Raw genomic sequence first — 461,373 nt, 5'->3', positions numbered from 1 at the left:
CCAGGCGGACGCCACCGCCCAGCCGGACGCGCAGATCGCGCACTCCGGTGGCGACGAAGGGCGCGTCGACGGTGACGTAGTCGTACGGTCCGCCGGTCGCGGGCACCTCGACGCGAGGGCCGTCGACCACATCCACGGCCCCCTCGCCCGCGACGTCGAGGCGCACCGCCGAGACACCTTCCGCCCCGAAGTCGCATTCCCTGTAGAGGAGTTCACCCGTTCCGGTCACGGCGTCGCCGTGTGTCTTCGTGCGGTCGACGATCTCGATGTCGCCGCGCCGCTCGTCGTACGTCGCCGCGGCAAGGCCCTCGGTGAGGGCGGGGCGCGGAGCGGGCGCGTCGCCGTCCATGCGCAGGGTCTCGGCGAGGCGGATGTCCGCACTGGAGGCGCCGACGAGCAGTTCGTACGCTCCCTCGGTGACGCTCCAGCGGCCGCGCGCGACGTCCCAGTGGCCGAACTCGGCGACCGGAACGCGGAAGGTGACGCGCTCCGACGCCCCGGCGCCAAGGGTGATGCGGCGGTGCCCGACGAGTTGCCGGCGCGGGCGCGGCACGGCGGCGTCCACCGCCCGCAGATACAGCTGCGGCACCTCGTCGGCCGTGCGCGAGCCCGTGTTCGTGACGGTGAAGGTGACCTCCACCGTCAGGTCGTCCGGGCAGGACACGAACAGCGCGTCGTAGGTGAACCGCGCGTAGGACAGGCCGTGTCCGAACGGGTAGAGCGGTGCGCCCTCGAAGTAGAGGTACGTCTGGCGCGAGCCGATGATGTCGTAGTCAAGGAGGCCGGGCAGGTCGGTGTCGGCCGCGTACCAGGTCTGCGGGAGCCGGCCCGCCGGGCTCACGCCGCCTGCGAGGACGCGGGCGAGTGCGCGGCCCGCGGCCTGGCCGCCGTGCGCGGTCCACAGCAGGGCGGGCAGTTCGGTGTCCGCGTCGGGGACGGCGTACGGGTACGAGGAGACGAGGGCGAGGGCCGTGCGCGGGTTGGCGGCGCGGGCCGTGCGCCACAACTCCACCTGCTGTGGCGGGAGTTCGAGGGTCGTGCGGTCCTCGGTCTCGCGGCCGTTGATGTGCGGGTCGTTGCCCGCGAAGACGAGCACCACGTCCGCGTCGGCGGCCACCCTGGCCACGGCATCGGCTCCGCGCTCTATGACGTCGACCTCGAAAACCGTGCCCTGGTCGGCAACCTTCAGGCCGTCGGCGGCGACCGACACGTACCGACCCGTCCCTGCGTGCCTGAGGAGGTGACCGTTTCCGTGCGGTTCGAACGTGTACGTCTCCTGGACGACCCAGCCGCCCGGCCGCTCGGCGGAGGCCCGGACGTAGCCGTCGTCGGCGACCGAGAGGTAGTGGCCGTCGGGTGCGCGGAGCGTGCGGACGCCGGATCCCCAGTCGACCAGGGCGAGTTCGGCGCCCTCGGCGGACGGCGAGACGCGGAGCGGCGGCAGGTCGGTGCGACCGGCGATCAGCGCGGGGTCGAGGGCCGCACCGGAGACATCGGACTCGACCTCGGCACCGGAGACCTTGGAGGCCACCTCGTCCCGTACCTCGGGGACGCACACCCACCCCTCGGCGCACCGCAGCCGCACCCGGTCCGCGCCCTCCGCGTACGTGACGCGCTCCGCGCCGAAACGTTCCCGCAGCCCGTCGAGGGGTGTCGAGCGGCGGATGAGGGTGCCGCTGTACCAGTCCGTCTTGCACTCGTCGGCGAGCAGGCCGACCACCGCGATCCGGGTGTGCTCGGCGAGCGGCAGCAGGCCGTCGTTCTTGAGCAGCACGATCGCCTGCTCGGCGGCCTCCTGGGCGAGCGCGCGATGGGCGTCGGCGTCGAAGCCCCAGTCCTGGTCGAAGGGGTCGGTGTCCGCGAACTCGCCAAGACGGGCCCGTACTTCGAGCTGTCTGCGCACGGCCGCGTCGATGTCGGCCTCGGAGATCAGCCCCTGGTCGTACGCGCGTCGCAGCCGCCCGACGATCGTCGAGGAGTCGGTGCCGTGGTCGGTGAAGCTGTCGACTCCCGCGCGCAGGGCGGCGGCGACGGCCTCCTCGTGCGTGGCGAAGTAGTGCTCGGAGTCGACGAGGTTGCTGGGCGCGCCCGCGTCGGAGCAGACGAGGAGCTCGTCGTCGGTCCAGGTTCTCAACTGCTCGCGCAGATACGGCGATACGTGGTTGGGGCGGCCGTTGACGAGGTTGTAGGCGGGCATGACTCCGGCCACCGCGCCCGCCTCGACGGGCCGCTTGAACGCCCGGAGGTCGTACTCGTGCAGCACCCGTGGGCGCACGGAGGCGTTGGAGGTGTCCCGGTCCGTCTCGTTGTTGTGGGCGAGCCAGTGCTTGAGGACGGGGGCCGTGCGCCAGTACTCGGGGTGGTCGCCGCGCAGGCCGCGGGTGTACGCCGTGGCGATCGCGGCGGTGAGGTGGGGGTCCTCGGCGTAGCCCTCTTCGTTCCTGCCCCACAGCGGGTTGCGCAGCAGATTCACCACGGGCGCCCAGACGTTGAGGCCGACCCGGTCGTCGTGCTGCCGCATCGCGCGGGCCTCCGCGGAGACGGCCGTACCGATCCGGTGCAGCAGCTCGTCGTTCCAGGTGGCTCCGAGGCCGACGGCCTGCGGGAAGACGGTGGCCCCTCCCATCCACGCGACGCCGTGCAGTGCCTCCTGTCCGGTGCGGAACGCGGCGAGGTCGAGGCGCGGGACCGCGGGCGCGAACTGGTGCAGGAGCGCGATGCGTTCGTCGAGCGAGAGCCGGGCGAGCAGCTCGTCGACGCGCTTGCCGTCGGGGGCGGCGGAGCCGGGGTGGAGTGCAGATCTTTCGGTCACGTGCGCGTCCCTTGGCCGGAGAAGAAGTCGGAGAGAGCGGAGCCGCTTCGAAGCGCTTCGATGCTGAGTACTGCGGTGACCAGGTGTCAAGTGCGGTGCAAGAAAAGCGCGTTCAGGAAATTGACGCAGGCGTCTTGTGACCGTGGGAGCGCTCCCTTAATGTCACGGCAACATCGAAGCGCTTCGACATCTGCGCGACGCGTAGTCCCCCGCGTAATCCCCGAAGGGTTGCTCCCATGACGCCGAACTCCCCCTCCACCGGCCCCGGTCGGAGAAGCTTCCTCGCCTCCACCGCGGTCGCCGCCGCGGCCGTGGCCGGCGGCGTGCCCCTGCTCACCGCGTGCGGGAGCACCGCCGAGACGGGCGAGGGGACGACCTCCGGGAAATCGGCGAAGAAGCTGCTGCCGACGTACGCGGCGCGCAACATCGTCACGCCCGACATCGCGTCGAAGAACGGCTCCTGCTCCGGCTTCACCAGCAAGGTCGAGCTGTCGAAGCTGGAGACGTCCGTGCCGAAGAAGCTCGGCACCGGGGCCAAGGTGAAGATCATGGCCCCGTTCTGGGGGCCGCCGCCGAAGGCCGACTGCGAGTACTACACCGCGCTCAACGAGGCCTCCGGTGTGCAGGTCAGCTGGCAGAACCAGGACGGCAACACCTACGGCGAGAAGATCGGCGCGGTGCTCGCCTCCAGCTCGCTGCCCGACGTGCTGATCGTCCCCGGCTGGGAGCTGTCCGGGAAGATACCCGCCGCGCTCGTCGCGAAGATGATGGACCTCGGCCCGTACGTGTCCGGCAGCAAGGTGCGCGACTACCCGAACCTGGCGGCGATCCCGGCGGACGCCTGGCGGCGCGGCATCTTCGGCGGCAAGCTGCGCGGCATCCCGTACCCGTACTCGTACCTCCCGAACATCGCGCCCTTCTACCGCAAGGACCTCTTCGAGAAGAACGGCTGGGAGCCACCGAAGTCGGCGCAGGAGTTCTTCGACCTCGCCAAGGAGATGACCAGCAAGAAGGCGGGGGTCTACGGCTGCGACGACATGAAGTGGTCGGCCTTCAACTTCTTCGGTTCCCTCGGCGGCAGCGAGAAGGCGCTCGGCTGGAAGCTGGAGGGCAAGAAGCTCGTCAAGCGCCTGGAGACGGACGAGTACCTCGAGGCCCTGGAGTGGACCCGCAAGCTGTACGCGGCCGGGGTCGTGCACCCCGAGGCCAAGGCGCAGACCGGTGACGGACTGCTCCGCTTCACCAGCGGCAAGGTCATGATGTGCAACGCCGACATCGCCTACTGGTACGGCAAGAGCGCGGAGATGCAGGGCAGCAAGGCGTTCCCCGACTTCGAGATGGCCGCGATGGACATCTTCGGGCACGACGGCGGCGACCCGAAGCTGTACGCGGGCACGCCGGCCAACGTGTGGGCGTTCGTCCGCAAGAACGCGTCCAAGGAGACCGTGAAGAACGCGCTCGCCGCCGCCAACTACGCCGCCGCGCCCGTCGGCACCAAGGAGCACATGCTCACGTACTACGGCCAGGAGGGCACCCACTTCACGGTCAAGGACGGCGTTCCGACCAAGACCAAGACGGGCAACGCGCAGGTCGTCAGCGCCTGGCAGATGCTGTCGGGCCCCGCCCCCTTCTTCGCCTATCCCGATCTGCCCGAGATCACCAAGGCGATGTGCGAGTGGCAGCAGCGGATGGGCGCGTTCGTCACCAAGTCGCCTTTCTACGGCATGACGATCGTCGAGCCCTCGCGCTACGCCACGCTCGAGGACAAGTTCGAGCAGCTGGAGGACGACTACGTCCGCGGCAACAAGTCGCTCGGCGACATCCAACAGGCGGTCAGCGACTGGAAGTCGCGCGGCGGCGACAAGCTGCGCGACTGGTACAAGAAGCTCCTCGACGAGAACGGCCAGAACGGCGGCGCCTCCTGATGGCGCTGGGGACCCAGCGCCCGCCCCGGGCCACCGCCGACACCACCGACACCGCCGGGTCCGGCAAGGCGGCCGGGGGCCGGGAGCGGCGCCGTACCGGGAAGAAGGCGGGCAGGGGCGACGGCGTCACGTGGCGGATCCGGCTGCGCCGCGACCGGGCGCTCATCCTGATGACCGTGCCCGTCATCGTCCTGCTGCTCGTCTTCAACTACCTGCCGCTGCTCGGCAACGTCGTCGCGTTCCAGGACTACAACCCGTACGTCTCCACCAACGGCGTCACGGCGATCCTGCACTCACCGATGGTGGGTCTCGAACAGTTCCAGAAGATGGTCGGCGACTCCGACTTCTGGAACGCGCTCCAGAACACCCTCGTCCTCTTCGTCATCCAGCTGCTGCTCTTCTTCCCGGTGCCGATCGCGCTCGCGCTTCTCATCAACAGCGTGATCAGGCCGCGGGTGCGGGCCCTGTCGCAGGCGATCCTCTACCTGCCGCACTTCTTCTCGTGGGTGCTCGTCGTCACCGTCTTCCAGCAGATGTTCGGCGGCGCGGGGCTGATCGCGCAGCTGCTCCAGGACCACGGAGTCGACGGCTTCGACCTGATGACGGACGCCGGGATCTTCAAGTACCTGCTCACCGCGCAGATGGTCTGGAAGGACGCCGGCTGGGGCATCATCGTCTTCCTCGCGGCGCTCGCCTCCGTCAGCCCGGAGCTGTACGAGGCGGCGGCGATGGACGGCGCGAACCGGTGGCGCCGCATGTGGCACGTCACGCTGCCCGCGCTGCGCCCGGTGATCGCGCTGCTGCTCGTCCTGCGCGTCGGCGACGCGCTGACGGTGGGCTTCGAACAGATCCTGCTGCAACGCAGGGCGGTGGGCGCGGGTGCCTCCGAAGTGCTCGACACGTATGTGTGGAGCACCGGCATCCAGCACGGCGACTTCAGCTACGCGGCGGCGGTCGGCCTGGTGAAGGGCGTGGTCGGGATCTGTCTGGTCCTGGCGGCCAACAAGTTCGCCCATCTCCTCGGCGAACAGGGGGTCTACAAGAAGTGAAGGTGTACGAGACATGAGCGCCACCGCCGAACGTCCGCGCTCCGGCCCGAGCCCGCGTCGGAGCCCGCGTCCGCGCCCGCAGTGGCAGCCGCCCGAGCGCCCGGTGTGGGAGGAGCCGCCGACCAGGGCGGGCCTCGGCGCCAAGGGCCTGATCCTCGCCGTGTGCTGCGTCGCCGTGCTCGGACCGCTGTGGGTCGTGATCGTCACGAGCCTGTCGCCCCGGCACGTCATCGACTCGGCGGGCGGCCTGGTGCTGTGGCCCGAGGCCATCACCTTCGTCAACTACCAGGAGTTGCTCGGCGGCGGCCAGGTCAGCCGGGCCATGCTGGTCTCGGTCGGGGTGACGGGCGTCGGCACGGTGTTCTCGATGGGGGTGTCGGTCCTCGCCGCGTACGGCCTGTCCCGGCCGGGCTCGTTCGCGCACCGCGCGCTGCTGATGGCGCTGCTGACGACGATGTTCTTCAGCGCCGGGCTCATCCCGACGTATCTGCTGGTGCAGACGCTCGGCCTGACCGACAGCTATCTGGCGCTGATCCTGCCGAGCGCGGTGAGCGTGTTCAACATCCTGGTGCTGCGCGGGTTCTTCATGAACATCTCGCAGGAGCTGACGGACAGCGCCCGCATCGACGGGGCCGGCGACCTCAGGATCCTGTGGACGATCGTGCTGCCGCTGTCCCGCGCGGTGATCGCCGTCATCTCGCTGTTCTACGCAGTGGCGTACTGGAGCGCCTGGTTCAACGCGATGATCTACATCGACGACCCGACGAAACTGCCGCTGCAGAACGTGCTGATGCAGCTCGTGCAGAAGAACACGGCGCTGCCGACGGGGCTGAGCCAGGCGGTCAACGCGGGTGAACTCTCCGCGCTCGGGCTCCAGATGGCGATGATGGTGCTCGCCCTCGCGCCGGTCGCGGTCGCGTCCCCGTTCGTCCAGCGGCACTTCAAGAAGGGCATGCTGATCGGGGCGGTGAAGGGATGAGGGGCGCGCAGGCCATGGCCGAGGGCCGGAGCTTGTCCGAGGTCGGGACCTTGACCGAGGGCAGGAGCTTGTCCCAGGGCGGCCGCCTGCTGTTCGGCGGGGACTACAACCCCGAGCAGTGGCCCGAGGAGGTGTGGGCCGAGGACGTCCGGCTGATGAAGGAGGCCGGGGTCAACTCGGTCACGGTGGGCGTGTTCGCGTGGGCGAGGCTCGAACCCCGGCCGGGTGTAAGGGACTTCGGCTGGCTCGACCGGCTGATGGACCTGCTGCACACGCACGGGATCGGCGTCGTGCTCGCCACCCCGACCGCGTCCCCGCCGCCCTGGCTCGGCCGCCTGTACCCGCGGACGCTGCCGCGCGACGAGCACGGGCAGACCGTGTGGTGGGGCTCGCGCCAGCACTTCGCGCACTCCTCCACCACGTACCGTCGGCACGCCGCCGCCATCACCGAGGACCTCGCCCGGCGCTACGGCCACCACCCGGCCCTGCGCATGTGGCACATCAACAACGAGTACTGCACCTTCGACTACGGCGACGAGTCCGCGCGCGCCTTCCGTGACTGGCTGCGCGCGAAGTACGCGACCCTCGACGCACTCAACACGGCCTGGGGAACCGCCTTTTGGGGCCAGCACATCGAGACGTGGGGCGACGTCATCCCGCCGCGCCGCGCACAGTACCTGCGCGGCCCGACGCAGCTCCTCGACTTCCGCCGCTTCACCTCGGACGCGCTCCTCGCCTGCTACATCGCCGAGCGCGATCTCGTCCGCCGCCACACGCCCGCCGACATCCCGGTGACGACCAACTTCATGCCGCTGTGGACCGGGCAGGACGCGTGGGAGTGGGCGCGGCACGAGGATGTCGTGTCCGTCGACGTGTACCCGGATCCGCGCGATCCGCTGGCCGGGCAGTACAACGCGATGCTCGCCGACATGACGCGCGGTCAGGCGGGTGGCCGTCCGTGGATGCTGATGGAGCAGGCGGCGGGCGCGGTGAACTTCCGCCCGGTCAACTCTCCCAAGCCGCGCGGCCTCAACCGCCTCCTGTCGCTCCAGTCCGTGGCGCGCGGCGCCGACGCCGTCTGCTACTTCCAGTGGCGCCAGTCCCGGCAGGGCGCGGAGAAGTTCCACTCGGCGATGCTCGGCCACGCGGGCGAGGAGGGTCGGTCGTTCGCGGAGGTCAAGCAGATCGGGGCGGACCTCGACAGGATGGGCCCCGCGGTCGCCGGCACACGCCTCACGGCCGAGGTCGCCGTGCTGCACGACTGGCACTCCTGGTGGGCGGGCGGCCAGGACGGCAGACCGTCGGCACACATCACGTACGAAGAGGTGGTGCGGGCCTGGCACCGGGCACTGTGGGAGGCACACCTCACGTCCGACTTCGCGCACCCCGAACACGACCTTTCCGCCTACAAGTTGGTGGTCGTCCCGCAGCTGTATCTGCTGACGGACGCGGCGATCGACAACCTGGTGGCGTACGTGCGCGGGGGCGGGACGCTCGTGTGCGGGTTCTTCACGGGGATCGCCGACGCGGACGACCGGGTGCGGCCCGGCGGCATCGACGCCCGGCTGCGCGAGCTGTTCGGCATCCGCACCCTGCACGAGTGGTGGCCGCTGGAGTCCGCGGAGACCATCGACTGCGACGGGTTCACCGGCACGCTGTGGTCGGAGGAGCTGACGGTGGCCGCCGACGCCGAGGTCACGGCGGCGTACCGCGGCGGCGAGCTCGACGGCCTGCCGGCCGCCCTGCGCCGCGGCCGGGTCCGCTATCTGTCCACGCTCCCGCAACCGGAGGCCCTGCGCGCGCTGCTCGCGGAGGCCTCCCTCGAAGCGGGCGTACGGCCTCCACTGGCCGGCCTCCCCGCAGGGGTGGAGGCCGTACGTCGCGGGGAACTGCTGTTTCTGCTGAACCACGGGCGGGACGAGGTGACGGTCGCGCTCGCGGAGGGCGGGCGGGACCTGTTGACCGGGGCGCGGGTCGAGGGGTCCGTGACGCTCGGGCGGTTCGGTGTCGTCGTACTGGAGGCCGAAGCGGGCGCGGCAGCGGCATCGGTATCGGCAGTGGAGAGCGCGGGTTCCCGGTGATCCCCGAGCATCCCCATGGCACGTGGGAGACCGCGCCCGCCGACCGCTGGGAGGACGCCTATCTCAGCGGCAACGGCCGGCACGGCGCCCTCGCCTTCGGCGATCCGCACGACGACCGGGTCATCGTCACCCACCACGGCCTGGTCCGCCCGGACGGCGGTCCACAGCCGGGGCCGCCCTCGCTCGCTGATCAACTCCCGCTTCTACAAGACCAGTTGCTCGCCGGTGACGTGACGGCGGCCGAGCGGTTCACGGACGGGCGGCCGCTGCGGTGGGTGCGCGCGTTCCATCCCGCCTTCCAGGTGCGCTTCGTGCGGGACGACGCCGCGGGGCGCGGCTACCGGCGCGCGGTCGACTTCGCGACGGGGGTGGCCGAGGCGCGGTGCGGCGGATGGTGTTCGCGGGTGTTCGTGTCGCGGGCGGACGACGTGGTGGTGCAGTACGTGACCGGCGCCGGGCTCGACGGCGAGGTGGCGCTCGACCCGCGCCTGAGCGGCGTCCCCGCCGGGCTCCGCATCGGCCGCGGCGTCGTCCTGGCCCCGCACGGCCCGACCCTGCACGGCCCGACCCCGTACGGCGCCCGGCTCACCCTGCGCTGCCGCTACCCGGACAGCGACCTCGGCTTCACCGGGGTGACACTCGCGCTGGTGCGGGGCGGGCGCACGACGGTCGGCGGATCGGGCCTGCGCGTCGAGGGCGCGAGCGGGCTGCTGCTCCTGACGCGGGTGCGCAGACACGTCGGGGAGCTGGACGCGGAGAGCGAGGCGGGCGCGCTCACGGACCTGATCGACCCGAGCGGCTCCACCGACGCGACGTACGACGCTCTCCTCGCCCGGCACGAGGCCCTGCACAGGACCGCCTACGAACGCGTCACCTTCGACCTCGACGCCCCGCGCCACCAACGCGGCCTGCCCGGCACCGAGTTGCTGGAGCGCACGCAGAGCCCGGCCCTCCTTGAGCGGCTGTTCGCGGCAGGCCGCTACCACCTGCTCAGCTCCTCGGGCGCCCTGCCGCCCCGGCTGACCGGGCTGTGGACCGGCGAGTGGGACACGGCATGGTCGGGCGCGTTCACCACGGACGCGAACCTGAACCTCCAGACGGCGTCGGCGGTCGCCTGCGCCCTCCCCGAGACGGTCGAAGCCCAAGGCGCGCTCATTCAGGGCCAGTTGGCGCACTGGCGGGACAACGCGCGACTCGTCTTCGGCGCCCGTGGCATCGTCGCGCCCGCGCACACCGACGGCGAGTCGGGACACGCGTACCACTATCAGCGCGCGTACCCGATGCATCTGTGGACGGCGGGCGCCGACTGGCTGCTCACACCGCTCCTCGAACAGGCCGAGGCCACCGGCGAGCGACCCACCTGGCTCGCGGCCGCCGTCACCCAACTCGCCCTGTTCTACGAGGACTTCCTCACGCGAACAGGGCCCGACGGGCGGATCGCGATCGTGCCCTCCTACTCCCCGGAGAACCGGCCCGCGAACGCGAGCTGGGGCACCGTCAATGCCACCATGGACATCGCGGCGGCCCGGCACGCGCTGCGCACCGCCGCCGCCTGGCACCCGGGCCCCGACGGCGACCGCTGGACGGCGCTGGCCGACCGGCTCCCCGACTACCGGGTCAACGACGACGGGGCGCTCGCCGAGTGGGCGTGGCCGGGCCTCGACGACAGCTACGACCACCGGCACCTCAGCCATCTGTACCCGGTGTGGCCGCACCACGACATCACGCCGTACGACACCCCGGACCTGGCGAAGGCGGCGCGGCGGGCGCTCGAACTGCGCGGCGCCGAGAACGACTCCGCGCACGGGCATCTGCACCACGCTTTGATCGCGGCCCGGCTGCGCGACGCGCCGCGCGTCGCAGACTGCCTGCGGCACGTCCTGACCGGCGACTACTTCCACACCTCGCTGATGAGCGCGCACTACCCGCGCCGCGACGTCTACAACGCGGACGCCGCGCACACCCTGCCCGCGCTGGTCACGGAGGCGCTCCTGCAGTCCACGCCCGAGCGCCTGGTCCTGCTGCCCGCGCTCCCCGCCGACTGGCGGCGGGGAGCGGTGCGGGGCCTGCGCACGCGGTTCGGGGCGCACGTGGATCTGCGGTGGGGCAACGGCAGGTGCACGGCGCTCGTCCGCCCCGACCGCGACGCGGACGTGGAGCTCAAGACACCCGAGGACGACGCGGGACGACTGCGTCTGGACGCGGGAGTGGAGCGCGAACTCCACTTCCGCAGCCGCTAGTGACAACTTCCTCGGCCGGTTGTTACACCAGTTCGGCAACCTCCGCCAGCACCCGCGCCGCCGGCGCCGGGTCGACCAGCCACTTCAGGTGCGAGCTGTCGAGGGTGCGGACCCGGAAGGGGTTGTCCGGGGTCAGCGCGTCGCCCTCGCGGATCAGCCGGTCCTGGAGGGCGGGCGGCAGGCTCGTGTCGCGCGAGAGGCGTACGTACGTCTTCGGGATGCGGCCCCACGTCGCGGCCTGCGCGCGGTCGTCCTCGGTGCCGACGTCGAGGTTCTCGTCCGGCTGGAAGGTGTTGAGGAAGGTGCGGAACTCGTCGTCGGTGCCGTCGGCGATGAAGGCCTCCCTGAACGCGTCGAGCGCCTTCTCGTCCGCGGTGCGGAAGTTGACGCGCAGCAGCCCGATTTCGGCCGGGTCGCCCGCCATCGCAAGGCCCAGGGAGGCGGCATCGACCGAGGCCATCTCCGGTTCGGCGTAGTAGGCGCCCACGGTGAGGTCGACCGGGCACCAGGACGCCACGTAGACGATGTGGTCGATCAGGTCGGGCCGCTGGTTGGCCGCCGCCGTGGCGGTGGCGCCGCCGCGGCTGTGCGAGACGAGGACGACCGGACCGTTCTCCTTGGCCCGTTCCAGGACGCCGATCAGGTGCGCGGCGTTGTCGGCGAGGGTGACTCCCTTGATGACGCCCGGTGTTGAGGCGAGGCCCGTCGGGTCCTGCGGGGCCTGGTAAGCGGCCGGGTAGGTCGCCGCGAAGCCGTGTCCCGGCAGGTCGACGGCGGCCGAGCGGTGCCCGAGCAGACCGAGTTCCGCCTGGAGCGGCGCGAAGGAGAAGGAGTTGGCGAACGCTCCATGGACGAGGACGTACGTCGGGTGCACAGGCACGCTCGCTTTCTGACACTTCCAGGACCGCATGTGGCGGTCTTATGGACCGGATGCGTCGATCCTATGCGGCGGGCGGGGCCCGTGCCGCGCTCTTTTATGCGGCGGGCGGCGCCTGTGCCGCGCTCTCCCTGATGGTCAACTCCGGGGTCAGCAGCACGACTTCCTCGGCCGAGCCGCGGCCCTCGATCTGCGCGACGATCTGTTCCACCGCGCGCCGCCCCATCTCCTGCGCGGGCACGGCGACCGAGGTGAGCGGCACCGACGCGTGCCGCGCGACCTGCTCGGGGCAGACCGCGACGACCGACACGTCCTCGGGGACCGCCCGCCCGGACTGGCGCAGCAGGGCGAGCAGCGGGTCGGTGGCTGCCTCGTTCTGCACGATGAACGCGCTGGTGCCGGGGCGCTCGTCGTAGATCCGCGACAGTGTCGCCGACACGGAGGCGTAGCTGCCCTCACAGGGGCGGTGCAAGAGCCGCAGGCCGAGTTCGGCGCTGCGCTCGCGCAGGCCCGTCAGCGTGCGCTCGGCGAAGCCGGTGCGGCGCTCGTAGACGGCGGCGGCCTCGCCGATGACGGCGATCTCGCGGTGCCCGAGGCCCGCGAGGTGCTCGGCGCACAGCGCGCCCGCGGCGGCGAAGTCCAGGTCCACGCAGTTGAGTCCGCTGGTGTCGGCCGGCAGGCCGATGAGGACGGCGGGGCGGCTCGCGGTGCGCAGCAGCGGCAGCCGCTCGTCGTCCAGCTCGACGTCCATGACGATCACGGCGTCCGCCAACGCGCTGCCCTCGATGCGGCGCACGGCCTGGGCGCCCTCCTCGCCGGTGAGCAGCAGGATGTCGTACCCGTGGCTGCGGGCGGCGGTGGCGACCGCCGTCGCGATCTCCATGATCACCGGTACGTACATGTCGGTGCGCAGCGGCACCATCAGGGCGATGATGTTGGACTTGCTGCTGGCGAGGGCGCGGGCCCCGGCGTTGGGGTGGTAGCCGAGCCGGCGCACGCTCGTCTCGACGCGCTCGCGGGTGGCCGCCGAGATGGACCGCTTGCCGCTGAGGACGTAGCTCACGGTGCTCGCGGAGACTCCGGCGTGCCTGGCGACCTCTGCGAGCGTGACCATGGGGTTCTCCTGAAGCCGAGTCCGAGGGGGGGTGGGCACCGCCGGCGTCGGCGGGTGCCGCCCGTCGTTCGGCATGCCGACCCTATGATTTGCGCAGGGTGCCTGTCCAGAAGTCCGTCGAAGCGCTTCGACGCCCTGGTGGGCGCCAGGCGAGCCACCAGGGAGGACACGTATGACCGACGCAACCCCCACCGCCCCCATACGCACCGCATCGGGCCGGGTCCGCGGGCTCACGCAGGGAGCGCTGAGCGTTTTCCGCGGCATTCCCTTCGCCCAACCCCCGGTCGGGGCACTGCACTTGGCGGCGCCGGAGCCGACGTTGCCGTGGGACGGGGTGCGGGACGCGTTCGACTTCGGGCCGCCGCCCCCGCAGTCCCTCGTGGGCGGGCTGACGGGCCGCCCGGTCCCCGAGGGCGAGGACTGGCTGACGGTCAACGTGTGGTCCCCGGACCTCGGCGCCGCGGGCCTGCCGGTGATGGTCTACGTGTACGGAGGGGCGTACGTCAGCGGGTCCTCGGACGGGCCGCACTACGACGGCTCCGCGCTCGCCGCCCGCGGCGCGGTCGTCGTGACCCTCAACTACCGCGTCGGCGCCGAGGGCTTCGGCGTCTTCGACGGAGCGCCCGCCAACCGGGGACTGCTCGACCAGGTGGCGGCGCTGCGCTGGGTGCGCGAGAACATCGCGGCGTTCGGTGGCGACCCGGAGCAGGTCACCGTGTTCGGGGAGTCCGCGGGCGCGGGCTCGGTGGCGTCGCTGCTCGCGATGCCTTCGGCGAAGGGTCTGCTGCGCCGCGCGGTGGCGCAGAGCGTTCCGGGCACGTTCTTCACGCTCGACCTCGCGCGGGACATCGGCGCGGCGATCGCGGAGCGGCTCGGGGTGCCGGGCGCGGGGGCCGCCGAGCTCGCCGCGGTCGCGCCGAAGGCGTTGCGCGACGCCACCGACGACCTGGTCCGCGCGCTGCCCTCGTACGCGGACCGCTGGGGCCGCGTCGCCCACACGGCCACCCCGTTCTCGCCGGTGGTCGACGGCGAGGTGCTGCCCGTCACCCCGTGGGAGGCGCTCGCGGGCGGCGCCGCGCGCGACGTCGAGCTGCTCGTCGGGCACAACCGGGACGAGTACCGGCTGTTCTCCATCATGGCGGGCCGGTACGGGAAGACGACGGAGGAAGAGGCGGCAGCGGCACTGCTCCGGTTCGGTCCCGGGCCCGCCGCCGAGGCCGACTACAGGGCCGCGTATCCGGCCGCCGATCCGACGCTGCTGCACGAACTCGTCATGTCCGACTGGCTGTTCCGGATGCCGTCGCTGCGCCTGGCCGAGGCACAGGCGGCGGGCGGCGGGACCGCGTACGCGTACGAGCTGTGCTGGGCGGCGCCCGGCGCGGGCGGCACGATGGGCGCCGCCCACGCGTTGGACGTGCCGCTCGTCTTCGGTGCGCTCGAATCGGACTTCGGCGGCCTCTTCCTGGGTGGTGGACTCCCGGCCGAGGCCGTGGCGTTGTCGCAGGAGATGGGCGCCGCGTGGGCCGCGTTCGCGAAGGACGGGGACCCGGGGTGGGCGCCGTTCACCGCCGGCGAGCGCTCGACCCGTGTCTTCGACGCCCCCTCGCACACGGGCCCGTACCCGGAGGAGGCCTCGCGGCTGCTGTGGGAGGGCTTCGACTTCGCACCGCTGGACCTGGAGCCCGGCGTGACCGCGCCGGAGCGACGCGCCGAGGGCTGAGCGATTCGAAGGCGGTTCCGCGCCTACCGTCTCTGGCATGAAGAAACGCGCGCAAGTGTCCCTCGTGCTGCTCGCCGGGGCCTCCGGGGCCGTGGACGCGCTCGCGTTCACGGCCCTCGGACACGTGTTCGCCGGCGTGATGACCGGGAATCTCGTACTGCTCGGCATCTCGGCGGGCCACGGGTCGGGCCACGACGTCACCGGGCCGCTGTACGCGCTCGGCGGGTACGCGGTGGGGGCGGCCACAACCGCTCTCGTGTGCCGGGGCATTCGGGAGGCGCGGACGACGGAGTGGCCGGGCCGGGTCGTCGCCTGCCTCGCCGCGCAGTGCCTGCTGCTCGGCTTCGTCGCCGTGGCGGGCGGCCTGCTCGGCGGGGATCCGGTCGGGGCCTGGCGGACCGTGCTGCTCGTGGTCGCCGCCGTGGCGATGGGCGCGCAGTCCGCGGCGATGGTGGTCGCGGGGTCGGGTGCCGCGCCCACCACGTATTTCACGGGGACGCTGACGACACTCGTGACCGGGGCGGTCGACGGGTCCGGACGGGACCGGGAACAACTGTGGGTGATCGGCCGGTTGTTGGCCGTGATCGGCGGCGCGGCCTGCGCCGTAGCGGTGCGGGAGGCCGCAGCGCCGTGGGGATTCGTGCCGCCTGCCGTCCTGACCGCCGCCGCGGTCGCGTGCCAGAAACCTGCACACCGAATGCGCAGGGCAGTCACGGAGCTTCGCAAAAAAACATTGCCCCATACAAGCACCGCACGCCATTGATGCACGCCTGTCCCCCTTTGCTGTCCTGCGACACAGGGAGTTCACATTCCCCTCCGTGAAGAATGTGAAGGACGTGCCACCCAGCTGTGAACACCCAGGCACACGAAGGCAATTGGCCTCCCGGATCCCCTATGAATGGACCCGGTCGGATTAGCTGAGCGACGCGTCAACATGCTTTGATCCTCCGCATCGCATGACGGCCGCAGGGATTCGCAGCCACCGATTTCCAGCGCGCCCCGCGAATTTTGAAATACCCGGACATACCCAAGAAGGGCGGCTCATCATGAGCAAGCACATCGAGACCGTTGAGATCTCGGACGCCGACCTCGACAACGTCTCCGGCGGTCTCGTCGGCGGCCTCGTCGGCCAGGTTCAGGGCACCGTTGACGGCATCGCCCCGGTTTCGGGCACCGTCTCCTCCGTCACCAACACGGTCGAGGGCCTCACCGGCCTGAACACCGGCGCCGTGACGGGCCTCGTCGGCGGCGTGACGGCCGGCCTCTGAGTCGGATTCGATCCCTCGGGATCACCGCGCCACCTCCTGACGGGTGGCGCACCCCAAGCCTCGGGACCCCGTGTCCCGGGGCTTTCGGGGTGTCCGGGTACCGAGTCCATTCGATCCGGCCCGGTATGGAAGCTAGGTAAGGGAAAGACTCCGTGCAGTTCCGCCAACAGGCCCTGTCCAAACTGCAGTCGCCGGAGGAGCTCGATCTGCCGGTGCGCCTCGCGCGGCCGCAGGGACTGCTCGTACTCGCCGTCACCGTCGTCGTGATGGTCGCCGCCTGCGTCTGGGCCGTCACCGGTTCGGTGTCCTCGACGCTCAAGGCGAACGGCATCCTCACGTACGCGCAGGGCAGCTACGTCCTGCAGACCCCCGTCACCGGGCAGGTCACCGGCCTGTACGTGAAGGAGGGCCAGCGGGTGCGGGCGGGCGCGCCGATCCTCAAGGTGCAGACCGCGCAGGGCAACCGGGCCGTGCGGGCCATCGACGCCGGCCGGGTCACGGCGCTCGTCGCGCGGATCGGCTCGGTCGTCACGACCGGCTCCGACGTGGCGACGGTGGAGAAGACCGGCTCGACGCGTGATCCGCTGCTCGCGATGCTGTACGTGCCCGCCACCGGCGCGGGGAACGTGGACAAGGGCTCCGACGTCGACCTCAACGTGCCGCAGGCGCAGCAGTACGGCGTGCTGCGCGGGACGGTCAAGGCCGTCGGCCGCGCCGCCGAGACGAAGCGGCAGGTCACCGATTTCGTCGGGGACAGCTCGCTGGCGGGCGAGTTCACGAAGGGCGGGGCCCGCGTCCCGGTCCTCGTCGAGCTCACCAAGGCGGACACCAAGTCCGGGTACGCCTGGTCCTCCGACGGTGGGCCGCCCTATCCGCTCGCCTCCATGACCCTCACCTCCGGCTCCGTACACCTCGCCGATCAGCGCCCGATGGATTGGCTGAAGCCGTGACCACGACCTCCCTCCCGCCCGCGGGCCACCGCCCGGACCGCCGCCGCGCGCGCCCCGCTCCCCCGCCGGCCAAGCGTCGCCGCAAGGTGCGCACACCAACGGTGCTCCAGATGGAGGCCGTCGAGTGCGGCGCCGCGGCGCTCGCGATGATCCTCGCGCACCACGGCAGGCACATCCCGCTGGAGGAGCTGCGCATCGCGTGCGGCGTCTCGCGGGACGGCTCGCGCGCCTCCAACCTCCTGAAGGCGGCCCGCAGTTACGGCATGACCGCCAAGGGCATGCAGATGGAGCCGGCCGCGCTCGCCGAGGTGCAGGGCCCGGCGATCCTGTTCTGGGAGTTCAACCACTACGTCGTCTACGACGGCATGGGGCGGCGCTTCGGGCGCCGCGGCGTGCACATCAACGACCCCGACAAGGGCCGCCGCTTCGTGCCGATGGAGGACTTCGACACGAGCTTCACGGGTGTCGTTCTCGTCCTGGAGCCGGGCGACGACTTCCGTACGGGCGGGCGCAAGCCGGGCATCATGACGGCGCTGCCCGCACGGCTTCGCGGCACCACCGGCACGATGCTCGTCGCGCTGCTCGCGAGCCTGCTGCTCGTCGGCGTGGGCGCGGCGGTGCCCGCGCTCAGCAAGACGTACATCGACCTGTTCCTCATCGGCGACCAGACCTCGCTGCTCGGCGCGCTGTTCGCGTCGATGGGCGCGATGGTGGCGCTGACCGCCGTCCTCACGTGGCTGCAACAGATGAATCTGCTGCGCGGCCGCATCATCTCCTCGACGCTGAGCAGCGCCCGCTTCTTCGGGCATCTGCTGCGCCTGCCCGTCACGTTCTTCTCGCAGCGCAGCCCGGCCGACCTGGTGCAGCGCCTCCAGTCCAACGACGCGGTCGCCGAGACCCTGGCCCGCGACCTGACGGCGGCGGGCGTCGACGGGATCGTGGTGCTGCTGTACGCGGCGCTGCTGTACTCGTACGACCCGCAGCTCACGGCCGTCGGCGTGGGGATCGCGCTGCTGAACGTGGTGGCGATGCGGATCGTCGTGCGGCTGCGGGCGACGGGCACGCAGAAGCTGCGCGCGGACACGGCGCGGCTCACCAACACCTCGTACACGGGCCTCCAGCTCATCGAGACGATGAAGGCGACCGGCGGCGAGAACGGCTACTTCCGGCGGTGGGCGGGCCAGCACGCGACGACCCTGGAGGAGCAGCAGAAGCTCGGGGTACCGAGCGCGTGGCTCGGCATCGTCGCACCGACCCTCGCGACGCTGAACAGCGCGCTGATCCTGTGGATCGGCGGCATGCGGGCCGTCGAGGGCCATTTGTCGGTGGGTCTCCTTGTCGCCTTTCAGGCGCTCGTGACCCGCTTCACGGCACCGCTGACCCGGCTGAACGGCGTCGCGGGCCGCATCCAGGACTTCGCCGCCGACGTGGCCCGCCTCAAGGACGTGGAGAACTTCCCCGTCGACCAGCTGTACGCGCGCCCAGAGCAGGTGCAGAGCACGCGCCGGCTGCGCGGCCACATCGAGCTGGACGGCATCACGTTCGGCTACAGCCCGCTCGACAAGCCGCTCCTGTCCGGCTTCTCGCTGACGGTGGGGCCCGGCCAGCAGGTGGCGCTCGTCGGCGGCTCCGGCAGCGGAAAGTCCACGGTCTCCCGCCTGATCTCCGGCCTGTACGCGCCGTGGGAGGGCGTCATCCGGATCGACGACCGGCGCCTGGACGACATCCCGCGCGGCGCGCTCGCGGCCTCGGTCTCCTTCGTCGACCAGGACGTCTTCCTCTTCGAGGGCACGGTCCGCGACAACGTCGCCCTGTGGGACCCCTCGATCTCCGACGAGGCCGTCGAGGAGGCGCTGCGCGACGCGTGCTTGTACGACGTGGTGGCGCGCCGCCCCGGCGGTGTGCGCGGCCGGGTCGAGCAGGACGGCCGGAACTTCTCCGGCGGGCAGCGCCAGCGTCTGGAGATCGCGCGGGCCCTCGTGCGCCGTCCCAGCATCCTCGTGCTCGACGAGGTGACCAGCGCGCTCGACGCGGAGACCGAGCAGACGGTCATGGACAACATCCGGCGGCGCGGCTGCGCCTGCGTCGTGATCGCGCACCGCCTCAGCACGGTCCGCGACAGCGACGAGATCGTGGTCCTCGACCACGGCCAGGTCGTCGAGCGCGGCCGCCACGAACACCTGGTGCGGGCCGGCGGGCCGTACGCCGAGCTGGTCAAGGAGCACTGACATGACCGACCTGCACCAGGAGTTCACCTCCTCCGACCAAGTGGTGGCGGCCTTCGGCGGCCTGGGCGCCCCCGTCGACTGCACGGACCTGCGCAGCCTTCCCCTGGAGGGCCCGCACGTGCTGTGGCTCGTCGCGGGCGGCGCGCTCGACCTGTTCGCGGTGGACGTGCAGAGCCAGGGGCACTGGCACTTCCTGGGCCGCCTGGAGCCGGGCACGCTGCTGCTCGGCCCGGTCGAGGGCACCCAGCACACGCTCGTGGGGCGGCCGTTGAGCGGCTGCGCGGTGCGCCGCATCCCGCTGCGCGAGCTGCCGTACGCGCCGCCGGCCTCCTATGACGCGGCCGGTTCGTACGGCTGGAGCCTGCTGGAGGAGGCCTTCGCGCTCGGGGTCGGCCGCGGGCAGCAGGTCCTGTTCGAGGCGCCGCTCGACGGGCGCGCCGTCGGCGCACACGACGTGCAGGGGGACTCCTTCCTCGGCGACGACGACGTGCTGTGGCCGCAACTGGCGCCCGGCAGCGTGCAGTACGGGTCCGCCTACGCGGCGGACGCGGCGGCCGATCTGCTGGTCGACACGGGTCTGTGGCAGCGCATGGTCAACCAGCAGTGGCGGCTGCTCTCCACGCTCGACCGCTGGATCGAGCGCCTGGAGAGCGCCCACGAGGACCGCGCCGCCGCCGGCATCCGCGCGGGAGAGGCCGTCCGCGAGCAGGCCGACCGCACCCTGCTGGCGTCCATGGGCACCAAGCGCGGGCGCCGGAACTCCTCCGACGCGGGCGCCGACGCCACGTACGCGGCCTGCAAGGTCGTCGCGGACGCGGCGGGCATCCGGCTCGTCGACCCCGACCACGTGGGCGCGGTCAGCGACCGCCTCGACCCGGTCGAGCAACTCGCCACGGCCTCCCGGCTCCGCACCCGCCCCGTACGGCTCGCCGGGGACTGGTGGCGCCGCGACGCGGGCCCGCTGGTCGGCTACCGGGCCTCGTCCGGGGCCCCGGTCGCGCTGCTGTACCGGCGCGGCGGATACGAGACGGTGAACCCGGCAGGCGACCGGCGCACCCGCGTCGACGAGGACAACGCGGAGGACTTCGAAGAGCGGGCGATCATGCTCTACCGCCCGCTCCCCGACGGCGATCTGACCCCGCTGCGGCTGATGCGCTTCAGCGTGCAGTCGATGACGAAGGACATCCGCAGGCTGCTCCTTGCGGGCCTGGTCACGGTGGGCCTCGGCGCGCTCGTGCCCATCGCGACCGGCCAGGTCCTCGGCACGTACGTCCCCAACGCACAGACCAGCCTCATCACGCAGGTCTCCCTCGCGGTCGTGGTCACCAGTGTGGTGACGGCGGCGTTCATGCTGCTGCAGAACCTCACGGTGCTGCGCATCGAGGGCAGAGTGGAGAGCGTCCTCCAACCGGCGGTCTGGGACCGGTTGTTGAGGCTCCCGACGCGCTTCTTCGCGTCCCGCTCGACGGGTGAGCTGGCGAGCGCGGCGATGGGCATCAGCTCGATCAGACGGCTGCTGTCCGGCGTGGGCCCGATCGTCGTCCAGTCGACGACGGTCGGCGCGATGAACCTCGTCATGCTCCTCCTTTACAGCGTCCCGCTGGCGATGGCGGCGCTCGGCATGCTGGTCCTGGTCGCGGCCGTCTTCCTCACGCTCGGCCTGCTCGAACTGCGCTGGCAGCGCCGCCTGGTGAAGCTCGGCAACAAGCTCAACAACCAGGCGTTCCAGACGCTGCGCGGGCTGCCGAAGCTGCGGGTCGCGGGCGCGGAGAGCTTCGCGTACGCGGCGTGGGCGAAGGAGTTCGCGCGCACCCGGGAGTTGCAGCGCAGGGCAGGACGCATCAAGAACGCGACGACGGTCCTCAACTCGGTCTATCTCCCGCTGTGCTCGCTCGTGATGTTCATGCTGCTCGCGGGGCCGGCCCGCGGCTCCATGTCGGCGGCGTCCTTCCTCACCTTCAACACGTCGGTGACGATGCTCCTGACGTCGGTGACCCAGCTGACCGGCGCGCTGATCTCGGCGGCCGCGGTCCTGCCCATGTTCGAGCAGATCAAGCCGGTGCTCGACGAGAAGCCCGAGGTCCGCGAGGCGGCCACGCAGCCGGGCGAGCTGACCGGCGCCCTGGAGGCGCGGGGCGTCTCCTTCCGCTACACCGACGACGGGCCGCTGGTCCTCGACGACGTGAACGTGTCCATCCAGCCCGGCGAGTTCGTGGCGGTGGTCGGCGAGAGCGGCTGCGGCAAGTCCACGCTGCTGCGCCTGCTGATCGGCTTCGACGCCCCGGCGTACGGCAGCGTCCTGTACGACGGTCAGGACCTCTCGGCGCTCGACCAGGCGGCGGTGCGGCGCCAGTGCGGCGTCGTCCTTCAGAACGCCCAGCCGCTGAGCGGGTCGATCCTCGACTGCATCTGCGGCGCCGAGTCCTTCACGCAGGAGGAGGCGATGGCGGCGGCCGAGATGGCGGGCCTCGCGGAGGACATCAAGCGGATGCCGATGGGGCTGCACACGATGATCTCGGGCGGCGGCGCGGTCTCCGGCGGGCAGCGTCAGCGGCTGATGATCGCGCAGGCGCTGATCCGGCGACCGCGGATCCTCTTCTTCGACGAGGCGACGAGTGCGCTCGACAATGAGACGCAGCGGATCGTGATCGACAGCACGAAGGCCCTCCGGGCGTCGCGGGTGGTCATCGCGCACCGGTTGTCGACGGTCATGGATGCGGACCGGGTTGTTGTGATGTCGGCGGGGCGGGTGGTCCAACAGGGGTCGCCCGAGGAGCTGTTGGCGGATACGGGTGGGCGGTTGCACGAGTTGGTGCGGCGGCAGATGGCGTGACGCCGGGGGCGCCGCCCCTACAGCCAGCCCCGTTCGTCCGCCACCCGCACCGCCTCCATCCGGTTGCGCGTGCCGGTCTTGGCGATGACGGACGACAGGTAGTTGCGCACGGTCCCCTCCGAGAGGAACAGGGCCGCCGCGATGTCCGCCACCGTGCCGCCCGCCCGCGCCGCGTGCAGCACGTCCCGTTCCCGCCGGGTCAGCGGGGACTCGCCGGCCGCCAGCGTGGCCGCGGCGAGGTCCGGGTCGACGACCCGCTGGCCGCGGGCCACCCGGCGGACGGCATCGGCGAGGACCTCGGGCGGCGCGTCCTTCACCACGAACCCCAGCGCGCCTGCCGCCATGGCCCGCCGCAGATACCCCGCCCGCCCGAACGTGGTGAGCACGACGACGCGGCACTCCGGCACCTGTTCGGCCAGGTCCGCCGCCGCCTCGAGCCCGTCGCGCCCCGGCATCTCGATGTCGAGGAGCGCGACGTCGGGACGGTGCGCCCGCGCGGCGGCGACGACCTTGTCGCCGCGGTCGACGGCGGCGACGACCTCGAAGTCGTCCTCGAGATCCAGCAGCGCGGAAAGGGCGCTGCGGATGAGGTCCTGGTCGTCGGCGAGCAGCAGCCGGATCATGCGGACTCGTTTCCTTCGTGCGCGGGGGCGGGGTCGCGCGGGGATCCTTCGTACGCGGAAGCGCGGTCGTGCGGGCTGCCTTCGTACGCGGGGGCGAGGGCGGGGTCGCGCGGCGACGTGGGCACGGACACCCGCAACACCCAGCCGCCCTCCGGTCCCGGCCCCGCCCGTACCGCTCCGCCGGCGGCCGCCGCCCGCTCCCGCAGCCCGGTCAGCCCGTTGCCCGCGGCGGCCGTGCCGCCCACGCCGTCGTCGCGGATCTCCACGGACGCCGGGGTCAGCTCGACGGTGCAGCGGGTCGCCCGCGCGTGCCGGACGACGTTGGTCAGGCCCTCCCGTACGGCCCACCCGAACAGTTCCCTGCGGTCCCCGGCAGGCGCGTCGGTCGCCGAGGGCAGCTCCGCCTCGATCCCGGCGGCCCGCAACAGTTCGCGCCCGCGGGCCAGTTCACCGGCGAGAGTCACCTCCCGGTAGCCCGTGACCGCGGCCCGCACGTCTCTCAGGGCCTGCCGGGAGAGCTGCTCGACCTCGGTGATCTCGTCGATGGCGCGCGGCGACCCCTGCGCCGCGAGCCTGCGGGCGAGTCCGCTCTTCACGGTGATGACGGTGAGCGAGTGGCCGAGCAGGTCGTGCAGATCGCGGGCGATCCGGTCCCGTTCGGCCTGGGACGCGAGGTCGGCGACCTCGGCGCGGGCCGCGACGAGCGCCCGGTTCGACAGGGTGATCTCCCGGAACGCGTACACGGTGAGCGCGGTGAAGACGATGGCGATGGCCTCCAGCCAGCCGAGTCCGCTGTGCCAGGGCCGCACAGCCCACGGCACGACGAGCGCGGCGAGGGCCGCGGCCGCGATGACCACGAGTCCGTGCCGCGGCAGGAGCGCCGCGGTGAACGAGACGAGCACCGCGCACAAGAAGAAGGCGTACTCGTGGGCGAAGGGCAGCGTCGCGAGGAAGAGGGCGGTCATCACGCAGCCGAGCACCGCCGTGATCCGCCGCTCGGCGCCCCGGCCCAGCATCGCCATGGCGGCTGCGTAGCAGCAGCAGAACGCGACCAGGAGGGCGTAACCGGCGACGGCCGCCCCGCCCGTGGCGTACTGGGCGACGCCGACCGCCGTCACGATCGGATAGGCGAGCATTCCGGCGGCGAGTCCCGCCCGCCGCCAGCCCTGGGACCAGCGCTGCGGATCACGGTCCGCGGCCCCGGTCCCCTGCTCCTCCATGGCGGGCACGCTAACACCGCCGACGACCTGCGGCATCGTCACCGGGAGGGGAAGTGGGCGCGGACGCCCCGGCCGTTGGCGATGATCACGACACCGAGCAGCAGCAGCCCGCACACGCTCTGCTCGACACGCAGCCACACCGGGAAGAGACCGGGCAGCGCGACGATCACCACGACGGCCACGAGCATCACGGCCGTCACCAGCCGCAGCCGGAGGTAGGCGCGGCGCGAGCCGCGGGCCGCGTGGGCGGCGAAGGCGTAGGTGAACACGGCGCTGGCGACGACGAGGACCGTGCGGGTCCACACCGCGTCGTCGACGACCGAGGAGTCGTCGCGCAGCAGGACCACGGCCACGAGGGTCGCGACGCTGAGCGCGAGATACGCGGCGACGAGCCGCTTGACGGGGCGAAGGGCCTGATGGGTGGGTACCGGAGTGTCCATGGGTTCATGGTCGGCGCGGAGCCGGTCGCGGCGGCAGTGAGCCCGTCCACGACCCGCCCATGACATTTGTCAGGGTTCCCGGGCGGCGCCGGTGGCTTCTTCCCGGCCGTCCAGGGCCTCCGCGCCGAACAGCACCCGCATCGCCACCTCACGGTAGTGGCGTACGTGGTGGAGGGCGCGGTCGGCCGCGAGGTCCACGTCTCCCGTCCTGATCGCCTCGTACAGGGCCTGATGTTCCTCCCACACCGCGTGCGGGTCGTCGACCTGTTGGAACAGCCAGCGCATCCGGCCTTCCAGAGGTTGCAGGGTGCTGGCGAGCAGCGTGTTGCCCGCAATCTCCACGATGTGGTGGTGGAAGTCCGTGTTCGCGCGGGAGATGCGGGCGGGCTTCCCGGTGCGGGTGGCCCGCTCCGCGCTGGTCAACAGCCGTCCCAGCGCGGCGATCTGCGGCTTCTGGGCCCGCTCCGTGGCGCGCCGCACGGCGAGCACCTCCAGGGCCTCGCGCAGGTCGAAGAGGTCGAGCACGTCCTGGAACGCGAGCTGCTTGACGACGATCTTGCGGGCGGAGACCGCCTCCAGGAAGCCCTCGCTGAGCAGCACCCTGATCGCCTCGCGCACCGGGATCCGGGACACCCCGAACTCCTCGGCGACGTCCCGCTCCAACAGCCGGTCCCCCGGCCGCAGTTGGCCGGAGATGATCCGGTCCCTGATGCCCTCGCAGACCTGATCGCGCAGCCAGCCCGGCTCGCCGGACCCCGCCTGTGCCATGCGCCCTCCCCCCGTTTCCTCCCCGTGAATTGATGCTCACGGTATACCAACGCCTTGACGGACGACGGTCCGATCCGCTTTCTTTGGTATGCCATAGCTCGTGCACTGCACGTCACAAGCGTGCCCACCTGTCCGGACCGTGGACCTTCGGGGTCCCGTCAACAGAGGGTTTGCCATGCAGTCAGCCAATCCGCCGCAGGTCGCCGACGCGGCCGCACCGGACACGAGAACCACCAAGTCCCCGCCCAGCCGCACGCGTTGGAAGGTGTTTCTGCTCCTCCTCGGCATCGTCACGCTGAACTACATCGACCGCGGCTCCGTGTCCGTGGCGCTGCCGCTGATCACCAAGGATCTGCATCTGTCGAAGGAGGTCACCGGCTTCGTCCTGAGCGCGTTCTTCTGGACGTACGCGCTGATGCAGATCCCCGGCGGACGGCTGATCGACCGGTTCGGGCCGCGCCGGATGGCCGGCGGCGCCACCATCGGCTGGGGTGTCGCGACCGGCGCCACGGCGGCCGCCACCGGCGTCGGCTCGCTGCTCGCGGCCCGGCTCGCGCTCGGCGCGGTCGAGGCCCCGGTGATGCCGGCCGGCGGCAAGCTGAGCGCGCACTGGCTGCCCGCGAAGGAACGCGGGCGCGGCGCGGTCCTCATGGACGGCGGCGCCCCGCTCGGCTCCGCGCTCGGCGGCATCGCCATCTCCGGCCTCATCGCCTGGACGGGCAGCTGGCGGATCAGCTTCGTCGTCGCGGGCGCGGTGACCGTGGCGGCCGGCGTCCTCGCCCTGCGGTACCTGCGCGACACCCCGCGCGAGCACGTGGGCGTGAACGAGGCAGAGGCGACGTACATCGAGCGGGCGCACGCCGCCGAGGACGCCGCCGCGCCCGGCGAGGACCGGCCGGCGAAGCTGCGCGACTACGTCAAGTACCGCTCGTTCTGGGGCATGTGCCTGGGCTGGATGGGCTTCAACGGCGTCTTCTACGGGCTGCTCACCTGGGGCCCGCTGTACCTGTCGGAGACCAAGGGCTTCGACATCAAGTCCATCGGCTGGTCCACGCTCGTCATCTTCGGCGCCGGGTTCGTCGGCGAGCTGATCGGCGGCTGGCTCGCCGACCACTGGCGCTCGCGCGGCACCGCGGCCAACACCGTGCTGCGCACGCTGATGGGGATCGCGGGCGCGGCCGTGACGGCGGGCCTGCTCGGGGTCGTCCTGGTGCCGGACGCGATGACGGCGGTCGCGCTGCTCTCCGTCGTCCTGTTCTTCCTGCGCTGGGCGGGCCTGTACTGGGCGCTTCCCTCCACGCTCGGCGGTCGCGCCAACGCGGGCGTGGTCGGCGCCGCCATGAACCTGTCCGGCAACATCGCGGGGATCGTCACGCCCATCGCCGTCGGCTTCATCGTCGGCGGCACCGGCTCCTACACGTGGGCGCTGCTGTACTTCGTCGGCGCGGCGCTGCTGTTCACCGCCGCGTCCCTGGTCATCGACTACTCGAGGAGGCTCGTCGTCCGATGAATCATCCGGTGAATCATTCGTTGAGCGAGAACCGTCGCCCGTTGCGCGTAGGCATGCTCACGCCGTCCTCCAACACCTGCCTCGAACCCGTGACGTACGGGCTGTTGCAGGGCGCGCCGGGGATCGCCACCGCGCACTTCGCGCGGGTGCCGGTCACCCGGATCGCCCTCGACACGGGCAGCGACGCCCAGTTCGCCCCCGAGCCGATGCTCGCGGCGGCCCGGCAGCTGGCCGACGCCAAGGTCGATGTCCTGGTGTGGAACGGGACGTCGGGGTCCTGGCTCGGCATCGAGCGGGACCGTGCCCTCGCCGCCGCGCTCACCGCGGAGACCGGCATCCCGGCGACGACCTCGACGCTCGCGCTGCTCGACGCCTGCGCCGCCTACGGGGTGAGCAGGCTCGGCCTCGCCCTGCCCTACACCCGCGACGTGGCCGACGCGATCGTGTCGACGTACGCGAAGGAGGGCCTGGAGTGCGTGCTCGCGGAGCCCTTCGGCGAGCACGACAACGAGGCCTTCGCCCGGATCCCGCCCGCCGACGTGGCCCGCCAGATCGAGGCGGCGGCCACCGACGGCGCGCAGGCCGTCGCCGTCGTCTGCACGAACGTGTACGGCGCCTTCGAGGCTGACCGGCTCGAACGGGCCCTGGATCTCCCGGTGTTCGACTCGGTGAGCGCGACGCTGTGGCGGGCGCTCGACCTTGCCGGGGCGCGTCCGTCGTGGTCCGGGCACGGGCAGCTGCTGCGCGACGGCAGCCTGCGCGCACAGGTTCAGAGCACTTTGGAGACGCTGCTGGCGGCGACCGGCGCCGACCGCACGACGTTCCGCGTCGACCTGCCCGAACACGGGCTGCACGTCGACCTCACCGCGGGCGAGGCCCTGGGCCCCGGCGTGCGCTCCATCCGCCGCGACGCCTCGCTCGACCAGCGCCGCCTGAACACGGTCGAGTGGCTGGAGGCCGAGCGCCGGGCGCTGGTGCAGCCGCACTTCCGCGAGGCCCCGCACCCGCCCGAGGCGCTGATCGACGTATACGGCGTACGCGCCCAGATGCTCTCGCCCGTACAGACCGGCACCGTACAGACCCGCACCGCGCTCACCGGCTGGATCTCCGTCCACAGCACCCGCGAGCGCGACTGGACGGACACCGACCGGCAGGCCCTCGCGGCGGCCACCACCGAACTCACCGCCCAACTCCCGTAACTTGAGGAGCAGTTCACCCATGCCCAAGGACATCCAGATAGCCCTCGGGGTCGACGTCGACGCGGTCGCCGGCTGGCTCGGCTCCTACGGAGGCCAGGACTCCCCCAACGACATCCAGCGCGGTGTCTTCGCCGGCGAGATCGGCACCCCGCGCCTGCTCAAGCTCTTCGAGCGCTACGGCATCCGTACGTCGTGGTTCATCCCCGGCCACTCCATCGAGACGTTCCCCGAACAGACCCGGATGGTCGTGGACGCGGGCCACGAGATCGGCGCGCACGGCTACTCGCACGAGAACCCGATCGAGATGTCTCCGCAGCAGGAGGAGGACGTCCTCGCCAAGTCGGTCGAGCTGATCGAGCAGTTCACGGGGCGCGGCCCCAAGGGCTATGTCGCACCCTGGTGGGAGATGTCGGAGTCGACGGCGGCCCTGCTCCACAAGTACGGCTTCTCCTACGACCATTCGCAGAACTACCGGGACTTCACCCCGTTCTACGCCCGCGTCGGCGACTCCTGGACGAAGATCGACTACGCGGGCGACGCGAAGGACTGGATGAAGCCGCTCGTGCACGGCCACGAGGTGGACCTCGTCGAGTTCTGCGGCAACTGGTACGTCGACGACCTGCCGCCCATGATGTTCAACAAGCACGCCCACAACAGCCACGGCTACGTCTCGCCGCGCGCCCTGGAGCAGGACTGGCGCGACCAATTCGACTGGGTGCACCGGGAGTTGGACTACGCCGTCCTGCCGATCACGCTCCACCCGGACGTCTCGGGCCGCCCCAACGTCCTGCTGATGCTGGAGCGCTTCATCGAGTACGTCTCCGGCCACGAGGGCGTGTCGTTCGTGACCCTGGAGGACGCGGCCGACACCTTCCGGCGCCGCTTCCCGTTCGGGGGCACGGAGCGCCCGGCCGACATGCGCTGATCCTTTACACGGTGGCAACGGGGGGCGCTCCAGCGGAAACGCGGTGCGCCCTCCCGTGTAACAAGCGGCTTCTACCTTCACTCGCGTTTGCGGTATACCAACCGGTCCTCACCCTCACGGAGGGGCACATGACCAGCGCAGAAGAGTACGAACACGCACCAGTTCCGCCCACTGCCCGCAAGAGCCTCCCGTCGGTGGCCGCCGTCTGGTTCGGCTTCCCGATGAACCTCGGCAACGCCGTCTTCGGCGGCGTGATCGTCTACAACCTCGGCCTCGTCCACGGCCTGCTCGCGATCCTCGTCGGCAACCTCGTCCTGTTCGGCTACGTCGGCGCCCTCAGCCACTACGCGGGCCGCACCGGCAAGAACTTCGCCCTCCAGGCCGCCGACACCTTCGGGCGCCGCGGCAGACTCGCCGCGGCCGGGTTCCTCGCCACCGTCGTGATCGGCTGGTTCAGCTTCCAGGTCGGCCTCACCGGCACGACCCTTCAGGACACGCTCGGCTGGACCCCGCTGTGGGGCGCACTGCTCGGCTGCGCGATCTACACGCTGCTCACCGTCGCCGGGATCCGCGCCCTCGCCCTCGTCGGCGCCGTCGCGACGCCCCTGTTCGTCGTCCTCGGCGCGATCGCCGTCGGCTATGGCGCGGGCCACACCTCCGCCTCCGACGCCCTCACCTATCAGGGCGTGGGCGGCACCCTCGGGTTCGGCGGGGCCGTCGCCATCGTCATCGCCGGGTTCGCCGACTCCGGCACCATGACGGCCGACTTCACCCGCTGGTCCAGGAGCGGGCGCAGCGCGGTCGCCGCCACCGCCTTCGCCTTCCCCTTCGCCAACTTCGTCGCCTACGCGCTCGGGGGCGTCGTCGTCGCGATCGGCGGCTCGGCCGATCCCGCGGCCGACGGCGGCGGCTTCCTGCCCCTGCTCACCGGTCACGGCCCGCTGCTCACGGCGCTCGCGGTGCTGTTCGTCTTCGTCAACCTCGGCTCCGTCGCCTCGCACTGCCTCTACAACGGCGCCGTCGGCTGGGCCGCACTCACCCCCGCCAAGATGCGCCCGCTCGCGCTCGGCCTGGGCCTCCTTGGCCTGCTGTTCGCGCTCAGCGGAGTGTGGGGCCACTTCGTGGACTGGCTGAATCTGCTGGGCGTGTTCGTGCCGCCGATCGGCGCGGTGCTCATCACCGACCAGTACCTGCGCCGCAAGGGCCGGGCGGCCGTCGTCCGGGACTACCGGTGGGGCGCGCTCGGCGCGTGGGCGGCCGGGGCCCTGGCCGCGGGGCTCGCGCACTACCTCCTGCCCGGCTCCGTCGATCCACTGTTCGGCATAGTGGTCGCGGCGGTCGTCCATGTCCTGGTCGAGCGTCGTACGGCGCCGCGGCCCACCCCTGCCGAGCCCGCCGTCGACGTGGCCGGCACCACCACCGTCTGAACCGGAACAACGGAAAGGCCCCCACGTGAACCCCACCGACGCCGGCGAGATCTGCCGTCTGTCCGCCACCGAGACCGCTGCGCTGATCCGCTCGCGGGAGCTGTCCCCCGTCGAGGTCACGGACGCGGTGCTCGACCGGATCGACGCCGTGGACGGGGAGTTGGGCGCCTTCTGCACGCCCACGCCCGACCTGGCCCGGGCCGCCGCCCGGCGGATCGCGGACGACATCGCCGCGGGCCGTGACACGGGCCCGCTGGCCGGTGTCCCGCTCGGCGTCAAGGACCTGATCTCCACCAAGGGCATCCGTACGACCTCGGGCTCGCACGCGTACGCGGACTTCGTGCCGGACGAGGACGACATCGTGGTGGAGCGGTCGGTGGCGGCGGGCGCCGTCGTCCTCGGCAAGACCAACGCCACCGAGTTCGGCTACAGCGCGACCGGGCACAACCCGCTGTTCCCGGTGACCCGCAACCCGTGGGACCTCGACCGCACCCCGGGCGGCTCCAGCGCGGGTTCGGCCGCGGCCGTCGCGGCGGGGCTCGGTCCGGTGGCGCTCGGCAGCGACGGCGGCGGCTCGGTGCGGGTGCCCGCCGCACTGTGCGGGATCTTCGGGTTCAAGGCGTCGATGGGACGGGTGCCGGTGTATCCGGGGTGCCGCGACGAGCGCTACCCCGGCGTCTCCGGCTGGGAGTCGGTCGAGCACATCGGGCCGCTGACACGCACCGTCGCCGACGCCGCCCTGATGCTCTCGGTGCTCACCGGCCCCGACCCGCGCGACCGGCACTCGATCCCGTGCGCGGACGTGGACTGGACCCGGCGCCGCCCGACCGGCCCGCTGCGCATCGCCTACAGCCCCGACCTGGGCCGGGTCGCCGTCGACCCCGAGGTGCGCCGGGTGGCGGACGACGCGGCGCGGGTCTTCGAGAAGGACCTGGGCGCCGAGGTCGACCGGATCGACCTCCAACTCCCCGACTACAGCACGGCGTTCGGGGCGATCGTCGCCGCCGAGACGGACCTGACGGGTATGCGGGCGATGGCCGACCGGCTCGGGCCCGCGATGTCCCCGCACCTCGCGGCGCTCGTACGCACACCGTGGACGGCCGAGCAGTTCACCGACGCCAACCTGGTGCGCAAGGCGGTCGTGAACCGGGTGGCCCGGCTGATGTCGACGTACGACCTGATCCTCACCCCGACCACCTCCGTCGCGGCGTTCCCCGTCGGGGTGCAGGGCCCGGAGCTGATCGACGGGCGGATGGTGCCGACGGACCACTGGACGTCGTTCACCCCGCTCGCCAACCTCACGGGCCAGCCCGCGGCCTCACTCCCGGCGGGCCGCACGCGGGGCGGGCTCCCGGTCGGCGTACAACTGATCGGCCGACACCTCGCGGACGGCGCGCTCCTGGACGTGTGCGCGGCCTACGAGGAGGCGGCGCCGTGGCGGGACGCGTGGCCGACGGCGGTGTGACGGCAGCTGTGTGACGGCACGACCGTGTGACGACGACGCCTACCGCACATCCCCGTACTCGCTCAACACCCCTTCAGGCGCAAGCGCGTTGACGTAATGCGCCGGCCCGTGATCGTCGAAGGAGTACTTGAACGGGAGCGTCCGCGTCAGCGCCAGGCGGGCCGCGAAGAAGGCGAGGGGGGCCACGACCGCCAGGCCCGCGAGGCTGTCCATCTGGGGGTAGGGCAGGGCGGGTTCGAGCCGTTCGACCCAGCCGTCCTCGCGGGCGCGGGCCGGGATCGCGGTCATGCGGCGCAGCCGCCGCAGAGGGTTCGCCCCGGTGAGGAGATCGCCGGGGAGTGCGACCGCATCGGCCGCCGCGTCGGCCACCGCCGTGAACACCGCGTCCACGGCCCGGCGCGGCCTGCGGAAGTGGAACTCGCGGCCGAACGGGGCGTACGGGCCGACGGGGCGCGGCGGCAGCGCGGGCACCACGTCGCGGTCGTAGATGTAGCGCAGGAGGCGGTCGCGCAGCAGGTGGGTGCCGTTGCTGTCGACCGTGTCCGCGCAGGCTTGCGCCAGGTCGGGGCCGCCGATCATGGGCTGGCCGAACGTGTAGACGGCGCGCAGGCAGCGGGCGATGTGGGCGTAGCGCGGTTCGTGGACGAGGGTGACCGCCATCAGGGCCGCCATGGCCGCGCCCAGGCTGTGACCCGTGATGTAGAGCGCTTCGAGGCCGGGGCCGCGGGTGCCCTTCTCGTCGGGGTCGATGGACTCGCCGCGCACGGCGCGTTCCAGGGCCTGGAGGATCAGATAGCGGGTGGAGCGCATGTTGCGGTAGAAGCCCGCGTGCACCGCGTACTCGGCGCCGTCCAGGTCGACGGCGAGGGTCTCCGGGCGGACGTCGGCGTCCGTGAGGATGCTGATGATGTCCTCGGGCTGGGTGCCCCGGTAGCAGAGGATCGCGATCCGGCGGTCCTCGTCCTGGATCAGATAGGCCGCGGAGGCGATGTAGAGCGCGTCGACGCGCTGTTCGAAGACGCGGCACCTGTTGCGTTCCAGGCCGAGCCGTGTCGCCATCATCGCGACGGTCTCCGCGTCACCGCTCTGCGCGTGACCGGCGTACGCGTACGCGGCCAGGGTCGCCATCGTGTGCGGAAGCACACCCGCCGGATCCGGATGTTCCTTGTCCTCCCGAAGCAGGCCCGGCAGTTCGGGGTGGACGGGGAAGGTGGTCCTGCCCGGTTCGACGAACGTGGCCTCCTTGAGGGGGCGCAGGTCGGCGAAGGCGGGTCCGTGCACGATCGTCTGGCGCATGGCACCTCCCGAAGCGGGGCTGTGCAGCACACCATCGGCGCACGGCAGCGTCAAGGCGTCGTCGATCGGCCATGCGCGGGGCCCGCGGGTGGGGCGGGAGAGGGGTGGGCGACGCGCGGTGCGGGCATCCGGCAGGGGCCGGGCCCTGACCCGCGCAAACCCCCTTGGGCGCCGTCGAGTTCGCGCGCGCGTACATGGCGGGAACGGTCGCTGCGGCAGGTCCGACGGCGCCGATACGGTCGCTGCCCTCCCCTCTGTGCCCCGCTACGCCCCCGCTCCAGGAACCTTCTCCACGTACCTTCGACAGGGACGGCAACCGATGGCCGAGAACGAACGTCAGGCCTCTTACAAGCCTGCGCAGTACGAGCGGTACGAGGGCGGCAGTCCCGAGGCCGAGCGCCTCGTGTTCGAACGCCTCGCGCGCGAGATCATGAAGGTTCAGGTCGCGAACCGGCGGGCCAGTGGCGCCCCCGGCTACGAGCGTGCCTTCCACGCGAAGGCCGCGCTCGGCGTGGAGAACGCCCGCCTGCGGTTCAACGACGACCTTCCGGCCGCGCTGCGCGGCGGCTTCGCCCAGCCCGGCGCCGAGTATCCGGCGACCGTACGGCTCTCCAGCGCGAGCGGCATGCGCGGCCCCGACGGGGCACCCGACCTGCACGGGATCGCCGTGCGCGTGAACGTGTCGGCCGAGCAGAGCCACGATCTGCTCGCGACCGGTTTCCCGGTGTCGCACGCCCGCGACGCCCGCGAGTTCGTGGCCTTCGCCAAGGCAATGGCCGGGGCCCGCAATCCGCTGCAGAAGGCGTTCGGGCTGTTCGTGAAGCTGCCGATCGCCGTCGGCCTCGGCACCGCGAACCGGATGCGCCGCAACGTCCAGGCCGCCACCCGACACACCGTCAACAGTCTTGCCCGCGAGACCTATTGGAGCCGCGGCGCGATGCTGTGGAGCGAGGCGGGACCGGTCCGCTTCCTGCTGCGGCCCGCCGTGGGCGGCGGCCCCGAGCCGCGCCCCGACCGCCGCGACCCGAACTTCCTGCACCGGGAGCTCGCGCGCCGGCTCGGCCGCGGCGACGTCGCCTTCGACCTGTGCGTGCAGCGCTACGTCGACGAGCGGCGCACCCCCGTCGAGGACGGCTCCGTGGAGTGGAAGGAAGCGATCACCCCACCGATCCCCGTGGCCCGGCTGACCATACCGAGCCAGGACATCACGACGGCCGAGGCCCACTCGGCGGCCCGGCGGATCGAGGAACTCTCCTTCAACCCCTGGTACACCACGGAAGGCTTCCGCCCGCTGGGCAATCTCAACCGGGCCCGCAAGGCCGCGTACCGGGCGAGCAGCGCGCAGCGGCACGGCACCCGCTTCACCCCGCACGAGCCGCTCAGGAACCGGATCCTCGGCGCCCCCATCGGCTTCGTCTTCCGCATCCTGAACCGGTATGTGCCGTGGCACCGGCTGCCGGTGGACCTGAGCCTGCTCAACCTCGTCTTCCTACGGAAGGTGCTGCGCAAGCTGAACCTGATCGACACCGATGTGCAGGAGGCGCCGCCGAAGGCCGAGCCGGTGCCGGTCCCTGTCGACGAGCGGCTGCGCACGGAGCGGTCCTACGACGGCACGTACAACGATCTGTCGGAGCCGAAGATGGGCGCGGTGGGCGCCGCGTTCGGCCGCAACCTCAAGCCGGTGCACCGGCCCGACCTCTTCGACACCCCGAACCCGGTGACGGTCAGCCGCAGCCTGCTGGCGCGCGACAGCTTCGTCCCGGCGACCTCGCTGAACATCCTGGCGGCGGCCTGGATCCAGTTCCAGGTGCACGACTGGGTGAACCACCGCCGCTACAAGGAGGGCGGCAAGACGGTCGAGGTGCCGCTGCCGCCGGGCGGCGGGACGTGGGTCAACACGCCCGACGGGCCCGAGGAAAGCATGATGCGGTTCGCCGAGAACGAGGGCATCGAGCTGCCCGGCGACAAGCCGCCGATCCTCTTCGGGAACACCGCCTCGCACTGGTGGGACGGCTCCGAGGTGTACGGCGGCGACGAGCGGACCGCGAAGCAGCTGCGCGAACCCGAGGGCGGGGCACGCCTGTTGCTGGACGGCGGGCACATCCCGACGAACCGGGCCGGCATCCCGATCACCGGGTTCAAGGACAACTGGTGGATGGGGCTCAGCTCGATGCACACCCTGTTCGCGCGCGAGCACAACGCGGTGTGCGACGCGCTGCGCTCCGAGTACCCGTCGATGAGCGAGGACCGGATCTACCACACGGCGCGGCTCGTGGTCTCCGCGCTGATCGCGAAGATCCATACGGTGGAGTGGACGCCGGCGATCCTCGCGACGAAGGCCATCGACATCGGCCTGCGCACCAACTGGGAGGGCCCGCCGAAGAGTTGGCTGAACCAGCTGGGCCTGTGGCTGCTCGAATCGCACTCCCTGACCGGCATCCCGAAGACGATGCCGGACCACCACGGCGCCCCGTACTCGCTGACCGAGGACTTCGTCACGGTCTACCGCATGCACCCGCTGATCCCCGACGACTACGAGCTGCGCGAGCACCGCTTCGGGCAGCGCCTCGAAACGCTCGGCTTCAACGACATCCAGGGCGCGGCCGCCGAGAGCCAGATCCGCAAGACGGGCCTGGCGGACACCCTCTACTCGTTCGGCATCGCACACCCCGGCGCGATCACGCTGCACAACTACCCGAAGTCGCTGACGCAGTTCCATCGCGAGGGCGAGATCATCGACCTGTCGGTGGTCGACCTGGTGCGCACCCGCAGGCGCGGCGTGCCGCGCTACAACGACTTCCGCGCGGGCCTGCACAAGGAGCGCATCCGCCGCTTCGAGGACCTCACGCGGGAGCCGGAGACCCTCGCGCGCCTCAAGGAGGTGTACCGGGACGTCGACGAGATCGACACGGTCGTCGGCCTGTTCGCGGAGAACCCGCCCACCGGCTTCGGCTTCTCCGACACCGCGTTCCGCATCTTCATCCTGATGGCGACGCGGCGGCTGCAGAGCGACCGCTTCCTCACCGTCGACTACCGCCCGGAGATCTACACGCCGCTCGGCATGGACTGGGTGGAGAAGGGCGGCATGAAGTCCGTGATCCTGCGGCACTGCCCGGACCTCGCGAGCCTGCTGCCGCGCGACGCGAGCGCGTTCGCGCCGTGGCGTCCGGTGTCGCCGGCCGAGAACGGTGGCGGGCATGGCTGAGGCGTCCTCGGGTCACCAGGGTCTCGACGACCTGCTCGCGCGCCCGCTCCTGAAGACGATCTGGCGCCGCCGCACCCACCGGGTCTCCCGCGGCGCGTCGGTGCCGGCCGGATCCATGAGCTACAGCTCGAAGCACGAGCCGCAGCCGCTGAGCGAGCTGGAGGAGGCGCTGCTGATCGCCGTCACCGGCTCGACGGGCCTGACGATGCCGGACCGCCCCTTCGAGGACCCGCGCGACGGCAAGCCCATCATGTCCAAGCCGAACCTGACCATGACGGGCCGCACGGCCGGCAGCCCCGACAACGCGCAGGGCACGTACTTCTTCCTGATCAACGACAGCGGTACGTACTTCCTGCGCAGGCTGCCGGCGGCGCCGCACGAGCCGTTCACCGCGAAGGCCTTGGTGGAGCGGGCCGCGCAGTCGAAGGTGAAGGTCCTCGACCACCGCCTGGACGTCGCCGAGGGCCTGCGCGACTTTCCGGCCTATCTGGACTCCAACCGCTTCCTGTCCAACCTGCCGGGGACGACCGTCCTGTTCCCGGTCGTCGACCTCTCGCACCAGTACATCAACGCCCTGATGTACCTGCTCACGCAGCCGGACGGGGCGCGCCCGACGCTCGTCGACGACCGCAATCTGTACCGGGCGGCGGGCGTCAAGAAGTGGGTCGACAACGGGTTCCTCAACAAGGACCTGAAGCTGCCGCTCGGCGCGCTCGGCCCGATGCGCACCCAGATCGAGGCGGACCTGCTCCTCCAGACGGTGATGCTGACGGCGGAGGCGATGGGCCTCGGCGCCTGGATCCACGCCTCCATCAACCCGGCGATCGCCATGGGCGACCCCAAGTTCACGAAGACGTACGGGAGGATGCTCGGCTTCACCTTCGTCACGCCGCGCTGGCGCCTCGCCGACCTGTGGCGCTGGCACGTCCCGCTGCCCAAGTACGCGAACCTGCGCTCGCACCCGGTGGGCCTGGCCGACCCGGCGACCGGCGAACCGCTGATCGCCGCCGCCTGCCCGCCCACGCACGCCTCCATGTCGGACGCGGTCGACGCGATCGTCGACGCCAAGTTCGGCACCGGCGGCACGTACGGCGACAAGGACGTCTTCTCCCGCATCTACAAGGAGGACTACGGCCAGCGCTATCTCGCCGAGGCCAGCGAGTACGACGAGCGCGTCATCGACTGCGCCCGCGACATCTGTACGTACATCCTGGCCACGCACCGCCGCTTCCCCGCGCACACGGACGCCATCCATGTGCCGGGGGTCTGGCTGCAGGCGCACCACGTGGAGGGCGAGTACTACGAGCGCTTCTTCACGAACGGGCTCACCGACGCGCACCGCGCGCACGACACGCTCTGGGACGGGGAGCCGATGAGTTGAGCCGGTCCGGGCGGTCTTCCTCTGTACGCTCGCGCTCACGCGAACACGCCACGGCACCCGTACGCATTGGAGGATCGCCCGATGACCGAGAGCACCGGCCTGACCGAGGTCCTGGCCCCACACGTGTCGAAGGGTCCCGTGCCGGGGGCCGTCGGGCTCGTGGCCCGCGGCGACCGGGTGGAGGTGGCGGCCGTCGGCCACACCGACACCGAGGGCGGGACGCCGATGGCCCGCGACTCGATCTTCCGGATCGCGTCGATCACCAAGCCGATCGTGGCGGCGGCCCTCATGACGCTCGTCGAGGAGGGCCGCATCGCCCTGGACTCGCCGCTCTCGCACTGGCTTCCCGAGCTCGCCGCGCCGAACGTGGTGCGCGATCCGGCCGGCCCGATCGAGGACGTGGTCCCGGCGGCCCGCCCGATCACGGTGGAGGACCTGCTCACCTTCCGGGCGGGCTGGGGCTTCCCCTCCGACTTCTCCCTCCCGGCCGTGCAGCCGCTGTTCGCGCTGATGGACCCGCACCACCCGCAGCGGGTCCCCGAGCCGGACACCTGGCTGGCCTCGCTCGCCGGGGTGCCGCTGCTGCACCAGCCCGGCGACGTCTGGCTCTACAACGTCGGCTCGGACATCCAGGGCGTACTGATCTCCCGCATGACGGGCAGCTCGCTCCCTGACTTCCTCGCCGAGCGGATCTTCGAGCCGCTCGGCATGGCCGACACCGGCTTCGAGGTACCCGCCGCCAAGCGCGACCGCTTCACCAGCGCCTACGTACCCACGGCCGACGGCGGCGCCGAGCTCGTCGACGCCCCGGACGGCCAGTGGAGCAGTCTGCCCGCGTTCCCCTCCGGCGCGGGCGGGCTCGTCTCCACGGCCGACGACTGGCTGGCGTTCGCCCGGATGCTGCTCGCCGGCGGCGGGTCCGTGCTCTCCGCGGATTCGGTGCGGCTGATGACCACGGACCACCTGACCGCCGAACAGCGCGCCGCGAGCGGCCTGTTCACGGAGGGCGAGGGCTGGGGCTTCGGCGGCTCCGTCGACGTCACCCGCACCCACCCCTACAACGTGCCGGGCCGCTACGGCTGGGTGGGCGGCACCGGCACCGCCGCCCACCTCACACCGACGACCGGGACGGTGTCGGTGCTGATGACCCAGCTCGCGATGAGCGGGCCGACGCCGCCGCAGATCATGCGGGACTTCTGGACGTACGCGGCGTCCTGAGCGCGCTCCGGTTCACTGCTCGCCGGACAGGATCGGCAGCAGCAGCGATGCCGACCAGCTGAAGTTCGGCGAGTTGAGCGGGGCGCCGGTCAGCGGGTTGTAGTTCTCCTGGATCGGGCGGTCCCCGGTGAGCCCCTTGCTGTTGGCGAGGAGCTTGCCGGTGAGGTCGTCCGCGTCCTTGGTGTAGCCGTACCGGCGCAGTCCGCTCAGCGCAATGTAGGCGTGGTCGAACCAGACGGGCCCGCGCCAGTAGGCCGTCGAGTCGAAGTACGGGGACGCCTTCGACACGGTCGGGAACGGCACGTGGGTGGCGAACTCACCCGGGTCCGTGAGGCGTTGGCGCACACGCGCGGCCTGTTCCTTGGTGGCGGCGCCGGTCCACAGCGGGACGGCGCCCTCGATGCCGCGGCCGCGGTCGGTGAGCGGCGCACCGTCCTTCAGGGCGATGTCGTGGAACCAGCCGTCGGCCGGGTCGTAGAACTTGGCCCGCACGGCGGCGTTCGTGGCGTCCGCCTTCTTCCGCCACTTCGCGGCCTCGCCGGGGCGGCCGATCGCGTCTGCGATGCGTGCCAAGTAGGCCTGGTCCTGAGCGAGATAGGCGTTGAGGTCGACGGACTCCTGGTCGAGCGAGTAGCCGAGCAGGGTGCCGTCGGCTGCGTGGTTGGCGACGACGGAGGTGCCGAGCTTCGCGTCGAAGCGCGGCGCGTTGTCCAGGCCGCTCTCCCAGGCCGCGGCGAGGCGGCGCTCCTCGGTCGAGTCATTGGCGGGGTCGACGGTGGCGCCGTACTCGGCGAGGCCGTCGTGGTCGTGGTCCCGGTTGCGGTACCACCAGGCCTGGTAGGCGGCGAGCTTCGGATACAGCTCCCGCAGGAAGGACCGGTCTCCGCTCTTCCGGTACACCTCCCACACGGACCAACTGGCCATCGGGGGCTTGGAGTTGCGCTCGTTCCAGTTCCCGCCACCGCGCGCGGGGTCGTTGTAGAAGACGGCGTCGGGGACCATCCCCGCATCCTGCGGCCGGGTCTTCGACCCTTCGGTGATCTGCCAGTCGAACATGGACCGGATCTGCGACTCGGCGAGCTCCGGGGCGAAGCGGGCGGTTCCCACGGCCTGCTTCCAGCTGTCCCAGGCCCACAGACCGCCGGTGAACCACTTGTACGAGATGGAGGGCGTCACGCCGTCGTGCTTGATCTGCCCTGCCGCGGAACGCCAGTTGGTGACGAGGGTCTCCAGGGACTTCACGGCGGTACGGCGCCGCTCGGCGGGCACCCCGCGCGTGACCCCGGCGACGTAGCCGCGCCAGCGGGCGTCACCGGCGATGGCGTACGCCTGCGGGGCGGCCAGCACGGCGCGCACCCGCCGCGCCTCGCGGGTGCGCTCGGCGTCGGTGAACGTGTACGACTCCGTCCAGTCGAAGCGGTGCGCGGCGCCGGGGGCGAGGGTGACCGGCGAGGCGGCCTCGGTCCGGTACTTGTCACCGTCGACGGTCGTCCGCACAGGGTCCTTGTGCGTGACCTCGAAGCGTTCGGTGCCGTCGGTGAGGTAGTCCCACTTCTCCCGCACCTTGGCGAAGTCGACGCCGACGCCGTGCCCGGTGGACTTCAGGGAGGGCGCGTCGTGCATGGGCGCCTCCTTCGGCCGCAGCAGACTGCCGCTCCAGTCGGCGCCGAGCGTGCGGGCCTTTGAGCCTCTGTTGCGCACCTCCGCACGCACCAGGGCCGTCCGGTTGGTGGCGAACCGCAGCTCGAGGGTGAGGGTGAGCCCGCGCCCGAGGTCGTACGACTGGAGCAGACGCCCCGGCTTCGAGGTGAAGCGGGGCGTGCCACCGCCGGCGAGATCGAGAGTGCGACCGCCCTCGCTGAGCCGCATCCGGCTGAACGACTTGCTCAGCCACCACGGATACTCCTGCGCGATGTAGAGCGGCCCGCTGAACCCGCCGTACGCGGCACGGTCCCCGGCCTTCGGCAGAGCGTAGGAGTGCCAGGCCCCTCGGTCCGAGAAGGTGCTGATGGCGTTGTTGTCCTCGGCATCCCCCGGCAGCGCGGCCTTCGGAGTGCCGTGCAGGTCGAGGACGTCGGCGTAGTCGGGCGCGGGGTGCGGCGCGGCTACCGCGGGCGGGGCGGCAAGACCGGCTCCGCCGATGAGCAGGAGGGCGGCGAGGGCGGCGCGGGTGGGACGGGCGGGGCGGCGTGCGGGCTGATGGGCGGTCACGAGGCGGCACTTCCTGTTGACATGAACCTGTGTGAGCGGGATCTTCAACCCTGACTCTGTGCGCATTCGTGCACGCGCGCAAGGAGTTTCAAGCACAAGTAAACAGCAGCTGGTCGTTCTGAGCGGAGACGCACCTCATACGAAGACTGCACCAAGAACAGCCGTATCCCAGAGCCCACCGAAGAGCCCGCGCCCTGGCCGCATGGACCACCGCGGCGCTCGCGGCGGCGCTTCTCGCCGCCCCCGCGCACGAAGCGGGCGCGGCCACGCCGAGCAGTGGTGTGCTCGATGCCGAGCACAAGAGCGTCACCTGGCAGAGCCCCACTTACGCGTCCGGAACGGTCGACGACCCCAAGAAGTGTCCGTCGGCGGCCGAGGATCCGGACGGGAAGACCTGCGACCGCTTCGACCTCAAGGTGTCGGTCCCCGACGGGTATTGGGACGACAACCCCGAGGGCGGCGTGCCGGTCTCGGTCGAGTGGGCGAAGCAGCCCAAGGACGACTTCGACATGTACGTCTACGACGACGCCGGCAAGCAGGTGGCGTCGAGCGCGGGCACCGCCGACCCCGAGGCGACGGTCATCCCGAAGGCGGACGGCACGTACCACGTGGTGGTCGTCCCGTACGACGTGCACGACAACTCCTTCGTCGGCAAGGCCTACTTGCCCGAGACGACGGACGCCGGGAACCTCGCCTCCTTCAAGGGGGACGACGGCAGCTACACGATCGCCGCCGGGGATCTGAAGGCGAAGGCCGACTTCCTGAAGGGTGGTCAACTGCGGTTGCAGGCCGACCCGTCGGGCGACTTCAGTGATCCGGCAGGCGACCAGATCGTGCGCAAGCAGCCCGCCCCCGACACGCACACGACGTCCTTCGACGCGGGCACCTACTACGGCATCCGCTCCGCCGACGCCGTCCTGCGCGTCTACAAGAAGCCGCTCCGCTTCGGGCTCTACAAGGCCGACAACAGGACGCGGATCTGGCAGGAGGACAGGCCGCTGCGCTGGTCCACCGGCGGGATGCGGCAGAGTCTGGAGCGTGCGAAGGACGAGCAGTTCTTCGGCGGCGGTGAGCAGAACGGCAGCTTCTCCCACCGCGACAAGACGGTCCACGTCGCCAACAACACCGACTGGGACGAGGGCGGCTATCCCAACTCCCAGCCGTTCTACCTCTCTTCGGCCGGTTACGGCGCCTACCGGAACACCTTCGCCCCTGGTGTCTACGACTTCGGCCCCTCGGTCCACACGGGCCAGCAGGAACGACGCCTGGACGCCTACTACTTCCTCGGTGACGCCAAGAAGGTCATCGGCAAGTACACGTCGTTGGTCGGCAAGCCGTTCATGCCGCCGGTCTACGGCCTCGAACCCGGCGACGCCGACTGCTATCTGCACAACGCCAACCAGGGCGAGCGCCACACCCTCGACTCCCTGAAGGTCGCCGACGGGTATGTGAACCACCAGATGCCGCTCGGCTGGATGCTGGTCAACGACGGCTACGGCTGCGGGTACGAGAACCTCGCCGAGACCGCCAAGGGCCTCCAGGGCCACAATGCCGAGCTCGGGCTGTGGACGCAGGACGGCATCGACAAGCTCGCCGACCAGGTGAAGGCGGGCCAGCGCGTCGCCAAACTCGACGTCGCCTGGGTCGGCAACGGCTACGGGATGGCCCTCGACGCCTGCGACAAGGCGAAGGCCGGAATCGAGGACAACAGCGACGCCCGCGGGTTCGTCTGGATGCCGGTGTCGTGGGCGGGCGCCCAGCGGTGCGGCGTCCTGTGGTCCGGCGACCAGAAGCTGTCGTGGGACTTCGTGCGCTGGCAGATCCCGACGTACGCGGGAGCGACGATGTCCGGCATCGCCTACAACACCGACGACATCGGCTCCATTTACTCCCACGACGCCAAGATGTACGCGCGTGATCTACAGGCCAAGACGTTCCTGCCGGCCGTCATGACGATGGACGGCTGGGCCCGTGACATGACCACCGGCGAGAAGATCAACCAGCAGCCGTGGGTGGACGGCGAGCCGTACACCTCCATCAACCGCAAGTATCTGCAGCTGCGCGAGCGCCTGATGCCGTACCTCTACACGCTCGCCGAGCAGGCCTCGGACACCGGCGTCGGCGGCGTACGGCCGCTATGGCTGGAGTACCCGGGCGACGCCAACACCCTTGGCGGGCAAGCCAAGTGCGAGTACCTCGCGGGCGACGACTTCCTTGTCGCTCCGGTCTACAAGGACTCGGACACCCGCGACGGCATCTATCTGCCGAAGGGCAGGTGGACGGACTACTGGACGGGCAAGCAGTACAAGGGCCCGACCACCGTCGACGGCTACCACGCCCCGATCGACACGCTCCCGCTCTTCGTGAAGTCCGGGGCGATCGTGCCGATGTGGCCGAAGGGGACGACGTCGTGGAAGAACCGCGACAAGGGCCAACTGGGCTATGACGTCTACGCGTCGGAGCCGGGCCACAGCGCGTACACCCTGTACGAGGACGACGGCGTGACCCGCAAGTTCAAGGAAGGCGCGTCGGCCACGCAGCGCGTGACCGTCGACACCGGCAAGCGGGGCGGCTCGGTCATCAACGTCGGTGCCAGTAAGGGCAGTTACGCGGGCAAGGTGAGCGAGCGCGCGTACACCTTCACGGTGCACGGTGGCGGGGCGCCCGACCAGGTGACCGTGAACGGACGCCCTCTGTCCGGGAGTTCATGGTCGTACGACGAGAAGACGCATGTGACGACGGTCCGCACGGCGCAGCTGCCGACGGGCAAGGCGTTTACGGTGCACGTAAGTACCTGACAGCAAGGGGGCCGGTCCACGCGTGGACCGGCCCCTCCCGCTCGGTTCGCCCCTCAGTCCACCCGCTCCGACTCGTGCCACCCCGAGTGCAGCGCCTGGTACTCCTCGGGTGTCGCCTTCGGCACGTACGTGCCGGGGCCGAACATCGCCTTGGCGAGCCGGGCCCGTATCCGCTGCCGGATGCTGAACTTCCGCTGCACCCCGTTCGCATCGACCCGTGGACCCAACTCGTAGGCCCTGGGCTGCTCGTGCTGGTTGAGGGTGTACAGCTCGGCGCGCGTGAGCGGCTCGTGGACCTCGATGAACTCGCCGTGCGGCAACCGCCTGATCTGCCCGGACTCACGGCCGTGCAGCGCCTTGTCACGGTCGCGGTGTTGCAGGCCCAGACAGATCCGTTTGGTGACGACGAACGCGAGGACGGGTGCCACGAAGCAGCTGATGCGCACGAACCAGGTGATGGCGTTGATCGACAGGTGCAGTTGTGTCGCGACGATGTCGTTGCCGCCGCCGATCAGCAGCACCGCGTACAGCGCCAGCCAGGCCACGCCGATGCCGGTCCTGACCGGCTTGTCGCGTGGGCGGTCCGCCACGTGGTGCTCGCGCTTGTCTCCCGTGATCCAGGATTCCAGGAACGGATACACCGCCATGAAGGACAGGATCAGCGGGAACAGCGTGAACGGGAGGAAGACGCCCAACTGCAGTGTGTGGCCCCACGCGTTGATCTCCCACGCGGGCATCACGCGGATGAGCCCCTCGGAGAAGCCGAGGTACCAGTCGGGCTGCGCGCCCGTCGTGACGAGATCCGTTCTGTACGGCCCGAAGGCCCACACCGGGTTGATGGTCGCCACCGCGCCGAGGACCGCGAGCACCCCGAAGACGAGGAAGAAGAAGCCTCCGGCCTTCGCCACGTAGATGGGGAAGAAGGGGGCTCCGATGACCTTCTTCTCGCTGCGGCCGGGGCCCGCGAACTGGGTGTGCTTGTGGTAGAAGACCAGGATCAGATGGAGCGCCACCAGGCCCAGCATGATGCCCGGCAGCAGCAGGATGTGGATCGGATAGAGCCGGGAGATGAAGTCGTCGCCGGGGAACTCACCGCCGAACAGGAACATCGCCAGGTACGTGCCCACGATCGGCACCGAGAGCACGGCGCCCTGCGCGAACTTCAGGCCGGTGCCGGACAGCAGGTCGTCGGGGAGCGAGTAGCCGGTCAGGCCGGTGATGATGCCGAGGAACAACAGGGTCCAGCCGAACACCCAGTTGAGCTCGCGCGGCTTGCGGAACGCGCCGGTGAAGAAGACGCGCATCATGTGCACCGTCATGCCGGCGACGAAGACGAGCGCCGCCCAGTGGTGGATCTGACGGATCAGCAGCCCGCCGCGCACCTCGAAGCTGATGCGCACCGTCGACTCGTACGCCTGGGTCATCCGGATGCCCTTGAGCGGGACGTACGCGCCGTCGTAGATGACTTCCTGGGTGCTCGGGTCGAAGAAGAAGGTCAGATAGGTGCCGGTGAGGATGAGGATGATGAAGCTGTAGAGGCAGATCTCGCCGAGCATGAAGGACCAGTGGTCAGGGAAGACCTTGCGCATCTGGGACTTGGCGAGTTGATAGATCCCGAGCCGGCCGTCCGCCCAGTCGGCGAGGCGTTCACCGGAACCCGGGGGGTCTGGGCGGCGCGCGTCGCCTCGTGTGCGTTCGCTGTCATCGCTCATACGACTCCCCTACAAGGCCGTTGAGGCTCTCGTCAGGGTAGAGCGCGCGGAGGTGGCACCGACAGGGGCGACGAGCAGTCAATTCCCGCCAGGATCAAGGCGGTTCACTGCCCGTCGGCCATCTCCGACTGCCCGCCGGCCACTTCCGGCCGCCCGTCGGCCGCCATCCGCTCCATCGCCGCCTCCACGGTCAGCGTGTGCGCCCAGGCCGCCTTCGCCGCCGCCTCCGGGTCGCTGCGCGCGATCGCGTCGGCCAGGTCGTCGTGGGCGCTCGCGCCGGGCAGCTCCGGCGTCCAGCTCGGGCGCAGCGAGGCGATGCTGTCGCGCACCGACTCGACGATGCTCTCGTACAGCTCGGTCATCAGCGGATTGCCGCTCGCGGCGACGACGGCCCGGTGGAACTCGACGTCCTTCTCGACGTACGCGGCCGGGTCGCCGCTCTCCTCGGCGCGGTGCCGGGCGAGCAGGGCGGACAGGATGCGGGCGAGGTCCGCCTCGCCACGGTGGGCCGCGGCGGCGGGTGCCGCCTCCCGTTCGATGGCGAGGCGGACCTGGAGAATGTGCTTCAACTCGGCTCGGCGCAGGCGGCGTTGGAGGGCCGCGTTGAGGTCGCTCGCGGCGCGCACATACGTGCCGTCGCCGCGCCGCGCCTCAAGGAGCCCGGTGTGGCACAGCGCGCGGACGGCCTCGCGCACGGTGTTGCGACCCACGCCGAACTCCTCCACCAGCTGCCCCTCGGCCGGGATCCGATCACCGACGGCCCACTCGCCGCTTTCGATGCTCCGCTCGATCCGGCCGATGGTGCGCTGGACCAGAGTGGCGCCGGGCTTGGCTGGTGCGGGCACGGGGTGGCCTTTCTCGCTGCTCGGGGTACGCGGGCAAAAATATCCCATGTATCAGGTACCTGGCTAGCCCGTTTCACTCGCTTTCGGCATGAAATCTACGCTTTACGTGCACTCTCCAGTGCGAAACATGGGATGTTACGTTGGCTCGCATGCCGCACAGTGCCCCCACATCCACCCCCACCGCCGCCGCGAAGGCGACCTCCACCGCCGCGACGGCGGCAGGCCCCCTCCTCGCCGCGGGCATCCTCCTCATCGCCATGAACCTGCGGCCCGGCGTCGTGTCCGTCTCGCCCGAGCTCGACACGATCCGCCACTCCACCGGGCTGAGCGGCTCGCTCGCGGGGCTGCTCACCACGCTGCCGATCCTCTGTTTCGGCCTCCTCGCCCCGTTCGCGGCGAAGCTCTCGCGGCGCATCGGCATGACGCGGGCGCTCGGCGCGATGATGGCGCTGCTCACGGCGGGCATCGCGCTCCGCCTCGCGCCCGGTCTGCCCGCGCTGTTCGCGGGGACCGTCCTCATCGGCGCGGCGATATCCCTCTCGAACGTCCTCGTGCCGAGTGTCATCAAGCGCAACTTCGAGCGCCGCACCGGGCTGATGATGGGCCTGTACTCGGTGGCCCTGTTCTGCGGCGCCGCGCTCGCGGCCGGGGTGACCGTGCCGCTCGGGGACGCGCTCGGGCTCGGCTGGCGCGGCGCGATCGGCGTCTGGGCCGTGCTCTCCGCGCTCGCGTTCGCCCTGTGGCTGCCCCAGCTGCGCCGCTCGGACGCGCCGCCCGCGACGAGCACGCAGGAGGCCGACACCCGTACGCCACTGCGCCGTTCACCGCTCGCCTGGAAGATCACGCTCCTCATGGGCCTCCAGTCGTTGCAGTACTACGCGTGTGCCGCGTGGATCCCGGCGATGCTCACCAGCGAGGGCATGGACGGTACGCAGGCGGGGTGGATGCTGTCCGTGATGAGCCTCGCGGGCATCGCGGGTTCGCTCGCCTTCACGGCGCTCGTCGGCCGGGCCTCGAACCAGGTCGCCCTCGCCCTCACCGGCACGCTGCTCGTCCTCGGCTCCGTGCTCGGCCTGCTGGTGGCGCCGGTCGGCGGGGCGTACGCGTGGATGCTGATGCAGGGCTTCGGCTGCGGACTGCTGATCAGCACGGCGCTCGCCGTGATCGTGCTGCGCTCCCCCGACGCGGCGCGCGCCGCGGAGATGTCCGGCATGGCGCAGAGCGTGGGCTATCTGCTCGCCGCCGCGGGCCCGTTCCTCCTCGGTGCGCTGCACGACGCGACGGGCGGCTGGACGGTGCCGCTGGTGATGCTCGCGGTGCTGTGCGTGCCGATGGGGCTCGCGGGCGTGGGCGCGGGGCGGGCCCGCCAGCTGGAGGCGTGAACTGCCCCGTCGACAGAGTGCTCGGCGGAGTGATCCACGGAGTGATCGGCACCCCGCCGGCCGGGGCTCCGATCACTCCGCCGAGCCGGCGTCCTTGCGCTGGTTGGCGTGGAAGCGCGCCTTCTTCTGGCGGTTCCCGCACGTGTTCATGTCGCACCATTTGCGGGTCCGGCTCTGGCTGGTGTCGAAGAAGGCGGCCTGACAGGTGGGCGACGCGCACAGGGCCAGCTTCCCGTCCCGTTCGCCCGCGATGACGCCGATCGCGTCGGCGGCGATCACGCTGAGGGCGTCTTCCACGCGGGACTCCGGGCCGAGCTGCCAGCGCCGCTCGCCCTCGGGCGTCAGGACGGCCGCCGCCCGGCCCTGAGCGCTGCGGTCGTTGATGACCTGGACGGCGGATGCGGGGAGCGGGTCCTGGACCGCGGCCGCCGTCGCGGCGGCGTGGATCGCCTCCCGCAGCTCCCGGGCGAGGTCGAGCTCGGCGAGGGAGCAGGAGTCGACGGCGAGGCCGTACACCGCCAGCCAGTCGATGAGCCGCTGCGGCACGGGAATCCGCTCCACTGCGCTGCCCTGCCGCTCCGAGAGGGTCCCCGTGAAGCTGGTCGCGAGCACGTTGCCGAGGCGGAAGTCAGGAAATCCAGCACGCATGGAACCACCTTAGGCGGTTGCCGGGTGGTCCGGACTCCTGCTAGAACCGTCTTAGCCGGTTCCGCGATGGCCAGGAGGTCCCTCATGCCCCGCCCCACCAGCGACGTACAAGCATTTGAAGCCCACGCAAGCGACGCCGACCTCGAGGATCTGCGCGCGCGGCTGGCCGCGGCGCGGCTGCCGGAGGCCGAGACGGTCCATGACGCCGGGCCCGGCCGGGGCCGGTGGGAGCAGGGCGTCCCGCTCGCCGACCTCGTCGACGTCGTGCACCACTGGCGTACCGGGTACGACTGGCGGGCGTTCGAGGAGCGCCTCAATGCGATCGGCCAGTTCCGCACGACCATCGACGGTCTGGGCATCCACTTCCTGCACCGCCGGTCCGCGCGCGCGGACGCCACTCCCCTGATCCTGACGCACGGCTGGCCTGACAGCGTCGCCCGCTTCACCGACGTCGTGGACGAGCTGGCGGACCCGAAGGACGCGGACACGCCCGCGTTCCACGTCGTGGTTCCTTCGCTGCCGGGCTTCGGTTACAGCGACAGGCCGGCTACCACCGGGTGGGGAACCGAGGAGATCGCTGCCGCCTGGGTGGAGCTGATGGGAAGGCTCGGCTACGGCGCGTTCCTGGCCCACGGCGGCGACTGGGGCGGCAACATCACCACGGTTCTCGCCGGCAGGTTCCCGGCGCACGTACTCGGCATCCACACCACGTTCGCGGAAGGACTGCCCGGGTCGACCATGGAGGGGCTGACGCCGGTCGAGCGCCAATGGGCCGAGGAGACCCGGGACTTCTGGCTGGGCACCGCGACGCGCCACCGCGCGGCGTACGCGAAGCAGCAGGCGACCCGGCCACAGACCATCGGCTACTCGCTCGTCGATTCACCGGTCGGTCTTCTCGCCTGGATCCTCGACAAATTCGCCGAATGGACGGACACCGAGGACAGCCCGTTCGAGACGATTCCCATGGACAGGATTCTTGACGACGTCACCCTCTACTGGCTGACGCGGACCGGAGCGTCGGCGGCCCGCATCTACTACGAAAGCCACAATGCGCTGGACCCCGAACTCCGGGTCGACGTCCCGGCGGCCATCACCGCGTATCCCCGCGACGTCGAGAAGTGTCCGCGGCCCTGGGCGCAGGAGCGGTACCGGCAGATCGTGCGCTGGAGCGAGCCCGAACAGGGCGGACATTTCCCGGCACTTGAGGTTCCCGAGTATTTCGTCAAGGACCTGCGAGAGGGACTCGCGGCGGTGCTGGCCGCCCATCGGTGAACACCCAGCCGTTCATCGCTGAACCACGAGCCGCTCATCGATGAACACAACTCGTTACCGCTGACCCGTTGACCTGCGGTCATGCCTCTGGGATCTTAGCAAGCGCTTTCCCGCTGCCCATTGTCCAGGGGGACCCATGTCGGAAACCGGCGCTCCACCACGTATCGCAACCGAGGCCAAGAGCCGCGCGCTCTTCTCGGGGCACCACACCCACTTGTGGGGCTTCCTGCTCGCGGGCTGGCTCATCAGCTACGCCGACCGCACCGTCACCGGGCCCGTCGTCGCCTGGATGATCGAGAACAAGGCCGGGTTCATCGGTGACGCCTCGAACCCGGCGACGCTCGGCGGGCTCATCGGCTCGATGTTCTTCACCGGCTACATGCTCACGCAGTACGCGGGCGGCCGGCTCGGCGACCGCTACGGCCACCGCGAGATGCTCGTCGTCTCCCTGTTGTGGGCGGGCCTGCTGACCCTGGTCTCCGGGCTGACCGGCGGGCTCATCGGCTTCGTCGTGGCGCGCGTGCTCACCGGGCTCGGCGAGGGCGTCTTCTACTCCAACGACCGTGTCCTGGTCATCAATCACACGCCCGCGGCCCGCCGCACCATCGGCCTCGGCGTCGTCCTGTCCGGTCTGTCCATCGGTCTGACCGTCGGCATCGTCGCCACCCCGCACCTGATCGACTGGGGCGGCACGCTGGGCATGGGCGGCCGGGCGTGGAGTCTGCCGCTGTACGTGTTCGGGGTGGTGTCGCTGCTGGTGGCGGCGGCGACGTGGACGTTCTTCCGGGGGCGTGGCGACAGGCCGCTGCGGCTCGGCCCGCCCGCGCTGCGGCTCATCGGCTACTCGATCCCCGCGGCGGTCGCGATCCTCGCCCTGTTCCTGCTCGCCGACGAGTTCAGCTGGCCGGACTGGCTCACGGCGGTCGGCTCCGGCGTGCTGTTCCTGATCATGGTGACCATCGTGATCCGCGGCATCGTGCGCACGGGACGCAGCACCCAACTCCTCAACCGGAACGTCTGGTTGATCTACATCGGCTTCATCGCCGTGATGTGGAACCTGTGGTTCTTCTCGTTCTGGTCGGTGCAGATCGTCGCGGAGGCCGCGCACAGCAGCCTGGGCGCGGCGGCCCTCACCGCGGCGTTCAACGCGGGCGCGGGCATCATCGGCTTCCCGGTCGGCGGCTGGATCGCGGACCGGCGGGTGCGCGCCGGCAAGGGCCGCAAGCCGCTCGCGGTGATCTGCGCGGCGGTGCACACGGTGCTCGCGGTGGCGTTCGGCGTGAGCGTCCTGAACGGCGACCCGTCGCTGCTGCTGCTCGGCCTGATCCTGTTCTGCTCGGGCCTGTTCTTCAACGCGCTCCAGCCGATCGTGCACAGCCTGCTCGGCGACCTGGCCGAGGAGAAGGACCGCGGTTCGCTGTTCGGCCTGTTCAACCTGGTCGCGGAGATCGGCGCGGTGGCCAGCCCCGTCGTCAGCGGTGTGCTGCGCGACGCGACCGGCAGCTGGGCCGCGGGCGTGTTCACCGCGGCCGGGGTGATGGCCGTGGCGGTCGTCCTCTACGCGCTGGTGAAGGAGCGCATCCCGGAGGTCGCCGCCACGTGACCCGGTCCGGGCTCAGCAGCCCTTGCGGAGCGGCTCGATGGTGACCTTCGCCCGGTCGTCCTCGCCCTGCACCCTGCCGTAGACCGTGGAGTTCACCCGGAACCACTGGTCGTCCACGGTGCGCTTGCCGTTGACGTCGTCGAGGCGGACGCACCAGTGCTCGGACCGCAGGACCCGGGTGTACCTCTCGGTGCCCCTGCGCACCTTGTGGCAGTCACGGACCTTCTTCGTCGTGTAGTAGGTCCGCTTGCGGCCGTGGCTGCGCTTGGTGTGCTTGACCTTGCGGCTCTCGGTCCCGCACTTCCTCACCAGGTGCGGCCGGGTCGCGCGGGTCGTGCGGCGGGTCACGTGCCGCACCCCGTCGCGCACCCCGGTCACCTTGGCGGTGTCGTCCTGCCGCACGGTGTAACTCCCGGTGTCCTTGCCGCCGCCGTGCCCCGAGGTGTCCTGCTGCGGACCACCCCCGCACGCCGCGAGCGCGACCACCAGCATCATCGTCAGTCCGGCCAGGGTCGGGCGCCGCTTCACGGAGATCGCTCCTCTAGGTGTACATGCCATTGGGAGCCAGAAGCCTATCCGAAGCGCCGCAGGTGACTGCCGATTCGTTATCCAACACCGGGGCGAAAAGGTCTCCTTGGATGTAGCTTCCGTTCCGACGCATTCAGGTTGAATCGTCAACTCGGTTTGCCTACCAGAGGGAGCGATGAGCAGTCACATGCGGCAACTCGCAGTGCCCCGCCTGGCGCCTCCGTTGGAGTCGGGCGGACTCGCCGACTCGGTCTTCAGCGCCGCGCTGGAGGACCCGCAGCGCCTTCAGTTCTCGCTGCTCCGGGACGGCCGCCCGACGCAGGAGGTCAGCACCTCGCGGTTCCGTGACGAGGTGACGGCCGTGGCCCGCGGCTTCCTCGCCTGCGGGATCGGCATGGGCGACCGGGTGATCCTGATGTCGCGCACCCGCTACGAGTGGACGCTGATCGCGTACGCGCTGTGGAGCCTGGGCGCCACGGTGGTGCCGGTGTACCCCACGTCGTCCACCGAGCAGGTGCGGTGGATCCTCCAGGACACGGAGGCGATCGGGGTCGTCGTCGAGAACGAGCACAACGCGATCACGGTGGCCGCCGCATACGGCGCCCGTACCGACCTGACCCGGCTGTGGGAGCTGGAGTCGGGCGGGGTCCAGGCGCTGATCGAGGCGGGCTCCGCGGTGCACCCCGACGCGGTGCACCAGTTGCGGGCCGCCGTGCTCCCGCAGGACGCCGCCGTGATCTGCTACACGTCCGGCACGACCGGGCCCCCCAAGGGCTGCATCACCACCCACCGCAATATCGCCGCCGAGGTGGACACCATCCTGGCGGGCTGGGGCGAACTGTTCGGCCCGGCCGGTGAACAGCCGTCCACGCTGGCCTTCCTGCCGCTCTCGCACTGCTACGGCCTGGTCCAGGTGGTCACCGCGGTACGCGGCGGCGGCAACGTCGCCCACCAACCGGACGCCTCGCCCGGCGCGCTGCTCCCCGCGCTCGCCGCGTTCCGGCCCACGTTCCTGTACGCGGTCCCGTACATCTTCGAGCGGGCCTTCGCCAAGGCACGTGTCAACGCCCAAGAGAGCGGCCACACCGCCCTGTTCGAGCGGGCCGTGCGGTCCGCGATCCGGTACGCGGCGGCGATGGAGCGGCACGCCTCGGGGGTGGGCGCGGGGCCGGGCCCCCGGCTGCGTCTGACGCACAAGGTCTACGACCGCCTGGTGTACTCGAAGGTGCGGGCGGTGTTCGGCGGCCGGCTGCGAAGCGTGGTGTCGGGCGGATCGCCGCTCTCCCGCGACCTCGCCCTGTTCTTCGAGGCATGCGGCCTCCCGGTCTACAACGGCTACGGCCTTACCGAGACGAGCTCGGCGGTCACCGCCCAGCCGCCCGGCGCGCCGCGGCCCGGCACGGTCGGCAAGCCGCTGCCCGGCAACGCCGTGTACATCGCCGACGACGGGGAGATCTGGGTGGCCGGCGATGTCGTCTTCGCCGGCTACCACAACAATCCGAAGGCCAACGAGTCGGCGCTGCGCGACGGTTGGCTCGCCACCGGCGACCTGGGGCACCTCGACCCCGACGGCTATCTGGTCATCACGGGCCGCAAGAAGGACATCATCATCACGAGCGCGGGCAAGAGCCTCTCGCCGCAGACCCTGGAACAGGAGCTGTCCGCCCATCCCCTGATCTCGGGGTGCGTCGTGATCGGCGACAACAGGCCCTACGTCACGGCCCTGGTCACCCTCGACCCGGAGGCCCTCGCCAGCTGGCAGGGCCTCAAGGGCCGCGCCCTGGACTCCCCCGAGCAGGCGGTCACCGACGAGGAGCTGCGCGGCCACATCCAGCGCGCGGTGCGGCGGGCCAACTCCCGTGTCTCGCGCGCCGAGTCGATCCGTGCGTTCCGCATCCTCCCGCACGAGTTCGGCGCCACCGCGGGCCTGCTCACTCCCTCGCTGAAGCTGCGCAGGGCCGCGATCATGGAGACGTACGCGCGGGAGGTCGAGGAGCTGTACGCGGCGCGGTGAGCCCCGCCGCGTACAGCTCCCACCGGTCAGGAGGCCGTGGGCGTCCAGTCCCCCAGCCAGTCCGCGACCTCCTGCTCCGCGGCCTGCGCGTCGCTCAGCTGCGGCCGGTCGGCGCTCGCCGAACCGGCCCCGTCACCGGTGTTCTTGTACTCGGCGAACCGGTCGTCCTTCCACGAGAAGCCGCCCATGTCCGTCCACGGCTTCGCCTTGATCGCGGCGCCCAGCGTGGAGTTGCGGACCGTGGCCTGCGGGTCGAGAGAGGCGTCGCCGCCCGCGTGCCAGTTGCGGCCGAGGTGGAAGCTGTCGGCGGAGACGTCGCCGCTGATGGTGGTCCGGTTGACGAGCAGGCCCTTCTTGCCCGCCGCGGTGCTCGGCGCCATGACGTAGCCGGCCGATGTGCCGTCCCACCGCTTCTTCAGGGTGATCACGGACTGGTCGATCACGGCGGTGGCGCCGCCGAAGATGAAGTCGACGTTGCCGACGACGTACGAGTCCTTCATGTAGACGCGCTTGCCCGCGCCGTCGAGCAGCAGCGTGTCCTGGTCACCGCTGGTGATGACCGAGTCGAGGAACACCTTGTCGGCGCTGGTGCGCAGCGCGACCGCCTGCGCGGCGATGGAGGTGTCCTTGCTCTCGTCGTAGTCGTTGCTGACGCTCAGGTTGCGCAGTTGGGTGTCGGCGGCGAGGACGGTGACGGTGGCGCTGCCCGAGGTGCCGTACGTCGATCCGTCCGGCTTCTTCGTACCGGCGGCGTGCCCCTCGACGAGGACGGTGGACTTACGGCTCGAACCGGTGCCGACGATCGTCACGTGCGGCTTGTTCGCCGGGACGGTCACGGTGCCGCGGTACGTGCCCGGCGCGACCTTGATGTCCACGCGCGCGGTGTTGTTCGCGGGCACGGCGTCGACGGCGGCCTGCACCGTCTTGTACTGGGCGCTGCCGTCGGCGGCGACGGTGAGGGTGCTCGCGGCGGCCTTGGTCTCAGCGGTCGCGCTCGCGGTTCCGATCGAACTCCGGGGCCCCACACCGGACTTGAGCAGGCCCGGCACGTCCGCCGCCTTGTCCAGCGTGTAGTCGTAGAAGTCGGACGGGGTGAAGGCGGTGCCCCCGCTCTCGTTGCGCCCGCTGGTGCCGGAGAAGACGCTGCCGCGCTGCACGAGGGTGGCGGTGTCGTCCTTGATGACGGGGTTGTTGACGCCCTGGAAGTAACTGTTCTCCAGGACCATCTTCGTCTTGCCGCGCGAGTAGTTCCCGTACGAGGACGTGATGTCGGTGCCCGCGTCGTCCTGCAAGTAGTTGTTGTAGAGGTGCGCGTGCGCGGCGTTGTCGGTGGAGGGGTTGCGCTGTTCGGTCTCGCGGATCCAGTTGTGGTGGATGGTGATGTCGGTGACGACGTTCTCGGTCCAGCCGATGCCGAAGGCCTTGTTGTCGTTGCTGAGCTTGTTCCAGGAAACGGTGATGTCGGTCGAGTCCTTGCGGACGTCGATCAGCCCGTCGGCCATCCTGCGCAGGTCGTTGTGGTCGATCCACACGTGGTGCGCGCCGTCCATCTGGATGGCGTCGAAGTCGTGGTCCTTGTCGTTCCACGTCCCCTGGTAGGAGTCGCGGATCGTCAGGTTGCGGATGATGACGTTGTGCACGCCGGTGCCGAGGAAGAAGCCGCCGCCGACGATGTGCCCGGCGGTGCCGGCGCCCACGATGGTCTTGTCGGAGGCGACCTTGATCTCCTTGCCGACGGGGTCCATCTTGATCTCGCCCGCGACCACGATGACGTAGGGCTTGCTCGCGGTCGCGTACTTCTCCAGGTCGGCCAGGTTCCTCACGGTGACCGTCTCGCCGCCGCGCCCGCCGTACGTGCCGTCCTGTCCCTGCGCGTCGACGGACGCGAATCCGTCGGCGGTGTCGTCGGCCCACGCGGCGGCGGTCTCCGCCGTGGCGGCGCTCGCCGAATCCGCACCGTCCGCACCGAGGAACCCGCCGCCGTAGGCGAGGGCTGCCGCGGCGGCGACGGCGAGCGGGGCGCCTGCGAGGAGGACGGTGCGGCGTCTGCGGTGCCGGGGCTTGCTGCGGGTGTCACTCATCAGCTCATGCACTCCGTACGTGGTGGGGGAACGCGTGCCGGGTGGCACGTGCCGGTGTGCTGTCGCCGCCCGGGTGGGGAAGGTTGCCGGTGCATCTCAAGCCCGCCTTTCGAACGAGAGCCCGCGGGGCGTGGGGCGGAGCCCCAAATCAAGCCCCTGCGGCGATTGAGCAGCGGGGTCTGGGGCAGAGCCCCAGGACCGCAACCCCGTGTGACCGCCAGGCCCGCTGTCACACCTCGATGGGAAGATGACGCAACTGGCGCAGCCGTACGCGCTACGAGGAGGGCAGGGCCCAATGGGACGCACGGAGCGGGAGGCCGTCGCCGACGGTTCGCGCCTCTACGCCGCCGTACGCGGCCTGCTCGACGACCACGCGCGGGCCGTGGACGCGGTCCGGGACGCCCTCACGCCGCTCCTCGACGAGTCGGTCGCCCGCGTCCTCGACACCATGCCCGTGGCACGGCTCCAGGAGGCCACGGACGGCCGCGTCCGCGTCGGGCTCGTGGAGCGGGACGGACTGCGCACGGTCCGCCAGGTCCTCGACGCCGGCCCCGCCCGCCTCAACCAGATCCACGGCGTGGGCCCGCAGACCGCCACGCAACTGCTGGCCGCCGCGGGCCGCCTCGCCGAGCGCGTACGGCAGACGGCCGCCGTGCCGCTCGACGTGGACGAGCCGGAGCCCCGGACGACCGCGCTGGTCACGGCGCTGCACGTGCTGGTGGAGGCGGGCCCCGACGCGCGGCACGCCGTCGACACCGCGACCGGCATCGCCCGCCGGCTCGGACCGCTGCTCGACGAGGCGCGGCCCGCTGCGGGGCGGCTGCGGCTGCTGTTCACCGGACGGGCCCGGCGGGCCCGCGCCCTCGACGCCGCCGAGCAGGTGCGGGCCGTCGTCGCGGAGGCCGAGCGGGCGGGCACGGGGCCGCTGTTCGCGCAGGCCTCGGTCGACCTGCTGCGCGGGCCCGCGACGGACGTGGCGGCGTGGGTCGACTTCGAGGTGCGCTCCGCCGAGTACTACAGCGTGCTCGGCGAGATCTCCGGTCTGACGCCGGACAAGGACGCCGCCGAGGGCTTCCTGCCCGCCGACATCGCCGAACAGGTGCGGACCCAGCAGCTCGACGAGTCGCGGCTGCGGGTGTCGCTGCGCGGCTATCAGGCGTTCGGGGCCCGCTTCGCGCTCGCGCGGCGCCGCGCGCTGCTCGGCGACGAGATGGGGCTCGGCAAGACGGTCCAGGCCATCGCCGCACTGACCCACCTGGCGACCGAGGGGCAGAGCCACTTCATGGTCGTCTGCCCGGCGAGCGTCCTCGTGAACTGGACGCGGGAGATCGAGGCCCGCAGCGCGTTGCGTGTCCTGCCGGTGCACGGCTCCGACCGGGGCGAGGCCTTCGCGGACTGGAAGGGCCGCGGCGGTGTCGCCGTCACGACGTACGACGCGCTGCGGGGCCTTCCGGCGCCCGGCGGCGGCGAGGTGGGGATGCTCGTCGTCGACGAGGCGCACGCGGTGAAGAATCCGGAGACGCTCCGCTCGCAGGCGGTGGCCGAGTGGGCCGAGCACTGCGAGCGGGTGCTGTTCATGACCGGCACCCCGATGGAGAACCGCGTCGGCGAGTTCCGCAATCTCGTGCGCGTACTGGATCCCTCGCTCGCGGACCGGCTCGACAAGGAGGACGGCCTCGCCGGGTCCGTCGTCTTCCGCACGGCGGTCGCCCCCGTCTATCTGCGGCGCAACCAGGACGACGTGCTGGCCGAGCTGCCCAGCCTCCAGCACACCGACGAGTGGGAGGAGTTGAGTTCCCAGGACCAGGCCGCCTACCGGGAGGCCGTCGCGTCCGGCAACTTCATGGCCATGCGCCGGGCGGCGTACGCGCACCCGGCGGAGTCCGCCAAGCTGGAGCGGCTGCGCGAGCTCGTCCGGGACGCCGCGGAGGCCGGACTCAAGGTCGTCGTGTTCTCCAACTTCCGCGACGTGCTCCGCGCGGTCAAGGGCGCCCTCGACACCGAACCCCCCGTCGGCGGGCCGGTGTTCGGCCCGCTCACCGGCAGCGTTCCGCCCGCGCGCAGGCAACTGCTCGTCGACGAGTTCGCGGACACGGCCGGGCCGGCCGTCCTCGTGTCCCAGATCCAGGCCGGTGGCGTCGGGCTCAACATCCAGGCCGCCTCGGTGGTGATCCTGTGCGAGCCGCAGATCAAGCCGACCTTGGAGCACCAGGCCGTGGCGCGGGCGCACCGCATGGGCCAGGTCCGATCGGTGCGGGTGCACCGCCTCCTCGCCACCGGCGGCGTCGACGAGCGCCTGGTGAAGATACTCGCCAACAAGTCCCGGCTGTTCGACGCGTACGCCCGGCGCAGCTCCATGGCCGAGGCGACGCCGGACGCCGTCGACGTGTCCGACGCGGAGATCGCGCGCCGGATCGTCGAGGAGGAGCAGGCACGCCTGGGCCTGGAGGGAGAGGGCTGACGCGTCAGTCCCTCAGGGCCTTGCGGATCGCGTCGTACGCCGGCTTGTGGCGGAGGTTGTCGTCCCAGGGCAGGGCGGCCCCCTCGCCGTCGAAGACCCCGGGGATCCACGAGTGCCGGTCCGAGTAGCCCCACAGCGTGATGCCGACGCAGCGCTTCACGGCAAGGCAGGCGTCGGTCACCTGCCCGTACCAGTCGGCCTGTTGGGCGAGCTTGGTCTGATCGGCGGGGAGGAGCATACGGATGTCGAGCTCGGTGATGGCGACGTCGACGCCGAGGCCGGCGAAGCGCTGGATGTTGTGCCGCATCTGGGACGGGAAGCCGTACTGGAGCGCGAGGTGGGCCTGCATGCCGAAGCCGTCGATGGGCACGCGGTCCGCCTTGAGCTGCTTGATCAGCGCGTAGTACGCGTCGGACTTCGCGCCCGTGCCCTCGACGTTGTAGTCGTTGAGGTACAGCTTGACCTTGGGGTCGGCGGCGCGGGCCCAGCGCAGGGCGTCGGCGATGTAGCCGGGGCCGAGGGTCTTGTAGAAGATGTTCTCCCGGTACGTGCCGTCCTCGTTCATGATCTCGTTGGCGACGTCCCAGGCGAAGACCTTGCCGCGGTAGTGCTTGACCACCTTGGTGATGTGATTCCTGAGGATCGAGCGGAGTTCGTCGGCGCTCCAGGTGCCGGAGGTCAGCCAGTCGGGCAGCTGGCTGTGCCACAGGAGCGTGTGGCCGCGGACCTTGAGTCCGTTGGCGCGGGCGTAGTCGACGATCTCGTCGCCCGCGGTGAAGTCGAAGACGCCGCGCTGGGGTTCGGTGGCGTACCACTTCATGCCGTTGCCGGGTGTGGTCTGGCCGAACTCGGTGCCGAGGAGGTGGGCGTACGGGGTGTCGTCCAGCTCGGGGTTGTCGACGGCGGAGCCGAAGTAGCGGCCCTGGGCGCGGGCGAGGTCGTGAAGGGTGGCGGAGGCGCCGGGTTTCTTGCCGCTGTCGGGGGCGGCGGCGGCCGGAACCGTGGCGAGGCCTCCGATGAGCAGGGCGGCCGTCGCGGCGGCGAGGGCGGCGGATCTGATACGGGTCGTGCGCATGGCGGATCTCCTCAACTGTGCGTCTTTCACGGGTGGTTGAGTGCGTCACTTCACGGGTGGTCGAATGCGTCACTTCACGCGTAGCTCGCAGCGCATCCGGCGGTCGTGCCCCACCTCGCGCACCGGGCCCGTGAGGGTGAGCGGCACCGTGTGGTGGACGTGTTCGCTGGACGCGGCGACGCGCAGTTCGAGGGCGCCGGGCTCGACGACGCGGCGGCCGTCGGCGCCGGTGTACGCGGCGAGGTCGGCGGGGAACGTGGCGTGGACCTCGGCCGAGGCGCCGGGGTCGAGGGGGACGCGGGCGTAGCCGACGAGCCGGACCTCGGGGCGGGCGACGGTGCCGACCGGGTCGTGGAGGTAGAGCTGGACGACCTCGGTGCCGGGCCGCTCGCCCGTGTTGCGCACGGTGAGCTTCAGCGCCACCTCGCCGTCGGTGCCGAACTCGGGGTCCTCGCACTGCGGGGCGTCCCAGGCGAACGTGGTGTACGAGAGGCCGTGGCCGAACGGGTAGAGCGCGGTGGGGTCGACATTGCTGGGCCCGCCGTGCCGCCCGAGCGGCGGGGCGAGGTAGGGGGCGGGCTGGCCGCCGCGGCTGCGCGGCACTCCGATGGGGAGGCGGCCGGACGGTTCGACGCGGCCGGACAGCACGCCCGCGACCGCCGCGCCGCCCTCCTGCCCGGGGAAGAAGGCCTGGAGGACGGCGGCCGCCCGGCCCGCCCAGCGGCCGAGTGCGTAGGGGCGTCCGCTGAGGACGACGATGACGGTCGGCACCCCGGAGGCGAACGCCTCGTCGAGCAACTCGCTTTGACCGAAAGGGAGTTCAAGGTCTTCGGCGTCGCAGCCCTCGCCGGACGAGCCGCGCCCGAACAGGCCCGAGCGGTCACCCACCACGGCCAGGCAGATGTCGGCGCGCGCGGGGTCGGCCACGAACTCCGCTCCCGGCAGCTCCGCGCGCAGCGCCTCCGCGAAGGTCGGGATGTCGACGCCGGTGGGCAGTTCGGGGTGGTTGACGCCGACGTGGCGCGGGAACGTGTAGCAGCCGAGCATCGCGGCCTCCTCGTCGGCGAGCGGGCCGACGAGGGCGACGCGGAGGCCGCCCGTCTCCGGGAGCGGCAGCAGGCCCGAGTCGTTGGCGAGGACAACCACGGACTCCTGCGCGACCTTGGCCGCCAACTCCCGCATGTGGGACGGGTTCAGGTCGACCGGTTCGGCCGAGGACTCCGGCTCGTCCTCCGGGTCGAGCAGCCCCAGTTCGCACTTCTGCGTGAGCACGCGCAGCGCCGCCCGGTCGAGCAGTTCCTCCGGGAGTCCCTCGCCGGTCGAGAAGCAGTGGGCGGCCGGGAGTTCGACGTCCACGCCGGCCGCGAGCGCGAGCGCGCCCGCCGCCGCTCCGGACGCGGCGACCCGGTGGGCGGACTCCAGGAACGCGATGCCGAAGTAGTCGGAGACGACGGTCCCGCCGAACTGCCATTCGTCGCGCAGGAGTTGGGTGAGGAGTCCGGCGTGCGCGTGGGCGGGCAGGCCGTCGACGTCGTTGTACGCGGCCATGACGGAGCGGGCGCCGCCCTCGCGCAGCGCCATCTCGAACGGCGGCAGGATCACATCCGCCAGCTCGCGCGGCCCGAGCGGCGCTGGCGCGTGGTTGCGGGCGGCGCGCGAGGCCGAGTAGCCGGCCAAGTGCTTGAGCGTGGCGACGATCCCCGCCGCTTCGAGGCCGCGTACGTAGGCGGTGCCGATGGTGCCGACGAGGTAGGGGTCCTCGCCGATCGACTCCTCGGTGCGACCCCAGCGCGGATCGCGTACGACGTCGAGGACCGGGGCGAGGCCCTGGTGGATGCCGACCGTGGCCATGGAGGCGCCGATCGCCCGCGCCATCTCCGTGATCAGGGCGGGGTCGAAGGTGGCGCCCCAGGCGAGCGGGGTCGGGAACACGGTGGCCTGCCAGGCCCCGAAGCCGGTCAGGCACTCCTCGTGGGCGAGCGCGGGCAGCCCGAAGCGGTTGCCCGCGCGGATGCGGCGCTGCAACGCGGCGAGGCGGGCGGCCCCTTCGGTGGGGTCGACGGGGACGGTACCGAAGGGGCGGGTGAGCTGGCCGAGGCCGTACGGGAGGAGCGCGTCGAGGTCCGCGCTCTCGGCGGCGTACGCGTGCTGTCCGGGCGCCACGGCGGCCTCGGAGTCGGAGCCGATGGCCGCGCCCAGCCACACGCTGGACAACTGCGCCGCCTTCTCCTCGGCGGTCATCCGGGCGAGCAGGTCCGCCGCCCGGACGTGGGCGGGAAGGGTGGTGTCCTGCCAGGGCTGGGCCATGGATCTCCTCAAGTGCGGTGCAGATGGTGAAGGGGGTTCGGGACGTCAGCCCTTGGTCGCGCCCATGGTGATGCCGCCGATCAGCTGCCGTTCGGCGACCGCGTAGAAGGCGAGCGCCGGCACCATGGCGAGGACCAGGTAGGCGAAGACGCGGGCGATGTCGGCGGCGTACTGCCCCTGGAACTGCTGGACGCCGACGGGGATCGTCCACCAGGTCTCGTTGCTGAACACCAGCAGGGGCAGCAGGAAGTTGTTCCAGCTGCTGACGATGGCGAGGACGGAGACGGTGCCGAGCGCGGGGCGCGCCATCGGCAGCAGGATGCGCCAGAAGAAGCCGAAGGGCGAGCAGCCGTCAAGGGTGGCCGCCTCCTCCAGTTCGCCGGGGATCTGCCGGAAGAAGCCGCGCAGGATGACGATGGTGATGGGGAGCCCGAACGCGGCCTGCGGCAGGATCACGCCCCACGGGTTGTCGAGAAGACCGAAGGTGCGCAGCAGGACGAACAGCGGCAGGATCGCCACGGCGAACGGGAACATCAGCCCGATGGTGAAGAGCGTGAACATCAACTCCCTTCCCCGGTAGGCGAATCGGGCGAGGGAGAACGCTGCGAGGGCGGCCGTCCCCACGGTCAGGACGGTCGTCCCGACGGCGACGAGGGTGGACGAGCCGAGCATCCGCCAGAACGACCCGGAGGCGAGGATGTCGGTGTAGTTGGACGTCACCCAGGGCGAGGGCAGGCCGAAGGGGTTGCTGGAGAGCTGGTCGGTGGACTTGAAGCCGGACACGAGCGCGTACAGCAGCGGTGTCACCATGACGATGCCGACCAGCCAGACGATCACGTACAGGGGCACCTTGCCGAAGCGGCGGCGGCCCACCGTGTCGGGGGCGGTCATCGGGTGGCTCGCATGTTGGTGAGGGCTCCTTCGGTGTCGCGGCGCAGCACGAGGCGCTGGTAGGCGAGGGCGAAGACGAGGCTGATGAGGAAGAGCGCGATGCTGATCGCGCTGGCGTAGCCGATCTGGTAGCGCTTGAACCCGAACTGGAACAGGGTGATGGCCATCGTCTCGGAGGCGTGGTCCGGGCCGCCCTGGGAGGTCACCCACACCAGGTCGAACAGCTGGATGGCGCCGATGATCGACAGGAACACGCTGATCCGGATGGTGGGTCCGAGCAGTGGCAGGGTGACGTGCCGGAAGCGCTGCCAGGCGCCGGCCCCGTCGATCCGGGCGGCCTCGTGCAGTTCGGCCGGGATACCTTGGAGGCCCGCCAGGTACAGCATCATGTGGAAGCCGAAGAACTTCCAGGTCATCACGAGGAACAGGGTCGGCATGACGGTCGACTGGTCGGCGAACCACAGGCCGCCGAGCCCGTCGAGACCGACGGCGCCGAGCACGCCGTCGGCGAGCCCGTCGTCCGGCGCGAAGATCATGGAGAACAGGACACCGGTGATCACCTCGGACAGCACGTACGGGGCGAAGAACAGCATCCGGTAGATCGCCCGGCCGCGCAGCTTCTGGTTGAGCAGCACGGCCATGGCGAGCGCGAACGGCAGTTGGACGAGGACGGAGAAGCCGACCAGGAGCAGTCCGCGCCACAGGTCGCCGAGGAACACCGGGTCCTTGATGAGGCGGCTGTAGTTGGACAGTCCCGTGTAGTCCGAAGGTGACCCGAATCCGCCCCAGTCGAAGAGGCTGACGTACAGCGCGTACAGGATCGGCGCGAGGACGAGCGCGCCGAAGAGGATCAGTGCGGGCAGGGTGAAGGCGAAAGCGGTCAGCCAGTCCTTGACGCGCCGGGCGAGCGGACGCCGGTTGCCGGGGCCGGGCTCCGGCTCCTTGGCGACGGGCTCGGCGGCGTCCTTGACGTAGGTCGAAGTCATGGTCTCTTACTGACTCTTGGCGACCTGGGTCACCGAACGGGCCACCTGGTCGGGGGACTTGGAGCCCGCGATGAGCGCGGCGACGGAATCGTTGATCTCCTGGCCGACGGCCGGCGGGTAGGCCTGGTCGAGGTAGAGCTGGAAGCCGGTCGACTTGCGGAGCATGTCGGAGACGGCGGTCAGGTTGGGGTCCTTGAGCGCACTCTCGGCGTCCTTGACGACGGGGATCAGGTTGGCCTTGGAGACAAGGAGGCGGTCCGACTCGGCGGTCATGAAGAACTTCATGAAGTCCATGGCCTCCTTCGGCGCGCCCTTGCGCAGCGCGTAGCCACCGCCTCCACCGAACACGTCGGTGCCCGCGCCCTTGCCGCCCGCGACCGAGGGGAACGGGAAGAAGCCGAGGTCCTTGCCGATGCCCTTGCCGGCGTCGGCCTGCACGACGGGCGCCCACTGGCCCATCAGCTCCATGGCCGCCTTGCCGTTGCCCATGGCGGCGGCCTCGCCGTTGGGAGTGGAGTACGCGGCGCCGAGGTGACCCTTCTGGAACGGCTTGAGCGCGACGAGTTCCTTCAGGTGTTCGCCCGCCTTGACGAAGTCGTCGCCGGTGAAGTCCTTGGCGTCGGCGGCCTTCTGCATGCCGTCGACCCCGGCGATCCGCATCGACAGGTACGACCAGAAGTACATGCCGGGCCACTTCTCCTTGCCCGCGAGGGCGATCGGGGTGATGCCCGCGGACTTCAGCTTCTTGATCGTGTCGAGGTAGTCGTCCCAGGTGGTGGGCGGTTCGCTGATGCCGGCCTTCTTGAAGAGCGCCTTGTTGTACCAGAAGCCGACGGCGCCGATGTCGAAGGGCACCGCGTAGGTCTTGCCGTCGAACCGGTAGGGCTTGACGGAGGCGGGCACCAGGGTGTCGGCCCAGGGCTTCATGGGCCCGGTGAGGTCCTCGACCATCCCCGCGTCGATCTGCTGCTGCAGAACGCCGCCGCCCCAGGTGTGGTAGATGTCCGGAAGCTTTCCGGAGCTGGTCAGCGCGGTCATCTTCGACTTGTAGGCGTCGTTCTCCAGCGTGACGAGCTTGATGCGCACCTTCGGGTGCTCGGCCTCGAACGCCTTCGCCCGCTGGGGCCAGATGGTCTTCGACGGCTCGGTGGTCTGGATGTTCCACCATTCGATGACGGTCCGGCCCGAACTGTCCTGTCCGCCTCCGGTGTCGGAGCCGCCGCAGGCAGTGAGCGCGGCGGCGCCGAGACCGGCCGCCGTTGCGGCGCCCATGAATCGACGGCGGGAGAAATCGGAGGCTGACATGGCGCACCTTCCGGAAGAGACCCGAAAACTATCGGTGGATGGCCTCGGAAGTTACGGACACAACGGAGGGGTGTCAACGCCCTTGACAGAAAAGGCCGTTGACACCCCTCAGAGGTGCTGTAGCGGAGTTACGCGGTCCGTGGCGCGGCCGTGCTGGCCCGCACCACGAGCTCCGTGGCGAGGTCGACGCGCGGAGCCGCGGGCTCCACGGAACGGGCCAGGTCGAGCGCGGTCCGGGCGGCCAACTTGCCCATATCGGACAGCGGTTGGCGCACCGTGGTGAGCGGCGGCGCCGACCAGCGGACTTCCGGAAGGTCGTCGAAACCGACCACGCTCAGGTCCTCGGGCACGCGCAGCCCGCGCCGCCGCAGCGCCTCGATCGCGCCGAGCGCCATCTGATCGCTGGACGCGAAGATCGCCGTGGGTGGCTCGTCGAGGTCGAGCAGCCGATGGCAGCCGTCGAACCCGGACGCGTGGTAGAAGTCGCCGGCCACGATCAGCTCGTCCTCGACCGGCACGCCCGCGACGTCGAGCGCGGCGCGGTAGCCGTCGAGCCGGGCCCGGGAACACAGCAGTCGCGGCGGCCCCTGGATGAACCCGATGCGCCGGTGCCCGAGTTCCAGCAGATGCTCGGTGGCGGCCATCCCGCCCGCCCAGTTGGTGGCGCCGATGGTCGGCGCGTCCGTGACGGGGGCGCCCGCCGGGTCGATCACCACCAACGGCACGCGAAGCCGCCGCAGTTCGTCGCGAAGCCCCGGTTCGAGCACCGAGGTCACGAGGATCACGCCGTCCGATGCGCGGGCCCGCAGGTTGGTCATCCACTCCCGCGCGTCGCCCGCCCGGTCGTGGATGGCGGAGACGACCGTGCCCACCCCGGCCTCGTGGGCGGCCTCCTCGACCCCCCGGATGATCTCCACGGCCCACGGGCTGTCCAGGTCGTTGAAGACCAGGTCGAGCAGGGCCGCCCGGTCTCCGGACGCGGGCGCCCGCCGCCGGTACCCGTGGCGGTGCAGCAGGTCCTCGACGCGGGCCCGGGTGCCGGGCGAGACGTCGGAGCGACCGTTGACGACCCGCGAGACGGTCGGCACGGACACTCCTGCCTCCCGCGCGATCTCGGTGATCGTCACCTTGGCCGGCCCCTCAGGACTCCGCGTGGCTGCCTTGCGCTGGGCGCCTTCCCCGGCCACGTTCCCCACCTCCGTCGACACACGCTTCCGAGAAATCTCCGGATGTCTTCCGGAAACCGTAGGACATGCCGTCGACCGGGTGTCGGTCAAGTCGTCTTTCCGTGCGGCCCGCCGAACACCCGGTACCGAATCTACGTCTTCGGGGCATCCAGCACCGCGCCCAGCCACGCGAGTTGGCGTCGTACGTGGCTCGCGTCGCCGCCCTCGTGACCGTTGAACGGGTAGGAGTGGATCTCGCGGACGGGGTCGTGCGGGGCCAGTTCGCCGTAGCGGTTGCAGGCCGCGTGGGCGCCGCTCGGCGGGCAGACGGTGTCGCGAAGGCCCACCCCGAAGTGGGCCGGGGCGTGGGCACGGCGGGCGAACGAGATCCCCTCGACGTACGACAAGGTGCGGTACGCGGCCTCTTCCGCGCCCCGGTGCACGGCGAGGTAGGCGGCGACCTCGCCGTACGGTCCGGCGTCGCTGAGGTCGAGGGCGCGCCGGATGCCGCACAGCAGCGGCGCCGTGACCACGGCCGCCGCGAGATCCGGGACGAGTCCGGCGACCGCGAGGGCCACTCCCCCGCCCTGACTGTTCCCGACGGCGGCGATCCGCCCGGGGTCGACGCCGGGCAGTGCGCGCAGCGCGTCGACCGCGCAGACGGCGTCGGTGATCAGCCGCCGGTAGTGGTACTCGTGCGGGTCGAGCAGGCCGCGCACGGCGGGTCCTGGACCGCCCGGCGCGCTCGCGTGCGGGTCGGGGGTCGCGCCGCCGCTGCCGTACTGGTCGCCCTGGCCGCGGTTGTCCATGAGCAGGTGTGCGTACCCGGCGTTCGCCCAGGTGAGGCGCTCGTGCGGGAGGCCGCGGCCACGGCCGTATCCGGCGAACTCCACGATGCCCGGCAGGAGTTCGGACACTTCGGCGGGCCGCGTGTACCAGGCGCGCACCGGGTCGCCGGCGAAGCCGCGGAACGTGACGTCCCAGGTCTCGACGAGCTTCAGGCCGTTGTCGACGGGCCGGGAGTCGAGCAACGGCCGGGCGTGCCGGGCGGACGTGAGGGTCGCCTGCCAGAAGGCGTCGAAGTCGGCGGGTTCGTCGAGCGCGGGGCGGTGTCTCCGCAATGTGTCGAGAGGCAGGTCGAAGGCGGGCACAGGCACCTCACAGGGTGTGGTGGGGCCAACTCCCGTGGCAGCGGCACCCATTGACAGGGGTGGGGAGCGGCTTTAGGTTGCGGCGACGTTACCGGAAGATTCTCGGAAGTTCTCGGTTACGCCTCTCCCTTGCCCTAGCCGCCCCCTGCCCCTGCCCTCGTTGCCCTCCGCCCTCGTTGCCCTCTGTCCTCGTTGCGCCGCGCGCCGAAAGGCCCCGTATGAGTTCCTCCACCATCACGGGCGACCCGCCCGACACCGGAGCCGCCTCCGATCCGCCCGGTCGGGCCCCCAGCGGAAAACCCCCGTCGGGCCGCCGCACGTGGCGCCAATCGCTGCGCCGTGACTGGCAGTTGTACTCACTGGCCGTGCTGCCGATCGCGTTCTTCCTGGTGTTCCGCTATCTCCCGATGATCGGCAACGTGATCGCGTTCCGCCGGTTCGAGCCGGGCGGGTCGATCCTCGGCGAGGAGTGGGTGGGGCTTCGCTACGTCGAGATGTTCCTCAGCGATCCGACGTTCTGGCAGGTCTTCCGGAACACGCTGTGGCTGGGCGGTCTGACGCTCGTCTTCTGCTTTCCGATCCCGATCGTGCTCGCGCTGCTCCTCAACGAGGTGCGGCGCAGCTCGCTGAAGCGGTTCGTGCAGTCGGTGTCGTATCTGCCGCACTTCCTGTCGATCGTGATCGTCGCCGGCATCACCGTGCAGATGCTCGCGACCGACGGCCCGATCAACCATGTGCTCGGCCTGCTGGGCCACGACCCGATCCGCTTCATCCAGGAGCCCGAGTGGTTCCGCACGGTCTATGTCGGCTCGGAGATCTGGCAGACGGCCGGCTGGGGCACGATCCTCTATCTCGCCGCGCTCACCACGATCGACGAGGACCTGTACGAGGCGGCCCGGATCGACGGCGCGGGCCGCTGGCGGCAGACCTGGCACGTCACCCTGCCCGGCATCCGCCCCACCATGATCACGCTGCTCATTCTCAACGTCGGCACGTTCCTCGCGGTCGGCTTCGAGAAGGTGCTGCTCCTGTACAACCCGCTGACGTACCAGACCTCCGACGTCATCTCCACCTATGTCTACCGGACCGGTGTCGAGTCCAGCAGCTTCAGCTACGCCGCCGCGATCGGCCTGTTCGAGGCGGTCATCGGGCTCGTCCTGATCACCACATCGAACCAGCTCTCGCGCCGCACAGTGGGGACCAGCCTGTGGTGAGTGTCGACCACCCCGCGACGGGCCACCGCCCCGCGAAGACCTACCGGCCCACGAAGGGCTACCGCGCTTTCCGGGGCGCCAACGCCGTGATCCTCTCGCTCGTCGTGGCCGTGACCCTGTACCCCTTCGTCAACATCATCGCCCGCTCCTTCAGCGGCGAGCGGCAGATCCGCGCGGGCGAAGTGACCTTGTGGCCCAAGGGGTTCAACCTCACGACGTACCGACTGGTCTTCCAGGACTCGATGTTCTGGCGCAACTACGGCAACACCGTTCTGTACACGGTGGTGTCGACGGTCGTCGCGATGGTGCTCACGACCTGTTACGCCTATGTCCTCTCCAAGAGGCAGCTGCGCGGCCGCACCGCGCTCATCGGCATCGCCGTGTTCACCATGTTCTTCACCGGCGGCCTGATCCCGAACTACGTCCTGGTCACCAGTCTCGGCCTGAAGAACAGCATCTGGGCGATCGCCCTGCCCAACGCGATCAGTGTCTTCAACCTGCTCGTGATGAAGGCCTTCTTCGAGAGTCTGCCGACGGACCTGGAAGAGGCCGCGCAGATCGACGGACTGAGCACGTACGGCATTCTGCTGCGCATCGTGCTGCCGCTGTCGAAGGCGGTGGTGGCGACGATGGCGCTCTTCTACTCCGTGTCGTTCTGGAATTCCTGGTTCAGCGCGTTCCTGTACCTCGACCGGGCGGACCTGATGCCGGTCACCGTGTATCTGCGCAACATGATCATGGGTGCGACCGGAGGCGCCAACGCCGGCGCCGCCACCGACCAGCTCAGCCAGGTCGGCGCCAACATCCAGTCGGTGACCATCGTGCTCACGGCGCTGCCGATCCTCTGCGTGTACCCGTTCGTCCAGCGCTACTTCGTCAAGGGCGTCATGCTCGGCGCGGTCAAGGGCTGACGGCAGCAACTCACCCTTCTCTCACGGGAGTTCTAGTGAAGAACAGCGGTCAGCTCTCACGGCGCCAGATACTCGCCGCCGCAGGCTTCATCGGCCTCGCGACGCTCACGTCCTGCGGCAGCGGTGACGACGACGCCGACGGCAAGGATCTGGCGAAGAAGCAGGACGGCGCCATGAAGGAGTTCAAGGCGGGCCAACAGTTCAAGGCCACCAAGGCGCTGTCCTTCTCCACGCTGCACAACAACAACCCGGTCTATCCGACCAAGGACGGCTGGTTGTTCTGGAAGGAGCTCGCCAAGCGCACGAGAGTCACCCTCAAGCCCGTCGACGTACCGCTCGCGGACTACGAGAAGAAGCGCGGCGTGCTGATCGGCTCGGGCGACGCGCCGTTCCTGATCCCGAAGACGTACCACCCCTCCGAGGTCGCGTTCGTCTCGTCCGGCGCGATCCTCCCGGTCAGCGACTACGTCCAGCTGATGCCCAACTTCCGCGCCAAGGTGAAGCAGTGGAAGCTCGAGCCGGAGATCGACTCCATCCGGCAGTCCGACGGCAAGTACTACCTGCTGCCCGGCCTGCACGAGAAGGTGAAGTCCGGTTACTCGATGTCGCTGCGCACGGACATCCTCGACAAGCACGGACTCGCCCTGCCGACCACCTGGGACGAGGTGTACGACGTCCTGAAGGCGCTCAAGGAGGAGTACCCCGGCAAGTACCCGATGACCGACCGCTGGAGCACCAACACCCCGTTCCCCTGCGGCGCGTTGTTCCAGTACCTCGGCCAGGCGCACGGGGTGCGGGCCGGCTGGTCGTACGACAACATCAGCTACGACGGCAAGGCGAAGAAGTTCGTCTTCACGCCGACGCAGGACGGCTACCGGTCGATGGTCGAGTACCTGCGCAAGCTGGTCGCGGAGAAGCTGCTCGACCCCGAGTCCTTCACCCAGCAGGACGACCAGGCCGTGCAGAAGCTGCTCGCCGAGAAGTCGTACGTCATCAGCGCCAACCCGCAGGAGCTGGTGCAGAACTACCGCTACAACCTGAAGAAGCAGGTCAAGGGCGCGAAGATCGAGATGATCCCGGTGCCGCTCGGCCCGGCGGGTGCGGTGGTGAACGGCGGCTCCCGCCTGGAGAACGGCGTGATGATCTCCAGCAAGGCACTCAAGGAGGACACGTTCGTCGCGATGATGCAGTTCGTCGACTGGCTCTTCTACTCGGACGAAGGCCAGGAGTTCTGCAAGTGGGGCGTCGAGGGCGTCACGTACACGAAGTCCGGAGGCACGTACAAGCTCAAGGACGGCATCACACTCATGGGCTCCGACCCGGACGCCCCGAAGGACCTCCAGAAGGACTTCGGCTTCTTCAACGGCGTCTTCACCTACGGCGGCAGCTGGGAACTCGTCTCCTCCAACTTCAGCGCCGACGAGCAGAAGTTCCAGGACGGGATGTCGAAGCGCAAGGAGCTGCCGATCGGCCCCGCGCACCCACTGCAGTCCGCCGAACAGGAGCAGGCCACGCTCTGGGACACCCCGCTGAAGGACTACACGATCCAGAACACGCTGAAGTTCGTGCTGGGCAAGCGGCCGATGTCCCAATGGGGCGACTTCCTCACGGAGTTGAAGGCGAAGAACTCGCAGCAGCTGGTCGACCTGCACAACAAGGCGGCCGACCGCTTCGCGAAGGAGAACGGGTGACGGCGGTGACCGGACGGGCTCCAACCGCCGTGGCGCGCGGTGGCTTCGGCACCGGGCCGCTGTCCCGCGCCGCGGCGCTCGTCCACACCCTGCTCACCGTGGAGGCGATGCTCCTCGCGGCGGCATCGCCCGGCCTGGCCGGCGTGTTCCTGCTCGGCACCGATCCGTCGAACCTGCCGCTGATCGCCCTGTGCCTGGTGCCGCTCGGACCCGCGCTGTCCGCCGCCCTGTACGCGCTGCACCGGCGCGGGCGGGAGCTCACGGAGCTGCGGCCCGCGCGGACGTTCTGGTACGGCTGGCGGCTGAACGCGGTTCCGGTGCTGCGCCTTTGGGTGCCGCTGCTCGCCTGGCTGACGGTGATCGGCTTCTCGCTGACGCACTTCCCGGACGCCGGGGTGCCCGGCTGGTGGGCGGGGCTGCTCGTGGTGGTCGGCGTGGTGTCGCTGCTGTGGGGCGGGCATGCCCTCGTGCTCGGCTCGCTGTTCGCGTTCCGCTCCGGCGACACCGCCCGGCTCGCCGCGTACTTCCTGCTGCACAGGCCGACGGCGTCGCTCGCCACCGCCTCGCTGCTCGTCCTCGCCGGGGGCCTGACGGCGCTCGGCACCGAGGCCCTGCCGGTCCTGCTCGCCGCACCCCTGCTCCTTTCCCTGCTGCACGCCTTCCGCTCGGAGATCACCGAGGCCCAGGAGGACTTCACGGCATGAGTCGCCCGCACATCGACAAGATCCTCTACGGCGGTGACTACAACCCCGAGCAGTGGCCGAAGGAGGTGTGGGACGCCGACCACCGGCTCTTCACGAAGGCCGGGATCGACACCCTGACCGTCGGCGTCTTCATCTGGTCGCTGACCCAACCCGCCCCGGACAGCTACGACTTCACGGTGGTCGACGACATCCTGGACCGCGCGTCCGCCGAGGGCCGTCGCGTCGTCCTCGCCACCGGTACGGCCGCACTCCCGCCCTGGCTGGCGAAGGCGCACCCGGAGGTCAACCGCACCGACTTCGAGGGCCGCCGGCACGCGTACGGCCAGCGCCACAACTTCTGCCCGAGCTCACGGACGTACCGGCGTCTGTCGACCGCGCTCGCCTCCCGCCTGGCCGAGCGGTACGCGCACCACCCGGCGCTGCTGGCCTGGCACGTCAACAACGAGTACGGCGGGGCCTGTTACTGCGAGCGGTGCGCGGAGGCGTTCCGCGCCTGGCTGCGCGAGCGGCACGGCAGCCTCGACGCCCTCAACGACGCCTGGTGCACGACGTTCTGGTCGCACCGCTTCACGGACTGGTCGCAGATCGAGCCGCCGAACGCGCTCACCGAGCACTGGCGCGGCCCGGACCACACCGCCTTCCAGGGCATCACGCTCGACTACCTGCGCTTCACGACGGACGCGCTGCTCGGCTGCTTCGTGGCGGAGAAGGAGGCGATCCGCGCGCACGACCCGGCCACCCCGGTGACGACCAACTTCATGGGCATGTACCGCCCGTTGGACTACCACCGGTGGGCGCCGCACCTCGACTTCGCGTCGTGGGACAGCTATCCGCCGCTCGACAAGCCGCCGTCGTGGCCGGCGCTCGCCCACGACCTGATGCGCGGCCTGAAGGACGGCGCCCCGTTCTGGCTGATGGAGCAGGCTCCGTCGACGACGGCGTGCCGCGACGTCAATCCACTGCGCAGGCCGGGCGAGTTGCGACTGGCGACGTGGCAGGCGGTGGCGCACGGCGCTGACGCGGCCCTGTACTTCCAGATGCGGGCCTCGCGCGGGGCGAGCGAGAAGTTCTTCGGCGCGGTGATCGGACATGCGGGCCGGGAGGACACCCGCGTGTTCGGTGAAGTGGCCACATTGGGCGCCGAGTTGGCGTCGCTGGGCGCGACCACGGTCGGCGCGCGCACCCCGGCCCGCACCGCGCTGCTCTTCGACTGGGACAGCTGGTGGGCACTGGAGATCTCGGACGGCCCGTCGCGGCTCGTGAAGTACCTCGACGTCGTCCACGCCTACTACGGCGCGGCGCGGGCGGCGGGCGCGGACGTGGACGTCGTCCCGGTGACGGCGGACCTGTCGGGCTACGACGTGGTGCTCGCGCCCGCGCTGCACCTGGTGAAGGGGGATCTGGCCGGGCGCCTGGAGGCCGTGGCGGAGCGCGGCGGGACGGTGCTGACGACGTTCCTCTCGGGGCGCTGCGACGAGCACGACCGCGCGTTCCTCGCCGACGTACCGGGCCCGTTGGCGCCGCTGATGGGGGTGCGCGTCGACGAGTGGGACGCGCGCCCGGCCGGCGTCACGAACCCGCTGGACGGGGGCGGCGGCGAGGGGAGCCTGGTCTTCGAGATCGTGATCCCGCAGGGCGCCGAGCCGGTGGCCCGCTACACGTCCGACTTCTACGCGGGCACCCCGGCGGTCACCCGCAACCGCTTCGGCGAGAGCGGCGGTGAGGGCTGGTACGTGGCCACACACCTGGACGAGGCAGGCACGGACCGGGTGGTGCGTGCCGTGCTCGCCCGCCACGATCTGATCGGCCCGTATGCGGACCACCGCGACGTCGAGTCGGCGACACGCGTCGCGCCGGACGGCACGCGGGCGCTGTTCCTGCTCAACCACGGTGCTGCGGCAGCCGAGTTGACTGCGCACACCACCGTGACCGACCTCCTCACCGGCGAACGCCATGAGAAGGGCGGGCCGCTCACGCTCGGCCCGCTGGGTGTGGCGGTGCTCCGCGTCGAGTGACGCGGAGCAGCTCGCGGAGTGACACGGGCGGGGACGGGGCGGGGTGACTCAGTGGATGAGCCGCCCCGCCCCGTCCGGCACCCCCGACTTGCGCAGGAAGTAGCTGTTGACCTGGTCCCGCCACTCGCGGGCGCAGCGCAACTGCTCCTCGTACAGCTCGCTCACGCGGGCGTGCCGTGCGGGTGTCATCAGCCCGGCGAGCGACGCCCACACCTCCTGCGCGGCCACCACTTCCTCGACGCCCTCGAAATGGGCGTCGTAGATGTGCTGGATGACGGTCCTGCCGCTGTGCAGCACGTGCCCGTAGGGCACGTGGTGGAAGAACAGGAGCAGTTCGTCGGGACAGGTGTCCGGGGTCTCGTACGTGTCCGACCAGGGCGGCGCGTACTGGCCCGTGTACCCGGTGCCGGTGGCGCGGCTGCGGTCCACGCCGACGCCGTCGCGATCGGCGAAGTGGTAGGTACCCCAGGGGCTGTACTCGTATCCGTCGACACTCGGCCCGTAGTGATGACCGGGCTGCACCATGAAGCCGACACCCAGGGGCGCGGTGTACTTCTCGTACGTCGCCCAGGACCCGGCGAGCACGGCGCGCAGCCCGGACCGCAGCAGGGCGGGATCACCGGTCGACTCCGGCGTGAACGTCAACTCGATCCACTCGTCCAGGAGTTGTCCGGGTTCGGCATCCGGGTTCCAGGCCAGCCGGCCGAAGGCGTACAGGTTGAACTGGGCGAGTGGGTGGCCGGTCCAGAACGGGTCGTAGCCCGCGCTCGAGACGGCCACCAGACCGCCTCCCGCGGCGAGTTGCCCAACCGTGGGCCCGTCCCCACCACGGGGTCGGAACCGCAGCACCTCGCTCCACATCGGCGCGAGCGCGCACACGTGCCGCTGCTGCCCGGTGTACTCCTGGGTGACCTGGAGCTCGACGGCGACGCGCGTGGCGGGCAGCGCACCGATGACCGGCGACACGGGTTCACGGACCTGGAAGTCCATCGGCCCGTGCTTCACCTGGAGGACGGCGTTGTCCCTGAACTGCCCGTCCAGCGGGGCGAAATGGTCGTACGCGGCGCGCGCCCGGTCCGTGCTCCGGTCGCGCCAGTCCTGGCGGTGGTCGTACACAAAGGCACGCCAGTGGACGGTGCCGCCGTGCGGGGCGAGCGCGTCGGCGAGCAGGTTCGCCCCGTCGGCGTGCGAGCGGCCGTAGGCGAAGGGACCCGGCTGCCCCTCGGAGTCGGCCTTGACGATGAAGCCGCCGAAGTCGGGGATGACGTCGTACACCCGGTCCACCGCCGCCCGCCACCACGCCCGTACGCCTTCATCGAGCGGATCGGCGGTGTCGAGGCCGCCGAGGAGCAGGGGCGCGGCGAAGCTGACGGAGAGGTGGGTACGGATGCCGTAGTGCCGCAACTCGGCGGCGATGGCGGCGACTTCACCGATCCGGTCGGTGAGCAGTCGGGCTTCCGTCGCGTGCACGTTGACATTGTTGACGCCGAGCGCGTTGACGCCGCTGGCCGCGAGCAGCCGCGCGTAAGCCCGCACCCGCTCCGGCTCCGCGCGGGCCTTCCCGTCCCGCCAGAACAGCGATCCGCCCGCGTACCCGCGCTCCACCTGCCCCATCACGGGGTGCACGTCGACGTTGTCCCAGTGGTCGAGCATGCGCAGGTCGAGGGCGGGCCGGTGCGTTTCGGGCGGCGCGTCGACGAAGGTGGCCCCGCCGAGGCGGACGACGTGGAAGTACCCGTGGAGCAGGCCGGCCGGGGTGGCGGCGGTGACGGTGGTACGGCCGTCGCCCCGCTCCAGGAGGAACCCTTCGGCCTCTTGGTCGCCGCCACCAGTGACCCGGAGCAGCAGCTCGTACGCCTCCCCCTCTCCGACCATCTTGCCGCCGAACTTCGCGCAGGCATGGGTGACTTCGGTCCGGGCGGTGTCCACCAGTACGCCCTCGCCCCGCACGAGGACGCGCCGCGCGCCGACCCCGCGCAGCGCCCCGTCGGGCAGCCACGCGGGATCGACGCCGTGCAGGGGTGCAGCGACGCCGTGCGGGGGTGTCACGACTGCGCCACGTCCAGCGCGCCGATCCCCACGGCGCCCGCGACGTCCCCGGGCTTGCGGCTGGTCAGCCTCAGGCGCAGCGATCGTCCGCGTACCGCGTCGAAGGTGATGACGGTGGGCTCGCCGGAGGCCTTGGCCCAGGCGATGTCGGCGTCGTCCACGACGGTGTACGTGTCGCCGTCGCCGACCGCCACCTCGATCGCGGCGGGCAGGGAGTGGGTGGCGTCGACCGTGAAGGAGGCCTCGATGCGGCCCACTTGCCGTTCCTCGGCCCAGGTCACCGAGACCCAGTCCTCCGGCCGCGCTCCCTTGAAGGCGGGCAGCAGGGCGGTGGCGTCCTTGCTGAACGCGTTGGACCACTGGGTGGCCGGGTCGCCGTCGAGCATCGCGGCGGGGAGCGTCTTCGTGGCACCCGAGTAACTGGCGTCGGCGTGCGGGTACTTGGTGGCGCCCGGGCCCGGGTCGGGGGCGAAGGACTCGGCCGGGGTGACGGGCTCTCCCGCGGGGCCGGTGACGCGCAGCGTCGCCTTTCCCTGCCGCAGTCCGTCCGCGCGCGCCGTGACGGTGAGGGAGCCTGGCTCGGTTCCGGCCCGCACGATCGCGAGCGCGAGCCCGTGGAACGTGGTGCGGGTGCTGGCCTGGTAGCGCTCGGCGGACTCCTGCTGCCCGTTGTCGACGCCCGCCAAGTGGCCGCCCTTCACGCTGAATTCGAGGAGCCGCGCGGCATCGGGGACGACGATTCCCTTCGCGTCGACGACCTCCGCGGTGACGAAGGCGAGGGCCCGCCCGTCCGCCGCGACCGACTTCCGGTCCGCCGTCAGACGCACGGCATGCGGGGCTCCGGCCGTACGCAGCACGTCCGTCGCCACCGTCTTGCCGCCGCGCCGCGCGACCGCCTTCAGCTCACCGGCCGCGAAGGGCACCTTCCATGTCAGGTGCAGCTTGCCCGCGCTGCCGTTCGGCGAGGTGTAGCTGCCGGGGTAGGCGCCGGACGTGACGGTCTTGTCGTCGTGCGTGGCCTCCGTGGTCTCCAGGTACGGGCGGCCGTCGACGGTCTTCTTCTCGTCGAAGGAACGGGTGCCCAGGGAACGGCCGTTGAGGTAAAGCTCGACCTCGGCGACGTTCGCGTACGCCCACACCTCCACCTCCTGACCGTCCTCGTACGTCGTCCAGTCCATCGGCAGCAGATGCACCATCGGCTCGTCGACCCACTGGCTGCGGAAGAGGTGGTACATGTCCTTCGGGAAGCCGGCCGTGTCGACCGCGCCGAAGAACGAGGCCTTCACCGGGAACACGTCGTACGGGGTGGGTTCGCCGATGTAGTCGATGCCCGACCACAGGAACTCACCGGCGAAGAAGCGCCGGTCACGGTCCTTCTTCAGGCCGTACTCGCCGCTCATGGTCCAGGAGGCGAGGTTGTTGTCGTAGGAGGAGGTGGCACGCTTGCCGGGGGTGTGGTTCTCGCCCGTGTTGAGGTGTTCCGGCTCCTGGTACGTACCCCGGCTCGATGTCTCGGACGAGGACTCGGACTCGAAGAGGAACAGGTGCGGGTAGCGCTTGTGCAGCGCGTCGACGGAGGCGGCGGTGTTGTAGTTCAGGCCGAGGCCGTCGAGCCCGGCGACGATCTTGTCGGCGGGCGAGCCCACGGCGGGCAGCGAGCGGTACTTGTCGGAGCCGATGACGACCGGGCGGGTGCCGTCGAGTTCCTTGACGTCGGCGATGAGACGCTCCGCCATGGCGATGCCCTGCGTCTGGGTGGAGTCGGGGATCTCGTTGCCGATGGACCACATCAGGACGGCCGGGGAGTTGCGGGCGGCGCGCACCATCTCGGCGATGTCGGCGTCGGAGTGCTCGTCGAAGAAGCGGCCGTAGTCGTAGGTGTTCTTGCCGGTGCGCCAGCAGTCGAAGGCCTCGACGAGCATGATCAGGCCGAGGTCCTCGCAGGCCTCGATGACCTCGGGCGCGGGCGGGTTGTGCGAGGTGCGCAGCGCGTTGACGCCCATGGACTTCATGATGGTCAACTGGCGGCGGACGGCGTCGGGTTGCACGGCGGCGCCGAGCGCGCCGAGGTCGTGGTGCAGGTCGACGCCCTTGATCTTCGTGTGCGTGCCGTTGAGCGAGAGGCCCTCGTCGGGGTCGAAGGTGGCGTGCCGGAGACCGAAGCGGGTGCGGTAGGTGTCGACGGTGCGGCCGTCGACGCGCAGGTCGGTGACGAGCGTGTAGCGGTTCCCCGGAGTCCCGATGGACCACAACTCCGGCTTGGTGATCCGGAGTTGAAGGTGATCCGTCTTGCCGTCCTTGCCGACTCCCGCGAGGGTCGACTCGGCGCGCGCCACGCGGCGGCCCTTCGCGTCGCGGACCGTGGAGAGGACCGTCACGTCGCGTGCGGCGCCCGAGGCGTTGGCGACGGTCGTGCTTACGTCGACGGTGGCGTAGCCCTTCTTGAGGGTCTCGGCGAGGTCGGGCGTCGTGACGAACGTGCCCCAGCGCTCGACGTGCACCGGTTCGGTGACGACGAGGCGGGCCCTGCGGTAGATGCCGCTGCCGGAGTACCAGCGGCTGCTGGGCAGGCGATTGCGGACCTCGACGGCGAGGAGGTTGGAGGTGGCGCCGTCGACGTGCAGCAGGTCGGTGACGTCGTGGGCGAACCCGGTGTAGCCGTAGGGGTGGTGGGTGACGAGCTCGCCGTTCACATAGACGTTGGCGTCCATGTAGACGCCGTCGAACTCGACGGAGATCCGCTTGCCCGCGTACGCCTTCGGCACCGTGAACGTCTTGCGGTACCAGCCGAGTCCGCCGGGGAGGAAGCCCGTGCCGCTCGTCGTGTTGTGCTCGGTGGTGGGCGTCTGCTCGATGGACCAGTCGTGCGGGACGGCGACCTTCCGCCACTTCGCGTCGTCGTAGTCGGGCCGCTCGGCATCGGCGTACGCGCCGGTCGGATCGGTGATGCCGTCCGGGCTGACCAGCGCGAAGCGCCAGCCGTCGGCGAGCTCGACGGTGCGGCGTCCGACGTTCCCCGCGCGACCCTCGGCTGCACCGGCGGCGGGCGCGGCGAGCGCCCCCACGACGGGGGCGGCCGCGCTCGCAGCCAGCACGGATCTACGACTGACGGATCTACGACTAGCAGACATGCGGAAATCCCCTCGAAGCCAACAGGACTCGCCATAAGCAAACGTGAGCCAACAGATTCTTGTGGCTTCCCGTGGGGATTAGTCAATAGCCTTACCGAATAAGGTGCGTGAGGAGCCCGTGACACCTGAGACTTCAGGCCACTCCTCAGCAGGGAGGGACGGGCGGCGGGCCGAAGCCCTTACGTGTCGCCGATCGTCGGGTACGGGAACTTGACCCCGGTGCCGCCATCCACGACGAGCGTCTGCCCGGTCACGTACGAGGAGAGCGGCGAGGCCAGGAAGAGGAGGGCCGCGGCGATGTCGGCGGGCTGGGCGACACGGCCGAGCGGCGCGTTCGCCGCATTGGCAGCACGCCCCTCCTCCCCGAGCAGCCCCGCGACCCGCGGCGTCCACACCACACCCGGCGCCACCGCATTGACCCGCACCCCGCGCGCCCCGTACTCGACGGCAGCCGTCCGCACCAGGGACATCAGCCCCGCCTTGGCGGCTCCGTACGCGCCGTGCAGCGGAGCCGCCGTGAGCCCCGACACGGACGCCACGAACACCAGCGGCCCGCCGCCCGCCGCCGCCACCGCCGCTCCCCCGTACTGAACGGCGAGCCAGGCGTGCCGCAGGACCAGGTCGAAGTGCCACTGCCACGCGTCGTCGTCGAGCCCGTCCAGGGCCTCGTAACGGGCCATGCCGACGATGTCGACGACGCCGCCGACCGGCCCCAACTCCCGTTGCGCGTACGCGAAGAGCTCCCGCATGTCCTGTCGCCGCGTCACGTCCGCCACGTACGGGACGCCACCGGTCTGTGCCGCGACCGCCTCCACCCGCTCTTTGTCGACGTCCACGCACAAGACGCACGCGCCCGCCGAGGTGAGCGCGTGGGCAGTCTGCCGTCCGATGCCGTTGCCCGCGCCGAGCAGGACGAAGGTGCGGCCGTCGACCCGGTGCAGGGCGCCGTAGTCGGGCACTGGGGTGTCGTCGAGGTCCATGGGCGAGCTCCTCCGGTAGCCGGTCCGGTGGGCGGGCGCGGGCCGACGATGCGGGAGATCTGACGAAGTGTCAATACCGGCGGGGGTCGACGCGGGGCCGCCCGCGCCCGGGAATGTCCGGACTCCGGTTAGCGTTGTCCGCGAGCAAGACAAAGCACAGAAAAAGCACTGACAGAACCACAGACAAATGCACAGACAACCTGGTGGAAGGCGGCACACCGTGCACGGCGAGTACAAGATCCCCGGCGGCAAGCTCGTCGTCGTCGACGTGGACGTGGCGGACGGCGTGCTGCGCCAGGTCCGGGTGGCGGGCGACTTCTTCCTCGAACCGGACGACGCGCTCCTCGCGATCAACGCCGCGCTCGAAGGCGCCCCGGCCGACTCCGACACCGCCACCCTCGCCGCCCGGATCGACGCGGGACTGCCGGCCGGCACGGTGATGCTCGGCCTGACGACCGAGGGCGTCGCCACCGCCGTGCGCCGCGCGCTCGCCCAGGCCACGGACTGGCGGGACTACGACTGGCAGCTCGTCCACGACGCGCCCCAGTCCCCCGTCCTGCACATGGCGCTCGACGAGGTGATGGTGGAGCAGGTCGCGCTCGGGCAGCGGCCGCCGACGCTGCGCGTGTGGGAGTGGGACCGGCCCGCGGTGATCATCGGCAGCTTCCAGTCGCTGCGCAACGAGGTCGACCCGGAGGGCGTCGAGCGGCACGGGGTGACCGTCGTCCGCCGTGTCTCCGGCGGCGGCGCCATGTTCGCGGAGCCGAAGTCCACCATCACGTACTCGCTCGCGGTCCCCGAGTCCCTGGTCTCCGGCCTCTCCTTCCAGGACTCCTACGCCTACCTGGACGACTGGGTGCTCGGCGCCCTCGCCGACATGGGTATCAAGGCCTGGTACCAGCCGCTCAACGACATCGCCACGGACGTCGGCAAGGTCGCGGGCGCCGCGCAGAAGCGGGTCGCGGCCGGGCAGGGCGCGGTGCTGCACCACGTGACGATGTCGTACGACATCGACGCCGACAAGATGGTCGACGTGCTGCGCATCGGCAAGGAGAAGCTGTCCGACAAGGGCACGAAGAGCGCCAAGAAGCGCGTCGACCCGCTGCGCCGCCAGACCGGCCTGCCCCGCGAGGAGGTCATCTCCCGCATGATCGACTCGTTCCGCAGCCGGTACGGGCTCACCGAGGGCAAGGTGACCGACGAGGAACTGGCCCGCGCCCAGGACCTCGTACGCACCAAGTTCGGCACGGACGAGTGGACGGCGCGGGTCCCGTAGTCCTCAGCCGGACGCCCCCGGGCCTACACCGTCGCCTGGCTGCTGTCGCGGAACTCGCCCCAGCCGTGCCAGCGCTCGATCTCCATGACCGCCGTGAACCGGGCCCGCTCGCGCTCCGGGTAGGGGCCGCCCGCGTAATGGGTGGAGATCCGGTCGATGTCGGCGAGGCCCTTGTCCTCGCGGATGTCGACGGCTCGGCCGATGAGGGTGATGTGCGTGTACCAGCTGTCCTTGTCGAGGACGGTGAGGGTGAGCCGCGGGTCGCGGCGCAGGTGCCCGAGGCGGACCCGCCCCTCGTCCATGTTGAGCAGCACCCGGCCGTCCTCCCAGAGGTACCAGGTCGCCGCGGACACGGGCGCCCCGTCCGAACGGAGCGTGGCGACGGTGGCCGGGTTCGCTTGCTCGAGCATGGCGACGGCTTCGGCTGACAGCGGGGGCTTGGACACGGTTCCTCCTGTTACGTCATACGTCGAGGGGTACACGGTCGACCCTAGTCACATCAAGCCCCTGCGGCGATTGAGCAGCGGGGCCCGGGGCAGAGCCCCGCGACGTAGGACCGGCCGACCGCAACAATCCCGGCCTAAAGCAACCGCAGCAACGCATGCAACGCCGGATTGTCATTCGCCTTCCGCCACACCAGATGCAACTCGACCGGCGCCGCATCGGACAGCTCCAACGGCCGGAACGCGATACCCGGGAACCGCATCTGCGCCGCCGACTCCGGCACGAAGGCGATGCCCCACCCGGCATGGACCATGGCAAGCAGACTGTGCACCTGACTGAGGTACTGCGTGAACCGCGGCCGCACCCGCGCCTCACGGAAGATGCTGACCAGCAGTTCGTGGAAGTAGCGGGCCTCGATCGGCGAGTACATGAGCACGTCCTGCCCGTCGAACTCCCCCATCGGCAGCGGCCCTTCACCCTCGGCGAGCGGATGCGCGCTCGGCACCGCGGCGAGCAGCCCCTCGCGGGTGGTCGACCGGGTCTCCAGGTCGGGGCCCGTGCTGGAGGGGCGGATCATGCCGAGGTCGAGGGAACCCTCGGTGAGGGCCTCCAGCTGGTCGCGGGTCACCTTCTCGCGGAGCACGATCTCCGTACCGGGCATGGAGGTCCGGGCCACGTCGAGCAGCGGGCCGAGCGCGGAGTAGGCGCTCGCCGCGGTGAAGCCGACGGCGATGGCGCCCGCCTCACCCGTGGACACCTGCCGCGCGGCGAGCGTGGCCGCCTCGGCCTGCCGCAGGATCGTGCGCGCCTCGTTGAGGAAGGCGCGGCCCGCCGGGGTGAGTCGGACGGTCCGGTTGGTGCGGTCGAGGAGCTGCACGTCCAACTCGTGCTCAAGGAGCTGGATCTGCCGGCTGAGTGGGGGCTGTGTCATCCGCAGCCGTTCGGCGGCCCGCGTGAAGTGCAGTTCCTCCGCGACGGCCACGAAGCTCGCCAGCTGCGCAAGCGTGAACAACGATGCCCTCCAGGTATTGAATCATCCAAAAACTATGTTTGACGTGGATCAATCGCCGACCTTAGCGTCAACAGGAACCAACGGCTCACACCCCCAGGGATTCGCAGTGGTGACCAGCACGTCCACAGCCAGTTCAGCCGCCTCCCGTCAGGGCGAGGCGACCATCGACACCATCGCCTGGATCAAGCTCTCGTCCGTCACGCTGCCCCTCGCGACGCCGATCAGCGACGCCAAGGTGCTCACCGGCCGGCAGAAGCCGATGACCGAGGTCGCCTTCCTGTTCGCGGAGATCGAGACCACCGAGGGCCACTCCGGCATCGGCTTCGGCTACTCCAAGCGCGCCGGCGGCCCCGCCCAGTTCGCACACGCCAAGGAGATCGCCGACAACCTGATCGGCGAGGACCCCAGCGACATCGGCCGCCTGTGGACGAAGCTGGTGTGGGCCGGCGCCTCCGTCGGCCGCAGCGGCGTCGCCACGCAGGCCATCGCCGCGATCGACATCGCCCTGTGGGATCTCAAGGCCAAGCGGGCCGGCCTGCCGCTCGCCAAGCTGCTCGGCGCCCACCGCGACTCGGTGCAGTGCTACAACACTTCCGGCGGCTTCCTGCACACGCCGACCGACCAGGTCCTCGACAACGCCACCGCCTCCCTGGCCAGCGGCATCGGCGGCATCAAGATCAAGGTCGGCAACCCGGACCGCAAGGCCGACCTCGCCCGGCTGACCGCCGTACGCGAGCACATCGGCGACGACGTCCCGCTGATGGTCGACGCCAACCAGCAGTGGGACCGGCCCACCGCCCAGCGCATGGGCCGGGCCATGGAGGAGTTCAACCTCGTCTGGATCGAGGAGCCGCTCGACGCCTACGACGCGCAGGGCCACGCCGCGCTCGCCGCCTCGCTCGACACGTCCGTCGCCACCGGCGAGATGCTCGCGTCGGTCGCCGAGCACGTCGAGCTGATCAAGGCGAACGCCTGCGACATCATCCAGCCCGATGCCCCGCGCATCGGCGGCATCACCCAGTTCCTCAAGCTGGCCACCCTCGCCGAGCACAACAACCTGCAGCTGGCCCCGCACTTCGCGATGGAGATCCACCTCCACCTCGCCGCGGCCTACCCGATCGAGCCGTGGGTGGAGCACTTCGACTGGCTGGAGCCGCTGTTCAACGAGCGCCTGGCGATCAGCGACGGCCGCATGCACGTCTCCTCACGCCCGGGCCTCGGCATCACCCTCAGCGAGCAGGCCCGCGCCTGGACCGTCGCCGCGCACGAGGTGGGCGCGCGCCCGTAATCCACCTCTCCCCCACCCTCTGGCGCGGGCCCGCTGACGGACAGCGCGGGACCCGCGCCAGAGCCATGTCCGGAACACCCACTGATGCTGACCAGGTATCACTGAATGCAAAAACAGTGTTGGACGGGCATGAGTGACGCCTCGTAATGTCGTACTCACACCACCCCTTCACCGTCCACCAGCGTTCAGCAGGAGCAGACCACCCATGTCGTCCTTCACCCCGTCAGAGCTCGGCGCCCGCATCGGCTCGGGCCTGCTCTCCTTCCCGGTCACCCACTTCAAGGCCGCGGACCTCGCGTTCGACGAGCAGGCCTACCGCGCCAACATCGAGCGCCTGGCCGAGCACGAGGTCGGCGGTCTCTTCGCCGCGGGCGGCACCGGCGAGTTCTTCTCGCTGACCGCCGCAGAGACGGAGCAGGTGGTGACCGCGGCCGTGCAGGCGGCGCCCGAGGGCACCCCGATCCTCGCCCCGGCCGGGTACGGCACGCGCACCGCGATCGAGTACGCGCAGGCGGCCGAACGAGCGGGCGCCGACGGCCTGTTGCTCTTCCCGCCGTACCTGACGGAGGCCTCGCAGGACGGCCTGGCCGAGCACGTCGAGGCGGTCTGCAAGGCCACGGACCTCGGAGTCATCGCCTACGGCCGGGCCAACGCCAAGTACAGCGCGGACACCCTGGCCCGCGTCGCCGAGTCCTGCCCGAACCTGATCGGCTACAAGGACGGCGTCGGCGACATCGACGCCATGACCCGCATCTACACCCGCCTCGGCGACCGCTTCACGTACGTCGGCGGACTGCCCACCGCGGAGATGTACGCCCTCCCGTACCTCGAACTCGGCGTCACCACCTACTCGTCGGCCATCTTCAACTTCCTGCCGGAGTTCGCCCTCGACTTCTACGCCGCCGTCCGCGGCCGGGATCACGTCACCGTCCTCAAGCACCTGCGCGACTTCGTGCTCCCGTACACGGAACTCCGCAACCGCAAGGCCGGCTACGCGGTCAGCATCGTCAAGGCGGGCATGACCGCGACGGGCCACCCGGCGGGCCCGGTCCGCCCGCCACTCACGGACCTGACCGAGGCGGAACTCGCCGAGCTGAGCGCGCTGATCGGTGCGGGCGCATCAAGCCCCTGCGGCGATTGAGCAGCGGGGTCCGGGGCGGAGCCCCGTGACGTGCGGCGAACACCCGCGTCACAGGGCTCTCCGGATCCGCCCCAGGTCACGCACCGCCTGGTCCAGAAGAGTACGCATCGCCGACTCCGCCGCGTCCGGGTCCTGCGCGCGGACCGCGTCGAGGACGGCGCGGTGGCTGGGGACAGGGTCCTTGGGGTGGCGGCCCGTGCCGTGGACGAGGCGGTCGCGGTAGGCGAGGCCCGCGGCGATCACCAGGTCCATGCGCTCCAGCAGTTCGTTGTGGGAGGCCCGGAGCAGGGCGCCGTGGAAGGCGAGGTCCGCCTCGACCGCGTGGGCCGCGCCGCCCTCACCCGACTCCCCCATCGCCTCCAACGCCGCGTCGAGCGCGGCCAGATCGGTCTCCGTGCGGCGGCGCGCCGCCAGCCGGACCGCGGCCGGCTCGACGATGCCGCGCACCTCGTCCAGGTCGCCGAGCAGCGGGTTGCCCGCGCCCGCCGCGAGGCCGCCGTCCAGCGTCTCGAACTGCCAGCGCAGCACGTCCGCGTCGAGCAGATGCCAGTCCGCGCGGGGCCGCACGAACGTGCCGCGCTTCTGCCGGGCGTCGACCATGCCCTTCGCGGCGAGCACCTTCAGGGACTCCCGCAACGCGGTGAGGCTGACGCCGAGTTCATCCTGGAGCGCGCCGAGGTCGAGGGTCGCACCCTCCCCGATCCGGCCGCTCAGCACCCGGTGCGCGATGGTCTCCACGGTCTGCCCGTGCACTCCGCGGCGCGCGTACCCCGCCATGTCCTACCTGCTGTTCTCTCGACGTCTCAGCCCGCCAAGTATCGCCGGGGAGGCGGGAGTTCACCCCGTGTTCGACGTCCGTTCACGCCGAGGACTTCATCACGCTCCACCCGCCGTCGACCACCAGGCTGGTCCCGGTCACGTACGAGGCCTCGGGCGAGGCGAGGAACGCGATCACCGACGCCACCTCGTCGGGGCTGCCGAAGCGGCGGGCCGCGGTCTCGGCGACGCTGGCCGCCCGCTCCTCCTCGGGCACCCGGTCCCACACCCCGGTCAGGATCGGCCCCGGCAGGACCGTGTTGACCCGGACCGACGGGCCGTACTCCACGGCGAGTTGGCTGCTCAGCGACAGCAGGCCGCCCTTGGCCGCCGCGTACGCAGGGTGGCCCGGGATGCCGTGCCGGGCGTGCACGGACGAGACCAGGACGACCGCGCCCGCCTGCTCGCGCAGGTCGTCGAGGCAGGTCCGCACGCCGAGGAACGCCGCAGTGAGCCCGATGGTCAGCTGGCGGTTCCAGGACTCGGGTGAGGTCTCGTGCGCCGGGGCGACCTCGATCTTCACGGCGTTACTGACCAGGACCCCGACGGGCCCGAAGGCGTGCGCGGCGGTCAGCGCCTCCCGCCAGGCCTCCTCGCGCGCGACGTCGGCGGGCACGAACGCGGCGCGACCACCGTCCCGCTCGATCTCCTTGGCAACCTCGACCCCGTGCCGCTCGTCGATGTCGGCGAGTACGACGGCGGCGCCCTCCGCGGCGAGCCGCCGCGCGGTCGCCGCGCCGATGCCCGCGGCGGCTCCGGTCACGATGGCGGTGCGCCCGGCGAAGCGGTCGGTGGCGCGCGGGGCTGTCATGGGCTGCCTCCGGGGTCCGGTGAATCGGGGACGTGATCGTCAACTGTTCGGCTGGTCAAGGGGGTTGACCCCCTCCACCCTCGCTCATATATTCCGCCACGTTAATTCCTAATTAATGGATTGAACAGGGCCGTGCAGCCCGACGGATCGAGTGAGGTGCGATGCTCCACTTCGGCGCCGACTACAACCCCGAGCAGTGGTCCGAGGAGGTCTGGGCCGAGGACACCCGGCTGATGAAGGAGGCCGGGGTCACCATGGTCACGGCCGGGATCTTCTCCTGGGCCAAGGTCGAACCCCGGTCCGGCGCCTACGACTTCGACTGGTTCGACCGCGTCATGGACAACCTCGCCGACGCGGGGATCCGGGTCTGCCTGGCCACCATGACCGCCTCTCCGCCCCCGTGGCTCTCGCGGCTGCACCCGGAGATACTCCCGGAGACCGAGGACGGCCGGCGCAAGTGGCCCGGCGGCCGCCAGCACTACTGCCCCTCCAGCCCCGTCTACCGCGAGCACGCCACCCGCCTCGTCGAACGGCTCGCGACCCGCTACGCCGGGCATCCGGCCCTGGACACGTGGCACATCGGCAACGAGTACGGCTGCCACACCCGCCAGTGCTACTGCGACGTGTCCGCCGCCGACTTCCGCCGCTGGCTTCGCGAGCGCTACGGATCCGTGGACGCGCTCAACGAGGCCTGGTCCACGGCCTTCTGGTCGCAGCGCTACGACGACTTCGACGAGGTCCTGCCGCCACGCCTCGCCCCCACCTTCGCCAACCCGGCCCAGCAGCTGGACTATTGGCGCTTCAGCGACGACGCGCTGCGCCAGTGCTACCTCGCCGAGGAGGCCGTGCTGCGCCGCGTCACACCGGGCGTGCCGATCACCACGAACCTGATGCCGAACCACAAGCCGGTCGACGCCTTCGCCTGGTCCGAGCACATGGACGTGATGGCGCTCGACCACTACCAGGATCCGTACGAGCCGGATCCCCATCTCACCGCCGCGTACAACTTCGACCTGATGCGCTCGGCGCGCGGCGGGCAGCCCTGGTTGCTCCTGGAGCAGGCGCCCAGCGCGGTCAACTGGCGGCCGCGCAACAGCCCGAAGCAGCCCGGCCGGATGCGCCTGTGGAGCTGGCAGGCCGTCGCGCAGGGAGCCGACGCGGTCCTCTACTTCCAGTGGCGCCAGTCGCGCGGCGGCGCCGAGAAGTACCACTCGGCGATGGTGCCGCACGCCGGGACCGACACCCGGATCTTCCGCGAAGTGTCGGACCTGGGGCGCGAGTTGGCGTCGGTCCCGGAGATCGCGGGGACCCGTTCGACCGCCGAAGCCGCGCTCCTCACCGACTGGAACAGCTGGTGGGCCCTCGAGCTGGACTCGCATCCCTCCACGGCGCTGAACCAGACCGAGATCAACCTCGCGCACCATCGCGCCCTGTTCGACGCGGGTGTGCCGTGCGACGTCGTCCCGCCGGACCGCGACCTCTCCTCGTACAAGCTCGTCGTCGTGCCGAACCTGTATCTGCTCAGCCAGGAGAACGCCGAGCGGCTCGCGGAGTACGTCGAGGGCGGCGGACATCTCGTCGTGTCGTTCTTCTCCGGCATCGTCGACGACTGCGACCGGGTCGAACTCGGCGGGTACCCCGCCCACTTGCGGCGACTGCTCGGCATCCGCACGGAGGAGTTCTGGCCGCTCGACGAGGGCCAACACCTCACGGTGAGCGGCGAGTTGACCGGACGCGCCGATCTGTGGTCCGAGGCCATCGACCTGGAGGGCGCCGAAGCCGTCGCCGTCTTCGAGGACGGCGAGCTCACGGGCCGCCCCGCCGTCACCCGCCACACGTACGGCGACGGCACCGCCTGGCATCTCGGCACCCGCCTCGAACCAGCCGCGCTGCGGGCCCTGTTGGACCGGGTGCGCACGGAGGCCGGAGTGACACCCGTACTGCCGAACCTGCCCGCGCAGGTACAGGCCACCGTCCGCGAAGGCGCGGCCGGCCGCTTCCTGTTCCTGCTCAACCACGGTGAAAACGAGGCAGAGGTCTCTGTTCCGACCCCCATGCGGGACCGCCTCACCGCCGAGCCGGAGCCCACCACCAGCGTGTCTCTACCGGCGTACGGCGTCGCCGTGCTCCAGGCCCAGACGTTGCTCTGACAAGGAGGTCAGATGCCCCAACCACCCACCCGCCGAAAGGTCCTCACGTGGGCCACCGCCGCAGCCGCGGCCCCCGCCCTCGCGGCCTGCGGTGAATCCGCCGGCGCCGCCCGCATGACGAAGGACCACGGCCGCAAACCGGGCCAGAAGGTCACCCTCAGGCTCTGGACCTGGGTCCCGCTGCAGAAGGCGGTCGCGCTGTGGAACAAGCGCAACCCGGACATCCAGGTCGTCGCCCAGATGGTGCCCGCCAACACCTCCGGCGGCTACCAGAAGATGCACGCCGCCGTGAAGGCCGGCAACCCGCCGGACCTCGCCCAGGTCGAGTACTACGCGCTGCCCGAGTTCATGCTCGAGGGCGGCCTGACGAACCTGAGCGAGTACGGCGCGGACAAGCTCAAGGACAGTTACGTCGACTGGCAGTGGAAGCAGGGCGTCTTCTCGGGCGGCACGTACGCGATCCCGCAGGCCTCGGGCCCCATGGGTCTCTTCTACCGCAAGGACGTCCTGGAGAAGTGGGACATCGAGGCCCCGAGGACCTGGGACGAGTACCGCGCCGCCGCGAAGAAGGCCAAGAAGCGGGGCTCGTACATCACGGCCTTCCCGCCCTCCAACGCCCAGTGGTTCGCCAGCTTCCCCTGGCAGCGCGGCGCCCACTGGGTGCGCACCGAAGGTGACACCTGGATCGTCGACCTGACGTCCCCGGAGTCCCTTGAGGTCGCCGACTACTGGGACGGCATGGTGCGCGACCGCTTCGTGCTCCAGACGCAGGACGCGCAGAGCGCCTTCTACAAGGCGCTGCAGACCGGGGAGCTGGTGACCTGGCCGGGCGCGCAGTGGTACGACGCGCTGATCCGCGGCAACGCCCCGCGCACCAAGGGCAAGTGGGCGGTGTCCGAACTGCCGCAGTGGGAGGCGGGCGCGCACGCCTCCTCCAACTGGGGCGGCTCCTCCACCGCGGTCCTCCAGGGCTCCCAGCACCCGGTCGAGGCGCTGAAGGTGGCGCACTGGCTGAACACGAACCCGGACAGCATGAAGCTGCTGATCGAGGCCGGGTACGGCTGGCCCGCCGCCAAGATCGACCTGCCGAATACGCCGCTGGGTAAGCCCGACCCGTTCTTCAGCGGCCAGCGCTACAACGAGGTCTTCCAGGTCTCCGACCGCAACGTCGACACGTCCTGGCGGTACGCGCCGACCACCACGCAGTCCTTCACGCACATCCAGGACAACCTGGCGCTCGCCCTCGTGGGCAAGGGCTCGTTCGTGGACGCGCTGAAGGACGCGCAGACCAAGTTCGTCGACGACCTCAAGGCCAAGGGACTCAAGGCGAGGAGCGCACGATGAGGAGCGCACGATGACGACATCGTCCGTGAAGTCCGCGCAGCCCGGCGCCGGCGACTCCGCGCGCCCGCCCGCGCCCCCGAAGGCCACCGGCCGCCGGCGCACCCGCCGCGCCAGGCCGGACCGCAAGGCGTGGCTGTTCCTCGGCCCGTTCCTCGCGGTCTATCTGTTCGCGATGATCATCCCGGTGTTCTACGCGATCTACCAGAGCCTGCTGAAGGTCGAGCGTTCGGGACCGCTCGGGCTCGGCGCCCCCAAGGTCGTCTTCGGCGGCCTCGACAATTACGCCATCGCTCTCCAGCAGGACGCCTTCTTGGAGGGCTTCGGCCGGGTGCTGCTCTTCGGGATCGTGCAGGTCCCGGTGATGCTGCTGCTCTCGCTCGTCCTCGCGCTGCTGCTCGACCAGATATCCGACCGCTGGGCCGGCCTGATGCGGGCGACGTACTTCCTCCCGTACGGCATCCCCGGCGTCATCGCGACGATCCTGTGGGGCTTCCTGTACGTCCCCGGCATCAGCCCGATCACCGAGATGCTCGGCGACCTGGGCTTCCAGCCGGACTTCCTCGGCCCCGACACCGTGCTGTGGTCCATCGCGAACATCGTGATCTGGGAGTTCGCCGGCTACAACATGCTGATCATCGTCGCCCAGCTGAAGTCCATCCCGCAGGAGCTGTACGAGGCGGCGAGGATCGACGGGGCGGGCCCCTGGCAGATCGCGCTGCGCCTCAAGATCCCGCTCGTCCGCCCGGCCCTCATCCTCACCTGCGTGTTCTCCATCATCGGCACGATGCAGCTGTTCGCGGAGCCGCTGGTCCTGAAGAAGATCGCGCCGGCCGTCATCCCCGACTACACGCCGAACCTCAGCGCGTACTTCGACGCCTTCTCCAACGCCAACATCTATGTGGCGGCGGCCAAGTCCGTGATCCTCGCGGTGGTCGCGATGGTCCTGTCCTTCGGCTTCCTGAGCCTCGTCACCCGCAAGCAAAGGAGCGAGCGGTGACCGCTGTCGACGTCAAGACTCCCCCCGCCACACCCGTGGCACCGGCGCGCAGGCCACGGCGCCTCACGCCGGGCCGGATCGTGCTGGTCGCGGTCCTCACGATCGCCGCGATCTACTTCCTCGTCCCCGTGTACTGGCTGATCGTCGCCACGACGAAGAACAACGACAGCCTCTACGGCTCCTTCGGCTTCTGGTTCGACAACCCGCAGCTGCTGCACAACCTGGGCAACGTCTTCGCGTACGACCGCCACATCTATCTCCAGTGGGCGCTGAACTCCCTGCTGTACGCGGGGGTGGGCGCGGTGCTCGCCACGCTGTTCTCCGCGGCGGCCGGCTTCGCCCTCGCGAAGTACCAATTCCGGGGCCGAGAGGCGGTGTTCAAGTTCGTCCTGGCGGGCGTGCTGCTCCCGTCGACGGCCCTGGCGCTCCCCCTGTACCTGCTCTTCAGCAAGCTGCACCTGACGGACACGTACTGGGCCGTCCTGATCCCCAGCATCGTCTCGCCCTTCGGCGTCTACCTCTGCCGGATCTACGCGGAGGCGTCCATCCCCGACTCGCTCCTGGAGGCGGCGCGGGTGGACGGCGCGGGCGAGGAGCGGATCTTCGCGACGCTGGTGCTCCGCATCATGACGCCGGCGCTCGTCACGGTCTTCCTCTTCCAGTTCGTGCACATCTGGAACAACTACTTCCTGCCGTTGGTGATGCTCTCCGACGACCGGAAGTACCCGATCACGCTCGGCCTGGTCACGTGGCAGCAGGCCGCCGACCGGGTCCCGGAGCTGACGCAGTACACCATCGGCGGTGCCTTCGTCTCCGTCATCCCGCTGGCCTTCGCGATGCTCGTCCTCCAGCGCTTCTGGCGGACGGGTCTGACCGAGGGAAGCGTCAAGGAGTGACCCGGCGCCACACCGCAAGGGAGCAACTGGCTTGAAAATCACCCGAGTCGAGACCTTCGCCGTCCCGCCGCGCTGGCTGATGTGCCGGATCGAGACGGACGACGGTCTCGTCGGCTGGGGCGAGCCCGTGGTGGAGGGCCGCGCCGACACCGTCCGCGCGGCCGTCCACGAACTCGCCGACCAGTTCCTCGTCGGCGCGGACCCGCTGCGCGTCGAGGACCACTGGCAGCTGATGACCAAGGGCTCGTTCTACCGGGGCGGCCCGGTCCTCTCCAGCGCCGTCGCGGGCCTCGACCAGGCGCTGTGGGACATCGCGGGCCAGGCGTACGACGCGCCCGTGCACCAGCTCCTGGGCGGTCCTGTACGTGAACGGGTGCGCGCCTACTGCTGGGTGGGCGGCGACGAACCGGCCGAGCTGCGCGACCAGATCGCCGAGCAGGCGGCGGCCGGCTTCACGGCGGTCAAGATGAACGGTTCGGGCCGCACCGACCGCCTGCCGACCGTCGGCGACCTCGACGCCATGGCGGCCCGCGCCTCGGTGGCCCGCGAAGTACTGGGCTCCGAAGGGGACTTCGCGGTCGACTTCCACGGCCGGTTCACGGTGGCGGGCGCGGTCCGCGCGGCGGCGGCCCTCGAACCGTACGGCCCGATGTTCGTCGAGGAGCCGGTCCTGCCCGAGTACACGCACCGCATCGGGCGTGTGGTGGAGTCGACGACGACACCGGTCGCGACGGGCGAGCGGCTGTACTCCCGTACGGAGGTGCTCCCGGCCCTCCAGTCGGGGGTGGCGGTCGTCCAGCCGGACCTCTCGCACGCGGGCGGCATCTCGGAGTCGCGGCGGATCGCCTCGCTCGCCGAGACCTTCGACGCGCTGGTCGCCCCGCACTGCCCACTCGGCCCGATCGCCCTCGCGGCCAGCCTCCAACTCGCCTTCTGCACACCCAACTTCCTCATCCAGGAACAGTCCATCGGCATCCACTACAACAACGGCTCCGAACTCCTCGACTACGTCGCGGACCCCGAGGTCTTCCGCTTCCACGAGGGCCACTTCGCCCGCCCCACCCTGCCGGGCCTCGGCGTACGGATCGACGAGAAGGCGGTCCGCGCGGCGGACGACTCGGCGACGAGCTGGCACAACCCGGTGTGGCGGCACCGGGACGGGTCGTTCGCGGAGTGGTGACACTTCCACACCGGAGCGGGCCCGCATCCGAATGGCCCTCATTCCGCCCGCGTATGAGAACTGACGCCTGAACACCCCCTGTGGTCGACTCGGAACGATCGCGCTCGCGATCGCTTCCGAGCCGGACACAGAAGGGGGCACATGTGCACCAGGACGAGGTGGCGGGGCCCGGCGGGCGGACCGTGGTGGTCACCGGTGGCACCAGCGGCATCGGTGCCGCGATCGCTCGGCGCTTCGCCGCCGACGGGGACGAGGTCGTCGTCGCGGGTCTCGACGCGGACCGGTGTGCCGGTGAACTCCCCTCAGCCGTACGGGCCGTGGAGCTCGACGTCACACGGGCGGAGGCGCTGAGCGCCTTCCTGGACGGGCTCGACGGGCTCGACGTGCTGGTCAACGCGGCCGGGGTGATCGCCCGCGGCCGGGAGTACGAACCGGATGTCTTCGCCGAAGTCGTCGGCGTCAACCTCACCGGGACGATGCGGAGTTGCGTCGCGGCCCGCAAGGCGCTCGCCGACACCGGCGGCTGCATCGTCAACGTCGCCTCCATGCTGAGCTACTTCGGCGGCCCCAAGGTGCCCGCGTACAGCTCCAGCAAGGGCGGGGTGATGCAGCTGACGAAGTCCCTCGCCGTCGCCTGGGCCGACCAGGGGATCCGGGTCAACGCGGTGGCGCCCGGCTGGATCCGCACCCCGCTCACCCGGGACCTCCAGGAGGACCCGGAGAACAGCCGACGCATCATCGACCGCACCCCGATGGGGCGTTGGGGCACGCCCGCCGAGATCGCGGGGGCCGTCGCGTTCCTCGCGGGCCCGGACGCCGGGTTCATCACGGGGGCCGTGCTCGCGGTGGACGGCGGCTATCTCGCCGCGTGACCCGTCCACCTCCAACCCCCTTACGAGGAAAGGAACGTAACGCCATGTCACAGAGTCGAGGCCCGGTCATTCCCGCCTCCTCCGTCGTCCCGCCGGAGATCGCCGTCGCGGCCCTGCCCGAGGACGAACGGGTGTGGGTGCCGCAGGCGCCGAACGTGTGGTTCCGGCCGCTGATGTTCAACACGGTGACCGGGCAGTGGTGCAACCTGCTGAAGGTGACCGCCGCCGGCATCGTGTCCCGGCACCGGCATCCCGGAGTCGTCTTCGGCTATGTCATCAAGGGCAAGTGGCACTACTACGAGCACGAATGGGTCGCCGAGGCGGGCCACTTCGTCTACGAGCCGCCCGGCGAGATCCACACGCTCGCCGTGCCCGAGGACTGCGCCGAGATGATCACGTTCTTCAACATCACCGGCGCGATGGCGTACGTCGACGAGGACGGCGTCCAGATCGGCTACGAGGACACCTTCACGAAGATCGAGATGTGCCGGGAGCACTACGACAAGGTCGGACTCGGAGCCGAGTACGTGGACCAGTTCATCCGTTGATGTCCGGGAAGAACGGCCGATGGGGTGATCACGCACCATTCTTTTGACGGCTCACCGAGGGTAGCGTTCCGGTCGATCTCGGTGACTGGAGGCGTCATGGACCTCACAAGCGTGCACCACTACCGCATCGACTGGATCGCCAGCTTCGTGGCGGTCGCCCGGCACGGCAGCTTCTCCGCCGCCGCCAAGACGCTCTACCGCTCCCAGCCGCGGGTGAGCAGCCACATCGCCGCGCTGGAGCGGCTCGTGGGGCGGCGACTCGTGGACCGTTCCGTTCAGCCCGCGACGCTCACCCCGGAGGGGCGGGGTCTGCTTCCGCACGCCGAGGAGATCCTGCGGCGGCTCGACCTGATGGCGGAGAGCACCGAGGGGGCGGTGTGCGGGACGGTCCGGCTCGGCTGCTATCCGAGCGCCGCCGCCCATCTGTACCCGCGGGCGGTGCGGGCCCTGCGCGCCGCGTATCCGCGGGTGCGGCTCGTCCTGCACGAGGGGCCGAGCCTGGAGTTGGGCGAGCAACTCGTCGACGGGGGCGTCGATCTGGCCGTCAGACCGCTGCACCCGCTGGTCAGCTCCGACCGGGTGGCCAACCGGGTGCTGTGGCGCGAGCCGCTCGTCGCGGTCTTCCGCGCCGACCACCCGCTGGCCGGCGCGCACGAGGTGGCGCTCGCGCAGACGGTGACCCAGCCGGTGATCAGCATCGGGGAGAGCGACGACGGGCACAGCCGTCAGTACGAGACCAATCTCGCCTTCGCCAACCTCGGCCTGCAACCGGTGATCCGCGAACGCACCAACCAGCCGCAGACGTTGATCTCTCTGGTCCGGCACGGGCTCGGCGTCGGTGTCACCAACGCGCTGGCCATGACCACCGCCGACACCGAGGGCGTGGCCCTCGTGCCGGTCCGCGACGCCGGCTGCGAGCGGGCCGTCGCCACGTGGTGGCGGACCGGCGAGGAGTCGCCCGCGGTCGCGGCGGTACGGGAGTGCCTCGACCGGCTGCCGGGGCCCACCTGGCCATGGGACGCGTCGGCCGGGCCCGCGCCATCCGCTAGTCGAATAGCCGCATTCGCGACCGAACACTGACGGCCCATCAGTGCGCTCCTACGGTTGCCCCAGTCGATTCGCCGACCTGGACAGGAGCACATCCCGCATGGCCAACTCCTTCTCCCCCGAGACCATCGAGGCGTTCCGCTCGATCGCCACGGCGTCCGTCGCCGACGCGGTCGAGCAGTTCGCAGCGCGCGGCTATCTCTCCGGCACCATCCGCCAGGTCCTGCCCGGCAAGCTCGTCGGCCCGGCCGTCACCGTCCTGGAGGTTCCCTCGCCCGAGCCCGTCCCGCCGGAGCACGCGCTGCGGGCCATCGACGAGTCGGCGCCGGGCAGCGTCGTGTGCATCGCGGCGGGCGGCGCCGACGTCGCGGTGTGGGGCGGTCTGATGAGCGCGGGAGCCGTCGCCAACGGCGTCGCGGGCGCGGTCCTCGACGCGGGGGTGCGCGACATCGAGGAGATCCGCCGCGACTACCCGCAGTTCCCCGTCTACGCCCGCGGCGGCGTGCCGGCCACCACGGTCGGCCGCTATCGCACGGTCAGCCTCAACGAGCCGGTGGAGATGGGCGGTACGCGGGTGTACCCCGGCGACCTGATCGTCGCGGACAGCGACGGCGTGGTGTGCGTGCCCGCCGACCGCGTGCCCCAAGTCCTCGAAGCGGCACAGGAGATCGAGCGGCGGGAGCGCGAACAGACCGCCCTGATCCTGGAATCGGGCTCGCTGCGGGGCGGGCTCGAGAAGTACCACCGGATCTGAGGCCGGCGTGGACATCCTCGCGGCCGGTGAGCCGCTGCTCGAGTTCAACACGTCCACGGACGCGCCGGGCCCTGTCGGCGCGGGCACCTCCTTCACCGTCGGGCACGGCGGTGACACCTCCAACTTCTGTGTGGCCGCCCGCCGTTCCGGCGCCGACACCGGGTACATCACGCGCATCGGCGACGACGACTTCGGCGCCTCCTTCCTCCGGCTGTGGGAGCGGGAGGGCATCGCGACCGAGCACGTCGTCCGCGAACCGGGCGGGCGGACCGGGATCTACTTCATCGCCCGCACCCCGACGGAGAGTTCCTTCACGTACTACCGGGCGCGGTCCCCCGCCAGCCGCCTCGCGCCCGCCGACATGCCGGCCGGGGCGATCGCGCGGGCCCGCCTCCTGCACCTGAGCGGCATCACCCAGGCGATCTCCACGTCCGCCTGCGACGCGGCCTTCCACGCGATGCGACTGGCCCGGGACAACGGCACCCTGGTCAGCTACGACCCCAACATCCGGCCCGCCCTGTGGCCCGCCGAACGGGCCCGCGCGGTGGCCTGGCGCAGCGTCGAGCTGTGCGACATCGCGCTGCCGAACCTCGACGAGGGGCGGCTGCTCACCGGGCTGCACGATCCGGACGAGGTCCTCGCGGAGTTCGTACGCCGCGGGCCTTCCGTCGTGGTCCTGAAGATGGGTGACCGGGGAGCGCTCCTCGCGCACGACGGGGCGGTCACCCGCATCGCGCCGCACCCGGTCGACCCGGTCGACACCACCGGCGCCGGTGACACCTTCGACGGCGCCTTCGCGGCACGCCTCCTGGCCGGGGCCACGCCACCGGAGGCCGCCCGGTACGCGGCGGTCGCGGCGGCGCTGACCACGACAGGGCCGGGCGCCGTCACGCCGATCCCGCGCCGCGAGGACGTCGACGCCGAGCGCCGGAGCCAGGGCGCCGACCGGCCACCACCGTCAGCAAGCACACCGGTCCGATGAGGAGTTGAGAAGCCAATGGTTCGCGCCAAACGCCACATCGCCGTGGCGGCATGCTCGGGAATCCTGCTGCTCGCGGGGTGTTCCGACGGTTCCACCGTGGACGATGCCGTGGAGGGTGCATCCGGCGCGGGCGCGGCGGCGCCGATCCGCGTCAGAGCCGGATATGTGTCCGCCATCGACCAGATAGGCCTGCCGTCCGGTGTGGAGGCCGGGTATTTCGACGAGCAGAACCTCAACGTGAAGCTGGCCCAGCCGTACCCGACGGGTGTCGACGCGCTCAACGCGCTGCAAGCGGGCGAGGTCGACTTCATCCAGGTCGGCACGCCCGCGATCGCCGCCGCGCAGAAGGGCATCGACCTGTCCCTGGTCGGCAACTACACCGGCTCGTCCAGCCGGAAGAGCATCGACGAGACGATGGCCGTGGTCGCCGCGGCCGAGTCCGGCGTGGACGGCAAGGACCTCAAGACACTGCGCGGCAAGAAGATCGGTGTCTCCGAGGGGTCCATCAACCACCTCTATCTGCTCGGCCTGCTGGACGAGGCGGGCCTGAAGGCGAGCGACGTCAAGATCGTGAACACCGAGCCGCCGGACATGGCGGTCGCCCTCAAGACGGGAGGCATCGACGCCGCCATCGTCTGGGATCCGTTCCCCATCACGGTCGTCGACCAGGTCGACGGCGCCAAGGAGGTGCTGCGGGGCGGCGGCCACATCCCGTTCATCGGCTACATCGTCACCACACCCTCGTACGCGAAGAAGCACCCGGAGGTCGTCGAGCGCTTCCTGACGGCGCGGGCACGCACCGACCAGTGGATGCGCGAGAACCCCGGGGACGCGGCCGACTCCGCGACCCGGTGGCTGCCCGGCACAAAGAAGGCCGTGGCAGAGGAAGCGATGAAGCACAACGTGAAGCAGCTCGACCCGCGCTTCTCCGCCTGCAACTACCTCGCCCTCGACACCCAGGCGCGGCTGCTCGCCGGGCAGGGCGCCGTCAAGGGCGGCTTCGACGTCGACAAGTACTTCGACCCCAAGCCGATCCTGAAGGTGATGGCGGCCGAGCCGAAGCTCTTCCGTGATCTGCCCGACGTACCGGAGGCGGCGGCCGTCGACGGCGGTTACCGCTTCGACCGGGCGAGCGCCTCGAAGGCCTGCCCGTCGTGACCCCGCCGACGACGAAGGTGGCTCTCGCGCGCCCGGCGGCCGCCCCGCCGCGCCACGCGCGAAAGCCCCGCAAGCGACGCGGATCCCGCCTCGGCCGCGCGCTCTGGTTCCTCGGGCCGCTCGCCGTGCTCGCGCTCGCGTGGGCCGTGGCGGTGGCCGTCACGGGGACGCCGCTGCGGGTGTTCCCGCAGGTGACCGACGTGGCCCGGGCGCTCGGTGACATGGCGGCGAGCGGCGATCTGGCCCGGCACCTGGGCGCGAGCCTGCGGCGGATGGGCCTCGGGATCGTGCTCGCGCTGGTCACCGCGCTCCCCTTCGGCATCGCCCTCGGGTCGAGCCGTGCGCTGTCCGCGTTCTTCGCTCCGCTGCTGCGGTTCTCTGTGGCGCTCGCGGGCATCGCGTGGATCCCGGTGGCGACGCTGTGGTTCGGCTACGGCGACCGCGCGGTGATCTTCATCGTGTGGAACGCGATGTTCTTCGCGCTGACGTACAACGCGATGCTGGGCGTGCGTCAGATCCCGGTCCAACTGCTGCGCGCGGCGCGGTCGTTGGGGACGAGTCGGCTGCGGATGTTCTGGGAGATCCTGCTGCCGGGCGCCCTGCCGAGCATCGTCACCGGGCTGCGCGTGGGGCTCGGTTACGGCTGGCGCGGGCTGGTCGCCGCCGAGATCATCGCGGGCAGCGCGGGCCTCGGCTATGCGCTGTTCCAGGCGCAGAAGTACTTCCGCACCGACGTCATCATCGCCTCGATGGTGATCATCGGGGTGCTGTGGCTGCTGATGGACCGGCTGCTGCTCGCGCCGCTCGAACGGCGGACCGTGGAGCGCTGGGGCATGACGGGGGTGAACCGCTGATGGCCGCACTGTCCACGGCGCCCACCATGCCCGTGTGGCGTCGCCTGTTGCGCAGCGGCACGGTCCGTACGCTCGGCCCGTTCGTGCCGGTCGTCGCGGTGTGGTGGCTGCTCGCCGAGTTCGAGGTGTTCCCCCGGTCGTTCTTCGCGGGACCCGGCACCGTGCTCGCGACGCTCGGCGGCCTCCTGGAGAAGGGCATCCTGCCGGGCTATCTCTCCGACTCCCTGACCCGCCTCGCGTACGGCGTCGGGTTCGGGCTGCTCATCGGCCTGCCACTGGGCTTCGCGGTGGCGATGATCGGGCGGCTGCGCCGGTTCTTCTGGCCGATCCTGCTGTTCTTCCAGGCGATCGCGGACATCGCGTGGCTGCCGATCGTCATCGTGTGGTTCGGCTTCAGCCTGACCGCCGTCACCTTCGTGATCGTCTACACCATCGTCTTCCCGCTGATGCTGAGCGTCGTCGCGGGTGTCGAGCAGGTGCCCCGCGAGCTGGTGCGGGCGGCGCGCAGCCTGGGGGCCGGGCGGTGGCGGGTGTTCGTCGAGGTGATCGTGCCGGGTTCGCTGCCGTCGGTGGCGGGCGGTATCCGCACCGGGCTCGGCTACGGCTGGCGGGCGCTGGTGGCCGCCGAGATCATCGTCGGCACCAGCGGCATCGGCTACATGATGTTCGACGCGCGCCGGGTGGGTGACATCAGTCAGGTGTTCCTCGGCATGGTCGTGCTCGGCGCGCTCTGGTACGCGCTGGACGCGCTGATTCTGGCCCCGTTCGAGCGGGCGACCGTCGAACGCTGGGGAATGGTACGCAGGTTGGAGGCCGACGGGTGATCGGCGGCCGACGGATGAGCTGGTGGGAGAACGACTCATGACCGCTCTGGAGATCAGCAAACTGCGCAAGGCCTACGCCGACGACTACAGCGGCGAGGAGGTCACGGCCATCGACGACGTCTCCTTCGGCGTCCAACAGGGCGAGTTCGTGTCGGTCCTCGGCCCGAGCGGCTGCGGCAAGACGACGGTCCTGAACATCGTCGCCGGCTTCGTCGAGGCGAGCGGCGGCACGGTGTCCGTGGACGGCGCGCCCGTGCACGGCCCGGGACCCGACCGGGGCGTGGTGTTCCAGAGCCATGCGCTCTTCCCGTGGAAGACGGTGCTCGGCAATGTGTCCTTCGGTCCGCGCATGCGCGGGGTCCCGAAGGCCGAACGCGCCGCCCGTGCACGGGAGTTCCTCGACCTGGTCGGCCTCGGCGGCTTCGAGCACCGCTATCCGCACGAGCTGTCCGGCGGCATGCAGCAGCGGCTCGGCGTGGCCCGCGTGCTCGCCAACGAACCGGCGGTGATGCTCATGGACGAGCCGTTCGCCTCCATCGACGCGCAGACCCGGCGCAAGCTGCAAGAAGACCTCACCGGCATCTTCGAGTCCCGCCGCCCGACGGTCTTCTTCGTCACCCACGACGTCGACGAGGCGGTGTTCCTCTCCGACCGCGTCGTGGTGCTCTCCCGGCGCCCCAGCCGGGTCAGGGAGATCGTCGACGTGGAGCTGCCCCGACCCCGGCGCTGGGACACCGCGGTGGCCCTGCCGGAGTTCCGGGCCACGGTGAACCGGGTCAACGCGCTGCTGGCAGGGGAAGGAGCTGAGGACGGTGCCACCGACGTCGTCACTTCTCCGTAGAACCGCGAAGAGTCCCACGCTGCGCAAGATCGCGATCGTCGTTCTCCTTGTGATCGTCTACCAGGCGTGGCTGAGCGTGCAGGCCACCGGAAAGGTCGCCCCCGGAGTCGGCGAACTCCGCGATCCCCGGGGCAGGTTCGCCGTCGACGTCGAACTCGGCTTCAAGCCCGAGCGCTACCACATCCTGCAATTGCAGAAGCACGGCCGCATCGCCGGCACGGACGGCGACGTGGTGCATCTGCGCGGGGTGGCACCGGCCGGGGTGGACGCGCTGACCCGCGTGTACTGGATCGAGCACATCGAGGCACCGGCGGGGGCGCCGCGCTGAACTCGCCTGCCAATCAAGCGGGTTCACGGCTGCGCACGCTATTCGGAAACCGTATCGGCCCTCCTCTGAAAGGCGGTCCTGTCTGGTCCGTGGCACACGGGCGACGGTAGACGAGAGGCATGCTCCGTTCCGATCTGCGTCTCGAATGGCTCGTCTCCTTCCTCGGCGTCGTGGACACCGGCAGCTTCAGTGCGGCGGCCGAGCTGACCCACCGCTCCCAGCCGCGCGTGAGCATGCATGTCGCCGCCCTCGAACGGGAGGCGGGGGTGCCGCTGTTCGACCGTGACCGGCGTCCGGTGACACCCACCGACGCGGGCGCGGTCCTCGCCGAGCACGCGCGCGCCATCCTGCGCCGGCTCGCCGGGGCCGAGGCCGCGATGGCCGGGTACCGCGGCGCCGCGCGCGGCGTGGTGACGCTGGGCAGCTACCCGAGCGCCAGCGTGGCGTTCGTGCCGCAGCTCCTTGAACGCATGTCCCGTACGCGTCCCGCCATCAAAGTCGTCCTGGTCGAGCGGTCCACCCTGGAGCTCGACGCGGCGCTGGCCAGCGGCGAGGTGGACATCTGCCTGCGCCCGATGGCACCTCCACCGGGCCCTTCGGTGGAGTCTCGGCCGCTGTGGTGGGAGGGCCTGATCGCGGTCCACCCGCCCGACCATCTGCTGGCCGAACTGCCGGAGCCGCTGCCGCTCGCCGCGGTGGCCGCGCACCCCCTGATCACCATCGGCCGGCTCGGCTCGTCCGAGGCCATGGGCTTCGAGACGTACCGCGCCTTCAGCGAACGCGGCCTCGAACCCAACGCCGTACAGGCCACCAACCAGCCGCAGACCCTCATCTCGCTGGTCCGCAGCGGCCTCGGCATCGGTGTCACCAACCTCCTCGCCGTCGCCACCGCGGACACCTCCGGCGTCGTGGCCCGCAAACTCGACGTGCCCTGCGGGCGGAGGGTCGCGGTGCACTGGTCCACCACCCGGCCGCTCACCCCGCCCGCGCGCACGCTGCTGCGCGAGATCGAGGCTTCGGAGGCGCCGCCCGGCACGCGGGACCTGACGGGTGAGACAGGCGGCACAGGTGGCACCTCCCGCGGTTCATCCAAGTTGCGAATACCCGCATCAGCACGACGCGCTTAACGCCGGGCGGCGGCGTTCCTAGCGTGTGTCCAACACCGGTCAACGAGGCGGAAGTTGAGGGTTCGGATGCGTACTGACCCAGTCACACGTCGGGCGATGCTCGGGCGCAGCGCAGCGGCCGGCGGGGCGCTCGCGCTCGGCCCGCTGTTCGCGGGAGAGGCGGTGGCGGCCGACGGGGCCGCACCGAAGAGCAGCGCCGCACCGAAGAAGGGCGGCTACGAGCACATCGGCGTACGCCCCCTCATCAACGGCCGTGGCACCTACACCGTCCTGAGCGGTTCGCTGATCCTGCCGGAGGTGCGCGAGGCCATCGACGCGGCGTCCCGCCAGTACGTGCAGCTGGACGAGCTGGCCGACGGCGTCGGCAGACGGCTCGGCGAGCTGACAGGCGCCGAGTTCGGCATGGTCAGCTCCGGCTGCTCGGCCGCCCTGACCCACGCGTCCGCGGCCTGCACGGCGGGCGGCAACCCGGACCTGCACATCCAGATCCCCAACTTGAGCGGCTTCACCAAGACCGAGGCCGTCATCCCCAAGCACTCCCGGAACGTGTACGAGGCCGCCATCAGCGCCGTCGGCCTGAAGGTCGTCGAGGTGGCGACGCGCGAGGAGATGAAGGCGGCGCTCGGCCCGCAGACCGCGCTCGTGTACGTCTTCGCGATGCCACGGGTCGACGAGAGCGAGCTGGACCTGAAGACCATCGCCGAGCTCGCGCACGCGAAGGACGTGCCGGTCCTGGTCGACGCCGCCGCCGAGGTCCTCACCATCCCCAACGTCCATCTGGAGCGCGGCGCCGACCTCGTCGCGTACAGCGGCGGCAAGGCGCTGCGGGGACCGCAGTCGGCGGGCATCCTGCTCGGCCGGAAGGACCTGGTGCGCGCCGCGTGGGTGCACAGCGCGCCGCACCACGGCTACGCCCGCGGCTTCAAGGTCGGCAAGGAAGAGGTCATGGGCATGCTCGCGGCCGTCGAGATGTGGGTGCGCCGCGACCACAAGGCCGAGTACGCGAAGTGGACCTCATGGCTGAGGACCATCGCCAAGCGGGTCTCCGCCGCGGTCCCCGGTGTCACCTCCGAACTCGTCCAGCCGGAGGGCCTGTCCAACCGCACACCGACGCTCAACCTGTTCTGGGACGCGAAGAAGCGTGGCGTCGTCGGGCAGACGATCGTCGACGCCCTGTGGGAGGGCGAGCCGCGCATCGCCATCAACCCGGCGAGCAGCAAGGATCCGGCGCTCTCTGGCCTGGCCGTCACCCCGTACATGCTGGAACCCGGCGACGAGAAGACCATCGCCGACCACATCGTCAAGCGGCTCAAGAACCCGCCCCCGGCCCCCGCGAAGCCGAAGCCGCCCTCCGTCGACGCGAGCGGCACCTGGTCCCTGGAAATCACCTACGCGGCCGGTGCCTCCAGCGCGCACCAGCTGACGCTCAAGCAGGACGGCGCGAAACTCACCGGCACCCACCGCGGCGACTTCGTCTCGCGCTCCGCCACGGGCTCCGTAAGCGCCGACGAGGTGACGGTGAGCAGCTCGTACGGGGAGGAGCACGGCGACTCCCTCTCCTACACCTTCACCGGGAAGCTCACCGGCGACGCGATGAGCGGGAGCGTCGATCTGGGCGAGTACCTCAAGGGCAGTTGGAAGGCGACCCGTAAGACCTGAGCACTTGAGTACCTGAGCGCCTGAGCACTTGAGCACCTGAGCACCTGAGCACCTGAGCACCTGAAGAGCACCACCACCCCACCCGATCACCCCTTCATCGGAGGACGCGTGACCTCGAACCGACGGGACTTCATCCGCAGGGCTCCCGCAGTGGCGGCCGTCGCCGCCGTACCGGCCGTGGCGGGAGCGGGCACGGCCTCGGCGGCCGACGCCCAGCACGGCCGGCCGGGCAAGCCGCGCAAGGAGGTGCACTACCCGGACGGCGCGGAGCCGCCGGAGAACCCCCTGTTCAGCCCCATCGTCACGTACGGCTCGATGGTCTTCATCTCCGGTATCGGCGCCCACTTCGAGGGCGACATCCGCGCGCACACCGACCACGTGCTGAACGAGGTGGAGCGCTATCTGGAGTCCGTGGGCTCCTCGATGAAGAAGGTCCTCAAGATCAACGTCTATCTGAACACCCTCGACGACTACGACGGGATGAACGAGGTCTTTCTCGGCCGCTGGGGCCCGGAACCGGGCGTGCGCACCACGATCGCGGCGGCGGCCGGCATCCCGGGCGACTCGCTGGTCGAGATCGACTGCATCGCCGTCATCTGAGTCGGCTCACCGCACCGAACGACGAGGGAGGTTTCATGAACGTAGGACAGGACATAAGACAGCGGGCCCACTGGCTGGTGCTCCCGGCGGCGCTGACGCTGGTGCTCGGCGCGGCGACGGCGGGCGCCTCGACACCTTCGGCCCCTTCCGCCGAGAAGGCCGAGGCCTACGACCTGGTGATCGAGCGCGGCCATGTCATCGACCCGAAGAACCACGTGGACGCGGTCCGCGACGTCGCGGTCAAGGGCGGGAAGATCGCGAAGGTGGCGAGGGACATCGACGCCTCCGCCGCGAAACAGAAGGTCGACGCGGCGGGCCAGTACCTCACTCCCGGCCTCATCGATCTGCACGCCCACCTGTTCCCGGGCCCCGAGGACGACTACGCGAACGGCAAGAACGGGGTGTCGCCCGACGGCTTCACGTTCCGCACCGGTGTCACCACGGCGGTGGACGCGGGTTCCTCGGGAGCGGCGAACTTCGAACTGTTCAAGAAGAACATCATCGACCGGTCGCAGACCCGTGTCCTCGCGTTCCTCAACATCGTCGGCAAGGGCATGGGCGGCGCCAAGGTCGAGCAGGACGTCAGCGACATGAAGCCGGGGCCCGCGGCCGAGAAGGCGGCCGAGTACCCGGACACCGTCGTCGGCATCAAGACCGCGCACTACGAGGGCAAGGACTGGGCCGCCGTCGACAACGCGGTCGCGGCGGGCGACAAGGCGGACCTCCCCGTCATGGTCGACTTCGGCGCCAACCACCCCGAGCGGCCGATCGAGCAGCTCCTCGGCGAGAAGCTGCGCCCCGGCGACATCTACTCGCATGTGTATTCGGGCCTGCGCAACGAGCTGCTCGACAGCGGCAAGCTCAATTCGGGCCTGCACAAGGGCCGGGACCGCGGTGTGCTGTTCGACGTCGGGCACGGCGGCGGCAGCTTCAGCTGGGACGTGGCCGTCGAGGCGATGAAGGAGAGCTTCGCGCCCGACACCATCTCCACCGATCTGCACATCACCAGCATGAACGCGGGCATGAAGGACATGCCGAACATCATGGGCAAGTTCCTCACGCTCGGCATGCCACTGAAGGACGTGGTCGCGGCCTCCACCTGGAAGCCCGCGAAGGCCGTCGGCCGCTCCGACTTGGGCAATCTCTCGGTCGGCGCGCCGGCCGACCTGGCCCTGTTCTCCCTCGACAAGGGGAGGTTCGGCTACGTCGACAGCTTCGGCTACCGGATCGACGGCAGCCGCAAGCTCACCACTCAACTGACCGTCCGCGACGGCAAGGTGGTGTGGGACCTCAACGGAGAGTCCGCGCAGAAGTGGACGCCGGGCGCGAAGCGCGACACCGGGGAACACGAGCACTGAGCGACGAGCGCACGCACCGAGCGGGCCCCGGTCGAAGGCCGGGGCCCGCTCACCGCTGTGACCAGCATGCGGACAACCCCGGTGACCAGCATGCGGACAAGTGGACGAATCCCTTCCGGTGGCTGCATACGATTCTGCGACACACCTGTCACCCGCATCCGTGACACACCCGTCACCCGCAGCACACCAGCACCCCGGAAGGCCCCCGTGAGCACCACTTCCTCCCTGCCCTCACCCACGCCGGCGGAGGCGGCGTCCGGCCCCGTGCCGATCCGGTCCGCGGCCGACGTCTCCGACCTGGTCAACTCCGGCACGGCGCGCGGCAAGCACGCCCGGATGATCGTGATCATCGCGCTCGGCGGCATCTTCCTCGACGCGTACGACCTCAGCTCGCTCGCGTACGGGCTGCCGGACATCACGAAGCAGTTCGGCCTCAGCTCCACGATGGCCGGCGTGGTCACCGCGTCGATCAGCGTCGGCTCGCTGATCGGCGCGCTCGTCGGCGGCTGGCTCGTGGACCGAATAGGCCGCTACCGGGTCTTCATGGCCAACATGCTGTTCTTCGTCATCACGGCGCTGGTGTGCTCGGTCGCGCAGGACGCGTGGACGCTGATCGGCGCCCGCTTCGTGATGGGCATCGGCGTCGGCATGGACATCCCGGTCGCCATCGCGTTCCTCGCCGAGTTCTCCCGGCTGCGCGGCAAGGGCAGCAAGGGCTCGCGCACGGCCGCCTGGTCCCCCGCCTGGTACGCGGCGACCAGCGGCTGCTACCTGGTGATCATGGCGCTGTACTTCCTGCTGCCCGACGCCCACCTGGGCTGGCTGTGGCGCTTCACCGTCGGCTTCGGCGCGATCCCGGCGCTCGTGGTCCTGCTGCTGCGCCGCCGCTACATGAACGAGTCCCCGACCTGGGCCGCCGACCAGGGCGACCTGGAGGGCGCGGCGGGCATCCTGCGGCAGTCGTACGGTGTCGACGCGTACGTCCCCGATGACGTCGAGGGGAAGACGGAGCGCCCGCAGCGCCCCGGGCTCGCCTCCTACGCGCGCCTGTTCAAGGGCCCGTACCGCACCCGCACCATCCAGTCGGTGGCCGTCGGCCTCGCGGAGACCTTCGGCTACAACGCAGTCGCGTTCGGTCTGCCGATCATCATCGCCACGCTCATGACGCAGGGCCCGCTGACCACCATCGCGTCCTCCTTCACCCTGAACCTCGTCTTCGCCCTGACCGGCGGTCTGCTCGGCATCCGCTGGGCGTCGACGAAGGGCGCCTGGCCGATGATGTCGCTGGGCTTCGCGATCCAGCTCGTGGCGATCACGGTGCTCGCGCTCATCGGACAGCCTTCTGGGACGGCCGTCGTGACGGCGGGCATCCTCATGCTGGGCGCCTTCATGTTCGCCCAGGGATTCGGCCCCGGCGCACACATCATGAGCTACGCCTCGTTGGGCTTCCCGACCTCCATGCGCGGCGTCAGCATCGGCTTCAACCAGGCGGTGCTCCGCCTCGGTTCGACGCTCACGCTGTTCTTCTTCCCGATCCTCAGCACCGGCCTCGGTACCGGCGTGTACTGGGTGATTCTCGGCGCGCCCGTCCTCGGCCTGATCGCGCTGCTCGTGAAGCGCTGGGAGCCGGTGGGCTTCGACGCGGACGCGGAGGAGCGGGAGCTCAGTCTCCGGTCGACCTGAGGGGCACGGCGCCCACGCTGTGGCCGCGCCGGTCGAGGAGTCGGCCGGCGTGCTTCAGCGTGCGCAGCACCACCGCGCGCTCCGTGATGCGCAGGCCGAGGTCGGCGAGGCGGCGGTTGAGGAGTGCCTCCGTGGTGTGCACCTCGGCCAGTGTGCGCAGCCAGATGTCCAGGATGAGGTTGTGGGTGCCCGCGGTGATGCTGCACATGCGCAGGCCCGGCAGGGTGCGCAGGGCCTGCACGGCGGGGTCCAGGTTCTCGGCGGGCACGGACCCGAAGTAGACGGCGGACACGGGGAATTCCGTGAGCGGCCGGGCCAGCGTGCACCGCAGCGAGAGCCGCCCGCCCGCCGTCAGCACCCGCAGCCTGCGCCGGACCGTGGCGGTGCTCGCCCCGGTCGCGCGGGCCAGGCCTGACAGCGGCATCCGCCCGTCCGTGCCGAGCGCGTGCGCGATGCGCCGGTCGATGGGACGTATCGGCTCGTCGGGGACCGGGCTCTCGGCGTCCGCGTGCTCGGGCCGCAGCACCGCGCGCTGGCTCGGCGTGAGGCTCCGCAGCCGCCACTGCGCGCCCTCGAAGGGCACCGCCGTGATGACATGGATCCGGGTGCCGCGCACACCGGGCAGCCGGGAGATCCGCTCCCCGGTGTACCGGGCGAGGTCGTCGAACGACGAGGCGCCCACGATGGCCAGCAGATCGCGCCCGCCGGACGTCTGCTTGAGGCTGAGCATCCGGGAGTCCGCGGCGAGCGAGGTCAGCACGTCCTCCGGCAGATGCCCGCCGGTGTCGATCTCGACCTGCGCGTACACCGATCCCTCGTCGCGGTCGAGCGCGAGATACCCGTCGACCCAGGCGGCCCCGCTGCGCGCGAGCCGCTCCCAGCGCCGGGCGGCGGTGACGGGGTCGATGTCGAGGGCCTCGCCGATGAGCGTCCACGGGGCGCGGGTGTTGACCTGAAGGGCGTGCACGAGCGCGAAATCGAGCTCGTCGATCCGGGCGCGCTCCGCCGCGGAAGGTTCCGAATGCTGCGTGCTCACGGTGGCCGAAATCCTGCACAGATAGGTGGACCAGGTCGGGTTCCTGCGATTTTACGTGTTCGTCATCGCCGAATCCGACAGTGTTCGCTCATGAGTTCCCAACAGCTTTCCTCGCTCCGTATCACCGACGCCCGCCTGATCGACGGCACCGGCGCCGCGCCCGTCGAGAACGCCACGCTCGTCGTCGACGCCGAGGGCCTCATCGCCTACGCGGGGCCCGCCGCGACGGCGCCGGACGCCCTGCCCGGCGTAGCCACCATCGACGCCGGAGGCCGCACCCTGCTCCCCGGCTTCATCGACACCCACGTCCACCTCGGTGTCGAGTCCGCGCGCCAGATGGTGCGCCGTTACGAGCAGGACACCACGGTCGAGGTGTTCCGCACCGCGCAGCGGCTGCGCGCCACCCTCGACGCGGGTGTCACCACGGTCCGCGACCTGGGCGGCCTGCCCGCCGGCTACCGCACGGCCGTGGCCCAGGGACTCACCACGGGACCGCGCATCCACACGGCGGTCCGCATCCTCAGTCACACCGGCGGCCACGCCGACTTCGCCACCGAGTGCGGCTTCGACCCGAGCTCCGGGATGGGCGAGATCGCCGACACCCCGGACGAGGTGCGGCTCGCCGTGCGCAAGCTGCTGCGCGCGGGCGCCGATGTCATCAAGGTGTGTGCCACGGGCGGCATGTCGAGCCCCTACGACCACCCCGACGACGAGGGCCTGACCGAGGACGAAATCCGTACCGTCGTCGAGGAGTTGGCCCGGCACGGCGGCCGCCCGGTCGCCGCGCACGCGCAGGGCACGGCGGGCATCCTCAACGCGATCCGCGGCGGTGTCACCAGCGTCGAGCACGGCTACGGCATGTCGGCGCAGGCCCGTGAACTCGCGGGCGAGCGGGGCACGTTCGTCGTCCCGACGCTCTCCACGGTCTTCGACGGCATCGACAAGGCCACGATGGAGCCGTACCACTACGAGAAGAAGATCCGCTGGTCCGGCATCACCAAGGAGAACATCTCCGCGGCGATCGCCGAGGGCGTGAAGATCGCCATGGGCACGGACGCGGCGATGGTGCCGCACGGCCGCAACCTGCGCGAGCTCACCCACCTCGTGGCCCTCGGCATGACACCGCTGCAGGCGATCACCACCGGCACCCGCTCCGCCGCCGAACTCCTGGGCCTGGAAGCCGAGATCGGCACGCTGGAGGCGGGCAAGCGGGCCGACCTGGTGCTGTGCGAGGGCGACCCGCTCGCGGACATCGCGCTGCTCGCCGACCCGGCGAACGTCGTCCTCGTCGCGCAGGGCGGCACACTGCGCAAGAACGGACTCGGGACATGACGACACAGGCGCCGGCACCCGAGAAGGCCCCCACCAGACGGGGGTTCATCGACAAGGCCATGTCCGGCATCGAGCGGGTGGGCAACAAGCTGCCCCACCCGGTCCTCCTCTTCCTCGGTCTGTTCGTCCTCGTGGGCGCCGTCTCCACGGCGCTCGCGGCGGCGGGCGCGACGGTGCGCATACCCGGCGAGGACAAGACGGTCGCGGTGCAGGGGGTGTTCACCGGGGACGGCGTGGTCTGGCTCCTGGAGAACTTCATCCCCAACTTCACGGGCTTCCCGTCGCTCGGCACGGTGCTGCTGATGATGGCGGCGGTGGGCGTGGCCGAACGCACCGGACTCCTGGAGACGGTGGTCCGTGCCTCGATCTCCCGCGCCCCCGGGTGGCTCCTCCCCTACCTGGTCGCCTTCGTGGCGGCGCAGGCCCACTTGATGAGCGACGTGGCGATCCTGGTGATCCCGCCGCTGGCCGCGCTGGTGTTCAAGAACGCGGGCCGCAACCCGGTCGCGGGCCTGATCGGCGGCTTCGCCTGCGTGTGCGCGGGGTACGCGGCGGGCTTCACGATCGGCGCCCTCGACGCGCTGTACACGGGCATCACCCATCAGGCCGCGCAGGTCCTCCCGCAGGGCGGGGACGCCCCGACGCACATCCTGATCAACTACTTCTACACGGCCTCCGCGAGCGTCGTCCTCGCCCTCATCGGCGGCTTCCTCATCTCGCGGGTCCTGGAGCCGCGACTGCCGCAGCCGACCGCGGCCGATGACACCGACGGCGCGGGGAACGCGGTGACTACAGAGGTCACCGACCTCCAACGCCGCGGCATGCTCCGCGCGGGACTCGCGGTCCTCGCCTACGCCGCCGTGGTCATCACCTGCTGGCTGCTGCCCGGCTCCCCGCTGCGCGGCGAAGGCGGGGCGCTGGTCCCCTCCCCGGTCCTGGACGGCATCGTCCCGCTCCTCTTCCTGGCGTTCCTCCTGGCCGGCGCGGTCTACGGCCGTACGGTCAAGGCGGTGACGCGCTTCGAGGACGTGCCGCGCATGATGGCCGACGCGATCACGGGTATGTCCGCATACATCGTGCTCATCCTGGTCATCGCGCAGGTCATCGGCGTCTTCGACTGGTCGAACCTGGGCACGCTGCTGGCCGTGAAGGGCGCGGCGCTGCTCGAATCGGTGGGCCTGACGGGCTACTTGGGCCTGGTGGCCTTCGTCCTGCTGGTGTGTGTACTGAACCTGTTCATCACGTCGGGTTCGGCGCTGTGGTCCTTGGTGGCTCCGGTCTTCGTCCCGGCCTTCATGCTGCTCCACATGGAACCGGCGGTCACCCAGGCGGCGTTCCGCATCGGTGACTCGGCCACCCAGATGATCACGCCGCTGAACCCCTACGTCTTCCTACTCCTGACGGTCCTCAAACGCTACGAGCCGGAGGCCCAACTGGGCTCCCTGCTCTCGCGGTTGTCGGTTTTCGTGGTGCCGTTCCTCGTGGCGTGGCTGGCCGTGCTCGGCATCTTCTACGGCTTCGACATACCGCTGGGGCCGGGGGCGTCGATCAGCACGCCCTGACGTCGAGCCATCCCCCCTCCATACCAGCATGCGTACATTTTCTACACATGTACGTCACGGGCCATTCACGTGTCATATGCTCTCGGAGCTTCACCAGAACAACTGAGGGGGGAACCTCATGCGCTACCGCTACGCCCTGCCCGCCGTCTTCGCCGCCGCCGCGCTCGCCGCGGCCGTGACGCCCGCGCAGGCCGCCGAGTACACCTCGGCCCTGAAGATCCGGGGCGTTCAGTACAACGCCCCGGGCCCGGACTCCAACCGCTGCTCGGGCGGCAACACCAAGAACGAGTACCTGACCATCAAGAACTACTCGCGGACCGCGACGGTGAACCTCAAGGGGTACCTCGTGAAGGACGCCACGGGGAACCGCTTCAAGTTCACCGCGAGCCACTCCCTGCAGCCCGGTGACTACGTCAAGCTGCGCGGCGGCAACGGCAGCGACTCCGACGCGAAGAACGTCGTCTACCGCGACAACTGCAACTTCATGTGGAACAACGACAAGGACACCATCTACCTGTACAAGCCGTCGGGCCCCCGCTCCGACGTCCACTCGTACAAGGCGTCGACGAACGACCGGGACCGCAACGGGTACATCGCGTACCACGGCTGACCGGACCACGGCCCGCCACCCGTGGCACAGGGCCCGTCCACCGGTGAGGCACCGGTGGACGGGCCCGATGTCGCGTGAGACCTCGGGTCGGTTGAGGTCGGCCACCGCGAGCTAGCAGCTGCCGTCCGACACCTTCATGCCCTTGTTGGCGCCCGCCGTCTCGCCCACGACACTCGGCACGCAGGACGCGGAGTCGAGCTTGAAGGAGTACGGGATCGAGACCGTGGTGTTCGACACCGGGTTCGGTCCGGCCGGCTTGTAGTCGCTCTCGGCGGCCGACCAGGTCACGTTGTCGAAGGTGTTGCCACTGACCTGCCAGGACCCGGCGGCGGTCGTGTAGAACGTGCCGAGGACGTCCTTCGAGTCCTTGAAGTAGTTGTTGTCGACCTTGGCCTTGGCGCCCGCGCGGGAGTTGATGCCCGACTCGTTGAGGCTCACGTAGTAGTTGTTGTACATGTGCGCCGTGCCACCGCGCAGCAGGGGTGCGCGGGAGTCGATGTTCTCGTACAGGTTGTGGTGGAACGTGATGAAGCCGTTGGACAGCTCCGTCTCGCTGGAGCCGATGAGGCCACCACGGCCCGAGTTGCGCAGCGTGCTGTACGAGAGGGTGACGTACTTGGTGTCGTCCTTCATGTCGAAGAGGCCGTCGTAGCCCTCCGACTCCCCGCCCGAGGCACGCAGGTTCACATGGTCCACCCAGACGTTGCGGACATCGCTCTCCATGCCGATGGCGTCGCCGCCGTTGGAGGTGGGCGAGCCGGACTTCTTGACGTTCTGGACCGTCACGTTCTGGATGATGATGTTGCTGGACTCGCGGATGTGGATGCCGAGTTGGTCGAAGACCGCGCCGCTGCCGACACCCACGAGCGTGACGTTGCTGATCTGCTTGAGCTCGATCACACCGGCGGCCGTGTTGCAGCTGTCGCCCGACACCTTGCTGGTGTTGCCGTGGTTGATCGTGCCCTCGACCTCGATGGTGATCGGGGTGCTGTCGCTCGCGCGGTTGCACAGCGCCGCGTGGATCTGGGTCCCGGTGGTGGCCCGTACGGTCGTTCCGCCCGCGCCTCCGGTGGTTCCGCCGTTCTGCGTGGCGTAGCCGGTGGCGGTGCCGGTCACGGCCGCCGAGGCCTCGGACGTCGACGGCGTCATCGCGGCGGCTCCCGCGAGGGCGAGCGCGCCGATCCCGGCGGTGAGGCGGAGCGAGACGGATCTGGGTAACTTCATCGTCGTGGTTCCCTTCCGGTGCAGTGCAGGTGCAGCACAGCGCGGTGCAGTGCACTGATTCAGGTGTGCTCTGGGCATGCCGGTGCAACCGGTGTGACGACCGGCAACGAGAGGGGGAAAGCGCTTTCTGCGCGGGACAATAGAGTGCCGCCGGATCCGGTGGCAAGGCCCCGCGCACCCCTTGTGACTCAACTACCCCAGCCCCAACGACACTTGGCGGGCCGGTACGGTCACCCGCTTCCCGCGACCTCCACCCGCACCCCGCGCGCCTCGAACGCTCTGACCTGCTCCGCCGGCGCCGACGCGTCGGTCACCAGGGTCCAGCCCTCCTTCAGCGTCGCCCACGCGTGGAACGGGGCGCGGCCCAGCTTGCTGCCGTGGGCGAGGATGTAGACGTGGTCGGCCCGGCGGGCCATGAGCTCCTTGAGGCGGGTCTGGCGCAGGTCCGCCTCGCAGATGCCGCGGTCGACCGTGACGCCGTCGGCGCCGAGGAAGACGCGGTCGAACGACATCCGCTCCAGGGCGGCCTCGGTGAGCGGGCCCACGAAACCCTGGCTGAGCGGGCGCAGCGTGCCGCCGAGGCATTCGACGTGCACGCCCTCCGCGTCGGCGAGCGCGTGCAGCGCGGTCAGGCCCGTCGTCGCGATGGTCAACTCCTTGATGGCGCGCAGCTCATGGGCGAGCGCGCCGACCGTCGTACCGGCGTCGAGGAGCAGCGTCTCGCCCGGCTCCACCGCGCGCGCCGCCCACTGCGCGATGGCACGCTTCTCGTCGTACGCCTCCCCCGTGCGCTGCCGCAGCGAGGCCTCGGGGTGCGCGGACAGGGCCATCGCGCCGCCGTAGGTACGGGCGAGCCGGCCCTCCGCTGTGAGGCGTGCGAGGTCGCGGCGGATGGTGGACGGGGTGACCTCGAAGAGCTGGGAGAGTTCCTCGACGTTGGCGAGTCCTGTGGTGGTGGCCAGGTCGACGATGCGGTCCCGGCGGGCCCGGGAGCCCTGCGCCTGGGAGGTGGGCGGCGGAGAGCCGGGCGGCTGGGAGCTCGGTGACGACATCTGGTCGGTCCTCTACGGTGCGGAGGCGGTCAACGGCGGTGCAGGGGAAGGCGGTTCGGGCCGCCGGGTCGGAGGGCGGTTCGGGCCGCCTGGGCCGAAGGCGGCTCGGACCGCCGGGGCGGAGGGCGGTTCGGGCCGCCGGGGCGGATGGCGGTTCAGTCCGCCGGGGCGGATGGCGGTTCAGTCCGCCGGGGCGGAGGCGCCCGTCTGCTACGACGCTGTGGCCATCTCGGCCGCCTGGCGAAGGGCCTCGACCATGCTACCGGCCTCGGCCTTGCCGGTTCCCGCGATGTCGAACGCGGTGCCGTGGTCGACGGACGTGCGGATCACGGGCAGGCCGACCGTCAGGTTCACGCCCGCCTCGATGCCGAGGACCTTCACGGGGCCGTGCCCCTGGTCGTGGTACATCGCCACGATGAGGTCGTAATCGCCGCGCGAGGCGAGGAAGAAGGCGGTGTCGGCGGGGAGCGGGCCCCGCGCGTCCACACCTGCGGCCTTCAGCTTCTCCAGGGCCGGTTCGATCTTCTCGGCCTCCTCGCCGTAGCCGAACAGGCCGTTCTCGCCCGCGTGCGGGTTGATGCCGCAGACGCCGATGACGGGATTCGGGGTGCCGGCGCGGACCATCGCCTCGTGGCCGCGGCGCACGGTGCGCTCGACGAGGCCCGGCTCGATGCGGTTGACCGCGTCGATGAGGCCGATGTGCGTGGTCACGTGGATGACCTTGACCTTCTCCGTGGACAGCATCATCGACACCTCTTCGGTGCCGGTGAGGTGTGCCAGGAGTTCGGTGTGTCCGGGGTAGATGTGTCCGGCGGCGTGCAGGGCCTCCTTGTTGAGCGGGGCCGTGCAGATGCCCTGGACGTCTTCCGCGAGCGCGAGTTCGGCGGCGCGCTTCACGAACTCGTACGCCGCGTCGCCCGCGACCTCGGAGAGCTTGCCCCAGGGCAGGTCGGCGGGGAGCAGGGCGAGGTCGACGACGTTCACGCGGCCGGGCGTGAAGACCGCGTCGCGGGGGTGGTCGACCGCGGCCACCTCGCACTCCAGGTTCAGGATGCGGGCCGCCTCGCGCAGCCGCGCCGCGTCGCCGATGACGACGGGGCGGCAGCGTCCGAGGACCGCCTCGTCGAGCAGTGCGGCGACGACGACCTCGGGGCCGACGCCGGCGCCGTCGCCCATCGTGACGGCGATGAGCGGGAGTTGGGGCAGGTCGGGGCTCATGGTGACTCCTAGGGGGAAGGTGGGTCGGGCGCGCGGCGGCGGGTTCAGCCCGCCGCCGGGGTGGCTGCCAGGTGCGGGCGCAGGGCCGTCGCGATGCGGAGGAGCGAGTCCTCGGCGCCGTAGCTGCCGGGGCGGGTCACGACGCTGCGGCCGTCGGGGGTGCGGGAGTGGACGGCGCCGTGGTGGATCTCGTCGACGGGCTCCAACTCCCGTACGCCCAGGGCGTCCAGCGTGGCTCGTGCGGTCTCGCCGCCGGTGAGGACGAGGTCGGGGCGGCCGGGCCAGGCGGTGGTGAGCGCGGCGAGGGCCGCGCTGAGCGCGCGTCCGCCGCCGGGGTGGAGTCCCGCCGAGCCGTCGATGGACAGGACGGTGTCCACCGGCGCGTCGCCCGCGCGCACCTCCACCGCACCCGCCCGTATCTCCACCGCTCCGGACATCAACTCCGCCGGTTCGAGAGGAAGATGACGCATGCCGAGTGCCGTGAGGTGCGCTATCTGCCGCGCCACCCCCGGTTCCGCCGTTCCCGCCACCACGAGCAGCGGGGCGGCGGCACGCGCGGACGGCGGTGCGGGCGCGGGCACGGCGGGCCGTGCGAGCGCCCGGCCGAGCGCACCCGCCAAACCTCCGCTGCCGAGCAGTCGGAGGCCGGGGCCCAGGCGCAGGGCGGCCGCCACGATGGCGTCCAGATCGGCGTCGGTCTCGGCGTCCGGGGCCGGGTGGGCGCCGGACGCCACCACGCTCTTCAATTCGGCTTCCAGGCGCGGAAGTTCTGAGCGGACGACCTCCAATGGGATCGTCCGCACCGGCAGCCCCGAGAACGCCTCCGCCACCGATCGCGGCGGCGTTGCGCGTTCCGCGCGCCAGCCGTTCGTTTCGTGCAGCGGCACCCTGTCCACGTGCACGACACCACCCGTCACGGTGCGCCGGGCGGCGGGCAGCGCGGGCGCGATGACGAGGGCCTCGGCACCCTCGGCGTACGCCACGGCCTCTGCGGCGACGTTGCCGCGCAGCTGGGAATCGATCTTCTTGTAGAGCAGCCCGTACGCGCCGGGACCCCCGAAGACCAGAGCGCCGGGGCCCGCAGCGCCCGGAGCGCCGGAACGCCCGGAGCCCAGGGCCGAACGCACGGCATCCGCCGCATCGGCAGGTGGCAGATGCCGTGTGTTCAGGTCCACGACGAGGTCGTGCGCCCCGGCCGCGGCACCGCCGGTCGGAGTGGTGAGGCACAGGCGCACCGGGCCGCCGAGCGCACGGGCGACCTCGGCCGCACCGGACAGGTCGTCCGCGAGCGCGAGCACAGCGGGGAGCGGGGGCGACGAAGCCACAGGATCGAACCTCCTTGGGAACGCCCGGCGTTGGGCGGCCCGCCCGGATCATGGCACAGGTTGCGCGATCTGCGCGAGACCTCTTGCGCGGATCACGCAGCCATGCGAGCGTTCCGATGTCCGCAGCGCCACCCCTGTGAACAACCGCGCCGCCGCCGCCCCTGCGGGCATCGAACCGCCGCCCCTGTGGGCAATCGGGCCGCCCCAGAGGGGCGGTACGGGTGGACACAGGGGCGGCCCCCGGCGCGGGCAGCACCCCGCTCCGACCCCCACCCCGGCACCACCCACCCGACATCCACCGCAGCCAGCCACCACCCACCCGCAACGCACCGCACCGCGCCACCCGCTCCCCCGGAAGGACCCCCACCGTGACCCCCGGCATCCAACTCCCGCACGCCCCCGTCCCGTTGTCCCGCCTCGTCCTCGGCACCATGACCTTCGGCGACACCGCGGACCGCGCGACGGCCGCCGCGATGCTGGACGCCGCACTCGACGCGGGCATCACGGGCGTGGACACCGCCAACGGCTACGCGGGCAGCGAGAGCGAGCGCATCCTCGCCGAACTGCTGCCAGGACGCCGCGACAAGGTCGTGCTCGCGACGAAGGCCGGCATCCCGCACCCCGACCAGGGCGAGCACGCGCCGCTGTCCGCCGAGGGCCTGCGCGCCGCGCTCGACGGCAGCCTCCGCCGCCTGGGCACGGATCACGTGGACCTCTTCTACCTGCACCAGCCGGATCGCGCGACGCCGCTCTCCGAAACCCTCGACACCGTCGCCGAGTTCGTGAAGGCGGGCAAGGTGCGCGCGCTCGGTGTCTCCAACTACGCGGCCTGGCAGATCGCCGAGCTGAACCGGGTGGCCGACGAGGTGAGCGCACCGCGCCCGGTCGTCGCGCAGCAGCTGCACAACCTGCTCGCGCGCCGCATCGAGGAGGAGTACGTCGAGTTCGCCGCGGAGACCGGGCTGCACACCATGGTCTACAACCCGCTCGGCGGCGGCCTCCTCACCGGCCGGCACACTTTCGAACAGGCCCCGGAGGAGGGCCGGTTCGGTGACTCGAAGGTCGCGGCGATGTACCGGCAGCGGTACTGGAACGAGGACCTGTTCCGCGCGGTGGGCGATCTGACCCGGATCGCGTCCGACGCGGGACTGCCGCTCACCGACCTGTCCTTGCGTTGGCTGCTCTCCCGCCCCTCCACCGACGCACTGCTGCTCGGCGGCTCCAAGGTCGACCACCTCAGGGCCAATATCGCGGCCGCGGCCCAGGGCCCACTGCCGGAGGACGTGTTGACCGCCTGCGACGAGGTCGGCGCCCGGCTGCGTGGCCCGATGCCCGCCTACAACCGCTGACCCCCACCCCCTCGCACCCCCCCCTCGTACCTCTCTTACTGGAGACACTCATGGCCCCCGGTCGCACCTCCGCCGAGTTCACCGCCGCGCTGCGCAACCGCGAACAGCTCATCGGCTACTGGTCGTTGCTCGACTCCCCCGTCGCCGCCGAGCGCCTCGCCCGCGTCGGCTACGACTACCTCGCCTTCGACGCCCAGCACGGCCTCTTCGGCTACCAGGGCATGCTGAACAACCTCCTCGCCACCGACACCAAGGGCTCCACGGCCGTCGGGATGGTGCGCGTCGAGGCCAACGACCTCACGTACATCGGCAAGGCCCTCGACGCGGGCGCGACCGCCGTCATCGTGCCGCTGATCGACACCGCGCAGGACGCCGCCGACGCCGTGGCCGCCGTGCGCTACCCGCCGCTCGGCCACCGCAGCTACGGGCCGATGCGCGCCCAGCTCCGCGTCGGCCCGAACCCGGCCGACACGCACGACGCGACCGCCGTTCTCGCGATGATCGAGACGGCCGACGGGCTCGCCAACGTCGAGGAGATCTGCTCGACGCCCGGACTCGACGGCATCTACGTCGGCCCCTCCGACCTGCGCCTCGCCATCGGCGGGGCGACGTCGTCCGACCCGTCCGTGCAGGACGAGTTCGAGCAGGCCCTGATCCGCGTACGGAAGGCGGCGGAGGACGCGGGCATCGCCGCCGGCATCCACAACGCCGACGGCGCGAGCGCGGCCCGCCGCCTCGCGGAGGGCTTCACGTTCGCCACGGTGGCCGCCGACGTCGTCCACCTCCAGCAGATCGCCACGTCCCACCTGGACGCGGCCCGCGGCGGCGCGCACTGATGCCGACGACGCTCATCACCACACCCACCTTCGCCCGGCACTCCGCCCGCCCGTGGCAGATCCTGGAGTCGGCGGGCGCAGGTCCGCTGCGCCCGCGCGAGGACGCGGCACTGCCTGGCGCCGAGCTGCTGAAGTACGCCGCCGAGGCGGACGCCCTGATCGTCGGAATGGACCCGATCACCGCCGAAGTCATGGACGCCGCCCCGCGGTTGAAGGTGATCGCCAAGCACGGCGTGGGCGTCGACACCATCGACCTGGACGCCGCCCGCGACCGAGGCATCCCCGTGGTGTGCGCGCCCGGCAGCAACTCCCGTGCCGTCGCCGAGTACACCTTCGGCCTGCTGCTGTCCGCGGCCCGCTCGCTCACCGCCTCCCATGTCGCGGTGTCACTCGGCGACTGGCCGAAGCTTTTCGGCCCCGAGCTGCACGGCAGGACGCTGGGCATCGTCGGATTCGGCCGGATCGGTCGGCTGCTCGCCGGTTACGCGCGGGCCTTCGGCATGTCGGTCCTGGCCCACGACCCCTACGTACCGGACGACACCATCCGAGCACTCGACGCCGAACCGGCGGGCCTGGATGCCCTGTTGGCGCGCTCCGATGCCATCAGCCTGCACACTCCACCGGACCCGTCCGGCGCCCCGCTCCTCGACCGGGCCCGCCTGGAGTCCATGAAGCGCGGCGCCATCCTGGTCAACGCCGCGCGCGGCGGCCTGATCGACGAGACGGCACTCGCCGAGCTGCTGGGCACCGACCACCTCGGCGCGGCCGCCCTCGACGCGTTCACCACGGAACCGCTCCCCGCCGATCACCCCTTGCGCGGGGCGCCCCGCACGCTGCTGACCTCGCACATGGCGGCCTGCACCCCCGAGGCGAACCGGACGATGGGCGCGATGGTCGCGGAGGACGTGGTGCGCGTCCTCGCGGGCGAGCCGGCACACCACGAAGCCACCTGAGCCGACAGGCCACCTGAACCGCCTGATCGACCGACCCCAGCGAGACACCGAGCCCCACCCGCGCCACCTCCCACACCTCCCTGTCCGGATTCCGGCGAAGACGCCGGAAGACCCCCGAGGACCTGACACATGTCCACCACCACGACCGGCGCCGTCCCCCCGGCGCCCGCGCAGGCCGACCCGTACGCCCTGCGCGCCGAAGACGCCCGCCCGGCCCCCGAGACCTTCCGCGGCCGACTGCGCCGGCTCGGTCCCGGGCTCATCCTCTCCGCGGCCGTCGTCGGCTCCGGTGAGCTGATCACCACCACCTCGCTCGGCGCCAGGGCCGGCTTCGCGCTGCTCTGGCTCGTGATCATCTCCACCGCGGTCAAGGTGTGGGTGCAGATGGAGCTGGCCCGCTGGACCATCCTCACCGGCCGTCCCGCCCTGGACGGCTTCCGTGACATCGGCCCCCGGATCGGCCGCCTGAGCTGGATCAACTGGCTCTGGATCGGCATGGACTTCGCCAAGATGTTCCAGCGCGGCGGCATCATCGGCGGTACGGCCGCCGCCTGTTCGATCCTGCTCCCGATCCACGGCGGCTCGCTCAGCGTCACGTCGCTCACCATCTGGGCGGTCATCGTCACGGCCGGCGCCGTACTCATCCTCCAGACCGGCAAGTACCACGTCGTCGAGCGGGTCGAGGTCATCGGCATCACGCTCAAGACGGTCATCACCGTCGGCCTCGCCCTGGCCCTCCCCCTCACCGCGTTCGGCTACGGCTCCGCCGACCTCGCCGAGGGCCTGAGCTTCCAGATCCCGGCGGGCACGGTGGGTATCGCCCTCGCCATGTTCGGCATCACCGGTGTCGGCGCCGACGAGATGACGACGTACACGTACTGGTGTCTGGAGAAGGGATACGCCCGCTGGACGGGCCCCGACGACGGCACCGAGGAGCGGGCGCGACGGGCCGAGGGGTGGCTCAAGGTCATGCGCCTAGACGTAGGTGTCTCCTGGCTCATCTGCACCCTGTGCACGCTGTCCTTCTACACGATCGGCGCCTCGGTACTGCACCCGCAGGGCCTGGTCCCCGAGGGCAACGACATGATCACCACGCTCTCGCACATGTACACCGACGTGCTCGGCCCGTGGGCGCAGTACCTCTTCCTGGCGGGCGCGATCGCGGTCCTCTTCTCGGTGACCGTCGCCTCCTCGGCAAGTGTTCCGCGCCTATGGACCAACACCCTCGGCCTGCTCGGTGTCGTCGACTGGCACGACGTGCGCTCCCGCACACGCACCATCCGGGTCCTGACCTGGTGTCTGCCCCCGGTGTGGATGTGCTTCTTCCTGTGGGTGCAGTCCCCCGTCCTGATGGTCCAGATCGGTGGCATCGGCGGTGGCATCTTCCTGCTCGCCGTCGTGATCGCGGTGTGGCGCCTGCGCTACACCGGCGTCCCGCCCCGCTTCCGCGCCAACCCCTGGCTGACCGCCGCCCTCGTGATCAGCAGCGCGGCGATCGTCTGCCTCGGGGTGTACGCGGTCCTGGACACGCTGGGCCTGACACCCGGCGCCTGAGCCTCGCCCCGCTTCCGATGAGCCCCTCCCCCGAGAGGTCGACGATGCCCTCCCCGCCTCACCTCCATCCCTCCCGCCGCACGCTGCTGCGCACTCTCGCGGCCGGTGGCACCGGCCTGGCCCTCGGCCCGCTCACCGCCTGCGCGGGACCGACGGGTGCGCCAGGACCGCGGACGCTCTCGCTCGGCCTGAACCGCTCCCTGGTCAGCCTGGACAACAAGCTCAACCAGTTCGACGCCGCCGTCACCGTGCAGCGCGGCGTGCGGCAGGCGCTCACCGCGATCCGCCCGGACCTGTCGGTCGCCCAAGTCCTCGCCGACCGCTTCGAGATGACGTCGCCGACGACCTGGACGGTGCGACTGCGCGACGGCATCCACTACTCCGACAAGCGCCCCGTGCGCGTCGAGGACGTGGCGACCGCGCTGCGCCTGTACGGGAAGGTCGACGGCTCGTTCATCCGCGGCCTCTTCCCCGAACTCCCCACCGTGGAACGGGTCGACGACCGTACGTTCCTCCTGCACACACGCCGCCCGGTGCCCGTGCTCGACCGCCTGATGGCGAACATCCTCATCACCCCGGCCGCGGACAACCGCGCCGAGGAACTGCGGTCCGGTGTGGGCACGGGACCGTACCGGGTGGTCGCCGCGAACAGCGGCACCGGCGAGTACACGCTCGCCCGCAACTCGAACTACTGGGGCACACCGCCGGGCGTCGACCGGGTGCAAGTCCGGTTCGTGCCCGAGGAGTCCAGCCGGGTCGTCGGGATCCGCAGCGGCGAACTCGACGTCGTCGACACCCTCACCCCGGACTCCGCCGACCAGCTCGACGGGCTCCCCGGGGTGCGCCTGGACCGCGTCCCCGGCGTGCGGATCTGCCAGCTGTTCTACAACTTCCGCAAACCCAGGTCGCATCCGCTGTCCGACGCGCGCGTCCGCAAGGCCCTCACTCACGCCGTCGACGGGGACGCGCTCATCAAGGACGTCCTCACCAAGTCCGCGGTGGAGGCGCAGGGTGTGCTGCCACTGGCCCTCGAAGGGGCCGTGCGCACCGGGTCGTACCACCACGATCCGGCCGCCGCCCGCGCGCAGTTGAGGGCGCTGGGCGCCGACGGGATGCGGCTCACCATCATCTGGGAGAGCGGCGAGTTCGCGGGCGACGCCTCCGTGATGGAGGCGCTGGTGGAGATGTTGCGGGACGCCGGCGTGCGCGCGCAGCTCAAGCAGTTCCAGCCGGGCGGCGACATCCTCGCCTGGCGGCAGGGCCGCGGCGGCGACTGGGACGTGATCGGCAACGGCTTCCCCGGCACCACAGGACAGGCCCTCACCAGCCTCCAGGCCATGTACGCGGGCACCGCCGAGGACGACAAGACGGGTGACGCCTTCATGGGCTACGTGAAGCCGCACATCGAACGTCAACTGTCCGACGCCGCCGAGGAGACGGACGCGAAGACGCGCACCCAAAAGCTGAACGCGGCGCAGCGTGCGGTCTGGGACACCTGGCCGTGCCTGTGGTCCTTCGTGCCGAAGACGGTGCAGGCCCGCCGCGACCGCGTCACCGACCTCGAACTGGCCAAGCTCAACTGCTACGACCTGTCGACCGTACGGCTGGAGGGCTGACCCATGGCCACGGCCACGTACCTCGCTCGGCGTCTCGGCCAGAGCGTCCTGACCGTCTTCCTCACTCTGACCGTCGTGTTCCTGCTGATCCGGATGGCACCGGGCGACCCGGCGTCCGCGTACGCGGGCCCGACGGCATCGACCTCCGAACTCGCGCGCATCCGAGCCCAGTTCGGCCTCGACAGACCACTTTTCGAGCAGTACGGAATCTATCTACGGGACCTGGTCAGCGGAAACTTCGGCACCAGCTACTCGTTCCACGCCCCGGCCTTCGACGTGGTCATGGACCGCCTTCCGTACACCCTCACGCTCGCGGTCTCGGCGATCGCCGTGACGGTCGTCGTGGCGGTGCCGCTCGGCGTGTGGATGGCCCATCACGCGGACAGCGCACGCGAGTTGGGCGCCAACATCTTCACGATCACCGGGCAGTCCATGCCCGACTTCTGGACCGGCGTCATGCTCCTCACCGTCTTCGCGGTCCTGTTCCCCGTCCTGCCGGCCTCGGGCTTCACCTCCTGGGGCGGACTGGTCCTGCCGACGATCACCGTCGCGCTCCTCCAACTCGCCCTGGTCTCCCGGCTCGTACGCCGCGAGATGTCCACCGCGCTCGCCTCCTCGTACGTAACCGTGGCCCGCTCGCGCGGTGTCAGCGAGCGCGCCCTGACCTGGCGCTACGCACTCGCCAACTCGGCGGTGCCGCTGGTCACCGCCGTCGGCACCCGGTTCGCGGCGCTGCTCAACGGTGTCGTGGTCGTCGAGGTCGTCTTCGGCTGGCCGGGCGTCGGCTCGCTCGTCGTCCGCGCCCTCGACACCCGCGACTACCCCCTGATCCAGGCAACGGTCCTGGTCACGGCCGCACTCGCACTGCTGGTCCAACTCGTCGTCGACCTCTGCTACCCGCTGCTCGACCCGCGGGTACGACTCGGAAAGGCGGCCTGAGCCATGTCCGCCACGCTTTCCCCCGCACCCAGCGCCGTCACCGCCCGCGACCTCAGGCGGGCCACGGCGACCCGCCAGCGGCGCAGCGCCCGCTTCAAACTCTGGGTGGGCGCGGTGTGCGCGGCGTTGGTCGTGCTGCCCGTCGCACTGGCCCGCGTACTCCCCCTGCCGGACGCCAACGCGCAGAACCTGGCGGCCCGCAGGCTCCCGCCGCTCACCGAGGGCCACCTGTTCGGTACGGACCAGCTGGGCCGCGATCTGCTCGCCCGGATCCTGCTGGGCGGCCAGGTGTCACTGACGGTGGGTGTGCTGGCCGTGATCGTGTCCGGCCTGATCGGCATCGCCGCGGGTTCGGCCGCAGGCTACTTCGGCGGCTGGGTCGACACGGTCGTCTCCCGCCTCCTGGAAGCCCAACTCGCCCTGCCCCTCCTGATGATGCTCCTTCTGGTCGTCGCCCTGTTCGGCCCGTCGATCCCCGTCATCACGGCGGTGATCGCGGTCGCACAGTGGCCGGAGGTGGCCCGCCTGACCCGTTCCCTCGTCCTCGTGGAACGCGAGAAGCCGTACGTGGCTGCCGCCCGCCTCCTGGGCCTGCGCGGATGGTCGGTCCTCGGCCGCCACGTGATCCCGAACATCGTGCGCCCGGCGGCGTTGGTGATCCTGCTGCTCCTGGCCCAGGCCGTCCTCCTGGAGAGCTCGCTCAGCTTCCTCGGCGCCGGCCCCCAACGCCCGTTCGCGACATGGGGCCGCATCATCTCCGACGGCCAGGCCTACCTCACCACGTCGTGGTGGCTGGTGACACTGCCCGGCCTGGTCATCGCGCTGCTGGTGGTCGGCGTCAACCTCGTCGGCGACGGCCTGCGCGACCGCGTCCCCGCCCTCAAGTCGACGAAGGGAGCCCAGACATGACACCCACTCAGCAACCACTCCTGGACGTGACGAACCTCCAGATCGAACTGGTCACGGGCCGCGGCATCGTACGCGCCGTGGACGGCGTGAGCTTCACGGTCCACGAGGGCGAGACGGTCACCCTCATCGGCGAGTCCGGCTCCGGCAAGTCGACCACGGCCATGGGCGTACTGCGCCTCCTCCCCGAGGGCCTCGCCGTCCTCTCCGGCAGCGCGCGGATCGCCGGCGAGGACGTGATCGCCGACCCCGCGGCCGCCCGTCGGGCCCGCGGCCGCACCGTCTCCCTGATCCCCCAGGACCCGATGACGGCGCTCAGCCCGGTGCACACCATCGGCCGCCAACTCGGCGACGCCCTCCGCCTGCGCCACCCCGGCATCGGCCGCGCGGAGATACGCGACCGGGGCACGGCCCTGATGGAACGGGTCCGCATCAGCGATCCCGCACGCCGCTGGAAGGCCTACCCGCAGGAGTTCTCCGGCGGCATGCTGCAACGCGTCCTGATCGCCATCGCCCTCGCCGCCGAACCACGCCTCCTGGTGGCGGACGAACCGACATCGGCCCTCGACGCCACGGTCCAGGCCGAGGTCCTCGACCTCCTCATGGCCCTCCAGGAGACAGATGGCGTCGGCCTGTTGATGATCACCCACGACCTGGGCGTGGCCCGCCTGATCTCGGACCGCATCCACGTCATGCGCGACGGCCGCTTCATCGAGTCCGGCGAGGCAGAACAAATCGTCGAGTCACCGACGGAGGACTACACCCGTTCACTGCTGGCCGCGGTGCCACGGATCGGCCCATTTGTAAGCCCCTGCGGCGATTGAGCAGCGGGGTCCGGGGCAGCGCCCCGAGTCCGCAACCCCGGCAAGGAGCCAGCCCATGACCACTCCCGACACTCTCCTCCACGTCGAGGACCTCGTCGTCACCTACCCCACCCCCGGCGGAGCCACAACCGCGGTCGACCGAGTCACCTTCACGATCCCGCGCGGCAGCGCCCTCGCCCTGGTAGGAGAATCCGGCAGCGGCAAATCCACCATCGCCCACGCGGTGGTCCGCCTCCTGAAACCCACCGCGGGCCGCATCCTCTTCGACGGCACCGACCTCGCCACCCTCCCCGAACGCCGCCTCCGCCCGCTGCGCCCCCGCTTCCAAATGATCTTCCAGGACCCGTACGGCTCACTGGACCCCCACCTCACCGCCCAGGACATCGTGGCGGAACCCCTCCGCCTCTCCGGCACCCGCGACAGAACGGCCCGCACACGCCGCGCGGCCGAACTCCTGGACCGGGTGGGCCTGCCCGCATCGGCCCGCGACCGCCGCCCCTCCGAATTCTCCGGCGGCCAGCGCCAACGCATCGGTATCGCCCGCGCCCTCGCCTCCTCACCCGACCTGCTGGTGTGCGACGAGGCGACCTCCGCACTCGACGTCTCCGTCCAGGCCCGCGTCCTGGAGCTGCTGCGCGAACTCCAGGCCGAGACCGGCATCACGTACCTCGTCATCGCCCACAACCTGGGCCTCGTACGGGAGATCAGCACCGACGTGGTCGTGCTGCGCTCGGGCCGGGTCGTCGAACAGGGCCGCACCGCCGACGTGTTGGCCTCGCCCACCGAGCCGTACACCCGCGACCTGCGCCGCGCCGCTCTCGACCCGGCGGCGATCCGCGGCCGCAAGCCCCGCGAACTGCTGCACGCGCGCGGCCGGGCACACACCCCAGCGTGACACACCACCCCACAGGAGAGGACCCATGCCGCCCATGACACCCACGACGCCTACGACGCCCACGCCCCGGACCACCGAGCCCCCCACCCTGCCGGATCACACCCGCACCGACCGCGCCCTCCCCACCCCCACCGTCCAGAGCCACGCCGCCAACCTGACCGTGCTGCCGGACGGCGAACTCGGCTGTGTGTGGTTCGGCGGCACGCAGGAGGGCATGGCCGACATCTGCGTCTGGTTCTCCCGGCTCCCGGCGGGGGCCGCCGAGTGGTCCGAGCCGCAGCGCCTCTCCGACGACCCCGACCGCTCGGAGCAGAACCCGATCCTGACCGTCCTGCCGAACGGCGAGTGGTGGCTGCTGCACACCGCCCAGCAGGGCGGCCGCCAGGACACCGCGCAGGTACGCCTTCGCATCAGCCGTGACCGGGGCGGGAGTTGGGCGGCACCGCGCACCTTGTTCAGCACCGAGTCCGGCGGCGTATTCGTGCGGCAGCCTCCGGTGGTGCTGCCGACCGGCCGGATCCTGCTGCCGGTGTTCCGCTGCACGACCCCCGAGGGTGTGGCGTGGACCGGCGAGCACGACACCAGCGCGGTGATGGTGTCCGACGACGGCGGTACGACGTGGCGCGAGCACACCGTCCCGGCGTCGACCGGCCTGGTGCACATGAACGTCCACGCCCTGCCGGACGGCTCCCTGCTCGCCCTCTACCGCAGCCGCCGCGCCGACCACGTCCACCGCTCGGTCTCGTACGACGAGGGCACCACCTGGACCGAACCCGAGCCGCTCGACCTGCCCAACAACAACTCCTCCGTCCAGTACGTGCCCCTGACGGACGGCCGCCTCGCGCTCGTCTACAACCACAGCAGCGCGGCCGACGCCACCGACCGCCGTGTCTCCCTGTACGACGAGATCGACGAGTCGGGCGACCTGGCGACGCAGGCCGGGACAGCCGACGACGACACTGTCGGCTCCGCCTTCTGGGGCGCCCCCCGCGCCCCGCTGAGTCTCGCCCTCTCCTCCGACGGCGGCCGCACCTGGCAACGCGCCGCGGATCTGGTCACGGGCGACGGCCACTGCATGACCAACAACTCCCGCGACGGCCTCAACCGCGAGCTGTCCTACCCGTCCGTGACCCAGTCCGCCGATGGCGCGCTGCACATCGCGTACACCCACCACCGCAAGGGGATCCGCCACATCCAGCTCACACCGCACGCCTGACCGCCGGGGACAGCACCCCTACCCCGCTCCTGCCCATGTGATCGGCATCACCCTGTACTCCGCGTTGACATCAGGTCATCATATGACCTGCGTTCGACGGCCCCACGGGCCTCGACCCACGGCCCTCGGCCCACGGCGAGAGACAGGGACAGACACCCATGCACGACCAGGATCAGCCGGCCCCGACCGCCCCCACGACCCGCGTCGGCGTCGTCGGCCTCGGGGCCATGGGGCTCGGCATGGCGCGCAGCCTGCGCGCCGCCGGGTTCCACGTGGCGGTCCACGACCTGCGCGCCGACGTGGCCGCCGACTTCGCACGCGAGGGCGGCGCCGCGTACGACACGGCCGGTGACCTGGCGGCCGACGTCGACGTCCTCGTAGGCGTCGTGGTCAACTCGGCGCAGGTCGAGTCGGTCCTCTTCGGCGACGGCGGCGCGGCCCACCGCCTGCGCCCCGGCTCCGTCTACGTCATGTGCTCCACCGTCGACCCGACCTTCTCCGCCCAACTGGAGGGCAGGCTCGGCGAGTTGGGCGTCCGCTTCCTCGACGCCCCCATCTCCGGCGGCGCCGCCCGCGCCGCGACCGGCGAGCTGACGATGATGACCTCCGGCTCCCCGGAGGCGTACGCGCTCGCCGACCCGGTGCTCGACGCGATGAGCGCCACGGTCTACCGACTCGGCGACACCGCGGGCCTCGGCTCCAAGGTCAAGATCGTGAACCAGCTGCTCGCGGGCGTGCACATCGCCGCCGCCGCGGAGGCCATGGCTCTCGGCATCAAAGCGGGCGTGCCCGCCGAGTCGCTGTACGAGGTGATCACCCACAGCGCGGGCAACTCGTGGATGTTCGAGAACCGCATGGCCCACGTGCTGGCCGGGGACTACACACCGCTCTCCGCCGTCGACATCTTCGTCAAGGACCTCGGCCTCGTCCTCGACTCCGCGCGGCCGGAGAAGTTCCCGCTGCCGCTGTCCGCGACCGCCCACCAGATGTTCCTTCAGGCCTCCGCGTCCGGCCTCGGCGGCGAGGACGACAGCGCGGTCATCAAGATCTTCCCGGGCATCGAACTGCCAGAACCGGGCATCGAGCCGCCCCACCACCGGCCGAACACCCACGACAACGACGAGAAGGGGGCCTGACATGGCCATCCGCCTCGGATGCATCGCCGACGACTTCACCGGCGCCACCGACCTCGCCAACAACCTGGTGCGCGCGGGCATGCGCGTCGTCCAGCTGATCGACGTACCGGCTCCGGACGCGGCGACGCCGCAGAACGCCGACGCGGTCGTCATCGCGCTCAAGTCGCGGACCGTCCCGGCGGCCGAGGCCGTCGACTCCTCGCTGCGCGCCCTGGAGTGGCTGCGCTCCGCGGGCGCCGAGCAGATCTACTTCAAGTACTGCTCCACCTTCGACTCGACGCCGGCCGGCAACATCGGCCCGGTCACCGAGGCCCTGATGGACGCGCTCGGCACGGACTTCACCGTCGCGACACCTGCCTTCCCCGACAACGGGCGCACCGTTTTCAAGGGCCACCTCTTCGTCGGTGACGTGCTGCTCGGCGAGAGCGGCATGCGCCACCACCCGCTCACCCCGATGACCGACTCCAACCTGGTGTCCGTGCTTGCCGCCCAGACCGAGCGCCCGGTCGGACTCATCGACCACAAGGCGGTCGCGGCGGGCCCCGAGGCCATCACGGAGCGGATCGCCGCGCTGCGCAAGGATGGCATCGGCGCCGCGATCGTCGACGCCGTGTCGAACGACGACCTCGTACGCCTGGGTGCCGCGGTCGCCGGCCTGCCGCTGGTCACCGCCGGTTCGGGCCTCGCCATCGGGCTGCCCGCCAACTGGGGCATCGAGCCGTCCCCGGAGGCCGCCGAACTCCCCGCCGCCTCCGGCCACTTGGCGGTCATTGCCGGTTCGGTGTCCGCCGCCACGAACGGCCAGGTGCGCGCGTTCCTGGACACCGGTCGGCCGGCCTTCAGCGTGGATCCGCTGCGGATCGCGGCGGGCGAGGACGTGGCCGCCGAGGCGCTCGCCTTCGCCGACGCCCACCTGTCGTCCGACGGCCCGGTTCTCATCTACTCGACCGAGTCCCCCGACGCCGTACGCGACGTGCAGGGGCAGCTCGGGGCCGCCGAGGCCGGGGAGTTGGTGGAGCGGACACTCGCGCGCGTCGCCCAGGGGCTCGTCGAGCGCGGGGTGCGCAGGCTCGTCGTCGCGGGCGGCGAGACCTCCGGCGCCGTCGTGCAAGCCCTCGGCCTGGACGGGCTTCGGATCGGCCCGCAGATCGATCCGGGTGTGCCGTGGTGTGCGGCGCCGCTCGCCGACGGTGACACCCTCCACATCACCCTCAAGTCGGGCAACTTCGGCGGCCCGTCCTTCTTCACCGCATCGTTCGACCTGCTCGGCAACGGGGAGTCCCAGTGACCCAGGACCTCAACTCGGCCGCGGAGTCCGCCCGTTCGGAGATCGTCCGCGTCGGCACCAGCCTCTTCGCCCGCGGCTACGTCCACGCGAGCGCCGGCAACATCAGCGCCAAGCTCGACGACGGCCTCGGCCACCTCATCACCCCGACCGACGCGGCCCTCGGCTTCCTCTCCCCCGAGCGGCTCGCGCTCGTCGACGGCGAGGGTGCGCAGGTGGCGGGCGGCCGCGCCAGCAAGACCCTCACCCTGCACCGCCGGATCTACGCGGCCGACCCCACGGCCCGCTTCGTGATCCACACCCACTCGACACACCTGGTGGCGCTCACCCTCGCCGGTGTGTGGCACCAGGACGATGTGCTGCCGCCCATCACCCCGTACTACGTGATGAAGGTGGGTCACGTCCCGCACATCCCGTACCACCGGCCCGGCGACCCGCGCGTCGCCGATCTGGTGACCGAGCGGATCAACTCCCGTGCCGCGCAAGGCACTCCGATCCGCGCGGTTCTGCTCGACCGGCTCGGCCCCGTCGTCTGGGGCCCGGACGCCGCCTCCGCGCTCGCCGTCCTCGAAGAACTCGAGGAGACGGCCCGCCTCTGGCTGACGACCGACCGCAAGCCCGCACCGCTCCCCGAAGACGCCATCGCCGAACTGAGAGCCACGTTCGGCGCGGCCTGGTAACACCCGCTCGTCACTCCCCTCCCCCGCCTGAGCCGCACAAGGAAGTGCCCCTCATGTCCACGACCGTCCCCACGGCCGACACCCCCGAACTCGCGCGTGAGAACGCGGTGTTCCGCAAGGTGATCCGCCGCATCGTCCCCTTCCTGATCCTCTGCTACATGGTCTCCTACCTGGACCGCGTGAACGTGGGCTTCGCCAAGTTGCAGATGTCCTCGGACCTCGGCTTCAGCGAGGCGGCCTACGGCCTCGGAGCCGGCCTCTTCTTCATCGGCTACTTCTTCTTCGAGGTCCCCTCGAACCTGCTGATGCAGAAGGTCGGTGCCCGCACCTGGATCGCCCGCATCATGATCAGCTGGGGTCTGGTGTCCGCGGCGTTCGCCTTCGTCAACAGCGAGACGACGTTCTACGTACTCCGCTTCTTGCTCGGCGCCGCCGAGGCCGGCTTCTACCCCGGCGTGATCCTCTACTGCACGTACTGGTTCCCGTCCCAGCGCCGGGCCCGCGTCATCGCGATGTTCATGTCGGCGATCCCCGTCGCCGGCATCTTCGGCAACCCGCTCTCCGGCTGGATCATGGACGTCTTCGACGACGCGGCCGGCTGGAGCGGCTGGCAGTGGCTGTTCGTCGTGGAGGCGATCCCCGCCCTCGTCATCGGCGTGGTCTGCCTGTTCTGGCTCGACAACAGCGTGCGCGACGCCAAGTGGCTGACCGACGACGAGAAGTCGGTCATCGAGAGGGCCCTCGCCGCCGACGCCACCCACCAGACCGTGCACGGCCGCGCCCTCGACGCCTTCCGCAACGGCAAGGTGTGGCTGATGTGCCTCATCTACTTCTGCTTCGTGATGGGCCAGTACGCGCTGACGTTCTGGATGCCGACGTTCGTGGAGTCCACCGGCGTCAAGGGCGGCCTCGCGATCGGCGCCCTGAGCGCAGTGCCGTACCTGGCCGCGCTGATCGCCATGAACCTCTTCGGGTTCTCCGCCGACAAGCGCCGCGAGCGCCGCTGGCACCTGGTGATCCCGTCCCTGATGGGCGCCGTCGGCTTCTCGATGGCGGCGAGCTTCGCCGGTTCGACCCCGCTGGCCCTCGTCTCCCTGTCGATCGCGGCGGCCGGCGTCCTGACCTGCGCCCCACTGTTCTGGTCGCTGCCGACCGCGTTCCTCGGCGGCACGGCGGCCGCGGCGGGCCTCGCGGCGATCAACTCGGTCGGCAACCTCGCCGGCTTCGTCAGCCCGTACATGATCGGCTCGCTGAAGGACGCGACCGGTTCCACGGCGATCCCGATGTACGTTCTGGCGCTGTCGCTCGTCATCGGGGCGGCGGCCGTCCTCACGACGAAGAAGAACGTCGTCAACCGCTGACGCACACACCTCTCTCTATAGGAGTCACCATGCCGAGGTTCGCGGCGAACCTTTCCATGCTGTATCCCGAGTACGACTTCCTGGACCGCTTCGCCGCGGCCTCGGCGGACGGCTTCGAGGCCGTCGAGTACCTCTTCCCGTACGCGTACGGGACCGGGGAGCTCCGCGCCCGGCTCGACGAACACGGCCTGAGCCAGGTCCTGTTCAACGCCCCGCCCGGCGACTGGGACGGCGGCGAGCGCGGCATCGCGGCGCTGCCGGGCCGCGAGGCCGAGGTGCGCGAGGGCATCGAGAAGGCCCTGCACTACGCGGCCGCACTCGGCAGCCCACGCGTGCACATGATGGCGGGCCTCGTGCCCGAAGGTGTCTCGCGCGCCGAGTGCCGGGACACGTACCTGACCAACCTGGCGTACGCGGCCGAACAGGCGGCGCCGGCCGGGGTCGACATCCTGATCGAGCCGATCAACACCCGGGACATGCCGGGCTACTTCCTGAACCACCAGGCGGACGCCCACGCGGTCGTACGCGAGATCGGCGCGTCGAACCTGAAGGTCCAACTCGACCTGTACCACTGCCAGATCGTCGAGGGCGACCTCACCGCCACCCTCCGCCGCGACCTGCCGACGGGTCGCGTGGGCCACCTGCAGATCGCGGGCGTCCCCGACCGCCACGAGCCGGACGCCGGCGAACTGGACATCCGTCATCTCATGTCCTGCGTGGACGAGTTGGACTTCGACGGCTGGATCGGCTGCGAGTACATCCCCAAGGCCGGCACGAGCGAGGGTCTCGGCTGGCTGAAGAACATCCAAGGAGAGCAGCACGCATGAGGATCGTCATCACGGGCGGTTTCGGCTTCCTGGGCCGCCAGGTCGCCGAGGCCCTGCTGGAGCGGCGCACGTTCGACGGCCTGCCCATCGACCGCCTCACCCTCGCGGACAAGTTCGTCCCGGACGAGTCGCCGCTCACGGCGGACCCGCTGGTGGAGGTGGTGCAGGGCGACCTCACGGACCGGCTCGCGGAGTTGTTCGCTCAGCCGGTCGATGTGGTCATCCACCTCGCGGCGGCGGTGTCGGCGGAGTGCGAGGCGGACTTCGACCTCGGCATGACCGCCAACCTGGACACGACCCGGGCTCTCCTTCAGGCGGCCCGCGCCCAGTCGGAGGCGGGCGGCCCGACCGTACGCCTCGTGCTCGCCAGCAGCGTGGCGGTCTACGGCTCGGACGCCGCACTCCCCCTCCCACCCGTGGTGGACGAGTCCACGCTGCCCACGCCGCAGTCCAGCTACGGCGTGCAGAAGCGGATCTGCGAGCAGCTGGTCGCCGAGTACACGCGCCGCGGATACGTGGACGGCCGCGTGACGCGCCTGATGACGGTGTCGGTGCGCCCCGGCAAGCCGAACGCGGCGGCCTCCGGCTTCCTCTCGGGCGTGGTCCGCGAACCCCTCGCGGGCCTCCCGGCAACGTGCCCGGTGAGCCCTGCCACACAGGTGGCCCTGGCCTCCCCCCGCCGCACGGTGGAGGGCATCCTGCGGGTGGCACAGGCCAAACGCGGCTCGCAGGACGGCCAGTTGACCGGCAACATCCCGGTGAACCTCCCGGCCCTCACAGTCACGGTCTCCGAAATCCTGCACACACTCCGCGAGGTGGCAGGCAACGCGGTCGCCGACCTGGTAACGGTGACACCGGACTCCTCCATCGAGTCGATCGTCGGCTCCTGGCCGGCCTCCTTCGACAACACCCGCGCGGCAGCGCTGGGCCTCTCTCCCGACCCGGACTTCGCATCGGTGATCCGCCAGTACGTCGCCGACCACCCGGACGCGGTCACGGCCGAGGTGTCCGCGGCCACGTCGATAGACTGACGCCATGTTCAACAAGGTGGACGGGCCCGTGCGGCTCGCCGATCGCGTCGCCGCGATGCTCACCGAGGAGATCGAGTCGGGGCGGCTCACGGCGGGCGACAAGCTGCCGACCGAGGTGGAGCTCGTCAAGCAGCTCGGCGTCAGCCGCACGGTGATCCGCGAGGCGGTCTCCCGCCTGCGCAACGCGGGACTGGTGGAACCCCGCCAGGGCAGGGGCGTCTTCGTGCTGCCCCGCCGCACCCGTCCCCTGGACCTGGAGGGCGGCACCGAGTCTCCGGGCACGCAGGCGAAGGTCCTCCAGATCGTCGAGGTCCGCCGCGCGATGGAGGCCGAGGCCGCCCATCTCGCGGCGACCCGCGCGCGCCCCGCCGACATCGTGCGGATGCGTGCGGCGCTGGCGGCGATCGACACGGCGGTCGCGGCGGGCGGCGACGGCACGGACGAGGACCTGGCCTTCCACCGCTCGATCGCGGAGTCGACGGGCAACCCGGTCCTGGTCTCGACGGTCCACTACCTCGGCGAGGTCTCCCGCGGCGGCATCCGCGTCACCCGCGCCAACGAGGCCCGCCGCGACGACTTCTTCGAGGCGGTCCGCCACGAACACCAGGCGATCCTCACGGCCATCGAATCCGCCGACCCCAAGGCGGCCCGCACGGCAGCCCGCCGCCACATGAAACACGCCGCCACCCGCCTCCAGAAGGCAGACCCGGAATTCTGGGACGAGGCGGAGGCCCTGGACGTGGACGCGGACCTCGACCTGGACACGGGGGCCTGAGCCCCGGCCCGGCTCCGCAACGACAGATCCCCACGGTCTCCGGGAGACCGTGGGGATCTTTTTGTGTCCGAGGGGGGACTTGAACCCCCACGCCCGATAAAGGGCACTAGCACCTCAAGCTAGCGCGTCTGCCATTCCGCCACCCGGACAAGGTGTCGGCCGCTCCGGGGGCTGGCCCCGTGGCGACGAAGAGAACCTTATCAAGGTCTCGGAGCGGCCTTCACCAGCACCTATGCGACTACGGCGCCGTCATCCGCCGCTCCACCTCCGGGTGCTTCTTCAGCCACGCCGTGACCGCCTCCGCCTGGTGGCCCTGGCCCCGCTTGTTGATCTCGATCTCCAGGGTGCCGAGCTCGTCCTCGGTCATCTTGAAGTTCTTGAACCACTTCGTGAGCTGCGGGTACTGCTTGGTGAACGCCTTGCTGGTGACCGTGCGGATGGTGTCGCCCTTGCCGAAGAGGCCCTTGGGGTCCTTCAGCTTGGTCAGGTCGTACTTGCTGTAGGCCCAGTGCGGCGTCCACAGGAGCACCGCGATCGGCTCCTTCTTGGCGTACGCGCGCTTCAGCTCGGCGAGCATCGCCGGCGTGGAGCCGTTGACGACCTTGTACTCCTTGTCGAGGCCGTAGCCCGGCACGACATCCTTCGTGAGGATGTCCATCGTGCCGGTGCCGCCCTCGATGCCGACGATCTTGCCGTTGAACTCCTTGGCCCTGCCCTTGAGGTCCTCGACCGACTTGATGCCCTTCACGTAGGACGGGACGGCGATCTCGAGCGAGGTGGGCCCGTACCAGGAGCCGAGGGTCGCGACCTTGTTCTTGTACTTGTCCCAGTAGCTCTTCTGCGTATACGGCAGCCAGGCGTCGAAGTTGACGTCGAGGTCACCGGTGGAGAGACCCGTGTAGACCGGGCCGACGTCCATCTGCTTCAGGTTGAGCTTGTAGCCGCGGCTCTCCAGAACGTGCTTCCAGAGGAAGGTGACCGCGATGTCCTCGTCCCAGGGGAACCAGGCGACGTTGACGGGGCGCTTGGCCTCGGCGGGGGTCGACTGCTTCTTGACCGGGGCCAGCTTGTCGACGACGCCCGGGTTCTTCTTCAGCCACGCCTTGACGGCGTCCTGCTGCTTGCCCTTGCCCGACTTGTTGATCTCGGCCTCAAGGCTGGTGAGCTGCTTCTCGCTCAGCTTGAAGTCCTTGACCCACTTGTTGACCTCGGGGAAGTCCTTGCCGAAGCCCTTGCGGGCCAGCGAGTGGATGCCGTCGCCCTTGCCCCAGGCGCCCTTCGGGTCCTTGAGCTTGGTGAGCTTGTAGTCGTTGTACGCCCAGTGCGGCGACCACAGCGGGACGACGATCGGCTTCTTCTTGGCGTACGCGCGCTTCAGCTCGGCCAGCATCGCCGGCGTCGAGCTGTCGACGACCTTGTACTCCTTGTCGAGGCCGTAGGCCTTGAGCACCTTGCTCTTGAGCAGCGCCGTCTCACCCGCGCTCGCCTCGATGCCGGTGATCTTGCCGTCGAACTTCGACGCCTGCCCCTTCAAGTCCTCCATGGACTTGATGTCCTTCATGTAGGACGGCACGGCCAGTTCAAGGGAGGTGGGGCCGAACCAGGAACCGAGGTCTTCCAGGTCCTTGCCGTACTTCTTCCAGTACTCGGCGTGCGTGACCGGCAGCCAGGAGTCGGTCTGGAAGTCGACCGTGCCGCCCGCGAGCGACGTGTAGAGCGGTCCGGCGTCGAACTGCTTGGTCTCGACGTCGAAACCGCGCTGCTCCAAGATCTCCTTCCACAGGAACGTCGAGGCGACGCCCTCGTCCCACGGGATGTAGCCGATGGAGATCTTCTTGCCCTGGCCCACGTTCGTGGACGAGGCGGCCGGGGCGGCCCCACCGCTGTTCTGCCCGAACATGCCCATGCCGCCCGCGACGAGCGCGAGGACGACGACACCGACCACGGCGACGGCCGGGCGGGGACGGTACGACCAGATCTTCAGGCCCTGCGCGGACCGCAGCTTGTTGAGCGCCCGGCGGCCGAGCGGGGACACCTGCTGGCCGAGCGAGCTGGTCATCCGGTCCAAGTAGATCGCCAGGATCACGATCGAGACGCCGGACTCGGCGCCCAGGCCGACGTTCAGCTGGCCGATGGCCTCGTTGACCGCGCCACCGAGACCGCCGGTGCCGACCATGCCCGCGATGGCGGCCATCGACAGGCCCAGCATGATGACCTGGTTGACACCCGCCATGATCGTCGGGAGAGCCAGTGGAAGCTGCACGCGGAACAAGGTGTTGCGCGGCGTCGTACCGAACGCGTCGGCGGCCTCGACCAGTTCCTTGTCGACCTGCCGGATGCCCAGCTCGGTCATGCGCACGCCCGGCGGCACCGCGAAGATCAGCGTCGCGACGATACCGGCCGGAGCACCCGAGCCGAAGAACAGGATCGCCGGGATCAGGTAGACCATCGCCGGCAGCGTCTGCATCAGGTCGAGGACCGGACGGAACAGATTGCTGACCCGGCTCGAACGCGCCGCCCAGATACCCAGCGGCACACCGATGATCAACGCGATCAGTGTCGACACGAGGACGAGCGACAGGGTCTCCATCGCCTTGTCCCACAGCTCCAGGTTCTGGATGAACCAGAGCCCGATGAACGTGAGAACCGCCGCCAGCGTGCCGCGCAGCCAGAAGGCGATCACGGCGAAGATGCCCGCGAGCAGCAGCGGTTCGGGGGCCTGGAGGAGTTCGGTCAGGCCGTTGTAGACACCGTTGAAGATGCTCTCGAAGAAGCCGAACAGCCAGTCCAGGTGGACGAGCATCCACTGGACGACGTCATTGACCCAGTCACCAAAGGGAATCCTAGGCACCAGCGATCACCTTCTTCGCCGGCTCGTCCTCGATGAGGTCGGAGGCCGCTCCATTGGCTTCCACGGTCTTCGTCGGCTCACCGAGCACGGCCAGCAGCCGCTCGCGCGGCACCACACCGACAAGGTCACCCGCGTCGTTCACGACGGCCACGGGTATCTCGCTCGTCGAGCACGGCGTAAAGAGCTCGACGATGGGCGTGTCCTCGTGGACCCTCGCCGGGGCGTCCGCCATCGCGTAGCCCTCCGCCGGCTCGGCCATGATCGCCCGCGCGCTCAGCACACGGGAGCGGTCGACGTCCTGCGTGAAGGAGGCCACGTAATCGTTGGCCGGCGTGACGAGAATGTCCTCGGCCGAACCGATCTGGACGATGCGACCGTCGCGCATGACCGCGATGTTGTCGCCCAGACGCATGGCCTCGTTCAGGTCGTGCGTGATGAAGACGATCGTCTTCTTCAGCGTCTTCTGCAGCTCAAGGAGCTGGTCCTGCATGTCGCGCCGGATCAGCGGGTCGAGCGCGCTGAACGACTCGTCCATCAGCAGCAGATCGGCGTCGGTGGCGAGCGCGCGGGCCAGGCCCACACGCTGCTGCATACCGCCGGACAGCTCGTCGGGGAAGGACTTCTCCCACCCCTCAAGGCCGGCCAGACGCAGCGCCTCGATCGCCCGCTCCTCGCGTTCGGCGCGCGGAACGCCCTGCACCTCGAGGCCGTAGCCCGCGTTCTCCATCACGGAGCGGTGCGGGAACAGCGCGAAGTGCTGGAACACCATGCTGATCTTGCGGGCGCGGACCTCGCGCAGTTCGCGCGGAGCCAGGGCGGTCAGGTCCTCGCCGTCGAACTTCACATGTCCCGACGTCGGCTCCAGGAGGCCGTTGAGCATCCGCAGCAACGTCGACTTGCCCGATCCCGACAGGCCCATGACGACGAAGATCTGGCCGGGCTCGACGGTGAACGACGCGTCGATCACGGCGGCCGTGGTTCCTTCGGCGCGCAGCTCCTCACGGTCCGCGCCGCCGCGGAGCTTGTCCACAGCCTCCTGTTGTCTCCCGCCGAACACCATGTACAGGTGTTCGGCAACCAGTCTGGAGGACACACCGACCTCTATTCTCTTTACTCTTTGACCTGTGAAAGGTTGAAAAGCGATATACGTGGCTCGAGGTCGCGCCTGCCCCCTGTCGGACCAGCGCAAACACAAAAAAGTGCCGGTCGAGAAAAATCTCGACCGGCACTCTGTAAGTGTCCGAGGGGGGACTTGAACCCCCACGCCCGATAAAGGGCACTAGCACCTCAAGCTAGCGCGTCTGCCATTCCGCCACCCGGACAAGGTGTGCGTCGCTGCGCGGGGTGTTCCCCGCGGCGACACCTCAACAATACCAAGGTTTCGGAGTGGCTTTCACCTGCGTATCGGGGCACCCCGGACGCGGGCGGACCGGCTACTTCTTGATGCCGATGCCCTTCGGGTTCAGGTGGGCGATGTGACCGCTCTCCGTGCCGGCCGACGGGTCGATCACGCAGTCGATGAGCGCCGGGCCGCCGGAGGCGATCGCCTCGGTCAGCGCGGCCGTGACCTCGGCGGGTGTGGTGGCCCGGTAGCCCTTGCCGCCGAAGGACTCGATCATCTGGTCGTGGCGAGCCGCGCTCATCAGCGTCGTGGGAGCGGGAGCGTCGCCGATCACCTCGTCGCCCCGGTAGACGCCGCCGTTGTTCATGATCACGGTGACGACCGGCAGGTTGTAGCGGCAGATCGTCTCCAGCTCCATGCCGCTGAAGCCGAAGGCGCTGTCGCCCTCGATGGCGACGACGGGCGCTCCGCCGCTCTCGACCGCGGCCGCGATCGCGTAGCCCATGCCGATGCCCATGACGCCCCAGGTGCCGGAGTCGAGGCGGCGGCGCGGGTGGTGCATGTCGATGACGTTGCGGGCGATGTCGAGGGTGTTGGCGCCCTCGTTGACGATGTACGTCTCCGGGTGCTGGTGGACGACGTCGCGGACCGCCTTGAGCGCGCCCATGAACTGCATGGGGTGCGGGTCGGCCTCCAGGCGCTTGGCCATCTTGGCGACGTTCTGCTCCGAGCGGGCCGCGAGCTCCTCGCGCCAGGCGGCGGGCGCGCTGACCTGGCCGGGCTTGGTGCGGTCGGCGAGCTGGTCGAGGACGGATTCGATGTCGCCGACGAGGGGCGCCGCGATGGGCTGGTTGGAGTCCATCTCCCTCGCTTCGATGTCGACCTGGATGAATTTCGCGTCCGGGTTCCAGCCGCGCTCGCCGTGGTTGAGCAGCCAGTTCAGGCGGGCGCCGACCAGCATGACGACGTCGGCCTTCTTCAGGGCGAGGGAGCGGGCCGTCGCCGCCGACTGCGGGTGGTCATCGCGGAGCAGGCCCTTCGCCATGGACATCGGTACGTACGGGATGCCCGTCGACTCGATGAGGTGACGGATCTTGTCGTCGGCCTGTGCGTAGGCCGCGCCCTTGCCGAGGACGATCAGGGGACGCTCCGCGTTCTCCAGGAGGTCGATCGCGCGGTCCACCGCCTCGGGGGCGGGCAGCTGGCGCGGCGCCGGGTCGACCAGGCGGGAGAGAGTCCGCTCCCCCTCCCCCTTGTCCATGACCGCGCCGAGGACCGCCGCGGGGATGTCGAGGTAGACGCCGCCGGGGCGGCCGGAGACCGCGGTGCGCAGGGCGCGGGCGATGCCGCGGCCGATGTCCTCGACGCGGCTGACGCGGTAGGCGGCCTTCACGAAGGGCTGGGCCGCGGCGAGCTGGTCCATCTCCTCGTAGTCGCCCTGCTTGAGGTCGACGAGGTGGCGCTCGCTGGAGCCGGAGATCTGCACCATCGGGAAGCAGTTGGTGGTGGCGTTGGCGAGGGCGACCAGGCCGTTGAGGAAGCCGGGGGCCGAGACGGTCAGACAGATGCCGGGCGTCTTGGTGAGGTAGCCGGCGATCGCGGCGGCGTGGCCGGCGTTGGACTCGTGGCGGAAGCCGATGTAGCGGATGCCCTCGGCCTGCGCGAGGCGGGCCAGGTCCGTCACCGGGATGCCTACGAGGCCGTAGATCGTGTCGACGTCGTTCTTCTTCAGGGCGTCGACGACGAGGTGGTAGCCGTCGGTGAGCTCGCCCGGCGCGTCGGCTCCTGCCGCGGCCTCGGCGGTCTGTTCAGCGGTCGAGTCAGCGGTCATGATCCGGGTTCCTCCTTGGACGGGTCCCTGCCGGTGCGCCTCATGCGCGTACGGCCGGTGCGGCTCCTGTTCTCACCTTCGACAGGCTGCGGCGCCCCGTCCAAGACCCATCGGCTTCCAGGCGATAAATGGCGTCTATCGAGAGTCAAGCGGGTGTCAAATCCCCTGCTGTGGGCGGTCGTTCGGTCTTGATAAGCCGTTGCTATCGGGTGTTCGTGAGTGCGTATTGGACGTGCGCGGCCGCTGACCGCACGCTCGCTGAGGATGGGAGGTGGAAGGCATGGCCACGTCGGCCCTGACCGTCACGGGGCTCGCCGATCTCCTCGACCGGCAGGCTCGTGCGCGGCCCCACGCTCCCGCGCTCGTCACCACCGGGCGACACGGTGACGAGCGGGTTCCCCTGTCGTACGAGGCGTTGGGCGCGCTCGCGGACCAGGAGGCGGGGCGGTTCGCCGCCGCGGGTCTGGGGGCCGGTGACGTGCTCGGGCTCGTCGCGGGCAACACCGTCGAGTTCGTGGTCGCGCTGCTCGGTGCGGCTCGCGCGGGGGTGGTCGCCGCTCCTCTGGATCCGGGCCTGTCGGATGCCGAACTGCGGTTGCGGGTTGGTGATTTGGGGGCGAGCGCCGTGCTCGGCGGCGACGGGGTCATCGGCGTCGGCGTTGATGCCGGCGCCCGGCGCCGTGCGGGGAAGGAAGGCGCGCTCGTCCTGTTCACCGCGGGGGCCACGGGCCGCGCCCGCATGGTGCCGCTCACGCACGCCAATGTGGCGGCGTCCGTCAACAACATCTGCGGCACCTACGCGTTGGGGCCCGACGACGCGACCGTCGCGGTCATGCCGTTCTTCCACGGGCACGGGCTCTTCGCCTCGCTCCTGTCCACGCTCGCCAGCGGGGGGTGTGTGCTGCTGCCGGCAGGCGGGCGGTTCTCGGCCGAGACGTTCTGGGCGGATCTGCGGGCGGCGGCGGCGAGTTGGTTCACGGCGGTGCCGACGATCCACGAGGCGCTGCTCGACCGCTCGTCGGAGGCAGCCGACGTGGGGGCGCCGCCGCCGCTGCGGTTCGTACGCAGTTGTGGCGCGCCGCTCAACGCCGCGTCCCAGCGGGCCCTTGAGCGGATGTTCGGCGCGCCACTGCTGTCCGCGTACGGGATGACCGAGGCCGCGCACCAGATCTCCAGCGAGCCGCTGCCGGAGCGCGGGCCGCTCAAGCACGGCACGGTGGGGCGGGCGACCGGGGTGCGGCTGCGCGTCGTCGACCAGGACGGGAAGGTGTGTCCGGCCGGGGTGCGGGGTGAGGTGTGGGTGCGGGGACCCTCCGTGGCCGGTGGGGGTGGTGGATGGTTGCGTACGGGGGACCTGGGGTGGCTCGACGAGGACGGGTACCTGTCGTTGACCGGGCGGATCGAGAGCCTCATCGTCCGGGGTGGGCGGACGATCTCGCCCGAGTACGTGGAGGATGTGCTCGCCGGATGTCCGTCGGTGGCCGAGGCGGCGGTGTTCGCGGTGGGTGGGGAGCGGATCGGGGCCGCGGTGGTGGTGCGTGGGGAGGAGTGTGTGGGGGCGGAGGACGTGTTGCGGTACTCGCGGCAGCGGTTGGCCGCGGCGGCGGTGCCGGACCGGATCGTCTTCGTGTCCGCCCTGCCGAGGACGGCGCAGGGAGGGTTGGACCGGTTGGCCGTGCGGGAGCGGTACGGGTGAGTGGACGCCTCGGGGCGCTGCCCCGGACCCCGCGGGCTCTCGTCCCGAAGCGGGCCTTAATTTGCCGGGACCCTCTGCTCGAACACCTCGTCCAGGTTCAGTGCCGTCGCCGCGCTCACGAACGCCCTCGCCGCCACCGAGCCCGGGGTTCCCGCGTGGATGGCCACCGAGACCTGGGCGCCCGCCTCCGGGTCGATCAGCGGCAGCGCTCGCGTGCGGCCGTCCACCGGCATCGCGCGCAGCCAGGTGTGGGGCACGACGCTGGCCCATTCGCCGCCGCCCACATGGGCGTACAGGGAGGCGATGGAGTCGGTCTCGACCTGGGGGGTGACCTCCAGGCCCTTGTTCGCGAAGACCTTGTCGATGATCTGGCGGATGCGCATGTCGGGTGTCAGCAGTGCCAGGGGGAGCTGCGCCGCGTCCGCCCAAGTGAGGCTGCTCGTACGGGACTTGAACTGGTCGTCCGAGACCAGGAGCATGTACCGCTCCTGGTAGAGGGGAACCACTTGCAGGCCCTCCTGGTCGTCCGGGTCGAAGTGGGCGATGGCCACGTCGAGTTCGAAGTCGCGGAGTTGGCGGTGCAGTTCTTTCGTGGAGAGGCGCGAGCGGACCTGGACCTTTGCCAGAGGGTGTGCCGAGCAGAAGGCGCCCACCGGGAGTGCCAGTGTCGTCGACGCCGTGGGGTCCGTGCCCAGGCGCAGCGTTCCCGTGATGCCCGACTGGACCGCGGCGACCTCGGCCTTGAACGCGTCCTGCTCCGCGAGGATGCGTTTCGCCCACACCACCAGGCGCTCGCCCTCCGGGGTGAGGCCCTGGTAGTTGTGGCCGCGGTTGATCAGCGTGACGTTCAGCTCGCGCTCCAGCTTGGCTATCGCCGCGGAGAGCGCGGGCTGGGAGACGTAGCAGGATTCGGCGGCGCGTGCGAAGTGCCGCTCGCGCGCCACCGCCACGAAGTACTCCAACTGCCGGAACAGCATGTACGTCTCCTCTGCCACGTGATCTTCATCCGTAGCGTGCTACGGCAGCACGGTGCGTGCCAATAGGTCGGTCGCCGCGTGGATCGCACGCAGCGTGGGTGCCTCGGCGCCGGTGATGTCGGCCATCTCCACCACCGCTGTCACGATGGCGTCCAGTTCCAGCTGTTTTCCCGCTTCCAGGTCCTGGAGCATGGAGGTCTTGTGGGCTCCTACGCCCTCGGCGCCGCGCAGGCGTTTCTCGATGGAGATCTCCGGGGTCGAGCCGACGCGGGCGGCGATGTCGAGGATCTCCTCCATGACGCGGGCGACCATGGTGCGGGTCGGTGGGTGCCGGCACATGTCGGTCATGGTGGCCCGGGTCAGCGCGCTGATCGGGTTGAAGGCCGCGTTGCCCATGAGCTTGATCCAGATGTCGTCGCGCAGGTTCTGCTCGACGGGGCACTTGAGGCCGCCCGCGACCATGGCCTCGCTGAGGTCCGTGCAGCGTCGCGAGAGACTGCCGTCGGGCTCCCCTATGGAGAAGCGGGTGCCTTCCAAGTGCCGTATGACGCCCGGGGATTCGATGACCGTGGCCGGGTAGACGACGCAGCCGATCGCGCGCTCGGGCGGCAGCACCTTGCTCGTCGCGCCGCCCGGGTCGACCGCCTCGATGCGCCGACCCTCGTACGGGCCCGTCAGCTTGTGGAAGTACCACCACGGGACGCCGTTCTGCCCGGCCACCAGCGCGGTGTGTTCGCCGAGCAGCGGGGCGACGAGCGAGCCGCACGACGGGTACGAGTGGGCCTTGAGGCCGAGGAACACGTAGTCCACGGGGCCGATCTCGTTCGGGTCGTCGGTGGCGTGCGGGTGGGCGGTGAAGTCGCCGCGCGGGCTGAGCACGCGGACGCCTTCCGCCTGGATGGCGCGCAGATGGTCCTTGCGCGCGACGAGGTGCACGTCCGCGCCGCCGCGGTGCAGGGCCGCGCCGACGTACGCGCCGATGGCTCCGGCGCCGACAACTGCGATCTTCATCGTGGTGCCTCCTGGGTTCGAGGGTGTGGAGGTACGTGCACGCATGCCGTCGGCTGTCGCACCCGCGCGCCGCACAGCACGGGGGTGCCCGATGGCACGACGTACGGAGATGCAGAAATGGGCGCGGCCGCCGCGCGTGCCCTGTCGCGCGGCGGCCGCTGGGAAGGTGGCCCGGGAGGGCCTCAGCGCATGAGCTTCACGGCCGCGACCACGAGCGGGTCGAAGCCGTCCGCTCCGTCGTCCACGAGCGCGTAGAGCCGCTGCCGCATCCTCGGGTCCCAGAACTTCGTGACGTGTCCGGCGATCGCCTCGGCCGCCGCCGCGTCCGACAGATGGCCCTGGTTCGCGGCGATGTCGTTCGCCATCCGGCGTTCCGCCGGGACGGTGCCCGCCATGTCAGTCCACCACCGTGACGAGGTCGTCCGCCGCCTCGCGGGCGGCCCGGGCCTTCGGCGCGAGACCGACCTGCACGGCCGTGACCTTGTACTCCGGGCAGTTGGTCGCCCAGTCGGAGTTCTCGGTCGTCACCACGTTCGCGCCCGTCACCGGGTGGTGGAAGGTGGTGTAGACGACACCTGGTGGCATGCGGTCGGAGATCTGCGCGTGCAGCGTCGTCGCACCGACGCGGCTGGACATCGTGACGAGGTCGCCGTCGGTGATGCCGCGCTCCTCCGCGTCGTGCGGGTGCACCTCCAGGATGTCCTCGGGGTGCCAGGCGACGTTGCCGGTGCGGCGGGTCTGCGCGCCGACGTTGTACTGGCTGAGGATGCGGCCCGTGGTGAGGACCAGCGGGAAGCGGCGCGTGCTGCGTTCGTTGGTCGGTACGTAGGAGGTGACCGCGAACTTTCCCTTGCCGCGGGTGAAGGAGTCCACGTGCATGGTCGGTGTGCCCTCGGGGGCCTCCGCGTTGCACGGCCACTGGATGCTGCCGAGCTTGTCGATGAGGTCGAAGGAGACACCCGCGAACGTCGGGGTCACCGAGGCGATCTCGTCCATGATCTGCGACGGGTGGTCGTAGTCCATGGCGTAGCCCATGGCGGTGGCGATCTCGCACACGATCTGCCACTCGTGCTTCCCGGACTTCGGCGGCATCACCGACCGCACGCGGTTGACGCGCCGCTCGGCGTTGGTGAACGTGCCGTCCTTCTCCAGGAAGGAGGCGCCGGGCAGGAAGACATGGGCGAACTTCGCCGTCTCGTTGAGGAACAGGTCCTGGACCACGACGAGTTCCATGGCTGCGAGGGCCGCCGTGACGTGCTGGAGGTTCGGGTCCGACTGGGCGATGTCCTCGCCGTGCACGAACAGGCCGCGGAAGTCGCCTTCGATCGCCGCGTCGAACATGTTGGGGATGCGCAGGCCCGGATCCGGCAGGAGGTCCCGGCCCCACAGGTTCTCGAAGACACCACGCACCGCGTCGTCGGAGATGTGCCGGTAGCCGGGCAGCTCGTGCGGGAAGGAGCCCATGTCGCAGGAGCCCTGTACGTTGTTCTGCCCGCGCAGCGGGTTGACGCCGACGCCGTCGCGGCCGATGTTGCCGCAGGCCATCGCGAGGTTGGCCATTCCCATGACCATCGTCGAGCCCTGGCTGTGCTCGGTGACACCGAGGCCGTAGTAGATGGCGCCGTTGCCCGCGGACGCGTAGAGGCGCGCTGCCGCGCGCAGTTCGGCGGCCGGGACGCCGCTGATCTCCTCCGTCGCCTCGGGGCTGTTCTCCGGGCGGGACACGAACTCGGCCCAGTCCTCGTAACCTTCGCAGCGCTCCGCGACGAAGTTCTCGTCGACGAGGCCCTCGGTGACGACGACGTGCGCCATCGCGTTGACGACGGCGACGTTCGTGCTGGGGCGCAGCTGGAGGTGGTGCTGTGCCTCGATGTGCGGGGAGCGCACCAGGTCGATGCGGCGCGGGTCGACGACGATCAGCTTGGCGCCCTCGCGCAGGCGGCGCTTCATCCGGGAGGCGAACACCGGGTGGCCGTCGGTGGGGTTGGCGCCGATGACCATGATGACGTCGGCCTCGGCGACGGACCGGAAGTCCTGGGTGCCGGCCGATTCGCCGAAGGTCTGCTTGAGCCCGTAGCCGGTCGGCGAGTGGCAGACGCGGGCGCACGTGTCGATGTTGTTGTTGGCGAAGGCGGCGCGGACCATCTTCTGGACGACGTACACCTCTTCGTTGGTGCAGCGGGAGGAGGAGATGGCGCCGATGGAGCCGGAGCCGTACCGGCCCTGGATCTCTTGGAAGCGGCGGGCCACCGTGCCGATCGCCTCGTCCCACTCGACCTCGCGCCACGGGTCGGTGATGCGGTCGCGGACCATGGGCTTGAGCTTGCGGTCGGGGTGGGTGGCGTAGCCGAAGGCGAAGCGGCCCTTGACGCAGGAGTGGCCCTCGTTGGCGCCGCCGTCCTTGTGGGGGACCATGCGGACGAGTTCGTCGCCGCGCAGCTCGGCCTTGAACGAGCAGCCGACACCGCAGTACGCGCATGTGGTGACGACGGACCGCGTCGGCATGCCGAGATCAACTACCGACTTCTCCTGGAGAGTTGACGTCGGGCAGGCCTGGACGCAGGAGCCGCAGGACACGCACTCGGAGTCCATGAACAACTCCCCCGCGCCCGCCGACACCTTCGACTCGAAGCCGCGCCCCTCGATGGTCAGCGCGAACGTGCCCTGTGTCTCGTCACAGGCACGCACACACCGCGAGCAGGCGATGCACTTCGACGGGTCGAAGTCGAAGTACGGGTTGGAGGTGTCCTTCTCGGCGTCGAGGTGGTTGGCACCCTCGTAGCCGTAGCGGACCTGGCGCAGGCCCACCACGCCTGCCATGTCCTGGAGTTCGCAGTCTCCGTTGGCGGGGCAGGTGAGGCAGTCGAGCGGGTGGTCGGAGATGTACAGCTCCATGACGCCCTGGCGGAGCTTCTCCACCTTCGGGGTCTGCGTCTTCACCGACATGCCGTCCGTACACGGTGTCGTACAGGACGCGGGGGTGCCGCGCCGACCGTCGATCTCGACCACGCACAGCCGGCAGGAGCCGAACGCCTCCAGGCTGTCGGTGGCGCACAGTTTCGGTACCTCGATGCCGGCCTCGGCGGCCGCCCGCATCACGGACGTGCCCTCCGGGACCATCACCTGTTGTCCGTCGATCTCCACCGAGACCGTGGGCGCTCCGGGGCGTTCCGGAGTGCCGAAGTCGGGTTCCTTCAGAAGCGTCATGCCTGGCCCTCCGTTCGAGTGTTGCCCCGCTGTACGGGGTGGATCTCCAGGAGCCGACGGTCGCCGCGGCCGACGAAGTCGTCGGCGAAGTGCGCGAGCGCGCTGCGTACGGGCATCGGTGTAAGACCGCCCATGGCACACAGTGAACCATCGGTCATCAGCTCGCACAGGTCCTCCAGCAGCGCGAGATTCTCGTCCTGCTGCTCACCGGCCACGATCCGGTCGATGACCTCGACGCCGCGCACCGAACCGACCCTGCAGGGCGTGCACTTGCCGCAGGACTCCTCGGCGCAGAACTCCATCGCGAAGCGGGCCTGCGCCGCCATGTCGACGGTGTCGTCGAAGACGACCACGCCGCCGTGCCCGAGCATCGCCCCGGCCTCCGCGAGGGCCTCGTAGTCCATCGGCAGGTCGAACCGCGCCTCCGGCAGATACGCGCCGAGCGGCCCGCCCACCTGCACGGCCCGCGCGGGCCGGCCGCTCAAGGTCCCCCCGCCGTAGTCCTCGATCAGCTCACGCAGGGTGATACCGAAGGCGGTCTCGACGATGCCGCCGCGCTTGATGTTGCCGGCGAGCTGGAAGACCTGGGTGCCGCGGGAGCGGCCGACGCCGAGGTCCTGGTAGGCCTTGGCGCCGTCGGCGAGGACGACGGGGACGGTGGTGAGGGTGAGGACGTTGTTCACCACGGTCGGCCTGCCGAACAGGCCCTCGATCGCGGGGATCGGGGGTTTCGCGCGGACCATGCCGCGCTTGCCCTCCAGGCTCTCCAGCATGGAGGTCTCCTCGCCGCAGATGTACGCGCCGGCGCCGACGCGGATGTGCAGGTCGAAGTCGAGCGACGAGCCGAGGATGCCCGCGCCGAGCCAGCCGCGCCCGCGGGCGATGTCGATCGCGGTGTTCATGGTGGCGATGGCGTCGGGGTATTCGGAGCGGATGTAGAGATAGCCCTCGCGCGCGCCGACGGCGTGGGCGGCGATCGTCATGCCCTCGATGAGAAGGAAGGGGTCGCCCTCCATGACCATGCGGTCGGCGAAGGTGCCGCTGTCGCCCTCGTCGGCGTTGCAGCAGATGAACTTGAGCTCGTCGGCGCAGTCGAGCACCGTCTTCCACTTGATGCCCGCCGGGAAGCCGGCGCCGCCACGACCGCGAAGCCCGGAGTCGGTGACCTCGGTGACGACGTCGGCGGGCTCCATCTCCAGGGCCGCACGCAGTCCTTGCAGTCCCCCGTGGGCCTCGTAGTCCTCGGGCGAGAGCGGATCGGTGACGCCGACGCGGGCGAAGGTGACGCGGTTCTGCCGTGCCAGCCAAGGGAGTTGGTCGACCGGACCGAGGCGCAACGGGTGGTCGGCGCCGTCGAGCATTCCGGCGGCGAGGAGGCCGGGGACGTCTTCGGGAGTGACCGGGCCGTATCCGATGCGGCCCTCGGGGGTCACGACCTCGACGAGGGGTTCGAGCCAGAGCAGCCCGCGCGAGCCGTTGCGAACGACGTCGACACCGAACCCGCCCTCGATCGCGGCCAGTTCGAGTTGTTGCGCCACCTCGTCGGCGCCGACGGAACGGGCCGCCGCGTCGCGCGGAACGTACACGGTGGCCGTGTTTCTCGTGGTGTTCTCCGACGTCACTTGTCACACCGTCCCGTTGAGGATCGCGCCGAGCCGGGCCGGGGTCACACGCCCGTGCAGCCGACCGTTCGCCTCCACCGAGGGGCCGAGCGCGCAGTTGCCGAGACAGAAGACCTGGTCGACGGTGACAGTGCCGTCGGCACTTGTTTCGCCGAGCGTCAGACCCGACTCCCGTACGTGGCCCAACAGGCGGTCGGCGCCCAGGGCCTGGCAGGCTTCGGCGCGGCAGATGCGGACGGTGGAGCGGCCCGCGGGCTCACGGCGGAAGTCGTGGTAGAAGGTCACCACTCCGTGGATGTCGGCCCGCGAGAGGTTGAACTCGTCGGCGAGGACGGGGATCGCCTCCTGCGGTACGCACCCCAACTTGGCCTGTACGGCGTGGAGTACGGGCAGCAGCGCGCCGCGCTCGCCACGGTGCGCGGCCGCCGCTCTCCTCACCACGCCCTCGACCGACACGTCCGTCCCGCTGGTCGTCATGATCGATCCGCCTTCCGTCATGCGGGCCTCCGGCGCGGGTGCAGGGGACCCCAGCACTACCCCATACAGACTTCTGTATACAGAAGCCCGGTGTAAAGAAGCGGGACGAAATCGAGCGGAGTCGATCGACCGACTTCCGTACACCGGGCCGGTGTTCACGAGGCCACGAGCACGGGCTCCTGGTCCGTTTGGTCCGTCACGGCGGCCAGTTCCGTCAGCCACGGCAGGACGAGGTCCCGCACAAGGTGCTCGCCGCCCCCGTCCTCCCCGAGCAGGGCCGACGCGGGTACCCGCACGGGGTCGGCGCAGACCGTCGAGGTCGCGCTGCCGCTCGGGCCAGGACCAGCCGCCCGGGCCGGCACGTACAGATCGGGGGCGTGGGCCGGGACCAGCCACAGGCTCCGCCCTCCCATCCCGACCCCGGCCGGTCCGCTCGACCAGAGGTAGCTGTCGGCCTCGCCCGCGGCGACCACATGGCGCTTGCGGCCTTGCAGGGTGACGACCTCGCCGGTGCGGCGCGCCGTCGTCTCCGGCCCGTCCTCCTCCAGGGCCAGCGAGCAGAGATGACGCCCGGCGGCGATCTCGGCGCGCACCCAGGCGCCGCCGCACGCCTCGACGACGGCCACCGCCGCGTAGTGCGAGCGGAGCACGGTCGCGGCGGCCGGGCAGACGTGTGCGACGCGGGCCACGACATCGGCGGCTTCGACCAACCCCCGCCCGCCACCGCCGAGTTCGGGGGCGACGGTGAGGCCGAGCAGTCCGGCGCGGCCGAGCGCGGTGACGCCGGACCGGGGGAATCTGCCTTGCATGCGGGCCGGTTCGCCGCCGGATGCGACGGCGCCTGTCAGGACGTGAGCGAGTGCGGTGCGGTACGACACGGGGCGACCCCCTCGTCAGATTTGTGAGCTGCCGCGATGCGGCGCAGTAATTGCATACAGTATTCCGATGCGGTCCGGCGGGGCCAGAGGTGTGCGCGGCCGAGTTTCAACCACCTTGCAAGGACGGCGAGTTGGGGCTACGCGGTGATCTCCCGCAACAGCCCCGTCGCCACGTCGAAGACGAACCCGCGGACGTCGCCGGTGTGCGGCAGGAACGGCGACGTGCGCACCTTCCGCAGGGACTGCCGCACATCCTGGTCGACGTCGGTGAAGCCCTCCACCGCCCACGTCGGCCGCTGACCGACCTCGCGTTCCAGCTCGTGCCGGAACTCCTCGGTCAGCGACTGGAGTCCGCAGCCGGTGTGGTGGATCAGCACCACACTGCGGGTGCCGAGCGCCCGCTGGCTGATGGCCAGCGAGCGGATGGTGTCGTCGGTGACCACACCGCCCGCGTTGCGGACGGTGTGGCAGTCGCCGAGTCCCAGGCCGAGCGCGGCGTGCAGATCGATCCTCGCGTCCATGCAGGCGACGACGGCCACCTCCAGGACCGGGCGGGCGTCCATGCCGGGATCGGTGAACGCGGCGGCGTACCGTTCGTTCGCCTCGACGAGGCGGTCGACCACGGTGCCGTCCATCTCAGATGACGCCCTGTTCGGCGAGCTGCGCCAACTCCGCCGCATCCAGGCCGAGTTCGTCGGCGTAGATGTCACTGTTGTGCTCGCCCAGGAGCGGGGAGCCGGAGATGGTGGTCGGCGAGTCGGAGAGCTTGAGCGGGTTGCCGACCGTCGTGTACGAGCCGCGTCCGGGGTGCTCGACCTCGACGACCATCTCGTTGGAGACCAGCGACTCGTCCTCGATGATCTCCTTGGTGGAGAGGATCGGGCCGCAGGGGATGTTGTGGGCGTTGAGCCGGTCCAGGACCTCCCACTTGGGAAGCGTCGAGGACCACTCCTCGATCAGTTGGAACATCTTGTTGAGCTTCGGCAGGCGCGCCTCCGGGGTCGACCACTCCGGGTCGTCCGCCATCTCCGGCCTGCCTATCAGCTCGGCCATCGGCTTCCAGCCCACCGGCTGCACGATGACGTACACGTAGTCGTTGGGGCCGCCGGGCGCACACTTGACGGCCCAGCCGGGCTGTCCGCCGCCCGACGCGTTGCCGGAACGGGGGACCTCGTCGCCGAAGTCCTCGTTCGGGTACTCCGCCAACGGGCCGTGCGCGAGGCGCTGTTGGTCGCGCAGCTTCACGCGGCACAGGTTGAGCACCGCGTGCTGCATGGCTACGTTTACACGCTGCCCGCGCCCGGTGCTCTCGCGCTGGAACAGTGCCGCCAGGATGCCGGCGACCGTGTGGATGCCCGTCCCCGAGTCGCCGATCTGCGCACCCGTGGCCGTCGGCGGTCCGTCCTCGAAGCCCGTGGTGGCCATGGAGCCGCCCATGGCCTGCGCGACGACCTCGTAGGCCTTGAAGTTGGTGTACGGACCCTCGCCGAAGCCCTTGATGGAGGCGTAGATGATGCGGGGGTTGATCTCCTGGATGCGGTCCCAGGTGAAGCCCATCCGGTCCACCGCGCCCGGGCCGAAGTTCTCCACCATGACGTCCGAGCGGCGGATCAGCTCCGTGAGGATCTCCTTGCCGCGGTCGCTCTTGGTGTTCAGGGTGATGCTCCGCTTATTGGAGTTGAGCATCGTGAAGTAGAGGGAGTCGACGTCCGGGACGTCACGCAGCTGCTTGCGCGTGATGTCACCGGTCGGCGCCTCCAGTTTGACGACGTCCGCACCCAGCCACGCCAGCAACTGCGTTGCGGACGGGCCCGACTGAACGTGTGTCATATCGAGGACACGCACGCCCTCAAGAGCCTTGGTCATGATCGACACCCCACCTCTCGCTTACGCGTTCGGAGTTAGAGGACCGGCACATACCAATGTTCATACAGTATCCGTCGACTGTATGCAATCCTCGACGACAGTATTCCCCTGCCGTCGGCCGCTCGGTCCGCTACCTCGCGCGCTGGTGGTACGACGTGCGCGTGTGCTCGGTGTGCGCGCGCATGACCTGCGCCGCCCGGCCCTCGTCCCGGTCCGCGAGCGCCGCGATCAGCTCGCGGTGCTCCGCCCAGGACTGGTGTCCGCGCTGCCGCGCCACCGGCGTGTAGTACCAGCGCACCCGGCGGTCGACCTGTGCGGCCAGCTCCGCGAGGACCTCGTTGGCCGCCAACTCCATCACGGCGCCGTGCAGTTGCGCATTGAGCGCGACCGCCGCCTCCACGTCGTCCGCAGCGACCGCCCGCTCCCCCGCCTCGCACAGCTCCTCCAGCGCGGCGACAGCGGCGGCATCGGCCTTCCCTGCTGCGAGCCGGACCGCCTCGGTCTCCAGGAGCTGGCGGACCTTCAGGAGCTGGTCCGCCTCGTCCTCGGTCGGCTCGTGCACGAACGCGCCCTGCGCGGGCCGCAGATCGACCCACCCTTCGGTGCTGAGCCGCTGCAACGCCTCCCGTACGGGCTGTCTCGACACCCCGAGCTGCATCGCGAGTTCCGTCTCGACGAGATGCGCGCCGGGCGGCAGGGTGCGGTTGATGATGAGTTCGAGGAGTGCGCCGTAGACCCGCTCGCGCAGCGGTCCCGGCCGGTCCAGCCTGGGCACCGCACCTTGCGGCAGTCCTGCGGTCGGCAACATCGGGGGCCCCTTCCGTCCTGCGTCCACGGTGTCTCAACCCACGCTTCTCGCATGGGGATTGTCGTAGTTCTTGCCGAGGGCAATCCCAGCCTGTACACAATATCCCGTCGACACATCGTGTGCGCGGGGCGGGCGAGAACTCGCCCCGCGGCACGGCGGCGGGGTTCACGAGCGACGGGGAGCGCCCCCTGCGTCGCGCGGGACCCCGCCGCAGCTGCGTCAGGGCATCAGGTGGTAATCCGGGAAGTTGCCCGGCAGCCGCTCCCCCGACGGCCCTTCGGTGACCGCGCGGACCAGGAGTTCGCCGCCCACGAACGCGCCGCGCCACGACGCCCCGAACCCGCCGAACAGCTCGTCACGGTCCCCGCGCGAACGCGGCTTGCCGTGGCCGACCTTGAACGCCCGGATCTGTGGCGCGAGCCGCTCGTACGTCGCCTCGTCGTCGGTGGACAGGGTGGCGACCAGGGCCCCGTTGGAGGCGTTCATCGCCGCGAGGAGTTCCGCTTCCGTGTCGACGAGCACGATGGTGTCGACCGGGCCGAACGGCTCGGCGTGGTGCAGCGGCGAGGACGGCGGCGGGCCGAGCAGCGTCACCGGATGCACATACGCGCTGGTGTCCTGGCCCGGCAGGAACAGCGCCGGGTCCGCCGTGGAGCGGTGCAGCGGGACGGCGCCGCGGTCGATCGCCTCCGCGACCTGGTCGTGCAGCTCCTTCGCCTTCGCCGCGTTGATCAGCGGCCCGAAGTCGAGCGCCGGGTACGGGTCTTCGGCGTGCTCGACGGCCAGCGGGTGGCCGACGCGCAGGGTGCGTACGGCGGGCAGGTAGGCGGCGAGGAACTCGTCGAAGGCCTCCCGCTGCACGACGAACCGCGGGTAGGCGGTGCAGCGTTGCTTCCCGTAGTCGAAGAGCTTGGGGATGGCGGCCGTCAGCTTGTCCCAGTCGGTGAAGTTCCAGATGCCCCAGGTGTTGAGGCCCTCCTGTTCCAGGATGTGGCGCTTGCCGAGGTCGGCGACGTCCGTGGCGACCGCCGCGCCCGTGTCCCGGCCGCCGACGAAGGACACGCAGCCGATCTCCGGCGCCCGCACGAGCGCCTCGGAGAGCTGCCCGCCGCTGCCGCTGACCAGGGTGACCGGGATGCCCTCGCGGGCGGCCAGGGCGCAGGCCAGGGTGAGACACGAGACGCCGCCGTCGGTCGGCGTCTTGGCGATGACCGCGTTGCCGGCCAGGGCCTGGACCAGCATGGCGTGCACGAGCACGCTCATCGGGTAGTTCCAGCTCGCGATGTTCGACACGGGCCCGGCCAGCGGGGTGCGCTCGCCCAGGATCTCGTCGATGCCGTCGACGTACCAGCGCACGCCGTCGATGGCGCGGTCGACGTCGGCCTGCGCGAGGCGCCACGGCTTGCCGATCTCCCAGACGAGGAGCAGGGCGAGGAGTTCGCGGTGCTGGGTGAGGGCGTCGAGGGTCGCGGCGACGCGGGCGCGCCGCTCGGGCAGCGGGATGTGCCGCCAGGCGCGGTGCTGGTCGAGGGAGGCGCGCACGGCCTGGTGGGCGGTGTCGGCGTCGAGGCGGGGCGGGCCCGCGATGGGGCTGCCGTCGACGGGGCTGGTGGCGGGCAGGGCGCGGCCGTCGGCCTGCCAGGCGCCGTTCCACAGGTTCAGGACGCGGTCGTCCTGGAAGGCCTCGGGGGCGACGGCGAGGCAGCGCTGCCAGGCGTCGGACCAGGAGGTGTTCGCCTTGAGGGTGGTTGCCATTGTTCGGTCTCCGCTCACGGTGCACAGTCGGGGCGGTGTACTTCATGGCTGGTGGTGCTGTGGACGGGAGGTGCCCAAAGGACACCCCCCGTATGCCAACATCCTTACTGGGATGGCCAGTTGCGGCCTATGACAAGCGTCACTGCCCGTCGGCGAGGCGGTCCAGGACGAGCCGTGCCGTCTCCGTCGGTGTCGAGCCGACGCGGACGCCGACCGCTTCGAGCGCCTCCTTCTTGGCCGCTGCCGTACCCGAGGAGCCGGAGACGATGGCGCCGGCGTGGCCCATCGTCTTGCCCTCGGGCGCGGTGAATCCGGCGATGTAGCCGACGACGGGCTTGGTGACGTGCTCGCGGATGTGGGCAGCTGCCCGTTCCTCGGCGTCGCCGCCGATCTCCCCGATGAGCACGATGAGTTCGGTCTCGGGGTCGGCCTCGAAGGCTTCGAGGCAGTCGATGTGGGTGGTGCCGATGACGGGGTCGCCGCCGATGCCCACACACGTCGAGAAGCCGATGTCGCGCAGTTCGTACATGAGTTGGTAGGTGAGGGTGCCGGACTTGGAGACGAGGCCGATGCGGCCCGGCTTGGTGATGTCGGCCGGGATGATGCCCGCGTTCGAGGCGCCGGGCGAGATGAGGCCCGGGCAGTTGGGCCCGATGATGCGGGTGCCCTTCTGCTTCGCGTACGCGTGGAAGGCGACGGCGTCGTGCACCGGGATGCCCTCCGTGATGACGACGGCGAGCGGGATGCCCGCGTCGGCCGCCTCGATGACGGCGCCCTTGGCGAAGGCCGGCGGCACGAAGACGACGGTGACATCGGCTCCGGTGGCGGCCATGCCCTCGGCGACGCTGCCGAAGACGGGGACGTCGCGGCCGTCGAGGTCGACGCTGCGCCCGGCCTTGCGGGGGTTGACGCCGCCGACGACGTCGGTGCCCGCCTGGAGCATGCGGCGGGTGTGCTTCATGCCCTCGGCGCCGGTCATGCCCTGGACGAGGACCTTGCTCTCCTGGGTCAGGTAGATGGCCATGTCCCGGCTCCTTAAAGGGGGTTGGGGGCGAGGGCGAGGTCGGCGGCCTGGCGTGCGGCGCCGTCCATGGTGGTGGCCTGGGCGACCAGGGGATGGGCGCGCTCCTCGAGGATGGTCCGGCCGCGTGCCGCGTTGTTCCCGTCGAGGCGGACGACGAGCGGTTTGGTCAACTGGACGCGTTCCAGGGCCTGGACGATGCCGTCGGCGACCGCGTCGCAGGCGGTGATGCCGCCGAAGACGTTGACGAAGACGGACTTCACGGACGGGTCGGAGATGATGACGTCGAGCCCGTCCGCCATGATCTGCGCGGAGGCACCGCCGCCGATGTCGAGGAAGTTGGCGGGCTTCGCACCGCAGCCCGCGACCACGTCGAGGGTGGACATGACGAGCCCGGCACCGTTGCCGATGATGCCGACCTCGCCGTCGAGCTTCACATAGTTGAGCCCCTTGGCCGCCGCCCGGGCCTCCAGCGGTTCCTCGTACGCTGCCTCCTGCTCGCCCCAACGGGCATTGCGAAAGCGGGCGTTGTCGTCGAGGGTCACCTTGCCGTCGAGCGCGAGGATCTGCCCCTGCGCGGTGCGCACGAGCGGGTTCACCTCGACGAGCACCGCGTCCTCGCGGGTGAGGACCTCCCACAGGCGGACGAGGACGTCGACGGTCTGCGACGGCAGCCCTGCCGCCTCGGCGATGCGCGCCGCGACGGCCGAGGTGACGCCGACGGCCGGGTCGATGGGGATCCGGGCCACGGCCTCGGGCCGGGTGGCGGCGACCTCCTCGATCTCCATGCCGCCCTCGGCCGAGGCGATGGCGAGGAAGGTGCCGGCCGCGCGGTCGAGGACGTAGGAGACGTAGAACTCGCTGTCGATCTCTACGGGTTGGGCCAGCATCACCTTGCGCACGGTGTGGCCCTTGATGTCCATGCCGAGGATCTGGCGCGCGGTCAGTTCGGCGGCGGCCGGGTCGGCGGCGAGCCTGACGCCGCCCGCCTTGCCGCGCCCGCCCGTCTTGACCTGCGCCTTGACGACGACGCGGCCGCCGAGACGGCGAGCGAACTCCCGCGCCTCCTTGGCGGATTCGGTGACTTCGGCCCGCGGGACGGGGATGCCGTGCTCCGCGAACAGGTCCCTCGCTTGGTGTTCGTACAGGTCCATTTGCGGCTCCTGTCTCAGTTCCTGCTTCAGCCCCTGATTCGGCTACGGAAAGGAAAAGTGCTGCACGCCCCCTGGACACCACCCACGCAATGCGGGATACCAGTTTTCATACAGTATTCGGCGACTGTATGCAATGTACGATCCGACGGTGGACCGACCGTGGAACCGACCGTGGACCAGTAGCGAGGTGAGTCGTTCGTGACCAAGGCACTCGAGGGTGTGCGCGTCCTGGACATGACCCATGTCCAGTCAGGCCCATCCGCCACGCAGATGCTGGCGTGGCTGGGTGCGGACGTCGTCAAACTGGAGGCGCCGACCGGTGACATCACACGCAAGCAACTGCGTGACATCCCGGACGTCGACTCCCTCTACTTCACGATGCTCAACTGCAACAAGCGGAGCATCACCCTGAACACCAAGACAGAGCGCGGCAAGGAGCTGCTGACCGAACTGATCCGCCGGTCCGACGTGCTGGTGGAGAACTTCGGCCCCGGAGCCGTCGACCGGATGGGGTTCACCTGGGACCGCATCCAGGAGATCAACCCCCGCATCATCTACGCCTCCATCAAGGGCTTCGGCGAGGGCCCGTACACCAACTTCAAGGCCTACGAGGTCGTCGCCCAGGCCATGGGCGGCTCCATGTCGACCACCGGCTTCGAGGACGGACCACCCCTCGCGACGGGCGCGCAGATCGGCGACTCCGGCACCGGCATCCACACCGTCGCCGGCATCCTCGCTGCCCTGTTCCAGCGCGAGAACACCGGGCGCGGGCAGCGTGTCAACGTAGCCATGCAGCACGCGGTGCTCAACCTGTGCCGCGTGAAGCTGCGCGACCAACAGCGGCTCGCGCACGGCCCGTTGGCCGAGTACCCCAACGAGGACTTCGGCGACGAGGTGCCGCGCTCCGGCAACGCCTCGGGCGGCGGACAGCCCGGCTGGGCGGTCAAGTGTGCGCCCGGCGGACCCAACGACTACGTGTACGTCATCGTGCAGCCGGTGGGCTGGAAGCCGCTCACCGAGCTGATCGGGCGGCCCGAGCTGGCCGAGGACGCCGACTGGGCCACGCCCGAGGCGCGCCTGCCGAAGCTCAACAAGATGTTCCAGCTGATCGAGGAGTGGTCGTCCACCCTCCCCAAGTGGGAGGTCCTCGACCAGCTCAACGCCCACAACATCCCCTGCGGCCCGATCCTCTCCACCAAGGAGATCATCGAGGACGAGTCGCTGGTGGCCAACGAGATGGTCGTCGAGGTGCCGCACTCCGGACGCGGCTCCTTCAAGACCGTCGGTTCCCCTCTCAAGCTCTCCGACTCCCCCGTCGACGTCACCTCCTCCCCGCTGCTCGGCGAGCACAACGCGGAGGTCTTCATCGGTGAACTCGGCCTCGGGGACGAAGAGTTGCACCTGCTCAAGTCGAACGGAGTGATCTGATTGATGGCCGAGGAACGTGAGCTCAAGGTACGGGCGCTGCTCGACACCGTACGGGCCGAGGGACGTACAGCGCTCACCGCGCCCGAGGGAAAGGTGATCGCCGACGCGTACGGGATCGCCGTCCCCGGCGAGGAGCTCGCGACCGATGCCGACCAGGCGGTGGCGGCCGCGGCCCGCTTCGGCGGACCCGTGGTGCTGAAGATCGTGTCGCCCGACATCCTGCACAAGACCGACGCCGGCGGCGTGATCGTGGGCGTGGAGGGCGAGAGCGCCGTACGGGAGGCGTACCAGCGGATCGTCGACAACGCGCACGCGTACGCGGCCGATGCCCACATCACCGGCATCCAGGTGCAGGAACTGCTGCCCACCGGACCCGACACCCAGGAGGTCATCGTCGGGTCCGTCACCGACCCGACCTTCGGCAAGGTCGTCGCCTTCGGACTCGGCGGCGTCCTGGTCGAGGTGCTCAAGGACGTCACCTTCCGGCTCGCGCCGGTGACGGAGGACGAGTCCCTCGACATGCTCGACTCCATCAAGGCCGCGGAGGTGCTGCGCGGCGTGCGCGGCGCCAAGGGCGTCGACCGGGAGGCACTGGCCGAGCAGATCCGCCGCGTGTCCCAACTGGTCACGGAGTTCCCGGAGATAGCCGAGGTCGACCTCAACCCGGTGATCGCGACCCCGAAGGGCGCGCTCGCCGCCGACATCCGCGTCATCCTCGCCGAGGGCGAGCCGAAGCGGCGGCGCACCTACACGCGCGAGGAGATCCTGACCTCGATGCGGCGGCTGATGGAGCCGCGCTCCGTCACCGTGATCGGTGCCTCCAACGAGCAGGGCAAGATCGGCAATTCGGTGATGCGCAACCTCATCGACGGCGGCTTCTCCGGCGAGATCCACCCGGTGAACCCGAAGGCCGACGACATCCTGGGCCGCAAGGCGTACAAGAGCGTCACGGACGTGCCCGGCGACGTGGACGTGGCGATCTTCGCGATCCCCGCCAAGTTCGTGGCAGCGGCCCTCGAAGAGGTGGGCCGCAAGGGCATTCCGAACGCGGTCCTCATCCCCTCCGGGTTCGCCGAGACCGGCGAGCACGAGCTCCAGGACGAGATCGTGGCCATCGCCGAGCGCTACGGCACCCGGCTGCTCGGCCCGAACATCTACGGCTACTACTCGACGTGGCAGGACCTGTGCGCCACGTTCTGCACGCCGTACGACGTGAAGGGCGGCGTCGCGCTCACCAGTCAGTCCGGTGGCATCGGCATGGCCATCCTGGGCTTCGCTCGCACCACGAAGACGGGTGTCTCGGCGATCGTCGGGCTCGGCAACAAGTCGGACCTGGACGAGGACGACCTGCTCACCTGGTTCGGCGAGGACCCCAACACCGACTGCATCGCGATGCACTTGGAGGACCTCAAGGACGGGCGCGCCTTCGTGGCAGCCGCGCGCGAGACCGTGCCGAAGAAGCCGGTCGTGGTCCTGAAGGCGGGGCGTACGGCGGCGGGCGCCAAGGCGGCCGGTTCCCACACGGGCGCGCTCGCGGGCGACGACGCCGTGTACGACGACATCCTCAAGCAGGCCGGTGTCATCCGGGCGCCCGGCCTCAACGACATGCTGGAGTACGCGCGGGCGCTGCCAGTGCTTCCGACGCCCAAGGGCGACAACATCGTGATCATCACGGGGGCCGGCGGCTCGGGTGTGCTGCTCTCGGACGCCGTGATGGACAACGGGCTTGAACTGATGGAGATCCCGGCCGACTTGGACGCGGCCTTCCGGAAGTTCATCCCGCCGTTCGGCGCCGCGGGCAACCCCGTCGACATCACCGGCGGCGAGCCCCCGTCGACGTACGAGGCGACGATCCGGCTCGGCCTGGAGGATCCGCGGATCCACTCGCTGGTGCTCGGCTACTGGCACACCATCGTCACCCCGCCCATGGTGTTCGCGGAGGTGACGGCGCGCGTCGTCCAGGAGTTCAGGGAGCGCGGCATCGAGAAGCCCGTGGTGGCCTCACTGGCCGGCGACGTCGAGGTCGAGGAGGCGTGCCAGTACCTCTTCGACCGGGGTGTCGTCGCGTACCCGTACACGACCGAGAAGCCCGTCGCGGTGCTTGGCGCCAAGTACAAGTGGGCCCGCGCGGCAGGGAAGTTGGGGGGCGGTCGATGACGTAGGCGACCGACGGATCCGGTCGGCGGTGTGCGCCGACCGGACCCAGGCCCCGTGCGCACACGAAAGAAATTTGGACAGGGGGCGCTGCCCAGATCTTTCGACGCAAGGGAAACGATCGACATGACAACAACCGATCTGCCGAGTCCCGTCCCCTACAGGGAGGTGACGGACGCCAACGGCCGGATGTACCGGGTTGGCGAGAGCGACATCGACATCATGGGTCGCGGTCGCAAGTGGATGGTCATCCTGCCCTGGGTGGGCATGATGGGCATCTCGTCCGCGGAGTACGCGTTCGCGTCCGCCGAGGACACACTGCACACCGCGCACCATTGGAACAGCGGACACATCTTCTGGATGATGACCGTCTGGGTGTTCTTCCAGGCGGCCGTGGCCATGCCCGCGGGCAGGCTCCGGGAGAGCGGCAAACTGCCGGCCCGCTGGGCCATGATGCTCGGCGCCGTGGGTACCTTCCTCGGCTATCTGTCGCTGGCCTTCGCACCGCACGTCATCGTCGCCTACATCGGCTTCAGTGTCTTCAGCGGTATGGGCGCCGGCATGGTGTACGCGACCTGCGTCAACATGGTCGGCAAGTGGTACCCGGAGCGCAGGGGCGGCAAGACGGGCTTCGTCAACGGCGGTTTCGCCTACGGCTCGGTCCCGTTCGTGTTCCTGTTCACCGGGTTCATGGACCTGACCAACTTCCGCTGGGTGCTGGTCTCGGTGGGTGTGCTGCTCGCCGCGATGGTCGCCGTCGCGGGCTCCTTCTTCAAGGACCCGCCGAAGAACTGGTGGCCGGCGAACATCGACCCGCTCAATCCTCCGGAGGACCCGCGGGCCCGCCGGTCGCTGGAGAAGAACCCGCCGGCCGTCAAGCAGTACACCCCCATGGAGGCATGGAGGACCGGTCGGGTCGCGCTGATGTGGTTCTGCCTGGCCTGTACGTCGGGTGTGAACATCTTCGGCATCGCCTTCCAGGTCGACATCGGCAAGGAAGCGGGCTTCGCGGGCGGAATCGTGGCCACCGCGATGTCACTCAAGGCGGTCGTCAACGGCACCGGTCGCGGTGTCATCGGCTGGCTCTCCGACCGGTACGGCCGCAAGCAGTGTCTGCTGGCGGTCTGCTTCATCCTGGGCCTCGCCCAGTTCGGCATCATCTGGTCGGCCTCGGAGCAGATGCTCGCGATGTTCCTGGTCTTCTCCGCGATCTCCGGATTCGGCGGTGGCGCGATCTTCCCGATGTTCGCGGCCCTGACCGCGGACTACTTCGGTGAGAACAACAACGCAACCAACTACGGCATGGTCTACAGCTCAAAGCTCGTCTCAGGGCTCGGCGCGGGCATGGGGTCCGTCGTCGTCGGCGCCTGGGGACACTCCGGAGCCTTCATCCTGGCCGGCTGCATCTCGTTCTTCGCCGGCTTCGTGGCTATCTTCCTGTCCCCGCCCGGTAGGCCCAAGAAGCGTGGGGTCCACCCCAACCCACACCCCCTTGGTGAGGAGATGGCTTGATATGACGGCGGAACCTGTCTCCGCTAGTAACACGGCACCGGCTACGGGGAGCCGGTACCGAGAAATCACCGACGAGCACGGCCGGATCTATCGCGTCGGCGAGACCGACCGCGACATCCTCGGCCACTCCCGCAAGTTCATGGTGTATCTGCCATGGGCCGCGATGATGGCCATCAGTGTCTTCGAGTACGCCTACGGGTCAGCGGAGGACACGTTGTCCTCCGCGCACGGCTGGACGCAGTCCAACACCTTCTGGATCCTGAGTGTCTGGGTGTTCTTCCAGGCAGGTGTGGCGTTCCCGGCCGGCTGGCTGCGGGAGAAGGGCATCATGCCGGCCCGGCGCGCCATGTACGTGGGCGCCTTCATGTGCCTGTTCGGATTCCTGGCCCTGTCGCACCTTCACAACGTGTGGCTGGCCATCATCGGATTCGGCATGATCGGCGGGCTCGGCTCCGGGTTCGTGTACGCGACCTGCATCAACATGGTCGGCAAGTGGTACCCCGAACGCAAAGGCGGCAAGACAGGTTTCGTCAACGGAGGCTTCGCCTACGGCTCGCTTCCGTTCATCTTCATCTTCAACTACGCCTTCGACACGTCGAACTACCACCGGGTGCTCGACATGATCGGCGTCTACGTGCTGATCGTGGTGCTGGTGTGTGCGTTCTTCTTCCGGGACCCGCCGAAGAACTGGTGGCCATCGGACATCGACCCGCTGGCGAAGTCGGGCGACAGCAAGAGCCAGGCGGCGCTGGCCAAGAACCCGCCGGCCGTCAAGCAGTACACCCCCATGGAGGCCATCAAGACTGGCCAGCTGCCGCTGATGTGGCTGAGCCTGGTCCTGACGGCAGGTGTGTCGATCTTCGGCATCTCCTTCCAGGTCGACTTCGCCAAGGAGGTCGGGTTCGGTCCACTGGTCGCCGCGTCCTCGATGGGTGTCATGGCGGTCATCAACGGCGTCGGCCGCGCGGTGGTCGGCTGGATGTCGGACCTGTGGGGCCGCAAGGCGAGCCTGATCCTCGTGATCGTCGTCCTCGGCCTGGCCCAGTTCGGCATCATCTGGGCGGGCGACGTCCGCAGCGAGTGGCTGTTCCTGGTCTTCGCGTTCCTGTCCGGCTTCGGTGGCGGCGCGTTCTACCCGATGTTCGCGGCGCTGACCCCGGACTACTTCGGGGAGAACTACAACGCCACCAACTACGGCCTGGTGTACAGCGGGAAGCTCATCAGCGGCCTGTTCGGCGGCGGTCTCGGCTCCATGGTGGTCGGCGCCTGGGGCTACAACGGCGCGTACGCCATGGCCGGCGGGATATCCATGCTGTCGGCGCTCGTGGCGCTGCTGCTGCGGCAGCCGGGGCGGAACGAGAAGGCGGTGTCCTTGACATGATCACGTAAAGGACTGATCCGCGCTGGTCACGTAAAGCGCATCGGTAAGAGTTGAGTGGGGCCCGGCCTGATGGCCGGGCCCCACTCATGTGCGCTCGTGCGCCGGAGTTATTTCCGCAGGGCCGCGAGGTTGTCGTAGCCGATGCGCGCGTGGGTCAGGGACTGGGCGGGGTCGGTGGCGCTGGGCGCGTTGTCCTGCTCGACCATGGGGTGGTGGTAGTTGCGGGCGCCGACCCGCTTGAAGAACGTCCGGTAGTCGATGACACCTTCGCCGAACGGGACCATGTCGTAGCCCATGCCGTTGGTGTCGTTGCGGGTGCCGTCCTTCGCGTGGAAGAGCGGGTAGCGGGCGTTGTGGGCGACGACGAGGGCCGCCGGGTCGAAGACCTTCTCCCGTGTGGAGCCGTCGTGCCCGGTGTAGGTGTGGAACTTGTACTGGGCCACGTGCGCCCAGAAGATGTCCATCTCCAGCCACACCGTCTTCGGGTCGCTGGCCCGCAGGAAGTACTCGAGCTTGCGGATGCCGGAGCTGCGGGTGGGCCTGCCCTGGTCGTCGAGCGGCCCGCCGTCGATGAGGAACCCGTACGCCGCGTCGTGGTTGTGCGTGTAGAGCTTGAGTCCTGCGCGGTCCGCGAGCCGCCCCAGCGCGTTCCACTTGTCGGCGGCGACGTCCCAGTCCGCCTTGTACGAGCTGCCGGTGGGGTCGCCGCCGGTGCCCATGTGGTCCATGCCGAGGATGTTCGCGATCTCCAGATGCTTCTTGAACTGGTCCTTGTCGGCCTCGGTGAGCGGCCAGGACGACGGGATGAAGCCGTGGTTGCCCTGGGCGCGCAGTCCGTACTCGTCGAGCCACGAGCGCAGCAGTTTCGCGCCCGCGACGGACTCCAGGTTCGCCCCTCCGGGCGCGTTGGCGTGCTGGCCGTAGCCGGCGAACTCGACCTGCTTGTAGCCGTAGCGGGCCAGCTCCTTGAACACCTCGCGGAAGCCGGAGGGCAGGTTGCTGCTCAGCGGGTCGCGGCCGGTGGCGTCGCGCACGGTGTAGAGGATGATGCCGCGTTTGTCGGCGGGGATCAGCTTGGTGCCGCGGCCGCCGCCGGAGGAACCGGCCGCCGGCTGGGCGAGTGCGGGTGCGGCGCCGAACACGGGCGCGGCGATGGCGGCGCCGGCGACGGCGGTGCAGGTACTGAGGAAGCGGCGGCGGTTGATACCGAGGCGGGATCTGAGGGCCTCGTCGGGACTTGATCCCTCGTCGGGACCTGCGGTGATGCGGATTTCGGTCACGGGTGCCTTCTCTCAGTCAGGACGTTGTCAGTGGCGCGTGCTTCACTCTCTGTAACTGCTCCTCCTGCCAGGGCGAGGAGGAGGGCTTTCACTTCGGTGGCCGCGACGCGGCCGGAGAGGACGTGGGGGGTGGAGCACAGGATGAGCGGACCTTCTTCCTCGCTCGCCGGGAGCCGGCCGTGGCTGCCGCGAATAGGCGAGGCGTCCAGCGGGACGACCGCCATGCGATAGCGCATGCCGAGCTTCTTGCGGGCGAGGGCGGTGGCCGCCTTGACCTTCACATAGGGGTCGAGGGGGTCCATGAAGAGTTCGACCGGGTCGTAGCCGGGTTTGCGGTGGATCTCGACGAGCTGCGCGAAGTCGGGCGCGCGGGCGTCGTCGAGCCAGTAGTAGTACGTGAACCAGGCGTCGGCCTCGGCGATGGCGACGAGCTCGCCGGAGCGCGGGTGGTCGAGCTGGTGCGCCTTCTTGCCCTCGTCGTCGAGGAGTTGCTCGATGCCGGGCAGTTCGGCGAGTGCCGCTCTGGTGGCGTCGAGGTCCTCGGGGCGGCGTACGTAGATGTGCGCGATCTGGTGGTCGGCGACGGCGAAGGCGCGCGATGCCATCGGGTCGAGGTACTCCATGCCGTCCTGCGTGTGCACCTCGAGCAGTCCCGCGCGGCGCAGCGCCCGGTTGATGTGGACCGGCCGGTCGGCGCGGGTGATGCCGTACTCGGACAGGGCGACGACGGTGCGGCCTTCGGCGCGGGCGTCGTCCAGGAGCGGGGCGAGGGCGGCATCGAGGTCGGCGGCCGTCTGGTGGGAGCGCGGGTCGTCGGGGCCGTAACGCTGCAGGTCGTAATCGAGATGCGGGAGGTAGCTCAGGATCAGGTCGGGGTGGCTGGTGGCCAGGACATGGCGGGTGGCGTCGACGATCCACCGGCTGGAGACGAGGTCGGCGCCCGGGCCCCAGAAGTGGAACAGGGGGAACGTGCCGAGTTTCTCGGTGAGTTCGTCGTGCAGGGCCGGGGGCCGGGTGTAGCAGTCGGGTTCCTTGCGGCCGTCGGCGTAGTAGACGGGACGGGGAGTGATGGTGATGTCGGTGTCGGCGCCCATGGCGTACCACCAGCAGATATTGGCGACCGTGTAGCCGGGGTGGGCGCGGCGGGCGGCGTCCCAGAGCTTGTCGCCCGCGACGAGACCGTTGTGCTGGCGCCACAGCAGTACGTCGCCGAGCTCGCGGAAGTACCAGCCGTTGCCGACGATGCCGTGCTCGGCGGGCATCGTGCCGGTCAGAAAGGTGGACTGGGCGGCGCAGGTGACGGCGGGCAGCACGGTACCGAGCGGGGCGCGGGACCCCGTCCGGCCGAGTCGTTCGAGGTGCGGCATGTGTTCGAGCAGATGGGGGGTGAGGCCGACGATGTCGAGGACGAGGAGCGGGGTGGGCGTCTTCAGCCCCTGCGGCGATTGAGCAGGTCTTTCAAGCCCCGCCGTCGGACGAGAGGCAGCGGGGTCCGGGGCGGAGCCCCGTGGCGTGGGGGCGTCGCCGCGCCGGGCACTCGCCGGTCGACCGGAGGTCATGGCAGCTCCTTGAGGCCGAGGTCGGTCAACAGGTCGCGGGCCAGGGCGAGTTCCGCGGCGATGCCGTCGGCGAGCTGCTGGCGCCCGCGCGGTCGCAGGGCCGGAGGGAGGGCCTGCCACGTGTAGGTCTCGACCTCCAGGTGGCGGGTGAGCGGACGGGCGCCCCCGACAAGACGGGTCAGCGTGTCCTTGAGGACATCGAGCGTGGAGGTGAGGGGCGCGGCGGGGGCCGCGTGCAGCGGGACGTGGAAGTGGGCGCGCCAGGGCACACCCTGCGGCAGCCCCTGCCCGTCGGCCGCCAGCGCTTCGCCGAGGTCGTCGACGCCGTGCAGGGCGCCGTCGGCGCGGGCGCGGGTCTGGTGCAGGAATCGGGGTTCGTCGAACGCGGCAAGTGCGGCCCGGACTTCGGGCAGATGGGGGTGTTCGGCGTGGAGAGCGGCGGAGAGCTGCGCCTTCACGACGGGGATGCGGGCGGTGGCGAGGGCGTCGAGCGCGGCGTCGGGCGGTTCGAAGGAGGTGGCGAGGTGGCAGGTGTCCAGGCACAGGCCGATGCGGTCGGTGCGGGCGACGTCGGTGAGGGGGCCGATGGCGTCGCCGGTGGTCTCGACGATGCACCCGGGTTCGGGTTCCAAGCCGATGCGGATGGAGCGGCCGGTCAGTTCCTCGATGGTGTCGAGACGTTCGGCGAGGGTGCGCAGGGCGGCGCGGGCCCGTTCGGCGCGCTGCGGGTCGTGGGCGGTGCGCCAGGACAGCGGCAGGGTGGAGACGGTGCCCTCGGCGGCGTCAGCGGGCAGCAGGGCGCCGAGCAGCCGGGCCAGGTCGACGGTGTGGGTGAGGCGCTCCTCGTCGGCCCAGTCCGGCTTGTAGACGCGGTACTTGACCTCCGCGGCGCCGAAGCCCTCGTAGGGGAAGCCGTTGAGGGTGACGACCTCGAGGCCGCGCCGGTCGAGTTCGGTGCGCAGCCCGCGCAGCGCGACGGGGTCGGTGATCAGGGCGCGGGCGGCGTCCTTCGCGAGCCACAGGCCGATGCCGAGGCGGTCCCTGCCGAGGCGTTTGCGCACGGGTTCGCAGTGGTCGCGCAGCTGGGCGAGGACACCGTCGAGGGTTTCGGCGGGGTGCACGTTGGTGCAGTACGCGAGGTGGACGGTGGAGCCGTCGGGGTGCCGGAAGCGCATGGGTCACTCACCGCCGCGCAGGATCGAGTTGCCTTCGTGGGTGGCGGGTTCCGTCGCGGGGACGTCGAGCCGCAGACGGTTACTGAGTCCGTAGAAGGCGACCGGGTTGCGCCACAGCACATGGTCGACGTCGTCGTCGGTGAAGCCGGCGGCGAGCATGGCGTCGGCGACCTTGCGGGTCTTGAGCGGGTCGCTGTTGCCCCAGTCGGCCGCGGAGTTGACGAGGACCTTCTCCGGCCCGTGGCCGCGCAGGATCTCCACCATCCGCTCCTCGTCCATCTTGGTGTCCGGGTAGACGGAGAAGCCGAGCCAGGCGCCGGAGTCCTTGGCCTCCTTGACGGTGGTCTCGTTGAGGTGGTCGATCAGGACGCGTTCGACGGGCAGCGCGGACTCGCGGACGACGTCGAGGGTGCGGCGCAGCCCGGCGAGCTTGTCGCGGTGCGGGGTGTGCACGAGGGCGGGCAGGCCGTGGTCGGCGGCCAGTTGCAGCTGGGCGGCGAGCGCGGTGTCCTCGGCGGCGGTCATGGAGTCGTAGCCGATCTCACCGACGGCGACGACGTTGTCCTTCACGAGGTAGCGGGGCAGCGCGTCGAGGACGGGGGTGCAGCGCGGGTCGTTCGCCTCTTTGGGGTTGAGGGCGATCGTGCAGTGGTGCGCGATCCCGTACTGGGCGGCGCGGAAGGGCTCCCAGCCCAGGAGGGAGTCGAAGTAGTCGTAGAACGAGGCGGGCGAGGTGCGGGGCTGGCCGAGCCAGAAGGCCGGCTCCACCAGGGCCCGCACCCCGGCGGCGTGCATCGCCTTGTAGTCGTCGGTGGTGCGCGAGGTCATGTGGATGTGGGGGTCGAAGATGCGCATCAGGACTCCTTGCCGTGGGGATCGGCCCGGCCGTTCGTCAGGGACTCGGGCGCGGTGAGGGCCAGGACGCGGTGCAGGTCGTCGGGGACGGGGCGCCCGGCGGCGGTGCGTTCGTCGGCGAAGTCGCCGAGCATGCGGGCGAGTTCGCCGTCGCCACGGGAGCGGTCGGCCAGGCCCGCCACGGCGTCCACCGGCACCCCGGTGAACAAGCACTTGAGAACAGCGTGCCGCCACGCATGGTCCGGCAGATGGGCGGCGGCGTACGGCCCGACGGCGGCCGCCACCAGGCGGGTGTCGTTGGCGCGCAGGGCGTCCTCGATCAGAGGGAGGGCGTCCGGGCCTTCCACCAGGTGGGGCAGGGCGAGCAGTACGGCGCGGCGCTCGGCGGCGGTGCCCTGCGCGTACAGGGCGGTGAGGGTGGCGGTGTCGGCGCGGGCGGCGTGCAGCAGGAGGAGCCGGACGGCGTCCGCGTGCTCGTCGCCGGTACGGCGACCGGCTTCGGCGAACCGCAACTGCCAGGGAGCGAGGGCATGTTGGGTCGCGTCGAAGACGGGGTGTGCGGCTGCGTCGGCGAGCGCTGCGTGCAGCCAGGCGCGGGCGGTGGCGTCCAGTGCGGCGTCGAGGCGGTCGCGGACGGCGCCGAGGACGGGGAGGGTACCGACGCCTGCTTTACCTATACCTGTGCCGTGCGTGGTCATGGTGTGCCTCCTCGCGGTGCCGGCCGGGTTACGGAGCGCAGGAAGTCGAGGGACCGGGCGGCCAGTTGGGGACCGGCGTGGGAGTGGCGGGGCAGTTCGACGACGGTCAGGCCCCGGTAGCCGGTGGTGGCGAGGGCGTCGAGCACGGGCGGGAAGTCGATCTCCCCTTCCCCGAACGGCAGATGCTCGTGGACGCCTCGGCGCATGTCCTCGATCTGCACATGCCGAAGCCAGGGCGCCGCCGCGCGGACACAGTCGGCGGGAGGCAGCGGTTCCAGGCACTGGCAGTGGCCGATGTCGAGGGTCAGGCCCAGCCCTTCGGGACTGCCCAGGTCGCGGCGCAGCCGGTGGAAGTCGGCGAGCGTGGCGAGGAGATGACCGGGTTCCGGCTCGATGGCAAGAGGGACGTCGGCGGCATCGGCGGCCTCAAGTACAGGGGTGAGCGCCCCGGCGAGCCGCTTCCACGCGGCGTCCGGGTCGGTGCCGTCGGGGGTGACGCCGCTGAAGCAGTGCACCGCGTGGGCACCCAGGTCGGCGGCGACCTGGACCGCGCGGACGAGCAGGCGGATACGGGCGTCCCGGGCGTCGGGGTCCGGGTCGAGGAGGGAGGGGCCGTGTTTGCGGCGTGGGTCGAGAACGTAGCGGGCGCCGGTCTCCACGGTGGCCGTGAGCCGGTGCCGGTCGAGGGTCCGGGCCACCTCGCCGGTGCGGGCCGCCAGGTCCGGGGCGAGGGGATCGAGGTGCATGTGGTCGAGGGTGAGCCCGACGCCGTCGTAGCCGAGGTCGGCGAGCAGTCCGAGGGCGTCGTCGAGGCGCAGGTCGGTGAGTCCGTTGGTGCCGTATCCCCAGCGGGGCGGGGCCGGTTCGGTGCCGCTCGCGGTCATGTGACGCTCACCTTCTTCGCGAAGTGGCGGGCGAGCGGGGCCAGGGCGAGGGTGGCGAGGGCGGTCACCGGGGCGCCGGAGCGGGCGGCCAGCGCGGACTGGAGGGGGACGAGCGCGCGGATACCGGCGCCGACGGCGCGTTGGGTGAGCGGGGGTGAGGGGTTGAGGGCGGCGTGGAAGAGGGGGCGCAGGGCGGTGGTGGCGTATGCGGTGACGGGGAGGGTGAGGGTGATCGGGGCGGGGCTTGTGGCCTGGGGACGTTGGGCGAGAGGGCCTGCGGGGTTGTCCCGGCGGCCGCGCAGCAGCCTGGGGGCGGCCTTGGTGCTGAGGGCGGCGCCCATTCCCATGCCGGCTTCGATGTGCGGGCTCGGGAGCCCGTCCCCTGCTGCACGCGGGTTCACGCCCCCGGACGCGCCCCGACCCTCGCCCCGCGCCCAGCGGACGTCTCTCGCCCGCGGGGCCAGGAGCGCGGCGGCGATCGCGGTGCCCGTGGCCAGGGCCGTCAAGGGGCCGGTGACGGAGCCTCCCTGGGTTTCGTTGCGGGAGACGGTGGTGACCGCGGTCGTGTGGGCGGCCAGGGTGGCGGCCGCCGTGAGGGCCTGGGGCAGGGGCCCGGGCGCGCCCGCCGGGCGCGTCGCCGCCGCCCCCATCAGCAGGTCCAGGGCGCGGGCCGTGCCCATCGCCGGCGGGCCCGCCGCGGTGCCCTTCAGGCGCAGGTCGTACGCCCACACCGTGGCCGCGAGTGCCGTGGCCACCGCGCCGGTCGTCCGGCCCGCCCGGCAGGCCAGGGCGAGGCCCGCGCCCGTCAACGCGCCCGCCGCCGCCAGGGCGTGGGCCGGTCGGATGCGGCCGGAGGGCAGCGGGCGGTGGGGGCGGTCGCGGGCGTCCTCGTCCCGGTCGGCCCAGTCGTTGAGCGCCATGCCCGCCGCGTACAGGCTGACGGAGGCGCCGACGGCCAGGAACGTGCCACGGGTCGGGCGGGATCCCGTCACCGCGGCCCCGGCCAAGGCGTCGCCCGGGACGGTCAACAGGGCCGGAAGGCGAAGGAGTTCGACCCACGCCCGGCCCCGCCGCCGCAACCCGGAGCCCGCGTCCCGACCCGGCCCCCGCACAACCGGCGCCCTGCCCCGACCCCGCTCCCCCGCCCCGGCGGCAGCCGCCCCGCTCACGCCGCACCGCCGCGCCGCAGGCGGTCCGCGAAGGCGAGCAGGGACGCGTACTGGTGGTCCAGGTCGGAGGATGCGCCGGGGTCGGGATCCTTGAAGTAGAAGCCCAACTCCGGGCGGGGACCGGTCAGTCCGGACTGCGCAGAGCGCAACAGCAGGCGCGCGAGGTCGAGGACGAGGGGCGCGGCGAGGGCCGAGTCGCAGCCCTGCCACGTGGTCTGCAGGGTCATCCGCGCGCCGAGGAAACCGTCGAAGGCGATGTGGTCCCAGGCCGTCTTCCAGTCACCGAGCGCCGGGACGTCGTCGATGTGGACCTCGCCCTGCGGGACGGCGCCGAGGGTGTCGGCGAGGACGCGTTCCTTGCCGGCATTCTTCGCGGCGGCCGCGGCCGGGTCGGCCAGGGCCGCGCCGTCACCGCCGCCGAGGAGGTTGGTGCCGGACCAGGCGCGCACGTCGAGCGCGCGCCTGCGGAACATCGGGCCGAGCACGGACCGCAGCAGGGTCTGCCCGGTCTTGCCGTCGCGGCCCGCGAAGGGGACGCCCGCGGTGTGGGCCGCGTGCTGAAGAGAGGGGTGGTGGAGTCCCGTGGAGGGGGTGAAGTTGATGTACGGGCAGCCGGCGCGCAGGGCCGCCGCCGCGTACAGGGAGCTGGCCGGGAGGTCGTCGCCGGTTGGTGGTGCCTCGGTGGAGGCGACGTTCACGACGACGGCCCCTGCCAGGGCGTGGCGCCGTACGAAGGACTGGATGTCGGCGGTGAAGGCGGCGATCAGCTCGTCCTGGGTGCGGCCGTCGCCGGGAAGTGGCCCGCCGGGCCTGATCTCCCGTTCGGCGGCGGCGAGTTCGCCGTGCACCGCGCCCGGCAGGCCGTGCGGCAGTACTCCCCCGGCAGCGAGCTGTTCGGCGCGTTTGGGCAGCGGGCAGTCGAGGGTGTCATGGCCGCCGAAGACGAGCGATGTCAGGGACGGCAGGCCCGCCGCGGTGAACGGCTCGGTCTCCGTGACCATCCCGGAGGGCGGATGCAGCCCGGCGCCGACGGCGGCGCAGCCCGCGACCGCCGTGGTGGCGACGGAGCCGCGGGCCCCGATCAGCCATACACCGAACCGTCGGTTCGAGGAGGACGGAGAGGACGGGGAGGACGGAGCGGGGAAGGATCCGGCGGACATGGGAAACCTCCTGGTCGAACGTGACGTCACGTGCAAAGCCGAAGCCGTGTCCGGCGTCGATCACGGCCTCGTGCGCCGAGCCGGCGGGCCCGGGGCCGCGCCCGGTGTCGGGCACGGCCCCGACGCACACCCCGCCGCTCCCGGCAGGGCAAGGCGGCGGGCGGGGGTCCGGCGTCCCTCGCCCGCCGCCGTCCTAGTCGCCCGCGCCGGGCAGTGCGCCCGCGTCGGACGTGGGGTTGAGTTCCTTCAGGCGGACCTTGCGGAAGGACACCTGGTCGGAGTCGCCGTGGTTCTGCAGACCGATGTAGCCGTCGGTCAGGCTCCGCTCGGGGTCCTTGTTGGTGAAGTCGTTGACCTCGACTCCGTTGAGGAACACCTGGAGGCGCTCTCCCCGCACCTTGATCTCGTACGAGTTCCACTGCCCCGGCGGCTTCAGGGCCTTGTCGCGGGCCGCGAGGTCGGCGGACTGGAAGGAGTAGATCGCGCCGGTGGTGCGGTCGGGTGCGTCGGTGGCGTCGATCTGGATCTCGTAGCCCTTGTCCACGGCCGACCAGGGGTCGTCGGAGGCCGGGAAGCCCACGAAGACACCGGAGTTGTCGTCGCCGGTCATCTTCCAGTCGAGCTTCAGGGAGTACGACCTCAGCTGCTTGGCCTGGTACCAGAGCAGGCCCATGCCGCCTTGGGAGTTGAGGGTCCCGTTCGTGGAATCCACGGTGAAGCCGCCGGGCCCCGCCTGTTTCCAGCCGTCGAGCGTCTCGCCGTTGAAGATGTTCCGGTAGCCGGTGTTCGGGCGGCAGTTGGCCGCGACCTTCCCGGTGGCGTACTGCAGGCCGCCGCGCAGATGGCCGCGGAACGCGGGGTCGGCGTAGGACTCCTTGGTGTGTCCGAGGCCGGTGTAGAAGGCGCGGCCGCCGCCGTAGTTCTGGCACCAGGCGATCGGGTGATCGCCGTTCATGGTGCCCCCTGTATAGGTCGTCTCGTCGAGCGAGGCGAGTACATGAACAGGCCGGTCCTTGTCGCGCGGGTTGGAGCGGTAGTTGTACCACTCGTCGGTGCGCTGCCAGGCGTCCGGCAGGCCGCGGGTCGCCGGATGGTGGTGGTCCTCGACGCGGACGGTGGCCGGCTGGATCGCCGGATGCCCCTGGAACCAGGCGCCGACGAGGCCGCCGTAGTAGCTCCAGTTGTACTCGGTGTCGGCGGCGGCGTGCACGCCCAGGTAGCCGCCGCCCTTGGCGACGTAGCCCTCGAACGCCTTCTGTTGGGTGGCGTCGAGCACGTCGCCGGTGGTGGAGAGGAAGACGACGGCCTTGTACCGGGCGAGGTTGGCCGGGGTGAAGGCGGTCGCGTCCTCGGTGGTGTCGACGGCGAGGCGGTCGGCGGCGCCGAGTTCCTTCAGGGCCGCGATGCCTTCGGGGATGGAGTCGTGCCGGAACCCGGCGGTCTTGGAGAACACCAGGACCCGGTCCCGGGCCCCGGCCACCTCGGCGCCCTGGGGCGCCGAGGTGGCCGGGGCGGTGAGGCCGCCGATGAGCAGGGCGGCAGCGGCCGTCGCGAGGCCGATGCGTACAGAGGTGCGCATGCTGTCCTGCTCCTCTCAGCTCGTGGTGAAGGTGAAGTCGTCGATCTCGAACAGGGAGCCGCCCGAGCCCTTGAAGACCAGGTAGAGCGTGGTGCTCTTGGTGGGCGGATAGCTGATGGCGGTGGTGACGTCGGTGTACGTCTCCCACGAGCCGGTCGGTGCGACCTTGGCCTTGCCGATGACCTTGCCGGTCGCCGAGCCGGTGCGGATCTCGAGGGTGCCGCCGGCCCCGGCCGAGGCGACGCGCGCCTTCAGGGACTTGGCGTTCCCGATCGCGTAGGGCTTGAAGGAGATCCAGTCGCCGTTGTCGATGGTGCCGACGGCCTTGCCGCCGTTGGCCGTGTCGTGGCTGACGACCGACACACCCTTGGAGTCGCCGTAGTGCTCGGCCTGGCGGTGCTTCTGCTGGGTGACGTGCTGGTCGTGCGTGGTCAGCGCCGGCTGGCCGTTGGCGCCCTTGTCGGTGTACTCGGCGTCGAAGACACCGAAGACGTTGGCGTTCGGGTCGTGCTCACTGTCGGCGCTGGTCTGGATGGTGCCGGAGCAGCCGGTGGCCGAGGTGATCGGGTGGCCGTGGCTGTCGTGGCCGAGGATGTGGGTGACCTTGACCTTGGCGCAGTCGATGGCCCCGTCCTCGGGGTCGGTGACCTTCACCTTGAAGGGGACCTTGTCGCCGAAGGTGAACAGCTGGCCGTCGGCGGGCAGTTGCAGGGTCACCTTGGGCGCGGTGTTGCCGACGACGAGGTGCACGTCGGCGCTGCCGGTGCGGCCGGTGGAGTCCTTGGCGGTCACGGTCGCGGTGTACGTGCCGTTCTTCTTGTAGGTGTGGCTGGGCGAGGCGCCGGTGCCCGTGGTGCCGTCGCCGAAGTTCCAGGAGTACGTGAGCGCGTCACCGTCGGCGTCCGAGGCCGTGGAGGTGAACCGCGCCTTCAGGGGCGCCTGGCCGGACGTCTTGTCGGCCTTGGCGTCGATGGTCGGCGAGTGTCCTTCGGTGGCGTTCTCGATGCGGTACAGGGCGGAGTTCTCGTCGCCGCCGAACCAGGAGAGGCCGTAGTCGAGGACGTACAGCGCGCCGTCGGGGCCGAAGGCCATGTCCATCACCTGGGTGCCGGTCCAGGGGAACGGGTTGATCGAGGTGACCTTGCCGTCGCCGTCCTGCTCGATGCGCTTGATCCACTGCCGGCCGAACTCGCCGGCGAAGAAGTCGCCGTCGTACGCCTCGGGGAACTTCACCGGGGAGGTGTTGGCGGCGTCGTAGCGGTAGACGGGGCCGGCCATCGGGGACTCGGAGCCGGAGCCGAACTCCGGGAGGGAGCCGCCGTCGTACGGGATCCACGCGGTCTGCGCGGGCGGCAGGTCGGTGAGGCCGGTGTTGTGCGGCGAGGTGTTCTTCGGCGCCGCGCAGTCGAACTTCGCACCGGAGGTGCTCGTCGCGAAGTCGTAGTCCACGTAGGCGTCGTTGTTGCCGGTGCAGTACGGCCAGCCGAAGTTCCCCGCCTTCGTCACGCGGGCGAACTCGACCTGGCCCGCGGGGCCGCGGCCCGGGTCGGCGGTGCCCGCGTCGGGCCCGTAGTCGCCGACGTAGACGGTGCCGGTGGGCTTGTCGACGCTCATCCGGAACGGATTGCGGAAGCCCATCGCGTAGATCTCGGGGCGCGTCTTGTCGGTGCCGGGCGCGAACAGGTTGCCGTCGGGGACGGTGTACGAGCCGTCGGCCGCGACCTTGACGCGGAGGATCTTGCCGCGCAGGTCGTTGGTGTTGCCTGCCGAACGCTGGGCGTCGTAGGCCGGGTTGCGGGTGCCGCGCTCGTCGATGGGCGAGTAGCCGTCGGAGGCGAACGGGTTGGAGTCGTCGCCCGTCGACAGGTACAGGTTGCCGTCCTTGTCGAAGTCGATGTCGCCGCCGACGTGGCAGCAGATGCCGCGCGAGGTCGCGACGTCGAGGACCTTCTTCTCCGAGTCCTTGTTCAGCGTGCCGTCGGTGTCGAGCGTGAACCGCGAGAGCCGGTTGTAGCCGTCGAAGGGGGCGAAGTCGGCGGCGGTGCCGTCGTTGGGGGCGTCGCCCGCCGGGGTGTTCAGCGGGGGCGCGTAGTAGAGATAGATCGCGCGGTTCTCGCTGAAGTTCGGGTCGACGCCGACGCCCTGGAGGCCCTCTTCGTCGTGGGTGTAGACGTCGAGTTTGCCGGCGACCTTGGTGGTGCCGTTCTCGTCGGTCAGGCGCAGCACGCCGTCGCGCGAGGTGTGCAGGACCTTGCGGTCCGGCAGGACGGCCAGCGACATCGGCTCGCCGACCTCCTCCGCGCCCTTGGCGAGGGTGACCTGCTGGAAGTCCTCGGCCGCGATCTTCTCGTCGGCGGGCGCTGGTGCCGCGGCCGCCGAGAAGGTGAGCGAGGCCGCGGCGAGCAGGGTGCCGGTGAGCAGGGCGAGTGCGTTGCGCGTTCTCAGGCGTTTCCTGTGCACGGGTTCCTCCGGACAGAGGGGCGGGTCGTGCGATACGCCGGGGCGCGCCGTCGCCCCGGAGGGATCTGTGCCGTGAGTGCCTTGTGTGTGCCGTGCGTACGTTCGAGGGAGGACGCTAGCTGCGTTTGTCCGGCTCGAACAGACCTTGTACGGCTAAGAGTTGAGCTTTTTCCTACTTCAGGACAAAGCCGGTTTCGGGCGTGCCGGACCGGCCGCGCGACCATCGGACCGGGTCGCGCGGCCGCGGCCTCCGCCTCAGCTGTTGAACGCGGCGTCGAAGGACGCCGTGGGCGGCTCGTAGTCGAACGCCTTCAGGCGGGTCAGCGCCTCGGGGGCGCCCTGGAGGCGGTCCATGCCCGCGTCCTCCCACTCCACCGAGATCGGCCCGGAGTAGTCGATGGAGCGCAGCATGCGGAACACGTCCTCCCAGGGGACGTCCCCGTGCCCGGCGGACACGAAGTCCCAGCCGCGGCGGGGGTCTCCCCACGGGAGGTGGGAGCCGAGGCGGCCGTTGCGGCCGTCGAGGCGCTTGCGGGCCTCCTTGCAGTCGACGTGGAGAATGCGGTCGCGGAAGTCGTAGAGGAAGCCGACCGGGTCGAGGTCCTGCCACACGAAGTGGGAGGGGTCGAAGTTCAGGCCGAAGGCCCGGCGGTGGTCGACTGCCTCCAGGGCGCGGTGCGTTGTCCAGTAGTCGTACGCGATCTCGCTCGGGTGGACCTCGTGGGCGAAGCGGACGCCCTCGGCGTCGAACACGTCGAGGATGGGGTTCCAGCGTTCGGCGAAGTCCTCGTAGCCGCGCTCGATCATCGACTCGGGCGCGGGCGGGAACATGGCGACGAGATGCCAGATCGCCGATCCGGTGAAGCCGATGACGGTGTCGACGCCGAAGGCTGCGGCCGCGCGGGCGGTGTCCTTGATCTCGGCGGCGGCCCGCTGGCGGACGCCCTCGGCCTCGCCGTGCCCCCAGATGCGGGCGGGCAGGATCGCCTCGTGGCGCTCGTCGATGATGGCGTCGCAGACGGCCTGGCCGACCAGGTGGTTGGAGATGGCCCAGCACTTGAGGCCGTACTTGTCGAGCAGGGCGTGGCGTCCCTTGACGTAATCGGGGTCATCGAGGGCCTTGTCGACCTCGAAGTGGTCGCCCCAGCAGGCGAGTTCGAGTCCGTCGTAGCCGGCGTCGCGGGCGATGCGGCACACGTCTTCGAGCGGCAGGTCGGCCCACTGACCGGTGAAGAGGGTGAACGGGCGGGGCATGGATGTGCTCCTCTCGGGTCGGGGGCTCTCAGGCCGGGATCGGGGTGTAGACGGAGTTCTTGGCCGCGCTCTCCTCGACCGCGGCGAGGACGCGCTGCACCTGGAGCCCGTCGGCGAACGACGGCCGGGGCTGGGCCCCTTCGGCGATGGCGGTGACGAGATCGCGGGCCTGGTGGGTGAACGTGTGCTCGTAGCCGAGGCCGTGTCCCGGCGGCCACCAGGCCTCCAGGTAGGGGTGTCCCGGCTCGGTGGCGAGGATCCGCCGGAAGCCGGCGCGTTCGGCGGGTTCGGTGTGGTCGTGGAAGGACAGTTCGTTGAGGCGTTCCAGGTCGAAGGCCAACGAGCCGTGGGAGCCGTTGAGTTCGATGGTCAGCGCGTTCTTGCGGCCGGTCGCGAACCGGGTGGCCTCGAAGGAGGCGAGGGCGCCGGAAGCGAACCGGCCGGTGAACAGGGCCGCGTCGTCGACGGTGACGGGCCCGGTGCCGGCGTCGCCGCCCCCGGCCCCGGAGAGGCCGGAGGACGCCCCGTCCAGGAGCGGGCGTTCGCGGACGAAGGTCTCGGTGAGCGCGGAGACGCCGGTCACGAGCTCGCCCGCGAGGTACTGGGCGAGGTCCACGGCGTGCGCTCCGAGGTCGCCGAGCGCGCCGGAGCCCGCGTGCGGTTTCTGCAGCCGCCAGGTGAGCGGGAACGCCGGGTCGGCGAGCCAGTCCTGGAGGTAGTGGGCGCGGACGTGGCGCAGGGTGCCGATGCGCCCGTCGGCGACCATGCGGCGGGCGAGCGCGATGGCCGGGACGCGTCGATAATTGAAGCCGACCATCGCCAACTGGCCGTTGGTGGCGGCCCGTTCGGCGGCTTCCGCCATCACCTCCGCCTCCTCAACCGAGTTGGCGAGCGGCTTCTCGCACAGCACGTGCTTGCCGGCCTCCAGGGCGGCGACGGCGATCTCGGCGTGGCTGTCGCCGGGGGTGCAGATGTCGACCAGGTCGACGTCGTCCCGGGCGATCAGCGCCCGCCAGTCGGTCTCGGCGGCGGCCCAGCCGAGCCGGGCGGCCGCGGCGCGCACCCCCGAGGCGTCGCGGCCGCAGATCGCGGCGAGTCGGGGCGTGAGCGGCAGGTCGAAGACGTGGCCCACGGTGCGCCAGCCCTGTGAGTGGGCGGCGCCCATGAAGGCGTACCCGACCATGCCGACACCCAGGACGGGCCGTCCGTCGTTCCCGTCGCCCGGCTCCCCGTTCGCGTCCGTGCCGCCCGTGCTGCCCGTGCTTGCCATGCAGAAGTCCTCCTCGTCCGCGCGGTGTTCCCTGCCACTCCGGTCGTACGGGCGGGGCTCACTTGAAGCCGGTGGGCATGTACTGGTCGACGTTCTTCTTGTCGACGACGGCCGAGTACAGGGTCAGGTGGGCGGGAATCTCGAACTCGGCCATGCCACTGATGCCCTTGCCCTGGCCGAGCGCGCGGGCCAGGTCGATCGCGGAGGCGGCCATGGTCGGCGGGTACAGGACGGTGGCCTTCAGCACGCCCCGGTCCTGCTTGATCTCCTCGAACGCGGAGAGCGCACCCGCGCCGCCGACCATCAGGAAGTCGTCGCGCCCTGCCTGCTTGATGGCGCGCAGGGCGCCGACACCCTGGTCGTCGTCGTGGTTCCACAGGGCGTCGAAGTTCTTCTGCGCCTGCAGGAGTTGGGCCATCTTGGCCTGCCCCGACTCGACCGTGAACTCGGCGGCCTGCCGGGCCACCTTCTTGATGTTGGGGTAGTTCTTCAGGGCGGCGTCGAAGCCCTCGGTGCGCTGTTTGGTGAGTTCGAGGTTGTCGAGCCCGGCGAGCTCGACGACCTTCGCGTTCTTCTTGTCCTTGAGCTGCTCGCCGATGTAGTGACCGGCGCTCAGGCCCATGCCGTAGTTGTCGCCGCCGATCCAACACCGGTACGCCTGCGGGGTGTTGAAGATGCGGTCCAGGTTCACGACGGGGATGCCGGCGCGCATCGCCTTCAGGCCCACCTGGGTCAGCGCCTTGCCGTCGGCGGGCAGCACGACGAGGACGTCGACCTTCTTGTTGATGAGGGTCTCGACCTGGCCGATCTGCGCGGCCGTGTCATTGGAGCCCTCGGTGGTCTCCAGGGTGACGTCCGCGTACTTCTTGGCGCGTTCCTTGGCGTTGTCGTTGATGGCGTTGAGCCAGCCGTGGTCGGCCTGCGGCCCCGCGAAGCCGATGGTGACCTGCTTGCCCTTCTTGTCGTCGGCGACCGGCTGGTCGTCGGTCTTCTTGTCGTCGCTCTTGTCACTTGGCTCGTTGCTGGTGCAGGCGGTGAGCAGTCCGCCCGCGGTGACGGCCGCGGCCGCGCCGAAGATCAGTCCCCGGCGGCTCGTTGTCTCTGGCATGGCGTGTCCCTTTCCGCGTTTCAATGGGAAGTGCTGGCCGTGCGCCGCTGCACCAGGACCGCCACGACGATGATGGCGCCCTTGGCGATCTGCTGGACGTCGCTCTGCAGGTTGTTCAGCGCGAAGATGTTCTGGATCGTGGTGAAGATCAGGACGCCGAGGACGGAGCCGACGATGGTGCCTCGGCCGCCGGTGAGCAGGGTGCCGCCGATGATGGCGGCGGCGATGGCGTCGAGTTCGTAGAGGTTGCCGTTGGTGTTCTGGCCGGAGCCGGAGAGCACGATCAGCAGGAAGGCCGCGATGCCGCAGCACAGGCCGGAGAGCAGATACAGATAGAGGCGCTGGCGGCGCACGTCGATACCGGCGAGGCGGGCGGCCTCCGCGTTGCCGCCGACGGCGACGGTGCGGCGGCCGAAGGTGGTCCGGTTGAGGACCAGCCAGCCGATCACGGTGACCGCGACGAACACCATCACGAGCGGCGGGATCCCGAGGACGTACGAGTCGCGCTCGCCGAGCTTCAACACCCCTGGCACGGTGACCATTTGGGTCTTGCCGTCGGTGATCTGGAGGGCGAGGCCACGGCCCGAGGCGAGCATCGCGAGCGTGGCGATGAACGGGACCATGCCGCCGTACGCGATCAGCACCCCGTTGACGAGGCCGCAGCCGACGCCGACGAGGATCGCCGTGAACAGGACGCCGGCGAAGCCGTACTCCTGGGTGGCCACGGTGGTGGACCAGACACCGGCGAGGGCGACGATCGCGCCGACGGAGAGGTCGATCCCGCCGGAGATGATCACAAAGGTCATGCCGACGGTGACGACACCGATGACGGAGGCCTGGGTGAGGACGAGTTGGAGGTTGTCCGTGTCCAGGAAGGAGTCCGGCTGGGTGATGCCGCCGATCACGACCAGGGCGGCGAGGACGCCGAGGAGCGAGAGCGTACGGACGTCCAGACGCAGGACGCGGGGGTGTTTCGCGGCGGGGTCCGACTTGGGGGCCGCTGGACTTGTGGTGGATGCGGGCTGTGACACGGCGCCCTCTCCCTTCGACAGTGCCGGCAGTGCGGGCTGGGTGGGCGGCGTGGGCCCGGTGGGGCTCATCGCGCGCCCTCGATGACCAGGTCGAGGACCGCGTGTTCGTCCAGGTCGGTGGCCGGGGACTCGTGGATCACCCGGCCCTCCCTGAGGACCAGGACCCGGTCGGCGAGACCGAGCACCTCGGGGACCTCGCTGGAGACGAGGAGCACGGCGAGCCCCTCGTCGGCGAGGCGGCGGATCACGGCGTACAGCTCGGCGCGGGCGCCGACGTCGACGCCGCGGGTCGGCTCGTCGAGCAGCAGCACCCGGCAGCCGCGCAGCAGCCAGCGGGCGAGCACGGCCTTCTGCTGGTTGCCACCGGAGAGTGTGCGCACCAGTACGGATGGGTCCGCGGGGCTCAGGGACAGTTCGCGGGTGGCGCCGCGGGCGGCCTCGCGCTCCCGACCCCGGTCCATCCAACCCCCGTACGAGAAGCGGGACATGGAGGAGACGGACACGTTGCGGGTGACCGATTCGAGCATCAGCAGGGCCTGCGCCTTGCGTTCCTCAGGGGCGAGCCCGAGTCCGGCCCGGACGGCGGCGCGGACACTTCCGGTACGCAACGCCCTTCCGCCGACCTGGATCTGACCGGCCGTCGGTTTACGGGCTCCGTAGATCGTCTCCAGGATCTCGGAGCGCCCGGAGCCCACGAGTCCGGCGAGGCCGACGATCTCGCCGGGGCGGATGTCGAGGTCGAACGGCGCGAACTCCCCGTCACGGGTGAGGCCTTGGACCTTCAGGACGGGGTCCGTGTGCGGCCCGCTGTTGGGCCGGTCCGGGAAAACGTACTCGACGTTGCGGCCCGTCATCAGGGAGATGATGTCGCGGGTCGGGGTCTGCTCGGCGGGCAGTCCCACGGCCACGGCGCGGCCGTCCTTGAGGACGGTGACGCGGTCGCCGATGCGGCGGATCTCCTCCAGGCGGTGGGAGATGTAGACGACGGCGACGCCCTCGGCGGTCAGGTCGCCGACGATCCTGAAGAGGTTCTCGACCTCGTCGGGGTCGAGCGCCGCGGACGGCTCGTCCATGACCATGAGCCGTACGTCGTGGGAGAGCGCGCGGGCCATGGAGACGATCTGCTGGTGGGCGGCGGACAGGTCGCCGACGAGGCGTTCGGGGTCGATCTCCGGGTGGCCGAGCCGCCGGAGCAGCGCGGCCGTCTCGGTGCGGGCCGCGCGTCCGCGCACGACGAATCCGCCGGCGGTCGGCTCGTGCCCGAGGAACACGTTCTCGGCCACGGACAGGGCCTCCACCAGGTCGAGTTCCTGGTAGATGGTGGCGATGCCGAGGCGCATCGCGGCGATCGGCGAGCGCAGCGCGACCTGGTCGCCGTGCCAGGTGATGACGCCGTCGTCGGGCTGGTGCGCCCCGGCGAGGACCTTGATCAGCGTCGATTTCCCGGCGCCGTTCTGGCCGAGCAGACAGTGCACCTCCCCGGCCTGGACCTCCAGGTCGACGCCGTCCAGGGCGCGCACGCCGGGGAACGACTTGGTGATGCCGGACATGGTGAGCAGCGGTGGTGCGGAGGCCGTATCGGGTCCCATGACGGTTCCCCTCGGGGCGGGTGCGGACCGGTTTCAGGGCAAAAAGGGCAGGGCGGGGCTGAGCGCCGTACAGGGTGTGCGTGGAACAAGGTGAACAGGGTGTGCAAGGAACAGGGTGTGCGTGGAGCAGCGTGGAAGAGCTGGGCTTACGCGGGTGAGAACAGGTGATCGCTGATCAGTCGGGCGCCGCCGGTCACTCCGGCGGTGGGCCCCAACTCCCCTAGAACGATGGGGAGGTTGCCGGTCGCCAGGGGGAGCGACTGACGGTAGACCTGGGTGCGCAGGGCGGCCAGCAAGGTGTGGCCGAGTCCGGTGACACCGCCGCCGATGACGACGAGCCCCGGGTTGAAGAAGCTGACGAGGGACGCAATGACCTGCCCGGTGCGGTTGCCGCCCTCACGGATCAGGTCGAGGCAGGTGGCGTCGCCGGCCGCGGCGGCCGCGGCGACATCGGCGGCGTCGAGCCGGCCCGCGCTCTCCAGACGGGCGGCGAGCTCCGGGGAGCGCCCCTCTCGGGCGGCGGCCTCCGCGTCACGCGCGAGCGCGGCGCCGCTGAAGTGTGCTTCCAGGCAGCCCTTGTTGCCGCAGGCGCACTGCCGGCCGTCCTGCTCGACGCGGATGTGCCCGATGTCGCCGGCCGACCCTGTGGTGCCTCGGTGGACCTCGCCGCCGACGACGATGCCGCAGCCGATGCCGGTGCCGATCTTGACGCAGAGGAAGTCGCGGGCCTGCCGGGCGACGCCCGCGTGCTGCTCCCCCATCGCCATCAGGTTCACGTCGTTGTCGACCATGACGGGGCAGCCCAGTTCCTGGCTGAGCGCCTCGCGGACCGGGAAGCCGTCCCAGCCGGGCATGATCGGCGGTGCGACGGGGACACCCTCGGGGAACCGCACGGGACCCGGCACGCCGATGCCCGCGCCGTCGAAGCCCTCGGCGAGCCCGGACGCCTTCAACTTGGCTGCCATGGCGAGGACTTGTTCGAAGACCGCGACCGGGCCCTCGCGTACGTCCATGGGCTGGGCGATGTGGCCGAGGATCTCCAGCTCGGCGTTGGTGACGGCGACGTCGACCGAGGTCGCGCCGATGTCCACGCCGAGGAAGCGGAGCGAGGGGGCGAGCCGGACGTTGTGGGAGCGGCGGCCGCCGCGCGAGGCGGCGAGTCCGTCGGCGACCACGAGTCCGGTCTCCAGGAGCCGGTCCACCTCCACGGCGAGCCGCGACCGCGACAGTTCCACCTGATCGCCCAGCTGGGCGCGGGAGTTGGGACCTTCGTCGCGCAGCAGTCGCAGCAGTCGCGCCTGGTGCGCGTTGGCGGGTCGAGCCGTCATGCGTCTCACGTGCCCCTCCCCGCCGCTTCGGGCCTCTTCGGGTGGTGGTGCCGTGCGCTCGCGTTCGTCTTTCGATGGGGAACGTAGCAGCGCCCACCCGGCGCGGGAAGAAGTTGCGCGGGAATTGCCCCTGACTTTCTCCGGCCGCAGGACAAAGCCCGCTGCGCCGCCCGGTTATGCCCTCGGCGCCCGATCACGCCCTCGGCGCCCGATCACGCCCTCGGCGCCCGATCACACCCTCGGCGCCCGATCACACCCTCGGCGCCCGATCACGCCCTCGGCGCCCGATCACGCCCTCGGCGTCCGATCACACCCTCGGCGCCCGGTCACGCTCTCGCCGCCCGGTCACGCTCTCGCCGCCCGGTCACGCCTTCGGCGCCCGCCACAGCGTCATGTCGGCGGTGAGGAAGCTGATGCCCGGCTTGTCCCACAGGGCGGTCGACTTCGTCTGCACAACGAGCAGAGCGATGTCCCCGGCGGAGTTCCTGACGCAGATCTCGCTGCCGCCCGCGGCTGCGGCCAGCGGCAGTCGGTGGCTCTTCTGGCCGGTGACGGCGAGGCTGCAGGTGTCGTGGTCGGCGCCCGGCTTGTCGTAGAGGAGTGTGAAGACGCTGGTGTCGCTCTCCAGTGCGCAGCCGACCTGTTTGCAGACGAAGCGGATGTCGCCCTTGCCGCCGGTCTTGCGCGCGTCCGGGTCCCGGGTGCTGAGCGAGTACTTCTCGTCCAGCCAACGTTGGGCGTAGGCCTCGGCCCGCGGCGTCCCATCGGCGTCCCCCGAAGGCCCCGCGGTCCCGTCCCCCGCCGCCTTCTGCTCATCGGCGCCGACGCCCTGCGCGGACTCCGCCGCGGCCGACGCGGACGGGCGGCCTGCCCCCTCGGCCGATTCCCCGCCCGATGTACCCGACGTGTCCGCAGTGCCCGAGGCGGTCACTCCCGCCCCGGCGGCGCCCCGGTCCCGGGTCCCACCCATGCCGTCGGTGACGACCCATGCGAGGCCTGCCGCCAGGGCCACGCCCGCGGTCACCGCGGCGGTGACGAGCGCGGTCCTGCGCCGCCGGGCGCGCCGCTCTTGTGGCGTCACGGGCCGCTCGGGCGGCGGGGCGAACACCTGCGCGGGGTGCGGCAACGTAAGGGCGCCCGGCTCCGCCACGGTCGCCGGGACGGTGACGGCGTCAACCGCCCGGACAGTGGCGGCGTCGGCCGCCGGGTCCGGCACGGTGGCCAGCGGCGGCGCCGGGACCGGGGCGTTCGACCCGGCGAACTCCCGCCACACCGCGGGGCTCGCGCCGCCGCCCAGGCTCCGCCGGCACCACGCGACGAGCTCCTCCGGCGTGGCCCGGTGCTCGGGCCGTGCCTGGAGGCAGCGGTCGAGGATCGGCCGCAACTCCTCGGGCAGCACGGAGAGATCGGGTCTCTCGTGCACGATCCGGTAGAGCACGCCGACCGACTGGCCCTCCCCGTACAGCGGCGCGCCGAGAGCCGCGAACGCCGCGGTCTGCCCCAGCGCGAACACATCGGTCGCCGGGCCCACTTGTCCCGCCACGGCCTGCTCCGGCGCCATGAACTGGGGCGTGCCGACGGCGGATCCGGTGACCGTGCTCGACGTCAGGTCGGCGGCGACGGAGATGCCGAAGTCGATGACCCGCGGCCCGTCCGCGGCGAGCAGGACGTTCGACGGCTTGAGGTCCCGGTGCACGATGCCCACGCCGTGGATGGCCTGCAACGCCTCGGCCACCGCGGCCATCAGCCACAGCACCGCGGGCACCGGGAGCGGTCCGTGTCGGGCCACCGCCGCCGCGAGGGACGGGCCGGGCACGTAGAGCGTGGCCAGCCAGGGCGGTGCCGCCTCTGCGTCGGCGTCGATCAGCTCGGCGGTGTAGGCGCCCCGTACCCGCCGGGCCGCCTTGATCTCCCGGGCGAACCGCCGCCGGAACGCGGGATCGTCGGCCAGTTCGGGTCGCACCACCTTCAGGGCGACCGGCCGGCCTCCCCTGGTGTGCGACAGATAGACCCGGCCCATGCCGCCCGCGCCGAGCCGGGCCGCCAGGCGGTATCCGCCCACCGTCACCGGATCGTCCGCCCGCAGCGGCTGGAACACTTCGTGCACGCCGTCCACCGGTACTGGCCCCCACGCCTTCACCCCATGCCGCCGGCCCCCTGACCCACGGTCCCCGCGAGCAGCCTAGACGCAGGTGGGTTGGGGCCGGATCACCGGGAACGGCGAACTGCCGCCGCTGTCAGGCCTCGTCGGGGTGGTGATACGTCTCCAGGGAGTCAGGCCTCGTCGCGGTGGTGGTACGTCTCGCGGGTGTGCTCGGTGTGCGTCCGCATCACCGCCGTGGCCTTCGCCTCGTCGCGCGCGGAGATCGCGGCGATCAGCTGGCGGTGCTCGATCCAGGACTGCTCGCCGCGCTGCCGGGCGACGGGCTGGTAGTACCAGCGGACGCGGCGGTCGACCTGGCCCGCGAGTTCGCCGAGGACCACATTGCCCGCGAGTTCCATGACCTTGGCGTGGAACTCCGCGTTGGTGGCGACGACCAGATCCACGTCCCCGTCGGCGACGGCCTGCTCGCCCTTGGCGCAGAGCGCCTCGAGCTCGCCGATGCCGGTCTTGCCCGCGTTGGCCGCCGCGAGCCGGGCGGCCTCGGCCTCCAACAGCGTACGGACACTGAGGAGTTGGTCGGCCTCCTCCTCGGTCGGCTCGTGCACGAACGCGCCCTGCGCGGGGCGCAGGTCCACCCAGCCCTCGGTGTTCAGCCGCTGCAGCGCCTCGCGCACCGGCTGGCGGGAGACCCCGAGGTGACCGGCGAGTTCGCTCTCGACCAGGTGCTGGCCGGGCTGCAGCGCCCGCGTCGTGATCAGTTCGAGCAGCGCCTCGTAGACCCGCTCGCGCAGCGGTCCGGGGCGCTCCAGCTTGGGCACCGCCCCCTGCGGCAGTCCTGTGGACAACATCGCGGTCCCCCTCCTGGGCTTCGAACATCCGGCAGGCCGGCTCCGACGATTGCCGGATTGGCTTTGGAATACAGTTTACCGAGCGCAATCGCCACGGCTAGGGCAAGTTGACCTCGTCACACTCTGCATGCCGGATGTACGCGAGCGGGTCACGGGCAGCGGATCACCTGGCCCGCGTACGAGAGGTTGCCGCCGAAGCCGAAGAGCAACGCGGGCGCCCCGCTGACCAGTTCGCCGCGCTCGACGAGCTTCGAGAGGGCGATCGGCACGCTCGCGGCCGAGGTGTTGCCGGAGTCGACGACGTCCCGGGCGATGACCGCGTTGACGGCGCCGATCTTCTCCGCGAGGGGCTCGATGATGCGCAGGTTGGCCTGGTGGAGGACGACCGCGGCGAGGTCCGCCGGGGCGAGTCCCGCCTTCGCGCAGGCCTCGCGGGCCAGTGGCGGCAGCGAGCGGGTGGCCCAGCGGTAGACGGACTGGCCCTCCTGGGCGAAGCGGGCGGGCTCGCCCTCGATGCGTACGGCGTCGCCCATCTCGGGGACCGAGCCCCACAGGACCGGGCCGATCCCCGGCTCCTCGCCCTCGGCGCAGGGCTCGACGACCACGGCGCCCGCCCCGTCCCCGACCAGGACGCACGTCGAGCGGTCCGTCCAGTCGGTGACGGCGGACATCTTGTCGGCGCCGATGACCAGGGCGCGCGTCGCGGCCCCGGCGCGCAGCGTGTGGTCGGCGGTGGCGAGGGCGTGCGTGAAGCCCGCGCACACCACGTTCAGGTCGAGCGCGGCCGGTGACGGGACGCCCAGGCGGTGGGCGACGCGGGCCGCCATGTTCGGCGAGCGGTCCACGGCCGTGGAGGTCGCGACGACGACCAGGTCGATCTCGTCCGCGGCCAGGCCCGCCGCGGCCAGCGCCTTGGCGGCGGCGTGCGCGGCGAGCTCGTCGACCGGTTCGTCGGGGCCCGCGATGTGCCGGGTGCGGATGCCGACGCGACTGCGGATCCACTCGTCATTGGTGTCGACCATGCCCGCCAGTTCCCCGTTGGTGAGGATTTTGGCGGGCTGGTGGTGCCCGATGCCGACAATGCGCGAACCGACCATGGAGGCCCCCTCGTGAGCTGCGGATCCTCCAGTCTGGTCAGCGACTCACGAGTAACCGGATGCGGCCAGTGACAGGAAAGTGCCGTTTCACTTGGAGAGTTCTGCTGGAGTCGCGGAGAGTTCCGATGGAGCCGCCGGGCCGGTCACGGAGATTCACCCGGTGAACAGCTGTGTGGCTTTTTGCACCAGTTCGTACACTCCGTACGCGAGCGGCAGCCCGACCCACAGCCAGGCAAAGGCGATCAGTCCGCGCCGCTCAGGCGCGCTCCTTGCGGTCTCCGGCGGCGGTGTCGATGTCATCTGCGGGCTCCCTGGGGGCGGGGACTACGTGGTGGCGGGCGTGCACGGGACGTACCAGTTCATTGGCGACGAAGCCGACGACCAGCAGGCCGATCATGATCATGAGCGAGAGGCCGTACAGACCGGCGCCGTGCTTGCCCGCGCTCTCCTGGCTGTCGGCGACCCGGTTGACGATGAGCGGGCCGAGGACGCCCGCGGTGGACCAGGCGGTGAGCAGCCGGCCGTGGATGGCGCCGACCTGGTACGTGCCGAAGAGGTCCTTCAGGTACGCGGGGATCGTCGCGAAGCCGCCTCCGTAGAAGGAGAGGATCACGAGGGCGCACAGCACGAAGAGGGGCTTCGACGAGTCGCCCCACAGGACGATGAACAGGTACATCAGGGCGCCCACGCCGAGGTAGACGCGGTAGATGTTCTTGCGGCCGATCAGGTCGGAGGTGGAGGACCAGCCGATGCGGCCCGCCATGTTCGCCGCGGAGAGCAGCGCCACGAAGCCCGCGGCCGCGGAGACGGACACCGGGGTGCTGGTGTCGGAGAAGAAGTCCGTGATCATCGGCGCGGCCTTCTCCAGGATGCCGATGCCCGCGGTCACGTTCATGGTCAGGACGACCCACAGGCACCAGAACTGGGGCGTGCGGATCGCCTGTTTCGCGGAGACCTGCGGGCCGCTCACGACGGCCTCTTCGCTGCGCCCACCCTGCTGGACTTGCGGCCGAGGCACCCGGATGAGCAGCACGCCGAGCGTCATGAACACCGCGTACGCGAGCCCGTGGACGAGGAACGCGAACGCGATGCCGTCGTTGTCCGCGCCGAAGGACTCCAGCATCTGGGCGCTCCACGGGGACGCGATGAGCGCGCCGCCGCCGAAGCCCATGATCGCGATGCCGGTGGCCATGCCGGGCCGGTCGGGGAACCACTTGATCAGCGTGGAGACCGGCGAGATGTAACCGATGCCGAGGCCGATGCCGCCGACGAAGCCGTAGCCGAACACGATCAGCCAGTACTGCTCGGTGGCGGCGCCCAGCGAGGAGATCAGGAAGCCGGAGGAGAAGCAGACGAGCGCGACGGTCATCGCCCAGCGCGGCCCGTTGCGCTCGACGAGCGTGCCGCCGAAGGCGGCCGACAGGCCGAGCATCACGATGGCGAGTTGGAACGGCAGCGCGCTCTGCGTGCCGCTCAGCCCCAGCGCCGACTCCAGGGGCGGTTTGAAGACGCTCCAGGCGTAGGCCTGGCCGATGGAGAGATGGACGGAGAGCGCGGCGGGGGGAACGAGCCAGCGGCTCCAGCCGGCCGGCGCGACGGGGGGCCTCATGATCCCGAACGTAAGGGAGTGACAAGGGAGTTGGGAAGCCCTTTCGGCCTCCCCCTTGTCGACGAACCCGACCGCTTCCATACTGTAGGCAATATCCCGTCGCGCCGGGGACGGAGGTCGGCGACGACCGCGTGCCACCGGTGCAGGAGAATGGGTGCCATGGGACGAGTCACGGAACGACGCAAGGTGATCCGGATACGGGACGGGCACGTCTCCACGCGACCCGACACCCTGGTCGCCGAGGAACCGCTGGAGATCCGGCTGAACGGCAAGCCGCTCGCCATCACCATGCGCACCCCCGGCGACGACTTCCCGCTCGCGGCCGGCTTCCTGGTCAGCGAGGGCGTCCTGGGCACCGCCGACGACCTGCAGAACATCGTGTACTGCGCGGGCGCCACGGAGGACGGCAGCAATACGTACAACGTGGTCGACGTGCGGACCACGCCGGGCGTCGAGCTGCCCGACATCACCCTGGAGCGCAACGTCTACACGACCTCGTCGTGCGGACTGTGCGGCAAGGCGAGCCTCGACGCGGTGCGCACCACGGCCCGGTTCCCGATCGCCGACACTCCCCCGGTCCGGATCACACCCGAGCTGCTCGCCTCGCTCCCCGACCGGCTGCGTGAGGCCCAGCGCGTCTTCGACCGGACCGGGGGGCTGCACGCGGCGGCGCTCTTCGACGAGGAAGGTCGACTCGTCGACATCCGGGAGGACGTGGGGCGGCACAACGCGGTCGACAAGCTCGTCGGCCGGGCCCTGCAGAACGGGGAGCTGCCGCTGTCCCGCTCGATCCTGATGGTCTCGGGCCGCGCCTCGTTCGAGCTGGCGCAGAAGGCGGTGATGGCGGGCATCCCCATGCTCGCGGCGGTGTCGGCACCCTCGTCCCTCGCGGTGGACCTCGCGGCCGAGACGGGCCTGACCCTGGTCGGCTTCCTGCGGGGCAGTTCCATGAACGTGTACGCAGGTGAGGAGCGGATCGCCCTGGAGACGGCGGTCGCACACGGCTGACCCGGCGGCCCCTTTCAGTCCTCCGCGTTTCGGTGGTCCTCCGCTTTTCCGTCCTCTGCGGCGGGCACGCCCGACACTCTCCGCAGCATGTCCATGAACCGATCCCGCTCCCGTGCCGAAAGCGGGGCGAGGAGCTCGGCGTTCGCGGCGCGCGCCGCTGCCGCGCAGGTGTCGACGAGGCGGACGCCCTCGGCCGTGATCGTGACCGCGTTCTTGCGCCGGTCCCTGCGGCCTTGGGGTCGAGCCCGACACGCGGCAGCCCGACCGAGCGGCCCAACGACATCCGACAGTACGCGGAGGTGGTCACGTCCATGCGTCGTGTCCGGTACGAGCACAGCGGCGGGCCCGAGGTCCTGTTCCTGGAGGAGGCGCCCGTCCCCGCGCCGGGCCCCGGCGAACTCCTCGTGCGCGCCGAGGCGGTCGGGGTCACGCTGCCCGTCGTCCGCAAGGTCCGCGAGGCGCCCGAGCCGATCGCGCTCGGCGGCGAGATCGCGGGCGAGGTGGTCGCGCTCGGCGAGGGCGTGACCGGATACGCGACCGGGGACCGGGTCACTGGTCTCGTCTTCGGCCACGGCTACGCCGACTACGCGCTGCTGCACACCGCGATGGCCTCGCCGGTGCCGGACGGCGCGAGCGCGGTCGACGCGGTGGCGCTCGTGCGCAGCGGGCTCGTCGCGTACGGGGCGCTGCACGCGGCGCGTCCCGAGCCGGGCGATTCCGCGCTGGTGACCGCGGCGGCGAGCGGGGCGGGCCATCTCGCCCTGCAGCTGGCCGGGTTGAGGGGCGCGCGGCGGGTCGTGGCCGCGGTCTCCGACGCCGGCAAGGCCGACTTCGTGCGCACGCTCGGGGCCGACGACGTGGTGACGTACGACGCCGGGTCCTGGGGCGAGCCCGTCGACTATGTGCTCGACGCGGTCGGCGGCGCGCTGCTGAAGCCGGCCGTGGCCGCGCTCGCGCCGCACGGCCGGCTCGTGGCGTACAGCTCGGGCGGCGGCACCGTGGAGGCGTACGACCTGCTGGTGGGCGCGAAGTCGGTGATCGGCTTCCAGATGGCGCTCATCGCGCGGGGACGGCCGCAGACGTACGAGCGGTGGCGTACGGAGCTGTGGGAGCTGTTTCTGACGGGCGCTCTGAAGCCGGTGGTTCACGGGGAGTTCGCGCTGGAGGACGCGGCGCGGGCCCATGCCGTGATCGAGGGTCGGGCCAACCTCGGGAAGGTCGTACTCGTCCCCTGACGTGCGGTCGCTGTCGCGCACTGTCGCGGTCCTTGTGGGGCCCGGGACGCCCAAGTAGCGTCTGTGCCGCACATGTTGGACGTTGGACATTGGACGTCGGATGTCCGGTTCTCCGGACGACCCGAAGGGTGGGCCGCGCCATGCACAGAAGATCCGTCCGTACTGGTCCGAGATCCCTGGTGGTGGCGGCGCTCGCGGTCGCCGCCGCACTCCCGGCACAGGCCTCCGCGCAGGCGGCGCCGAAGCCCCAACCTCCCTTCGAACAGCAGGTGTTGTTCAAGCCGGGACAGGATCCCGGGTACGCCTGCTACCGGATCCCGTCCGTCGTGAAGACGGTGCGCGGCACCCTCCTCGCCTTCGCCGAGGGGCGCAGGAACGACTGCTCCGACGCGGGCGACATCGACATCGTCGTCAAGCGGTCGGAGGACGGCGGCCGCACCTGGTCGCCGCTCCAGGTCGTCAACGAGGGCGCGGGCGACACCCATGGCAACCCCTCGCCGATCGTGGACCGCAGGACCGGCCGCGTCCTGCTGGCGGAGACGTACAACACGGGCCGCACGGACGGCAAGAACTGCGACGTGCCGTGCGACCGGACCCCGCACATGCAGCACAGCGACGACGACGGCCGCACATGGTCGACGCCGCGCGACCTGAGCGACGAGCTGCTGCCCGACGACTTCAACTCCTGGTACGCGACCGGCCCCTCGCACGGCATCCAGCTGACGCGGGGACACCACTGCGGCCGCCTCGTCTTCGCCGTCAACGCCGAGACGTGGAACGGCAGTCGAGTCTCGGCGAACCACGCCGCCCTCATGGTCAGCGACGACGGCGGCGACCACTGGCGGGTCGGGGCGAAGGACTCCTGGCCGATCGCCGACGACAGCACGTTCCGGCAGAAGCCCTCCGAGATGGCGCTCGCCGAGCTGCCCGACGGCACGGTCCACGTCAGCGGGCGCGAGCAGGACGGCAGCGACCTCGGACACCGCACGCAGGCCGTCAGCCGGGACGGCGGCGACTCCTTCGCCCGCCCGTTCGCGGCGCTCCCGGACCTCTACGCGCCACAGGTCCAGGGCTCGACCCTGCCCGTGGGCAAGGACGGCGACCGGCTGCTGCTCGCCTGCCCCGGCGACCCCGACCGGCGGCGGACCATGATGATCCGCTCCTCGTACGACGGCGGACGCACCTGGGAGAGCTTCGACCGGGGCACCGTCGTGACCACGGACTGGTCGGGCTACTCGGACCTGGTGCAGGCCGACCGCGGGCACGTGGGGCTGCTGTACGAGGGCGGGGCCGTGGACGCCCGCGACGAGATCCGCTTCGCCCGGTTCACGCTCGACTGGCTGAAGGACCGGCGCGGCCCCGACCCGACGACGGACGACCGGGCGCCGGGGGCGCGCGACGCGGCCGTGCTCGGCGGCCCCACCGCAACCGACGGGCCTACCGGGCGGGCACTCTCCTTCGACGGCACGGACGACGCGGTCCGCCTCTACAGCGACCGACTACGCCTGGGCACAAGGGAGTTCAGCGTCTCCCTGTGGTTCCGCTACAGCGCGACGAGCGGTGAGCAGCCACTGCTCTCACTGGGCGGCACCGGGGCCTCGCAGCCCCAGGTGACCCTGCGCGCCGAGCCCGCCGCCGACCGGATCACCGGCCTGATCACCGCCCGGGACGGGGCCGCGACCCCCAGCACAGTGACGGTGCAGTCCGCGTCCGCGTACAACGACGGCAACTGGCACCGGATCCAACTCCGGCGCGCGGACGGACGATTGACCCTCTCCGTCGACGACGCGCAGGTCGCCGCAGCCGCCGACGTCCCCGGATCGGTGAGCCGGAACTCTCCGTTCGGCGCCCACATCGGCCAACGCATGGACAGCCGGGCGTACTTCACCGGATCCATCGACGACGTCCGGGTCACCTCCGGCGGGGACGACGTGCTGTGGCTGCCGCTGGACCGGATCGGATCCGGCGTCGCGGACGGTTCGTGAGCCGGCACCACGAGGTTCACGTGACGGGGCTCCACTCCGGACCCTGCGGGCTCCCGTTCGAAGGGCGGGCTTGATTGTGGACCAACCGCACCGCGCACATTAACGTCGCCTCGCATGCGGGGTCATGAGCGGGAGTCGACGCGGCGCAGCCGACGGGGGCCGTGGATCGCCCTGCTCGCCGCGCTCGTCCTCATACTGATCACGCTCGTCGCCCTCCCCGACCGGGAGGGCGACGAGCGTTGCGGGCCCCGTGGTGTCACCTCGTGGTCCGCGGACACCCGGCTCACCGGCGAGTTCGCCCGCTACGGCGACGACGCCGAGCGGGTCGACGACTGGACCGGTGGCGACGGCACGCACTCCGTGCGGCTGCCGGACGGGCGGTTGCTGTGGCTGTTCTCCGACACGTATCTGGGCGCCGTGAACCGGCCCCCGAACCCGGCAGGGCAGTCGCATCCCTGGCGGACCGCCGACGCGCCCTTCGTCCGTAACTCCGCGGTGGTGACGGACCGCTCGGGACGCCTGGACCGGACGCTCGCGGCGCCACTGTTCCCGGACACCGCCGCGGGCGAGTGGCGCTGGCCGGTCGCGGCGCGCGTCGAGGAGAGCGGTGGCGAGAAGGTCGTACGGGTGCTGCTGTGGACGCGGGCCAAGGGCGCGGGGCCGTACGTCTACGGGGTGCCGAACGCGACCGAGGTGGCCACCCTGTCGCTGCCGGACCTACGCCTCGAAGGCATCACCCAGGTCCTCGACCAGCGGCAGGTCGGGGATCCGGCGCGGCGCGTGCTGTACGGGACGACGGCCGTGGATCACCAGGGCTGGACGTACGTCTTCGGGGCCGACGACGGGGAGAAGGCCGTGCATCGCGCGTACGTGGCGCGAGTCCCGGTCGGCCGGTTCAGCTCCCCCGAGGCGTGGCGGTACTGGGACGGCGAGCGGTGGGGCACGCGCGCCGCGCCGGTCCTGGGCGACGGCAAACAGCGCGGCGTGGGCACCGCCTTCACGGTGGTGCGGGACGCGGGCACGTACGTCCTGTTCACGACGGCGGCGGGCGCGGAGGGGCTGACGAAGGTCACCTCGTACTGGGCCTGTTCGCCGTCCGGGCCCTGGCACGGCCCCGCGAAGGCCTTCACGCCGCCGCTCCCCCGCGATGCCCGCGATGCCCGCGACGGTGCGACGCCCTCGCGCACGGCGGCGTACAACCCGCAGGCGCACCCGGCGCTGAGCGGCGGCGGCCGGCTCGTCCTGAGCTATGACGTCAACTGGCTGGACGCCGCGCCCGCCGCCGCACAGGCCGAGCTCAGCCGGAACGTGTCGCTGTACCGACCGCGGTTCGTGTCTCTTCGACTCGGCCCTCTGCGGGAGCGGTGACCTCCGGCGGAGCCGTGTCGTCGGCGTCCCTCGAGCGGCGCTTCGCGATGACCGCGCACACCATCAGCTGCATCTGGTGGAAGAGCATCAGCGGCAGCACGGCGAGCGAGGCGTGCGCGCCGAACAGCACGCTCGCCATGGGGAGTCCCGAGGCGAGGGACTTCTTCGAGCCCGCGAACTGGATGGCGACGCGGTCGCCGCGGTTGAAGCCGAGTGCCTTCGCGCCGTACCAGGTGACCGCCAGCATGATCGCGAGCAGCACCGCCTCCACGACCAGGAGTCCGGCGAGGCGGACCGCGCTGACCTGGTGCCAGATGCCCTGCACCATGCCCTCGCTGAACGCGGTGTAGACGACGAGCAGGATCGAGCCGCGGTCGACGTAGCCGAGGATCTTCTTGTGGCGGGCGATGAAACCGCCGACCCAGCGGCGCAGCAACTGGCCCGCGAGGAACGGCACCAGGAGCTGCAGCACGATCTTGACGAGCGAGTCGGCGGAGAAGCCGCCTCCGCTGTTGCCGAGCAGCCCCGCCGCGAGCAGCGGCGTGAGGACGATGCCGGCGAGCGACGAGAAGGAGCCCGCGCAGATCGCCGCCGGGACGTTGCCGCGCGCGATCGAGGTGAACGCGATCGACGACTGGATCGTCGACGGGACGAGGGTGAGGAAGAGGAGGCCCTCGAAGAGGTTCTGCGGCAGCAGTACGGGGACCAGACCGCGGGCGGCGAGGCCGAGCAGCGGGAACACGATGAACGTACAGGCGAGGACGGTGACGTGGAGCCGCCAGTGGCGCAGTCCGTCCATCGCCTCACGGGTCGACAGGCGCGCCCCGTAGAGGAAGAAGAGGAAGGCGACGGCTGCTGTGGAGGCGCCGGATGCGACGTCGGCGGCGGCCCCTCGGGCCGGGAGCAGTGCGGCGAGGCCCACTGTTGCGATCAACGCCAGGATGTACGGGTCGATCGGCATCCAGCTCGGCCAGGTCAGGCGTTTCATTGGATCCTTGCTCTCGGTTCAGGTCGTGCCCTCTCCATCGTCCACCTCCGGGCCGTGATCGGGAATCCTGCATACCGCTCTGACTGTGATCGCGTCGCGTGATGAGCGGGGGTACGGTTCGTGGCATGTACGACCCCGGACAGCTCAGGACCCTGCTCGCCGTCGCACAGACGCTGAGCTTCACTCAGGCCGCGCGCCGCCTCGGCCTGCGGCAATCGACGGTGAGCCAGCATGTGCGGCGCCTGGAGGACGCGACCGGGCGCACGTTGTTCACGCGCGATACGCACTCCGTGGAGCTGACGGAGGACGGGGAGGCGATGCTCGGATTCGCCCGGCGGATTCTGGAGGTGCACGAGCAGGCGGCGTCGTTCTTCACGGGGACGCGGCTGCGCGGCCGGCTCAGGTTCGGCGCGTCGGAGGACTTCGTGGTGACCCGGCTGCCCGAGATCCTGGAGTCGTTCCGGGCCGAACACCCCGAGGTGGACCTGGAGTTGACGGTCGAGCTGTCGGGGACGCTGCACGCCCAGCTGGACGCGGGGAAGCTCGATCTGGTGCTCGCGAAGCGGCGCCCCGAGGATCCGCGCGGCGAGTCGGTGTGGCACGACCGGCTGGTGTGGATCGGCTCGGAGCGGCTCCGCATCGACCAGGACCGGCCCGTCCCGCTGATCGTCTACCCGCCGCCGGGGATCTCGCGCGCCCTGGCCCTTGAGGCGCTGGAGCGGCACGGACGGGCGTGGCGGATCGCCTGCACGAGCGGCTCGCTGAACGGTCTCGTCGCGGCGGCGCGGGCCGGGCTCGGCGTGATGGCCCACTCGCGCGGCCTCATTCCGCCGGGCCTCGTGCGGGTGTCGGACCGGGTGGGACTTCCGGAGCTGGGCGAGGTCGACTTCGTGGTGCGCAGCGCGGCCCGGGACGAGAGCGAGCCCGCGCGGGCGCTCGCGCAGGCGGTCCTGGCGGGCGGGGACCGGCTGCATCGGAGTGCGCGTTAGGCGTGCCGGAGTGCGTGTCAGGCGCATCGAAGTGCGTGCTGGTCGCAGTGGTACCGTCCCCGGAACCGACTACTCCGTCTAAAAACTCGGACGCCGGTCGACGGTGACCTCTTTGCATAGATCCAATGGAGGCCCGTGAAGAGGGCCGGGAGATTACGCTCCCGAAACTTACTGTGGCGTAAGTATTCTGCCCAGCTCCACCCGATGTGGCCCGTTATAAACGTCTGACCTGTGCAAATTCCGCGCACCTTCTGCTCGTTGCAGGCACTCCCGCCAGGGCCCGAGGTCGGGTACCGTCACCGACGCTGTGCGGAGCGCCACAAGGAGCAACTTTGCGTGAGTTCACCAACCCCCCTGTGGCGTCGGCGCCGCTCGTCGGCGGCCTGGCCGACGCCGTGTTCGACCATGCCCTGGACACACCGGGGCATATAGCCCTGGCCCGTAAGGACCGGCACGACAAGTGGCAGGACGTCACGTCTGCCCAGTTCTGCGACGAGGTGATGGCCCTTGCCAAGGGGCTGCTCGCGCAGGGCATCCGGTTCGGCGACCGGGTCGCGATCATGTCGCGAACCCGTTACGAGTGGACGCTGTTCGACTTCGCGCTGTGGACCATCGGCGCCCAGGTCGTCCCCATCTACCCGACGTCCTCGGCCGAGCAGGTCTTCTGGATGCTGTACGACGCCGAGGTGTCGGCGGCGATCGTGGAGCACGAGGACCACGCGATGACCGTCGCCACGGTCATCGGGCGGCTGCCCCATCTGCACCGCCTGTGGCAGCTCGACGGCGGTGCCGCCGACGAGATCACCGCGTCCGGCACCCACATCGACGACGAGACGGTGCACAGGCACCGCCGCGCGATCACCCCCGAGTCGACGGCCACGATCATCTACACCTCCGGCACCACGGGCCGGCCCAAGGGCTGCGTGATCTCGCACGGCAACTTCATGTACGAGGCCGACACGATGATCACGCGCTGGGAGCCGGTGTTCTCCTCCAAGCGCGACCGCACCCCGTCGACGCTGCTCTTCCTGCCGCTCGCCCATGTCTTCGGGCGGATGGTGGAGATCGCGACGATCCGCGGCGGCGTGAAGCTGGCCCACCAGCCGGAGCTGCGCGCGTCCGCGCTCATGCCCGACCTTCAGTCGTTCCAGCCGACGTTCATCCTCGCCGTGCCGTACATCTTCGAGAAGGTGTTCAACGCGGCCCGCAGGAAGGCCGAGAACGAGGGCAAGTCGGGACCGTTCGAGAAGGCCATCGAGTGCGCCGTGAAGTACGCGGACGCGCAGGAGGCGAAAGCATTCGGCACGGGTCCAGGACCCTCCGCCTCGCTGCGCATGCAGCACTCGGTCTTCGAGAAGCTCGTCTACTCCAAGGTGCGCGCCGCGCTGGGCGGCCGGGTCCGGCACGCGATGTCCGGTGGCAGCGGCATGGACCGGCGGCTCGGCCTGTTCTTCGCGGGTGCGGGCGTCACGATCTACGAGGGCTACGGCCTCACCGAGTCGACGGCCGCCGCGACCGCGAACCCGCCCGAGCAGACCCGCTACGGCACGGTCGGCCAGGCGATACCCGGCTCCAGCGTGCACATAGCCGACGACGGCGAGGTGTGGGTCTACGGCGGCAACATCTTCCAGGGTTACCTCAACGACCCGAAGGCCACCGACTCCTCCCTGTACGACGGCTGGCTCGCCACGGGTGACCTTGGCTCCCTCGACGAGGACGGCTACCTCACCATCACGGGCCGCAAGAAGGAGATCCTCGTGACCTCCGGCGGCAAGAGCGTCTCGCCGCAGCAGCTGGAGGAGCGGGTGCGCGACCACCCGCTGATCGCGCAGTGCCTGGTCGTCGGCAACGACCGCCCGTACATCGCGGCGCTCGTCACCCTCGACACGGAGGCCGTCGACCACTGGCTCGGCATGCGCGGCAAGCAGTCGATGTCCCCGGCGGACCTGGTGCGCGATCCGGACCTGGAGACGGAGGTGCGGCGCGCGGTGGTGGCCGCCAACACGCTGGTCTCGCAGGCCGAGTCGATCCGTACGTTCCGGATCCTCGCGCACCAGTTCACCGAGGAGCACGGGCTGCTCACGCCGTCCCTGAAGCTGAAGCGCAAGGCGATCGAGCAGGCGTACTCGGCGGAGGTCGACGCGCTCTACGGGACGCTGTAGCCCACTTAAGCTCCCGCGGCGATCGAGCGGCCGCCGGTAACTGACGGGTCATCAATTACTGACGCGTCAGTTATTGACGGTTCATCAGGTCGGACACAGAATCACCCTCACTCCGACGGAGGGGGACCGACCGTGTCGCGACCGATCCGCGCCATCACCGCCACCGTGGCGGCACTCCTGCTCGCCACCGCCTGCAACTCCACGGCCAACAGCGGGAACAACTCCGCCGGTGGGCAGGGGAGTTCGGTCCGAGGTGTGACCGACGACAGCATCAAGGTGGGCGGCATCGTCTCCATGACGACGTCGAGCGGCTACAGCAAGAAGGACACCGACCTCGGCGCGAAGGCCCGCTTCGACCGGGCCAACGCCGAGGGCGGCGTGAGCGGCCGCACGATCGACTACCTGGGCGCGGAGGACGACGGCCAGGACCCGGCGAAGAACCTCGCCGCGGCCCGCAAACTCGTGCAGCAGGACAAGGTGTTCGCGATCTCGCCGATGAGTTCGGTGACGTTCTCCGGCGCGGACTTCCTGCAGAAGCAGAAGGTGCCGACGTTCGGCTGGGGCACGCTCCCCTCGTTCTGCGGACCGACGTACATCTACGGCTACGGCGGCTGCATGGTGCCGATGCCGGGCGGCACCATCTCGCAGACCTGGCCGGAGGGTCTGAAGAAGGTCACGGGCGGGGCGCAGGGGAAGACCGTCGCGATCCTCGCCAACGACAACGACGCGGGTACCTTCGCCATCCGCACGTACAAGCAGTCCTTCAAGTCGGCCGGCTACAAGGTCTCGTACGCGAAGGCGACCGTGCCGGCGACCGCGGTGCCGAGCGACTGGTCGGCCTACACGAAGGAACTGCTGCGCAGCGACGGCGGGAAGGCGCCGGACGTGGTCGTCTCCGTGATGCAGACGCCGTACAACATCGGCCTGTTCACGGCGGTCAAGCGCACCGGGTACAAGGGCGTCATCACCGACCCGACGGACTACGACCCCGGGCTTCTCGCCAAGAAGGCGACGAAGCAGGCGCTCGACGGGGTGCACGTGCTGCTGTCCTTCGAGCCGTTCGAGGCTCACACGCCCGAGATGAAGCAGTTCAAGGCCGACATCAAGAAGGCGTCCGGGGGCAAGGAGATCCCCCTCAACATGCACATGATGACGGGCTACATGAGCGCCGACCTGTTCCTCGACATCGCGAAGAAGGCGGGCAAGGACCTGACGGTCGCGTCGTTCCAGAAGGCGGCGAACGGCTTCTCCGACACCGGCACGCTCGTCGGCGACCGGGCGCTGCCGCGCGGGCGCACCGAGTCGTTCGGCTGCGGGGCGCTCGCGCAGCTCAAGGACGGGGCGTACCGGGTGTCGTCCGCGTTCAAGTGCTATCCGCCGATCCCCTTCAAGTAGGCCTGAGAGAAGGGCTGTTCACGTGACGGATCTTCTTGCCTTCGTGCTGAGCGGGCTCGTGTCGGGTGCGCTGTACGCGCTGCTCGCCACGGGGCTCGTGCTCTCCTACTCGGCCTCCGGGCTCTTCAACTTCGCGCACGGCGCGACCGCTTACCTCTGTGCGCTCGCCTTCTACGAGCTGCACTCCGGCTTCGGCTGGCCCGCCGTGCCGACGGCGCTGCTGCTCGTCCTCGTCGTGGCTCCCCTGCTGGGCTGGGGACTTGACCGCATGATGTTCCGAAAACTGGCGCGGGTCGGCGAGACCGCGCAGATCGTGGCGACGATCGGGCTGCTCGTCGCGCTGCCCGCGCTGGGGCTGTGGATCGTCGAGCTGTTGGAGGACGCGGGGGCTCCGGTCAAGCCTGCGGAGAACCAGTTCGGTCTTCCCGGGGTCGGGCCGAGTCCGGCGAAGAACTGGCAGTTGATGGACGGCGTGGGCATCGACTCCGATCAGCTGATCACGTGGGTGACGACCGCGGTCGTCGCGCTCGGGCTGTGGATTCTGCTGCGCCACACGGCACTTGGGCTCAAGCTGCGGGCGGCCGTCGACAACCGTTCGCTCGTCGAGCTGCGCGGGATCAGCGCGGACCGGCTCTCGTCGGTGGCGTGGATGCTGTCCTCGGTGCTCGCGGGCCTGGCCGGTGTGCTGGCCACTCCCCTGCTCGGGCTCTCCTCGCACGACTTCACGCTGTTCCTGTTCGTGTCGGCGACGGCCGCCGTGCTCGGCCGCTTCATGTCGATCCCGCTGGCCTTCGCGGGCGGGCTCGGGCTCGGGGTGCTCCAGAACCTGGTCGCGGGGTACGCCACGTTCGCCGAGAAGATCACCGGGTTCCGTACGGCGGTGCCGTTCCTGATCCTGTTCGCCGGGCTTCTGCTGCTCACGCGGCGGCAGCGCACGGCGGGCACGGTGGCGAGCGACGCGCCACCGGTGGACTATCTGGCGGGGCGGTCGTGGGCGCGGCGTTGGGGACCGTGGGCAACAGCCGCCGTGCTGATGGCGGTCGCTTTCTACACGGTGACGACGCCGTTCTGGAGCGGGATCCTCGCCCAAGGGCTCGCGATCTCCCTCGTGTTCCTGTCCTTCACCGTCGTCACCGGGCTCGGCGCGATGGTGTCGCTCGCGCAGGCCGCGTTCGTGACGGGCGCGGCGCTCGTCGCGGGACTGCTGATGAGCCACGGTGTGCCGTTCATCTGGGCGGCGCTGGCCGGGACGTGCGCGGCCGCGCTGCTCGGCGCGCTCGTGGCGCTGCCCGCGCTGCGGCTCGGCGGCCGCTCGCTGGCCCTCGCCACGCTCGCGCTCGCCTTCCTTGCGGACCAAGTCCTGTTCCAGCTCGGCTGGTTGAGGAACGGCGACACCGGCTGGGAGATCCCGCGCGCCGTCGCGGGCCCCGTCGACCTCGGCGACGACCGGGCGATGGGTGTGGCCATGGTCGTCCTGTGCACGGCGGCCGTGGCCGGGCTGAGCGCGCTACGGAACTCGCGGGCCGGGCGGGCCATGCTCGCCGTGCGCTCGGCGCCGGCCGCGGCGATGGCGTCCGGGGTCTCCGTGATCCGTACGAAGCTGCTGCTGTTCACGATCTCGGCGGGGCTCGCCGGGTTCGGCGGCGTGATGTACGCGTCGTACAACACCCGTATCACCGCGACCGACTTCACGGCGATGACCGGGCTGATCTGGCTCGCGGTGGTGGTCGCGGCGGGTGTGCGGCGGCCGCAGTTCGCGGTGATCGCGGGGCTGACGTTCGCTGTCGTCCCGCATCTCATCAGCGACTACCTGACCGAGTCGGTGCAGCTCCCGGTGATCCTCTTCGGCCTCGCGGGGCTCGCGCTCGCCAACGACCCGGACGGCTACTGCGCGGCGATCCCGGCCCGCCGCCACCGCCGGAAGACCGCCACGACGCAGATCGTCGACGACACACCGGCTTCGGCGCCCGACCCCGATGCCGCGCTCCAACTCGCGGGCGTGCAGGCCGGATACGACGGCGCCCGCGTCCTCCAGGGCGTCGATCTCACCGTCCGCCCCGGCGAGATCGTGGCGCTCCTCGGCCCCAACGGCGCCGGGAAGTCGACGACTTGCAAGGTCGCGGCGGGCCTCATGACACCGCTCCAGGGCGAGGTGTACGTCGCCGGGTCCGCGGCGGGCCGACAGGGCGCGGTCCGCCGGGCGCGGGCCGGGGTGGTGCTCGCACCGGAGGGGCGCGGCATCTTCCCGTCCCTCACGGTCGACGAGAACCTTGCGCTCCAACTCCCGGACGCCAAGGACCGGTTGGCGGTCTACGAGCGGTTCACCGGGATCGCCGCGCGGCGCGACGTCACCGCGGGCTCGCTCTCCGGCGGCGAACAGCAGCTCCTGGCGCTGGCCGCGCTGCTTCATCGCCCGCCCCGCGTCCTCATCGCCGACGAGCCCTCGCTCGGCCTCGCGCCGCGCGTCGCCGACGAGGTGTACCGGCTGCTCGCCGAACTCCGCGACGCGGGTACCGGGCTGCTGCTCGTCGAGGAGAAGGCGTCGGAGATCCTCGGCGTCGCGGACACCGTGGCGTACCTCGCGCAGGGCCGCGTCACGTGGTGCGGGCCGCGCGAGAAGGTGGAGGCCGAACGGCTCACGGAGGCCTACCTCGGCATCGCGGCGACCAGCACGATCGCAGCGACCAGCACCGAGGAGGCCCGGTCATGAGCGACACCTACGTACTGGAGGCCGAGGACGTCGGCGTGCGCTTCGGCGGCGTACGGGCCCTCGACGGGGTGGACCTGCGCCTCGCGGCCGGCGAGGTGTGCGGGCTCATCGGGCCGAACGGCGCGGGCAAGACGACGCTCTTCGACGTCGTCTCCGGGATCCGACGGCCCGACGCGGGCCGGGTCCTGCTCGACGGCGCGGACGTCACCCGCCGCTCCCCCGTCTGGCGGGCACGCCACGGAATGCGCCGCACGTTCCAGCGCCAGCAGCTGTTCGGGCAGCTCACGGTCGCCGACAACCTGCTGGTCGCGCAGGAGTGGCGGCGCGGCGGCGCCGATCCGGACCGCTCCCAGGGCCTGCTGCGCGACTGCGGCCTCGACGGACTCTCCGGTACGTACGCGGGAACGCTGCCGGTCGGCCGGGCCCGGATGCTGGAGCTGGCGCGGGCGGCCGCCGACCGGCCGCGCGTGCTGCTGCTCGACGAGCCCGCGTCCGGCATGACGGCCCAGGAGCGCGAGCTGCTCGCGGCGACGGTGCGACGCCTCGCCGGGGACGGCTGCGCGGTGCTGCTCGTCGAGCACAACGTGGCCTTCGTGATGGAGCTGTGCTCACGGGTCGTGGTGCTCGACCTGGGATCCGTGCTCGCCGAGGGGACTCCTGAGGTGATTCGGGCGGACACACGGGTACGCGAGGCGTACCTGGGGTCACAGCCCCCGGCGCAAAGCTCTCATACCTGACTGTCATGCTGGTGTCACCCACAGGAATGCGCGTACGCCCGTGATCGTTGACCATGGGGGTACCGCATTGTGCAGTGCCACCCATCACCGGACGAAAAAGGATCGACACCTCGTGAGCAAGGTTCCCCCGATCATCCTGAACAACGGCGTCGAGATGCCCCAGCTCGGCTTCGGCGTGTGGCAGGTGCCGGACGACGAGGCCCAGACGGCCGTCACGACGGCGCTGGAGGCCGGGTACCGCAGCATCGACACCGCCGCGATCTACGGCAACGAGGAGGGCACCGGCAAGGCCATCGCCAAGTCCGGCGTCCCCCGCGAGGAGCTGTTCGTCACGACGAAGCTGTGGAACGCCGACCAGGGCTACGACTCCACGCTGCGCGCCTTCGACACCTCCCTGGAGAAGCTGGGTCTCGACTACGTCGACCTGTACCTGATCCACTGGCCGCTGCCGTCCAAGGGCCTGGCCGTGGACACGTACAAGGCCTTCGAGAAGATCCACGCCGACGGGCGCGCCAAGTCCATCGGCGTCTCCAACTTCCTGCCGGAGCACCTGGACCAGCTGACCGCCGAGACCTCCGTGATCCCGGCCGTCAACCAGATCGAGCTGCACCCGCAGCTCCAGCAGCGCGCCTCCCGCGAGAAGCACGCGGAGCTGGGCATCGCGACCGAGGCCTGGTCGCCGCTCGGCCAGGGCAAGGGCCTCCTGGAGGTCCCGGCCATCGTCGCGATCGCGCAGAAGCACGGCCGTACGCCCGCGCAGGTCGTGCTGCGCTGGCACGTCCAGCTGGGCAACGTGGTGATCCCGAAGTCCGTGACCCCGTCGCGGATCAAGGAGAACATCGACGTGTTCAGCTTCGAGCTCGACACCGAGGACCTCGGCGCGATCTCCGCGCTCAACGAGGACCGGCGGCTCGGCCCGGACCCGGCGACGTTCGACGTGGCGTGACGCGTAGGCGTACTCGTACTCGTACTCGTACGTGAAAGGGGGCCCCGGCCGGGGCCCCCTTTTCGCATGTCCGGGCTCAGGGCCCTGACGGGCTCAGGCCTCCTTGACCGCCGTGTGCACGGTGTGCGCGGTCAGCAGGAAGAGGTCGTCGCGGCGGTACAGGCCCTGCGGGTCATTCGGGTCCATCAGCCGCTCCATCGTGGCGATGTCCTCGGCCGGGAGCGCCTCGGCGAAGACGTCCAGGCGACGCTTCCACAGGTCGATGACGGTCTCGCGGGCCTCGCCCGACAGCGGCGCGGGCAGGTCGAGCAGGAAGGTGCGGCTAACGGCGTTCGTCAGTCCCGCGTCGGTCAGCAGCTCCGTCCAGTTCTCCGTGTCCTGCTTGGCGCCGGGGAGCTTCGCGCGCATGTCGCCGAACCACTCCTCCTCGATGGCGTCGGCCCGCGCCTGCAGGCCGGGCTTGCCGAGGCCGAAGTCGCGCGGCAGGCAGCGCTGCGGCAGTCCGCCCTCGACGAGCGCGAGGGTGCCGCCGGGCGCGAGCCGCCCCGCGAGCGCGGAGACCGCGGCCCGCTGGTCGCCCACGTGGTGCAGGGAGCGGGCGGCCCAGATGAGGTCGGCGTGCGGCAACTCGTCGATGGCGTCCGGGAGTTCGACGCGCAGCGTGCTCGTACGGTCGGCGATCCCCTGCTGCGCGAACCGCTCCGTGGCGCGGGCGAGCAGCTTCTCCTCCGGGTCGGCCGCGATGACGCGGGCCTCGGGGAAGGCCTCGGCGAGGTGCAGCGAGACGGCCCCGGGGCCCGCGCCCGCGTCGACGATCAGGCCGGTGTCGGCGCCGGCGGGGCGGGAGGCGCGCAGCCAGTCGAGGGCCTGCGTGTAGAGCGGCTCGTACACGGAGGCGTTGCGCTCCAGCATGGGGATCATGTCGGCCCAGTCGATGTCCGTGTGGTCGTGCTGACCGTGCCCGCCGTGCTGCCCGTGCTGGTGCTGACCGTGCTGGTCGTGCTGGTGGTGGCCGTGTGCCATGTCGGGTGTCGCCGCCCTTCGTGCCCGTATGTCGTCCGTCGCCCTCAGGGTGCGCGGACGGCATACGGGCAGGCAAGCCACGTTGCCGAGTCGGCAATTTCCGGCTGCGGCAGCCGGGCTACAGCGCCGGGTGGGCGTTCTTCATGAGCTCCTGGAACTGGGCGGAGAACCAGTGCCCGGACACCGGAGCGTTCGGCAGCGCACCGGACAGGTTGTTGTTGTTCCGCGGGTTACCGGTGTACGTCGGGTCGCACATGCGGTCGAAGCCCTTGCCCTCGTCGTTGTCGATGGCCTCGCTCGACCCGTCCGACTCACCCGGCGGCTTGACCCACACGTACGCGTCGATCCCCGCTTCCGGAGAGGCCTGCGGCCGCTCGCCGAGACCCGCCCCGCTCTGGTTGCACCAGTTGCCGAGGTGGATCCGACGGTCGTAGCGCCCGCCGTCCACGTACGTGTCGACATCCGTACTCGCGCCCGGGCCCGTGGGCCGCTCCGAGCCGCCCCAGCCGTTGCGGGAGGTGTCGATCAGCATGCCGACGCCGGAGTCGAAGCCGGCCGTGACGAGCTGCTCGCGGAACCCCTGGGCGAAGGAGAGTTCATCGGTGTAGCGGTTCCAGTCGACCCACTTCGACTCGCGCACCGACTTGCCCGCGACGGTGTCGCCGATCTTGAAGTTCTCCTCCTTCAGGGCGCTGTAGTTGGCGGTGTTGGTGATGAAGCCCGCGACGTCGTCGACCGTGGCGCCCTCGGCGGTGGCCGCCTCGTGCAGTACCTGCGCGGTCGAGGCGAAGTTGTCGTCCCAGCCGATCCAGCCGTGGTGGCCCGCGTCCACGTAGTTGTAGACGTTCGGGGCGTCGCCGAGCTTGTTCAGGGCGTAGCCGACGCCCTTCACGTAGTTCCCGTTGGCCTTCATCGCGTCGCACTCGGGAGTGGCGGTGGGGCGGCTGCCGGTGTTGGTGACCAGGTTGGGCAGCGAGTCGATCTCCACCGTGTTCACGATCCGCAGGTCCGCGTACTTCGCGTCGGCGAGGATCGCGGCGATCGGGTCGATGTAGTCGGTCTTGTACTTGTCGATGTCCGTCGGGCCGAGTTCGCCGTTGGAGGCGAGCGCGGCGCAGTCACGGCCCGGCAGGTTGTAGATGACCAACTGCACGACGTCCGCGCCCTGTTCGAGGGCGGCGTCGAGGTGGTCGCGCAGGCCCATGCCGTCGCCGACGCCCTCGATGGCGGCGGTGCGGTCCAGCCAGACGGCGGTGGGCTGGTCGGCGATCTTGTCGCCGCCCGGCTCGGCGGCGGCCTTCGCCGACCACTCCGGATTGACGTAGACCTTGGCGCCCTCGTACGGATTGTCGACGCGCTCGGCGGCCTGGGCGCTGCCGCTTCCGGCCAGGGCGAGGCCGGCCGTCGCGGTGCCCGCCGCCACGAGGGTGGACAGGGCGAGGAGCAGGCTGCGGCGCTTGCGGTGGGTGTTGCGGCTCATGGTGGGGGTGCCCTTCAGTCGGTGGTGGCGGTGGGTCGGGCGGTGGCGAGCGCGCCCAAGTGGTCGCGCAGGCCCGCGCCGAAGCCCGTGGGGGTGCCGGTGTAGTCGGAGATCAGGGCCGGACCCGAGGAGCAGTCCCAGGTGTTCCAGGTCCAGCCGAGGTAGGAGGCGTCGTGCTCGTCGAGCCACGCCATGACGGTGTCGATGAAGCCGTGGGAGCAGTCGTTCTCGCCGATCTCGCCCGCGACGAGCGGCACCTCGGCCGCGACGGGCGCGAGCTGGGAGTCCCAACACGCTTTACTGGCACAGGTGTTGAAGTTGTAGACGTGCCAGGCCGCGGCGAGATTGCCGGTCGGGTCATCGGGCTTGTACGTGAGCCACTGGCTGACGTCGTTGGAGTACGCGATGCCGCCCGCCAGGATCAGGTTCTCGGCGCCGGTGTCGCGCACCGCGTCGACGAGGTCCTGCATGCCGGCGACCTCGTAGTCGATGCCGGGGCAGGTCCCGCCGTCCTTCCAACAGGCCCACGCGTCGGCCGTGTTGGAGGTCGCACGGTCCGGATACGGCTCGTTGAAGAGGTCGAGGGCGACCTCCGGTCGGCCCTTGAAGGTGCTCGCGACCGATGACCAGAAGTCCGGCGCGTACCGGGCGTCCGGCATCGGTTTCTGGCAGCTGGCGTGGACGTCGGAGCAGCCGGAGCTGTTGCCGGTGTACTGGCCGTAGGACCAGTGCATTTCCACGACCGGGGTCATCCCGTGGTCCAGTACGCGCTGCACCAACTCTTCGACCGCGGAACGGTAGTTGGCGCCCGCGTACGCGGGCTCGATGTTGTCGGTGCCGAGCCAGCACTCCTCGTTGAGGGGGATGCGGACCGTGTTGGCCTTCCAGTCCGCGATGGCCTGGACGGAGGCGTCGTCGACGGGGCCGTCGAAGATGCCGTGGCCCTGGACGCACATGTACTCGCCGCCCGAGCGGTTGACTCCGAGGAGGCGATGGTTCGCGCCGTCCGCGTCGACGAGCTTGTTGCCCTCGACGTGCAGGGCGGGTGGGGCGGCAGCGGCGGCCGGCGCGGCGTCCGCCGCCGGGAGGAGGGAGGGTACGGAGACCGCCAGTCCGACGGCCGCGAGCAGGGCGCCCGCGAGGACGGCGAACCGTCTCTTCCTGCGTTTTCTGCTGTGGGAAGGGTGACGCATGAGCAAGTCCTAACCGGTCTCGACGCCCCATGAATGGGCGCCCTGTACGGGTGGATGCCGCCTACAAGTCGCCACTGCCGTAAGGGAGGTTGCCGCCCGTCCCAGAAATTCTCAGTCGAATTGATTCGACAGTCGAATACCCGTCGGCCCCCTTGACATCATTCCGCCCCGCCTGTTTCTTGGGAGCGCTCCCACAGGTTCCGGCCCTCCGCACGGAGCTCCCCCAACCGAACCGACAGGAGGGACACCCGCATGTCCTCCAGAGCCCATCCCCAGCACGCCCGCGACGGGCTCAGCCGTCGCAAACTGCTCGCCATAGCGGTCGCCACCGTGGCGGCACCCGCCGGCATCACGCTCACCACCGCAGCTCAGAAGGGGTTCGCGGCCCCCGCGGCGGCCGCCGCCACCGAGTACGAACAGCGCTTCCTCGACCTCTACGCGAAGATCACCGCCACGGCGAACGGCTATCTCTCGCCCGAGGGGATCCCGTACCACTCGGTCGAGACCCTCATCTGCGAAGCCCCGGACCACGGACACGAGACGACGTCGGAGGCCTATAGCTATCTGATTTGGCTGCAGGCCATGTACGGCAAGGTCAACGGCGATTGGGGGCCGTTCAACGCGGCCTGGGAAACCATGGAGAAATTCATGATTCCCACCCATGACGATCAGCCCACGAACAGCTTCTATTCCGCGGCCAAACCGGCGACCTACGCGCCTGAATGGGACGAACCCTCGCAGTATCCCGCGCAGTTGGACCCGTCGATCACGGCGGGCGCCGACCCGATCGCGGCCGAGCTGAAGAGCGCGTACGGCACCGACGACCTGTACGGCATGCACTGGCTCCAGGACGTCGACAACACGTACGGCTACGGCGGCGACGGCACCACCCCGACGTACATCAACACCTTCCAGCGCGGCGCCCAGGAGTCCGTCTGGGAGACCGTCCCGCAGCCGTGCCGCGACGAGTTCGCATACGGCGGCAAGAACGGGTACCTGGACCTGTTCACCGGTGACGCGTCGTACACGAAACAGTGGAAGTACACCAACGCCCCGGACGCCGACGCCCGCGCCGTGCAGGCCGCGTACTGGGCGCATGTGTGGGCGTCGGCGCAGGGCAAGGAGGCCGATGTCGCGGCGACCGTCGCGAAGGCCGCGAAGATGGGCGACTACCTGCGCTACGCCCTGTTCGACAAGTACTTCAAGAAGGTCGGCGAGTGCACCTCGCCGTCGGGCTGCGCGCCGGGCGGCGGCAAGGACAGCGCGCACTACCTGGTGTCCTGGTACTACGCCTGGGGCGGCGCCACCGACACCTCGGCGGGCTGGGCCTGGCGCATCGGGTGCAGCCACACGCACGGCGGCTACCAGAACCCGCTCGCCGCGCACGCCCTGTCCTCGTACGCCGCGCTGGCCCCCAAGTCGGCGACGGGCAAGGCGGACTGGGCGACGAGCCTGAAGCGGCAGGTGGAGTTCTACCGCTGGCTCCAGTCGGACGAGGGTGCCATCGCGGGCGGCGCGACGAACAGCTGGAAGGGCCGGTACGCCGAACCGCCGGCCGGCACCCCGACCTTCTACGGCATGTACTACGACGAGGCGCCGGTCTACCACGACCCGCCGTCGAACCAGTGGTTCGGCTTCCAGGCATGGTCCATGGAGCGCGTCGCCGAGTACTACCACGAGACGGGCGACGCGGACGCGAAGGCCGTGCTCGACAAGTGGGTGGCGTGGGCGCTGTCCGAGACGGAGATCGCCGCGGACGGTTCGTTCACCTTCCCTTCGACGCTGAGCTGGTCGGGCGCCCCGGACAGCTGGGATGCCTCAAGTCCCGGCGCCAACACGGGACTTCACGCATCCGTGGTCGATCACACCAACGACGTGGGGGTGGCCGCGGCGTACGCCAAGACCCTCACGTACTACGCCGCCAAGTCCGGCCACGCCGAGTCGAAGACGACCGCGAAGGCCCTCCTCGACGGGATGTGGAACGACCACCAGGACGACCTGGGCATCGCACTGCCGGAGAAGCGCGCCGACTACAACCGGTTCGACGACGCCGTGTACGTGCCGAGCGGCTGGACGGGAACCATGCCGAACGGCGACACGATCGACTCGACGTCCACCTTCTCCTCGATCCGCTCCTTCTACCGGGACGACCCCGACTGGGCGAAGGTCGAGGCGTACCTGGCCGGCGGCGAGGCGCCCACGTTCACGTACCACCGGTTCTGGGCCCAGGCGGACATCGCGCTCGCCATGGGTTCGTATGCGGAGTTGCTCGAATAGCGACCCGCTGAAGGCGGCTCCGTGTCACCACCGGGCCGGGTGGCTTCCTCCTCCCCGAGGGCCGCCCGGCCCGCACCCCTGTTTCCGACGACCCACCCCTGGGATCCCCCTATGCGAAGACCACGCACCCGGCTGCTCACGGCAGCCGTACTCGCCCTGACCGCAAGCCTGTTGACACACTCTCAGGCGGCGCAGGCGGATCCGCCCGAGCGGACGCGAGTCGCCGCCGACACCTACACCTGGAAGAACGCCCGGATCGACGGCGGCGGCTTCGTCCCCGGCATCGTCTTCAACCGCAGCGAGAAGAACCTCGCCTACGCCCGCACCGACATCGGCGGCGCCTACCGCTGGGAGCAAGGCACCAAGTCCTGGACTCCGCTGCTCGATTCGGTCGGCTGGGACGACTGGGGTCACACAGGCGTGGCCTCGCTCGCCACCGACTCCGTCGACCCGGACAAGGTGTACGCGGCCGTCGGCACGTACACGAACGACTGGGACCCCGGGAACGGCGCGATCCTGCGCTCCGCGGACCGGGGCGCGACGTGGAAGAAGGCCGACCTCCCCTTCAAGCTCGGCGGCAACATGCCGGGCCGCGGCATGGGTGAGCGCCTCGCGATCGACCCGCACGACAACAAGGTGCTCTACCTGGGCGCGCCCAGCGGCAAGGGCCTGTGGCGCTCGACGGACGCGGGCGCGACGTGGTCGCAGGTCACGGCCTTCCCGAACCCCGGCAACTACGCGGCGGACCCGTCCGACACCTCCGGCTACTCGTCCGACAACCAGGGCGTGGCGTGGGTGACGTTCGACGAGTCGACGAGCACCGGGACCGGCCGTACGAAGACGCTCTACGCCGGGGTCGCCGACAAGGAGAATTCGGTCTACCGGTCGACGGACGCGGGCGCGACCTGGGAGCGGGTGGCCGGCCAGCCCACCGGCTACCTCCCGCACAAGAGCGTCCTCGACGCCGAGAACGGCTACCTGTACGTGGCGTACAGCGACACCGGCGGCCCGTACGACGGCGGTAAGGGCCAGGTGTGGCGGTACGCGACGAAGACCGGCGAGTGGAAGAACATCAGCCCGGCGGCCGACGCGGACACGTACTACGGCTACAGCGGCCTGACGCTCGACCGGCAGCACCCCGGCACGGTCATGGTGTCCGGCTACAGCTCCTGGTGGCCCGACACACTGATCTTCCGCTCCACGGACAGCGGCGGCACATGGACGAAGGCGTGGGACTACTCCTCGTACCCCACCCGGGAGAACCGGTACACCATGGACGTGTCGTCCGTGCCATGGCTGTCCTGGGGCGCGAACCCCACCCCGCCCGAGCAGTCGCCGAAGCTGGGCTGGATGACGGAGGCGCTGGAGATCGACCCGTTCGACTCGGACCGGATGATGTACGGGACGGGCGCGACGATCTACGGAACCGAGGACCTCGGGAAATGGGACACGGGCGGCAAGTTCTCAATCACCCCCATGGTCAAGGGACTTGAAGAAACAGCGGTCAACGACATCGCATCCCCACCCTCCGGCGCCCCCCTCCTGAGCGCCCTCGGCGACATCGGCGGCTTCCGGCACACGGACCTGACGAAGGTCCCGTCGATGATGTTCACCTCCCCCAACTTCACGTCGTCGACGAGCCTGGACTTCGCCGAGTCCAAACCGGACGTGGTGGTGCGCGCCGGCAACGTCGACTCGGGCGCACACGTCGCACTCTCGAACGACAACGGCGCCAACTGGTACGCGGCGGGCGCCGATCCGTCGGGTGTCACGGGCGGCGGCACGGTGGCGGTGTCCGCGGACGGGTCCCGGTATGTGTGGAGCCCGGACGGCGCGGGCGTGCAGACGGGAACGGGTTCGTCGTGGACGGCGTCGAGCGGGGTCCCCGCGGGCGCGACGGTCGAGTCGGACCGCACGGACCCGTCAACCTTCTACGCCTTCAAGTCGGGTACGTTCTACGCCAGTTCGGACGGCGGAGCGACCTTCACGGCGAAGGCGTCGACCGGCCTCCCCGCGGACGGGCCTGCCCGCTTCAAGGCGGTGCCGGGCGCCAAGGGTGACATCTGGCTCGCCGGCGGCTCGACGCAGGGCGCGTACGGCCTGTGGCACTCGAAGGACGGCGGCGCCACGTTCACCAAGGTGTCGGGCGTCGAGGAGGCGGACACCATCGGCTTCGGCAAGGCGGCACCGGGCGCGACGTACCAGACGCTGTACGCGAGCGCGAAGATCGACGGCGTACGCGGCATCTTCCGCTCGACCGACGCGGGGGCCTCGTGGACCCGCGTCAACGACGCTGCCCACCAGTGGGGTTGGACGGGCGCGGCAATCACGGGCGACCCGCGGGTGTACGGCCGCGTGTACGTGTCGACGAACGGGCGCGGTGTCATCTACGGCGACACGTCGGAGGCACGGCGGGGACACCGGAACTGACACACTGACCCCGCCGCGCGGCGTTCGCCCGCGGAGGGGTACTGGGGAGGGGAACTCAGTCATGTCGTCGTCCGCGTACGGATTCGGCTTTCACCCATTGGTTCTCGGCGTGCGGTTCGCGCTGGAGCTGACGGCTCTCGTGTGTTTCGGCGTGTGGGCGTGGGCCACCGCGAACGGCGCGCTGCGCTACGTCCTGGTGGTGGCGGTGCCGTTGGCGGTGGCCGTGCTGTGGGGGGTGTTCGCCACGCCGGGTGACGAGTCGCGGTCGGGCGACACGGTGATCGCGACGCCCGGGACCGCTGCGGTTCCTGCTGGAGCTGGGCGTCTTCTTCGGGGGCGCGGCGGCGTTGTACGCGGCCGGCTCGCATGCCGTCGCCACGACGCTGGTGGGTGTGCTCGTCGTCTTCCACGCCCTGTCGTGGGACCGGGTGGTCTGGCTGTTCCGGCACTGAGAGAGCGTGGCGCCCCACGGCCCGGACGGGTCGTGGGGCGCCGTGGTCGGTGCAAGCCGGTTACGGCGTCGTGATCGTCGGTCGCGGCGCCTTCGCCATGCCGTCGCCGATGAAGAAGCTCGGGTGCGGCGGCTGGTTGTACGCGGTGTTCTGCCAGGCCAGGGCCGTGCGGTACTGCGTGTCCTGGAGGAGCGTCGTGATGCGGGTCGACGTCTGGACCGGCGTCGAGTAGATCCGCAGCGCCGTGTTGTTCGTGGTCGGCCAGACGACCTCCTCGCGCCAGTCGCCGAGGATGTCACCGGAGAGCGCCGGGGTGGACTTCGTGCCGTTGTTGGAGTGGACGCCGGAGCCCGTCAGGAGGCGGGTGTCGGCGGACGTGCCGTACTTGTCGATGTGGGTGCCGTCGAGGAGTTCGCGGGTGGTGTCACCGTCCCACCAGGACAGGAAGTTGGTGGACGACGGCTTGTGCGAGTTCACGACCGTGCCCTTGGGGTCACGGACGCCCGACTCCGCCGAGGACCAGGACTCGGCGCCCGCACTGCCGGACCAGATGTCGGCGGAGACACCACGGCCGTTGTCACCATTGGTGCCCGTCTTCCAGATGACACTGCCGGTCTTCGCGTCGGCCATCCAGGACGACGGCTTGGAGCTGTCCTCGTCGACCTTGAACTCTTCGAGTCCGGACCGCGACGGGTCGAGGTCGCCGACGTGCATGGCGTCTCCGTGCCCGTTCTTCGTCGTCCACAGCCCGGAGCCGTTGTCGTCGACGGCCATCGCGCCGTAGACGATCTCGTCCTTGCCGTCGCCGTCGACGTCCGCGACGGACAGCTGGTGATTGCCCTGACCGTCGTACCCCTTACCGGAGTTGGTGGAGGCGTTGGTGTCGAAGGTCCAGCGGCGCGTGAACCTTCCGTCGCGCCAGTCCCACGCCGCGATGACGCTCCGCGTGTAGTACCCGCGCGCCATGATGAGGGAGGGCCGGGTGCCGTCGAGGTAGGCGGTCCCGGCCAGGAAGCGGTCCACCCTGTTCCCGTACGAGTCGCCCCACGACGACACCGTGCCGCGCGCGGGAACGTAGTCGACGGAGCCCATGGCGGCGCCGGTCTGCCCGTTGAACATGGTCAGGTACTCGGGCCCGGAGAGCACGTAACCGCTGGAGTTGCGGTGGTCGGCCGACGAGCTTCCTATCACCGTGCCCTTGCCGTCCTTCGTCCCGTCCGACGTCTTCATGGCGACCTCGGCCTTGCCGTCGCCGTCGTAGTCGTACACCTGGAACTGGGTGTAGTGCGCGCCGGAACGGATGTTCTTGCCGAGGTCGACGCGCCACAGCCGCGTGCCGTCGAGCTTCACCGCGTCGACGACGGTGTTGCCCGTGTAGCCGGACTGGGAGTTGTCCTTGGCGTTGGTGGGCTGCCACTTGAGGATGAACTCGAGGACGCCGTCGCCGTCAAGGTCACCGACGGAGGCGTCGTTGGCCTCGTAGGTGTAGGCGACGCCGTCGGGGGTCGTGCCCCCTGCCGGTGGTGTGATCGGTACGTCCGTGTAGCCGCTGCGGAGCTGGATCGCGTGCGCCGAATCGGGCTGTTCCGTGCCGTTCACGACGGAGCGGACCGTGTAGTCGGCGGAGCTGGGCGCGCCGTCGTGGAAGAAGTTCGTGGAGCCGGTGATCGGGGCGGAGTTGACCTTCGTACCGGCGCGGTAGACGTTGAACGCCACGTCGTCCGGGTCGGTGCCGAGCCACCGCCAGCTGACCAGGTTGCCGGCGTCGGTGTGCACGCTGACCAGTCCGCGGTCCAGCTTCTCGGCCTGCCGGGCGGTGGCGGCGGACGCGTCGTCGCCGGGCAGGAGCGTCAGCCCCGTTCCGGCCAACGCGGCGGCCGTGGCGGCGGCGAGGAACAGACGACGGCGTCTGCGGTGGGGGCGGGGGCGGCGGGGCATCGGGGGTCTCCTCGGTGAAGGCGTGCGGGTGAGATGTGTGCGTACATCTGTCGCCGCCGGGCCCGTCGAGGTTGCCCCTTACTCCCACACGACTTACTCCCGCGCGACGTGGACGGCGGCGGACGACGCCGCCTCCGTGACCGTCCAGACGGCCATGCCCCACAGGGAGAGCGCCGAGACGAGGCCCACGACGAGACGGACGACCGGGTCCGGGCCGTTCAGGAGCCACACCGCCAGGCCCGCGACTCCGGCCGCGGTCAACAGGGCGGCCGGCACGCGCAGTCGGGGCTGCTCGAACATCGCCGCGAGCGGCAGGAAGTGCAACCCCACGACGACCGCGACCAGCGGCGGAATGAGCACGGCCGTACCGGTCCTGACGCACACCTGGGAGACGACCAGGATCAGCAGCCACTGGATGCCGTTGACCTGGAGGAACCGCCGTCGCAGGTCGGCGGGGAACGGTTCGCTGGCCGACGCGGGAAGAAGACGCCGCGCGGCGAGCATCAGCCCGATCGCGGCGGCGCAGCCGACCACCATCGCGATCAGCCGCGCCGAACTCTCGAATGTGCTCGTGGCCAGTAACCACCAACCGAGCCCGAACAGTGCGAGGAACCCCACCCCTGACTTGAACATGACCGACACCTTAAGCTGCGCGGTCCGTCGGGTGGGGTGGTTGCGGTGGGCGGATCTCCCCCACCCCGCCCCTTCCCGAAACCGGGGCTCCGCCCCGGACCCCGCCGGCTCTCGTCCCAGGGCGGGGCTTAAAGATGTCCCCCAGCCAGCTTCTCGACCCGCTCCGCCAGCGCGAAGTCCTTTGCCGTGAGGGCGCCGTCCGCGTCGTGCGTGTTCACCGCGAGGGTCACCGTGTTGTAGCCGAGCGTCAGGTTCGAGTGGTGGTTCAGGGCCTCCTGGGTCTGCGCGATGTGCATGACGAGTGCCGCCGCCGCGAAGTGCGAGTCCAGGCGGTACGTGCGCGTGAGCGCGCCGTCTTCCACGGACCAGCCCGGCAGTTCGGTGAGGCGGTCCTCGATGTCCTTCTGGGAGAGCGGTTCAGTAGGCATGCCTCCAGCGTGCCACCGGATCCGGCTACGGTCTTCCCATGACTGCCGCAGCGCGCAAGAACACGTCAGAAGTGGGCGCCCTGCTGCGCGGCTGGCGCGAGCGGCGGCGGGTCAGCCAGCTGGAGCTCGCGCTGCGGGCGGACTCCTCGGCGCGGCACATCAGTTTCGTGGAGACGGGGCGTTCGCGGCCGAGCCAGGACCTCGTCCTGCGGCTCGCCGAGCATCTCGACGTACCGATGAGGGAGCGCAACGCCCTTCTCCTTGCGGCGGGTTACGCGCCGCGGTTCAAGGAGACCCCGCTCGACGACCCCTCGCTCGGCGTGCTGCGCGAAGGGCTCGAAACGCTGCTGCGCGGCTACGAGCCGTACCCCGCGTTCATCGTCGACGCGACGTTCAACGTGATCGCGGCGAACGGCGGCATCGCCCTGCTGATGTCCTCGGCGCCCGCGCACCTCCTCACCGAGCCGCTCAACGCGATGCGGCTCACGCTGCACCCGGAGGGCCTCGCGCCGCGGATCAGGAATCTGCGCGAGTGGCGGGGGCATCTGCTGGCACAGATGGAGCAGCAGATCGCGCTGACCGGGTCGGAGCCGCTGCGGGAGCTGTACGAGGAGGTGTCCGCGTATCCGCTGCCGCCGGGCCGCCCGGCCGGGGACGAGCCGGTCGCGCCCCCGTTGCCGTACTTCGCGCTGCCGATGGTGATCGAGCACGAGGGGCATGTGTTGTCGTTCGTGTCGTCGATCTCGACGTTCAATACGCCGATGGACGTGACGGTCGCAGAGCTGGCCGTGGAGACGCTGCTCCCGGCCGACCCGGCGACGGCGAAATACCTTCACTCCGCGCTGGGCTGACCCCGCAGCGCGGCGTACTGGAGCCCCGCGAGCGCCGCCACCACCACGGCCTGCAGCGACCCGTACACCATCCCGGCCGTGCTCGGCTCCAGCCAGGCGAACAGCGCGACGAAGCTGAGCACCGTCCAGGCGAGGTTGACCTCGACCACGGTGCGCACGCCGAGCGCGGGCGGGCTGCTGCGCGCGGCGAGCGCCGCGACCGCGGCGGCGTACGCGATCAGGCCGGCGCCCAGTCCGAGCAGCAGCCCCGGATCGATGCCGAGGAAGCGGCCGATCGGCCCGGAGGCGGCGACGTAGGCGAGGCCGTTGAGGCCGGTGCCCAGCGCGTCGGCGCCGAGCAGGCGGCGCAGCCAGGTGCGACGGGCCTGGACCGGGGTGCTGGTGAGCGTGGTGGCGGACATGGGGATCACCCTCCGTCATCGGGTCGGTGACACCACCCTGCCCGTGCCCGGGTGGCGGGTCGATTACGTCCGGGGTAATGCCCGGCCGCCGGCCCCGCGCCCGACTCGTACGGCCCCGGCCGAGGTGTGCCCCCGGCGGGCGCCCATTAGCGTGCCCAGAACGGGACATCGAGGGAGCAAACGGTGACGGATACGACACGCACCCCGACCGAGCCGGATGCCGCGCTGCTGCGCGCGGGGCGGTTCTTCCGGAGGGGGACGGCCTCCGAGGACCTGCACAGCGTGCAGATCAAGGGCGGCCGGGACGGGGACGTCTTCTATCGGGACCGCTGGAGCCACGACAAGGTCGTGAACTCCACGCACGGCGTGAACTGCACCGGCTCGTGCCGGTGGAAGGTGTACGTCAAGGACGGCATCATCACCTGGGAGACCCAGCAGACGGACTATCCGAGCGTGGGCCCCGACCGGCCGGAGTACGAGCCACGCGGCTGTCCACGCGGCGCCGCGTTCTCCTGGTACACGTACTCGCCGACCCGTGTGCGCTACCCGTACATCCGGGGCGTGCTCGTGGAGATGTACCGGGAGGCGAAGGCGCGGCTGCACGACCCGGTGCTCGCGTGGGCCGACATCCAGTCCGACCCCGAGCGGCGCCGCAGGTACCAGCAGGCCCGCGGCAAGGGCGGGCTGGTGCGTGCCACCTGGGACGAGGCCGTGGAGATCGTCGCCGCGGCGCACGTGCACACCATCAAGACGTACGGGCCCGACCGGATCGCCGGCTTCTCCCCCATTCCCGCGATGTCGATGGTGTCGCACGCGGCGGGGGCCCGGTTCCACTCGCTGATCGGCGCCCCGATGCTGTCGTTCTACGACTGGTACGCGGACCTGCCGGTGGCCTCGCCGCAGGTGTTCGGCGACCAGACCGACGTCCCCGAGTCGGGTGACTGGTGGGACGCCGCGTACCTGATGATGTGGGGCTCGAACGTCCCGGTCACCAGGACGCCCGACGCGCACTGGATGGCGGAGGCGCGCTATCGCGGCCAGAAGGTCGTCGTCGTCGCGCCCGACTACGCGGACAACGCGAAGTTCGCCGACGAGTGGCTGCACCCGCACCCCGGGACCGACGGCGCGCTCGCGCTCTCCATGGGGCATGTGATCCTCAAGGAGTTCTTCGTCGACCGGCAGACGCCGTTCTTCACGGACTACGTCAAGAAGTTCACCGACCTGCCGTTCCTGGTGACACTTGAGGAGCGCGACGGGGCGTACGTGCCGTCGAAGTTCCTGCGCGCCACCGATCTCGGGCAGGGCGGCGAGGGCGCCGAGTGGAAGACCGCCGTGCTCGACGAGGCGACGGGCCAGCCGGTCGTCCCGAACGGCTCCCTGGGCTTTCGCTGGACCGAGTCCGGCAAGGGCAAGTGGAACCTCGAACTGGGCAATATCCAACCGAAGTTGAGCCTGCACGACTCCGACATCGCCGGTGGCGTGGAGGTGCTGCTCCCCCGCTTCGACACCGACGGCGGCACGCACGGGCAGGGCCGCGGCGAGGTCGTGCGGCGCGGTGTGCCGGCGACCCGGCTCGGCGGGCAGGGCGGCCCGCTGGTGACAACCGTGTTCGACCTGCTGCTCGCGCAGTACGGCGTCGGGCGCGACGGCCTCCCGGGCCAGTGGCCCGCCTCGTACGACGACGCGGAGACGCCCGGCACCCCGGCCTGGCAGGAGATGCACACCTCCGTACCGGCCGCCAAGTGCGTAAAGATCGCACGGGAGTTCGCGCAGACCGCCGAGAAGTCGCGCGGGCGCTGCATGATCCTGATGGGCGCCGGCACGAACCACTGGTTCCACTCCGAGACCACCTACCGTGGCTTCCTGTCCCTCCTTCAGCTCACCGGCTGCCAGGGCAGGAACGGCGGCGGCTGGGCCCACTACGTCGGTCAGGAGAAGTGCCGTCCGGTGACCGGCTGGGCGTCGCTCGCCTCGGCCAACGACTGGTCGAGGCCGCCGCGGCAGATGATCGGTACCGGGTTCTTCTTCCTCAACACCGACCAGTGGCGCTACGACAGGTTCAGCGCCGACGTGCTCGCGTCCCCGCTCGGCAAGGGTGCCTTCGAGGGCATGACGGGCGCCGATGTGCTGTCCCTGTCGGCCCGTTCGGGCTGGATGCCGTCGTATCCGACGTTCGACCGCAGCTCGCTCGCGCTCGGTGAGCAGTCCGTGGAGGACACGGTCTCCGAACTCAAGGCGGGCTCGCTGAAGTTCGCGTGCGAGGACCCGGACGCGCCCGAGAACTGGCCGCGCGTGATGACCCTGTGGCGGGCGAACCTGCTCGGCTCGTCCGCGAAGGGCGCCGAGTACTTCACCAAGCACCTGCTGGGCACGCACTCCTCGCTGCGCGCCGAGGAGGCCTCCCCCGATGAGCGCCCCTCGACGGTGACCTGGCACGACGAGGCCCCCGAGGGCAAGATCGACCTGCTGACGTCCCTCGACTTCCGGCAGACGTCCTCCACGCTCCTGTCCGACGTCGTGCTGCCCGCCGCCACCTGGTACGAGAAGCACGACATCGCCTCCACGGACATGCACCCCTACGTGCACTCGTTCACGCCCGCCGTGGACCCGCCGTGGCAGGCGCGCAGCGACTTCGACACGTTCAAGGCGCTCGCCCACAAGCTCAGCGAGCTGTCCGCCCAACACCTGGGCGTACGCAAGGACTTGGTGGCGACGCCGCTCCAGCACGACACCCCGGGTGAGATCGCGCAGCCCGGCGGCATCGTCCTGGACTGGCACAAGGGCGAGTGCGAGCCGGTGCCGGGCAAGACCATGCCGAACCTCACGGTCGTCGAGCGCGACTACACGGCGATCGGCGCCAAGTTCACCGCGCTCGGCCCACTCGTCGAGCAACTGGGCCTGCCCGCCAAGGGAATCGCCCTCAAGCCCGACCAGGAGGTCACGGAGCTGCGCGAGCGCAACGGCGCCGTGCGCGGCGGCCCCGCCGACGGCCGGCCGTCCCTCGACACGGCGGTCAAGGCGGCGAACACCATCCTCGCCCTGTCCGGCACCACCAACGGCCGCCTCGCCACGCAGGGCTTCCACACGCTGGAAGCCCGTACGGGCCAGGAGATGGCGCACCTCTCCGCCGAGCACGAGGGCAAGCGCATCACGTACGCGGACACGCAGGCCGCGCCCGTACCGGTCATCACCTCGCCCGAGTGGTCGGGCAGCGAGTCCGGCGGGCGCCGCTACACGGCGTTCACCCTCAACACCGAGCACCTCAAGCCGTGGCACACCCTCACCGGTCGCCAGCACTTCTTCATCGACCACGACTGGATGCACGAGCTGGGCGAGGCGATGCCCGTCTACCGGCCACCACTCGACATGAACCGGCTGTTCGGTGAGCCACGGCTCGGGCCGGACGGCGAGAAGGAAGTGACGGTCCGTTACCTCACCCCGCACAACAAGTGGTCCATCCACTCCGAGTACCAGGACAACCTGTTCATGCTGGCGCTGTCCCGCGGCGGCCAGTCCATCTGGATGTCCCCGCAGGACGCCGACTCGATCGGCGTCAAGGACAACGACTGGATCGAGGCCGTGAACCGCAACGGCGTCGTCGTCGCCCGCGCGATCGTCTCCCACCGCATGCCGGCCGGCACGGTCTACATGCACCACGCGCAGGAACGCACCGTCAACGTGCCCAAGGCGGAGACGACCGGAAAGCGCGGCGGCATCCACAACTCGCTCACCCGACTCATCCTCAAGCCGTCCCATCTCATCGGCGGCTACGCCCAGTTGAGCTGGGCGTTCAACTACCTCGGCCCGACGGGCAACCAGCGCGACGAGGTCACGGTCATCCGCCGCCGCTCCCAGGAGGTCCAGTACTGATGCGCATCATGGCTCAGGTCGCGATGGTCATGAACCTCGACAAGTGCATCGGCTGCCACACCTGCTCGGTCACCTGCAAGCAGGCGTGGACCAACCGCAACGGCATGGAGTACGTCTGGTTCAACAACGTCGAGACCCGCCCCGGGCAGGGCTATCCGCGCCGCTACGAGGACCAGGAGAAGTGGCGCGGCGGCTGGGAGCTCAACAAGAAGGGCGCCCTGAAGCTGAAGGGCGGCGGCCGGTTCAAGAAGCTCCTCGGCATCTTCTCCAACCCGAAGCTGCCGGAGATCAAGGACTACTACGAGCCCTGGACGTACGACTACAAGAACCTGACCAACGCCCCGCTCGGCGACGACTACCCGGTCGCGGAGCCCCGCTCCCTGATCAGCGGCAAGCCGATGAAGATCGAGTGGTCCTCCAACTGGGACGACAACCTCGGCGGCTCCGCCCAGTACGGCGATCTCGACCCGATGGTGGAGAAGACCCGCGAACAGGCCGCGGAGAAGGTCAAGTTCCAGTTCGAGCAGACCTTCATGTTCTATCTGCCGCGGATCTGCGAGCACTGCCTCAACCCGTCGTGCGTCTCGTCCTGCCCGTCCGGCGCGATGTACAAGCGCGTCGAGGACGGCATCGTCCTCGTCGACCAGGACTCCTGCCGCGGCTGGCGGATGTGCGTGACCGGCTGCCCGTACAAGAAGGTGTACTTCAACCACCGCACCGGCAAGGCCGAGAAGTGCACGCTCTGCTATCCGCGCCTGGAGGTGGGTCTGCCGACGGTCTGCTCGGAGACCTGCGTGGGCCGGCTCCGCTATCTCGGCGTGATGCTCTACGACGCCGACAAGGTGACGGAGGCCGCCTCCTCGAAGAGCGAACACGACCTGTACGAGGAGCAGTTGGGCATCTTCCTCGACCCCGAGGACCCCGCGGTGCAGCGGGCCGCCGAGGAGGCGGGCATCCCGTTCGACTGGATGGAGGCCGCGCGGCGCTCCCCCGTGCACGCGCTCATCAGCAAGTACAAGGTGGCGCTGCCGCTGCACCCGGAGTACCGGACGATGCCGATGGTCTGGTACATCCCGCCGCTCTCCCCCGTCGTCGACGCGCTCACCGAGACCGGGCACGACGGCGAGGACCACTCGAACCTGTTCGGCGCGATCGACACACTGCGCATCCCCCTCGAATACCTGGCGGAGATCTTCACGGCGGGCGACACCAAGCCCGTACGCGCCTCCCTGGAGAAGCTGGCCGCGATGCGCTCGCACATGCGGGCCATCAACCTCGGTGACCTGCCCGACAGTTCGATCGCCGAGTCCATCGGCATGTCACCGTACGAGATCGAGGAGATGTACCGGCTGCTCGCCATCGCCAAGTACGAGGACCGCTACGTGATCCCGACCGCGGCGGTCGGCGACGCGCAGCGCCTTGAGGAGTCCGCACTGCCGTCGGACACCTGCTCGCTCGACCACGAGGGCGGCCCCGGCATGGGCGGCGAGGGCCCCTTCGGCGGCGACTCCGGGACGACCGTCGCCGACGGCCGCAAGCTGCTGCCCGTCGTCTCCGTCGAGAACTTCCAGCTCAGCAAGGAACGGCAAACCGCAGACAGCACCGACAAGGAGGACAGCTGATGACCGACCGGACCTCCCTGCTCCTTCAGGCTTCCGCGCTCTGTCTCACGTACCCGGACGAGGAGTTCTACCAGCGGCTTCCGCTGATCCGCGCGGCCGCGCCGCCGCTCGCGCCCTTCGTCGAGCACGCCGAGGCCACGCCGATGCAGGATCTGGCGGCCCATTACGTCCAGGTCTTCGACTTCAAGAACCGGCACAGCCTGTATCTGACGTGGTGGCGCGACGGCGACACCCGTAGGCGCGGCATGTCCCTGGTGCGGATGAAGGAGGTCTACCGGGAGCACGGCATGGAGTTCACCGGCGAGGAACTCCCGGACTTCCTGCCCGCCGTCCTCGAATTCTCCGCGCAGGAGGGCACGTTCCTGCTGGAGGACAACCGCGCGGGCCTCGAACTGCTGCGGTTCGCCCTCACCGACCACGGCACCCCGTACGCGACCGTCCTCAACGCGGTGTGCGCCGCCCTGCCGGGGCCCTCCCCCAAGGACCGGGCCGAGGCGCAGGCGCTCGCCCGGTCGGGACCGCCCCAGGAGGACGTCGGTCTCGAACCCTTCGCACTCCCCCTCCTCGAGAAGGAGCACGCGCGGTGAACACAGCGCTCTTCGGTGTCCTGCCCTACGTGGCGTTCGTCCTGCTGATCGCCGGCACCATCTGGCGCTACCGCTACGACAAGTTCGGCTGGACGACGCGCTCGTCGCAGGTCTACGAGTCGAAGCTGCTCAACATCGCGTCGCCGATGTTCCACTACGGCATCCTCTTCGTGCTCGTGGGCCACATCGTCGGCCTGTTCATCCCGGAGTCGTGGACCGAGAAGGTCGGCGTCAGCGAGCACACGTACCACATGTTCTCGCTGATCGGCGGCACCTTCGCGGGCGTCCTCGCGGTGGTCGGGATCGCGATGCTGGTCTACCGGCGCCGCACCAAGGCCCCGGTGCTGCTGGCCACGACGCGCAACGACAAGACCATGTACGTGTTCCTGCTCGGCGCGATCGTCCTCGGCATGACGGCCAAGCTCACGCACTCGGGCGGCAACGGCTACGACTACCGGCAGACCATCGCCCCTTGGTCGCGCAGCCTGTTCACGCTGAGCCCCGATGTGGTGCTCATGGACGGGGTGCCTACGCTCTATCAGATCCACGCAGTAGTGGGCATGCTACTGATTGCGCTGGTACCGTTCACCCGGCTCGTGCATATGTTCAGCGCGCCGGTGCAGTACCTGTTCCGCCCGTACGTCGTTTACCGCAGCCGCGATCCGCGGCGTCTCGGCGCGCGGCCGGAGCGTCGGGGGTGGGAGCGCACCGGCTCCTAACTCCTGGGGAGACGTACCAAGGTGAGTGAACGTCGGCCCGCGCCCACCGTGGGCCAGGTCGTCCTCGGTCGCCGCCTGCGTGATCTGCGCGAGGCCCGCGGACTCAAGCGCGAGGAGGCGGCCAGGCCGCTGCGCGTGGCGAGCGCGACGATCCGCAGGATGGAGACCGCGGAGGTCGCGCTCAAGATCCCCTACGTGCAGATGCTGTTGGAGCTGTACGAGGTGCCGGAGCGCGAGATCGAGGCCTTCGTGGCGCTCGCCGAGGACGCGAATCTGCCGGGTTGGTGGCAGCGGTTCCACGATGTGCTCCCCGACTGGTTCAGCCTGTACGTCAGCCTTGAGGGCGCGGCCTCGATGATCCGCGCCTACGAACCGCACTTCGTGCCCGGCCTGTTGCAGACGGAGGCGTACGCGCGGGCCGTCTTCGACGCCGGCACGGTGGGCCGCTCCCGGCCCGAGGAGGTCGACCGGCACATCGACCTGCGCATGGCCCGCCAGTCGCTGCTCGACCGGGAGGACTCGCCGCACCTGTGGGTCGTCATGGACGAGACGGTGCTGCGGCGCCCGCCCGGCGGCCGCGAGGTGCTGCGCGGCCAGCTGGACCGGCTCATCGAAGTGACGCGGCGCCCCAACGTGACGCTCCAGATAGCCGAGTTCGCGTCGGGGCCGCACCCCGGCACGTTCGGCCCGTTCACGCTGTTCCGGTTCCCGGTCAGGGAGCTGCCGGACATGGTCTACAGCGAGTACGTGACCGGGGCCCTGTACCTGGACGCCCGGGACGAGGTCGGCATGCACCTGGAGGTGCTCGACCACCTGGTGGCACAGGCGGCCGGGGCCGAGCGGACGGTGGAGATCCTGGAGCGGGAGCGGGCAGCCCTCGGATGACCGGCCGGCAGTGACCGACTCGGGCTTGTCGTCGTCCACCTAGGGCTTGTCGTCGTCCACGATCTCGGCGTCGACCACGTCCTCGGGGGCGTCCTTTTCCTGGTCCTGAGGCGGCTGCTCGCCCGACGGCGGCGCGTCTCCCTGGGCCGACGAGGCCGCCTGGTACATCGCCTGACCCATCCGCTGGCTGACCTCGGCCAGCTTGCGCACGCCCTCGCGCAACTCCTGCGTGGACGGCTCCTTGGACTCCAGTACGGTCTTCAACTCCCGTACGGAGTCCTCCACTTCGGTGCGCGTCGCGGCGGGGATGCGCCCCGTGTCCTCGTCGTTCTCGCGCAGGAAGCGCTCCGTCTGGTAGACGAGCTGTTCCGCCTCGTTGCGGACCTCGGCCGCCTCGCGGCGCGTGCGGTCCTCCTCGGCGTGCGCCTCGGCCTCCCGCATCATCCGGTCGATCTCGTCCTTGGGCAGCGCCGAGCCGCCGGTCACGGTCATCTTCTGCTCGCGACCCGTGGCGAGGTCCTTGGCGCCGACGTGCATGATCCCGTTGGCGTCGATGTCGAAGGTGACCTCGATCTGCGGCACGCCGCGCGGCGCGGGCGGGAGTCCTGTGAGGTCGAAGACGCCCAGCTTCTTGTTGTAGGCGGCGATCTCCCGCTCGCCCTGGAAGACCTGGATGCCGACGGAGGGCTGGTTGTCGGCGGCGGTCGTGAAGCTCTCCGAACGGCGGGTGGGAATGGTGGTGTTGCGCTCGATGAGCTTGGTCATCACCCCGCCCTTGGTCTCGATGCCGAGCGACAGCGGGGTGACGTCGAGCAGCAGTACGTCCTTCACGTCGCCGCGGATCACACCGGCCTGGTACGTGGCGCCGACGGCGACGACCTCGTCCGGGTTGACGCCCTTGTGCGGGTCCTTCCCGGTGAGTTCCTTCACGAGGTCGGTGACGGCGGGCATGCGCGTGGACCCGCCGACCAGGATCACGTGGTCGATGTCCTTCAGCTCGACGCCCGCGTCCTTGACGGCCTGGTGGAAGGGTTTCTTGCAGCGGTCGAGCAAGTCCCCGGTGAGTTCCTGGAGTTGAGCGCGCGTCAGCTTCTCGTCGAGGTGCAGGGGGCCCGCGGCGGAGGCCGTGACGTAGGGCAGGTTGATGGTCGTCTCGCTGGACGAGGACAGCTCGATCTTGGCCTTCTCGGCGCCCTCGCGCAGCCGCTGCACGGCCATCTTGTCTTCGGCGAGGTCGATGCCGTGGGCGTTCTTGAACTGCCGCGCGAGATGGTCGACGATCCGCTGGTCCCAGTCGTCGCCGCCGAGTTGGGTGTCGCCGTTGGTGGCCTTGACCTCGATGACGCCCTCGCCCATCTCCAGGAGCGACACGTCGAACGTGCCACCGCCCAGGTCGAAGACGAGGACCGTCTGCTCGTCGCCCTTGTCGAGCCCGTACGCGAGCGCGGCGGCGGTCGGCTCGTTGACGATGCGCAGGACCTTCAGGCCCGCGATCTCGCCGGCCTCCTTCGTGGCCTGGCGCTGCGCGTCGTCGAAGTAGGCGGGCACGGTGACGACGGCGTCGGTGACGTCCTCGCCGAGGTACGACTCGGCGTCACGCTTGAGTTTCTGCAGGACGCGGGCGGCGAGCTCCTGCGCGCTGTAGCGGTGACCGTCGATGTCACCGGAGTCGGGGAAGCGCCAACTCCCGTCCCCCATATGCCGTTTGACGGAGCGCGCGGTGCGCTCGACGTTCGTCACGGCCTGCCGCTTGGCGACCTCGCCGACGAGCACCTCGGCGCTCGACGACCTGGCGAAGGCGACGATCGAGGGCGTGGTGCGCGCGCCCTCCGCGTTGGCGATGACGGTGGGCTCACCGCCCTCGAGCACGGCAACCACCGAGTTCGTCGTACCGAGATCGATACCTACCGCACGCCCCATGACACGTCCCCATTCCATGCGAAGGCCCGCCCACGTCCGGATCCAGCACAGGGCGTGAGCGGGCCTACGTCAAGAGCGCGGACGCCTAGGGCCTGTCGTTTGGATCAGTCCGGGCTCGCGGGGCCCGGCACGCACGCTCGCGGCGTTGTCGTCGGTCGACGACGCTCCGCGTCGCCTCCCTCCTCCGCCTTGCGATCGCACGCTTCCCCAAGCTCTCGGCTTCGCTCGAGCAGGGGAGGCCCCATTACCCCGCTCCCTGATCCGGCCTGATCCAAACGACAGACCCTAGGTCTAGCCACCCAGCTTGGCGGTGAGGGTGATCGTCGTGCCGGTGAGCGCCTGGCTCACGGGGCAGTTCTTCTTGGCGTCCTCCGCGGCCGCCTGGAAGCCCTGCTCGTCGAGGCCGGAGACGGTGCCCTCGACCGTGAGGTGGATGCCGGTGATGCCCTCGCCCGGCTGGAACGTCACGTCCGCGGACGTGACCAGCTTGGTGGGCGGGGTGCCCGCGCCGGTCAGACCGTTGGACAGCGCCATGGAGAAGCAGGAGGAGTGCGCGGCCGCGATCAGCTCCTCCGGGCTGGTCTTGCCGTTCGCCTCCTCTGCGCGGGACGGCCAGGACACCGGCTGCTGGCCGATGCCGGACGAGTCGAAGGTGACGGTGCCGTTGCCCTCGAACAGGTTGCCTTCCCACACGGTGTGTGCGGAGCGCGTGGTTGCCACGGTGGTTCCTTTCCGTTTCCGGATGCTTCGGACTCCTATCCGACCACATCCGACGCGCCCGTGGCACGCCACCATGGCCGGAAAGCGAACTGGGCAAGTCGGCACGATGGTGACAGTTTGGGGCCTCCCGCCCAGGGGGGTTTCAGGGGGCTTCGCAGGGGGTCAGACCATGCGCATGATCTACGCGGACCAAGGTCCGTCACCACTGGAGACCGGGAAGCCGGGCGCGACCGACCGGGATTCGACGTTCGGCTGGTGGGGTGCGTTCAGCATCCAGAAGTTCGTCAACCAGAACCCGCTCTCCCACACGCACGAGGACGCGACCGGCTGGCTCGCGTATCTGCAGCAGTTCTACGACCGCAACTTCTGGTTCGCCGACGCGGGCGCCCAGGTGTGGGCGTACGAGGAGACGTACGACAACTGGCAGGACCGGTACGGCGTGGACGCCGTCGTCGCGGTGTACCACTCGGGGCACGGCGGCATGGACGGCAACGGAGTGTTCTTCGCGCCGCTCGGCGCCAAGTGGGACAACCGCTCGGACGCGGTCTCCAACCGGATGGCGTTCGGCAACGAGAAGGCCAACTACGTGTTCTGGTCGACGTGCAGCTCGCTGCGCGTCCTCGACGGGCACTCCCCCATCCGCACGTGGGCCGGGCCCAACCTCGGTTCCCGGATGATCTTCGGGTTCGAGACGACGAGCATCGACAGCGGCGACTACGGCAAGAAGTTCTGGGAGAAGTGGCGGGCCGGCCAGACGTACTGCGACGCGTGGCTCAACGCCAGCTGGGACATCTACCACGGTCAGGCGCCCTCGGTGTGCGCCACCGGTGCGACCCAGGCGGAGGCGCAGAACCGGCTGAACTCGGAGCGCAACTTCTACCGGGAGCACGTGCCGGACAACTGGTACGTGTGGCGCTGGTACTACGCGCGCCAGGGCCTGCGCGACCCGCTGACGCAGGCGCCGGCGACCCCGCAGATCGTGCAGCTCGCGCCGCGCGACCCGAGCGAGGAACTCGCCACGATGGGCCGTCTCGCACACTTCCCGGCTGCGGCGCTGCAAGAGGTGCAGGTCGAGCGGCAGGGCGTGCTCAGCGCGAGCTCGGGCGACCGGTTCGTGTCGACGGCGCCGCAGGCCGTGCGCTGGGTGAAGCTCGCCGAGGCCAACCACCGCAACACGCACCAGCTGCCGACCGAGCGCGCGGTCGAGATCGCGCAACGGTTCGCGCAGGAGAACGCGGAGGGCGTCGAGCTGGTCGTGGACAGCGTGCACGACCTGATGCAGAACAGCGGCAAGAAGGACGGCTCGGAGATCGGTGAGCCGGTGTCGCTGCAGACGCACGTCACGTTCCGGCAGGTCTTCGACGGCGTACCGGTGATCACGCCGGGCCGCGGCGAGTTCCGGGTCGCGCTCGACAACGACGGCACGGTCGTCCAGGCCACCCTGTCGACGCGCACGCCCACCGGCGACACCCGCACGCCCGCCTCCGCGGTCGCGCCCCCGTCGGGCAAGGGCCAGCAGGCGCTCGCCTCGCCCGGGTCGCGCGACCCGCGGCAGGCGCTGGAGGAGGCGCAGCAGCGGCGCATCGCCCATCTGACCGCGATGGCCGCCGACGGTGAACGGTCGGCGGCCGACATCGAGGCGCAGCTGGAGATCAGGGACGTACCCGGGTCCCTCGAGGTCGGCTACGAGATCGAGGGCAACGAGGCGTATCCCGCTGCGCGGAAGCTGATCGAGATCGGCTCACGGGACAGCATGTTCAAGACACAGCGGTGGGTGGTGGCACCTATCGCCCGATGACGTCAGGGTCCGGCCGGTTCGCTCTGTGCGGGCCGGCCGGGCCTACGCCACGGGGCTCTGCCCCGGACCCCGCTGCTCAATCGCCGCAGGGGCTTGATTGCCGCCTCTTGCGGGCCGCCATCCACGCGTAGACGAGGACGCCCACGAACAGGAAGATGACGCCCTGGTAGACGGCCGCGTAGCCGGCGCCGCCGACCAGCCACATCGAGAAGCCGAACGCGGCGAGCGCGAGCGTCATGTCGCGCGCGAGCCGGCCCTTGCTCACCCGGTGGCCCTGGCCCGACAGCAGGAAGTAGATCTGCGCGGCGGTGGCGAGGAGGTAAGGGACCGTCGCCGTGAACGTCGTGATGAGCACGAGGCTCTCGAAGACGCCTTCGGACCCCGCCGTGTAGTTGTAGATGGTCAGGAGCGAGGCGAGCGCGACGCCGACGAGCACGCCGAACGTCGGGACGCCACGCTTCTTGCGCGCGAACGCGGCCGGGAACAGGCCGTCCTTCGCGGGGGCGTACGGCGCCTGCGCGGAGAGCAGCGTCCAGCCGTTGAGCGCGCCGAGGATCGAGACGACCGCGGCGATCGCGACCGCCGTGCCGCCCCACGTGCCGCCGAACATCACGTTGACGGAGTCGGTCATCGGCGCGGTGGAGTCCACGAGCTTGTCGTGGGCGACGGTGCCGAAGACGGAGACCGTGCACAGCAGGTAGACGAGGGCGGCGAGGCCCGTGCCGAGGACGGTGGCGCGGCCGACGTTGCGCTCCGGGTCGCGGACCTCGCCCGCGCTCATGGAGGCGGACTCGACGCCCAGGTAGCTGAAGAGCAGGATCGCGGCGGACGCCGAGATCGCGCCGACCGGGGAGTCCCCGCCCGTCTGGAACGGGCCGAGGTTGTCGGCGTCGAAGAAGAACAGGCCGCCGACCGCGACGAGCACCAGCGGCGCGAACTTCAGCACGGTGGAGACCAGCTGGACGGCGCCGACGTAGCGGGTGCCGGCGAGGTTGGCGAGCGCGGGCAGCCACTGGCAGGCGAGCGCAGCGACGATCGTCCAGAACGTCGATCCGTGGATCGGCAGGAGCACATTGAGGTAGCCGACGGCCGCGACGGCGAGCGCCGCGTTCGACACCCACGAGGTGATCCAGTAGCTCCACGCGGCGAGGAACCCGGCGAAGTCGCCGAAGGCCTCACGGGCGTACACATAGGGGCCGCCGGTCTGCGGATGCCGCTTCGCGAGCCGCCCGAAGACGAGCGCGAGGGCGATGGCGCCGACCGTCAGGACGCCGAAGGCGACCAGCGAGATCGTGCCGTACGGGGCCACGGACGCGGGCAGCAGGAAGATGCCGCCGCCGATGATGTTGCCCATGACGAGGGCCGTCGCGATGGGAAGACCGAACCTGCGGGCGTGCTTGCCGTCCTGGTTCTGGTCCTCGTCCGCTGCCGGAGCCGTCTCGGGAGCGGGGGCAGTCCCGGTGTCGAGCATGGGGGGAAGTGCCTCTCGATTGTGCTGGGCCACCGCGGGATCGCCGGATGGCGGGGCCCATGGTCCGGTGGGCTCCCGCCGCGCTCCAAATCAGGCGGAATTGTCCTGCGGCTCGGGGGGCGTGGCCGCAAATGATGCACCGCCGGGCTCGCGCCGTAGGGAATTCTCCACGGGCCGTTCCAGCGGCTTCGTCGCAGGTGGGTCCAGGGACAGCGGCACGACCCGCATCGGGATCTGCGGTCCGTGTCCCTCGGTCAGCCAGCGGCGCAGCACCTGGTGCACCTGCTCGGCGCCGACCAGGGCCTCGCCCTCCGGCACCGGCTCCGACAGCTCCGCGGGCGAGAGCAGGAACGGCCGGCTCTGGGCGCCGCCGAGCCCGCCGTGCGAGCCGATCTGCTCCTCGAAGGCGAGGACCTCGCCCTCCACCGGGTCGTACATGGAGTTGACCATGATGTCGGCGGTGTGCGGGAAGGAGTCGGTGCGGCGCACGGCGTCGGCGGCGCCGGGACCGAAGTCGGCGAGCGGCCCCTCGCCGTCGGCCAGCTCGGCCAGCGGCACCTCCGCACCCCGCGCCCCGAGCACGACCGCGCCGTGCTCTTCGCTGCGTACGAGGAGGAAGCCGATGCCGGGGTGGTTGGCGAGGGTCGGCAGCAGGGCGGGGTTGCGGGCGTCGATCTCCTCGCGGGTCATGCGGTGCGGGACGTCGGGGAACGAGACGAGGCCGAGGTTGCCGGAGGCCAGCACGATCGGTTCGCTGCGCTTTCCCTTGCCCGCGCCCTCCTCGACGGGCCGGTGCAGCGCGGCCCGCACGGCGGCGCGGGCCTCGGCGCCGCTGCGGGTGCGCCCCGCCTTGCGCGGCACGGGCAGCCCGCAGCCGGCGCGCACGAGGTCCTGGAGGGTGAGCCCGTAGCGGCCGCGGAAGGTCTCGCCGGGGCTCTGCCCGTGGTCGGAGAGGACGACGATGCGGTACGGGCGCGGCGCGTGGTCGGCGACCTTGACGAGCAGCGCGAGCGAGCGGTCGAGGCGTTCGAGCACCTTCTGCGCGTCGCGGCCGAACGGGCCCGAGTGGTGTGCCACCTCGTCGTAGGCCACGAGGTCGGCGTAGACGGCGCTGCGGCCCGCGAGCATGTCGCCGATGACGGCCGCGACGACGACGTCCCGCTCGACGACGGTCGCGAAGGCGCGGATGAACGGGTACAGGCCACCGCGCCCGATCCGCGGCCGTACCTTGCACATGCGGGCCCGCGTGGACTGCCCGATCTCGCGGCCGACCTCGGCGAAGAACGACAACGCGGTGCGGACGGCGTTCGCCGGGTCGGAGAAGTAGGCGAAGTAGCCGGCCCGCGAGCGGTTCTCCTTGCCGCGCCGGGCGGCGACGGACAGTACGAGCGCGACCTGTTCGGCGCCGCCGCTGAAGAGGTTGCCGCGGCTGGCGCCGTCGACGGTGAGCAGGCCGCCGTCGCCGGTGTGCGCGACGGCGCGGCGCTGGAGCTCGGCGGCGCTGGTGGGCCGGTTGGACACCTGGGTCTCGCCGGTGTCCTTCTCGTACCAGCGGAAGGCCGGGACGTCGTCATTGGAGCCGTGCAGGATGCCGAGCTGGCTGGCGCCGGTCTGGCTCGACCAGTCGGTGCGCCACGGGGTGAGGCGGTGGCCGCCGTCGCGCAGCCATGCGTTGATCGTCGGCATGACGTCGTCGCGGGCGGCGCGGCGCAGCACCTCGTGGCCGACGCCGTCGAGCTGGATGAAGACGGTGCCGGGGGTGGGCGGGCAGGTGGCGTCGGCGTCGGTGCCCCTGCGGCGTCTGCGGTCGGCGAGCCGGTACAGGCGCCTGCGGTACGCGTCGTCGTCCCGGACGGCCAGGGCACCACCGGCCGCCGACGCCACGGCCGACATGACCGCGGCCACGACGACCGCGGTCTCGGGTCCTGCCTCTCCCCTGCCGTCGGGGATGAGGTGCAGCGCGATGAGCAGCAGGGCGCCGTTGAGGAAGAACACGACGAGGCCGAGGACGAGTGCGGGGACGAGCAGCAGGGCGCGTACGAGGATCGGCCAGACCAGGGCCGAGAGGACGGCGAAGGCGGCGGCGCCGAGGGCGGCGGTCACGGCGATACGGGTCATGCTGTCGCCGTCGTCGGACGTCAGTTTGAAGTCGGGGAGCAGGCCTGCGAGGACCATCATGGTGACCGTGCAGGCCGCCCAGACGGCGACCGATCGCCAGGCGGTGCTTCCGGCCCGCCTCCACCAACGGCCTCCGGCCACGTTGCGGCTCCCCTCATTTGGTCACGTGGGGTCAGGGTTTCACACCTTTTGCGCCCACCCGGCGTTACGGCCTCGGGGCTCCGCCCCGGACCCCGCGCCTCAAACGCCGGCGGGGCTGGAAATGCCCACCGGCTTGATCCATCAAGCGCGGCGGGGGTTGATCTATCAAGCCCCTGCGGCGATTGAGCAGCGGGGTCCGGGGCGGAGCCCCGAGGCGTCGAGCACGTGGGGCCGAAACGCGGCAGCGGCTAGCAGCCGTCGTAACCCGCCGTCGGCATCGACAAGCGGCGGTGGACGCGGGCCTTCATTTCCGCGTCGTAGGCCGGCTCCGCCAACCCCGCCGTCTCCAGGCGAATGCCGCGCCGCTCGCACTCCGCCGAGAACGCGTCGACCGACCGCAGCGCCGCCCGCAGAACCCGCTCGCAGGGCGCGACGAACACATCGACGAGGCCCGCGTCGACGTCCGCCCACAGCACCTCGTGGTCGGGACGGACCCCGTGCACCAGGAGTTCGCGGGTGACCACATACCCACGTTCGGCGGCCCAGCGCGCGCACATGGCGTGCTGGCTGCGCGAGTCCACCAGGAAGGGGTCGGCGTCCAGCTCCTCCAGCGGGATCAGGCTGGCGATCGCCGCGACCCGTACCGCTTCGCCGCTCCCGTCGGATGCCCCCATGCGTCCCCCCTCACCACAGCTTTCGGCCCCGACCCTACTCCTGCACGTAGGCTCAAGGGAGTCGCCCGAAGGAGCACAAGGAGGAGCGCGTGCCGGTGGAGATCACCTGGTGGGGTCATGCCACCTGCACCGTCGAGGACGCGGGCACGCGCGTCCTCACGGATCCGCTCTTCGCGCGGCGCCTCGCACATCTGCGCCGTCGGCGCGGCGCGCCCCCGCCACCGCGCGCGGCGGAGGCGGACGTCGTCCTGGTCTCCCACCTGCACGCCGACCACCTGCACGTGCCGTCGCTCGCCCGGCTCGCGCCCGGTACGCGGGTGCTCGTGCCGAAGGGCGCCCCGCGCGCCGTGCCCGCGCTGCGCAAGCTCCGCACGCTGAAGATCATCGAGGTGGAGGCGGGCGCGCGCGTCGAGATCGGGCACGTGGCGATAGAGGTGGTCCGCGCCGAGCACGACGGGCGCAGGATCCCGGTCGGTCCGCACACGGCCCCCGCGCTCGGCTACGTCGTGAACGGCGAGGCCCGTACGTACTTCGCGGGCGACACCGGGCTCTTCGACGGCATGGCGGAGACCGTGGGCGAGGTCGATGTGGCGCTGCTGCCGGTGGGCGGCTGGGGTCCGTATCTCGGCTCTGGGCATCTCGACGCGGGGCGGGCCGCCGAGGCGCTCGCCCGGATCGCCCCGCGCAGCGCGGTGCCCGTGCACTACGGGACGTACTGGCCGATCGGCATGGACGCGGTGCGGCCGCACGAGTTCCACGCGCCGGGCGACGAGTTCGTCCGGCAGGCGGCGCTGCGCGCGCCGGGCGTGGCGGTGCACCGGCTCGACCAGGGCGAGAGCGTACGTCCCGAGGTGGCCGGATGAGACGGCCCGCGAACCTTCGCCCCGGGTCCCGTCGACCCAGATCCCTTCGCCCCGGAACCCTTCGGCCCGGGTCCCTTCCCCTCAGATCCCTTCGCTCCGGAACCCCTCGGTCGGGAGCGCGCCGGTGATGCTCTCCGCCGCCACCCAGGTGCCGCCCGAGACGACCCAACAGGCCGTCGGCTACCCCTCGTTGTTCCTGCTCGTCTTCCTCGGGGCGCTCGTCCCGGTCATTCCGACCGGCGCGCTCGTGAGTTCCGCGGCGGTCGTCGCGTTCCACCACAGCTCGCCGCTCTCGCTGCTGTTCGTCTTCGCGGTGGCGGCGCTCGCCGCGTTCCTCGGCGACATCGTCCTGTACTGGCTGGGGCGGCGCGGCATGCACTCGAAAAACGGGTCGAAGTGGCTTGAGGCGATCCGTTCTCGGGCCCCTGAGGAGCGGCTCGCGCAGGCTCAGGACAAGCTCGCCGACCACGGGGTGATGGTGCTCGTGCTGTCGCGGCTCGTGCCCGCGGGGCGGATCCCCGTGATGCTGGCCTGCCTGATGGCGAAGATGCCGCTGCGGCAGTTCGCCCGCGGCGACGTCCCCGCCTGCCTCGCGTGGGCGGCGACGTACCAGGTCATCGGCATCCTCGGCGGCTCCCTCTTCCCGGAGCCGTGGCAGGGCGTCGTCGCGGCGGTCGCGCTGACGGTGCTGGTCAGCACGGTGCCGAGTGTGTGGCGCAAGGTGCGGGGGCGGGAGTCAGGCAGTCAGCACGCGTGAGCCGCCCACCGGCACGTCCCACAGGGCCGTGCGCGGGAGGCCCGCCTTGTCCCAGGCGGCGCGGAGCCGGTGCAGCGGTTCGAGGACCGGTTCCGCCGACAGCAGGAACGTCGCCCAGTGCATCGGCGCCATCCGGCGCGCGCCCACGTCCTGCACCGCCCGCACCGCGTCCTCCGGGTCGCAGTGCACGTCCTTGAGCCACCAGCGCGGGTCGTACGCGCCGATGGGGAGCAGCGCGAGGTCGATGCCCGGGTAGCGGCGGCCGATCTGCGAGAACCAGTGGCCGTAGCCGGTGTCGCCCGCGAAGTAGATCCGCTGTCCCTCGGAGTCGGTGAGCACCCAGCCGCCCCACAGGGTGCGGCAGGTGTCGACGAGGCTGCGCTTGGACCAGTGGTGGGCCGGCACGAAGTCGAAGCGGACTCCCTTCATCTCCACCGCCTCCCACCAGTCCAGCTCCGTGACCCGCGTGAAGCCGCGCCGCGTGAACCAGCGGGCGAGGCCCGCGGGGACGAGGACCGGGGTGTCGCGCGGGAGTCTTTTGACGGTCGGCCAGTCCAGGTGGTCGTAGTGGTTGTGGCTGATGACGACGGCGTCGACGCGGGGCAGCGCGCTCCAGGCGACGCCCGCGGGGGTGACCCTGGCCGGGGTGCCGAGGATCTTGCGGGACCAGACGGGGTCGGTGAGGACCGTGAGGCCGCCGATGCGGACGATCCAGCTGGCGTGCCCGACCCAGGTGACGGCCGCCGTACGGGCGTCGACCTGCGGCAGCGGGCCCGGCGCGAAGGGCAGGTTCGGGATGTCGGCGAGGCTCTCGGCGGGCGGCCGCAGCGCTCCCTCGCGGGCGAATCTGGCGAAGGCCCGCAGGCCCGGCAGCGGTGCGGTCAGCCGGTGGGCGAAGGATTTGGGCCAGCGGCGCGGTACGTCCTGCGCTCCTGTGTCGCCCCCGCCGAGCGGTCGCGGCTCGACGAGGGGCGGAGGGGCCGCGGTGGCATCGGCCCGCTGCACGGCCGACGGTGCTTCGGACGCCTGCGTCATCGCTCGGTCTCCCATCCTTCGCCTGCCGGTTCCCCGCCGATGGCGCGGAGCGTCGACTCCACCATGGTCAACAGCCTTGCGACGTGCGGCAATTCCAAGGGCTCCGGTGAGGTGAGGGACGCCCTGCGTTCCTCGGGGGTTGACCCGAGCAGCGGTCCCGTCGACAGGCGTGCCCGCAGCACACCCTGCTCGTCGCCGAAGCGGTGGCCGCCGGGGACCGGCATGCCGAGCCGTTCGCCGAGGAAGTCCTCCAGGTCCTGGGAGTCGCTGACGCCGAGAGCGGCGAGCCGGGGGCGCAGCTCCTCCAGGTCCATGTAGAGGTGCCGGCCGGCCCGCGGGGGCCTCGCGAGGCCGCCCGCGCCGAGCACGGCGCGGTGCAGGGCACCGGCGACCTGCGCGTGCAGCGCGGCACCGACGCGGCGGCGCTCGGTGATCTCCTCGGTCTCGTTCAGGACGTACGTGGCCGCGGCGGCGACCGGCGCCGCGAGCAGCGCCCCCGTGGCGGTGAGGAAGTCGAGGACGCGGGCGCGCAGCCTGGCGCCGCGCTCGGTGGCGGGGAACCGGGCGCAGGCCGCGGGCAGCGAGGGCGGCAGGAACGCGCCGGTGAGGTCGCTGAGGACGGTGACGTCGAGCGGGTACATCTCGGCGGGGCTGAACAGGACGGAGTCGGCGCCCGGGTGCAGGGTGTCCCGCCACGTCTCGTCGCTGACCACGTGCAGCCCCTCGGACGCGGCCGCCTCCACGGCCTCGTGCAGCACCTCGGGCGGCGGCACGGTCGCCGTCGGGTCGTCGGCCACGGACAGCACGAGCAGCCGCGGGTCGCCGCCCTCGGCTCTGACCCGGCGGACCGTCTCCAGGAAGGCCGAGGAGTCGGGGACGCCGCCGCATTCGGCGGGCGTCGGCACGTGGTAGACGGCGCGGCCAAGGAGCCTGGCCTGCGGCACCCACCAGGCCGGACAGGGGCGCGGCACCAGCATGTCGCCGCCGAGCGCGGCGGTGAGGGCGAGCAGCAGCGGGGCCGCGCCGGGCGCCGCGCCGAGCTGCTCGCGTTCGGTGTCGAGGCCGCGGCGCTGCCAGTAGCCGCAGGCCGCTTCTAGGAGGGCGGGCGGCCCGCCCGGCGGCTCCGAGTCCGGGCGCCCCGCGGCGCTCGCGGTGACGGCGGCCAGTTCGGGCAGCACCGGAAGGCCGGGCTCGGGCAGCGGCGGGCCGTACCGCACGGGCCCACGGCCTTCGGGGGCCCGGGCCCGCGCGGCGCCGGGTCCTGAGGTCCTGGCCGTGGGTTCCGATGGCCGCATGCTGCCTCCGTGCCGTCCGCTCGCTGTGCGGGTGGGGGTCGCTGTACGGGGGCGGCCGCCGTGGGCAGGCGGGCCACCGGGTCCGGGCAGCCGGGAGACCGGCGCCAGGTCCTGCCTCCAGCGTCACACCTGACCGGGTGTCCGCGCGCGGCGTGGCCCTGGTGTCGGCCTCCTGCCCCTGTACGTACCCGTGCGGGCAATGGGGCCTGTCTTCAAACTCCCGTCGTCGCCCGGAGGGCGGCCCGGCGGCGTCTGGGGCGTGCGATCGCAAGGCGCCGGGAAGTCCTCGTAGCGGAGCTACTAGGGCTTTTCGGCAACGCCGCGAGCGTGCGTGCCAGACGCCGCCGGGCAGACGGGAGTTTGAAGACAGGCCCCAGGGCAGGCGGGGCGGGACGAGGCGGCTGGGCCGGTCGGGTGACCGCGGCTGCCGGAAGTGGGGCGGGCGGTCAGTCCGCCACGGCGCTGAACTCGCGCTCCAGGCCGCGTCCGCGCCGCTCGACGACGGCGGAGGCGACATCCGCCAGTTTCCGGTTGGTCGTCTGCGAGATTCGGCGCAGCACGGTGAACGCTTCGTCCGGTGTGCACCCCAGCACATGCATGACGATGCCGCAGGCCTGGTCCACGACGGGCCGTGTGCGCAGCGCCGAGCCCAGCTGGTCGACCTCGGTGAGCGCCTCCTGGTAGGAGCGGTCGCGCACCAGGCAACTGGCGGCCAGATCGCCGAGGGCGCGGATCGGCCCGTGCGACGCGGCCTCCAGGGAGCCGGCCCGGAAGCTGTACAGGCTGAGCGTGACCGTGAGGTCGCCGCTGCGGAAGGGAATGGTGATGCTGGAGCGCACCCCGGAATCCAGGGCGAGCGCACGGTAGTCGGGCCAGCGCCGGTCGTTCAGCAGGTCGCCGGCGTCGACCGGGTCACCGCCCTCCTCGGCCGCCGGTATGGGCCCGTCGCCGAAGCGGTCCTGCACGGAGACGAGCGCGGCGAGGTCGGGGTGGGTCACCGCGGTCGGCCGCTCGTCGGTGCCGTCGCTCGCGGTGGCGACGGCGCCGCAGCACTCCGCGGTGCACCGGAGCGCCCCCTCGGCGAGCTCGGAGAGCCGCCGGGCGGGAAGCCCCGACTCCGGTGTCCCCGTGGCGCGTTGACCCAGCGCCACCGGATACCTTCCGACGTGATCCGCTTCGTCGTCCTGATCGGCCCGCACGTACTGTCGCATCGGGTTCACGCCTCCTCGTCGGTCGGCTTCCCGTACCGGGCTCCCGAAAACGCGGGACGGGATACGTTCTCAGCATGGCGCAGATGGAGGAATTCGATGAAGAGCTTGCGGACTTCGTGCGCCGTGTGGCGGAGTTGAAAACAGCGCGCTCGGTGTCGACGGCGGAACTGCCCGCCGTACTCGACGCAGCACTCTTCGAACTCGACCATGTAGCAGCGAAGTTGTGGCCGCACCCCCAGCAAGGTGGGGCCACGGGCACGGGTACGAGCCGCAATGCGGCTGCCGAGCGGCACGAACAGCAGCTGCTGCGCGCCGTCTTCCAGCGCCTTCCGCTGCCGGTTGCCCTCGTGGACCGCGAAGCGGTGGTGCGCCGCCTCAACTTCGCGGCGACGACCTTCACCGGCGTACGCGCCGGATACGCGACGGGCCGCCCGATGACCGGGTTCCTGGCGCACGCCGACCGGGCCGCGTTCCGCTCGCAGGTCGCGGCGGTGGCCCGGGGCGAGGGGGACCGCGGGCTGACCGTGCATCTGCAGCAGAACCCGCAGGCCCCCGTCCGCACGATTCTCACGGGCCTGCGCCCGGGCAACGAGCGGCGCACCACCGTCCTCGCGATCCTGCAGCCCGCGGACGCCGCCGGTCTCGGGCCCACGTCGGCCCGGCCCGCCGCGCCGGTCCCCGACCTCGCGGAGACGACCCGGCACGCCGCGCTCACCGACCTGCTCGACGCGATGGCGCGCGAACTGCTCGGCGGCCCCTTGGGCGACCCGGCCGAACTCCTGCGGCACGCCGCCCACGTGCTGCACGGCCGGTTCGCCGACTGGGTGGTGGCCGACAAGGGGGCCGCGCACCTGGAGCGAATAGAGGTGCTCGGCCCGGACGACGAAGCCGTTCGGGACATCGCCGCGCAGGACCCGGCCGCCGCCCCGCTCGTCGTCGAGGCGGCGCGCGGCGGCGCCCCGGCGCTGCTCGTGCGCCCGGAGGACCTGCGGGCCCTGGGCGACGACGCGTCGGGGGCGCCGGTTCTCGTCCGTGCCGATGTCACCTCCCTGCTGTGTGTCCCGCTGATTCCCGCGCCCGGCGAACCGGTCCAGGGCGTGCTCACCCTGTTCCGGTCCGCGGGCCGCCTCGCCTTCTCGATGGCGGAGGCGAAGACGCTGGACATGATGGCCCGTCACATCGCGTTGGCCATGCGGAAATAGGGCCGTCGGCCGACGCACGGGCCTATGCGGCGTCCGCCAGAACCTGGTCCCGCAGGCGGTCGCAGCAGCGGCTGATCAGCCGGGACACGTGCATCTGCGAGATGCCGAGCTGCTCGGCGATCCGGCTCTGTGTCATGTCGCCGAAGAACCGCATGTACAGGATCTCCCGCTCGCGCTCCGGCAGCGCCGCGATCCGCGGCTTGACGGCCTCGCGGTCGACGACGATGTCGAGCGCCGGGTCCGCGACGCCGAGCGCGTCCGACAGCGAGTAACCGTCCTCGCTGCCGGGCAGCTCCGCGTCGAGGGAGAGCGCGGTGAAGCTCTCCAGCGCTTCCAGGCCGCTACGGGCCTCGTCCTCGGTCATGTTGGCGTGCTCGGCGATCTCCGCGAGGGTCGGGGCGCGCCCCGAGATGGTCGCGGAGAGTTCCTGCTGTGCGAACCGGACCCTGTTGCGCAGGTCCTGGACGCGGCGCGGCACGTGCAGCGTCCACATGTGGTCGCGGAAGTGCCGCTTTATCTCGCCGGTCACGGTGGGCACGGCGTAGCTCTCGAAGGCGTTGCCGAGTTCCGGGTCGTATCGGTCCACGGCCTTGACCAGGCCGAGAGCGGCAACCTGCCGCAGATCCTCGTACGCCTCGCCGCGGTTGCGGAAACGCCCTGCGAGCCGGTCGGCCATCGGCAGCCAGGCCTCGACGACCTCCTGGCGCAGTTCATCGCGCTCCGGACCGTCGGGCATGTCGGACATCTGGGCGAAGGCCTCGGCGGTGTCGGGGGCGTCATCGTGCGGGTGGCGTCCACCGGGCTTCACCGAGTTCTGGGGTGAGCTGGTACGCGTGCGCATCTGGTCGCAACTCCCTGAAGGGTGCCTTGGGTTCAGTGGTCACCGTGGGAGTAGCGCCCGCACAGACTGTCGGACACACCCGGGGCGATCCTGCGGATCGACCGGATACGACGCGGTCGTATCCCTCCCACGGACGTGCCTCCTGTCCGAAGCACTGTCATTCGCCTGCCCCTGGGGCATGGCCGCAAACACATCGCCCCTTCGTGCCCTCAATGGGCCGGACCCGCATGTTCGCGCGGGTCCCCCTGCCCCGCGCGGGCAAACCGCCAGGTGTCACCGCGAAGCGGTCGGGTACGCGTCGTGCACCGCCGAGCCATTGGAGGAGAGGAAGCCCTTATAAATGAGCGGGATTGGCTCCGGGTCGGTCGGGTACCTGGCCGGGATCCCGGTGCACCCGAAGATGCAGGAAGGCCTAATGCGATGGCCGATGTAGTGAGGGAAGTCATGACGCCCGGCGTGGTCGCGGTACGCCCCGACGCCTCGCTGGTCGAGGCCGCCCAGCTGATGCGGGCGCAGGACATCGGGGATGTACTGGTGGCGGACGAGATGCAGGTCGTGGGCGTGCTCACGGACCGGGACATCGCGCTGCGGGCCGTCGCCGACGGGGCCGATCCGCTCACGGTGAGCGCCGAGGCGGTGTGCACTCCGCATCCGGTGGCGATCGGCCCGGACGACGAGGTGTCCGCCGCGGTGGCGCTGATGCGCGAGTACGCCGTGCGCCGCCTGCCGGTGGTGCAGGACGGGCAGGCCGTCGGGATGGTCAGCCTGGGCGATCTGGCGCTGACCCAGGACCCGGCGTCCGCGCTCGCCGACATCAGCGGCGCCGACCCGGACGGCTGGGCGCGCGGCACGCCGACCTGACCCCGGCCCGCCCCCGACCCCGACCAGAGCATCCCGAGAGCACCGAACAGCACTACGTAGCAAGGGAGTTGACCGACGATGCGGATCGCGTTCCTGGTGGCACCCGAAGGGGCCGAGCAGATTGAGCTGACCGACCCCTGGCAGGCGGTGCGGGACGCGGACGGCGAACCCGTGCTCGTATCGACCAAGCAGGGTGAGATCCAGGCCTTCGACCACCTCGACAAGGCGGACAAGTTTCCCGTCGACAAGACGGTGGCGTCCCTCGGGTCGTCGGCGGACGGCTTCGACGCGCTGGTACTGCCGGGCGGCGTGGCCAACCCGGACCAGCTGCGCACGGACCCCGAAGCGGTCGCGTTCGTACGGGACTTCTTCGACCGGGGCCTGCCGGTCGCGGCGATCTGCCACGCGGCGTGGACGCTGGTCGAGGCCGACGTGGTGCGCGACCGCACGCTGACCTCGTACCCGAGCCTGGCCACCGACATCCGCAACGCGGGCGGCACCTGGGTCGACGAGCAGGTGAAGGTCTGCACGGCCGGACCGAACGTGCTGGTCACCAGCCGCCGCCCGGACGACCTCAAGGCCTTCGACGCGGCGCTGCTGAAGCAGGTCAGCGGAGTCTGAGGCGCACCGGACCCACGACTACCGGACCCACGACTTTCGGGAGGCAGCCATGGACCTGGCGTTTCTCAACCCCCTGTGCAATCAACCCGGCCCTTGGGCCTCCGTGTACGTCGACACGTCACGGCACAACGAATCCACCCCCGACGAGCGGTCGTTGGAGGCGCTCGGGGTGCAGCGCGCGCTCGCCGCGGCCGGCGCGGACGAGGCGACGTGTCACGCGATGCGGGCCGCGGTCGAGGACCTGCGGCACTCGCGCGAACCGGTCGGCCGGGCCTTCTTCGCACGCGACGGCGAGGTCGTCCTCGACCCGCCGCTGAGCACCCCGCCGGGGCGGACATCGGCGCGCTGGGCGGCGCTGCCGCACACGACGCCGCTGCTCGACCTCGCGGGCGAGGACCCGCTGTGCCTCGTCGCGTACGTCGACCAGGCCGGCGCCGACTTCGAACTGCGCTCCGCGCGCGGCGAGCACACCTGGGAGCACAACGACGGTGAGATCGCCGGGGCGTTGGCGCGCTGCCAGGCCGATACCCGGGCCGATCTCGTCGTCCTGGTCGGCGAGGACCGGGAGTGCGCCGCCGTACGGGACCGGCTCCCCGCCGACCTGCACGGCTCGGTCGTCCGCGCCCGGCACGGGGCGGAGAGCCGGCTCCTCGACAGCGAGCTGGAACAGGCCAGGGCCCAGCAGGTGGCGCAGCGCGCCGCGCACGACCTGGCGCTGTTCGCCGAGGCGCGCGGTCAGGGCGAAGCGGCGGCGGAGGGCGTGCCGGCGTTGGTGGACGCGGCGCGTGAGCACCGGATCGCGGAGCTGCTGATCCGTTCGGACGGGCCCGACGCGCACCGTGAGGTGTGGGTGGGCGACAGCCCGGACCAGTTGGGCGTGCGGCGCACGGACGCGGAGGCGCTCGGCGCGGGTGAGGTGGTGTCGGCGCGGGCCGACGACGCCCTCATGCGGTGTGCTGCCGCGAGTGGGGCGGGGGCGTTGTCCGTGTCCGGAGCGGATCCCTCTGCGGGGCCGGCGGGTGGCCTCGGCGCGCTGCTGCGTTGGACCCACTAGCGGTTACGGCCGCGGGGCTCTGCCCCGGACCCCGCGCCTCAATCGCCGGCGGGGCTGGAAATGCCCACCGGCGATCGGGCTTGATCCATCAATCGCCGCAGGGGCTTGAGCTATCAAGCCCCTGCGGCGATTGAGCAGCGGGGTCCGGGGCGGAGCCCCGTTACCTGGCGCGGTCCACTCGGCGTTCGTCCCAGACCGGGGCCTGGGTCTCGCGGACCTGGCCGTCCGAGCCGAAGACCAGGTAGCGGTCGAAGGCGCGGGCGAACCAGCGGTCGTGGGTGACCGCGAGGACCGTGCCGTCGAAGGACTCCAGGCCCTCCTGAAGCGCCTCCGCCGACTCCAGGTCGAGGTTGTCCGTGGGCTCGTCCAGCAACAGCGCGGTCGCCCCCTCGAGCTCGAGCAGCAGGATCTGGAAGCGGGCCTGCTGGCCACCCGACAGCCGCTCGAACTTCTGCTCCGCCTGCGCCGTCAGCTCGTAGCGACGGAGCAGGGACATCGCCGCCCCCTTGTCCTTCGCGTGGTCGCGCCACAGGATGTCGAGGAGCGGCCGGCCCTGGAGCTCGGGGTGGGCGTGGGTCTGGGCGAAGTGCCCCGGCACCACACGCGCACCGAGCTTCCACGCTCCCGTGTGCCCCACGGAGTCGTCGCCCGCGAGCAGCCGCAGGAAGTGCGACTTCCCCGAGCCGTTCGAACCGAGGACCGCGACCCGCTCGCCGTAGAAGACCTCCAGCGAGAAGGGCTTCATCAGGCCGGTCAGCTCAAGGTTCTCGCAGGTCACCGCCCGAATGCCGGTGCGGCCGCCCTTCAGGCGCATCGTGATGTCCTGCTCGCGCGGCGGCTCCGGCGGCGGGCCCGCCTCCTCGAACTTGCGCAGCCGCGTCTGCGCCGCCGCGTAGCGGGACGCCATTTCGTGGCTGACGGAAGCCGCCTGCCGCAGATTGACCACAAGCTTCTTCAGCTGCGCGTGCTTCTCGTCCCAGCGGCGCCGCAGCTCCTCGAAGCGCGCGAAACGCTCGCGACGCGCCTCGTGGTACGTGGCGAAGCCGCCGCCGTGCACCCACGCGTCGGCCCCGCCGGGGCTCGGCTCGACGCTGACGATCTTCTCCGCGGAGCGGGCGAGGAGCTCCCGGTCGTGGGAGACGAACAGGACCGTCTTGCGGGTCTCGCGGAGCTTCTCCTCCAGCCAGCGCTTGCCGGGGACGTCCAGATAGTTGTCCGGCTCGTCGAGGAGGAGGACCTCGTCCGTGCCGCGCAGCAGCGCCTCCAGGACGAGGCGCTTCTGTTCGCCGCCCGAGAGGGTGCTCACCTCGCGGAACTGGGCCTTGTCGTACGGCATGCCCAGCGCCGCCGTCGTGCACATGTCCCAGAGGGTCTCCGCCTCGTAGCCCTGTGCCTCGGCCCAGTCGGAGAGGGCCTGCGCGTAGCTCATCTGCGCGGCCTCGTCGTCGACGGTCATGATCAGGTGCTCGGCCTCGTCGACCGCCTTCGCCGCCTCCCGGATGCGCGGCGTGGACACCGATACGAGGAGGTCGCGGACGGTCGTCTCGTCACGGACAGACCCCACGAACTGGCGCATCACGCCGAGGCCGCCGCCGACGGTGACCGAGCCTCCGTGCGGCCGCAGCTCGCCGGAGATCAGTCGCAGGAGGGTCGTCTTGCCCGCTCCGTTCGGCCCGACGAGCGCGACGACCGCGCCCTCGCCGACCCGGAACGAGACATCGCCGAGCAGCGCCCTCCCGTCGGGGAGGTAGTACTCAAGATGTGCCGCTTCCAGATGTCCCATGATCCCGCATTCTGGACGCCCGTGCGGGTGACGGGCAAACGAATTGGCCTGAGCGCACCGGATGCGGACCCCTCGCCGGGGTACCAGTCACGCATGTCGCCCCTGAAGTCACTGAATTTGAAGTCCATGAATTCGCTGAAGCCGTTCACCTCGGGTCCCCTCCTTGATTCGACGCCACCCGCGCCCCCGACGTTGCGCGCCCGGCTCGCCGCACTCGATCTGCGCGTCTTCGAGTTCGCCGCGGGAGCGAACTGGCCGGGCGCCGAGCGGATCCTGCCGCGCCTGAGCAAGTCCGCGAACCACGGTGTGCTGTGGTTCGCGGTGGGCGGGGCCCTCGCGGTGTCCGGATCGCCGCGCGCCCGCCGGGCCGCCGTGCGCGGAGTGGCCTCTCTCGCGCTCGCCTCGGCGACCATCAACACCCTCGGGAAGCGCTCGGTGCGCCGGGCGCGGCCGGATCTCGACCCGGTGCCGCTGGTCCGCCGGCTGAAGCGGCAGCCGTTCACGACCTCGTTCCCGTCCGGGCACTCGGCCTCCGCCGCGGCCTTCGCGACGGGCGTGGCCCTGGAGTCCCGTGGTCTGGGCGCGCTCGTCGCCCCCGTGGCCTTCTCCGTGGCGGCCTCCCGCGTCTACACCGGCGCCCACTTCCCCGCCGACGTCCTCGCGGGCGCGGCCCTCGGCGCGGGTGCGGCGTTCGCCGTACGCGGTCTGGTGCCTACCCGCGACCAGCTGCCGGCGCCGGGCCGCCCCCTGGTGGACGACGTGCCGGCGCTGCCGGGCGGCGAGGGCCTCGTGATGGTCGTGAACACCGGGGCGGGCACCCCGGAGCGTGTGCGGGCCCTGCGGGACGCGCTGCCCCTCGCCGAATACATCGAGTGCACCGGCGGCGACCTCGAGCAGCAGCTGGAGAAGGCGGCGCCGCGCGCCCGCGCGCTCGGCATCTCGGGCGGCGACGGGTCCGTGAACACGGCCGCGCGCGTGGCGCTCCGGCACGATCTGCCGCTCGCGGTGCTGCCCGGCGGCACCCTCAACCACTTCGCGTACGACCTCGGCATCGAGGACACCGGCGATCTGGTGGGCGCCGTCGAGGGCGGTCACGCGGTCGCCGTGGACGTGGGCCGCTTCTCGTCCGGGCACGGCTCCGGGATCTTCCTCAACACCCTGAGCCTGGGCGCCTATCCGGAGCTGGTGCGGGAGCGGGAGCGCTGGTCGGGGCGGGTCGGCGGGCGGCTCGCGGATGTCGTGGGGGCCATGTACGTGCTGCGCCGCGACCATCCGCTGAGCGTCGAACTGCAGGGCAGGAAGCGGCCGTTGTGGCTGCTGTTCGCCGGGAACTGCACGTACCGGCGGATGGGCCTCACCGCGGGCCGGCGCGCGAACCTGGCCGACGGCCTGCTCGACGTGCGCACGGTGGACGGCGGCCGGCTGCCCGGCGTGCGGCTGCTCGCGGCGGCCCTCTCGGGGCCGCTGTCCCGCTCGCCGTTCCACACGGCGACCCGCCTGACGCGGCTGCGGGTGGACGGCGTGGCACCCGGCACCCCGCTCGCCTTCGACGGTGAAGTCACCGAGTGCGGCGGGGAGTTGTGGGTGGACAAGGAGCACGAGGGGCTGCGCGTGTACCGGCCGCACTCGGTGCTCTGACCCGATCCCACAACCCCCTCGGTCCACTATTCAAGACGGTTATCTCACAATGCGGCTCACGGGCGTACGGTGATCGAACCGTCGGGGGCAGGCGTCCCCGGCAGTCCGCCGTACGCGAAGGGACCGAGTCATGCCTCAGGAGACCGCCGTATACACCCACGGACACCACGAGTCCGTGCTCCGCTCGCACACCTGGCGCACCGCCGCCAACTCGGCGGCCTACCTGCTCGACTCGCTCAAGCCACACATGAAGATCCTGGACATCGGCTGCGGCCCCGGCACCATCACCGCGGATCTGGCCGAACTGGTCCCCGACGGGCATGTCACCGGCGCCGACCACGCCGAGGGCATCCTGGACCAGGCGCGCGCCACTGCCGCCGAACGGGGCCTGACCAACGTCGACTTCACGACGGCCGACGTGCACGCGCTCGACTGGCCGGACGACACGTTCTGCGTCGTGCACGCGCACCAGGTGCTCCAGCACGTGGGCGACCCGGTGCAGGCGCTGCGCGAGATGCGCCGGGTGACGAAGCCGGGCGGGTACATCGCCGTGCGGGAGTCCGACTACGCGGCGTTCTCCTGGTTCCCGCGGCTGCCCGCCATGGACGACTGGCTGGACCTGTACGAGCGGGTCACCCGCGCCAACGGCGGCGAGCCGGACGCCGGGCGCTTCCTCAAGTCATGGGCCCTGAAGGCCGGTTTCGCGCAGGAGGACATCACGTGCTCCGCCGGCAACTGGTGCTACTCGACGCCCGAGGAGATCTCCTGGTGGAGCGGGCTGTGGGCGGACCGCACACTGGCCACCGCGTACGCCGAGCGGGCGACGGGCGGCGGCCACGCGACGCCGGAGCAGCTGACGGCCGTGTCGCAGGCGTGGCGCGAGTGGGGCACGCACGAGGACGCGTGGTTCGGCGTGCTGCACGGAGAGATCCTCTGCCGCAAGCCCCGCTGACGCCACAAGTACCGCTGACCACAAGGTGGTTCAGCTGCGGGGCAGCAGCGGGCCCAGCGGTCCGAGGTCGATGTTCAGGTCCTCGGGCCGCAGCCCGTAGCGCTCCCGCAGCTGCTCCATGCGGTCCTCCAGGAGCATCAGGGTGAGACCGACCCGCTCCTCCTGATCCTCCGTCAGATCACCGAGGTCGAAGCGGCGGACCGCCTGCCGCTCCATGAGCTGGCGCAGCAGCTCGACGAGGGTGAGGACGAGCTTCATCAGGTCGCGCTCGACCGTGTCGGGTTCCAGTTCGATGCGGCGGCGTTCACTCATCGTTCATCACCTCCGGCCAGGGCGAGGGCACTTGCTCGTTCACCGAGCTGATCAGGGCGTTGAGATCGATGCGCACCAGGTCGACATCGGCGATGCGCAGGGTGACGTCGCCTGCGAGGACGACGCCGCCCGCGAGCAGCCGGTCGAGGAGGTCCACCAGGGCGATCTCGCGCCGTTCGACGACCGTCACGTCTGCCCCTCTTCATCGTCGTCGGCCGTGAACGAGTAGCCCGCCCACGGCCCGGTCAGCTCGACCCGCAGATCCGGCTCGCGGTCCTTCGTCGCGTCGACCCGCTCCACGAACTCCTCGGCGTCCGAACGCTCCACGAGATACGCCGCGTTGAGCACGTTCAGCCCGCTGACGCGGGAGAGTTCCGGGTTCTGCGGCGGGTGCACGCGGGTGTGCGCGGCGTGCAGGGACAGCTCGTCGTGCAGCTCCTGTGCGAAGCCTTCGGCGCGCCGCCAGGTGTCGTCGCGCGCGGTGCGCTCGGCGCGGCGGCGGCGCAGATAGTCACGGCCGGAGGTGGCCGGCCCAGCGGCGGGCGCGGGGGCCTCGGGCTCCTCGACGTACACCTTCACACCCCACTCCACGCGCCCCGCGAGGCGGTCGAGGCCCGCGCGGAAGCGCCGCTCCTCCTGCTCCATCATGAGCCGTACGCCCGCGTCGTCACGGAAGACCGTGGCGAGGCGCAGCGGGAGCGGGCTGGTGACCGTGGTGAGCGCGGCGATCACGTTCTGGTGGGCGCGGGCCGTCTCGGTGAGCCAGTCCAGGTCCTCCAGGTGGGCGTGGAGCGGCGCCTCGGCGAAGTCCCGTTCGGGTACGGAGCCGACGACCGCGACGAGGCCCTGGTGCTCGAGCTGCCGGGGCGGGGAGCCCGCCACACCGGTGAGTTCGGCCTGGAGCGGGGCGTCGAGCGGGTGGCACACGGCGTACACGTAGCGCAGCTCGCGCGGCTCGTACGGCTCGTCGGTGGTCACGCCGTCCCCCTCTCGTTGCGCCTCTCAGTACGCCTCTCGCCACGGCCCTCTCCGCGACTGTCCCCGCGGCTCTCTCCGCGGCTCTCTCCTCGACTGTCTCCGCGGGTCTCCCTGCGCCTCTCGCCGCGCCGCTCGTCACGCCTCTCGCCGCGCGCGTCGTCGCGCGCCTCGATCTGCCGGCTCCCGCTCCCCTCCTCGAGCTCGGCCAGCCGCTGCTTCAACTCGGCGTTCTCCTTTGCGAGTTCCTTGCGGCGGGCACCCGAGGAGAGGGCGGGGTCGTCCTCCCACCAGTCGATGCCCATCTCCTTGGCCTTGTCGACCGAGGCGACGATGAGACGCAGTTTGATGGTGAGCAGTTCGATGTCGAGCAGGTTGATGCGGATGTCACCCGCGATCACGATGCCCTTGTCCAGGACCCGTTCCAGGATGTCGGCGAGGTTGGCCCCGCCGCCACCCCCGAACGGCTCCGGATGTCGGCTCGCCGTCGTCATCGACGGGCCCCGGCACCGGCCCGCTGACGCTGCCGGGCCGGCGGCTCGGGCTCGTCATCGGGCTCCTCATCGGATTCGTACTCCTCGACCTCGTCCTCGAGCTCGCCCTCGTCCTCCTCGGGCAAGGGTTCGGAGTCCTCGGGCCCGCGCTCGGAGTCCTCGTCGTCGTACTCCTCGGAGCCGTACTCCTCGGTCTCTTCGGAGCCCTCGGCCCCTTCGGCGTCCTCGGAGTCGGAGTGCTCGGCGTCGTACTCGTCCGAGGGCTTGCCGGCCTCCTCCTCCTGGGCGAGCGCGTCCTCGTGGGTGAGGACGACCTCGCCGTCCTGGATCTCGCCGCGCCATCCGTCGCTCGCCTCGCCGCGCAGCGTCACGAACCGCGCGAAGTGCTTGAGGTCGAGACGGGCCCGACGGCCCTGGGCGCGCCAGATGTTTCCTGTCTTCTCGAACAGGCCCTTCGGGTAGTACTCGATGATCAGTAGCACCCGGGTGAGCCGGTCGGCCATCGGGTGGAAGGAGATGACACCCTTCGACGTGCCCTTGGCACCCTCCGACGTCCACTGGATCCGGTCGTCCGGCACCTGCTCGGTGGTGGTGGCCTTCCAACTCCGGTTGGACCAGAAGATCTTGAGCTGCCAGTCCGACGTGGTGTCGTCCGCCCGGTTCGCGTTCTTGACGCCCTTCGCGAACGTGCTGAACTCCTGGTACTGCGTCCACTGGTCGTAGGCGGTCCGCAGATCGACGCCCACGTCGATGAACTCCATGATGACGGTGGGCTTCTTGCCCGCGCCGCCCTTGCTCTTCCCCTTGCCGCCCGCGAGCCCCTTGAAGGCGTTCTTCACGTTGTCCTTCAGGCGTCCGGCGCCGAGTTCCACGGCGCTGCGCACCGGTCCCTTGCCCTCGGCGAGCTTGCGGCCGCCGTCGAGCGCCAGCTTCGCGAAGCCGGGGCTGTTGCCCTGGGCGATGTCATTGAGCTTGACCGTCGCCCCGCCGAGCTGGCGACCCGCGCCCATCAGCAGCCGCTGGGCCTGCGCGGCGAGGTACTCCTGGAGTTCGGACTTGAGGTGATCCGCAGCGGCGCTCTGGGCGAGGCCGCCGATCGCCCCCGTGCCGGCCTTGTTGTTGTCAGCCACGGCTCCGGCCTCCCTTCGCGGCGCCGGACGCGGCGCGCCCGGTCTTGACGGTGCCACGCGCGCCGCCCGTCGCCTTCGCGGCGGCGCTCTTCTTCTTGGCGGGCGCCTTGCCGGAGGCCCGCTCCGTGGCGGCCCGCTTCTCCCCGCCGGAGCCGCTCGCCCGGGCGGGACTCCGCCGACGGCGGCCGTCGCCTTCGTCGCTCCGGTTCTCGGCCTCGTCCTCGTCCGCGGCCTCGCTCCTGTCCTCGGCATCGTCGTACGAGGCGTCGTCGCGGTCCTTGTCCTCGTCGTACGAGGCCTCTTCCGGGTACGCGTCGTCGTACGGCTCGTCCTCGGCCGGCTCGTCGTCCGCGCCGCGGGAGCCAGGAACGACCCCGGTGACCTTCCGCCCGGCGTCCCGCCCGGCGTCGCGCACGTCGTCCACGTCAGGGGCGACGCCCGAGATCTGGTCGCGCACGCCCTGCGTACGGCTGTGCAGCCGTCCCGCGAGGCCCTCGATCTGGCGCTCGACGAGCGCGCCCGAGGCCGCCTTTCCTACTCCGCGCAGATCCTCACGGAGCTGGTCGCCGATCTCCTTGAACTGCGGGTTGTTCTGCAACTGCGTGGTCACCAGCTCGCCGAGCGCACGCGGGCTCAGGTTCAGCCGCTTGCCCGCGACCATCGTGCCGACGGCGATCGCCAGCTTCATCTTCTTCGTACGTCCCAAGACGTAACCGGCCCCTATCGCGAGGCCGAGCGCTGTTCGGTTCACGGTCCCTCCAGACGGTCGAGGAGCTCGTCCTCGACGCGGTCGAACGTTTCCTGGTCGATCTCACCGGCCACCAACTTCTCTTCCAGGCGGGAGAGTTCGGCCCGTACGGCCGCCGGGTCGTAGTACTGCCGCTCGGCCTCGGCGAGCACCTGCTCCATGGCCCACAGGGATCCGCGCACCGGAGCGAGCGGCAGCAGCAGTACCTCCGAGATCAGGCCCATGGGCTCACTCCGTGGCCGCGGGCTCCGAAGGGCCCGGATCGACGAAGCTGTACGGGGGCAGCGGCCCGTGGACGGTGATGTCGAGGTGGGAGTGGCTCTGTCGCACTTCCTCGACGGCGGCGAGGAAGTGCTCGGCCGCCTTCTTGTCGACGAGGAACGAGATATTGGCCAGCCAGCCCGTGCTCTCGGGCCCCGTCGACACCGCGGCGGCCGTGGGTTCCAGCAGCTGCTGGAGCTCGACGGCGTCCTCGGACTCGCGGGTCTGCACGGCGGACACGACCAGTTCGCCCAGCCGCAGCCGGTCCTCGTAACTGCCGCCGCCCGACTTCCTGTTGGCCTCGGTCAGGGAGCGGAGCTCGGGGTTGTCGACCATCACCTGGTGCAGCACTGCTTCCTCGTCGTGCTGCGCCTTGACGTTGTATTCGGACTTGCCGTCGAGTGCCTGCAGCCGCTCCAGGTAGTGGTCGGCGCGCTCGGCGAGTACCGCCGTCACCGACTCGTCGTCGGGGGCGAGGGAGCCGAACCGCATCGGCAGCACCGGTCCCCCGCCGCCCGCCTCGGAGAGCACGCTCTGGTGGGCGAGCAGGTCGCGGCGCTTGGGCCGCAGATTCTCCGGGGACTCGCTGACGATCGCGGCGAGCGGCCCCTCCTTCACGACGCGCACTTCGCGGGCCGGTTCACCGATGCCGCCCATTCCGGCGGGCAGCGAGGGGTGTTCGGTGCTCGCGATGCCGTAGATGTATGTGCCGCTCACTCCTGCTCCTCCTTCCGACGGCTCGTCGACGGCCTGCGACCGCCGGAACCGGACCGCCTCGGCTCCGCCTGCCCCTCCTCGCGCGCCTGGTTGAAGGCGTCGGAGACGGTCTGCGCGGCACCGGAGAGCGCGCCCTTGGACTTGCCGCGCGCGCCGGATTCGGTGATCTCACCGACGAGGTCGGGCAGTCCGGGACTGCGCTTCGGCCCGGCCTCCAGGTCGAGCCTGTTGCAGGCCTCGGCGAAGCGGAGATAGGTGTCGACGCTGGCGATGACGACCCTGACGTCGATCTTCAGGATCTCGATGCCGACCAGCGAGACACGGACGAACGCGTCGATGACGATCCCGCGGTCCAGGACGAGTTCGAGTACGTCGTACAGGCCGCTGGTGCCACCACCGCCGCCTGACTGTTGTGCGGGGACAACGGTCATGAAGGCCGGCCCTCCCTGTCTGTGTAGGTCTGTGTAGTGCGCAGCGTGCGATGCGCGGTCGTTCGAGGCGGGGCGCGGGGGCCTATTGGCCGTGTGCCGACTCGGAGCGTCCCCGCTCGTAGCGGCGGATGCGCCGGTAGCCGGTCAGGACGCCGTGCGGGTCCAGGCTCACCTGGTAGCTCGCCAGCAGGCTCATGGTGTCGGGGACCCGGGCCATTTCGAGCACCTCGATCTCCAACTCCCAGCCGTCCTCGGTGCGTTCGAAGGACGACACCGTCTCGGCCGCCATCCCGGTGAGCTCCGCCAGCTGAGTGCGCGCCTCGCGCAGCACTTCCATCGGGCCTGGTGCGCCGCCCGCCTCGGTGGTCTCTTCGTCGTCGGGCTCTCGCTCCGACGACGCTTGCGTCTTCTTTGTGTATGTCATGGCAGCCTCGGTCACCGAGTCTCCACAACCCCCCGAAGCAAACCTCAACTCCCCTACCGTGACCGGAGTTTGCTCCAGGCCGGGCCGAGCGAGCGGCCCCTGCCGACGACGTGGACGCCGCGGGAGCCGGTGGCCATCGGGGCGCTGGGCAGGCCCAGTTCGTACAGCAGCGCGTGCAGTTGGCGGGCGGCCTCGCGCACCGCCTCGAAGTCGTCCCCGTTCCCGTCCTCGTACGGGTCAAGGTCGAAGACCAGCCGGTCGGGGTGGTCGATGTCGTCGACGCGGGACAGCCAGCGGTGCAGGGTGAGGGCGGCCTGGTCGACGAGGAAGATCAGGGTGGCGGTGTCGTCGCACGGGCCGCTGAACTTCCACGTCACGGTGGTCCGTCTTGGGGGGCCTCCTTCCTGATCCGCTGCACCGGCATTACGGCCGCGGGGCTCTGCCCCGGCCCCCGCGCCTCAATCGCCGGCGGGGCTTGATATTTCAAGCCCCGCTCTGGGACGAGACTCGCGGGGTCCGGGGCAGAGCCCCGATCTTTTAAGCCCCGCCGGCGATTGAGGCGCGGGGTCTGGGGCGGAGCCCCAGGGGCGTAACCACGGGATCATGACGTCACCGCGTGCTCGACCAACAGGCCGACCGCCGCCACGATCCCCGCCGCATCGATACCCGCCGCCGCCAACTCCTCCCCCGGCGTCGCAGACCCCGGCATCGTACGAACCCCCAACCGCACGAACCGCGGAGCCGGCTCCCCGTCGGAGAAGGCCTCCGCGACCGCGTCCCCGATGCCGCCCTGCTCCCGGTGGTCCTCCACCGTCAGCAGACACCCGGTGGCCCGCGCCGCCTCCCGCAAAGTGCGCCGGTCGACCGGCTTCACCGAGTACAGGTCGATCACGCGGACCGGAATGCCCGCCGCGGCCAGCTCGTCCGCCGCCTTCAGCGCCTCATGGACCGTGACACCCGCCGCGACGACCGTCACCCGGTCACCGTCCCCGGAGCGCAGCACCTTGCTGCCGCCCACCGGGAACTCCTCGTGCGGCGGGTAGATCACCGGCGCCGCACCGCGCGAGGTGCGCAGGTAGCGGATGCCGGTCAAGTCGGCCATGTTCGCGATGAGTTGGGCGGTCTGGTTCGCGTCGCAGGGGTACAGGACGGTGGTGTCGTGGATCGCGCGGAACATCGCCAGGTCCTCGAGGCCCATCTGGGACGGGCCGTCCTGCCCGATCGCGACGCCCGCGTGCGAACCGACGAGGTTGATGTCCGCCCCGCTGATGGACGCCATGCGGATGAAGTCGTGCGCGCGGGTGAGGAACGCCGCGAAGGTACCCGCGTACGGAAGCCACCCACGGGCGCTCAACCCCACGCTCGTGGCGATGAGTTGCTGCTCGGCGATGTAGAGCTCGCCGTACCGCTCGGGGTGCTCCTTCGCGAACATCTCCGTGCGCGTGGAGTCGCCGACCTCACCGTCGAGCGCGACGACGTCGCCGCGCGCGGAACCGAGAGCGGTGAGCGCCTGGCCGTAGGCATCACGGGTGGCGACCTCGTCGCCGACGTCGAAGCGCGGCAGGTCGAGGCGTCCGCTGCGCACCGCGTGCAGGACGCGCGCGGCGGGCGGCTCCTGCACCGACACCCGTACGCCTCGGTCGCCGCCCAGCTCCTCGATCGCCTCCGCGGCGTCCGGCAGCGGCTTGCCGTGCGCGCCCTCGCGGTCCTCCACGGCAGCGACGCCCTTGCCCTTGAGGGTGCGGGCGAGGATCGCCGTGGGCCGGCCGACGGTCGACGCGGCCTCCGCGTACGCGCGGTCGATCTCCGCCACGTCGTGCCCGTCGATGACGATGGTGTGCCAGTCGAAGGCCTTGAAACGGCGGGCGTAGGCATCGAGGTCGTGGCCGTGCCGGGTGGGTCCGCGCTGGCCGAGCCGGTTGACGTCGACGATCGCGGTGAGGTTGTCGAGCTGCTCGTACCCGGCGTACTCGGCGGCCTCCCACACCGACCCCTCCGCCAACTCGCTGTCCCCGCACAGGACATACACCTGGTAGCCGACCCGGTCGAGCCGCTTGCCCGACCAGGCGATGCCGGCCGCGACGGGGAGCCCCTGGCCGAGCGATCCGGTGGCCGTCTCGACCCACGGCAGGCGCCGCGGCGTCGGATGCCCCTCGAGCCGGCTGCCCTGCTTGCGGAAGGTGAGCAGCTCGGTGTCGTTGATCGCGCCGACCGCCTTGTACGCCGAGTAGAGGAGCGGCGAGGCGTGCCCCTTGGAGAGGACGAAGCGGTCGTTGCCGGGGTGGGCGGGGCGGTCGAAGTCGTAACGGAAGTGCCGGCCGAGGAGGACGGCCATCAGGTCGGCGGCGGACATCGACGAGGTGGGGTGCCCGGAACCCGCCGCGTCGGCCGCGCGGACCGAGTCGACCCTCAACTGCTGCCCGAGTGCCTGAAGGTCGGCGTCGCTGTACGTGGTGGTCACGAGGCACCTCCTTGGTCGTGCTGTTCTGCCTTTTGCTTGTCGCGACTGCCTTCGTCGCGGCTGCCTTCGTCGCGGCTGCCTTCGTCGCGGCTGTGGTCGTCACCGCTGTAGTCGTCGCGACTGTGGTCGTCGCGGCTGCCATCGGGTACGCGGGCCAGCTCCGGCGAGGCCGTGTCGAGCGGCACGGACCAGGAGCGGACGAGGCCCAACTGGACGGCCTGGCGCGGCAGTACGGAGTCGAGCAGCCAGTCCGCGGCGACCCGCACCCGGTTCCCGGGCATCGCGGCCAGGTGGTAGCCGCGGGTGACGGCGCCCGCGAGCGGACCCGACAGCGGGATACCGAGCGGGTTCGCGGCGGCCTGCACGCCACCGAGGTCGACGGTGAAGCCGAGGTCCTTGTGCCGGTACTCGCGGCGCTCACCCTTGCCGAGGGACGCGGCGACGTTCAGACCCGCGACGCGCCCCTGCCGCCAGGCGTGCTGCGCGGTCATCGGCGTGTACTCGCCCGGCTTCTCCAGGTCGGGCACCGCGGCCGCGTCGCCGCACGCGAACACCTCGGGGTGGCCGGGCACGTTGAGATACGGGTCGACGAGCAGCCGCCCGCGTTCGAGGGGCGGCCCGAGTTCGGCGACGAGCGGATCGGGACGGACGCCGACGCACCACACGAGCGTACGAGTGTCGACGAACTCGCCGTCGTCCAGCAGGACTCCGGCCTTCGTGGCCTCCTTCACGGAGGTCCTGTTCCGTATCTCGACGCCGCGCCGGCGCAGCACGCTGTCGGCGGTCCGGGAGAGGTGCTGGTCGAGTTCCGGCAGGACGCGCGGCGCGATGTCGAGCAGCATCCAGCGCGGGCGGATCCCGTGGGGCAGCGGCTGTTTCTTCACCAGCGCGTCGGTCAACAGCTGCCCCTGCGCGGCGACTTCGGTGCCGGTGTAGCCGGCGCCGACCACGACGAAGGTGCAGCGGGCCCGGCACTCCTCCGGGCTGTCCGCGGCCGCGGCGAGCTCGATCTGCCGGGTCACATGGTCCCGCAGGTACAGCGCCTCCGGCATGCCGCGGAAGCCGTGCGCGTGCTCGGCGACACCCGGCACCGGCAACAGCTTGTTCACGCTGCCAACGGCCAGGACGAGGCGGTCGTACTCCAGGGTGCCGCGCCCGCCCTCCGGGTCCGTGTACGAGACGACGTGCCCGTCGAGGTCCACGCCGTCGGCCTCACCGAGCACACGCCGCACGTGCGGCAGCGTCCCGGACAGCGACACGGTCACCCGTCGCGGCTCGAGCGCGCCCGCGGCCACCTGCGGCAGGAGGGGGAGGTAGAGAAAGTAGTCGGTGGGGTTGAGCAGGGTGACGTCGACCCTGTCGCGGGCCACCCGCGTCAGCATGCGGGCGGCCCGGTATCCGGCGAACCCGGCACCGACAACGACGACTCGGGATCGGCTCACTGTATTCATGCTCCCGGCGTCGGCGGTGTGGTCGGCATCGGCGGCGCGTCGGGCGCCGGGGGCCGTCCGGGCCGCGCCGCACCCCGCAGCACGTACGCCGCGACGCCAAGCACCACGGCGACCACCAGGGCCGCACCCCAGTCCGGCATGCCGAGGGCAAGGACGAGCCCGATCGCGAGCGCCACGGCCGCCCCCGTGTACAGCGCGGCGGCGCCGGCTCCCGCGTACAGGATGGCCCTGCGGCGCTGCGCCCGCATGCTCGCGGTGAACTCCTCGCGCAGCGACTCGCGCACGGCGTGCGTGACCCGTCCGGCCAGCTCGTCGGCCAACTGCTCGTTGATGTGTTCGCCCATGCGTTCCATGCGCGCCGGGTACCCGTGCCCCGCGCCGCGTAACGACGGCCGTCGCGCCCGCTTCCGTGAAACGATCACGCGCCCCCGGCCCGTCCGACTAGGCTCCTCCCCATGGAAATCCTGGGAACCACGCTGCGCATCTGCGTCGAGGACCTGGAGTCCTCGGTCACGTTCTACGAGAACCTCACTGGCAGCGAAGCGCTGCGGTTCGAGCGCGGCGGGGTCTCGGTGGCCGCGGTCGGCTGCTTCCTGCTCATGAGCGGCCCCAAGGCGGAGATCGACGTGCTGCGCAAGGTCGCGGCGACGATCGCGGTCGCCGATGTCGAACAGGCCGGCACGCTGCTCGCCGCCTCCGGCGCCAAGGTCATCGCGGGCCCGGTGCCGAGCCCGGCGGGCCGCAATCTGATCGCGATGCACCCCGACGGCTCGGTCTTCGAGTACGTGGACCGTCAGGTACAGCCCGAAGGATCCGCCGCACAGGCCTGACCGGCGGCGCGGCACGTATCCTCGCCCGGGGCACGACGGGCGAAGGACGGTGCACGTGGCGGGCAGCACGGCGGGGTCGGACGAGGGGCGTACGTCCCTGAGCGCACAGGCGCGGGAGGCGGTGCGGCAGCGCATCGTGGACCGCCGCTACCCGATGGGCGCGCGGCTCGTGGAGCGGGAGGTCGCCGAGGAGCTGCGGATGTCGCGGGTCCCGGTGCGGGAGGCGCTGCGCGCGCTCGTCGCCGAGGGCCTGCTGGAACTGCTGCCGCGCAGTGGCGTGCGGGTGCGCCGCCTGGAGCGGACCGATGTGCGTCATCTGTACGAGGTGTGGGAGCCGCTCGCCGTGCAGGCCTCGCGGCTCGCGGCGCGGGCGCTCACGGCGCAGGACCCGCCTTCCCTGGAGCCGCTGCGCGCCTGCCTCGACCGGGCCGAGCGGGCGGCCGCGGCCGACGAGGGCCCCCGCGAGGTGGCCGCGCACACCGAGTTCCACGAGGAGATCGTGGCGCTCGGCGGAAACCCGCTGCTCGCCCGCACGATGGAGCAGTTGAGCTGGCAGCTGCAGCTGCTGTTCGGGCTGCGCGAGGAACCCGCGCACATGCGGGCGCAGCACGCGGACATCTTCCGGCACATCGCGGCGGGCGACGAGGAGCTGGCGGCGGCGAGCTCGCTGCTGCATGTCAGGGACAGTCGGGCGGTCGCGTTGAGGTCGTTGTTCGGCGACAGCACTTTGTATACCGGGGGCGAGTGAACCCTCGGGCACTTGCGGGGCGCTCGCCGCACAAACAGGACCTTTAGCCGCATAGGCAGGGGCGGCCTTGTCGCGCGCTCGGGCTTGGTATACAAAAAGGCGGGCCAGCTCATCTCGTAGATCCCCGCCAGGAGCCCCCATGTGCGTCGAGCCCGCCGAGCCGCCGTCCAGCCGACTGACCCGCCGCGGCGTCCTCGCCGCGTCCGCCGTGCTCGCGGGCACCGCGACCGCCCTCGGCTCCGGCGCGGCCACGGCATCCGCCGCACCCCGCCGCCCGGCCGCCGCGCCCCGCGCCGGTGACCTGGTCGTCGACGGCGGCACCCTGCTCGACCCGGCCACCGGCGAGGTGACCGAGGACGCGGTCGTCGTGATCCGCGACGGCGTGGTGCGCGCGGCCGGCGCCCGTGGCCGCGTCGACGTGCCCAAGGACGTGCCGCGCCTCGCCGCGCACGGCCGCTGGGTGCTGCCCGGACTCGTCGACGCGCACATCCACCTCAACACCGCGACCGAGGCCCTCGACGCGGTCCGCAAGGGCGCCACCAGCGCGCGCAGCGGCTCCACGAACTTCTACCAGGACATCGCCGTACGGGAGTTGGCCCGCCAGGCCCCCGAACTGGCGCCCCGCCTGAAGGCCGCCGGCATCTTCGTCACGCCCGACCTCGGCGACACGGTCCTCGGCGACCCGGACCTCACCCCGCTGGCCCGCCTCAAGGACGGCGTGCGGTCCGCCGAGGCGCTGCGCCGCGTCGTCGAGGTGAACCTCAAGCGCGGCGCCGACGTCATCAAGACGCGGGTCAACGAGCGTGCGGGCCTTGCCGAGCAGGACCCGCTGGAGCAGGTCTACTCGCGCGAGCAGCTGTCCGAGATCGTCGCGGCCGCCAAGCGCGGCGGCAAGGGCGTGCTCTGCCACAGCTACAGCGAAAAGGGCTGCCACGACGCGGTGGTCGCGGGCATCCACTCCCTGGAGCACGGCGCGTTCGTCAGTGAGCGCACGCTGGCCGAGATGCGCCGCCGTGGCACGTTCTTCACCCCGACGCTCGGCGCCATCGCGGGCATGATCGGCTCCGACGACCCCGTCCTGGACGAGCGCGGCCGCACCTATCTGCCGCTGCTCAAGAAGGCGGCGCTGGCCGCGCACGAGATGGGTGTGCCGCTGGCCGCCGGCACGGACTCCTCCGGCGGCACCGTGGACCCGATCGGCGGCGAGGTCGAGCTGATGCACTCGGCGGGGCTGAGCGCGCTCGACGCGATCCGTACGGCCACCACGGGCGCGGCGAAGCTGCTCGGCCTCGAGGGCACCGTGGGCCGCCTCGCGCGCGGCAGCGCGGGTGACGTGCTGCTGGTCGACGGCGACCCGCTGGCCGATGTGTCGGTGCTCAAGAAGCCGGTGGGCGTGGTGCGTTCGGGCATCGCGGTCTGAGCGGAGGACGCGGCCACCTGCTCGGTCACCTACCTGGCCACCTTCCCCATCACCGATCCAGTCACTTTCACTCGCACAGTCACCTTCCCCTCGCATTCCCCCTCGAACGAAGGAGAACGGCATGACTCCTCCCCTGTCCCGGCGCGGCGTCCTCGCGGGTGCGGCATCGATCGGCGGAGCGGCCCTTGGAGCGACGGCAACACAGGCGCAGGCACAGTCTCAGGAGCAGGAACAGGCGCAGGCGCAGGCCGCGGAGGCCCGTCGTCCCGGCAAGGCCGTGGTCTTCCGTGACGTCCGGCCCTTCGGCGCCCGGGAGTCAGTGGATCTGACCGTGGTAGACGGGAAGTTCACGGACGGACCCGCCCCCGCCCACGCGAAGATCGTCGACGGTGGCGGTCGGATCGCCCTGCCGTCCCTGGTGGACGCGCACATCCACCCCGACAAGACGACCTGGGGCAGCGACTGGATCTCGCGCAAGCCGGCGGACGGCATCGCCGACTACTGCGAGCAGGACGTCGAGGTGTTCCGTACGCAGAAGCGCCCGGTCGGCGAGCGGGCGTACGGCCTGATGGCACACGCGGTGACCCGCGGTACCCGCGCGATGCGGGCGCACGCGGACGTGGCGCCCGCGTACGGCCTTGCCGGGGTCGAGGGCATCGCGCAGGCGCGAGACCGGCTCGCGGACGCGCTCGACGTACAGATCGTGGCGTTCCCGCAGCACGGGGTGGTGCGCACACCGGGCACCGCGGAGTTGTTGCGGACGGCGGCGCGGGACGGGCTCGTCGACATGATCGGCGGCATCGACCCGATCAGCTTCGACAACGCGATGGACGAGCAGCTCGACCTGGTCTTCGACCTCGCGGACCGCTACGGCGTCGGCGTCGACATCCACCTCCACGACCGCGACGAGAAGGGCACGAAGGTGCTGCGCGGCATCATCGAGCGCACGAGGTCGCTGTCGCTGCGGGGCAAGGTGACGGTGAGCCACGTCTTCTGCCTGCCGCTCTTGAAGGATGCCGAACTGGCGGCAATGGCAGAGGACTTGTCGGACCTGGACATCGCCCTGACCACGGTCGCGCCGAGTGCGGAGCTGGTGCTGCCCATCGCCAAGCTGAAGGAGCACGGGGTGCGGGTCGGGCTCGGGTCGGACGGGGTGCGGGACTCCTGGAGCCCGTTCGGCAACGCGGACATGTTGCACCGGGCGCACCTCCTCGGTTGGGTCACCGATGTACGCCTCGACGATGAGCTTGCCGCGTGCTTTACGGCGGGGGCGCATGGCGGTGCGGATGTCATGGGGCTGCCCCGGGTGGAGTTCAAGTCGGGGGACCCGGCGGACTTTGTGCTGTTGCGCGGGGAGTGCGTGCCGCAGGTCGTGGTGGACATGCCGCAGCGGGACGTGGTCGTGCACGGGGGCCACGTGGTGGCACGCAACGGGGAACTGGTCTAGCCACCCCGTGGCGTGGCGGCCCCTCGCCCCCACGCCACGGGTCTCCGCCCCGGCCCCCGGTGCCGCGCGGCGATTACGACGGCGTCGAATCCGGCCGCATGCGGAACTCGTAGCGCCGCGGCAACGGCTCCCCCGCCGGAGCCACCGCCGCCCATACCTCGCCGAGCGTCTCCGCCCCCTCACGGAGGTCCGCCACCTCGAAGCCTTCGTCGAAGATCGCACGGGCCGCGCCCAAGTCGCCCTCCGCACACAGGAGTTGCGCCTCGATCAAGCGGAAGCGCCCCCGCTCCCGCGTAGCCGGATGCAGCCGGTCCCACACACCCCGGGCCACCCTCACCCGCCCCACCGCAAGCAACGCCCCGATTGCCTCCCGCCCGAGGGCCCCGCACGCCGCAAGCCACCGCTCCCCCTCGTCGCGCCGCTCCGCGCACAGGTCGTCGAAGGCCTCGGCGTAGCGGTCCGCAGCGCGCTCCACGTTGCCGTCCGCCGCGTCGGCCACGGCGAGGCAGCGCAGGAACGGCCATTGCGAGGGCGCCAGTTCGAGCCCGCGCTCCCAACTGCGTACGGCCTGCGCCCGATCGCCCGCATGCCACTGCGCGATGCCCAGGTGGTACTCGGACTGCGGCCGGGCCGGCGCCGTCTCCAGCATGTCCCGCCAGGGCGGAGCAACCAGGGTGGGCCCGGGCGGCCCCACCCGGCGCTGCTCCGGCAGGTCACCGGACTCGAGCAGCTCGCGCCACGGCGCCTGCGCCTCACCGAGCGTCGACTCGTCGAACGGCGTCCCCGTCAACTTCAGCCCCGCACGCAGCACTTCGAGCGCACCCCACCCGGAGCCGACGGCGAGCCGCTCCCCCGGCTCCGTGTCCGCGCAGGCCCGCCACGCCTCGTACGCGGCGTCGACGTCGGCACGCGGAAGCGCGTCCTCGAGGCGCCGCTCCACCTCGTCGACCGCACGAGCCCAACTCCCGGTCGAGTGCACGGTTTCGGCGTCCGCCGACAGCGGCCCGTACGCCTCCAGCCAGCTGAACTCCCCGTCCGGTTCCAGGCGTACGTGCTCCAACTGCGTACGCGCGAGACCGGCCTGGATCTCCGAGTAGCCACCCGTGCCGGGCTCGGTCAGCCACTCCTGCCAGCGCCGCCCGCCCGTCCCCGCGCCCCACACGAACAGCTTCCGGCCCCGCAGCAGATCGGTCGACGTCTGCACCAGGCCCCGCCCGGCGTCGTCGAGCGCGGCGATCCAGCGGCGCCGCCCGTCCTCGACCTCGTAGAAGTAGTCGGCGGGGAACTCGCTGTTGAGCGGGTACGTGCGGTCCACTCCCCCGTGCTCCGGCACAGGCACCCGGCTCAGCGTCTGCTCGTACGCGAAGTACCAGGCCTCGTCGGCCGGCGCGAGCACCCGGTGCTCCTCGGGCACCGCGATGTTGGACCACCAGTAGGTGGGCGCGGGCTTCTCGTGCGGATTGCGGACGCGTACCCCTACGTACAGGAAGTCGGAGCCGTCGGGGAGCCACAGGTCGACCTGGAAGGGGAGGTCGCGCAGCCGTTCCCACTCCCACAGGCGCAGCATGTCCCCGCCGTCGGGGGCCGGCACGCGCGCGGCGTGCAGTGGCGCGCAGGACAGGGCGGTGTGGCCGGTCGCGCCGATGTTCCACTCGATGCCGCCGGAGAACCAGGCGCCGTTGAGCGCGAAGTCGGCGGGCTGGAACACCGGGTTGCGGTAGAGGAGTTCGCGTTCGGTCGGCTTGTGGAACAGGGATGCGATGCGACCGCCGAGGCCCGGCAGCACCGTCACCCGCAGCCGGTCGTTCTCGATCACGATGGTGTCCAGGTCGACCGGCTCCCGGTCGCGCCCGTACCCGTCGCGGATCCGCTCGGGCAGCACGCTGCGCAGCGGCCGGTAGCCGACCTGCCGGGCCATGTCGAGCGGCATGTCGTCCTTGGCGCGCTCGTCGACCTCGTGCATCTCGTCGAGTGGCCGCAGCGGCGGCAGCGGATTGTCCGGGCCCAGGGGCACGCCCGGCAGGGTCAGTACCGCACGGCGGATCTCGGTCACGTGTGCCTCCTGTCGCCAGGGGACGCCGCCCGCCCCGATCACCATCGAACAGGGTCCTGCGGGAGCTGACCAGGGTGTCCTCCGGTCAGGATTACGCAAAGCCGGGAAGGCGGCCGCGTCGGGCGCCGCAATATTCCGTGGGCGTCCCGTCCGCATCGACGTACGCTGGCTCTTTCCTGCCTTCGCCGCGACAGACCGGCAGGCCGACAGACCGGCAGGCAGTACGTACGCCCGAGGAGAACGCACCACCATGGCCGAGAGCCACACCTACCGCGTCATCGTCCGCGCCACCTTCGAGGCCCTCACCGACGCGGCGCGGGAGCGACTGCTCTCCGAGGTCGCCGAGCACGAGGGCATCGCCGGCATGAAGTTCGGCCCCGAGGGCTCGCTCGCGTACGACCGCACGCTCAAGCACTTCTCCATGCGCTACGTCGTCGAGTCCGACCCGGACGACGGCGAGGAGATGGCGGCGGCGCTCGCCGAGGAGAAGGCGGAGGCCTACCTGAAGGAGCGCGGATACGGGCACGGGGCGCTGCGCTCGACGGTGACCGACATGGACACCATGAAGGTCAACCGGAAGTCGCGCCGCTGACACCCGTCTCTAGGGCTGTCGCGTCATCTCGGCCGTGAGCGCCCAGCGCTCGTGGTCGCGCCAGGCGCCGTCGATGAAGAGGAAGTCCGGCGAAAGCCCCTCCAGGCGGAAACCGGCCCGGCGGGCCAGCGCGATCGACGCCGTGTTGCCGGGCTGCACATTGATCTCCAGACGGTGCAGCCCGAGCGGGCCGAACGCCTGCCGGACGACGAGGTCGAGGCCCTCGGACATCAGCCCGCGCCCGGCCGCGTGCGCGAAGGCGCCGTAGCCGAGGGCGCCGCAGCGGAAGGCGCCGTGCACCACGTTGTTGATGTTGATGAACCCGGCGAGGGCGCCGTTCTCGTCGCCGTCCCGCTCGTACACCAGGAACCCGTGCCGGGTCGGGTCTTCGATGAGCCGCCCCGCGTACTCCGTGTAGGCCGTGTCTCCGGTCGGCGGGAACAGCCAGGGCCGGTGCAGTTCGACGCTCTCGCGCGCGCGGGACGTGAACTCGGCGACGTCGGCCGCGTCGAGGGAGTAGGGGCGGATACCCACGCGGGCACCCGTGGCGAGAAAGCCCGGAGCGGGGAGGTCGGGAGTGGGAAGGTCGGCCATCGGGCCAGCTTAAGAAGCGGTTGACCGGCCCCGACGCCGGGGTCCGCGATCACACCACCCTGCTCACTTGCGTCTGCCTCACTTCCGTCTGCCTCACTTCCGTCTGCCTCACTTGCGTCTGCGCGACACGAAGTAGCCACCGCAGATCGCACCGATGACCGCCGTGATCAGCAGCGCCAGGTACAGCGGCACGGTGACCTCGGGGATCAGCAGCCGGATCTTCACGTGCCGGGTGTTCTCGAAGATGAAGACCAGGCCGAGCACGGCCAGGACGATCACGCCGATCCTGGCCGGGGTGAACGCGCTGGAGCCGCCGCCACTCGAGGAGTTCGAAGCGCCCTTGGGGCTCATCGGTGGACCCTTCCGTCGTTCCCCCGGAGGCCGGTCGCCGCCTCCCCTGCCAAGGATGTCCGGGGAAGCGGCGCGAACGCACAGGTCAGGGGCCCGTACGGGTGACGGCCCCCGAGGTTACTGGGGCACCACGGGCAGCTGCACCGTCCCCGTGTCGTCCGGAGAGCTGGTGACGGTGACCGGCTTGATCCCCTTGTTGCCGCCGTACGCGTCGTCGCTCGCGGCGATCACGAACCGGATCCGGTGCCCCTTCTCGTAGCGGTGCACGATGCCGGGGAGGGAGACCGTGAAGGGGCGCGTGACGTCGGGCACGCGGACCGGGGCGACGAGCCGGTGCACCAGCGTCTTCGAGCCGTCGGGCGCCACGTCGTACAGCTTCGCGAAGAGCACCAGCTTGTCGGCCGCGTCGCCGGAGTTCTGGGTGCTCTCCGCCTTGGGCGAGATCACCTTGAGCGTCGCCTTCGGGGCGCCGACGACGTCGGTGGCGGCGGTCAGCGGCTCGGTGGTCCAGTCGAGGTGGGTGCCCTTTGTGTCGTACGGGGCGGGGTCGGGCAGACCGATGAGGCCGGCGAGCGAGGATTCGGAGTGGCTGGTCGGGACGAGCCAGTTGCGGTACTCGCGGCTGCCGCGCGCCACCTTCTTCCGGTTGTCGACGAGCTTTCCGTCGCCGGAGAGGTACAGCGTGCGGTTCAGCGCGGGGACGCTCGGCGCGGTCGCGTACGTACCGTTCGGGTCGGTGATCCAGTCGCGGTAGTAGGCGAACGCGGGCCCGGTGTCGGTGCCGTCCTTCTTCTGCAGATACCGGTCGAACCAGGAGAGCACCCGTCGCCCGACGTAGCTGGTCTCCAGGTTCCCCTCGGAGAGGTTGAGTTCACCGGCGGCCGGGTCGGTGAGACCGCCGCTGTGGCCCCAGGACTGCCAGATCATCTTGGCGGGGGTGCCCTGGGCGGCGAGTGTGTCGTACGTCGAGCGGGCCTCGTTCAGGTTGAACAACGAGTCCGCCTGCCCCTGCACGAGCAGTGTCGGCGCCTTCACCTGCTTCAGATACGACACCGGGGACACGCTGCGGGCGTAGGAGAGGAGCCGCTGGGTCTCGGCGGCCGGGTAGCGGCCGGAGTTGAGCGTGCGGATCGTGGCGCAGGCGTCGTCGACGAAGTGCAGACAGCTGAGCTTGTTGATCCGGGAGGGGTCGAGGGACGGGGAGAGCAGCGGCTGGCCCTCGCCGATGAGGTAGAACCCGTTCGTCCACTGCCATTTGAAGGCGCCGGGCACGTCGGCGGCCTCGGGGCCCTGCGCGTTCTGCGGGTCGAGGGAGTACGCGAGGTCGTTCCAGGTGATCAGCGGGACGAGCGCGTCGACGCGGTGGTCGACGGCGGCGGTGGCCATCTGGATGGCGCCGCCGTACGAGCCGCCGATCATGCCGACGCGCGGGTCGCCCTTCTTGTCGGCGGTCACGTAGTCGATCTTCGTGCCGTCGTCGGCGGCGCGGGTCCCGGCGAGGAGGTCGATGAGGGCGGAGGCGGCCTTGCCGTCGATGCGGGGGTCGTCGAGCGAGACCAGGCAGCCGGACTTTCCGAAGCCGAGGCCGGAGTAGGCGAGCGATACGTAGCCGCGCTGGGCGAAGGCCTTGGCGCTCGCGTCGGTGGAGCCGTCCGACTTACTGCCGCCGAAGCCGTTCGTGGTGAGCACGGCGGGGGCGGGGTGCGCGGCGTCGACGCCGGCGGGGCGGTAGAGGTCGGCGTCGACCGTGCAGCTGCGGCCGCCGGCGTCGACGGTGAGCTTCAGGGGTGTGACCGTGACTTCGGGGGCGGGGGCCGCGGGGGCGGCGGTGGCGGGTGTGGCCAGGGTGGCCGCGGCGATGACGGACAGGGCGGCGGCGAGCGTGATGCGGGATCTGAGCACGGCGACCTCCACGGTGCGGGTGCCTTACCGGCGGGTAGCGGTGAGCGCGGGGCCATCGTGTGGCACGTGTCATCAAGGAGCAATGACCGTGCCGGGTGAATCTGCGTGTTTGGGCGGAGATTCCGTGAAGTGGGTGACCGCCGTGGGGTGGAATGGGTTGCACCCCACGGGGCTCCGCCCCGGACCCCGCTGCTCAAACGCCGCAGGGGCTTAATTTTGCCCGCTCGCCACCTGGGGCACATCGGGTGGCCGCCACCGCCTTGGGCAATCTGCCGCCTTGGGCGGCAGGGTGGGCAAGGCGGCGCCCCGGTGCCGCGTAACAGGTCCGGGGGCCCGGGCCACGGGTCAGGTCAGTGCGGGCACGTCCAGCGTCAATGTCCCGGCTTCGGCGTCCAGTTGACCCGCCACACCCAAGGGCAACGTCAACGACCCCTCGCAGTGGCCGAATCCGAAGTCCTCCGCCACCGGCACCCCGAGCCCGCCCAACCGGTCCGCGAACAGCGCACGCAGCGGGTCGCAGTCCGACCAGGAGCCGAGGAGGATCCCGGTCACGCCGTCCAGCAGGCCCCCGCGTAGGAGTTGGGTCAGGTAGCGGTCGATCCGGTACGCCTCCTCGCCCACGTCCTCCAGGCACAGCAGCCCACCCCGCACCGAGGTCCGCGCCCCCGCCGCACCGAGATCCGCCGCGAGCAGCGACAGACAGCCGCCCAGGGTGACACCCCGCGCCGTACCGGGCACAAGGACGCCGCGGCCCTCACCGGCGGAGATCACCCGCACCGTCTCGGGCTCGAAGAGCGTTGCCCGCAGATGTTCCTGGGCCCGCGGGTTCTTGAGGAAGTCGGCCGTGGCGACCATCGGCCCGTGCAACGTGCTCACACCGAGCCGCACCGCGAACGCCTCGTGCAGCGCGGTGATGTCGCTGTAGCCGACGAACACCTTGGGCGGCGCCGCCCGCATCGCGTCCCAGTCGAGGAGGTCGACCATCCGCTGCGCACCGTAGCCGCCACGGGCGCAGAGGACGGCGTCCACGCCCGGGTCGCACCAGGCCCGCTGAAGGTCGGCCGCGCGGTCGGCGTCCGTGCCCGCGAGGTAGTCGAACTCCTCGTGAGCGTCCAGGACATGAGGCGCCACGATCGGCTCCAGGTCCCAGCCGCGCAGGATGTCGAGTCCGGTCTGGAGCGCCTCCTCGGGGACCGGTCCGCTGGGCGCGACGACGGCGACCCGCGCACCCGGAGCCAGCCGCTCCGGGCGGCGCAGTGGCCTCACTTGGTCAGCTCAAGGGTGGGGACGCCGGTCGCGTGGAGCCCGAACGCCTGGGCGTACAGGGAGATTTCCGCCTCCAGTGCGCGGACCATCGTGTCCGCCCGGCGGAACCCGTGCCCCTCGCCCTCGAAGGCGATGTACGCGTGCGGCACCCGCCGCCCCTCGCTCTCCACCCGCTCCAGGAACCGCTCGCACTGGACGGGCGGGCAGATCACGTCGTCGAGGCCCTGGAGGAGCAGGAACGGGGCCGAGAGGCGGTCGGCATGCTCGGCCGGCGAGCGCTCCGCGTAGCGCGCGGGCACCTCGGAGAGCGGGCCGACGAGCGACTCCAGGTACTGGGACTCGAAGTCGTGGGTCTCCCCCTCGGCCCAACCGGTGAGGTCGAGGATGGGGTAGATGATCGTGCCGCAGGCGTAGACGTCCGTGCTGGTCAGGGATGCCGCGCTGGTCCAGCCCCCGGCGCTGCCGCCGCGGATGGCGAGCCGCTCGCGGTCGGCGGTGCCCTCCTCGGCGAGGGCGAGCGCGACGGCCGCGCAGTCCTCGACGTCGACCACGCCCCACTGCTCGCGCAGCCGGTTCCGGTACTCCCGCCCGTAGCCGGTCGAGCCGCCGTAGTTGACCTCCGCGACGCCGATGCCGCGCGAGGTGAAGTAGGCGATCTCCAGGTCGAGTACGAGGGGTGCGTGGCTGGTGGGGCCGCCGTGTGCCCACACGACGTACGGCGGGAGTTCATCGTCGGGGGCCACATGGGTGGGGCTGTGCGGCGGGTAGATGTGGGCGTGGACGTCCCGCCCGTCGGGGCCGCCGAAGGTGCGGATCTGGGGTTCCGGGTAGTACGCGGGGTCGACCGGGTCGTCGTGCGCCGCGCCGATTACGCGCGTGTGCCCGGTGCCGGTGTCGAGCTCGACGACCTCGGGCGCGGTGCGCGGGCTCGCGGCGACGCCGACGACGCGGCTGCCGTGCACCGCGAGCGTGGCCGACCACGCTGTCCAGGGCCCGGCCGTGTCGACGACCTCGCCGGTCTCCGGGTCGAGGATGCCGAGCGCGGTGGCGCCGACGCCGTGCACGACGGCGATGAGCCCGGCCTCAAGCGGCTTGAACCAGCTCAGGCCGAGCTTCCACATCGGCCCGCCGAACTCCTCGTCGCGGGCGCACAAGGGCCGTTCCCTGGTGAGCAGGCCCGGCAGGGCTCCGGGCTCCTGCGGCCCACCCGGCGCGGGCGCCGACTGCACGTCGAGCCGGTACAGGTTCCACCAGCCGCTGCGGTCGCCCGAGTACAGGAGCCCACCGTCGAGCGCCCACTCGACCTGGCAGACGGACTCCTCGACGCCGCCCGCCACGGTCCGCGCCGGGCCGAAGGAGCCGTCCTCGGTGACCTCCGCGAGCAGCAGTTCCGTGCCGTCCCACGGCATTCGCGGGTGGTCCCAGGCGATCCACGCGGCGCGCCGCCCGTCGGGCGAGAGCCGGGCGGTCGTGACGAACCGGTGGGCGTCGCCGGTGAGTTCACGCACGGCGGCCCGGTCCTCGGCCGCCGAACCGTCGAGCGGGACGGCCGCGACCAGGCGTCGCAGGTCGCCGGGGCCCTCACCGGTGAACTCCTCCAGAACGCACCACACTTCGCCGCGCTCGACGTGCAGCTGCGGGTCGACCCAGCGCAGTCCGCCGCCGAGATCCGAGACGGGGGTGAGCGGGCGCGGCTCGGCGCCGGGGGCGTCGGGTTCGTACGCGTACAGGCGCTGGTCGGTGAAGTTCACGAAGACCACGAGGGGGCCGCCCGCGGGGCGCTCGGCCCCGGTCCAGGGGCGGCCGCCGTACTCGATGACGCGGCTGCGCACGTTCCACGGCGCGGGGAGCACCGACCGCTCCGTGCCGTCGGCGAGACGGCGCACCAGGGCGCGGCGGCCGGCCTCGGTGGGCCGGGGTTCGGTCCACCAGGCCTCGGCGCCCACGAAGCCGACGTACTCGGGCTGCCCGTCGTGCGCCGCCGCCAGCGCGGCGTCGATCGGCGACGGCCAGGATCCGTACTCTCGGGTGTGCAGCATGTCGTCCCCGCCCCGCATTTGTCCGGTGGCCCCCATGTTCTTCGCGTCCGCCATCTTTTCCTAGTCCGTGTCCCTGCGGGTGTTTCTACTGATACGTGTGCGGGCGCTTCAGGCCGTGCGCAGGAATCTGTCGAGCACGCGTACCCCGAAGTGCAGCGCCTCCACCGGAACCCGCTCGTCCACGCCGTGGAACAGCGCCTGGTAGTCGAAGCCCTCGGGCAGCTTGAGCGGGGCGAAGCCGTAGCCCGTGATGCCGAGCCGGGAGAACTGCTTGGCGTCCGTGCCGCCCGACATGCAGTACGGGACGACGTGGCCCTCGGGCGCGAACTCCTCGACGGCCGCGCGCATCCGCGCGTACGTGGGCGAGTCGACCGGCGCCTGCAGCGCGACCTCGCGGTGGTGGTACTCCCAGTCGACGTCGGGCCCGGTGAGCCGGTCGAGGGTGGCCTTGAACTCGTCCTCGCCGCCCGCCAGATAGCGCCCGTCGACGTACGCCGCGGCCTCCCCCGGAATCACGTTGATCTTGTAACCGGCGGACAGCATCGTCGGGTTGGCGCTGTTGCGGACGGTCGGCTCGACCAGGTCGGCGGCCGGGCCCAGCGCCGCGAGCAGCGCGTCCACGTCGAAGTCCGGCGCGTCCACGTCGGCCCGGATGCCGTACAGCGCGGCCATCTCGGTCAGCGCGGCGCGCACTGTCGGCGTGAGCCGCACCGGCCACTCGTGCTCGTCGATACGGGCGACCGCGGCGGCGAGCCGGCCCACCGCGTTCGCCTTGTTGACCTTGGAGCCGTGGCCCGCCTTGCCGCGCGCGGTGAGCTTCAGCCAGCCGGTGCCGCGCTCCCCCGCCGCGATCGGGTACAGCTGCTTGCCGCTGCCGTCGTGGAAGGTGAAGGCGCCGGACTCGCTGATCCCTTCCGTACAGCCCTCGAAGAGACCGGGGTGCTGGTCGGCGAGGAAGCCCGAGCCGTCCTCTGCGCTGGCCTCCTCGTCGGCGGTGAAGGCGATGACGATGTCGCGCCGGGGCCGGAATCCGACGCGCGCCCACTGGCGTACGGTCGCCAGGATCATCGCGTCCATGTTCTTCATGTCGACCGCGCCGCGGCCCCACACGACGCCGTCGCGCACCTCGCCGGAGAACGGGTCCACGCTCCAGTCGGCCGCCTCGGCGGGCACGACGTCCAGGTGGCCGTGGACGAGCAGAGCGTCGGCGGTGGGGTCGGTGCCCTCGATGCGGGCGACGACATTGCCGCGGCCCGCGGTGCGCTCCAGGATCGTCGGCTTCAGGTTCGCCTCGGACAGCTTCTCTGCCGCGTACTCGGCGGCGGGCCGCTCCTGGCAGTCGCCCCCGCCGCGGTTCGTGGTGTCGATGCGGATCAACTCGGAGGTGAACGCGACGACCTCGTCCAGCGCCTGCCGGTCCACGCCCCCCAGGGTTGGCACGGTCTGCTCAGCCATACTGTTCCTCCACCGCGGCCGAGGCGATCGTGGTGACCGCCTTGAAGGTGCGGATGCCCTCGTACATGGTCTCGTGGGTGTACGCGATCCTGCGCTCGCCGATCTGCTGGACGCCCGGCACGACGGTCGACGCCATGGCGAGGTGCTCGGCGTCGAACTCCACCTGGATCGTGAACGGCCCGCCCCGCACCGGCTCGTGGCGCACCGCTATCGACGCGGCGTCCTTCGCGGCGGCCCGGATGTCGGCGGCGGTCCGCGCGGGGGTGCGGCACACGGCCGCGTACCGGGAGACGTGGTCCTTGACGGCGACCTTGCGGGCCTCGGGCGCGTACCCGAGCGCGTCGTCGCACGCGTGGTCGTCGCCGGTGACGAGGACGACGGGCACCCCGTACTCGGCCACCACATGCGCGTTCAGCAGGCCTTCGCTCGCGCGCATATCGTTGACCCAGACGCCCGTGATCTGGTTCGCCAGGTAGGTGTGCGCGAGCACACCCTCCATGCCGGCGCCCGCGTGATAGCCGATGAACGCGATGGCGTCGACGTCGCCGTGCTGGACGCCCTCCACCATGGACAGTGACTTGTGCCGCCCGGTGAGCATCTGCACCCGCTCGTCGAGCTGTTCGAGCAGCAGATTGCGCATCGTCCAGTGCGCCTCGTTGATCAGCACCTCGTCGGCGCCGCCGTCGAAGAAACCGAGCGCCGCCGCGTTCACATCCGACGTGAACATGGAACGGCAGCGCTCCCACTGCGGTGTGCCGGGGAGGACGTCCGCGGGCCACGTCACGCCCGTGGCACCCTCCATGTCGGCGCTGATGAGGATCTTCATGGCCAGAACGGTACGCGGATCCGGCCAGGACGCACCAGACCTGTGGATAACTCTCACTGGTGTATACCAATTTCCCACCCGTTGAGAGGAGTTCTCGCTCGTCAGCGCGTTGCGGCGGCACCCGGAATTAGTCTGACCGGCCCACCACCAGCCATGTCGAGGGCAGCTCGATGCGACCGCCGTCGGCCGAGAAATCCGTCGTCACGAGCGGCAGCTCCCCCGCGGCGAGCACCGAGAGGCCCGCCGCCGCCACGTACTCCGGCACCACCTCGTCCGAGACCTCGCCGGGCGCGATGCCGTGCGAGAACACCTCGCCCAGCTTGGGCGGCGGCCCTGCCGGTCCCGTCGCGAGCTCCTCCAGGATCGGCCGCGCCCGCTCCGACAGCTCGACCACGAAGCCGCGCCCGCGCTCGCCGACGAGCGCCGCGATCGCGTCGACGAGCAACTGCCGGTCGGTGGGCTCGCTCTGATGCAGCACGCCTCGCATATAGACGTTGACGTCGCCCAACTCGGCGTGCAGGGAGCCCATTTGGTCGTTGTCGGTGGCGTCGAGCTCCCGGTAGTCGGCCTGTCCCGCAGGATCGGCCTCGCGGGCCCGGCCGAGGGCGGCCGCCGACAGGTCGGCGCCGACGACTCTCGGATAGCGGTCGGCGAGGAAGCGGGTCTGCGTGCCGTTCCCGCAGCCGAGGTCAAGCATCGGCAGGTCCGGCGCCGCCAACTCCGGCTCGAAAAGGGCGAGATGAAGCCCCGCCGTGACAGCGGGCTCGGAGTCCCAGAAGACACCTCCCGGCTCGGGCGAGGCGTCCTCCCAGAAGCTCTCCCACGCTTCCTTGTAGCGCTCGCTCACGCTCATGGAGCCCTCCCCAGGGTGCGGCAGCCGAAGTGTCAGCTCGGTCTACCGCTCCGGGACACGCCCCACAAGAACGCCGTACGCACCTTCACCGAGACGACGCGGAAAGTTCGAACCACACGGTCTTTCCCGTCGCCGTGCGACTCGTGCCCCACGCGCGCGAGAGCCGCGCCACCACACGAAGCCCCCTCCCGAACTCGTCGCCGGGCTCCGCGCTGAGCAACGTCGGCAGCGCATGCTCGGTGTCCTCGACCTCGCACAGCAGCGTCCCCGAGCGCACCAGGCGCAACTGCACAGGGCCGCCGCGCGCATGACGTACGGCATTGCTGACGAGTTCGCTCACGATCAGTTCCGCGGAGTCCGAGATCCCCGACAGGCGCCACCGCGCGAGCCGCTCGCGTACGAGACCACGCGCGCGTGGCACCTCGGCGGGCTCCGGGGCGAAGGTCCAGTGGGCGACGTCGTCCGCCTCGAACCCGTTGAGCCGCGCGAGCAGCAGGGCCACGTCGTCCTTGCGGCCGCCCCTCGTGGCCAGCGAACGGATGATGGTGTCGCAGGCGTCGTCCATGGAGGCGGCCGGGTGGGCGGCGGACTCGCAGAGCGTCGCGAGCCCCACGCCGATGTCCTCGCCGCGCACCTCGACCAGGCCGTCCGTGCACATCACCAGGCGGTCGCCGGGCGCGACCGGGACCCGTACGGATTCGAACGGCACGCCGCCGACGCCGATCGGGGCGCCCGTGGGCAGTTCGAGCAGTTCACTGCCACCGTCGGCGGCGCGCACCAGAACGGGCGGGATGTGCCCGGCGTTGGCGAGGTGCAGCTCACCGACGATGGGGTCGTAGACGGCGTACAGGCACGTCGCCAGATAGTTGTCGCCGAGCCGCTGAGCCAAGTCGTCCAGATTGCGCAGGAGTTGAGCGGGTGGCAGGTCGAGCGCCGCCATGGTCTGCACGGCGGTCCTCAACTGCCCCATCATCGCCGCGGAGTTGAGCCCGTGCCCCATCACGTCACCGACGACGAGCGCGGTGCGCGCGCCCGGCAGCTTGATGGAGTCGAACCAGTCGCCGCCGACCCGCCCGAGCAGCGTGCCCGGCAGATAGCGGGTGGCGATGTCGCAGCCCGGCATGTGCGGCTCGATCTGCGGCAGCATGCTGTCCTGGAGCGTTTCGGCGACGGCCTCCTGGTAGGTGTACATGCGCGCGTTGTCGAGTACGAGGCCGGCCCGCGCGGCGAGTTCGGCGCCGGTCACGCGGTCCATGTCGTTGAAGACGGGCCGCTCCTGGTGGCGCAGGAGAATCATGAAACCGAGCACCACATTGCGCGCCTTCAGCGGCACCACCAGCATCGACCGGTGGTTGATCAGTGGTCGGATGTCGCGCTTCTCAAACTGCGACGCGATCGCGTTGCCCATCTCCTCCGAGATGTACGGCACGAGGACCGGGTCGCCGCTGGTCATGCACTGGAAGAACGGCGTGTGCACCGGGAACGGCATGGACTCGCCGACCGGTACGACATCGTCCCAGCGGCCCGGCTCGTCGGTGTGCTCCAGGGCGACGCGGTGCCACATCGTGGTGGCGTCGGGCGCGCCCTCGGGGAAGCCCTCACCCGCGACGACCTGCTCACGCAAATACGTGCCTGCCACATCGGTGAAGCGGGGCACGACCGCGCGGCTGACCTCGACGATGGTGCGGGACAGGTCGAGGGACGAACCGATGCGCCCGCTCACCTCGTTGAGGAATTCGAGGCGGTCGCGCACGGCCGCGTATTCGAGGTCCTCCGCGGTGTCGGCGTCGTCGAGCGGTGCGCGTGGGGAGGGCACGCCCAGCGCGGTGGCGCGGGCGGTCTGCGCGCGGCGCGCCTTGCGTTCGGTACGCCGGGAGACGCCCCAGTCCGCGGTAACAGGAACCTGTTCATGCTGACTGAACTCGAGTACCGGATAACCGAGTTCGAGCACCTGCGACACGATCCGGGCGCTCTCGGCGACGCTCATGCTCGGCAGGATCTCGGGCAGCTTGCGGGCGAGTTCGTCGGCCGCGGGGAAGTCCGTGTGCAGCGCGAACGCGGGGGCTATCCGCTCGACCCCCGACCCCTCGTCGCCGCCCAACTTCTGGGCGTCGGCGGCCAGTACGAGCAGTCGCTCGGGGCCCGGGCCCACCAGGGGGTACGCCCACCACAGGACGTCGATACGGTCGCGGGGCTCCGCGCTGGTGTCGAGGCGGGCGCGTCCCGCGGCCGGGTAGGACAGCTGGCCGCCGAGCGACTCCTCCAAGTCGTGCGGCGCGGGGCTCTCTTGCGGGAGCGCGCCGGAGACCGGCAGGAGGTCGGCGGCGGGGCGGCCCACCGCGTCCTCCTTCGGCGGGCCGAAGAGGCGGCGGGCGCCGCTGCTCCAGTGCGAGACGCGGCCCGCGTGGTCGATCACCACGACGGCGAGCGGGACGCGGCCCTGCGGGGCTTGACCGGTGCCGTCCATCGCCGCGTTCCTTCCCTCCGGCGCGCCGGGGGTGCGCGCCGCCTCTTTCCACGGTACGGCTCCGCCGGTTGGCGGGTGGCTTCTTGCCGGTAATTACGTCATGGGCCTTGACGCCATGGGCCCCTGCGGCCCTGCGGGTCCACGGCCTCGGGGGTCAATCGGCGGCGGAGCTGATCGTGCCGAACCGGGGTTACGGCCTCGGGGCTCTGCCCCGGCCCCCGCGCCTCAATCGCCGGCGGGGCTGATTTCGCCGAACCGGCGTTACGGACACGGGGCTCCGCCCCGGACCCCGCGTCTCAATCGCCGACGGGGCTTGATGTGCTCGGCCCCCACGTGACTCACGGTCTGCCGTGCCCCGCGCCACGGGGCTCCGCCCCGAACCCCGCGAGTCTCGTCCCAGCGCGGGGCTTGAAATGCCCACCCGCCGCAGGGGTTTGGGGGCCCACCCGGCACGGGGCTCGAGGGTGCCGTCGCTGCCTAGGGGCTTGAGGGCCGCGACCGTCGTGGCGCTTGAGGAGCCTCCACCATCGTGGCGTTTGAGGGGCCGCGACCGTCGTGGCGCTCGAGGGCCGACACCGTCGTGGCGTTTGAGGGGCCGCGACCGCCGTGGGGCTTGAGGGGCCGCCCTCGCCGTGGCGCTTGAAATGCCCGCCGTTGGCCCGCCCATCTCCCACCCACCCGCCCCCTCCGGGGGCGTCGGCCCGACGGAGGCCGCGCCACGCCTTGGGCGATCCGCCGGCAGGCACGGCTCCCACCCGTGACGGCGAGGGGCGCCCCCGCCCTGGGCAATCCGCCGCAGGCACGGCACCCCACCCCAGGCGGCCGACCACCACCGCCTTGGGCAATCCGCCGCAGGCACGGCACCCCACCTGAGACGGTCGGCCACCACCGCCTTGGGCGATCCGGCGGCGGCCGCGGCTCCTCACCCGTTGGGGTCGACGCCACCCCCGCCTCGGGCAACCCGCCGCAAGCACGGCTCCCCACCCGAGACGGTCGGCCACCACCGCCTTGAGCAACCCGCTGGCAGCCACGGCTCCCCACCCGTTGCGGTCGACGCCACCCCCGCCTCGGGCAACCCGCCGCGAACACGGCTCCCCACCCCAGGCCGTCGGCCGTCGCCGCCTTGGGCAATCTGCCGCCTGGGGCGGCAGGGTGGGCAAGGCGGCACCCCGGTGCAGCACACCCCTCACAGCAGGCACCGCCCCGGCGCAGCCTGGACGGGGCGGTGCCGCGGAGCGGAACCGGGGAGGTCGACCACGGAAAGGCCCCGGTGCCGCGCACCTGACACGCCAGGACCACGGGGGCCAAAGCCCCCCGGAGCGGGCGGGCGGGAGATGAGCCAGCCGCTCAGCCCCAACGCTGCCGCGCAACGGCGCCAGAGGGCCGACCACAGCAAGGCCCCAGTGCTGCGCGGGGGCCGAAGCCCCGGGTGGGGATGGGCATGCGGCGCAGCCTGAACGGGGCGGTGCCACGCGACGAGGCCGAGAGGGCCGAGCACGGCACGCTCCCGGTGCCGCGCACCCGTCACGCCAGGGACACGGGGGCCAAAGCCCCCGGAGGAGGCGGGCGGGTGGGAGATGAGCCAGCGGCGCAACCTGGACGGGGTGGTGCCGCGAAGCGGGCACGCCCGGACAACCGGGGCGAAGCCCCAGGTGGGGTGGCGATGGGCCGGCGGCACAGCCTGAGCGGGACGGGGACGTGCAGCGAGGACGGGAGGGCCGACCACGACAAGGAGCCCGATGCCGCGCATCTGTCACGCCCGGACCACGGGGGCCGAAGCCCCGGAGCGGGCGGCCGGATGGGAGATGAGCCAGCGGCGCAGCTTGAACGGGACGGGGACGTGCAGCGGGGCCGAGAGGGCCGACCAGGGCAAAGTCCCGGTGCTGCGCATCTGTTACGCCAGGACGACGGAGGCCGAAGCCCCCGGATGGGAGATGAGCCAGCGGCGCAGCTTGAACGGAACGGTGCCGTGCAGCGGGGCCGAGAGGGCCGACCACGGCAAAGTCCCGGTGCTGCGCATCTGTCACGCCGGGGCAGCGGAGGCCGAAGCCCCCGGGTGGGAAGTGGGCCGGCGGCACGGTCTGAACGGAACGGTGCCGCGCACCCCTCACAGCAGGCCCCGCCCCGACGCAGCAACCGGCCCCCGGACGGGCCGAAGCCCCCGGAGGGGGCGGGCGGGTGGGAGATGACCGGGTACCGGCACAGCCGGAGAGGGCACGGGGCCGTACAGCCGGGACGGCAGGGCCCACCACGGCAAGGGCCCGATGCCGCGCACCTGCCTACGCCAGGGCAACGGAGGCCGAAGCCCCCGGAGGGGGCGGGTGGGTGGGAGATGGCCGGGCACCGGCGCAGCCGGAGAGGGGACGGGGACGTTCAGCGGGGACGGGCGGGCCCACCACGGCAAGGGCCCGGTGCCGCGCATCTGGCACGCCCGGAACACGGCGGCCGACGCCCCGCGTGGGAGATGGGGCCGCGGCGCAGGCCGAACGGGACCGTGCCGCGCAGCCCCGCGCCCGGCCCGACGTCAGTCCTCGTGCCCCAGCTGAAGGTCACGCTCCGTGCGCCCCCCACCCGCCACCTGAAGGACCGTCGCCACCGGCGGGTAACCCGCCGCGATCACCGTGTACTCGCCGGACGCCAGGTCCACGAAGCGGAACGTGCCGTCCGGGCCCGTCGTCAGCGTGTCCACCACGTTGCCCGCGACATCGAGCAACGTCACCCGCGCATCCTCCACCGGACGACCACCACCCGCCCGCACCGTCCCCCTCAGCATGGCTCCGCCCGCGAGCTCCACGTCCTGGCGGGTCTCGCGGGAGGCCATCACCGTCACCGGCAGCGCGGCCGGCCTGAACGCGGGGGCGCTGGCCGCCAGGGTGTACTCGCCGGCGACCAACTCCGTGATGACGTAGCCGCCTTCGCGGCCGGAGCGCGTCGTCGACACCACTTCACCGTGCACGTTAGTCAACGTAACGATCGCTTCGCGTACGGGAGTTCCGTCCGCCGTGAGCACCGATCCGGCCAGGCGACCCGCGCCGCCGAGGACCACGTCGAGGTCGACCGGGCGCTCGCCGACCGTGACCGTCACGGCCTGCGGCTGGTGGCCACCGGCCGCCGCGATCAGGACGTAGGACCCCGTACCCGGCGTCGCGAGCGCGTAGCGACCGTCGTCGCCGCTCGCGCCGCGGCCGATCTGGGAGCCGCCCACGTCGATGAGGGTGAGCGCGGCGCGCGGCACCGGCGTGCCGTCGGAGTGCCGTACGGTCCCGCAGACCGGGAGCCCGGCGGCGTATCCGGAGGTGCGCTCCTGCGCGGGAATGACATGGGCCTCGGAGCCGACGGAGCCGGCGGAACTGGACAACAGCGGTGTCTCCTTGAGGAAGAAGGCGAGGAGCAGGCCAAGGACGAGGACCGGCACCAGGTAGAGGAAGATCCGGGGCATCGCGTCGGCGTATGCCTCGATGTACGGGGTGCGCAGCGCCGCGGGCATCGCGTGCACGAGCTGCGGGGTGATGGACTCGGCGTCGGGCAGCCGCCCGCCGCTGGGGACGCGGTCGGCGAGGGAGTCGGCGAGCCGGTTCGCGAAGAGCGTGCCGAAGATCGCGGCGCCCACGCTGCCGCCGATCTGCCGGAAGTAGTTGTTGGCGCTGGTGGCGGTGCCGAGGTCCGAGGCGCGTACGGAGTTCTGCACGGCGAGCACGAGGACCGGCATGATCAGGCCGATGCCTGCGCCCAACACGGCCATGTAGACGCTGTATTCGAGGCGCGGGGTGTCCACTTCGAGGCGGGAGAGCAGATACATGCCCGCCGTGGACAGCGCGCCGCCGAGGATCGGGTAGAGCTTGTAGCGGCCCGTGTGGCTGATGAGTTGGCCGGAGACGATGGAGGCGATGACCACCCCGCCCATCATGGGCAGCATCAGCAGGCCCGACTCGGTGGCCGACGCCCCGTCGACCATCTGGAGGAACGTCGGCAGATAGCTCGCCGCGCCGAACAGCGCGACGCCCACGACCATGCCGACGAGCCCGCTGACGTTGAACACTGAGTCGCGGAACAGCCGCAGCGGGATGAGGGGTTCGGCGGCGAACTTCTCGGCGAGGAGGAACAGAAGCGTCGAGGCGAAGGCGCCCGCGCCGAGCCCGATGATGACGCGGTCGCCCCACTCGTACTCGGTCCCGCCCCAACTGGTCAGCAGCACAAGGCAGGTGGAGGCGGCGGCCAGCAACAGCGCGCCCATGACGTCGAGTCGAGCCTTCTTCGTCGGCTTGGGGAGCTTGAGGACGACCGCCGTCACCGCGAGGGTGAGCAGGCCGAACGGGACGTTGATGTAGAAGCACCAGCGCCAGGACAGATGGTCGGTGAAGTAGCCGCCGAGCAGCGGGCCCGCGACCGAGGCGAGGCCGAACGCGGCGCCGATCAGGCCCATGTAGCGACCGCGTTCGCGCGGCGGCACGATGTCGCCGATGATCGCCTGTACGCCGATCATGAGTCCGCCCGCGCCGACGCCCTGGAGGGCGCGGAACGCGATGAGTTGGTCCATCGTCTGCGCGCGGCCCGCGAGCGCGGAGCCGACGATGAAGACGACGATCGCGAACTGGAAGACGCCCTTGCGGCCGAAGAGGTCGCCGAGCTTTCCGTAGACCGGCAGGCCGATGGTGGAGGTCAGCAGGTAGGCGGTGATCGCCCAGGACATCTTGTCCAGGCCGTGCAGTTCGCCGACGATCCGGGGCAGCGCCGTGGCGACGATCATCTGCTCGAGGGCGGCGAGCAGCAGCGCCAGCATCAGGCCGACGAAGACCATGCGCACGCGGCGCGGGCTGAGCCCGTGGCCGGGCAACTCGGCGGGCTCCGCGGGCCGTTGCGGCTCCGGCGGGTGGTCGGGTGGGGCCACCGGATCCCCGACCGGATCGGTCACCAGCGTCACCGTGCCCACCTGAAGCTCCCCTCGTCGCCCTTGCGCGGCCATTTCTCGCATTACGCGACAACTGGGAGCAAGCGCGACGAGTCGCTGTTCAGGTGGGCCGGATCGACGTATCCGCCGGTAGGAGCCCTACGGCGTACAACGGCGGCAGAACGAGAACCACTCGAAACGGTGAGCGGCGAATCAGTGCGCGAGGGTCACAACGCGAGCCTCACAACTGCCCGCCCACGCGGGTTACTTCTCGACCTGGGCGGCCAGCCCCTCGAGCACGGCGTCGTAGATGCGGCCGAGACCCTTGGGGGCGAAGGTCTTCTCGAAGAAGCCGCCGATGCCGCCCGCACCGTTCCACACGGTCGTGACGGTGACGCGCGACTGGCCTTCACCGGCCGGCGTGACGCGCCACGTCGTGACCATGGAGGAGTTGCGGTCCGTCTCGACGAGCTCGCCGTCGGTCGGCTCGGTCACGTCGAGCAGGCAGTCGCGCACGCGCTTGCTGGTGGCCTGGAGCTTCCAGTGCACGAGCGTGCCCTCGCCGTCACCGCCCTCGCGCACCTCGTACTCACTGAAGTGCTCGGGCAGCATCTTCGCGCGCGTGCCGCTGTAGTCGGCGAGGGCGTCGAAGACGTCGTCCGGCTTCGCGGCGACGACACGTTCCATGGTGGCCTCGACCTGCGCCATGACACTTCCTCCAGCAATTGGTTCTTCAGGGACCGCCCGGGCCGCCGGGCAGACGGGAGCGTGACGACCGACCCATGGGCGGTGTCAAGCCAACCACCCTCCGTACCGGCCGCCCAAATCGGGGCCGGACCCCGGCCACACCTGCTACGTAGGGCGTTCACACGGGGGCCGTACGGGGATCGCACCGGGTTCGCACGATCAAGGGAACATGTGTTCTATTCTGTGGTCAGTGCTACCGAGGAGGCGTCATGCGCTGGGAGAACCTCACGGACGAACCCGCCGACCATGGGCGAGCCCGGGATGCCGCGCTGTTCGGCGCGGACGCGGTCGTGAGCCGCACATTCGACACCCCTGAATTCGCAGGCGTGACGTTCCACGAGATCCGGGCCCGGTCGATCGTGAACCGGGTGCCGGGGGCGTCCCGGATGCCGTTCGAGTGGACCGTCAACCCGTACCGCGGCTGCACTCACGCGTGCGTCTACTGCTTCGCCCGCAACACCCACCGCTATCTGGACCTCGACACCGGGCTCGGCTTCGACAGTCAGATCGTGGTGAAGATGAACGCGCCGCAGCTGCTGCGCCACCACCTCGCCTCGCGCCGCTGGCACGGCGAGCACATCGCGATGGGCACGAACGTCGACTGCTATCAACGGGCCGAGGGTCGCTACCAGTTGATGCCCGGCATTATCGAGGCGCTGCGCGACTTCGCGAACCCGTTCTCGATCCTGACGAAGGGCACGCTGATCCTGCGCGACCTGCCGGTCCTTCGCCAGGCGGCGGAGGTGACGGACGTCGGGATCTCGGTCTCGGTCGGCTTCGTGGACCGCGAGCTGTGGCGCACCGTCGAGCCGGGCACGCCCGCGCCCGAGCGCCGCCTCGATGTCGTACGCGCCCTCACCGACGCGGGGATCGGCTGCGGGGTCCTGATGGCCCCGGTGATCCCCTTCCTCGGCGACCACCCTGATCAGCTGCGGGCGACGGTCCGCGCCATCGCCCAGGCGGGCGCGACGTCCGTGACCCCGCTGGTGCTGCATCTGCGCCCCGGCGCCCGCGAGTGGTTCATGGGGTGGCTGGCGCAGCACCACCCGCACCTGGTGCGCCGCTACGAGCGGCTGTACGCGGAGGGCGCCTACGCCCCGAAGTGGTACCAGCGCCGCGTGACCCGCCAAGTCCACGAGCTGGCCGAGGAGTTCGGCATCGGCCCGTCCCGGGCGGCCGCGCCCCGACGCATCCCCGCCCGCGAGGAGGAGCCGGCCCCCGAGCCGGCGCCGACCCAGCTCACACTGCTGTGAGGATGGAACCCATGACACATGAACCCATGACACACCTCACCCACATCCCCACCCCCGACGGCGTCGCGCCGGCCGCCGCCTACAGCCACGTGGTCATGGGCAGTGGTCGCTTCATCGCCGTGTCCGGTCAGCTCGCCCTCGACGAGAAGGGCGAACTGGTCGGCGCGGGCGACCCGTTGGCGCAGGCGCGGCAGGTGTTCGAGAATCTGCGCCGGTGCCTGGCGGCGGCGGGGGCGTCCTTCGACGACGTGGTGAAGGTGACGTACTTCGTGACGGACGTGGCCCATATGCCGGCCGTGCGGCAGGCCCGCGACGAGTTCCTGGACCCGGCCCGGCTGCCCGCCGCCTCCGCGGTGCAGGTCGCGTCGCTGGTGTCGCCGGACTTCCTGATGGAGATCGAGGCCCTGGCCGTCACGCCGGAGTAGGGCCCGACCCGAACGACAGGCCCCAGCCGCCCCGCCCGCCCCTGCGGCAGCCCCGCCTCACCCCTGCGGCAGCCTCGCCAGCGCCGCCTCCGCCGCCATCGCGAGGCGCTGGTGCGTGGCCGCCTCTTTCAGTACCTCGCGGGCCCGCGGGTCGGCGAGGCTGCCCAGGCCCTCCACGCAGGCGAGGGCCACCTTCCGGTACGGGTCGTGCGGGACGAGGCGGCGACGGAGCGTGGCGATCAGGGCCGGGGCCGACTCCGGGGCGCGGAGCTGGGTGAGGAGGCGGATGGGGTGCAGGGCGTAGGCGACGCGCAGCTCGTTCGTCGCCAGAGCGGCGGCCGCCCGCGCCGTACGCGGGTCGTCGAGCGCGGCCAGCGCCTGCGCCGCCGCGGCACAGCGCTGCGGGTCACGGTGGTTGAGCAGCAGGACGAGGGATTCGAAGGCGCGGCCGTCGCCCGCCATGCCGAGCCGGTACGCCGCCAGTTCCCGCGCCCACAGCGGCTGCTGCGGCGCGGTCAGCACCGCCGCCAGCTCATCCCGGTCGTGGGAGGCGGCCAGCTGCTCGAACGCGGGCGTTCCGCCGGATTCCTTCCGGATGCGTTCCGTTACCGTTCGCGACTCTTCGTCCATGACGTCGAGGGTAGACGCGCACGGCCTGCGGCGACGTAGATCACAGCGACCTTTCAACGGCGAGGGCTGGCGCGCTCATTACTCGCTGGTTAAGCTCAGGTGAGCGGGGCATACTTCCCGCAGCACCGCTCGCGGCGGCCTGGTGACGCAGCCGTCGTGAGTGTCAGTCGGTTCGGTACCCGTGTGTACCGCAGTACGGCTCGGCCCCGGGACAGGGCCGCCGGTTCGATTCAACTCCCGCACCGCCCACACCCGTTGGCAGCACGCGCAGCTCACACAGCTCGCGCAGTTCATTCCTGCCCGGTTCGCGTGCGTGCGGCGGATCAGTCGCAGCAGTCCTCACCCTCATTTTCTGGAGTCCCCAGATGGACGCTCCCCTGTCCCGTATCTCAACTGTGGCCGTCGTCGGCCTCGGCACGATGGGCACCGGCATCGCCGAGGTCCTGGCCCGTGCCGGGCGCGAGGTCGTCGGCATCGACATCAGCGAGTCCGCCACCGCGCAGGCCGTGGCGTCCATGGAGGCCTCGACGGCGCGTGCGGTGCGCCGCGAGCACCTCACCGAGCAGCAGCGGGCGGACCTGCTCGCCCGCTTCCGTACGTTCACCGATCTGCAGGCCGCGGCCGAGGCCGACCTGGTGATCGAGGTCGTCCCGGAGTCGTACGAGATCAAGCAGCAGGTCTTCCGCGAACTCGACGGCGTCGTGCGCCCCGACACCATCCTCGCGACCGGCACCAACGCGCTCTCGGTGACCCGGCTCGCCGCCGATTCGGCGCGGCCCGAGCGCGTCATCGGCCTGCACTTCTTCAACCCGGCGCCGGCGATGAAGCTCGTCGAGGTGGTCTCCAGCGTGCTCACCGCGCCGGCCGCCGTCGCCACCGTCACCGATCTCGCCATCGAGCTGGGCAAGGACCCGGTGGCGGTGGGCGACCGGCCCGGCTTCGTCGCCGACGGGCTGCTTTTCGGCTACCTCAACCAGGCCGCCGCGATGTACGAGGCCAAGTACGCCTCGCGCGAGGACATCGACTCCGCGATGAAGCTGGGCTGCGGGCTGCCGATGGGCCCGCTCGCCCTGCTCGACCTGATCGGCGTCGACACCGCGCGTACGGTGCTCGACGCCATGTACTCGGAGTCGCACGACCGGCTGCACGCCCCCGCCCCGATCCTCAAGCAGCTCAGCGAGGCGGGTCTGACCGGGCGCAAGGCGGGCCGTGGTTTCTACACGTACGAGGCGCCGGGCAGCTCCGTCGTGGTGCGCGACGCGCTGACGCCGCTGAGCGACTCCCTCACGGGGCCCTCCCGCACTGTGCGCTCCGTCGGCGTCGCGGGCTCGGGGACGATGGCGTCCGGGATCGCCGAGGTGTTCGCGAAGGCCGGGTACGACGTGGTGCTCGCGGCCCGCAGCGAGGAGAAGGCGGAGGCGGCCAAGTCCCGTATCGCCAAGTCGCTCCGGCGCTCCGTCGACAAGGGCCGGATGACCGCGGAGAACGCCGAGGACACGCTCGGGCGCATCTCCCCCGCCGGTTCCTACGACGCGTTCGCCGATGTCGATCTGGCACTGGAGGCCGTCGCCGAGGACCTGGACGTCAAGCGGCAGCTGTTCGCGACGTTCGACAAGGTCTGCAAGCCCGGCGCGATCCTCGCGACCACGACCTCCTCGCTGCCCGTCGTCGCCTGCGCCCGCGCCACCTCGCGCCCGCAGGACGTCATCGGCATGCACTTCTTCAATCCGGCGCCGGCCATGAAGCTGGTCGAGGTCGTGCGCACGGTGCTCACGTCCGACGAGGTGCACGCCACCGTCCGCGAGCTGACCCGCAAGGTCCGCAAGCACCCCGTGGACTGCGGGGACCGGGCCGGGTTCATCGTGAACGCGCTGCTCTTCCCGTACCTGAACAACGCGATCAAGATGGTCGAGGAGCACTACGCCTCGCTCGACGACATCGACGCCGCGATGAAGCTCGGCGGCGGCTACCCGATGGGCCCGTTCGAACTCCTCGACGTGGTCGGCCTGGACGTCTCGCTCGCCATCGAGCGCGTCCTGCACCGCGAGTTCCGCGACCCGGGCCTCGCCCCCGCACCGCTCCTGGAGCACCTGGTGGCCGCGGGCTGCCTCGGCCGCAAGACGGGCCGTGGTTTCCGCGAATATGCCAAGCGCTGATTCGGTCGGGGAGGCGGAATCCGGTTGGGGTGGGCTGCTCGGGGAGTCGGGCGGCCCGCTGACCGGGGCACCACCGGGCACGTACATGCAGTACGTTCGGGTCATGCCCAAGGCCGACCAGTCCACTCGTACCTCCGCCACGCCCGACGCTCCGGAGAGCGCCGCGGGCAATCGGGCCGCCGCCCAGCGGCTCAAGATGCGCCGCGAGCTGGCGGCCGCGGCGATGGAACTCTTCGCCACGAAGGGGTACGAGGCGACGACGGTCGACGAGATCGCCGCGACGGCCGGGGTCGCCCGGCGCACGTTCTTCCGCCACTTCCGCTCCAAGGAAGAGGCGATCTTCCCGGACCACGACGACACCCTGGTGCGCGCGGAGGCCGTCCTGAACGCGGCGCCGCCCCTGGAGCACCCGCTGGACACGGTCTGCCGGGGCATCAAGGAAGTCATGAAGATGTACGCGGCGTCGCCGACGGTGGCGGTGGCCCGCTACCAGCTGACCCGCGAGGTGCCGACGCTGCGCGAGGCCGAGATCGCCTCGGTGGCCCGCTACGAGCGCCTGTTCACCCGCTATCTCCTGGGCCACTTCGACGAGCAGGCCCACCACGACGGCAACGACGACCCGTTGCTCGCCGAGGTGGCCGCCTCCGCCGTCGTCACGGCCCACAACCACGTGCTGCGCCGCTGGCTGCGGGCCGGCGGCCAGGGCGACGTCGAGACCCAGCTCGACCACGCCTTCGCCATCGTGCGCCGCACGTTCGGCACCGGCATCGGCGCGGGCCGCACCCCGGCCGCGCCCTCGGCCCCCGCGCAGGTCTCGCAGAACGGCGAGGTCCTGGTGACGGTGGCGCGCACGGACGCGCCGCTGCCGGAGGTCATGCGCACGATCGAAGAGGCCCTCAGGAACCGGTAGCGGGGCCGCCGCTTCCAAGGCGCCTCACCTGGCACGCAGTGCCAGGTGAGGCGCCTTTTGCGTTCCCCTTCCACACCGCCACCGGCCGCGGCGATCGATCATCGATCCTTTCCACGCCCGGAAACCCGCCCCTGACCTCGCCTGATCGATCATCGCTCACTTGAACAACAAAAAATTCACCTGAGCGAAATTAATGGCACGCAGTGCCTTGTGTGTTGTCACGGCGTGCCATACGTTGAAGGTGTCCGGGCGGCCGGCGCATGGAAAACTTCCGTGCGAGGGCTGTCCCCGCGAGGCACGTACGACCGTGATTCGCGCGCCCGGACGCCTGCGTCACAGGCAACCTTCCGCGCCACACCCAGCGCTGCCACAGCACCACCCCGCCGAACCGACGGCACACACCCTCACCGCACCACCGCAGCCATCAGCCACACCCGACTCAGCGTTCCCCTCAGACGCTCACCGCCGGAGGCACCACCGTGAAGGACATCCTGGACGCGATTCAGTCGCAGACCGCCACGTCTGCCGACTTCGCCGCCATGCCGATCCCCGACTCGTACCGCGCGATCACCGTGCACAAGGACGAGACGGAGATGTTCGCCGGGCTCGAGACCCGCGAGAAGGACCCGCGCAAGTCGATCCACCTGGACGATGTGCCGGTTCCCGAGCTCGGCCCCGGCGAGGCGCTCGTCGCCGTCATGGCCTCCTCCGTGAACTACAACTCCGTCTGGACCTCGATCTTCGAGCCGATGGCGACCTTCGGATTCCTGGAGCGCTACGGCAAGTTGAGCGAACTGACGAAGCGTCACGACCTGCCGTACCACATCATCGGCTCCGACCTCGCCGGCGTCGTGCTGCGAACCGGCCCCGGCGTGAACGCCTGGCACCCGGGCGACGAGGTCGTCGCGCACTGCCTCAGCGTCGAGCTGGAGTCGAGCGACGGGCACAACGACACGATGCTCGACCCCGAGCAGCGCATCTGGGGCTTCGAGACCAACTTCGGCGGCCTCGCCGAGATCGCGCTCGTGAAGTCCAACCAGCTGATGCCGAAGCCGGACCACCTCAGCTGGGAGGAGGCCGCCGCTCCCGGCCTCGTGAACTCCACCGCGTACCGCCAGCTGGTGTCCCGCAACGGCGCCGGAATGAAGCAGGGCGACAACGTCCTCATCTGGGGCGCCTCGGGTGGACTCGGCAGTTACGCCACGCAGTTCGCGCTCGCCGGCGGCGCCAACCCCATCTGTGTCGTCAGCAGCGAGCAGAAGGCCGACATCTGCCGGGCCATGGGCGCCGACGCGATCATCGACCGGAACGCCGAGGGCTACAAGTTCTGGAAGGACGAGCACAACCAGGACCCGCGCGAGTGGAAGCGGTTCGGCAAGCGGATCCGCGAACTCACCGGCGGCGAGGACGTCGACATCGTCTTCGAGCACCCCGGCCGCGAGACCTTCGGCGCCTCCGTCTACGTCACGCGCAAGGGCGGCACCATCGTCACCTGTGCCTCGACCTCCGGCTACAACCACGAGTACGACAACCGCTACCTGTGGATGTCCCTGAAGCGCATCATCGGCTCGCACTTCGCCAACTACCGCGAGGCGTGGGAGGCCAACCGCCTGATCGCCAAGGGCAAGATCCACCCGACGCTGTCGAAGGTCTACTCCCTGGAGGACACCGGCCAGGCCGCGTACGACGTGCACCGCAACCTCCACCAGGGCAAGGTCGGCGTCCTCGCGCTCGCCCCCGAGGAGGGCCTCGGCGTGCGCGACCACGAGAAGCGGGCGCAGCACATCGACGCCATCAACCGGTTCCGGAACGTCTGACCTTCCGTCTGAACTCCCGTAGGAGACAGTGCAGATGACTGAGCGCCAGAAGGACCGGCCGTGGCTGATGCGCACGTACGCCGGTCACTCCACGGCCGAGGCGTCCAACGAGCTGTACCGGAACAACCTCGCCAAGGGGCAGACGGGTCTGTCGGTCGCCTTCGACCTGCCGACCCAGACCGGCTACGACCCCGACCACATCCTCGCCCGCGGCGAGGTCGGCCGGGTCGGCGTCCCGGTGTCCCATCTCGGTGACATGCGGCGGCTGTTCCAGGACATCCCGCTGGAGCAGATGAACACCTCGATGACCATCAACGCCACCGCCATGTGGACCCTGGCGCTCTATCAGGTCGTCGCGGAGGAGCAGGGCGCGGACATCGCGGCGCTCCAGGGAACGACGCAGAACGACATCGTCAAGGAGTACCTGTCGCGGGGCACGCACGTGTTCCCTCCGGGCCCCTCGCTCCGGCTCACGACCGACATGATCACGTACACGGTCGCCAACATGCCGAAGTGGAACCCGATCAACATCTGCAGCTACCACCTCCAGGAGGCGGGGGCCACTCCGGTCCAGGAGATCGCCTACGCGATGTCCACCGCCATCGCGGTTCTCGATGCCGTACGCGACTCAGGGCAGGTCCCCGAGGAGAAGTTCGGGGACGTCGTGGCCCGCATCTCCTTCTTCGTGAACGCGGGAGTCCGCTTCATCGAGGAGATGTGCAAGATGCGGGCGTTCGGGCGGATCTGGGACCAGATCACGCGCGAGCGGTACGGCATCGAGAACGCGAAGCAGCGCCGCTTCCGGTACGGGGTGCAGGTCAACTCCCTCGGCCTGACCGAGGCCCAGCCGGAGAACAACGTCCAGCGGATCGTGCTCGAGATGCTGGCCGTGACGCTCTCCAAGGACGCGCGCGCCCGCGCCGTCCAACTCCCCGCCTGGAACGAGGCGTTGGGCCTCCCCCGGCCCTGGGACCAGCAGTGGTCCCTGCGCATCCAGCAGGTCCTCGCCCACGAGAGCGACCTGTTGGAGTACGAGGACATCTTCGCGGGCTCGCACGTCATCGAGAAGAAGGTCGACGAGCTGGTCGCCGAGTCCTTCGCCGAGATCGACCGGATCCAGGAGATGGGCGGCGCCATGGCCGCCGTCGAGTCCGGCTACCTCAAGTCGCAGCTCGTCTCCTCGCACGCGGAGCGCCGCGCGCGGATCGAGGCCGGCGAGGAGAAGATCGTCGGCGTGAACGTCTACGAGTCGACCGAGCCGAACCCGCTCACCGCCGACCTGGACACCGCGATCATGACGGTGGACCACGACGTCGAGGCGCGGGTCGTCCGGGCCATCGGTGACTGGCGTACGACGCGTGAGGAGTCCTCCGACCGGCAGGGCATGGGCGATCCGTTCCACTACCCGACCACCGGGCAGGCGCTCGACCGCCTCAAGGAGGCCGCGGTCGGCACGGAGAACCTCATGGAGGCCACCCTCGAATGCGCCCGCGCCGGGGTCACGACCGGCGAGTGGGCCGCGGCCCTGCGCGAGGTGTTCGGCGAGTTCCGCGCCCCCACGGGCGTCTCGTCGGCGCCGGTCGCGGTCACCGCCGAGGAGGGCACGCCGATGGCCGAGGTCCGCGAGAAGGTCCGCCGCACCGGTGACGAAATGGGCGGCAAGCTCCGCCTCCTGGTCGGCAAGCCGGGCCTCGACGGACACTCCAACGGCGCCGAGCAGATCGCCGTACGGGCCCGCGACGCCGGGTTCGAGGTGGTCTACCAGGGCATCCGGCTCACGCCCGAACAGATCGTGTCCGCCGCGCTCGCCGAGGACGTGCACTGCGTCGGCCTGTCGATCCTGTCCGGTTCGCACGCCGAGCTGGTGCCCGACGTGCTCGCCCGCCTGCGTGAGGCGGGCGCCACCGACATCCCCGTGATCGTCGGGGGCATCATCCCGAATGCCGATGCCGCAGACCTGAAGCGGGCGGGTGTGGCCGCCGTCTTCACCCCCAAGGACTTCGGCATCACGGAGATCATCGGCCGTATCGTCGACGAGATCCGCACAGCGAACCACCTCGACCCACTGGAGGTCCCCGCATGACCCAGGTCAACCGCCTTCGCCCGCGCCGTTCCTGCCTCGCCGTGCCCGGCTCGAACCCCCGCTTCCTGGAGAAGGCCCAGGGCCTCGACGCCGACCAGGTCTTCCTCGACCTGGAGGACGCCTGCGCCCCGCTCGCCAAGCCGGAGGCGCGGCACACCATCGTCAAGTTCCTCAACGAGGGCGACTGGACGGGCAAGACGCGCGTCGTGCGGGTCAACGACTGGACGACCGAGTGGACATACCGCGACGTCGTGACCGTCGTCGAGGGCGCGGGCCAGAACCTCGACTGCATCATGCTGCCGAAGGTGCAGAACGCCGAGCAGGTCGTCGCCCTCGACCTCCTCCTCACCCAGATCGAGAAGACGATGGGCTTCGAGGTCGGCAAGATCGGCATCGAGGCGCAGATCGAGAACGCGCAGGGCCTCAACAACGTCAACGCGATCGCCGAGGCCTCGCCGCGCACCGAGACCATCATCTTCGGCCCGGCCGACTTCATGGCCTCCATCAACATGAAGTCCCTGGTCGTCGGCGAGCAGCCGCCCGGCTACGGCGCCGACGCGTACCACTACATCCTGATGAAGATCCTTATGGCGGCCCGCGCGAACGACCTCCAGGCGATCGACGGCCCCTACCTGCAGATCAAGAACGTCGACGGCTTCCGCGAGGTCGCGGGCCGCGCCGCCGCGCTCGGCTTCGACGGCAAGTGGGTCCTGCACCCCGGCCAGGTCGAGGCCGCCAACGAGGTCTTCTCGCCCTCCCAGGAGGACTACGACCACGCCGAGCTGATCCTGGACGCGTACGACTACTGCACGTCCGAGGCCGGCGGCAAGAAGGGCTCCGCGATGCTCGGCGACGAGATGATCGACGAGGCCAGCCGGAAGATGGCGCTCGTCATCTCCGGGAAGGGACGTGCGGCCGGCATGCAGCGCACGTCGAAGTTCGAGATCCCGGAGGCGTAGCGAGAATGCAGTTCGGCCGCACTTACGAAGAGTTCACCGTCGGGGACGTCTACAAGCACTGGCCCGGAAAAACGGTCACCGAGTACGACGACCATCTCTTCTGTCTCCTGACGATGAACCATCACCCGCTCCACATGGACTCGAACTATGCGGAGAAGACGACGGACTTCGGCAAGAACGTCGTCGTCGGGAACTACATCTACTCGCTCCTCCTCGGGATGTCCGTGCCCGATGTGTCGGGCAAGGCGATCGCCAACCTGGAGATCGAGTCGCTCAAGCACGTGGCGCCGACCTTCCACGGCGACACCATCTACGGCGAGACCACGGTCCTGGACAAGACTCCGTCCAAGTCGAAATCGGACCGCGGCATCGTCTACGTGGAGACCAAGGGCTACAAGCAGGACGGCACGCTCGTCTGCATCTTCCGCCGCAAGGTGATGGTGCCCACCGAGACGTACATCAAGGAACGCGGCGGCGAGCAGCCCGGCCGTCCAGAACTCAAGCAGCAGGAGAAGTAGCCATGAGCCGACTCGCCCAGACCGCCGGTCTCACGGACGTGCAGCAGGAAATTCTGTCCACCGTCAGGGACTTCGTCGACAAAGAGATCCTCCCGGTCGCGACCGAACTCGAGCACCGCGACGAGTACCCGCAGCAGATCGTCGACGGGCTCAAGGAGTTGGGCCTGTTCGGGCTCATGATTCCCGAGGAGTACGGGGGTCTGGGCGAGTCACTGCTCACATATGCGCTGTGCGTGGAGGAGATAGCGCGCGGCTGGATGTCGGTCTCCGGCATCATCAACACCCACTTCATCGTCGCCTACATGCTCAAGCAGCACGGGACGCAGGAGCAGAAGGACCACTTCCTGCCCCGCATGGCGCTCGGCGAGGTGCGCGGCGCATTCTCCATGTCCGAACCGGGACTTGGCTCCGACGTGTCGGCCATCACGTCAAAGGCGGTTAAGGACGGCGACAGTTACCTTCTGAACGGCCAGAAGATGTGGCTGACGAACGGTGGTTCGTCAACGCTTGTGGCGGTTCTCACGCGAAGTGATGAAGGTCACCCGGAGGGCTCCGCGCCGCACAAGTCGATGACGACGTTCCTCGTGGAGAAGGAACCCGGTTTCGGTGAGGTCCGTCCGGGCCTGACCATCCCCGGAAAGATCGACAAGATGGGGTACAAGGGCGTCGACACGACCGAACTCATCATGGATGACCTGCGCATTCCGGCCAATCGCGTATTGGGCGGGGAGACCGGCCGGGGCTTCTATCAAATGATGGACGGCGTGGAAGTCGGGCGCGTGAATGTCGCCGCGCGTGGCTGTGGCGTCGCACAGCGTGCATTTGAACTGGGTGTCGATTACGCGCAGCAACGGCACACTTTCGGAAAGCCCATCGCGCAGCACCAGGCGATCCAGTTCAAGTTGGCCGAGATGGCCACCAAGGTCGAGGCCGCCCATGCGATGATGGTCAATGCAGCACGCAAAAAGGACTCCGGGGAACGTAACGACCTCGAAGCAGGGATGGCCAAGTACCTGGCCTCCGAATACTGCAAGGAAGTCGTGGAGGACGCGTTCCGGATCCACGGCGGCTACGGCTTCTCCAAGGAGTACGAGATCGAGCGTCTCTACCGCGAGGCACCGATGTTGCTGATCGGCGAAGGTACCGCCGAGATCCAGAAAATGATCATTGGTCGTCGACTCCTCGAGGAGTATCGATCCCAAGGCTGATCCTGGGCAAGATGTCCGTTTACGGGGTGTTTCTTCGCGAAGAAGATCACACCCCGTAGGCGCGCTCCGGGGGATGCCTACCGTCCGATGTGGCTTCCTGGCTTGCCCAGTTGTGGCTCGCAACCGATAGCATCCCCGGAAAAGCCGCCGTCCCCCCGTAAACTGCGCGGCCTCATCCGCTACGAAGGTCATCCATGCCCCACAGCCAAATCTCTGCACCACGCGACGGCGTCCTCAAGGGACGTCTTGCGCGCGGAGCCTCGCCGTGGCTTCTCCCGACCGTCGCCACGGCTGCCCTCAGCCTGGCGCGCTCGCGTCGCTCCAAGAAGGCAGCCGCACTCGCCGTACCGACCACCGCTCTGGCGGCCGGCATGCTGTGGTTCTTCCGCGACCCCGAGCGCGAGATCACCGAGGGCCGGGTCATCTCCCCGGCCGACGGTGTGGTGCAGAGCATCATGCCGTGGAAGGACGGGCGCACCCGCGTCGCGATCTTCATGAGCCCTCTGAACGTGCACGTGAACCGCGCTCCCCTCGCGGGCACCGTGACCTCCGTCGAGCACATCCCCGGCGGCTTCGTCCCGGCGTTCAACAAGGAGAGCGAGAACAACGAGCGCGTCGTCTGGCACTTCGACACCGAGATCGGTGACATCGAGATGATCCAGATCGCCGGCGCCGTCGCCCGCCGCATCGTGCCCTACATCCCCCAGGGCACGAAGGTCGAGCAGGGCGAGCGGATCGGCCTGATCCGCTTCGGTTCGCGTGTCGACATCTACCTTCCCGAGGGCGTCGAGGCCGACGTCGAGGTCGGCCAGAAGACGGTGGCTGGGGTGACCCGAATTGACCGTGACTGACCACGAGACTCCGGCCTGGGCGGACGACGACATGGCGGACGACGCGGAAGAGATGCCGCTGTCGCTTCGCCTGTCGATAGCGGACACCCTGACGCTGGGCAACGCCACGTGCGGCTTCATGGCCGTCTACTTCACGACGACCGGGATCCTGATCCCGCACATCCAGGGCAGCTCGGACTCCGGCATGGCGCGGCACTCCGCCGCGACCGCCGTGATCCTGATGCTCGCCGCCGCGATCTTCGACCTGTTCGACGGTCTGGTGGCGCGCAAGCTGCGGTCCTCGCCGATGGGCGCGGAGCTGGACAACCTGTCGGACCTGATCAGCTTCGGTCTGGCGCCTGCTTACTTTGTGCTGGTTTACGGCATGGTCGCCGATGATGCGCACCAGAGAGTCGCGGCGGTGGGCGCCATCGTGGTGTTGCTGGCGGTGGTGCTGCGGCTTGCGCGGTTCTCGTGCGTGACCGTGAAGGACGGCACGTTCCAGGGGATGCCGTCGCCGTTCGGTGCGCTGACCGTCGTCTCGATCGTGCTGCTCGAGCTGCCCTTCGTGGCGACGCTCCTCGCGATCATCGGTACGGCGTGGCTCATGGTCAGCCGTGTCGAGTACCCGAAGCCGCGGGGGCGGCTCGCGGTGGCGATGCTGGGGTGGATCGTGGCGAGCATGGGGCTCCTCGCGGCCTGGGCGTTCGACGCGCCCGGTGGGCAGCTGCTGCTGGCGACGGGCTGCACGTTGCAGGTCGTGCTCGGCGCCGTGATCCCGCTCTTCGCGACGGCTCGCCGCGTGAACAACTTCCGTGGCAATCGGCGTGAGGCGCGTGCGGCGCAGTTGCCGTAGCCCGGCGGTACGTGTGGGCGGTGGGCCCGAGCCTTTTGGCTCGGGCCCACCGCCTTTTTGTGTGTCACCGGCGCCGTGGTTGCGGCCTCGGGGCTCTGCCCCGGACCCCGCTGCTCAATCGCCGCAGGGGCTGAAAAGATTGGGGCTCTGCCCCATACCCCGCGCCTCAATCGCCGGCGGGGCTTGAAAGACTCAATCGCCACCGGGGCTTGATGGTGCCGTCCCGCCTTGGGCAATCTGCCGCCTTGGGCGGCAGGGTGGGCAAGGCGGCACCCCGGCGCCGGCAGCGCCTTCGGCTGGGCCTCACCCCGGTGCCGCCAGGGTCAGGCCACCTCCTCCAGGAAACCTCCCGACTGGTGCTGCCAGAGTTTGGCGTAGGTGCCGTGGGCTGAGAGGAGGGCGGTGTGGGTGCCCTGTTCCACGATGCGGCCGTGGTCCAGGACGACCAGGTGGTCCATGCCGGCCACCGTGCTCAGGCGGTGGGCCACCACCAGGGCTGTGCGGCCCTCCATGAGCCGCCAGAGGGCCTCCTGCACGAGGAGCTCGCTCTCCGAGTCGAGGGCGCTGGTCGCCTCGTCCAGGAGCAGGATGGGGGCGTCGCGCAGGATCGCGCGGGCCAGGGCCACCCGCTGGCGCTGGCCGCCGGAGAGCTTGATGCCGCGCTCCCCGACCATCGTGTCGAAGCCTTCGGGCAGCGCGTCGGCGAACTCGGTGACGTGCGCCGCCTCCGCCGCCCGCCTGACCTCCGCCGCGCTCGCCTCCGGCCGGGCGAAGGCGATGTTCTCGCGCAGGCTGCGGTGGAACATGGCCGGCTCCTGGGGGACGTACGCGATCCGGGACCGCAGGTCGGCCTGGCGCAGCTTGGAGATGTCCTGGCCGTCGATCAGGATCCGGCCGCCGTCGATGTCCATCATCCGCAGCAGCAGCCTGGTCAGCGTCGTCTTGCCGCCGCCCGAGCGGCCGACCAGGCCGAGCCGCGTGCCACCGGGCACGGTCAGGTCGAGCCCGGTGAACAGCGGCTCCGCGCCGGCGTGCGCGTACGCGACCCGCTCGAAGCGGACGGCGGCGGCCGAGGTCTCCTGCGGCTCCTCGGGCTCGGCCGGGTCGAGCACCTTGGGCTTGTCCCGCAGCAGCTCCGTGAACTGGGCCGCCTCTGTCATGGCGCGTTCCAGACGCCGGTAGATCTGGTTGAACTCGAACATGATCCGCGTCGCGTTGGTGAAGTACGTGAACGCGACGACGATCGCCTCGACGCCCTGGCCGCTGCCCGCGAGGGCGACGGCAAGGAGCAGTCCGAGGGCGTTGGTCAGCACGGAGAGCGGGGCGACGAGGGTGTCCACGCGCAGATTGCCGTAGTCCCAGGCCCGCAGAATGTGGCCGCGCGCGTCCGCGACCCGCTCCCGGTGCTCGGCGGCCTCGCGCTCCTCGGCGCCGAAGGCGCGGACCGTCTCCATGTTCATCAGGCTGTCGGCGACATGCCCCGACATGTGGGTGAACGCCGCCTCGCGCGCGTTGACCAGCTTCTGGCGGCGACGGATCAGGGGCCGCACGCACAGGCCGGTGACCACGATCATCGCCAGGAGCACGACGACGAGCCACGGCTCGTACCGCCACAGCACGACCGATCCGAACACGATCGGTACGAAGCTGGCCATCACGTTGAAGATCAGTACGTCCGCGAACTCCTCGAACCGCGAGGCGAAGCTCAGGACGCGCTTGGTGAGCGAGCCGGCGAAGTTGTCGTGGAAGAACGTGACGTCCTTCGCGTACAGCTCGTCCATGCCGATCACGTACAGGCGCGAGATGGCGCCCGCCTCGAGCCGGTTGATGCAGTGGTATCCGATGCGCCACATCACTTCGGCGGCGAGCAGCACACCGGCGAAGCAGAGGACGTACGGCAGCATCGCGTCGACGGTGCGCTCACCACCGTCGGCGAGGTGGCCGACGAGCTTGGCGACGACGAGCGGCGCGAGGTAGAAGAGGCCGATATTGCCGAGTGCGGGCAGCAGCATCGCGGGGATCGCGAACCGGCGTGCCCTGGCCAGTTCCCGTCCGTAGAAGCGGAGTGCGAGCAGTACCGAGCCGCGACTCGGTGGCACTTCGCGCAATGAGGTCAATCCGATCCCGTCCCTTGGGTGTTGGGGTGTGGGGTTCCGGCCGTGATGTGGCCGAGCATCGGAGTGTCCCGTGACGGGGTGCGGGCGGTCCACGTGTTTTCGGGGCGAGGAGGGGTGTGTCGGCCAGGCCGGGCGCGTTCGGATGCCCCGGCGCGGCCGACACACGCGGACGTCAACTCACCGTCGGCGTATAGCCCTTGGCCTCTGCGGACTCGGACGGCTCACGCACGACCTTCATGCCGCCGACCGCCGACTTGTCGGGCTGCAGGATCACCGATTCGTGGGAGGACGGGGCCTTGGGGTCGCTGAAGTCCTGGGCGACGCCGAAGCCGTTGTCGAAGTCACTGAGGGACAGCAGTGCCTTGTCGACGCCCTCACGTGTGAGGTCCTTGTCCTCGCAGGCCTTCTTCAGGGCCTCGCCGAACACGGCCGCGGCGGTCCAGCCCGCGACGACGCCGTTGTCGAGCGAGTCCTTCGGATACGCCTCCTTGTAGTCGGCGACGAGCTTCTTCGCCTCCGGGGTGTCCGCGCCGATGGGCAGCGAGGGCGAGGCGACCCAGTAGTTCTTCAGCAGCGCCGGGGCCGCCTGCGTGCCGAGCAGCTGCGGCGAGTACGCCGAGTTGTTGCCGATGATCGGCGCGTTCAGCTTCGCCGCCGCCGCGACGCCGACGAGGGAGGCCGCCTGGCGCGGGCCCGCGCTGATCACGACGCCCTTGACGCCGGCCTTCTTCAGGGCGGTGACCTGGGCGGTCATATCGTTGTCGGTCGGCTTGATCTTCTGCTTGACGAGGGTCAGCCCCTCCTTCTTCGCCATGTACTCGGAGCCTTGCAGCGCGTTCTCGCCGTAGTCGCCCTCGAAGTAGACGTGGCCGAGCTTGTCGCCCTTCTTGAGGCCCTTCTCCTTCATCAGGAAGTCGATCGCGTTGATCGTCTCAATGTCGTACGTCGACCCGATGACGCGCACGTACGGGCTGCCGAGCAGATGCGCCGACCAGGCCTGCGGCAGGACGAGGGCCTTGTCCTGGCCGTCGATGCGCTTCTTGACGGCGGCCACGAACGGCGAGCCGAGGAACTGCGGGAAGCCGAGCACGTCGGGGGCCAGCTCCGTGTAGCCGGCGACGGCCTTCTGCGGGTCGTAGCCGTGGTCGCGCACGGTCAGCTTGGCCTTGTAGCCGCAGGCGCCGCCCGCGGCGTTGAACTGCTTCACGTACAGCTGCTGCGCCTGGGTGACGCTCTTGCCGAGCGTCGCGTAGACGCCGGTCATGTCGGTGAGGACGCCGAGGTTGATCGTCTTGCCGGTGATGCCCTTGCCGGTCTTGATGCCGCCCGCGCTCTGCTTGTCGCCGTCCCCGTCGTCCTTGGCCTTGGAGCTGCACGCGGCGGTCAGTGCGAGCAGGGTGGCCACGGCGGTCACCGTGACCATGCGGGTGCGGCCGTTCCTTGGGTTCATGCGTCCTCCTGAGGGTGTTTCCTGGCGCGCGGGGCGGTCAGCCGCACAAGTCCGCCGGGTAGGAAAAGGACCACCGCCACGACGGCGGCGCCGTACAGATAGCGGGACGCCTCGCCCGGTGCCACGCCGCCGGTGCCGGGGGCGGAGACCAGGGGCAGGGCGTCGCTGTACCGGGTGAGCAGTTGCGGCAGGAGCGAGACGAAGGCCGCGCCGATGACGGCGCCCGCCACGGATCCGAGGCCGCCGATGACGATCATGGCGAGGTATTCGAGGGAGAGCGTGATGCCGAAGTAGTCGGGCACGGTGCGCTGGAAGATCAGGGCGAGCAGTACGCCCGCGAGCCCCGCGTACATCGACGAGAGCACGAAGACGAAGCCGCGGTAGCGGGCGACCGGCACGCCGAGCACCCCGGCCGCGATGCGGTGGTCGCGGATCGCGTTCAGTGCCCGTCCCGGCCGTCCGCGCAGCACTCCGCGGGCGAAGAGTCCGCAGCCGAGCGTGAGCAGCAGCCCCAGGTACCAGAGCTTCTCGGAGGCGCCGAACGGCACGCCCGCGACGGCGAGTTCACTTTCGTCGAAGGTGAGGCCGAACAGGCTCATGGCGGGTACGTCGCGCCCGTTGGCGCCGCCGGTCAGGTCCTCGGCGTTGAACAGGACGTGCTGCCCGATGAAGATCAGCGCGAGGGTCGCGATGCCGAGGTACGCGCCCTTGAGGCGGCCCGCGATGGGGCTGAACAGGCCGCCCGCGACGCCCGCGACGAGCACCGCGAGCACGGCGGCGAGCCACGGCGGGAGGCCGAGCCCGTTCAGCGTCTGGTCCCGCTCCCCCGCGAACACGCAGTACCCGTAGGCGCCGACGGCGAGGAAGAAGGCGTGCCCCATGGAGAGTTGCCCGGTCGCGCCGGTCAGCAGGTTGAGGCCGATGGCGCCGATGGCGGCGGCCATGGCGAACAGGCCCGCCTGAAGCCAGAAGCGCTCCACGTAGAACGGCAGGGCGAGCAGCAGCAGGGCGCAGGCCGCGATGACGTACGTACGGCGGCGCGAGAGGCGCCCCCGCAGTGAACTGCCGTATGTGGTGCGGGGCTTGGCCGGTGGGGCATCCGAGGCGAGTACGTCAGACACGGGCCAGCTCCTTCGTCCCGAAGAGCCCCGAGGGCCGCAGCAGCAGGATCACGGTCATCACGAGATAGGGCGCGACGTCGCCGAGGCCGCGGCCCATGAAGGCGAGTTCGCTCTGGTAGCCGGCGGCGAGGGACTCGGTGACGCCGACGATGAGCCCGCCGACGAGCGCGCCGGTGGTGGAGTCGAGGCCGCCGAGGATCGCGGCGGGGAAGGCCTTCAACGCGGCGAGTGACGTGGCCCGTTCGAGGCCCGGCGTCGGGAACACGGTCAGGAACAGCGCGGCGACGGCGGCGAGCCCGCCCGCCACCGCCCACGCGCCGAGCGACACCCGCCCGAGCCGTACGCCCATCAGCGCGGCGGTCTCGCTGCTCTCGGCGGCGGCGCGCATCGCGACGCCCCACGAGGTGTAGCGGAACGTGAGCAGGAAGGTGGTGATGAGCAGGGCCGCCGCGGCGAGCGCCGCGATCCGGGTGTGCGCGATGGAGACCCCGCCGACGGTGAGCACGGCATCGCCCCACGGGTCTCCCATGGCGAGCACGTCCGTGCCGAGGCGGCGGGTGAGTTCGGTGGTCAGGAGGATGTCGACGCCGATGGTGACGATGGCGAGGACGCTGTGGTCGCGCCCCCGGTAGCGCCGCATCACGAAGAACTCGACGGAGGCGCCGACGACGGCCGCGGCCGCGATGCCGACACCGACCGCGGGCCAGAACCCGATGTCGTCGTGGAGCGACGCGATGACGTAGCCGCCGGCGAGCAGCAGCGACGCGTGGGCGAAGTTGACCACCTCGGTGGCCCGGAAGATGACGACGAAGCCGAGGGCGATGAGCGCGTAGACGGAGCCCATCGAGATGCCGTTGATGAGGAGTTCGAGAAACGTCGTGAAATCAGTCATGCGGAGGCCTCCGGCTCTTCGGGGGTGCCCAGGTACGCCTGGACCACCGCCGGGTCGTTCTGCACCCGCTCCGGGGGGCCGCCCGCGATGCGGCGGCCGAAATCGAGGACCGTCACCTCGTCGGCGAGCCGCATGACGACACCCATGTCGTGTTCGACCAGGACGATCGAGATGCCGAGGCTGTCGCGGACGCCCGCGATGACGGCTGCGGTGCGGCGGCGTTCGTCGGCGGTCATGCCGGCGACGGGTTCGTCGAGGAGAAGGATCCTGGGCTCCATGCACAGGGCTCGGGCGAGTTCGGCGAGCTTCTGCGCGCCGTACGGCAACGAGCCGGTGGGTGTGGTGAGTTGGTCGGCGATTCCGACGAACTCGGCGATCTCCGCGACCCGTTCGCGGTGGAGGCGCTCCTCGCGGACCGCCGACGGCAGCCGCAGGCCGGCCGCGACGAAGCCCGCGCGGGTCAGCCGGTGCCGGCCGAGCAGCAGGCTGTCGGCGACGGTGGTGTGCGGCGGCAGGGCGAGGTTCTGGAAGGTGCGGGCGACGCCGAGTTCGGCGATGCGGTGCGGGTGCAGGCCGGTCAGTTCGCGCTCGCCGAGGTGGACGGTGCCGGAGGTGGCCCGGTAGACGCCGGAGAGGACGTTGAAGGTGGTGGACTTGCCCGCTCCGTTCGGGCCGATGACGGCGTGCACCGTGCCCGGTTCGACGGTCATGCCGATGGCGTCGAGGGCGGTGAGACCCGCGAAGCGCACGGTCAAGTCCCTTACGTACAGCGGCGGTACGTCCGCGTGCGGCGGCGGTACGTCCACGTGCGAGGTCGCCACGTTCGTCATCGCGTGCCTCCCCAACGGCTGAGCGTCGGCGTGTGCGCGGACCCGCCGGTCGCGGCCGCGGCGTCCGACGCGGCCGTCTCGTCGACCACGCCCAGGTAGCGGCGGCGCACCTCGTCGGATCCTGCGAGTTCGTCGGCGCGGCCGTGCAGGGTGATCTCGCCGACCTCCAGGACGTACGCGTGCGAGGCGAGCCGCAGCGCGAGCGCCGCGTTCTGTTCGACGAGGAGGACGGAGACGCCCTGGGCGTTGATCTCGCGGATCGTGTCGGCGATCCGGGCGGCCATCAACGGGGCGAGGCCCAGCGACGGTTCGTCCAGGAGCAGCAGTTTCGGCGCGGCCATCAGGGCGCGGCCCACGGCCAGCATCTGCTGCTCGCCGCCGGACAGCAGCCCCGCCCGCTGCTGCGCCCGGTCGGCGAGTACGGGGAAGAGTTCGTGCACGCGCCGCAGCGCCGCCGCCTTGGCGGCCCGCGAACCGTGCGATCCGAGCGCCCCGGCCCGCAGATTGTCCGCGACGGTCATCCGCGCGAACACCCGCCGCCCCTCAGGGACTTGGCAGACCCCGGCGGCCACCACACGGTCGGCGGACATGCCACCGATCCGCCGGCCGCCGAAGTCCACCGTGCCGGACGTCACCGCCCCGCCGTGGAAGCCGAGGGTGCGCGAGACGGCGCGCAGCAGCGTCGTCTTGCCCGCTCCGTTGCCGCCGAGCACGGCGACGACGGACCCCGAAGGTACCTCCAACGTCACTCCGCGCAGGGCGCGTACGGGCCCGTAGCCGACGGATACGTCGTCGACGAGGAGCCCTGGTTCTCTTGCATCGCTCACATCGGTCACTGTGTGCGTCCCTCCCTGGACCGGTGGCGCTCACGACAGCACCGTGCGGACGGCCCGTCCACGGGCGACCCGCGAATCGCTGCGCGGGACCAGCCCCTGACCGCCCCGGTTGTGCCCGCGCACAAGACCGCGTGTCAGGGGCCTGCCGGGGACGGGCGGCGGGTGGCATCCTCCGCACAAGCGGGTGAGTCCTTTGCCGTCGCTTTAACGACTCGTACGGCTCGTTGGGGAGGGGCGATGGGAACACGCAAACACCGCACGGGCCAGGACTGGCAGCTGCTGAAGGAGGCCTGCGGCACGCTCCTCGACCGGGTGCCGGAACTCGTCGACGAGCATCTGCGGCAGCTCTTCGCGCACTCGGACGTCTACGCGCGCGTGCTGCCGTACGACGCCCAGTGGCGGGAGGCCGAGCAGGCGATGCGCATCGGCGTCGAGACGATCTCGGCGCCACGCGACTCGCCGCGCAAGGACCTGGAGTACGCGGAGGACGCGGGCCGGCGCCGGGCGGGTCAGGGGCTGCCGCTCGACCTCCTGATCCACGCCTACCGCAACGCGGGCTATCTCGTCTGGGACGCCCTGATGGAGAGCGCGGGCGGCGAACCGGCCCGGCTGAAGGCGCTGATGCGTTCCGCGACGATGGTGTGGGCGGCGGTGGACGCGCAGGCCGAGGCGGCCTCAGAGGCGTACCGGGCAACGGAGTTGGAGCTGCGCCGCCGTACCGACGAGCAGACCCAGGCGCTGCTCGACGCGCTCCTGGACGGCCGCCCCGCGCCGGGCCTCGCGGCGCGCGCGGCAGCGGGCCTCGACCTGCCCGAGCACGGCCCGTACGCCGTCGTCGTGCTCCGGGTGGAGCGGCAGGGCGGGCGCGAGGCGTTCCACCGGCGGATCCAGGACCCGCGGTTCCGGTTCGTATGGCGGATGCGGGCGGACTGCGAGGTGGGGGTGGCGGCGCTCGGGGCGGGCCGCACGCTGGACGACCTGGCGGCGCTGCTCGACGGCCGCTGCCCCGGCCCCGGCGGGGTCAGCCCCGTCGTCAAGGGGCTCGCCGAGCTCGGCCACGCCCGCCGCCTCGCCGAACTCGCGTTGCGCACCTGCCCGCCGGACACCACGGGGGTGGTCCGCCTGGACGAGCGGATGCCGACGGCACTGGTGGTGAGCCAGCCGGACCTCGCCCAGCGTCTGGTGTCGGGCGTCTTCGGCGAGCTCCTCGCGCTCGAACCGGCCGACCGGGCGGTCCTGTTGGAGACGCTGGACGCGTGGCTGGCGTGCGAGGGGTCGGCGGGACGGGCGGCGGGGCGCCTGTACTGCCACCGCAACACGGTCTTCAACCGGCTGCGCAGGCTGGAGCAGTTGACGTCGCGTTCGCTGTCGCGGCCACGGGATCTGATGGAGATGACGCTGGCGCTGGACGCGTACCGGTTGTCACCGGGGTGAGCGGGGATCGGGTTCGGGACGCCGGAACAACGCGGTGAGGAGGAAGGGCACGCCGTACGTCGCCGATCCCTCGCCCTGCGCGGCCATGGGCCGGATCTCGACCTCCTCCAACTCGTCGAAGATGTGGCGCAGTTCATCGGTGGCGAAGGCGATACCGCCTTCAAGGTCGCCGCTCCGGTACAGCTCCTCGTCGGACGCTTCGGAGCCCATCGCTCCCGCGGCGAAACAGACGAGTCCGAAGTAGCCGCCGGGCGCGAGTACGCGGTCGAGCAGGGCGAGATAGCTGATGCGGCGGTGCGGCGGGAGGTGGTGCAGGCACCCGGAGTCGTACACCACGTCGTACGTGTCGTACGGGAGTTGGACGTCGAAGATGTCCCCCTGGTGGAACCGTACGTCCGCGGCTGCGGCCGCGGCCCGCTCCTTGCCCCATGCCACGGCGGTGGCGGACAGGTCGACGGCGTCCACGTCGAAGCCGCGGGCGGCGAGGTGCAGGGCGTTGCGGCCTGGCCCGCACCCGAGGTCCAGCGCGCGGCCCTCCGGGCGGATCGGCCCCTTGTCGAGGTGGGCGACGAGATTCTCGTCGGCCTTCTCGACGAAGAACGGAACGTCCCGCTCCCGGTCGCCATAGAACCGATCCCACCAGTCGGCTCCGCCGGTACTCGGGAAGGCCCGGTCGAGCATCTCCAGGACGTCATCCGTGGTGCGCATGTATCGCTTCAACAAGTCTCCCTCACCGGCGAGTTGACACGCCCCAGGCTACCCGGGGGCCCGCATTCTGGCAGGTGAGCGGCTTGGGAGGCGGTGTCGCGCGCGGCCCGGAACGGGCACGAGACCTTGTGCGGCCCCGGCGGCGGCCCTGCCACCCACGACCTGCCGGAACCGGCCTGCACGGGGGCACCGAGGGTCGGGGCGGGGCGATTCCGGCGGGAGCACGAGGGGGCAATTCTGCGGTCACCCGGAAGCGGAGAGCTGTTCGCGCACCCACTCGGGGTCCGGGTTGGTGTGGGGCCGGCCCGCCACGACGACGGTCGGCACGGTCTCGTTGCCGCCGTTGGCGACCCTCACCGCGGCGGCTCCTGCCGGGTCGTGCCAGATGTTGACCCAGTGCAGCCGGCGGGCGCTGCGGCCGAGCCGGAGGCGCAGCCGTATGCAGAACTTGCAGCCCGGACGCCAGAAGACAACCGGCCGGCCGTCGGCCGCGCTGCGACGCTGCGCCTCCTGCGCGCCGATCGACCTCGGGAAGATCACGGGCGAGTTCACGGCGGCGAGCACGAGAAACGCCAGCAGGAGTGCCGTGGCCATGGCGGGACTGCCGTTGAGGAACTGCCCGGTCGCGAGGGCCGAGCCACTGAGCACAAACACCATCGGCAGGATCCATGCGCGCATCATGGTGACGCAGGCTATCGGCACGGGCAGGATGTGGCCGCCCCGCCTTGGGCAACATGCAGGATGTGGCCGCCCCGCCTTGGGCAATCTGCCGCCAAGGGCGGCAGGGTGGGCAAGGCGGCCCCCGGTGCCGCGCAACGGAAACGCAGGGCCCCGCCCACGGCACCCCGCCGGAACGCAACACCGGCGAAGCCGCCGACCCCCGCCCCGCCTCAGCGCAAGAAGTCCTCCGCGATGGACGCGGCGACGTCCTCCAGGATCGGCCCCGCCTCGGCGATGCAGCGGGCCACATCCGGCTCCACGTCAGTGAGCGCGTACGCGCGGCGGATTCCGGCCCGCCCCAGCACCTCCGGCGCCAGCGCGAGCCGCCCGCACACGGCGACGACCTCGACACCCGCCGCCCGCGCCGCCGACGCGACACCCGCCGGTGCCTTCCCGTGCAGCGTCTGCTCGTCCAGCGAGCCCTCGCCGGTGATCACGAGCCCGGCCCGCTCCAACGCGGACGCGAAGCCGAGAACGTCGAGCATGACCTCGATACCGGGCCGGAAGCTCGCCCCGAGCCCGACCAGCGCCCCGAACCCGATGCCACCCGCGGCACCGGCCCCCGGCGACTCCGCGTACTCGAGCGCCTTCGGCCCCACCGACTCGGACAGCACCTTCGCGTAGTGGGCGAGCGCCGCGTCCAGCTCGGCGACGTCCTGCGGAGTGGCACCCTTCTGCGGACCGTAGATCGCGGGCGCACCCTTCGGCCCGGTCAGCGGATTGTCGACGTCGCTCGCCAGGACGAGTTCGACATCGGCAAGCCGCGCGTCGAGCCCGGACAGATCGGCCGAGGCCAGGCCCGCGAGCGCGCCACCGCCCGGCCCGACCGGCGCGCCCTCCGCGTCCAGCAGCCGCGCGCCGAGCGCCACCAGCATGCCCGCGCCGCCGTCCGTCGTGGCGCTGCCGCCCACACCGAACACGATCGAGCGCGCCCCGGCGTCGAGCGCCGCGGTGATCACCTCACCGGACCCGTACGTCGTCGCCGTGAGCGGCGCGAACTCGCCCTCGGGCAGCAGCTGGAGGCCTGACGCCTCCGCCATCTCCACGACGGCCGTGCCCTCGCGCAGCGCGTACGCGGCGACGACCGGCTCACCGAGCGGCCCGGTCACCCGGACCTCGCGGCGCTCGAACCCGGCCGCGACCGCCGCCGCCACCGTCCCGTCGCCACCGTCCGCGACCGGCACGGACTCCACCGTGACCTCGGGCGCGACCCGGTGCAGACCCGCCGTCACACGCTGTGCGACCTGCACCGCGGTGAGCGAGCCCTTGAACTTGTCCGCCGCGATCAACACGTGCCGCGCAGCCCCTGCAGCGTCCGCCACCTTGCTCTCCCCTTGCTGTTGCGCCTTGCTCGAGGCAAGGCAGTCGCGCCGCTGCGACCTTAACCGCAGGAGGGGGCCGCTGCCCATGGTCGTCCGGTCCGCGGACCGGCGATCGCCGCCGGAATACGCGTACAAAGAGCCGCAAACCAGCGCGACCGTTGATCTTCAAAAGCGGGTACACCGGTCTCATGACGCCAACGAGCCCCCGGCTCACCGACCTCACCGAACGCGCCCTCGCCGACCGTGTGCTCGGCGGCTGGCTCGGCCGGATCGCCGGCAACATGCTCGGCAAGCCGGTCGAGCAGGGCGAGGTGTGGACGCGCGAGCGCATCGACCGCTATCTGCGGCAGGCCGAGGCCCTGCCCCTGACCGATTATCTGCCCGAGCCCCCGTCGGACGAGGTGGCGCTGGCGCTGCGTCCCGAGTGGCGCCAGTGCGTGCGCGGCCGCATCCACGGCAGCTGCCGCGACGACGACGTGGACTACGCGGTGCTCGGCCTGCACCTCCTGGAGACCCACGGTTTCGCGTTCACCACGGAGCAGGTCGGCGAGCTGTGGCTGCTCCGGCTCCCCTACCTCCAGACGTTCACGGCGGAGCGCGCGGCGTACCGGAATCTCGCGAACGGACTGAAGCCGCCGCTCACGGCGACGTTCGACAACCCCCACCAGGAGTGGATCGGCGCCCTGATCCGCGCGGACGTCTTCGCCTGGACCAACCCGGGCGCCCCGCGTCGCGCCGCCTCCCTGGCCCGCCGCGACGCGGTCCTCTCGCACACCGGCAACGGCGTCTACGGCGCGATGTGGGCGGCCGCCCTGATCTCCGCCGCCTTCACCGCGCCGACCCCGCGCGCCGCCCTCGACGCCGCGCTCTGCGTGATCCCCGCGAGCAGCCGCCTGGCCCGCGTCGTACGCCGCACGGCCTCCCTGCACGACTCGCGGCTGACATGGGAGGAGACGCTCGCCACGGTCGCCGAGGAGACGGCGGGCCTCGGCTGGATCCACACGGTCCCGAACGCCGCGGTGCTCACCGCGGGTCTGCTGTACGGCGACGGGGACTTCACCCGCACCGTGCCCCTGACGGTCCGCGGCGGCCTCGACACGGACTCGAACGGCGCGACGGCGGGTTCGTTCGCGGGGGTGCTGTGCGGCGCCGCCGCGATCCCCGCGCAGTGGACCGAGCCTCTGGAGGACCGGGTCCGTAGCGCGGTGTTCGGCTTCGACGGCGTACGTATCAGTGAACTGGCGGCGCGTACCCTGGAGTTGGCCGGGAACCAGGACCTGTCGTAAGCGTGCCCAGCCCTCTCACCCCGGGCGCGACATTTTTACAAGACCGGGAGCCCGCGGCCCGTGCACCCTCGCCGTATGACTACGTACGACGTTGAACTCTCGCACGGGATGCACGTGGTCCACGACGGCCCGCCACAGGCGCCGCCCCTCCTGCTCATCCACGGATCCGGGGCCGCGGGCGGCTGCTGGATCCCGATGGTCCCGGCCCTCGCGGAACACCATCACGTCATCCGGGTCGACCTGCCCGGCTGCGGCCACTCCCCGCCCGCCCCGACCTACGAAGTACCGGCGCAGGCCGCCGCGTTGGCCGAGCTGCTCGACGATCTCGGGCTGCGGGACGTCGCCGTGGCCGGGCACTCCAGCGGGGGCTACATCGCCACCGCACTCGCCGAACAGCGCCCCGACCTGGTGCGCTCGCTCACGCTGATCAGCTCGGGCCCGCGCATGGACGCGCTCCTCCCGCAGCCGTTCATCCTGCGCTTCCTGACGGGCCCGCCGCTCGGCCGGCTCATCTGGTCGATGCGCTCGGACGCCTGGGTCCGCGCGGGCATCAGGTCGACGGCCGCCCGCCCCGTGGACGTTCCGGAGGAGCTGATCGCAGGCGTGCAGGGCATCCCGTACGGCGCGTTCCGGGCGGTCCTGCGCGAGAACGGCGCGTACATCACCGAGCGCACGGTGCCCGAGCGGCTCGCCCCGCTCGGCATCCCGGTGTTGGTCATCTTCGGTGCCGCCGACCCCCGTTGGGACCCGGCGTCGGCGCAGAGCTACGCGACGGTGCCGAACGCGCGCGTGGAGATGCTGCCCGGCGTCGGGCACCTCCCCCTCCTCGAAGCCCCGGAGGCGACCGGCGAACTGTTGCTGGACTTCGTCGCGACGGCACGCCAACCACGGTCCTAGACTGGCCACATGCCGCCGATCGAGACAATCGGGACAACCATCGGGGCAGCCATCGGGGCCCCACCCGACTGGGACGCGATGGACATCTCGGTCCCGCCCCCGGCGCTCCGGCTGCCGGGGATCAGCATGGCCGGGTTCAGTCAGCGCGTCCCCGGCACCCCCGCCCCCATGAACATCAGCATGGTCGCGCACCCGTCCGTCACCCTGCTCATCGACCTGAGCGACGAGGACGACATCGTCTACGACAGCCAGGGCAGGACCGGACGCGGCAGCGCCGTCATCGGGCTGCTCCCCGGCGAGCTCCGGACCTCGGGACGGGTGGGCACATGTCTCCAGATACGTCTCCAACCGGCCCTGGCGACCGCGGTGTTCGGCGCGTCGGCCGACCTCAGCGGGACCGTGGTGTCCCTCGCCGATACCTGGGGGCACTCTGCGGACGGGTTCGAGGGCAGACTGCGCGCCGCCGGTTCCTGGCACGAGCGGTTCGCGATCGCGACAGAGGTCATCGGCCGCCGCCTCGACACCTCCCCACGGGTCGATCCCGAGGTCGCCCACATCTGGCGGCGGACGCTGGCCCGCCGGGGGCGGGTGCGGGTCGAAGGCCTTGCGGACGAGGTCGGCTGGAGCCGGGGCAGGCTGTGCGCCCGCTTCCGGTCCCAACTGGGCATCACCCCCAAGCGCGCCGCCCGCCTCGTACGGTTCGACCACGCCGCCCATCTGCTGGCTGCGGGGCGCCCGGCCGCCGACGTCGCCACCGCCTGCGGCTACGTCGACCAGCCCCATCTGCACCGCGACGTACGGGAGTTCACCGGCCTCACCCCCACCGTCGTGGCCCGCGCACCGTGGCTCGCGATCGACGACGTGGCATGGCCGGACACCTGGCCCGCCACGACCTGAAACCGCACCGAATCCCACGCCTGGCCCCGCACCGAAACCCGCACCGAAACCCGCCCCCGAACCCGCACAGATGGCGCTATTAGGGTGGCCCGATGACCACCCTTGACTACGCCACGTACATCGCAGGCCTCCCCCGCGTCCTGGTCGGCGCCGCCGCACTGTTCCGGGACGCGGAGGGGCGGGTGCTGCTCGTCGAGCCCAATTACCGGGAGGGCTGGGCGCTGCCCGGCGGCACCGTGGAGTCGGACGACGGGGAGTCGCCGCGGCAGGGCGCGCGCCGCGAGACGCTGGAGGAGATCGGGCTCGACGTACCCGTGGGGCGACTCCTTGCCGTGGACTGGGTGCCGGGGACGGGGCGGCCGCCGCTCGTGGCGTACCTCTACGACGGCGGGGTCCTGACCGAGGCGCAGCAGAAGGCCATCCGGCTGCAGGAGGAGGAGCTGCTGTCGTGGCGGTTCGTGGAGCGCGCCGAGCTCGGCGCGTACCTGCTCGGGTCGCTGGGCCGGCGGGTGAGCGCCGCCCTCGACGTGCTGGACAGCGGATCGGGCACGGTCGAGCTGGAGAACGGCGAGCCGGTCACCGGCTGAGCCCGGCGCGCAGGCCACCCGCCGTCTACGCGCGTTGACAACTCGTGTGGCGCCGGGTCATGTTTCCGTGGACAGTTTTTTAGAGCACGTGCCGATCCGACCGGGGGCAGGACGCGGGCTCGCACCAGAGCAAAGGGGCTCAATCCGTTGACCAGGAAGATCATTCTCGACTGCGACCCGGGGCACGACGACGCGGTCGCGATGCTGCTCGCGCACGGCAATCCCGACATCGACCTGGCCGCCGTGACCACCGTCGTCGGGAACCAGACCCTGGAGAAGGTGACGCGCAACGCCCTCTCCGTGGCGGCGATCGCCGGCATCACCGGGGTGCCGTTCGCCGCGGGCTGCCCGCGGCCGCTGATCCGTACGATCGAGACCGCGCCCGAGATCCACGGCGACACGGGCCTCGACGGACCCGATCTCCCGGACGCCGCCTTCGAGCTCGACGAGCGGCACGCGGTGGACCTGATCATCGACACGGTGATGGCGCACGAGCCCGGTGAGATCACCATCGTGCCGACCGCGGGCCTCACGAACATCGCGCTCGCCGCCCGCAAGGAGCCGCGCATCGTCGAGCGCGTCCGCGAGGTCGTCCTGATGGGCGGCGGCTACCACGAGGGCAACTGGAGCCCGGTCGCCGAGTTCAACATCGTGATCGACCCCGAGGCCGCCCACATCGTCTTCAACGAGAAGTGGCCGGTCACGATGGTCGGGCTCGACCTCACCCACCAGGCGCTCGCCACCCCGGCCGTCGAGCAGAAGATCAAGGCCGTCGGCACGAAGCCCGCGCAGTTCGTGCTCGAACTGCTCGAGTTCTTCCGCGAGGCCTACCGCGAGAACCAGGGCTTCGAGCACCCGCCCGTGCACGACCCCTGCGCCGTCGCGTACGTCATCGACCCGAGCGTCATGACCGTCCGCAAGGCGCCCGTCGACATCGAGCTGCGCGGCTCCCTCACGCTCGGCATGACCGTCACCGACCTGCGCGCGCCCGCGCCCGACGACTGCCACACCCAGGTCGCCGTCGACCTGGACCACGAGCGGTTCTGGAACCTCGTCGTGGACGCGCTGGAGCGCATCGGTGAGCCCGAAGGGAACGGGGCGCCCGCAGCATGAACGTCGCCGCCTCCCCCCACTCCTCGGCCGGCGGCCCCGATGCGGGACGACCGGTCAGGATCGGCGCCCTCATGGTCGCGCTGCTCGCGGCCAGCTTCGCCTTCCAGCTCAACGCCTCGATGCTCAGCCCCGCGCTCGCGACGATGGCGGACGAGCTGGACACCACCGCGTCCGCGATCGGTGTCACGCAGACCGCGTTCTTCACGGCCGCCGCGCTGTTCTCGCTCTTCCTGCCGCGCCTCGGCGATCTGATCGGCCGCCGCAAGGTGCTCACCGGGATGATGGTCCTGATGGCCGTCGGGTGTGTGATCTCCGCGCTCGCGACCTCCGTCGGGATGCTCGCCGTGGGCCGTGTCATCCAGGGCGCCTCCGGCCCGACGATCCCGCTCGCCCTGATCATGCTGCGCGTCGAGATCCCGGACCCGAAGCGGTACGGCACCCTCATGGGCGTCGTCACCGCCGTCAACGGCGGCATCGCGGGCGTCGACTCGTTCGCGGGCGGCTCGCTCGCCGAGCACTACGGCTACGCGTCGATCTTCTGGGTCATGACCGCCTTCGCGGCCCTCTCGGCCCTGCTCGTACGCCTCTTCGCCCCGGAGTCCCGCGCGGCCGAGCGGCCGCCGATGGACTGGCCGGGCGTGCTGCTCCTGGTGATCTCCGTCGGCGCGCTCCTGATCGCCTTCAACGAGGCGGGCAAGCTGGCCGCGGCGAACTGGCCGCTGGCGGTCGGTCTGCTGGTCGTCGCCGTGCTCGCCTTCTGGGCGTTCTGGCGCATGGAGAACCGCTCCTCGCACCCACTGGTCACCACGCACCTGCTGAGGCGCCGCGCGACCTGGTCGCTGCTCCTGTCCACCATGCTGACCATGACCGGCGTCTTCGCGATCATGAACGGTCTGCTGCCCGGCTTCGCGCAGGACACCTCGGTGGGGCTCGGCCTCGGCGCCGAGGGCGCGACCTGGTGGACGCTGACCCCGTACGCGCTCGCGGGCCTGGCCATGGGCCCGATCTCGGGACGCCTCGCGGCGACGTTCGGCTACGGCCGCATCCTGCGCACCGGACTGATCGCCACGGCGGTCTCGACGGTCCTGGCGCTGCTGACCCTCCAGACGGACTCGTCGGGCCTCGTCCTGGCGGTGTCGATCCTGCTGGGCGTCACGTACGCGGGCATGGCCAACATCATGCTGAACGGCCTCGGCATCGTGCTCTCCCCGCCCGAGAACCCCGGCTTCCTGCCGGGCCTCAACGCGGGCTGCTTCAACCTCGGCGCGGGCCTCAGCTTCGTGATCCTGTACGCGGCGATGGACTCGGTCGCCCCCTCGGGCGGCACCTCGGTCGGCGGCTACAGCGCCGGTGTCGTGGCGGGTCTCGTGCTCATCGTGGCGGCCCTGTTCACGTCGCTGCTGATCCCGAAGCCGGTGCACGCGGAGGCGACGGACTGACCTACCGTTGAGGTCATGACCCTGGTTTCGTTCCTCACCGGCGCCGGCATCAGCACCGACTCCGGGATCCCGGACTACCGCGGCCCGAACGGTGTGTGGCGGAAGGATCCCGACGCCGAGAAGCTCGTCACGTACGGGTATTACATGAACGACCCGGAGATCCGGCGCCGCGCCTGGCAGGTGCGGCGCCGGGCCGTCACGCTGACCGCCGAGCCGAACGCGGCGCACCGGGCGATCGCGGAGCTCGACAGGTCCGGCGCCTCGGTCCGGGTCATCACGCAGAACGTCGACGGGCTGCACCAGCTCGCCGGCACGCCCACCCGCAAGGTGCTCGAACTGCACGGCTCTGCAAGGCAGTTCATGTGCACGGAGTGCGACACGCGCGGCCCCATGGCGGAAGCCCTCGCGCGTCTGGACGCGGGCGAGGACGACCCGCTGTGCCTCGTGTGCGGCGGCATCCTCAAGTCGACGACCGTGATGTTCGGCGAGAACCTCGACCCGCTGGTGCTCGGCGAGGCCGTCGAGGTCACCAAGGCGTCCGAGGTCTTCTTCGCCGTCGGATCCTCTCTCCAGGTCCATCCGGCGGCCGGACTCGCGGGCCTCGCCGCCGAGCACGGCGCCCGCCTGGTGGTGGTCAACGCCGAACCGACCCCGTACGACGACGTGGCCGACGAGGTCGTTCGCGAGCCGATCGGGACCGCGGTGCCGCGGCTGCTCCGTGAACTCGCCGATGCGTAGGTCGCGCTGCGCACGCCCTCTGCGTCCGGCAGGCTGAGGGCAGCGACCTACGAGAGGCGGTACCCGATGAAGCTGGTGGTGCAGGAGTTCCTGACGCTGGACGGTGTGTCGCAGGGTCCGGGCTCCCCCGACGAGGACACCAGTGACGGGTTCACGCGCGGCGGCTGGTTCGTGCCGTACGTGGACGAGGAGTTCATGGGGATCGCCGAAGGCTGGCTCGGCCGGGCGGACGGGTTGCTGTTCGGGCGCCGGACGTACGAGAACTTCGCGCGGGACTGGCCGACGATGACCGACCACCCCTTCGCCCCGATCATGAACGGCCTGCCGAAGTACGTCGCCGCCCAGAGCCTGGCCGAGGCCGACTGGAGCCCGACCACGATCCTGGCGGGCAACATCGCCGCCGAGGTCGACGCGCTGAAGCAGCAACCCGGCCGTGAGCTGCAGATCCACGGCAGCGCACGGCTCGCCCAGTCGCTCCTCGCGGCGGGCCTCGTCGACGAGCTGCGGCTCGCGATCGCCCCGGTCGTGGTGGGCCGGGGCCGCCGCCTGTTCCCGGACGGCGGCACCCCGGCGGGCCTGCACCCGATCAGCCAGCGCTCCACGGCGGGCGGCCTCTCCGTGCACGTCTTCGAGACGGCGGGGATGCCGGCGTACGGGGTGTACGGAGGCTAGAACAGGGCGTCGGCCGTGGCGGAGGAGCGCTCGAAGTCCAGCAGCCGGCGCTTGCGGTCGAGGCCGCCGCCGTAGCCGGTGAGGTCGCCGTTCGCGCCGATGACGCGGTGGCAGGGGACGATGACGCCGATGGGGTTCTTGCCGTTGGCGAGGCCCACGGCGCGCGAGGCCTTCGGCTTTCCGAGCGCCTCGGCCAGCTCCCCGTACGTACGGGTCCCGCCGTACGGGATCCGCTGGAGCTCTGCCCAGACGGAGCGCTGGAACGGGGTGCCGTGCAGGTCCAGTGGCAGGTCGAACTCCGTCAACTCGCCCTGGAAATAGGCGTTGAGCTGGTCGATGACCGGGCCGAAGGGACGCTCGTCGCGGACGCCGAAGGTCTCGTCGGCGGGGCGGTGGCGCTGGTCGGTCATATAGAGGCCGGAGAGGGTCGCGTCGGTGGCGACGAGGGTGAGCGGGCCGTAGGGGCTGTCGATGACCGTGTGCTGCTTGTGCGTGTGCATGGCGTGCATCCCTTACGTGGGAAGGAAGTTGATCGGGTGGCTGTCCGTGGCCCACAGGTACTGGGTCGCGTACGCGCGCCAGGGCCGCCAGGCCGCCGCCCGGGCGGTCAGCGCCGCCGGGGTGTGGGGCAGGCCCAACTCCTGGGCGGCGCGGCGCATTCCGAGGTCGGTGGGCAGGAACGCGTCCGGGTCGCCGAGGGCGCGCATGGCGATCGCCTCGATGGTCCAGGGGCCGAATCCGGGCAGCTCGGCGAGCCGGGCGCGGGCCTCTTCCCAGTCGGACTCGGGGCCCAACCTCAGTTCCCCGTCGGCCAGTTGGCGTACGAGGGTGGTGAGGGTCGTGCGGCGGCTGCGGGGCAGCGCGAGCGACTCCGGGTCGAGGGAGGCGAGGTCCTTCGGGGACGGGAAGAGGTGGGTGAGGCCGCCCTCGGGGTCGTCGACGGGTTCGCCGTGGGCGAGGACCAGGCGGGCGGCGTGGGTGCGGGCGGCGGCCGTCGAGACCTGCTGGCCGAGGACCGCGCGGACCGCGAACTCGGCCTCGTCGACGGTGCGCGGCACTCGGCGGCCGGGCGCCTTGTCGACGAGCGGGGCGAGCAGCGGGTCGGTGCGCAGCTGCTCGTCCACGGCGACCGGGTCCGCGTCCAGGTCCAGCATGCGGCGGCAGCGGCTGATGGCCACGGTGAGGTCGCGCTGGTCGGTGAGGATCAGGCGGCAGGCGACGTACGTGGCCGTGGACACGGTCGGCGGGGTGAGCGTCGCGATGCCGTGGCCGTGCGGCAGGCGGAGGGTGCGGCGGTAGGAGCCGTCGCGCCACTCCTCGACGCCGGGTACGGCCGTCGCGGCGAGGTGGCCGAAGAGGTTGTCGGGGTTGAGGGGTGCGCGGAAGGGGAGCCGGAGCGTGATCGCGCCGGCCACGGTGTCCGCCTCCCGCTGCGGCCTGCGGGCGCGCAGTTCGCTCGGGGAGAGGGCGTAGACCTCGCGGACCGTGTCGTTGAAGGTCCGGATCGAGGCGAAGCCGGATGCGAACGCGACTTCGGAAAGCGGGAGTTGGGTGGTCTCGATCAGCAGGCGAGCCGTCTGGGCGCGCTGCGCGCGGGCCAGGGCGAGCGGGCCGGCGCCCAGCTCGGCGAGGAGCTGCCGCTCGATCTGGCGGGCGCTGTAGCCGAGGCGGCGGGCGAGCCCGGGGACACCGTCGCGGTCCACCACACCGTCGCCGATGAGGCGCATGGCGCGGGCGGTGAGGTCGGCGCGGGCGTTCCACTCCGGGGAGCCGGGGGTGCTGTCGGGGCGGCACCGCTTGCAGGCCCGGAATCCGGCCTGCTGGCAGGCGGCGGCGCTCGGGTAGAACCGCATGTTGCGGGGCTTGGGCGGCACGACCGGGCAGCCGGGGCGGCAGTAGATGCGGGTGGTGACGACGGCGGTGAAGAAGACGCCGTCGAAACGGGTGTCCTTGGCCTGTACTGCGCGTACGCAGCGATCCGTGTCGGTGTGCATGTGACTAGCGTCGGGCATGGTGGGCGGGTTGGCTGGCGAGAATGCGACATCGACGTCGGACGTCCCTACGTCTCGGGGCTCCGCCCCGGACCCCGCGAGTCTCGTCCCAGAGCGGGGCTTGATTTGCCCGAGCCGCTCGAATGGCCACCGTCGCTTGATAGGGCACGATCGAACGCCTCACGCGCTCGATCGTCGAAGACCACGAACCTGATCTCCTCCACGCCCGCCGGACAGGCGTCCCGGACCGTCTCCACCGCGATCCGTGCTCCGTCCTCCAGGGGCCATCCGTAGATGCCAGTGGAGATCGCCGGGAACGCCACCACGCGTGCGTGGAGCTCGTCCGCCGCGCGGAGCGACTCGCGGTAGCAGGACGCGAGGAGGTCGGAGCGGTCCTCCGTTGTCGACCAGCGGGGGCCCACCGTGTGGATGACGTAGCGGGCCGGGAGGCGGCCCGCCGTCGTCGCGACCGCCTGGCCCGTCGGCAGGCCCTTGCCGTACTGCGAGGCCCGCAGCGCACGGCATTCGGCGAGGATCTCGGGGCCGCCGCGACGGTGGATCGCGCCGTCCACTCCCCCGCCGCCGAGCAGCGAGGAGTTGGCCGCGTTGACGATCGCGTCCACCTCTTGCTCGGTGATGTCGCCCTGGACCAGCACCAGTTGAGGGTTGTGACGAGCGGTCATGACGCGCGCAGCCTCCTCCACACCGCCTTCGCGGCATTGTGCCCCGACATCCCGTGGACTCCCGGCCCCGGTGGGGACGCCGACGAGCAGATGTACACGGCGGGGTGCGGGGTGGTGTACGGGAAGAGGGAGAGCTTCGGGCGCAGGAGGAGCTGGAGGCCGCTGGCCGCACCGGAGGCGATGTCGCCGCCCACGTAGTTGGCGTTGCGGACCGCGAGTTCGGGTGGGCCCGCCGTCGCGCGCGCGAGGACCAGATCCCTGAACCCCGGTGCGAAGCGCTCCAGTTGACGCTCGATGGCGTCCGTGAGGTCACCGTCCCAGCCGTTCGGCACGTGCCCGTACGCCCAGAAGGTGTGCTTGCCCGCGGGTGCGCGCGTGGGGTCGGCGACGGTCGGCTGCACCGTGATCAGGAACGGCGCGTCGGGGCCGCGGCCCTCGCGCGACGCCGCGTTCAGCGCCCTGCCGATGTCCGAGCGGTACGGGCCGACCTGCACCGTCCCCGCGGTCCTGGCCTCCTTCGCGGTCCACGGCACCGGCCCGTCGAGCGCGTAGTCGACCTTGAAGACGCTCGCCCCGTACCGGAAACGGTCGTAATAGCGGCCGAGCCCGGCGATCCTGGCGACGGCCGTCGGCGACGTGTCGAAGATGTAGGCGCGGGCGGGCGGCAGGTCGTCGAGCCGCTTCACCTCGTAGTCGGTGTGGACGGCGCCGCCGAGGTCCCTCAGGTACCCGGCGAGCGCGTCGGAGATCGCCTGGGAGCCGCCGCGCGCGACGGGCCACCCGCGCGCGTGGGCGGCGAGCGCGAAGACCAGGCCGATCGCGGAGGTCGCGAAGCCGCCGAGCGGCGCGATGACGTGGGCGACGAGGCCCGAGAGCAGGGCGGGGGCCTTCTCGTCGCGGAAGCGGCGCATCAGCCACGTCGACGGCGGCAGGCCGACGAGTCCGAACCGGGCGAGGGTGACCGGGTCGCGGGGCAGCGCGCTGAGCGGCAGCGACATGAAGTCCCTGACCAGGGTGTCCCAGTGCGGGAGCAGCGGTTCGATCAGGCGCCGGTACGTGCCCGCGTCGCGCGGGCCGAACGATGCCGCGGTCTCGGCGACGGACCGGGACAGTATGGCCGCGCTGCCGTCGGGGAACGGGTGCGCCATCGGCAGTTCGTGCTGGACCCAGTCGAGGCCGTACCGGTCCAGGGGCAGGCCCCTGAACGCCGGGGAGTTGATGCCCAGGGGGTGCGCGGCCGAGCACGGGTCGTGGCGGAACCCGGGGAGCGTCAGCTCCTCCGTGCGGGCGCCGCCGCCCACCGTGCCCTCGGCCTCGAACACGGCAACGGAGAAGCCGCGCCTGGCCAGTTCAACGGCTGCGGTCAGCCCGTTCGGCCCCGCACCCACCACGACGGCATCGAGCATCGACGGCACCTTCGGACTCCTTTGTCAGCCGATGGCCACTCCCAGGACAGGATATGCCGGGCCACCCGACGACTCCGCAGTGCGGGTCAGCCTGCCAGCAATCCCGCCACGCGCCGGGTGGTGTCCGCGTCCCGCGCCGCCGTGAACGGCAGCGCGTTTCCGCCGCGGATGTGCGCCGCCGGCCTCCTCGACCAGAAGGATCCCGGCCGCGTGGTCCCAGGCCAGCTCCCAGCCGAACGCGATCGCGTCGACGGTGCCGCGGGCGATGCCCAGGTACTCCAGGCCCGCGGAACCGCACGGGCGCGGCGCGACGCCGTCCGTGCGCAGGCCGAGGAGAGAGCGCTTCTGCTCGTCGGTCGTGAAGTCGGGGTGCGAGGTCGCGACCCGCAGGTCGGTGCCGGGCGCCGGGGGTCCGGCGTGCAGCACCTCTCCGTTGAGCCGCGCGCCCCGGCCGCGGACCGCCACGGCCATTTCGTCGAGCGCGGGCGCATACGTCCAGGAGGCGAGCACCACGCCGTCGAGCGCGAGGGCGACGAGGGTGCAGAAGCCGGGGTCGCCGTGCACGAACTGGCGGGTCCCGTCGACCGGGTCGACGATCCAGACCGGGGCGGTGCCCTGGAGCGCCTCGTAGGAGCCCGGGTCCGCGGCGACCGCTTCCTCGCCGACGACGACGGAGCCGGGCAGCAGGGCGGCGAGCTCGCGGGTGAGGTACTCCTCGGCGCGCTTGTCGGCGACCGTCACGAGGTCGTGCGGTGCGCTCTTCTCTTCGATCTCGTCGGCGGCGAGCTGCCGGAAGCGCGGGGTGATCTCGGCTGCCGCGGCGGCCCGGACGATGTCCTCGACGCCGGTCACGAGCTTGTGGTTGATGTGCGTGTTCAGAAAGTCCTCTGTGGTCGGAAAGTCTTCGATGCTTTCCGTCTTCGTTTCGATCATGTCTCCATGAGAACACAGCCCACTGACAACGCCCTCACGGCAGGTGAACGGCGGGCGACACCTCGAAGACATCCGGGTGCCGCCCACCGTCCGTGACGGGTCAGCGACCGACCGCGTAGCCCTGCATGCCGCGCGGGTTCGCCGCCGCCGACAGGACGCCGGTGCGCGGGTCCCGGGCGACGGCGCACAGGCGGCCCTCGGACCAGGCGTCGCCGACGGTCACGTCGTGGCCGCGGCGGCGCAGCTCGGCGACGACCTCCTCGCCGATCCGCGACTCGACGGTGACCGATCCCGGCCGCATGCCGCGGGGGAAGAAGGAGCCGGGGAACGAGTCGTTGTGCCAGTTCGGGGCGTCGATGGCGCCCTGGAGGTCGAGCCCGCCGCGCACCGTCCCACGCAGCGCCACCGCCAGGAAGAAGTGCACCTGCCACTGGTCCTGCTGGTCGCCGCCGGGCGTGCCGAAGGCCATGACCGGGACGCCGTCCTTCAGGGCGAGGGACGGGGTGAGCGTGGTGCGGGGGCGCTTGCCGGGCGTGAGGGAGTTCGGCAGGCCCTCGTCCAGCCAGGCCATCTGGAGGCGGGTGCCGAGCGGGAAGCCCAGCTCGGGGACGACGGGGTTGGCCTGGAGCCAGCCGCCGGAGGGCGTGGCGGCGACCATGTTGCCCCAGCGGTCGACGATGTCGATGTGGCAGGTGTCACCGCGGGTGGCGCCGTTCGCGGACACCTCCTCGTCCGCGGTGGACTTCTGCACGGTGGGCTCGCCCGCGCCCGCGACGCCCATGGCGTCGAAGCCCTCCTCACCCGCGGCGACCGCGTCGGCGTGCGCGCTCAGGCGCGGCTCGGCGCCCAGCGGGCTGCCCGGACGCAGCTCGTGGGAGGCCTTCTCCGGGTCGATGAGGGCGCGGCGCGCGGCGTTGTACTCGTCGGAGAGCAGCGTGTCCACGGGGACGTCGGCCGCGTCGCCGTACCAGGCCTCGCGGTCCGCCATCGCGAGCTTGCAGCCCTCGACGAGCAGGTGGACGTAGTCGGCGGACCCGTGGGCGGGCAGCTCGGGCGGGAGCAGGGCGAGCTGCTGGAGGAAGGCGGGGCCCTGGCTCCAGCCGCCGGCCTTGCACAGCGTCCAGCCGTTCCACTCGTACGTCGCCGGGGCCTCGTAGGACGCCGACCAGCCGGCGAGGTCCTCGGCGGTCAGCGTGCCGACGTGCCGCTCGCCGCTGGTGTCCTTCGTGGGCCGCTGCGACTGGCGGACCAGCGCCTCGGCGATGAAGCCCTCGCGCCACACCTTGCGGGCGGCCTCGATCTGGGCGACCCGGTTGGCACTGCCGGCGCCGCCGGCCTCCTCGGACTCGGCTATGACGCGCTTCCAGGTGGCGGCGAGCTTCTGGTTGCGCAGCAGCTCACCGGGCTTGGGGGACTTGCCGTCGACCAGGTAGACCTCGGCGGACGAGGCCCACTCGGTCTCGAAGAGCTCGCGTACGGTCTCGACGGTCTCGCCGACGCGCTCCACGGGCGCGTGCCCGTCCTCGGCGTACCCGATGGCGTACTTGAGGACGTCGGCGAGGGTCTTGGTGCCGTGGTCCTTCAAGAGGAGCATCCAGGCGTCGAACGCGCCGGGGACGGCGGCCGCGAGGGGTCCCGTACCGGGGACGAGGTCCAGGCCGAGGGACTTGTAGTGCGCGACGGTGGCTCCCTCCGGTGCCCCGCCCTGCCCGCACAGCACCTGCACCTCTCCCCCGGTCGGCGCCAGGATGATCGGCACCTCGCCGGCGGGCCCGTTCAGGTGCGGCTCCACGACGTGCAGCACGAAGCCCGCGGCGACGGCGGCGTCGTAGGCGTTGCCGCCGTCCTCGAGGACCGCCATCGCGGACTGGGAGGCGAGGTAGTGCGTGGAGGACACCATGCCGAAGGTGCCCTGCAGGGTCGGGCGGGTCGTGAACAAGGAAGCTCCTAGCGGGAGGCGGTGCGGGTGCTGGGGATCGTACGAGACGCTGTCGACAGTTCGTCCGGCGGTGCGGCCGCGTCCGGGGCCGTGCCGTCGTCGCCGACGAGGTGGCAGGAGACTTCCCGGCCGCCCTCCAGCGTGCGCAGCGCCGGGATTTCGGTGCGGCAGCGGTCGACGGCGAGCGGGCAGCGCGTGTGGAAGCGGCAGCCGGCGGGCGGGGCCAGGGGGCTGGGCAACTCGCCGCTGAGGACGATGCGTTGGCGGCTGCGCTGCGTGGTCGGGTCGGGAACGGGCGCGGCCGAGAGCAGCGCCTGCGTGTAGGGGTGCTTCGGGTCCGCGAACAGCTCCTTCGTGGGCGCCTGTTCGACGATCTGGCCCAGATACATGACGGCGATCCGGTCGGCGAGGTACTCGACGGCCGCGAGGTCGTGCGTGATGAACAGGCAGCCGAAGCCACGGTCGCGCTGCAGGTCGGCGAGGAGGTTGAGGACCGAGGCCTGCACGGACACGTCGAGCGCGGAGGTCGGCTCGTCGGCGATCAACAGATCCGGCTCGACGGACAGCGCGCGGGCGATGGAGATGCGCTGGCGCTGGCCGCCGGAGAGCTCGTGCGGGTGCCGGTCGGCGTGCTCGGGGCGCAGCCCCACCTGGTCGAGGAGTTCGGCCACACGCGCGCGTGCCGCCTCGCCCTTCGCGATGCCATGCAGCTTGAGCGGCTCGGCGACGATCTGGCCGACGGTCATCCGCGGGTCGAGCGAGGACGAGGGGTCCTGGAAGACCAGGTGGAAGTCCTTGCGCAGCGGCCGCAGGGCGCGCCGCGACATGGTGGTCACGTCGGTGCCGTTGATGCGCACGGTGCCGCCGGTGGGATCGTCGAGGCGGACGGCGCAGCGCCCGACGGTCGACTTGCCGCTGCCGGACTCGCCGACGAGGCCGACGACCTCGCCGCGCCCGACGGTCAAGGAGACGCCGTCGGCGGCGCGCACGGTGCCGGTGGATCCCGCGAAGTGACGTTCCAGGTCGGTGAGTTCGAGGACCGGTGTGCTCTGACCGGGCTTGTCGGGGCTCATGAAGCGGTCTCCTGGAGGGTGTGCGGGTGCCAGCAGGCGGCGCGGTGCGGGGCGTCGGCCCCGGCGTCCGCGGCGACGGCCTTGAGGCCGGGACGGCTCGACGTACAGGTGTCGTCGGCGCGGGCGCAGCGCGGCGCGAAGGTGCAGGCCTCGGGCTGGGAGTCGAGGCTCGGCACGAGTCCGGGGATCTCGGGGAGCCGCCGCTTGCCCTCGCCGCCGGGCCGCAGCACGGCGGAGAGCAGCCCGCGCGTGTACGGGTGCTTGGGGTCGGCGAACAGCTCGTGCACCGGCGCCTGTTCGACCGGCCGGCCCGCGTACATGACGAGCACCCGGTCGGCGGTGTCGGCCACCACGCCGAGGTCGTGCGTGATGAGGACGATGGCGGTGCCGAGCCGCTCGCGCAGCGCCTGGAGCACCTCCAGGATGCCCGCCTGCACGGTCACGTCGAGCGCGGTCGTCGGCTCGTCGGCGATGAGCACCGCCGGGTCGCAGGCCACCGCGATGGCGATCATGACGCGCTGGCGCATACCGCCGGACAGCTGGTGCGGGTACTCGTCGACGCGCTCGGCCGGCGCGGGGATGCCCACGAGGTCGAGGAGTTCGACGGCACGCGCGCGTGCCTGCTTCTTGTTCAGCCCCTGGTGGCGGCGGAGTACTTCGCCGATCTGCCGCCCGATGGTGAGCACCGGGTTCAGGGACGTCATCGGCTCCTGGAAGATCATCGCGATCTCGTTGCCGCGGATCTTCCCGTACGCCCTGTCGTCCGCGCCCGCGAGCTCCTTGTCTCCGATCCGGACGGAGCCGGTGATGTGCGCGGTGGGCGGGAGGAGTCCCATGACGGCCATGGAGGTGACGGACTTGCCGCAGCCCGACTCCCCCACCACGGCGAGCACTTCACCGGCGCGCAGGTCGAAGGAGACCTGGTCGACGGCGTGCACGGTGCGGGTGTCGGAGCGGAAGGACACCGACAGGTCCCGGACGCTGAGGACTGGTTCGGAGGTCTCAGAGGTCATCGGGTCGCTCCACGGGGGTCGAGGACGTCGCGCAGGCCGTCGCCGAGCAGGTTGAACGCCAGCGTCGCAGCGACGACCGCGAGGCCGGGGAACACCGCCATCCAGGGCGCGGGCGCGAGGAAGGACTGGGCGGACGACAGCATCACGCCGAGGGACGGCTCGGGCGGCTGCACGCCGAGGCCGAGGAAGCTGAGCAGTGCCTCGCCGATGATGGCGGTGGGGATGCCCACGGTGGCCTGCACGATCAGCGCCGAGGTGGCGTTGGGCAGGATGTGCCGGAACAGGATGGTGCCGTCGCCGCCTCCGTTGGCGACGGCCGCGGCCACGTAGTCCACGTGCTTGAGGCGGAGCGTCTCGGCGCGGGAGATCCGGATGACGGCCGGGATCTGCGAGATGCCGATGGCGATGGTCGCGTTGGTGAGCGAGGGGCCGAGGACGGCGGCGAGGCCGACGGCCAGGACCAGGAAGGGGAAGGCGAGCATCGTGTCGGTGACGCGGGACACGACGCTGTCGGCGAGCTTGCCGTAGTACCCGGCGAGCAGGCCGAGCGGGACGCCGACGACGAAGGCGAGCACGACCGCGAGCACGCCGACCTGCATCGAGGCGCGGGCCCCGAACACGACGCGGGACAGCTGGTCGCGCCCGAGGTCGTCGGTGCCCAGCCAGTGCGCCCAGCTCGGCGCGGCGAGCACGTCCTCGAAGTTGGCGCGCGCGGGGTCGTACGGCGCGACGAGCGGTGCGAACAGCGCGGCGAGCACGAAGACCGCGGCGATGACGGCGCCGGTCATGGCGAGCTTGTTCTTGCGCAGGGCGCGCAGCTTGCCGCTCTTGGCGGCACGGGCCCGTATTCCCGTCAGGGCGAGGGTGGTCACCGGGCACCTCCGAGCCGGATGCGCGGGTCGATGACCGAGTACGCCACGTCGACCAGCAGGTTGATGAAGATGTACGCGAACGACGTGCACAGCACCACGCCTTGCAGCGTCGCGTAGTCACGGGTGAAGACGGCGTCGATGGTGAGCTTGCCGAAGCCGGGGAGCACGAAGATCTGCTCGGTGACGACCGCGCCGGAGATCAGGTGGCCGAGCTGCAGGCCCAGCACGGTGACGACGGTGACGAGCGAGTTGCGCAGCGCGTGCCCGCCGACCACCTCGCGGCGCGAGAGGCCCTTGGCGCGGGCGGTGCGCACGTAGTCCGCGGAGAGCGAGTCGAGCATCGCGGCGCGGGTCTGGCGCATGACGACGGCGGCGAGCCCGGAGCCGAGGACGATCGCGGGCAGCACCATGCGGCGCAGGTTGTCGATCGGGTCGGTGCCGAACGGGACGAACCCGGAGGCCGCGAAGACCGGCACAGCGATCGCGAAGGCGAGGACCAGGACGATGCCGAGCCAGAACGTCGGCACCGAAAGACCGAGCAGCGCAAGGGCGTTCGCGATCCACTCGGCCGTCTTGCCGCGCCGCACGGCGGCGACGACACCGGCGCCGACTCCCAGGACGATCGCCAACAGCAGGGAGAGCGCGGCGAGTTCGAGGGTGACGGGCAGTGCCTGCGCGATGGCGTCGGAGACCGGGAGACCGGTGCGGGAGGAGTTGCCCAGGTCGCCCTGGAGCGCGTGCCCGATGAACCGGCCGTACTGGACCACGATGTTGTCGTCGAGCCCGTACGAGGAGCGGATCGCGGCCAGCGCCTTCGGGCTGCGCTCCTCACCGGCGAGCGCGAGCGCCGGGTCGCCGGGCAGCGCGCGGATGCCGGCGAACACGACGATCGACACGAGGAACATCGTGATGACGGACTGCCGGATGCGGGTGAGGACGTACTTGGCCATCGGATGCCCGGCGAGCAGCCCGGACTTCTTCAACGTGGCCTTCTTTGCGGCCACTTGAGCGGTCGTCACTTGACGTACCCCGCATCCTTGACTCGGACGAGGCCGTCGCCGTAGACGTGCAGACCCGCGACGTCCTTCCCGGTGACGACGTAGTTCTTCTGGCGGTAGAGGTAGATCAGGGTGTGCTCGGCATTCACCTTGCGGATCAGCTCGGCGTAGATCTTGTCGCGCTCGGCGGGGTCGGACTCGGTGCGGCCGCGCTTGATCAGCTCGTCGATCTCGGGGTTGCCGAGACCGTAGGCGTTCATCGCGCCCTTGGTCTGGAGGAAGCTCGCGATGTTGCCGTCCGGGTCGAGGCGTCCGGACCAGCCGCTCTGGAAGGCCTGGTACTGCCCGTTGTCGGTCTCCTCGAGCATGGTGGCGTACTCGGTGGGGCGCAGCGTGAGGGCGAACCCGGCGTCCTTGACCATGGCCTGGATGACCTGGCCGATGCGACTCCACTCGGGCGTCGTGGGGATCTTCAGCTCCACGTGCACGGCACCCTTGACGCCCGCCGCCTTCAACAGCCGCTTCGCCTTGGGGACATCGCGCTTCGGGCACTGCGAGGCCTTGACGCCGGGCGCGATCGCGGACGCCGGGGACATCGGGCCGCAGGCGGGCTCGTACATGCCCTGGAACGCGACCTTGTTGATGAGGTCGCGGTCGATGGCCAGCTCGAAGGCCTCACGGACGCGAACGTCCTTCGCCATCACCGTGTCGACCTTGCCGGGCGCCTGGCCGAGGCCCTTGACGTTGCCGACGTTGATGCCGATGCCCTGGTAGCCGAGCGAGGGCGAGTTGAAGAGCCGCAGCTTGTTGTCGGTGAGCGCGCTCTTCACGTCGACCGGGACCATCTGGTCGCCGATCTGGACGTCGCCGGAGCGCAGGTTGGCGAGGCGGACGCTGCCGTCGGGGATCGGCTTGTAGATCACCTTGTCCAGGTGGACGTCCATGGCGTCGTAGTAGTTCGGGTCCTTGGCGACCACGATGCGGTCACCGCCGACACGCTCGACGAACCGGTAGGGACCCACGCAGGACGGGTGGTTGGTGAAATTCTTGCCGTACTTCTTGAGCGCGGTCGGCGACATCACCATGCCGGAGCGGTCGGCGAGCACCGCGGTCAGCGGCACGTACGGCTGCTTCAGGGTGAGCTTCACGCTGTACGGGCCCGTGGCCTTCGCCGACTTCAGCGGGCCGAGCTCGGTGGCGCGGGCGGAGCCGGCGAGGTCGCGGTGGCGCAGCAGGGAGGTGACGACGGCGTCGGCGTTCAGCCTGGTGCCGTCGCTGAACCTGGCGTCCTTGCGTACGTCGAAGGTGACGGTGCGGCCGTCCTTGGAGACCTCGGGCTCGTGGGTCGCGAGCTGCGGCACGACCTTCCCCTGCTCGTCGACGTCGTAGAGCTTCTCGCACATGCCCGCGAAGACGGTGCGGCCCACGAGGGTCTGGGCGAGGGTCGGGTCGAGCTTGTCGGGGTCGGCGTTGAGGGCCACGGTCAGCGTTCCGCCGTCACGGACCGGGCGGTTGTCGGTCATCCGCTCCCCGCCCACCTCCGTGGCCGAGGACTGCAGGGAGCCGCAGGCCGACAAAGTGGACATCGCCAGGACAATTGCCGTCAGGGCAACCGCTTTTCGGCGCACGAGGGCTTACCTCCGCCAAGAGATGAGGGGTGGGCGATCGGTGAGCGATCAAGGAATACGGCAGAACGTATTTCGCATACAGTCCGCACACAAGAGGGTTGTCCGGGATCCGGACAACCCTTGGTGAAGATTGGATAAACACGAGCGGCAAATGGGGCGTGAGCTCACAGATTGCCCACAGCTGCCGGACCACCCACTGCCGCGCAGGTCAGCTCAGCGGAGCGAAGTCCTCCCCTTCCACCTCGCGCAGCTTCCCGAACCGCTCCCTGAGCTCCGCCCGGCGTGCCCGGTCCATGGCGAGATTCACCAACTCGCCCGGATCCTCCTGGAGGTCGTACAGCTCGTGGTCGTTGTCGTCGAAGTCGGCGTCCGGGCCGTAGAGCATCGTCGAAGGCTCCGGCTTCTCGCCCAGGTCGGCGGGGAGCCCGCCGCCGACGCCGAAGTAGCGGGCGTACTTGAACCGGCCGTCGAACATGCCGCGCACCGCGTACCGCGTCCGCTGGATGCGGCGGGTGTGCGTGGCCTCGTGCGCGAACAGCACGTAGTCGCGCACGGATGCCCGCGGGTCCCGGAACACGGGCGTGAGGTCCACTCCGCGGAACGAGTCGGGCGCGGGCACCCCCGCGAGCGCGCAGATCGTCGAGGCGAGGTCGACGTGCGAGGCGAGGGAGTCGCTGACCGTACCGGGCCGGGTCGTCCCCGGCGCCTTCACGTAGCAGGGCACGCGCATGATCTCGTCGTAGACGAAGGGCCCCTTGGAGCGCAGGCCGTGGCCGCCGCACATGTCGCCGTGGTCGGACGTGAAGATGACGATCGTGTCGTCCCAGCCACCGGACTCCTCCAGGGCGCCGAGGACCTTCCCCAGGGACTCGTCGGCGAGGCGGTGCAGCTGGGCGTAGTAGTCGAGCTGGCGCAGCCACGCGCCCTTGTCGGCGGGGTCGATGCGGCCGTACAGGCTGTGCTGCTGGTCGTGGCGCCACTGCCGCTGGGTGTCCGGCTTGGTGTGCAGATCGTCGTCGAAGTTCGCGGGAAGCTCGCTGAACACCTCGTCGTAGGGCTGCTCGTACGGCGGAATCGCCTGCCCGCCGCCCCAGTCGCCGTCGAGGAACTGACGGATGAACTCCATGGTCCGAGGGTGCGCGCGCTGGTACTCGGGCTGGTCGACCGGGTACCACATCACGTCGTGCGGGTTGACGAGCGCGACGGTGAGGAACCACGGCTCGTCCGCCTGGGCATTGCGGCGCAGCCAGTGCGCCGCGTTGTTCGCGATGACCGGGTCGAAGTGCACTCCGGTGCCCGCGAGGCCCATGAAGTGGTGGTCGTTGCCGTCCCAGTCCCCGTAGCCGTACGCCTCCATGTCGGGCCGCGCAGAGCGGGACAGATGCCATTTGCCGATGTACGAGGACCGGTACCCGGCCTGCCGCAGCGCGCCGCCGATCGTGGTGACGGACGGGTCGAGCTCGGGCTGCCAGGGGAAGATGACGTTCTCGGCGACCTGGTGCTGGGTGACGTACTGGCCCGTCATCATCGTGGCCCGCGAGGGTGAGCAGGGCGAGGAGTGCGTCCAGTAGTTGGTGAACTCCATGCCTTCGGCGAGCAGCCGCTCGCGCCACGGGAGTTCGACCGTGGCGGGGAGCCAGTCGCGTTGGCGCTCCTGGTCGGAGACGACGAGGAGGATGTTGGGGCGCTTTCCACCTTCGGGTTGCTGCATGTCAACCTTCCTTGTACGCAAGGGAGTTGGTCATGGCGCGGCTTCGACGGTGCCGGTCTCGCGCGGGGCGGCGCCCACGCCGCCGGTCGCCGGGGTCCGCCCGTGCCGCATGAAGACGGCGACGAGCAGGGCCAGGGCGGCGGCGCCCGCCGCCACCAGGAACGCGGAGACGTACCCCGACTCGGCGTAGAGGATCTTGTCGCCCGCCACTGATCCGTCGAGGACGTGCTGGGCGAGTACGGCGCCGAGCACCGTGACACCCGTGGCGTTGCCGAGGTTGTTGGCGACGCCCATCATTCCGGCACCGACGCCGGTGTGTGTCGCGGGCACGGCCTCGACGACGAGGTTCGACACGGACACGAAGAAGAAGCCGAACCCGACGCCCGCGAACAGGGCCGCGAGCAGGATGTGCCACACCTCGGTGTGCAGTACGGACAGGAGCGCCGCGCCCGCGGCGAGGCAGCCGAGCGCGATCACGAGGCCGGTGCGCGGCGCGTGCCGGCGCGCGAGCAGCCCGCCGAGCGGACCGCTCACCGCGCTCAACAGTCCTTGTGGCACAAGGAAGATGGCGACACCGAGCGGCGCCATGCCGAGTCCGAACCCGGTGCCCTTCGGCGTCTGCACGAGCTGCGGCAGCGTGAGCGCCTGCCCGCCGATCGCCACGGACCCGCCGAACGCGGCGAGCAGCGTCCAGCGCAGCCCGGGCCCCGCGAGCAGCCGCAGGTCGATCAGCGGATACGCGGCGCGCAGCTCGCACACCACGAACAGGGCGAGCAGCAGGCACGCGCCGACGGCCACCGCGATCAGCCGGGCCGAGCCCCACCCCCAGCGGCCGCCCTGCCCCACCGCGAGCAGCACTCCCGCGGCGCCGCAGCCGAAGAGCAGTCCCCCGGCCACGTCCACGCGCCGCCGGAGCCGCACCCCCGACTCCGGGAACGTGGCGACGACGAGCGGCGTGAGCACCACCGCGTACAGCAGGCAGAACCAGAAGATCGCCCGGAAGCCGAAGGCCTGCGTGAGCACCCCGCCGACGACCGGTCCCACGATGACGCTGAGCCCGATGCCGGTGGTGATCGCGCCCATCGCCACCGGCACGAGGCGCACCGGGAACACATCACGGATCAGCCCGTACGCGGCAGGGGCGATCACCATCGCGATGCCCTGCACGGCCCGCCCGGCGAGCAGCACGGGGAAGTTCGGCGCGAGGGCGCACACCAGCGAGCCGACCGCGAAGGCGCCCGCCGCGCACACGATCACCCGCTTCTTGCCGTGCCCGTCGGCGACCTTGCCGAGCAGCGGCTGCGCCACCACCCCGACGAGGCTCACGACGGTGAGCGTCCAGCCGATCGACGGGGTGCGGAACTCGGCCGCCATGTGCTGCAACGCCGGGTAGACGAGGGCGAGTTCGAGCGCGACGACCTCGGTGAGCAGGATCAGCGGGACCAGCCGCAGGACGTATGCGGCGGTGCTGCGGCCTTCGAGCCTGGACGTGTCGGTCACGGTGACGTCTTAACGCGCTTGCGTTAAACAAACAAGACAACCGACACTCTTCGCCATGGACCCCGCGACGGCCCCCGCGAACGGAACAAGACGCCGCCTCATCGACGTGGCGGAGCGCCTCTTCGCCGAACAGGGCATACACGCCACGTCACTTCGGGAGATCGCCGCGGCGGCGGACCAGCGCAACACGTCCGCGGTCGCCTATCACTTCGGCACGAAGCACAAGCTGATCGAGGCGATCTACGAGGACCGGCTCACCGCCACCACGGCGCGTCAGCTGGAGCTGCTGGACGCGATCGACGCGCAGGGCCGGGGCAAGGAACTGCGGGCGCTCACCGGGGTGTTGGTGCGTCCGATGGTCGAGCGCCTGGAGGATCCCGGGCGGCCCAGCTGGTTCCTGCGGTTCGTCGTCAACGCCATGTACGTCGAGGGCATCGCGCCGAACGACCTCGGGGCGCATCCGTGGACGCGCGGCCTGCTGAAGCTGCACTCCCGGATCACGCACTGCATGCCCGAACTCCCGGATCGCGTAAGGGAGAACCGGTGGGAGTTCTTCATCGGTCTGCTGCTGCACACGCTCGCCCAGCGGGAGCGGGTGCTGCAGGCCGGAGCCGACCTCGGCGAGCAGCGCCTGCTCGCGGCCGACCTCGTCGACGCGGGGGTGGCGGTGCTCACCGCCGAGGTGTCGGACACCCCGTGGTGATCAGCCGTCCAGTGGCGATCACCTGTCCAGTGGCGATCAGCTGTCGACCCACCCGTGCTTGCGGCCGCTCTGCACCAACTCCCGGCGGATCGCCAGGATCTGCTCACCCGTCAGCGAGGGCGCCGAGCGCAGCAGCAGCTCCGTGACCTCGTTCGTGAACTCGTCGACGCGCAGCACATCGCAGAGCACGTCGTCGCCCTCGGCCGCGTGCCGGCCGGGCGTGGGGGCCGAGGCCCCCTCGGCGAGCTGCACCGACGAGGCCTTGGGCCCGCGGTCGCCCTCCTCGATGTCGAAGGAGACCTTGAGACCCGTGCGGATGTACGACTCGGGGATCAGGAGGTCGTTCACATGCAGGAAGACGTCCTCGCCGCCGTCGTCCGGCGCGATGAACCCATAACCACGCGCTCCGTCGAAGCGCACCACACGACCAGCAGCCACGCCGACCCCCAACCACCTCGGCGGGCCCAGTGCCCGCAGCCTCCAACAACGTTTGCGGATCCTACCGGTCCGCCCCCGTGTTCCCGCGGACCTGCCGCAGCGACGCCCCAGCGTGATGTCACGGTGACGGAAGTGGCGGTATCCGCACACAGCAACTCATGTGAGACTGACCGTCCCCCGTCCACCCTGACGTAAGGGACGTACGCCGTGCGGTCTCTCCCGCTGCCGGTCACCCTGGCCGCCCGCCTGCTGCCCGTCGCCGTGCTCGCCTGCGCGGGCTGGGCCTATTCGGGCCCCATGGCGGAGCAGTCCGCGAGCAAGGACCACTCCGAGTCGGCGCCGCAGTCGTCCTCGGCACCCGACGAGCCCGGTGAGTCCGTGGCCTCGAAGACTTATCAGCAGCCCCCGGCCCCCTGTGAGGCGCTGCCCACCTCGACGGTCAAGTCCCTGGTGCCGGACGCCAAGACGGCGGGCAAGGAGCTGTCGGCCACCGACGAGTCGGTCCGCCGCGGCTGCTCGTGGAGCGCCCTGAAGGGGTACGACTACCGCTGGCTCGACGTCTCCTTCGAGATGAAGGACTCCGACGACCTGGCGAAGAAGGCGTTCGCGGCCGGGGACGGCGAGAAGCGGACCAGCCCGCTCAAGGGCCTCGGGGACGAGGCGCGTGTGACGAGCTCGCTCACGACGAAGGACAAGCAGGACACCCGCGAGTCCGTCGTGACGGTCCGCACGGGGAACATGCTGCTGACCGTCACCTACAACGGCAGCGACTTCGAGTCGAAGGGCGCGCCGTCGAACGACACCGTGATCAGAGGCGCCCGCAAGGCCGCCGGGGACGCGGCGGCCTCGCTCGGCAAGGGCTCCTGAGTCAGCCCTGGCGGGGCGGCCAGTTCTTGAACGTCTTGGGGCGCGGCGGCGCGTACGTACGCACCTTCGACGTGGTCAGGCCCATCCGGACGAGTGACTCGGCCACGGTCACGGCCGCCGCGACACCGTCGACGACGGGCACGCCCGTGCGCGCCTTGACCTCGTCCGCGAGGCCCGCCATGCCGCCGCAGCCCAGGCAGATGACCTCGGCCCGGTCGTCCTCTACGGCCCGCGCGGACTGCTCGACGATGGCCTTGACCGCGGCGTCCGGATCGCGTTCGAGGTCGAGCACGGCGAGGCCACTGGCGCGTACGGAGGCGAGGCGGTCGGTGAGCCCGGCCAGCTTGAGGCGGTCCTCGATGAGCGGCACGGCCCGGTCGAGCGTGGTGACCACGGAGTACTTGTGGCCGAGGTACTGGGCGGTGCTCGCGGCGGCCTCCGTGATGTCGACGACCGGAACGTCGAGGAGCTCCTGGAGCCCCTCGCGGCCGTGCTCTCCGTAGCCCGCCTGCACGACGGCGTCGAAGGGCTCCGGGTAGGCGCGGACCGTCTCCATGACGGCGATCGCGGCCAGGTAGCTCTCGTAGTTGCCCTCGCAGGAGTCGGGGCCGAACGCCGGGGTGAGCGGCACGATCTCGGTGCCCGGCGAGGCCACGGCCCTGGCCTGCGCACCGATGCTCTCGGTCATGTCCTCGGTGGTGTTGACGTTGCAGACGAGAATGCGCATGGCGGGCTACAGCTTTCTTCTTGTTGTGCTTCTAGTTGTGCTGAGTTGTGGGAGCGAGGTCAGGCGGCGGGAACGGCGATCTCCTCGCCGTCCACGTCGTTCGCGGTGCGGCTGCGGTCCGCGACGGCGACGTAGAGCAGCGCGGCGAGACCGGCGCCGATGAACCAGGAGAACCCGGAGAGCGACTTGAACGCGGGCACGAGGGCGATCACGACCGCGACGGCGGCGGAAGGGGCGAACGCGCCGACGGCCCGCAGGTGGAACCCGGAACGGTAGTGGTAGTCGCCGTCGACGGCATCGGTGTAGAGGTCGGGCACGTTGACCCGCGTCTTGCGCACCAGCCAGTAGTCGGCCATGACGACACCGAAGGCGGGGCCGAGCAGGGCGCCGAGGCCGCCGAGGAAGTAGTTCACGACGGTCGGGCTGTTGTAGAGGTTCCAGGGCAGGATGACGAGCCCGATGACGGCGCTGACGATGCCCGCCTTGCGGAAGTTCAGCTTGCGCGGGAACAGGTTGACCAGCGTGTAGACGGGCGCGACGAAGTTCGCGAGCAGGTTCACCGCGATGGTCAGGACGATGAAGGCGAGCGAGGCGAGGACCATCAGCGGGGTGCTCGGGATGGTCGCGACGATGTCCTCGGGGCCGGAGATGACCGCACCGTTGATCTTGAACTGGCCGCCGGAGAGCACGACGACGATGCCGGCGAAGAAGAGCATGTTGAGCGGGATGCCGACCAGGTTGCCCGCGACGATGGCGCGGCGGCTCTTCGCGGAGCGGGTGAAGTCGCAGAAGTTCAGGACGAAGGTGCCGTAGATGACGACCCAGAGCGCGGCGGATTCCAGGATCTGCCGCCAGGCGTCGAGCCCGGTGGGCGCGGAGCCGGTGGAGACCGCGATGGACATGTCCGCCTTGACGAAGATCCAGGCGGCGAGCGCGCACATCGTGATGAGGATGGTGGGCGCGGCGAACGCCATGTACTTGCGGATGAGTTCCATGCCGTAGCTGACGATCACGACCTGGATGACCCAGAGGGTCAGGAAGGTGATCCAGCCGAGGGTGGACAGGCCCAGGATCGAGTTGTGGTCGAGCGAGGCGGCGCCGGGCGCCAGCTTCTTGATCACGGCGCCGAGCACGACGGCGGCGAGATACGTCTGGATGCCGAACCAGGCGATGGCGACGGCGCCGCGCACGGCGGCGGGGATCTGCGCCCCGCGGGTGCCGAAGGCGATCCGGCTCATCACCGGGAAGGGGACGCCGGTCTTCTGGCCCATGTAGCCGGAGAGCGTGAGGAGCCCGAAGAGCAGGGCGGAGGCGACCGCGAAGGCGATCAGGATCTGCCAGACGCTGAGCCCGAGCGCGAACAGGCCCACGGCGAAAGCGTAGTTGCCCAGGCTGTGCACGTCGTTGCCCCACAGCGTGAAGACGTTGTACGCGCCCCAGCGGCGCCCCTCCTTCTTGGTGGGGGCCAGATCGGGACTGTAGAGACCTGGACTGGTGCGGGCGGGCCCGTCGACACCGGCGGTGGGGGTCTGTTCGTGCACGGCAGCCATGACGCGCTCCTGGATGTCCACATTTTCCGCGATGAGGAACTTGGTTTCCTCTTGGCGGGAAGACGCTACGGGCCAGTTTTGCGGTAATCAAGAGGCGTACGCGAAGAAAACACCGATTCCTCACGGGTGAACTGACCGCCCAATTCGGGCATTTGGCGATCCGCACACGCGTCGGACCCGCACTCCCGGTTTGGTATACCAAACCTGATGGAGTACGGGTCCGTCAATGAGCCAGGTCACAGAATCTGGATCGGAAAAGGACGCACGGGGAGGTGCAGAGGGTGGTGCGGGGCCGCTCAGTCCCGCCGCTGCCCCGCCATCAACACCGTGTACAGCACGAGCGATGCCGTGAGGCCCACGGCCCAGCCGTAGTCGGCCAGCGGTTTGAGGAAGGGGATCAGTCCGTCCACGGGGAACGGCCCCGCCTTCTCGCCCTTGGCGTTCACCGTCGAGTACGAGCCGCCGACGGCCAGCACGCCCCCGACCGCGAAGGCGAGGACGGCGCGCCAGTTCCAGCCGCCGCGGTACCAGTAACGCCCGTCCCGTACATACAGATCGGCGAGGTGCAGCACCGTCCGCCGCACGATCCAGTAGTCGGCGATCAGGATGCCCGCGACCGTGCCGAGCAGCCCGCCGACCAGGCCGAGCCACGTGAAGATGTACAACTCCGGCGTGGACGTGAGCTTCCACGGCATGACGAGGACACCCAGCACGCCCGTGATGATCGCGCCGGCGCGGAAGCTGATGAGCTTCGGGGCCAGGTTCGCCAAGTCGTACGCGGGGGACACCACGTTGGCCGCGACGTTCACCGAGATCGTCGCCACGAACACGGTGATCAGTGCGAAGAGCAGCCCGAACACGTTGTCCGTCTTGCCCGCCAGCGCCACCGGGTCCCAGATGGGCACCCCGTAGACCTTCTCCGAGCCCGCCGTCACCAGGACCGACATCAGCGCGAACAGGGTCATGGTCGTCGGCAGGCCCAGGGTCTGCCCCCAGACCTGCGCCCGCTGCCCCTTACCGAAGCGCGTGAAGTCCGGGATGTTCAACGACAGCGTGGACCAGAAGCCGATCATGCCCATCAGGCCGGGGAAGAAGACCTTCCAGAAGTCCGGGCCCCAGCCGACCTTCGACGGCTCGTGCAGCAACGGACCGAAGCCGCCCGCCTTGTTGGCGATCCACACCAGCAGCACCACCGCTCCGACGAGCACGAACGGCGCCGCCCAGTTCTCGAAGCGGCGCAGCGTCTCCATCCCCCGGTAGATGATGGCGAGTTCGAGGACCCAGAAGACAAAGAAGCAGAGCCAGAGGGTCCACGGATAGCCGCCGACCTCGGCCGCCCCCGTCCACCCTCCGAAGATCTTCCCGAGGAGTACGAAGATCCCCTGGCCGCCGATCCACGTCTGGATGCCGAACCAGCAACAGGCCACCGCGGCCCGCACCATCGCGGGCAGATTGGCGCCGCGCACACCGAAGCCGGCCCGCGCCAGGACCGGGAAGGGGATGCCGTACTTGGGCCCGGCGTGCCCGGTCAGCAGCATGGGGGCCAGGACGATGACGTTCGCCAGGGCGATGGTGAGGACCGCCTGCTTCCAGTCCATGCCCAGCGCGACGAGCCCGGACGCGAGCGTCCACGACGGGATGCAGTGCGCCATCCCGATCCACAGGGCCACGAAGTTGTACGTGGTCCAGCGGCGGTCGGCGAGCGGGACCGGGCGCAGGTCCTCATTGGCGTAGGGGCTGTCGGCCGGATAGGCGTCGGCGGCGAGCTCCACCGCGGGCAGGGGCGCTCTCGGGGCAGTGTCGGTCATGGGCAGTCCGTTCTGATCAGGGAGACGGGAACAGCGGCCGTGCGGGTACGGATGCCGTCAACTGCCTTGCCTGGTACGGGTGTTGCGCACGCTCGATCGCGGGCCGTGTCATCCGTTCAGCGTTATCCGTTCAGCGCGGGGATCACGTCCCTGCCGTACGCCTCGATCACCGCCTCCTTCGCGTCGTGCATGGCGTACACGGCGAACTGGTCGACGCCCAACTCCCGGAGCGCTTCCAGCCGTTCGAGGTGTGCGGCGGTCGGGCCGAGCAGACAGAAGCGGTCCACGATCTCGTCGGGCACGAACGCCGTGTCCGGGTTCCCGGAGCGGCCGTGGTGCGCGTAGTCGTACCCCTCGCGCGCCTTGATGTACTCCGTCAGCGCGTCCGGGACCATGCCGGAGTGCGCGCCGTACCTGGCCACCAGGTCGGCCACGTGGTTGCCGACCATGCCGCCGAACCAACGGCACTGCTCACGGGCGTGGTCGAGCGCGGCCGGTGTGTCGACCTCGGTGACGTACGCGGGCGCGGCGACGCAGATCTTGACCGAGGCGGGGTCGCGGCCCGCCTCCTTCGCGGCGTCCCGCACCGCCTTGATCATCCACTCGGTGAGGAACGGGTCGGCGAGTTGGAGGATGAACCCGTCGGCCTCCTCGCCGGCCATCTTGAGCGCCTTGGGCCCGTACGCGGCCATCCAGACGGGGAGTTCGGCGCCCTCGCGCACCCAGGGGAACCGGACGACCGAGCCGCCGCCGAGGTCCGCCTCGTCACCCCGGCCGAGCGCGCGGATGACCTTCATCGCGTCGCTGATCCGGGCGAGCGTGTTCGGCTTGCGCCCGGCGACCCGCATCGCGGAGTCGCCGCGCCCGATGCCGCACACCGTGCGGTTGCCGTACATGTCGTTGAGCGTCGCGAAGGTCGAGGCGGTGACCTCCCATGTGCGCGTGCCCGGGTTGGTGACCATCGGGCCCACGGTCAGCCACTCGGTCTCCGCGAGGATCCGGCTGTAGATGACGAACGGCTCCTGCCACAGCACGGCCGAGTCGAACGTCCACCCGTACGTGAAGCCGGAGCGCTCCGCGCGTTTCATCAGATCCACGACCGCGGAGGCGGGCGGGTCGGTCTGCAGGACGAGTCCGAAGTCCATGGGGAGCCCCTCGTGTTCGAGTGCCGAGTTCCGGGTGCCGAGCCGCCATTGAAAGCCACAAGCCTGGACTTCCCACGGAGGCTTGGCAAGAGGCCCGCCCGATGAGTTCTACGCGCGTCCATCATCTGTCCCCGCGTCCGTCACCCGCATCCGTCACCCGTGCGAGTGCCGGGCCTCCTGCGCGGGCTCACGGCCGGGGAACGTGCCGAGGTCGGCGATCCGGTACCCGTTCGGATAGCCGCGCACCGTGCTGCTGTCCCGGCCGTGCTGCGGTGTGCCGCGCGCCGGAAGGAGGCGGACGAACCGGCCGCGCATCCTGAGCCCGCCGCGCACCACCCGCTCGACGGTCGGGTTCGGGTCCTTGTAGCCGAACGCGGCGCGCAGCGGAGGGTCCATCAGACAGACGGAGGCCCGGCGCGCGGCGGTGCCGAGCGGGCCCGGGTACCAGGACGCCATCAGGTCGAGGGTCGCCTCGGAGACCGCGTGCCCGCCCGGGTCGTACGCGAAGTGGCGGCGCTCGTAGTCGTCCATGAGGCGCTCGAACTCCTCGTACGTCTCCGGGATGTCCTTGATGTTCATCCGCCGGCCGAGGTCCCGGTAGTAGTTGGTCGCGGCGCGCACCTCGCGCGGCGAGTACGGCCGCCACGCGTAGGCGTCCATCCAGCGTTTGGGCACGACGACGAAGGTCGAAAGGACGTAGCGGTAGTCGTCGTTGGAGATGTCGTAGGCGCCGTGCATCCGGTTCATCCGGCGCACCGCCTCGCGCCCCTCCCCCACGTCGGGACCGTGCTCGCCGACCGCGTCGAGGATGAGCACCGTGTCGTCGTACCGCTTCTGCGCGCGCTCGGTGAACTCGCCGGTCCGGCCGAGGAGTTGACCGATGCTCGGCACCGCGTACGTCCGGTAGAGGGCGAACCCGAGGGCCTGCATGGTGTCCCAGGGGAACTCGTACGACGAGCTGATGCCGTAGATCTCGTGGTAGTCGGTGTCGGGATCGAGCCGGCTGATCTGTCGGATCCAGTGGTCGCGCCGCACGCTGGTCCTCCCTGGGCCTTGACGCACGACAGGGCCGTGTCCCCGACGTGCCCGCCGCCCCACCTTCGTACGGCTGCCTTCAAGGATCAAGACCGACGACGCCCGGTCACGGGGCGCGGGGTGACCGAGGTCACGGGGACGCGCGGGGCGATCGCGGAATGCGCGGGTCCGTCCTGCTGCTGCACGAGTTGTCGGCCGATCCCTGTCCCAGGGACCGGCCTCCCCGTTCTTCGAAAGGCTTCCTGCACCATGCCGCTGGCCCTCCTGGCCCTGGCTGTTGTCGCGTTCGGCATCGGCACCACCGAGTTCGCCACGATGGGGCTGCTGCCCCAGATCGCCGACGGCATCGACGTGTCGGTGCCGCACGCCGGCAATCTCGTCTCCGCGTACGCGCTCGGTGTCGTCGTCGGCGCCCCCGTACTGACCGGCATCGGCGCGCGCATCCCCCACAAGCGGCTGCTGCTGCTCCTGTCCGGCCTGTTCGTGATCGGCAACGTCGCGTCCGCGCTCGCCCCGAACTTCGGCCTGCTCTTCGCCGCGCGTTTCCTCGCGGGGCTGCCGCACGGAGCGCTGTTCGGTGTGGGCGCGGTCGTCGCGTCCCGGCTCGTCACGCCCGACCGGGCCGCGCGCGCCGTCTCGAAGATGTTCCTCGGGCTCACCGTCGCGAACATCATCGGCGTCCCGGCGAGCACGGCCCTCGGCCAGCACCTGGGGTGGCGCTCCGCCTACTGGGCGGTCGCCGTCATCGGCGGTGCCGCCCTCGCGGCGCTCGCCCTCTTCGTCCCGCACCAGCCGCGCGGCGGGCAGAGCGGGATCCGGCACGAGCTGCGGGCGATGGGCAACCGGCAGGTGCTGATCGGCCTGGCCACGGCCGTGGTCGGATTCGGCGGCTTCTTCGCCGTCTACAGCTACCTGGTGCCCATGCTGACGAACGTCACGGGCATCTCCGACTCCTCGACCACCCTGGTCCTCGCGCTCTACGGCGTCGGCATGACCCTGGGCACGCTGATCGCGGGCCCGCTCACGGACCGCGCCCTGCGCCCGACCCTGTACGCGGGTCTCGCCCTGCTCGCCGCGGCGCTCGTGGCGTTCTACTTCGCGGTCCACAGCACGGTTCCCGCGCTCATCGTCATCACCCTCGTCGGAGCGCTGGGCTCCCTCATCACGACGCCCGTGCAGATGCTCCTCATGGCCAAGGCGGAGGCGGCCCCGACGATGGCGGCCGCCTCCAACCACTCCGCCTTCAACCTCGCCAACGCGGGCGGCGCCTGGCTCGGCGGCCTGTCCATCTCGGCGGGCTGGGGTTGGACCTCCCCCACCCTCGTGGGCGCGGCCCTCGCCCTCGCCGGCCTCGCACTGGCCTTCGCGGGCGGCGCCATGGACCGCGGCACTCGCCGGTCCGACGTGGTCGCTTCGTCCGGGGCCGATTCCTCGGAGCAGGCCGACCAGGTCACACTGACGAAGCCGTGACGGCGACTCGGGAGCCCCTCCACCCCAGGTACCGACACGTCTCTCGCGGCATATGCACACCGTGCCCGGCCCGACCGGTGAACTCCCGCTCGGTGACGACGAGTTCACCGTGGACGGCGCCTCGAACGCGAGTCGAGGAGGCACAACCTGGACCGCTCACCGACCGGCGACAACCCGGCTCGTGGCAGGCCCTGGCGCACGTATGAAAAAAATGGACACCGCGGCTTGGGTGGCCTCGGCTCATCACGCGACGGACCCCACGCATCGGAGACGCCCATGCCCGCCGAGCAGTACGTCCTCACGCTCTCCTGCCTCGACAAGCAGGGCATCGTGCACGCCGTGTCCAGCTACCTGTTCATGACGGGATGCAACATCGAGGACAGCCAGCAGTTCAGCGATCACGACACGGAGCGGTTCTTCATGCGGGTCGCCTTCAGTGCCGAGGCGCCCGTATCCGTCGAGAAGCTGCGGGCCAGCTTCGGTGCCATCGGTGACTCGTTCCGGATGGACTGGCAGATCCACCGGGCCAACGACCGCATGCGGATCGTGCTGATGGTCAGCAAGTTCGGGCACTGCCTCAACGACCTGCTGTTCCGCTCACGCACCGGGGCGCTGCCGGTGGAGATCGCCGCCGTCGTCTCCAACCACCCGGACCTGGGCGATCTCGTCGCCACGTACGGAGTCCCCTTCCATCACATCCCCGTGACGAAGGACACCAAGGCCGTCGCGGAGCAGCAGGTGCTCGACCTGGTCGAGGCGGAGCAGGTCGAACTGGTCGTGCTCGCCCGCTACATGCAGATCCTCTCCGACCACTTCTGCAAGCAGCTCAGTGACCGGATCATCAACATCCACCACTCCTTCCTGCCGAGCTTCAAGGGCGCCAAGCCCTACCACCAGGCGCACGCCCGCGGGGTGAAGCTGATCGGCGCCACCGCGCACTACGTGACCGGTGACCTCGACGAGGGGCCGATCATCGAGCAGGAGGTCCGCCGCGTCAGCCACGCCGTCACTCCGGAGCAGCTGGTGGCCATCGGCCGCGACGTGGAGGCCCAGGCGCTGGCCCGGGCCGTTCAGTGGCACAGTGCGCGCCGTGTCCTGCCCAACGGGCACCGCACCGTCGTCTTCGCCTGACCGCGCCACCGTGCCCGATCGGTCGGTCGGCGCCGTGCGTATGGGCACCGTGCGTATAGGCACCGTGTAGGCAGAACTCCGAAGGTACCCAGGACGGCACGACGGCCGTCTTGAGGAGTCTGCGAGGAAGCCCTTGAGCACGGCAGCGATAGATGTGATCTGTCCGGCCTGGAACCGGTCCGAGGCCATCCGCACGACCATCGACAGTGTGCTCGCCCAGACCTTCGAGGACTGGCGCCTGATCGTGGTGTCCGACGGCTGCACCGACGACACCGACGACGTGGTGCTCTCCTACGAGGACGAGCGCGTCCAGCTGATCCGCACGGAGCGGCACGGCCATCCCGGAGGCCCCCGCAACATCGGCCTGGCCGCCTCCACGGCACCGGCCATCGCCTACCTCGACTACGACGACGAGTGGCTGCCCGACCATCTGGCCGTGCTGCAGCGCGAGTTCGACGCCGGGGCGCGCCTTGTGGCGACGGCGAGCATCGGCATGAACGAGCAGGGCGAGGAGGAGTACCGATCGCACCCGCTCAACGGCCTGTGGCACCCGAAGCTGCAGCTCCTGTGGCCGCTGTACGAGCCGTCGCGCGTCGGCCACGTGCGCGGGCTCCCCGAGAGCGTCGGCGGCTGGACCACCGACCACACCGGAATGGAGGACTGGGACCTGTGGCTGCGGCTCGCCGACGCCGGAGAGCGCTTCACCACGGTGTTGGACCGCACCGTCCGGATGCTGCTGCGCGACACCTCGCGCCGCCGGACCATGACCGTCAGCCACCGCCTCGTCCTGGGCACCCTCCCCGACGAGGCGGCCTGCACCAAGCTCACCGAAGCCGTCGGGACACCCGCGGTGCAGGACGAGCTGCGCGCGTGCTTCGCGGACGAGATGCTCCGCTTCTACCGGGCGATCGCCGACGCCGGTGAGCTGGTGACGCCGCACGGCATGAGCGCCGACGAGGCCCTGGCCGGCCTGGAGAAGTTCGTCACCGACCCCGCCGTGCCCATGCTGCGCGAACTCTCCTACGTGGCAGAGGAAGGCGGCTTCGCGGTCGTCCATCCCCTCCAGTGCAGCAGCGACCCGCACGCCGAACGGCTCCGGGAGTTCCTGCGCCGCCACGACGCCGGCCGGCACGTGATCGTGCGCCGGCTCATCCGGACGGTCGGCGCCTGACACCGCCCCTGCCCCTGAACCGATGCACCGACCCTGAGCGACTCGACAGCAACGTACGGAGACCCCCGATGAAAGCTTTGGTCCTGGCCGGCGGCTCGGGTACCCGGCTGCGTCCGATCACGCACACCTCGGCCAAGCAGTTGGTGCCGGTGGCCAACAAGCCGGTGCTCTTCTACGGCCTGGAGGCGATCGCCGAGGCCGACATCATCGAGGTGGGGATCATCGTCGGCGACACGGCCGAGGAGATCCGCGAAGCGGTCGGTGACGGCGGTCAGTTCGGCCTGAAGGTCACCTACATTCCGCAGGCATCCCCGCTCGGGCTCGCCCACGCGGTGAGCATCGCCGAGGAGTTCCTCGGTGACGACGACTTCGTGATGTATCTCGGTGACAACTTCGTCGTCGGTGGCATCAGGAATCTCGTCGACGCGTTCCGCGCCGAGCGGCCCGACGCGCAGATCCTGCTCACCCGGGTCCTCGACCCGTCCGCCTTCGGGGTCGCGGAGCTCGACGACCACGGCCAGGTCGTAGGTCTGGAGGAGAAGCCGATCCGGCCCAAGAGCGATCTGGCTCTGGTCGGGATCTATCTCTTCACCCCGGCGATCCACGAGGCGGTGCGCTCCATCGAGCCCTCCTGGCGAGGGGAGTTGGAGATCACCGACGCGATCCAGTGGCTCATCGATCAGGGCAGCCCGGTACGGTCCACCGCGATCACCGGCTACTGGAAGGACACCGGGAACACGGCCGACATGCTTGAGGTGAACCGCTCGGTCCTCGACACTCTCGAACCGGCGGTGCACGGTCGGGTCGACGACCGGTCCGAACTCATCGGGCGGGTCGTGATCGAGGAGGGCGCCGAGGTCATCGGCAGCCGGATCGTCGGTCCTGTGGTGATCGGTGAGGACACGGTGGTGCGCGACGCCTACATCGGTCCCTACACGTCGGTGTCCGCCAACTGCCGTATAGAGCAGAGCGAGATCGAGTACTCCATCGTCCTGCGCGGTTCCTCGGTCCGTGGTGTCCGTCGCGTCGAGGCCTCCCTCATCGGCCGCGACGTCGAGGTGACACCGGCCCCCCGCGTCCCTTCCGCCCACCGGCTCGTGCTCGGTGATCACAGCAAGGTGCAGATCTCGTCATGAGCAGCAGAATTCTCGTCACCGGCGGCGCCGGCTTCATCGGTTCTCACTACGTGCGCACCCTGCTCGGGCCCGAGGGGCCGGGTGACGTCTCGGTCACCGTCCTCGATCTGCTCACGTACGCCGGTAATCCGGCGAACCTCGACGAGGTCCGCGCCCATCCCGACTTCGCCTTCGTCGAGGGCGACATCTGCGACGCCGACCTCGTCGCCAAGCTCATGGCCGAGCACGACGAGGTGGTGCACTTCGCGGCCGAGTCGCACGTCGACCGCTCGATCGAGGACGGCTCCGCGTTCGTGCGGACCAACGTGCTCGGTACACACACCCTGCTGGAGGCGGCCCACCAGGCAGGCGGCCGCAGGTTCGTGCACGTCTCCACGGACGAGGTCTACGGCTCGATCGACGTTGGTTCCTGGCCGGAGACCGACCCGCTCGCCCCCAACTCGCCCTACTCCGCCGCCAAGGCCTCCAGCGACCTGCTCGTCCTGGCCTACCACCGCACCCACGGCCTGGACGTCCGGGTCACCCGCTGCTCCAACAACTACGGGCACCATCACTATCCCGAGAAGCTCATCCCGCTGTTCGTGACGAACCTGCTGGACGGCAGGAAGGTCCCGCTGTACGGCGACGGCGGCAACGTGCGCGACTGGCTGCACATCGACGACCACGTCCAGGGCATCGAACTCGTCCGCACCAAGGGCCGGGCCGGTGAGGTCTACAACATCGGCGGCGGCACCGAACTGTCCAACAAGGAGCTCACCGGCCTGCTCCTCGACGCCTGTGGCGCCGACTGGGAGGGCAGCGTCGAACACGTCGCCGACCGTAAGGGCCACGACCTCCGGTACTCGGTGGACTGCACCAAGATCCGCCGAGAACTCGGTTACGCGCCCCGCAAGGACTTCCGTGAGGGGCTCGCCGAGACCGTGCGGTGGTACCGGGACAACCGTGCCTGGTGGGAGCCCCTGGCCCGGTAGTCGTCCCGGGGGCCGTCCCGCGGCCTATACCGGTGGGCGCAGGATTCGTATAGGGCGGGCGCGGAGGATCGTACGGATCACAGTTGTCGACGCGAATGAGGTGGAACCATGGCGAATCCTTTCGAGAACGATGAAGCGTCCTATTACGTGCTCGTCAACGACGAGGGGCAGCACTCCCTGTGGCCGGCGTTCGCGGAGGTCCCGGCCGGGTGGCTGACCGTGCACGGCGAGGACACGCGCGCTGCCTGCCTGGAGTACGTGGAGCAGAACTGGATCGACATGCGGCCGCTCAGCCTGGTGCGGGCGATGGCCGGCTCGGTGTCCTGATCCGGCTGCCCGTGGGGGCCGTGGTGGCAGTCGCCGCCGCGGCCCCCACGCGTACTCCGGGCTCGACCTGTCCAACGCATCACGGTGTCGGCTGCACACGGCGCACTGCTCGCAAGGAGCTGTCAGTGCAGCCTCCTGACAGGGCCGAGACCCCCCAAACAAGCCAAGGCCCTCACAGACTGGTTGGCGGAAATGCGTCCAACCAGGGGGTGCCATGGAGTTCCGAATTCTGGGTCCGGTGGAAGTCCGAAGAGACGGCGAAGCCATCGTTCTGTCGGGAAGCAAGGTCAAGACAGTGCTCGCGGCTCTGCTGCTGGCCAAGGGGCGGGTCGTCTCCGACGCGCAGCTGAGCCGGCTGCTGTGGGGGTGGAGCCCGCCCGTCACCGTGAGCGCGCAGATCTACACCTACATCTCGCGGTTGCGGATGCGGCTGGGCGACGACGTGCGGATCGTGCGCCAGTTGCCGGGTTACGCGCTCGACGTCGGCCACGCCCGGATCGACTTCCTGGAGTTCGAACGACTCAGCCGGCTCGGTACCGAGGCGCAGGAGGCGGGCGACGTGGAGCGGGCCGGTGCGCTTCTGCGCGACGCGCTGGAGCTGTGGCGGGGGCCGGCCCTGTCGAACGTCACCGAGTTCCTGGCCGATTCCGAGCTTCCTCGCCTGGAGGAGACCCGGGCGGTGGCACTGGAGCACCGGATCGAAGCGGATCTGGAACTCGGCCGGCATCGCGGGCTGGTTCCCGAACTCACCTCCCTGGTCGCCGAGTTCCCGGTGCGGGAGCGGATGCGGGCGCAGCTCATGAAGGCCCTCTACCAGTGCGGGCGGCAGGCCGATGCGCTCACCGCGTACCACACGGGTCGCCGAGTGCTGGCGGACGAGCTGGGGGTCGACCCCGGTGCCGAGCTGACTGCCGTGTACCAGGCCGTGCTGACCGGAGGCCCGGCGGTTGCCCTTCCGGTCCGGGGCGCGGTGGTGCGCACGGCGCCGCCCAGTACGCTCCCCGCGGACATACCGGAATTCACCGGTCGCGAGGCCGAGTTGGCGGCACTGCGTCGGCTGCTCCCGCCGGCCGAGGGACGCTCGTGGCACACCCGCCGGTTCCTGGTGACGGGCATGCCGGGCATCGGCAAGACCGCTCTGGCCGTGCGGTCGGCCAACGAGTCTCTGGATGCCTTCCCCGACGGTCAGTTGTACGTGAATCTGAGCCACCCGGACGGCCTGCCGATCGATCCGCGCGATCTCCTGGTCGGGATGCTGCGCTCTCTCGGGGAGCCGATGGGCGCCGGCGAGTCGGATCTCGACGAGCTGGTCAGGATGTACCGGACCCGGACCGCGGGGCGTCGGATCCTCATCCTCCTGGACAACGCGGTCAGCGAGCTGCAACTCTCACCGCTGCTGCCCGGGGCGCCCGAACCGGCGGTACTGATCACCAGTCAGACGCTGCTCGGACCGATCGGCGGCCTGCACACCCGTGTTCTGGGGCCGCTCAGTGCGCAGGAGAGTCTGCAGATGCTGACGGCGTCCGTGGATCCGGCGCGCATCGCCGCGGAGCCGCAGCCCGCGAGGGACATCGCCCAGTACTGCGCGGGACTGCCACTGGCCGTGCGGGTCGTGGCGACACGGCTCGCGGCCCGGCCGAGTTCCTCGCTGCGTCGTTTCGCGGACCGTCTCGCGGATCCGGGCAGCCGTCTGCGGGAGTTGGAGGTGCGTGGCCTGTCCGTGCCGCGCAGCCTGGAGGCGTCGCTCGGCCGTCTGGACCACGAACAGCGCAGGCTGCTCCTGCTACTGCCGCGGCTCGACGGGGAGGTGTTCTCCGTGCGCTCGGCGGCCCGGTCACTCGGTCTCGGGGCGGCACCCCTGGAGGTGACGCTGGAGTCTCTGGTCGATCAAGGGCTGCTCGGCTTCTCCGACGAGCCCGACGAGCCGGTGTACCGGCTCAACAGTCTGGTGCGACTGTTCGCGGAGACGAGCCGCTCTGTCCTGGAGGTCGAGCAGTCCGCGGCCTGAGGTGCGTGGGGCCCGGCGTGCGGGCGTGTCAGGTACGCGGCGCCGGGCCACTGTCCGGTACGGGCACCACGGCGGTGGCGGGCCCGGCCGGATCGACCAGGAGGACCGGGCCGCGGGTGTCGGGTTCCGTGGCCAGGGCGCCGAACCGGTCGGAGCCGAGCGGCAGATCGCGTACCAGCCACACCTGTGGTCCGCGGGTCTCGGTGTGCCGCACGGACACGGGCGCGGGCTCGTGGGGGCGTACGTCCACGGACCGCAGGTCCGCCACCACGCCCACTCCGCTCGCCTTGACCACGGCTTCCTTGCGGGTCCAGGCACGGTAGTAGGTGGCGGTGCGCGCCGCTTCGTCGGGCAGGCTCTTCAGGTACCGCAGTTCGGACGGTGACATGACGGCGGACGAGGTCGTCCAGAGGTCACCGGCGGGTCGCGCGGTCTCCAGGTCGACTCCCACGGGCCGCTGCGCGGACACGGCGAGCAGCCAGTGCGGCCCGGAGCGCGACAGGTTGAAGTCGAGTCCCGTGCCGGGCACCACGAGTCGGGGCCTGCCGTGCGCCGGATCCGGGCAGCGCGGGCAGGGCCAGCGGCCCACCCGCAGTTCGCGGGGGTCGGCGTCGAGATAGCCCGCGAGAATGCGCCGTACCTCGGCGTGCACCTTCGCGTAGCGCGTGCCGATCGGCGCGGCGCGGCGGGCCGCGATCGCGCGCTCGTCGGGCGAGAGCAGCGCGAGAGCCGCGGGGTCGAGCTGATCGGACACCTTGCCCTGCCAGACATGGACGGCATCGGTCTCGCGCAGGGTCCGGTACGAAGCTCCGTGCATGAACAGGCTCCTGGCAGGGGGGTTGGGGCCGTGCGGCCTAAGGGCCATCAGTTCGACATGGCGACGCAGATGCGGCGCGCCCCGGTGAAGGGACGGCGGCCGTGGGCGAGGGACACGTTGTCGAGCAGCATCAGATCACCGCGGTTCCAGGGGATGTCGACGGCCGTGGCGATACCGCGGCCGCAGATCTCGGTCACCGTGTGTCCGGGGATGGCGGATCCGTCCGCGAAGGTGGCGTTCCAGGGCAGTTGCTCCTCGGGCAGCATCCGCCACAGCACCTCGCGGGGGCCCGAGCCGGCCGGGTGCCAGCGGTGGATCTGGTTGAACCACACTTCGGATCCGGTGATCGGATGTCTGACGGTGGCGGGCAGGACCCGCGAGACCTGGATCCCACCGTCCGCCTTCCAGACCCACTCGTCACCGGTCCCGTCGAGGAACAGCTCGACCTGTTCGCGGCGGTCGGTGCCGAAGGCGCCCTGCCAGCTCTCGCCGATTCCGGAACCGTCGTGGAAGTAGCGGACGTAGCGCACTCCGGGAAGCAGACGTTCCCGCAACGCGGGGTCGAGAGCGGCGAGCCAGCCCTCGGCGTCGACCACCATGCTTTCGCCGCCGGTGAGCGGTGCGGTGTCGCAGTACATGGCGAGGCGTGTGGGCCAGGCGTGGGCGGCGCTCATCTTGTGGTAGGGCCAGACGGTGGTCTCCGGCCGGCCGGTCTCTGTGCGGAAGACGGCGTCGACGGTGCGGCCACACGCTCCCGCGTCCTGTCCCGACCTGTTCGGGAGCAGCTGGGCGAGTACGGCGGAGAGGGATTCGGCCGTGACGTCGAACCCCCTGAAGACCAGGGCCTTCTCCTCGGCGAGCAGCCCGGTGAGCTCCCGCGGCCCCAACTCCGACAGACGTTGCACCAGTTCTTCGGGGCCGCCGATGCCCACCGGGTCGATCTCCAGCGGCGTCCAGTTCTCCAACCTCACCACACGGCCTTTCTCCGACATCTCACCAGGAAGGCCGGTGGGGGGACAGGACGGTGTGCCGACGGCCTACAAACACGTCGCTCATCAAAGGGCGCCCACCTACGGCATTCCTATGGCGCGGGCACAGCTGGGACGGCGGCTGCGGGGCGGGCAGGCCCCGCCCGGAGAGACGGGGTGGCCGGGTGGCACGGCAGCGGGTGGCCGCGCTCAGGCGTCGAGGATGCCACAGGCAGTGCGGCCGGGCCGAACTGTCGCGTGTAGACCCGGTGTAGGCGACGCGGGGACCGTGAGCACCCGGTGTACGCCCCGCGGCGCGGCGCCCGCCGCCCCCCTGCTCTGTGAGGTTCGCGTGAACTCGACCGCCACCGCCCTCCGTTTCGACCGGAGCCGCTTCCGTGATGTGCTCAGCCGCTTCTGTACGGGCGTGACGATCGTCTCCGCCGTGCACGACGGCAGACCGGTCGGCTTCGCCTGCCAGTCATTCGCCTCGCTCTCCCTCGATCCGCCGCTGGTGTCCTACGCGGTGGCCGAGACGTCCACGACCGGCCCCCGGATCGAACAGGCGGGGGCCTTCTGCGCGACGGTGCTGGGGGCCGATCAGGGCGATCTGTGCCGCGGGTTCGGCCGGTCCGGGGCGGACAAGTTCGCCGGTGTGGCCTGGAGTCCGGCCGACGGCACGGGGTCACCGCGGATCGCCGGCGGTCTGGCCTGGGTGGACTGCCGGGTCGAGACCGTGATCCCCGCCGGGGACCACCGGATCGTGGTGGGCCGGGTGGTGGACCTCCACACACCGGAGAACGCCGAGGACGCCGGCCCGCTGCTGTACTACCGGGGAGGGTTCCTCGGTCCGCACACCGTGCCCGGCCCCGCGGCCGCCTGAGCGCCCGGCGCGGGGCGAGCATGCCCGGCCGCCGTGTCCGGATGTGCTCGGCCCGGGCGGGCGGCGGCGCCGCAGGTTCAGCAGTCGGCCATCCGGCTGTCCGCGGAGGTGTCCGCGACCTCGGGCGGTGACAGGTCGAGCAGGTCGGCGAGGCCGTCCCCGGGCGTCCCGTCCGCGTCCGGGTGCTCACCGAGCCAGCCGAGATGGACCGCTCGCAAGCCCGCCTGGAAGCGGCTCCTCGCGCCGAGCCTGGCCATCAGCTCCGCGGTGATCCGGCGGCCGGTGCGCACCGACACCCCGAGCTTGCGCGCCACTCCTTCGTCGGTGAGGCCTTCGCTGAGCAGCTGCAGGACGGCTCTCTCCTGGCCCGTCAGGCCTCGGGCGTCGGTGCTGGTGCGCTGCTTGCGGGCGGTGGTGACGGGCGCTGCCCGCTCCCACACCATGCGGAAGAGCTCGGACAGGATGGCCAGTGTCCCCCGGCCCCGGAAGAGCAGCGCACCCTCGGCGCTGTTGTCCGGATCCATGGGTACGACGGCCGCCTCCCCATCGAAAATAATCATGCGGGCGGGCAGCGAGGCCACGGTGCGGACATCGTTGCCAAGGCCGACCAGCCAGCGCGCGTGGGCCACCGTCGCGGGGTCGTTGTAGATGCTGTCCAGGTAGATGGTTCGCATACCGACACCCCGGTCCCGCAGCGCCTCCGTCAGGGGACGGCTCGCCTCGCGGTTGTCCGAGGTCTGGTGCCCGCCGGGGGCGAAGGCCACGAGACTGCGGGTGCAGTCGGCGCTCAGCTCCTGTATGCGGTCGCGAATCCGGTCGAGGCCCTGCAACTGCTCGACCTCGTTGCGCTCGCTGCGGCTGCGCTGCGCCGCGAACTCCTCGGTCAGCCGGGCCACTTCCACCCGCGTCTCGGCTATCTGACGCTGCCGGGTGAGCAGATCCGACTCCTGCCGGGCGAGGAGGGCCTGGAGGGCGACGTCGGGACTGACCGCGCGCACCCGGCCCGGATTCTCCCAGGAAGGCCGGATCAGGCCCAGGCGAACGCACTCGTCCAGCGCTCCCCTCACCATCTCCCCAGGTCGGCCGACCAATGTGGCCAATTCTTCGACCGATCCCCCCGAGCCCAGTAAAGAAGCTCTGTAGACCTCTGTTGCCACCGCACTCAAACCGATGGGCTCAAGCACCCCGTCCCCCCACCCCGTTGAACGAAAGTCCTAATCCAGGCCTGTCGCGACGGCGGCAGAGTAACACGCCTTCCAGACAGGCGAGTTTCGCCGGAACGGACTTCTTGGAGCGGGAGAACGGGCCGTCAGGAGCAATGGAGGATCAACGGGTGGAGTTTGCGATTCGCTGCCAGCCGGGCTCTCCCGGCACCTCCTGCAGGCCCGGGTCGCCGGGGAGTTCGGAGATGGTCTCGCCGGCCTTCGACGACGGGGTCTGCCAGCCGGGCTCCCCCTCCCCGGCGAAGGCGCCACCGACGGTGACGGGTCCGAGCGCGAGCGCGATCACGGCGACGGCGACGACGGAGACCTTCTGGAATGCCGCGGACCTCATTGATGAACTCCTCTTTGTGGGGCGAGCCGAACGTCTGCACTTTCCGTTTGCACCCGGCGTTCGCACCCGATTCGGGACGTCGCCTCGGCACGAGATGATTCTTGCCTCGGCGATCCGTTCATCTCCAGTAATCGGCCTGTCAGCCTGTTGCGTTGGCAGTGAACTGACAGCGCCCGATCTCCCCCGTGCAGAGCTCTCCACCCTGTTCACCACTACTGTCAGCGGAATGTGGAACCTCATCCACCGGATATCCGGATCGGTCCGGTCCGGGCATTTGACTGCCTGTCGCCTCTCCTTCTTTTGCCCGGTGGCAGTTTGTGGCCAGGAAAATGGGAACTGCAGGTGCCGTAGGAAAGTTGTAGATCCGGGCCCCAGGATCATGCCGACCCCATTTCCGCACGCGCTTTATGAGGTGGCACCGTGGCCAATCCGTTCGAGAACGACGAGGCGTCGTACTTCGTACTCGTGAACGACGAGGGCCAGCATTCGCTGTGGCCGGCATTCGCCGAGCTCCCCGAAGGCTGGCGGAAGGCGCACGGCGAGGACACGCGCGCGGCCTGTCTCGCGTACGTGGAGGAGAACTGGACCGACATGCGTCCGCTCAGCCTGGTCCGCGCGATGGCCGGTGACGCGGCCTGAATCCACGGGACGCGAAGGGGGCCGCGGTGGGAGATCCACCGCGGCCCCCTCGCGTGTGACCGGGCCCCCGGGAGGGAGGGCTGCCCGAGGGCCCGGTCCGTCAGGCGGCCTGCGGCCGTTCGGCCGCACCGGTCGCCCCGCCCAGCTCGGCCGCCAGGAACTCGGCGAGCTGGGCGATGGTCGGGTAGTCCCATATCGCGGTGGGGTCGACGACTGTCCCGAGCTGCTCCTCCACGTCGGCGGCGAAGGCCACCACGGCGATGGAGTCGAGCCCGTACTCGCCGAGCTGACGGTGCGGGTCGACGGGCTCCGTGACGTCCGGCAGGTACTCCGCGACGCGGTCGGTGAGCCAGCTCTGGAGCTGGGAGGGGGTGGTGGGGTCGAAGGCGAACGTGGTCATCAGGGTCTCCTCGGAGTCGCGCTGCGGGTGGCCGCTCGGCCGCGGTGCCGAAACGGTGTGTGTGGGGGCGGGGCGTCGCCGCCGGGGAACTCGCTTCCGTACAGCGACAGTTCGGGGCGGTGGGACCGTGGCCGGGCACGGTGGCCGGGCGGCCGGCTCACGCGTACGACCGTGCGTCGAGCCCGAAGGACAGGTGGCGGTCGTCCCGGTCCGTCAGCTCCACGATCAGCGCGTCCTCGACCTCCGCAGGCAGCTGCGCGCCCGAGGGCCGGTCCACGGCGGACAGCCGGGTCAGCGCGGCCACCAGCCACTCGGGCCGGGCGAGGAAGTCGGCGTCCACTGCCGTCCGTTGGACGCCCAGGCACGCGGCGGCGGCGAGCGCCACGGTGTAGCGCGCCGCGAGCCGGCGTACGGGCACCTCGGCGTCGATGGCCAGTTGCCGCGGCCGCAGGGACGTGCCGGCCTCCGTGAGCGCGGCGAAGGCGCGCACGTGGTCCTCGGCGAGCGGACGTACGGTGGCGGGCAGTTCCTCGTCGAGCACGGTGCCGAGGGAGGCCGCCAGACAGTCCCGGCCGCCCGAAACCAGCCGCAGGGCGGTCAGGTCGAGTGCGGGCAGTTCGGCCTCCGCGCCGAACAGGGCGTCCGGGGCCGGGGCCGGATCGCGCGAGCAGCGGCCGAGGAGCCCCGGCAGCTGGGGCAGCAGGGCGGACAGGCAGGCCGCCCTGGCGATGTGGCCGAAGGCGACCGGCTTGACGTCCCTGGCGAGTTTCTGGAACACGGCGTGCTCGCCGTCGCGCCGGTAGAACTCCGAACCCATCACGGTGGAAAGGCGCTCCACTGCGTCCGTGAGGATCCCCGCGACCAGGTACTTCACCGCGGGCGCGTGCACGCTGCCGGACTCGGGGCACAGCTGCAGGGCGCGAGTCGCCGCCCGCGACAGCGCCTCGCAGACCAGAAGGTCGGCGAAGGTCTCGGCCAGGGCCGACCGCACGACGGGAATGACCGCCGCCTGCCGGCCGTAGAGCATGCGCCGCCGCGTGTGGTGCAAGGTGACACGAAGGGCCGTGTCGAGCAGGGCGGTGGTCATCGCCGGCATGGCCATCCGGGTCACCTGGAAGGCGCGGGCGGCCGTTTCGATGCCGGTACCCTCGGCGCCGAGCACCACGCTGCCGGGCACGTGCAGGCCGTCCACCTCCATGCCGCCGAGGCGTACGCCGCGCATGCCGACGGAGCGGAACCGCGGCAGCTGCCGTACCCGCGCCGGGTCCAGCCGGTCGGCGGTGAGGAACAGCTGTGACCGCGAGCGCGGACCGTCCTTCTCGCCGGTACGGGCCAGGACGACCAGGGCGTCGGCCCGGTCCAGGTTGGCGATGGACTCCTTGCGTCCGCTCAGCCGCAGCCCGCCGTCGGCGCGGCGGGCTGCGAAGGCGTTGGCCGCGATGTCGTTGCCGTGGGCGAGCTCGTGGAAGGCGCAGGCGATCCTGCGGTTGTCGAGCAGCAGGTCGGCCGCGGCGCGGTGCTGCTCGGGCGAACCGGCGGTCCACACGTTGACGGTGGCCAGGAGCTGACCGGCCCGGCCCAGCCCGAGGGCCGGGTCGCGCCGGTACACCGAGCGCATCAGCTCGACCATGTGGTCGACGCGTTCGAGGCGGCCGCCGAGCGCGGTCGGGACGAACTCGGCGTGCACGCCGAAGTCGTCCAGGGCGGACTCGGCCGCGGCGGCGGTCTCCTCGCGTTCGTCGGCGGCCACGGCCGCCGCGAAGCCGGCCGGGTTGCGGGCGTCCCAGGGGTCACCCAGGAGCTTCTCCAGATGGTCGGTACGGGAACCGATGTCGATCATGCGGCCTCCACCTCGCCGGCGCGTGGGATGTCCGTCGCGGGAGCGTCGGGCAGGGACGCCGAGGCGTCCTCTTCGTCGGTGCCGAGCAGCGTCGCCGGGGCGTCCGGCACGGCGGCCAGGAGTGTGCCGAGCTCGACGAACACCGGCGCCGCGTCGGCCGGAGCGGCGTCCAGGGCTTCGAGGCTCAGGGCCAGACAGCCGCGCAGCCACAGGCCGCCGCCCCACACCCCGTCGCGCAGCCGGGGCCGTGCGCGGTACAGGGCGAGCGCGGCGGCACCCGCGAAACACCACTCGTAGCGCTCGGCGAGCCGCATGGCGGCGGTGCTCGGCGCGCCCGCGGCGGGACGCAGCGCGCCGATGTCGGCGCTCAGCCGCTCGCTCGCGGCGAGCAGCGCGCGGGCGAGGCCGACCGTCGGCGACTCGCCCTCGTCGGCGGCCAGTTCGGCCACCAGGGCGGGCAGTGCGCCGAGCACATCGTCGCGCGGGGCCAGCAGGCGCAGGCGGTCCGCGTCGAGCGGATCGAGGGGATGATCCTCGCGCAGCCAGCGCGCCGGGGACCCGGCGTCGTCCGGGGCGGGCCGCCGTCCCGGACGCAGCAGGGGCAGTACGGCGGCGAGTCCGGCCCGGTTGACCCACGTGCTGCCGTCGAAGAGGGGGACGACCTGGTGGTCCCGCTCCAGCTTGGCGAAGCCGCCGTATCCCTCGACGTCCGTGAAGAAGCCACGGGCACCCAGCAGGTCGCCGATCAGCCGGAGTTGGCCCTGGATCAGGCTCGGGACGAACGCCTTGGTGACGGCGGAGACCACGCTCAGCTGCTCCGGGATCCGGTGGGCGGCCCGGGCGGCCGTGTGGGCCACGACCTCGGCGAGGAACTGCCGGGCCAGCGCCCGCCCGGCGACGTCACGGGCGTGCGGCAGGTCGGCCAGGCCGCGGCCGTACAGGCGTCGTTCGCCGAGGAAGCGGCGCAGCAGCCCCAGGGCGTGGTCACCCGCCCCCAGGGAGAGCGACACGCACACGATGCGGGTCAACTGCAGGGATTTGAGGACCAGTTCGATGCCGCTGCCCACCGCGCCGACCACGGCATGGGCGGGCAGCCGGGCATCGTCGAACTCCAGGCCGCTGATGTCGGCTCCGCGGATGCCGTGGGTGGGCATCTTGGGCAGCGCGCGGACGGTGCCGGCCGCAGTGGCGCGCTTGTCGAGCAGGAAGACGGTGAATCCCCGGGCCCCGCCGCCCGGTTCGGTGCGCGCGAGGACGCACATCAGGTTGCCCCGGGTGGCGTTGTTCACCGGCCACTTCCGGCCGTTCAGGCGCCAGCCGGAGCCGTGCCGGGTGGCGGTGAGCGAACCGGCGAGCAGGTCGCTGCCGCCGCCCGGTTCGGTCAGCCCCCACGCCACCGGTTCGCCCGCGAGGACCTGACGGGCCAGCAGATGGGCGGGGCCTTCCTCGTCGGCGGCCCACACGCAGACGCCACCGAGGAAGGTCTTGCCGTGGGCCACAGCCACGGTGAGATCGCGGGCCGCGATCCGGCGCAGCAGCGCGATGAACTCCTCCAGGCGTTCCTGGCGCCCGCCGTAGCGCGCCGGAACGTAGAACTCCGGGAGCCCCCAGGCGTCGAGCGCGGCGCACGCCTCGGTCGGGAAGCTCTCCGTCTCCTCGTGCGCGGCGAGCAGCGCGGGATCGAAGGGCCCGCCCGCCCGGGACCAGTCGGCCAGAGACTTCCGCAGGCCTGCGGCGGTGGGGCGCACGTCCGCCGTGGCGTCCCGCGCAGGGGCCTGCGGAAGTCTGGGGGGCGCGGTCATGCGTGCTCCCCCACCGCGAGGGCGACGGCCTGCGCCGCCGGGTAGCCGTCGGCCCACAGCGGCTCAAGCTCGCCGTTGGCGTACAGGCTGCGCATGGCGCCGCGCTGGACCTTGCCGCTGGTGGTGCGCCGGACCGCGCCGCGGCGCATCAGGAGCACGGCGTCGGCGCGCAGGCCGAACTCGCGGGCCACGGTCAGGCGCATGCTCGCCGCAAGGCGGGCCAGTTCCTCCTCCGGGGAGCGGCGCCGGACCTCGTGGATGACGACGAGGCGGCCCTCGGTGTCGTCGGCGCCGGCCGCGACGGAGACGACCGAGCCGACGGTGTCGCGCAACTCCTCGTGCTGACGGCGCAGTTCGTGCTCGATGTCGTGCGGGTAGATGTTCCGGCCCCGGACGATCATCATTTCCTTGATCCGGCCGGTGACGTAGATCTCGCCGTCCACCAGGGCACCGAGGTCGCCGGTGCGCAGCCATGCCCCGGCGTCGTCCCGGTCGTTCGCCACGCGGTTGCCGAACGTGGCCTCGGTGGCCTCAGGGTTGCGCCAGTAGCCGTTCACCACGAGCTCCCCGCGCAGCCAGATCTCGCCGACCGAGCCCTCCGGCAGGGCTTCGCCGGTGGCCGGGTCGACGATGCGGGCCTCCAGGTGACGGGGCTCGCCGCAGCTGACCAGCGTCCGGCCGGTGCCGTCGGCCGACGGCACCACGTGGCCGGCTTCGAGCGAGCCGGTGTCGGCGCTGAACACGCGCGGCACACGGCCCGACGTCGTCGAGATCATCAGAGTGGTCTCCGCCATGCCGTAGCAGGGCGTGAGCTGGTCCGGGCGCAGTCCGGCGGGCGCGAAGCGCTCCGCGAACTCCTGCAGGACGCTTGCCTTGACGGGCTCCGAGCCGCTGATGGTCCGGGTCCAGCGGGACAGGTCGAGACCGGCTATGGAGTCCTCTGGGACGCGGGTCAGGCACAGCTCGTAGGCGAAGTTGGGGGCGGCGGACAGGCCGATGTCGAAGTGGTCGACGAGTTCCAGCCAGGCGCGCGGGCGGCGCAGGAAGGCCGCCGGGGTCATCAGGGCGATGCCGCGGCCGGCCAGGAGCGGGGTCAGGATGTGCCCCATCAGGCCCATGTCGTGGTAATTGGGGATCCAGCCGCCGTAGCGCTGGCCCTCGCGCACCGGCAGGTAGGTGTCGATCGCGAGGGCGTTGAGCAGCAGGTTGCGATGGGTGACCCGGGCGCCCTTGGGGTCGCTGGTGGAGCCCGAGGTGTACTGGAGCAGCGCCAGGTCGTGCGGGGCGGCCGCGTGCGGGACGAAGGACTCGGCAAGCGGCTCCGGGTCGACGTCCGGGATCAGTACCGGGACGTCGAGGTCCTCCGCCGCGGCCCAGGTGAGCACGTCGTCCAGTTCGTCGGGCCCGGTGAGCACCGCCCCGATCCCCGCGTCGCGTGCGATCGCGCGCACCCGGCGCCGGTCCTGCTTGTAGCGGCCCGGCATCGAGGAGGGCACCGGCACAAGGCCGGCGTAGAAGCAGCCGAGGACGGCGACGACGAACTCGGCGGAGTTCGGCAGCAGGAGCAGGGCACGGTCGCCGGGGCGGCAACTGCTCAGCAGGTCCACGGCGCAGCCGCGGGCGGCGCGGTCGAGCTGGTCGTAGGTCACCCATTGGGTGGTGGCGGGGTCGGAGGGGTCGGGCACGATCGCGACGGCGCTGAAGTCGCCGCGGGTGCGTGCGTGCTCGGTGAGGATCTCGACGACGTTCGAGGCACCGGACAGGTCAGCCATGCTGCGCGTACTCCTGTGTCGTGGGGTCGCCGCGGCGCGCTCGGCACCGGGCGTGTGGGTCAGGAACGGCGGCCGGGGAGCCAGGGAGCGATCTGGTCGAGCACCGGCTGCTCGTCATCGAGGTAGAAGTGGCCGCCGGGCAGGACACGGGTGCCGAAGGCGTTCCCCGCGACGGCCCGCCAGTGGGTCAGCTGCTCGGGCGAGACGTCCGGGTCGTCACTGCCGCCGAGCACCAGCACGGGTGCGCGCACCGGGACCGGCGGGGTGCGGAGGTATCCGGCCACCACGCCGAAGTCGGCGCGGATGGAGGGCAGGACCAGCTCCAGGATCTCCGGGGAGTCGAGCAGATCGGTGAAGTCGTCGTTGAGCCGGCGCAGTTCCTCGATGAGGCCCGCGTCGTCCAGGATGTGCCGGTCGTGGTTCTCTCGCTCATGCGGGGCACGCGAACCGGAGACGGCGAGCAGGTCCACGACCTGTCCGTGTCGGCGTTCGAGTTCGAGGGTGACCTCGTAGGCGACGACCGCGCCCATGCTGTGGCCGAACAGGGCCAGTGGTTCGCCGAGGAAGGGTTCGAGGGAGTCGGCGACCGGGCCGACCAGGTCGTCCATGGTGGCCGGCGGGGGCTCGCCGAGCCGGTCCTGCCGGCCGGGGTACTGCACGCCGTGCACCTCGACGTCGGCCGGCAGACCCGCAGGCCAGGTGCGGTAGGCCTGTGCGGTGCCGCCGGCATGCGGGGCACACACGAGGCGGCACCTGGGCCGCGTCACCCGGCGGAACGTCCTGAGCCACCGTGATCGCGTGTGCAGGTCCTCAATGGTCACTGTCTTCGCCTCTCGTCGCGCTTGCGCCCACCAGCACAACCACCGGCGCTATCCGGCCTCTATAAGCGCGTGCGGAGGCGGTGGTCGCGCGGGGCGTCGGGAGAGCCGTCAGGGAGGACGTGACAGGTGTCGTGGGACATGCCGAAGCGGCGGCCCCGGAGTTGCTCCGGGGCCGCCGCTTCGTGGTGCGGTGCTGATCCTCTCGGTGGTGCCGTGCTGGTCCTCGCGTGGTCCGCGGCCGCCTCAGACCGCCTGCCGCTTCAGCGTCTTCGACGTGACCGCGACTCCGGCGAGCAGCGCCGCCACCAGGGTGCCGATGATCGCGAGGACCACGACGCCCGAGTTCAGGTGCAGGCCGACGTCCGAGGAGGTGGCCTCGGAGAGACCGGCCGCCATGCCGGCCAGCGGGGGCAGCGTCACCAGCACACCCAGGGCCGCGCCGATGACGATGACCAGGGCCGTCTCGCCCGCCGAGGTGAACAGCAGCTGGCGGACGGTGCCACCGGCGGACTTCATCACCCCGAAGTCGCGGCGCCTGCCGTGCGCCGCCATGGCCATGGAGTTGGCGACGGCGATCACGCTGTAGCCGACGGCGATCACGATCAGCATCATGGCGAGGGACTCGGTGAGCTTGGCGTCGGTGTTGTAGTCGGCCAGCGCGTACTGGGCGGCGTCGTGCAGAGCGACTCCGGGGGCCGCGGCAGAGGCCTTGGCGCCGCCCGGGACGAAGATGTCGTCGGTGAGCGCGGCCGGGTCGTGGGCGCGGACCAGGTCGCGGGCGACCACGAAGTCACCGCGGGCCGGGTCGTCGGGCAGCACCTGGGAGACACGCAGGGTGACCGTGGCGCCGTCCGCGAACCGGACCGGGACCTCCTGGCCCTGCTTCAGACCCAGGTCGCCGGCCATCTTCTCGCCGAGGACCGTCTCGCCCGGCTTGTCCCACTTCGCGTCCCGGCTGCCCAGGACGTCCAGGACGGTGGGCTTCCCGGCGTTCTCGCTGTTCTCGGCGTTCTCAGCGTTCTCAGCGTTCTTGCCGTGCTTCGTCTCGACGAAGGCGCGGGTCGGCAGGGCGGCCTTGCCCACGGGGTTGTCGGCGACGACCTCGTCGGTGTTGCCGGGGGTGCCGTCCGGCGTGACGATCGTCTGGCCCGCGACCTTCAGCGCCTCACCGGCCGGGTAGGCGACCCGCATGGTCGACACCATGCCGCTGAGCAGGACCGCGAAGCCGACGGCGGCGATCACCGGGGCCACCAGCGAGGCGGCGCGGCGCGGGTTGGCGACCAGCTCGGCCCGGATGAGGACCGGAGCGGCCTTGCCGCCGCGCTGGAACGGCGCGGTCAGGAACCGGCCGACCGGACCGACGAACGCCGGGGTGAGCAGGGCCGCCGCGACGATCAGCGTCATCGTGGCGAAGATCGCCATGTTGATGCGGTTGTCGGCGGTCGACGTGGCGGTCCCGATGGCGAGCACAACACCCAGGCCGAGGACGGACAGACCGGCGATCCAACGACCGCGCCCCATGCCCTTGTTGGCCGAGCGGCTGTCGAGCAGCGCCTCGATGGGGGCGACCTTGGCGGCCTTGCGGCCCGCGCTCCAGGCACCGATGACGCTGACCCCGATCCCGACCAGGGAGCCCGTGAGCAGCGGCCATGCGGCGACGGTGATCTCCATGTCGGGCGGCGTCACGTCCAGGCCCTTGAGGAGGGAGAGCAGCATCGGCGTGGCGGCCACGCCCGCCAGGCAGCCGGCGATCGAACCCGCGAGCCCGACCACGGCGGCCTCGCCGAGGATCATGCGGCGGATCTGCTTGGGCGAGGCGCCGATGGTGCGCAGCAGGCCGATCTCCCGGCGGCGCATCCCGGTGGACAGGACCAGCATGGAGGCGACCACGAACACCGTGGTGAACAGGCCCAGGAGGGCCATGGCGCTGATCAGCTGGACGCCCAGGAAACGCTTGTGCTCGATGTACTCGGGCTGCAGTTCGGAGCGGCCGTCGCCGGAGACCACGCTGCCGTTGTCGCCGATGATCTTCTTCGCACCGGAGGCGATCGCCGCGGTGTCGGCGCCCTTGGCGGGGATCAGGGCGATGTTGCTCACGCCCGGCTGCTGCCCGGCCGCGAACTTCTCGCTGAAGTAGTAGCCGGGGCCGTCCACCGTGCCGACGACCCGGAACTGCTCGCGGCCCTTGGTGATGTTGACGGTCAGTTCGCTGCCCACGGCGGCGCCGAGGTCACGGTCGACCACGACCTCGTCCGCGGCGGCGGGAGCATGGCCCGAGACCAGCCGGTACGGCGCCATCCGCGCACTGGCGAAGCCGTGCCCGGCCTCCTCGGCACCCTCGTCGGTGACGGGCTTGCCGCCCTTGACGGCCTGGGCGTAGAAGGAGCGGTCGACCACGGCGTGGGCGACGCCGGGGACCTTCGCAAGGCCGGAGACGAGCGGCTCCGCCTCGGACCTGCTCCACGGCATCCGGTCCTCGGGGCTGCCGTCGGCGTCGACGGCCTGCTTCGGCAGGGCGAGGGCCGCGGTGCCCTCGTAGCGGGGCTGGACCTTGGCGCGGGCCGAGTCGTAGATGACCAGGGTGGTGGTGATCAGGGCCACGCCGACCAGGACGGCGACGAAGGCACCGAGGAAACCCGACCAGCGTTCACGTACGTTCGCGAGGATCAGCATGTCGGTCAGGCCTCCAGCCGGGCCATGTGCGTGGCGATCGCGGCGGCGTTGTCGGCGCCGGCCTGTTGGTTGAGGGGGATGCGGTCGGCGATCCGGCCGTCCTTGAGGAAGACGACGACGTCGGCGTGGGCCGCGGCGACCGGGTCGTGGGTGACCATCAGGGTGGTCTGGCCCTCCCGGTCGACCAGCATCCGCATCATCCGCAGCACCTCGCGGGAGGTGACGGTGTCCAGGGCGCCGGTCGGCTCGTCCGCGAAGAGGACGTCGGGCCGGGTGATGAGTGCACGGGCGAGGGCGACGCGCTGCTGCTGGCCGCCGGACATCTCACTGGGGCGGTGCCCGGCGCGGTCGGCGAGCCCCACGGAGGCGAGCGCCGTGGCGACCTGCTCGCGGCTGACCTTGCGGCCGGCGAACCGGGAGGGCAGCTCCACGTTCTGCGCCGCCGTCAGGGACTCCACCAGGTTGAAGGCCTGGAACACGAAGCCGACGTGCTTGCGGCGCAGTTCGGTGCGCTGCATCTCGTTCTGCGCGCCGATGTCCACACCGGCCAGGACGATCTGTCCGTCGGAGGGCTGCTCGAGACCGGCCGCGCACTGCAGCAGGGTCGACTTGCCGGAACCGGAGGGCCCCATGATCGCGGTGAAGGTGCCGCGGCGGAAGGAGAGCGAGACGCCGTCCAGGGCGGTGACCTGTCGTCCGCCGGTGCCGTGGACCTTGCGCACGGCGTGGAGCTCGACCGCGTCCTGCGTGGGGGTGGTGTGGCTTGTCGTCGTCATGCCCTGATTCCACTGCACGGGGGGTGGTCGGGGCACTGACCCGCTCTCTACTCCTGCGGTAGAGGTAGCTCTACCTCCCGGGCTTCCCGGAGATCCACGAGAGACCGGATGGGTACGTTGGCCGTATGCAACCCACAACGGCCTGGCAGGCCATGGCTCAGCGGCCGCTGAGCTTCCTGACCTCCAGCTGGCCCTGGCGGTCCCTGGCGTATCTGAGCGGTGGTGTCCTGGTCGGCGCCACGGCGGTGCTCGTCTTCACCCTCGGCCTGGCCGCGGGCCTGATCCTCCTGGTCGTACTGATCGGGGTCGCGCCCCTGGTCGGCCTGGTCTTCGCCTCGACCGTCGTCGCCACGGTGGAACGCCGCAGGCTGCGCCTGGTCGACCTCGACCACGTCAGCGACCCGCACCGGACCCCGGAAGTCCCGGGGCTGCGCGGCTGGGCCGCCACCCGGCTCAAGGAGCAGGCGACGTGGCGGGAGCTGATGTTCACTCTGCTGTCGGCCGTCGCCCTGTGGTGGCTCGACCTGTTGGTGCTCGGCTTCTCCTTCGGACTGCCGGCCACGACCATCGCCTCGACCGACGGCGACACCTGGCCGTGGACGGTGTTCGGCGTGCTCGTGCTGCTCTCCACGCCGTACACGGTGACTTCGTGGGCGGGGGCGCGCGCCGCCATGGCCCGTTCCTTCCTCGCCCCGCGCGACCGGGAGCTGGGCGAGGAGCTGCGCGAGGTGCGCGCCTCGCAGTCGCGGCTGCTCGACTCCTTCGACGCCGAGCTGATCCGCATCGAGCGGGACCTCCACGACGGAGCCCAGCAGCACCTGGTGTCGCTGGGCATGACGCTGGGCATGATGCGTCTGGACGCCGAGCCGGGCTCGTCCCAGGACGAGCTGCTCACCCAGGCCGAGCGTCAACTGTCCACGGCGCACATGGAGTTGCGGGCCCTGATCCGGGGCCTGAACCCGCCGGTGCTCGCCGACCACGGGCTCGTCGCGGCGATCCAGGACTACGCGGGCCGGTTCCCGATCCCGGTGACGGTGGATCTGAAGCTGCCCGAGCGGCTGCCCAGGAAGCTCGAGACGACGATGTACTACCTCATCAACGAGGCCATGACGAACATCGCCAAACACAGCGGCGCCGCGACCGCCGAGGTGCACGGTCGCTACCATTCCGATCTGTTGATCCTCGACATCAAGGACGATGGCCGGGGCGGCCTCGACCCCACGGGCAGCGGCGTGACGGGGCTCGCTGACCGGGTCACCGCTCTTGACGGCCGGATGCGGGTGTCGAGTCCGTCCGGTGGTCCCACCCTGTTGCACGTGGAGGTTCCGTGTCGCTTCGCCTGATCGTGGCCGAGGACGCCGTTCTGTTGCGCGAAGGCCTGATCGGACTGCTCGAACGGGTCGGGCACGAGGTGGCGGCGGCGGTAGGCGACGCCGACGCGCTGCTCGACGCGGTCCGCGCCGACCGTCCGGATCTGATCGTCACGGACGTACGGATGCCGCCGACGCTCGGCGACGACGGGCTGCGGGCGTCGGTCGAACTGCGCAAGGAGTTTCCCGGGCTGCCCGTGCTCGTGCTCAGCCAGTACGTGGAACGCTCGTACGCCCTGCGCCTGTTGGACTCGGGCGGCGGTGCCGGGGTCGGCTATCTGCTCAAGGAGCGGGTGAGCGCGGTGGCGGACTTCACGGCCGCGATCGAGCGGGTCGCCGCGGGCGGGACGGTGGTGGACCCCGAGGTCATCCACCAGCTGGTCCAGCTGCGCCAGGACCCGCTGGAGCGGCTCAGCGCCCGGGAGCGCGAGGTGCTCTCGCTGATCGCGGAGGGCCGCACCAACGCGAACCTGGCCAAGCAGCTGTTCATCAGCGAGGCGGCCGTGAACAAGCACATCGGCAACATCTTCACCAAGCTGGACCTTCCGGTGGCCACGGAAGGGCACCGACGGGTGCTCGCGGTCCTGGCGTACCTGCGGGCCTGACACAGCGGCGCTCCGGTACGGGCCGCCCGAACCGGGCCCACCGGCGAAGACCCCGCCCGCCTCCGGTGAGAGGCGGGCGGGGTCTTCGCGTTCGGGGACCGCCCCGCGGGGGTCTCCCGCGCCGGGGTCCGCCGTGCCGGGCGGCAGCTCAGTCGCACATGGCGACCAGGATGCGGCGCGTGCCCTCGAAGGGGCGACGGCCGTGGCCCGTGAGGACGTTGTCGATGACGAGCACGTCGCCCTCGTGCCAGTCGACGTCCACGGCCTGTTCCAGGCCGACGTCACGGATGTGCGTGACGTACTCGTCGGGTATGAGGCTGCCGTCCGCGAACGTGACGTACTGCGGGAACTCCTCGGGCGACAGGATGTCGTACAGCTCCTTGGAGGTCTCGTCGCCGAGGCCGGCCGGGTGCCACTGGTCGGCCTGGTTGAACCAGACCTCGACGCCCGTCACCGGGTGCGTCGTGGTGGCCTTGCGGTGCTGGACGATGCGGATGCCGTCCGGACCCCACTCCCACTCCGCCTCCGCGGCCGACAGATAGCGCTCCACCTCTGCCCGGTCGTCGGTCTCGAAGGTGTCCTGCCAGCTCTTGCCGAGGCCGTAGCCGTCGTGCAGGTTCTGCACGTAGCGGATTCCGCCGGCGAACGCCTCACGGACCTCGGGCCGCAGGGAGTCGAGCCACAGCTCGCCGTCCACGACCGGGGTCGCGCCGCCCGACTCGGCGGCCTTCTCGCAGTAGAAGGCGAGCCGCGCCGGCCAACGCCGGGCATAGTTCAGCTCGTTGTGCATCGAGATGGTGAAGCGCTGCGGGTACTCGGTCGAGGTGTAGAGGTTGCCCTTGACGCGGGTGCGCGGCGAGTTGCCGTGCACGTACGGCAGCCGGGTCGGCAGCAGCCGGTCGAGGACCGGGTCGATGGATTCCGGGGTGACCCCGAAGCCGCGGAAGACGAGCGCCTTGTGCTCGGTCAGCAGGTCGGTCAGGCCCTCGGCGCCGAGGGCGGTCAGGTGCGCTGCGAGGTCCCGGCCGTCTGCCTCGGCCTCGGTGATCTCGTGCGGGGCCCAGGTGAGGTTCTCGCTCAGGGTGGTGCTCATGACGTCTCCTGCTCCTATCGGGAGATGATCTCGTTCAGCTTGCCGAGCTTCTCGATGCCTTCGAGTACGGCCCTGGACTCCACACCGAAGTCCACCAGGCAGCCGACCTCGTCGACCCCCAGGGCCGCCACGTGCGGCAGCAGTTCGGCTGCCCGCTCCACGCTGCCGAAGAGGCCGCCGGTGTCGAAGTAGCGGTCGAAGGCGCGGGCGGCGAGGTAGTCCATGTCGTCGGCGTTGAGCTCGGACAGGTCCATGTCCTGGCCTGTGAACGACTTGGCGGTGAGGTTGGCGGAGCTCTTCAGGTAGTTGGTGAAGGGGCCCCGCACCTGCTCGCGGACCTGGTCCAGGTCGTCGCCGAGCAGGGTGTGCAGCATCAGCACGACGTGTCCGCTCCAGCCGTCGTGCTCCTCGGCGGCGACCCGTCGGTACTCGGCGATCTTTCCTGCGACCTCCTCCAGGGACTGGCCGAGCAGGTGGGTCAGGATGCCGGCCTTCATCCGGGCGGCGGCCCGGAAGGTGTCGACGCCGCCCGCCGAGGTCAGCCAGACGGGCAGCTCGGGCTGCACGGTGGGCGGATAGGCGCGGATGTCGACCGGCCGGCCGAGTCCGTCCGTCGTGGAGAGGGCCTCGCCGCGCCACAGCCGGCGGACCTCCTCGGCGGTGTCGCGGACCAGGGTGCGGCGGTCGGCGTGGTTCTCCGGGCGCAGCGCGAAGTCCACGGTGTTCCAGCCGGAGGCGAAGGCGATGCCCGCGCGGCCACCGGAGAGGTTGTCGACCACCGCCCACTCCTCGGCGATCCGCGCCGGGTGGTGCAGCGGGGCGACGACGCTGCCGGCCCGGATGCCCACCCGCTGGGTGCACATCGCCACGGCGGCGCCGAGCACGGCCGGGTTCGGGTAGGCGCCGCCGAAGGGGTCGAAGTGCCGCTCGGGGGTCCATACGGCGGCGAGCCCCGACCGGTCGGCGAGCTTCGCCCCCTCGATCAGCAGCTCGTACCGGCCGGCCTCCCCCGGCGCGGTCGAGTCGTGCGCGAAATAGAACAGGCTCAGGTCCATGGACGGTCCTTCGGGTGGTCCGGGTTTCCGGGTGGTGCGCGGGGTCAGGAGTGGGTGCGGGGTGTGGTGGACGGTGACGGGGGCGGCGCGGGGGTCGACGGAGTGGCGGGCGGGTCGCCGCGGCGGCCCGCGTCCGGGATACGGGCCTTGCGCACGGCCGGGATCGACGCGGCCACGGCGGCGGTCACGGCCATCAGACCGGCCGCCACCAGCAGGGAGAGCAGTCCGCGGTAGGCCTCCAGGAGCTTTCCGGCGCAGAAGGCTCCCGCGGTGGTGCCGAGCGCGACGACCAGACCGGACAGCGCCGCGACCCGCCCCTGCAACTCCTGTGGTGTGACGGTGACTTGGTACACGGCGGTGGCCACCCCGAACACCGCGCCGATGATGTTCATCAGCGCGAACAGCACCCCGAGTTGCAGGGGCCCTCGGGCCCAGGCCATGGCGTTCATCAGGGCGGCCCACAGGGTCAGGCCGCCGATCAGCAGGACGGACAGCGGCAGCCGTGCCATGAACCAGCGTCCACTGAGCGCGCCGAGCAGGCCGCCGCAGCCGCTGATCCCGAGGACGAGGCCCAAGGTCGCTTCCGGCAGCCCCTGTTCCTTGACCAGGATCACGACCAGCCCCTGCATCACCACTTGCAGCAGGGCCGTGGACACGGTGACCACGGGCAGCATGGCGCGCAGCGCCGGCTGTCCCAGCAGCCAGCGCAGGGCGTCGGCGAGATCGCGGTGCAGCGCCCGCCTCGGCCCTCGGTCCCCGGTGCTCAAGTCGGCCCGGATGAAGCGCAGGTTGACGGCCGCGACCAGCGCCCCGAGCGTGGCGGCGAGGAACGGACTCCAGCGCGTCCAGGTGAACAGCATGGTTCCGGCGGGCCCGCCCAACAGGCCCGCGATCCGTCCGCGCGCCTCGTTCTGCGACAGCGCGGCCGGCAGCTGGCTCCCCGGGACGACGGTGCGGACGGCGGCCCGTTCGGCGAGCGAGGAGACGATCGCCAGGGAGACCTCGACGGAGATCAGAGCCAGCAGCAGCTCCATGCCGAGCACGCCGAGGCTCAGGGCGACCCCCACCGCGCCGAGCGCCAGGAACCGGCCCGCGGCGCACCAGCGCATGACCGCGCGCCGGTCCCACCGGTCGACCAGGACACCGGCCGGCAACTGGACGACGGCCTGCGGCAGTACGGCCGCGGCCGACGCCAGGCCGACCGCCGCGGCCGAACCGCCGGAGATCTGGAGGGCGAGCAGCGGGTAGCAGACGCTGCTCATCCGGGATCCGAAGAACTGCATCCAGTTGCCGGTCCACAGCAGTAGGAAGTCGCGGTTGCGGCGCAGCGCGGGCGGTGCCGCAACTGTCGTCTCGTCCAGCGCTGTCATGCGCTGAGCCTGCGCTCTGCTTCTACGGCGGTTCTACGAGCGCCGGCAGGAGCGTCGTCCAGCGCCGCGAGCCGTTCGGCCAGGACGCGGCCGACGTGGGCGATCGGTCCCGGCCGCGTCATGAGGCCTTCGTGGTCGCTGTCCACGTCGTGGTTCACGATCTCGCCGCCGACGTGATCCGCCCAGGCCCGGTGGCCGCGCTCGCGGGCCAGCGCTCCCCGGTCGCGTTCAGCGGTGACGAAGAGCATGTCGCCGCCGAACCGGGCGGGGGTGTGCGACCACATGAGCCGGGTGTTGTTGACGTAGACGTCCTTCATGGCGAGGATCTCGTGTTCCTCGAACCGGGCAATCACCTTGTTCTCGCGGGCCAGGAAGGCCCGGTAGCGCTCGATCGGGAAAGTCTGCGCGGTCAGTTCGGACTCCTGGAAGTCGAAGCCGATCGCCCGCAGGTTGTGCGCGACGATCGTGGCCTCGGAGGGCGGCTCACCGCCGGCCGCGTCGGCGACCGGGTAGGCGTCGAGCACGGCGAGCAGTTCCACCCGCGCGCCCCGGCGCTCCAGTTCGACGGCGACGGCGTGCGCGATCGTCCCGCCGACCGACCAGCCGAGCAGCCGGTAGGGGCCCTCGGGGGCGGTGACGGTGATCTGGTCGGCGTAGTCGGCGGCCATCTCCTCGATCGAGGCGGGCAGCGGCTGCGCGCCGTCGGTGCCGCGTGCCTGGAGTCCGTACAGCGGGTACTGCGGGCCCAGGTGGGCGAGCAGACCGAGGTAGACCCAGCTGAGACCGGCGGCCGGGTGCACGCAGAACAGCGGGGACTCCGAGCCGGACGCGCGCAGCGGCACCAGCACGCCATGCCCGTCGCGCGCGCCGTCCGGCGCCAGCTCCCGCAGCAGCGCGGCGGGGGTGGGGGCCTGGAAGAGGCGGCGCAGCGGCACGTCGGCACCCAGGACGGCGCCGACGCGGCCGACGAGCCGGGTGGCGAGCAGGGAGTGCCCGCCGCTTTCGAAGAAGTTGTCGTCGAGCCCGAAGCTCGGGAGGCCGAGGACCTCGGCGAACAGGGCGCACATCAGCTCCTCGCGCGGGGTGACCGGCGTGCGTCCCTCGCCGCGCGTACCGTAGTCGGGCACGGGCAGCGCGGCCCGGTCGACCTTGCCGTTCGGGGTGAGCGGCAGGGCGTCGAGGACGACCACGGCGGCGGGCACCATGTGCGCGGGCAGGGTCTCCTTGAGCCGGTCGCGCAGGACCGGGCCGAGCCCGGTGTCGTCGCGCCGGCTCGCCGGATCGTTGGCAAGGGGCCGGGCATCGGGCCCTTGCGCCGGCCGGTGGACCCCGGCCAGCGCCAGGTCCGCTCCGCCGTCCCCGCGCACGAACAGAGCGTCCAGCGCCCCGTCCTCGGCGGCTCCGGCGGCCCAGGTGACGGCCACCCGGTGACCAGTGCGCTCGGCGAGCGCGTACAGCTCCTCGGGGTCCACGGCCGCCGCATCCTGCGCGTCCTCGTCGAACAGGGCGCGCACCTGGGCCACTTCGCCCGACAGCCGGAGGTTGGGAATGCCCGTGACCCGCAGCGCCGGACGGCCCGCGGCCAGTTCGCCGGCCAGCGCGTCCAGTGCGCCCACCTGCTCGCCCCAGGTCACGACGGGAGCGTCGGGGGCCTCGGCGCCGGGTGCGGTGCGCAGCACCACGTCGTAGCGGTGCCGCGTGAGTTCGTTGTGCTGCGCGCCGCGCCGCACGCGCAGGTCCACGCCCAGCGGGCCCGCGTGCTCCGCGAACCACTCGGGTGCGAGCAGGAGTTCCTTCTCGCGGGCCACGGCCCGCTCGACTCCGGCGCGCAGCACGCCCCGTTCGGCGCCCTCGGGCACGGCGTCCTGCCCGGTGAGGGCGACGGCGCCGCGCAGGGTGCGCAGCGTACGGAGGTTGCGGACGTCGCCGATGAAGACGGTGCCTCCGGGGGCCAGCAGTGCGCGGACCTTGGCGAGGACCTCGGCGAGGTAATCGGCGCTCGGGAAGTACTGGACCACCGAGTTGAGCACAACGGTGTCGAAGGCGCCCTCGGGCAGCCCGTCGATGTCGTGGGCGGGCTGGACGGTCAGGGTCACCCGGTCGGCCAGCTCGGGCCGTTCGACGACCTGGGCGCTCAGCCGCTCGATGACGGAGGCGGACAGGTCGGTGCCCCAGTAGCTCTCGCAGTGCGGGGCGACGTGGGCGAGGATCAGGCCGGTGCCGACGCCGATCTCCAGGACCCGGCGCGGCCGGTCGGCGAGGATGCGCCCGACCGTGGCCGCGCGCCACTCACGCATCTCGTCGAGGGCGATCGGGTCGCCCGTGTACGTGGAGTGCCAGATGCCGAAGTCCTCGCCGAAGATGTCGGAGCCCGGGTCGCCGTAGAGGGCGTCGTAAGCCGACTCCCACTCGCGGACCTGGCTCTCCTCCGCCTCGGTGTTCCGGCTGCCGTCGCCGCGGTCCGGCACCGCGTACGCCACCAGGCGCTTGTCGCCCGGGGTGTCCTCGCGGGCGACGACGACCGCCTGGGCGAGCTCGGCCCCCGACGTCAACGCGGTCTCGATCTCGCCGAGTTCGATGCGGAAGCCGCGCACCTTGACCTGGTGGTCGGTGCGTCCTATGTACTCCAGGTCGCCGTCGGCGCTCCATCGGACCAGGTCGCCGGTGCGGTACATCCGGCCGCCCGTGGGCCCGAAGGGGTCGGCGGTGAACCGCTCGGCGGTCAGGCCGGGCCGGTTCAGGTAGCCGCGCGCCACGCCCGTGCCGGCGATGTAGAGCTCACCGGCCTCGCCGGGCGCGACCGGACGCAGCCCACCGTCCAGGACGTACACCCGGGTGTTGTCCAGGGGGCGGCCGATGGGCGGGCGTTCACAGGTGGCGTCGTCAAGGACCGCGGCGGTGGACCAGATGGTCGTCTCCGTCGGTCCGTAGACGTTGGTGAGGGTGCCGCCCAGATTGTGCAGCACGCGGCCGAGCGGTCCGGGCAGGGCTTCGCCGCCGACGAGCTTGACCAGGCCGCGCAGCGCCTCGGGCCGGCTGGCGACCAGGCCCTGCCACGCAGTCGGCGTGGCCTGCAGGACGGTGGCGCCCGAGTCCTCGACGAGCCGGGCCAGGGCCACCGGGTCCTTGACAGTCTCGCGGGCGGCGAGCACGAGGCGGGCGCCGTGGGCGAGCGGTGTCCACAGTTCCAGGTTGGAGATGTCGAAGCCGATGGTCGTGACGGCCAGGAGCCGGTCGTCGGCGGTGAGTTGCAGGCGTCCCTGGATGGCGTTGAGGAGGTTGAGCAGGTTCGCGTGGCCGACGACCACGCCCTTGGGCCGGCCGGTGGAACCGGAGGTGTAGATGACGTACGCCGGGTGGTCGGCCCGTGGCGCGGGGATCCGGCGGACCCGGTCGAGCTCGGGCCCGGTGACGGCGTCCAGGGCGTCCACCGTCTCGGGGGCGTCCAGGACCAGGCGGGCGACCTCGGTATCCGTGGGCAGGCCCGCCGCGGTCTCGCGGTCGGTGAGCAGCAGCGCCGGGGCGGCGTCGGTGAGCATGTAGGCGACGCGGTCGGCCGGGTACTCGGGGTCGATCGGAACGTACGCCGCTCCCGACTTGAGGACCGCGAGCAGCGCCACGACCATCGCGTCGGTACGCGGCAGGGCCACGGCCACCAGGTCCTCGGCGCCGACGCCGCGGGCGGCGAGGGCGTGGGCGAGCCGGTCGGAGCGCAGGTCGAGCTCGCGGTAGTCGAGGGTCAGGCCCTCGAAGTCGAGCGCGGGCGCGTCCGGCGTACGGGCGGCCCGGGCGCGGAACAGGGCCGGCAGGTGATCGCCGGGCAGTTCCCGCGCCGTGTCGTTCCAGGCGACGAGCAGCCGTCCACGGTCGCTCTCGGGGAGGGTGTCGAGGGCGCCGACCGGGGCCTCGGGTCGGGCCGCCGCGGCCGTGAGAACGGCGACGAGACGGTCCGCGAGACCGCGGGCGGTGTCCCGGTCGAACAGGTCGGCGGCGTACTCGAGGACGCCGCCGATCCCGCCGGGGGTGCCGTCCATGGTGTGCCGTTCGCCGAGCCGGAACATCAGGTCGAAGCGTGCGACGCCCGTGCCGACGCCTTGCCCGGACGCCGCCACGTCGGGCAGCGCTCCCGCGTGCGCGGGGTCCTCCGTGTCGCGTGCGGCGACGTTGTCGAAGGTCAGCATGGTCTGGAACAGCGGGTGGCGGGCCATGGAGCGCACCGGGTTGAGCACGTCCACGAGCCGCTCGAAGGGCACGTCCTGGTGGGCGTATGCCGTCAGGTCACTCTCGCGGGCCTTGGCGACGAGCGCCGTGAAGGGCTCGTCGGCGGCGACCTCGGTGCGCAGTACGAGGGTGTTGGCGAAGAAGCCGACCAGGTTCTCCAGGGCCTCGTCGGTGCGGCCCGCGATGGGCGTGCCGATCGGGATGTCGGTGGAGCCGCTCAGCTTGGACAGGAGCACGGCCAGGGCGGCCTGTACGACCATGAACAGGCTCGCCTGGTTCTCCCGGGCCAGCTCGGCGAGCCGGGCGTGCGTCGCGACCGGGATCTCGACGTCGAGCAGGTCACCGAGGTAGGAGGAGACGGCGGGCCGCGGCCGGTCGGTGGGCAGGTCGAGCTCTTCGGGCAGTCCGGCCAACGCCTTGCGCCAGTGGGCTAGTTGGCGGGACGCGAGGCTGTCGGGGTCGTCCTCCGAGCCGAGCAGTTCGCGCTGCCACAGGGTGTAGTCGGCGTACTGCACCGGCAGCGGCTGCCAGCCGGGGGCCTCTCCCCGGCAGCGCGCGGCGTAGGCGGCGGTGAGGTCGCGGACGAGCAGCGGCATCGACCAGCCGTCGGTGGCGATGTGGTGCACGAGGACCAGCAGCACGTGCTCGTCGGGTCCGACGGTGAACAGGGTGGCCCGCAGGGGCGGTTCGGCGCCGATGTCGAAGGCGTAGCGCGCCTCCTGTTCGAGGGCCGCGACCAGCTCCTCCTCGGTGGTCTCGCGCAGGGTCGGCGCGAAGCGGGCCCGCTCGGGTGCGAGGACGGTCTGGTACGGGCCCTCGGCGTCCTCCGCGAAGACCGTGCGGAGGGTCTCGTGGCGCAGGGCGAGGTCGGCGAGCGCGTCGGCGAGCGCGTCCCGGTCGACCGCGCCGGAGAGCCTGAGGGCCGTGGGCACGTTGTACGTGTGGCTGCGGCCCTCGAACCGGCCGAGGAACCACAGGCGTTGCTGGGCCGACGACAGCGGGATGCGCGCGGAGCGGCCGCCCGCGAGCAGCGGCGGGCGGACGGGTCCGTCGGAGACGAGTGCGGCGGCGAGGCCGGCAACGGTCGGCGTCTCGAAGAATTGCCGGATGGTGAGTTCCTCGCCGAGCGTGCCGCGAATGCGGCCCGCGAGGCGGGTGGCGAGCAGCGAGTGGCCGCCGAGGGCGAAGAAGTCGTCGTCGATGAACACGTGCGGTACGCCCAGGACTTCGGCGAAGAGGCCGCACAGGATCACTTCCTGCGGGGTGCGCGGAGCACGGCCGGCCTGGGCGGGACCGTACTCGGGCGCGGGCAGCGCGGCCCGGTCGAGCTTGCCGCTGGGGTTGAGGGGCAGGGCGTCCAGGGCGACGAACGCGGAGGGCACCATGTGTCCGGGCAGGGCGGCGGCCACGTGGGCGCGCAGCCGGGCCCGGTCCACTCCGCGTCCGGCGGCCGGAACCACGTACGCGACCAGACGCTTGTCCCCCGGCCGGTCCTCGCGGACGAGGACGGCGGCTCGGGCGACGTCCTCGTGGCCGAGCACGACGGCCTCGATCTCGCCGAGTTCGATGCGGAAGCCGCGCACCTTGACCTGGAAGTCGGTCCGGCCGAGGTAGTCCAGATCGCCGTCGGCGTTCCAGCGGACCAGGTCGCCGGTGCGGTACATGCGGGCGCCGGCCACGCCGTGCGGGTCGGCGACGAAGCGCTCGGCCGACAGGCCGGGGCGGCGGTGGTAGCCGCGGGCCAGGCCGGGCCCCGCAATGTACAGCTCGCCGGCGACCCCGACCGGGACGGGCTGCAGATGGGCGTCCAGAACGTAGAGGCGGGTGTTGCGCAGCGGGGCGCCGATCGGCGGGGCTCCGGTGATCTCGTCGCGGGTGTACCAGGCGGCCGCGTAGACGGTGGCCTCGGTGGGGCCGTAGATGTTGGCGAAGCGTTCGGCGCCGACGGCGCGTACGACGGCGTTGGCGTCGTGGGCGGAGACGGCCTCACCGGCGAGCACGACCTCGCGTGCCCGAATCAAAGGACCGCCGTCGCCCACGAGTTGGGCGACCGCCGAGGGCACTCCGCTGATCAGGGAGACCGAGCGCCCCGCGTGGGCGGCGGCGCCCAGCTCCAGGACGTCGCGCATCACTTCGACGGCGCCGCCGCTGAGCAGCGGGCCGAACATCTCGAAGACGGAGACGTCGAAGTTGAGCGAGGTGGAGGCCACCACGTGGGCCATGCCCTCGGCGCCGAACGCGTCCACCGCCCAGGCCGCCAGGTCGGCGACGTTCTCGTGCGGGACCACGACGCCCTTGGGCAGACCGGTGGAGCCGGAGGTGTAGATGGCGTACGCGGCGTGCGAGGGCAGCAGCGGCGCACGGCGCTCCGCGTCGCTCACCTCCGTGGCGGGCAGCGCGGCGAGCGCGGCCCCGGTGGCCGGGTCGTCGAGGACGAGCAGCTCAGCGCCCTCGGCGGGCAACTTGCCCGCCACGTCGCGCGAGGTGAGCACGAGTCCAGGCGCGGCGTCGCGCAGCAGGTGGGCCTGCCGGTCGGCCGGATAGCCCGGATCGACGGGCACGTACGCCGCTCCGGACTTGAGGACGCCGAGGACGGCGACGAGCGTGAGCGCGGTGCGTGGCAGGGCGATGCCCACGAACTGCTCGGGCCCGGCCCCGCGTTCGATGAGCAGCCGCGCCAACCGGCTGGAACGGGCGTCGAGTTCGGCGTAGGAGAGGGACTGTGGCCCGTGCTGCACGGCGAGGGCGTCGGGGGTGCGGGCGGCCTGGGCGGCGAACAGGGCGGGCAGTGTGGCGCGCGGCACCGCGGCCGCGGTGTCGAGCCAGCTGCCGAGGATGCGCGCGCGCTCGTCCTCTTCAAGGACACCGACCCGGCTCAACGGAAGATCGGGCTGCTCGGTGAGGGCGTCGAGCAGCAACGTGAGACGGCGCACGAGGGTCTCGGCGGTGGAGCGGTCGAAGAGGTCCTCGCTGTACTCGAGGTGACCGGTGATCCCGGCGGGAGTGCCGTCCTCGGCGCGGCTGTCGGCCACCGCGAGCAACAGGTCGAACTGGGCGACACCGGTGCCGACCTTGTCCCCGGAGACGGTGAGGCCGGGCAGCCGGCCCTCGCCGAGTGCGGCCTTCTGGTCGACGTTGTTGAAGGCGAGCATGGTCTGGAACAGCGGGTGGCGGCCCATCGCACGGGGCGGGTTGAGCACTTCGACGAGCCGCTCGAAGGGCACGTCCTGGTGGGCGTAGGCCGCGAGGTCGGTCTGCCGGGCGCGAGCCACCAGATCGGTGAAGGCGGGGTCACCGGAGACGTCGGTACGTAGGACCAGGGTGTTGACGAAGAAGCCGACGAGGTCGTCCAGCGCCTCGTCCGTGCGGCCGGCGATCGGGGTGCCGATGGGGATGTCGGTGGAGCCGCTCAACTTGGCCAGCAGGGCCGCGAGTCCGGCCTGGACGACCATGAAGAGGCTGGCCCGGTTCTCACGGGCGAGGTGTTCGAGGCGCCGGTGCAGCTCGGCGGAGAGCGCGACCGGCACGGTGGCACCGCGGTAGCTGCTCTCGGCGGGCCGCGGCCGGTCGGTGGGCAGCGGCAGCTCCTCGGGCAGGTCCGCGAGGGCCTCGCTCCAGTGGGCGACCTGGCGGCCGACGAGGCTGTCGGGATCGTCCTCGGAGCCGAGCACCTCGTGCTGCCACAGGGTGTAGTCGGCGTACTGCACGGGCAGCGGGGCCCAGGCCGGCGCCTCGCCGGCGCAGCGCGCGGCGTAGGCGGTGGTGAGGTCGCGGACGAGGACGGGCGTGGACCAGCCGCCGTCGCCTGCGATGTGGTGAACGAGGAGCATCAGGACGTGCTCGTCGGCCCCGAGCTCGAACAGGTGGGCGCGCAGCGGCGGTTCGGCCGCCAGGTCGAAGCCCCGGCGGGCGGCGCGGCGCAGCTCGTCGGCGAGGTCCGCCTCGTCGGTGCGGGTGACCACGGGCTCCGAGCGTGCCCGCTCGGGTGCGAGGACGGTCTGGTACGGGCCTTCGTCGTCCTCCCCGAAGACCGTCCGCAGACTCTCGTGGCGGGTGACGACGTCGGTCAGCGCCGCGGCCAGGGCCTCACGGTCGAGCGAGCCGGACAGGCGCAACGTGGTGGGGATGTTGTGGGCGGCGCTTGGCCCTTCGAGCCGGCTGAGGAACCACAGGCGGCGCTGGGCGAAGGAGACCGGGATCCGCTCGGGGCGCGGACGGGCCTTCAGCGGGGGGCGGGCCCCGTCACCGTTGCCGAGCAGTTCGGCGAGGCCCGCGACGGTCGGCGTCTCGAAGAGCTGGCGGACCGGCAGGTCCACACCGAGGGTGGCGCGGACGCGGGTCATCAGGCGCAGGGCGAGCAGCGAGTGCCCGCCGCGCGAGAAGAAGTCCTCGTCCACCGATACCTTCGGCACCCCGAGGACCTCGGCGAAGAGACCGCACAGGACCTCCTCCTGAGGGGTGCGCGGGGCGCGGCCGGTGTTCTCCAGGCCGTACGCGGGAGCGGGCAGGGCGGCGCGGTCGAGCTTGCCGTTCGGGGTCAGCGGCAGCTCGTCGAGGGTGACGAACGCCGACGGGACCATGTACTCGGGCAGGGAGGCCGCCGCGTACTTGCGCAGCAGGGTGTGGTGCGGGCCGCTCCGCGCGCCGACCGGGACGACGTAGCCGACGATGCGCTTGTCGCCCGGGGTGTCCTCGCGGACCACGACGGCGGCGCGGCCCAGGTCCGGGTGGTCGGCGATCACGGTCTCGATCTCGCCGAGTTCGATACGGAAGCCGCGCACCTTGACCTGGAAGTCGGTCCGGCCGAGGTACTCCAGGTCGCCGGCGGTCGTACGGCGCACGAGGTCTCCGGTGCGGTACATGCGCGTGCCGGCCGCACCGTACGGGTCGGCGACGAAACGCTCGGCGGACAGTCCGGGGCGGCGGTGGTAGCCGCGGGCCAGGCCCGCACCGGCGATGTACAGCTCACCGGCGACTCCGGCCGGGACCGGACTCAGACCCGCGTCGAGCACGTACAGGCGGGTGTTGGCGATCGGGCCGCCGATCGTGACGTCCCCGGTGATCTCGGCCGCGGTGGACCAGATGGTGGTCTCGGTCGGCCCGTACAGGTTCGTCACCGGGCGCCCGCCCTCGGCGAGGGTGCGTGCCAGCGACGCGGGCAGCGCCTCACCGCCGACCAGGACACGCAGTCCGTCGGGCACTCCCCCGGCCTCGGTCATCGCCTGCCACAGGCTCGGGGTGGCCTGCATGAGCGTGGCGCCCGACGCGCGGACGAGAGCGCTGAGGGCGGCCGGGTCGCGGACCACCTCGCGCGGCGCGAGCACCACCTGGGCGCCGTGCAGGAGCGGTAGGAACAGCTCGAGGCCGGCGATGTCGAAGCCGACCGTGGTGACGGCCGCGAGACGGTCCTGCCCGGTGAGCGCGAACCGGTCCTGCATCGCCGTCAGGAAGTTGACGAGGGGCGCGTGCGGGATCGCGACGCCCTTGGGTCGGCCCGTCGAACCCGACGTGTAGATGACGTACGCGGTGCTGTCCCCCGAGCGGCCCTCGACCACGGGGGCGTTGTCGGACAGGCCGGTGAGGTCGGCCGCCGCGAGTGCGTCCTCGGTCAGCGTCAGGACCGGTGCGGCGTCGTCGAGGATGTAGTCGATCCGCTCCTGCGGGAACTCCGGGTCCACCGGCACGTATCCCGCGCCGGACTTCAGGACCGCGAGCAGCGCCACCACCAGGTCCACCGAACGCGGCAGCGCGACGGCCACCAGGGTCTCGGGGCGGGCGCCCCGCTCGATGAGCCAGTGCGCGAGCCGGTTGGCGCGGGCGTTCAACTCCCCGTACGAGAGGGTCTCTTCGCCGAAGGACAGGGCGGCCGCTTCGGGCGACGTGGCCGCGCGGGCCGCGAACAGCTCGGGGACGGTGGCGGGTGCGACGTCCCGTGCGGTCGCGTTCGTCCGCTCCAGGATCTCGTGCCGCTCGTCCTCGGCGAGCAGGTCCACCCGGGCCACCGGTGCGTCGGGGGCGGCGGCGACCGCCGTGAGGACCCGGGCGAAGCGCTCCGCGATGCGTTCGGCGGTGGCCCGGTCGAACAGATCCGTGCTGTAGTTCAGGGCGCCGCTCAGTCCGTCGGGCGCTCCCGAGTCCGTCCGCCGCTCCTCGACCGTGAAGGAGAGGTCGAAGCGCGCGGTGCGGGTCTCGGCGTTGTGGCCGCTGACGGTCAGGCCCGGCAGTTCGGCGGCGGCCGTACGGGCCTGACGCTGGTCGTTGTCGTTCCAGGTGAGCAGGGTCTGGAAGAGCGGGTGGCGGGCCATGGCGCGGGGCGGGTTGAGCACCTCCACCAGACGCTCGAAGGGCACGTCCTGGTGTTCGTACGCGTGCAGGTCGGCGTCCCGCACCCGGCCGAGGAGCTCGTGGAAGGTGGGGGTGCCGGACAGGTCGGCGCGCAGCACCAGGGTGTTGACGAAGAAGCCGACCAGATCGTCCAGGGCCTCGTCGGTGCGGCCCGCGATGGGCGTGCCGACGGGCACGTCCGTGCTGCCGCTCAGCTTGGAGAGGAGGGTGGCCAGGGCGGCCTGGACGACCATGAACAGGCTGGCCCGGTTCTCGCGCGCCAGGCCGACGAGGCGCGCGTGCACCTCGGCCGGCACCGCGAGCGGCAGGGTGTCGCCCCGGTGCGTGGCGGCCGCCGGACGCGGCCGGTCGGACGGCAGGCCGAGCTCCTCCGGCAGGCCCGCGAGGGTGTCGCGCCAGTAGCCGAGCTGTCGCGAGATCACACTGTCCGGGTCGTCCTCGGAGCCGAGCAGTTCCTGCTGCCAGACGGTGAAGTCCGAGTACTGGACGGGCAGTTCCGTCCAGGCCGGTGCCGCTCCGGACTGTCGGGCCGCGTAGGCACCGAGCAGGTCGCGAACGAGCACGGGCACCGACCAGCCGTCGCCCGCCACGTGGTGCAGGAGCACGAGCAGGACGTGCTCTTCGGGGGCGAGCTCGAACAGGGTGCAGCGGATCGGGATCTCGCCGAGCAGGTCGAACGTGTGGCGGGCCGCCGCCTCCAAGGCAGCGTCCAGGGCGGTCTCGTCGGCGGGCACCACCGTGAGCACGGGCGCGGCGGCTTCGACGCCGGCGTCGAGCACCACTTGGCGCGGGCCCTCGGGTCCGTCGGCGAGCACCGTGCGCAGGGTCTCGTGGCGGGTGATCACATCGGCCAGGGCCGTCGTGAGTGCCTCGCGGTCGAGGGAGCCCGACAGGCGCAGGGCGGTGGGGATGTTGTAGATCGCGCTCGGGCCGTCCAGCTGGTTGAGGAACCACAGGCGGCGCTGCGAGAAGGACAGCGTGGTCACGAGTTCTCCTTGGTACCGGTGCGGCGGCGCAGCGCGGGACGGGTGGTGGTGGCGGTCGCGTTCGCGAGGCTCTCGGCCAGGGCCGCGACCGTGGGCCGCTCGAAGAAGCCGCGGATGCTCATCTCTTTGCCGAGCGCCGAACGGACGCGGGCGGCAAGGCGGTTGGCGAGCAGTGAGTGGCCGCCGAGGACGAAGAAGTCGTCGTCGATGCTGACCGTGGCGACGCCGAGGACTTCGGCGAAGAGACCGCACAGGGTCTCCTCCTGCTCGGTGCGCGGCGCTCGCCCCTCGCCCAGCGCACCGAGCGCGGGGGCGGGCAGGGCGGCGCGATCGAGCTTGCCGTTCGGGGTCAGCGGCAGCTCGTCGAGGGTGACGAACGCCGACGGGACCATGTAATCGGGCAGGCTCACGGCGACGTGCTTGCGCAGGACGTCGCCGTCGGGCGAGCCGTCCGGGCCGTGCACGACGTAGGCGACGACCCGCTTGTCGCCCGGGGCGTCCTCGCGCACCACGACGGCGGCGCGGACGATGTCCGGGTGGCTGAGCACGGCGCTCTCGATCTCGCCGAGTTCGATACGGAAGCCGCGCACCTTGACCTGGAAGTCGGTCCGGCCGAGGTACTCGAGATCGCCTCCGGCCGTGTGTCGCACGAGGTCTCCGGTGCGGTACATGCGCGTGCCGGCCGCACCGTACGGGTCGGCGACGAAACGCTCGGCGGACAGTCCGGGGCGGCGGTGGTAGCCGCGGGCCAGGCCCGCACCGGCGATGTACAGCTCGCCCGCGACGCCGGGCGGTACCGGACTCAGACCCGCGTCGAGCACGTACAGGCGGGTGTTGGCGATCGGGCCGCCGATCGTGACGTCCCCGGTGATCTCGGCCGCGGTGGACCAGATGGTGGTCTCGGTCGGCCCGTACAGGTTCGTCACCGGGCGCCCGCCCTCGGCGAGGGTGCGTGCCAGCGACGCGGGCAGCGCCTCACCGCCGACCAGGACGCGCAGCGACCTGGGGATCCGCCCGGTCTCGGCCAGGGCCTGCCACAGGCTCGGGGTGGCCTGGACGAGCGTCGCGCCCGAGTCGTCGATCAGGTGGGCCAGTGCGGCCGGGTCGCGGACCACCTCGCGCGGGGCCAGGACGACCTGGGCGCCATGCAGGAGCGGCAGGAACAGCTCGAGGCCGGCGATGTCGAAGCCGACCGTGGTGACGGCCGCGAGACGGTCGTACTCGGTGATCGCGAACCGGTCCTGCATCGCGGTCAGGAAGTTCACCAGCGCCGCGTGGGTGACGGTCACGCCCTTCGGGCGGCCCGTCGAGCCCGACGTGTAGATGACGTAGGCGGTGTGCGAGCCCGGGACCCCTACGGCCGCCGGGTCCGTGAAGCCGTACGCGGAGAGGTCGGTCCCGGCGAGCAGCTCCTCGGTCAGGGTGAGGACCGGCGCGGCGTCGTCGAGGATGTGGGCGATCCGCTCCTGCGGGAACTCCGGGTCCACCGGCACGTATCCGGCGCCGGACTTGAGCACGGCGAGCAGCGCGACGAGCAGCTCCGGCGTCCTCGGCAGCGCGACGGCCACCAGGCGCTCGGGGCCGGCGCCGCGCTCGATGAGCCAGTGCGCGAGCTGATTGGCGCGGGCGTTCAACTCCCCGTACGAGAAGGCCAGGTCACCGAAGACCAGAGCGCACGCCTCAGGCGACACCGCAACACGATGCGCGAGGAGCTGCGTGAGCGTGGCGTCCGGGACCTCACGGCCGCTGTCGTTCCACTCACTGAGCACCCTCTCCCGTTCTCCCGGGGCCATCACGTCCACATCCGCCACGGGGGTTCCCGGTGCGTCCACCACTGTGCGCAGGAGCCGCGTGAACCGCTCGACGAAGCTCTCGGCGGTGGACCGGTCGAACAGGTCCGCGGCGAACTCCAAGTAGCCGTGCAGTCCGGCCGTGCCGCCGTCGGCGGCGTAGGCCTCCTTCAGGGCCAGCGTGAGGTCGTACTTGGCGACCCTCGTGCCGAGCGGCAGCGTCTCGGCGGTCAGACCGGAGAAGCCGCCCGCGACGTCGGCCGCGAGCCGGTCGTCGTTGTTGTTCCACATGAGCATGGTCTGGAACAGCGGGTGACGGGCCAGCGAGCGCGTCGGGTTGAGCACCTCCACGAGCCGCTCGAAGGGCACGTCCTGGTGGGCGTAGGCGCTGAGCGAGGTCTCGCGGACCCGGTCCACGAGGTCCGTGAAGGAGGGGTTGCCCGACAGGTCGGTGCGCAGCACCAGGGTGTTCACGAAGAAGCCGACCAGTTCGTCGAGCGCCTCGTCCGTGCGGCCCGCGATCGGCGTGCCGACCGGGATGTCCTCGCCCGCGCCGAGGCGCGAGAGCAGGGTCGCCCAGGCCGCCTGGACCACCATGAAGAGGGTGGCCCGGTTCTCGCCGGCGAGTGCGGCGAGTCCCGCGTGCAGGTCGGCGGGGATGTGGAAGGGCACGGCGTCGCCGCGGTGCGAGGCCACGGCGGGTCGCGGCCGGTCGGCGGGCAGCGCGAGCTCCTCGGGCAGCTCGACCAACGCCTGCTTCCAGTAGGCGAGTTGACGGGCCGCCATGCTGTGCGGGTCGTCCTCCGCACCGAGCACGTCACGCTGCCACAGCGTGTAGTCGGCGTACTGGACCGGGAGTTCGGCCCAGCCGGGGGCCTCGCCCGCGTGACGTGCCGCGTACGCCCCGGTGAGGTCGCGGGCGAGCACGGGTGCCGACCAGCCGTCGGTGGCGATGTGGTGCAGGACCAGGAGCAGGACGTGCTCCTGCGGGCCGGTGCGCAGCAGGGTGACGCGCAGCGGCGGCTCGGCGGCGAGGTCGAACGGGCGGGCCGCGGCCTCGGAAAGCCGCCCCACGAGATCCTCGGGGGCCACGTCGGCCGGGCGCGGGGTGCCGAGCGCTGCGAGCGTCTCCTCGGGCGTACGGATCACCTGGTAGCCGCTGCCGGCCTCCTCCGCGAAGACGGTGCGCAGCGACTCGTGCCGGGTGACGACGTCGGCGAGGGCCGCGCCGAGCGCGTCCTCGTCGAGGGCGCCGGACAGCTTCAGGGCCGTGGGCATGTTCCAGGTCGCGCTCGGCCCTTCGAGACCGTGCAGGAACCACAGCCGGCGCTGGGCGGGCGAGAGCGGGATCCGTTCGGGGCGCTCGCGCCGGGTCACCGCCGGGCGCGCTCCGTCGGCCTCGTCGAGGAGGGCCGCGAGACCTGCGGGCGTGGGCTGCTCGAACAGGCCGCGGACGGCGAGTTCGACACCGAGGACGCTGCGGACGCCGGCCACCAGGCGGGTGGCGAGCAGCGAGTGGCCGCCCAGGTCGAAGAAGTCCTGGTCGACACCGACCGCCGCGCGCCCGAGCACCCCGGCGAACAGGCCGCACAGCGCCTCTTCGCGTGCGGTGCGCGGGGCCCGTGCCGCCGCCGTGTCCTGCGCGGGCACGGGCAGCGCGGCCGGGTCCAGCTTGCCGGTGCGGGTCAGCGGCAGTTCGTCGAGCGGCACGTACGCGGCGGGCACCATGTGCCCCGGGAGCAGACCCGCGAGGTGGGCGCGCAGGGCGGACGCCGAGGGCGAACCTCCCTGGCGGGCCACGACGTAGGCGACCAGGCGCTTGTCGCCGGGGGTGTCCTCGCGGACCACGACGGCGCTGCGGACCACGTCCGCGTGCGCGGTGAGCGCGACCTCGATCTCGCCGGGCTCGATGCGGAAGCCGCGGATCTTGACCTGGTGGTCGGCGCGGCCGACGTAGACGAGCTCGCCGTCCGCGGTCGCCCGGGCCAGGTCGCCGGTACGGTACATGCGGGCGCCGGGCGGACCGTAGGGGTCGGCGACGAAGCGCTCGGCGGTGAGGTCGGGCCGGTTCAGATAGCCGCGCGCCAACGCCACGCCGGACAGGTGCAGTTCACCGACGACACCGGGCGGCACCGGCAGCAGGCCGGCGTCCAGGAGCCGGACGCCGACGCCGTCGACCGGGCGGCCGATGGGCGGGGTGTCCGGCCAGTACGCGGCGTCAGTCGGCAGCGTCCACGCGGTGACCACGTGGGTCTCGGCCGGGCCGTAGTGGTTGTGCAGCCGGGTCGGGGCGTCCGTGTGGTGGGCGCGGACCGGCTCACGCAGCGTCAGGGCCTCGCCGGCCTGGACGAGATGGCGCAGCCCGGACAGGTCGGCGCCGCACTCGCGAGCCGCCTCCAGGACGCCGTCGATCACCAGGTTCGGCGCGTAGAGCTCGGCCACGTGGTGGTCCGCAAGCCAGCGGGCCAGTTCACGCGGGTCGCGCCGGGTGTCCTCGGGGACCACGGCGAGAGTCTTTCCGGCCAGCAGGGCGGAGAGGACCTCCTGTACGGAGACGTCGAAGCCGAGGGCGGTGAACTGGGCCACCACCGTGCCTGGCGCCGCGGGCACGGCACACGCGTGCCAGTCGAGCAGGTTGGCCAGGGCGCGGTGCGGCATCACGATGCCCTTGGGGCGCCCGGTCGAACCGGACGTGTAGATGACGTACGCGGGGTGGTCGGGCAGCGCCTCGGGGAAGGCCTGCGTCGCGTCGGCGGCCGCCCGGGGCGCCTCGACGAGCACCTGCGGGACACCTGCGGCGGGCAGTCCTGCGGCGGTGGGCGCGGTGGTGATCAGGGCTCCGGGCGCGGTGTCGGCGAGCATCAACGCCACGCGTCCGTCCGGGAGTTCCGGGTCGACGGGCACGTAGGCCGCGCCCGCGGTGAGGACCGCGACGAACGCGACGGCGAGCTCGGTGCCGCGCGGCAGGGCGACGGCGACCCGGTCCTCCGGGCCGAGTCCGAGGCCGAGCAGCTCGACGGCCAGGGCGCGGGCCCGCTCGTGCAGTTCGCGGTAGGTGAGGCTGCCGTGTTCGTCCGTGACGGCGACCGTGTCCGGGGTCCGTCCGGCCTGCGCGGCGAGCAGTTGGGCCAGCGGCCGGTACGGGTGCGGGGCCGGGCCGTGCGAGGGGCCGAGGAGCCGGGCGCGGGCGGCCGGGGGCAGCACGTCGATGCGGTGCACTGGGCGTTCGGCGTCGCCGGCGACCGCGGCGAGCACCGTGGTCAGGGTCGACACGAACAGTTCGGCCGTGGCCGTGTCGTACAGGTCGGTGGCGTATTCGAGCCGCACGGCCAGACCGTCCGGTGCGCCGCGTTCGGTGCGCAGGTCGAAGAACGCGAAGAGCAGGTCGAAGGTGGCCACGTGCGTGTCCACATCGCCGACGCGCATCCGCAGGTCGGGCAGGTCCTCGGCGAGCCTTCCGGTGGCGTCCTGGGCCGCGTTGTTCCAGGTGACCATGGTCTGGAACAGCGGGTGACGGCCCAGCGAGCGGTCCGGGTTGAGGGTCTCGACGAGCCGCTCGAACGGCACGTCCTGGTGGGTGTAGGCGTTCAGGGAGTTGGTGCGGACGCGGTCGAGCACCTCGGCGAACGTGGGGTCGCCGGACAGGTCGGTGCGCAGCACGAGGGTGTTGACGAAGAAGCCGATGAGGCCGTCGAGCGCTTCGTTGACCCGGCCCGCGCTGGGAGTGCCGAGCGGGATGTCCTCGCCGGCGCCGAGCCGGGACAGGGCCACCGCGACGGCGGCCTGGACCACCATGAACAGGCTCGCCCGGTGCTTCTGCGCCAGGGACTCCAGTTCGGCGTGCAGCTCCGCCGGGAGGTGGAAGCGCAGGTCCGCGCCATGGCCGGTGCCCTTGAGGGGGCGCGGCCGGTCGGCGGGCAGGGTGAGTTCCTCCGGCAGGTCCGCCAATGCCTCGCGCCAGTGCGCGAGTTGACGGCCGAGCTCGCTGTCCGGGTCGTCGGCGGAGCCGAGCACCTCGCGCTGCCACAGGGTGTAGTCGGCGTACTGCACGGCCAGCGGCGCCCAGCCGGGCTCCCCGCCGCCGCGCCGGGCCGCGTACGCGGTGGCGAGGTCCTTGACGAGCAGCGGCACCGACCAGCCGCCGTCACCGGCGATGTGGTGCATGACGAGCAGCAGCGCGTGCTCGTCGGGTGCGAGCGCGAACAGGTGGGCGCGCAGCGGGATGTCGGCCGCCAGGTCGAAGCCGGTCCGGACGGCCTCGGTGAGCAGCGCGGGCAGTTCCTCCTCGGTGGCGGGGCGGATGGTCGTCGGGACCGGGCGCGGATCGAGGATCACCTGGTACGGGCCATCGGCGTCCTCGGCGAAGACGGTGCGCAGGGGCTCGTGGCGGGTGATCACATCGGTGAGCGCGGCGTCCAGGGCCCGCTCGTCGAGGGTGCCGCTCAGGCGCAGCACGACCGGCACGTTGTACGTGGGGCTGCCCGGCCCCTCGAACCTGCCGAGGAACCACAGGCGTTGCTGGGCCGGGGACGCGGGCAGCCGCGCGGGGCGCTCGCCCGCCGTCAGCGGTGCGCGGCTCGTGTCCGCGCCCGCGCCGGTGAGCCGGGCGGCGAGCGCGGCGACGGTGGGTGCCTCGAACAGGACGCTGATGGGCAGGTCCACGTCGAGCACCGAGCGGATCCGGCCGACAAGACGCATCGCGGCGAGCGAGTGGCCGCCGACGGCGAAGAAGTCGTCGTCGATGGAGATCCGGGGCCGGGAGAGGATCTCCGCGAACAGCCCGCAGAGGATCTCCTCCTGCGGCGAGCGCGGCGGACGGCCCGCCGCGTCGTGGGACTCGGCCGGGTCGGGCAGCGCGTTGCGGTTCAGCTTGCCGTTGGCGGTCAGCGGCAGTTCGGGCAGCGTCACGAACGCGCCGGGGACCATGTACTCGGGGACGGCGGCGGCCACATGGGCGCGCAGGGCCGGTGCGTCCAGGTCGGTGACGACCCAGGCGACCAGGCGGGCCTCGCCGGTCGCGTCGGGGCGTACGCCGACGGCCGCGGCCGCGACGTCGGCGTGGGCGGTGAGCACGGCCTCGATCTCGCCGGTCTCGATGCGGAAGCCGCGCAGCTTGACCTGCTGGTCGCCTCGGCCGACGTACTCCAGGCTCCCCGCGGCCGTGCGGCGCACGACGTCGCCGGTGCGGTACATGAGGGTGCCGTCGGCGCCGAACGGGTCGGCCACGAACCGTTCGGCGGTGCGGCCCGGCTGCCCGAGGTAGCCGCGGGCGAGGCCGGAGCCCGAGAGGTGGAGCTCGCCGGGGACGCCGGGGGCGACCGGACGCAGCCGGTCGTCGAGGACGTACACCCCGGTGTTGTCGACGGGTTCCCCGAGGTGGATGACGGCTGGGTCGGTGATCGTGGCCGCGGTGGACCAGATCGTGGTCTCGGTGGGTCCGTACACGTTGAGGACCGACCGTGCTGCGGCGGTGAGCGTCGCGGCCAGGTCGGCGGGCAGTGCCTCGCCGCCGACCAGGACGCGCACCCCGGCCAGGAACGAGGCGTCCCGTCCCGTCGCGGCCCGCCACAGGGTGGGCGTGGCCTGCATGAGGGTGATGCCGTGTCGGGTGACGGCGGCGCGCAGCTCCTCGGGGTCGCGCACGGTGTCGGGTCCGGCGATGACGACGCCGGCGCCGCAGGCGAGCGGCAGGTAGAGCTCCAGACCGGCGATGTCGAAGCCGATGGTGGTGACGGCGAGGAGCCGGTCGTCCGCGGTGACCGAGCAGCGGTCGGCCATCGCCCGCAGGAAGTTGTCGAGCGCGCCGCGCGGGACGACGACGCCCTTGGGGACACCGGTGGAGCCGGAGGTGTGCAGCACGTACGCGGCGTTGGTGGCCGCCGCGCGCACACCGGGATCGCCGTCGGCGTACCCGGACAGATCCGCCTCGTCGGCCAGGACGGTGGGCACGGCCACGTCGGGCAGGCCGGGGAGCAGGTCGCCGGTGGTGACGAGGACGGCCGGGCGGGCGTCCGTGATCATCCGGTGGACGCGGTCTGCGGGAAAGTTGGTGTCGAGCGGCAGATAGCCGGCCCCCGACTTCTGGACGGCGAGCAGCGTGACGAGCAGATCGGCGGTGCGCGCCAGGGCGACGGCCACGAAGCGCTCGGGGGCGGCGCCGCGCTCGGCCAGGAGCCGGGCCATGACGTTCGCGCGACGGTTCAACTCCCCGTACGAGAGGGCGACTTCACCGGCGGTGACGGCCGGGGCGTCGGGGCGCTGGGCGGCGTGCTGCTCGAAGCGGTCGAGGAACCAGCGGTCCTCGACCGCGCGTGCGGTGTCGGCCGGGACGGTGAGGGCCGCTGCGCGCTCGCCGTCGAGCAGGGCGTCGACGGCGCCGATGCGCCGGTCGGGCTCCGCGACGAGGCGGGCCAGGACGGCGGTGAAGCGCTCCACGAGCTGCTCGGCGGTGCTGTGGTCGAAGAGGTCGGCGGCGTATTCGAGGATGCCTGTCATCCCGTCGGCGGCGCCGTCGTCGGTGTGCCGCTCGCGCAGGTTGAACGCGAGGTCGAACTTGGCGACACCGCTGCCGACGCCGCCGCGCGCGGTCACCGCGAGCTGCCCCAGCTGGGCCTCGGCCGGTCCCGAACCCGCCGGGCCGCCTGTGTTGTTGAAGGCGAGGAGGGTTTGGAACAGCGGTGAACGGGCCAGCGAGCGCGTCGGGTTGAGCACCTCGACGAGCCGCTCGAACGGCAGGTCCTGGTGCGACCAGGCCGCGAGGTCGCTCTCCCGTACGCGGGCGAGGAGTTCGGTGAAGGTCGGATCACCGCTGACGTCCGTACGCAGCACGAGGGTGTTGATGAAGTCGCCGACGAGGTCGTCGAGCGCCTCGTCGAGGCGTCCTGCGACCGGCGAGCCGAGCGGGACGTCGTCGCCGGCGCCGAGCCGGGACAGGGTCACGGCGAGTGCCGCCTGGACGACCATGAACACGGTGGCGTCGGCGGCGCGGGCACGCTCGGCGACGGCGCGGTGCAGCGCGGCGGGAAGGGTGATCGCCACGTTGTCACCGCGGTAGGAGGCGACGGCCGGGCGCGGCCGGTCGGTGGGCAGGGCGAGTTCCTCGGGCAGGTCGGCGAGGTTCTCGCGCCAGAACGCCAGCTGCCGCGAGGCGCGGCTCTCCGGGTCGTCCTCCGAGCCCATCAGCTCGTGCTGCCACAGCGCGAAGTCGGCGTACTGCACGGGCAGTTCCTGCCACTGCGGCTCGGCGCCCTCGGCCCGTGCGGCGTAGGCGCGGGTCAGGTCGCGGGTGAGCAGCGGGGTGGACCAGCCGTCGCCGGCCACGTGGTGCAGCAGGACGAGCAGTTCGTGCCGGTCCTCGGCGAGCTCGTACAGGAACAGCTTCAGCGGCAAGTCGGCGGAGAGGTCGAAGGGGTGGCGGGCGTGCCCGGCGAGCAGGTCCGCCAACTCGTCCTCGGTGCAGCGCACATGGGTCATCGCGGGCCGGACGTCCGCCAGGACGACCTGGTGGGCGCCCTGCTCGTCCTCGGCGATGACGGTGCGCAGGCTCTCGTGCCGAGCGACGACGTCGGCGTACGCGGCGCGCAGCGCCTCGTGGTCCAGGGGGCCGGTCAGACGCAGCGCGGAGGCCAGGTTGTAGACCGGGTTCGGGCCTTCCATCCGGTGCAGGAACCACAGGCGCTGCTGGCCGTAGGAGAGCGGCAGCCTTTCCGGCCGCTCGGTGCGCACGAGCGCGGGGCGGGCCTCCTCGGTCTCGCCGAGCGAGCGGACCAGGGCGGCCGGGGTGGAGCTCTGGAACAGGTGCTTGACGGAGAGTTCGATGCCCAGACTCGCGCGCAGGCGACTGACCAGGCGGATGGCGAGCAGGGAGTGGCCGCCGAGGTCGAAGAAGTCGTCGTCGGGGCCGACGGAGGCGAGACCGAGCACCCCGGCGAACAGTTCGCGCACGAGGTCCTCGCGCGGGTCGCGCGGGGCCCGCTGGACGGGCAGCGCGGTCGCGGTCTCCTCGGGGGCGGGCAGCGCCTTGCGGTCGATCTTGCCGTTGGGGGTCAGCGGCATCGCGGGCAGGGCGACGATCGCCGCCGGGACCATGTACGCGGGCAGCGCGTCGGCGAGATGTGCGCACAGCGCCTCGGTGTCCACGGTCTCGGGGGTCACCCAAGCGATGAGGCGGGCGTCGCCTGGGCGGTCCTCGCGGGCGAGGACGACGGCGCGGGTGACGTCGGCGTGGGCGGCGGCGGCCGCCTCGATCTCACCGGGTTCGATGCGGAAACCGCGCAGCTTGATCTGGTCGTCGGCGCGCCCGGCGTAGACGAACGTGCCGTCCGCGAGACGCCGGGCGAGGTCGCCGGTGCGGTACATGCGGGCGCCGGGCGCGTAGGGGTCGGCGACGAAGCGCTCGGCGGTGAGGTCGGGGCGGCCGAGGTAGCCGCGGGCGAGGGCCACGCCGGATATGTACAGCTCGCCCGCGACACCGGGGGCGACCGGGCGCAGGGCGGCGTCGAGGACGTAGGCGCGGGTGTCGGCGAAGGGACGGCCGATCGGGACGGCGCCGTCGGCGAGCTCGGTGCCGGGCTCGACCTTGAACTCGAGGCAGTTGACGGTCGCCTCTGTGGGCCCGTACGCGTTGATCACGGTGGCGTCGGGGTGGGCGGTGCGCCAGGCGCGCAGGGCCTCGCCGCGCAGGGCCTCGCCGCCGAGGACGAGGGTTCCCGAGGGCGAGACCTCGGCGGGCAGGGTGTCGAGCAGTTCCAGGTGGCTGGGCGTGCCCTTGAGGAAGGTGGGACGCGGGCCGCCCACGGCGTCGGGGAGTTCGGCGAGGTGGACGCAGCCGCCGGAGACCAGCGGGGTGTACAGGCCGGTCACGGTGAGGTCGAAGGTGACCGAGGAGTGCACGAGGGTGAGGCCCCCGGCGTCCGGGTAGGCGCCACGGGCCCGTACGAGGTAGGCGGCCACGGAGCCGTGCTCGACGACCACGCCCTTGGGGCGGCCGGTGGAGCCGGAGGTGAAGATCAGGTAGGCCGGGTCGTGCGGGTGCGGGGCCGCGGTGAAGGAGGCAGCCTCCTCGTCCGTGACGACCAGCGTCCGGGTGCCGGGCAGTTCGTGGCCCGGCTCGGTCAGCGCGAGCACCGGGTCGGCGTCGGCGAGCACCGCGGCGATCCGCTCGGCGGGGTGCTCGGGGTCCAACGGCACGTACGCGCCACCGGACTTGGCGACGCCGAGCAGCGCCACCACGAGGTCGATGCCGCGCGGCAGCAGCACGGCCACCGTCCGGCCGGGCGTGACGCCGCGCTCGATCAGGGTGCGGGCGACGTGGCTGGCACGCGCGTCGAGCCGGCGGTACGTGAGCACCTGGTCGCCCGCGCACACGGCGGGGGCGTCCGGGGTGGCGGCGGCCTGGGCGGTGAACAGCTCGGGCAGCGTGGGGAGTCGGGTGCCGACGGCCGCGGCGCCGGCGGGTCCGGACGCGGCGGCGAGCGCGCGGGCGGTCTCGTCCGCGCCGATGACGTCGATGCGGCCGAGCGGCCGCCCGGGCTCGCGCACGAGGGTGTCGAGCAGGCCGAGGAAACGCTCGGCGATGGCCGCGGCGGCGGTGTCGTCGAACAGGTCGCGCTGGTGGAACAGCTTGAAGCGCAGGGCGTCCTGCGGCATTCCGACGAGGCTGAGCGGGAAGTGGTTCGCGGAGTGGCTCTCGGCGCCGACCACGCGCAGCGGGTCGCTGTCCGCGGAGACGGCGGGCGCGGAATCGAAGGGGAAGTTCTCGAAGACGACGGACGTGTCGAAGAGCGGGCCGAGACCGGTGCGGTGCTGCACCTCCGAAAGGCCCAGGTACTGGTGGGCGATCAGCTCGGCCTGGGCGTGGTGCACCCGGCCGAGCAGTTCGCCCGCGGTGAGCGAGGGCCGCAGCCGGATGCGCAGCGGCAGGGTGTTGATGAACAGGCCGACCATGGACTCGATGCCGGGCAGCTCGGCCGGGCGGCCGTTCACGGTGACGCCGAAGACCACGTCGTCGGCGCCGGTCAGGCCGGCGAGCACCAGCGACCAGGCCGCCTGCACCACGGTGTTGACGGTGACGCCCGCGGAGCGGGCCCGGGCCGTCAGGGCCCGGGTCTGCTCCTCGGTGAGCCCGAACTCGTGGCGTCCGGGGTCCTGCGGGGTGTGCTCGGCGGTGCCGGCCACCAGGCTGGGCGCCGTCAGGCCGTCGAGCATGGTGTCCCAGGCCGCCCGCGACGCGTCGGCGTCCTGGCGGGAGAGCCAGGTCAGGTAGTCACGGTAGGGGGCCACGGGCGGCAGTCCGCGGGCGTCGCCGCCCGACAGGTACAGCACGTGGTACTCCTTCAGGAGCGTCGGCAGGGACCAGCCGTCGAGCACCGTGTGGTGAATGGTGAGCACCAGGCGGTGGCTCTCGGCGCCGAGGCGGATCAGCGTGAAGCGGATCAGCGGCGGCCGACCGGTGTCGAAGCGCTGCTCCCGGTCGGCGAGCGTGGCCTCGCGCGCCTGGGCGTCCGCCTGCTCCCCGGGGAGGTGGGACAGGTCGATCTCGGTCCACGGCAGCTTGTACCGGGCCGCGACGATCTGCACCCACTCCCCGTCCTTGCGCTGGCGGAAGGCCACCCGCAGGCTCGCGTGCCGGCGCAGCAGCGCCTCGGCGGCCTCCCGGGCGCGGCCCGCGTCGAGCGGGCCGGCCAGGTGGAAGGTCGACTGGACGGTGTAGATGTCCGGGGTGGACTCGTCGGATCCATCGAAAACACTGTGGAACAACAGGCCGCTCTGGAGCGGGGAGAGAGGCAGGATGTCATCGACTGTGCGGGTACTTCTCGCCACTTCATATCTCCCAGTCCGAGGCCAGTTCGTCCTCGAACTCTTCAATCTCGCTCTGTGTGATCTCTATAAGCCCCACGTCGGTCGGGGTCAGCCCGCCGGCGTCCGGCCGCTGAGCATGCTCCGTGAGGGCGGTCAACGCCTCGAACCAGCCGTCCGCGAGCGCGGCGACCTCGTCCTCGGCGAGGACACCGGGGGCGTACGTCCAACTCGCCCCGAGGCGCGGCCCGTCCGCGCTCTCCTCGACGTACGCGTTGATCTCGACGGCGTGGGCCAGCGGGGTCGCCGGGTCCTCTGCGTCGGGACGCGGCGCGTCCGCGGCCACCGACCAGTCGCCGGTCTCGCCCGCCACGAACCGGCCCAGGTAGTTGAAGCCGATCCCGGCGGTGCGCAGCCCCTCGAAGGCGGCGGCGGTCTCCGGGTTCAGGTGGCGCAGGAGGCCGTAGCCGAGGCCTTCCGAAGGCACCGCGCGCAGCTGCTCCTTGACGTGCTTGAGCACGGTTCCGGCGGCGTGGCCGCCCGCGAACGCCTCGTCGAGGTCGACGCCCGCCGTGTCCAGGAGCACCGGGTACAGGGCGGTGAACCAGCCCGTGGTGCGGGACAGGTCCGAGGTCCCGTCGCGCTCGCGGCCGTGGCTCTCCACATCGATCAGCACGGACATGTGCGGATCGCGCCTCCTGCGGGCCTCGGCCAGGGCCAGACCGGCGAGCAGGACGTCGTCCACACCCGCCCCGACCACGGCCGGTGCGGTGGTGAGCAGATGCCCGGTGACCTCCGCCGGCAGGGTGCGCCGCAGTCGCCGAGCGCTCGCGAGCACGTCCACCGCCGGGTCCAGCGGGCGGGCGCCCAGCGGGGTGCCGCGGCGCAACGTGCCGGTCCAGTGGTCGAGTTCGGCCAGAGTGCGGGGCGCCAGAGCGCTTTCGGCGTTCCGCTGCGACCAGCGGCGCAGTGAGGTGCCGCCGGAGTCGAGCACCGGCTCGCGTCCGGCCAGGACGTCACCCCAGGCGCTGAACAGGTCGGGGAGCAGGATGCGCCAGGACACCCCGTCGATCGCCAGGTGGTTGACGGCGACCAGGAGCAGTCCGGGCCGCGGGCCGCGGTCGAACCAGACGGTCTCCACCATGGCCCCGACGGCCGGATCGAGCCGGCCGACGGCCGCCGCGCCGTGTTCCCTTACGGCCTCGGCGAGTTCGGCCTCCGAGAGAGCGGCCGCGTCCACCCGCAGCACCCGGTCCTCGGCCCGGACGGCGTTTGGCGCGGGGACCTCGACGTGCCAGGTGGACGCGTCTGCCGGGTCGTCGACCGCCACCTTGAGCCGCAGGCTGTCGTGCCGGGCGAGCAACGCGCCGATCAGGGCGTGCAGCCGGTCCAGGTCGAGCTCGGCGGGTGCGTGCAGCACGGTGGTCTGGTTGAACCGGTCCACCGGAACCTGCCGCTGGGCCAGCCAGTGCAGCATCGGCCAGGCGGGCAGCTCACCGACGGGCTCGTCCGGCTCGCTGTCCTCGGGTGCCTGCGCCGCCGCGGCGGCCCGTGCCAGTTCGGCGACGGTGCGGTGCGTGAAGACGTCGGCGCCCGTGATCGTCAGGCCCGCACGGCGGGCCGCGCTGACCAGTTGGATGGCCATGATGGAGTCGCCGCCGAGGTCGAAGAAGGCGCTGTCGGCGTCGACGGTCTCCTCGGGCAGCCCGAGGACCTGCGCGAACAGCCGTACCAGGACCTCCTCCTCGGAGTTCTCGGCGGCCCGCCCGCCGGCGCTGCCGAACTCGGGCGCGGGCAGCGCCTTGCGGTCCAGCTTGCCGATCGAGGTGAGCGGCAGCTCGGTCAGTTCGACGATCGCCGCAGGCACCATGTAGTCGGGCAGGGTGCGGCCCAGGTGGGCGCCGAGTTCCGCCCGGTCGTAGCCGGGTCCGGCCACCGTGTAGGCGACCAGGCGCTTGTCGCCCGGCCGGTCCTCGCGGACGACCACCGCGCAGGCGCTGACGCCCGCCCCGGCGGCCAGCGCGGACTCGATCTCGCCGAGTTCGATGCGGAAGCCGCGCAGCTTGACCTGCTCGTCGGCGCGTCCGGCGAACTCGACCAGCCCGTCGGCCGTCCAGCGCGCCAGGTCGCCGGTGCGGTACATCCGGGTGCCGGGCGGGCCGTACGGGTCGGCGACGAACCGGTCGGAGGTGAGGTCCGGGCGGTTCCAGTAGCAGCGGGCCAGTCCCGAGCCCGCCGCGTACAGCTCGCCGGTGACGCCCGGCGGCACGGGCCGCAGCGCGTCGTCGAGGACGTAGTGGCGCATGGCGTCGAGGGAGCGGCCGATGGGCACGCTGTGCGAGCGCGGGTCGAGCGCCTCGGGGTCGACGCGGTGGGACAGCGCCATCACGGTGACCTCGGTCGGCCCGTAGGCGTTGACGACCCGCAGCCCGGGGGCGTGCTCCAGGATCCGACGTACAGCCGTTCCGGACACGACGTCTCCGCCGGTGGCGACCTGGCGGATCGCCGCGAACGCCTCCGGGACCTCCTGGCCGAGGACCCGGAACAGACCGGCGGTCAGGAACAGCGAGGTGATCCCGGAGTCCGCGATCAGCGCCTTCAGATCGGTCACGTCGAGGTCGCCCGGCGGGACGATCAGGACCTCGCCGCCGCGCAGCAGCGGCACCCAGAACTCCAGGATGGAGGCGTCCCAGGCGTGCGGCGAGTGCAGCGGCACTCGGTCGGTGACGCCGTCCCAGACGCGGTCGGCGGCGAGTTGGACGATGTCGCCGTGGCAGATCGCGACGCCCTTGGGCAGGCCACTGGAGCCGGAAGTGAACATCAGGTACGCGAGGCTCTGCGGGTCCGCCGAGGTGGCGGGCGCGGTCGCGGGCAGGTGCGCGACATCGGCCCCCGCGTCCATCAACTCGGCCTGGATGTCCAGGCCTTCGGCCCGCTCGCGGCACGTCCCGTCCACGACGAGCAGGGGCGCCTGTACCTGGTCGAGCAGCCGGACCAGGCGCTCGTCCGGGTTGGCCGGGGCGAGCGGCACGTAGGCGCAGCCCGCCTTGACGATGCCGAGCAGGGTGACGGCCAGCGCGTCGGAGCGCTCCATCAGGACGCCGATCCGCGCCTCGGGGGTGACGCCGCGGGCGAGCAGGGCGTTCGCGAACCGGTTGGCGCGCGCGTCCAGTTCGGCGTACGAGAGCGTGGTGCCCTCGAAGGTGACGGCAGGTGCGTCCGGGCGCTCGGCCGCGTGGCGCGCGATGGCCTCGGGCAGGCTCGCCGGGGCCACCGGTGCGGTGTTCTCCAGCCAGCTGCCGAGGATCCGCTCGCGCTCGCCGTCCACCAGGACGTCGTGCGCCGACACCGAGACTTCGGGCCGGCCGGTCAACACGTCCAGGATCCGCACCAGTCGGCGGGCGAGCCGCTCCACGGTGTCCGCGTCGAACATGTCGGCGCTGTACTCGACACCGCCGGCCCAGTCGACCGGGGTGCCGTCGGCGCCGAGCCGCTCGGTGAGGGTGAAGGTGAGGTCGAACTTGGCGACGGACGGCGCCACCGGGCGCGGCTCGACGGTGAGTCCGGGCATCCGGCCCGCCTCGGCGAGTGCCGAGCCGCCGGCGCTGTCCAGGCTGAGCGCCACCTGGAACAGCGGGTGGCGGGCGGCCGAGCGCTCCGGGCGCAGGGCCTCGACAAGGCGCTCGAACGGCACGTCCTGGTGGGCGAAGGCGGCCAGATCGGCTTCCCGGACCCGGTCCACGAGAGCGGCGAAGGTGGGGTCGCCCGACACATCGGTACGCAGGACCAGGGTGTTGACGAAGAAGCCGACCACATCGGCCAGGGCTTCGTCGGAGCGCGAGACCACCGGGGAGCCGAGCGGGATGTCGCTACCGGCGCCGAGCCGCGAGAGCAGCGCGGCGAGGGCGGCCTGCACCACCATGAACGGCGTGGCCTTCAGGTCACGGGCCGCGCGGCCCACCCGCCGGTACAGCTCCTCGGGCACCTCGAAGGTGAGCCGGCCCGCACGGTGCGGCCCGACGGCCGGGCGCGGCCGGTCGGCCGGGAGCGCGAGCTCCTCGGGAAGGCCGCTCAATGCGCTTACCCAGTGGGCGAGTTGACGCTCCGCCTCGCTGCCTGCGCCCTCCTCGTCGAGAAGCTCGCGCTGCCAGCTCGCATAGTCGGCGTACTGCACCGGCAGCGGCTCCCATGCGGGTGCCGTCCCGTCGAGGCGGGCCGCGTAGGCGGCGGCCAGGTCCTTGGCGAGGACCGGCATGGAGGTGCCGTCGCCCGCGATGTGGTGGACGACGACGAGCAGGACGTGCTCGTCGGGACCGACCGCGAACAGGCGTGCACGCAGGGGGACTTCGGTCGTGAGGTCGAAGCCGGTCGTGGCGCCCGCCTCGATCCGCTCGTCCAGGTCCTGCGGGCTCACCGGCACGACCGGCAGGTCGACCCGGGCCTCGGGCAGCACCCGCAGCCAGGCCTCGGCACCTTCGCCACCCCGGTCGTCGACCAGGGTGCGCAGGCTCTCGTGCCGGGCCACCACGTCGCCGAGCGCCTCGCGCAGCCGGTCCGTGTCCACGGCGCCGGTCAGCCGGAGTGCGATCGGGATGTTGTACGCGCCGTCGTGGCCACCGAGCCGTTCGAGCACCCACAGGCGCTGCTGGGCGTACGAGAGCGGGATGCGCCCGGTGCGCGGACGCGCGGTCAGCGCGGGCCGGTGCGTGCCCCCGGCGTCCGCGGCACGGCGGGCGAGGGCCGCCGGGGTCGGCGACTCGAACAGGTCGCGCACGCCGAGGTCGACGCCCAGCGCCGCCCGTACCCGGGTGACCAGACGCATCGCGAGCAGCGAGTGGCCGCCCAGGTCGAAGAAGGAGTCGTCCACACCGACCCGGTCGACGCCGAGCGCCTCGGCGAAGGCGTCCACGAGGAGTTCCTCGGCCGGGCTCGCGGGGGCGCGGCTCGCCGTGCGGGCGGGGGCCTGCGGGGCGGGCAGGGCCTTGCGGTCGAGCTTGCCGTTGACGGTCAGCGGCAGCCGGTCGAGCACCACCACGGCCGAGGGCACCATGTGGACGGGCAGCGCCTCGGCGGCCGCCTCGCGCAGAGCCGGCGCCGCGGACGGGCCCGCACGGCCGTCGGTGACCACGTACGCGATCAGGCGCTGGTCGCCGGGGGTGTCCTCGCGGACCACGACGGCCGCCTGGGTCACCAGGTCCTGCGCGAGCAGCACGGCCTCGATCTCGCCGAGTTCGATGCGGAAGCCGCGCACCTTCACCTGTGCGTCGGCGCGGCCCAGGTATTCGAGCGAGCCGTCGTGGCGGCGGCGGGCCAGGTCGCCGGAGCGGTACATCCGGGTGCCGGGCGCGCCGAACGGGTCGGCGACGAAGCGGCCCGAGGTCAGGCCGGGGCGATTCACGTAGCCGCGGGCGACGCCCGCGCCGGAGACGTACATCTCCCCCACGACACCGGCCGGGACGGGCAGGAGCCGCTCGTCGAGGACGTGCACCCCGAGGTCCGGGATGCCGGCGCCGAGGGCGCCGACCACTCCGTCGCGCACCTCCTGCGCGGTGAGCGCGCGGTGGGTGACGTGCACGGTGGTCTCGGTGATGCCGTACATGTTGACCAGGACCGGACTGTCGTCGGCATGCCGCTCGTACCAGGGGAGCAGTCGGCCCGGGTCGAGGGCCTCGCCGCCGAAGACGACGTAGCGCAGCGCGAGATCGGCGCCGCCCGCGGCCCCGTCGGCGCGGATCAACTCGTGGAACGCGGACGGGGTCTGGTTGAGGACCGTGACCCGTTCGCGTTCCAGCAGCCCGAGGAACGCCGCGGGTTCGCGGCTGACCTCGTGCGGCACCACGACGAGCCGGCCGCCGAAGAGCAGCGGGCCCCACAGCTCCCACACCGAGAAGTCGAAGGCGTAGGAGTGGAAGAGGGTCCAGACGTCGTCGGCGCCGAAGCCGAACCAGTGGCCGGTGGCGTCGAAGAGCCGCAGGACGTTGCGGTGGGTGACCACCACGCCCTTGGGGGTGCCGGTGGAGCCCGAGGTGTAGATGACGTACGCGGCGTGGTCGGCGCCGGCGGCCGGCGCCGGGTCGGCCGTGTCCCGCGCGGCGAGGTCGGCGACGACGGCTTCGTCGTCGAGGGCGAGCCAGGTGTCGTCGCCGCCGAGTGCGGCGACAGTGGCGCGGGTGCCGACGGTGACCACGGGGCGGCTGTCCCCGAGGAGCAGGGCCACGCGCTCGGCCGGGTAGGCCGGGTCGACCGGCAGGTAGCCGGCGCCGGACTTGAGGACCGCGAGCACGGCTGTCACCAGGTCGGTGACGCGGGGCAGGGCCAGGGCGACGAACTGCTCGGGGGCGGCGCCGCGTTCGCGAAGGAGTGCGGCGAGCCGGTTGACGCGTGCGTTGAGCTGCGCGTAGGTCAGGGAGCTCGACCGGCCCTGCTCGTCCTCGCCGGTGACGGCGACGGCCCCCGGGTGGGCGGCGGCCGCGGCCTCGAAGCGGCGCACGATCGTGTCGTGCGCGCCGAGGGGCGCGGTCGGCTCGGCGGGCGTGTGCGCCCAGTCGGTGAGCAGCAGTTCTCGCTCATCGGCGGCGAGCACGTCCAGGTCGGTGACCGGGCGGGCGGGCTCGGCGAGTGCGGCACCGAGCAGCCGGACCAGACGCTCGCCCAGGCCCGCGACCGTGGCGGCGTCGAACATGTCGGCGCTGTACTCCAGGTCCACCGCGATGCCCGCGGGGGCGTCCCCGGGGGTGCGCCGCGGACGCAGGTGCCAGACCAGGTCGAACTTGGCCGCGTCCACGGTCAGGTGGAGTGGTTCGACATCGAGCGAGGGCAGGTCCGCCAGGGAGTTCAGGGCGCGGGTCTCGTCGTCACCCCATTCGACGACCACCTGGAACAGCGGGTGGCGGGCGGCCGAGCGCTCCGGGCGCAGGGCCTCGACGAGCCGCTCGAAGGGCACGTCCTGGTGCGCGAAGGCCGCGAGGTCGGTCTCCCGTACCCGGCCCACGAGTTCGGCGAAGCTCGGGTCGCCCGACACGTCGGTGCGCAGCACCAGCGTGTTGGCGAACAGACCCACCACGTCGGCCAGGGACTCGTGGGAGCGTCCGGCGACCGGCGAGCCGAGCGGGATGTCGGTGCCCGCGCCGAGCCGCGACAGCAGCGCCGCGACGGCGGCCTGCACCACCATGAACGGGGTGGCCTTCAAATCCTTGGAGATACGGGTCAGTTCGGCGTGCAGCGCGGCCGGGATCTCCAGACGATGGCGGCCCGCGCGGTGCGGTCCGACCGCGGGGCGCGGCCGGTCGGCCGGGAGCGCCAGTTCCTCGGGCAGTCCGCCCAGCGCGGCCTTCCAGTGGTCGAGCTGACGGCCGAGCACGGAGTCCGGGTCGTCCTCGGCGCCGAGCGCCGAGCGCTGCCACAAGGCGTAGTCCGCGTACTGCGGTGCGGAGCCCGCCGGTTCGGGGGCGGTTCCTTCCAGGTGGGCGCGGTAGCCGGCGACGAGGTCGCGGGCGAGCACCGGCACCGAGGCGCCGTCCCCGGCGATGTGGTGGACCACGACGAGCAGGACGTGCTCGTGCGGACCGACCTCGAACAGGTGGACCCGCAGCGGCACCGCGGCCGTCAGGTCGAAGGGCCGGGCGACGGCCTCGCGCAGGGCGTCGGCCAGCCGGTCCTCGGTGACCGGGGTCCGCTCGAACCAGAGCGTGGTGTTCACGACCCGCTGGTACGGGCCCTCGTCGTCCTCGGCGATGAGCGTGCGCAGGCTCTCGTGCCGGGCCAGTAGTCCGTCGAGCGCCGCGGCGAGCGCCGCCTCGTCGAGTGCACCGGTCAGGCGCAGTGCCATCGGGATGTGGTAGGCGGAGTTCGTCCCGTCGAACCGGTCGAGGAACCACTGGCGTTGCTGGGCGTACGACAGCGGAAGCCGTTCGGGGCGCGGGAGTTGACCGGGGGCCACGGTCGCGGCGCGCGGGCCGCCCGCGGCGATCCGGGCGAGCTCGCGGACGGTGGGTGTCTCGAACACCGCCCGCACCGCCAGCTCCGTGCCGAGCACGGCGCTCACGCGGGCGACCAGGCGCATGGCGAGCAGCGAGTGGCCGCCCAGGTCGAAGAAGGAGTCGTCCACACCGACCCGGTCCACTCCGAGCACCTCGGCGAACACCTCGGCGAGCAGCTCCTCGACGGGGTCGTGGAAGGCGGCGCCCGGTGCGGCGGCGTAGCTCGGGGCGGGCAGCGCGGCCTGGTCGAGCTTGCCGTTGACGGTGACCGGGATCCGGTCGAGGACGACGACGGCGGCCGGGACCATGTGGTCGGGCAGCTCCTCGCGCAGCCGGGTGCGAAGCGCTTCCGGTACGACGGTGGCGCCGGGCGCGGGCACCGCGTAGGCGACCACGCGACGGTCGCCGGGCCGGTCCTCGCGGACCACGACGGCGCTCGCGGCGACCTCGGGGGCCCGGGTGACGGCCGCCTCGATCTCGCCCGGTTCGATGCGGAAGCCGCGCAGCTTGATCTGGCGGTCGGCACGGCCCACGTAGACCAGCTGTCCGTCCTCGCGCCAGGCGACCTGGTCGCCGGTGCGGTACATCCGGGCACCCGGGGCGCCGAACGGGTCGGCGACGAAGCGTTCGGCGGACTGGCCCGGGCGGTCCAGGTAGCCGCGGGCGAGTCCCGCGCCGGACACGTACAACTCTCCCACCACGCCCACCGGGACGGGCTGCAGGTGCGCGTCGAGGACGCGGACCGCGAGCCCCTGCAGGGCGGTTCCGATGGGCGGGACGCCGAAGCCGGACAGCGGGGCGCTCATGGTGGCGCACACGGTGGTCTCGGTCGGCCCGTACGCGTTGATCATGCGGCGGCCCGCCGACCAGAGCTCGGCGAGCTGCGGCGGGCACTGCTCGCCGGCGACGGCGAGGGAACGCAGGGTCGGCAGGTCCTCGGGCCGCAGTTCGCGCAGCGCGGCCGGCGGCAGCGTCACGTGCGTGACGCCGTGCTCGGCGAAGGTGCGCACCAGCGGGGCGCCGGGCAGCAGTTCCTCGCGCGGGGCGACGACCAGGCAGGCGCCCGCGAGCAGGGTGACGGCCACCTCGGAGACGGACGCGTCGAAGCTCGGCGAGGCGAACTGCAGGACGCGGGCGGACTCGTCGACGTCGAAGACGGCCTTCTGGGCGCGCGCCAGGCCGGGGATGCCGGCGTGGGTGACGACGACGCCCTTGGGTCGGCCGGTGGAGCCCGAGGTGTAGATGACGTACGCGGCCTGCTCGGCTCGCACCGGCCGGGCGAGGGTGTCGCCGGTGAGGTCCAGCGCGTCCACGTCGAGGCGGCGCACACCGGTCTCGGGCAGGGCGGTGCCGGTCGTGGTGAGGACCAGGACGGGCGCCGCGTCGGTGAGGGTCTGCGCGATGCGCTCGGCCGGGTGGGCGGGGTCGACGGGCACGAACGCGCCGCCCGCGAGGGCGACCCCGTGCAGGGCGACCACGAGGTCGACGGAGCGCGGCAGCACGATCCCCACCCGCTGCTCGGCTTCGATTCCGGCTTCGGCGAGCAGGCGCGCCAACGCGCCCGCCCGGTCGGCGAGTTCGCTGAACGTGAGGGTCCGCGTGCCCGAGACGAGCGCCGGCGCGTCGGGCGTACGGCGGACCTGGTCGAGGAAGAGCTCGGGCCAGGTGCGCGGGTCCCCGGCGTCCTTGGGGCCGTGGCCGAGCGCGAGCAGGGCGTCGGGAGCGTGTCCGGGGATCCGGCCGACCGGGGTGCCGGGCTCGGTGACGACGGTGCGCAGCAGCCTGGTCAGCAACTCGGCTGTCCACGCCATCTGTTCGGCACCGAGCACATCGGTCCGGTGGTGCAGGCGCAGCCGTAGCCCGTCGCCGCTCGGGCTCGCCTCCATGGCGAGTGCGTAGTGGGTGACGGCGTGGTGCGCGACCTCGCCGGCCTCCAGACCGGCGCGGCGGGCCACGGCGGTCAGGGCGTCGACGTCCAGCGGATAGTTCTCGAACACCATTGAGGTGTCGAAGAGTTCGCCGTGTCCGGCCAGGCGCTGAATGTCCACCAGGCCGAGGTGGTGGTGCTCGACGAGCCGCGCCTGCTCCAGCTGGAGACGGCGGGCGAAGGCGCCGACCGGCTCGTCGGCTCGCAGGGTCGCGCGCAGCGGCAGGGTGTTGACGAACAGGCCGACCATGTCGGCCGCTCCGGGCAGGTCGGCGGGCCGGCCGCTGACGGTGGTGCCGGTGACGACGTCGTCGCGGCCGGTGAGCCGGGCCACGAGCAGCAGCCAGGCGCTCTGGACGAGGGTGTTGACGGTGACGCCGAGGCGGCGGGCCGCGCCCTGCACGTCGAGTCCGTCGACGGTGAGGTCGAGCCGGCCGGGCTCCTGGCAGGCCGGGGCCGGTCCGGTGGACAGCAAGGTGCCGCCGTCGAGTCCGGCGAGCGCCTCGCTCCAGGCGGCCTCGGCGGTCGTACGGTCCTGGCGGGCCAGCCAGGCCAGGTGCTCGCGGTGCGGGCGTGCTTGCGGCAGGGCGTCGCCCAGGTAGTGGGCCATCAGTTCGCGCATCACGATCGGCATGGACCAGCCGTCGCGGACGCTGTGATGGGCGGTGGCGACGAGTGTGTGGCGGTCTCCCAGGGAGGCCACGGTCCAGCGGATCAGGGGCGCGGCGGTGATGTCGAAGCCGCGCCCGCGGTCGTCCGCGCAGACCGCGTCCAGCTCCGTGGCGTCGGTCAGCCGGATCTCGGTGAAGTCCGGTTCGGGCTCGCGCAGGACGACCTGCACGGGCGTGCCCTGCGAGGTGCGGCGGAACGCGGCCCGCAGCGCGGGGTGGCGGCGCTGCACCTCGGCGGCGGCGGCGCGCAGCCGGACGAGGTCGAGTGCGCCGGTCAGTTCGACGCGGAGCTGGGAGATGTACGGGTCGTCGACGCCGTCGCCGTACTGGTGGTGGAAGAGCAGGCCTTCCTGGAGCGGGGCGAGCGGCAGCAGCTCCGCCACGTCCGGGTCGGTCTCCAGCTCACGTATCTCCTGCTGGGTCAGCGCCACGAGCAGGTCGGACGGGGTACGACCGCCGGCGCCCGGCTGCCCGCCGTGCGCGACGAGGGCGCGCAGCGCGCCGTCCCACAGATCGGCGAGGCGGGCCGCGTCGGCGTCGGTGACGAGGGCGCGGGCCCAGGTCCAGGTGGCGACGAGTTCGGGGCCGTCGGGGCCTTCGTGTGTGGCGACGTTGACCTCGACGGTGTGCGAGAGCGGCACGTCGGGTGCGTCGTCGGCGCCGAGCGCGGCCAACTCCCAGCCGGGCGCGAGGGCCCCGGCGAGGCTGACTCGGCCCAGGTAGTTGAAGCCGAACTGCGCCTCGGGCAGCTTCGCGAACTCCGGTGCGGTGGCCGGGTCGCAGTGGCGGGCGAGGCCGTGGCCGATTCCCTGCCGCGGGGTGGCGCGCAGCTGCTCCTTGACCAGGCGCAGGGCGTCACCGGCGGCGTCGGTGCCCGCGAGGACGGCACGCGGGTCGGCGGCTCCTGTGTCCAGGCGTACGGGGTGGGCGACGGTGAACCAGCCGACGGTACGGGAGAGTTCGGCGCCGGGGACCAGGTCCTCGTGGCGGCCGTGGCTCTCCACGTCGACGAGGAGTCCTGCGCGGTCGCCGCGCCACAGGGGTACGGCGGCGGCGAGCGCGGTGAGCAGGACGTCGTCCGGCCCGGCGTGGAAGGCCGCAGGGAGCGTGCCGAGCAGCGCGCCGGTCACGTCCGCGGGCACCCGCACGGTCAGCCGTCCGGCGTCGCCGCGCAGGTCGCGGGCCGGGTCGAGGGGCCGGTCACCGATCAACGGGTCGTCCGTGGCGAGGAGTTCGCGCCAGTGCGCGGCGTCGTCGGCGGGCAGCGCGGTGAACGTGGCGGCCCACTCGGCGAACGAGGTGCCCACCGGTGCGAGCTCGGGCCCGCCGCCATCGGTGACCGCCGTCCAGGCCTCGGCGAGGTCGGGCACAAGGATCCGCCAGGACACGCCGTCCACCGCCAGGTGGTGCACGACGAGCAGCAGCCGGCCGGGGCGGCCCGCGCCGCGGTCGATCCAGACGGCCCGCAGCATCCGGCCGGCAGCCGGGTCGAGGGCGTCGCGGGCGGCGGCGGTGTGCGCGGCGGCGAGGGCGGTGAGCTCCTCGTCGCTCGCGTCGGACGGGGCGTCGACACGGGTGAGGAGCGCGTCCGCGAACGCGGCGCCGCCGTCCACCGGTGCGACGGTGAACCCCTCGCCGTCCCCGACGCGCATCCGCAGCGTCTCGTGCCGCTCGACGAGCGCGCCGAGCGCGGCGGCCAGGTGCTCGCGGGTGGTCGGGGGCAGGGTCAGGGTGACGGACTGGTGGTACTGGTCGAACCGCCCACGGGTGACGAGGCGGCGCATGAGCGGCAGCAACGGCGCGCTCCGCGGGCCCGCCACGACGTCGGCGCCGGACGCCTCCGGCCCCTGCTCACCGAGTGCAACCGCGAGACCAGCCGGGGTGCGGTGCTCGAAGACATGCCGCGCCGAGAACCTCACACCCGCCGCACGCGCACGCCCCACCAACTGGATCGACATGATGCTGTCGCCACCCAGCGCGAAGAAGTCGTCATCCACACCCACGTCCTCACGACCGAGCACCTGCCCGAACAGCCCGACAAGCTGCCGCTCCAACGACCGGTCCCCACCACCGAGTGCAACCGCGAGACCAGCCGGGGTGCGGTGCTCGAAGACATGCCGCGCCGAGAACCTCACACCCGCCGCACGCGCACGCCCCACCAACTGGATCGACATGATGCTGTCGCCACCCAGCGCGAAGAAGTCGTCATCCACACCCACGTCCTCACGACCGAGCACCTGCCCGAACAGGCCAAGCAGCCGCTCCTCCAGCGCCCCGGAGGCCGTGCGGCCCGCGGTGCCCGCGGTGGTGGCGGGCTCGGGCAGTGCCGCCCGGTCCACCTTGCCGTTCGGGGTCAGCGGCAGCTCGTCCAGGACGACGAACGCGGCGGGCACCATGTATTCGGGCAGTGCCGCCCGCATCCGCGCCTCGACCTCGGCGGTGTCCACGCCCCCGGGCGCCACCAGGTAGCCGACCAGACGCGGTTCGGCGGTGGTGCCGCGGACGGCGGCGGCAGCCCGGCTGACGCCGGGCACGGCCTCGGCGGTCGCCTCGACCTCACCCAGTTCGATGCGGAAGCCGCGCACCTTGACCTGGTCGTCGACCCGGCCGAGGTACTCGATCATGCCGTCGGGACGCCGCCGTGCCAAGTCGCCCGTGCGGTACATCCGGCTGCCCGCCGGACCGAACGGGTCGGCCACGAAGCGGTGCGAGGTCTGGCCGGGCAGGCCCAGGTAGCCGCGGGCCAGGCCCTCGCCCGCGAGGTACAACTCACCGCGTGCGCCCGGCCGTACGGGCCGCAGGCCGCTGTCGAGCAGATGCACACGGGCGTACGGGAACGCGCGGCCGATCGGCACCGGGCCGTCGGCGAGCGGCTCGCCCGGCTCGATCCGGAACTCCATGACGTTGACCGTCGCCTCGGTCGGACCGTAGGCGTTGATGACGGTCGCGTCGGGGTGCGCCGCCCGCCAGGCGGTCAGCATCTCGCCGCGCAGCGCCTCGCCGCCGAGCACCAGCGTCCCGGTCGGCGACACCTCGTCGGGCAGGGTGTCGAGCAGCCGCAGATGGCTGGGCGTGCCCTTGAGGAAGGTGGGCCGTGCGGCGCCGATCGCGTCCGGCAGTTCGGCCAGGTGCACCTGGCCGCCCGCGACCAGCGGGGGGTAGAGGCAGGTGACGGTGAGGTCGAAGGAGACCGAGGTGTGCGCGAGGGCGGTCCCCGCCGCGTCCGGGTAGGCCGTGGCCGCGCGCGCCGTGTAGGCGCCCAGCGCACGGTGTTCGACGACCACGCCCTTGGGGCGGCCGGTGGAGCCGGAGGTGAAGATGACGTACGCGGCGTCCTCGGGCCGGGGCGTACGGCCGATCGCGTCCGCCTCGGCGGTGGTGGGCCGCACGGTGGCGAGGTCCGCGGGCGCGAGGGCGGGGTCGGTGGTGACGGCGAGCGCCGGGGCGCTGTCCTCCAGGATCACAGCGATGCGTTCGGCCGGGTAGGCCGGGTCGACGGGTACGTAGGCGGCACCGGACTTGAGCACGCCGAGCAGCGCGACCATCAGGTCCACCGAGCGGGGCAGCAGCACCGCGACCAGGCGGCCGGGTCCGGCGCCGTGCGCGACGAGTTCGGCGGCCAGGGCGTTGGAGCGCCGGTCGAGCTGCCGGTAGGTGAGGCTCTCGCCGCCGGCGAGGACAGCGGGCGCGTCCGGGGTACGGGCGGCCTGGGCGGCGAACAGCGCGGGCAGCGTCGCGTCCGTGGACGGCGCGGGGGCCGGATCCACGAGCTCGGTCGTGTCTTGCCTGGCGAGCCGGCCCAGTGGCAGCTCGGGGGCAGACACGAAGGCCCGGAGAGTCGCGAGGAGTTCGGCGCCGGCGGCCTGCGCGGTGACCTCGTCCACCAATTGCGGCTGGTGGCGCACTCGCAGCCGCATCCGCTCGCCGGGTTCGACGACGACGCTGATGGCGAAGTGGCTGCCGTCGCGCACGCGGGCGTCCGACAGGTCGAGGCCCGCGTCCTTGGCGCAGGCCGTGATCCCGGCCGGGTCCAGCGGGTAGTTCTCGAAGCTCAGCAGGGTGTCGAAGAGTTCGCCCATGCCCATCGCGCGCTGGATGTCGCCGAGCGCCACGTGGTGGTGGTCGAGCAGCGCGGACTGCTCCCGGCCGAGCCGTACGGCGAGATCGCCGAGCCGCTCGCCCGCCTCGAGGCGCACGGACAGCGGAACGGTGTTGATGAACAGACCCACCAGATCGCCCGCGCCCGGGAGTTCGGCGGGGCGGCCGGCCACGGTGACGCCGAACAGCGTCTCGTCTCGGCCGGTCAGACCGCGCAGGACGATCGCCCAGGCAGCCTGCACCAGAGTGTTCACGGTGACGCCGTGACGGCGGGCCACGGCGGCCAGTGCGGCCGTGTCCCGCTCGGTCAGCACGTGCTCCTGCCGTACCGGCTCGAGCACCCGGTCGCCCTGCCCGGTGGCGACCCGCGAGGGCTCGGTCACCTCGGCGAGCGCCGACCGCCACACCTGGAGGGAGGCCTCGCGGTCGGTGCCGTCGAGCCAGGCGAGATGGTCGCGGTAGCGGGCCCGGCCGGCCGTCTCCGTCTCCACTACGGCGCCCGGGTCCGAGTACGCGGCGAAGAGGTCGCGCGCGACGATCGGCAGTGACCAGCCGTCCACCACGATGTGGTGCATCGTCAGGACGAGGGCGCCGGTACCGTCGGCGCGGCGGACCGCGGCCGCCCGCACCAGCGGCGGACGGGTGAGGTCGAAGCGGGTGGCGCGGTCGTCGTCGAGCAGCGCGGCGAACTCCGCGTCGTCGGCGGCGTACGCCTCGCGCACCGGCACGCCCGGCGCCTCGTGCACGAGCTGCACCGACTGCTGGTCCGACGCGGTGCGGAAAGAGACCCGCAGGGCCTCGTGGCGCAGCAGCACCCGGTCGAGGGCGGTGCCCAGCCGAGCCGCGTCCAGGGGCGCGGCGAAGTCGAGGACGATCTGCAGGGTGTACGGGTCGGCGTCGGTGTCGTCGAAGGCGTGGTGGAAGAGCAGGCCCTGCTGGTTGGGCGAGAGCGGCAGCACGGACTCGACGCCGGGTTCGGCGGCCAGGCGCGCGGCCTCGTCGGCGGACACCGGCAGGGTGATCCGGCCGGGCGCGGCGGCGGGTTCGTACGCCGAGCAGACCTCGGCGAGCGCGGCCACCGTACGCAGCTCGAACATGTCGCGGAAGCCGAACGAGACGCCGCGGGCGCGGGCGCGGCTCAGCAGCCGGAAACCGAGGATGCTGTCGCCGCCGAGCGCGAAGAAGTCCTCGTCGATGCCGACGGTGTCGAGCCCGAGCACCTCCGCGTACAGCTCGCACAGCAGCTCCTGCGCGGGGGTGCGAGGAGCGCGCGACGCCGCGCCGGTGATCACCGGAACGGGCAGCACGCGCCGGTCGACGCCGCCGCCGGGCGCGGGCGGCAGCGTGTCGAGGGTGACGAGCACCGACGGGACCATGTAGTCCGGCAGTTCTGCGGCCACCGCGTCGCGCAGGGCCGAGACGTCGACCGTGGCGCCGCGGCGGGGGACCACGTAGCCGACGAGACGGCGCTCGCCGGGGGTGTCCTCACGGACCACGACAGCGGCGCGCACCACGTCCGCGTGCGCCGCGAGGGCGGCCTCGACCTCTGCCGTCTCGAAGCGGAAGCCGCGCAGTTCGGCCAGGTCGCGCACGTCCTCGGCGGCAGCGGGCCCCCGGTCCGGGACCAGGTCGCCGACGAGCGTGCCGGGGGCGCCTGCGAGCGTCGCGAGGACGCCGGTGAACCGGTCGAGGAGCTGGTGGGCCGCCGCCGGGCCGAACAGGTGCGGCCGGCACACGAGCCGGGCCGTGAACCGCTCGCCCGGTACGGCGGTCAGGGTGAGCGGGTAGTGGTTGACGTCCGCGACGTCGGCGTTCTGGGCCACCAGTCCGCCCGCGCGGGCCAGGGCGTCGAGCGCCGCCCGGTCCACCGGGTAGTTCTGGAAGGCGACGACGGTGTCGAAGAGCGCGGAGACTCCGGCCGCGCGCTGCACGTCGACGAGCGGCAGGTACTGGTGCGCGAGCAGGTCGGCCTGGTCGTCCTGGACGGTGCGGGCCAGCTCGGCCAGAGTGCGGCCGGAGCCCGGACGGGCGCGCAGCGGCACGGTGTTGACGAACAGGCCGGCCATCTCGGCCACGCCCGGCACCTCGGCGGGGCGGCCTGCCACGGTGATGCCGAACACCACGTCGTCCTGCCCGGTCAGCTCACGCAGGGCGACGGACCAGGCGGCCTGGACGAGGGAGTTGACGGTGACGCCAAGTTCGCGGGCGGCCAGCGTCAGGCGCGCGGTGGTCGCGGCGTCGAGCGCGCTTTCCAGTCGTACGGCCTCCTGCGCGGGTCCGTGCGGCGCGCCCACGAGGGTCGGGCGGGCACCGGCGAGCGCCGCGCCCCACACGGCGGCGGAGCGCTCGTGGTCCTGCGCGGCGAGCCAGCCCAGGTGGTCGCGGTAGGGGCGGGGTTCGGGGCCCAGGTCCCCGCCCGCGTACGCCCGCAGCGTCTCTCCGAGCAGGATCGGCACGGACCAGCCGTCGAGGACCAGGTGGTGGCAGGTCACCACGAGCCGCCAGCCCTCGTCCAGGCGGAGCAGGGCAGCGCGCAGCAGCGGCGGGCGGGCGAGGTCGAAGGGCTCGGCAGCCTCGGCGCGCAGGACCGCGTCGAGCGCGGCCGCACGGCCGCGCAGGTCGTGGACGCGCCACGGCACGGCGGTCCGTCCGCGCACCACGAGCACGGGACGGCTGACACCCTCGTGGGCGATCGAGGAACGCAGCACGGGGTGGCGGGAGACGACGGTGTCGAGCGCCGCGCGCAACCGCTCGGCGTCCACCTCGCCGGTCAGGTCGAGGGTGATGTGCACGCTGTACACGTCACGGTCCTCGTCGGCGGTGAGGCTGTGCACGACCAGGCCGTCCTGCAGCGGCGTCAGCGGCAGCACCTCCTCCACCTCGGAGTCGTCGAACAGCGCGGCCAGTTCGGCCTGCGGCAGCGGGGCGGGCAGCTTCTGCGCGGGCGCCGCGTCGACCGGCCCGCCCACCGTGCACGTCGGCGCGAGGCGGGCGACGGTACGGGCCCGGAACAGGTCGCGGATGGCCACGGTGAGGCCTTCGAAGGCGGCACGGGTGACGACGCGGGTGGCGGACAGGGAGGTCCCGCCGATGGTGAAGAAGTCGTCGTCGATGGTGACGGAGTCCACGCCGAGCACGGTGGCGTACAGGGTGCACAGGCGCTCTTCGAGCTCGGTGCGCGGGGCGCGGCCGTCCGACAGGGCGACGCGTACGGGGGCGGGCAGGGCCCGGCGGTCCAACTTGCCGTTGGGGGTCAGCGGCAGCGCATCGAGGACCACGACAGCGCTCGGCACCATGTATTCGGGCAGCGTCTCGGCGAGGTGGGTGCGCAGGGCCGGGGAGTCGCCCTCGGGCGAGACGACGTAGGCCACGAGGCGCTTGTCGCCGGGGCGGTCCTCGCGCATCAGCACGGCGGCCCGCTCGACCGGCGCGTGCGCGAGCAACGCGGCCTCGATGTCGCCGAGTTCGATGCGGAAACCGCGCACCTTGACCTGGTGGTCGAGGCGGGACAGGAAGGTGAAGGAGCCGTCGTGCTCGCGCCGCACCAGATCACCGGTGCGGTAGATGCGCCCGGGGCCGTAGGGGTTGGCGACGAAGCGCTCGGCAGTCAGGCCGGGCCGGCCGCGGTAGCCGCGGGCCACGCCGTCACCGGCGATGTACAGCTCACCGCTGTACCCCGCGGGCACCGGTCTCAGGGCCGTGTCGAGCACGTACACCTGGGTGTTGAGGATGGGCGCGCCGAGCGACACCGGGCCGCTGTCGGCCGCGACGGGGGCGGTCATCGACCAGACAGTGGTCTCGGTGGGGCCGTACATGTTGGTGACGTTCGCCGCGTGCTCGGCCAGCGGACCGGCGAGCGACTGCGGAAGCGCCTCACCACCGGTCAACACCCGGACTCCTGCGAAGACTTCAGGCCGGGTCTCGATCAGCGGCTGCCACAGGCTGGGCGTGGCCTGCACGACCGTGATGCCCTCGCGCTCGACGATCGCCCGCAGGGCGTCCGGGTCGAGCACCTCGGCACGGCTCGCGAGCACCACTCCGGCTCCGGCGAGGAGCGGCTGGAAGATCTCCAGGACGGCGATGTCGAAGCTCACGGTGGTCACCGCGAGCAGCCGGTCCTCGGGGCCGACGGGCACCGCGAGGGCCATCGCCTGAAGGAAGTTGTCCATCGCGAACCGCTCCAGGGCCACGCCCTTGGGGCGTCCGGTGGAGCCGGAGGTGTAGATGACGTACGCGGTGGACCGCGGGTCCTGCGGACGGCCGAGCGGGCTCGCGTCCCCGGCGGTGAGGTCGACCGTGTCCAGGAGCAACGCGGGCACCCCGTCGGGGACCTCGGTGCCGGAGGTGGTGACCAGCAGCCCGGGAGCGGCGTCCTCAAGGATCATCGCGCGCCGGTCGGCGGGGTGTTCGGGGTCGATGGGCAGGTAGGCGCCGCCGGTCTTCAGGACGGCGAGCAGCGTCACGATCAGGCCGGCGGTGCGCGGCAGCGCCACCCCGACCAGCCGCTCGGGGCCCGTGCCACGGTCGGCGAGCAGATGGGCGAGCCGGTTGGCGCGGGCGTCGAGCTCCGCGTACGTGAGCGTCTCGTCGGCGCGCAGGGCCACCGCGTCGGGCGTCGCGGCGGCCCGCTGCTCGAAGAGCTCGACCAGGGCACCCGGCACGTCGCCCGCGGTGTCGTTGTGGGCGCGCAGCAGGAGCTCGGCGGCCGCCTCGTCGAGGAGCTCGGCGCGGCCGACGGGGGCGCCGGGCGAGGCGGCGAGCGAGGCCAGCAGCCGCAGGAACCGCTCCTGGTGGGCGCGGAGTTCGTCCTCGGTGTACAGCTCGGGGTTGGCCGCGAGTTCGAGCACGACCTCGCCGCCCGCGGGATCGCCGTACGTGGCCATCGCCAGGTCGGCGACCGGGCCGTTGGACAGCTGGCGCGGGGTGAGGAGCGTCTCGCCGAAGCGGACCCGGGCGTCGAAGGACATGGCGTTGACGGCGGTGCCGAACAGGGCGGCGTCCGTGCCGGTGAGCTCGCGGGCCTGGTGCAGTTCCTCGCGGCGCAGGCGTTGGGCCCGCAGCAGGACGCCCAGTTCGGAGCGGACGGCGTGGACCAGCTCGGTGAAGGTGGCGTCGGGTCCGACGGTGAGCCGCAGCGGCAGGTCGTTGGCGAGCATCGACGGGGTGGCGAGCGCGGCCGGGGTGCGGCGCGCGGCCACCGGGATCCCGAGGACCACGTCGTCGACGGAGAGCATCCGGTGGTGGTACACGGCGGTGGCCGCGGCGATGACGGTCGGCCAGTGGCCGACGGCGGTGAGCGCGCCGGTCAGCTCGGGCGACAGGTCGGTGCGCAGCCGAAGGGCGCGCGGCGCGGCGCCGGCCGCGCCCTCGGAGAGGCTCTGGCGCTCCTCGGCACCGGCCAGCCGCTCCAGCACGAGGGCACGGTCGCTCACGTGGTGCGTCGAGTCCTGATAGGCGCTCTCCTCGGCCACGAGCACGTCGAGCCCGCGCGGGCGGGCCGGCTCGGGCTGCTGTCCGGCGAGCAGCGCCGTGTAGATCCTGGCCAGGCGGTCCAGGTAGCGGGTCTGGCCGAAGCCGTCGAGGACGATGTGGTGGTACCGCAGGTAGAAGAAGTGCCGCTGGTCGGAGAGGACCAGCAGCGCGTGCCGGGACAGCGGCCCCGCCTCCAGGTCGGGGACGGTGGCCAGGTCCCGGTCCATCCAGGCGCGGGCGGCGGCCTCCGGGTCGGCGGCGGCCCGGAGGTCGACGACGTCCACCGGGGCGTCGACCGCGGCGGCGACGGCCTGGAAGACCTCGCCGTCGTCACCGAACCGGGCGCGCAGCGCCTCGGTCTCGGCCACGGCCAGGGCGACGGACCGGCGCAGCACCTCGATGTCGAGCGGAGCGGAGTCGAAATGGACGGCGCACTGGTACAGGGGGCTCTCCGGTACCAGCCGCTGAGCCACCCACACGCCGAGCTGGGCGGCGGTGACCGGCAGGCGGACCTCGTCTTGAACCTCGGAAAGTGCCAACCGACTCACGCTCCCAGAACGGTGTACCGATGCGGACCTCAAGGCGCGCACACCGCATGACGGCGCGACGCTCCGATCGGAGGCTCTCCTCGCGGCCTATCTCGGCCCTATAGGGGCGCCCGGGATCCGCCGGCTGTCCGCACCGAGAGCCGCCCCGGCACCGTCCGCATGACCGGGGACGACCGGACGGGGAGCTGTCCTGAAGCTGGGTCCGACACGAAAGGGCCCCGTGGTTGAGACACTCCACCGGCTTCCTTCCAGTCCTGGGCGAGCGACCACGCGTACCGATTCGCCGGCCGGGACGACGCGATCGCTCCGCCCCAACACTGACGGCGGACCACGCGCTTCAGGGTCCGCTCCATTTGCGTGGACAAGCTGATCGCCGCGTGGTCGCCTTTGCGTACACGACGCCCCCGACAACCACCGTCCGTGCGGCCGGTTCCGACCGCACGAGATGGTCTTGGCAACTACCGGGTCGCGCGCAGGGGGGACCCGTCAATATGGCCAATCCAACAGCCTCTACTCCAGGTACTGACACGTCCCCCGCGGCATGTACACCCCGTGCCCCGCCCGCCCCGTGAACTCCCGCTCCGTCACGACGAGTTCACCCCGGGACAACACTGTCTCGACCCTCCCCGTGAGCCGCTTGCCCTCGTACGCCGAGTAGTCGACGTTCATGTGGTGGGTCTCGGCCGAGATGGTCTGCTCGGCCGCCGGGTCGTAGATCACGATGTCCGCGTCCGCGCCCGGCGCGATCGTCCCCTTCTTCGGGTACAGGCCGAACATCCGCGCCGGAGTGGCGCACGCGATCTCGATCCACCGCCGCCGCGAGATGTGCCCGTCGACCACGGCCTGGTGGAGCAGGTCCATGCGGTTCTCGACGCCCGGCATCCCGTTCGGGATCTTCGAGAAGTCGCCGCGGCCCAGCTCCTTCTGCCCGTTGAAGCAGAAGGGGCAGTGGTCCGTGGAGACGACCTGGAGGTCGTTCGTGCGCAGGCCCCGCCACAGGGCCGCCTGGTGCTCCTTCGGGCGAAGGGGCGTGCTGCACACGTACTTCGCGCCCTCGAACTCCGGCTCCGCCAGGTTGTCCGTCGACAGGAACAGATACTGCGGGCAGGTCTCGCCGAAGACCGGGAGGCCCTCGTCGCGGGCCCGCGCCAGCTCCGCGAGCGCCTCCTGCGCCGACACGTGCACCACGTACAGCGGCGCGCCCGCCACCTGCGCCAGCTTGATCGCGCGGTGCGTCGCCTCCGATTCCAGGAGGGACCTGCGGACCTCGCCGTGGAAGCGCGGGTCGGTCTCGCCGCGGGCCAGCGCCTGCTCGACCAGGACGTCGATCGCGATGCCGTTCTCCGCGTGCATCATGATCAGGCCGCCGTTCTCACCGGCCCGCTGCATCGCCCGCAGGATCTGCCCGTCGTCCGAGTAGAAGACGCCGGGGTACGCCATGAACTGCTTGAAAGAGGTCACCCCCTCCCCCACCAGCAGATCCATCTCCTTCAGCGTGTCGTCGTGCACATCGGAGACGATCATGTGGAAGCCGTAGTCGATGGCGCACTGGCCGTCCGCCTTGGCGTGCCAGGCGTCGAGGCCCTCGCGCAGCGACCCGCCCTTCGACTGGATCGCGAAGTCGACGATCGTGGTCGTGCCGCCCCAGGCCGCGGCCCGCGTACCCGTCTCGAAGGTGTCGGCGGCGTAGGTGCCGCCGAACGGCATCTCCATGTGGGTGTGCCCGTCGACGCCGCCCGGGATGACGTACTTCTGCGACGCGTCGATCGTGCGCGCGTCCGTCCAGGACGCGGCGGCGCTGCTGCCGGTGGCCGCGAGGGCCGCGACGCGGCCGTCCTCGATGAGGACGTCGGCGTGCATCTCGTCGGCGGCTGTGACGACGAGACCGCCGCGGATGACCGTACGGACGGCGCTCATGTGCTCCTCCTGAGGGCTGCTGCGGTTACGGGCGGGTCAGGGGCTCGTACGCTTGCGGGTTGCGGTCGCGGTAGAACTGCCAGCGGTCGCGGACCTCGCGCAGCTTCGCCATGTCGAGCTCGCGGACGACGAGTTCGGGCGCCTTGTCGTCGGCGACCTCGCCCACGAACCGGCCCTCGGGGTCGACGAAGTACGACGTACCGTAGAAGTCGTTGTCGCCGTACTCCTCGACGCCGACCCGGTTGATCGCACCGACGAAGTACTCGTTGGCGACCGCGGCCGCCGGCTGCTCCAGCTGCCAGAGGTAGCGGGACAGGCCGCGCGAGGTGGCCGAGGGGTTGAAGACGATCTGGGCGCCCTCCAACCCCAGTGCGCGCCAGCCCTCCGGGAAGTGCCGGTCGTAGCAGATGTACACGCCGATCTTGCCCACCGCCGTGTCGAAGACCGGCCAGCCGCTGTTGCCCGGGCGGAAGTAGAACTTCTCCCAGAAGCCCTTGACCTGCGGGATGTGCGTCTTGCGGTACTTGCCGAGGTAGCTGCCGTCGGCGTCGATCACGGCGGCCGTGTTGTAGAGGACGCCCGGCTGCTCCTCCTCGTAGACGGGGAGGACGAGGACGATGCCGTGTTCGCGGGCCAGGGCCTGGAAGCGCTGGACGACCGGTCCGTCCGGCACCGACTCCGCGTACTCGTAGAACTTCGCGTCCTGCACCTGGCAGAAGTACGGGCCGTAGAACAGCTCCTGGAAGCAGAGGACTTGGGCGCCCTGGGCGGCGGCGTCGCGGACCGCCTGCTCGTGCACCTTGATCATGGACTCTTTGTCGCCGGTCCATGCGGTCTGGAAGATGGCGGCGCGGATCACGGGGCTCATCGGACCTCCCTGAGAGGGGGTTGCACTGTGTGGTGTCGACGATAGGGAGCGGGGAGCGGCACCGCCGAGTCGCAGCGTGTCACGCGCGGGGCCGCGGGCGTTGCACGGTGTCACGGGCCCGACTGCGCGTCGTGCGCGAGCAGGGCCAGATGGACGGACGCGGCCTGCTCGAAGTCGTCGAGGTCGACGCCGAGCAGTGTCTGGATGGACTGGAGGCGGCGGTAGAGGGCGGGGCGGCTCATGTGGGTGAGCTGGGCGGTGCGGGACTTGTTGCGGCCGGTGGTGAGGTAGCCGCGCAGGACCGGGAGGAGTTCCGCGGCGTCCTCGGAGGCCAGGATGGCGTCCAACTCCCGTTCCGAGAAGGCCTGTACGCGAGGGTCGTCGCGCAACTGCCGTACGAGACCGCGCAGTCGTACGTCGCCGATACGGACCACCGGAGGGAGACCGGGCGGCGCGCCGGTGACGGCGTCGGCCACGTGCAGGGCCTCGCGCAGCGCCTCCGGCACGTCCTCCCAGGCGGTACTGGCGGGGCCGGCCGCGACAAGGGCCCGCGCGTCACCGGTCTCCGCGCGCAGACGGTCGGCGAAGTGCGCGGCGAGGGCCTCCGGCGCCTGGTCGCGGGCGAGGCTGAGGAGGACGGCGGTGGAGTACTCGGCGAGTTCCGCCACGAGGCCCGACAGCCCCAACAGGCGCAGCAGACGGACTAGTTGGGCCGGTGAAGTGTCGCGTACGACAAGAGGAAGGAACGTGCGGCGGTTCACCGGGAGGCCCGCCGCGCGTGCGCGGGGCAGCAGGCCGCGGGCCGGTGCGCCGCCCGCGAGAAGATCGGCGAGCAGACAGCGGGCCGACTGCTCCTCCCAGCTCGGTCCGGAGCCCGACAGCAGGTGGTGCAGCACCAGGGCCTCCGCCGCACGGTCCGCGAGCAGCCGCCCGGACGAGCCGTCACCGCGGTGCCCGCACAGCACGACGGAGCCCCAGCGTTCGCCGCGCCCGCCGAGGTCCGCGCGGATCCAGCCCTCCCCGTCGACCCCGCCGGGCTGCCGGGCGATGCGGTCCCAGTCGCGCAACACGTCGTCGACGGCGGGGTGTTCGCCGGCCGTGGCGAGGACGCGGTGGGCGAGGTTGGTGAGGACGACCGGGCAACCGCTGTGCGCGGCGATCTCGTCGAGCAGCCCCTGCAGCGGGGCGCCCGCCGTGATGAGACCGGTGAGCGAGGTACGGATGCCCTCGGAGAGGCTGACGGCGGCGAACTTCCTTCGTACGAGCCGGGATTGCACCTCCTCGGTCAACTCGGCGAAGGGGAACGGGCGGTGCAGCACCACCATGGGCAGCCCGTGCCGTTCGGCGGCCCGCCGCATTCCCTCCGGGGAGGACGGGAAGGCGCGGCCGAGGCCCAGGACGAGCGCGGCGGCCTCCGCGCGGTGCAGGGAGTCGATGTACTCGGCCTGCAGCCGCTCGTCGTCCGCGAGCAGGACGCCCGTGGTGAGGATCATCTCGCCGCCGCTCAGCATCACGCCCACGTCCGCGGCCTCGGCCACGTGCACCCAGCGGACGGGGCGGTCGAGGTGCTCGGCCGCGGCGACCACCTCCGGTTGGCCGGCGGCGATGCGGTCCAGGGCGAGTATTTGGCGGACGGAGAGGGTGTGGGCGGACATGTGCTGAGGGTCTCCCTCGTGTTGCACGGTTACCCGGCGAGCGGTCGCGCGGCTCTGCCCCGGACCCCGCGCCTCAATCGCCGGCGGGGCTTCAATGGAGCGCCCGCTCCAAAATCCCCGCCCCCTCCTCCGCCTCCGCCACCGTCAACGACATCGGCGGAGCGATCCTCAGCACGCTCGAATCGTGGCCCCCGCCCTTGCCGATCAGAAGCCCCCGCGCCCGGCACGACTCGATGACCTCCGCCGCATCCGGCCCCGGCCCCTCCAGCTCGATGCCGATCATCAGGCCACGCCCCCGCACCTCCCGAACGCCGGGCGCGCTCGCGGCGATCGCCCGCAGTCGCTCGATGAGGAGTCCACCGACCCGCCGGGCGTTGCCCTGGAGGTCGTGTTCGAGCAGGTACGAGAGGTTGGCGAGGCCCGCCGCCATGGTGATCGGGGAGCCGCCGAACGTCGAAATGGAGTTGGCGTCAAGGCAGTTCATGACGTCACCGCGGGCGACGACGCCACCGATCGACATGCCGTTGCCGATGCCCTTGGCGAAGGTGAGGATGTCCGGCGGTCCCGACTGCGCGTGTGCCTGCCAGCCCCAGAAGTGCTCGCCGGTGCGGCCCCAGCCGGTCTGCACCTCGTCCGAGATCCACAGGATGCCGTGCTCGCGCAGGACGTCGCGGAAGGCGGCGTACAGGCCGTCGGGCGGGGAGGTGAAGCCGCCGACGCCCTGGATGGGTTCGGCGATGAGCGCCGCCACGTTGCCACGGGTCTGGCCGAGCATGTCCCGCAGGTCGGCTACGCAGGCGTCGATGAACTCGGCGTCGGCCAGGTGGGCGTAGGGGCCACGGCCACGTACACCCCCGTGCACGTACAGCGTCTGGAGCGGGGACAGGCTCGTCGGCGACCAGCCCTTGTTGCCGGTGATGCCGACCGTGGAGAACGAGCGGCCGTGGTAGCTGTTGCGCATCGCCAGGATCTGGTTCGAGCGGCGGTACGCGGTGGCGAGCATCAGCGCCGTGTCGTTGGCCTCGGTGCCGGACGTGGTGAAGAAGACGCGGGCGTCCGGGATTCCGGACAACTGGGCGACGCGCTCGGCGAGTTCGACCATCGGCCGGTTCAGATAGAGCGTCGAGGAGTGGACGATCCGGGAGGCCTGTTCGCTCACCGCCTTCGTGACCTCGGGCAGCGCGTGCGCCGTCATCGTCGTGAGGATGCCGCCGAAGAAGTCCAGGTACTTATTGCCCTCGGCGTCCCAGACGTGCCGGCCCTCGCCGTGCGTGAGCTCGATCGGCTCGTCGTAGTACAGGGCCAGCCAGTCCGGCATGACTTCGCGGTGGCGGTCGTGCAGAGAGGCTCGGGAGGGGGTGGTCATCGGCAGCACTCCTTCTTCCTTACGTCTCTACTTCTCTACGCACATACGTCTCCGCGTACGCCTCTGCGCGCACGTCCACGTATGTCTCTACGCACGTAGAACAGCGGTAGAGGGACGAACGTAAGCCTCAACGGAGGGCTTGCCAAGGGCATCGTCGGCAACCCGCTGGATCGGGGCGCCCCCGGCACCCGTGCGGGTGACGGTTCAGTGTGCGAGGCCCGCGACGCGCAGCGCGTGCACCACGTCCCAGTACCGCTCCTCGGAGACCCGCCGCGCCGCGTCCAGGAGCAGCGGGACGAGCCGGTCGGGGGCGCCGCGCGCGGTGTGGGCGGCCTCTTCGGGGGTGCGGCCGCGGACGTACGCGTCGAGGAGGGTGCGGACCTCGTGGTGCCGGCCCTCCTCGTCGAGCCGGTGCACCGCGGCGCCGAACTCGGCGGGCGGGCTGCCCATGCCCTGGCGCAGCAGCTGCTGCCCGTCGGCGGTGCGGCCGGCCGCGACCAGCGCGTCGACGGCGGCGACGAGACGGTCCAGCGGCAGCGACGCGGCCTCCCACAGCAGGGTGGCCCAGTCGGCGCCGAGCCCGGACCGCGTCAACTCCGCCGCGAACAGCGGGAAATGGGCGGCGGGCCCGGCGGCGGCTTCCACGAGGACCATGTGCGCCTCGCCGCTGCGGCCCTCGACGCGGTGGCGGGCGAGGAGGGTGACCGTCGCGGACACGTCGGCGTGGGCGGTGGCGTCGGCCGGGGGCGGGGCGGGGGCCACCTCCTCCTGCTCCGCGGCGGCGCCGGCGAACCGGGCGCCCGTGGGAGTGGCGGCGGGAGCGGGGGCCGCGGCGACCTCCGTCTCGGGCTCGTCCACCGGCATACCGGCGAACCGCGCGCTGCCCCGGGGTCGGCGTTTGCGCTCCTTGGCGGGCGCCGGGCGGGGCGCCGACGGGGCCGGGCGAGCACCGGGTACGGACCCTTCCGGCCCCGCAGTCGCATCCGCAGCCGCACCCGCAGGGGTTGGCCCCAACTCCGCGAGCCGCGCACCGAGTTCGGCGATCCGTGCCGTCGCCCGCTCGTGATCGTCGCGCACCCACGCCAGGTCGAAACGGACGGCGTCGGCCGCCTCGTCGACGGCGGATTCGAGGCGGGCACCGAGTTCACGGAGGCGCCGCTCGGCGTACCGCCGCTCGCGCACCATCACGTCCATCCGGTCGGCGAGCAGCGCGCGTGCGCCGGGCCCCGCGTCGTGGGCGCGCGCGGACGCGCGATGCAGGGCGCGGGCACGGGCCGCCTCACGCTCGGCATGCTCGGTACCCGTCGCCGACGCGAGGTCCTTCAGGAGCGCCTCCACCACGTCCCACGGCGGCACTTCACTGCCGTCGAGGCAGGCCCGCATGCCCTCGGGGTCCCGCTGCCAGAAGACGCCGCACCAGCCGGCGCGTTGGTCGAGCCGGGCGTTCAGGCCCTGCAGATATGTCGCGAAGTCCCGCACCCGGTCCGGGAGTTGTCCCACTTCCGCCACGCGCCCCGCCGATCGTCGCACTCCTGGAGCCTTACGCTCCGGAAGCAAACACCTCCCGTGTTACGGGGGTGCTACGCGCACTTTTCGACACGGACACCGGCACCGGTCAAGCGGGCGCCAGGGCGCAGTGCGCCATCAGCTCGTCCATGGAAAGGCCCAGCTCACGGGCGAGCACGGCGACGGTGAAGAAGGCCGGGGTCGGCGCTCGACCCGTCTCGATCTTGCGCAGCGTCTCGACGGAGATGCCCGCGCCCGCGGCCACCTCCGTCATGCTGCGCCCGAGCCGCGCCTCGCGCAGCAGCCGGCCGAGGTGCTCGCCACGTTCGCGCTCTTCGGGGGTCAAGGGGGTTCGGACCATGCCCCCACTCTACCCGAGACCCCATTTTTGTACCGGATTTAAATACCGGTATAGTTATTGGCATGGTGGAACTCAAGACGGATACACAGATCGACGCGATGCGGGAGGCGGGCCGGGTCGTGGCCGACGCCCTCGCCGCGGTACGCGAGCACGCTGCCGTGGGCGTGAGCCTGCTGGAGCTCGACGAGGTGGCACACGACGTGCTGCGCAAGGCGGGCGCGGGCTCCCCCTTCCTCGGCTACCGGCCGAGCTTCGCGCCCACACCGTTTCCCGCCGTGCTCTGCGTGTCCGTGAACGACGCGATCGTGCACGGCATCCCGACCAAGTACCGGTTGCGGGACGGGGACCTGGTCTCGGCCGACTTCGGGGCGGAGCTGGACGGGTGGGCGGGCGACTCCGCGATCAGCTTCACGGTGGGCAGGGCACGGCCCGAGGACGTACGACTCGTGGAGACGGCCGAGCGGGCACTCGCGGCCGGGATCGCGGCGGCGGTCGTCGGGAACCGGATCGGGGACATCGCGCACGCGATCGGGACGGTGTGCCGGGAGGCCGGATACGGGATTCCGGAGGACTTCGGCGGGCACGGGATCGGTCGGCGGATGCACGAGGATCCCGGGGTGCCGAACGAGGGGCGGGCCGGGCGCGGCATGGTGCTGCGGCACGGCATGGCGCTGGCCATCGAGCCCATGGTCATCGGGGGTGGTGGTGACGGCTACCACGAGGCGTCCGACGGTTGGACCCTCCGCACGAACGACGGCTCCCGCGCCGCCCACGCGGAACACTCCGTGGCGATCACGGAGGCGGGCCCCCGCATCCTCACGGCTCGCTGAACCGGGCCCCGGGGCTGGAGCCACCGCAAGGGGTGCGCGGCACCGGGGCGCCGCCTTGCCCACCCTGCCGCCCCAGGCGGCAGACTGCCCAAGGCGGCTGACGGCCGAGCGCGGCGGCGGGTGAGCAAAATTCAGCCCCGCCGGCGTTTGAGGCGCGGGGTCCGGGGCGGCGCCCCGTGGCGTGAGGGCGGGTGACCGCCAGGCCACGGGGGCCGCCCGTGCGCTACTTCGTGGGTGTCACCACCATCGCCGAACCGCCACCCCTGCGTACCTTCTCCGCCGCGGCGAGCCACTTACCGCCGGGCAACCGCTGCACACCGGTCGCCGCCCCGATCTCCGGGTTCTCCTTGAAGGAGTGCCCGATGGCCTCGAGCTCACCCCGCACTCCACTCCCGTACAGCCCCGGCTCAAGCTCCGTCTGCGCCGCGTTCCGCTGACTCGCCCGCGGCGCCGCAATCGCGTCGACCAGCGGCAGATCACGGTCGAGGAACCCCGTCAGCGTCTGCAACACCGTGGTGATGATGGTGGCCCCACCGGGCGACCCGACCGCGACCACCGGCTTGCCCGTCTTGTCGAGCACGATCGTCGGCGCGATCGACGAGCGCGGACGCTTCCCGGGACCCGGCAGGTTCGGGTCGTGGACGTCGGCGCTCGCGGGCGCGAACGAGAAGTCCGTCAGTTCGTTGTTGAGCAGGAAGCCGCGCCCCGGCACGGTGATGCCGCTGCCGCCGGTCGACTCGATGGTGAGCGTGTAGGAGACGACGTTGCCCCACTTGTCCGCCGCCGTGAGGTGCGTGGTGTTCTCACCCTCGTACGTCGTCGGCGCCGCCTTGTCCCCGGCCTCGCCGCACTTTCCGGGGTGCCGCGGGTCACCCGGAGCGAGCGGGCTCTTGAGCACCGCGTCGTCCTTGATGAGGCACTCGCGCGAGTCCGCGAACTTCTGCGAAAGCAGACCCTTCGTCGGCACGTCCTCGAACGCCGGGTCGCCCACCCAGCGCCCCCGGTCGGCGAACGCCACACGGCTCGCCTCGATGAAACGGTGCAGGTACTGGACGTCCGACGCCTTCGACAGGTCGGTGTTCTCAAGGATGTTGAGCGCTTCACCGACACTCGTGCCACCGGACGAGGACGGCGCCATGGAGTAGACGCCGAGGCCCCGGTACGAAGTCCGGGTCGGCGCCTGGAACTTGGCGCCGTAGGCCGTGAGGTCCTTCGCCGACAGCTTTCCGGGGCGCGCGTTGTATCCCGAATCCGGGTTCACCGGCGGCTTGTTGACCGTCTTCACGACGTCCTTGGCGATGCTGCCGCGGTACAGCGCCCCGATCCCGTCCCGGCCCAACTGCTCGTACGTGCGCGCCAGGTCGGGGTTCTTGAACGTCGAGCCGACCGCCGGGAGCTTCCCGCCCGGCAGGAACAGCTTCGCCGTGTCGGGGAAGTTGCGGAACCGGGCCTCGTTGGACGCGGTCTGCGAGCGGAACGTGTCGTCGACCGTGAAGCCGTCGCTCGCCAGCTTCGTGGCCGGCTTCAGCACCGAGCCGAGGCCCCTGCTCCCCCACGCGTCGAGCGCCGACTGCCACGTGGCAGGTGTCCCCGGCGTACCGACGCTCAGCCCGCTGGTGACCGCGTCGTTGAAGGCGAGCGGCTTGCCGTTCTCCAGGAAGAGGTCGGAGCCGGCCGTCAGCGGCGCCGTCTCGCGGCCGTCGATCGTGTGGACCTTGCGGGACTTGGCGTCGTAATAGACGAAGTAGCCGCCGCCACCGACCCCGGACGAGTACGGCTCGGTCACACCGAGGGCGGCCGCGGTGGCGACCGCGGCGTCCACCGCGTTGCCCCCGCGCTTGAGTACCTCGATGCCGGCCGCGGAGGCGTCCTTGTCGACGCTCGCCACCGCGCCGCCGGAGCCGACCGCGACCGGCTCCTTCACGGGCGTGGCCGATGTCACGTGCGTATCCGGAACGGACGAAGGCGGAGCCGCGGCACCAACCGCCACCATGCTGCCCAGCGCGGCGAAGACCGACAGATTCCGCACAACTGAACGTCTCATCAGTACCTCCGGTCAACAGGCGTCAGCGCAGCGTAACTTGATCGGACCGCGCCGTCAGGACCCCCTCGAACCCCGGTCGAACATCCCGCTAGAGTGCGCCCCCATGACTGAAGACGTGCGCAACATCGTCCTCGGCCTGATCGCGGCGGGCATCAGCGCCTCGCTGGGCTGGCTCGCCCGTACCTACCTGTGGCGGCGCAAGCTCCGCCGCAAGCAGGCCTTCTTCGGGCTGCCCGACAACTCCGAGTCGCTGCTCGTCGTGAACCGCGACGCGGGCGGCCCCGAGCTGACGGTGAAGCGCCACGACGTCTTCGCCCTTCTCGAACTCTCCGCGCTCATCAAGGACTGCAACGCGCACGCCCAGGTCGTCGCCCACGACACCGCGCAGCAGGGCTTCGGGGAGCGTACGGAATTCTGTGTCGGGGGTCCGGCGTCCAACAGACGCATGGCCGCGCACATGGTCAGCCTGCTGCCCGGCGTCCGGGTCAACACCGACCCCGAGCCGGGCCCCGACCGCGGCGCCTTCCAGATCGGCTCCGAGCGCTACCGCCTGGAGCCGAGCAGAACCGAATACGTACTCCTGGCCCGTCTGACCGCCGGTCCCGCCACACCCGAGGCGAGGCCGGTGTTCCTGTTCTGCGGGCAGCTGCCGATCACCAACCAGGCCGCCACGCGCTATCTCGCCCGCCACCACGAGCGGCTCGCCCGCAAGCACGGCAACAACTCCTTCGTCCTGCTGCTGAAGGTCGTGAACTCCGGGGCGTACGGGCCCGACGTCGTCGAGCTGGTCGACGACGTCACCAAGGCGGCCGAGGCCCCACTGCCCGCCGCGCCGGCCAATGGCGGCCGCGCCGCGCACCGCGCCAAATAGACCGCACCGAAGGGCGCCCGAAACCAAGGAGAGCGGCACCCCCGTCGCGTACGAATGCGACAAGGGCCCGCTCATCCTCGGCAAGCAGGCACGTCCCGACCGGCACGCTGCAGCTGACCTTCTCCCACACGGACACACGAACTCCGTGAAGCAGTGATCTCCGGCTGCCGCTGGGCGGGGACGGGCCGATGCTTTCGTTTCGGCTACTGCGTACCTGGCAGCAGCGTCCCTGGCTCGGCCGGGGCGACATCAGCCGCCTCCGTCTTGGGGTTGCGCCGCTGGCGCTTGGCCACCCACTGGGCGAACCAGGACAACACCATGCACATCCCGATGTAGATAGGTGAGATCACCATCACCACAGGGATGAAGGGCAAATCGTAGTCGAGGTTGGAAGCGATCAGTTTTCCGGCGTGGAGGAACTCCTCATAGGTGATGAGATACCCGAGCGACGTGTCCTTCAGGGCCACCACCAACTGGCTGATGATGGCGGGCAGCATGGCCCGCACCGCCTGAGGGACGAGCACATGCGTCATGACCTGCGTCTTGCGCATGCCCAGCGCGTACGCCGCCTCGCGCTGCCCGCGCTCCACCGCGTTGATGCCCGAACGGAACACCTCGGCGAGCACGGAGCCGTTGTAGAGCGTCAGGCCGGCGACGAGCGCGGCCAGCGGCTCCATCTTCAGGGCCACGTAGATGAAGAAGATCATCACCAGGACCGGCATGGCGCGGAAGAACTCGACGAACAGCGTCGCGATCCAGCGCACCGGCTTGTGGTCGGAGAGCCGCCCCACGGCCAGGAGCGTGCCGAGCACGAGCGAGAGGACGGCCGCCATGGCGAAGGCCTTGAGCGTGTTGCCGAGCCCGCGCAGGAGCAGCTCCTGGATGCCCGTGTACTCGAAGGGCATCCACTTCGTGTACGTGAACTGGTCGGTGTCGAAGAGCAGGTACAGGATCCAGCCGACCAGGGCGAGCACGATGAGCGTCGAGACGGCGCCGTACATCTTGTGCCGGCGTTCGGTCTTCGGGCCCGGGATGTCGTAGAGGGCGGTGGCGTCGTGCCGCAGGGCCTTCATCGGGCGAACCCCCAGCGCTTCTCGAGGAAGTTGAACAGGGCGCTGATGGCGAGCGTGATGATCAGGTATCCGATCGCGATCCAGACGAAGGTCCAGATGATGTTGTAGCCGAGCTCGCTGAGCGTCTTGTAGGTGCCGAGCAGCTCGACGACGCTGAAGGCGCCCGCGATCGCGGAGTTCTTGGCGAGCGCGATGAGCGTGGAGCCGATCGGCGGGATCACGGACCGGAAGGCCTGCGGCAGGATCACATGGGTCAGGGTCTGGCCGAACGTCATGCCGAGGCTGCGGGCCGCCTCGCCCTGCCCCTTGGGCACCGTGTTGATGCCGGAGCGCACCGCCTCGCAGATGAACGCCGAGGTGTAGCAGCCGAGCGCGAGGATCGCGAAGACCGTGAACGGCAGGACCAGACCGAAGCGCGGCAGGCCGAGCAGCACCGCGAAGAACAGCAGCGTCAGCGGGGTGTTGCGCAGCACGGTGACCCACGCGGTGCCGAAGGCCCGGAAGGATCCGACGGGCGCGACCCGGAACGAGGCCATGAGGAATCCGAGCACCAGGGCCAGGACCGACGCGAAGACGGTGAGTTCGACGGTGCCGAGGAAGCCCTTCCAGTACAGCGAAAAGTTGTCGGTCAGGACATTCATGGGACGCCTCCTCAGTTCGCCGGGTAGCGGTCGATGGCGGGCGGTTTCGGGGCCGGCTCACCGGACAGGCCGAGCGTCGCCTCGTACGCCTTCTTCCAGTCGCCGTTCTTCTGGCGGGCCTCGATGGCGTCGTCGATGGCGAACCGCAGCGCGTTGTCCTTCTTCGGGACCCCGATGCCGTACGGCTCCTCGGAGAACGGCTTGCCGACGAGCTTCATCTCCTCCGGCACCTTGGCCGCGTAGCCGAGCAGGATCGCGTCGTCGGTGGTGACCGCGTCGACCTGGTAGGTCAGCAGGTTGTCGACGCAGATCGAGTACGTGTCGTACGCGACGAGCTCGGCCTTCGGGTAGTCGGCCTTGATGCGCTGATACGGCGTGGAACCGGCTGCCGAGCAGACGCGCTTGCCCGCGAGGTCGCCCGGACCCTTGATGTCCTTCTCGTCGGTGCGCACGAGCAGCGACTGTCCCGCCATGTAGTACGGGCCCGCGAAGCCGACGATCTTCTTGCGGAGATCGTTGATGGTGTACGTGCCGACGTAGTAGTCGATCTGCCCGTTCTGCAGGGCCGTCTCGCGGTTCGCCGACGCGATGGTCTTGAAGCGGATCTTCTTCGGGTCGAGGCCGAGGGAGGCCGAGACCATCTTGGCGATCTCGATGTCGAAGCCCGTGTACGTGCCGTTCGCGGGGTTCTTCTCACCGAGGTAGGGCTGGTCCTCCTTGGCCCCGACGATGAAGTGGCCGCGCTTCTCCGCCTTCTTCCACGTCGGGGAGTCGGGCAGCGAGAACCCTTGCGCGATCTGGTACTTGGGGAGCTCCGCGGCCGACGGTCCCTTGACCGGCGGGGCGCCCTCCTTGCCGCAGGCGGTGGCGGCGAGGGCCACCGCCGCCATGGCGGCGAGCAGCCGTAGCGACTTGGCGATCATGTGCTGGTGCGCTCCCCCGGTCAGTGCTTCAGGATCTTGGAGAGGAAGTCACGGGCGCGCTCGCTCTCCGGATGGGTGAAGAACTCCTCGGGGTTGCGGTCCTCCACGATCTTCCCGTCCGCCATGAAGACGACGCGGTCGGCTGCGGTGCGCGCGAAGCCCATCTCGTGGGTGACGACGACCATCGTCATGCCCTCGTGCGCGAGTTGCTGCATGACCTCGAGCACCTCGTTGATCATCTCCGGGTCGAGTGCCGAGGTCGGCTCGTCGAAGAGGAGGGCCTTGGGGTCCATGGCGAGTGCGCGGGCGATGGCCACGCGCTGCTGCTGTCCGCCGGACATCTGCGCGGGGAACTTGTCGGCGTGGGCGGCGAGTCCGACCCGGTCGAGGAGTTCGCGGGAGCGCTTGTCGGCCTCGTCCTTCTTGCGCTTCCTGACCTTCAGCTGGGCCAGCGAGACGTTCTGGAGGACCGTCTTGTGCGCGAAGAGGTTGAACGACTGGAAGACCATGCCCACTTCGGCCCGCAGTTGTGCGAGCGCCTTCCCCTCCTCGGGGAGCGGCTGTCCGTCGAGTCGGATCTCTCCGGACTCGATGGTCTCCAGACGGTTGATCGTCCGGCAGAGCGTCGACTTGCCCGACCCCGAAGGGCCGATGACCACCACCACCTCCCCCTTGCCGACGGTGAGGTCGATGTCCTGGAGGACATGCAGCTCCCCGTAGTACTTGTTCACGTCTCGCAGCTCGATCAACGGATCGACGGCCATCGGCAGTACCTGCCCACTTTCAGCTGTGTCGGTCCGCGCAAACTATCCACGCTTACATGGGACTTAACAGACGACACGCACTTATGGGCATTAACCGTATTTGCGGCTTTGACGCTCAACTACGCGGCGCTCCGGGCACGATCTACGACTCGGCGGCCTCCGCGTAGAACTGGGAGAGCTCGGGCGCCCCGCTCGCCGCCCACTCGTGCCCGGCCTCCACGACGTCGATCTCGCGGCCCGACTCGAGCCGCACGACCGGCTGCCCGTTGTCCCAGATCACCCAAGTGGCGCCCGAGACGTGCCGCACCATGACCGAACCCAGATAGAGGCCCGCGTCGTTACCCAGCCAGTGCAGCGTGTCCTCGTCCTCCCGCCAGCGCGGCACAAGTTGGTCGAGGGCCTCCAACGACCGCACCGACTCGTCCAGTTCGACCCCCGCGTCGTCGGCCTGGGAACGCAACAGCTCGCACTCGGAGAGGAGTTCGACAAGTCCGCTCTCGCCCTCGCCACCTTCGTCGCCGGTCGGGAACACGGCGACGCCGTGCGCCGGACCGTGCTTCTTGCGCCAATTAGCCGCGAAAGGGATCTTCATATCGCCCAGATTGGCATCCGAGTACCGGCCCGCACCACAGGCGCGCGGAGGTGGCGCCGCGCGGAGTTCAGGAACCGGACACCGGCCTTTCTCCCCCGTTTACCTCGCGGCACATTGACGGGCCATCACCTCGTCCTTAGCTTCATGGCGCAACCACCACGGCGGACACACAAGCGGAGGGAGTCGGTCTTGCGCCGACGCATTTGGGGAGCCGCGTTCATACTGGCCGTATGTGCGGGGGTCACCCCTGTCACCGCGGCCCACGCGGCACCCGCCAGACCCGGGCCGCTCCCCCTGGAGCGGCTCTTCGACAACCGGGCCGTCAGCGACGACACGCGGCCCGGCGAAGCGGACTTCGACGGCGCGGGCAGCTCCCTGTCCGCGCAGGACCTCACCGCGGCCGGCTGGACGCCCGGCCGCACCATGAATCTCGACCGGGCCCGGCTCACCTGGCCGCGGACCGCGGGGTCCGGACCCGACAACGTACGGGCGAACGGGCAGTCCGTGCGGGTGAACGGGCGCGGGGACGCGCTCGCCTTCCTGGTCGCCGGGACAGGCGGCGACGCGTCCGGGACCGGCGTCGTCCGGTACGCGGACGGCTCCCGCTCGACGTACCGGCTCACCGCGCCGGACTGGCGCTCCGGGCCGCTCGCCAAGAAGTCGGTGGCGCTGCCGCACCGGAACACTGCGTACGGCCAAGTCCCCGAGAAGACACGGCTGTACGCGGTGACCGTGCCGGTGCGCAAGGGCCACCGGATCTCCTCCGTCGACCTGCCGAGGGCGCCGAAGGTGAGCGGCGGGGCACTGCATGTCTTCGACCTGTCCGTGCGCGCGGCGACGTCCGGGTGGACGGGCAGTTGGTCGGCCTCACCCGCCGGGTACACCGCGGTGGGGCCGTGGGCGGACCGCACCATCCGGCTCGTCGTGCACACGAGCACCGGCGGGCCGAAGGTCCGTATCCGCCTGGAGAACACCTTCGCCGCGACCCCGGTGCGGATCGGGAGCGCGTCGGTGGCGGTGCAGGGGGCGGGGGCCGCGGCGCTCGGGAAGCCGGTGCCGCTGACGTTCCGGGGTTCCACCGGCACCCAACTCCCCGCCGGCGGGCAGGCGTTCAGTGATCCGGTGGACTTCGATGTGCCGGAGAGCGCCAACCTTCTCGTGAGCTTCCATCTGCCGGAGCCCGTCACCGCGGCCCCCGTGCACAGCCAGGCGATCCAGCGCAGCTACGTGAGCACGATGGGCGATCACGCCACGGAGGCGGACGGCTCCTCGTACAGCTCGACGATCTCGTACTGGCCGCTGCTCACCGGAGTCGACGTGGGCGGTGGCCCCGGCTCCGTCGTGCTGCTCGGCGACTCCATCACGGATGGCGTGAAGTCGACACTGGACGCGAACCACCGCTGGCCCAACGTGCTCGCCACGCGACTCCTCGCCCAGTCGAAGGTGCCGCACTACGGCGTCCTCAACGAGGGCATCTCCGCGAACCGGGTCATCGCCGACCGCTATCCCGGCGACGGACTCTCCACGGATACGGGCGGTGTCAGCGCGCTGCACCGGCTCGACCGCGATGTGTTCGCGCAGACCTCGGCCAGAACGGTCGTCGTCTTCCAGGGCGTCAACGACGTGCGCTGGGGCGCGAGCGCCGAGCAGGTCGAGGCGGGCCTGCGGGAGATCGTTGCGCGGGCGCACGCGCGGGGCCTCAAGGTGATCGGGGCGACCATCACGCCGTGCGAGGGCGAGACCCTGTGCACGCCGGCCGCCGACGTGCAACGGGAGGCCATCAACTCCTTTGTCCGCAGCGCCGGTTCGGGCTTCGACGGCTTTCTCGACTTCGATGCCGTCGTCCGGGACCCGGCCCACCCGGCGCGGATGCTCCCCGCGTACGACAGCGGGGACCATCTGCATCCGGGTGACCCGGGTCTGAAGGCGCTGGCCGACTCGATCGACCTGAACGTGCTCAGGCCGTAGCGATCAGGCGGTAGCGATTAGGCCGTAGCGGCCGGCTTTCGGGCGATCAGGATTCCCTGCTTGGCCTGGGTCGCCCGCTCGTAGTCCTCGGGCTCGCGGATCAGTTGGGCCTCCACCGGGAGGCCCGACTGATCCACGAGCCCGGCGACCTGCTCCGGGTCCAGCCAGTAGACGTCCAGCGAGAGATCGTGGCCGTAGGCGTGGTCCAGGTGGCGCAGCAGGTCGCCCACCTTGAAGCCGAGCAGCATGTAGCCGCCGGGGGCGAGGACGCGGTGGAACTCGGCGAACACCGTCGGCAGCAGCTCCGGCGGCGTGTGCACCGTCGAGTACCAGGCGACGACGCCGCCCAGCGAGCCGTCTGCCAGGTCGAGGCCGGTCATCGTGCCCTCCTCGAACCGCAGTCCGGGGTGGGCACGGCGGGCCTCCGCGACCGTCTTCGGCGAGAGGTCGATGCCGAACGCGGAGAGCCCGAGGGAGTTCAGATGGGCCGTCACATGTCCGGGCCCGCAGCCGAGGTCGGCCACGGGCCCGGCGTCCGCCTGCTTGACGCGCTCGGCGAAGACGCCGAACACCGCGTGTGCGTACAGGTCCTGCGGGAAGAGCGGGGGAACGATCTCGGCGTAGGCGCCGGCTGCGGTGTCGTAGGCCAGTTGGGTCGAGTTCAGGTACGTCGTCAGATCCGTCACGGGCGCAGACGCTAGCGCCCGCCACTGACAACGGGGCCGGACCCGTCCGACCCCAGACGGTGTCAGGCGGTCTTAGACCGTCTCAGACGTCGAGGTCCACCACGACCGGCGCGTGGTCCGACGCGCCCTTGCCCTTGCGCTCCTCGCGGTCCACGTAGGCGTCGGAGACGGCCTTGGCGAACGGCTCGTTCCCGTAGACCAGGTCGATGCGCATGCCCTTGTTCTTCGGGAAGCCGAGCGCGCGGTAGTCCCAGTACGTGAAGGGGTGGTCGTACTTGAGGGGGCGCGGCACGACGTCGCTCAGGCCCGTCTCGCGCAGCGCCGTGAGCGCCGCCCGCTCGGCGGGGGTCACATGCGTCGCACCGTCGAAGAGGGAGATGTCCCAGACATCGTCGTCCGTCGGCGCCACGTTGTAGTCGCCCATCACCGCGAAGGGGCGCGAGCCCGCCGCGTCGCCCGCGACCGCCGCCTTCAGGGCCTCGAACCACTGGAGCTTGTACGCGTAGTGCGCGTGGTCCACTTCCCGCCCGTTCGGCACGTAGACCGACCAGACGCGGACCGGGCCGCAGGTCGCGGAGACGGCGCGGGGCTCCTCGGCCCCGTCATAACCGGGGTCGCCGGGCAGGCCCTTGACCACGTCCTCCAGGCCCACGCGGGAGAGCAGCGCCACCCCGTTCCACCTGCCGTTCGCGTTCACCGCCGACTCGTAGCCCAGCTCCCGCAGCTCGTCCGCGGGGAACTGCTCCGCCGAGCACTTGGTCTCCTGGATGCACAGCACGTCCGTGCCACTGCTCTCCAGCCAGGCAAGGAGGCGCGGGAGCCGCGCGGTGATCGAGTTCACGTTCCAGGTAGCAATGCGCATGTTCCACAACCTACCCGGCAGGTCTGACAGCGGCCGATCCCGTGCCGCGGCGTGACATCACACCCGCACACCACACTCGCGATAGACAGGCAATCTTGCAAGTTTTTCTGTTAGACAGTTAGCCTGCCGAACATGACGATCAACACGCCTCTCGACGAGCGCCCCGCCCTCGTCCTCATCGACCTCCAGAACGGCATCCTCGGCCTGCCGACCGTGCACCCCTCCGCCGACGTCCTCAAGAACGGGGCCAAGCTCGCCGAGGCCTTCCGCGCCAAGGGCCTGCCGGTCGTGCGCGTGAAGGTCGCCTGGTCGCAGGACGGCGGCGACCTCCCCACGGGCCGCGCCGCCGCGGGCGCCATGACGCAGGCGCCGCCGCCCGCGTTCTCCGAGTTCCCCGACGAGCTCGGCCCGCTCGGCGACGACATCGTCATCACCAAGCGGCACTGGGGCGCCTTCACCGGCACCGAGCTGGACCTCCAGCTGCGCCGCCGCGGCGTCACGCAGATCGTGCTCTGCGGCATCTCGACGTCCATCGGCGTCGAGTCGTCCGCCCGCTCCGCGTGGGAGCTGAGCTACAACCTGGTGCTGGTCGACGACGCGACGACCGACACGGACGCCGAGTCCCACGAGCACAGCTTCGGCAAGATCTTCCCGCGCATCGCGGAGATCGGCTCCACGGACGAGGTCGTCGAGCTTCTTAAGAAGTAGCTCGCAGGCACCCTTCTCAAGAAGTAGCCCGCGGACACCTCAGACCTGCGCCGAGCCCCCAGGGGTGAGGCGCAGGTGCTCCGTGCCGCCGAGCCCGCCGATCTGGCTGTCGTAGATCGGCCGGGCGAGGTCCGTGAGCAGCGCGTCGTGGATGTCGTACGCGCGGCGCGGCTTGACCTCCCGTACGTAGTCGATCACTTCGGCGATCTTGTTCCAGGGCGCCATGACGGGCAGCATCAGCGTCTCGACCGGGTGGTCGGGGACGGTGAGGGCGTCGCCGGGGTGGAAGACCGTGCCGCCGTCGACGAGATAGCCGACGTTCGTGATGCGCGGGATGTCCGGGTGGATCACGGCGTGCAGCTCGCCGTGCGCCTGGACGTCGAACCCGGCGGCCGTGAACGTGTCGCCGTGGCCCACCGTGTGGACGCGGCCGGGGAACGCCGCCGAGAGCTGCTCCGCGACCGACTTCAGGGTCCAGATGTGCGCGCCGGGGTTGGCCTCCATCCCGGCGCGCAGCCGGTCCTCGTCGAAGTGGTCGGGGTGCTCGTGCGTCACGAGGATCGCGTCGGCGCCGACGGCCGCGTCCTCCTCGGAGAATCCGCCCGGGTCGATGACGAGCGTCTGCCCGTCCTTCTGGAGCCGGACGCAGGCGTGGGTCTTCTTCGTCAGCTTCATACGTCCCATCCTGCGCCCGCCCACGCCCGGTTTCACGCCCCGGGTCACTCCTGGGGCGTGGTCTCCTCGCGGATCACCTGCTGCGCCACCTTGAAGGCCGCGTTCGCGGCCGGGACGCCGCAGTAGACGGCGGTCTGCAGCAGGATTTCCTTGATCTCCGCGGCCGTGAGGCCGTTGCGCAGCGCCGCGCGCGTGTGGAACACCAGCTCGTCGAGGTGGCCGCCCGCGACCAGGGTCGCCAGGGTCACCGAGGAGCGCGTGCGGCGGTCGAGCCCCGGACGGGACCAGATCTCGCCCCACGCGTAGCGGGTGAGGAACTCCTGGAAGTCACCGGAGAAGTCGTCGGCCGTGGACAGCGCCCGGTCCACGTGGGCGTCGCCGAGGACCTCGCGACGCGTCTTGAGGCCCGCGTCGTGCGGGTCGGGCCGGGTCGCGGCCTCCGGCTGCTGCGCGGCCGCGATCTCCGCGCGCGGCGGGGCCGACGGGGGCGGCGGCGCGAGGACCGGCTTGACCGGGGCGGCCTGGATGGCGGTCTGCCCGGTCTCGTGGACGGCGGGCCAGGCCGAGGTGAAGTGCCGTACGAGGAGGTCGGTGACGGCGGCCGGCTGTTCGACCGGGGCCAGGTGGGAGGCGCCGGGCACCACCGCGAGCCGGGCGTCCGGTATACCGGCGACCAGCGTGCGGGCCTCGGCGGGCCCCGTGACCTGGTCCTCCGAGCCGACGAGGACGAGCGCCGGCACGCCGATGTCGGCAAGGTCCTCGCGGACGTCGAAGGCGGCGAGCGCCTCGCACGAGGCGATGTAGCAGCCCGGGTCCGTCGTGCGGACCATCTGCACCGCCCAGTCCGTGATCGCGGGCTGCGCGGAGGCGAAGCCGTGCGTGAACCAGCGCTCGGGGGCCGTACGGGCGATGGGGTCGAGGCCGTTGCTGCGCACGATGACGCCGCGCTGGCGGAACTCGTCGGCGGTGCCGAACCGCGGCGAGGCCGCGATCAGGGCGAGCGACGCGACGCGCTCCGGGTGGCGCAGCGCGAGCTCCGCGCCGATCGCGCCGCCCAGCGAGCAGCCCGCGTAGCCGAAGCGCTGGATGCCCAGCTCGTCGAGCGTGGCGAGCAGCCGCTCCGCGAGCGCCTCGACGGAGCCCGCCGGGTGCGCGGGGGAACCGCCGTGGCCGGGCAGATCGAAGCGGAACACCCGCCAGTGCTGGGCCAGCTCGGGCACCTGGCGGTCCCACATGTGCCACGTCGTGCCGAGCGACGGGCCGAGGATGAGCACCGGGGCGGAGTCGTCGTCACGGCCGTCGAATCGGTACTGCAGGCGCGGGGTCTTCGTGTCACTCACACGGGCCACGCTAGCCAGTGCACCTGAGCGATCTAGTGGCGGGTCCCCACAATGGACGTGACGTGTTCACTCCGGGTTCGGGGTGTGAACCAGGCGTGGGGGCGCCGTGAAGGGCGGACGCCCCGGGCGCCGGTCGGGGGTGCGCTCAGGAGCGCGCTCAGGGGTGCGTCATCGAGACCACGTACACCATGGGGTGGTCGGGGTTGGAGCGGTTCACCACGATGGTCTGGGTCGGCGACGGGTCCTCCTGGGAGTGGGTGAGGCCGTACCAGGGGCCCGGGCCCGTGAAGTCCCAGCCCGCGATCTTCTGGTCGCGCTCGCTGATCGCGATGTCGTCGGTCGCCAGGTCACCGACCGTGTAGCCGGCGTCGACGTTCTCCAGGAACTCGTCGAGGCCCTTGTTGCTGGTGAGGAACTGCGCGTACAGGCGGCTCACCTTGTAGTTGTTCGTCTCGTAGTAGGCGACGTTGCGCGAGTGCGGCGGGACCGGGATCTGGTAGAGGCGGCGCTGCACCTTGGACGGCCAGCCGACGGTGAGCCCGGTGATCGAGTACTTCGCTTCCTTGTCCTTGCCGCTGTCCCTGCTCTGGCCCGCGGAGATCACCAGGTAGCCGGCGGGGATGCCGATGAGCAGCACGATGGTCAGGAGCGTGAGGACGCGGCGTCGGATCACATGGCCGCGGTCCTCGGCCGGTCGCGGCTCTTCGTCCGCGGACGGGGGCTGGCGGGGCACGGTCATGGCTGGTTTTCCTGTCACTGTCTCGGGCGTCGTCCGCGGCGTCTGAGGCGCTGGCACCGGTGCTAGCCCTGCTCCGCTCCGTCCACGGGCGAGCCGGTCGTGCTGCGGGTGCGGGCGTACCGCTCGTACCGCTCGTGGCGCTCCACGCGGCGGCGCTTGGCACGGCGGAAGCGGCGGGCGACGAGCCGGGCCAGGTCCGCGGCGCCGACCATGCCGGCCTCGGGGCCGAGCTGGGCACGGGCGATACGGGCCTCGGGCCGGTAGCCACGACCGGTGAGCTGCCGCTTGAAGGCGTCCCGGGCGGGGACGATCAGCAGGTCGTCGGCGGCGCTGACACCGCCACCGATGACGAAGCACGACGGATCGAGAGCCGCCGCCAGGTTCGCTATGCCGACGCCCAGCCACTGGCCGATGTCCTGCAGCAGCTCGACGCACATGGCGTCGCCCTCGCGGGCCAGCTGCGTGATGAGCGGCCCGGTGATGTCGGGGATGTGCCCCTGGACCCGCTCGATGATGTTGTACGCGACCGGGGAGTCGGCCGCGGCGAGCTCGCGGGCCTCGCGGACCAGGGCGTTGCCGGAGCTGTACTGCTCCCAGCAGCCGCGGTTGCCGCACGGGCAGCGGTGCCCGCCGGGGACGACCTGCATATGGCCGAACTCGCCGGCGACACCGAACTTGCCGCGCTTGACCTGCCCGTCCTCCAGGATCGCGCCGCCGATACCCGTCCCGAGCGTGATCATGACCAGGTGGTCCTCGCCGCGCCCGGCGCCGAAGCGCCACTCCGCCCAGGCGGCGGTGTTGGCGTCGTTGTCGACGAGTACGGGGACCGCCAGGCGGCCTGCGAGCCGGTCGCGGAGGGGTTCGTTGCGCCACGACAGGTGGGGGGCGAACAGGACGCGGTTGCGGTCCGCGTCCACCCAGCCGGCCGCGCCGATGCCGACGGCGTGCACGTCGTGCCGGTCGGAGAGGTCGAGCACCAGCTCCGTGATCGTGTCCTCGACGACCTTGGGGCTCTTGGACTTGTCCGGGGTCTCCGTGCGGAGCGTCTCCAGGATGTTGCCGTCCGCGTCGACCACGCCGGCCATCACCTTCGTGCCGCCGATGTCGATGCCGACGGTGGGTACGCGCGGGGCCGTCGTGTGCGAGCGGCGCTCGCGGGTGCCGACCGTCCTGAGAACGGTGGCCCGTGCGCTGCCACGGTGTGCGAGGTCGCGGTAGGTGCTCATTGCGGCGATTCTGCCTCACGCAACGGCTCCGCCGCATACCGGGTTTTACGCCGCGTCGGGGTGGGCCGGAACGTCCACCCTCCAGCCACCCGGCGTTGACGCGCGCAGTTCCCCGCGCCCCTAAAGGGGCGCGGGGAACTGCGCGAACGCAACCAACGACGCGACGCGCAGCCGCCCGAGGCAGCCGGAAACGCACACACGCACGCGCGTAACGGAGGCCCCTACTTCTCGGCCCCGTCAGCCGTATGCCCGCCCAAATGCGTCGGCACCGGCGCCCGCTCCAGCTCATGCTGAAGGTCGTCCAGCTCGCTGCCGCCCGCCATCTGCCGCGTCAGCTCGTCCAGCGTGATCTCGTCGCGCGAGTGGCTGCCGAACATCCCACCCCGCTTGAGCAGCACGAACCGGTCACCCACGAGGTACGCGTGGTGCGGGTTGTGCGTAATCAGAACCACGCCGAGGCCCGCGTCACGTGCCGCCGCCACGTACTTCAGCACCACACCGGACTGCTTGACGCCGAGCGCCGCCGTCGGCTCGTCGAGGACGAGGACCTTCGCGCCGAAGTAGACGGCGCGGGCGATGGCGACGCACTGGCGCTCACCGCCGGACAGCGTGCCGATCGGCTGGTCGACGTCGCGCAGGTCGATGCCCATCCGGGCCAGTTCCTCGTGCGTCGTCCGCCGCATGAGCTCGACGTCGAGGCGCTTGAAGAGGCCCTTCCCCTTCGTGGGTTCGGAGCCGAGGAAGAAGTTGCGCCACACCGGCATCAGCGGCACCACGGCGAGGTCCTGGTAGACCGTGGCGATGCCCCGGTTCAGGGCGTCGCGCGGGTTGCTGAGGCGGGTCTCCTCGCCGTCGATCGCGAACCGGCCGCCGTCGTGCTGGTGCAGACCCGCGATGATCTTGATGAGGGTCGACTTGCCGGCGCCGTTGTCGCCGAGGACACAGGAGATCTCACCCGCGTTGACGACGAGCGAGACGTCGTCGAGGGCGCGGATGTTGCCGTAGAACTTGCTGACGCCGTCCAGTTCGACGAGCGGCGCGGGCGCCGTGTCCTTGGTCGTCATCTGCTCATCGGTCGTCATTTGCTCGCCTCCGCGCGCTTGCGGACCCACGCGTTGAGCAGGGTCGCGAGGAGCAGCATCGCCCCGAGGAAGAACTTGAACCAGTCCGAGTTCCACTCGGCGAACACGATGCCCTTGCTGGTCATGCCGAAGATCAGCGCGCCGATGGCCGCGCCGACCGCCGAGCCGTAGCCGCCGGTGATCAGACAGCCGCCGATGACGGCCGCGACGATGTAGATCAGCTCGTTGCCGACGCCCTCGCCGGACTGCACGACGTCGTAGGAGAAGAGCAGGTGCTGGCCGGAGATCCAGGCGCCGAACGCGACGCCCATGTAGAGGCCGATCTTCGTCTTGTTGACCGGGACGCCCACCGCGCGGGCCGAGTCGAGGTCACCGCCGACCGCGAAGATCCAGTTTCCGATGCGGGTGCGGAGCAGGATCCAGGTGGCCACCAGGACGAGGGCGAGCCACCAGATGATCGTGATCTTGAAGTCGACGCCGCCGATGCTGAACGTGGAGGCGAAGACGGACTTGGCCGAATCGAAGCCCTGCATGTCCGCGATCGACTTCGTCGAGACGGTGCCGCTGATCAGCTTCGTGAAGCCCAGGTTCATGCCCGTCAGCATCAGGAACGTGCCGAGCGTGATGATGAAACTGGGGAGTTTGGTGCGGGTCAGCATGACGCCGTTGAAGACGCCGATGGCGAGCGTCACGAGGAGCGAGACGCCGACGCCCACCCAGGTGTTCGCCGTCATCTGGTAGCTGAACATCGACGAGATCAGCGCCGAGGACGTGACCATGACGCCCGCCGACAGGTCGAACTCGCCGCCGATCATCAGCAGCGCCACGGGCACGGCCATGATGCCGAGGGTCGAGGACGCGTACAGGACCGTCGCGAGGCTGGTCGCCCGCAGGAAGCTGTCCGCGAAGATCATGAAGAAGATGAAGACGGCGACGGCGCCGATGACCGAGCCCAGTTCGGGCCGGCCGAGCAGCTTCTTCCACGGCGAGGCCTTGACCAGCCGCTCGTCGACCTTTTCCGTGCTCGCTGGAGTCGTCGTACTCATCGCGTCCCCCGCTTCGTGAACTCCTGAAGCTTGGCTGCCTGGTCCTTGGTGACGATCTCGGGGCCGGTCAGGACCGGCAGGCCGCCGCCGAGCACATTGGCGTTGTACCGGTAGAGCCACAGCAGGTCCACGGCCTCGTAGCCCTGGAGGTAGGGCTGCTGGTCGACGGCGAAGCCGAGGTCGCCGTCCTTGAGGCCCTGGGCGACCTTGTCGTTCAGGTCGAAGGTGTCGACCTCGGCCTTGCTGCTCGCGTCCTCCTTGGCCTTCACCGCGGTGGCGGCGAACGGGGCGCCCAGCGTGACGACCGAGTCGATCGACGTGTCGGACTGCAGCTTGGCCTCGATGGAGGACTGCACGTCGGGCATGTTGGTGCCCTCGACGTACAGGTTCGTCATCTTGCCGTCGAAGGCCTTCTTGGCACCCTCGCAGCGCTGCTCGTGGCCGACGTTGCCCTGCTCGTGCAGGACGCACAGCGCCTTCTTCTTGCCGCGCTTGTTGAGCTCCTTGCCGACGGCCTCGCCTGCGATGGTCTCGTCCTGGCCGATGTGCGTGATCGCGCCGTACTTCTTGTAGATCTCGGAGCCCGAGTTCACCGTGATGACGGGGATGCCGGCCTTCTCGGCGCGGGCCAGGGCGGACTTCATCGCGTCCGGCTTGGCGAGCGTGACGATGATTCCGTCGACCTTCTTGTCGACGGCCGCGTCGACGAGCTGCGCCTGCTGGTTCGCCTCCTCGTTGTGCGAGTAGAGGAAGTTGATGTTGTCCTTGGTGGCCGCCTGCTTGGCGCCGTTCTGGACGATGTCCCAGAAGGTGTCGCCATCGCCCGAATGGGTGATCATCGCGAAGGTCCAGCGGGGCGTGTCCACCGCCGCCCTGCCCTGCGCGGCCTGGGACTTCCTGGCGTCCTCCGCCCGCTTGCCGCCGGTGCTGCTGCACCCTGCGAGCGAGAGGCCGAGGGCCCCCGCAACCGCGATGCTCACCCAGGTCCGAAACCGTGCCACGAGGCCGTGCCCTTCTTGGTCTGCTGCGTCATCGACCGGGATCGGCGGGCCGACCCCGGCGGACCGTACGCCGGTCCATGAGGACCCCATTACGGTCCCAAACGCACAAGTATGGGTCACGGGGATCATGCATCCATTCACCGGGTACCGCGCGCGGTGTACTTCTCGAGGCGCGGCACGTCCTTCTCGGTGACGATCGCGGGGCCTGTGAAGACCGGCTCGCCGCCGCCGAGCACGTTCGCGTTCGTCTTGTAGAGCCACAGTTCGTCCACCGCCAGATAGCCCTGCAGATAGGGCTGCTGGTCGACGGCGAAGGTGACCTCCTTCGCCTTCAGCCGGCGCACGACCTCGGCGTTCAGGTCGAACGTGGAGATCTCCGCCTTGCTGCCCGCGTCGTCCTTGGCCTTCACGGCGAGCGCCGCGATGGGGGCGCCGAGCGCGACGACCGCGTCGATGTTCTTGTCCGCCTGGAGCTTCGCCTCGATGGACGACTGGGCGGAGGGGGCGTTCGTGCCCTCCACGTTGAGGTTCTCCACGTCGCCCTTGAAGGTCTTGCGGACGCCGTCGCAGCGCTGCTCCAGGGAGACGTTGCCCTGCTCGTGGATGACGCACAGGACGTTCTTCTTGCCCTGCTTCGTCAGCTCGGTGCCGACCGCCTCGCCGGCCACGCCCTCCTCCTGGCCGATGTGGCTGAGCGCGCCGTACTTCTCCGAGAACTGCGACCCCGAGTTGATCGAGACGACCGGGATGCCCGCGGTCTTCGCCTTCGCGAGCACGGACTCCATCGCCTCCGGCTTGGCCAGCGTCACGACGATCCCGTCGACCTTCTTGTCGATCGCGGCCTGCACCAGCTCGGCCTGCCCCTTGGCCTCCTTGTCGTTGGAGTAGAGGAACTGGACGTTGTCCTTGTCGGCGGCCTGCTGGGCGCCCTTGCGGACGATGTCCCAGAAGGTGTCGCCCTCGCCGGAGTGCGTGACCATCGCGATCTTCATGCGGGGCGTGCTGACGGCCTTGCCGCCGCCTTTGCCGTCGGCCTTGTCCTCCGAGTCCTTGCCGCCCGAGCCACTGCATCCTGCGGTGAGCGCGAGCACGGCTACGACAACGACGCTGCCTGCGGCCGTGCGGGCTTTACGGGTCGTGAGCATGGTGGAGCCACCTCTCCTCCGGCCGCCCGGTGCGGCTGGAGGTGTTTGTAGCGGGGTCCCACCGCAGCGTCAATGAATTTGTCAGAACATTCTGACGGCCTGCGCTCCGCCCACAGGGCGCGCAACTCTCAGGAACGTACGAGGAGTTGGAACTCGAAGGAGTAGCGCGAGGCCCGGTACGTGTGCGAGCCGAACTCGACCGCGCGGCCCGTGTCGTCGTACGTCGTGCGCTGCATGGTGAGCAGCGGCGCGCCCTCCTGCTCGCCGAGCCGCTCGGCCTCGACGGCGGTGGCGGCGCGGGCGCCGACGGACTGGCGGGCGCTGTGCAGGGTGATGCCCGCGGCCCGCATCAGGCGGTAGAGGCCGGTCGCCACGAGCCGCTCGTCGTCGAGCGCGAGCAGCCCTGTGGGCAGGTGGTTGCAGAGGTACGCGACCGGTTCGCCGTGCGCGAGCCGCAGCCGCTCGACGCGGTGCACCTCCTCGCCCTCCGCGACGCCGAGCGCCGCGGCGGCCTCGGCGGGGGCGGGCACGAGGGTGTTGGCGATGACCCGGGTCTCGGGGCGCTGGCCCGCCGCCTCCAGGTCGTCGTACAGGCTGGACAGTTCGAGGGGGCGCTTGACCTGGCTGTGCACGACCTGGGTGCCGACGCCGCGGCGGCGCACGAGCAGCCCCTTGTCGACGAGGGACTGGATGGCCTGGCGGACGGTGGGCCGGGACAGGCCGAGGCGCCCCGCCAGCTCGATCTCGTTGCCGAGCAGGCTGCCGGGGGTCAGGGCGCCGCGCTCGATCGCCGCCTCCAGCTGCTGGGACAGCTGGAAGTACAGCGGCACCGGGCTGCTGCGGTCGACGCTGAGACCGAGGTCGACGGTCGGGTCGGCTAGGGGTTTGGCCACGGGGCGAGGCTATCGGTGGGAGTTCTTGACGGGAAGTCCGAAGGTTCGGTTGTCAGGACAAGCGCTTCCGGCGAGGCCCCTGACTGCGGACGGGTGTTTGTCAGGACAAACGATTGACACCCACCCGGGGGAGCGTCACCGTTGGGTGCCATGCGCATCGGACTCATCGGAACGGGCCGCATCGGCACCTTTCACGCGGGCGTACTGGAGCGGTACCGGGAGGTCGGCTCGCTGGTCATGACCGACGCGGAGCCCGCGCGGGCGGTCGCGCTCGCCGACCGGATAGGGGCGACGGCCGCGCCGAGCGTCGACGAGATCTTCACGTGGGGCGTGGACGCGCTCGTGATCACCGCGGCGACCTCGGCACACGCCGAGCTGATCGGGCGGGCGGCGCGGGCCGGGCTCCCGGTCTTCTGCGAGAAACCGATCGCGCTCGACCTGCCCGGCACGCTGGCCGCACTCGCGGAGGTCGAGGCCGCGGGCACGGTGCTCCAACTCGGCTTCCAGCGCCGCTTCGACGCCGGATACACGGCGGCGCGGACCGCCGTTCAGGAGGGAAGACTCGGCCGGGTGCACACGGTACGAGCGCTGACCTCCGACCCGGCGCCGCCACCGGCCGCGTACCTCCCGCTCTCCGGCGGTCTCTACCGGGACTGCCTGATCCACGACTTCGACATGCTGCGATGGGTGACAGGGCGCGAGGTCGTCGAGGTGTACGCGACCGGGTCCGACGCCGGGCCCGCGATGTTCCGGGAGGCGGGGGACGTGGACACCGCGGCGGCGCTCCTGACCCTCGACGACGGCACCCTGGCCACCGCCACCTCGACGCGGTGCAACGGCGCCGGCTACGACGTGCGCATGGAGCTCTCCGGGGAACGGGACACCCTCGTCGTCGGCCTCGACGACCGGACCCCGGTCGCCTCCACGGAACCGGAGGGCCCGCCCGCCGCCACGAAGCCGTGGCCCGGCTTCCTGGAACGCTTCGCCCCCGCGTACGAGGCCGAACTGAAGGCCTTCGTCGACGTCGTCCGCGGCGAACGCCCCAACCCGTGCGACGGCCGCGAGGCCCTGCGGGCACTCCGCGTGGCGGAGGCGTGCGAGGTGTCGCGGGCGGAGCGGCGGGTGGTGCGGATGGAGGAGATCGCGGGCTGATCAAGCCCAATCAAGCCCCGCCTTTCGAACGAGAGCCCGCGGGGTCCGGGGCGGAGCCCCGAGGCGTTCACCAACTCACCGGCAGGCTCCGCGTCCCCCGGATGAGCATGCCGGGCAGCCACGCGTCCGGCTGCTCGGCGAGGGTCAGGTCGGGACACCGTTCCAGGAGGCTACGGACGGCGATACGACCTTCCAGGCGGGCGAGCGGAGCGCCCAGGCAGAAGTGGATGCCGTGGCCGAAGGCGACATGGCCGCGGGCGTCGCGGCGGATGTCGAAGCGGTCGGGTTCCGCGAAGCGGTGCGGGTCGCGGCTCGCCGTGGCGATGCCGATGAGCACCGGCGCGCCCGCCGGGATCACCGTGCCGTCGATGTCCACCGGCTCCGCCGCGAAGCGGTGCGTGGCCGTCTCGACCGGGCCGTCGTAACGCAGCATCTCCTCCACGGCGCCGTCCAGGAGCGTCATGTCGGCGCGCAGGGCCGCGAGTTGCTCCGGGTGCTGGAGCAGGGCGCGGACGCCGTTGCCGATCAGGTTGACCGTCGTTTCGTGGCCGGCGATGAGCAGGAGGAAGGCCATGGCGCGCAGTTCGCTGGGCGAGAGGCGGTCGCCGTCCTCCGCCGTGGTCCGGATCAGCGCGCTCAGCAGGTCGTCCGCGGGGGTCGCGTCGCGTTTGGCCGCGATCAACTCGTCGAGGAACCCGACCATTTCGACGTGCGCCGCGTAGGCCTCCTCCTCGCTGGTCGGCGCCACGACCTGCGTCGACATGCGGCGGAACCGATCGCGGTCGATGTCGGGGACGCCGAGCAGCTCGCAGATCACCGCGAAGGGCAGCGGGAAGGCGAGGGAGCCGATCAGGTCGGCGCTGCCGCGCGGCACCATGTCGTCGAGCAGCTCGTCCGTGAGCTTCTGGATGCGCGGGGCGAGTGCCGCGACCCTGCGCGGGGTGAACTCCCGCGTGACCAGGGAGCGCAGGCGGCCGTGCTCCGGCGGGTCCGCGAAGAGCAGGTGCAGGCCCATCATGTCGTCCTCGAGTCCCCACGGTGGGGACTTGACCAGGCGGGGGTCGGTGAATGCGGCGCGGGCGGCCTCGTGGCCGACGATCAGGTAGAGGTCCTCGGTCGGGCCTGGGCCCGGTGTGCGGACGTGGTGGACGGGGCCTTGGGTGCGCAGGCGCTCGTAGACCGGGTAGGGGTCGGCGTGGAATTGGGGCGCGCCCCCGGCCAGTTCCCCCAGATCGACGATCTCACCGCTGTCGGTCATGTCGTGCCGCCTCCCGTTGCCCGGATCTGGCTTTCATCGTGCTCAACTCTCGGCACTCCCCGTACGTTCCCGTCCCCCGAGAGGGCTGGAAATGCTCAATCGCCGGAGGGCTGGCCGCCCGTCTCCAGGAATCTGGCCAGGGGCAGCGTCGCCGCGCCCACCGTCACCGCGTCGGGGCCCAAGCGGCCCAGTTCCACCGTGGTTTGGGCGAAGGGGTGGTGCAGGGCGTAGGACGCGGCCGCGCGGCGTACCGGGGCGAGCAGGCGGGGGCCGAGCATGAGGCCCGCCCAGCCGCCCACGACGATCCGCTCCGGGTTGAACAGGTTGACCAGGTCGGCGATGCCCGCACCGAGGAACTCCGCCGTCTCGTCCAACAGGCCTGCCGTGGAGGGGTCTTCGAGGAGTTCGGCCAGCGCGCCCTCCTCGTCCGCCGAGGTCCAGCTGCCGCCCGCCTCCCGCCACCGCGCGAGCAGCGCCTCCGCCCCGACGTACGCCTCCAGGCAGCCGCGCGCCCCGCACCGGCAGGCCCTGCCGCCGACCTGCAACACGGTGTGGCCCCACTCCCCCGCGCTGCTCGATGCGCCCTGGTAGGGCAGTCCGTCGGCGATGACGCAGGCGCCGACGCCGGAGCCGATGAGCGCGATCACGGCGTTGCGGGCGCCGCGGCCCGCGCCGAACCACATCTCGGCGCGGCCGAGGGTCTTGGCGCCGTTGTCGAGGAACAGCGGGAGCTGCGGGGGGAGTTCGGGCGGCAGGCCGTCGGGGGCGCGGAGCATGGCCTCCAGGGGGACCGCGTCCCAGCCGATGGTCTGGCCGTGCACCACCGCGCCGCCCCCGCCCGAGGCGTCGACGATGCCGGGCACCCCGATGCCGACACCGAGGAGGGATTCGGGGGCCACCTCCGCGTCGGCCAGCACCCGTGTCAGGGCGACGGTGATGAGGCGTACGACGTCCTTGGCGTCCCAGCTGCCGTCGCGCGCCGCCTCCGGCAACGGCTCGTCCACGCGCGCGAGTTCACCGAGCGCGAGGTCGAACAGCTCCACGCGCACGCGGGTCTCCCCGACGTCCACGCCCACGAGGTGGCCGCTGCCCGGGGCGACGCGCAGCAGGGTGCGGGGGCGGCCGCCGTCGGAGTCGACCGAGCCCGCTTCCTCCAGGAGGCCGTCGGCGACGAGTTCGGCCACCACATTGCTGATGGAGCCCGAACTGAGGGCCGTGAGCGGCCCCAACTCCTGCCTGCTGAGCGGCCCGTCGAAGTACAGCTTGCTCAGGACGACGGCGCGGTTGCCGCGCCGCAGATCACGCACCGTCCGCCGGCGTGGTGCCGTCATCCCCACCCCTTCAACTTCAACCGCTCGCATCGTTGAACGATGTGAATTTACCCTGCGGGACCGACACTCCTCAGGCCGTGCCGAAGGCCGAGCCGAAGCCCGCACCGGGTCAGGCGTCGTCCAGCAGCCCCGCGTCGTGGGCGAGCAGCGCGATCTGTACGCGGTTGTTGAGGTCGAGCCGGGCCATGATGCGGGAGACGTGGGCCTTGACCGTGGGGACGCTCATGTAGAGCGTCGCGGCGATCTCCGCGTTGGACCGGCCGCGGCCCACCTCGACGGCCACCTCCCGCTCGCGCTCGGCCAGTTCGGCCATGCGCGTACGCGCGCGTGCCCGCCGGTCCAGGGCGGGGTCGTCGCCCGAGACCTTGGAGATGAGCTGCCGGGTCACGGTCGGCGAGAGGACCGGGGTGCCGGCCGCCACCCGGCGCACCGACTCGACGATCTCGCCCGGCGCGGTGTCCTTGAGGACGAACCCCGCGGCTCCCGCGCGCAGCGCCCGCAGCACCTGCTCGTCCGCGTGGAACGTGGTCAGGACGATCACCTCGGGGGCGCCCTCGCGGGCCCGCAGCGCCTCCGTGGCGGACAGGCCGTCCAGGGTCGGCATGCGCAGGTCCATGAGGACGACGTCCGGGTGCAGCCGGGCCACCTGCGCGTCCACCTCGCTGCCGTCGGCGGCCTCGCCGACGATCTCGATGTCCTCGGCGGCACCGAACATGAAGGTGAGCCCCGCGCGCACGAGGGGGTCGTCGTCGACGATGAGCAGGCGGATCGAGGTCATGGGGCCACCGTAGCGAGGGACGATCACGGTCGTGTCCGTACCGGTCGCTTCGCTGTGGACCTCACTCCGGCCACGGAAGCCACGCGCGCACCGCGAAACCGCCGTCCGGTTCGACCCCGTGGGCGAGGCGGCCGCCCGCGAGCGTGGCGCGTTCGGTGAGGCCGATCAGGCCCTGGCCCGAGCCGGGGACGTGCGGCACCTTGCCGGGCGGTGGTGGGTTGCGCACGGTGACCGTGAGGCCGTCCCCCGCGCTGCCCTCGACCGTGACCGCGACCTCGGCGCCAGGGGCGTGCTTACGGGCGTTGGTCAGGCCTTCCTGGGCGATGCGGTAGGCGGTGCGTCCGGTGGAGGCGGGCACGGCCCCCGCTTCGGGGACCCGGTTGTCGAGGTCGACCTTCATGCCGGCCTCGCGGGACTCGTCGACCAACGTGCCGAGCGCGGCGAGGGTGGGTTGCGGCCGCCCCGACTCGTCGCCGTGGTCCGCCGCGCGCAACACGCCGATGATCTCGCGCAGGTCCTGCAGTGCCTCGTGCGCGCTCTCCCGGATCACGCCCGCGGCCCGGGCGATCTCTCCCTGGGGCGCGTCGGGGCGGAACTCCAGGGCGCCCGCGTGCACGCTCAGCAGGGTGAGTCGGTGGGCGAGCACGTCGTGCATCTCGCGCGCGATGTCCTCGCGGGCGAGCCGCTGCGCCTGCTCGGCGCGGAGCTGAGCCTCGGTCTCGGCGCGCCGCGCCCGGTCCCGCAGGGACATCAGGAGCTGGCGCCGGGAGCGGACGAACATGCCCCAGCCGACGACCGTGATCGTGATGATGACGGTGAACGAGACCGACAGCAGGTACGAGGACTCGGGGTCGGGCCGCAACCAGAAGAACAGCGGGATGAGCGCGATGGAGGCGCCCGCCACCCAGCCGACGAAGCGGAACGGGCGGTGCACGGCGAGCGTGAACACCGCGATCATGGACGCGCCGCCCGCGGTGTTGGACAGGAAGCCGACCGGGATCATCGCCAGGGCGAGACCCAGCGGCCAGCGTCTGCGCAGCCAGATCCCGGCGCAGGCGGCGGCGCCGAGCACCTGGTCGAGCACGGCGACGGCGGGCGGGGTGTTCGGGTCGTCCCAGACCTGCTCGGCGAAGATCAGGCCGAGGAAGACCGCGATCCCGAAGCAGCTGAAGTCGACGATCCAGTCACGGGCGGTGCGCCGCCTGCGGCCCGGCTGACCCTCGGGGTCCAGGTCGAGCTCGTCGGCGACGGCCGAGGGCAGCAGCCGTCGGCGCCATCGCTCGGCGGGCGTGTCCGCCGCCTGCGGGGTCCCGGTCTGCCGCACTGCTTCCATGGTCGACAAATCTACGCACCCCGGGCGCCCCGCACCGCCCCGAGCGCCGCTTCCGCGACCAAAGTCGTACCCCCGTCGACTTTGGTCGCGGCCGGCGCCCGCGCTCCGCTACCGGAGTCCTGCGGGGCTCGCCCCGCGGCCGATGTGGGTGGGGGGTCCGCGGGGCGAGAGTCCTGTGCATGAACAAAAAGGAGTGGCTGCAGATCATCGAGGTCATCGGCGGCTTCGCCCTGCTCCAGGGCGCGGTCGGCATCCTGCACGAGTTCACCGGCTGGCTGGGCTGGGGCCTGATCGAGCGGATCGGGTTCCTCGACGGCCACGAGGTGTACGGCAGCATCGCGCTGATCGTGTTCGCGTGCGCCGTGTTCGCGGCCGTCGAGGCCCAGCGCAAGAGCTGACTCCTGCGCCCTGCGTCCTGCGGAGCCGGGGAGGACTCGGCAGGTGCTGAGCCGGGGAGGGCTCAGCAGGTACGGAGCCGAGGAGGGCTCAGCAGGCGTGGTCGACCAGGTCGAAGGACGCGTAGTGGTCCGCCGTGTAGTAGTCCTCCTTGTCGGAGTCTCCGGTGACGATGCGGCGGGCACCGCGGTCGTCCGAGCCCGGCGTGATCACCGTGTACTCGTGGTAGTAGCCGGACGACTGGCCGGGGAGGATGCCCTCCCGGTTCGAGAAGACCGTCCCGTCCTGCTCGTACGGGTACGGTCCGCCCTGCTCGATGAGGTCCAGGGTGTCGTGCGCCTCGGCGGGCAGCGCGGAGTAGCAGATGTCGCCGACATCGGCGGCCGAGACGGTGTGGGAGGCGACGGCCGGGGCCTGCGCGGCCGGTGCGGCGATCGCGGTGGAGCCGCCCACGCCGCCCAGGAGGAGGGCGGCGGCAACGGCGATGGCACTGATGAAGCGTGGGGGAGTCTTCATGCCCCACAGTGTGACGCGCGTAGAGGTGGGCATGTCAACACCAACTCACGTCTGTTTTCCGTCAGTTCACATGCGTCACATGCCGGGGGCCAGGTCCCTGACCTTGGGCCCGACCTGATCCAAACGACAGGCCTTAGCCCTGGCGTGTCGAGAACAGGCCGCCCGTCACGCCCTCCTTGTTGCCGCCCTGGGCCTTCTTCAGGGCGTTGGCCAGGCCCTCGATGGTCATGGACTGGAGGATCACCCGGCCGTTGCCCTCAAGGGTCGCGAGGCTCAGACCCTCGCCGCCGCTGCGTCCTGTCCTGCCGCCCTGCCAGGCGATGCCGAAGTCGACGCTCGACTCGGCGGCCACGAAGGCGTCCTTCTCGGCGAACCACGCGCGCGTACCGTCGAGTTCGAGCGCGCGCATCTCCCCCGGCAGCACTCCGGCGAAGCCGACCGTGCCCTCGCCGCCCTGCGACGTGAAGTACTGGAACGCGAGCGATTCACCCGCGAGGGCGCGCCGGCCGACCTGCATGGCGGTACCCATGGCCTGGCGCAGCATGCCCGCCGCACCGCCACCAGGGTCCAACGAAGGAACCGGAGGAAAAGATTCCGTTGGTACCAGTGTGTCCCGACATCGACGTCCATTTGCCGCCAGTACTCGCCTCCGTAGGTCGCTGTACTTGAAGACACAACATCCGCTCCCTATAGGAGGCGACATGAACAGCAAGGTGGCTCTGGTGACCGGCGGCTCGCGCGGAATCGGCGCGGCGACGGCGCTGCGGCTCGCCCGCGACGGCTTCGACGTGGCGCTCACCTACGTACAGGGCAAGGAGGCCGCCGAGGAAGTGGTGCGGCGGATCGAGGCGTTGGGGCGGCGGGGGCTCGCGGTGCGGGCGGACTCGGCGGACGCGGGTGAGGCGGCGGAGGCGGTCGAGCACACGGTGACGGGGCTCGGCCGGATCGACGTGCTGGTCAACAACGTCGGCGTGGGCGCGCTCGGCCCGCTGGACGGCTTCTCCCTCGCGGACGTCGACCGGGCGCTCGACGTGAACGTGCGCGGCGTCTTCCTCACCTCGCAGGCCGCGGCTGCCCGGCTGCCGGAGGGCGGCCGGATCGTCACCGTCGGCTCCTGCATGGCCCAGCACGTACCGGGGCCGGGCGGCACGCTCTACGCCACGAGCAAGGCGGCCCTGATCGGGCTGACGAAGGCGCTCGCCCGTGAGTTGGGCGGGCGCGGCATCACGGCGAACATCGTGCACCCGGGCCCGACGGACACCGACATGAACCCGGCCGACGGGCCGTACGCGCAGGGCCAGGCCGCGGCGACGGCGCTCGGCCGCTACGGCACCGCGGACGAGGTGGCGTCGACGGTCGCGTATCTGGCGGGCGACGGGGCCTCGTACGTGACGGGCGCCGAGTTCGCGGTGGACGGCGGACACGCCGCCTGAGGCGAAAAAATGCGGGGCACACCGGTGCTGTCAGGCCGGTGTGCCCCGCAAGTCGAGCAGAGTAGCGGTTACGCGCCCAACTCCGCGTGGCGGGCTGCCAGTTGCGACTCTCCCTGGTCCGTCAGGGAGCCGAACAGGCGCAGTCGCGAGATGCCACCGTCCGGGTAGATGTCGACGCGGGCGTGCGTGCCGACCGCCGGGGTGTCGAGCACGAAGCGGTGGTTCGTGTCGGGCTGGAGGCGGGTGCGGGGCAGGACCTCGACCCAGTCGCCACCCTCGCCGTCCTTGACGGAGACGGACGCCCAGCCGGCGCTGTTGCCCTTCAGGTACGCCGTGTCGATCTCGATGGCGCGGATCTGCGACTGGGCGACGAGCTGGTAGCGGATCCAGTCGTTGCCGGTGTCGCGGCGGCGCCGGGTCTCCCAGCCGTCGTCCATCTTGCGGGAGCGGCCCGGCTGGATGGTGTTCGAGGCCGGCGAGTAGAAGAGGTTCGAGGCGTCCTCGGCGCGCCCGCCGTTCTCCAGGGCGACGACGTCGAACGTGCCGAGCGTGGCGAGCCACTTCGGGTCCGGGAGGACCTCGCCGTGGACCCGCAGGCGGGCGATGCCGCCGTCGGGGTGCTGGTTGACGCGCAGGTGCGTGAAGCGCTGCGGGGAGTCGACGACGAAGCCGTTCGCCGCGTGGCCGCCAACTGCCGTACGGGGTACGAGCGTTGTCCACTTCACGTCGTCGGCGAGCAGCTCCTCTGGCGTGGGCGCGCCCTCGACGAACGTGCCCTCGACCGAGACGGCCTGCGGGTAGTTGCCGCGGAAGTGGGCGGTGTCGACGACGATGCCGGTGACCACGCCGGGCGCGCCGAGCCGGACGAGGGCCCAGTCGTGGTCCTCCTGCGTCGGCCACGGGTGGTCGGCCGACGCGCCGCGGCGACGACGGGTCTCCCAGCCGTCCATGATCTTGCCCTTGTGGCCGAAGTGCTCCGGGTCGAACTCGGCGCGCTCGGGCACGAGCAGGTTCTCGCGCTGCGCGAAGAACTCGTCGTTCGCGGCGATCACGCCGGCGCCGAGCTGGCGCGCGGCGAGGTTCGCGTCCTGCGTGAACGGGAAGTCCGCGGTGCGGTAGTCGGCGTACGGGTCGCCGCCGCCGTAGGGGCTGGCGTCGCCGGTGAAGTGGGGTATCGCGGAGGACCCGGAAGTCGCGGACATGGTGTTACTTGTTCCTTTCGAGCAGCTGCCCCTGCGGGGCGGTGAACTCGCCGTCGGCGACGATGCGTTCGCCGCGCAGCCAGGTCGACCTGACGACGCCGTGCAGCGTCTTGCCCGCGTACGCGGTGACGCGGTTGCGGTGCTGGAGGGCGGCCGGGTCGACGCTGAAGGTGTCCTCGGGCGCGAGGACGGCGAAGTCGGCGTCGCGGCCGACGGCGATGGCGCCCTTGCGGTCGTCGAGGCCCACGAGCTTCGACGTGCGCTCGGACATCCAACGGACCACGTCCTCAAGGGAGTAGCCACGGCTACGGGCGGCGGTCCAGATCGCCGAGAGGCTCAGCTGGAGGCCGGAGATGCCGCCCCAGGCGGTCGCGAAGTCGTCGGTCTTCAGGTCGGCCGTGGACGGCGAGTGGTCGGTGACGATGCAGTCGATGGTGCCGTCGGCGAGCGCCTGCCACAGCAGGTCCTGGTTGGCGGCCTCGCGGATCGGCGGGCAGCACTTGAACTCGCTTGCCCCGTCCGGGACTTCCTCCGCGGTGAGCGTGAGGTAGTGCGGGCAGGTCTCGACGGTCAGCTCGACGCCCTCGGCCTTCGCGGCGGCGATCAGCGGCAGCGCGTCGGAGGAGGAGAGGTGCAGGATGTGGATCCTGGCGCCGATCCGCTTCGCGGTGTCGATGAGGCCCTTGATGGCGACGTCCTCGGAGACCCGGGGGCGGGTGGCGAGGTAGTCGCCGTACTTGGGGCCGGAGTTGTGGGGCGCCACGTCCAGCTCGTGCGGGTCCTCGGCGTGCACGATGAGCAGGCCGCCGAAGCCGGCGATCTCGGCCATGGAGGCGGTGAGCCGGTCGGCGTCCAGGTGCGGGAACTCGTCGACACCGGAGGGCGAAAGGAAGCACTTGAAGCCGAAGACCCCGGCGTCGTGCAGCGGGCGCAGGTCCTTGACGTTGTCCGGCAGCGCGCCGCCCCAGAAGCCGACGTCGATGTGCGCCTTGGAGGCGGCGACGTCCTTCTTCGTACGAAGGTTGTCGACGGTCGTGGTCGGCGGCAGGGAGTTGAGCGGCATGTCGACGAGGGTCGTGATGCCACCGGCCGCGGCCGCGCGGGTGGCGGTCCAGAAGCCCTCCCACTCCGTACGCCCCGGGTCGTTGACGTGCACGTGCGTGTCGACGATGCCGGGCAGCAGCGCGTCGTCGCCGAAGTCCTCGAGGCGGGCCCCGGCCGGGACCTCGGCGTCGTGCGCGAGCACCGCGACGATCTTCCCCTGGGCGACGGCGACCGAGGCGGGGCGCGTACCTTCGGGAGTGACGACGCGCGTCGAGCGCAGCACGAGTTCGATCTGGACTTCGGCGTCCGACACCTGGGCCTCCTCAAGCTTCAACGTTCTGTTGAAGGACTCTCACTCAGACTTCGGGAACCGTCAAGACCCACCCGGACCCTGGACGTTTCCACAAAGTGGAATTAATATTCCGACACGCAGAACGTAGCTACCCACGAACTTCCAGGTCAAGGGATCACTGGCCGGGGACCCGCCGGTAGGCTGCAAATCTGCCCACCCCCCGAAAGGAACGCGCTGTGCCGACGCCCGACGCCAGCACCACTGATGCCGCCAAGTCCGCACCCACCGGCGGCGTCCAGTCCCTCGAGCGCGCCTTCGATCTGCTCGAGCGGATGGCCGACGCCGGTGGCGAGGTCGGCCTGAGCGAGCTCTCCGCCAGCAGCGGACTGCCGCTGCCCACGATCCACCGGCTGATGCGCACGCTGGTCGCCTGCGGCTACGTACGCCAGCAGCCCAACCGGCGTTACGCGCTCGGCCCGCGGCTCATCCGGCTCGGCGAGTCCGCGTCCCGGCTGCTCGGCACGTGGGCGCGCCCGTACCTGGCGCGCCTCGTCGAGGAGACCGGCGAGACCGCGAACATGGCGCTCCTCGACGGCGACGAGGTCGTGTACGTCGCCCAGGTGCCGTCCAAGCACTCCATGCGGATGTTCACCGAGGTCGGGCGGCGGGTGCTGCCGCACTCCACTGGCGTGGGGAAGGCGCTGCTCGCGTACACGCCCGCGGATGAGGTGCGGGCGCTTCTTGGGCGGACCGGGATGCCGGCGGCCACGGAGAAGACGCTCACCACGCCTGAGGGTTTCCTCGACGCGCTCGAGGACGTGCGGCAGGCCGGGTATGCCGTCGATGACAACGAGCAGGAGATCGGGGTGCGGTGCCTCGCGGTGTCCGTGCCGGACTCGCCCACCGCTGCGGCGATCTCGATTTCGGGGCCTGCGGGGCGGGTGACGGAGGCGGCGACGGAGAAGATCGTGCCGGTCCTTCAGCAGGTGGCGCGGGAGTTGTCGGTGGCCTTGGCCAGCTCTGGCCACAGTGGTTGACGACTCGGGGCTCCGCCCCGGGCCCCGCGCCTCAAACGCCGGCGGGGCTTGATTTACCGGCCCCTGAAGTGACGAGTGCGCCGTCGCGCATCTCGTGGACCTCGTCCGCCACCGTCAGGTGGTCGCGGTCGTGTGTCACGAGCACGGTTGCCGTTTCCCGCTCTCGCGTCAGGGTGCGCAGCAGGTCCAGTATTGCCGCGCCGCGTTCGTGGTCCAGCGCGCTCGTCGGCTCGTCCACGAGCAGTACCCGTGGCTCGTTGATCAGGGCCCGCGCGATGTTCACGCGTTGACGCTGGCCGCCCGAGAGTTGGTGGGGGCGGCGGTGGGACTGGGCGGAGAGGCCGACCGCGTCGAGCAACTCGCGTGCCCTGTCCCGTACTTCGCGCGGTTTGCGGCCCTCCAGGTGGGCCATCACCTGGAGTTGTTCAAGCGCGGTCAGCGACGGCAACAGGTTCGGCTGCTGGAAGACGATGCCGATCGCGCGGCGGCGCAGCTCCGCGGCGTCGGAGCGGGTCAGGCCCGTGGCCTCGGTCCCGTCGACGGTCACGCGGCCGCTGTCGGGGGTGACGAGCGTCGCCGCCACCGCCAGGAGGCTGGACTTGCCGGAGCCGGACGGGCCCACCACCGCCGTGAGGCCGCCGGCCGGGACCCGGAGGCCGACCCGGTCGAGGGCCGTGAGGCGGCCGTCCCCGTCGGCGTAGGTCAGGGTGATGTCGTCGAGCAGCAGGGTCATCGGGCGCTCCCGAGTGCGGTGAGGGGGTCGACGGCGGTGATCCGCCGGATGGAGAGGGCGGCGCCCGCGAGGCCGAGGACCGTCATGACGGCGGCCGGGCCGAGCGCGGTCAGCGGATCGAGGACGAAGGGCACGGTGTCGGGGACGAAGGCGCCGATGAGGGTGGCGAGGGCGGTGCCGATCGCAGTACCCGCAACCAGCATCAGGACCGCCTGGCCCAGCGCGTCCCGCAGCAGGTAGCGGGTCGAGGAGCCGAGGGCCTTCAGGACCGCGATGTCGGCGCTGCGCTGGATCGTCCACACCGTGAAGAACGCGCCGACGACGAGCGCCGAGATGACGAAGAGGAAGCCGCGCATCAGCTGAAGCGAGCCGTTCTCTGCCTGGTAGGACCCTATGGCGGAGAGCGCGCCGTCGATGGTGGTCGTGTCCGTGCCGGCGATCTTGTCGGCCGCCTGTAGATCGGCGCCCGACCCGGTGCGCAGGGCGATCACCGTCGCGCGTTCGCCGTCCCCGCCCGTGGGCGCGATGTGCTGCCAGTCGTCGAGGTGCGTCCAGACGACCGGTGTGTGGCTGTACGAGGCGTCGCCGGAGACCGCCGCGACCGTGAGACGCGTGCCGCCGAGGGTGATCCTGTCGCCCGTGGCCGCCCCCAGTTCCTTCGCCGCCTTGGTGGACAGGACCGCCGTGCCGGGCTCCGTCGCGTCGGGTGCGAGGCCCGAGCCCTGGCGCACACCGAACGCGGAGACGGCCGCGGTCTGGCGGCCCGCCTCTGCGTTCACCGTGCCGATGCCGATCGGCTCCGCGCTCTCGACGCCCGGCCGCGCCGCGAAGTCGCGCCACTGCTCGGGGCGGACCGTGGACGCCGTGAACGACACCGACTGGCCGTCGGCCGGCCGGGCGAAGGCGAGGTGGTCGGCGGGCAGCCCGGTGAGCGCCGACGTGTTGTCCCGCGCGAGCCCCGCCGTCAGTCCCGACAGCAGTCCCACGAGCAGCGTGATCAGTACGATCACGGTTCCCATCAGGGCGAACCTGCCCCTGGCGAACCGTAGATCTCTCCATGCGACGAACATGCGGTCAAGACTGCGGCTCCGGGGGCCGCCCGGGCATCGCGCCACAGCACGCTTCACCCGAATCGAAAGGGGGACGCGCCTTTCAAACTTTCGGTTGACCGGTTCGGTGTCCCGGCTTCGTACGCTGGAGAGCAGTATGGATCCACGTTCGCTCACCCCCGCCCTGCGCGCGCTGCGCCTCTGTCTGCATCTGCTGACGGCGGGCCTGCTCGCGCTCGTCGTCGTACGAGCCCTGACCGGCCGCTCCGACGAGCCGGTCGCGGCGGTGGTGACGGTGGCCGGGGCGATGGGCGTCGTCTACGGGGTGGGCGCCGCGTTGCCCGTCGTACGGTCCACGCGGGCGGGCGCCGCGTGGTGGCTGGCCGTACTTGGCGCCGTGTGGGCGCTGCTGCTCGTGCTCTCGCCCGACGCGCTGTGGCTGGCGTTCCCGCTGTACTTCCTGCTGCTGCATCTGCTGCCCGCGCGCTGGGGCGTCCCGGCGGTGGGCATCGCTGCGGGCGCGGCCATCTGCTCGTACGTCGGTCATGACGGGGCGGTGAATCCGGGGGCGTTCATAGGGCCGCTGCTCGGCGCGGCCGTCGCCGTGGCGACCGTGCTCGGCTACCAGGCGCTGTACCGGGAGAGCGAGCGCAGGCAGGGGCTGATCGAGGAGCTGGTCGCCACCCGCGCCGAGCTCGCGGCGGCGGAGCGCGCGGCGGGCACCCTCGCCGAGCGCGAGCGGCTGGCCCGGGAGATCCACGACACGCTCGCGCAGGGCCTGTCCTCGATCCAGTTGCTGCTGGTCGCGGCCGGGCGCGAACTGCCCGCCGACTCCCCCGCCGCCGGGCACGTCGAGCAGGCCAGGGCCACGGCGCAGGACAATCTCGCGGAGGCCCGCCGCTTCGTGCGCGCCCTGGCCCCGCCCGACCTGGACGTCGGCTCGCTGGCCGGGGCGCTGGACCGGCTGTGCGCCACGGCGCCGGGCCTCACCGCCCGCTTCTCGGTGAGCGGCACCCCGCTCGAACTCCCCACGCCGTACGAGGTGGCGCTGTTGCGCATCGCCCAGTCGGCGCTCGCCAACACGGTGCGGCACGCGCGGGCGAACCGCGCGGAGATCACCCTCAGCTTCATGGAGACCTCGGTGGCCCTGGACGTGGTGGACGACGGCGCGGGCTTCGACCCCGAGCGGGCGCCGGGCGGCGACGACGGCGGCTTCGGGCTCGTCGCGATGCGCTCGCGGGTGAGCGAGCTCGGCGGCACGTTCACCGTCGAGTCGGAGCCGGGCCGCGGCACGGCGGTCGCGGTGACGCTGCCGCTGCCGCTGCCGCTGCCGCTGCCGCTGCCCGCCGGGGGTGTGGCGTGACCATTCCGATGCCGCTGCCCGCCGGAGGTGTGGCGTGACCATTCCGATGCCGATGCCGATGCCGATGCCGACCGGAGGTGCCGCGTGATCCGGCTGCTGCTCGCCGACGACCACCCCGTCGTACGCGCCGGGCTGCGGGCCGTGCTCGACGCGGAGCCGGACTTCGCGATCGTCGCCGAGGCCGCGACGGCCGAGCGGGCCGTGGAGCTGGCAGGTGACGTGGACGTCGTCCTCATGGACCTTCAGTTCGGCGCGGGGACGATGCACGGCGCCGAGGCCACCGCGCGGATCGCGGCCCTGGACGGCGGGCCGCGCGTCCTCGTCCTCACCACGTACGACACCGAGGCGGACATCCTCGCCGCGGTGGAGGCGGGGGCCTCCGGCTACCTGCTGAAGGACGCCCCGCCGGAAGAGCTCGCGGCGGCAGTGCGCACGGCGGCCTCCGGGCGCTCCGCACTCGCGCCCGCCGTCGCGGACCGGCTCATGGACCGGATGCGGGCTCCCGCGGAGGCGCTGAGCCGGCGCGAGCTGGAGGTGTTGCGGCACGTGCGGGACGGCCTCTCCAACGCCGAGATCGCCCGCGAGCTGTTCCTGAGCCAGGCCACGGTCAAGTCCCACCTGGTGCACATCTACGCGAAGTTGGGCGTCGACTCGCGTACGTCGGCGGTGGCACGGGCGACGCGGGACGGGCTGCTGCGGCGGCGCTGACACCGCACACCGAAACCGAAACCCGCTAGCGGATCGCCTCGAAGTCCGCCGCCCGCACCCGGCGCAGCGCCCGCAGTTCCGCGCGCTGGAGCGGCCGCACCGGCACCGTGAGCACCGGGCACACCGCGTGCCGTCGTACGTAGCGGTGGGCGGCGCGGCGCAGGCTCCGTGGGCGTACGCCGACGACCAGCAGGTCGTCGGGGCGCGCCGCGAGTTCGACCAGGGCAGGGCCCGGGCGGGAGCGCACCGCGCGGAGCGTCACGTCGAGGTCGGGCGGCAGTCCGCCGAGCGCCTCCTCGAAGGCCGCCGCCAGCCGGGCACGGGCCTCCTCGTACCAGTGCCGGGCCCACGCGGCGTCCGGCCACCGCCGGTACATGGCCTCGCCCTCCGGCGGCTCCCACGCGAGCACCGCCACGAGGGGCCGGTCGGACCGCCGGGCCTCGGCGACCGCGGAGCGCAACGCGGCCAGGCTCGCCGGGGAACCGCTGATCCCGACCACCACGCGACCACCGACACGCTCGCCGTTCATGACACTCCTCCTCGTACGCGCACCGCGGCCGCCTCCAGGCCACTCCGCACCGATCGCGCCCACTCTGTACGCTGATTGGCCTGGACAGCAGGGCCAATCACGGAGTTGTGGCATGGGTGACAAGGCGGTGGTCCGCAGCGTGGACGGCGGTGGGCGGGGGCTCGGCGGCAGGCGGCTCGGCGCGCTCGTGACCGGTGTGGCCGGGGAGCGCCCCGGCTACCGCGCGCTCGCGCAGGGCGTGCGGACGCTGCTGCTCGACGGGCGGATCGCGCTGCACACGCGGCTGCCCGCGGAGCGCGAGTTCGCGGCTTCGCTCGGGGTCAGCAGGGCCACCGTCACGGCCGCGTACGACCTGCTCCGCGAGAGCGGGTACGCGCGCAGCAGGCGCGGCGCAGGGACGTGGACCGAGCTGCCGGACGGCGCGCGGCCGACCGTCGTGGCCACCCCCGCGGCGGGGGACGACGTGATCGATCTGGCAGTCGCCGCGCCCGGGTTCCTGGAGGACGAACTGTCGGCCGCGTACGCCGCCGCGGCCCCGGACGTCGCCCGGCACGCGGTGACCAACGGCTACCACCCGTACGGTCTGACGGAGCTGCGCGCGCAGATCGCCGAGCGGTACACGCGGCGCGGTCTGCCCACGCTGCCCGAGCAGATCCTGGTCACGACGGGCGCCCAGCAGGCCGTGTCGCTCACGCTCACGCTGCTCGGCAGGCCCGGCGACCGGATCGTGGTGGAGAACCCCTCGTACGCCAACGCCCTTTCGGTGATCCGGCAGTTGGGGCTGCGCACCGCGCCGGTGCCGGTCACCGAGGACGGCTGGGACGTGGAGCTGATCGGCGCGACGCTGCGGCAGTCGGCGCCCCGACTCGCCTACCTGATCCCCGACTTCCAGAACCCGACGGGCCGGCTCATGCCGAGCGAGCAGCGGAGGCAGATCATCGCCGCGGCGCGGGCGACCGGCACCTGGCTGGTCATCGACGAGACGATCGCGGACATCGCGCTCGACGGGCGGAGCGAGCCGCCGTTCGCCTCCCTCGCCCCGTCCGGCGGGGGCGAACAGATCGTCACCGTCGGCTCGTTGAGCAAGGGGCACTGGAGCGGCCTGCGGGTCGGCTGGGTGCGCGCGGGCACCCGCCTCATCACCGAGCTGACGGCGCTGCGGGTCACCGCGGACATGTCGGGCTCGGTCCTCGACCAACTGGTGGCGGGGCGGCTGCTCGACCGGGAGGACAGTATTCTGCGCGGCCGGATCCCGGTGCTGCGCGAGCGCCGCGACCGGCTCGCCGAGGCGCTCGGCCGCGAATTCCCGGACTGGCGCTGGCAGGTGCCGCCCGGCGGGCTCTCCCTCTGGGTGGACCTGGGGCGGCCGATCGCCTCCGCGCTCGGGCGGGCCGCGCTGCGCCACGGGGTGCGGATCGAGGGCGGGTCACGGTTCGGCGCGGACCCCGGCACGTTCGAGCACCGGCTGCGCGTCCCGTACGTCCAGCCGGTCGAGGTCGCCGAGGAGGCGGTGCGGCGGATCGCGGCGGCGCTCGACGGCGGGCTCGGCGGGGCGGGCGATGAGCCGGGGCGGCCGCACTGGGTGGCGTAGCCGCTCCGGCGCGGACGTCAGCCCTGCGAAGGCGGCCCTCCGAACAGTTCCACAGCGCCCCTGACCTGGGTCAGCGCCGCGGACAGCGCGCTCACCGAGCCGATCGCCCCCGCCACGAGCAGCAGCGAACGCCGCAGCCTCGGTACCTCGGGCCGGCCCCCGCCGGCCATCGCGTCCAGTGCCGCGAGCTCGTCCTCCGCGATCCCCCGGTCGGGAAACTCGACCGGATGCGCGGCGAGTTCACGACGTAACCGGGACACGGCGGTACGCAGCTCGTCCACCCGCGGGTCCACGTCGCTCCCGGTCACAAGCCTCTGCTCCACGCTCCGCAACACAGCTCTCCCCCTTGCACGTCCTTGTGCGTGTGTTGTCCTGCTCAGGTACTTCTCGACTGCTACTGCCGCTACTACCGCGTAACCCGGCCGGAGCGTCGATCGGGCGTCCAACTCGGGTTTGTGGCGGCCCAGTTAACGCCACGCGCAAGCGTTTCGCCAGTCCGTTGCGCAAGGCAACTGTGAAAATCCGAACGACTTCGATCGCGACTTGCGTGCGATATGCAGGGGGCATGACGACAAAGAGCACTGGCGCGGTTGCGGGACTGCTGCTCGCCGCGGGTGGCGGCCGGCGGCTCGGCGGCCGCCCCAAAGCACTCCTCCAGCACCACGGGCGACCACTCGTGGAACACGCGGTACGCATCTTGCGCGCGGGGGGATGCGATCCCGTGCACGTGGTACTCGGCGCGGCGGCCGGCGACGTACGGGAGCGGGCCGCGCTGGAGGGATGCCAGGTGACGGAGAACCCGGACTGGGAGGACGGCATGGGGTCCTCGCTGCGGGCAGGACTCGAAGCGCTTGCGGACACGGAGGCGGACGCCGCACTCGTACTCCTGGTGGACCAGCCGGGGATCGGCGCGGCGGCGGTGGCGCGGGTACTCGAGGCCTACGACTCCCCCGCCTCGCTCGCGGCGGCCGCGTACGGCGGGGAGCGCGGGCATCCGGTGCTGTTCGGCCGGGACCACTGGGCGGGCATCGCGGCGAGCGCGA

The 461,373-nt window shown here is 71.2% G+C and carries 346 protein-coding genes, 2 tRNA genes and 8 pseudogenes (2 of these 356 only partly in view); 157 read left to right on the top strand and 199 right to left on the bottom strand.

Translation table 11 applies throughout. The features are described 5' to 3' along the window. A protein-coding gene (locus OG746_RS17950; RefSeq protein ID WP_266715684.1) for a glycoside hydrolase family 3 C-terminal domain-containing protein crosses the window boundary here: on the bottom strand, positions 1–2,812 show its 5' portion. It extends 38 nt beyond the left edge of the window; the window shows 2,812 of its 2,850 coding nt (coding positions 1–2,812); its start codon is at positions 2,810–2,812; its stop codon lies beyond the left edge, outside the window. A gap of 236 nt (positions 2,813–3,048) precedes the next feature. On the opposite strand from OG746_RS17950, the gene OG746_RS17945 reads away from it, so the two are divergent. Genes OG746_RS17945 through OG746_RS17925 form a run of 5 tightly spaced genes read left to right on the top strand, consistent with a single transcriptional unit; the run spans position 3,049 to position 11,086 of the window. Next, on the top strand, positions 3,049–4,737 hold the full coding sequence (locus OG746_RS17945) for an extracellular solute-binding protein (protein WP_266715682.1): 1,689 nt from the start codon (positions 3,049–3,051) through the stop codon (positions 4,735–4,737). Then, on the top strand, positions 4,737–5,786 hold the full coding sequence (locus OG746_RS17940; protein ID WP_266715680.1) for an ABC transporter permease: 1,050 nt from the start codon (positions 4,737–4,739) through the stop codon (positions 5,784–5,786). The genes OG746_RS17945 and OG746_RS17940 overlap by 1 nt, the downstream gene beginning before the upstream one ends. 13 nt (positions 5,787–5,799) lie before the next feature. Continuing rightward, positions 5,800–6,765 carry a carbohydrate ABC transporter permease gene (locus OG746_RS17935; protein WP_266715678.1) on the top strand — a complete coding sequence of 322 codons (966 nt, stop codon included), beginning with the start codon at positions 5,800–5,802 and terminating at the stop codon, positions 6,763–6,765. A 50-nt stretch (positions 6,766–6,815) separates the two neighbouring features. Continuing rightward, positions 6,816–8,846 (top strand): beta-galactosidase, encoded by a 2,031-nt coding sequence (locus tag OG746_RS17930; protein ID WP_266715676.1) that lies wholly within the window; start codon positions 6,816–6,818, stop codon positions 8,844–8,846. Further along, positions 8,843–11,086 (top strand): glycosyl hydrolase family 95 catalytic domain-containing protein, encoded by a 2,244-nt coding sequence (locus OG746_RS17925; RefSeq protein WP_524540423.1) that lies wholly within the window; start codon positions 8,843–8,845, stop codon positions 11,084–11,086. Before OG746_RS17930 ends, OG746_RS17925 begins: the two co-directional genes overlap by 4 nt. Before the next feature lie 22 nt (positions 11,087–11,108). Here the strand turns inward: OG746_RS17925 and OG746_RS17920 are convergent, their stop codons facing one another. Together OG746_RS17920 and OG746_RS17915 are read right to left on the bottom strand one after the other, a co-directional pair. Then, the gene (locus OG746_RS17920; RefSeq protein WP_524540422.1) at positions 11,109–11,996 is read right to left on the bottom strand and encodes an alpha/beta fold hydrolase; all 888 of its coding nucleotides are present in this window, start codon (positions 11,994–11,996) and stop codon (positions 11,109–11,111) included. 64 nt (positions 11,997–12,060) lie between these two features. Next, positions 12,061–13,077: a LacI family DNA-binding transcriptional regulator gene (locus OG746_RS17915; protein WP_266715674.1), complete on the bottom strand. Its 1,017-nt coding sequence runs from the start codon at positions 13,075–13,077 to the stop codon at positions 12,061–12,063. Positions 13,078–13,249: 172 nt separating this feature from the next. Here OG746_RS17915 and OG746_RS17910 point away from each other — a divergent pair, with 172 nt between their 5' ends. The 6 genes from OG746_RS17910 to OG746_RS17885 all read left to right on the top strand — a co-directional run bounded on the left by OG746_RS17910 (position 13,250) and on the right by OG746_RS17885 (position 22,076). After that, positions 13,250–14,797, top strand: a complete 1,548-nt coding sequence (locus tag OG746_RS17910) for a carboxylesterase/lipase family protein (protein WP_266715672.1) — start codon at positions 13,250–13,252, stop codon at positions 14,795–14,797. Between the two features lie 37 nt (positions 14,798–14,834). Then, the gene (locus OG746_RS17905; RefSeq protein ID WP_266715670.1) at positions 14,835–15,560 is read left to right on the top strand and encodes a DUF1275 family protein; all 726 of its coding nucleotides are present in this window, start codon (positions 14,835–14,837) and stop codon (positions 15,558–15,560) included. A gap of 283 nt (positions 15,561–15,843) precedes the next feature. Continuing rightward, positions 15,844–16,065, top strand: coding sequence for a type A2 lantipeptide (locus tag OG746_RS17900; RefSeq protein ID WP_266715668.1), 222 nt, complete (start codon positions 15,844–15,846; stop codon positions 16,063–16,065). A 152-nt stretch (positions 16,066–16,217) separates the two neighbouring features. Continuing rightward, on the top strand, positions 16,218–17,015 hold the full coding sequence (locus OG746_RS17895) for a DUF2118 domain-containing protein (RefSeq protein ID WP_266715666.1): 798 nt from the start codon (positions 16,218–16,220) through the stop codon (positions 17,013–17,015). After that, entirely contained in the window at positions 17,012–19,243 is a 2,232-nt protein-coding gene (locus tag OG746_RS17890) for an NHLP family bacteriocin export ABC transporter peptidase/permease/ATPase subunit (RefSeq protein WP_266715664.1), read from the top strand. The genes OG746_RS17895 and OG746_RS17890 overlap by 4 nt, the downstream gene beginning before the upstream one ends. A gap of 1 nt (position 19,244) precedes the next feature. Further along, positions 19,245–22,076: an NHLP bacteriocin export ABC transporter permease/ATPase subunit gene (locus OG746_RS17885; RefSeq protein WP_266715662.1), complete on the top strand. Its 2,832-nt coding sequence runs from the start codon at positions 19,245–19,247 to the stop codon at positions 22,074–22,076. A gap of 17 nt (positions 22,077–22,093) precedes the next feature. Here the strand turns inward: OG746_RS17885 and OG746_RS17880 are convergent, their stop codons facing one another. The 4 genes from OG746_RS17880 to OG746_RS17865 all read right to left on the bottom strand — a co-directional run bounded on the left by OG746_RS17880 (position 22,094) and on the right by OG746_RS17865 (position 25,127). Beyond that, the gene (locus OG746_RS17880; protein WP_266715660.1) at positions 22,094–22,699 is read right to left on the bottom strand and encodes a response regulator transcription factor; all 606 of its coding nucleotides are present in this window, start codon (positions 22,697–22,699) and stop codon (positions 22,094–22,096) included. Continuing rightward, positions 22,696–23,919 carry a sensor histidine kinase gene (locus OG746_RS17875; RefSeq protein WP_266715658.1) on the bottom strand — a complete coding sequence of 408 codons (1,224 nt, stop codon included), beginning with the start codon at positions 23,917–23,919 and terminating at the stop codon, positions 22,696–22,698. The genes OG746_RS17880 and OG746_RS17875 overlap by 4 nt, the downstream gene beginning before the upstream one ends. A gap of 38 nt (positions 23,920–23,957) precedes the next feature. Beyond that, entirely contained in the window at positions 23,958–24,359 is a 402-nt protein-coding gene (locus tag OG746_RS17870) for a hypothetical protein (protein ID WP_266715656.1), read from the bottom strand. A gap of 69 nt (positions 24,360–24,428) precedes the next feature. Then, on the bottom strand, positions 24,429–25,127 hold the full coding sequence (locus OG746_RS17865; RefSeq protein WP_266715654.1) for a GntR family transcriptional regulator: 699 nt from the start codon (positions 25,125–25,127) through the stop codon (positions 24,429–24,431). A gap of 175 nt (positions 25,128–25,302) precedes the next feature. Between OG746_RS17865 and OG746_RS17860 the strand changes: the two genes are divergently transcribed. The 5 genes from OG746_RS17860 (at position 25,303) to OG746_RS17840 (ending at position 31,653) form a co-directional block, all read left to right on the top strand. Continuing rightward, a complete protein-coding gene (locus OG746_RS17860) occupies positions 25,303–26,637 on the top strand; it encodes an MFS transporter (protein WP_266715652.1) in 1,335 nt (444 codons plus the stop codon). A gap of 41 nt (positions 26,638–26,678) precedes the next feature. Further along, positions 26,679–27,836 (top strand): maleate cis-trans isomerase family protein, encoded by a 1,158-nt coding sequence (locus tag OG746_RS17855; RefSeq protein WP_266715650.1) that lies wholly within the window; start codon positions 26,679–26,681, stop codon positions 27,834–27,836. 19 nt (positions 27,837–27,855) lie between these two features. Then, on the top strand, positions 27,856–28,761 hold the full coding sequence (locus OG746_RS17850; RefSeq protein ID WP_266715648.1) for a polysaccharide deacetylase family protein: 906 nt from the start codon (positions 27,856–27,858) through the stop codon (positions 28,759–28,761). 128 nt (positions 28,762–28,889) lie between these two features. Further along, complete coding sequence (locus OG746_RS17845; protein ID WP_266715646.1) at positions 28,890–30,188, top strand: purine-cytosine permease family protein; 1,299 nt, start codon at positions 28,890–28,892, stop codon at positions 30,186–30,188. A gap of 25 nt (positions 30,189–30,213) precedes the next feature. Beyond that, positions 30,214–31,653: an amidase gene (locus OG746_RS17840; RefSeq protein ID WP_266715644.1), complete on the top strand. Its 1,440-nt coding sequence runs from the start codon at positions 30,214–30,216 to the stop codon at positions 31,651–31,653. Positions 31,654–31,692: 39 nt separating this feature from the next. On the opposite strand, the gene OG746_RS17835 is transcribed toward OG746_RS17840, so the two are convergent. Further along, complete coding sequence (locus OG746_RS17835) at positions 31,693–32,949, bottom strand: lipase family protein (protein WP_266715642.1); 1,257 nt, start codon at positions 32,947–32,949, stop codon at positions 31,693–31,695. A 319-nt stretch (positions 32,950–33,268) separates the two neighbouring features. On the opposite strand from OG746_RS17835, the gene OG746_RS17830 reads away from it, so the two are divergent. From OG746_RS17830 to OG746_RS17820, 3 genes are all read left to right on the top strand, one after another. Further along, positions 33,269–36,154, top strand: a complete 2,886-nt coding sequence (locus OG746_RS17830; RefSeq protein ID WP_266715640.1) for a peroxidase family protein — start codon at positions 33,269–33,271, stop codon at positions 36,152–36,154. Then, positions 36,147–37,535, top strand: a complete 1,389-nt coding sequence (locus OG746_RS17825) for a hypothetical protein (protein WP_266715638.1) — start codon at positions 36,147–36,149, stop codon at positions 37,533–37,535. Before OG746_RS17830 ends, OG746_RS17825 begins: the two co-directional genes overlap by 8 nt. Before the next feature lie 81 nt (positions 37,536–37,616). Beyond that, positions 37,617–38,753 carry a serine hydrolase domain-containing protein gene (locus tag OG746_RS17820; protein ID WP_266715636.1) on the top strand — a complete coding sequence of 379 codons (1,137 nt, stop codon included), beginning with the start codon at positions 37,617–37,619 and terminating at the stop codon, positions 38,751–38,753. A gap of 12 nt (positions 38,754–38,765) precedes the next feature. Here OG746_RS17820 and OG746_RS17815 read toward each other — a convergent pair whose 3' ends face one another. Continuing rightward, positions 38,766–40,964, bottom strand: a complete 2,199-nt coding sequence (locus OG746_RS17815) for an MGH1-like glycoside hydrolase domain-containing protein (protein ID WP_266715634.1) — start codon at positions 40,962–40,964, stop codon at positions 38,766–38,768. Positions 40,965–41,245: 281 nt separating this feature from the next. Here OG746_RS17815 and OG746_RS17810 point away from each other — a divergent pair, with 281 nt between their 5' ends. Further along, positions 41,246–43,762: a glycoside hydrolase family 31 protein gene (locus OG746_RS17810; RefSeq protein WP_266715632.1), complete on the top strand. Its 2,517-nt coding sequence runs from the start codon at positions 41,246–41,248 to the stop codon at positions 43,760–43,762. Between the two features lie 53 nt (positions 43,763–43,815). On the opposite strand, the gene qcrB is transcribed toward OG746_RS17810, so the two are convergent. Together qcrB and OG746_RS17800 are read right to left on the bottom strand one after the other, a co-directional pair. Continuing rightward, complete coding sequence (gene qcrB / locus OG746_RS17805; protein WP_266715630.1) at positions 43,816–45,474, bottom strand: cytochrome bc1 complex cytochrome b subunit; 1,659 nt, start codon at positions 45,472–45,474, stop codon at positions 43,816–43,818. Positions 45,475–45,578: 104 nt separating this feature from the next. Beyond that, on the bottom strand, positions 45,579–46,319 hold the full coding sequence (locus OG746_RS17800) for a FadR/GntR family transcriptional regulator (RefSeq protein ID WP_266715628.1): 741 nt from the start codon (positions 46,317–46,319) through the stop codon (positions 45,579–45,581). 149 nt (positions 46,320–46,468) lie between these two features. Here OG746_RS17800 and OG746_RS17795 point away from each other — a divergent pair, with 149 nt between their 5' ends. Beyond that, positions 46,469–47,701 carry a CynX/NimT family MFS transporter gene (locus OG746_RS17795; protein WP_266715626.1) on the top strand — a complete coding sequence of 411 codons (1,233 nt, stop codon included), beginning with the start codon at positions 46,469–46,471 and terminating at the stop codon, positions 47,699–47,701. A 72-nt stretch (positions 47,702–47,773) separates the two neighbouring features. Here OG746_RS17795 and OG746_RS17790 read toward each other — a convergent pair whose 3' ends face one another. After that, complete coding sequence (locus OG746_RS17790; RefSeq protein ID WP_266715624.1) at positions 47,774–48,349, bottom strand: CGNR zinc finger domain-containing protein; 576 nt, start codon at positions 48,347–48,349, stop codon at positions 47,774–47,776. An 84-nt stretch (positions 48,350–48,433) separates the two neighbouring features. Here OG746_RS17790 and OG746_RS17785 point away from each other — a divergent pair, with 84 nt between their 5' ends. Next, complete coding sequence (locus OG746_RS17785) at positions 48,434–49,621, top strand: epoxide hydrolase family protein (protein WP_266715622.1); 1,188 nt, start codon at positions 48,434–48,436, stop codon at positions 49,619–49,621. 136 nt (positions 49,622–49,757) lie between these two features. Further along, entirely contained in the window at positions 49,758–51,224 is a 1,467-nt protein-coding gene (locus OG746_RS17780; RefSeq protein WP_266715620.1) for an MFS transporter, read from the top strand. A 12-nt stretch (positions 51,225–51,236) separates the two neighbouring features. On the opposite strand, the gene OG746_RS17775 is transcribed toward OG746_RS17780, so the two are convergent. Continuing rightward, positions 51,237–51,752 carry a hypothetical protein gene (locus tag OG746_RS17775; protein WP_266715618.1) on the bottom strand — a complete coding sequence of 172 codons (516 nt, stop codon included), beginning with the start codon at positions 51,750–51,752 and terminating at the stop codon, positions 51,237–51,239. Between the two features lie 187 nt (positions 51,753–51,939). Here OG746_RS17775 and OG746_RS17770 point away from each other — a divergent pair, with 187 nt between their 5' ends. Next, on the top strand, positions 51,940–53,766 hold the full coding sequence (locus OG746_RS17770) for an AMP-dependent synthetase/ligase (protein ID WP_266715616.1): 1,827 nt from the start codon (positions 51,940–51,942) through the stop codon (positions 53,764–53,766). A gap of 26 nt (positions 53,767–53,792) precedes the next feature. Here OG746_RS17770 and OG746_RS17765 read toward each other — a convergent pair whose 3' ends face one another. Beyond that, a complete protein-coding gene (locus OG746_RS17765; RefSeq protein WP_266715614.1) occupies positions 53,793–55,847 on the bottom strand; it encodes a pectinesterase family protein in 2,055 nt (684 codons plus the stop codon). A gap of 295 nt (positions 55,848–56,142) precedes the next feature. On the opposite strand from OG746_RS17765, the gene OG746_RS17760 reads away from it, so the two are divergent. Then, positions 56,143–58,308 carry a DEAD/DEAH box helicase gene (locus OG746_RS17760; RefSeq protein WP_266715612.1) on the top strand — a complete coding sequence of 722 codons (2,166 nt, stop codon included), beginning with the start codon at positions 56,143–56,145 and terminating at the stop codon, positions 58,306–58,308. Between the two features lie 4 nt (positions 58,309–58,312). Here OG746_RS17760 and OG746_RS17755 read toward each other — a convergent pair whose 3' ends face one another. The 7 genes from OG746_RS17755 to OG746_RS17725 form a co-directional block, all read right to left on the bottom strand. After that, the gene (locus OG746_RS17755) at positions 58,313–59,383 is read right to left on the bottom strand and encodes an endo-1,4-beta-xylanase (RefSeq protein WP_266715610.1); all 1,071 of its coding nucleotides are present in this window, start codon (positions 59,381–59,383) and stop codon (positions 58,313–58,315) included. A gap of 69 nt (positions 59,384–59,452) precedes the next feature. Beyond that, the gene (locus OG746_RS17750) at positions 59,453–61,690 is read right to left on the bottom strand and encodes a glycoside hydrolase family 3 N-terminal domain-containing protein (protein WP_266715608.1); all 2,238 of its coding nucleotides are present in this window, start codon (positions 61,688–61,690) and stop codon (positions 59,453–59,455) included. Positions 61,691–61,735: 45 nt separating this feature from the next. Then, positions 61,736–62,581, bottom strand: coding sequence for a carbohydrate ABC transporter permease (locus tag OG746_RS17745; RefSeq protein WP_266715606.1), 846 nt, complete (start codon positions 62,579–62,581; stop codon positions 61,736–61,738). Beyond that, positions 62,578–63,567, bottom strand: a complete 990-nt coding sequence (locus tag OG746_RS17740; protein WP_266715604.1) for a carbohydrate ABC transporter permease — start codon at positions 63,565–63,567, stop codon at positions 62,578–62,580. Before OG746_RS17740 ends, OG746_RS17745 begins: the two co-directional genes overlap by 4 nt. 6 nt (positions 63,568–63,573) lie before the next feature. Then, the gene (locus OG746_RS17735) at positions 63,574–64,872 is read right to left on the bottom strand and encodes an extracellular solute-binding protein (RefSeq protein WP_266715602.1); all 1,299 of its coding nucleotides are present in this window, start codon (positions 64,870–64,872) and stop codon (positions 63,574–63,576) included. A gap of 128 nt (positions 64,873–65,000) precedes the next feature. Beyond that, positions 65,001–65,999, bottom strand: coding sequence for a LacI family DNA-binding transcriptional regulator (locus tag OG746_RS17730; protein WP_266715600.1), 999 nt, complete (start codon positions 65,997–65,999; stop codon positions 65,001–65,003). Between the two features lie 191 nt (positions 66,000–66,190). Next, a complete protein-coding gene (locus OG746_RS17725) occupies positions 66,191–67,189 on the bottom strand; it encodes an acetylxylan esterase (RefSeq protein WP_266719025.1) in 999 nt (332 codons plus the stop codon). A 218-nt stretch (positions 67,190–67,407) separates the two neighbouring features. Between OG746_RS17725 and OG746_RS17720 the strand changes: the two genes are divergently transcribed. The 5 genes from OG746_RS17720 to OG746_RS17700 are packed head-to-tail and all read left to right on the top strand — an operon-like array spanning position 67,408 to position 73,724. Then, a complete protein-coding gene (locus tag OG746_RS17720) occupies positions 67,408–68,403 on the top strand; it encodes an ABC transporter permease (protein ID WP_266715598.1) in 996 nt (331 codons plus the stop codon). Continuing rightward, on the top strand, positions 68,400–69,314 hold the full coding sequence (locus tag OG746_RS17715) for a carbohydrate ABC transporter permease (RefSeq protein WP_266715596.1): 915 nt from the start codon (positions 68,400–68,402) through the stop codon (positions 69,312–69,314). Before OG746_RS17720 ends, OG746_RS17715 begins: the two co-directional genes overlap by 4 nt. Positions 69,315–69,349: 35 nt before the next feature. Beyond that, on the top strand, positions 69,350–71,005 hold the full coding sequence (locus tag OG746_RS17710) for an ABC transporter substrate-binding protein (protein ID WP_266715594.1): 1,656 nt from the start codon (positions 69,350–69,352) through the stop codon (positions 71,003–71,005). Next, positions 71,002–71,709 carry a hypothetical protein gene (locus OG746_RS17705; RefSeq protein WP_266715592.1) on the top strand — a complete coding sequence of 236 codons (708 nt, stop codon included), beginning with the start codon at positions 71,002–71,004 and terminating at the stop codon, positions 71,707–71,709. Before OG746_RS17710 ends, OG746_RS17705 begins: the two co-directional genes overlap by 4 nt. Beyond that, positions 71,706–73,724 (top strand): beta-galactosidase, encoded by a 2,019-nt coding sequence (locus OG746_RS17700; RefSeq protein ID WP_266715590.1) that lies wholly within the window; start codon positions 71,706–71,708, stop codon positions 73,722–73,724. Before OG746_RS17705 ends, OG746_RS17700 begins: the two co-directional genes overlap by 4 nt. A gap of 48 nt (positions 73,725–73,772) precedes the next feature. Here OG746_RS17700 and OG746_RS17695 read toward each other — a convergent pair whose 3' ends face one another. The 3 genes from OG746_RS17695 to OG746_RS17685 all read right to left on the bottom strand — a co-directional run bounded on the left by OG746_RS17695 (position 73,773) and on the right by OG746_RS17685 (position 79,884). Beyond that, on the bottom strand, positions 73,773–75,773 hold the full coding sequence (locus tag OG746_RS17695) for an alpha-glucuronidase (protein WP_266715588.1): 2,001 nt from the start codon (positions 75,771–75,773) through the stop codon (positions 73,773–73,775). Continuing rightward, complete coding sequence (locus OG746_RS17690) at positions 75,770–78,904, bottom strand: glycoside hydrolase family 2 TIM barrel-domain containing protein (RefSeq protein ID WP_266715586.1); 3,135 nt, start codon at positions 78,902–78,904, stop codon at positions 75,770–75,772. Before OG746_RS17690 ends, OG746_RS17695 begins: the two co-directional genes overlap by 4 nt. A gap of 179 nt (positions 78,905–79,083) precedes the next feature. Next, entirely contained in the window at positions 79,084–79,884 is an 801-nt protein-coding gene (locus OG746_RS17685; RefSeq protein WP_266715584.1) for an SDR family NAD(P)-dependent oxidoreductase, read from the bottom strand. 220 nt (positions 79,885–80,104) lie between these two features. Between OG746_RS17685 and lplAB the strand changes: the two genes are divergently transcribed. Next, positions 80,105–81,160: a lipoate-protein ligase LplAB gene (gene lplAB, locus OG746_RS17680; RefSeq protein WP_266715582.1), complete on the top strand. Its 1,056-nt coding sequence runs from the start codon at positions 80,105–80,107 to the stop codon at positions 81,158–81,160. A 23-nt stretch (positions 81,161–81,183) separates the two neighbouring features. Here lplAB and OG746_RS17675 read toward each other — a convergent pair whose 3' ends face one another. After that, positions 81,184–81,606, bottom strand: a complete 423-nt coding sequence (locus tag OG746_RS17675; RefSeq protein ID WP_266715580.1) for a PPOX class F420-dependent oxidoreductase — start codon at positions 81,604–81,606, stop codon at positions 81,184–81,186. A gap of 134 nt (positions 81,607–81,740) precedes the next feature. Beyond that, complete coding sequence (locus OG746_RS17670) at positions 81,741–82,616, bottom strand: LysR substrate-binding domain-containing protein (protein ID WP_266715578.1); 876 nt, start codon at positions 82,614–82,616, stop codon at positions 81,741–81,743. A 109-nt stretch (positions 82,617–82,725) separates the two neighbouring features. Between OG746_RS17670 and OG746_RS17665 the strand changes: the two genes are divergently transcribed. Then, entirely contained in the window at positions 82,726–83,904 is a 1,179-nt protein-coding gene (locus tag OG746_RS17665) for an L-talarate/galactarate dehydratase (RefSeq protein WP_524540421.1), read from the top strand. A 205-nt stretch (positions 83,905–84,109) separates the two neighbouring features. Next, the gene (gene kdgD, locus OG746_RS17660) at positions 84,110–85,045 is read left to right on the top strand and encodes a 5-dehydro-4-deoxyglucarate dehydratase (RefSeq protein ID WP_266715574.1); all 936 of its coding nucleotides are present in this window, start codon (positions 84,110–84,112) and stop codon (positions 85,043–85,045) included. 48 nt (positions 85,046–85,093) lie between these two features. Here kdgD and OG746_RS17655 read toward each other — a convergent pair whose 3' ends face one another. Further along, positions 85,094–85,822, bottom strand: coding sequence for a FadR/GntR family transcriptional regulator (locus OG746_RS17655; protein ID WP_266715573.1), 729 nt, complete (start codon positions 85,820–85,822; stop codon positions 85,094–85,096). An 82-nt stretch (positions 85,823–85,904) separates the two neighbouring features. Next, a complete protein-coding gene (locus OG746_RS17650; protein ID WP_266715572.1) occupies positions 85,905–86,672 on the bottom strand; it encodes an SDR family NAD(P)-dependent oxidoreductase in 768 nt (255 codons plus the stop codon). 161 nt (positions 86,673–86,833) lie between these two features. Between OG746_RS17650 and OG746_RS17645 the strand changes: the two genes are divergently transcribed. The 20 genes from OG746_RS17645 (at position 86,834) to OG746_RS17550 (ending at position 107,874) form a co-directional block, all read left to right on the top strand. Further along, a complete protein-coding gene (locus tag OG746_RS17645) occupies positions 86,834–88,822 on the top strand; it encodes a beta-galactosidase (protein WP_266715571.1) in 1,989 nt (662 codons plus the stop codon). A gap of 12 nt (positions 88,823–88,834) precedes the next feature. Beyond that, positions 88,835–90,166 carry an ABC transporter substrate-binding protein gene (locus OG746_RS17640; RefSeq protein ID WP_266715570.1) on the top strand — a complete coding sequence of 444 codons (1,332 nt, stop codon included), beginning with the start codon at positions 88,835–88,837 and terminating at the stop codon, positions 90,164–90,166. Between the two features lie 10 nt (positions 90,167–90,176). Further along, positions 90,177–91,163 (top strand): carbohydrate ABC transporter permease, encoded by a 987-nt coding sequence (locus OG746_RS17635; protein ID WP_266715569.1) that lies wholly within the window; start codon positions 90,177–90,179, stop codon positions 91,161–91,163. Then, positions 91,160–92,059: a carbohydrate ABC transporter permease gene (locus OG746_RS17630; protein ID WP_403991931.1), complete on the top strand. Its 900-nt coding sequence runs from the start codon at positions 91,160–91,162 to the stop codon at positions 92,057–92,059. Before OG746_RS17635 ends, OG746_RS17630 begins: the two co-directional genes overlap by 4 nt. Positions 92,060–92,090: 31 nt before the next feature. Further along, positions 92,091–93,239, top strand: coding sequence for a galactonate dehydratase (gene dgoD / locus OG746_RS17625; protein ID WP_266715568.1), 1,149 nt, complete (start codon positions 92,091–92,093; stop codon positions 93,237–93,239). Between the two features lie 143 nt (positions 93,240–93,382). Further along, complete coding sequence (locus tag OG746_RS17620; protein ID WP_266715567.1) at positions 93,383–94,111, top strand: SDR family NAD(P)-dependent oxidoreductase; 729 nt, start codon at positions 93,383–93,385, stop codon at positions 94,109–94,111. Between the two features lie 44 nt (positions 94,112–94,155). Continuing rightward, complete coding sequence (locus tag OG746_RS17615; protein ID WP_266715566.1) at positions 94,156–94,659, top strand: 2,4'-dihydroxyacetophenone dioxygenase family protein; 504 nt, start codon at positions 94,156–94,158, stop codon at positions 94,657–94,659. Positions 94,660–94,755: 96 nt separating this feature from the next. Further along, positions 94,756–95,739, top strand: coding sequence for a LysR family transcriptional regulator (locus OG746_RS17610; RefSeq protein WP_266715565.1), 984 nt, complete (start codon positions 94,756–94,758; stop codon positions 95,737–95,739). Positions 95,740–95,806: 67 nt separating this feature from the next. Beyond that, positions 95,807–96,460, top strand: coding sequence for an RraA family protein (locus OG746_RS17605; RefSeq protein WP_266715564.1), 654 nt, complete (start codon positions 95,807–95,809; stop codon positions 96,458–96,460). A 7-nt stretch (positions 96,461–96,467) separates the two neighbouring features. Next, positions 96,468–97,442, top strand: coding sequence for a sugar kinase (locus tag OG746_RS17600; protein WP_266715563.1), 975 nt, complete (start codon positions 96,468–96,470; stop codon positions 97,440–97,442). Positions 97,443–97,457: 15 nt separating this feature from the next. Next, positions 97,458–98,600 (top strand): ABC transporter substrate-binding protein, encoded by a 1,143-nt coding sequence (locus OG746_RS17595; protein WP_266715562.1) that lies wholly within the window; start codon positions 97,458–97,460, stop codon positions 98,598–98,600. Beyond that, entirely contained in the window at positions 98,597–99,454 is an 858-nt protein-coding gene (locus OG746_RS17590; protein ID WP_266715561.1) for an ABC transporter permease, read from the top strand. The genes OG746_RS17595 and OG746_RS17590 overlap by 4 nt, the downstream gene beginning before the upstream one ends. After that, positions 99,454–100,278 carry an ABC transporter permease gene (locus OG746_RS17585; protein ID WP_266715560.1) on the top strand — a complete coding sequence of 275 codons (825 nt, stop codon included), beginning with the start codon at positions 99,454–99,456 and terminating at the stop codon, positions 100,276–100,278. The genes OG746_RS17590 and OG746_RS17585 overlap by 1 nt, the downstream gene beginning before the upstream one ends. 37 nt (positions 100,279–100,315) lie before the next feature. After that, the gene (locus tag OG746_RS17580; RefSeq protein ID WP_266715559.1) at positions 100,316–101,119 is read left to right on the top strand and encodes an ABC transporter ATP-binding protein; all 804 of its coding nucleotides are present in this window, start codon (positions 100,316–100,318) and stop codon (positions 101,117–101,119) included. Further along, positions 101,091–101,447 carry a hypothetical protein gene (locus OG746_RS17575; RefSeq protein WP_266715558.1) on the top strand — a complete coding sequence of 119 codons (357 nt, stop codon included), beginning with the start codon at positions 101,091–101,093 and terminating at the stop codon, positions 101,445–101,447. Before OG746_RS17580 ends, OG746_RS17575 begins: the two co-directional genes overlap by 29 nt. A 119-nt stretch (positions 101,448–101,566) precedes the next feature. Continuing rightward, entirely contained in the window at positions 101,567–102,574 is a 1,008-nt protein-coding gene (locus tag OG746_RS17570) for a LysR family transcriptional regulator (RefSeq protein WP_266715557.1), read from the top strand. Between the two features lie 66 nt (positions 102,575–102,640). Continuing rightward, complete coding sequence (locus OG746_RS17565) at positions 102,641–104,233, top strand: aminotransferase class V-fold PLP-dependent enzyme (protein WP_266715556.1); 1,593 nt, start codon at positions 102,641–102,643, stop codon at positions 104,231–104,233. A gap of 108 nt (positions 104,234–104,341) precedes the next feature. Then, entirely contained in the window at positions 104,342–104,833 is a 492-nt protein-coding gene (locus OG746_RS17560; protein WP_266715555.1) for a RidA family protein, read from the top strand. A gap of 35 nt (positions 104,834–104,868) precedes the next feature. Next, positions 104,869–106,191: an amidohydrolase/deacetylase family metallohydrolase gene (locus OG746_RS17555; RefSeq protein ID WP_266715554.1), complete on the top strand. Its 1,323-nt coding sequence runs from the start codon at positions 104,869–104,871 to the stop codon at positions 106,189–106,191. A 207-nt stretch (positions 106,192–106,398) separates the two neighbouring features. Further along, a complete protein-coding gene (locus tag OG746_RS17550) occupies positions 106,399–107,874 on the top strand; it encodes an MFS transporter (RefSeq protein ID WP_266715553.1) in 1,476 nt (491 codons plus the stop codon). Here OG746_RS17550 and OG746_RS17545 read toward each other — a convergent pair. Further along, positions 107,855–108,910, bottom strand: a complete 1,056-nt coding sequence (locus OG746_RS17545) for an Lrp/AsnC family transcriptional regulator (protein ID WP_266715552.1) — start codon at positions 108,908–108,910, stop codon at positions 107,855–107,857. The genes OG746_RS17550 and OG746_RS17545 overlap by 20 nt on opposite strands. 90 nt (positions 108,911–109,000) lie before the next feature. On the opposite strand from OG746_RS17545, the gene OG746_RS17540 reads away from it, so the two are divergent. The 3 genes from OG746_RS17540 to OG746_RS17530 all read left to right on the top strand — a co-directional run bounded on the left by OG746_RS17540 (position 109,001) and on the right by OG746_RS17530 (position 112,414). Next, positions 109,001–110,242, top strand: a complete 1,242-nt coding sequence (locus tag OG746_RS17540) for a metal-dependent hydrolase family protein (RefSeq protein WP_266715551.1) — start codon at positions 109,001–109,003, stop codon at positions 110,240–110,242. Next, entirely contained in the window at positions 110,239–111,804 is a 1,566-nt protein-coding gene (locus OG746_RS17535; protein ID WP_266715550.1) for an AbgT family transporter, read from the top strand. Before OG746_RS17540 ends, OG746_RS17535 begins: the two co-directional genes overlap by 4 nt. Positions 111,805–111,922: 118 nt before the next feature. Next, positions 111,923–112,414, top strand: coding sequence for a lamin tail domain-containing protein (locus OG746_RS17530; protein WP_266715549.1), 492 nt, complete (start codon positions 111,923–111,925; stop codon positions 112,412–112,414). A gap of 114 nt (positions 112,415–112,528) precedes the next feature. Here the strand turns inward: OG746_RS17530 and OG746_RS17525 are convergent. The 4 genes and pseudogenes from OG746_RS17525 to OG746_RS17510 form a co-directional block, all read right to left on the bottom strand. Next, a pseudogene (locus OG746_RS17525) lies at positions 112,529–113,638 on the bottom strand (pectate lyase family protein); the annotation flags it as partial. Positions 113,639–113,868: 230 nt separating this feature from the next. Next, entirely contained in the window at positions 113,869–114,690 is an 822-nt protein-coding gene (locus OG746_RS17520; protein ID WP_266715548.1) for a DeoR/GlpR family DNA-binding transcription regulator, read from the bottom strand. A gap of 210 nt (positions 114,691–114,900) precedes the next feature. Further along, positions 114,901–115,908 carry a 4-hydroxythreonine-4-phosphate dehydrogenase PdxA gene (gene pdxA, locus OG746_RS17515; protein WP_266715547.1) on the bottom strand — a complete coding sequence of 336 codons (1,008 nt, stop codon included), beginning with the start codon at positions 115,906–115,908 and terminating at the stop codon, positions 114,901–114,903. Positions 115,909–115,952: 44 nt separating this feature from the next. Further along, positions 115,953–117,233, bottom strand: coding sequence for a four-carbon acid sugar kinase family protein (locus OG746_RS17510; protein WP_266715546.1), 1,281 nt, complete (start codon positions 117,231–117,233; stop codon positions 115,953–115,955). A 368-nt stretch (positions 117,234–117,601) separates the two neighbouring features. Here OG746_RS17510 and OG746_RS17505 point away from each other — a divergent pair, with 368 nt between their 5' ends. The 17 genes from OG746_RS17505 (at position 117,602) to OG746_RS17425 (ending at position 135,416) form a co-directional block, all read left to right on the top strand. After that, on the top strand, positions 117,602–118,582 hold the full coding sequence (locus OG746_RS17505) for an aldo/keto reductase (protein WP_266715545.1): 981 nt from the start codon (positions 117,602–117,604) through the stop codon (positions 118,580–118,582). 50 nt (positions 118,583–118,632) lie between these two features. Then, positions 118,633–119,418: an HpcH/HpaI aldolase family protein gene (locus OG746_RS17500; RefSeq protein ID WP_266715544.1), complete on the top strand. Its 786-nt coding sequence runs from the start codon at positions 118,633–118,635 to the stop codon at positions 119,416–119,418. Next, positions 119,418–120,371 (top strand): phosphoglycerate dehydrogenase, encoded by a 954-nt coding sequence (locus tag OG746_RS17495; RefSeq protein WP_266715543.1) that lies wholly within the window; start codon positions 119,418–119,420, stop codon positions 120,369–120,371. Before OG746_RS17500 ends, OG746_RS17495 begins: the two co-directional genes overlap by 1 nt. 129 nt (positions 120,372–120,500) lie before the next feature. Continuing rightward, on the top strand, positions 120,501–121,925 hold the full coding sequence (locus OG746_RS17490) for an Nramp family divalent metal transporter (protein ID WP_266715542.1): 1,425 nt from the start codon (positions 120,501–120,503) through the stop codon (positions 121,923–121,925). 44 nt (positions 121,926–121,969) lie between these two features. Beyond that, positions 121,970–123,541, top strand: coding sequence for an ABC transporter substrate-binding protein (locus OG746_RS17485; protein ID WP_266715541.1), 1,572 nt, complete (start codon positions 121,970–121,972; stop codon positions 123,539–123,541). Positions 123,542–123,544: 3 nt separating this feature from the next. Next, entirely contained in the window at positions 123,545–124,480 is a 936-nt protein-coding gene (locus OG746_RS17480; RefSeq protein WP_266715540.1) for an ABC transporter permease, read from the top strand. A gap of 3 nt (positions 124,481–124,483) precedes the next feature. Beyond that, complete coding sequence (locus OG746_RS17475) at positions 124,484–125,389, top strand: ABC transporter permease (RefSeq protein WP_266715539.1); 906 nt, start codon at positions 124,484–124,486, stop codon at positions 125,387–125,389. Then, complete coding sequence (locus tag OG746_RS17470) at positions 125,386–126,210, top strand: ABC transporter ATP-binding protein (RefSeq protein WP_266715538.1); 825 nt, start codon at positions 125,386–125,388, stop codon at positions 126,208–126,210. Before OG746_RS17475 ends, OG746_RS17470 begins: the two co-directional genes overlap by 4 nt. A 55-nt stretch (positions 126,211–126,265) precedes the next feature. Further along, positions 126,266–127,105: an ABC transporter ATP-binding protein gene (locus OG746_RS17465; protein ID WP_266715537.1), complete on the top strand. Its 840-nt coding sequence runs from the start codon at positions 126,266–126,268 to the stop codon at positions 127,103–127,105. A 25-nt stretch (positions 127,106–127,130) separates the two neighbouring features. Beyond that, a complete protein-coding gene (locus OG746_RS17460) occupies positions 127,131–128,321 on the top strand; it encodes a sialidase family protein (protein ID WP_266715536.1) in 1,191 nt (396 codons plus the stop codon). A 158-nt stretch (positions 128,322–128,479) separates the two neighbouring features. Continuing rightward, a complete protein-coding gene (gene ltnD, locus OG746_RS17455; protein ID WP_266715535.1) occupies positions 128,480–129,457 on the top strand; it encodes an L-threonate dehydrogenase in 978 nt (325 codons plus the stop codon). 1 nt (position 129,458) lies between these two features. Beyond that, on the top strand, positions 129,459–130,745 hold the full coding sequence (gene otnK / locus OG746_RS17450) for a 3-oxo-tetronate kinase (protein WP_266715534.1): 1,287 nt from the start codon (positions 129,459–129,461) through the stop codon (positions 130,743–130,745). After that, the gene (locus OG746_RS17445; protein WP_266715533.1) at positions 130,742–131,422 is read left to right on the top strand and encodes a class II aldolase/adducin family protein; all 681 of its coding nucleotides are present in this window, start codon (positions 130,742–130,744) and stop codon (positions 131,420–131,422) included. The genes otnK and OG746_RS17445 overlap by 4 nt, the downstream gene beginning before the upstream one ends. Before the next feature lie 53 nt (positions 131,423–131,475). Continuing rightward, positions 131,476–132,783 (top strand): MFS transporter, encoded by a 1,308-nt coding sequence (locus OG746_RS17440; protein ID WP_266715532.1) that lies wholly within the window; start codon positions 131,476–131,478, stop codon positions 132,781–132,783. A 29-nt stretch (positions 132,784–132,812) separates the two neighbouring features. Then, positions 132,813–133,610, top strand: a complete 798-nt coding sequence (otnI, locus tag OG746_RS17435; RefSeq protein ID WP_266715531.1) for a 2-oxo-tetronate isomerase — start codon at positions 132,813–132,815, stop codon at positions 133,608–133,610. Then, positions 133,607–134,641 carry a D-erythronate dehydrogenase gene (gene denD, locus OG746_RS17430; RefSeq protein WP_266715530.1) on the top strand — a complete coding sequence of 345 codons (1,035 nt, stop codon included), beginning with the start codon at positions 133,607–133,609 and terminating at the stop codon, positions 134,639–134,641. Before otnI ends, denD begins: the two co-directional genes overlap by 4 nt. Positions 134,642–134,645: 4 nt before the next feature. Then, complete coding sequence (locus OG746_RS17425) at positions 134,646–135,416, top strand: FadR/GntR family transcriptional regulator (protein ID WP_266715529.1); 771 nt, start codon at positions 134,646–134,648, stop codon at positions 135,414–135,416. Positions 135,417–135,480: 64 nt separating this feature from the next. On the opposite strand, the gene OG746_RS17420 is transcribed toward OG746_RS17425, so the two are convergent. The 5 genes from OG746_RS17420 to oxc form a co-directional block, all read right to left on the bottom strand. Next, a tRNA-Leu gene (locus OG746_RS17420) sits at positions 135,481–135,565 on the bottom strand. An 89-nt stretch (positions 135,566–135,654) separates the two neighbouring features. Beyond that, a complete protein-coding gene (locus tag OG746_RS17415; protein ID WP_266715528.1) occupies positions 135,655–138,267 on the bottom strand; it encodes an ABC transporter permease/substrate binding protein in 2,613 nt (870 codons plus the stop codon). Then, positions 138,260–139,327 (bottom strand): quaternary amine ABC transporter ATP-binding protein, encoded by a 1,068-nt coding sequence (locus OG746_RS17410; protein WP_266719021.1) that lies wholly within the window; start codon positions 139,325–139,327, stop codon positions 138,260–138,262. The genes OG746_RS17415 and OG746_RS17410 overlap by 8 nt, the downstream gene beginning before the upstream one ends. Positions 139,328–139,504: 177 nt before the next feature. Next, positions 139,505–139,589, bottom strand: a tRNA-Leu gene (locus OG746_RS17405). A 111-nt stretch (positions 139,590–139,700) separates the two neighbouring features. Then, the gene (gene oxc / locus OG746_RS17400) at positions 139,701–141,440 is read right to left on the bottom strand and encodes an oxalyl-CoA decarboxylase (protein ID WP_266715527.1); all 1,740 of its coding nucleotides are present in this window, start codon (positions 141,438–141,440) and stop codon (positions 139,701–139,703) included. A gap of 280 nt (positions 141,441–141,720) precedes the next feature. Here oxc and OG746_RS17395 point away from each other — a divergent pair, with 280 nt between their 5' ends. Further along, entirely contained in the window at positions 141,721–143,136 is a 1,416-nt protein-coding gene (locus OG746_RS17395; protein WP_266715526.1) for an AMP-binding protein, read from the top strand. Between the two features lie 56 nt (positions 143,137–143,192). Here the strand turns inward: OG746_RS17395 and OG746_RS17390 are convergent, their stop codons facing one another. The 13 genes from OG746_RS17390 to sucC all read right to left on the bottom strand — a co-directional run bounded on the left by OG746_RS17390 (position 143,193) and on the right by sucC (position 157,930). Beyond that, positions 143,193–144,113, bottom strand: a complete 921-nt coding sequence (locus tag OG746_RS17390; RefSeq protein WP_266719019.1) for a LysR family transcriptional regulator — start codon at positions 144,111–144,113, stop codon at positions 143,193–143,195. Between the two features lie 39 nt (positions 144,114–144,152). Continuing rightward, entirely contained in the window at positions 144,153–145,124 is a 972-nt protein-coding gene (locus tag OG746_RS17385; protein WP_266715525.1) for a 2-dehydropantoate 2-reductase, read from the bottom strand. A 182-nt stretch (positions 145,125–145,306) separates the two neighbouring features. Next, positions 145,307–145,519, bottom strand: a complete 213-nt coding sequence (locus tag OG746_RS17380; RefSeq protein ID WP_266715524.1) for a formate dehydrogenase subunit delta — start codon at positions 145,517–145,519, stop codon at positions 145,307–145,309. A 1-nt stretch (position 145,520) separates the two neighbouring features. Beyond that, a complete protein-coding gene (gene fdhF, locus OG746_RS17375) occupies positions 145,521–148,331 on the bottom strand; it encodes a formate dehydrogenase subunit alpha (RefSeq protein WP_266715523.1) in 2,811 nt (936 codons plus the stop codon). Beyond that, positions 148,328–149,953, bottom strand: a complete 1,626-nt coding sequence (locus OG746_RS17370) for a formate dehydrogenase beta subunit (RefSeq protein ID WP_266715522.1) — start codon at positions 149,951–149,953, stop codon at positions 148,328–148,330. The genes fdhF and OG746_RS17370 overlap by 4 nt, the downstream gene beginning before the upstream one ends. A gap of 3 nt (positions 149,954–149,956) precedes the next feature. Continuing rightward, on the bottom strand, positions 149,957–150,451 hold the full coding sequence (locus OG746_RS17365) for an NAD(P)H-dependent oxidoreductase subunit E (protein ID WP_266715521.1): 495 nt from the start codon (positions 150,449–150,451) through the stop codon (positions 149,957–149,959). Between the two features lie 134 nt (positions 150,452–150,585). Further along, positions 150,586–151,308 (bottom strand): acyl-CoA dehydrogenase family protein, encoded by a 723-nt coding sequence (locus OG746_RS17360; RefSeq protein ID WP_266715520.1) that lies wholly within the window; start codon positions 151,306–151,308, stop codon positions 150,586–150,588. 137 nt (positions 151,309–151,445) lie between these two features. Continuing rightward, positions 151,446–151,988 (bottom strand): beta-class carbonic anhydrase, encoded by a 543-nt coding sequence (locus OG746_RS17355; RefSeq protein WP_266715519.1) that lies wholly within the window; start codon positions 151,986–151,988, stop codon positions 151,446–151,448. Then, positions 151,945–153,174, bottom strand: coding sequence for a formyl-CoA transferase (gene frc, locus OG746_RS17350; RefSeq protein WP_266715518.1), 1,230 nt, complete (start codon positions 153,172–153,174; stop codon positions 151,945–151,947). The genes OG746_RS17355 and frc (OG746_RS17350) overlap by 44 nt, the downstream gene beginning before the upstream one ends. Before the next feature lie 130 nt (positions 153,175–153,304). Next, on the bottom strand, positions 153,305–153,979 hold the full coding sequence (locus OG746_RS17345) for a GntR family transcriptional regulator (protein ID WP_371591167.1): 675 nt from the start codon (positions 153,977–153,979) through the stop codon (positions 153,305–153,307). A 222-nt stretch (positions 153,980–154,201) separates the two neighbouring features. After that, positions 154,202–155,737: an aldehyde dehydrogenase family protein gene (locus OG746_RS17340; protein ID WP_266715516.1), complete on the bottom strand. Its 1,536-nt coding sequence runs from the start codon at positions 155,735–155,737 to the stop codon at positions 154,202–154,204. 139 nt (positions 155,738–155,876) lie between these two features. Beyond that, positions 155,877–156,761: a succinate--CoA ligase subunit alpha gene (gene sucD / locus OG746_RS17335; RefSeq protein WP_266715515.1), complete on the bottom strand. Its 885-nt coding sequence runs from the start codon at positions 156,759–156,761 to the stop codon at positions 155,877–155,879. Positions 156,762–156,772: 11 nt separating this feature from the next. Continuing rightward, complete coding sequence (gene sucC, locus OG746_RS17330) at positions 156,773–157,930, bottom strand: ADP-forming succinate--CoA ligase subunit beta (RefSeq protein WP_266719017.1); 1,158 nt, start codon at positions 157,928–157,930, stop codon at positions 156,773–156,775. 180 nt (positions 157,931–158,110) lie between these two features. Here sucC and frc (OG746_RS17325) point away from each other — a divergent pair, with 180 nt between their 5' ends. The 4 genes from frc (OG746_RS17325) to OG746_RS17310 all read left to right on the top strand — a co-directional run bounded on the left by frc (OG746_RS17325) (position 158,111) and on the right by OG746_RS17310 (position 164,387). Then, positions 158,111–159,340, top strand: a complete 1,230-nt coding sequence (gene frc, locus OG746_RS17325) for a formyl-CoA transferase (RefSeq protein WP_266715514.1) — start codon at positions 158,111–158,113, stop codon at positions 159,338–159,340. A gap of 3 nt (positions 159,341–159,343) precedes the next feature. Continuing rightward, on the top strand, positions 159,344–161,497 hold the full coding sequence (locus OG746_RS17320) for an acetate--CoA ligase family protein (protein ID WP_266715513.1): 2,154 nt from the start codon (positions 159,344–159,346) through the stop codon (positions 161,495–161,497). 123 nt (positions 161,498–161,620) lie between these two features. Beyond that, a complete protein-coding gene (locus OG746_RS17315; protein ID WP_266715512.1) occupies positions 161,621–163,006 on the top strand; it encodes an OFA family MFS transporter in 1,386 nt (461 codons plus the stop codon). Position 163,007: 1 nt separating this feature from the next. Then, positions 163,008–164,387: an OFA family MFS transporter gene (locus tag OG746_RS17310; RefSeq protein WP_266715511.1), complete on the top strand. Its 1,380-nt coding sequence runs from the start codon at positions 163,008–163,010 to the stop codon at positions 164,385–164,387. Positions 164,388–164,494: 107 nt separating this feature from the next. Here OG746_RS17310 and OG746_RS17305 read toward each other — a convergent pair whose 3' ends face one another. From OG746_RS17305 to OG746_RS17210, 21 genes are all read right to left on the bottom strand, one after another. Next, positions 164,495–165,652, bottom strand: a complete 1,158-nt coding sequence (locus OG746_RS17305) for a sugar phosphate isomerase/epimerase family protein (RefSeq protein WP_266719015.1) — start codon at positions 165,650–165,652, stop codon at positions 164,495–164,497. Between the two features lie 11 nt (positions 165,653–165,663). Beyond that, positions 165,664–167,226: an alkaline phosphatase family protein gene (locus OG746_RS17300; protein WP_524540420.1), complete on the bottom strand. Its 1,563-nt coding sequence runs from the start codon at positions 167,224–167,226 to the stop codon at positions 165,664–165,666. Continuing rightward, positions 167,223–168,401: a metabolite traffic protein EboE gene (gene eboE, locus OG746_RS17295; RefSeq protein WP_266715510.1), complete on the bottom strand. Its 1,179-nt coding sequence runs from the start codon at positions 168,399–168,401 to the stop codon at positions 167,223–167,225. The genes OG746_RS17300 and eboE overlap by 4 nt, the downstream gene beginning before the upstream one ends. 3 nt (positions 168,402–168,404) lie before the next feature. After that, positions 168,405–169,256 (bottom strand): TatD family hydrolase, encoded by an 852-nt coding sequence (locus tag OG746_RS17290; RefSeq protein WP_266715509.1) that lies wholly within the window; start codon positions 169,254–169,256, stop codon positions 168,405–168,407. Beyond that, a complete protein-coding gene (locus OG746_RS17285; protein WP_266715508.1) occupies positions 169,256–169,954 on the bottom strand; it encodes an EboA domain-containing protein in 699 nt (232 codons plus the stop codon). The genes OG746_RS17290 and OG746_RS17285 overlap by 1 nt, the downstream gene beginning before the upstream one ends. Next, positions 169,951–170,838 carry a sugar phosphate isomerase/epimerase family protein gene (locus OG746_RS17280; RefSeq protein ID WP_266715507.1) on the bottom strand — a complete coding sequence of 296 codons (888 nt, stop codon included), beginning with the start codon at positions 170,836–170,838 and terminating at the stop codon, positions 169,951–169,953. Before OG746_RS17280 ends, OG746_RS17285 begins: the two co-directional genes overlap by 4 nt. Then, positions 170,835–172,007: an SCO3242 family prenyltransferase gene (locus tag OG746_RS17275; protein WP_524540419.1), complete on the bottom strand. Its 1,173-nt coding sequence runs from the start codon at positions 172,005–172,007 to the stop codon at positions 170,835–170,837. Before OG746_RS17275 ends, OG746_RS17280 begins: the two co-directional genes overlap by 4 nt. Continuing rightward, a complete protein-coding gene (locus OG746_RS17270; protein ID WP_266715505.1) occupies positions 172,004–173,167 on the bottom strand; it encodes an inositol-3-phosphate synthase in 1,164 nt (387 codons plus the stop codon). The genes OG746_RS17275 and OG746_RS17270 overlap by 4 nt, the downstream gene beginning before the upstream one ends. A gap of 193 nt (positions 173,168–173,360) precedes the next feature. Next, positions 173,361–174,746, bottom strand: coding sequence for a ThuA domain-containing protein (locus OG746_RS17265; RefSeq protein ID WP_266715504.1), 1,386 nt, complete (start codon positions 174,744–174,746; stop codon positions 173,361–173,363). Between the two features lie 15 nt (positions 174,747–174,761). Beyond that, the gene (locus OG746_RS17260) at positions 174,762–177,206 is read right to left on the bottom strand and encodes a PQQ-dependent sugar dehydrogenase (RefSeq protein WP_266715503.1); all 2,445 of its coding nucleotides are present in this window, start codon (positions 177,204–177,206) and stop codon (positions 174,762–174,764) included. 255 nt (positions 177,207–177,461) lie between these two features. Next, positions 177,462–178,460, bottom strand: coding sequence for a sugar phosphate isomerase/epimerase family protein (locus tag OG746_RS17255; protein WP_266715502.1), 999 nt, complete (start codon positions 178,458–178,460; stop codon positions 177,462–177,464). Between the two features lie 28 nt (positions 178,461–178,488). Further along, complete coding sequence (locus tag OG746_RS17250) at positions 178,489–179,643, bottom strand: Gfo/Idh/MocA family protein (RefSeq protein WP_266719011.1); 1,155 nt, start codon at positions 179,641–179,643, stop codon at positions 178,489–178,491. Positions 179,644–179,788: 145 nt separating this feature from the next. Then, on the bottom strand, positions 179,789–180,838 hold the full coding sequence (locus tag OG746_RS17245; protein WP_266715501.1) for a substrate-binding domain-containing protein: 1,050 nt from the start codon (positions 180,836–180,838) through the stop codon (positions 179,789–179,791). 20 nt (positions 180,839–180,858) lie between these two features. Next, positions 180,859–181,938, bottom strand: a complete 1,080-nt coding sequence (locus tag OG746_RS17240) for an ABC transporter permease (RefSeq protein WP_524540418.1) — start codon at positions 181,936–181,938, stop codon at positions 180,859–180,861. Next, positions 181,935–183,419, bottom strand: coding sequence for a sugar ABC transporter ATP-binding protein (locus tag OG746_RS17235; RefSeq protein WP_266719009.1), 1,485 nt, complete (start codon positions 183,417–183,419; stop codon positions 181,935–181,937). Before OG746_RS17235 ends, OG746_RS17240 begins: the two co-directional genes overlap by 4 nt. A 185-nt stretch (positions 183,420–183,604) precedes the next feature. Continuing rightward, complete coding sequence (locus tag OG746_RS17230) at positions 183,605–184,786, bottom strand: ROK family transcriptional regulator (protein WP_266715499.1); 1,182 nt, start codon at positions 184,784–184,786, stop codon at positions 183,605–183,607. A gap of 364 nt (positions 184,787–185,150) precedes the next feature. Then, positions 185,151–186,902, bottom strand: a complete 1,752-nt coding sequence (locus OG746_RS17225; RefSeq protein WP_266715498.1) for a serine/threonine-protein kinase — start codon at positions 186,900–186,902, stop codon at positions 185,151–185,153. Positions 186,903–187,060: 158 nt separating this feature from the next. Beyond that, positions 187,061–187,738, bottom strand: coding sequence for a GntR family transcriptional regulator (locus OG746_RS17220; protein WP_266715497.1), 678 nt, complete (start codon positions 187,736–187,738; stop codon positions 187,061–187,063). Positions 187,739–187,887: 149 nt separating this feature from the next. Next, a complete protein-coding gene (locus OG746_RS17215; protein ID WP_266715496.1) occupies positions 187,888–188,835 on the bottom strand; it encodes a beta-ketoacyl-ACP synthase III in 948 nt (315 codons plus the stop codon). 153 nt (positions 188,836–188,988) lie between these two features. After that, positions 188,989–189,135, bottom strand: a complete 147-nt coding sequence (locus tag OG746_RS45625; RefSeq protein ID WP_327660694.1) for an MFS transporter small subunit — start codon at positions 189,133–189,135, stop codon at positions 188,989–188,991. Continuing rightward, positions 189,092–190,444, bottom strand: a complete 1,353-nt coding sequence (locus tag OG746_RS17210) for an L-lactate MFS transporter (RefSeq protein ID WP_266715495.1) — start codon at positions 190,442–190,444, stop codon at positions 189,092–189,094. The genes OG746_RS45625 and OG746_RS17210 overlap by 44 nt, the downstream gene beginning before the upstream one ends. Before the next feature lie 159 nt (positions 190,445–190,603). On the opposite strand from OG746_RS17210, the gene fdhD reads away from it, so the two are divergent. The 4 genes from fdhD (at position 190,604) to OG746_RS17185 (ending at position 196,040) form a co-directional block, all read left to right on the top strand. Next, entirely contained in the window at positions 190,604–191,452 is an 849-nt protein-coding gene (fdhD, locus tag OG746_RS17205; RefSeq protein ID WP_266715494.1) for a formate dehydrogenase accessory sulfurtransferase FdhD, read from the top strand. Positions 191,453–191,763: 311 nt separating this feature from the next. Further along, positions 191,764–192,687, top strand: a complete 924-nt coding sequence (locus OG746_RS17195; RefSeq protein ID WP_266715493.1) for a quinone oxidoreductase family protein — start codon at positions 191,764–191,766, stop codon at positions 192,685–192,687. Positions 192,688–192,827: 140 nt separating this feature from the next. Further along, positions 192,828–194,672, top strand: a complete 1,845-nt coding sequence (locus OG746_RS17190; protein ID WP_266715492.1) for an exo-alpha-sialidase — start codon at positions 192,828–192,830, stop codon at positions 194,670–194,672. Positions 194,673–194,786: 114 nt separating this feature from the next. Continuing rightward, the gene (locus OG746_RS17185; protein WP_266715491.1) at positions 194,787–196,040 is read left to right on the top strand and encodes a DUF5005 domain-containing protein; all 1,254 of its coding nucleotides are present in this window, start codon (positions 194,787–194,789) and stop codon (positions 196,038–196,040) included. Here OG746_RS17185 and OG746_RS17180 read toward each other — a convergent pair. Next, positions 195,970–197,028, bottom strand: coding sequence for a bile acid:sodium symporter family protein (locus tag OG746_RS17180; protein WP_266715490.1), 1,059 nt, complete (start codon positions 197,026–197,028; stop codon positions 195,970–195,972). The genes OG746_RS17185 and OG746_RS17180 overlap by 71 nt on opposite strands. Before the next feature lie 125 nt (positions 197,029–197,153). Between OG746_RS17180 and OG746_RS17175 the strand changes: the two genes are divergently transcribed. From OG746_RS17175 to OG746_RS17150, 6 genes are all read left to right on the top strand, one after another. Beyond that, complete coding sequence (locus tag OG746_RS17175; protein ID WP_266715489.1) at positions 197,154–198,017, top strand: LysR substrate-binding domain-containing protein; 864 nt, start codon at positions 197,154–197,156, stop codon at positions 198,015–198,017. Positions 198,018–198,349: 332 nt separating this feature from the next. After that, positions 198,350–200,179 carry an AMP-dependent synthetase/ligase gene (locus OG746_RS17170; protein WP_266715488.1) on the top strand — a complete coding sequence of 610 codons (1,830 nt, stop codon included), beginning with the start codon at positions 198,350–198,352 and terminating at the stop codon, positions 200,177–200,179. Positions 200,180–200,311: 132 nt separating this feature from the next. After that, entirely contained in the window at positions 200,312–201,574 is a 1,263-nt protein-coding gene (locus OG746_RS17165; RefSeq protein ID WP_266715487.1) for an ABC transporter substrate-binding protein, read from the top strand. Between the two features lie 22 nt (positions 201,575–201,596). Next, positions 201,597–204,284, top strand: coding sequence for an ABC transporter permease subunit (locus OG746_RS17160; RefSeq protein WP_266715486.1), 2,688 nt, complete (start codon positions 201,597–201,599; stop codon positions 204,282–204,284). Further along, positions 204,281–205,021: an ABC transporter ATP-binding protein gene (locus tag OG746_RS17155; RefSeq protein ID WP_266715485.1), complete on the top strand. Its 741-nt coding sequence runs from the start codon at positions 204,281–204,283 to the stop codon at positions 205,019–205,021. The genes OG746_RS17160 and OG746_RS17155 overlap by 4 nt, the downstream gene beginning before the upstream one ends. Positions 205,022–205,175: 154 nt before the next feature. Further along, on the top strand, positions 205,176–205,967 hold the full coding sequence (locus tag OG746_RS17150) for an aldo/keto reductase (RefSeq protein WP_266719007.1): 792 nt from the start codon (positions 205,176–205,178) through the stop codon (positions 205,965–205,967). 93 nt (positions 205,968–206,060) lie between these two features. On the opposite strand, the gene OG746_RS17145 is transcribed toward OG746_RS17150, so the two are convergent. The 3 genes from OG746_RS17145 to OG746_RS17135 all read right to left on the bottom strand — a co-directional run bounded on the left by OG746_RS17145 (position 206,061) and on the right by OG746_RS17135 (position 209,663). Next, on the bottom strand, positions 206,061–206,990 hold the full coding sequence (locus OG746_RS17145) for a class I SAM-dependent methyltransferase (protein WP_266715484.1): 930 nt from the start codon (positions 206,988–206,990) through the stop codon (positions 206,061–206,063). A gap of 118 nt (positions 206,991–207,108) precedes the next feature. Beyond that, positions 207,109–208,470, bottom strand: coding sequence for a glycoside hydrolase family 6 protein (locus tag OG746_RS17140; RefSeq protein WP_266715483.1), 1,362 nt, complete (start codon positions 208,468–208,470; stop codon positions 207,109–207,111). A 14-nt stretch (positions 208,471–208,484) separates the two neighbouring features. Next, positions 208,485–209,663: a glycoside hydrolase family 5 protein gene (locus OG746_RS17135; protein ID WP_266715482.1), complete on the bottom strand. Its 1,179-nt coding sequence runs from the start codon at positions 209,661–209,663 to the stop codon at positions 208,485–208,487. Between the two features lie 360 nt (positions 209,664–210,023). Between OG746_RS17135 and OG746_RS17130 the strand changes: the two are divergent. The 4 genes and pseudogenes from OG746_RS17130 to OG746_RS45435 all read left to right on the top strand — a co-directional run. Further along, positions 210,024–211,940, top strand: a pseudogene (locus OG746_RS17130) (glycoside hydrolase family 48 protein); the annotation flags it as partial. Positions 211,941–212,051: 111 nt separating this feature from the next. Then, a complete protein-coding gene (locus OG746_RS17125; RefSeq protein ID WP_323179619.1) occupies positions 212,052–214,370 on the top strand; it encodes a beta propeller repeat protein in 2,319 nt (772 codons plus the stop codon). A gap of 61 nt (positions 214,371–214,431) precedes the next feature. Then, a pseudogene (locus tag OG746_RS17120) lies at positions 214,432–214,569 on the top strand (DUF2568 domain-containing protein); the annotation flags it as partial. A gap of 100 nt (positions 214,570–214,669) precedes the next feature. After that, positions 214,670–214,714 (top strand): annotated as a pseudogene (locus tag OG746_RS45435) (hypothetical protein); the annotation flags it as partial. Positions 214,715–214,882: 168 nt separating this feature from the next. On the opposite strand, the gene OG746_RS17115 reads toward OG746_RS45435, so the two are convergent. The 3 genes from OG746_RS17115 to OG746_RS17105 form a co-directional block, all read right to left on the bottom strand. Then, positions 214,883–216,760, bottom strand: coding sequence for a rhamnogalacturonan lyase (locus tag OG746_RS17115; protein WP_266715481.1), 1,878 nt, complete (start codon positions 216,758–216,760; stop codon positions 214,883–214,885). Positions 216,761–216,853: 93 nt separating this feature from the next. Next, positions 216,854–217,393, bottom strand: a complete 540-nt coding sequence (locus OG746_RS17110) for a hypothetical protein (protein ID WP_266715480.1) — start codon at positions 217,391–217,393, stop codon at positions 216,854–216,856. Positions 217,394–217,521: 128 nt separating this feature from the next. After that, on the bottom strand, positions 217,522–217,821 hold the full coding sequence (locus tag OG746_RS17105; RefSeq protein WP_266715479.1) for a 4a-hydroxytetrahydrobiopterin dehydratase: 300 nt from the start codon (positions 217,819–217,821) through the stop codon (positions 217,522–217,524). Between the two features lie 38 nt (positions 217,822–217,859). Between OG746_RS17105 and OG746_RS17100 the strand changes: the two genes are divergently transcribed. Beyond that, positions 217,860–218,672, top strand: a complete 813-nt coding sequence (locus tag OG746_RS17100; RefSeq protein ID WP_266715478.1) for a helix-turn-helix domain-containing protein — start codon at positions 217,860–217,862, stop codon at positions 218,670–218,672. Here the strand turns inward: OG746_RS17100 and OG746_RS17095 are convergent. Beyond that, a complete protein-coding gene (locus OG746_RS17095) occupies positions 218,654–219,073 on the bottom strand; it encodes a hypothetical protein (RefSeq protein ID WP_266715477.1) in 420 nt (139 codons plus the stop codon). The genes OG746_RS17100 and OG746_RS17095 overlap by 19 nt on opposite strands. A 183-nt stretch (positions 219,074–219,256) precedes the next feature. Here OG746_RS17095 and OG746_RS17090 point away from each other — a divergent pair, with 183 nt between their 5' ends. The 5 genes from OG746_RS17090 to OG746_RS17070 are packed head-to-tail and all read left to right on the top strand — an operon-like array spanning position 219,257 to position 226,756. Further along, positions 219,257–222,943 (top strand): nitrate reductase subunit alpha, encoded by a 3,687-nt coding sequence (locus OG746_RS17090; protein WP_266715476.1) that lies wholly within the window; start codon positions 219,257–219,259, stop codon positions 222,941–222,943. Next, positions 222,943–224,565 carry a nitrate reductase subunit beta gene (narH, locus tag OG746_RS17085; protein WP_266715475.1) on the top strand — a complete coding sequence of 541 codons (1,623 nt, stop codon included), beginning with the start codon at positions 222,943–222,945 and terminating at the stop codon, positions 224,563–224,565. Before OG746_RS17090 ends, narH begins: the two co-directional genes overlap by 1 nt. After that, complete coding sequence (gene narJ / locus OG746_RS17080) at positions 224,565–225,152, top strand: nitrate reductase molybdenum cofactor assembly chaperone (RefSeq protein ID WP_266715474.1); 588 nt, start codon at positions 224,565–224,567, stop codon at positions 225,150–225,152. Before narH ends, narJ begins: the two co-directional genes overlap by 1 nt. Beyond that, the gene (gene narI / locus OG746_RS17075) at positions 225,149–225,871 is read left to right on the top strand and encodes a respiratory nitrate reductase subunit gamma (RefSeq protein WP_266715473.1); all 723 of its coding nucleotides are present in this window, start codon (positions 225,149–225,151) and stop codon (positions 225,869–225,871) included. Before narJ ends, narI begins: the two co-directional genes overlap by 4 nt. A 21-nt stretch (positions 225,872–225,892) precedes the next feature. Next, the gene (locus OG746_RS17070) at positions 225,893–226,756 is read left to right on the top strand and encodes a Sco1979 family transcriptional regulator (RefSeq protein ID WP_266715472.1); all 864 of its coding nucleotides are present in this window, start codon (positions 225,893–225,895) and stop codon (positions 226,754–226,756) included. Positions 226,757–226,795: 39 nt separating this feature from the next. Here the strand turns inward: OG746_RS17070 and dnaK are convergent, their stop codons facing one another. Both dnaK and OG746_RS17060 read right to left on the bottom strand, forming a co-directional pair. Next, entirely contained in the window at positions 226,796–228,676 is a 1,881-nt protein-coding gene (gene dnaK / locus OG746_RS17065) for a molecular chaperone DnaK (RefSeq protein WP_266715471.1), read from the bottom strand. 291 nt (positions 228,677–228,967) lie between these two features. After that, the gene (locus OG746_RS17060; RefSeq protein WP_266715470.1) at positions 228,968–229,396 is read right to left on the bottom strand and encodes an OsmC family protein; all 429 of its coding nucleotides are present in this window, start codon (positions 229,394–229,396) and stop codon (positions 228,968–228,970) included. A gap of 169 nt (positions 229,397–229,565) precedes the next feature. Here OG746_RS17060 and OG746_RS17055 point away from each other — a divergent pair, with 169 nt between their 5' ends. Further along, positions 229,566–231,194 carry a DUF6345 domain-containing protein gene (locus OG746_RS17055; protein WP_266715469.1) on the top strand — a complete coding sequence of 543 codons (1,629 nt, stop codon included), beginning with the start codon at positions 229,566–229,568 and terminating at the stop codon, positions 231,192–231,194. Between the two features lie 76 nt (positions 231,195–231,270). On the opposite strand, the gene OG746_RS17050 is transcribed toward OG746_RS17055, so the two are convergent. From OG746_RS17050 to OG746_RS17040, 3 genes are all read right to left on the bottom strand, one after another. Next, positions 231,271–232,665, bottom strand: a complete 1,395-nt coding sequence (locus tag OG746_RS17050; protein WP_266715468.1) for an amino acid permease — start codon at positions 232,663–232,665, stop codon at positions 231,271–231,273. Positions 232,666–232,755: 90 nt separating this feature from the next. Further along, the gene (locus OG746_RS17045) at positions 232,756–234,843 is read right to left on the bottom strand and encodes an alkaline phosphatase family protein (RefSeq protein ID WP_524540470.1); all 2,088 of its coding nucleotides are present in this window, start codon (positions 234,841–234,843) and stop codon (positions 232,756–232,758) included. Between the two features lie 329 nt (positions 234,844–235,172). Next, complete coding sequence (locus tag OG746_RS17040; RefSeq protein ID WP_266715466.1) at positions 235,173–235,598, bottom strand: hypothetical protein; 426 nt, start codon at positions 235,596–235,598, stop codon at positions 235,173–235,175. An 89-nt stretch (positions 235,599–235,687) separates the two neighbouring features. Between OG746_RS17040 and OG746_RS17035 the strand changes: the two genes are divergently transcribed. Both OG746_RS17035 and OG746_RS17030 read left to right on the top strand, forming a co-directional pair. Continuing rightward, the gene (locus OG746_RS17035) at positions 235,688–236,461 is read left to right on the top strand and encodes an MBL fold metallo-hydrolase (protein WP_266715465.1); all 774 of its coding nucleotides are present in this window, start codon (positions 235,688–235,690) and stop codon (positions 236,459–236,461) included. Between the two features lie 127 nt (positions 236,462–236,588). Then, positions 236,589–237,218 carry a DedA family protein gene (locus OG746_RS17030; RefSeq protein ID WP_266719005.1) on the top strand — a complete coding sequence of 210 codons (630 nt, stop codon included), beginning with the start codon at positions 236,589–236,591 and terminating at the stop codon, positions 237,216–237,218. On the opposite strand, the gene OG746_RS17025 is transcribed toward OG746_RS17030, so the two are convergent. The 3 genes from OG746_RS17025 to OG746_RS17015 form a co-directional block, all read right to left on the bottom strand. Next, positions 237,198–238,253 carry an MBL fold metallo-hydrolase gene (locus OG746_RS17025; RefSeq protein ID WP_266715464.1) on the bottom strand — a complete coding sequence of 352 codons (1,056 nt, stop codon included), beginning with the start codon at positions 238,251–238,253 and terminating at the stop codon, positions 237,198–237,200. The two genes, OG746_RS17030 and OG746_RS17025, sit on opposite strands and share 21 nt — an antisense overlap. After that, positions 238,250–239,548 carry an aminotransferase class I/II-fold pyridoxal phosphate-dependent enzyme gene (locus tag OG746_RS17020; RefSeq protein ID WP_266715463.1) on the bottom strand — a complete coding sequence of 433 codons (1,299 nt, stop codon included), beginning with the start codon at positions 239,546–239,548 and terminating at the stop codon, positions 238,250–238,252. Before OG746_RS17020 ends, OG746_RS17025 begins: the two co-directional genes overlap by 4 nt. A 446-nt stretch (positions 239,549–239,994) precedes the next feature. After that, on the bottom strand, positions 239,995–240,759 hold the full coding sequence (locus OG746_RS17015) for an ANTAR domain-containing response regulator (RefSeq protein WP_266715462.1): 765 nt from the start codon (positions 240,757–240,759) through the stop codon (positions 239,995–239,997). A gap of 74 nt (positions 240,760–240,833) precedes the next feature. Between OG746_RS17015 and OG746_RS17010 the strand changes: the two genes are divergently transcribed. After that, positions 240,834–241,961: a PAS domain-containing protein gene (locus OG746_RS17010; protein WP_266715461.1), complete on the top strand. Its 1,128-nt coding sequence runs from the start codon at positions 240,834–240,836 to the stop codon at positions 241,959–241,961. Positions 241,962–241,983: 22 nt separating this feature from the next. Here the strand turns inward: OG746_RS17010 and OG746_RS17005 are convergent, their stop codons facing one another. Beyond that, positions 241,984–242,802: an RNA polymerase sigma factor SigF gene (locus tag OG746_RS17005; protein ID WP_266715460.1), complete on the bottom strand. Its 819-nt coding sequence runs from the start codon at positions 242,800–242,802 to the stop codon at positions 241,984–241,986. Between the two features lie 420 nt (positions 242,803–243,222). On the opposite strand from OG746_RS17005, the gene OG746_RS17000 reads away from it, so the two are divergent. The 3 genes from OG746_RS17000 (at position 243,223) to OG746_RS16990 (ending at position 245,338) form a co-directional block, all read left to right on the top strand. After that, the gene (locus OG746_RS17000) at positions 243,223–243,663 is read left to right on the top strand and encodes a CBS domain-containing protein (RefSeq protein ID WP_266715459.1); all 441 of its coding nucleotides are present in this window, start codon (positions 243,223–243,225) and stop codon (positions 243,661–243,663) included. A gap of 78 nt (positions 243,664–243,741) precedes the next feature. After that, entirely contained in the window at positions 243,742–244,284 is a 543-nt protein-coding gene (locus OG746_RS16995; RefSeq protein WP_266715458.1) for a type 1 glutamine amidotransferase domain-containing protein, read from the top strand. A 49-nt stretch (positions 244,285–244,333) separates the two neighbouring features. Further along, positions 244,334–245,338, top strand: coding sequence for a baeRF2 domain-containing protein (locus tag OG746_RS16990; protein WP_266715457.1), 1,005 nt, complete (start codon positions 244,334–244,336; stop codon positions 245,336–245,338). 160 nt (positions 245,339–245,498) lie between these two features. Here OG746_RS16990 and OG746_RS16985 read toward each other — a convergent pair whose 3' ends face one another. Beyond that, positions 245,499–247,121 carry an ABC-F family ATP-binding cassette domain-containing protein gene (locus OG746_RS16985; RefSeq protein ID WP_266715456.1) on the bottom strand — a complete coding sequence of 541 codons (1,623 nt, stop codon included), beginning with the start codon at positions 247,119–247,121 and terminating at the stop codon, positions 245,499–245,501. A gap of 126 nt (positions 247,122–247,247) precedes the next feature. On the opposite strand from OG746_RS16985, the gene OG746_RS16980 reads away from it, so the two are divergent. Further along, positions 247,248–248,759, top strand: coding sequence for a bifunctional phosphatase PAP2/diacylglycerol kinase family protein (locus tag OG746_RS16980; protein ID WP_266715455.1), 1,512 nt, complete (start codon positions 247,248–247,250; stop codon positions 248,757–248,759). Positions 248,760–248,889: 130 nt separating this feature from the next. Next, positions 248,890–249,711 carry a class I SAM-dependent methyltransferase gene (locus tag OG746_RS16975; RefSeq protein ID WP_266715454.1) on the top strand — a complete coding sequence of 274 codons (822 nt, stop codon included), beginning with the start codon at positions 248,890–248,892 and terminating at the stop codon, positions 249,709–249,711. Positions 249,712–249,741: 30 nt separating this feature from the next. Here the strand turns inward: OG746_RS16975 and gvpK are convergent, their stop codons facing one another. From gvpK to OG746_RS16905, 14 genes and pseudogenes are all read right to left on the bottom strand, one after another. Next, entirely contained in the window at positions 249,742–250,023 is a 282-nt protein-coding gene (gene gvpK, locus OG746_RS16970; RefSeq protein ID WP_266715453.1) for a gas vesicle protein K, read from the bottom strand. Then, a complete protein-coding gene (gene gvpJ, locus OG746_RS16965; RefSeq protein ID WP_266715452.1) occupies positions 250,016–250,213 on the bottom strand; it encodes a gas vesicle protein in 198 nt (65 codons plus the stop codon). Before gvpJ (OG746_RS16965) ends, gvpK begins: the two co-directional genes overlap by 8 nt. After that, positions 250,210–251,001 carry a GvpL/GvpF family gas vesicle protein gene (locus OG746_RS16960; protein ID WP_266715451.1) on the bottom strand — a complete coding sequence of 264 codons (792 nt, stop codon included), beginning with the start codon at positions 250,999–251,001 and terminating at the stop codon, positions 250,210–250,212. Before OG746_RS16960 ends, gvpJ (OG746_RS16965) begins: the two co-directional genes overlap by 4 nt. A gap of 191 nt (positions 251,002–251,192) precedes the next feature. Continuing rightward, a pseudogene (gvpJ, locus tag OG746_RS45620) lies at positions 251,193–251,492 on the bottom strand (gas vesicle protein GvpJ); the annotation flags it as partial. After that, complete coding sequence (locus OG746_RS16950; protein ID WP_266715449.1) at positions 251,489–252,622, bottom strand: SRPBCC family protein; 1,134 nt, start codon at positions 252,620–252,622, stop codon at positions 251,489–251,491. The pseudogene gvpJ (OG746_RS45620) and the gene OG746_RS16950, both read right to left, overlap by 4 nt. Then, on the bottom strand, positions 252,615–253,373 hold the full coding sequence (locus tag OG746_RS16945; RefSeq protein WP_266715448.1) for a DNA primase: 759 nt from the start codon (positions 253,371–253,373) through the stop codon (positions 252,615–252,617). The genes OG746_RS16950 and OG746_RS16945 overlap by 8 nt, the downstream gene beginning before the upstream one ends. After that, positions 253,370–253,594, bottom strand: coding sequence for a gas vesicle protein GvpG (locus tag OG746_RS16940; RefSeq protein WP_266715447.1), 225 nt, complete (start codon positions 253,592–253,594; stop codon positions 253,370–253,372). Before OG746_RS16940 ends, OG746_RS16945 begins: the two co-directional genes overlap by 4 nt. 4 nt (positions 253,595–253,598) lie before the next feature. Beyond that, complete coding sequence (locus OG746_RS16935) at positions 253,599–254,348, bottom strand: GvpL/GvpF family gas vesicle protein (protein WP_266715446.1); 750 nt, start codon at positions 254,346–254,348, stop codon at positions 253,599–253,601. Continuing rightward, complete coding sequence (gvpJ, locus tag OG746_RS16930; protein ID WP_266715445.1) at positions 254,345–254,779, bottom strand: gas vesicle structural protein GvpA; 435 nt, start codon at positions 254,777–254,779, stop codon at positions 254,345–254,347. The genes OG746_RS16935 and gvpJ (OG746_RS16930) overlap by 4 nt, the downstream gene beginning before the upstream one ends. 82 nt (positions 254,780–254,861) lie before the next feature. Beyond that, positions 254,862–255,203, bottom strand: a complete 342-nt coding sequence (gene gvpO, locus OG746_RS16925; protein ID WP_266715444.1) for a gas vesicle protein GvpO — start codon at positions 255,201–255,203, stop codon at positions 254,862–254,864. A gap of 104 nt (positions 255,204–255,307) precedes the next feature. Next, positions 255,308–255,556 (bottom strand): annotated as a pseudogene (gene ligD / locus OG746_RS16920) (non-homologous end-joining DNA ligase LigD); the annotation flags it as partial. A gap of 248 nt (positions 255,557–255,804) precedes the next feature. After that, complete coding sequence (locus OG746_RS16915; protein WP_266715443.1) at positions 255,805–257,664, bottom strand: transketolase; 1,860 nt, start codon at positions 257,662–257,664, stop codon at positions 255,805–255,807. Beyond that, positions 257,661–259,106 carry an NAD(P)/FAD-dependent oxidoreductase gene (locus OG746_RS16910; protein WP_266715442.1) on the bottom strand — a complete coding sequence of 482 codons (1,446 nt, stop codon included), beginning with the start codon at positions 259,104–259,106 and terminating at the stop codon, positions 257,661–257,663. Before OG746_RS16910 ends, OG746_RS16915 begins: the two co-directional genes overlap by 4 nt. A 5-nt stretch (positions 259,107–259,111) precedes the next feature. Then, positions 259,112–259,468, bottom strand: a complete 357-nt coding sequence (locus OG746_RS16905; RefSeq protein ID WP_266715441.1) for a phage holin family protein — start codon at positions 259,466–259,468, stop codon at positions 259,112–259,114. A gap of 102 nt (positions 259,469–259,570) precedes the next feature. Between OG746_RS16905 and OG746_RS16900 the strand changes: the two genes are divergently transcribed. From OG746_RS16900 to OG746_RS16885, 4 genes are all read left to right on the top strand, one after another. Then, positions 259,571–259,945 carry a VOC family protein gene (locus OG746_RS16900; RefSeq protein WP_266715440.1) on the top strand — a complete coding sequence of 125 codons (375 nt, stop codon included), beginning with the start codon at positions 259,571–259,573 and terminating at the stop codon, positions 259,943–259,945. A 55-nt stretch (positions 259,946–260,000) separates the two neighbouring features. Further along, positions 260,001–260,693 carry a GntR family transcriptional regulator gene (locus tag OG746_RS16895; RefSeq protein ID WP_266715439.1) on the top strand — a complete coding sequence of 231 codons (693 nt, stop codon included), beginning with the start codon at positions 260,001–260,003 and terminating at the stop codon, positions 260,691–260,693. 139 nt (positions 260,694–260,832) lie between these two features. Beyond that, positions 260,833–262,113 (top strand): amidohydrolase family protein, encoded by a 1,281-nt coding sequence (locus OG746_RS16890; RefSeq protein ID WP_266715438.1) that lies wholly within the window; start codon positions 260,833–260,835, stop codon positions 262,111–262,113. Positions 262,114–262,234: 121 nt separating this feature from the next. Beyond that, complete coding sequence (locus tag OG746_RS16885; RefSeq protein ID WP_266715437.1) at positions 262,235–263,560, top strand: amidohydrolase; 1,326 nt, start codon at positions 262,235–262,237, stop codon at positions 263,558–263,560. Positions 263,561–263,633: 73 nt separating this feature from the next. On the opposite strand, the gene OG746_RS16880 is transcribed toward OG746_RS16885, so the two are convergent. Then, positions 263,634–265,613: a DUF5107 domain-containing protein gene (locus OG746_RS16880; RefSeq protein WP_266715436.1), complete on the bottom strand. Its 1,980-nt coding sequence runs from the start codon at positions 265,611–265,613 to the stop codon at positions 263,634–263,636. Positions 265,614–265,863: 250 nt separating this feature from the next. Between OG746_RS16880 and OG746_RS16875 the strand changes: the two genes are divergently transcribed. Next, on the top strand, positions 265,864–266,205 hold the full coding sequence (locus OG746_RS16875) for a DUF6204 family protein (protein ID WP_266715435.1): 342 nt from the start codon (positions 265,864–265,866) through the stop codon (positions 266,203–266,205). Between the two features lie 9 nt (positions 266,206–266,214). On the opposite strand, the gene OG746_RS16870 is transcribed toward OG746_RS16875, so the two are convergent. The 13 genes from OG746_RS16870 to OG746_RS16810 form a co-directional block, all read right to left on the bottom strand. Beyond that, on the bottom strand, positions 266,215–266,799 hold the full coding sequence (locus OG746_RS16870) for a GNAT family N-acetyltransferase (protein ID WP_266715434.1): 585 nt from the start codon (positions 266,797–266,799) through the stop codon (positions 266,215–266,217). 108 nt (positions 266,800–266,907) lie between these two features. Then, entirely contained in the window at positions 266,908–267,150 is a 243-nt protein-coding gene (locus tag OG746_RS16865) for a lipopolysaccharide assembly protein LapA domain-containing protein (RefSeq protein ID WP_266715433.1), read from the bottom strand. A gap of 117 nt (positions 267,151–267,267) precedes the next feature. Continuing rightward, the gene (locus OG746_RS16860; protein ID WP_524540469.1) at positions 267,268–269,037 is read right to left on the bottom strand and encodes a CocE/NonD family hydrolase; all 1,770 of its coding nucleotides are present in this window, start codon (positions 269,035–269,037) and stop codon (positions 267,268–267,270) included. A gap of 360 nt (positions 269,038–269,397) precedes the next feature. Further along, positions 269,398–270,318 (bottom strand): S66 peptidase family protein, encoded by a 921-nt coding sequence (locus OG746_RS16855; protein ID WP_266715431.1) that lies wholly within the window; start codon positions 270,316–270,318, stop codon positions 269,398–269,400. Continuing rightward, positions 270,315–272,357: a prolyl oligopeptidase family serine peptidase gene (locus OG746_RS16850; RefSeq protein WP_266715430.1), complete on the bottom strand. Its 2,043-nt coding sequence runs from the start codon at positions 272,355–272,357 to the stop codon at positions 270,315–270,317. Before OG746_RS16850 ends, OG746_RS16855 begins: the two co-directional genes overlap by 4 nt. Positions 272,358–272,465: 108 nt before the next feature. Next, entirely contained in the window at positions 272,466–273,812 is a 1,347-nt protein-coding gene (locus OG746_RS16845) for a M20/M25/M40 family metallo-hydrolase (RefSeq protein WP_266715429.1), read from the bottom strand. After that, positions 273,805–274,638 carry a M55 family metallopeptidase gene (locus OG746_RS16840; RefSeq protein ID WP_266715428.1) on the bottom strand — a complete coding sequence of 278 codons (834 nt, stop codon included), beginning with the start codon at positions 274,636–274,638 and terminating at the stop codon, positions 273,805–273,807. The genes OG746_RS16845 and OG746_RS16840 overlap by 8 nt, the downstream gene beginning before the upstream one ends. A gap of 127 nt (positions 274,639–274,765) precedes the next feature. After that, positions 274,766–275,491 carry a class I SAM-dependent methyltransferase gene (locus OG746_RS16835; protein WP_266715427.1) on the bottom strand — a complete coding sequence of 242 codons (726 nt, stop codon included), beginning with the start codon at positions 275,489–275,491 and terminating at the stop codon, positions 274,766–274,768. Between the two features lie 85 nt (positions 275,492–275,576). Further along, positions 275,577–277,958 carry an ATP-binding SpoIIE family protein phosphatase gene (locus OG746_RS16830; RefSeq protein WP_266715426.1) on the bottom strand — a complete coding sequence of 794 codons (2,382 nt, stop codon included), beginning with the start codon at positions 277,956–277,958 and terminating at the stop codon, positions 275,577–275,579. 1,753 nt (positions 277,959–279,711) lie between these two features. Continuing rightward, the gene (locus tag OG746_RS16825; protein WP_266715425.1) at positions 279,712–279,849 is read right to left on the bottom strand and encodes a hypothetical protein; all 138 of its coding nucleotides are present in this window, start codon (positions 279,847–279,849) and stop codon (positions 279,712–279,714) included. Between the two features lie 3 nt (positions 279,850–279,852). Then, the gene (locus OG746_RS16820; protein ID WP_266715424.1) at positions 279,853–279,978 is read right to left on the bottom strand and encodes a hypothetical protein; all 126 of its coding nucleotides are present in this window, start codon (positions 279,976–279,978) and stop codon (positions 279,853–279,855) included. Positions 279,979–280,482: 504 nt separating this feature from the next. Next, positions 280,483–282,888, bottom strand: a complete 2,406-nt coding sequence (locus OG746_RS16815; RefSeq protein ID WP_266715423.1) for an MFS transporter — start codon at positions 282,886–282,888, stop codon at positions 280,483–280,485. 222 nt (positions 282,889–283,110) lie between these two features. Beyond that, positions 283,111–283,554 carry an SRPBCC family protein gene (locus OG746_RS16810; protein ID WP_266715422.1) on the bottom strand — a complete coding sequence of 148 codons (444 nt, stop codon included), beginning with the start codon at positions 283,552–283,554 and terminating at the stop codon, positions 283,111–283,113. 248 nt (positions 283,555–283,802) lie between these two features. Between OG746_RS16810 and OG746_RS16805 the strand changes: the two genes are divergently transcribed. Next, positions 283,803–284,846, top strand: coding sequence for an Rv2578c family radical SAM protein (locus OG746_RS16805; protein ID WP_266715421.1), 1,044 nt, complete (start codon positions 283,803–283,805; stop codon positions 284,844–284,846). Positions 284,847–284,872: 26 nt separating this feature from the next. Further along, positions 284,873–285,271 carry a RidA family protein gene (locus OG746_RS16800; protein WP_266719003.1) on the top strand — a complete coding sequence of 133 codons (399 nt, stop codon included), beginning with the start codon at positions 284,873–284,875 and terminating at the stop codon, positions 285,269–285,271. Between the two features lie 57 nt (positions 285,272–285,328). On the opposite strand, the gene OG746_RS16795 is transcribed toward OG746_RS16800, so the two are convergent. Further along, entirely contained in the window at positions 285,329–285,901 is a 573-nt protein-coding gene (locus OG746_RS16795) for an adenylosuccinate lyase (RefSeq protein ID WP_266715420.1), read from the bottom strand. A 365-nt stretch (positions 285,902–286,266) separates the two neighbouring features. Between OG746_RS16795 and OG746_RS16790 the strand changes: the two genes are divergently transcribed. The 9 genes from OG746_RS16790 to pssA all read left to right on the top strand — a co-directional run bounded on the left by OG746_RS16790 (position 286,267) and on the right by pssA (position 297,238). Then, positions 286,267–288,057: a 3-hydroxyacyl-CoA dehydrogenase family protein gene (locus OG746_RS16790; RefSeq protein ID WP_266715419.1), complete on the top strand. Its 1,791-nt coding sequence runs from the start codon at positions 286,267–286,269 to the stop codon at positions 288,055–288,057. Between the two features lie 85 nt (positions 288,058–288,142). Then, complete coding sequence (locus OG746_RS16785) at positions 288,143–288,967, top strand: TetR family transcriptional regulator (protein ID WP_443063230.1); 825 nt, start codon at positions 288,143–288,145, stop codon at positions 288,965–288,967. A gap of 479 nt (positions 288,968–289,446) precedes the next feature. Next, on the top strand, positions 289,447–290,784 hold the full coding sequence (gene ccrA, locus OG746_RS16780; RefSeq protein WP_266715417.1) for a crotonyl-CoA carboxylase/reductase: 1,338 nt from the start codon (positions 289,447–289,449) through the stop codon (positions 290,782–290,784). 34 nt (positions 290,785–290,818) lie between these two features. Further along, positions 290,819–292,867 (top strand): ethylmalonyl-CoA mutase, encoded by a 2,049-nt coding sequence (locus OG746_RS16775; RefSeq protein WP_266715416.1) that lies wholly within the window; start codon positions 290,819–290,821, stop codon positions 292,865–292,867. Next, positions 292,864–293,826 (top strand): HpcH/HpaI aldolase/citrate lyase family protein, encoded by a 963-nt coding sequence (locus OG746_RS16770; RefSeq protein WP_266715415.1) that lies wholly within the window; start codon positions 292,864–292,866, stop codon positions 293,824–293,826. Before OG746_RS16775 ends, OG746_RS16770 begins: the two co-directional genes overlap by 4 nt. A 5-nt stretch (positions 293,827–293,831) precedes the next feature. Then, positions 293,832–294,344 carry a MaoC family dehydratase gene (locus OG746_RS16765; protein ID WP_266715414.1) on the top strand — a complete coding sequence of 171 codons (513 nt, stop codon included), beginning with the start codon at positions 293,832–293,834 and terminating at the stop codon, positions 294,342–294,344. Between the two features lie 2 nt (positions 294,345–294,346). Then, on the top strand, positions 294,347–295,552 hold the full coding sequence (locus OG746_RS16760) for an acyl-CoA dehydrogenase family protein (protein ID WP_266715413.1): 1,206 nt from the start codon (positions 294,347–294,349) through the stop codon (positions 295,550–295,552). A gap of 194 nt (positions 295,553–295,746) precedes the next feature. Beyond that, complete coding sequence (locus tag OG746_RS16755; protein ID WP_266715412.1) at positions 295,747–296,403, top strand: phosphatidylserine decarboxylase; 657 nt, start codon at positions 295,747–295,749, stop codon at positions 296,401–296,403. Positions 296,404–296,434: 31 nt separating this feature from the next. Next, positions 296,435–297,238, top strand: a complete 804-nt coding sequence (gene pssA, locus OG746_RS16750) for a CDP-diacylglycerol--serine O-phosphatidyltransferase (protein ID WP_266715411.1) — start codon at positions 296,435–296,437, stop codon at positions 297,236–297,238. Between the two features lie 323 nt (positions 297,239–297,561). Here pssA and OG746_RS16745 read toward each other — a convergent pair whose 3' ends face one another. From OG746_RS16745 to OG746_RS16720, 6 genes are all read right to left on the bottom strand, one after another. Next, positions 297,562–299,250 (bottom strand): ABC transporter ATP-binding protein, encoded by a 1,689-nt coding sequence (locus OG746_RS16745; RefSeq protein ID WP_524540468.1) that lies wholly within the window; start codon positions 299,248–299,250, stop codon positions 297,562–297,564. Between the two features lie 277 nt (positions 299,251–299,527). Beyond that, positions 299,528–300,805: an ABC transporter substrate-binding protein gene (locus OG746_RS16740; RefSeq protein WP_266715409.1), complete on the bottom strand. Its 1,278-nt coding sequence runs from the start codon at positions 300,803–300,805 to the stop codon at positions 299,528–299,530. Beyond that, complete coding sequence (locus OG746_RS16735) at positions 300,802–301,926, bottom strand: branched-chain amino acid ABC transporter permease (RefSeq protein ID WP_524540417.1); 1,125 nt, start codon at positions 301,924–301,926, stop codon at positions 300,802–300,804. The genes OG746_RS16740 and OG746_RS16735 overlap by 4 nt, the downstream gene beginning before the upstream one ends. Then, positions 301,919–302,818: a branched-chain amino acid ABC transporter permease gene (locus OG746_RS16730; RefSeq protein ID WP_266715408.1), complete on the bottom strand. Its 900-nt coding sequence runs from the start codon at positions 302,816–302,818 to the stop codon at positions 301,919–301,921. The genes OG746_RS16735 and OG746_RS16730 overlap by 8 nt, the downstream gene beginning before the upstream one ends. Beyond that, positions 302,815–303,648, bottom strand: coding sequence for an ABC transporter ATP-binding protein (locus OG746_RS16725; protein ID WP_266715407.1), 834 nt, complete (start codon positions 303,646–303,648; stop codon positions 302,815–302,817). The genes OG746_RS16730 and OG746_RS16725 overlap by 4 nt, the downstream gene beginning before the upstream one ends. Continuing rightward, on the bottom strand, positions 303,645–304,475 hold the full coding sequence (locus OG746_RS16720; RefSeq protein WP_266715406.1) for an ABC transporter ATP-binding protein: 831 nt from the start codon (positions 304,473–304,475) through the stop codon (positions 303,645–303,647). The genes OG746_RS16725 and OG746_RS16720 overlap by 4 nt, the downstream gene beginning before the upstream one ends. Positions 304,476–304,721: 246 nt before the next feature. On the opposite strand from OG746_RS16720, the gene OG746_RS16715 reads away from it, so the two are divergent. Next, positions 304,722–305,918, top strand: a complete 1,197-nt coding sequence (locus OG746_RS16715; RefSeq protein WP_266715405.1) for an RsbRD N-terminal domain-containing protein — start codon at positions 304,722–304,724, stop codon at positions 305,916–305,918. Here OG746_RS16715 and OG746_RS16710 read toward each other — a convergent pair. From OG746_RS16710 to OG746_RS16700, 3 genes are all read right to left on the bottom strand, one after another. Then, positions 305,907–306,638 carry a class I SAM-dependent methyltransferase gene (locus OG746_RS16710; protein WP_266715404.1) on the bottom strand — a complete coding sequence of 244 codons (732 nt, stop codon included), beginning with the start codon at positions 306,636–306,638 and terminating at the stop codon, positions 305,907–305,909. The genes OG746_RS16715 and OG746_RS16710 overlap by 12 nt on opposite strands. A 231-nt stretch (positions 306,639–306,869) precedes the next feature. Then, entirely contained in the window at positions 306,870–307,307 is a 438-nt protein-coding gene (locus OG746_RS16705) for a glutaredoxin domain-containing protein (protein WP_266715403.1), read from the bottom strand. Positions 307,308–307,516: 209 nt separating this feature from the next. Then, positions 307,517–308,668, bottom strand: a complete 1,152-nt coding sequence (locus tag OG746_RS16700; protein ID WP_266715402.1) for a glycerate kinase — start codon at positions 308,666–308,668, stop codon at positions 307,517–307,519. Between the two features lie 188 nt (positions 308,669–308,856). Between OG746_RS16700 and OG746_RS16695 the strand changes: the two genes are divergently transcribed. From OG746_RS16695 to OG746_RS16660, 8 genes are all read left to right on the top strand, one after another. Next, positions 308,857–309,954, top strand: coding sequence for an ADP-ribosylglycohydrolase family protein (locus tag OG746_RS16695; RefSeq protein WP_266715401.1), 1,098 nt, complete (start codon positions 308,857–308,859; stop codon positions 309,952–309,954). Between the two features lie 75 nt (positions 309,955–310,029). After that, positions 310,030–310,851 (top strand): alpha/beta fold hydrolase, encoded by an 822-nt coding sequence (locus OG746_RS16690; protein ID WP_266715400.1) that lies wholly within the window; start codon positions 310,030–310,032, stop codon positions 310,849–310,851. Between the two features lie 9 nt (positions 310,852–310,860). Next, positions 310,861–311,748: a helix-turn-helix domain-containing protein gene (locus tag OG746_RS16685; protein WP_443063152.1), complete on the top strand. Its 888-nt coding sequence runs from the start codon at positions 310,861–310,863 to the stop codon at positions 311,746–311,748. A gap of 92 nt (positions 311,749–311,840) precedes the next feature. Next, positions 311,841–312,335, top strand: coding sequence for an NUDIX domain-containing protein (locus tag OG746_RS16680; protein WP_266715399.1), 495 nt, complete (start codon positions 311,841–311,843; stop codon positions 312,333–312,335). Between the two features lie 147 nt (positions 312,336–312,482). Further along, positions 312,483–313,448: a uridine-preferring nucleoside hydrolase UriH gene (gene uriH, locus OG746_RS16675; RefSeq protein WP_266715398.1), complete on the top strand. Its 966-nt coding sequence runs from the start codon at positions 312,483–312,485 to the stop codon at positions 313,446–313,448. Further along, complete coding sequence (gene uriT / locus OG746_RS16670; RefSeq protein ID WP_266715397.1) at positions 313,445–314,887, top strand: uridine transporter UriT; 1,443 nt, start codon at positions 313,445–313,447, stop codon at positions 314,885–314,887. Before uriH ends, uriT begins: the two co-directional genes overlap by 4 nt. Before the next feature lie 15 nt (positions 314,888–314,902). Beyond that, a complete protein-coding gene (locus tag OG746_RS16665; RefSeq protein ID WP_266715396.1) occupies positions 314,903–315,625 on the top strand; it encodes an SIR2 family NAD-dependent protein deacylase in 723 nt (240 codons plus the stop codon). A gap of 66 nt (positions 315,626–315,691) precedes the next feature. Further along, positions 315,692–316,297 (top strand): dihydrofolate reductase family protein, encoded by a 606-nt coding sequence (locus OG746_RS16660; protein ID WP_266715395.1) that lies wholly within the window; start codon positions 315,692–315,694, stop codon positions 316,295–316,297. Here the strand turns inward: OG746_RS16660 and OG746_RS16655 are convergent. The 13 genes and pseudogenes from OG746_RS16655 to OG746_RS16595 form a co-directional block, all read right to left on the bottom strand. After that, the gene (locus OG746_RS16655) at positions 316,294–316,797 is read right to left on the bottom strand and encodes a methylated-DNA--[protein]-cysteine S-methyltransferase (RefSeq protein WP_266715394.1); all 504 of its coding nucleotides are present in this window, start codon (positions 316,795–316,797) and stop codon (positions 316,294–316,296) included. The genes OG746_RS16660 and OG746_RS16655 overlap by 4 nt on opposite strands. Before the next feature lie 12 nt (positions 316,798–316,809). Next, the gene (locus OG746_RS16650; protein WP_266715393.1) at positions 316,810–318,291 is read right to left on the bottom strand and encodes an AlkA N-terminal domain-containing protein; all 1,482 of its coding nucleotides are present in this window, start codon (positions 318,289–318,291) and stop codon (positions 316,810–316,812) included. 164 nt (positions 318,292–318,455) lie between these two features. Continuing rightward, a pseudogene (locus tag OG746_RS16645) lies at positions 318,456–318,971 on the bottom strand (O-acetyl-ADP-ribose deacetylase); the annotation flags it as partial. Continuing rightward, positions 318,968–320,377: a phytoene desaturase family protein gene (locus OG746_RS16640; protein ID WP_266718997.1), complete on the bottom strand. Its 1,410-nt coding sequence runs from the start codon at positions 320,375–320,377 to the stop codon at positions 318,968–318,970. The pseudogene OG746_RS16645 and the gene OG746_RS16640, both read right to left, overlap by 4 nt. A gap of 24 nt (positions 320,378–320,401) precedes the next feature. Beyond that, on the bottom strand, positions 320,402–321,310 hold the full coding sequence (locus OG746_RS16635) for an inositol monophosphatase family protein (protein ID WP_266715392.1): 909 nt from the start codon (positions 321,308–321,310) through the stop codon (positions 320,402–320,404). 100 nt (positions 321,311–321,410) lie between these two features. Continuing rightward, entirely contained in the window at positions 321,411–323,249 is a 1,839-nt protein-coding gene (locus OG746_RS16630; RefSeq protein ID WP_266715391.1) for a gamma-glutamyltransferase family protein, read from the bottom strand. A gap of 8 nt (positions 323,250–323,257) precedes the next feature. Further along, positions 323,258–324,322 (bottom strand): ABC transporter ATP-binding protein, encoded by a 1,065-nt coding sequence (locus OG746_RS16625; RefSeq protein WP_266715390.1) that lies wholly within the window; start codon positions 324,320–324,322, stop codon positions 323,258–323,260. Beyond that, a complete protein-coding gene (locus OG746_RS16620) occupies positions 324,319–325,335 on the bottom strand; it encodes an ABC transporter ATP-binding protein (protein WP_266715389.1) in 1,017 nt (338 codons plus the stop codon). Before OG746_RS16620 ends, OG746_RS16625 begins: the two co-directional genes overlap by 4 nt. Next, on the bottom strand, positions 325,332–326,153 hold the full coding sequence (locus tag OG746_RS16615) for an ABC transporter permease (RefSeq protein WP_524540467.1): 822 nt from the start codon (positions 326,151–326,153) through the stop codon (positions 325,332–325,334). Before OG746_RS16615 ends, OG746_RS16620 begins: the two co-directional genes overlap by 4 nt. Positions 326,154–326,203: 50 nt before the next feature. Further along, positions 326,204–327,157, bottom strand: a complete 954-nt coding sequence (locus OG746_RS16610) for an ABC transporter permease (protein ID WP_323179684.1) — start codon at positions 327,155–327,157, stop codon at positions 326,204–326,206. Between the two features lie 65 nt (positions 327,158–327,222). Then, positions 327,223–328,791: an ABC transporter substrate-binding protein gene (locus tag OG746_RS16605; protein ID WP_266715386.1), complete on the bottom strand. Its 1,569-nt coding sequence runs from the start codon at positions 328,789–328,791 to the stop codon at positions 327,223–327,225. 250 nt (positions 328,792–329,041) lie between these two features. Continuing rightward, complete coding sequence (locus tag OG746_RS16600) at positions 329,042–330,544, bottom strand: sulfatase-like hydrolase/transferase (RefSeq protein WP_266715385.1); 1,503 nt, start codon at positions 330,542–330,544, stop codon at positions 329,042–329,044. A gap of 30 nt (positions 330,545–330,574) precedes the next feature. Beyond that, positions 330,575–332,044 carry an MFS transporter gene (locus OG746_RS16595; protein WP_266715384.1) on the bottom strand — a complete coding sequence of 490 codons (1,470 nt, stop codon included), beginning with the start codon at positions 332,042–332,044 and terminating at the stop codon, positions 330,575–330,577. A 55-nt stretch (positions 332,045–332,099) separates the two neighbouring features. Between OG746_RS16595 and OG746_RS16590 the strand changes: the two genes are divergently transcribed. Next, the gene (locus OG746_RS16590) at positions 332,100–332,747 is read left to right on the top strand and encodes a TetR/AcrR family transcriptional regulator (RefSeq protein WP_266715383.1); all 648 of its coding nucleotides are present in this window, start codon (positions 332,100–332,102) and stop codon (positions 332,745–332,747) included. A gap of 36 nt (positions 332,748–332,783) precedes the next feature. On the opposite strand, the gene OG746_RS16585 is transcribed toward OG746_RS16590, so the two are convergent. Beyond that, the gene (locus tag OG746_RS16585; protein ID WP_266715382.1) at positions 332,784–333,185 is read right to left on the bottom strand and encodes a cold-shock protein; all 402 of its coding nucleotides are present in this window, start codon (positions 333,183–333,185) and stop codon (positions 332,784–332,786) included. 207 nt (positions 333,186–333,392) lie between these two features. Between OG746_RS16585 and OG746_RS16580 the strand changes: the two genes are divergently transcribed. Beyond that, a complete protein-coding gene (locus tag OG746_RS16580; protein WP_266715381.1) occupies positions 333,393–334,052 on the top strand; it encodes a hypothetical protein in 660 nt (219 codons plus the stop codon). 1 nt (position 334,053) lies between these two features. Here OG746_RS16580 and OG746_RS16575 read toward each other — a convergent pair whose 3' ends face one another. From OG746_RS16575 to OG746_RS16555, 5 genes are all read right to left on the bottom strand, one after another. Next, the gene (locus OG746_RS16575) at positions 334,054–334,779 is read right to left on the bottom strand and encodes an aspartate/glutamate racemase family protein (protein WP_266715380.1); all 726 of its coding nucleotides are present in this window, start codon (positions 334,777–334,779) and stop codon (positions 334,054–334,056) included. A 59-nt stretch (positions 334,780–334,838) separates the two neighbouring features. Continuing rightward, the gene (locus OG746_RS16570) at positions 334,839–336,329 is read right to left on the bottom strand and encodes an NCS1 family nucleobase:cation symporter-1 (RefSeq protein ID WP_266715379.1); all 1,491 of its coding nucleotides are present in this window, start codon (positions 336,327–336,329) and stop codon (positions 334,839–334,841) included. Between the two features lie 296 nt (positions 336,330–336,625). After that, entirely contained in the window at positions 336,626–338,137 is a 1,512-nt protein-coding gene (locus OG746_RS16565) for an NCS1 family nucleobase:cation symporter-1 (protein ID WP_266715378.1), read from the bottom strand. Positions 338,138–338,259: 122 nt separating this feature from the next. Then, a complete protein-coding gene (locus tag OG746_RS16560; protein ID WP_266715377.1) occupies positions 338,260–339,282 on the bottom strand; it encodes a TIGR03842 family LLM class F420-dependent oxidoreductase in 1,023 nt (340 codons plus the stop codon). A 153-nt stretch (positions 339,283–339,435) separates the two neighbouring features. Next, positions 339,436–340,317, bottom strand: a complete 882-nt coding sequence (locus OG746_RS16555; RefSeq protein WP_266715376.1) for an oxygenase MpaB family protein — start codon at positions 340,315–340,317, stop codon at positions 339,436–339,438. Between the two features lie 249 nt (positions 340,318–340,566). Here OG746_RS16555 and OG746_RS16550 point away from each other — a divergent pair, with 249 nt between their 5' ends. From OG746_RS16550 to OG746_RS16520, 7 genes are all read left to right on the top strand, one after another. Beyond that, positions 340,567–341,787, top strand: a complete 1,221-nt coding sequence (locus tag OG746_RS16550) for an MFS transporter (RefSeq protein ID WP_266715375.1) — start codon at positions 340,567–340,569, stop codon at positions 341,785–341,787. 276 nt (positions 341,788–342,063) lie between these two features. After that, positions 342,064–342,918, top strand: coding sequence for a formyltetrahydrofolate deformylase (gene purU, locus OG746_RS16545; RefSeq protein ID WP_266715374.1), 855 nt, complete (start codon positions 342,064–342,066; stop codon positions 342,916–342,918). A gap of 133 nt (positions 342,919–343,051) precedes the next feature. Then, on the top strand, positions 343,052–344,089 hold the full coding sequence (locus tag OG746_RS16540; protein WP_266715373.1) for a glycosyltransferase family 2 protein: 1,038 nt from the start codon (positions 343,052–343,054) through the stop codon (positions 344,087–344,089). A gap of 68 nt (positions 344,090–344,157) precedes the next feature. Beyond that, complete coding sequence (locus tag OG746_RS16535; RefSeq protein ID WP_266715372.1) at positions 344,158–345,225, top strand: glucose-1-phosphate thymidylyltransferase; 1,068 nt, start codon at positions 344,158–344,160, stop codon at positions 345,223–345,225. Next, positions 345,222–346,196: a dTDP-glucose 4,6-dehydratase gene (rfbB, locus tag OG746_RS16530; RefSeq protein WP_266715371.1), complete on the top strand. Its 975-nt coding sequence runs from the start codon at positions 345,222–345,224 to the stop codon at positions 346,194–346,196. The genes OG746_RS16535 and rfbB overlap by 4 nt, the downstream gene beginning before the upstream one ends. Before the next feature lie 108 nt (positions 346,197–346,304). Beyond that, positions 346,305–346,523: an MbtH family protein gene (locus tag OG746_RS16525; protein WP_266715370.1), complete on the top strand. Its 219-nt coding sequence runs from the start codon at positions 346,305–346,307 to the stop codon at positions 346,521–346,523. Positions 346,524–346,761: 238 nt separating this feature from the next. Continuing rightward, a complete protein-coding gene (locus OG746_RS16520; RefSeq protein WP_266715369.1) occupies positions 346,762–348,531 on the top strand; it encodes an AfsR/SARP family transcriptional regulator in 1,770 nt (589 codons plus the stop codon). 28 nt (positions 348,532–348,559) lie between these two features. Here OG746_RS16520 and OG746_RS16515 read toward each other — a convergent pair whose 3' ends face one another. Beyond that, complete coding sequence (locus OG746_RS16515) at positions 348,560–349,348, bottom strand: 4'-phosphopantetheinyl transferase family protein (protein WP_266715368.1); 789 nt, start codon at positions 349,346–349,348, stop codon at positions 348,560–348,562. Positions 349,349–349,395: 47 nt separating this feature from the next. Continuing rightward, complete coding sequence (locus tag OG746_RS16510) at positions 349,396–350,322, bottom strand: TauD/TfdA family dioxygenase (RefSeq protein ID WP_266715367.1); 927 nt, start codon at positions 350,320–350,322, stop codon at positions 349,396–349,398. Between the two features lie 346 nt (positions 350,323–350,668). Here OG746_RS16510 and OG746_RS16505 point away from each other — a divergent pair, with 346 nt between their 5' ends. Further along, positions 350,669–351,199, top strand: coding sequence for a flavin reductase family protein (locus OG746_RS16505; RefSeq protein ID WP_266715366.1), 531 nt, complete (start codon positions 350,669–350,671; stop codon positions 351,197–351,199). Between the two features lie 77 nt (positions 351,200–351,276). Here OG746_RS16505 and OG746_RS16500 read toward each other — a convergent pair whose 3' ends face one another. Together OG746_RS16500 and OG746_RS16495 are read right to left on the bottom strand one after the other, a co-directional pair. After that, positions 351,277–352,197 (bottom strand): LuxR C-terminal-related transcriptional regulator, encoded by a 921-nt coding sequence (locus OG746_RS16500; RefSeq protein WP_266715365.1) that lies wholly within the window; start codon positions 352,195–352,197, stop codon positions 351,277–351,279. A 328-nt stretch (positions 352,198–352,525) separates the two neighbouring features. Next, positions 352,526–352,753, bottom strand: a complete 228-nt coding sequence (locus tag OG746_RS16495; protein WP_266715364.1) for a hypothetical protein — start codon at positions 352,751–352,753, stop codon at positions 352,526–352,528. Positions 352,754–353,173: 420 nt separating this feature from the next. Here OG746_RS16495 and OG746_RS16490 point away from each other — a divergent pair, with 420 nt between their 5' ends. Further along, positions 353,174–353,392 (top strand): MbtH family protein, encoded by a 219-nt coding sequence (locus OG746_RS16490; RefSeq protein ID WP_266715363.1) that lies wholly within the window; start codon positions 353,174–353,176, stop codon positions 353,390–353,392. 100 nt (positions 353,393–353,492) lie between these two features. On the opposite strand, the gene OG746_RS16485 is transcribed toward OG746_RS16490, so the two are convergent. The 7 genes from OG746_RS16485 to OG746_RS16455 all read right to left on the bottom strand — a co-directional run bounded on the left by OG746_RS16485 (position 353,493) and on the right by OG746_RS16455 (position 363,476). Next, positions 353,493–353,792 carry an acyl carrier protein gene (locus tag OG746_RS16485; RefSeq protein WP_266715362.1) on the bottom strand — a complete coding sequence of 100 codons (300 nt, stop codon included), beginning with the start codon at positions 353,790–353,792 and terminating at the stop codon, positions 353,493–353,495. Positions 353,793–353,949: 157 nt separating this feature from the next. Continuing rightward, a complete protein-coding gene (locus OG746_RS16480; RefSeq protein WP_266715361.1) occupies positions 353,950–355,632 on the bottom strand; it encodes an acyl-CoA dehydrogenase family protein in 1,683 nt (560 codons plus the stop codon). Then, positions 355,629–357,434 carry an acyl-CoA dehydrogenase family protein gene (locus OG746_RS16475; protein WP_266715360.1) on the bottom strand — a complete coding sequence of 602 codons (1,806 nt, stop codon included), beginning with the start codon at positions 357,432–357,434 and terminating at the stop codon, positions 355,629–355,631. The genes OG746_RS16480 and OG746_RS16475 overlap by 4 nt, the downstream gene beginning before the upstream one ends. Continuing rightward, positions 357,431–359,206 carry a fatty acyl-AMP ligase gene (locus OG746_RS16470; protein ID WP_266715359.1) on the bottom strand — a complete coding sequence of 592 codons (1,776 nt, stop codon included), beginning with the start codon at positions 359,204–359,206 and terminating at the stop codon, positions 357,431–357,433. The genes OG746_RS16475 and OG746_RS16470 overlap by 4 nt, the downstream gene beginning before the upstream one ends. Positions 359,207–359,265: 59 nt before the next feature. Then, complete coding sequence (locus tag OG746_RS16465) at positions 359,266–359,949, bottom strand: thioesterase II family protein (RefSeq protein ID WP_266715358.1); 684 nt, start codon at positions 359,947–359,949, stop codon at positions 359,266–359,268. A 321-nt stretch (positions 359,950–360,270) separates the two neighbouring features. Beyond that, the gene (locus tag OG746_RS16460; protein ID WP_266715357.1) at positions 360,271–362,700 is read right to left on the bottom strand and encodes an ABC transporter permease; all 2,430 of its coding nucleotides are present in this window, start codon (positions 362,698–362,700) and stop codon (positions 360,271–360,273) included. Positions 362,701–362,705: 5 nt separating this feature from the next. After that, positions 362,706–363,476, bottom strand: a complete 771-nt coding sequence (locus OG746_RS16455; protein WP_266715356.1) for an ABC transporter ATP-binding protein — start codon at positions 363,474–363,476, stop codon at positions 362,706–362,708. Between the two features lie 125 nt (positions 363,477–363,601). On the opposite strand from OG746_RS16455, the gene OG746_RS16450 reads away from it, so the two are divergent. Both OG746_RS16450 and OG746_RS16445 read left to right on the top strand, forming a co-directional pair. Further along, positions 363,602–364,819 (top strand): sensor histidine kinase, encoded by a 1,218-nt coding sequence (locus OG746_RS16450; protein WP_266715355.1) that lies wholly within the window; start codon positions 363,602–363,604, stop codon positions 364,817–364,819. Further along, complete coding sequence (locus OG746_RS16445) at positions 364,804–365,451, top strand: response regulator (RefSeq protein ID WP_266715354.1); 648 nt, start codon at positions 364,804–364,806, stop codon at positions 365,449–365,451. The genes OG746_RS16450 and OG746_RS16445 overlap by 16 nt, the downstream gene beginning before the upstream one ends. A gap of 148 nt (positions 365,452–365,599) precedes the next feature. Here OG746_RS16445 and OG746_RS16440 read toward each other — a convergent pair whose 3' ends face one another. The 12 genes from OG746_RS16440 to OG746_RS16385 all read right to left on the bottom strand — a co-directional run bounded on the left by OG746_RS16440 (position 365,600) and on the right by OG746_RS16385 (position 421,476). Then, a complete protein-coding gene (locus OG746_RS16440) occupies positions 365,600–366,544 on the bottom strand; it encodes a TauD/TfdA family dioxygenase (RefSeq protein ID WP_266715353.1) in 945 nt (314 codons plus the stop codon). A 14-nt stretch (positions 366,545–366,558) separates the two neighbouring features. Then, on the bottom strand, positions 366,559–367,599 hold the full coding sequence (locus OG746_RS16435) for a MupA/Atu3671 family FMN-dependent luciferase-like monooxygenase (protein ID WP_266715352.1): 1,041 nt from the start codon (positions 367,597–367,599) through the stop codon (positions 366,559–366,561). Positions 367,600–367,643: 44 nt separating this feature from the next. Then, a complete protein-coding gene (locus OG746_RS16430) occupies positions 367,644–368,969 on the bottom strand; it encodes an MFS transporter (protein WP_266715351.1) in 1,326 nt (441 codons plus the stop codon). Beyond that, positions 368,966–380,521 (bottom strand): non-ribosomal peptide synthetase, encoded by an 11,556-nt coding sequence (locus OG746_RS16425; protein WP_266715350.1) that lies wholly within the window; start codon positions 380,519–380,521, stop codon positions 368,966–368,968. Before OG746_RS16425 ends, OG746_RS16430 begins: the two co-directional genes overlap by 4 nt. Next, positions 380,518–393,132 (bottom strand): non-ribosomal peptide synthetase, encoded by a 12,615-nt coding sequence (locus OG746_RS16420; RefSeq protein ID WP_266715349.1) that lies wholly within the window; start codon positions 393,130–393,132, stop codon positions 380,518–380,520. The genes OG746_RS16425 and OG746_RS16420 overlap by 4 nt, the downstream gene beginning before the upstream one ends. A gap of 1 nt (position 393,133) precedes the next feature. Then, entirely contained in the window at positions 393,134–413,845 is a 20,712-nt protein-coding gene (locus OG746_RS16415; protein WP_266715348.1) for a non-ribosomal peptide synthase/polyketide synthase, read from the bottom strand. Between the two features lie 468 nt (positions 413,846–414,313). Next, complete coding sequence (gene hydA / locus OG746_RS16410; RefSeq protein ID WP_266715347.1) at positions 414,314–415,720, bottom strand: dihydropyrimidinase; 1,407 nt, start codon at positions 415,718–415,720, stop codon at positions 414,314–414,316. A gap of 25 nt (positions 415,721–415,745) precedes the next feature. Next, a complete protein-coding gene (locus tag OG746_RS16405; RefSeq protein WP_266715346.1) occupies positions 415,746–416,588 on the bottom strand; it encodes a nitrilase-related carbon-nitrogen hydrolase in 843 nt (280 codons plus the stop codon). A gap of 110 nt (positions 416,589–416,698) precedes the next feature. Next, positions 416,699–418,243 (bottom strand): PucR family transcriptional regulator, encoded by a 1,545-nt coding sequence (locus tag OG746_RS16400; RefSeq protein ID WP_266715345.1) that lies wholly within the window; start codon positions 418,241–418,243, stop codon positions 416,699–416,701. Between the two features lie 91 nt (positions 418,244–418,334). Next, positions 418,335–419,609: an aspartate aminotransferase family protein gene (locus OG746_RS16395; RefSeq protein WP_266715344.1), complete on the bottom strand. Its 1,275-nt coding sequence runs from the start codon at positions 419,607–419,609 to the stop codon at positions 418,335–418,337. 204 nt (positions 419,610–419,813) lie between these two features. Beyond that, positions 419,814–421,109: a hypothetical protein gene (locus OG746_RS16390; protein WP_266718995.1), complete on the bottom strand. Its 1,296-nt coding sequence runs from the start codon at positions 421,107–421,109 to the stop codon at positions 419,814–419,816. 115 nt (positions 421,110–421,224) lie between these two features. Further along, complete coding sequence (locus OG746_RS16385) at positions 421,225–421,476, bottom strand: helix-turn-helix domain-containing protein (protein WP_266715343.1); 252 nt, start codon at positions 421,474–421,476, stop codon at positions 421,225–421,227. A gap of 62 nt (positions 421,477–421,538) precedes the next feature. Here OG746_RS16385 and map point away from each other — a divergent pair, with 62 nt between their 5' ends. Next, complete coding sequence (gene map / locus OG746_RS16380; protein ID WP_266715342.1) at positions 421,539–422,306, top strand: type I methionyl aminopeptidase; 768 nt, start codon at positions 421,539–421,541, stop codon at positions 422,304–422,306. Positions 422,307–422,529: 223 nt separating this feature from the next. Here map and ggt read toward each other — a convergent pair whose 3' ends face one another. After that, positions 422,530–424,350, bottom strand: a complete 1,821-nt coding sequence (gene ggt / locus OG746_RS16375; RefSeq protein ID WP_266715341.1) for a gamma-glutamyltransferase — start codon at positions 424,348–424,350, stop codon at positions 422,530–422,532. A gap of 103 nt (positions 424,351–424,453) precedes the next feature. Between ggt and OG746_RS16370 the strand changes: the two genes are divergently transcribed. Then, positions 424,454–425,221: a hypothetical protein gene (locus tag OG746_RS16370; RefSeq protein ID WP_266715340.1), complete on the top strand. Its 768-nt coding sequence runs from the start codon at positions 424,454–424,456 to the stop codon at positions 425,219–425,221. 203 nt (positions 425,222–425,424) lie between these two features. Here OG746_RS16370 and OG746_RS16365 read toward each other — a convergent pair whose 3' ends face one another. The 5 genes from OG746_RS16365 to OG746_RS16345 form a co-directional block, all read right to left on the bottom strand. Next, complete coding sequence (locus OG746_RS16365) at positions 425,425–426,294, bottom strand: amino acid ABC transporter permease (RefSeq protein WP_266715339.1); 870 nt, start codon at positions 426,292–426,294, stop codon at positions 425,425–425,427. Next, complete coding sequence (locus tag OG746_RS16360; RefSeq protein ID WP_266715338.1) at positions 426,291–426,935, bottom strand: amino acid ABC transporter permease; 645 nt, start codon at positions 426,933–426,935, stop codon at positions 426,291–426,293. Before OG746_RS16360 ends, OG746_RS16365 begins: the two co-directional genes overlap by 4 nt. 11 nt (positions 426,936–426,946) lie before the next feature. Continuing rightward, positions 426,947–427,858, bottom strand: coding sequence for a glutamate ABC transporter substrate-binding protein (locus OG746_RS16355; protein WP_266715337.1), 912 nt, complete (start codon positions 427,856–427,858; stop codon positions 426,947–426,949). Between the two features lie 20 nt (positions 427,859–427,878). After that, positions 427,879–428,622, bottom strand: coding sequence for an amino acid ABC transporter ATP-binding protein (locus OG746_RS16350; RefSeq protein ID WP_266715336.1), 744 nt, complete (start codon positions 428,620–428,622; stop codon positions 427,879–427,881). Between the two features lie 142 nt (positions 428,623–428,764). After that, positions 428,765–429,214 (bottom strand): DUF6278 family protein, encoded by a 450-nt coding sequence (locus tag OG746_RS16345; RefSeq protein ID WP_266715335.1) that lies wholly within the window; start codon positions 429,212–429,214, stop codon positions 428,765–428,767. Between the two features lie 144 nt (positions 429,215–429,358). Between OG746_RS16345 and OG746_RS16340 the strand changes: the two genes are divergently transcribed. Next, positions 429,359–431,182, top strand: a complete 1,824-nt coding sequence (locus OG746_RS16340) for an SGNH/GDSL hydrolase family protein (RefSeq protein ID WP_266715334.1) — start codon at positions 429,359–429,361, stop codon at positions 431,180–431,182. 17 nt (positions 431,183–431,199) lie between these two features. Here the strand turns inward: OG746_RS16340 and OG746_RS16335 are convergent, their stop codons facing one another. After that, entirely contained in the window at positions 431,200–431,868 is a 669-nt protein-coding gene (locus tag OG746_RS16335; RefSeq protein WP_266715333.1) for a class I SAM-dependent methyltransferase, read from the bottom strand. An 82-nt stretch (positions 431,869–431,950) separates the two neighbouring features. Beyond that, positions 431,951–432,730 (bottom strand): exodeoxyribonuclease III, encoded by a 780-nt coding sequence (locus tag OG746_RS16330; RefSeq protein ID WP_266715332.1) that lies wholly within the window; start codon positions 432,728–432,730, stop codon positions 431,951–431,953. 132 nt (positions 432,731–432,862) lie between these two features. Between OG746_RS16330 and OG746_RS16325 the strand changes: the two genes are divergently transcribed. Continuing rightward, positions 432,863–433,438, top strand: a complete 576-nt coding sequence (locus OG746_RS16325) for a hydrolase (RefSeq protein ID WP_266715331.1) — start codon at positions 432,863–432,865, stop codon at positions 433,436–433,438. Between the two features lie 39 nt (positions 433,439–433,477). Here OG746_RS16325 and OG746_RS16320 read toward each other — a convergent pair whose 3' ends face one another. From OG746_RS16320 to OG746_RS16280, 9 genes are all read right to left on the bottom strand, one after another. After that, complete coding sequence (locus OG746_RS16320) at positions 433,478–434,113, bottom strand: MBL fold metallo-hydrolase (protein ID WP_266715330.1); 636 nt, start codon at positions 434,111–434,113, stop codon at positions 433,478–433,480. 44 nt (positions 434,114–434,157) lie between these two features. Then, positions 434,158–435,453 carry a bifunctional 3-oxoadipate enol-lactonase/4-carboxymuconolactone decarboxylase PcaDC gene (pcaDC, locus tag OG746_RS16315; protein WP_266715329.1) on the bottom strand — a complete coding sequence of 432 codons (1,296 nt, stop codon included), beginning with the start codon at positions 435,451–435,453 and terminating at the stop codon, positions 434,158–434,160. A gap of 157 nt (positions 435,454–435,610) precedes the next feature. Continuing rightward, entirely contained in the window at positions 435,611–436,192 is a 582-nt protein-coding gene (locus OG746_RS16310) for a sugar kinase (protein ID WP_266715328.1), read from the bottom strand. Positions 436,193–436,254: 62 nt separating this feature from the next. Continuing rightward, on the bottom strand, positions 436,255–437,418 hold the full coding sequence (locus OG746_RS16305; RefSeq protein ID WP_266715327.1) for an ROK family glucokinase: 1,164 nt from the start codon (positions 437,416–437,418) through the stop codon (positions 436,255–436,257). 221 nt (positions 437,419–437,639) lie between these two features. After that, positions 437,640–438,500, bottom strand: a complete 861-nt coding sequence (locus OG746_RS16300) for an ATP-binding cassette domain-containing protein (protein ID WP_266715326.1) — start codon at positions 438,498–438,500, stop codon at positions 437,640–437,642. Continuing rightward, positions 438,497–439,546 carry an ABC transporter permease gene (locus tag OG746_RS16295; protein WP_266715325.1) on the bottom strand — a complete coding sequence of 350 codons (1,050 nt, stop codon included), beginning with the start codon at positions 439,544–439,546 and terminating at the stop codon, positions 438,497–438,499. The genes OG746_RS16300 and OG746_RS16295 overlap by 4 nt, the downstream gene beginning before the upstream one ends. Next, a complete protein-coding gene (locus tag OG746_RS16290) occupies positions 439,543–440,547 on the bottom strand; it encodes a sugar ABC transporter substrate-binding protein (protein WP_266715324.1) in 1,005 nt (334 codons plus the stop codon). The genes OG746_RS16295 and OG746_RS16290 overlap by 4 nt, the downstream gene beginning before the upstream one ends. Positions 440,548–440,684: 137 nt before the next feature. After that, on the bottom strand, positions 440,685–441,692 hold the full coding sequence (locus tag OG746_RS16285; RefSeq protein ID WP_266715323.1) for a sugar ABC transporter substrate-binding protein: 1,008 nt from the start codon (positions 441,690–441,692) through the stop codon (positions 440,685–440,687). Between the two features lie 128 nt (positions 441,693–441,820). Further along, positions 441,821–442,585: a GntR family transcriptional regulator gene (locus OG746_RS16280; protein WP_266715322.1), complete on the bottom strand. Its 765-nt coding sequence runs from the start codon at positions 442,583–442,585 to the stop codon at positions 441,821–441,823. Positions 442,586–442,735: 150 nt separating this feature from the next. Here OG746_RS16280 and OG746_RS16275 point away from each other — a divergent pair, with 150 nt between their 5' ends. Continuing rightward, complete coding sequence (locus OG746_RS16275) at positions 442,736–443,737, top strand: Gfo/Idh/MocA family protein (protein WP_266715321.1); 1,002 nt, start codon at positions 442,736–442,738, stop codon at positions 443,735–443,737. Positions 443,738–443,804: 67 nt separating this feature from the next. Here the strand turns inward: OG746_RS16275 and OG746_RS16270 are convergent, their stop codons facing one another. From OG746_RS16270 to OG746_RS16255, 4 genes are all read right to left on the bottom strand, one after another. Then, positions 443,805–444,995, bottom strand: a complete 1,191-nt coding sequence (locus OG746_RS16270; RefSeq protein WP_266715320.1) for a cytochrome P450 family protein — start codon at positions 444,993–444,995, stop codon at positions 443,805–443,807. Positions 444,996–445,090: 95 nt separating this feature from the next. Then, positions 445,091–446,326 (bottom strand): ROK family transcriptional regulator, encoded by a 1,236-nt coding sequence (locus OG746_RS16265; RefSeq protein ID WP_266715319.1) that lies wholly within the window; start codon positions 446,324–446,326, stop codon positions 445,091–445,093. A 109-nt stretch (positions 446,327–446,435) separates the two neighbouring features. After that, complete coding sequence (locus tag OG746_RS16260) at positions 446,436–447,104, bottom strand: response regulator (RefSeq protein WP_266715318.1); 669 nt, start codon at positions 447,102–447,104, stop codon at positions 446,436–446,438. A 61-nt stretch (positions 447,105–447,165) separates the two neighbouring features. Beyond that, positions 447,166–448,437, bottom strand: coding sequence for a sensor histidine kinase (locus OG746_RS16255; RefSeq protein ID WP_266715317.1), 1,272 nt, complete (start codon positions 448,435–448,437; stop codon positions 447,166–447,168). A gap of 179 nt (positions 448,438–448,616) precedes the next feature. Here OG746_RS16255 and OG746_RS16250 point away from each other — a divergent pair, with 179 nt between their 5' ends. Further along, positions 448,617–448,835 (top strand): hypothetical protein, encoded by a 219-nt coding sequence (locus tag OG746_RS16250; protein ID WP_266715316.1) that lies wholly within the window; start codon positions 448,617–448,619, stop codon positions 448,833–448,835. Positions 448,836–448,923: 88 nt separating this feature from the next. Here OG746_RS16250 and OG746_RS16245 read toward each other — a convergent pair whose 3' ends face one another. Then, positions 448,924–449,349 carry a guanyl-specific ribonuclease gene (locus OG746_RS16245; RefSeq protein ID WP_266715315.1) on the bottom strand — a complete coding sequence of 142 codons (426 nt, stop codon included), beginning with the start codon at positions 449,347–449,349 and terminating at the stop codon, positions 448,924–448,926. Positions 449,350–449,482: 133 nt separating this feature from the next. After that, a pseudogene (locus tag OG746_RS16240) lies at positions 449,483–449,911 on the bottom strand (AIM24 family protein); the annotation flags it as partial. Positions 449,912–450,050: 139 nt separating this feature from the next. On the opposite strand from OG746_RS16240, the gene OG746_RS16235 reads away from it, so the two are divergent. Further along, a complete protein-coding gene (locus tag OG746_RS16235; protein ID WP_266715314.1) occupies positions 450,051–450,782 on the top strand; it encodes a 3-oxoacyl-ACP reductase family protein in 732 nt (243 codons plus the stop codon). 68 nt (positions 450,783–450,850) lie between these two features. On the opposite strand, the gene alc is transcribed toward OG746_RS16235, so the two are convergent. Further along, complete coding sequence (gene alc, locus OG746_RS16230) at positions 450,851–451,984, bottom strand: allantoicase (protein WP_266715313.1); 1,134 nt, start codon at positions 451,982–451,984, stop codon at positions 450,851–450,853. A 4-nt stretch (positions 451,985–451,988) separates the two neighbouring features. Next, complete coding sequence (allB, locus tag OG746_RS16225) at positions 451,989–453,341, bottom strand: allantoinase AllB (protein WP_266715312.1); 1,353 nt, start codon at positions 453,339–453,341, stop codon at positions 451,989–451,991. Positions 453,342–453,556: 215 nt separating this feature from the next. Here allB and OG746_RS16220 point away from each other — a divergent pair, with 215 nt between their 5' ends. Then, on the top strand, positions 453,557–454,357 hold the full coding sequence (locus tag OG746_RS16220; RefSeq protein ID WP_266715311.1) for an IclR family transcriptional regulator: 801 nt from the start codon (positions 453,557–453,559) through the stop codon (positions 454,355–454,357). Between the two features lie 31 nt (positions 454,358–454,388). On the opposite strand, the gene OG746_RS16215 is transcribed toward OG746_RS16220, so the two are convergent. After that, positions 454,389–455,090: an ABC transporter ATP-binding protein gene (locus OG746_RS16215; RefSeq protein WP_266715310.1), complete on the bottom strand. Its 702-nt coding sequence runs from the start codon at positions 455,088–455,090 to the stop codon at positions 454,389–454,391. Continuing rightward, the gene (locus tag OG746_RS16210; RefSeq protein ID WP_266715309.1) at positions 455,087–456,160 is read right to left on the bottom strand and encodes an ABC transporter permease; all 1,074 of its coding nucleotides are present in this window, start codon (positions 456,158–456,160) and stop codon (positions 455,087–455,089) included. The genes OG746_RS16215 and OG746_RS16210 overlap by 4 nt, the downstream gene beginning before the upstream one ends. 136 nt (positions 456,161–456,296) lie before the next feature. Here OG746_RS16210 and OG746_RS16205 point away from each other — a divergent pair, with 136 nt between their 5' ends. Continuing rightward, positions 456,297–457,502: a sensor histidine kinase gene (locus OG746_RS16205; RefSeq protein ID WP_266715308.1), complete on the top strand. Its 1,206-nt coding sequence runs from the start codon at positions 456,297–456,299 to the stop codon at positions 457,500–457,502. A gap of 84 nt (positions 457,503–457,586) precedes the next feature. Next, entirely contained in the window at positions 457,587–458,210 is a 624-nt protein-coding gene (locus OG746_RS16200; protein WP_266715307.1) for a response regulator, read from the top strand. Between the two features lie 25 nt (positions 458,211–458,235). On the opposite strand, the gene OG746_RS16195 is transcribed toward OG746_RS16200, so the two are convergent. Then, entirely contained in the window at positions 458,236–458,739 is a 504-nt protein-coding gene (locus tag OG746_RS16195; RefSeq protein ID WP_266715306.1) for a universal stress protein, read from the bottom strand. A gap of 112 nt (positions 458,740–458,851) precedes the next feature. Between OG746_RS16195 and yczR the strand changes: the two genes are divergently transcribed. After that, positions 458,852–460,330, top strand: coding sequence for a MocR-like transcription factor YczR (gene yczR / locus OG746_RS16190; RefSeq protein ID WP_266715305.1), 1,479 nt, complete (start codon positions 458,852–458,854; stop codon positions 460,328–460,330). Positions 460,331–460,347: 17 nt separating this feature from the next. Here the strand turns inward: yczR and OG746_RS16185 are convergent, their stop codons facing one another. Continuing rightward, positions 460,348–460,665, bottom strand: a complete 318-nt coding sequence (locus tag OG746_RS16185; RefSeq protein WP_266715304.1) for a DUF5955 family protein — start codon at positions 460,663–460,665, stop codon at positions 460,348–460,350. Positions 460,666–460,895: 230 nt separating this feature from the next. On the opposite strand from OG746_RS16185, the gene OG746_RS16180 reads away from it, so the two are divergent. After that, positions 460,896–461,373, top strand: the 5' portion of a protein-coding gene (locus OG746_RS16180) for a nucleotidyltransferase family protein (RefSeq protein ID WP_266715303.1). Its footprint extends 125 nt past the window's final position; 478 of the gene's 603 nt are visible here — the first part of the coding sequence; its start codon is at positions 460,896–460,898; the stop codon falls past the right edge of the window.

It is taken from the genome of Streptomyces sp. NBC_01016, from assembly GCF_026341035.1.
In the GTDB taxonomy this organism is placed as follows: Bacteria; Actinomycetota; Actinomycetes; order Streptomycetales; family Streptomycetaceae; genus Streptomyces.
This window is presented reverse-complemented; position numbering and strand designations above follow the sequence as displayed.

Excerpts from the sequence above, each read along its gene's own strand:
- OG746_RS17945 (WP_266715682.1), top strand. The coding sequence starts at position 3,049 with ATGACGCCGAACTCCCCCTCCACCGGCCCCGGTCGGAGAAGCTTCCTC.
- OG746_RS17940 (WP_266715680.1), top strand. The coding sequence starts at position 4,737 with ATGGCGCTGGGGACCCAGCGCCCGCCCCGGGCCACCGCCGACACCACC.
- OG746_RS17935 (WP_266715678.1), top strand. The coding sequence starts at position 5,800 with ATGAGCGCCACCGCCGAACGTCCGCGCTCCGGCCCGAGCCCGCGTCGG.
- OG746_RS17920 (WP_524540422.1), bottom strand. The coding sequence starts at position 11,996 with ATGCGGTCCTGGAAGTGTCAGAAAGCGAGCGTGCCTGTGCACCCGACG.
- OG746_RS17915 (WP_266715674.1), bottom strand. The coding sequence starts at position 13,077 with ATGGTCACGCTCGCAGAGGTCGCCAGGCACGCCGGAGTCTCCGCGAGC.
- OG746_RS17910 (WP_266715672.1), top strand. The coding sequence starts at position 13,250 with ATGACCGACGCAACCCCCACCGCCCCCATACGCACCGCATCGGGCCGG.
- OG746_RS17905 (WP_266715670.1), top strand. The coding sequence starts at position 14,835 with ATGAAGAAACGCGCGCAAGTGTCCCTCGTGCTGCTCGCCGGGGCCTCC.
- OG746_RS17900 (WP_266715668.1), top strand. The coding sequence starts at position 15,844 with ATGAGCAAGCACATCGAGACCGTTGAGATCTCGGACGCCGACCTCGAC.
- OG746_RS17885 (WP_266715662.1), top strand. The coding sequence starts at position 19,245 with ATGACCGACCTGCACCAGGAGTTCACCTCCTCCGACCAAGTGGTGGCG.
- OG746_RS17880 (WP_266715660.1), bottom strand. The coding sequence starts at position 22,699 with ATGATCCGGCTGCTGCTCGCCGACGACCAGGACCTCATCCGCAGCGCC.
- OG746_RS17875 (WP_266715658.1), bottom strand. The coding sequence starts at position 23,919 with ATGGAGGAGCAGGGGACCGGGGCCGCGGACCGTGATCCGCAGCGCTGG.
- OG746_RS17870 (WP_266715656.1), bottom strand. The coding sequence starts at position 24,359 with ATGGACACTCCGGTACCCACCCATCAGGCCCTTCGCCCCGTCAAGCGG.
- OG746_RS17865 (WP_266715654.1), bottom strand. The coding sequence starts at position 25,127 with ATGGCACAGGCGGGGTCCGGCGAGCCGGGCTGGCTGCGCGATCAGGTC.
- OG746_RS17860 (WP_266715652.1), top strand. The coding sequence starts at position 25,303 with ATGCAGTCAGCCAATCCGCCGCAGGTCGCCGACGCGGCCGCACCGGAC.
- OG746_RS17850 (WP_266715648.1), top strand. The coding sequence starts at position 27,856 with ATGCCCAAGGACATCCAGATAGCCCTCGGGGTCGACGTCGACGCGGTC.
- OG746_RS17845 (WP_266715646.1), top strand. The coding sequence starts at position 28,890 with ATGACCAGCGCAGAAGAGTACGAACACGCACCAGTTCCGCCCACTGCC.
- OG746_RS17835 (WP_266715642.1), bottom strand. The coding sequence starts at position 32,949 with ATGCGCCAGACGATCGTGCACGGACCCGCCTTCGCCGACCTGCGCCCC.
- OG746_RS17830 (WP_266715640.1), top strand. The coding sequence starts at position 33,269 with ATGGCCGAGAACGAACGTCAGGCCTCTTACAAGCCTGCGCAGTACGAG.
- OG746_RS17825 (WP_266715638.1), top strand. The coding sequence starts at position 36,147 with ATGGCTGAGGCGTCCTCGGGTCACCAGGGTCTCGACGACCTGCTCGCG.
- OG746_RS17820 (WP_266715636.1), top strand. The coding sequence starts at position 37,617 with ATGACCGAGAGCACCGGCCTGACCGAGGTCCTGGCCCCACACGTGTCG.
- qcrB (WP_266715630.1), bottom strand. The coding sequence starts at position 45,474 with ATGAGCGATGACAGCGAACGCACACGAGGCGACGCGCGCCGCCCAGAC.
- OG746_RS17795 (WP_266715626.1), top strand. The coding sequence starts at position 46,469 with ATGCCGCACAGTGCCCCCACATCCACCCCCACCGCCGCCGCGAAGGCG.
- OG746_RS17790 (WP_266715624.1), bottom strand. The coding sequence starts at position 48,349 with ATGCGTGCTGGATTTCCTGACTTCCGCCTCGGCAACGTGCTCGCGACC.
- OG746_RS17785 (WP_266715622.1), top strand. The coding sequence starts at position 48,434 with ATGCCCCGCCCCACCAGCGACGTACAAGCATTTGAAGCCCACGCAAGC.
- OG746_RS17780 (WP_266715620.1), top strand. The coding sequence starts at position 49,758 with ATGTCGGAAACCGGCGCTCCACCACGTATCGCAACCGAGGCCAAGAGC.
- OG746_RS17770 (WP_266715616.1), top strand. The coding sequence starts at position 51,940 with ATGCGGCAACTCGCAGTGCCCCGCCTGGCGCCTCCGTTGGAGTCGGGC.
- OG746_RS17765 (WP_266715614.1), bottom strand. The coding sequence starts at position 55,847 with ATGAGTGACACCCGCAGCAAGCCCCGGCACCGCAGACGCCGCACCGTC.
- OG746_RS17760 (WP_266715612.1), top strand. The coding sequence starts at position 56,143 with ATGGGACGCACGGAGCGGGAGGCCGTCGCCGACGGTTCGCGCCTCTAC.
- OG746_RS17755 (WP_266715610.1), bottom strand. The coding sequence starts at position 59,383 with ATGCGCACGACCCGTATCAGATCCGCCGCCCTCGCCGCCGCGACGGCC.
- OG746_RS17750 (WP_266715608.1), bottom strand. The coding sequence starts at position 61,690 with ATGGCCCAGCCCTGGCAGGACACCACCCTTCCCGCCCACGTCCGGGCG.
- OG746_RS17745 (WP_266715606.1), bottom strand. The coding sequence starts at position 62,581 with ATGACCGCCCCCGACACGGTGGGCCGCCGCCGCTTCGGCAAGGTGCCC.
- OG746_RS17740 (WP_266715604.1), bottom strand. The coding sequence starts at position 63,567 with ATGACTTCGACCTACGTCAAGGACGCCGCCGAGCCCGTCGCCAAGGAG.
- OG746_RS17735 (WP_266715602.1), bottom strand. The coding sequence starts at position 64,872 with ATGTCAGCCTCCGATTTCTCCCGCCGTCGATTCATGGGCGCCGCAACG.
- OG746_RS17720 (WP_266715598.1), top strand. The coding sequence starts at position 67,408 with ATGAGTTCCTCCACCATCACGGGCGACCCGCCCGACACCGGAGCCGCC.
- OG746_RS17700 (WP_266715590.1), top strand. The coding sequence starts at position 71,706 with ATGAGTCGCCCGCACATCGACAAGATCCTCTACGGCGGTGACTACAAC.
- OG746_RS17690 (WP_266715586.1), bottom strand. The coding sequence starts at position 78,904 with ATGTCTGCTAGTCGTAGATCCGTCAGTCGTAGATCCGTGCTGGCTGCG.
- OG746_RS17685 (WP_266715584.1), bottom strand. The coding sequence starts at position 79,884 with ATGGACCTCGACGACACCCCAGTGCCCGACTACGGCGCCCTGCACCGG.
- kdgD (WP_266715574.1), top strand. The coding sequence starts at position 84,110 with ATGTCGTCCTTCACCCCGTCAGAGCTCGGCGCCCGCATCGGCTCGGGC.
- OG746_RS17655 (WP_266715573.1), bottom strand. The coding sequence starts at position 85,822 with ATGGCGGGGTACGCGCGCCGCGGAGTGCACGGGCAGACCGTGGAGACC.
- OG746_RS17650 (WP_266715572.1), bottom strand. The coding sequence starts at position 86,672 with ATGACAGCCCCGCGCGCCACCGACCGCTTCGCCGGGCGCACCGCCATC.
- OG746_RS17645 (WP_266715571.1), top strand. The coding sequence starts at position 86,834 with ATGCTCCACTTCGGCGCCGACTACAACCCCGAGCAGTGGTCCGAGGAG.
- OG746_RS17640 (WP_266715570.1), top strand. The coding sequence starts at position 88,835 with ATGCCCCAACCACCCACCCGCCGAAAGGTCCTCACGTGGGCCACCGCC.
- OG746_RS17635 (WP_266715569.1), top strand. The coding sequence starts at position 90,177 with ATGACGACATCGTCCGTGAAGTCCGCGCAGCCCGGCGCCGGCGACTCC.
- OG746_RS17615 (WP_266715566.1), top strand. The coding sequence starts at position 94,156 with ATGTCACAGAGTCGAGGCCCGGTCATTCCCGCCTCCTCCGTCGTCCCG.
- OG746_RS17610 (WP_266715565.1), top strand. The coding sequence starts at position 94,756 with ATGGACCTCACAAGCGTGCACCACTACCGCATCGACTGGATCGCCAGC.
- OG746_RS17605 (WP_266715564.1), top strand. The coding sequence starts at position 95,807 with ATGGCCAACTCCTTCTCCCCCGAGACCATCGAGGCGTTCCGCTCGATC.
- OG746_RS17595 (WP_266715562.1), top strand. The coding sequence starts at position 97,458 with ATGGTTCGCGCCAAACGCCACATCGCCGTGGCGGCATGCTCGGGAATC.
- OG746_RS17585 (WP_266715560.1), top strand. The coding sequence starts at position 99,454 with ATGGCCGCACTGTCCACGGCGCCCACCATGCCCGTGTGGCGTCGCCTG.
- OG746_RS17580 (WP_266715559.1), top strand. The coding sequence starts at position 100,316 with ATGACCGCTCTGGAGATCAGCAAACTGCGCAAGGCCTACGCCGACGAC.
- OG746_RS17570 (WP_266715557.1), top strand. The coding sequence starts at position 101,567 with ATGCTCCGTTCCGATCTGCGTCTCGAATGGCTCGTCTCCTTCCTCGGC.
- OG746_RS17565 (WP_266715556.1), top strand. The coding sequence starts at position 102,641 with ATGCGTACTGACCCAGTCACACGTCGGGCGATGCTCGGGCGCAGCGCA.
- OG746_RS17555 (WP_266715554.1), top strand. The coding sequence starts at position 104,869 with ATGAACGTAGGACAGGACATAAGACAGCGGGCCCACTGGCTGGTGCTC.
- OG746_RS17540 (WP_266715551.1), top strand. The coding sequence starts at position 109,001 with ATGAGTTCCCAACAGCTTTCCTCGCTCCGTATCACCGACGCCCGCCTG.
- OG746_RS17535 (WP_266715550.1), top strand. The coding sequence starts at position 110,239 with ATGACGACACAGGCGCCGGCACCCGAGAAGGCCCCCACCAGACGGGGG.
- OG746_RS17530 (WP_266715549.1), top strand. The coding sequence starts at position 111,923 with ATGCGCTACCGCTACGCCCTGCCCGCCGTCTTCGCCGCCGCCGCGCTC.
- OG746_RS17520 (WP_266715548.1), bottom strand. The coding sequence starts at position 114,690 with ATGTCGTCACCGAGCTCCCAGCCGCCCGGCTCTCCGCCGCCCACCTCC.
- pdxA (WP_266715547.1), bottom strand. The coding sequence starts at position 115,908 with ATGAGCCCCGACCTGCCCCAACTCCCGCTCATCGCCGTCACGATGGGC.
- OG746_RS17500 (WP_266715544.1), top strand. The coding sequence starts at position 118,633 with ATGGCCCCCGGTCGCACCTCCGCCGAGTTCACCGCCGCGCTGCGCAAC.
- OG746_RS17495 (WP_266715543.1), top strand. The coding sequence starts at position 119,418 with ATGCCGACGACGCTCATCACCACACCCACCTTCGCCCGGCACTCCGCC.
- OG746_RS17490 (WP_266715542.1), top strand. The coding sequence starts at position 120,501 with ATGTCCACCACCACGACCGGCGCCGTCCCCCCGGCGCCCGCGCAGGCC.
- OG746_RS17485 (WP_266715541.1), top strand. The coding sequence starts at position 121,970 with ATGCCCTCCCCGCCTCACCTCCATCCCTCCCGCCGCACGCTGCTGCGC.
- OG746_RS17480 (WP_266715540.1), top strand. The coding sequence starts at position 123,545 with ATGGCCACGGCCACGTACCTCGCTCGGCGTCTCGGCCAGAGCGTCCTG.
- OG746_RS17475 (WP_266715539.1), top strand. The coding sequence starts at position 124,484 with ATGTCCGCCACGCTTTCCCCCGCACCCAGCGCCGTCACCGCCCGCGAC.
- OG746_RS17470 (WP_266715538.1), top strand. The coding sequence starts at position 125,386 with ATGACACCCACTCAGCAACCACTCCTGGACGTGACGAACCTCCAGATC.
- OG746_RS17465 (WP_266715537.1), top strand. The coding sequence starts at position 126,266 with ATGACCACTCCCGACACTCTCCTCCACGTCGAGGACCTCGTCGTCACC.
- OG746_RS17460 (WP_266715536.1), top strand. The coding sequence starts at position 127,131 with ATGCCGCCCATGACACCCACGACGCCTACGACGCCCACGCCCCGGACC.
- ltnD (WP_266715535.1), top strand. The coding sequence starts at position 128,480 with ATGCACGACCAGGATCAGCCGGCCCCGACCGCCCCCACGACCCGCGTC.
- otnK (WP_266715534.1), top strand. The coding sequence starts at position 129,459 with ATGGCCATCCGCCTCGGATGCATCGCCGACGACTTCACCGGCGCCACC.
- OG746_RS17440 (WP_266715532.1), top strand. The coding sequence starts at position 131,476 with ATGTCCACGACCGTCCCCACGGCCGACACCCCCGAACTCGCGCGTGAG.
- otnI (WP_266715531.1), top strand. The coding sequence starts at position 132,813 with ATGCCGAGGTTCGCGGCGAACCTTTCCATGCTGTATCCCGAGTACGAC.
- denD (WP_266715530.1), top strand. The coding sequence starts at position 133,607 with ATGAGGATCGTCATCACGGGCGGTTTCGGCTTCCTGGGCCGCCAGGTC.
- OG746_RS17425 (WP_266715529.1), top strand. The coding sequence starts at position 134,646 with ATGTTCAACAAGGTGGACGGGCCCGTGCGGCTCGCCGATCGCGTCGCC.
- OG746_RS17410 (WP_266719021.1), bottom strand. The coding sequence starts at position 139,327 with ATGGTGTTCGGCGGGAGACAACAGGAGGCTGTGGACAAGCTCCGCGGC.
- oxc (WP_266715527.1), bottom strand. The coding sequence starts at position 141,440 with ATGACCGCTGACTCGACCGCTGAACAGACCGCCGAGGCCGCGGCAGGA.
- OG746_RS17395 (WP_266715526.1), top strand. The coding sequence starts at position 141,721 with ATGGCCACGTCGGCCCTGACCGTCACGGGGCTCGCCGATCTCCTCGAC.
- OG746_RS17390 (WP_266719019.1), bottom strand. The coding sequence starts at position 144,113 with ATGCTGTTCCGGCAGTTGGAGTACTTCGTGGCGGTGGCGCGCGAGCGG.
- OG746_RS17385 (WP_266715525.1), bottom strand. The coding sequence starts at position 145,124 with ATGAAGATCGCAGTTGTCGGCGCCGGAGCCATCGGCGCGTACGTCGGC.
- OG746_RS17380 (WP_266715524.1), bottom strand. The coding sequence starts at position 145,519 with ATGGCGGGCACCGTCCCGGCGGAACGCCGGATGGCGAACGACATCGCC.
- fdhF (WP_266715523.1), bottom strand. The coding sequence starts at position 148,331 with ATGACGCTTCTGAAGGAACCCGACTTCGGCACTCCGGAACGCCCCGGA.
- OG746_RS17365 (WP_266715521.1), bottom strand. The coding sequence starts at position 150,451 with ATGACGGAAGGCGGATCGATCATGACGACCAGCGGGACGGACGTGTCG.
- OG746_RS17355 (WP_266715519.1), bottom strand. The coding sequence starts at position 151,988 with ATGCGGCGGAGTTGGCGCAGCTCGCCGAACAGGGCGTCATCTGAGATG.
- frc (WP_266715518.1), bottom strand. The coding sequence starts at position 153,174 with ATGACCAAGGCTCTTGAGGGCGTGCGTGTCCTCGATATGACACACGTT.
- OG746_RS17340 (WP_266715516.1), bottom strand. The coding sequence starts at position 155,737 with ATGGCAACCACCCTCAAGGCGAACACCTCCTGGTCCGACGCCTGGCAG.
- sucD (WP_266715515.1), bottom strand. The coding sequence starts at position 156,761 with ATGGCCATCTACCTGACCCAGGAGAGCAAGGTCCTCGTCCAGGGCATG.
- OG746_RS17320 (WP_266715513.1), top strand. The coding sequence starts at position 159,344 with ATGGCCGAGGAACGTGAGCTCAAGGTACGGGCGCTGCTCGACACCGTA.
- OG746_RS17315 (WP_266715512.1), top strand. The coding sequence starts at position 161,621 with ATGACAACAACCGATCTGCCGAGTCCCGTCCCCTACAGGGAGGTGACG.
- OG746_RS17310 (WP_266715511.1), top strand. The coding sequence starts at position 163,008 with ATGACGGCGGAACCTGTCTCCGCTAGTAACACGGCACCGGCTACGGGG.
- OG746_RS17300 (WP_524540420.1), bottom strand. The coding sequence starts at position 167,226 with ATGACCTCCGGTCGACCGGCGAGTGCCCGGCGCGGCGACGCCCCCACG.
- eboE (WP_266715510.1), bottom strand. The coding sequence starts at position 168,401 with ATGCGCTTCCGGCACCCCGACGGCTCCACCGTCCACCTCGCGTACTGC.
- OG746_RS17290 (WP_266715509.1), bottom strand. The coding sequence starts at position 169,256 with ATGCGCATCTTCGACCCCCACATCCACATGACCTCGCGCACCACCGAC.
- OG746_RS17285 (WP_266715508.1), bottom strand. The coding sequence starts at position 169,954 with ATGACCACGCACGGCACAGGTATAGGTAAAGCAGGCGTCGGTACCCTC.
- OG746_RS17280 (WP_266715507.1), bottom strand. The coding sequence starts at position 170,838 with ATGACCGCGAGCGGCACCGAACCGGCCCCGCCCCGCTGGGGATACGGC.
- OG746_RS17270 (WP_266715505.1), bottom strand. The coding sequence starts at position 173,167 with ATGTCCGCCGGATCCTTCCCCGCTCCGTCCTCCCCGTCCTCTCCGTCC.
- OG746_RS17265 (WP_266715504.1), bottom strand. The coding sequence starts at position 174,746 with ATGCGCACCTCTGTACGCATCGGCCTCGCGACGGCCGCTGCCGCCCTG.
- OG746_RS17255 (WP_266715502.1), bottom strand. The coding sequence starts at position 178,460 with ATGCCCCGCCCGTTCACCCTCTTCACCGGTCAGTGGGCCGACCTGCCG.
- OG746_RS17250 (WP_266719011.1), bottom strand. The coding sequence starts at position 179,643 with ATGGTCGGGTACGCCTTCATGGGCGCCGCCCACTCACAGGGCTGGCGC.
- OG746_RS17245 (WP_266715501.1), bottom strand. The coding sequence starts at position 180,838 with ATGCCAGAGACAACGAGCCGCCGGGGACTGATCTTCGGCGCGGCCGCG.
- OG746_RS17240 (WP_524540418.1), bottom strand. The coding sequence starts at position 181,938 with ATGAGCCCCACCGGGCCCACGCCGCCCACCCAGCCCGCACTGCCGGCA.
- OG746_RS17235 (WP_266719009.1), bottom strand. The coding sequence starts at position 183,419 with ATGTCCGGCATCACCAAGTCGTTCCCCGGCGTGCGCGCCCTGGACGGC.
- OG746_RS17230 (WP_266715499.1), bottom strand. The coding sequence starts at position 184,786 with ATGACGGCTCGACCCGCCAACGCGCACCAGGCGCGACTGCTGCGACTG.
- OG746_RS17220 (WP_266715497.1), bottom strand. The coding sequence starts at position 187,738 with ATGTTGTCCACAGGACTGCCGCAGGGGGCGGTGCCCAAGCTGGAGCGC.
- OG746_RS17215 (WP_266715496.1), bottom strand. The coding sequence starts at position 188,835 with ATGGTCGGTTCGCGCATTGTCGGCATCGGGCACCACCAGCCCGCCAAA.
- OG746_RS45625 (WP_327660694.1), bottom strand. The coding sequence starts at position 189,135 with ATGACATCGACACCGCCGCCGGAGACCGCAAGGAGCGCGCCTGAGCGG.
- OG746_RS17210 (WP_266715495.1), bottom strand. The coding sequence starts at position 190,444 with ATGAGGCCCCCCGTCGCGCCGGCCGGCTGGAGCCGCTGGCTCGTTCCC.
- fdhD (WP_266715494.1), top strand. The coding sequence starts at position 190,604 with ATGGGACGAGTCACGGAACGACGCAAGGTGATCCGGATACGGGACGGG.
- OG746_RS17195 (WP_266715493.1), top strand. The coding sequence starts at position 191,764 with ATGCGTCGTGTCCGGTACGAGCACAGCGGCGGGCCCGAGGTCCTGTTC.
- OG746_RS17190 (WP_266715492.1), top strand. The coding sequence starts at position 192,828 with ATGCACAGAAGATCCGTCCGTACTGGTCCGAGATCCCTGGTGGTGGCG.
- OG746_RS17185 (WP_266715491.1), top strand. The coding sequence starts at position 194,787 with ATGCGGGGTCATGAGCGGGAGTCGACGCGGCGCAGCCGACGGGGGCCG.
- OG746_RS17180 (WP_266715490.1), bottom strand. The coding sequence starts at position 197,028 with ATGAAACGCCTGACCTGGCCGAGCTGGATGCCGATCGACCCGTACATC.
- OG746_RS17175 (WP_266715489.1), top strand. The coding sequence starts at position 197,154 with ATGTACGACCCCGGACAGCTCAGGACCCTGCTCGCCGTCGCACAGACG.
- OG746_RS17155 (WP_266715485.1), top strand. The coding sequence starts at position 204,281 with ATGAGCGACACCTACGTACTGGAGGCCGAGGACGTCGGCGTGCGCTTC.
- OG746_RS17150 (WP_266719007.1), top strand. The coding sequence starts at position 205,176 with ATGCCCCAGCTCGGCTTCGGCGTGTGGCAGGTGCCGGACGACGAGGCC.
- OG746_RS17145 (WP_266715484.1), bottom strand. The coding sequence starts at position 206,990 with ATGGCACACGGCCACCACCAGCACGACCAGCACGGTCAGCACCAGCAC.
- OG746_RS17140 (WP_266715483.1), bottom strand. The coding sequence starts at position 208,470 with ATGAGCCGCAACACCCACCGCAAGCGCCGCAGCCTGCTCCTCGCCCTG.
- OG746_RS17135 (WP_266715482.1), bottom strand. The coding sequence starts at position 209,663 with ATGCGTCACCCTTCCCACAGCAGAAAACGCAGGAAGAGACGGTTCGCC.
- OG746_RS17125 (WP_323179619.1), top strand. The coding sequence starts at position 212,052 with ATGCGAAGACCACGCACCCGGCTGCTCACGGCAGCCGTACTCGCCCTG.
- OG746_RS17115 (WP_266715481.1), bottom strand. The coding sequence starts at position 216,760 with ATGCCCCGCCGCCCCCGCCCCCACCGCAGACGCCGTCGTCTGTTCCTC.
- OG746_RS17110 (WP_266715480.1), bottom strand. The coding sequence starts at position 217,393 with ATGTTCAAGTCAGGGGTGGGGTTCCTCGCACTGTTCGGGCTCGGTTGG.
- OG746_RS17105 (WP_266715479.1), bottom strand. The coding sequence starts at position 217,821 with ATGCCTACTGAACCGCTCTCCCAGAAGGACATCGAGGACCGCCTCACC.
- OG746_RS17100 (WP_266715478.1), top strand. The coding sequence starts at position 217,860 with ATGACTGCCGCAGCGCGCAAGAACACGTCAGAAGTGGGCGCCCTGCTG.
- OG746_RS17095 (WP_266715477.1), bottom strand. The coding sequence starts at position 219,073 with ATGTCCGCCACCACGCTCACCAGCACCCCGGTCCAGGCCCGTCGCACC.
- narH (WP_266715475.1), top strand. The coding sequence starts at position 222,943 with ATGCGCATCATGGCTCAGGTCGCGATGGTCATGAACCTCGACAAGTGC.
- narJ (WP_266715474.1), top strand. The coding sequence starts at position 224,565 with ATGACCGACCGGACCTCCCTGCTCCTTCAGGCTTCCGCGCTCTGTCTC.
- dnaK (WP_266715471.1), bottom strand. The coding sequence starts at position 228,676 with ATGGGGCGTGCGGTAGGTATCGATCTCGGTACGACGAACTCGGTGGTT.
- OG746_RS17055 (WP_266715469.1), top strand. The coding sequence starts at position 229,566 with ATGCGCATGATCTACGCGGACCAAGGTCCGTCACCACTGGAGACCGGG.
- OG746_RS17050 (WP_266715468.1), bottom strand. The coding sequence starts at position 232,665 with ATGCTCGACACCGGGACTGCCCCCGCTCCCGAGACGGCTCCGGCAGCG.
- OG746_RS17045 (WP_524540470.1), bottom strand. The coding sequence starts at position 234,843 with ATGATGGTCCTCGCAGGCCTGCTCCCCGACTTCAAACTGACGTCCGAC.
- OG746_RS17040 (WP_266715466.1), bottom strand. The coding sequence starts at position 235,598 with ATGGGGGCATCCGACGGGAGCGGCGAAGCGGTACGGGTCGCGGCGATC.
- OG746_RS17030 (WP_266719005.1), top strand. The coding sequence starts at position 236,589 with ATGCTCTCCGCCGCCACCCAGGTGCCGCCCGAGACGACCCAACAGGCC.
- OG746_RS17025 (WP_266715464.1), bottom strand. The coding sequence starts at position 238,253 with ATGACGCAGGCGTCCGAAGCACCGTCGGCCGTGCAGCGGGCCGATGCC.
- OG746_RS17020 (WP_266715463.1), bottom strand. The coding sequence starts at position 239,548 with ATGCGGCCATCGGAACCCACGGCCAGGACCTCAGGACCCGGCGCCGCG.
- OG746_RS17015 (WP_266715462.1), bottom strand. The coding sequence starts at position 240,759 with ATGCGACAGTACGTGCGGGCCGATCAGGACGACGAAGCGGATCACGTC.
- OG746_RS17010 (WP_266715461.1), top strand. The coding sequence starts at position 240,834 with ATGGCGCAGATGGAGGAATTCGATGAAGAGCTTGCGGACTTCGTGCGC.
- OG746_RS17005 (WP_266715460.1), bottom strand. The coding sequence starts at position 242,802 with ATGCGCACGCGTACCAGCTCACCCCAGAACTCGGTGAAGCCCGGTGGA.
- OG746_RS17000 (WP_266715459.1), top strand. The coding sequence starts at position 243,223 with ATGGCCGATGTAGTGAGGGAAGTCATGACGCCCGGCGTGGTCGCGGTA.
- OG746_RS16995 (WP_266715458.1), top strand. The coding sequence starts at position 243,742 with ATGCGGATCGCGTTCCTGGTGGCACCCGAAGGGGCCGAGCAGATTGAG.
- OG746_RS16990 (WP_266715457.1), top strand. The coding sequence starts at position 244,334 with ATGGACCTGGCGTTTCTCAACCCCCTGTGCAATCAACCCGGCCCTTGG.
- OG746_RS16985 (WP_266715456.1), bottom strand. The coding sequence starts at position 247,121 with ATGGGACATCTGGAAGCGGCACATCTTGAGTACTACCTCCCCGACGGG.
- OG746_RS16980 (WP_266715455.1), top strand. The coding sequence starts at position 247,248 with ATGAATTCGCTGAAGCCGTTCACCTCGGGTCCCCTCCTTGATTCGACG.
- OG746_RS16975 (WP_266715454.1), top strand. The coding sequence starts at position 248,890 with ATGCCTCAGGAGACCGCCGTATACACCCACGGACACCACGAGTCCGTG.
- gvpK (WP_266715453.1), bottom strand. The coding sequence starts at position 250,023 with ATGAGTGAACGCCGCCGCATCGAACTGGAACCCGACACGGTCGAGCGC.
- OG746_RS16940 (WP_266715447.1), bottom strand. The coding sequence starts at position 253,594 with ATGGGCCTGATCTCGGAGGTACTGCTGCTGCCGCTCGCTCCGGTGCGC.
- gvpJ (WP_266715445.1), bottom strand. The coding sequence starts at position 254,779 with ATGACCGTTGTCCCCGCACAACAGTCAGGCGGCGGTGGTGGCACCAGC.
- gvpO (WP_266715444.1), bottom strand. The coding sequence starts at position 255,203 with ATGACATACACAAAGAAGACGCAAGCGTCGTCGGAGCGAGAGCCCGAC.
- OG746_RS16905 (WP_266715441.1), bottom strand. The coding sequence starts at position 259,468 with ATGGAACGCATGGGCGAACACATCAACGAGCAGTTGGCCGACGAGCTG.
- OG746_RS16900 (WP_266715440.1), top strand. The coding sequence starts at position 259,571 with ATGGAAATCCTGGGAACCACGCTGCGCATCTGCGTCGAGGACCTGGAG.
- OG746_RS16890 (WP_266715438.1), top strand. The coding sequence starts at position 260,833 with ATGTGCGTCGAGCCCGCCGAGCCGCCGTCCAGCCGACTGACCCGCCGC.
- OG746_RS16885 (WP_266715437.1), top strand. The coding sequence starts at position 262,235 with ATGACTCCTCCCCTGTCCCGGCGCGGCGTCCTCGCGGGTGCGGCATCG.
- OG746_RS16875 (WP_266715435.1), top strand. The coding sequence starts at position 265,864 with ATGGCCGAGAGCCACACCTACCGCGTCATCGTCCGCGCCACCTTCGAG.
- OG746_RS16870 (WP_266715434.1), bottom strand. The coding sequence starts at position 266,799 with ATGGCCGACCTTCCCACTCCCGACCTCCCCGCTCCGGGCTTTCTCGCC.
- OG746_RS16865 (WP_266715433.1), bottom strand. The coding sequence starts at position 267,150 with ATGAGCCCCAAGGGCGCTTCGAACTCCTCGAGTGGCGGCGGCTCCAGC.
- OG746_RS16850 (WP_266715430.1), bottom strand. The coding sequence starts at position 272,357 with ATGCTGCACACCCGAGAGTACGGATCCTGGCCGTCGCCGATCGACGCC.
- OG746_RS16845 (WP_266715429.1), bottom strand. The coding sequence starts at position 273,812 with ATGGCTGAGCAGACCGTGCCAACCCTGGGGGGCGTGGACCGGCAGGCG.
- OG746_RS16840 (WP_266715428.1), bottom strand. The coding sequence starts at position 274,638 with ATGAAGATCCTCATCAGCGCCGACATGGAGGGTGCCACGGGCGTGACG.
- OG746_RS16835 (WP_266715427.1), bottom strand. The coding sequence starts at position 275,491 with ATGAGCGTGAGCGAGCGCTACAAGGAAGCGTGGGAGAGCTTCTGGGAG.
- OG746_RS16830 (WP_266715426.1), bottom strand. The coding sequence starts at position 277,958 with ATGGACGGCACCGGTCAAGCCCCGCAGGGCCGCGTCCCGCTCGCCGTC.
- OG746_RS16825 (WP_266715425.1), bottom strand. The coding sequence starts at position 279,849 with ATGCGCAGCACCGGGACTTTGCCCTGGTCGGCCCTCTCGGCCCCGCTG.
- OG746_RS16820 (WP_266715424.1), bottom strand. The coding sequence starts at position 279,978 with ATGCGCAGCACCGGGACTTTGCCGTGGTCGGCCCTCTCGGCCCCGCTG.
- OG746_RS16810 (WP_266715422.1), bottom strand. The coding sequence starts at position 283,554 with ATGGCGCAGGTCGAGGCCACCATGGAACGTGTCGTCGCCGCGAAGCCG.
- OG746_RS16805 (WP_266715421.1), top strand. The coding sequence starts at position 283,803 with ATGCGCTGGGAGAACCTCACGGACGAACCCGCCGACCATGGGCGAGCC.
- OG746_RS16800 (WP_266719003.1), top strand. The coding sequence starts at position 284,873 with ATGACACACCTCACCCACATCCCCACCCCCGACGGCGTCGCGCCGGCC.
- OG746_RS16795 (WP_266715420.1), bottom strand. The coding sequence starts at position 285,901 with ATGGACGAAGAGTCGCGAACGGTAACGGAACGCATCCGGAAGGAATCC.
- OG746_RS16790 (WP_266715419.1), top strand. The coding sequence starts at position 286,267 with ATGGACGCTCCCCTGTCCCGTATCTCAACTGTGGCCGTCGTCGGCCTC.
- OG746_RS16785 (WP_443063230.1), top strand. The coding sequence starts at position 288,143 with ATGCAGTACGTTCGGGTCATGCCCAAGGCCGACCAGTCCACTCGTACC.
- OG746_RS16775 (WP_266715416.1), top strand. The coding sequence starts at position 290,819 with ATGACTGAGCGCCAGAAGGACCGGCCGTGGCTGATGCGCACGTACGCC.
- OG746_RS16770 (WP_266715415.1), top strand. The coding sequence starts at position 292,864 with ATGACCCAGGTCAACCGCCTTCGCCCGCGCCGTTCCTGCCTCGCCGTG.
- OG746_RS16765 (WP_266715414.1), top strand. The coding sequence starts at position 293,832 with ATGCAGTTCGGCCGCACTTACGAAGAGTTCACCGTCGGGGACGTCTAC.
- OG746_RS16760 (WP_266715413.1), top strand. The coding sequence starts at position 294,347 with ATGAGCCGACTCGCCCAGACCGCCGGTCTCACGGACGTGCAGCAGGAA.
- OG746_RS16755 (WP_266715412.1), top strand. The coding sequence starts at position 295,747 with ATGCCCCACAGCCAAATCTCTGCACCACGCGACGGCGTCCTCAAGGGA.
- pssA (WP_266715411.1), top strand. The coding sequence starts at position 296,435 with ATGGCGGACGACGCGGAAGAGATGCCGCTGTCGCTTCGCCTGTCGATA.
- OG746_RS16745 (WP_524540468.1), bottom strand. The coding sequence starts at position 299,250 with ATGCTGCTGCCCGCACTCGGCAATATCGGCCTCTTCTACCTCGCGCCG.
- OG746_RS16740 (WP_266715409.1), bottom strand. The coding sequence starts at position 300,805 with ATGAACCCAAGGAACGGCCGCACCCGCATGGTCACGGTGACCGCCGTG.
- OG746_RS16730 (WP_266715408.1), bottom strand. The coding sequence starts at position 302,818 with ATGACTGATTTCACGACGTTTCTCGAACTCCTCATCAACGGCATCTCG.
- OG746_RS16725 (WP_266715407.1), bottom strand. The coding sequence starts at position 303,648 with ATGACGAACGTGGCGACCTCGCACGTGGACGTACCGCCGCCGCACGCG.
- OG746_RS16715 (WP_266715405.1), top strand. The coding sequence starts at position 304,722 with ATGGGAACACGCAAACACCGCACGGGCCAGGACTGGCAGCTGCTGAAG.
- OG746_RS16705 (WP_266715403.1), bottom strand. The coding sequence starts at position 307,307 with ATGATGCGCGCATGGATCCTGCCGATGGTGTTTGTGCTCAGTGGCTCG.
- OG746_RS16695 (WP_266715401.1), top strand. The coding sequence starts at position 308,857 with ATGACGCCAACGAGCCCCCGGCTCACCGACCTCACCGAACGCGCCCTC.
- OG746_RS16690 (WP_266715400.1), top strand. The coding sequence starts at position 310,030 with ATGACTACGTACGACGTTGAACTCTCGCACGGGATGCACGTGGTCCAC.
- OG746_RS16685 (WP_443063152.1), top strand. The coding sequence starts at position 310,861 with ATGCCGCCGATCGAGACAATCGGGACAACCATCGGGGCAGCCATCGGG.
- OG746_RS16680 (WP_266715399.1), top strand. The coding sequence starts at position 311,841 with ATGACCACCCTTGACTACGCCACGTACATCGCAGGCCTCCCCCGCGTC.
- uriT (WP_266715397.1), top strand. The coding sequence starts at position 313,445 with ATGAACGTCGCCGCCTCCCCCCACTCCTCGGCCGGCGGCCCCGATGCG.
- OG746_RS16665 (WP_266715396.1), top strand. The coding sequence starts at position 314,903 with ATGACCCTGGTTTCGTTCCTCACCGGCGCCGGCATCAGCACCGACTCC.
- OG746_RS16660 (WP_266715395.1), top strand. The coding sequence starts at position 315,692 with ATGAAGCTGGTGGTGCAGGAGTTCCTGACGCTGGACGGTGTGTCGCAG.
- OG746_RS16655 (WP_266715394.1), bottom strand. The coding sequence starts at position 316,797 with ATGCACACGCACAAGCAGCACACGGTCATCGACAGCCCCTACGGCCCG.
- OG746_RS16650 (WP_266715393.1), bottom strand. The coding sequence starts at position 318,291 with ATGCACACCGACACGGATCGCTGCGTACGCGCAGTACAGGCCAAGGAC.
- OG746_RS16640 (WP_266718997.1), bottom strand. The coding sequence starts at position 320,377 with ATGCTCGATGCCGTCGTGGTGGGTGCGGGGCCGAACGGGCTGACCGCA.
- OG746_RS16635 (WP_266715392.1), bottom strand. The coding sequence starts at position 321,310 with ATGATCGAAACGAAGACGGAAAGCATCGAAGACTTTCCGACCACAGAG.
- OG746_RS16625 (WP_266715390.1), bottom strand. The coding sequence starts at position 324,322 with ATGAGCCCCGACAAGCCCGGTCAGAGCACACCGGTCCTCGAACTCACC.
- OG746_RS16620 (WP_266715389.1), bottom strand. The coding sequence starts at position 325,335 with ATGACCTCTGAGACCTCCGAACCAGTCCTCAGCGTCCGGGACCTGTCG.
- OG746_RS16610 (WP_323179684.1), bottom strand. The coding sequence starts at position 327,157 with ATGGCCAAGTACGTCCTCACCCGCATCCGGCAGTCCGTCATCACGATG.
- OG746_RS16605 (WP_266715386.1), bottom strand. The coding sequence starts at position 328,791 with ATGTCCACTTTGTCGGCCTGCGGCTCCCTGCAGTCCTCGGCCACGGAG.
- OG746_RS16600 (WP_266715385.1), bottom strand. The coding sequence starts at position 330,544 with ATGCAGCAACCCGAAGGTGGAAAGCGCCCCAACATCCTCCTCGTCGTC.
- OG746_RS16590 (WP_266715383.1), top strand. The coding sequence starts at position 332,100 with ATGGACCCCGCGACGGCCCCCGCGAACGGAACAAGACGCCGCCTCATC.
- OG746_RS16575 (WP_266715380.1), bottom strand. The coding sequence starts at position 334,779 with ATGCGCATTCTCGTCTGCAACGTCAACACCACCGAGGACATGACCGAG.
- OG746_RS16570 (WP_266715379.1), bottom strand. The coding sequence starts at position 336,329 with ATGGCTGCCGTGCACGAACAGACCCCCACCGCCGGTGTCGACGGGCCC.
- OG746_RS16565 (WP_266715378.1), bottom strand. The coding sequence starts at position 338,137 with ATGACCGACACTGCCCCGAGAGCGCCCCTGCCCGCGGTGGAGCTCGCC.
- OG746_RS16560 (WP_266715377.1), bottom strand. The coding sequence starts at position 339,282 with ATGGACTTCGGACTCGTCCTGCAGACCGACCCGCCCGCCTCCGCGGTC.
- OG746_RS16550 (WP_266715375.1), top strand. The coding sequence starts at position 340,567 with ATGCCGCTGGCCCTCCTGGCCCTGGCTGTTGTCGCGTTCGGCATCGGC.
- purU (WP_266715374.1), top strand. The coding sequence starts at position 342,064 with ATGCCCGCCGAGCAGTACGTCCTCACGCTCTCCTGCCTCGACAAGCAG.
- OG746_RS16535 (WP_266715372.1), top strand. The coding sequence starts at position 344,158 with ATGAAAGCTTTGGTCCTGGCCGGCGGCTCGGGTACCCGGCTGCGTCCG.
- rfbB (WP_266715371.1), top strand. The coding sequence starts at position 345,222 with ATGAGCAGCAGAATTCTCGTCACCGGCGGCGCCGGCTTCATCGGTTCT.
- OG746_RS16525 (WP_266715370.1), top strand. The coding sequence starts at position 346,305 with ATGGCGAATCCTTTCGAGAACGATGAAGCGTCCTATTACGTGCTCGTC.
- OG746_RS16515 (WP_266715368.1), bottom strand. The coding sequence starts at position 349,348 with ATGCACGGAGCTTCGTACCGGACCCTGCGCGAGACCGATGCCGTCCAT.
- OG746_RS16495 (WP_266715364.1), bottom strand. The coding sequence starts at position 352,753 with ATGAGGTCCGCGGCATTCCAGAAGGTCTCCGTCGTCGCCGTCGCCGTG.
- OG746_RS16485 (WP_266715362.1), bottom strand. The coding sequence starts at position 353,792 with ATGACCACGTTCGCCTTCGACCCCACCACCCCCTCCCAGCTCCAGAGC.
- OG746_RS16480 (WP_266715361.1), bottom strand. The coding sequence starts at position 355,632 with ATGATCGACATCGGTTCCCGTACCGACCATCTGGAGAAGCTCCTGGGT.
- OG746_RS16475 (WP_266715360.1), bottom strand. The coding sequence starts at position 357,434 with ATGACCGCGCCCCCCAGACTTCCGCAGGCCCCTGCGCGGGACGCCACG.
- OG746_RS16470 (WP_266715359.1), bottom strand. The coding sequence starts at position 359,206 with ATGGCTGACCTGTCCGGTGCCTCGAACGTCGTCGAGATCCTCACCGAG.
- OG746_RS16460 (WP_266715357.1), bottom strand. The coding sequence starts at position 362,700 with ATGCTGATCCTCGCGAACGTACGTGAACGCTGGTCGGGTTTCCTCGGT.
- OG746_RS16455 (WP_266715356.1), bottom strand. The coding sequence starts at position 363,476 with ATGACGACGACAAGCCACACCACCCCCACGCAGGACGCGGTCGAGCTC.
- OG746_RS16450 (WP_266715355.1), top strand. The coding sequence starts at position 363,602 with ATGCAACCCACAACGGCCTGGCAGGCCATGGCTCAGCGGCCGCTGAGC.
- OG746_RS16440 (WP_266715353.1), bottom strand. The coding sequence starts at position 366,544 with ATGAGCACCACCCTGAGCGAGAACCTCACCTGGGCCCCGCACGAGATC.
- OG746_RS16435 (WP_266715352.1), bottom strand. The coding sequence starts at position 367,599 with ATGGACCTGAGCCTGTTCTATTTCGCGCACGACTCGACCGCGCCGGGG.
- OG746_RS16430 (WP_266715351.1), bottom strand. The coding sequence starts at position 368,969 with ATGACAGCGCTGGACGAGACGACAGTTGCGGCACCGCCCGCGCTGCGC.
- hydA (WP_266715347.1), bottom strand. The coding sequence starts at position 415,720 with ATGAGCGCCGTCCGTACGGTCATCCGCGGCGGTCTCGTCGTCACAGCC.
- OG746_RS16405 (WP_266715346.1), bottom strand. The coding sequence starts at position 416,588 with ATGAGCCCCGTGATCCGCGCCGCCATCTTCCAGACCGCATGGACCGGC.
- OG746_RS16400 (WP_266715345.1), bottom strand. The coding sequence starts at position 418,243 with ATGTCCGCCCACACCCTCTCCGTCCGCCAAATACTCGCCCTGGACCGC.
- OG746_RS16395 (WP_266715344.1), bottom strand. The coding sequence starts at position 419,609 with ATGACCACCCCCTCCCGAGCCTCTCTGCACGACCGCCACCGCGAAGTC.
- OG746_RS16385 (WP_266715343.1), bottom strand. The coding sequence starts at position 421,476 with ATGGTCCGAACCCCCTTGACCCCCGAAGAGCGCGAACGTGGCGAGCAC.
- map (WP_266715342.1), top strand. The coding sequence starts at position 421,539 with ATGGTGGAACTCAAGACGGATACACAGATCGACGCGATGCGGGAGGCG.
- ggt (WP_266715341.1), bottom strand. The coding sequence starts at position 424,350 with ATGAGACGTTCAGTTGTGCGGAATCTGTCGGTCTTCGCCGCGCTGGGC.
- OG746_RS16370 (WP_266715340.1), top strand. The coding sequence starts at position 424,454 with ATGACTGAAGACGTGCGCAACATCGTCCTCGGCCTGATCGCGGCGGGC.
- OG746_RS16365 (WP_266715339.1), bottom strand. The coding sequence starts at position 426,294 with ATGAAGGCCCTGCGGCACGACGCCACCGCCCTCTACGACATCCCGGGC.
- OG746_RS16360 (WP_266715338.1), bottom strand. The coding sequence starts at position 426,935 with ATGAATGTCCTGACCGACAACTTTTCGCTGTACTGGAAGGGCTTCCTC.
- OG746_RS16355 (WP_266715337.1), bottom strand. The coding sequence starts at position 427,858 with ATGATCGCCAAGTCGCTACGGCTGCTCGCCGCCATGGCGGCGGTGGCC.
- OG746_RS16350 (WP_266715336.1), bottom strand. The coding sequence starts at position 428,622 with ATGGCCGTCGATCCGTTGATCGAGCTGCGAGACGTGAACAAGTACTAC.
- OG746_RS16345 (WP_266715335.1), bottom strand. The coding sequence starts at position 429,214 with ATGAAGATCCCTTTCGCGGCTAATTGGCGCAAGAAGCACGGTCCGGCG.
- OG746_RS16340 (WP_266715334.1), top strand. The coding sequence starts at position 429,359 with ATGGCGCAACCACCACGGCGGACACACAAGCGGAGGGAGTCGGTCTTG.
- OG746_RS16330 (WP_266715332.1), bottom strand. The coding sequence starts at position 432,730 with ATGCGCATTGCTACCTGGAACGTGAACTCGATCACCGCGCGGCTCCCG.
- OG746_RS16325 (WP_266715331.1), top strand. The coding sequence starts at position 432,863 with ATGACGATCAACACGCCTCTCGACGAGCGCCCCGCCCTCGTCCTCATC.
- OG746_RS16320 (WP_266715330.1), bottom strand. The coding sequence starts at position 434,113 with ATGAAGCTGACGAAGAAGACCCACGCCTGCGTCCGGCTCCAGAAGGAC.
- OG746_RS16310 (WP_266715328.1), bottom strand. The coding sequence starts at position 436,192 with ATGACCGTGCCCCGCCAGCCCCCGTCCGCGGACGAAGAGCCGCGACCG.
- OG746_RS16305 (WP_266715327.1), bottom strand. The coding sequence starts at position 437,418 with ATGAGCACCTACCGCGACCTCGCACACCGTGGCAGCGCACGGGCCACC.
- OG746_RS16300 (WP_266715326.1), bottom strand. The coding sequence starts at position 438,500 with ATGACGACCGATGAGCAGATGACGACCAAGGACACGGCGCCCGCGCCG.
- OG746_RS16295 (WP_266715325.1), bottom strand. The coding sequence starts at position 439,546 with ATGAGTACGACGACTCCAGCGAGCACGGAAAAGGTCGACGAGCGGCTG.
- OG746_RS16285 (WP_266715323.1), bottom strand. The coding sequence starts at position 441,692 with ATGCTCACGACCCGTAAAGCCCGCACGGCCGCAGGCAGCGTCGTTGTC.
- OG746_RS16275 (WP_266715321.1), top strand. The coding sequence starts at position 442,736 with ATGCGCATCGGACTCATCGGAACGGGCCGCATCGGCACCTTTCACGCG.
- OG746_RS16270 (WP_266715320.1), bottom strand. The coding sequence starts at position 444,995 with ATGACCGACAGCGGTGAGATCGTCGATCTGGGGGAACTGGCCGGGGGC.
- OG746_RS16265 (WP_266715319.1), bottom strand. The coding sequence starts at position 446,326 with ATGACGGCACCACGCCGGCGGACGGTGCGTGATCTGCGGCGCGGCAAC.
- OG746_RS16260 (WP_266715318.1), bottom strand. The coding sequence starts at position 447,104 with ATGACCTCGATCCGCCTGCTCATCGTCGACGACGACCCCCTCGTGCGC.
- OG746_RS16255 (WP_266715317.1), bottom strand. The coding sequence starts at position 448,437 with ATGGAAGCAGTGCGGCAGACCGGGACCCCGCAGGCGGCGGACACGCCC.
- OG746_RS16250 (WP_266715316.1), top strand. The coding sequence starts at position 448,617 with ATGAACAAAAAGGAGTGGCTGCAGATCATCGAGGTCATCGGCGGCTTC.
- OG746_RS16245 (WP_266715315.1), bottom strand. The coding sequence starts at position 449,349 with ATGAAGACTCCCCCACGCTTCATCAGTGCCATCGCCGTTGCCGCCGCC.
- OG746_RS16235 (WP_266715314.1), top strand. The coding sequence starts at position 450,051 with ATGAACAGCAAGGTGGCTCTGGTGACCGGCGGCTCGCGCGGAATCGGC.
- alc (WP_266715313.1), bottom strand. The coding sequence starts at position 451,984 with ATGTCCGCGACTTCCGGGTCCTCCGCGATACCCCACTTCACCGGCGAC.
- OG746_RS16215 (WP_266715310.1), bottom strand. The coding sequence starts at position 455,090 with ATGACCCTGCTGCTCGACGACATCACCCTGACCTACGCCGACGGGGAC.
- OG746_RS16210 (WP_266715309.1), bottom strand. The coding sequence starts at position 456,160 with ATGTTCGTCGCATGGAGAGATCTACGGTTCGCCAGGGGCAGGTTCGCC.
- OG746_RS16205 (WP_266715308.1), top strand. The coding sequence starts at position 456,297 with ATGGATCCACGTTCGCTCACCCCCGCCCTGCGCGCGCTGCGCCTCTGT.
- OG746_RS16195 (WP_266715306.1), bottom strand. The coding sequence starts at position 458,739 with ATGAACGGCGAGCGTGTCGGTGGTCGCGTGGTGGTCGGGATCAGCGGT.
- yczR (WP_266715305.1), top strand. The coding sequence starts at position 458,852 with ATGGGTGACAAGGCGGTGGTCCGCAGCGTGGACGGCGGTGGGCGGGGG.